General features: G+C 68.3%; 452 protein-coding genes, 10 tRNA genes, 1 other RNA gene, 13 pseudogenes and 2 CRISPR repeat arrays (2 of these 478 cut by a window edge). Of the genes and pseudogenes, 216 read left to right on the forward strand and 260 right to left on the reverse strand.

All coding sequences use genetic code 11. The features are described 5' to 3' along the window. Positions 1–631 carry the end of an amidophosphoribosyltransferase gene (gene purF / locus ATI37_RS05550; RefSeq protein WP_117237488.1) on the forward strand. It extends 761 nt beyond the left edge of the window, so only the last 631 of its 1,392 coding nucleotides appear in the window; the start codon falls outside the window, past its left edge; it ends in the stop codon at positions 629–631. On the opposite strand, the gene ATI37_RS05555 is transcribed toward purF, so the two are convergent. Then, positions 628–2,229: a dynamin family protein gene (locus ATI37_RS05555; protein ID WP_117237489.1), complete on the reverse strand. Its 1,602-nt coding sequence runs from the start codon at positions 2,227–2,229 to the stop codon at positions 628–630. The two genes, purF and ATI37_RS05555, sit on opposite strands and share 4 nt — an antisense overlap. Beyond that, a complete protein-coding gene (locus ATI37_RS05560; protein WP_117237490.1) occupies positions 2,216–2,485 on the reverse strand; it encodes a hypothetical protein in 270 nt (89 codons plus the stop codon). The genes ATI37_RS05555 and ATI37_RS05560 overlap by 14 nt, the downstream gene beginning before the upstream one ends. Positions 2,486–2,532: 47 nt before the next feature. Between ATI37_RS05560 and glyA the strand changes: the two genes are divergently transcribed. After that, the gene (gene glyA / locus ATI37_RS05565; protein ID WP_117237491.1) at positions 2,533–3,756 is read left to right on the forward strand and encodes a serine hydroxymethyltransferase; all 1,224 of its coding nucleotides are present in this window, start codon (positions 2,533–2,535) and stop codon (positions 3,754–3,756) included. Here glyA and ATI37_RS05570 read toward each other — a convergent pair. Continuing rightward, entirely contained in the window at positions 3,753–4,157 is a 405-nt protein-coding gene (locus tag ATI37_RS05570; RefSeq protein ID WP_117237492.1) for a PIN domain-containing protein, read from the reverse strand. The genes glyA and ATI37_RS05570 overlap by 4 nt on opposite strands. Beyond that, complete coding sequence (locus ATI37_RS05575) at positions 4,154–4,402, reverse strand: AbrB/MazE/SpoVT family DNA-binding domain-containing protein (RefSeq protein ID WP_117237493.1); 249 nt, start codon at positions 4,400–4,402, stop codon at positions 4,154–4,156. Before ATI37_RS05575 ends, ATI37_RS05570 begins: the two co-directional genes overlap by 4 nt. Positions 4,403–4,466: 64 nt before the next feature. Between ATI37_RS05575 and ATI37_RS05580 the strand changes: the two genes are divergently transcribed. Continuing rightward, positions 4,467–6,035, forward strand: coding sequence for a DNA repair protein RecN (locus ATI37_RS05580; protein WP_117237494.1), 1,569 nt, complete (start codon positions 4,467–4,469; stop codon positions 6,033–6,035). Here the strand turns inward: ATI37_RS05580 and ATI37_RS05585 are convergent. From ATI37_RS05585 to gmk, 5 genes are read right to left on the reverse strand one after another with little or no spacing between them, the layout of a single operon-like run. Then, positions 6,016–6,627 carry a MarC family protein gene (locus ATI37_RS05585; protein WP_117237495.1) on the reverse strand — a complete coding sequence of 204 codons (612 nt, stop codon included), beginning with the start codon at positions 6,625–6,627 and terminating at the stop codon, positions 6,016–6,018. The genes ATI37_RS05580 and ATI37_RS05585 overlap by 20 nt on opposite strands. 4 nt (positions 6,628–6,631) lie before the next feature. Next, complete coding sequence (gene argR, locus ATI37_RS05590; RefSeq protein WP_117237496.1) at positions 6,632–7,108, reverse strand: arginine repressor; 477 nt, start codon at positions 7,106–7,108, stop codon at positions 6,632–6,634. A gap of 7 nt (positions 7,109–7,115) precedes the next feature. Continuing rightward, on the reverse strand, positions 7,116–8,306 hold the full coding sequence (gene coaBC / locus ATI37_RS05595; protein WP_117237497.1) for a bifunctional phosphopantothenoylcysteine decarboxylase/phosphopantothenate--cysteine ligase CoaBC: 1,191 nt from the start codon (positions 8,304–8,306) through the stop codon (positions 7,116–7,118). Further along, the gene (rpoZ, locus tag ATI37_RS05600; RefSeq protein ID WP_117237498.1) at positions 8,307–8,609 is read right to left on the reverse strand and encodes a DNA-directed RNA polymerase subunit omega; all 303 of its coding nucleotides are present in this window, start codon (positions 8,607–8,609) and stop codon (positions 8,307–8,309) included. It abuts the gene before it with no gap. After that, a complete protein-coding gene (gene gmk, locus ATI37_RS05605) occupies positions 8,590–9,252 on the reverse strand; it encodes a guanylate kinase (RefSeq protein ID WP_117237499.1) in 663 nt (220 codons plus the stop codon). Before gmk ends, rpoZ begins: the two co-directional genes overlap by 20 nt. A 92-nt stretch (positions 9,253–9,344) precedes the next feature. On the opposite strand from gmk, the gene ATI37_RS05610 reads away from it, so the two are divergent. Further along, complete coding sequence (locus ATI37_RS05610; RefSeq protein WP_117237500.1) at positions 9,345–10,772, forward strand: glycoside hydrolase family 13 protein; 1,428 nt, start codon at positions 9,345–9,347, stop codon at positions 10,770–10,772. Between the two features lie 34 nt (positions 10,773–10,806). Here ATI37_RS05610 and ATI37_RS05615 read toward each other — a convergent pair whose 3' ends face one another. From ATI37_RS05615 to ATI37_RS05700, 18 genes and pseudogenes are all read right to left on the reverse strand, one after another. Beyond that, a complete protein-coding gene (locus tag ATI37_RS05615) occupies positions 10,807–11,250 on the reverse strand; it encodes a methylated-DNA--[protein]-cysteine S-methyltransferase (protein ID WP_117237501.1) in 444 nt (147 codons plus the stop codon). A gap of 94 nt (positions 11,251–11,344) precedes the next feature. Continuing rightward, complete coding sequence (locus ATI37_RS05620; protein WP_117237502.1) at positions 11,345–12,400, reverse strand: SpoIID/LytB domain-containing protein; 1,056 nt, start codon at positions 12,398–12,400, stop codon at positions 11,345–11,347. Positions 12,401–12,421: 21 nt separating this feature from the next. After that, complete coding sequence (bshC, locus tag ATI37_RS05625; protein WP_117238527.1) at positions 12,422–13,873, reverse strand: bacillithiol biosynthesis cysteine-adding enzyme BshC; 1,452 nt, start codon at positions 13,871–13,873, stop codon at positions 12,422–12,424. Between the two features lie 10 nt (positions 13,874–13,883). Then, entirely contained in the window at positions 13,884–14,504 is a 621-nt protein-coding gene (locus ATI37_RS05630; protein ID WP_117237503.1) for a Crp/Fnr family transcriptional regulator, read from the reverse strand. Between the two features lie 114 nt (positions 14,505–14,618). Beyond that, positions 14,619–15,331, reverse strand: a pseudogene (locus tag ATI37_RS05635) (1,4-dihydroxy-6-naphthoate synthase); the annotation flags it as partial. Positions 15,332–15,336: 5 nt separating this feature from the next. Next, positions 15,337–18,105 carry a tetratricopeptide repeat protein gene (locus ATI37_RS05640; protein WP_117237504.1) on the reverse strand — a complete coding sequence of 923 codons (2,769 nt, stop codon included), beginning with the start codon at positions 18,103–18,105 and terminating at the stop codon, positions 15,337–15,339. A gap of 101 nt (positions 18,106–18,206) precedes the next feature. Beyond that, the gene (locus ATI37_RS05645; RefSeq protein WP_117237505.1) at positions 18,207–19,229 is read right to left on the reverse strand and encodes a 1,9-bis(guanidino)-5-aza-nonane synthase; all 1,023 of its coding nucleotides are present in this window, start codon (positions 19,227–19,229) and stop codon (positions 18,207–18,209) included. A gap of 65 nt (positions 19,230–19,294) precedes the next feature. After that, positions 19,295–19,513: pseudogene (locus tag ATI37_RS05650) on the reverse strand (hypothetical protein); the annotation flags it as partial. Continuing rightward, positions 19,513–20,403, reverse strand: a complete 891-nt coding sequence (locus ATI37_RS05655) for a 2-hydroxyacid dehydrogenase (RefSeq protein WP_117237507.1) — start codon at positions 20,401–20,403, stop codon at positions 19,513–19,515. The pseudogene ATI37_RS05650 and the gene ATI37_RS05655, both read right to left, overlap by 1 nt. Continuing rightward, positions 20,378–20,911, reverse strand: a complete 534-nt coding sequence (locus tag ATI37_RS05660) for a GNAT family N-acetyltransferase (protein WP_117238528.1) — start codon at positions 20,909–20,911, stop codon at positions 20,378–20,380. The genes ATI37_RS05655 and ATI37_RS05660 overlap by 26 nt, the downstream gene beginning before the upstream one ends. A 10-nt stretch (positions 20,912–20,921) precedes the next feature. Then, positions 20,922–22,196 (reverse strand): Glu/Leu/Phe/Val family dehydrogenase, encoded by a 1,275-nt coding sequence (locus tag ATI37_RS05665; protein WP_117237508.1) that lies wholly within the window; start codon positions 22,194–22,196, stop codon positions 20,922–20,924. An 11-nt stretch (positions 22,197–22,207) separates the two neighbouring features. Beyond that, positions 22,208–23,467 carry a Glu/Leu/Phe/Val family dehydrogenase gene (locus ATI37_RS05670; protein WP_117237509.1) on the reverse strand — a complete coding sequence of 420 codons (1,260 nt, stop codon included), beginning with the start codon at positions 23,465–23,467 and terminating at the stop codon, positions 22,208–22,210. 24 nt (positions 23,468–23,491) lie between these two features. Next, positions 23,492–24,439 carry a polyprenyl synthetase family protein gene (locus ATI37_RS05675; RefSeq protein ID WP_117237510.1) on the reverse strand — a complete coding sequence of 316 codons (948 nt, stop codon included), beginning with the start codon at positions 24,437–24,439 and terminating at the stop codon, positions 23,492–23,494. Between the two features lie 57 nt (positions 24,440–24,496). Then, complete coding sequence (locus ATI37_RS12450) at positions 24,497–26,326, reverse strand: Ig-like domain-containing protein (RefSeq protein ID WP_117237511.1); 1,830 nt, start codon at positions 26,324–26,326, stop codon at positions 24,497–24,499. A 13-nt stretch (positions 26,327–26,339) separates the two neighbouring features. Next, positions 26,340–26,846 (reverse strand): hypothetical protein, encoded by a 507-nt coding sequence (locus tag ATI37_RS05685; protein ID WP_232822450.1) that lies wholly within the window; start codon positions 26,844–26,846, stop codon positions 26,340–26,342. 11 nt (positions 26,847–26,857) lie between these two features. Further along, a complete protein-coding gene (locus ATI37_RS05690; RefSeq protein WP_117237513.1) occupies positions 26,858–27,493 on the reverse strand; it encodes a redox-sensing transcriptional repressor Rex in 636 nt (211 codons plus the stop codon). Beyond that, positions 27,490–28,245, reverse strand: a complete 756-nt coding sequence (locus ATI37_RS05695) for an SPOR domain-containing protein (RefSeq protein ID WP_117237514.1) — start codon at positions 28,243–28,245, stop codon at positions 27,490–27,492. The genes ATI37_RS05690 and ATI37_RS05695 overlap by 4 nt, the downstream gene beginning before the upstream one ends. A gap of 1 nt (position 28,246) precedes the next feature. Next, positions 28,247–29,587: a tetratricopeptide repeat protein gene (locus tag ATI37_RS05700; RefSeq protein WP_232822451.1), complete on the reverse strand. Its 1,341-nt coding sequence runs from the start codon at positions 29,585–29,587 to the stop codon at positions 28,247–28,249. A 74-nt stretch (positions 29,588–29,661) separates the two neighbouring features. Here ATI37_RS05700 and ATI37_RS05705 point away from each other — a divergent pair, with 74 nt between their 5' ends. Next, complete coding sequence (locus ATI37_RS05705; RefSeq protein ID WP_117237516.1) at positions 29,662–30,198, forward strand: HNH endonuclease; 537 nt, start codon at positions 29,662–29,664, stop codon at positions 30,196–30,198. Positions 30,199–30,213: 15 nt separating this feature from the next. On the opposite strand, the gene ATI37_RS05710 is transcribed toward ATI37_RS05705, so the two are convergent. Continuing rightward, positions 30,214–31,047, reverse strand: coding sequence for a DMT family transporter (locus ATI37_RS05710; protein ID WP_117237517.1), 834 nt, complete (start codon positions 31,045–31,047; stop codon positions 30,214–30,216). A gap of 46 nt (positions 31,048–31,093) precedes the next feature. Between ATI37_RS05710 and ATI37_RS05715 the strand changes: the two genes are divergently transcribed. Then, entirely contained in the window at positions 31,094–31,579 is a 486-nt protein-coding gene (locus ATI37_RS05715; protein WP_117237518.1) for a DNA cytosine methyltransferase, read from the forward strand. 30 nt (positions 31,580–31,609) lie between these two features. Here the strand turns inward: ATI37_RS05715 and rplQ are convergent, their stop codons facing one another. The 43 genes from rplQ to truB form a co-directional block, all read right to left on the reverse strand. Next, positions 31,610–31,966, reverse strand: a complete 357-nt coding sequence (rplQ, locus tag ATI37_RS05720; protein WP_117237519.1) for a 50S ribosomal protein L17 — start codon at positions 31,964–31,966, stop codon at positions 31,610–31,612. A gap of 4 nt (positions 31,967–31,970) precedes the next feature. After that, positions 31,971–32,906: a DNA-directed RNA polymerase subunit alpha gene (locus tag ATI37_RS05725; protein ID WP_117237520.1), complete on the reverse strand. Its 936-nt coding sequence runs from the start codon at positions 32,904–32,906 to the stop codon at positions 31,971–31,973. Positions 32,907–32,934: 28 nt separating this feature from the next. Further along, positions 32,935–33,564, reverse strand: a complete 630-nt coding sequence (gene rpsD / locus ATI37_RS05730) for a 30S ribosomal protein S4 (protein WP_117237521.1) — start codon at positions 33,562–33,564, stop codon at positions 32,935–32,937. A gap of 10 nt (positions 33,565–33,574) precedes the next feature. Continuing rightward, positions 33,575–33,964, reverse strand: a complete 390-nt coding sequence (rpsK, locus tag ATI37_RS05735; protein ID WP_117237522.1) for a 30S ribosomal protein S11 — start codon at positions 33,962–33,964, stop codon at positions 33,575–33,577. Positions 33,965–34,010: 46 nt separating this feature from the next. Next, positions 34,011–34,391 (reverse strand): 30S ribosomal protein S13, encoded by a 381-nt coding sequence (gene rpsM, locus ATI37_RS05740; RefSeq protein WP_117237523.1) that lies wholly within the window; start codon positions 34,389–34,391, stop codon positions 34,011–34,013. A 9-nt stretch (positions 34,392–34,400) separates the two neighbouring features. Next, positions 34,401–34,514 carry a 50S ribosomal protein L36 gene (gene rpmJ, locus ATI37_RS05745; RefSeq protein WP_117237524.1) on the reverse strand — a complete coding sequence of 38 codons (114 nt, stop codon included), beginning with the start codon at positions 34,512–34,514 and terminating at the stop codon, positions 34,401–34,403. Positions 34,515–34,522: 8 nt separating this feature from the next. After that, positions 34,523–34,741, reverse strand: coding sequence for a translation initiation factor IF-1 (gene infA / locus ATI37_RS05750; protein WP_003043942.1), 219 nt, complete (start codon positions 34,739–34,741; stop codon positions 34,523–34,525). Between the two features lie 7 nt (positions 34,742–34,748). Next, a complete protein-coding gene (gene map, locus ATI37_RS05755; protein WP_117237525.1) occupies positions 34,749–35,516 on the reverse strand; it encodes a type I methionyl aminopeptidase in 768 nt (255 codons plus the stop codon). Next, entirely contained in the window at positions 35,516–36,070 is a 555-nt protein-coding gene (locus tag ATI37_RS05760; RefSeq protein WP_117237526.1) for an adenylate kinase, read from the reverse strand. Before ATI37_RS05760 ends, map begins: the two co-directional genes overlap by 1 nt. Positions 36,071–36,078: 8 nt before the next feature. Continuing rightward, on the reverse strand, positions 36,079–37,395 hold the full coding sequence (gene secY, locus ATI37_RS05765) for a preprotein translocase subunit SecY (RefSeq protein WP_117237527.1): 1,317 nt from the start codon (positions 37,393–37,395) through the stop codon (positions 36,079–36,081). A 1-nt stretch (position 37,396) separates the two neighbouring features. Next, a complete protein-coding gene (rplO, locus tag ATI37_RS05770) occupies positions 37,397–37,849 on the reverse strand; it encodes a 50S ribosomal protein L15 (RefSeq protein WP_117237528.1) in 453 nt (150 codons plus the stop codon). After that, positions 37,846–38,028, reverse strand: a complete 183-nt coding sequence (gene rpmD, locus ATI37_RS05775; RefSeq protein WP_117238529.1) for a 50S ribosomal protein L30 — start codon at positions 38,026–38,028, stop codon at positions 37,846–37,848. Before rpmD ends, rplO begins: the two co-directional genes overlap by 4 nt. After that, positions 38,028–38,501, reverse strand: coding sequence for a 30S ribosomal protein S5 (gene rpsE / locus ATI37_RS05780; protein WP_117237529.1), 474 nt, complete (start codon positions 38,499–38,501; stop codon positions 38,028–38,030). The genes rpmD and rpsE overlap by 1 nt, the downstream gene beginning before the upstream one ends. Before the next feature lie 8 nt (positions 38,502–38,509). Continuing rightward, entirely contained in the window at positions 38,510–38,848 is a 339-nt protein-coding gene (gene rplR, locus ATI37_RS05785) for a 50S ribosomal protein L18 (RefSeq protein ID WP_117237530.1), read from the reverse strand. A gap of 8 nt (positions 38,849–38,856) precedes the next feature. After that, positions 38,857–39,399, reverse strand: coding sequence for a 50S ribosomal protein L6 (rplF, locus tag ATI37_RS05790; protein ID WP_117237531.1), 543 nt, complete (start codon positions 39,397–39,399; stop codon positions 38,857–38,859). Then, positions 39,399–39,815: a 30S ribosomal protein S8 gene (gene rpsH, locus ATI37_RS05795; protein WP_117237532.1), complete on the reverse strand. Its 417-nt coding sequence runs from the start codon at positions 39,813–39,815 to the stop codon at positions 39,399–39,401. Before rpsH ends, rplF begins: the two co-directional genes overlap by 1 nt. Positions 39,816–39,884: 69 nt before the next feature. After that, positions 39,885–40,070 carry a type Z 30S ribosomal protein S14 gene (locus tag ATI37_RS05800; RefSeq protein WP_117237533.1) on the reverse strand — a complete coding sequence of 62 codons (186 nt, stop codon included), beginning with the start codon at positions 40,068–40,070 and terminating at the stop codon, positions 39,885–39,887. Positions 40,071–40,077: 7 nt separating this feature from the next. Further along, the gene (rplE, locus tag ATI37_RS05805; protein WP_117237534.1) at positions 40,078–40,626 is read right to left on the reverse strand and encodes a 50S ribosomal protein L5; all 549 of its coding nucleotides are present in this window, start codon (positions 40,624–40,626) and stop codon (positions 40,078–40,080) included. A 1-nt stretch (position 40,627) separates the two neighbouring features. Continuing rightward, complete coding sequence (gene rplX, locus ATI37_RS05810) at positions 40,628–40,960, reverse strand: 50S ribosomal protein L24 (protein ID WP_117237535.1); 333 nt, start codon at positions 40,958–40,960, stop codon at positions 40,628–40,630. Then, the gene (rplN, locus tag ATI37_RS05815; RefSeq protein WP_117237536.1) at positions 40,960–41,328 is read right to left on the reverse strand and encodes a 50S ribosomal protein L14; all 369 of its coding nucleotides are present in this window, start codon (positions 41,326–41,328) and stop codon (positions 40,960–40,962) included. Before rplN ends, rplX begins: the two co-directional genes overlap by 1 nt. After that, the gene (gene rpsQ, locus ATI37_RS05820; RefSeq protein ID WP_117237537.1) at positions 41,325–41,642 is read right to left on the reverse strand and encodes a 30S ribosomal protein S17; all 318 of its coding nucleotides are present in this window, start codon (positions 41,640–41,642) and stop codon (positions 41,325–41,327) included. Before rpsQ ends, rplN begins: the two co-directional genes overlap by 4 nt. Further along, a complete protein-coding gene (gene rpmC, locus ATI37_RS05825) occupies positions 41,635–41,853 on the reverse strand; it encodes a 50S ribosomal protein L29 (protein WP_117237538.1) in 219 nt (72 codons plus the stop codon). The genes rpsQ and rpmC overlap by 8 nt, the downstream gene beginning before the upstream one ends. Next, positions 41,840–42,265, reverse strand: coding sequence for a 50S ribosomal protein L16 (gene rplP / locus ATI37_RS05830; protein WP_117237539.1), 426 nt, complete (start codon positions 42,263–42,265; stop codon positions 41,840–41,842). The genes rpmC and rplP overlap by 14 nt, the downstream gene beginning before the upstream one ends. 3 nt (positions 42,266–42,268) lie before the next feature. After that, positions 42,269–42,985 carry a 30S ribosomal protein S3 gene (rpsC, locus tag ATI37_RS05835; RefSeq protein WP_117237540.1) on the reverse strand — a complete coding sequence of 239 codons (717 nt, stop codon included), beginning with the start codon at positions 42,983–42,985 and terminating at the stop codon, positions 42,269–42,271. Continuing rightward, a complete protein-coding gene (gene rplV, locus ATI37_RS05840) occupies positions 42,975–43,316 on the reverse strand; it encodes a 50S ribosomal protein L22 (RefSeq protein WP_117237541.1) in 342 nt (113 codons plus the stop codon). Before rplV ends, rpsC begins: the two co-directional genes overlap by 11 nt. A gap of 2 nt (positions 43,317–43,318) precedes the next feature. Then, positions 43,319–43,600 (reverse strand): 30S ribosomal protein S19, encoded by a 282-nt coding sequence (gene rpsS, locus ATI37_RS05845; protein ID WP_038048058.1) that lies wholly within the window; start codon positions 43,598–43,600, stop codon positions 43,319–43,321. An 8-nt stretch (positions 43,601–43,608) separates the two neighbouring features. Then, positions 43,609–44,439 carry a 50S ribosomal protein L2 gene (rplB, locus tag ATI37_RS05850; RefSeq protein WP_117237542.1) on the reverse strand — a complete coding sequence of 277 codons (831 nt, stop codon included), beginning with the start codon at positions 44,437–44,439 and terminating at the stop codon, positions 43,609–43,611. 51 nt (positions 44,440–44,490) lie between these two features. Beyond that, positions 44,491–44,781, reverse strand: coding sequence for a 50S ribosomal protein L23 (locus tag ATI37_RS05855; RefSeq protein WP_117237543.1), 291 nt, complete (start codon positions 44,779–44,781; stop codon positions 44,491–44,493). Next, positions 44,778–45,395 carry a 50S ribosomal protein L4 gene (gene rplD / locus ATI37_RS05860; protein WP_117238530.1) on the reverse strand — a complete coding sequence of 206 codons (618 nt, stop codon included), beginning with the start codon at positions 45,393–45,395 and terminating at the stop codon, positions 44,778–44,780. The genes ATI37_RS05855 and rplD overlap by 4 nt, the downstream gene beginning before the upstream one ends. Before the next feature lie 20 nt (positions 45,396–45,415). Beyond that, positions 45,416–46,036, reverse strand: a complete 621-nt coding sequence (rplC, locus tag ATI37_RS05865) for a 50S ribosomal protein L3 (RefSeq protein ID WP_117237544.1) — start codon at positions 46,034–46,036, stop codon at positions 45,416–45,418. Then, the gene (gene rpsJ, locus ATI37_RS05870) at positions 46,033–46,350 is read right to left on the reverse strand and encodes a 30S ribosomal protein S10 (protein WP_014514873.1); all 318 of its coding nucleotides are present in this window, start codon (positions 46,348–46,350) and stop codon (positions 46,033–46,035) included. The genes rplC and rpsJ overlap by 4 nt, the downstream gene beginning before the upstream one ends. An 8-nt stretch (positions 46,351–46,358) precedes the next feature. Next, entirely contained in the window at positions 46,359–47,579 is a 1,221-nt protein-coding gene (gene tuf / locus ATI37_RS05875) for an elongation factor Tu (RefSeq protein WP_117237545.1), read from the reverse strand. A 60-nt stretch (positions 47,580–47,639) separates the two neighbouring features. Next, on the reverse strand, positions 47,640–49,715 hold the full coding sequence (fusA, locus tag ATI37_RS05880) for an elongation factor G (RefSeq protein ID WP_117237546.1): 2,076 nt from the start codon (positions 49,713–49,715) through the stop codon (positions 47,640–47,642). Between the two features lie 3 nt (positions 49,716–49,718). Next, a complete protein-coding gene (rpsG, locus tag ATI37_RS05885) occupies positions 49,719–50,186 on the reverse strand; it encodes a 30S ribosomal protein S7 (protein WP_117237547.1) in 468 nt (155 codons plus the stop codon). A 7-nt stretch (positions 50,187–50,193) separates the two neighbouring features. Beyond that, entirely contained in the window at positions 50,194–50,607 is a 414-nt protein-coding gene (rpsL, locus tag ATI37_RS05890) for a 30S ribosomal protein S12 (protein WP_117237548.1), read from the reverse strand. 197 nt (positions 50,608–50,804) lie between these two features. Further along, a tRNA-Thr gene (locus ATI37_RS05895) sits at positions 50,805–50,879 on the reverse strand. Positions 50,880–50,919: 40 nt separating this feature from the next. Then, positions 50,920–52,035: an ABC transporter permease gene (locus ATI37_RS05900; protein ID WP_117237549.1), complete on the reverse strand. Its 1,116-nt coding sequence runs from the start codon at positions 52,033–52,035 to the stop codon at positions 50,920–50,922. Between the two features lie 15 nt (positions 52,036–52,050). Next, complete coding sequence (locus ATI37_RS05905) at positions 52,051–52,473, reverse strand: 3D domain-containing protein (protein ID WP_198665512.1); 423 nt, start codon at positions 52,471–52,473, stop codon at positions 52,051–52,053. Positions 52,474–52,671: 198 nt separating this feature from the next. Beyond that, positions 52,672–53,373, reverse strand: a complete 702-nt coding sequence (locus ATI37_RS05910; protein ID WP_232822452.1) for a hypothetical protein — start codon at positions 53,371–53,373, stop codon at positions 52,672–52,674. Positions 53,374–53,534: 161 nt separating this feature from the next. Beyond that, positions 53,535–55,100: a DAK2 domain-containing protein gene (locus tag ATI37_RS05915; protein WP_117237551.1), complete on the reverse strand. Its 1,566-nt coding sequence runs from the start codon at positions 55,098–55,100 to the stop codon at positions 53,535–53,537. Further along, complete coding sequence (locus ATI37_RS05920) at positions 55,093–55,434, reverse strand: Asp23/Gls24 family envelope stress response protein (protein WP_117237552.1); 342 nt, start codon at positions 55,432–55,434, stop codon at positions 55,093–55,095. The genes ATI37_RS05915 and ATI37_RS05920 overlap by 8 nt, the downstream gene beginning before the upstream one ends. A 1-nt stretch (position 55,435) precedes the next feature. Beyond that, the gene (ald, locus tag ATI37_RS05925; protein WP_117237553.1) at positions 55,436–56,545 is read right to left on the reverse strand and encodes an alanine dehydrogenase; all 1,110 of its coding nucleotides are present in this window, start codon (positions 56,543–56,545) and stop codon (positions 55,436–55,438) included. Between the two features lies 1 nt (position 56,546). Further along, complete coding sequence (gene truB, locus ATI37_RS05930; protein WP_117237554.1) at positions 56,547–57,485, reverse strand: tRNA pseudouridine(55) synthase TruB; 939 nt, start codon at positions 57,483–57,485, stop codon at positions 56,547–56,549. 36 nt (positions 57,486–57,521) lie between these two features. Here truB and ATI37_RS05935 point away from each other — a divergent pair, with 36 nt between their 5' ends. The 7 genes from ATI37_RS05935 to ATI37_RS05965 are packed head-to-tail and all read left to right on the forward strand — an operon-like array spanning position 57,522 to position 62,918. Next, positions 57,522–58,310, forward strand: coding sequence for an enoyl-CoA hydratase/isomerase family protein (locus ATI37_RS05935; protein WP_117237555.1), 789 nt, complete (start codon positions 57,522–57,524; stop codon positions 58,308–58,310). Then, the gene (locus tag ATI37_RS05940; protein WP_117237556.1) at positions 58,307–59,017 is read left to right on the forward strand and encodes a pseudouridine synthase; all 711 of its coding nucleotides are present in this window, start codon (positions 58,307–58,309) and stop codon (positions 59,015–59,017) included. Before ATI37_RS05935 ends, ATI37_RS05940 begins: the two co-directional genes overlap by 4 nt. Next, the gene (hpt, locus tag ATI37_RS05945; protein WP_117237557.1) at positions 59,014–59,559 is read left to right on the forward strand and encodes a hypoxanthine phosphoribosyltransferase; all 546 of its coding nucleotides are present in this window, start codon (positions 59,014–59,016) and stop codon (positions 59,557–59,559) included. The genes ATI37_RS05940 and hpt overlap by 4 nt, the downstream gene beginning before the upstream one ends. Continuing rightward, positions 59,556–60,224, forward strand: a complete 669-nt coding sequence (locus tag ATI37_RS05950; protein ID WP_117237558.1) for a queuosine precursor transporter — start codon at positions 59,556–59,558, stop codon at positions 60,222–60,224. The genes hpt and ATI37_RS05950 overlap by 4 nt, the downstream gene beginning before the upstream one ends. 11 nt (positions 60,225–60,235) lie before the next feature. Then, the gene (locus ATI37_RS05955; protein WP_117237559.1) at positions 60,236–61,120 is read left to right on the forward strand and encodes an aldo/keto reductase; all 885 of its coding nucleotides are present in this window, start codon (positions 60,236–60,238) and stop codon (positions 61,118–61,120) included. A 10-nt stretch (positions 61,121–61,130) separates the two neighbouring features. Further along, positions 61,131–62,357, forward strand: coding sequence for an adenylosuccinate synthase (locus ATI37_RS05960; RefSeq protein WP_117237560.1), 1,227 nt, complete (start codon positions 61,131–61,133; stop codon positions 62,355–62,357). A 9-nt stretch (positions 62,358–62,366) separates the two neighbouring features. Further along, the gene (locus ATI37_RS05965; protein ID WP_117237561.1) at positions 62,367–62,918 is read left to right on the forward strand and encodes a Uma2 family endonuclease; all 552 of its coding nucleotides are present in this window, start codon (positions 62,367–62,369) and stop codon (positions 62,916–62,918) included. Here the strand turns inward: ATI37_RS05965 and trpD are convergent. From trpD to ATI37_RS06000, 7 genes are all read right to left on the reverse strand, one after another. Next, on the reverse strand, positions 62,915–63,904 hold the full coding sequence (gene trpD / locus ATI37_RS05970; RefSeq protein WP_117237562.1) for an anthranilate phosphoribosyltransferase: 990 nt from the start codon (positions 63,902–63,904) through the stop codon (positions 62,915–62,917). The genes ATI37_RS05965 and trpD overlap by 4 nt on opposite strands. Further along, complete coding sequence (locus tag ATI37_RS05975; RefSeq protein ID WP_117237563.1) at positions 63,892–64,473, reverse strand: anthranilate synthase component II; 582 nt, start codon at positions 64,471–64,473, stop codon at positions 63,892–63,894. The genes trpD and ATI37_RS05975 overlap by 13 nt, the downstream gene beginning before the upstream one ends. Then, positions 64,470–65,858: an anthranilate synthase component I gene (gene trpE, locus ATI37_RS05980; RefSeq protein WP_117237564.1), complete on the reverse strand. Its 1,389-nt coding sequence runs from the start codon at positions 65,856–65,858 to the stop codon at positions 64,470–64,472. The genes ATI37_RS05975 and trpE overlap by 4 nt, the downstream gene beginning before the upstream one ends. 139 nt (positions 65,859–65,997) lie before the next feature. Then, positions 65,998–67,548, reverse strand: coding sequence for an L-glutamate gamma-semialdehyde dehydrogenase (gene pruA / locus ATI37_RS05985; RefSeq protein WP_117237565.1), 1,551 nt, complete (start codon positions 67,546–67,548; stop codon positions 65,998–66,000). Between the two features lie 9 nt (positions 67,549–67,557). Beyond that, positions 67,558–68,481 carry a proline dehydrogenase gene (locus tag ATI37_RS05990; protein ID WP_117237566.1) on the reverse strand — a complete coding sequence of 308 codons (924 nt, stop codon included), beginning with the start codon at positions 68,479–68,481 and terminating at the stop codon, positions 67,558–67,560. After that, on the reverse strand, positions 68,478–69,137 hold the full coding sequence (locus ATI37_RS05995; protein ID WP_117237567.1) for a GntR family transcriptional regulator: 660 nt from the start codon (positions 69,135–69,137) through the stop codon (positions 68,478–68,480). The genes ATI37_RS05990 and ATI37_RS05995 overlap by 4 nt, the downstream gene beginning before the upstream one ends. 41 nt (positions 69,138–69,178) lie before the next feature. Beyond that, entirely contained in the window at positions 69,179–70,069 is an 891-nt protein-coding gene (locus tag ATI37_RS06000) for a DUF4032 domain-containing protein (RefSeq protein ID WP_408646650.1), read from the reverse strand. A gap of 112 nt (positions 70,070–70,181) precedes the next feature. Here ATI37_RS06000 and ATI37_RS06005 point away from each other — a divergent pair, with 112 nt between their 5' ends. After that, positions 70,182–71,363: a glycine C-acetyltransferase gene (locus ATI37_RS06005; protein WP_408646651.1), complete on the forward strand. Its 1,182-nt coding sequence runs from the start codon at positions 70,182–70,184 to the stop codon at positions 71,361–71,363. After that, positions 71,363–72,574 (forward strand): Eco57I restriction-modification methylase domain-containing protein, encoded by a 1,212-nt coding sequence (locus ATI37_RS06010; RefSeq protein WP_117237569.1) that lies wholly within the window; start codon positions 71,363–71,365, stop codon positions 72,572–72,574. Before ATI37_RS06005 ends, ATI37_RS06010 begins: the two co-directional genes overlap by 1 nt. Here the strand turns inward: ATI37_RS06010 and ATI37_RS06015 are convergent. Further along, positions 72,556–72,966, reverse strand: coding sequence for a hypothetical protein (locus ATI37_RS06015; RefSeq protein WP_232822453.1), 411 nt, complete (start codon positions 72,964–72,966; stop codon positions 72,556–72,558). The two genes, ATI37_RS06010 and ATI37_RS06015, sit on opposite strands and share 19 nt — an antisense overlap. 129 nt (positions 72,967–73,095) lie before the next feature. Here ATI37_RS06015 and ATI37_RS06020 point away from each other — a divergent pair, with 129 nt between their 5' ends. After that, a complete protein-coding gene (locus ATI37_RS06020) occupies positions 73,096–75,000 on the forward strand; it encodes a DNA topoisomerase subunit B (RefSeq protein WP_117238534.1) in 1,905 nt (634 codons plus the stop codon). Beyond that, on the forward strand, positions 75,000–77,285 hold the full coding sequence (hrpB, locus tag ATI37_RS06025; RefSeq protein ID WP_117237570.1) for an ATP-dependent helicase HrpB: 2,286 nt from the start codon (positions 75,000–75,002) through the stop codon (positions 77,283–77,285). Before ATI37_RS06020 ends, hrpB begins: the two co-directional genes overlap by 1 nt. Here the strand turns inward: hrpB and ATI37_RS06030 are convergent. Next, positions 77,282–77,710, reverse strand: a complete 429-nt coding sequence (locus ATI37_RS06030) for a hypothetical protein (RefSeq protein WP_117237571.1) — start codon at positions 77,708–77,710, stop codon at positions 77,282–77,284. The genes hrpB and ATI37_RS06030 overlap by 4 nt on opposite strands. 49 nt (positions 77,711–77,759) lie before the next feature. Here ATI37_RS06030 and ATI37_RS06035 point away from each other — a divergent pair, with 49 nt between their 5' ends. From ATI37_RS06035 to ATI37_RS06070, 8 genes and pseudogenes are all read left to right on the forward strand, one after another. After that, complete coding sequence (locus ATI37_RS06035) at positions 77,760–78,152, forward strand: SCP2 sterol-binding domain-containing protein (RefSeq protein WP_117237572.1); 393 nt, start codon at positions 77,760–77,762, stop codon at positions 78,150–78,152. Further along, on the forward strand, positions 78,149–79,183 hold the full coding sequence (locus ATI37_RS06040) for an alcohol dehydrogenase family protein (protein WP_117237573.1): 1,035 nt from the start codon (positions 78,149–78,151) through the stop codon (positions 79,181–79,183). The genes ATI37_RS06035 and ATI37_RS06040 overlap by 4 nt, the downstream gene beginning before the upstream one ends. A gap of 233 nt (positions 79,184–79,416) precedes the next feature. Continuing rightward, positions 79,417–79,829 (forward strand): annotated as a pseudogene (locus tag ATI37_RS06045) (hypothetical protein). A 180-nt stretch (positions 79,830–80,009) separates the two neighbouring features. After that, a complete protein-coding gene (locus tag ATI37_RS06050; RefSeq protein ID WP_117237574.1) occupies positions 80,010–81,020 on the forward strand; it encodes an LptF/LptG family permease in 1,011 nt (336 codons plus the stop codon). Beyond that, positions 81,017–82,060: an LptF/LptG family permease gene (locus tag ATI37_RS06055; protein ID WP_117237575.1), complete on the forward strand. Its 1,044-nt coding sequence runs from the start codon at positions 81,017–81,019 to the stop codon at positions 82,058–82,060. The genes ATI37_RS06050 and ATI37_RS06055 overlap by 4 nt, the downstream gene beginning before the upstream one ends. Beyond that, positions 82,057–84,531 carry an LPS-assembly protein LptD gene (locus tag ATI37_RS06060; RefSeq protein ID WP_117237576.1) on the forward strand — a complete coding sequence of 825 codons (2,475 nt, stop codon included), beginning with the start codon at positions 82,057–82,059 and terminating at the stop codon, positions 84,529–84,531. Before ATI37_RS06055 ends, ATI37_RS06060 begins: the two co-directional genes overlap by 4 nt. Then, a complete protein-coding gene (locus ATI37_RS06065; RefSeq protein WP_117237577.1) occupies positions 84,528–85,505 on the forward strand; it encodes a hypothetical protein in 978 nt (325 codons plus the stop codon). The genes ATI37_RS06060 and ATI37_RS06065 overlap by 4 nt, the downstream gene beginning before the upstream one ends. A 4-nt stretch (positions 85,506–85,509) precedes the next feature. Then, positions 85,510–86,193: an SDR family NAD(P)-dependent oxidoreductase gene (locus ATI37_RS06070; RefSeq protein WP_117237578.1), complete on the forward strand. Its 684-nt coding sequence runs from the start codon at positions 85,510–85,512 to the stop codon at positions 86,191–86,193. Here the strand turns inward: ATI37_RS06070 and ATI37_RS06075 are convergent. Genes ATI37_RS06075 through ATI37_RS06120 form a run of 10 tightly spaced genes read right to left on the reverse strand, consistent with a single transcriptional unit; the run spans position 86,147 to position 92,928 of the window. Continuing rightward, positions 86,147–86,449, reverse strand: a complete 303-nt coding sequence (locus ATI37_RS06075; RefSeq protein WP_117238535.1) for a VanZ family protein — start codon at positions 86,447–86,449, stop codon at positions 86,147–86,149. The two genes, ATI37_RS06070 and ATI37_RS06075, sit on opposite strands and share 47 nt — an antisense overlap. A gap of 32 nt (positions 86,450–86,481) precedes the next feature. Then, positions 86,482–86,874: a methylmalonyl-CoA epimerase gene (gene mce / locus ATI37_RS06080; RefSeq protein WP_117237579.1), complete on the reverse strand. Its 393-nt coding sequence runs from the start codon at positions 86,872–86,874 to the stop codon at positions 86,482–86,484. A 9-nt stretch (positions 86,875–86,883) separates the two neighbouring features. Continuing rightward, on the reverse strand, positions 86,884–87,831 hold the full coding sequence (locus ATI37_RS06085) for a 4Fe-4S dicluster domain-containing protein (protein ID WP_117237580.1): 948 nt from the start codon (positions 87,829–87,831) through the stop codon (positions 86,884–86,886). Between the two features lie 22 nt (positions 87,832–87,853). Beyond that, positions 87,854–88,933 (reverse strand): bifunctional 3-deoxy-7-phosphoheptulonate synthase/chorismate mutase, encoded by a 1,080-nt coding sequence (locus ATI37_RS06090; protein ID WP_117237581.1) that lies wholly within the window; start codon positions 88,931–88,933, stop codon positions 87,854–87,856. Positions 88,934–88,966: 33 nt separating this feature from the next. After that, entirely contained in the window at positions 88,967–89,710 is a 744-nt protein-coding gene (gene tatC / locus ATI37_RS06095; RefSeq protein WP_117237582.1) for a twin-arginine translocase subunit TatC, read from the reverse strand. Then, complete coding sequence (locus ATI37_RS06100) at positions 89,707–89,946, reverse strand: Sec-independent protein translocase subunit TatA/TatB (protein WP_117237583.1); 240 nt, start codon at positions 89,944–89,946, stop codon at positions 89,707–89,709. The genes tatC and ATI37_RS06100 overlap by 4 nt, the downstream gene beginning before the upstream one ends. Positions 89,947–89,991: 45 nt before the next feature. Then, positions 89,992–91,353 carry a bifunctional UDP-N-acetylglucosamine diphosphorylase/glucosamine-1-phosphate N-acetyltransferase GlmU gene (glmU, locus tag ATI37_RS06105; protein ID WP_117237584.1) on the reverse strand — a complete coding sequence of 454 codons (1,362 nt, stop codon included), beginning with the start codon at positions 91,351–91,353 and terminating at the stop codon, positions 89,992–89,994. A 9-nt stretch (positions 91,354–91,362) separates the two neighbouring features. Next, positions 91,363–92,193, reverse strand: a complete 831-nt coding sequence (lgt, locus tag ATI37_RS06110; protein WP_117238536.1) for a prolipoprotein diacylglyceryl transferase — start codon at positions 92,191–92,193, stop codon at positions 91,363–91,365. Positions 92,194–92,201: 8 nt separating this feature from the next. Beyond that, positions 92,202–92,438: a glutaredoxin family protein gene (locus ATI37_RS06115; RefSeq protein ID WP_117237585.1), complete on the reverse strand. Its 237-nt coding sequence runs from the start codon at positions 92,436–92,438 to the stop codon at positions 92,202–92,204. Positions 92,439–92,448: 10 nt separating this feature from the next. Further along, positions 92,449–92,928 carry a DUF456 family protein gene (locus ATI37_RS06120; protein WP_117238537.1) on the reverse strand — a complete coding sequence of 160 codons (480 nt, stop codon included), beginning with the start codon at positions 92,926–92,928 and terminating at the stop codon, positions 92,449–92,451. A gap of 113 nt (positions 92,929–93,041) precedes the next feature. Here ATI37_RS06120 and ATI37_RS06125 point away from each other — a divergent pair, with 113 nt between their 5' ends. The 4 genes from ATI37_RS06125 to ATI37_RS12045 are packed head-to-tail and all read left to right on the forward strand — an operon-like array spanning position 93,042 to position 98,183. Beyond that, positions 93,042–94,103 (forward strand): alanine dehydrogenase, encoded by a 1,062-nt coding sequence (locus ATI37_RS06125; RefSeq protein WP_117237586.1) that lies wholly within the window; start codon positions 93,042–93,044, stop codon positions 94,101–94,103. Next, complete coding sequence (locus ATI37_RS06130) at positions 94,100–95,422, forward strand: acetyl-CoA hydrolase/transferase family protein (protein ID WP_117237587.1); 1,323 nt, start codon at positions 94,100–94,102, stop codon at positions 95,420–95,422. Before ATI37_RS06125 ends, ATI37_RS06130 begins: the two co-directional genes overlap by 4 nt. Before the next feature lie 33 nt (positions 95,423–95,455). Further along, on the forward strand, positions 95,456–97,924 hold the full coding sequence (topA, locus tag ATI37_RS06135; RefSeq protein ID WP_117237588.1) for a type I DNA topoisomerase: 2,469 nt from the start codon (positions 95,456–95,458) through the stop codon (positions 97,922–97,924). After that, the gene (locus tag ATI37_RS12045) at positions 97,917–98,183 is read left to right on the forward strand and encodes a hypothetical protein (RefSeq protein WP_117237589.1); all 267 of its coding nucleotides are present in this window, start codon (positions 97,917–97,919) and stop codon (positions 98,181–98,183) included. Before topA ends, ATI37_RS12045 begins: the two co-directional genes overlap by 8 nt. On the opposite strand, the gene ATI37_RS06145 is transcribed toward ATI37_RS12045, so the two are convergent. From ATI37_RS06145 to ATI37_RS06160, 4 genes are read right to left on the reverse strand one after another with little or no spacing between them, the layout of a single operon-like run. Further along, positions 98,065–99,252 (reverse strand): VanW family protein, encoded by a 1,188-nt coding sequence (locus ATI37_RS06145; RefSeq protein WP_117237590.1) that lies wholly within the window; start codon positions 99,250–99,252, stop codon positions 98,065–98,067. The two genes, ATI37_RS12045 and ATI37_RS06145, sit on opposite strands and share 119 nt — an antisense overlap. Positions 99,253–99,295: 43 nt before the next feature. Continuing rightward, entirely contained in the window at positions 99,296–100,006 is a 711-nt protein-coding gene (locus tag ATI37_RS06150; protein WP_117237591.1) for a pseudouridine synthase, read from the reverse strand. Further along, the gene (locus ATI37_RS06155; RefSeq protein ID WP_117237592.1) at positions 100,003–100,332 is read right to left on the reverse strand and encodes a nucleotidyltransferase domain-containing protein; all 330 of its coding nucleotides are present in this window, start codon (positions 100,330–100,332) and stop codon (positions 100,003–100,005) included. Before ATI37_RS06155 ends, ATI37_RS06150 begins: the two co-directional genes overlap by 4 nt. Next, entirely contained in the window at positions 100,322–100,729 is a 408-nt protein-coding gene (locus ATI37_RS06160) for a HEPN domain-containing protein (protein ID WP_198665513.1), read from the reverse strand. Before ATI37_RS06160 ends, ATI37_RS06155 begins: the two co-directional genes overlap by 11 nt. An 18-nt stretch (positions 100,730–100,747) precedes the next feature. On the opposite strand from ATI37_RS06160, the gene ATI37_RS06165 reads away from it, so the two are divergent. Together ATI37_RS06165 and ATI37_RS06170 are read left to right on the forward strand one after the other, a co-directional pair. Next, complete coding sequence (locus ATI37_RS06165) at positions 100,748–101,875, forward strand: alanyl-tRNA editing protein (protein WP_117237593.1); 1,128 nt, start codon at positions 100,748–100,750, stop codon at positions 101,873–101,875. A 4-nt stretch (positions 101,876–101,879) separates the two neighbouring features. Continuing rightward, positions 101,880–102,650 carry an SDR family NAD(P)-dependent oxidoreductase gene (locus ATI37_RS06170; protein ID WP_117237594.1) on the forward strand — a complete coding sequence of 257 codons (771 nt, stop codon included), beginning with the start codon at positions 101,880–101,882 and terminating at the stop codon, positions 102,648–102,650. A gap of 22 nt (positions 102,651–102,672) precedes the next feature. Here the strand turns inward: ATI37_RS06170 and ATI37_RS06175 are convergent, their stop codons facing one another. Further along, on the reverse strand, positions 102,673–103,215 hold the full coding sequence (locus ATI37_RS06175) for an NAD(P)/FAD-dependent oxidoreductase (protein WP_117237595.1): 543 nt from the start codon (positions 103,213–103,215) through the stop codon (positions 102,673–102,675). Positions 103,216–103,353: 138 nt separating this feature from the next. On the opposite strand from ATI37_RS06175, the gene ATI37_RS06180 reads away from it, so the two are divergent. The 3 genes and pseudogenes from ATI37_RS06180 to ATI37_RS06190 all read left to right on the forward strand — a co-directional run bounded on the left by ATI37_RS06180 (position 103,354) and on the right by ATI37_RS06190 (position 106,835). Beyond that, on the forward strand, positions 103,354–104,679 hold the full coding sequence (locus ATI37_RS06180; RefSeq protein WP_117237596.1) for a PASTA domain-containing protein: 1,326 nt from the start codon (positions 103,354–103,356) through the stop codon (positions 104,677–104,679). Next, the gene (locus ATI37_RS06185) at positions 104,667–105,005 is read left to right on the forward strand and encodes a YraN family protein (RefSeq protein ID WP_117237597.1); all 339 of its coding nucleotides are present in this window, start codon (positions 104,667–104,669) and stop codon (positions 105,003–105,005) included. The genes ATI37_RS06180 and ATI37_RS06185 overlap by 13 nt, the downstream gene beginning before the upstream one ends. A 43-nt stretch (positions 105,006–105,048) precedes the next feature. Further along, positions 105,049–106,835, forward strand: a pseudogene (locus tag ATI37_RS06190) (menaquinone biosynthesis decarboxylase). Here the strand turns inward: ATI37_RS06190 and ATI37_RS06195 are convergent. Next, positions 106,832–107,779 carry a response regulator gene (locus ATI37_RS06195; protein WP_117237598.1) on the reverse strand — a complete coding sequence of 316 codons (948 nt, stop codon included), beginning with the start codon at positions 107,777–107,779 and terminating at the stop codon, positions 106,832–106,834. The pseudogene ATI37_RS06190 and the gene ATI37_RS06195 overlap by 4 nt on opposite strands. Before the next feature lie 209 nt (positions 107,780–107,988). Between ATI37_RS06195 and trmB the strand changes: the two genes are divergently transcribed. Both trmB and ATI37_RS06205 read left to right on the forward strand, forming a co-directional pair. After that, on the forward strand, positions 107,989–108,924 hold the full coding sequence (gene trmB / locus ATI37_RS06200; protein WP_117237599.1) for a tRNA (guanosine(46)-N7)-methyltransferase TrmB: 936 nt from the start codon (positions 107,989–107,991) through the stop codon (positions 108,922–108,924). Between the two features lie 22 nt (positions 108,925–108,946). After that, positions 108,947–110,017: a MalY/PatB family protein gene (locus tag ATI37_RS06205; RefSeq protein WP_117237600.1), complete on the forward strand. Its 1,071-nt coding sequence runs from the start codon at positions 108,947–108,949 to the stop codon at positions 110,015–110,017. Between the two features lie 41 nt (positions 110,018–110,058). On the opposite strand, the gene ATI37_RS06210 is transcribed toward ATI37_RS06205, so the two are convergent. After that, the gene (locus ATI37_RS06210; RefSeq protein WP_117237601.1) at positions 110,059–110,523 is read right to left on the reverse strand and encodes an Hsp20/alpha crystallin family protein; all 465 of its coding nucleotides are present in this window, start codon (positions 110,521–110,523) and stop codon (positions 110,059–110,061) included. 97 nt (positions 110,524–110,620) lie between these two features. Between ATI37_RS06210 and ATI37_RS06215 the strand changes: the two genes are divergently transcribed. Genes ATI37_RS06215 through ATI37_RS06225 form a run of 3 tightly spaced genes read left to right on the forward strand, consistent with a single transcriptional unit; the run spans position 110,621 to position 112,652 of the window. Beyond that, positions 110,621–111,313 (forward strand): sulfurtransferase, encoded by a 693-nt coding sequence (locus ATI37_RS06215; RefSeq protein ID WP_117237602.1) that lies wholly within the window; start codon positions 110,621–110,623, stop codon positions 111,311–111,313. Next, complete coding sequence (locus tag ATI37_RS06220) at positions 111,310–111,933, forward strand: MBL fold metallo-hydrolase (protein WP_117237603.1); 624 nt, start codon at positions 111,310–111,312, stop codon at positions 111,931–111,933. The genes ATI37_RS06215 and ATI37_RS06220 overlap by 4 nt, the downstream gene beginning before the upstream one ends. Further along, positions 111,921–112,652, forward strand: a complete 732-nt coding sequence (locus tag ATI37_RS06225) for a zinc ribbon domain-containing protein (RefSeq protein WP_117237604.1) — start codon at positions 111,921–111,923, stop codon at positions 112,650–112,652. The genes ATI37_RS06220 and ATI37_RS06225 overlap by 13 nt, the downstream gene beginning before the upstream one ends. Here ATI37_RS06225 and ATI37_RS06230 read toward each other — a convergent pair. After that, the gene (locus ATI37_RS06230) at positions 112,649–113,077 is read right to left on the reverse strand and encodes an OsmC family protein (protein ID WP_117237605.1); all 429 of its coding nucleotides are present in this window, start codon (positions 113,075–113,077) and stop codon (positions 112,649–112,651) included. The two genes, ATI37_RS06225 and ATI37_RS06230, sit on opposite strands and share 4 nt — an antisense overlap. Positions 113,078–113,156: 79 nt before the next feature. On the opposite strand from ATI37_RS06230, the gene ATI37_RS06235 reads away from it, so the two are divergent. The 5 genes from ATI37_RS06235 (at position 113,157) to truA (ending at position 118,457) form a co-directional block, all read left to right on the forward strand. After that, complete coding sequence (locus ATI37_RS06235; RefSeq protein ID WP_117237606.1) at positions 113,157–113,933, forward strand: alkaline phosphatase family protein; 777 nt, start codon at positions 113,157–113,159, stop codon at positions 113,931–113,933. 84 nt (positions 113,934–114,017) lie between these two features. Then, positions 114,018–115,013, forward strand: a complete 996-nt coding sequence (locus ATI37_RS06240) for an iron ABC transporter substrate-binding protein (protein ID WP_117237607.1) — start codon at positions 114,018–114,020, stop codon at positions 115,011–115,013. A 100-nt stretch (positions 115,014–115,113) separates the two neighbouring features. Beyond that, a complete protein-coding gene (locus ATI37_RS06245; RefSeq protein WP_117237608.1) occupies positions 115,114–116,661 on the forward strand; it encodes an ABC transporter permease in 1,548 nt (515 codons plus the stop codon). Further along, positions 116,640–117,677 (forward strand): ABC transporter ATP-binding protein, encoded by a 1,038-nt coding sequence (locus tag ATI37_RS06250; RefSeq protein WP_117237609.1) that lies wholly within the window; start codon positions 116,640–116,642, stop codon positions 117,675–117,677. Before ATI37_RS06245 ends, ATI37_RS06250 begins: the two co-directional genes overlap by 22 nt. A gap of 9 nt (positions 117,678–117,686) precedes the next feature. Further along, positions 117,687–118,457 carry a tRNA pseudouridine(38-40) synthase TruA gene (truA, locus tag ATI37_RS06255; RefSeq protein WP_117237610.1) on the forward strand — a complete coding sequence of 257 codons (771 nt, stop codon included), beginning with the start codon at positions 117,687–117,689 and terminating at the stop codon, positions 118,455–118,457. Positions 118,458–118,498: 41 nt separating this feature from the next. On the opposite strand, the gene ATI37_RS06260 is transcribed toward truA, so the two are convergent. From ATI37_RS06260 to erpA, 4 genes are all read right to left on the reverse strand, one after another. Next, positions 118,499–119,689 (reverse strand): ABC transporter permease, encoded by a 1,191-nt coding sequence (locus ATI37_RS06260; protein ID WP_117237611.1) that lies wholly within the window; start codon positions 119,687–119,689, stop codon positions 118,499–118,501. 10 nt (positions 119,690–119,699) lie between these two features. Further along, the gene (locus ATI37_RS06265; RefSeq protein ID WP_117237612.1) at positions 119,700–120,710 is read right to left on the reverse strand and encodes an ABC transporter permease; all 1,011 of its coding nucleotides are present in this window, start codon (positions 120,708–120,710) and stop codon (positions 119,700–119,702) included. A 69-nt stretch (positions 120,711–120,779) separates the two neighbouring features. Further along, positions 120,780–122,627, reverse strand: coding sequence for a peptide ABC transporter substrate-binding protein (locus ATI37_RS06270; protein ID WP_117237613.1), 1,848 nt, complete (start codon positions 122,625–122,627; stop codon positions 120,780–120,782). 120 nt (positions 122,628–122,747) lie between these two features. Further along, positions 122,748–123,128 (reverse strand): iron-sulfur cluster insertion protein ErpA, encoded by a 381-nt coding sequence (erpA, locus tag ATI37_RS06275; RefSeq protein WP_117237614.1) that lies wholly within the window; start codon positions 123,126–123,128, stop codon positions 122,748–122,750. Positions 123,129–123,209: 81 nt separating this feature from the next. Between erpA and ATI37_RS06280 the strand changes: the two genes are divergently transcribed. The 7 genes from ATI37_RS06280 (at position 123,210) to ATI37_RS11675 (ending at position 133,083) form a co-directional block, all read left to right on the forward strand. Beyond that, a complete protein-coding gene (locus ATI37_RS06280; protein WP_117237615.1) occupies positions 123,210–124,340 on the forward strand; it encodes a M24 family metallopeptidase in 1,131 nt (376 codons plus the stop codon). Positions 124,341–124,407: 67 nt separating this feature from the next. After that, the gene (locus ATI37_RS06285; protein WP_117237616.1) at positions 124,408–125,340 is read left to right on the forward strand and encodes a ribose-phosphate diphosphokinase; all 933 of its coding nucleotides are present in this window, start codon (positions 124,408–124,410) and stop codon (positions 125,338–125,340) included. 3 nt (positions 125,341–125,343) lie between these two features. Further along, entirely contained in the window at positions 125,344–126,039 is a 696-nt protein-coding gene (locus tag ATI37_RS06290) for an alpha/beta hydrolase (RefSeq protein ID WP_117237617.1), read from the forward strand. A 64-nt stretch (positions 126,040–126,103) separates the two neighbouring features. Next, complete coding sequence (locus ATI37_RS06295) at positions 126,104–126,655, forward strand: DUF72 domain-containing protein (protein WP_232822456.1); 552 nt, start codon at positions 126,104–126,106, stop codon at positions 126,653–126,655. A 16-nt stretch (positions 126,656–126,671) separates the two neighbouring features. Further along, positions 126,672–128,564, forward strand: a complete 1,893-nt coding sequence (speA, locus tag ATI37_RS06300; RefSeq protein WP_117237618.1) for a biosynthetic arginine decarboxylase — start codon at positions 126,672–126,674, stop codon at positions 128,562–128,564. Between the two features lie 232 nt (positions 128,565–128,796). Further along, positions 128,797–129,834 carry a GGDEF domain-containing protein gene (locus tag ATI37_RS06305; protein ID WP_408646653.1) on the forward strand — a complete coding sequence of 346 codons (1,038 nt, stop codon included), beginning with the start codon at positions 128,797–128,799 and terminating at the stop codon, positions 129,832–129,834. A 162-nt stretch (positions 129,835–129,996) separates the two neighbouring features. After that, positions 129,997–133,083, forward strand: coding sequence for a choice-of-anchor U domain-containing protein (locus ATI37_RS11675; RefSeq protein WP_198665514.1), 3,087 nt, complete (start codon positions 129,997–129,999; stop codon positions 133,081–133,083). A 129-nt stretch (positions 133,084–133,212) separates the two neighbouring features. On the opposite strand, the gene metK is transcribed toward ATI37_RS11675, so the two are convergent. After that, positions 133,213–134,391 carry a methionine adenosyltransferase gene (gene metK, locus ATI37_RS06320; RefSeq protein ID WP_232822517.1) on the reverse strand — a complete coding sequence of 393 codons (1,179 nt, stop codon included), beginning with the start codon at positions 134,389–134,391 and terminating at the stop codon, positions 133,213–133,215. An 87-nt stretch (positions 134,392–134,478) separates the two neighbouring features. Here metK and murI point away from each other — a divergent pair, with 87 nt between their 5' ends. Further along, the gene (gene murI / locus ATI37_RS06325; RefSeq protein WP_117237619.1) at positions 134,479–135,252 is read left to right on the forward strand and encodes a glutamate racemase; all 774 of its coding nucleotides are present in this window, start codon (positions 134,479–134,481) and stop codon (positions 135,250–135,252) included. Positions 135,253–135,459: 207 nt separating this feature from the next. Here the strand turns inward: murI and ATI37_RS11680 are convergent, their stop codons facing one another. After that, the gene (locus tag ATI37_RS11680) at positions 135,460–136,722 is read right to left on the reverse strand and encodes a hypothetical protein (RefSeq protein WP_198665515.1); all 1,263 of its coding nucleotides are present in this window, start codon (positions 136,720–136,722) and stop codon (positions 135,460–135,462) included. A gap of 192 nt (positions 136,723–136,914) precedes the next feature. Here ATI37_RS11680 and ATI37_RS06335 point away from each other — a divergent pair, with 192 nt between their 5' ends. The 11 genes and pseudogenes from ATI37_RS06335 to ATI37_RS06380 all read left to right on the forward strand — a co-directional run bounded on the left by ATI37_RS06335 (position 136,915) and on the right by ATI37_RS06380 (position 147,317). After that, complete coding sequence (locus ATI37_RS06335) at positions 136,915–137,559, forward strand: LOG family protein (RefSeq protein WP_117237620.1); 645 nt, start codon at positions 136,915–136,917, stop codon at positions 137,557–137,559. Positions 137,560–137,564: 5 nt separating this feature from the next. After that, on the forward strand, positions 137,565–138,176 hold the full coding sequence (gene rdgB / locus ATI37_RS06340) for an RdgB/HAM1 family non-canonical purine NTP pyrophosphatase (protein WP_198665516.1): 612 nt from the start codon (positions 137,565–137,567) through the stop codon (positions 138,174–138,176). A gap of 201 nt (positions 138,177–138,377) precedes the next feature. Then, positions 138,378–139,574 carry a sugar ABC transporter substrate-binding protein gene (locus tag ATI37_RS06345; RefSeq protein WP_117238542.1) on the forward strand — a complete coding sequence of 399 codons (1,197 nt, stop codon included), beginning with the start codon at positions 138,378–138,380 and terminating at the stop codon, positions 139,572–139,574. A gap of 57 nt (positions 139,575–139,631) precedes the next feature. Beyond that, on the forward strand, positions 139,632–140,960 hold the full coding sequence (locus tag ATI37_RS06350; RefSeq protein ID WP_117237622.1) for an ABC transporter permease subunit: 1,329 nt from the start codon (positions 139,632–139,634) through the stop codon (positions 140,958–140,960). Further along, the gene (locus tag ATI37_RS06355) at positions 140,961–142,280 is read left to right on the forward strand and encodes a sugar ABC transporter permease (RefSeq protein WP_117237623.1); all 1,320 of its coding nucleotides are present in this window, start codon (positions 140,961–140,963) and stop codon (positions 142,278–142,280) included. A gap of 4 nt (positions 142,281–142,284) precedes the next feature. Continuing rightward, positions 142,285–142,398: pseudogene (locus tag ATI37_RS12050) on the forward strand (nucleotidyltransferase); the annotation flags it as partial. Between the two features lie 28 nt (positions 142,399–142,426). Beyond that, complete coding sequence (locus ATI37_RS12055) at positions 142,427–142,579, forward strand: nucleotidyltransferase family protein (RefSeq protein WP_232822533.1); 153 nt, start codon at positions 142,427–142,429, stop codon at positions 142,577–142,579. After that, positions 142,576–142,911: a HepT-like ribonuclease domain-containing protein gene (locus ATI37_RS06365; protein WP_117237624.1), complete on the forward strand. Its 336-nt coding sequence runs from the start codon at positions 142,576–142,578 to the stop codon at positions 142,909–142,911. The genes ATI37_RS12055 and ATI37_RS06365 overlap by 4 nt, the downstream gene beginning before the upstream one ends. Further along, positions 142,908–144,620: a glycoside hydrolase family 13 protein gene (locus ATI37_RS06370; protein WP_198665517.1), complete on the forward strand. Its 1,713-nt coding sequence runs from the start codon at positions 142,908–142,910 to the stop codon at positions 144,618–144,620. Before ATI37_RS06365 ends, ATI37_RS06370 begins: the two co-directional genes overlap by 4 nt. 5 nt (positions 144,621–144,625) lie before the next feature. Then, positions 144,626–144,934, forward strand: a complete 309-nt coding sequence (locus tag ATI37_RS06375; RefSeq protein WP_232822458.1) for a hypothetical protein — start codon at positions 144,626–144,628, stop codon at positions 144,932–144,934. Positions 144,935–145,058: 124 nt separating this feature from the next. Then, positions 145,059–147,317 carry an endonuclease MutS2 gene (locus tag ATI37_RS06380; protein WP_117237626.1) on the forward strand — a complete coding sequence of 753 codons (2,259 nt, stop codon included), beginning with the start codon at positions 145,059–145,061 and terminating at the stop codon, positions 147,315–147,317. Here ATI37_RS06380 and ATI37_RS06385 read toward each other — a convergent pair. Together ATI37_RS06385 and ATI37_RS06390 are read right to left on the reverse strand one after the other, a co-directional pair. Continuing rightward, complete coding sequence (locus tag ATI37_RS06385) at positions 147,301–147,735, reverse strand: intermediate filament family protein (RefSeq protein WP_117237627.1); 435 nt, start codon at positions 147,733–147,735, stop codon at positions 147,301–147,303. The genes ATI37_RS06380 and ATI37_RS06385 overlap by 17 nt on opposite strands. 30 nt (positions 147,736–147,765) lie before the next feature. Beyond that, positions 147,766–148,167: an acyl-CoA thioesterase gene (locus tag ATI37_RS06390; protein ID WP_117238544.1), complete on the reverse strand. Its 402-nt coding sequence runs from the start codon at positions 148,165–148,167 to the stop codon at positions 147,766–147,768. Between the two features lie 57 nt (positions 148,168–148,224). Between ATI37_RS06390 and ATI37_RS06395 the strand changes: the two genes are divergently transcribed. Both ATI37_RS06395 and ATI37_RS06400 read left to right on the forward strand, forming a co-directional pair. Further along, on the forward strand, positions 148,225–149,916 hold the full coding sequence (locus tag ATI37_RS06395; RefSeq protein WP_117237628.1) for a M3 family oligoendopeptidase: 1,692 nt from the start codon (positions 148,225–148,227) through the stop codon (positions 149,914–149,916). A 188-nt stretch (positions 149,917–150,104) separates the two neighbouring features. Beyond that, positions 150,105–150,557, forward strand: coding sequence for an arsenate reductase ArsC (locus ATI37_RS06400; RefSeq protein WP_117238545.1), 453 nt, complete (start codon positions 150,105–150,107; stop codon positions 150,555–150,557). Here ATI37_RS06400 and ubiE read toward each other — a convergent pair. Continuing rightward, complete coding sequence (ubiE, locus tag ATI37_RS06405; protein WP_117237629.1) at positions 150,552–151,253, reverse strand: bifunctional demethylmenaquinone methyltransferase/2-methoxy-6-polyprenyl-1,4-benzoquinol methylase UbiE; 702 nt, start codon at positions 151,251–151,253, stop codon at positions 150,552–150,554. The genes ATI37_RS06400 and ubiE overlap by 6 nt on opposite strands. A gap of 44 nt (positions 151,254–151,297) precedes the next feature. Between ubiE and ATI37_RS06410 the strand changes: the two are divergent. Beyond that, positions 151,298–153,132 (forward strand): annotated as a pseudogene (locus tag ATI37_RS06410) (ABC transporter permease). Next, entirely contained in the window at positions 153,129–154,040 is a 912-nt protein-coding gene (locus ATI37_RS06415) for an ABC transporter permease (protein WP_117237631.1), read from the forward strand. The pseudogene ATI37_RS06410 and the gene ATI37_RS06415 overlap by 4 nt, the downstream one beginning before the upstream one ends. Here ATI37_RS06415 and ATI37_RS06420 read toward each other — a convergent pair. Genes ATI37_RS06420 through ATI37_RS06435 form a run of 4 tightly spaced genes read right to left on the reverse strand, consistent with a single transcriptional unit; the run spans position 154,028 to position 156,561 of the window. Further along, a complete protein-coding gene (locus tag ATI37_RS06420) occupies positions 154,028–154,291 on the reverse strand; it encodes a hypothetical protein (RefSeq protein ID WP_117237632.1) in 264 nt (87 codons plus the stop codon). The genes ATI37_RS06415 and ATI37_RS06420 overlap by 13 nt on opposite strands. A gap of 7 nt (positions 154,292–154,298) precedes the next feature. After that, positions 154,299–155,066 (reverse strand): PSP1 domain-containing protein, encoded by a 768-nt coding sequence (locus tag ATI37_RS06425; protein ID WP_117237633.1) that lies wholly within the window; start codon positions 155,064–155,066, stop codon positions 154,299–154,301. Then, positions 155,063–155,872, reverse strand: coding sequence for a DNA polymerase III subunit delta' (locus ATI37_RS06430; RefSeq protein WP_117237634.1), 810 nt, complete (start codon positions 155,870–155,872; stop codon positions 155,063–155,065). The genes ATI37_RS06425 and ATI37_RS06430 overlap by 4 nt, the downstream gene beginning before the upstream one ends. Continuing rightward, positions 155,839–156,561, reverse strand: coding sequence for a metallophosphoesterase family protein (locus ATI37_RS06435; protein ID WP_117237635.1), 723 nt, complete (start codon positions 156,559–156,561; stop codon positions 155,839–155,841). The genes ATI37_RS06430 and ATI37_RS06435 overlap by 34 nt, the downstream gene beginning before the upstream one ends. Positions 156,562–156,584: 23 nt before the next feature. On the opposite strand from ATI37_RS06435, the gene ATI37_RS06440 reads away from it, so the two are divergent. Both ATI37_RS06440 and ATI37_RS06445 read left to right on the forward strand, forming a co-directional pair. Then, on the forward strand, positions 156,585–157,208 hold the full coding sequence (locus ATI37_RS06440) for a hypothetical protein (protein ID WP_117237636.1): 624 nt from the start codon (positions 156,585–156,587) through the stop codon (positions 157,206–157,208). An 11-nt stretch (positions 157,209–157,219) separates the two neighbouring features. After that, the gene (locus ATI37_RS06445) at positions 157,220–157,429 is read left to right on the forward strand and encodes a hypothetical protein (RefSeq protein WP_117237637.1); all 210 of its coding nucleotides are present in this window, start codon (positions 157,220–157,222) and stop codon (positions 157,427–157,429) included. A gap of 454 nt (positions 157,430–157,883) precedes the next feature. Here ATI37_RS06445 and ATI37_RS06455 read toward each other — a convergent pair whose 3' ends face one another. Next, positions 157,884–158,852 carry a tetratricopeptide repeat protein gene (locus tag ATI37_RS06455; RefSeq protein ID WP_117238546.1) on the reverse strand — a complete coding sequence of 323 codons (969 nt, stop codon included), beginning with the start codon at positions 158,850–158,852 and terminating at the stop codon, positions 157,884–157,886. Here ATI37_RS06455 and ATI37_RS06460 point away from each other — a divergent pair. After that, entirely contained in the window at positions 158,809–160,032 is a 1,224-nt protein-coding gene (locus ATI37_RS06460; RefSeq protein ID WP_117237638.1) for an MFS transporter, read from the forward strand. The genes ATI37_RS06455 and ATI37_RS06460 overlap by 44 nt on opposite strands. Position 160,033: 1 nt before the next feature. On the opposite strand, the gene ATI37_RS06465 is transcribed toward ATI37_RS06460, so the two are convergent. Further along, positions 160,034–160,219: a PIN domain-containing protein gene (locus ATI37_RS06465; protein ID WP_117237639.1), complete on the reverse strand. Its 186-nt coding sequence runs from the start codon at positions 160,217–160,219 to the stop codon at positions 160,034–160,036. Between the two features lie 175 nt (positions 160,220–160,394). Here ATI37_RS06465 and thrS point away from each other — a divergent pair, with 175 nt between their 5' ends. The 9 genes from thrS to ATI37_RS06510 all read left to right on the forward strand — a co-directional run bounded on the left by thrS (position 160,395) and on the right by ATI37_RS06510 (position 169,569). Further along, positions 160,395–162,371 carry a threonine--tRNA ligase gene (thrS, locus tag ATI37_RS06470; protein WP_117237640.1) on the forward strand — a complete coding sequence of 659 codons (1,977 nt, stop codon included), beginning with the start codon at positions 160,395–160,397 and terminating at the stop codon, positions 162,369–162,371. Then, the gene (locus tag ATI37_RS06475) at positions 162,368–163,147 is read left to right on the forward strand and encodes a PaaX family transcriptional regulator (RefSeq protein ID WP_117237641.1); all 780 of its coding nucleotides are present in this window, start codon (positions 162,368–162,370) and stop codon (positions 163,145–163,147) included. Before thrS ends, ATI37_RS06475 begins: the two co-directional genes overlap by 4 nt. A 10-nt stretch (positions 163,148–163,157) precedes the next feature. Further along, positions 163,158–164,345 carry an ABC transporter substrate-binding protein gene (locus ATI37_RS06480; RefSeq protein ID WP_117237642.1) on the forward strand — a complete coding sequence of 396 codons (1,188 nt, stop codon included), beginning with the start codon at positions 163,158–163,160 and terminating at the stop codon, positions 164,343–164,345. Positions 164,346–164,386: 41 nt separating this feature from the next. Further along, complete coding sequence (locus ATI37_RS06485) at positions 164,387–165,583, forward strand: ABC transporter substrate-binding protein (protein WP_117237643.1); 1,197 nt, start codon at positions 164,387–164,389, stop codon at positions 165,581–165,583. Between the two features lie 9 nt (positions 165,584–165,592). Further along, on the forward strand, positions 165,593–166,354 hold the full coding sequence (locus tag ATI37_RS06490) for a sugar phosphate isomerase/epimerase family protein (protein ID WP_117237644.1): 762 nt from the start codon (positions 165,593–165,595) through the stop codon (positions 166,352–166,354). Positions 166,355–166,436: 82 nt separating this feature from the next. Beyond that, positions 166,437–167,162, forward strand: a complete 726-nt coding sequence (locus ATI37_RS06495) for a c-type cytochrome (RefSeq protein ID WP_117237645.1) — start codon at positions 166,437–166,439, stop codon at positions 167,160–167,162. Between the two features lie 10 nt (positions 167,163–167,172). Further along, a complete protein-coding gene (locus ATI37_RS06500; protein WP_117237646.1) occupies positions 167,173–167,655 on the forward strand; it encodes a cytochrome C in 483 nt (160 codons plus the stop codon). A gap of 9 nt (positions 167,656–167,664) precedes the next feature. Beyond that, positions 167,665–168,294 (forward strand): QcrA and Rieske domain-containing protein, encoded by a 630-nt coding sequence (locus ATI37_RS06505; protein ID WP_117237647.1) that lies wholly within the window; start codon positions 167,665–167,667, stop codon positions 168,292–168,294. Positions 168,295–168,303: 9 nt separating this feature from the next. Next, on the forward strand, positions 168,304–169,569 hold the full coding sequence (locus ATI37_RS06510) for a cytochrome b (protein ID WP_117237648.1): 1,266 nt from the start codon (positions 168,304–168,306) through the stop codon (positions 169,567–169,569). A gap of 128 nt (positions 169,570–169,697) precedes the next feature. Here ATI37_RS06510 and ATI37_RS06515 read toward each other — a convergent pair whose 3' ends face one another. Beyond that, on the reverse strand, positions 169,698–171,299 hold the full coding sequence (locus ATI37_RS06515) for a 30S ribosomal protein S1 (RefSeq protein ID WP_117237649.1): 1,602 nt from the start codon (positions 171,297–171,299) through the stop codon (positions 169,698–169,700). 182 nt (positions 171,300–171,481) lie between these two features. Between ATI37_RS06515 and ATI37_RS06520 the strand changes: the two genes are divergently transcribed. The 5 genes from ATI37_RS06520 to ATI37_RS06540 are packed head-to-tail and all read left to right on the forward strand — an operon-like array spanning position 171,482 to position 174,042. Beyond that, positions 171,482–172,597: a M20 family metallopeptidase gene (locus tag ATI37_RS06520; protein ID WP_117237650.1), complete on the forward strand. Its 1,116-nt coding sequence runs from the start codon at positions 171,482–171,484 to the stop codon at positions 172,595–172,597. Next, positions 172,594–173,070, forward strand: a complete 477-nt coding sequence (locus ATI37_RS06525; protein WP_117237651.1) for a YbaK/EbsC family protein — start codon at positions 172,594–172,596, stop codon at positions 173,068–173,070. Before ATI37_RS06520 ends, ATI37_RS06525 begins: the two co-directional genes overlap by 4 nt. Position 173,071: 1 nt before the next feature. Then, positions 173,072–173,350 (forward strand): hypothetical protein, encoded by a 279-nt coding sequence (locus tag ATI37_RS06530; protein WP_117237652.1) that lies wholly within the window; start codon positions 173,072–173,074, stop codon positions 173,348–173,350. A 9-nt stretch (positions 173,351–173,359) separates the two neighbouring features. Beyond that, entirely contained in the window at positions 173,360–173,644 is a 285-nt protein-coding gene (locus ATI37_RS06535; protein ID WP_117237653.1) for a hypothetical protein, read from the forward strand. Beyond that, a complete protein-coding gene (locus ATI37_RS06540) occupies positions 173,644–174,042 on the forward strand; it encodes a hypothetical protein (protein WP_117237654.1) in 399 nt (132 codons plus the stop codon). The genes ATI37_RS06535 and ATI37_RS06540 overlap by 1 nt, the downstream gene beginning before the upstream one ends. Before the next feature lie 165 nt (positions 174,043–174,207). On the opposite strand, the gene ATI37_RS06545 is transcribed toward ATI37_RS06540, so the two are convergent. Together ATI37_RS06545 and ATI37_RS06550 are read right to left on the reverse strand one after the other, a co-directional pair. Then, positions 174,208–175,563 (reverse strand): alanine/glycine:cation symporter family protein, encoded by a 1,356-nt coding sequence (locus ATI37_RS06545; protein WP_117237655.1) that lies wholly within the window; start codon positions 175,561–175,563, stop codon positions 174,208–174,210. 2 nt (positions 175,564–175,565) lie between these two features. Continuing rightward, positions 175,566–176,348 carry a DUF4388 domain-containing protein gene (locus tag ATI37_RS06550; RefSeq protein WP_117237656.1) on the reverse strand — a complete coding sequence of 261 codons (783 nt, stop codon included), beginning with the start codon at positions 176,346–176,348 and terminating at the stop codon, positions 175,566–175,568. 241 nt (positions 176,349–176,589) lie between these two features. On the opposite strand from ATI37_RS06550, the gene ATI37_RS06555 reads away from it, so the two are divergent. Then, on the forward strand, positions 176,590–177,336 hold the full coding sequence (locus ATI37_RS06555) for a ZIP family metal transporter (protein ID WP_117237657.1): 747 nt from the start codon (positions 176,590–176,592) through the stop codon (positions 177,334–177,336). Here ATI37_RS06555 and ATI37_RS06560 read toward each other — a convergent pair. The 6 genes from ATI37_RS06560 to ATI37_RS06585 form a co-directional block, all read right to left on the reverse strand. After that, entirely contained in the window at positions 177,333–177,998 is a 666-nt protein-coding gene (locus ATI37_RS06560; RefSeq protein WP_332871162.1) for a DNA/RNA nuclease SfsA, read from the reverse strand. The genes ATI37_RS06555 and ATI37_RS06560 overlap by 4 nt on opposite strands. Before the next feature lie 38 nt (positions 177,999–178,036). Continuing rightward, positions 178,037–178,129, reverse strand: a tRNA-Ser gene (locus ATI37_RS06565). Between the two features lie 8 nt (positions 178,130–178,137). After that, positions 178,138–178,228: transfer RNA gene (locus tag ATI37_RS06570), tRNA-Ser, on the reverse strand. Between the two features lie 44 nt (positions 178,229–178,272). After that, positions 178,273–179,163: an alpha/beta hydrolase family protein gene (locus ATI37_RS06575; RefSeq protein WP_117237659.1), complete on the reverse strand. Its 891-nt coding sequence runs from the start codon at positions 179,161–179,163 to the stop codon at positions 178,273–178,275. After that, a complete protein-coding gene (locus tag ATI37_RS06580; protein ID WP_117238547.1) occupies positions 179,160–180,176 on the reverse strand; it encodes an acyltransferase family protein in 1,017 nt (338 codons plus the stop codon). Before ATI37_RS06580 ends, ATI37_RS06575 begins: the two co-directional genes overlap by 4 nt. A 35-nt stretch (positions 180,177–180,211) precedes the next feature. Then, positions 180,212–181,630 (reverse strand): SWIM zinc finger family protein, encoded by a 1,419-nt coding sequence (locus tag ATI37_RS06585; RefSeq protein WP_117237660.1) that lies wholly within the window; start codon positions 181,628–181,630, stop codon positions 180,212–180,214. Positions 181,631–181,666: 36 nt separating this feature from the next. Between ATI37_RS06585 and amrS the strand changes: the two genes are divergently transcribed. Both amrS and amrB read left to right on the forward strand, forming a co-directional pair. Next, positions 181,667–182,716: an AmmeMemoRadiSam system radical SAM enzyme gene (gene amrS / locus ATI37_RS06590; protein WP_117237661.1), complete on the forward strand. Its 1,050-nt coding sequence runs from the start codon at positions 181,667–181,669 to the stop codon at positions 182,714–182,716. Positions 182,717–182,760: 44 nt separating this feature from the next. Continuing rightward, on the forward strand, positions 182,761–183,564 hold the full coding sequence (amrB, locus tag ATI37_RS06595; protein WP_117237662.1) for an AmmeMemoRadiSam system protein B: 804 nt from the start codon (positions 182,761–182,763) through the stop codon (positions 183,562–183,564). A gap of 498 nt (positions 183,565–184,062) precedes the next feature. Here amrB and ATI37_RS06605 read toward each other — a convergent pair whose 3' ends face one another. The 5 genes and pseudogenes from ATI37_RS06605 to ATI37_RS06625 form a co-directional block, all read right to left on the reverse strand. Beyond that, positions 184,063–184,452, reverse strand: coding sequence for a hypothetical protein (locus ATI37_RS06605; RefSeq protein ID WP_117237663.1), 390 nt, complete (start codon positions 184,450–184,452; stop codon positions 184,063–184,065). Between the two features lie 10 nt (positions 184,453–184,462). Continuing rightward, a pseudogene (locus tag ATI37_RS06610) lies at positions 184,463–185,211 on the reverse strand (HAD family hydrolase). Beyond that, positions 185,208–185,576 carry a hypothetical protein gene (locus ATI37_RS06615; RefSeq protein ID WP_117237665.1) on the reverse strand — a complete coding sequence of 123 codons (369 nt, stop codon included), beginning with the start codon at positions 185,574–185,576 and terminating at the stop codon, positions 185,208–185,210. The pseudogene ATI37_RS06610 and the gene ATI37_RS06615 overlap by 4 nt, the downstream one beginning before the upstream one ends. Further along, positions 185,573–186,088: an LOG family protein gene (locus tag ATI37_RS06620; RefSeq protein ID WP_117237666.1), complete on the reverse strand. Its 516-nt coding sequence runs from the start codon at positions 186,086–186,088 to the stop codon at positions 185,573–185,575. The genes ATI37_RS06615 and ATI37_RS06620 overlap by 4 nt, the downstream gene beginning before the upstream one ends. Continuing rightward, the gene (locus tag ATI37_RS06625; RefSeq protein WP_117237667.1) at positions 186,089–186,523 is read right to left on the reverse strand and encodes a universal stress protein; all 435 of its coding nucleotides are present in this window, start codon (positions 186,521–186,523) and stop codon (positions 186,089–186,091) included. A gap of 45 nt (positions 186,524–186,568) precedes the next feature. Here ATI37_RS06625 and rlmB point away from each other — a divergent pair, with 45 nt between their 5' ends. From rlmB to ATI37_RS06650, 5 genes are read left to right on the forward strand one after another with little or no spacing between them, the layout of a single operon-like run. Next, positions 186,569–187,285, forward strand: a complete 717-nt coding sequence (rlmB, locus tag ATI37_RS06630; RefSeq protein WP_117237668.1) for a 23S rRNA (guanosine(2251)-2'-O)-methyltransferase RlmB — start codon at positions 186,569–186,571, stop codon at positions 187,283–187,285. Between the two features lie 4 nt (positions 187,286–187,289). Continuing rightward, positions 187,290–188,360 (forward strand): M20 family metallopeptidase, encoded by a 1,071-nt coding sequence (locus ATI37_RS06635; protein WP_117237669.1) that lies wholly within the window; start codon positions 187,290–187,292, stop codon positions 188,358–188,360. Beyond that, positions 188,345–188,581, forward strand: coding sequence for a putative signal transducing protein (locus tag ATI37_RS06640; RefSeq protein ID WP_117237670.1), 237 nt, complete (start codon positions 188,345–188,347; stop codon positions 188,579–188,581). The genes ATI37_RS06635 and ATI37_RS06640 overlap by 16 nt, the downstream gene beginning before the upstream one ends. Further along, positions 188,578–189,486, forward strand: coding sequence for a glucokinase (locus tag ATI37_RS06645; RefSeq protein WP_117237671.1), 909 nt, complete (start codon positions 188,578–188,580; stop codon positions 189,484–189,486). The genes ATI37_RS06640 and ATI37_RS06645 overlap by 4 nt, the downstream gene beginning before the upstream one ends. After that, positions 189,473–189,685 (forward strand): DUF2905 family protein, encoded by a 213-nt coding sequence (locus tag ATI37_RS06650; RefSeq protein WP_117237672.1) that lies wholly within the window; start codon positions 189,473–189,475, stop codon positions 189,683–189,685. Before ATI37_RS06645 ends, ATI37_RS06650 begins: the two co-directional genes overlap by 14 nt. Here ATI37_RS06650 and folE read toward each other — a convergent pair. From folE to ATI37_RS06675, 5 genes are read right to left on the reverse strand one after another with little or no spacing between them, the layout of a single operon-like run. Next, on the reverse strand, positions 189,682–190,293 hold the full coding sequence (gene folE, locus ATI37_RS06655; protein ID WP_117237673.1) for a GTP cyclohydrolase I FolE: 612 nt from the start codon (positions 190,291–190,293) through the stop codon (positions 189,682–189,684). The genes ATI37_RS06650 and folE overlap by 4 nt on opposite strands. 38 nt (positions 190,294–190,331) lie before the next feature. Next, on the reverse strand, positions 190,332–191,021 hold the full coding sequence (locus ATI37_RS06660; RefSeq protein ID WP_117237674.1) for a gamma carbonic anhydrase family protein: 690 nt from the start codon (positions 191,019–191,021) through the stop codon (positions 190,332–190,334). Beyond that, positions 191,002–191,382 carry an NUDIX hydrolase gene (locus ATI37_RS06665; RefSeq protein ID WP_117237675.1) on the reverse strand — a complete coding sequence of 127 codons (381 nt, stop codon included), beginning with the start codon at positions 191,380–191,382 and terminating at the stop codon, positions 191,002–191,004. Before ATI37_RS06665 ends, ATI37_RS06660 begins: the two co-directional genes overlap by 20 nt. After that, the gene (locus tag ATI37_RS06670) at positions 191,373–192,236 is read right to left on the reverse strand and encodes a DUF1028 domain-containing protein (protein WP_117237676.1); all 864 of its coding nucleotides are present in this window, start codon (positions 192,234–192,236) and stop codon (positions 191,373–191,375) included. The genes ATI37_RS06665 and ATI37_RS06670 overlap by 10 nt, the downstream gene beginning before the upstream one ends. 32 nt (positions 192,237–192,268) lie before the next feature. Beyond that, a complete protein-coding gene (locus tag ATI37_RS06675) occupies positions 192,269–192,952 on the reverse strand; it encodes a hypothetical protein (protein WP_198665519.1) in 684 nt (227 codons plus the stop codon). A gap of 41 nt (positions 192,953–192,993) precedes the next feature. Between ATI37_RS06675 and ATI37_RS06680 the strand changes: the two genes are divergently transcribed. Next, a complete protein-coding gene (locus ATI37_RS06680; RefSeq protein ID WP_117237678.1) occupies positions 192,994–194,259 on the forward strand; it encodes a replication-associated recombination protein A in 1,266 nt (421 codons plus the stop codon). A 339-nt stretch (positions 194,260–194,598) separates the two neighbouring features. Here the strand turns inward: ATI37_RS06680 and ATI37_RS06690 are convergent, their stop codons facing one another. Then, on the reverse strand, positions 194,599–195,384 hold the full coding sequence (locus ATI37_RS06690) for a carbohydrate ABC transporter permease (protein ID WP_117238548.1): 786 nt from the start codon (positions 195,382–195,384) through the stop codon (positions 194,599–194,601). 99 nt (positions 195,385–195,483) lie between these two features. On the opposite strand from ATI37_RS06690, the gene ATI37_RS06695 reads away from it, so the two are divergent. Next, positions 195,484–196,683: a CaiB/BaiF CoA transferase family protein gene (locus tag ATI37_RS06695; protein ID WP_117237679.1), complete on the forward strand. Its 1,200-nt coding sequence runs from the start codon at positions 195,484–195,486 to the stop codon at positions 196,681–196,683. Between the two features lie 94 nt (positions 196,684–196,777). Here the strand turns inward: ATI37_RS06695 and ffs are convergent. Next, positions 196,778–196,872: signal recognition particle sRNA small type (gene ffs, locus ATI37_RS06700), an RNA gene on the reverse strand. 19 nt (positions 196,873–196,891) lie between these two features. On the opposite strand from ffs, the gene ATI37_RS06705 reads away from it, so the two are divergent. After that, positions 196,892–197,770, forward strand: coding sequence for an ABC transporter ATP-binding protein (locus tag ATI37_RS06705; protein WP_117237680.1), 879 nt, complete (start codon positions 196,892–196,894; stop codon positions 197,768–197,770). Further along, the gene (locus ATI37_RS06710; protein WP_117237681.1) at positions 197,763–198,533 is read left to right on the forward strand and encodes an ABC transporter permease; all 771 of its coding nucleotides are present in this window, start codon (positions 197,763–197,765) and stop codon (positions 198,531–198,533) included. Before ATI37_RS06705 ends, ATI37_RS06710 begins: the two co-directional genes overlap by 8 nt. On the opposite strand, the gene ATI37_RS06715 is transcribed toward ATI37_RS06710, so the two are convergent. Then, positions 198,530–199,594, reverse strand: coding sequence for an aminopeptidase (locus tag ATI37_RS06715; protein WP_117237682.1), 1,065 nt, complete (start codon positions 199,592–199,594; stop codon positions 198,530–198,532). The two genes, ATI37_RS06710 and ATI37_RS06715, sit on opposite strands and share 4 nt — an antisense overlap. A gap of 21 nt (positions 199,595–199,615) precedes the next feature. Here ATI37_RS06715 and ATI37_RS06720 point away from each other — a divergent pair, with 21 nt between their 5' ends. Beyond that, positions 199,616–200,698 (forward strand): E3 binding domain-containing protein, encoded by a 1,083-nt coding sequence (locus ATI37_RS06720; protein ID WP_117238549.1) that lies wholly within the window; start codon positions 199,616–199,618, stop codon positions 200,696–200,698. On the opposite strand, the gene uvrB is transcribed toward ATI37_RS06720, so the two are convergent. Both uvrB and ATI37_RS06730 read right to left on the reverse strand, forming a co-directional pair. Beyond that, positions 200,695–202,692: an excinuclease ABC subunit UvrB gene (gene uvrB / locus ATI37_RS06725; RefSeq protein ID WP_117237683.1), complete on the reverse strand. Its 1,998-nt coding sequence runs from the start codon at positions 202,690–202,692 to the stop codon at positions 200,695–200,697. The genes ATI37_RS06720 and uvrB overlap by 4 nt on opposite strands. A gap of 109 nt (positions 202,693–202,801) precedes the next feature. Next, on the reverse strand, positions 202,802–205,726 hold the full coding sequence (locus tag ATI37_RS06730) for an S-layer homology domain-containing protein (protein ID WP_117237684.1): 2,925 nt from the start codon (positions 205,724–205,726) through the stop codon (positions 202,802–202,804). Between the two features lie 425 nt (positions 205,727–206,151). On the opposite strand from ATI37_RS06730, the gene glmS reads away from it, so the two are divergent. Next, positions 206,152–207,966 carry a glutamine--fructose-6-phosphate transaminase (isomerizing) gene (gene glmS, locus ATI37_RS06735; protein WP_117237685.1) on the forward strand — a complete coding sequence of 605 codons (1,815 nt, stop codon included), beginning with the start codon at positions 206,152–206,154 and terminating at the stop codon, positions 207,964–207,966. Between the two features lie 92 nt (positions 207,967–208,058). On the opposite strand, the gene ATI37_RS06740 is transcribed toward glmS, so the two are convergent. From ATI37_RS06740 to ATI37_RS06765, 6 genes are all read right to left on the reverse strand, one after another. Further along, positions 208,059–209,624 (reverse strand): HD domain-containing phosphohydrolase, encoded by a 1,566-nt coding sequence (locus tag ATI37_RS06740; RefSeq protein ID WP_117237686.1) that lies wholly within the window; start codon positions 209,622–209,624, stop codon positions 208,059–208,061. Between the two features lie 7 nt (positions 209,625–209,631). Next, entirely contained in the window at positions 209,632–210,843 is a 1,212-nt protein-coding gene (locus ATI37_RS06745; RefSeq protein WP_117237687.1) for a DUF4127 family protein, read from the reverse strand. Beyond that, on the reverse strand, positions 210,840–211,817 hold the full coding sequence (trxB, locus tag ATI37_RS06750; RefSeq protein ID WP_117237688.1) for a thioredoxin-disulfide reductase: 978 nt from the start codon (positions 211,815–211,817) through the stop codon (positions 210,840–210,842). Before trxB ends, ATI37_RS06745 begins: the two co-directional genes overlap by 4 nt. 109 nt (positions 211,818–211,926) lie before the next feature. Beyond that, positions 211,927–212,002: transfer RNA gene (locus ATI37_RS06755), tRNA-Glu, on the reverse strand. A 20-nt stretch (positions 212,003–212,022) separates the two neighbouring features. Next, positions 212,023–212,097, reverse strand: a tRNA-Glu gene (locus ATI37_RS06760). A gap of 6 nt (positions 212,098–212,103) precedes the next feature. After that, positions 212,104–212,177 (reverse strand) — tRNA-Gln (locus ATI37_RS06765). 77 nt (positions 212,178–212,254) lie between these two features. Between ATI37_RS06765 and ATI37_RS06770 the strand changes: the two genes are divergently transcribed. Genes ATI37_RS06770 through ATI37_RS12075 form a run of 3 tightly spaced genes read left to right on the forward strand, consistent with a single transcriptional unit; the run spans position 212,255 to position 214,522 of the window. Continuing rightward, a complete protein-coding gene (locus ATI37_RS06770) occupies positions 212,255–212,848 on the forward strand; it encodes a hypothetical protein (RefSeq protein ID WP_117237689.1) in 594 nt (197 codons plus the stop codon). Then, complete coding sequence (locus ATI37_RS12455) at positions 212,845–213,687, forward strand: hypothetical protein (protein ID WP_269801871.1); 843 nt, start codon at positions 212,845–212,847, stop codon at positions 213,685–213,687. Before ATI37_RS06770 ends, ATI37_RS12455 begins: the two co-directional genes overlap by 4 nt. 22 nt (positions 213,688–213,709) lie before the next feature. After that, positions 213,710–214,522: a hypothetical protein gene (locus tag ATI37_RS12075; RefSeq protein ID WP_232822461.1), complete on the forward strand. Its 813-nt coding sequence runs from the start codon at positions 213,710–213,712 to the stop codon at positions 214,520–214,522. Between the two features lie 84 nt (positions 214,523–214,606). Here the strand turns inward: ATI37_RS12075 and fmt are convergent, their stop codons facing one another. The 7 genes from fmt to zapE are packed head-to-tail and all read right to left on the reverse strand — an operon-like array spanning position 214,607 to position 219,996. After that, entirely contained in the window at positions 214,607–215,521 is a 915-nt protein-coding gene (fmt, locus tag ATI37_RS06780) for a methionyl-tRNA formyltransferase (RefSeq protein ID WP_117237690.1), read from the reverse strand. After that, the gene (def, locus tag ATI37_RS06785; protein ID WP_117237691.1) at positions 215,518–216,090 is read right to left on the reverse strand and encodes a peptide deformylase; all 573 of its coding nucleotides are present in this window, start codon (positions 216,088–216,090) and stop codon (positions 215,518–215,520) included. Before def ends, fmt begins: the two co-directional genes overlap by 4 nt. A 5-nt stretch (positions 216,091–216,095) precedes the next feature. Next, positions 216,096–216,908, reverse strand: coding sequence for a CdaR family protein (locus ATI37_RS11575; RefSeq protein WP_157969081.1), 813 nt, complete (start codon positions 216,906–216,908; stop codon positions 216,096–216,098). Beyond that, entirely contained in the window at positions 216,901–217,614 is a 714-nt protein-coding gene (gene cdaA / locus ATI37_RS06795; protein WP_117237692.1) for a diadenylate cyclase CdaA, read from the reverse strand. Before cdaA ends, ATI37_RS11575 begins: the two co-directional genes overlap by 8 nt. 3 nt (positions 217,615–217,617) lie before the next feature. Next, positions 217,618–218,763 (reverse strand): phosphopentomutase, encoded by a 1,146-nt coding sequence (locus tag ATI37_RS06800; RefSeq protein WP_117237693.1) that lies wholly within the window; start codon positions 218,761–218,763, stop codon positions 217,618–217,620. Continuing rightward, positions 218,764–219,015 (reverse strand): hypothetical protein, encoded by a 252-nt coding sequence (locus ATI37_RS06805; protein ID WP_117237694.1) that lies wholly within the window; start codon positions 219,013–219,015, stop codon positions 218,764–218,766. A gap of 9 nt (positions 219,016–219,024) precedes the next feature. Next, on the reverse strand, positions 219,025–219,996 hold the full coding sequence (gene zapE, locus ATI37_RS06810; protein WP_117237695.1) for an AFG1/ZapE family ATPase: 972 nt from the start codon (positions 219,994–219,996) through the stop codon (positions 219,025–219,027). Positions 219,997–220,056: 60 nt separating this feature from the next. Here zapE and ATI37_RS06815 point away from each other — a divergent pair, with 60 nt between their 5' ends. Then, positions 220,057–220,308 carry a glutaredoxin family protein gene (locus tag ATI37_RS06815; RefSeq protein WP_117237696.1) on the forward strand — a complete coding sequence of 84 codons (252 nt, stop codon included), beginning with the start codon at positions 220,057–220,059 and terminating at the stop codon, positions 220,306–220,308. Here the strand turns inward: ATI37_RS06815 and ATI37_RS06820 are convergent. Next, complete coding sequence (locus ATI37_RS06820; RefSeq protein WP_117237697.1) at positions 220,305–220,799, reverse strand: DinB family protein; 495 nt, start codon at positions 220,797–220,799, stop codon at positions 220,305–220,307. The two genes, ATI37_RS06815 and ATI37_RS06820, sit on opposite strands and share 4 nt — an antisense overlap. 23 nt (positions 220,800–220,822) lie before the next feature. Between ATI37_RS06820 and ATI37_RS06825 the strand changes: the two genes are divergently transcribed. From ATI37_RS06825 to tgt, 3 genes are all read left to right on the forward strand, one after another. Continuing rightward, positions 220,823–221,626: an enoyl-ACP reductase FabI gene (locus ATI37_RS06825; protein WP_117237698.1), complete on the forward strand. Its 804-nt coding sequence runs from the start codon at positions 220,823–220,825 to the stop codon at positions 221,624–221,626. 111 nt (positions 221,627–221,737) lie between these two features. Then, positions 221,738–222,961 (forward strand): flavodoxin-dependent (E)-4-hydroxy-3-methylbut-2-enyl-diphosphate synthase, encoded by a 1,224-nt coding sequence (gene ispG, locus ATI37_RS06830; RefSeq protein WP_117237699.1) that lies wholly within the window; start codon positions 221,738–221,740, stop codon positions 222,959–222,961. Beyond that, the gene (gene tgt / locus ATI37_RS06835) at positions 222,958–224,115 is read left to right on the forward strand and encodes a tRNA guanosine(34) transglycosylase Tgt (RefSeq protein ID WP_117237700.1); all 1,158 of its coding nucleotides are present in this window, start codon (positions 222,958–222,960) and stop codon (positions 224,113–224,115) included. Before ispG ends, tgt begins: the two co-directional genes overlap by 4 nt. Before the next feature lie 32 nt (positions 224,116–224,147). On the opposite strand, the gene ATI37_RS06840 is transcribed toward tgt, so the two are convergent. Genes ATI37_RS06840 through rpmB form a run of 3 tightly spaced genes read right to left on the reverse strand, consistent with a single transcriptional unit; the run spans position 224,148 to position 226,298 of the window. Then, complete coding sequence (locus ATI37_RS06840; protein ID WP_117238550.1) at positions 224,148–225,245, reverse strand: AI-2E family transporter; 1,098 nt, start codon at positions 225,243–225,245, stop codon at positions 224,148–224,150. A gap of 4 nt (positions 225,246–225,249) precedes the next feature. Next, complete coding sequence (locus ATI37_RS06845) at positions 225,250–225,945, reverse strand: M23 family metallopeptidase (protein ID WP_117237701.1); 696 nt, start codon at positions 225,943–225,945, stop codon at positions 225,250–225,252. 56 nt (positions 225,946–226,001) lie between these two features. After that, entirely contained in the window at positions 226,002–226,298 is a 297-nt protein-coding gene (rpmB, locus tag ATI37_RS06850; protein WP_117237702.1) for a 50S ribosomal protein L28, read from the reverse strand. A 61-nt stretch (positions 226,299–226,359) separates the two neighbouring features. On the opposite strand from rpmB, the gene lspA reads away from it, so the two are divergent. Continuing rightward, the gene (lspA, locus tag ATI37_RS06855; protein ID WP_117237703.1) at positions 226,360–226,806 is read left to right on the forward strand and encodes a signal peptidase II; all 447 of its coding nucleotides are present in this window, start codon (positions 226,360–226,362) and stop codon (positions 226,804–226,806) included. Here the strand turns inward: lspA and aspC are convergent. Together aspC and ATI37_RS06865 are read right to left on the reverse strand one after the other, a co-directional pair. After that, positions 226,800–227,951 carry an aspartate/prephenate aminotransferase gene (gene aspC / locus ATI37_RS06860; protein ID WP_117237704.1) on the reverse strand — a complete coding sequence of 384 codons (1,152 nt, stop codon included), beginning with the start codon at positions 227,949–227,951 and terminating at the stop codon, positions 226,800–226,802. The two genes, lspA and aspC, sit on opposite strands and share 7 nt — an antisense overlap. Positions 227,952–228,400: 449 nt before the next feature. Further along, complete coding sequence (locus tag ATI37_RS06865; RefSeq protein WP_117237705.1) at positions 228,401–229,318, reverse strand: diacylglycerol/lipid kinase family protein; 918 nt, start codon at positions 229,316–229,318, stop codon at positions 228,401–228,403. A gap of 17 nt (positions 229,319–229,335) precedes the next feature. Between ATI37_RS06865 and ATI37_RS06870 the strand changes: the two genes are divergently transcribed. After that, positions 229,336–229,986 carry a histidine phosphatase family protein gene (locus tag ATI37_RS06870; RefSeq protein WP_117237706.1) on the forward strand — a complete coding sequence of 217 codons (651 nt, stop codon included), beginning with the start codon at positions 229,336–229,338 and terminating at the stop codon, positions 229,984–229,986. A 9-nt stretch (positions 229,987–229,995) separates the two neighbouring features. Then, complete coding sequence (locus ATI37_RS06875) at positions 229,996–230,847, forward strand: GNAT family N-acetyltransferase (RefSeq protein WP_117237707.1); 852 nt, start codon at positions 229,996–229,998, stop codon at positions 230,845–230,847. Here the strand turns inward: ATI37_RS06875 and ATI37_RS06880 are convergent. From ATI37_RS06880 to ATI37_RS06890, 3 genes are read right to left on the reverse strand one after another with little or no spacing between them, the layout of a single operon-like run. Beyond that, entirely contained in the window at positions 230,817–231,698 is an 882-nt protein-coding gene (locus tag ATI37_RS06880) for a histone deacetylase family protein (protein ID WP_117237708.1), read from the reverse strand. The two genes, ATI37_RS06875 and ATI37_RS06880, sit on opposite strands and share 31 nt — an antisense overlap. 57 nt (positions 231,699–231,755) lie before the next feature. Further along, positions 231,756–232,220, reverse strand: coding sequence for a tRNA (cytidine(34)-2'-O)-methyltransferase (locus tag ATI37_RS06885; RefSeq protein ID WP_117237709.1), 465 nt, complete (start codon positions 232,218–232,220; stop codon positions 231,756–231,758). A gap of 2 nt (positions 232,221–232,222) precedes the next feature. Beyond that, positions 232,223–233,761: an ATP-binding protein gene (locus tag ATI37_RS06890; protein ID WP_117237710.1), complete on the reverse strand. Its 1,539-nt coding sequence runs from the start codon at positions 233,759–233,761 to the stop codon at positions 232,223–232,225. Between the two features lie 215 nt (positions 233,762–233,976). Here ATI37_RS06890 and ATI37_RS06895 point away from each other — a divergent pair, with 215 nt between their 5' ends. Genes ATI37_RS06895 through rlmN form a run of 6 tightly spaced genes read left to right on the forward strand, consistent with a single transcriptional unit; the run spans position 233,977 to position 238,574 of the window. Then, the gene (locus tag ATI37_RS06895; protein ID WP_117237711.1) at positions 233,977–235,314 is read left to right on the forward strand and encodes an ammonium transporter; all 1,338 of its coding nucleotides are present in this window, start codon (positions 233,977–233,979) and stop codon (positions 235,312–235,314) included. After that, the gene (locus ATI37_RS06900) at positions 235,311–235,661 is read left to right on the forward strand and encodes a P-II family nitrogen regulator (RefSeq protein WP_117237712.1); all 351 of its coding nucleotides are present in this window, start codon (positions 235,311–235,313) and stop codon (positions 235,659–235,661) included. Before ATI37_RS06895 ends, ATI37_RS06900 begins: the two co-directional genes overlap by 4 nt. 4 nt (positions 235,662–235,665) lie before the next feature. Then, positions 235,666–236,568, forward strand: a complete 903-nt coding sequence (locus ATI37_RS06905; protein ID WP_117237713.1) for an HrcA family transcriptional regulator — start codon at positions 235,666–235,668, stop codon at positions 236,566–236,568. Next, on the forward strand, positions 236,558–237,229 hold the full coding sequence (locus ATI37_RS06910; protein ID WP_117237714.1) for a molybdenum cofactor biosynthesis protein: 672 nt from the start codon (positions 236,558–236,560) through the stop codon (positions 237,227–237,229). The genes ATI37_RS06905 and ATI37_RS06910 overlap by 11 nt, the downstream gene beginning before the upstream one ends. Before the next feature lie 46 nt (positions 237,230–237,275). Further along, positions 237,276–237,500, forward strand: a complete 225-nt coding sequence (locus tag ATI37_RS06915) for a hypothetical protein (protein WP_117237715.1) — start codon at positions 237,276–237,278, stop codon at positions 237,498–237,500. Positions 237,501–237,509: 9 nt separating this feature from the next. Next, on the forward strand, positions 237,510–238,574 hold the full coding sequence (rlmN, locus tag ATI37_RS06920; protein WP_117237716.1) for a 23S rRNA (adenine(2503)-C(2))-methyltransferase RlmN: 1,065 nt from the start codon (positions 237,510–237,512) through the stop codon (positions 238,572–238,574). On the opposite strand, the gene ATI37_RS06925 is transcribed toward rlmN, so the two are convergent. Continuing rightward, entirely contained in the window at positions 238,543–239,706 is a 1,164-nt protein-coding gene (locus ATI37_RS06925) for an acyl-CoA dehydrogenase family protein (protein ID WP_117237717.1), read from the reverse strand. The two genes, rlmN and ATI37_RS06925, sit on opposite strands and share 32 nt — an antisense overlap. Before the next feature lie 76 nt (positions 239,707–239,782). Between ATI37_RS06925 and ATI37_RS06930 the strand changes: the two genes are divergently transcribed. After that, entirely contained in the window at positions 239,783–240,484 is a 702-nt protein-coding gene (locus ATI37_RS06930) for a Clp1/GlmU family protein (RefSeq protein ID WP_117237718.1), read from the forward strand. Here the strand turns inward: ATI37_RS06930 and leuS are convergent. The 5 genes from leuS to proB form a co-directional block, all read right to left on the reverse strand. After that, positions 240,462–243,098 (reverse strand): leucine--tRNA ligase, encoded by a 2,637-nt coding sequence (gene leuS, locus ATI37_RS06935; RefSeq protein ID WP_117237719.1) that lies wholly within the window; start codon positions 243,096–243,098, stop codon positions 240,462–240,464. The genes ATI37_RS06930 and leuS overlap by 23 nt on opposite strands. Positions 243,099–243,201: 103 nt before the next feature. Further along, positions 243,202–243,984: a YhjD/YihY/BrkB family envelope integrity protein gene (locus ATI37_RS06940; RefSeq protein ID WP_117237720.1), complete on the reverse strand. Its 783-nt coding sequence runs from the start codon at positions 243,982–243,984 to the stop codon at positions 243,202–243,204. Then, positions 243,977–244,537: a tetratricopeptide repeat protein gene (locus ATI37_RS06945; protein WP_117237721.1), complete on the reverse strand. Its 561-nt coding sequence runs from the start codon at positions 244,535–244,537 to the stop codon at positions 243,977–243,979. The genes ATI37_RS06940 and ATI37_RS06945 overlap by 8 nt, the downstream gene beginning before the upstream one ends. After that, positions 244,534–245,772 carry a glutamate-5-semialdehyde dehydrogenase gene (locus ATI37_RS06950; protein ID WP_117237722.1) on the reverse strand — a complete coding sequence of 413 codons (1,239 nt, stop codon included), beginning with the start codon at positions 245,770–245,772 and terminating at the stop codon, positions 244,534–244,536. The genes ATI37_RS06945 and ATI37_RS06950 overlap by 4 nt, the downstream gene beginning before the upstream one ends. Next, positions 245,769–246,878 carry a glutamate 5-kinase gene (gene proB, locus ATI37_RS06955; protein WP_117237723.1) on the reverse strand — a complete coding sequence of 370 codons (1,110 nt, stop codon included), beginning with the start codon at positions 246,876–246,878 and terminating at the stop codon, positions 245,769–245,771. The genes ATI37_RS06950 and proB overlap by 4 nt, the downstream gene beginning before the upstream one ends. Before the next feature lie 240 nt (positions 246,879–247,118). Here proB and ATI37_RS12570 point away from each other — a divergent pair, with 240 nt between their 5' ends. Both ATI37_RS12570 and ATI37_RS12575 read left to right on the forward strand, forming a co-directional pair. Further along, positions 247,119–248,378 carry a COG1470 family protein gene (locus ATI37_RS12570; RefSeq protein WP_117237724.1) on the forward strand — a complete coding sequence of 420 codons (1,260 nt, stop codon included), beginning with the start codon at positions 247,119–247,121 and terminating at the stop codon, positions 248,376–248,378. Between the two features lie 90 nt (positions 248,379–248,468). Then, positions 248,469–249,380: a M66 family metalloprotease gene (locus tag ATI37_RS12575; RefSeq protein ID WP_157969082.1), complete on the forward strand. Its 912-nt coding sequence runs from the start codon at positions 248,469–248,471 to the stop codon at positions 249,378–249,380. Here ATI37_RS12575 and ATI37_RS06970 read toward each other — a convergent pair. Then, on the reverse strand, positions 249,348–249,560 hold the full coding sequence (locus ATI37_RS06970; RefSeq protein ID WP_117237725.1) for a hypothetical protein: 213 nt from the start codon (positions 249,558–249,560) through the stop codon (positions 249,348–249,350). The genes ATI37_RS12575 and ATI37_RS06970 overlap by 33 nt on opposite strands. 53 nt (positions 249,561–249,613) lie before the next feature. Between ATI37_RS06970 and ATI37_RS06975 the strand changes: the two genes are divergently transcribed. Together ATI37_RS06975 and ATI37_RS06980 are read left to right on the forward strand one after the other, a co-directional pair. Continuing rightward, a tRNA-Arg gene (locus ATI37_RS06975) sits at positions 249,614–249,690 on the forward strand. Between the two features lie 44 nt (positions 249,691–249,734). Continuing rightward, the gene (locus tag ATI37_RS06980) at positions 249,735–250,298 is read left to right on the forward strand and encodes a cob(I)yrinic acid a,c-diamide adenosyltransferase (protein ID WP_117237726.1); all 564 of its coding nucleotides are present in this window, start codon (positions 249,735–249,737) and stop codon (positions 250,296–250,298) included. Here the strand turns inward: ATI37_RS06980 and ATI37_RS06985 are convergent. Then, positions 250,295–250,570: a hypothetical protein gene (locus ATI37_RS06985; protein ID WP_198665578.1), complete on the reverse strand. Its 276-nt coding sequence runs from the start codon at positions 250,568–250,570 to the stop codon at positions 250,295–250,297. The two genes, ATI37_RS06980 and ATI37_RS06985, sit on opposite strands and share 4 nt — an antisense overlap. 80 nt (positions 250,571–250,650) lie before the next feature. Here ATI37_RS06985 and ATI37_RS06990 point away from each other — a divergent pair, with 80 nt between their 5' ends. The 9 genes and pseudogenes from ATI37_RS06990 to ATI37_RS07030 all read left to right on the forward strand — a co-directional run bounded on the left by ATI37_RS06990 (position 250,651) and on the right by ATI37_RS07030 (position 257,102). Beyond that, positions 250,651–251,370 (forward strand): ATP-binding cassette domain-containing protein, encoded by a 720-nt coding sequence (locus tag ATI37_RS06990; protein WP_117237728.1) that lies wholly within the window; start codon positions 250,651–250,653, stop codon positions 251,368–251,370. Further along, a complete protein-coding gene (locus ATI37_RS06995) occupies positions 251,367–252,545 on the forward strand; it encodes an ABC transporter permease (protein WP_117237729.1) in 1,179 nt (392 codons plus the stop codon). Before ATI37_RS06990 ends, ATI37_RS06995 begins: the two co-directional genes overlap by 4 nt. A gap of 10 nt (positions 252,546–252,555) precedes the next feature. After that, positions 252,556–253,311: an SPFH domain-containing protein gene (locus tag ATI37_RS07000; protein WP_117237730.1), complete on the forward strand. Its 756-nt coding sequence runs from the start codon at positions 252,556–252,558 to the stop codon at positions 253,309–253,311. 10 nt (positions 253,312–253,321) lie between these two features. Next, the gene (locus ATI37_RS07005) at positions 253,322–253,522 is read left to right on the forward strand and encodes a hypothetical protein (RefSeq protein ID WP_117237731.1); all 201 of its coding nucleotides are present in this window, start codon (positions 253,322–253,324) and stop codon (positions 253,520–253,522) included. After that, positions 253,482–253,988 (forward strand): hypothetical protein, encoded by a 507-nt coding sequence (locus tag ATI37_RS07010; RefSeq protein ID WP_117237732.1) that lies wholly within the window; start codon positions 253,482–253,484, stop codon positions 253,986–253,988. The genes ATI37_RS07005 and ATI37_RS07010 overlap by 41 nt, the downstream gene beginning before the upstream one ends. A 116-nt stretch (positions 253,989–254,104) precedes the next feature. Next, positions 254,105–254,365: pseudogene (locus ATI37_RS07015) on the forward strand (CPBP family intramembrane glutamate endopeptidase); the annotation flags it as partial. 8 nt (positions 254,366–254,373) lie between these two features. Next, positions 254,374–255,192: an RNase adapter RapZ gene (gene rapZ, locus ATI37_RS07020; RefSeq protein WP_117237733.1), complete on the forward strand. Its 819-nt coding sequence runs from the start codon at positions 254,374–254,376 to the stop codon at positions 255,190–255,192. Further along, positions 255,176–256,396: a gluconeogenesis factor YvcK family protein gene (locus tag ATI37_RS07025; protein ID WP_117237734.1), complete on the forward strand. Its 1,221-nt coding sequence runs from the start codon at positions 255,176–255,178 to the stop codon at positions 256,394–256,396. The genes rapZ and ATI37_RS07025 overlap by 17 nt, the downstream gene beginning before the upstream one ends. 7 nt (positions 256,397–256,403) lie before the next feature. Then, positions 256,404–257,102 (forward strand): glucodextranase DOMON-like domain-containing protein, encoded by a 699-nt coding sequence (locus ATI37_RS07030; RefSeq protein WP_117237735.1) that lies wholly within the window; start codon positions 256,404–256,406, stop codon positions 257,100–257,102. 70 nt (positions 257,103–257,172) lie between these two features. On the opposite strand, the gene ATI37_RS07035 is transcribed toward ATI37_RS07030, so the two are convergent. The 3 genes from ATI37_RS07035 to ATI37_RS07045 are packed head-to-tail and all read right to left on the reverse strand — an operon-like array spanning position 257,173 to position 260,694. After that, positions 257,173–257,493, reverse strand: coding sequence for a DUF3208 domain-containing protein (locus ATI37_RS07035; protein WP_117237736.1), 321 nt, complete (start codon positions 257,491–257,493; stop codon positions 257,173–257,175). Next, the gene (gene alr, locus ATI37_RS07040) at positions 257,480–258,571 is read right to left on the reverse strand and encodes an alanine racemase (protein ID WP_117237737.1); all 1,092 of its coding nucleotides are present in this window, start codon (positions 258,569–258,571) and stop codon (positions 257,480–257,482) included. Before alr ends, ATI37_RS07035 begins: the two co-directional genes overlap by 14 nt. A 2-nt stretch (positions 258,572–258,573) precedes the next feature. After that, complete coding sequence (locus tag ATI37_RS07045; RefSeq protein ID WP_198665520.1) at positions 258,574–260,694, reverse strand: primosomal protein N' family DNA-binding protein; 2,121 nt, start codon at positions 260,692–260,694, stop codon at positions 258,574–258,576. A 17-nt stretch (positions 260,695–260,711) separates the two neighbouring features. Here ATI37_RS07045 and ATI37_RS07050 point away from each other — a divergent pair, with 17 nt between their 5' ends. Beyond that, the gene (locus ATI37_RS07050; RefSeq protein WP_117237738.1) at positions 260,712–261,761 is read left to right on the forward strand and encodes an MFS transporter; all 1,050 of its coding nucleotides are present in this window, start codon (positions 260,712–260,714) and stop codon (positions 261,759–261,761) included. Positions 261,762–262,023: 262 nt separating this feature from the next. Here ATI37_RS07050 and ATI37_RS07055 read toward each other — a convergent pair whose 3' ends face one another. Beyond that, positions 262,024–263,856 (reverse strand): PDDEXK family nuclease, encoded by a 1,833-nt coding sequence (locus ATI37_RS07055; RefSeq protein WP_232822463.1) that lies wholly within the window; start codon positions 263,854–263,856, stop codon positions 262,024–262,026. Between the two features lie 221 nt (positions 263,857–264,077). Further along, a CRISPR array of direct repeats spans positions 264,078–264,413; the repeat unit is 36 nt; unit sequence GTCGCAATCCCCTTACGGGGCTAAAGGTTCTGCAAC. 481 nt (positions 264,414–264,894) lie between these two features. Between ATI37_RS07055 and ATI37_RS07060 the strand changes: the two genes are divergently transcribed. The 4 genes from ATI37_RS07060 to ATI37_RS07075 are packed head-to-tail and all read left to right on the forward strand — an operon-like array spanning position 264,895 to position 269,433. Beyond that, positions 264,895–265,554, forward strand: coding sequence for an FAD-binding oxidoreductase (locus tag ATI37_RS07060; RefSeq protein WP_117237740.1), 660 nt, complete (start codon positions 264,895–264,897; stop codon positions 265,552–265,554). A gap of 1 nt (position 265,555) precedes the next feature. After that, entirely contained in the window at positions 265,556–266,614 is a 1,059-nt protein-coding gene (gene pheS / locus ATI37_RS07065) for a phenylalanine--tRNA ligase subunit alpha (protein WP_117237741.1), read from the forward strand. Next, complete coding sequence (gene pheT, locus ATI37_RS07070; RefSeq protein ID WP_117237742.1) at positions 266,611–268,962, forward strand: phenylalanine--tRNA ligase subunit beta; 2,352 nt, start codon at positions 266,611–266,613, stop codon at positions 268,960–268,962. The genes pheS and pheT overlap by 4 nt, the downstream gene beginning before the upstream one ends. A gap of 9 nt (positions 268,963–268,971) precedes the next feature. Further along, positions 268,972–269,433: a hypothetical protein gene (locus ATI37_RS07075; protein WP_117237743.1), complete on the forward strand. Its 462-nt coding sequence runs from the start codon at positions 268,972–268,974 to the stop codon at positions 269,431–269,433. On the opposite strand, the gene pfkA is transcribed toward ATI37_RS07075, so the two are convergent. Genes pfkA through ATI37_RS07100 form a run of 5 tightly spaced genes read right to left on the reverse strand, consistent with a single transcriptional unit; the run spans position 269,410 to position 272,874 of the window. Then, positions 269,410–270,378: a 6-phosphofructokinase gene (gene pfkA / locus ATI37_RS07080; RefSeq protein ID WP_117237744.1), complete on the reverse strand. Its 969-nt coding sequence runs from the start codon at positions 270,376–270,378 to the stop codon at positions 269,410–269,412. The two genes, ATI37_RS07075 and pfkA, sit on opposite strands and share 24 nt — an antisense overlap. Then, complete coding sequence (gene rsmI, locus ATI37_RS07085) at positions 270,375–271,163, reverse strand: 16S rRNA (cytidine(1402)-2'-O)-methyltransferase (RefSeq protein WP_117237745.1); 789 nt, start codon at positions 271,161–271,163, stop codon at positions 270,375–270,377. Before rsmI ends, pfkA begins: the two co-directional genes overlap by 4 nt. Positions 271,164–271,167: 4 nt before the next feature. Then, positions 271,168–271,659, reverse strand: a complete 492-nt coding sequence (locus ATI37_RS07090; RefSeq protein ID WP_117237746.1) for a TFIIB-type zinc ribbon-containing protein — start codon at positions 271,657–271,659, stop codon at positions 271,168–271,170. A 47-nt stretch (positions 271,660–271,706) separates the two neighbouring features. Next, positions 271,707–272,234 carry an inorganic diphosphatase gene (locus tag ATI37_RS07095; protein WP_117237747.1) on the reverse strand — a complete coding sequence of 176 codons (528 nt, stop codon included), beginning with the start codon at positions 272,232–272,234 and terminating at the stop codon, positions 271,707–271,709. Positions 272,235–272,244: 10 nt separating this feature from the next. After that, positions 272,245–272,874, reverse strand: a complete 630-nt coding sequence (locus ATI37_RS07100; protein ID WP_117237748.1) for a glycerophosphodiester phosphodiesterase — start codon at positions 272,872–272,874, stop codon at positions 272,245–272,247. Between the two features lie 23 nt (positions 272,875–272,897). Between ATI37_RS07100 and ATI37_RS07105 the strand changes: the two genes are divergently transcribed. From ATI37_RS07105 to ATI37_RS07115, 3 genes are read left to right on the forward strand one after another with little or no spacing between them, the layout of a single operon-like run. Continuing rightward, positions 272,898–273,557, forward strand: coding sequence for a YcxB family protein (locus tag ATI37_RS07105; protein ID WP_117237749.1), 660 nt, complete (start codon positions 272,898–272,900; stop codon positions 273,555–273,557). Then, on the forward strand, positions 273,530–273,838 hold the full coding sequence (locus ATI37_RS07110) for a ComEA family DNA-binding protein (RefSeq protein ID WP_117237750.1): 309 nt from the start codon (positions 273,530–273,532) through the stop codon (positions 273,836–273,838). Before ATI37_RS07105 ends, ATI37_RS07110 begins: the two co-directional genes overlap by 28 nt. A gap of 2 nt (positions 273,839–273,840) precedes the next feature. Then, complete coding sequence (locus tag ATI37_RS07115; RefSeq protein ID WP_117237751.1) at positions 273,841–275,868, forward strand: DNA internalization-related competence protein ComEC/Rec2; 2,028 nt, start codon at positions 273,841–273,843, stop codon at positions 275,866–275,868. Here the strand turns inward: ATI37_RS07115 and ATI37_RS07120 are convergent. From ATI37_RS07120 to mnmG, 4 genes are read right to left on the reverse strand one after another with little or no spacing between them, the layout of a single operon-like run. Continuing rightward, positions 275,856–276,662 carry a ParB/RepB/Spo0J family partition protein gene (locus tag ATI37_RS07120; protein WP_117237752.1) on the reverse strand — a complete coding sequence of 269 codons (807 nt, stop codon included), beginning with the start codon at positions 276,660–276,662 and terminating at the stop codon, positions 275,856–275,858. The genes ATI37_RS07115 and ATI37_RS07120 overlap by 13 nt on opposite strands. Next, positions 276,646–277,395 carry a ParA family protein gene (locus ATI37_RS07125; RefSeq protein WP_117237753.1) on the reverse strand — a complete coding sequence of 250 codons (750 nt, stop codon included), beginning with the start codon at positions 277,393–277,395 and terminating at the stop codon, positions 276,646–276,648. The genes ATI37_RS07120 and ATI37_RS07125 overlap by 17 nt, the downstream gene beginning before the upstream one ends. Further along, complete coding sequence (gene rsmG / locus ATI37_RS07130; RefSeq protein ID WP_117237754.1) at positions 277,389–278,117, reverse strand: 16S rRNA (guanine(527)-N(7))-methyltransferase RsmG; 729 nt, start codon at positions 278,115–278,117, stop codon at positions 277,389–277,391. The genes ATI37_RS07125 and rsmG overlap by 7 nt, the downstream gene beginning before the upstream one ends. Before the next feature lie 25 nt (positions 278,118–278,142). Beyond that, entirely contained in the window at positions 278,143–279,945 is a 1,803-nt protein-coding gene (gene mnmG / locus ATI37_RS07135) for a tRNA uridine-5-carboxymethylaminomethyl(34) synthesis enzyme MnmG (protein WP_269801872.1), read from the reverse strand. A gap of 49 nt (positions 279,946–279,994) precedes the next feature. Here mnmG and dnaA point away from each other — a divergent pair, with 49 nt between their 5' ends. From dnaA to pyk, 4 genes are all read left to right on the forward strand, one after another. Further along, entirely contained in the window at positions 279,995–281,308 is a 1,314-nt protein-coding gene (gene dnaA / locus ATI37_RS07140; protein ID WP_117238553.1) for a chromosomal replication initiator protein DnaA, read from the forward strand. A 297-nt stretch (positions 281,309–281,605) separates the two neighbouring features. Beyond that, positions 281,606–282,754 (forward strand): DNA polymerase III subunit beta, encoded by a 1,149-nt coding sequence (dnaN, locus tag ATI37_RS07145; protein ID WP_117237756.1) that lies wholly within the window; start codon positions 281,606–281,608, stop codon positions 282,752–282,754. A 58-nt stretch (positions 282,755–282,812) separates the two neighbouring features. Next, positions 282,813–284,081, forward strand: coding sequence for a phosphopyruvate hydratase (gene eno / locus ATI37_RS07150; protein ID WP_117237757.1), 1,269 nt, complete (start codon positions 282,813–282,815; stop codon positions 284,079–284,081). After that, a complete protein-coding gene (pyk, locus tag ATI37_RS07155; protein WP_117237758.1) occupies positions 284,068–285,492 on the forward strand; it encodes a pyruvate kinase in 1,425 nt (474 codons plus the stop codon). Before eno ends, pyk begins: the two co-directional genes overlap by 14 nt. A gap of 281 nt (positions 285,493–285,773) precedes the next feature. Here the strand turns inward: pyk and ATI37_RS07165 are convergent, their stop codons facing one another. Genes ATI37_RS07165 through ATI37_RS07180 form a run of 4 tightly spaced genes read right to left on the reverse strand, consistent with a single transcriptional unit; the run spans position 285,774 to position 289,868 of the window. Then, a complete protein-coding gene (locus ATI37_RS07165) occupies positions 285,774–286,769 on the reverse strand; it encodes a hypothetical protein (protein ID WP_117237759.1) in 996 nt (331 codons plus the stop codon). Beyond that, the gene (locus ATI37_RS07170; RefSeq protein ID WP_117237760.1) at positions 286,766–287,380 is read right to left on the reverse strand and encodes an MBL fold metallo-hydrolase; all 615 of its coding nucleotides are present in this window, start codon (positions 287,378–287,380) and stop codon (positions 286,766–286,768) included. Before ATI37_RS07170 ends, ATI37_RS07165 begins: the two co-directional genes overlap by 4 nt. Further along, a complete protein-coding gene (gene dxs, locus ATI37_RS07175) occupies positions 287,367–289,214 on the reverse strand; it encodes a 1-deoxy-D-xylulose-5-phosphate synthase (RefSeq protein WP_117237761.1) in 1,848 nt (615 codons plus the stop codon). The genes ATI37_RS07170 and dxs overlap by 14 nt, the downstream gene beginning before the upstream one ends. 9 nt (positions 289,215–289,223) lie before the next feature. Further along, positions 289,224–289,868, reverse strand: a complete 645-nt coding sequence (locus tag ATI37_RS07180; protein ID WP_117237762.1) for a hypothetical protein — start codon at positions 289,866–289,868, stop codon at positions 289,224–289,226. A 348-nt stretch (positions 289,869–290,216) separates the two neighbouring features. Between ATI37_RS07180 and ATI37_RS11580 the strand changes: the two genes are divergently transcribed. Both ATI37_RS11580 and ATI37_RS07185 read left to right on the forward strand, forming a co-directional pair. Next, a complete protein-coding gene (locus ATI37_RS11580) occupies positions 290,217–290,954 on the forward strand; it encodes a hypothetical protein (RefSeq protein ID WP_157969083.1) in 738 nt (245 codons plus the stop codon). Beyond that, positions 290,951–291,601: an outer membrane lipoprotein carrier protein LolA gene (locus tag ATI37_RS07185; RefSeq protein ID WP_117237763.1), complete on the forward strand. Its 651-nt coding sequence runs from the start codon at positions 290,951–290,953 to the stop codon at positions 291,599–291,601. The genes ATI37_RS11580 and ATI37_RS07185 overlap by 4 nt, the downstream gene beginning before the upstream one ends. Here ATI37_RS07185 and cysK read toward each other — a convergent pair. After that, positions 291,598–292,512, reverse strand: coding sequence for a cysteine synthase A (gene cysK / locus ATI37_RS07190; RefSeq protein ID WP_117237764.1), 915 nt, complete (start codon positions 292,510–292,512; stop codon positions 291,598–291,600). The genes ATI37_RS07185 and cysK overlap by 4 nt on opposite strands. Positions 292,513–292,644: 132 nt before the next feature. Between cysK and ATI37_RS07195 the strand changes: the two genes are divergently transcribed. Beyond that, positions 292,645–293,112: an FKBP-type peptidyl-prolyl cis-trans isomerase gene (locus ATI37_RS07195; protein WP_117237765.1), complete on the forward strand. Its 468-nt coding sequence runs from the start codon at positions 292,645–292,647 to the stop codon at positions 293,110–293,112. 109 nt (positions 293,113–293,221) lie between these two features. After that, a complete protein-coding gene (surE, locus tag ATI37_RS07200) occupies positions 293,222–293,971 on the forward strand; it encodes a 5'/3'-nucleotidase SurE (RefSeq protein ID WP_117237766.1) in 750 nt (249 codons plus the stop codon). On the opposite strand, the gene ATI37_RS07205 is transcribed toward surE (ATI37_RS07200), so the two are convergent. From ATI37_RS07205 to ispF, 3 genes are all read right to left on the reverse strand, one after another. Then, positions 293,968–294,744, reverse strand: coding sequence for an SAM hydrolase/SAM-dependent halogenase family protein (locus ATI37_RS07205; protein ID WP_117237767.1), 777 nt, complete (start codon positions 294,742–294,744; stop codon positions 293,968–293,970). The two genes, surE (ATI37_RS07200) and ATI37_RS07205, sit on opposite strands and share 4 nt — an antisense overlap. A gap of 3 nt (positions 294,745–294,747) precedes the next feature. Then, entirely contained in the window at positions 294,748–296,196 is a 1,449-nt protein-coding gene (locus ATI37_RS07210) for a tetratricopeptide repeat protein (protein WP_117237768.1), read from the reverse strand. A gap of 101 nt (positions 296,197–296,297) precedes the next feature. Then, complete coding sequence (gene ispF / locus ATI37_RS07215) at positions 296,298–296,756, reverse strand: 2-C-methyl-D-erythritol 2,4-cyclodiphosphate synthase (RefSeq protein ID WP_117237769.1); 459 nt, start codon at positions 296,754–296,756, stop codon at positions 296,298–296,300. A gap of 16 nt (positions 296,757–296,772) precedes the next feature. Between ispF and ATI37_RS07220 the strand changes: the two genes are divergently transcribed. Both ATI37_RS07220 and ATI37_RS07225 read left to right on the forward strand, forming a co-directional pair. Next, positions 296,773–297,324 carry an HD domain-containing protein gene (locus tag ATI37_RS07220; RefSeq protein ID WP_117237770.1) on the forward strand — a complete coding sequence of 184 codons (552 nt, stop codon included), beginning with the start codon at positions 296,773–296,775 and terminating at the stop codon, positions 297,322–297,324. Between the two features lie 36 nt (positions 297,325–297,360). Then, complete coding sequence (locus ATI37_RS07225; RefSeq protein WP_198665521.1) at positions 297,361–297,681, forward strand: FUN14 domain-containing protein; 321 nt, start codon at positions 297,361–297,363, stop codon at positions 297,679–297,681. On the opposite strand, the gene ATI37_RS07230 is transcribed toward ATI37_RS07225, so the two are convergent. Next, complete coding sequence (locus ATI37_RS07230) at positions 297,668–298,228, reverse strand: 5-formyltetrahydrofolate cyclo-ligase (RefSeq protein WP_117237771.1); 561 nt, start codon at positions 298,226–298,228, stop codon at positions 297,668–297,670. The two genes, ATI37_RS07225 and ATI37_RS07230, sit on opposite strands and share 14 nt — an antisense overlap. Further along, positions 298,225–298,368, reverse strand: coding sequence for a hypothetical protein (locus ATI37_RS11585; RefSeq protein ID WP_198665522.1), 144 nt, complete (start codon positions 298,366–298,368; stop codon positions 298,225–298,227). The genes ATI37_RS07230 and ATI37_RS11585 overlap by 4 nt, the downstream gene beginning before the upstream one ends. Positions 298,369–298,403: 35 nt before the next feature. On the opposite strand from ATI37_RS11585, the gene dnaE reads away from it, so the two are divergent. Further along, a complete protein-coding gene (gene dnaE / locus ATI37_RS07235; protein ID WP_117237772.1) occupies positions 298,404–303,353 on the forward strand; it encodes a DNA polymerase III subunit alpha in 4,950 nt (1,649 codons plus the stop codon). Positions 303,354–303,591: 238 nt separating this feature from the next. On the opposite strand, the gene groL is transcribed toward dnaE, so the two are convergent. From groL to ATI37_RS07275, 8 genes and pseudogenes are all read right to left on the reverse strand, one after another. Further along, positions 303,592–305,223: a chaperonin GroEL gene (gene groL / locus ATI37_RS07240; protein WP_117237773.1), complete on the reverse strand. Its 1,632-nt coding sequence runs from the start codon at positions 305,221–305,223 to the stop codon at positions 303,592–303,594. A 12-nt stretch (positions 305,224–305,235) separates the two neighbouring features. Beyond that, positions 305,236–305,541 carry a co-chaperone GroES gene (gene groES, locus ATI37_RS07245; protein WP_117237774.1) on the reverse strand — a complete coding sequence of 102 codons (306 nt, stop codon included), beginning with the start codon at positions 305,539–305,541 and terminating at the stop codon, positions 305,236–305,238. 76 nt (positions 305,542–305,617) lie between these two features. Next, entirely contained in the window at positions 305,618–306,409 is a 792-nt protein-coding gene (locus tag ATI37_RS07250; protein WP_117237775.1) for a TrmH family RNA methyltransferase, read from the reverse strand. Further along, complete coding sequence (locus ATI37_RS07255; RefSeq protein ID WP_117237776.1) at positions 306,396–308,636, reverse strand: GNAT family N-acetyltransferase; 2,241 nt, start codon at positions 308,634–308,636, stop codon at positions 306,396–306,398. The genes ATI37_RS07250 and ATI37_RS07255 overlap by 14 nt, the downstream gene beginning before the upstream one ends. Before the next feature lie 4 nt (positions 308,637–308,640). Beyond that, positions 308,641–309,711: a DUF58 domain-containing protein gene (locus tag ATI37_RS07260; protein WP_117237777.1), complete on the reverse strand. Its 1,071-nt coding sequence runs from the start codon at positions 309,709–309,711 to the stop codon at positions 308,641–308,643. Then, a complete protein-coding gene (locus tag ATI37_RS07265) occupies positions 309,712–310,626 on the reverse strand; it encodes an AAA family ATPase (protein WP_117237778.1) in 915 nt (304 codons plus the stop codon). It lies immediately after the preceding gene. After that, complete coding sequence (locus ATI37_RS07270; RefSeq protein WP_232822464.1) at positions 310,596–311,834, reverse strand: DUF4129 domain-containing protein; 1,239 nt, start codon at positions 311,832–311,834, stop codon at positions 310,596–310,598. The genes ATI37_RS07265 and ATI37_RS07270 overlap by 31 nt, the downstream gene beginning before the upstream one ends. 271 nt (positions 311,835–312,105) lie before the next feature. Continuing rightward, positions 312,106–313,410, reverse strand: a pseudogene (locus ATI37_RS07275) (IS256 family transposase). A gap of 54 nt (positions 313,411–313,464) precedes the next feature. Between ATI37_RS07275 and pgi the strand changes: the two are divergent. From pgi to ATI37_RS07305, 6 genes are all read left to right on the forward strand, one after another. Next, a complete protein-coding gene (pgi, locus tag ATI37_RS07280) occupies positions 313,465–314,727 on the forward strand; it encodes a glucose-6-phosphate isomerase (RefSeq protein WP_117237780.1) in 1,263 nt (420 codons plus the stop codon). A gap of 24 nt (positions 314,728–314,751) precedes the next feature. Continuing rightward, a complete protein-coding gene (gene pckA, locus ATI37_RS07285) occupies positions 314,752–316,341 on the forward strand; it encodes a phosphoenolpyruvate carboxykinase (ATP) (RefSeq protein WP_117237781.1) in 1,590 nt (529 codons plus the stop codon). A 129-nt stretch (positions 316,342–316,470) separates the two neighbouring features. Further along, the gene (locus ATI37_RS07290) at positions 316,471–318,288 is read left to right on the forward strand and encodes a heme o synthase (RefSeq protein WP_117237782.1); all 1,818 of its coding nucleotides are present in this window, start codon (positions 316,471–316,473) and stop codon (positions 318,286–318,288) included. Between the two features lie 10 nt (positions 318,289–318,298). Beyond that, complete coding sequence (coxB, locus tag ATI37_RS07295; protein ID WP_117237783.1) at positions 318,299–319,312, forward strand: cytochrome c oxidase subunit II; 1,014 nt, start codon at positions 318,299–318,301, stop codon at positions 319,310–319,312. A 12-nt stretch (positions 319,313–319,324) separates the two neighbouring features. Further along, positions 319,325–321,700 carry a cytochrome c oxidase subunit I gene (ctaD, locus tag ATI37_RS07300; protein WP_117237784.1) on the forward strand — a complete coding sequence of 792 codons (2,376 nt, stop codon included), beginning with the start codon at positions 319,325–319,327 and terminating at the stop codon, positions 321,698–321,700. Between the two features lie 62 nt (positions 321,701–321,762). Then, positions 321,763–322,449: a hypothetical protein gene (locus ATI37_RS07305; protein ID WP_117237785.1), complete on the forward strand. Its 687-nt coding sequence runs from the start codon at positions 321,763–321,765 to the stop codon at positions 322,447–322,449. Here the strand turns inward: ATI37_RS07305 and ATI37_RS07310 are convergent. The 7 genes from ATI37_RS07310 to ATI37_RS07340 form a co-directional block, all read right to left on the reverse strand. After that, positions 322,439–323,422, reverse strand: a complete 984-nt coding sequence (locus ATI37_RS07310) for a zinc-dependent alcohol dehydrogenase family protein (RefSeq protein ID WP_117237786.1) — start codon at positions 323,420–323,422, stop codon at positions 322,439–322,441. The genes ATI37_RS07305 and ATI37_RS07310 overlap by 11 nt on opposite strands. Before the next feature lie 151 nt (positions 323,423–323,573). After that, entirely contained in the window at positions 323,574–323,972 is a 399-nt protein-coding gene (locus tag ATI37_RS12085; protein WP_332871163.1) for a cytochrome C oxidase subunit IV family protein, read from the reverse strand. Then, complete coding sequence (locus tag ATI37_RS07325; protein ID WP_117237789.1) at positions 323,915–324,589, reverse strand: cytochrome c oxidase subunit 3; 675 nt, start codon at positions 324,587–324,589, stop codon at positions 323,915–323,917. The genes ATI37_RS12085 and ATI37_RS07325 overlap by 58 nt, the downstream gene beginning before the upstream one ends. 74 nt (positions 324,590–324,663) lie before the next feature. Then, positions 324,664–325,182, reverse strand: coding sequence for a cytochrome c oxidase subunit 3 family protein (locus ATI37_RS07330; protein WP_117237790.1), 519 nt, complete (start codon positions 325,180–325,182; stop codon positions 324,664–324,666). A 238-nt stretch (positions 325,183–325,420) separates the two neighbouring features. Next, the gene (locus tag ATI37_RS11685) at positions 325,421–325,558 is read right to left on the reverse strand and encodes a hypothetical protein (protein ID WP_198665586.1); all 138 of its coding nucleotides are present in this window, start codon (positions 325,556–325,558) and stop codon (positions 325,421–325,423) included. 10 nt (positions 325,559–325,568) lie between these two features. Further along, complete coding sequence (locus ATI37_RS12090) at positions 325,569–325,835, reverse strand: cytochrome c oxidase subunit II (RefSeq protein ID WP_232822465.1); 267 nt, start codon at positions 325,833–325,835, stop codon at positions 325,569–325,571. A gap of 2 nt (positions 325,836–325,837) precedes the next feature. Beyond that, positions 325,838–326,371 carry a cytochrome c oxidase subunit II gene (locus ATI37_RS07340; RefSeq protein ID WP_232822466.1) on the reverse strand — a complete coding sequence of 178 codons (534 nt, stop codon included), beginning with the start codon at positions 326,369–326,371 and terminating at the stop codon, positions 325,838–325,840. A 483-nt stretch (positions 326,372–326,854) separates the two neighbouring features. Between ATI37_RS07340 and ATI37_RS07345 the strand changes: the two genes are divergently transcribed. Further along, positions 326,855–326,930: transfer RNA gene (locus ATI37_RS07345), tRNA-Lys, on the forward strand. Positions 326,931–327,033: 103 nt separating this feature from the next. Further along, positions 327,034–328,011: an arsenic resistance protein gene (locus ATI37_RS07350; protein ID WP_117237791.1), complete on the forward strand. Its 978-nt coding sequence runs from the start codon at positions 327,034–327,036 to the stop codon at positions 328,009–328,011. Positions 328,012–328,015: 4 nt separating this feature from the next. Here ATI37_RS07350 and ATI37_RS12460 read toward each other — a convergent pair whose 3' ends face one another. Together ATI37_RS12460 and ATI37_RS07360 are read right to left on the reverse strand one after the other, a co-directional pair. Next, positions 328,016–328,372 carry a transposase gene (locus tag ATI37_RS12460; protein ID WP_157969068.1) on the reverse strand — a complete coding sequence of 119 codons (357 nt, stop codon included), beginning with the start codon at positions 328,370–328,372 and terminating at the stop codon, positions 328,016–328,018. Next, a complete protein-coding gene (locus ATI37_RS07360) occupies positions 328,323–329,153 on the reverse strand; it encodes an IS256 family transposase (protein ID WP_117237792.1) in 831 nt (276 codons plus the stop codon). The genes ATI37_RS12460 and ATI37_RS07360 overlap by 50 nt, the downstream gene beginning before the upstream one ends. Before the next feature lie 80 nt (positions 329,154–329,233). Here ATI37_RS07360 and ATI37_RS07365 point away from each other — a divergent pair, with 80 nt between their 5' ends. From ATI37_RS07365 to cas2e, 10 genes are read left to right on the forward strand one after another with little or no spacing between them, the layout of a single operon-like run. After that, a complete protein-coding gene (locus ATI37_RS07365) occupies positions 329,234–330,214 on the forward strand; it encodes a helix-turn-helix transcriptional regulator (RefSeq protein ID WP_117237793.1) in 981 nt (326 codons plus the stop codon). After that, a complete protein-coding gene (locus ATI37_RS12465) occupies positions 330,211–332,031 on the forward strand; it encodes a CRISPR-associated endonuclease Cas3'' (protein ID WP_269801873.1) in 1,821 nt (606 codons plus the stop codon). The genes ATI37_RS07365 and ATI37_RS12465 overlap by 4 nt, the downstream gene beginning before the upstream one ends. After that, positions 331,925–332,917 carry a DEAD/DEAH box helicase family protein gene (locus tag ATI37_RS12645; RefSeq protein WP_408646679.1) on the forward strand — a complete coding sequence of 331 codons (993 nt, stop codon included), beginning with the start codon at positions 331,925–331,927 and terminating at the stop codon, positions 332,915–332,917. Before ATI37_RS12465 ends, ATI37_RS12645 begins: the two co-directional genes overlap by 107 nt. Before the next feature lie 54 nt (positions 332,918–332,971). Next, positions 332,972–334,459: a type I-E CRISPR-associated protein Cse1/CasA gene (gene casA, locus ATI37_RS07375; RefSeq protein WP_232822467.1), complete on the forward strand. Its 1,488-nt coding sequence runs from the start codon at positions 332,972–332,974 to the stop codon at positions 334,457–334,459. Then, the gene (gene casB / locus ATI37_RS07380; RefSeq protein ID WP_117237795.1) at positions 334,456–334,950 is read left to right on the forward strand and encodes a type I-E CRISPR-associated protein Cse2/CasB; all 495 of its coding nucleotides are present in this window, start codon (positions 334,456–334,458) and stop codon (positions 334,948–334,950) included. The genes casA and casB overlap by 4 nt, the downstream gene beginning before the upstream one ends. Then, positions 334,947–336,098: a type I-E CRISPR-associated protein Cas7/Cse4/CasC gene (gene cas7e, locus ATI37_RS07385; protein ID WP_117237796.1), complete on the forward strand. Its 1,152-nt coding sequence runs from the start codon at positions 334,947–334,949 to the stop codon at positions 336,096–336,098. Before casB ends, cas7e begins: the two co-directional genes overlap by 4 nt. Position 336,099: 1 nt before the next feature. After that, positions 336,100–336,777 (forward strand): type I-E CRISPR-associated protein Cas5/CasD, encoded by a 678-nt coding sequence (cas5e, locus tag ATI37_RS07390; protein WP_117237797.1) that lies wholly within the window; start codon positions 336,100–336,102, stop codon positions 336,775–336,777. Then, positions 336,767–337,393 (forward strand): type I-E CRISPR-associated protein Cas6/Cse3/CasE, encoded by a 627-nt coding sequence (gene cas6e, locus ATI37_RS07395; protein WP_117237798.1) that lies wholly within the window; start codon positions 336,767–336,769, stop codon positions 337,391–337,393. The genes cas5e and cas6e overlap by 11 nt, the downstream gene beginning before the upstream one ends. 8 nt (positions 337,394–337,401) lie before the next feature. Further along, positions 337,402–338,379: a type I-E CRISPR-associated endonuclease Cas1e gene (gene cas1e / locus ATI37_RS07400; RefSeq protein WP_117237799.1), complete on the forward strand. Its 978-nt coding sequence runs from the start codon at positions 337,402–337,404 to the stop codon at positions 338,377–338,379. After that, positions 338,333–338,713, forward strand: a complete 381-nt coding sequence (gene cas2e / locus ATI37_RS07405; protein ID WP_198665523.1) for a type I-E CRISPR-associated endoribonuclease Cas2e — start codon at positions 338,333–338,335, stop codon at positions 338,711–338,713. Before cas1e ends, cas2e begins: the two co-directional genes overlap by 47 nt. 57 nt (positions 338,714–338,770) lie before the next feature. Beyond that, a CRISPR array of direct repeats spans positions 338,771–339,833; the repeat unit is 29 nt; unit sequence GTAGTCCCCACACACGTGGGGATGGACCG. A gap of 127 nt (positions 339,834–339,960) precedes the next feature. On the opposite strand, the gene ATI37_RS07410 is transcribed toward cas2e, so the two are convergent. Next, positions 339,961–341,781, reverse strand: coding sequence for a polyphosphate kinase (locus tag ATI37_RS07410; RefSeq protein WP_117237800.1), 1,821 nt, complete (start codon positions 341,779–341,781; stop codon positions 339,961–339,963). 33 nt (positions 341,782–341,814) lie between these two features. Between ATI37_RS07410 and ATI37_RS07415 the strand changes: the two genes are divergently transcribed. From ATI37_RS07415 to ATI37_RS07425, 3 genes are read left to right on the forward strand one after another with little or no spacing between them, the layout of a single operon-like run. Continuing rightward, a complete protein-coding gene (locus ATI37_RS07415) occupies positions 341,815–343,311 on the forward strand; it encodes a Ppx/GppA family phosphatase (protein ID WP_198665524.1) in 1,497 nt (498 codons plus the stop codon). Positions 343,312–343,321: 10 nt separating this feature from the next. Next, complete coding sequence (locus ATI37_RS07420; protein ID WP_117238557.1) at positions 343,322–343,822, forward strand: SixA phosphatase family protein; 501 nt, start codon at positions 343,322–343,324, stop codon at positions 343,820–343,822. After that, positions 343,819–344,517, forward strand: a complete 699-nt coding sequence (locus ATI37_RS07425) for a CHAD domain-containing protein (protein WP_117237801.1) — start codon at positions 343,819–343,821, stop codon at positions 344,515–344,517. Before ATI37_RS07420 ends, ATI37_RS07425 begins: the two co-directional genes overlap by 4 nt. A 176-nt stretch (positions 344,518–344,693) precedes the next feature. Here ATI37_RS07425 and ATI37_RS07430 read toward each other — a convergent pair whose 3' ends face one another. Beyond that, entirely contained in the window at positions 344,694–346,130 is a 1,437-nt protein-coding gene (locus tag ATI37_RS07430; protein ID WP_198665525.1) for a pyruvate kinase, read from the reverse strand. Between the two features lie 182 nt (positions 346,131–346,312). Here ATI37_RS07430 and ATI37_RS07435 point away from each other — a divergent pair, with 182 nt between their 5' ends. Further along, positions 346,313–347,122, forward strand: a complete 810-nt coding sequence (locus ATI37_RS07435) for a TIGR00282 family metallophosphoesterase (RefSeq protein ID WP_157969085.1) — start codon at positions 346,313–346,315, stop codon at positions 347,120–347,122. A 3-nt stretch (positions 347,123–347,125) separates the two neighbouring features. Beyond that, the gene (locus ATI37_RS07440) at positions 347,126–347,353 is read left to right on the forward strand and encodes a hypothetical protein (protein ID WP_117237804.1); all 228 of its coding nucleotides are present in this window, start codon (positions 347,126–347,128) and stop codon (positions 347,351–347,353) included. 2 nt (positions 347,354–347,355) lie between these two features. On the opposite strand, the gene ATI37_RS07445 is transcribed toward ATI37_RS07440, so the two are convergent. From ATI37_RS07445 to ATI37_RS07460, 4 genes are all read right to left on the reverse strand, one after another. Continuing rightward, positions 347,356–348,603, reverse strand: a complete 1,248-nt coding sequence (locus ATI37_RS07445) for an esterase-like activity of phytase family protein (protein ID WP_117237805.1) — start codon at positions 348,601–348,603, stop codon at positions 347,356–347,358. A gap of 182 nt (positions 348,604–348,785) precedes the next feature. After that, entirely contained in the window at positions 348,786–350,084 is a 1,299-nt protein-coding gene (locus ATI37_RS07450) for an ABC transporter substrate-binding protein (protein ID WP_117237806.1), read from the reverse strand. A 9-nt stretch (positions 350,085–350,093) separates the two neighbouring features. Further along, positions 350,094–350,906 carry a carbohydrate ABC transporter permease gene (locus tag ATI37_RS07455; RefSeq protein ID WP_117237807.1) on the reverse strand — a complete coding sequence of 271 codons (813 nt, stop codon included), beginning with the start codon at positions 350,904–350,906 and terminating at the stop codon, positions 350,094–350,096. Next, positions 350,899–351,813 (reverse strand): carbohydrate ABC transporter permease, encoded by a 915-nt coding sequence (locus ATI37_RS07460; RefSeq protein WP_117238558.1) that lies wholly within the window; start codon positions 351,811–351,813, stop codon positions 350,899–350,901. The genes ATI37_RS07455 and ATI37_RS07460 overlap by 8 nt, the downstream gene beginning before the upstream one ends. A gap of 84 nt (positions 351,814–351,897) precedes the next feature. Between ATI37_RS07460 and ATI37_RS07465 the strand changes: the two genes are divergently transcribed. The 10 genes and pseudogenes from ATI37_RS07465 to ATI37_RS07510 all read left to right on the forward strand — a co-directional run bounded on the left by ATI37_RS07465 (position 351,898) and on the right by ATI37_RS07510 (position 361,056). Then, on the forward strand, positions 351,898–352,635 hold the full coding sequence (locus ATI37_RS07465) for a TIM barrel protein (RefSeq protein ID WP_117237808.1): 738 nt from the start codon (positions 351,898–351,900) through the stop codon (positions 352,633–352,635). A 9-nt stretch (positions 352,636–352,644) separates the two neighbouring features. After that, positions 352,645–353,379 (forward strand): 5'/3'-nucleotidase SurE, encoded by a 735-nt coding sequence (gene surE / locus ATI37_RS07470; protein WP_117237809.1) that lies wholly within the window; start codon positions 352,645–352,647, stop codon positions 353,377–353,379. Beyond that, positions 353,363–354,079, forward strand: coding sequence for a glycosyltransferase family 2 protein (locus ATI37_RS07475; RefSeq protein WP_117237810.1), 717 nt, complete (start codon positions 353,363–353,365; stop codon positions 354,077–354,079). Before surE (ATI37_RS07470) ends, ATI37_RS07475 begins: the two co-directional genes overlap by 17 nt. A gap of 37 nt (positions 354,080–354,116) precedes the next feature. Next, entirely contained in the window at positions 354,117–355,622 is a 1,506-nt protein-coding gene (locus tag ATI37_RS07480) for an alkaline phosphatase (protein ID WP_117237811.1), read from the forward strand. Between the two features lie 230 nt (positions 355,623–355,852). Continuing rightward, a pseudogene (locus tag ATI37_RS07485) lies at positions 355,853–356,988 on the forward strand (acyl-CoA dehydrogenase family protein). A gap of 489 nt (positions 356,989–357,477) precedes the next feature. Further along, a complete protein-coding gene (locus tag ATI37_RS07490) occupies positions 357,478–357,927 on the forward strand; it encodes a MaoC family dehydratase (protein WP_117237812.1) in 450 nt (149 codons plus the stop codon). A 3-nt stretch (positions 357,928–357,930) separates the two neighbouring features. After that, positions 357,931–358,140: an acyl-CoA dehydrogenase family protein gene (locus ATI37_RS12110; protein ID WP_232822468.1), complete on the forward strand. Its 210-nt coding sequence runs from the start codon at positions 357,931–357,933 to the stop codon at positions 358,138–358,140. Between the two features lie 12 nt (positions 358,141–358,152). Continuing rightward, the gene (locus ATI37_RS12670) at positions 358,153–359,916 is read left to right on the forward strand and encodes a phosphotransferase (RefSeq protein WP_456300747.1); all 1,764 of its coding nucleotides are present in this window, start codon (positions 358,153–358,155) and stop codon (positions 359,914–359,916) included. Between the two features lie 148 nt (positions 359,917–360,064). After that, positions 360,065–360,415: a DUF6285 domain-containing protein gene (locus ATI37_RS07505; RefSeq protein ID WP_117237813.1), complete on the forward strand. Its 351-nt coding sequence runs from the start codon at positions 360,065–360,067 to the stop codon at positions 360,413–360,415. Further along, positions 360,412–361,056: a histidine phosphatase family protein gene (locus ATI37_RS07510; protein ID WP_117237814.1), complete on the forward strand. Its 645-nt coding sequence runs from the start codon at positions 360,412–360,414 to the stop codon at positions 361,054–361,056. Before ATI37_RS07505 ends, ATI37_RS07510 begins: the two co-directional genes overlap by 4 nt. Before the next feature lie 29 nt (positions 361,057–361,085). On the opposite strand, the gene ATI37_RS07515 is transcribed toward ATI37_RS07510, so the two are convergent. Both ATI37_RS07515 and glpK read right to left on the reverse strand, forming a co-directional pair. Beyond that, a complete protein-coding gene (locus tag ATI37_RS07515; RefSeq protein ID WP_117237815.1) occupies positions 361,086–362,621 on the reverse strand; it encodes a glycerol-3-phosphate dehydrogenase/oxidase in 1,536 nt (511 codons plus the stop codon). Further along, positions 362,618–364,108, reverse strand: a complete 1,491-nt coding sequence (glpK, locus tag ATI37_RS07520; protein WP_117236656.1) for a glycerol kinase GlpK — start codon at positions 364,106–364,108, stop codon at positions 362,618–362,620. Before glpK ends, ATI37_RS07515 begins: the two co-directional genes overlap by 4 nt. Positions 364,109–364,374: 266 nt before the next feature. Here glpK and ATI37_RS12675 point away from each other — a divergent pair. The 4 genes and pseudogenes from ATI37_RS12675 to ATI37_RS07540 all read left to right on the forward strand — a co-directional run bounded on the left by ATI37_RS12675 (position 364,375) and on the right by ATI37_RS07540 (position 367,741). Then, positions 364,375–365,167: pseudogene (locus ATI37_RS12675) on the forward strand (hypothetical protein). Position 365,168: 1 nt separating this feature from the next. Continuing rightward, complete coding sequence (locus tag ATI37_RS12680) at positions 365,169–365,345, forward strand: PaaI family thioesterase (protein WP_456300748.1); 177 nt, start codon at positions 365,169–365,171, stop codon at positions 365,343–365,345. A 24-nt stretch (positions 365,346–365,369) separates the two neighbouring features. Continuing rightward, positions 365,370–366,980, forward strand: coding sequence for a long-chain fatty acid--CoA ligase (locus tag ATI37_RS07535; RefSeq protein WP_198665527.1), 1,611 nt, complete (start codon positions 365,370–365,372; stop codon positions 366,978–366,980). Continuing rightward, a complete protein-coding gene (locus tag ATI37_RS07540; protein ID WP_117237817.1) occupies positions 366,980–367,741 on the forward strand; it encodes an SDR family oxidoreductase in 762 nt (253 codons plus the stop codon). The genes ATI37_RS07535 and ATI37_RS07540 overlap by 1 nt, the downstream gene beginning before the upstream one ends. A 288-nt stretch (positions 367,742–368,029) precedes the next feature. On the opposite strand, the gene ATI37_RS07545 is transcribed toward ATI37_RS07540, so the two are convergent. Next, positions 368,030–368,221, reverse strand: coding sequence for a hypothetical protein (locus tag ATI37_RS07545; RefSeq protein ID WP_198665528.1), 192 nt, complete (start codon positions 368,219–368,221; stop codon positions 368,030–368,032). A gap of 253 nt (positions 368,222–368,474) precedes the next feature. Here ATI37_RS07545 and ATI37_RS07550 point away from each other — a divergent pair. Both ATI37_RS07550 and ATI37_RS07555 read left to right on the forward strand, forming a co-directional pair. Next, positions 368,475–368,549: transfer RNA gene (locus tag ATI37_RS07550), tRNA-Glu, on the forward strand. A gap of 1 nt (position 368,550) precedes the next feature. Continuing rightward, a tRNA-Val gene (locus ATI37_RS07555) sits at positions 368,551–368,627 on the forward strand. A 37-nt stretch (positions 368,628–368,664) separates the two neighbouring features. Here ATI37_RS07555 and ATI37_RS07560 read toward each other — a convergent pair. The 9 genes from ATI37_RS07560 to ATI37_RS07600 all read right to left on the reverse strand — a co-directional run bounded on the left by ATI37_RS07560 (position 368,665) and on the right by ATI37_RS07600 (position 377,611). Further along, positions 368,665–369,423: a DUF721 domain-containing protein gene (locus ATI37_RS07560; protein WP_198665529.1), complete on the reverse strand. Its 759-nt coding sequence runs from the start codon at positions 369,421–369,423 to the stop codon at positions 368,665–368,667. Continuing rightward, a complete protein-coding gene (gene recF, locus ATI37_RS07565) occupies positions 369,408–370,439 on the reverse strand; it encodes a DNA replication/repair protein RecF (protein ID WP_117237819.1) in 1,032 nt (343 codons plus the stop codon). The genes ATI37_RS07560 and recF overlap by 16 nt, the downstream gene beginning before the upstream one ends. Beyond that, positions 370,439–371,611 carry an MFS transporter gene (locus ATI37_RS07570; RefSeq protein WP_117237820.1) on the reverse strand — a complete coding sequence of 391 codons (1,173 nt, stop codon included), beginning with the start codon at positions 371,609–371,611 and terminating at the stop codon, positions 370,439–370,441. The genes recF and ATI37_RS07570 overlap by 1 nt, the downstream gene beginning before the upstream one ends. Positions 371,612–371,621: 10 nt before the next feature. After that, on the reverse strand, positions 371,622–372,437 hold the full coding sequence (gene pstB / locus ATI37_RS07575; protein WP_117237821.1) for a phosphate ABC transporter ATP-binding protein PstB: 816 nt from the start codon (positions 372,435–372,437) through the stop codon (positions 371,622–371,624). Beyond that, positions 372,431–373,636, reverse strand: a complete 1,206-nt coding sequence (gene pstA, locus ATI37_RS07580; RefSeq protein ID WP_117237822.1) for a phosphate ABC transporter permease PstA — start codon at positions 373,634–373,636, stop codon at positions 372,431–372,433. Before pstA ends, pstB begins: the two co-directional genes overlap by 7 nt. 1 nt (position 373,637) lies before the next feature. After that, positions 373,638–374,540 (reverse strand): phosphate ABC transporter permease subunit PstC, encoded by a 903-nt coding sequence (gene pstC, locus ATI37_RS07585; RefSeq protein ID WP_117238560.1) that lies wholly within the window; start codon positions 374,538–374,540, stop codon positions 373,638–373,640. 67 nt (positions 374,541–374,607) lie between these two features. Next, entirely contained in the window at positions 374,608–375,579 is a 972-nt protein-coding gene (locus tag ATI37_RS07590) for a PstS family phosphate ABC transporter substrate-binding protein (protein ID WP_117237823.1), read from the reverse strand. A gap of 35 nt (positions 375,580–375,614) precedes the next feature. Then, positions 375,615–376,730, reverse strand: a complete 1,116-nt coding sequence (mnmA, locus tag ATI37_RS07595) for a tRNA 2-thiouridine(34) synthase MnmA (RefSeq protein WP_117237824.1) — start codon at positions 376,728–376,730, stop codon at positions 375,615–375,617. Then, positions 376,727–377,611 carry a DUF1385 domain-containing protein gene (locus tag ATI37_RS07600; protein ID WP_198665530.1) on the reverse strand — a complete coding sequence of 295 codons (885 nt, stop codon included), beginning with the start codon at positions 377,609–377,611 and terminating at the stop codon, positions 376,727–376,729. Before ATI37_RS07600 ends, mnmA begins: the two co-directional genes overlap by 4 nt. Positions 377,612–377,653: 42 nt before the next feature. Here ATI37_RS07600 and ATI37_RS07605 point away from each other — a divergent pair, with 42 nt between their 5' ends. Further along, positions 377,654–379,042 carry a leucyl aminopeptidase gene (locus ATI37_RS07605; RefSeq protein ID WP_117237825.1) on the forward strand — a complete coding sequence of 463 codons (1,389 nt, stop codon included), beginning with the start codon at positions 377,654–377,656 and terminating at the stop codon, positions 379,040–379,042. Positions 379,043–379,084: 42 nt separating this feature from the next. On the opposite strand, the gene ATI37_RS07610 is transcribed toward ATI37_RS07605, so the two are convergent. After that, the gene (locus tag ATI37_RS07610; RefSeq protein WP_117237826.1) at positions 379,085–379,528 is read right to left on the reverse strand and encodes a Fur family transcriptional regulator; all 444 of its coding nucleotides are present in this window, start codon (positions 379,526–379,528) and stop codon (positions 379,085–379,087) included. Positions 379,529–379,718: 190 nt separating this feature from the next. Between ATI37_RS07610 and ATI37_RS07615 the strand changes: the two genes are divergently transcribed. Both ATI37_RS07615 and ATI37_RS07620 read left to right on the forward strand, forming a co-directional pair. Beyond that, complete coding sequence (locus tag ATI37_RS07615; RefSeq protein ID WP_117237827.1) at positions 379,719–379,982, forward strand: septum formation initiator family protein; 264 nt, start codon at positions 379,719–379,721, stop codon at positions 379,980–379,982. Next, a complete protein-coding gene (locus ATI37_RS07620) occupies positions 379,979–380,236 on the forward strand; it encodes a hypothetical protein (RefSeq protein ID WP_117237828.1) in 258 nt (85 codons plus the stop codon). The genes ATI37_RS07615 and ATI37_RS07620 overlap by 4 nt, the downstream gene beginning before the upstream one ends. 82 nt (positions 380,237–380,318) lie before the next feature. On the opposite strand, the gene ATI37_RS07625 is transcribed toward ATI37_RS07620, so the two are convergent. Then, positions 380,319–381,176: a LysR family transcriptional regulator gene (locus ATI37_RS07625; RefSeq protein ID WP_117237829.1), complete on the reverse strand. Its 858-nt coding sequence runs from the start codon at positions 381,174–381,176 to the stop codon at positions 380,319–380,321. A 111-nt stretch (positions 381,177–381,287) separates the two neighbouring features. On the opposite strand from ATI37_RS07625, the gene aceE reads away from it, so the two are divergent. The 9 genes and pseudogenes from aceE to ATI37_RS12120 all read left to right on the forward strand — a co-directional run bounded on the left by aceE (position 381,288) and on the right by ATI37_RS12120 (position 393,178). Continuing rightward, positions 381,288–384,005, forward strand: coding sequence for a pyruvate dehydrogenase (acetyl-transferring), homodimeric type (gene aceE / locus ATI37_RS07630; protein WP_117237830.1), 2,718 nt, complete (start codon positions 381,288–381,290; stop codon positions 384,003–384,005). Positions 384,006–384,016: 11 nt separating this feature from the next. Next, entirely contained in the window at positions 384,017–385,276 is a 1,260-nt protein-coding gene (locus ATI37_RS07635; RefSeq protein ID WP_117237831.1) for a 2-oxo acid dehydrogenase subunit E2, read from the forward strand. 33 nt (positions 385,277–385,309) lie between these two features. Beyond that, entirely contained in the window at positions 385,310–386,221 is a 912-nt protein-coding gene (hemC, locus tag ATI37_RS07640; RefSeq protein ID WP_117237832.1) for a hydroxymethylbilane synthase, read from the forward strand. Between the two features lie 36 nt (positions 386,222–386,257). Further along, positions 386,258–386,653, forward strand: coding sequence for a manganese-dependent transcriptional regulator PerR (perR, locus tag ATI37_RS07645; protein ID WP_117237833.1), 396 nt, complete (start codon positions 386,258–386,260; stop codon positions 386,651–386,653). Next, positions 386,654–387,898, forward strand: a complete 1,245-nt coding sequence (locus ATI37_RS07650; RefSeq protein ID WP_117237834.1) for a bifunctional folylpolyglutamate synthase/dihydrofolate synthase — start codon at positions 386,654–386,656, stop codon at positions 387,896–387,898. A 9-nt stretch (positions 387,899–387,907) separates the two neighbouring features. Continuing rightward, positions 387,908–389,587 (forward strand): tetratricopeptide repeat protein, encoded by a 1,680-nt coding sequence (locus ATI37_RS07655; protein ID WP_117237835.1) that lies wholly within the window; start codon positions 387,908–387,910, stop codon positions 389,585–389,587. 97 nt (positions 389,588–389,684) lie between these two features. Further along, a pseudogene (locus ATI37_RS07660) lies at positions 389,685–390,982 on the forward strand (S8 family serine peptidase). A 287-nt stretch (positions 390,983–391,269) separates the two neighbouring features. Next, positions 391,270–391,923, forward strand: a complete 654-nt coding sequence (locus tag ATI37_RS07665) for a LamG domain-containing protein (protein ID WP_232822472.1) — start codon at positions 391,270–391,272, stop codon at positions 391,921–391,923. A gap of 940 nt (positions 391,924–392,863) precedes the next feature. Next, on the forward strand, positions 392,864–393,178 hold the full coding sequence (locus ATI37_RS12120) for a hypothetical protein (protein WP_232822473.1): 315 nt from the start codon (positions 392,864–392,866) through the stop codon (positions 393,176–393,178). On the opposite strand, the gene ATI37_RS07675 is transcribed toward ATI37_RS12120, so the two are convergent. The 3 genes and pseudogenes from ATI37_RS07675 to ATI37_RS07685 form a co-directional block, all read right to left on the reverse strand. Further along, the gene (locus tag ATI37_RS07675; protein WP_117237838.1) at positions 393,168–394,301 is read right to left on the reverse strand and encodes an aminotransferase class I/II-fold pyridoxal phosphate-dependent enzyme; all 1,134 of its coding nucleotides are present in this window, start codon (positions 394,299–394,301) and stop codon (positions 393,168–393,170) included. The genes ATI37_RS12120 and ATI37_RS07675 overlap by 11 nt on opposite strands. After that, a pseudogene (locus tag ATI37_RS07680) lies at positions 394,294–394,787 on the reverse strand (MogA/MoaB family molybdenum cofactor biosynthesis protein). The gene ATI37_RS07675 and the pseudogene ATI37_RS07680 overlap by 8 nt, the downstream one beginning before the upstream one ends. 96 nt (positions 394,788–394,883) lie before the next feature. Further along, a complete protein-coding gene (locus ATI37_RS07685) occupies positions 394,884–395,936 on the reverse strand; it encodes a M28 family metallopeptidase (RefSeq protein WP_117237839.1) in 1,053 nt (350 codons plus the stop codon). Positions 395,937–395,956: 20 nt separating this feature from the next. On the opposite strand from ATI37_RS07685, the gene ATI37_RS07690 reads away from it, so the two are divergent. Then, on the forward strand, positions 395,957–396,568 hold the full coding sequence (locus tag ATI37_RS07690; protein ID WP_117237840.1) for a GNAT family N-acetyltransferase: 612 nt from the start codon (positions 395,957–395,959) through the stop codon (positions 396,566–396,568). Further along, on the forward strand, positions 396,546–397,736 hold the full coding sequence (locus ATI37_RS07695; protein WP_117237841.1) for an SLC13 family permease: 1,191 nt from the start codon (positions 396,546–396,548) through the stop codon (positions 397,734–397,736). The genes ATI37_RS07690 and ATI37_RS07695 overlap by 23 nt, the downstream gene beginning before the upstream one ends. Here the strand turns inward: ATI37_RS07695 and ATI37_RS07700 are convergent. The 3 genes from ATI37_RS07700 to ATI37_RS07710 all read right to left on the reverse strand — a co-directional run bounded on the left by ATI37_RS07700 (position 397,729) and on the right by ATI37_RS07710 (position 402,589). Further along, the gene (locus ATI37_RS07700) at positions 397,729–399,033 is read right to left on the reverse strand and encodes an amidase (RefSeq protein ID WP_117237842.1); all 1,305 of its coding nucleotides are present in this window, start codon (positions 399,031–399,033) and stop codon (positions 397,729–397,731) included. The two genes, ATI37_RS07695 and ATI37_RS07700, sit on opposite strands and share 8 nt — an antisense overlap. Positions 399,034–399,096: 63 nt before the next feature. Next, the gene (locus tag ATI37_RS07705) at positions 399,097–401,100 is read right to left on the reverse strand and encodes a molybdopterin oxidoreductase family protein (protein ID WP_117237843.1); all 2,004 of its coding nucleotides are present in this window, start codon (positions 401,098–401,100) and stop codon (positions 399,097–399,099) included. A 4-nt stretch (positions 401,101–401,104) separates the two neighbouring features. Continuing rightward, positions 401,105–402,589 carry a carboxylesterase/lipase family protein gene (locus tag ATI37_RS07710; protein ID WP_117237844.1) on the reverse strand — a complete coding sequence of 495 codons (1,485 nt, stop codon included), beginning with the start codon at positions 402,587–402,589 and terminating at the stop codon, positions 401,105–401,107. Positions 402,590–402,609: 20 nt separating this feature from the next. Between ATI37_RS07710 and ATI37_RS07715 the strand changes: the two genes are divergently transcribed. The 3 genes from ATI37_RS07715 to ATI37_RS07725 all read left to right on the forward strand — a co-directional run bounded on the left by ATI37_RS07715 (position 402,610) and on the right by ATI37_RS07725 (position 404,885). Next, the gene (locus ATI37_RS07715) at positions 402,610–403,215 is read left to right on the forward strand and encodes a ribonuclease HII (RefSeq protein ID WP_117237845.1); all 606 of its coding nucleotides are present in this window, start codon (positions 402,610–402,612) and stop codon (positions 403,213–403,215) included. Between the two features lie 35 nt (positions 403,216–403,250). Then, on the forward strand, positions 403,251–403,724 hold the full coding sequence (locus tag ATI37_RS07720; RefSeq protein ID WP_117238562.1) for a DUF4384 domain-containing protein: 474 nt from the start codon (positions 403,251–403,253) through the stop codon (positions 403,722–403,724). Positions 403,725–403,805: 81 nt separating this feature from the next. Beyond that, complete coding sequence (locus ATI37_RS07725; protein ID WP_117237846.1) at positions 403,806–404,885, forward strand: TRAP transporter substrate-binding protein; 1,080 nt, start codon at positions 403,806–403,808, stop codon at positions 404,883–404,885. Positions 404,886–404,937: 52 nt separating this feature from the next. Here the strand turns inward: ATI37_RS07725 and ATI37_RS07730 are convergent, their stop codons facing one another. From ATI37_RS07730 to ATI37_RS07740, 3 genes are all read right to left on the reverse strand, one after another. Then, entirely contained in the window at positions 404,938–406,431 is a 1,494-nt protein-coding gene (locus tag ATI37_RS07730; protein WP_117237847.1) for a TRAP transporter large permease, read from the reverse strand. Then, positions 406,431–406,970 (reverse strand): TRAP transporter small permease subunit, encoded by a 540-nt coding sequence (locus ATI37_RS07735; protein ID WP_117237848.1) that lies wholly within the window; start codon positions 406,968–406,970, stop codon positions 406,431–406,433. The genes ATI37_RS07730 and ATI37_RS07735 overlap by 1 nt, the downstream gene beginning before the upstream one ends. A gap of 113 nt (positions 406,971–407,083) precedes the next feature. After that, complete coding sequence (locus ATI37_RS07740; protein ID WP_117237849.1) at positions 407,084–408,292, reverse strand: MFS transporter; 1,209 nt, start codon at positions 408,290–408,292, stop codon at positions 407,084–407,086. Between the two features lie 120 nt (positions 408,293–408,412). Between ATI37_RS07740 and folP the strand changes: the two genes are divergently transcribed. The 3 genes from folP to ATI37_RS07755 all read left to right on the forward strand — a co-directional run bounded on the left by folP (position 408,413) and on the right by ATI37_RS07755 (position 410,310). Further along, on the forward strand, positions 408,413–409,231 hold the full coding sequence (gene folP / locus ATI37_RS07745) for a dihydropteroate synthase (protein ID WP_117237850.1): 819 nt from the start codon (positions 408,413–408,415) through the stop codon (positions 409,229–409,231). Between the two features lie 2 nt (positions 409,232–409,233). Beyond that, on the forward strand, positions 409,234–409,590 hold the full coding sequence (folB, locus tag ATI37_RS07750; protein WP_117237851.1) for a dihydroneopterin aldolase: 357 nt from the start codon (positions 409,234–409,236) through the stop codon (positions 409,588–409,590). 174 nt (positions 409,591–409,764) lie between these two features. Next, on the forward strand, positions 409,765–410,310 hold the full coding sequence (locus tag ATI37_RS07755) for a LabA-like NYN domain-containing protein (protein ID WP_117237852.1): 546 nt from the start codon (positions 409,765–409,767) through the stop codon (positions 410,308–410,310). Here the strand turns inward: ATI37_RS07755 and ndk are convergent. Both ndk and ATI37_RS07765 read right to left on the reverse strand, forming a co-directional pair. After that, the gene (gene ndk / locus ATI37_RS07760; RefSeq protein ID WP_117237853.1) at positions 410,307–410,720 is read right to left on the reverse strand and encodes a nucleoside-diphosphate kinase; all 414 of its coding nucleotides are present in this window, start codon (positions 410,718–410,720) and stop codon (positions 410,307–410,309) included. The genes ATI37_RS07755 and ndk overlap by 4 nt on opposite strands. Before the next feature lie 22 nt (positions 410,721–410,742). Further along, positions 410,743–411,669 (reverse strand): PP2C family protein-serine/threonine phosphatase, encoded by a 927-nt coding sequence (locus ATI37_RS07765; protein WP_117237854.1) that lies wholly within the window; start codon positions 411,667–411,669, stop codon positions 410,743–410,745. A gap of 150 nt (positions 411,670–411,819) precedes the next feature. Between ATI37_RS07765 and rtcB the strand changes: the two genes are divergently transcribed. The 3 genes from rtcB (at position 411,820) to ATI37_RS07780 (ending at position 415,878) form a co-directional block, all read left to right on the forward strand. Then, positions 411,820–413,250 (forward strand): RNA ligase RtcB, encoded by a 1,431-nt coding sequence (gene rtcB / locus ATI37_RS07770; RefSeq protein WP_117237855.1) that lies wholly within the window; start codon positions 411,820–411,822, stop codon positions 413,248–413,250. A 107-nt stretch (positions 413,251–413,357) separates the two neighbouring features. Beyond that, positions 413,358–414,818: a phosphodiester glycosidase family protein gene (locus ATI37_RS07775; RefSeq protein ID WP_117237856.1), complete on the forward strand. Its 1,461-nt coding sequence runs from the start codon at positions 413,358–413,360 to the stop codon at positions 414,816–414,818. A 7-nt stretch (positions 414,819–414,825) separates the two neighbouring features. Further along, a complete protein-coding gene (locus ATI37_RS07780; RefSeq protein ID WP_117237857.1) occupies positions 414,826–415,878 on the forward strand; it encodes a hypothetical protein in 1,053 nt (350 codons plus the stop codon). Here the strand turns inward: ATI37_RS07780 and ATI37_RS07785 are convergent. Continuing rightward, positions 415,853–416,182 carry a NifB/NifX family molybdenum-iron cluster-binding protein gene (locus tag ATI37_RS07785; protein ID WP_117237858.1) on the reverse strand — a complete coding sequence of 110 codons (330 nt, stop codon included), beginning with the start codon at positions 416,180–416,182 and terminating at the stop codon, positions 415,853–415,855. The genes ATI37_RS07780 and ATI37_RS07785 overlap by 26 nt on opposite strands. A 27-nt stretch (positions 416,183–416,209) precedes the next feature. After that, a complete protein-coding gene (gene moaC, locus ATI37_RS07790; protein ID WP_117237859.1) occupies positions 416,210–416,680 on the reverse strand; it encodes a cyclic pyranopterin monophosphate synthase MoaC in 471 nt (156 codons plus the stop codon). Between the two features lie 27 nt (positions 416,681–416,707). Between moaC and ATI37_RS07795 the strand changes: the two genes are divergently transcribed. Next, a complete protein-coding gene (locus tag ATI37_RS07795) occupies positions 416,708–417,991 on the forward strand; it encodes an NAD(P)/FAD-dependent oxidoreductase (RefSeq protein WP_117237860.1) in 1,284 nt (427 codons plus the stop codon). Here ATI37_RS07795 and ATI37_RS07800 read toward each other — a convergent pair. From ATI37_RS07800 to dnaX, 6 genes are all read right to left on the reverse strand, one after another. Then, positions 417,988–418,902, reverse strand: coding sequence for a 2-oxoacid:ferredoxin oxidoreductase subunit beta (locus ATI37_RS07800; protein WP_117237861.1), 915 nt, complete (start codon positions 418,900–418,902; stop codon positions 417,988–417,990). The genes ATI37_RS07795 and ATI37_RS07800 overlap by 4 nt on opposite strands. Before the next feature lies 1 nt (position 418,903). Continuing rightward, positions 418,904–420,754 carry a 2-oxoacid:acceptor oxidoreductase subunit alpha gene (locus tag ATI37_RS07805; protein WP_117237862.1) on the reverse strand — a complete coding sequence of 617 codons (1,851 nt, stop codon included), beginning with the start codon at positions 420,752–420,754 and terminating at the stop codon, positions 418,904–418,906. 133 nt (positions 420,755–420,887) lie between these two features. Further along, positions 420,888–421,355 (reverse strand): phosphohydrolase, encoded by a 468-nt coding sequence (locus ATI37_RS07810; protein ID WP_117237863.1) that lies wholly within the window; start codon positions 421,353–421,355, stop codon positions 420,888–420,890. Next, positions 421,356–421,637, reverse strand: coding sequence for a metal-sensitive transcriptional regulator (locus ATI37_RS07815; RefSeq protein WP_117237864.1), 282 nt, complete (start codon positions 421,635–421,637; stop codon positions 421,356–421,358). It abuts the gene before it with no gap. Between the two features lie 7 nt (positions 421,638–421,644). Continuing rightward, positions 421,645–422,115 carry a hypothetical protein gene (locus ATI37_RS12580; RefSeq protein WP_332871164.1) on the reverse strand — a complete coding sequence of 157 codons (471 nt, stop codon included), beginning with the start codon at positions 422,113–422,115 and terminating at the stop codon, positions 421,645–421,647. Beyond that, entirely contained in the window at positions 422,103–423,263 is a 1,161-nt protein-coding gene (gene dnaX / locus ATI37_RS07820; RefSeq protein ID WP_332871154.1) for a DNA polymerase III subunit gamma/tau, read from the reverse strand. Before dnaX ends, ATI37_RS12580 begins: the two co-directional genes overlap by 13 nt. 17 nt (positions 423,264–423,280) lie before the next feature. Between dnaX and ATI37_RS07825 the strand changes: the two genes are divergently transcribed. Then, positions 423,281–423,772: a hypothetical protein gene (locus tag ATI37_RS07825; RefSeq protein WP_117237865.1), complete on the forward strand. Its 492-nt coding sequence runs from the start codon at positions 423,281–423,283 to the stop codon at positions 423,770–423,772. Continuing rightward, positions 423,765–424,517 (forward strand): acetylglutamate kinase, encoded by a 753-nt coding sequence (gene argB / locus ATI37_RS07830; RefSeq protein WP_117237866.1) that lies wholly within the window; start codon positions 423,765–423,767, stop codon positions 424,515–424,517. Before ATI37_RS07825 ends, argB begins: the two co-directional genes overlap by 8 nt. Here the strand turns inward: argB and ATI37_RS07835 are convergent. From ATI37_RS07835 to ATI37_RS07880, 10 genes are all read right to left on the reverse strand, one after another. Further along, positions 424,501–424,998 carry a type 1 glutamine amidotransferase domain-containing protein gene (locus ATI37_RS07835; protein ID WP_117237867.1) on the reverse strand — a complete coding sequence of 166 codons (498 nt, stop codon included), beginning with the start codon at positions 424,996–424,998 and terminating at the stop codon, positions 424,501–424,503. The genes argB and ATI37_RS07835 overlap by 17 nt on opposite strands. Next, positions 424,961–425,431, reverse strand: coding sequence for an NUDIX hydrolase (locus ATI37_RS07840; protein ID WP_117237868.1), 471 nt, complete (start codon positions 425,429–425,431; stop codon positions 424,961–424,963). Before ATI37_RS07840 ends, ATI37_RS07835 begins: the two co-directional genes overlap by 38 nt. Positions 425,432–425,460: 29 nt before the next feature. Further along, positions 425,461–426,054, reverse strand: coding sequence for a MazG family protein (locus ATI37_RS07845; protein ID WP_117237869.1), 594 nt, complete (start codon positions 426,052–426,054; stop codon positions 425,461–425,463). Further along, positions 426,029–426,475, reverse strand: a complete 447-nt coding sequence (locus ATI37_RS07850; protein WP_408646657.1) for a hypothetical protein — start codon at positions 426,473–426,475, stop codon at positions 426,029–426,031. Before ATI37_RS07850 ends, ATI37_RS07845 begins: the two co-directional genes overlap by 26 nt. Positions 426,476–426,485: 10 nt before the next feature. Beyond that, entirely contained in the window at positions 426,486–427,235 is a 750-nt protein-coding gene (locus tag ATI37_RS07855) for a hypothetical protein (RefSeq protein ID WP_117237871.1), read from the reverse strand. 91 nt (positions 427,236–427,326) lie between these two features. Then, positions 427,327–427,836: a nitrous oxide reductase accessory protein NosL gene (locus tag ATI37_RS07860; protein ID WP_117237872.1), complete on the reverse strand. Its 510-nt coding sequence runs from the start codon at positions 427,834–427,836 to the stop codon at positions 427,327–427,329. Positions 427,837–427,899: 63 nt separating this feature from the next. Further along, positions 427,900–428,340 carry a hypothetical protein gene (locus ATI37_RS07865; protein WP_117237873.1) on the reverse strand — a complete coding sequence of 147 codons (441 nt, stop codon included), beginning with the start codon at positions 428,338–428,340 and terminating at the stop codon, positions 427,900–427,902. Between the two features lie 11 nt (positions 428,341–428,351). Beyond that, positions 428,352–429,056 carry a nitrous oxide reductase accessory protein NosL gene (locus tag ATI37_RS07870; RefSeq protein WP_117237874.1) on the reverse strand — a complete coding sequence of 235 codons (705 nt, stop codon included), beginning with the start codon at positions 429,054–429,056 and terminating at the stop codon, positions 428,352–428,354. Continuing rightward, positions 429,037–429,717 carry an ATP-binding cassette domain-containing protein gene (locus tag ATI37_RS07875; protein ID WP_117237875.1) on the reverse strand — a complete coding sequence of 227 codons (681 nt, stop codon included), beginning with the start codon at positions 429,715–429,717 and terminating at the stop codon, positions 429,037–429,039. The genes ATI37_RS07870 and ATI37_RS07875 overlap by 20 nt, the downstream gene beginning before the upstream one ends. Further along, positions 429,696–430,880, reverse strand: a complete 1,185-nt coding sequence (locus tag ATI37_RS07880; protein ID WP_117237876.1) for a NosD domain-containing protein — start codon at positions 430,878–430,880, stop codon at positions 429,696–429,698. The genes ATI37_RS07875 and ATI37_RS07880 overlap by 22 nt, the downstream gene beginning before the upstream one ends. Before the next feature lie 112 nt (positions 430,881–430,992). Between ATI37_RS07880 and ATI37_RS07885 the strand changes: the two genes are divergently transcribed. Both ATI37_RS07885 and ATI37_RS07890 read left to right on the forward strand, forming a co-directional pair. Continuing rightward, positions 430,993–431,412, forward strand: a complete 420-nt coding sequence (locus ATI37_RS07885; protein WP_117237877.1) for a copper chaperone PCu(A)C — start codon at positions 430,993–430,995, stop codon at positions 431,410–431,412. Continuing rightward, entirely contained in the window at positions 431,409–431,993 is a 585-nt protein-coding gene (locus tag ATI37_RS07890) for an SCO family protein (RefSeq protein WP_117237878.1), read from the forward strand. Before ATI37_RS07885 ends, ATI37_RS07890 begins: the two co-directional genes overlap by 4 nt. Positions 431,994–432,266: 273 nt before the next feature. Here ATI37_RS07890 and ATI37_RS12585 read toward each other — a convergent pair whose 3' ends face one another. Both ATI37_RS12585 and ATI37_RS12590 read right to left on the reverse strand, forming a co-directional pair. Beyond that, positions 432,267–432,410: a hypothetical protein gene (locus ATI37_RS12585; protein ID WP_332871155.1), complete on the reverse strand. Its 144-nt coding sequence runs from the start codon at positions 432,408–432,410 to the stop codon at positions 432,267–432,269. A 44-nt stretch (positions 432,411–432,454) separates the two neighbouring features. After that, complete coding sequence (locus ATI37_RS12590; RefSeq protein WP_332871156.1) at positions 432,455–432,655, reverse strand: hypothetical protein; 201 nt, start codon at positions 432,653–432,655, stop codon at positions 432,455–432,457. A 295-nt stretch (positions 432,656–432,950) separates the two neighbouring features. On the opposite strand from ATI37_RS12590, the gene prfA reads away from it, so the two are divergent. Both prfA and ATI37_RS07905 read left to right on the forward strand, forming a co-directional pair. Continuing rightward, on the forward strand, positions 432,951–434,015 hold the full coding sequence (gene prfA, locus ATI37_RS07900) for a peptide chain release factor 1 (protein WP_117237879.1): 1,065 nt from the start codon (positions 432,951–432,953) through the stop codon (positions 434,013–434,015). After that, positions 434,015–434,482 carry an NUDIX hydrolase gene (locus ATI37_RS07905; RefSeq protein WP_117237880.1) on the forward strand — a complete coding sequence of 156 codons (468 nt, stop codon included), beginning with the start codon at positions 434,015–434,017 and terminating at the stop codon, positions 434,480–434,482. Before prfA ends, ATI37_RS07905 begins: the two co-directional genes overlap by 1 nt. Here the strand turns inward: ATI37_RS07905 and ATI37_RS07910 are convergent. Both ATI37_RS07910 and ATI37_RS07915 read right to left on the reverse strand, forming a co-directional pair. Beyond that, positions 434,479–435,144 (reverse strand): hypothetical protein, encoded by a 666-nt coding sequence (locus ATI37_RS07910; protein ID WP_117237881.1) that lies wholly within the window; start codon positions 435,142–435,144, stop codon positions 434,479–434,481. The two genes, ATI37_RS07905 and ATI37_RS07910, sit on opposite strands and share 4 nt — an antisense overlap. A gap of 48 nt (positions 435,145–435,192) precedes the next feature. Next, positions 435,193–436,990 carry the 3' portion of a glucodextranase DOMON-like domain-containing protein gene (locus tag ATI37_RS07915; protein ID WP_117238563.1) on the reverse strand. 1,136 nt of this gene lie beyond the right edge of the window, so 1,798 of the gene's 2,934 nt are visible here — the last part of the coding sequence; the start codon falls outside the window, past its right edge; it ends in the stop codon at positions 435,193–435,195.

Genomic DNA, 436,990 nt, shown 5'->3' on the forward strand with positions numbered 1-436,990 from the left:
CCGGCCCGATAGCCTCCTGGACGGCATAGAGGCCTACCAGGCCCGGGTCCGCATGGGCGAGGAGCTCTTCCGGGAGGCCCCGGCGCAGGCGGACATCGTGGTCCCCGTGCCCGACTCCGGCATGGGGGCTGCGGTGGGCTACGCCAGGGCCTCTGGCCTCCCCCTGGAGTACGGCCTCTACAAGAACCCCTACGCCGGGCGCACCTTCATCCAGCCCACCCAGGAGCTCAGGGACCTGAAGACCCGCCTCAAGCTCGCCCCCACCTCGGCGGTGAGGGGCAAGCGGGTGGTCCTCATCGACGACTCCATCGTCCGGGGCACCACCAGCAAGCGCATCGTGGGAATGCTGAGGGAGGCGGGGGCCAAGGAGGTCCACTTCCGCGTCAGTAGCCCCCCCATCCGCTTCCCCTGCTACTACGGCATAGACACCGCCGCCAGGAAGGAGCTCATCGCCGCGGAGAAGAGCGTGGAGGAGATCCGGGCCTACATCGGGGCCGACTCCTTGGCCTTCCTCTCCGAGGAAGGGGTCAGGCGGGCCATCAGGGGACCGGTTTGCCTGGCCTGCTTCAACGGCCGCTACCCCGCCGGAGTGCCCGTGGAGGGGGAAAAGCTCGCCCTAGAGCTGGGCTAGAGGGCGGAAGCCTCCGCCTCGAGGCGGTCCAGGGCCCCGAGGCGGTCCTCCAGGGCCCGCAGGCGCTGGGCTAGGGCCTCGCACCGGTCCCGGTAGAGGGCCTGGAAGCGCTCCGCCCCCCGGGCAAGACCCGCCTCCAGGGCCTCCTCGAGGGCCCTCCGCACCGCAAGGAAAGCCTCCTCCAGCCGTTGGGAAAGGAGCCTCTTGCCCCTTTCCTTCCGCCTGGGCAGGATGGAGAGGGCCAGGAAGGCCACGAAAAAGCCCGCCAGAAGCCCCATCAGGTCCGCCAGGAGCCCTTTGAGGACCAGGACCAGGGCCGCTCCCAGGCCAAGCCCCCCCGCTCCCCCAGCCAGGGTGCGCACCACGGCTTCCTGGGCCAGGCCGGAGAGCCTCATGGCCTCCTCCTCGGGGTTGAACCGCCCGAGCGCCTCTTCGAGGGAGGCGAAGAGGGGTTCCTCCCCCCGGGGGAGCGGGCGGGCCTCCTTGAGATAGGCCAGGGCGTCCAGAAGGAGCTCCTCCTCCCTGCGGGCGAGCCACCGAAGGGCCTCCCCCACCGCCCGCTCCAGCCGGGCGCCCGCGTCCTGAACCACCTCCCTCTGGAAGGCCTCCCGAAAGGCCTTGGCGTTTAGCAGGTCCGGCAGGCGGGCCAGGCGCACGGTCTCTTCCAGAAAGCGGTGGCCCCGCCCCTCCACCTCCCGGAACACCTGGGCCACCAGGGCCACCTGTCCGGCGAAGTCGCGCCGCACCCGGGCGGCGTGCCGTTGGAGGAGGTCCTCCAGGGCCTCGCAGGTGGCGAGGGCTTTCAACAGCTCCTCCCGCTCGGCCCCTAAGGCCCCCTTGCCCTCCTGGAGGAGGCGGGACAGCACCCCTAGGGCCCCCCCGAGCTTTAGGCGAAGGGCCTTCCCCGCCAGGGTCTTGGCGATGTGGGCCCTCAGGGCCTCCAGGCCTGGGTCCCCGCCCTCCTTGGCCCGGCGGGCGGAGACGAGGAACAGGGGTACCTCCGCCCCCAGGACCTCCCTAACCCCCTGGGCCACGTAACGGGCCACCGCCTCCTGGTCCCCGGGGGCGAGGAGGTCCACCTTGTTCACCACCAGGAGCACCTTCTTCCCCCAAGCCCGGATGAGGTGCAAGACCTCCGCCTCCGAACGGGTGAGGGGGCGGTCAGCGCTGGTGACGAAGAGCACCAGGTCGGCCCGGGGCAGGAAGCCCTCCGTGAGCACCTGGTGACTTTCCATGAGGGCGTTGGTGCCGGGGGTGTCCACCAGGTTGAGCTCCCGGAGAAGAGGGTGGGGCCGCCAGAGGCGGAGGAAGCCCTCCCCCCTCTCCTCCCCCCCTTCCCCGTGGGCCAGAAGCTGGATGCGCTCTGTGGTAGGGGTAGGCCCCTCGGGGAGGAGGTCCTCTCCCAAAAGGGCGTTCACCAGGGTGGATTTACCCGAGTTGAACTCTCCCACCACCACGAGGAGGAAGGGGCCTTCCAGGTCCAAAAGGGCCTGGCGCAAGGGGCCCGTGTCCACCGGGGTACGGGCCAAAAGCTCGAGCCCCCGGGCCAGCACGGCCCGCACCCCCTCCTTCCTCCGCTTGGCCTCAGCCTCGAGCATGCCGCCTCGGCAAGAGGCTTACGGCCAGGCCGAGAAGGAAACCCACCAGCAAAAAGGCGAGGGCAAAGGCCCCTGTGGAGACCAGGTGCCAGCCGAAGAACCAGTAGCTGCACACCGCGTACCGCTCCACCTGGACCCGGACCAGCTCAGGGAGATCACGGCTGGTGGTGAAGTTGATAAGGATGGTGACGACAAGCAACACCGCTAAGACGAGGATCACGCCCCACTTGAGAAGGTTCCAGACATCGCCCCTCATGTCTCTAGCTTATCAGCCCCTCCCCCTGGAGGGCCTATAATCGGGCTATGATCACGACCACCCTAAGGGACGAGGCCCTCTTTAGGCTTATCGCTCTGGAGGAGAAAAGGCAAAGGGAGGGGCTAGAGCTCATCGCCAGCGAGAACTTCGTCTCCCAAGCGGTGCGGGAGGCGGTGGGCAGCATCCTCACCAACAAGTACGCCGAGGGCTACCCGGGGGCCCGGTACTACGGCGGGTGCGAGTTCGTGGACCAGGTGGAGGCCCTGGCCATAGAGCGGGCCAAGGCCCTTTTTGGGGCAGCCTGGGCCAACGTCCAGCCCCACTCCGGCTCCCAGGCCAACATGGCCGTCTACATGGCCCTCATGGAGCCGGGGGACACCCTGTTGGGCATGGACCTGGCCGCAGGCGGCCACCTCACCCACGGGGCCAAGGTGAACTTTTCCGGGAAGCTTTACAAGGCGGTCTTCTACGGGGTGAACCCGGAGACGGAGCGGATTGACTTCGAGGAGGTGCGAAGGATCGCCCTAGAGCACCGCCCCAAGGTCCTCGTGGCGGGGGCCAGCGCCTACCCGAGGGTCTGGGACTTCCAGGCCTTCCGCCAGATCGCCGACGAGGTTGGGGCTTACCTGGTGGTGGACATGGCCCACTTCGCCGGGCTGGTGGCGGCGGGCCTCCACCCCAACCCCGTGCCCCACGCCCACGTGGTCACCAGCACCACCCACAAGACGCTTCGGGGCCCCCGGGGCGGCCTCATCCTGAGCCAGGACCTGGAGCTCGGCAAGAGGATAGACAAGCTCATCTTCCCCGGCATCCAGGGCGGCCCCCTGGAGCACGTGATCGCCGGCAAGGCCGTGGCCTTCTTTGAGGCGATGCAGCCTGAGTTCCAGGAGTATAGCCGCCTGGTGGTGCAAAACGCCAAGCGCCTGGCGGAGGAGCTGGCCCAGCGGGGCTACCGCATCGTCACCGGGGGCACGGACAACCACCTCCTCCTGGTGGACCTCCGCCCCAAGGGCCTCACGGGCAAGGAGGCGGAGGAGAGGCTGGACCAGGTGGGGATCACCGTCAACAAGAACGCCATCCCCTTTGACCCCAAGCCCCCCAGGGTCACCTCGGGGATCCGCCTCGGCACCCCGGCCATCACCACCCGGGGCTTCACCCCCGAGGAGATGCCCACGATCGCTGACCTCATAGACCGGGCCCTGACCCAAGGCCCCTCGGAGGCCCTAAGGGAGGAGGTGCGGCGCCTGGCCCTTGCCCACCCCATGCCCTAGGGTTTTACCCCGCGGATGAAGTCCCCAGGAGTGAGGACCTTTAGGGGCAGGTCCTCCCGGGCCATGAGGGGGGCGAAGTGGCGCAGGTCTCCCGTGAGGAGGTGGGTGGCCTGGGCAGCCACCGCCGCCGCCAAAACGGGCATGTCCTTCTCCGGTAAAAGGCCCTCCATCCAAGGCTCGGGTTGGGCCTCGGGAACCAGCCTGATCCACTTCAAGATGGCCCTCAGGGCCTCGCGCCTCTCGGGAACTTTCAGCTCAACGTTGCGCCACGCCTCAAAGTAGCAGAAGGCACTGGTAAGTAAGCGAAGGCGGCCTCTTTTGGCCACCTCCAGAATGGCGTTAAAAACCGGCCCTCCAAGGGCCATGGAGAAGAGGGCGTTGGCATCAAGAAACACCCTCACTCCAAGCCCCACGCCTTGAGAAAGGCCGTGACCTCCTCCGGAGTGGCCTCGGCGGCCTTGCGGAACTCCTCCAGCCTTTCCTCACTGTAAACCTCGTAAGTAAGGAGAAGGGCGGGTTCCAGCACGAGCCTACCCTCCTCCACCTTTAGGAGGAGGACATCCCCGGGCTTTAGGCCCAGCTTCTCCCGGACCTCCTTGGGCAGGGTGATCTGGCCCCGGTAGGAGAGGGAAAGGGGGATCGTCATACCTTCAGTATAGCGGAAAATCCGCATGTCCCAAAGGGAGCGGGAAGGTCCTACAATGAAGGGGATGCTTCAGCGCCTCGAGGTCCAGAACCTGGCCGTGATCCGCGAGGCGGTCTTGGAGCTTGCCCCGGGCCTCAACGTCCTCACCGGGGAGACGGGGGCGGGGAAGAGCCTCCTGGTGGACGCCTTAGCCCTCCTCCTGGGGGCCAAGGCGGAGGGGATGGTGGGACCTTTTGGGGACAGCCTCCTGGTCACCGCCTTCTTCCAGGGGCCCGAGCCCAAGGTCCTCTCCAGAAGAGTAGGAGCCCGCTCTACCCCCCGGATCGACGGGGAGGTGGTGAGCCTAAAGGAGCTTCAGGAGGAAGCGCAAAGGTGGCTCTCCCTCCACGCCCAGCACGCCGCCTTGGTCCTCCTCTCCCCGAGGAGGCAGCGAGAGGTGCTGGATGCCCTCCTAGACCCCGCCCTCCTCGTCCGCTACGCCGAGGCCTACGCCCGCCACCAGGCCCTCCTGGAGGAGAGGCGGGCCCTCGAGGCCGCCCTCAGGGAAAAGGAGGCCCGGGAGGACCTCCTCCGCTTCCAGGTCAGGGAGATCGCCGAGGCCAAGGTGCGGCCCGGGGAGGACCGGGAACTGGAGGAGGAGGCCCGGAGGCTTCGCCACCTGGAGGCCCTAAGGGAGCGGGCAGGGAGGGCCTATGCCCTGCTAGAGGGAAAGTCCTCCGGGGCTTTGGAGGCCGCCTTTCGGGAGCTAAAGGCCGGAGCCCGGTACGACCGGGCCCTGGAGGCCCTGGCGGGGGACCTGGAGGCCGCCCTGGAGGGGGTGAGGGCGGTGGTGGCGGAGCTTTCCTCCTACCTGGAGGGCCTCGAGGGGGACCCGCAGCACCTCGCCCACCTGGAGGAGAGGCTTAACCTCCTGGAGCGCTTGAAGCGCAAGTACGGCCCCACCCTGGAGGAGGTCTTGGCCTACGGGGAGAGGGCCCAGGAGGAGCTCGCTCGGCTAGAGGGGGGCGAGGCCCGGCTGGAGGAGGTGGGAAGGGAGCTCAAGACGGCCAAGGAGGCCCTCCTCCGGGCCGGGGAGGCCCTGAGCGAGGCCCGGGAAGAGGCGGCCAGGAGGCTTATGGCGGGCATGGAGGAGGAGCTAAGGGAACTCGGCTTCCCCAAGGCCCGCTTCCTAGTGGACCTGAAGCCCTTGCCGGAGCCCGGGCCCTTTGGCCTCGAGGAGGTGGCCTTCCGCTTCTCCGCCAACCCCCACCTCCCCCCTGCCCCCCTGGGCGCCATGAGCGGCGGGGAGCTTTCCCGCCTGGCCCTGGCCCTGGCCCTCCTCACCGGGGCCGAGGCCCCCACCGTGGTCTTTGACGAGGTGGACACGGGGCTCGGGGGGGAGACCGCCTGGAGGGTGGCCGAGCGCCTGGCCCGCCTGGGGGAAAAGAGGCAGGTCCTGGTGGTCACCCACCTGCCCCAGATCGCCGCCAAGGCCCACCGCCACCTGCGGGTGGTGAAGGAAGGGGAGGGGGTGGGCCTGGAGGTTTTAGAAGGGGAAGAGCGGGTGCGGGAGCTCGCCCGCCTCCTCTCCGGCCAGTACACGGAGGCCGCCCTTTCCCACGCCCGGCTGCTCCTCAGCCAAGGAAGCCCATGACCCCGCCCGCCACGTACTGCACCGCCAGGGCCGCCAGGAGGATGCCGAGGACCCGGGTCACGACGTTGACCCCGGTGCGCCCCAACGCCCGGCGCACCCCAGCGGCCCCCCGCAGGAAGAGGTAGGCCAGGGCCAGGACCAAAAAGGCCGTGAGGAGGACGGTCCCCACCCCCAAGGGTGCCCGCCCCGCCTCCGCCCCCAGGACCAGGACGCTGGCCAGGGCCCCAGGCCCGGCGATCAGGGGGATGGCCAGGGGAAAGACAGAGATGTCCGCCCGCTCCCGGGCCTCTCTGGCCTCCTCCTCCGTCTCCCGCTCGTGGTGGGCGAAGACCATCTCGGTGGCGATGCGGAAGAGGAGGATCCCCCCCGCCACCCTCAGGGCGTCCAGGCTGATGCCCAAGTAGGCGAGGAGCTCCCGCCCGAAGAAGAAAAAGAAGGTGAGGACCGCCCCCGCCACCAAAACCGCCTTCCTGGCGATGCGGGCCTGCTCCCGTGGCGGCCGATCCCCGGCCAGGGCCAAGAAGACGGGGACGAGCCCCACCGGGTCCACGACCACGAGGAGGGTGAGGAAGGACTTGAGGAAAAGCTCCACCGGCTTACTTGAGGCGCTTCCCCGCCACCAGAAGCTCCCCGAACTCCTCCTCGAGGGCCCTCGCCCCCTCCTCGGTGCGGGCCACCACCAGGATGGTGTCCTCCCCGGCCAGGGTGCCCACGATCTCGTCCCGCCTCAGGCGGTCCATGAGGAGGGCGATGCCGGAGGCGTGCCCCTCGGCGGTCTTCACCACCAGGACGTTCCCCCCCCGGTCCACGTCCTTGACGAAGAGGTCAAACTGCCTTTTCAGCTCCTCCTGGATGTCCTCGGGAAGCTCCATGGAGGGCAGGGCGTACTTGTGCCGCCCCTTGCCTAGGGCGATGCGGGCCAGGCGCAGCTCGGCGATGTCCCGGCTCACCGTGGCCTGGGTCACGTCAAAGCCCAGCTGGCGGAGCCTCTCCACCAGCTCCTTCTGCGTGCCGATCTCTTCCCGGCTCACGATCTCCTGGATGGCGCGGTGCCGCTCCTCCTTGCTGCGCATATCCACCTCAGGGTTTCCAGAACTCCCTGACCAGGTCCAGTATACGGTGGGCCACCCTTTGCTTTTCCATCCGGGGAAGCTCCAGCACCCGCCCGTCCCCCGTGAGGAGGACCACCTCGTTCTCCGAGGAGCCAAAGCCCACCCCTTCCCGGTTCACCCAGTTCAGGGCGATGAGGTCCAGGTTCTTGCGGCGGAGCTTCTCCCGGGCCCGCTCCAGGCCGGAAGCGGTCTCCATGGCGAAGCCCACGAGAACCCTCCCCTCCTTCCTCTCCCCAAGCTCCTTGAGGATGTCGGGGTTGGGGACGAGGCGGATCGTCCTTTCCACCTCCGCCTTGGGCTCCTTGTCCCTCAGGACCTCGGCCGGGCGGTAGTCGGCCACCGCCGCCGCCATGACCACGGCCTCCGCCCAGGGGTAGCGGCCCAGGATGGCCTCCCGCATCTCCAGGGCGCTTTCCACCCGCACCACCTCCACCCCCCAGGGGTCTTGGAGAGAGGTGGGGCCCGTGACCAGGACCACCTCCGCCCCCCGGTTCCGGGCAGCCTCGGCCACAGCGTAGCCCATCCTCCCCGAGGAGGGGTTGGAGAGGAAGCGGACCGGGTCCAGGTACTCCCGGGTGGGCCCGGCGGAGACCAAAAGCCTCAGCCCCAGGAGGTCCTTGGGGGTGAGGAGGGCCTCGAGGCGCTCCACGAGCTCCTCGGGCTCCAACATCCGCCCCCACCCCTCCCCCTCCCCCACCGCGGCCAGGGGGCCGTAGCCGGGGCCGAAGAGGGCGTGGCCCAGGGCCTCAAGCCGCTCCGCATGCCCCTGGGTCTGGGGGGAAAGCCACATGGCCTCGTTCATGGCCGGGGCCCAGGCCACCCGCTTGGCCCCCGCCAGGAGGGTAGCGGAAAGGAGGTCGTCGGCAAGGCCCAGGGCGGCCTTGGCCATGGCCTCGGCGGTGGCCGGGGCCACCAGGACCACCTCCGCCCAACGGGCCAGGTCTATGTGCAGGGCCCGGCCGTCGGGGCGGAACCAGGTCTCCTCCGTGGCCACCTCCCCCCCGGCGGCCACGGCCAGGGAGAGGGGGGTGATGAACTCCAGGGCCCGGGGCGTGGCCAGGACCCGCACCTCGTGCCCCTTGGCCCTTAGGAGGCGGAGGAGGTGGGGGGCCTTGACCGCGGCCACCCCACCCGTCACCGCCACCAGGACCCGGGCCACCTAGGCCCCCTCTTCCCCTACGGGGTAGAGCCTTTCCATCTCCTTCTGCAGCCGGTCCTCGGGCACCAGGTTCTCCCCGAAGACCAGGCGGCCCATGGAGAGCTCCTTCATGGCCCAGGTGACGGCGTTGGGGTCGTCGTAGAGGCCCTCGAGGGTGCGCATCTTGGGCCTTTCCTCCGGCTCCAAGACGGTGTTCTTGAAGCGGTGGCGCAGAAGCTGTTGCGCCCTCTTGGCCACCACCACCGTGAGCCGGTACTTGGAGTCCACCATGCCGAAAAGCCCGTCAATGCCCGGTTCCGCCATAGTTCCTCCTCAGAATCTCATCCAGGTCCCTCTCCAAAACCTCGTCCCGCTCCAAAGCCCGCTCCAAGGCCCACCCCATGCGCTCCCGGCGGCAGCGCTCCGCGGTGACGATGGCCAGGAAGTCGGCCACCGCCTCCTCCAGGACGTCGTTCACCACCACGTAGTCAAAGACGTGGGCGTTCCTTATCTCCCACTCCGCCTGCTTTAGGCGCTTCTCTACCTTCTCGGGCCCGTCGGTGCCCCGGAAGACCAGGCGCTTCTTCAGCTCCGAAAGCGAGGGGGGGAGGAGGAAGATGAGGACCGCCTCGGGCACCTTTTCCTTCACCTGTAAGGCCCCCTGGACCTCAATCTCCAAGAGGACGTCCTCCCCCCGCTCCAGGGCCCGCATCACCGGGGTCCTAGGGGTGCCGTAGAGGTGGCCCACGTACTCCGCGTGCTCCAAAAACCCCCCTTCGTCCAAAAGGGCCTGAAAAGTGGGCCGGTCCACGAAGTAGTAGTCCACCCCGTGCCGCTCCCCGGGGCGGGGAGGACGGGTGGTCATGGAGATGGAGTAGAAGAGGCGGGTGCGCTCCAGCACCTTGGCCCGCACCGTGCCCTTCCCCACCCCGCTGGCCCCGGTCATCACGAAAAGCCGCCCCCCCATACCCTCCACCGGGGGAAGGATACCAGAGCAGGGCCAAGGGGACAAGGATTTTTGTGATCCAAGCACCTTTTCCCTGTGGTACACTGCCCTCCATGGCTTGGTATGAGGGCGCCTTCTTCTATCAGATTTTTCCCGACCGCTTCTTCCGGGCGGGCCCCCCGGGCAGGCCGGCTCCCGCGGGGCCCTTTGAGCCATGGGACGCCCCCCCCACCCTACGGGGCTTCAAGGGCGGGACCCTCTTTGGCATCGCAGAAAAGGTCCCCTACCTTGTGGACCTGGGGGTGGAGGCCCTCTACCTGAACCCCATCTTCGCCTCCACCGCCAACCACCGCTACCACACCACGGACTACTTCCAGGTGGACCCCATCCTGGGGGGGAACGCCGCCCTTAGGCACCTCCTGGAGGTGGCCCACGCCCACGGGATCCGGGTGATCCTAGACGGGGTCTTCAACCACACGGGCCGGGGCTTCTTCGCCTTCCAGCACCTCCTGGAAAACGGCCCGGAAAGCCCCTACCGGGACTGGTACTACGTGAAGGACTTCCCCTTGAAGGCCTACAGCCAAAACCCCAACTACGAGGCCTGGTGGGGCAACCCCGAGCTCCCCAAGCTGAAGGTGGCGACCCCGGCGGTGCGGGAGTACCTCCTCGGCGTAGCGGAGCACTGGATCCGCTTCGGCGTGGACGGGTGGCGCCTGGACGTGCCCAACGAGATCCAAGACCCCGAGTTTTGGCGGGCCTTCCGCCGCAGGGTGAAGGGGGCCGACCTCAAGGCCTACATCGTGGGTGAGATCTGGGAGGAAGCGGACTCCTGGCTCCAGGGGGACATGTTTGACGCCACCATGAACTACCCCCTCGCCCGGGCCATCCTGGGCTTCGTGGGGGGGGAGGCCCTGGACCGAGGGCTGGCGGCGAAGACGGGCCTGGGACACATAGAGTCCCTCCAGGCCCTGGCCTTCAGCCACCGGCTGGAGAACCTCTTCACCCGCTACCGCCCGGAGGTGGTGCGGGCCCAGATGAACCTCCTCACCTCCCACGACACCCCCAGGCTCCTCACCCTTCTCAAGGGGGAGGTGGCCCGGGCTAGGCTAGCCCTCTCCCTCCTCTTCCTCCTGCCGGGAAACCCCACGGTCTACTACGGGGAGGAGATCGGCATGGAGGGGGGGCACGACCCGGAGAACCGGGGGGGGATGGTCTGGGAGGAAGGGCGCTGGCGGAAGGAGATTCGGGAGGCCGTAAAGCGCTTGGCCCACCTGCGTAAGGAGCACCCCGAGCTCCGAACCGCTCCCTACGGACGGGTTTATGCGGTAGACGGCCACCTGGCCTTTACCCGTGGGCGGTACCTGGTGGTGGTGAACGCCACTTCCCTTCCCTTCCGCCAGGACTTTCCCCTGCACGGGGCCCTGCCCCGGGGATCCCAGGCGGTGGACCTCCTCTCCGGGGCGGTCTGCACCCCCATGGGGGGGCGGCTTTCCGGCCCCGAGCTCCCCCCCTTCTCCGTGGCTGTCTGGGTGGAGGCCTAACGAGAAGGCTGCTAAGCGGCCGAACCCCAGTGGGTTAAAGGGCCCCTTCAAAGCGGAGGAGCCAGAGCTTGAGCCCCTCCCGCCCGGCGAACCCCCCAAGCCGCCCATCGGCGTAGATCACCCGGTGGGCGGGGACCAAGAGGAAGAAAGGGCAGGTGCGGAGGGCCATCCCCACCGCCCGCGCGGGGAGGCCAGCGGCCTCCCCTACGGCGCTGTAGCTGGTGCTCCTTCCATAGGGGACGCGCCGGGTGGCCTCATACACCCCGACCCGCCAGAGGCCCAGGCCCGAATAGTCCAGAGGTATGTCCAGGAAGCTCGGCCTCTCCCCGCGGAAGTACCGGTCCAAGGCCTCTGCCACCTGCTCCACCAAAGGGCCCGCCGCCTCCTTTCCACGAGGAAAGAGAGCGGGTTCCAGACGCCTCACCCCCCTTGCGGAAACCTCCAGCCAAAGGGGGCCGATGGGGGTGGGAAGAAGCATGGCTAAGTGCCCTGCTGCGGCTGGGGCCTCAGAAGGGGCCGCATTTCCCGCCCGAGGGGGATAGGGGATTCGGCATGTGGTCCCCAGGGGGGTCTCAGCGCAGAGCCAAGGCGGGGGCAGAGGCCTGGCCGATGAGGAGGTCGGAGAGGAAAGTGCCGGGGAAGTAGTGGCCCAGGATCTCCCGATAGCCGAAGCCCGCCTCGGCCATCCCCCTAGCTCCCCACTGGGAGAGGCCCACCCCGTGCCCCGCCCCCTGGCCCACCGCCTCAAAGCCCTGGAAGTCCACCAGGGCTGAGGGCAGACCCATGAGGCGGAGGAGGCGCTGGGCCTCAGGTCCCCGCACCTCTACCCCCAGGAGGCGCACCCTAGAGGCCCGGCCCGAGGGGCTCCGCTCCAACACCTGGGGAGGGTCCTGACCCCTAGGGGCAAGGCCCAAGGAGAGGAGGGCCCTCTGGGCTTGGGTGGGGCTTACCAGGAGGCGCCAAGGTTGCATCCGGGTGTAGGGGTCAGGCCGGGGGCGCAGGTAGGGAAGGGCCCTCTGGAAGACCTCCTCGCTCCCTGCGGTCATGCCCCCCGAGTCCGCGTGGTAGAGGGCGGAGATGGCCTGGCCCCCAAAGCTTAGCACCTGCCCCCGGGTGGCGGCCACCGCCTCCTGGTGCCTGGGCCTCTCGGCGGAAAGCCCCTGGTAAACCTGGCAGTGCACGTCCGGACAAAGGTCGTAGGGGGCCCTGGGGTTCAGGCGGTACACCGCAAAGGTGCGGGCGGCCACGGCCTGGGCTTTGAGAGCCTCCATGGGAAAGCCCTCGGGCATCTCCCCAGGCAGGACCCCAAGGAGGTAGTCCTCCAGGAGGACCAGGTTCACCACGAGGAGCCTGCCCTCTTGGGTGAAGAGGCGGACCCCGCCCCGATAGGCACGGCCCCCAAGGGCGAAGTGGGGAACGTTGAGGTCCAGATAGGGGTAAACCCTACCGTCCACCACCACCCCCTCCCCGCCCGCCCGGGCCCGCACCTCCCCCTCAGGGGTCTTGAGGACCACCTCCTCTCCCGGAGGCACCTCCCTGAGGAGGACCCTAAGGAGGAGGTCCTTCTCCTGGCTCCGAGCGGAAAGGAGGGACAAAAGGACCAAGGGGAGAAAGGCCAGGCGCTTCATAGCTCCAGATCCAGAACCATGTTATAGCACCAGCACCGCCCGCCCCTCCAGAGGGGCCTCCCGCAGCCTCTCAAGGGCGTCCCTATGGCGAAGGACGTACATGGCGAAGGGATAGACCCGCTCCTGGGGGAGGCCGAAGGGCTGGAGGTGGCGCCTCAGGCGCTCCAGGTGGTGGAGGAGGGCGGCGTCCTTGCTTAGCCTCGCCCGGAGGACCTTCCTTAAAAGCCTCTCTCCTTCCCCGGAAAGCCTGGCCCGAAAGCGGCGGAAGGGGCGCTCCAGGGTGGGCTCCAGGGCCGCGGCCCTTTCCGCCAGGGCCTGCACTTCTTCCAGGATCCGGGCCACTTCCCCCTCCACCTCCTGGAAGCCCTCCATCACCCCCCTTGCGGCCCCCAAAAAGGCCTCCTCCCCTCGGTCCACGAAGGCCCAGGGGTCCAGGCGGTACCTTTCGAGGATGCGCCTGGTGGGGGGCTCCAGGACCACCCCCTGCATCCTCAGGAAAAGGGCGGGCACGGGGAGACCATAGAGGGCGTAGACCCCGGGGAGCTCGGCCACGTAGCGGAACTCGTTGGGCCCCACCACGAGGCCCGCCGTGGGCAGGACGAGGTCCTGAAAAACGGGCCTCAGGCCCGCCGCCGGGGTGAGGCGGGCGGGATCGGCCTTTAGGATCTGCAAGAGTTCCCTTTTGCTATAGCGCCTTACCCCGTCGCTAAAGCCCCCCTCCCAGTAGAAGAGGAGCCTGCGGGCGTCGGTTTCCAAAAACAGGTTGGTGGCCCCGGGCTTGCGCCCCAAGGGGGGCTTCCCCCCTAGGGCCCGGATGCGGGCCGCCTCCCGGTTGATGGCCTCGGCGCTGGCCAAGGGGTCGGAAAGCTCCCGCTCCAGGGCCTCCTGGAAGAGGGGGGAAAGCTCCTCCGCCATGGGGTCAAAGGGGATAAGCCCCCGCTCCCCCAAGAAGGCCAAGAGGAGGCGGGCGAAGAACTCGGAGAGGGTGGCCCCCTCGAGGGCGTAGGCTACCCGGGCCTCCCCCGCCCAAGGCCCCAGGAAGCCCGCCAGGGCCTCCCGGTAAGGGGCCAGGGGGATGCGGCCAGAGGGCAAGGGAGGTAGGGGAAGGGAGAGGGTGCGGATCTCCTCCTCCAGCAGGAGATGGAGGTGGCGTACCTCCTCCACGTCGTGGTCTTGGGAGGCCACCCAGAAGACCCCCGCCGCCCCCACCCTCTCGGCCAGGCCCAAGGCGGTGTGGGCCTTGTAAAACGTGAGGGCGGGGCCACCGAGTAGCCCCGCCTGTTGGCCCGCCACCACCGCTCCCTTGCGGAGGCGCTCCAGAGCCACCAGGACCTCCGGGGGAGCGGAAAGGCGCTTGAGGTAGGCGGAAAGGGCCTGAAAAAGCCTTGGGTGCCCCTCCCGGCCCAGGCGGGCCCTTAGGGCCTCCTCCCCCTGGGGGAGGTCCAGGAGCCGGGCCAGGGCGGTGGGCTCCACGCTCCCAAGCCTAAAGGGCCTCGCCCAGCCGGACAAGGGCCTTGGGATCCCGGACCTCCACCCGGCGGTAGCCCAGGTCCACCACCCCTTGGAGGGCCCAATCCCCCAGGAGCTTGGTCACCGTCTCCCGGGTGGCCCCCACCATGCGGGCCAGGTCCTGGTGGGAAAGCCCTACCTCCCCCGCCCCCCGCAGCTCCAAGAGGAGGCGGGCTAGGCGCTGGGCCACGGGGAGGTGGCGCATTTCCCAAAGCCGCCGCTCCGCCGCCTTGAGGCGGGCGTAAAGGGCTTTTAGGAAGAAGCCCTGGGCCTCGGGAAAGCCCTCCAGAAGGGCCAGGAGACCCTCCTTAGGAGCGAAGAGGAGCTCGGCGTAGGTAAGGGCCGTGGCCCCGGAGGTGCGCCCCCTTTCCCCCACCAGGACCTCCTCCCCCAGTAACCCCCCCGGGCCCACCACCCCCAAGGTGGCGGGCTCAGCGCCGGCTGAACGCTCCAGCCATACCAGCCCCTCCCGCACCAGGTAGAGCCCATCCGCCCCGTCCCCCTCCCGGTAGAGGGCGCTCCCCCGGCGCACCCGAAGGGGCTGGAAGGCCCGGGCGGCCGCCTGGCGGGCCTTGGGGCTCAGTTCCTGGAACATACCCTGAGTCTACAGAAAGAGGGGCTGGGAAGAAGGGGGAAGGAGCCCCCGGGCCTCGGCTTCGGCCAAGAGCCTTTCCACCGCCCTTTGCCCTTCCTCCCCCACGTCCAGGGAGTAGGCGTTCACGTAGGTGCGCACGTGGGCCCAGATCACCTCCTCCGAGAGCTCCTGGGCGTGGGCCTTGAGGTAGGGCAGGACCTCCTCGGGGTGGGCGTGAGCGTACTCCAGGCTGGCCCGAACCGCCTGGTCCAAGGCCCGGATCAGCTCCTCTCCCAGGTCCCGCCGGGCCAGGATGGCCCCCAGGGGCAGGGGGAGGCCCGTCTCCCCTTCCCACCACTCCCCCAGGTCCAGGAGCTTCACCAGGCCGTACTGGGGGTAGGTGAAGCGGCTTTCGTGGATGATGAGCCCCGCCTCCACCTCCCCCCGGGCTACCAGGGGCAGGATCCGGTCGTAGCGCACCTCCACGGGTTCAAACCCCTCCCCGTATAGGGAGAGGAGCAAGAAGGCGGTGGTGTTCCGCCCAGGGATGGCCACCCGCGCCCCCCGGAGGTCCTTTAGGGGCTCCCGGGCCACCAGGAGGGGCCCCACCCCCCGGCCCAGGGCCCCCCGCTCCGCAGGGCCACGTATCCCTCCCGCACCCGGCCATAGGCGGCGTAGGAGAGCTTGGTGAGGGGAAGCCTGCCCTCTATGGCCCAGCGGTTCAGGGTCTCCACATCCTCCAAAACCGCCTCCACGGGGCGGGGGGTTTCCACCAGGCCGTGGGCCAAGGCGTAGAAGATGAAGGTGTCGTTGGGACAGGGGGAGTAGCCTAGCTTCAAGGCCTCCATAGGCCCTACTGTACCCCCTTGAGGGCCTTCTTGAAGATCTCCGGGGCGAAGGCCTTGAGGGCCCGCAGGAAACCCGTGCTCCCCCGGGCCCGCCCGGGGATCACGTGGACCGGGACCCCTAGGCGCTCGGCCTCGAGGCGCACCGGCTCGGAGAGGTCGTGCCCCACGTAGCTGGAGAGGATCATGAGGCCGTGGGCCTTCTCCAGTCGCCCCAGGATGCGCCGCAAGGCCTCCTTCCCCACCCCGGCGGTGTCGGCATCGTACCAGTCCACCTTGAGGCCCCGGGCCTCCAAAAAGGGGGTGAGGCGGCTTCGGAGCTGGGTGTGCCCCCCCACCACCAGGAGGTGCTCCCCGTGGAAGCGGGGCAGGGCCTCCTCCAAAAGCTCCTCCTTGCCCTCGGGGAGCGCGGGAGCCTCCTCCCCCAGGGCCCTGAGCCCCCGCCCGATTCCCTTGAGCTCCTCCAGGTAGAGGGCCAGGCTCTCGTCGTGGGGCCTCAGGAAGAGGAGGTTCCTCAGGATTTCCCGGGAAAGCTCCAGGTCCTTCTCCCGGTAGAGGGCCACCTCCAAGGCCTTCTGCCAGAACTCCGCCGCCTTCCTCCACTCCCCCTTGGCCTCGTGGTGCTCCGCCAGGTCAAAGAGGACCTCCAGGGCCTGGGGGTGCTCCTGGTGCTCGGCAAGGAGGGTCCTTTCCGCCTCCTCCACCCGACCCGCCCCGTAGAGGGCTGCCAGGTACTGGCCCCGCACCGCCTCCGCCTCGGGGCTTTCCCGGAAGGAGCGGGAGAGGCGGTAGGCCAGGGAAAGAAGCTCCAGAGGGGGGCTTGGCGTGTGGGCTAGGGCCTGGTAGAGGACGCCGAAGGCAGCCCAGGGACCCTCGAGGCGCTCCAGTAGGGAAAGAAGCCCCGTAAGGTCCTCCTCCGCCACCTCCGTTAGCCCCGCGTCCCGGGCCCGGGAGAGGAGCTCGCGGGCCAGGACCTCCTCGCCCCCCCTCAGGGCCTCCTGGGCCAAGCGGAAGAGGTAGGGAGCGGGGTAGGCCCTGAGGGCGTGGGCCCTTTTGTGGTCGCCCAAGACCTCCTTCAGGGGCCGCCTCAGGGCCCGCTTGGTCTCCGCCAGATGGTGGAAGGCTAGGCCAGCCACCTCCCCGGCCCCGTGCCGGGAGGCCCTTTCCAGGAGGCGCAAGGCCTCATGGAAGCGCCCCTCCCGCTGGCGAAGCACCCCGAGGAGCAAAAGGGCCTCGGGGATCTCCTCCCTGGCCAGAGCCTCGGTGAGGTAGGGCTCCACCCCCTTTAGGTCCTCCTTGGCCGTCCCCCGGTAGTCCAAGGGGGATCGCAGGCGCAGGTGGGTCAGGGCCAACCCCAAAAACCCCTCCGCCTCGTCCAGGTCGGCAAGCCTCCGGGCATACCGCTCCGCCCGGGCGAAAAGCCCCTGGAGGAGGGCCGCCTTTAGCCCAAGCCGGAGCATCTCCCGGGTGAGAAGGCCCGGGGAGAGGTCCTCCACGAACTCCGCCCGGCGGCTCACCTCGGCCCACTCCCCCTCCCGGGCGAAGCGGCGCATACGCTCCTGGATGCGCTCCAAGGCCTCCCGGACGTAGGCCTCCGCCTCGGGAAGTCCCGACTCCACGAACTGCCTCAGGGCGTCCGCATACCTTCCCTCCGCCAGGTACACCCGGCCCAAGGCCAGGCGGTACCGCCCGCCCCGGGCGGCCAGGCCCTCGAGGCGGCGCCTGGCCCTCTCGTACTCCCCAAGCTCCACCAAGACCATGGCCCTTAGGTCTTCGGCCTCCTCGGAGAAGGCCCGCCTAAGGGCCTCCTCGGCCTCGGCGAAGCGGGAGAGGGCGTAAAGGGCCCGCCCCCGGAGGTAGGCCGCCTCCCCTTCCGCCTCCTCGGGAACGCGGGAGAGGACCTCCTTGTAGGCCCCTCTCTCCAGAAGGGCCCGAACCTCCTCCAGGTCCACCCCCTGGGCCACAAGGGGGGCGGGCTCGGCCAAGAGGTCGGCCAAGGCCTCCTCCTCCAGAAAGACCGCCCTCAGGGCCTCGGGCTTCCGGGCCAGGACCAGGAAGTACTCCCCCTCCCCTACCCGCTCCACCCCATGGAAGCCCAAGCGCCTGAGCCCCTCCTCCACCCCTTCCGGGCTCTTCCCCAAAAAGGGGCCGTGGCCGTAGACGAGAAGCCCCCCGGGCTTGAGGAGCCGGGCGAACTGGGGCAGGCGCTCAAAGAAGGCGAAGGCCCGGAAGAAGGCCTCGGGCCCGAGGCGGCTTTCCAGGCCCTGGTCCACCAGGCCCTCGGGGAAGACGGAGAGGAGGAGGAGGGTGTCAAAGGGGGGAAGGTCCACCTCCTCCGCCCAACCCAGGTGCCAGGCCACCTCCGGCACCCGCCCTCTCCCCACCGCCACCGCCTCCTCCACCCCGTCCAAGGCGTGAAAGGCAAGCTCCGGGCGCCTGGATTTTAGGTAGCCCACCAGGGCACCGGTGAAGGCCCCCACCTCCAGGACCTGGCCCTCCAGCCTTGGGGGCACCTCCTTGGCGTAGAACTCCAGGAAGGGGAGGTGCATGCCGTAGGCTAGGGCCTCCCCCTTGGGGATCCTCAGCACCTCCCGGTAGAAACTTCGCACCGCCTCCCTTCCCCCCCCAAGGAGGTAGGCCCGCCAGGCCTTGAGGAGGGGCTCCCTTTTGGCGGGGCTCCCCACCCTCTTGGCCACCTCGGCCTCAAAGCGCCCCGGGGATACGGGCCCCGAAACGCCGAAGCGCTCCTTCAGGTAAGCCTTCAGCTCGTCGGGCATTTGCCGGGAGTCTACCAAAAAACCGGGGGGCGGTAAAGCCACCCCCCTTATTCAAGGGGCTACCGGGGCCCCGTCCTGGCGTAAGCCAGGACGGGGCGGTGTTATGCGGGAACTTCCGACCGGAAGAGGTCGGCGTAGCGGCGCTTGGCCCGCGCGGGAGCCCGGTGCCAGACGTAGGAGGCCAGGAGGGGGAAGGCCAGGGTGGCCTCGGCGAAGACCATCTGGGAGAGGGCCGCATCCACCTTGCCCCAGCTCTGGGCCTCGGAGAGGGTGGAGCCGGAAAGCCCCCCGTCCCTTTCGTCGGCCACGGTGATCTGGATGGCGTACTTGTGCATCTCCACCCGGTGGCCCAGGACCTCGGCGGCCACCACGATGTCCTGGGCGAAGTTCTTGGGCACCCCGCCCCCCAGCATCACCAGGCCCGTGGTGCCCGCCTTGAGCTTGATCTCGGTGAGCTCGCGGAAGTCGGCCACGGAATCTATGGTGACGTGGGCCTTGGGGTTCTTGGCCTGGTGGTAGACGAGGCCGAAGCCCGCCGAGGAGTCGGAGAAGGCGGGGACGAAGATGGGCACCCCCTCTTCGTAGGCCGCCCGGACGATGCTCCTCTCCCCCAGACCCCTTTGGGCCAGGTAGCGGCCCATGTGCCAGAGGAACTCCCGACTGGAGTAGGGGCGGGGCTCCAGGGCATCGGCGATCTCGGCGATGGTGTAGTCCGTGTGCCGGAGCTCCTCCTCGTCGATGTAGGTGTCGTAGATGCGGTCAATCCAAAGCCGCCTCAAGGCCTCGTCGTCGGCCTTGGGGTCCCCCTGGTAGTGGCGGTGGCCCAGGGCCTCGAAGAAGTCCTGGTCCACGATGTTGGCCCCCGTGGCCACGATGGCGTCCACCAGGCCCTTCCTTATGAGGTCGTGGACGATGAGGCCCTGCCCGGCGGAAACCAGGCTCCCCGCCAGGGTGAGGATGACCGCGGCGTCGTCCTCCAGCATCCTGAGGTAGATCTCCGCCGCCCGGTGGAGGTTTCTGGCCTGGAAGGCGGTCTTGCCCATGGCCTCGAGGATGGGCCCGGCGTCAAAGGCCTTGATGTCTATGGGGACCACGGGCGTAGAGAGGAGGTCCTTCTTCTGCATCGTTCTCCTTTCTACGCGGGGTGGGCGTAGGGCGGCTCCCCCCCTTTGGCGCCCCCTGCCCCATGCGGCAGGACCCTGAGTATACCACCCCCGGCGATGGGGGGAAAGACCTCCAGGGGGCCTTCCACCTCCTCGTCCAGGCCCACCATCCGCTCTCCCACCGCCAGAAGCCAGGCCTCCTCCAAGGGGATGCAAAGCTTCTCCAGGGCCTCCTTGGGGGTCTTGGCCTCCACCTCCAGGCGCTCCCCAAAGCGCCTTAAGTCCCCGTGGAGGATGACCACCATCAGTACCCCTCCCGCACCACGTTGAGGAGGGGCTCTCCACGCAAATACCGCTCCGCCTGCTCCCGGAGGAAGCGGGCCGCCCGCCGGGAAAACCCCTCGGAAAGCCCCGCCACGTGGGGGGTGAGGAGGAGGCCCGGGGCCCGCCAGAGGGGGTGGTCCCCGGGCAGGGGCTCGGGGTCGGTGACGTCCAAGGCGGCGCGGATCCTGCCCGCTTTCAGGGCCTCCAAGAGGGCCCCGGTGTCCACCAGCCCTCCCCGCCCGGCGTTCACCAGGAGGGCCCCAGGCTTCATGGCCCCGAGGAAGTCCCGGTCCACGATCCCCCGGGTCTCGGGGGTGAGGGGGAGGAGGAGGACCAAGGCGTCCGCCCGGGGCAGGAGGTGGGGCAGGTCCTCCCGGGTGTAGACCCCGGGCTTAGGGTGCTTGGCCACGGGGAGGACCTCCACCCCAAAGGGCCTAAGCCTCGCCTCCACCGCCCGCCCGATGGCGCCGTAGCCCAGGAGGAGAACCGCCTTGCCCTCGAGGTCCAGAAGGCGCCTCGGGGCCCAGCGCCCTTCCCTTTGGGCCTCCCAAAAGCCCGGGAGGTCCTTGAGGAGGGCGAGGAGGGCCATCACGGTCCACTCGGCCACGGGGGCGTCGTGGATCCCTGAGCCGTCGCAGAGGACCACCCCTTCCGGGATGAGGGGCAGGATCCAGTCCACCCCCGCGGAGAGGGTCTGGACCACCCTGACCTCCACCTCCTCCAGGACCCGCCGCACCACCTCTTCCTGGCCAAAGGGGGGGAGGAAGAGGTCCGCCGCCTGGGGCCAAGGCCCGTCCAGGAAGGCCACCTCTACCCCCTCGGGGAGGAGGGCGAAGACCTCTTCCCTAAGCCTCGGGGCCAAAATCCTCACGGCACACCTCCATGTACACGTCCTCCTTGCCCTTGGGCCCAGGGCCCACGCGGATCTCCCGAAACCCCGCCTTTAGGAAGGCCCTGCGCGCCCTCAGGTTGTGGGCAAAGGTGCGGAGCCTCACCCGCTTTAGCCCTAAGGGGCCAAAGGCGTAGGCCAAGGCGGCCCGCACCGCCTCGGTGCCGTAGCCCTGCCCCCAACGGTCCCTCCTGAGGAGGATGCCAAGGGTGGCCTCCCCCTCTACCCCCGCAGTGAGGTCGTAAAGCTCCAATGTCCCCAGGTACTCGCCCCTCTCATCCAGAATGACGAAGGCCAGGCGATCTTTGCGTTTCGCCTCTGCCAGGACTAGGCGCTTGAAGAGCCAAAAGGGGGAGCGCAGGGGGCTTGAGCCGTTCCACTCGGCGACCTCGGGGTCGCGGAAGGTCTCGTAAAGCCCCTTCCACTCCTCCTCGGAGAGCCCCGCGGAGAAGGGCTTCAGCACCACGCGGCCAAAGCAGGGCCAGTCCACCAAGAAAAGCTTAAGGGTAGAGGCCCCGGAGGGCGCGGGCCTCGAGGACCCGGGTGGCCGCCACCACGTAGGCGGCGGTGCGCAAGGGGATTCGCTTCTCCTCCGCCACCTGCCACACCGCCTCCAGGGCGTTCCTGAGGACCCGCTCCAGGCGGGCGTTGATCTCCTCCTCGGTCCAGAAGTAGGAGTTGAAGTCCTGGACCCACTCAAAGTAGCTCACGGTCACGCCCCCGGCGTTGGCGATCACGTCGGGCACCACCAAGACCCCCTTCTCCTGAAGGATGTCGTCGGCGGCGGGGGTGGTGGGGCCGTTGGCCCCCTCGGCCACGATCCGGGCCTGGATGCGCCAGGCGTTGTGCTCCGTGATCTGCTTCTCCAAGGCAGCGGGGATGAGGAACTCCGTGGGGATGGCCCAGAACTCGGCGCCCGGCAAGGGCTCCGCCTTGGGGTAGCCCCGCACCCCCCCCATCTCCGCCACGTAGCGCGAGAGGTCATAAGGGTCTATGCCCGCCTCATGGTAGATGGTCCCCGTGTGGTCCTGGACGGCGATGACCCGGGCCCCGTGGTCGTGGAAGGCCCGGGCGGCGGCGCTGCCCACGTTGCCGAAGCCCTGGAGGATGACCCGGCTCCCCTCCACGGGAAGGCCCATCTTGGCGGCGGCGGCGGCGGCGGTGACGAAGACCCCCCTTCCTGTGGCCTCCCTCCGGCCCAGGGACCCCCCCAGGGCGATGGGCTTCCCCGTCACCACCCCGGGGACGGTGCGGCCCACGTTCATGGAGAAGGTGTCCATCATCCAGGCCATCTCCCTCTCCCCGGTGTTCACGTCGGGGGCGGGGATGTCCCGGTCCGGCCCCAGAAGGGTGCCGATCTCCGAGGTGTAGCGCCTCGTGAGGCGCTCCAGCTCGTTCCGGGAGAGCTTCTTGGGGTCCACCCGGATGCCTCCCTTGCCCCCGCCATAGGGCAGGCCCACGGCGGCGTTCTTAATGGTCATCCAGGCAGCCAGGGCCATAACCTCGGAGAGGGTCACCTCGGGGTGGTAGCGCACCCCCCCCTTGGCCGGTCCCCGGGCGGTGTTGTGGTGCACCCGGTAGCCCTCAAAGTAGGCCACGGTGCCGTCATCCAGGTGGATGGGCACATCCACGATGAGGATGCGCTTGGGCCTCTTGAGGCCCTCGGCCAAAGGGGCGAGCCGCCCCAGGTAGGGGATAACCCGGTCCACCTGCTCGGTGAAGATCCCCCAAGGCCCGCCGTCCCTGCCCAGGTAGGAAAGGGGTTCGCCCTTCATACGCGCTCCGTTTAGGGGTAAACGCCGCGAAGCCGCGTGGCCTCGTTGAGCCTCTCCAAGGCCAGGACCAGGGCCCCGGTGCGGAGGTCCCCCTTTAGGGCCTCCGCCTTGGCGCACACCTCGGCCACCGCCTTGGCCACGCTCTTGGAAAAGCTCTGCCGCACCTCCTCCTCGCTCCAGAAGAACATGTTAAGGTCCTGCACCCACTCCAGGTAGTTAGCGAGAAGCCCCCCGCCCCCGGTGAGGAGGTCGGGCACCACCAGGACCCCCTTGCCCAGGAGGTGGGCCTCCCCTTCCGGAGTGAGGCCGAAGTTGGCGGCCTCGAGGACCGCCTGGGCCCGCACCGCCTTGGCCCCCTCTTCGTCCAGGGCCCCCTCGAGGGCCGCCAGGACCAGGTAGTCCACGGGTAGGGCGAAAAGCTCCTCTGGGGGGAGGTTGTACCGGGGAAGCTCCCCGGTGGCCTCGTAGTGGCGGAGCACCGCCTCCACGGGAAGCCCCTCCTCCCGGTACATGGCCCCCCGGGAGGTGGAAACCGCCACCACTTTAAGCCCTAAGGCCGCCGCGTGGAGGGCGAAGGTCCCCCCCACCTGGCCAAAGCCCTGCACCGCCACCCTGGCCCCCTCCAAGGGCAACCCCCGCCTCCGGGCGAGCTCCAAGAGGACGCGGGCCACCCCGTACCCCGCGGCGTCATCCCGCCCCGCCGTGCCCCCCAGGGCGTGGGGCTTCCCCGTGACCACCCCGGGCACCGTGGAGCCCACGGTCATGGAGTAGGTGTCCATGATCCAGGCCATGACCTGCTGGTCCGTGCCCACGTCCGGTCCCAGGATGTCTATGTCGGGGCCGATCAGGTTGACCAGCTCGGCGGTGTAGCGGCGCACCAGGCGCTCCAGCTCCCGCTTGGAGAGGAGCTTGGGGTCCACGGCCACCCCCCCCGCCGCGCCGCCAAAGGGCAGGTCATAGACAGCGGCCTTCAGGGTCATCCAGGCGGCCAGGCCCGCCGTCTGCCCCAGGGTCACCGAGGGATGGAGGCGCACCCCCCCCTTGGCCGGCCCCCGGGCGATGTCGTGGACCACCCGAAACCCCTGGAAAACCCGCACCTTGCCGTCGTCCATGACCACGGGCAGGGAAACGGTAACGAGCCTTTTGGGGTGGGCCAGGTACTCCACCGTGGTGGGGTGGATCTCCGCCACCTTTAGGGTCTTCTCCAGCCGCTCCAGGAAAGCGTTCCAGAGGCCCGGGTCCTCCGGGGGGCGGTATGCCGGTATCGCCATGCTCTCACCGAGGGGATTATACCCCTAGGCGAGCCTCTTCCCCTCCGCTAAAGCCAGCTCCTTCAGGGCTTCCTTGTAAGGGGAATCGGGGAGGGGGTCCAAGGCCTCCGCCGCCTGGAGGGCCCTCTCGCGGATTTGGGCCTCCACCGCCTTGGCCACCCCGCTTTTCCACGCTAGGTCCCTCAACCGCTCCAGGTCCCCCGCCTCGCGGCCCCTCCGCTTCAGGATGGCCCTCACCTCGGGAAAGCGCTCCATGAGGAGAAGGGTGAGGAGGGTGGCCTTCCCCTCCCGCACGTCCCCGCCCACGGGCTTGCCCAGGACCTCGGGGCTTCCCATGAGGTCCAGGTAGTCGTCCCGCATCTGGAAGGCCTGGCCGTAGAGGAGGCCAAAGCGCCTCAGGGCCTCCCGCCATGGCCCCCCCACGCCCTTCAGGAGGGCGGGCCCCTCCGTGGCCAGGGCCATGAGGGCCGCGGTCTTGGCGGTGATGATCCTTTCGTAGTTTTCCAGGGAGTGGTCCTCGAGGGCCGCCACCTGGAACTGCAGGACCTCCCCCTCGGCCAGGACCCGGGCCGTCTCGGCGAAGGCCTCCACCAGCTCCAGGCTTCCCGTCTTGGCGATCACGTGGAGGAGGCGGGAGAGGAGGAAGTCCCCGGAGAGGACGCTCACCGCGTTGCCGTAGCGGCGGTAGGCAGCCTCCTTTCCCCGCCTGAGCTCCGCCTCGTCAATGAGGTCGTCGTGGAGGAGGGTGGCGGAGTGGAGGAGCTCCACCCCCAGGGCCAGCTCCAGCTCAAAGGGGGCTCCCCCGATGGCCCCTGAGGCCAGGAAGACCAGCCTGGGCCGGATCCGCTTTCCCCCAGCGGTCACCAGCTCCCGGTGGATGAGCTGGACGAAGAGCACCTCGGAGCGCACCAGCTCCGAGAGGGCCTTTTCAAAGGCGGCGAGCTTGGCCTCGAGGGGTAGGGGCTTGACCACCCTCTGAGTATAAGGCTAGGGGCACCGATTCTCTCGGGGCCCCACTACAAGCCTTTGCTAAGGCAAGTACAGAACCCTTACGCCATTCGTGAAGGTATCTCCACCCGTGTAGTATACCCGTGCCGTGATGACCCTATCTCCAGGAGCATTGGGATCATGGCCAAGTGAAGGAATCTGCGTATCCCAGGAAAACACATAGACCTCAGAGCCGTCGCCCGCCGTTTGCCTTACCGCAGTTCCCACCAGATAGCCATTGATGTAGACCTCTACTTGGGTTATGGAAACCCCAGGAGGCAAGGTCCCCCTCACGCCAACCGTTACCGCTACGATAGTGCGGTTTGCACCGGGGCCCACTTGATCTCCGTCAGAAGGGCTGTCCAGGACAAAAGCCGAACCCACCTGTACTGGGATCACCGCCTCATCCCGCGCCCCGGCCACATCAATCACCACGGCCTTCAGGAAGTAAACCCCAGGGGTAACCCGAAGAACATCCCACGCCAAGCTATAGAGAGAACCACTAACAGTAGGCGTGCCCGGTATCTTACTAAGGCTATCCAGGTTAGACCCGAAGTAAAACTCTACCGTATCCACATTCCGAACAGCCCGCACCTCCGCCTCAAGGCGCACAAAACCCGCCACCAGCTCATTCGCTACCGGGTTCACCCAGTAAATTTCCGGGGCATTCGCCACCACCACCCGCAACGCGGCCTCCGCGCTGTTCCCCGAACCGTCCACCGCCCGGGCCCTCAGGGTCACCTCCCCATCCGGGTAAGCCGTGGTGTCCCAGCTAAAGGTGTAGGGCGCCGAGAGGACCTCCCCAAGCTTCGTGGACCCAGCGAAGAACTCCACCTTCGCCACACCCACGTTGTCCGTGGCCTCCACCTCTAGCGTCACCGTGCCAGACACCTGCGCCCCGTCCGCAGGCCGCCGCCACACCACCACGGGCGCCTGCCGGTCCCGGTTCGCCACCACCACCCGCAACGCGGCCTCCGCGCTGTTCCCCGAACCGTCCACCGCCCGGGCCCTCAGGGTCACCTCCCCATCCGGGTAAGCCGTGGTGTCCCAGCTAAAGGTGTAGGGCGCCGAGAGGACCTCCCCAAGCTTCGTGGACCCAGCGAAGAACTCCACCTTCGCCACACCCACGTTGTCCGTGGCCTCCACCTCCAGCGTCACCGTGCCAGACACCTGCGCCCCGTCCGCAGGCCGCCGCCACACCACCACGGGCGCCTGCCGGTCCACCACAAGGTTTAAGGGCTCACGCTTCTCATTCCCCGCCCGGTCCTTGGCAACCACATAGAAAGGAACCCGCTCTCGCAAGGTGCTGACATCAAAGGTCAGGCTGTATTCATTAGCGGCAGTAAGGGTTCCCGTAGCAACTACATCGTTTCCTTGCAGAAGAAGAACCTCTTGAATCCCAGATAATCTATCGGTCGCCCTTATACGTATAGAAGCCGAACCCTGAGCCAGAAGGGATGGAAGAGGCTCTAGTATGGCGACTTCAGGAGGTTCACGGTCCAAGGTAAAGGTGACCTCCGGGCTACTAATCTCCGTCCCACTCCCCTGCAACCTGGTTTGGGCTTTCAGCGTGTATTGCCCTGAGGGCAGGGTGGTGGGCAACTGCCCAACCCAAACACCGCGCTCGGGAGCAAGTGTCAGGGATCCACTGCTTGCTCCTCTATATGTCAAGCTGACCTGAGTTACAGTAGTTCCCGTAGCCGAAGCTTTGACCTCAACGCGCAGGTCATTGGTAAACACCCCTTGCGCAGGACGGTTGATCCCCAAGGAAACACGAGCGTTGGCATCCGAGGACGAAGCTCCCTGCCAGTTGCAGCCGAAAAGAAGCCCCAAAAGGCCTAACAGGAATCCCTGCTGAAACCATTTCGGCATCTCGCCCTCCCTGTTACTTCAAGGGAAACTTGATCTGGTACTCCTGGGTCCAGGACCGCTCTTCCCCGTTTGTGAGTCGGGCATACCAGGTAACCCGGGCACGCCAGTTAAGGGGTGCTCCCTGGCTCAAATGCTCGGCAGCTACAGAGCCATCCAGGGAGAAGCGGAAGGGCTCAGAGCGGTTCCACCTATACCGCACCTGCCCGTCCACTTCCTCCCGCCCTGGGGGAAAAGGGAACCCCACCGAGCCGCTTCCCAAGGAAGCTCCTGGAAGAATCTCGTTCCCGCTGTCATCCAGGTAAACGTACTCGTAGCGCTCCAATACCCCCTCTGGAGCACCGGGGGCCACCTCCACTACCGCATTGTTGCCTACAACGACAATCCGCCCTTGATCGTCTACTTCGTAGCCCAACTGCGGGGGATCTAGGCGAACCCGATAAGGCTCGGGATTGAAAAAAACCTGTCCACATCCAGCCAGAAAAACCATCAGGGCACCAAATATAAAGGCCATTTTACGCATACGCTCCCCCTTCATCCCATCATCTCCTCTCCCCACTTGGGGTTCAGTATAAAGAAGGCCAGCCGGGTAAGTCCAGCCAGGAAGTCCACGTTCTCCACCGCCACCCCCTTGGGCACCTCGAGGACCACCGGGGCGAAGTTCAGAATGCCTTTGATCCCGGCCTGCACCAGCTGGTCCGCCGCCTCCTGGGCGGCTTCCCTAGGCACGGCGAGGAGGGCGACCTCTATCCGCCCCGGGACCCTCTGGGGCAGGGCCTCCATGGGCTCAATCACCCCGCCCCTCACGGGCTTGCCGATCTTCTCCGGGTCCACGTCAAAGAAACCCCGGAGCTCAAAGGTGGCCCCAAAGCCGGGGTAGTCGGCCAGGGCGCTCCCCAAGCGGCCCATGCCCACGATGCCGAGGCCCCACCTGCGGTTTAAGCCCAGGATGTGGCGCAGTTCCCGCTTGAGCACAGGCACCGTGTACCCCACCCCCCGGGTGCCGTAGGAGCCAAAGTAGGAGAGGTCCTTGCGCACCTGGAAGGCGGTCACCTGGGCCTCCTCGGCCAACTGCTCCGAGCTCGTGCGGTGGACCCCTTTGGTCTCAAGCTCCTCCAGGATGCGCAGGTAGGTGATGAGGCGGCTAATGGCGGCGCTGGGAACCTTCATGGCACCTCCAAGGCCGTAAGGCCCAAAGCGGCTAAGCGGGCCTCCACCGACTCCCTTTCCTCGGGGGAAACGGGACCCACCCGCACCCGGTAGAACCCGTCCCTCGCCAGGACCACCGGAAGCCCCATCTCCCTAAGCCTGCCCGCCAGGGCCAGGGCGTTCTCCTCCCTTTGGAAGGCCCCCACCTGGAGGTACAGGCTTCCCCCAGCAGGAGGGGGGGGGCCCTGCCCCCGGTAGACCTGGGCCCCGTAGGCCTGGAGGGCCTCGGCCACCTGCCGAGCCTCGGGCTCGCTGGCGTAAGGGCCCACCACCACCCGGGTGAGGTTGCCAGCGGCCTCGAGGCGCACCGGATACCCTTTCTGGGAGAGCTCCCGGGAAAGCCGCAGGGCGTTTTCCGGGTTGGCGAAGGCCCCCACGGCCACCCGGTAGCTCCCGCCGGACCTGGGCGTCATGGGAGGGGCCTCGGCCCGTGGCCTAGCGGGGGAGACCTCTTGGGGCCTGGGCTCCGGTGGGGCCTCCTGAGGCCTCTCCAGAGGGGCCTGGGGCAGGGGGATGACGGTGACCACGGGCTCGGGAGGCCTAGCCTCCTGGGGGGGGACAGGGAGGGGTTGGGACGCCGGAGGAGGGGGCGGGGCCGCCTGGGGGCGGGCGAAGGGGTTGATGCCGATCAGGTAAAGGACGATGCCCGCGGCCACCAGGGCGATGAGGAGGAAGATGAGGGCGTCCAGCCAGTTCTCCCTAAACCAGCGCATCCTACCTCCTGAGAAGGGCCTGGGCCTCCTTGGAGCCCAAGGCGGCCGCCTGCCTGAGGGCCCGCTCCGCCTCCCCTTCCCGCCCCAAGGCCTTCAGGGCCAGACCCAGGTTGTACCAGGCCGCGGCCTCCCGGGGGGTACGCCCCAGGACCTCCCGCAGGAGGATCTCGGCCTCGCCGTAACGCCTCAGGACCAGAAGGCCCGCCGCCAGGTTGGCTCCCACCCCCGGGTCCCGTCCCACCTCGTAGACGGGGCGAAGGAGGGCCACCGCTTCCTCCGCCCGACCCAGCTCCAGGAGGATGGCCCCCCGGAGGGCCTGGGCCTCGAGGGCCCCGTTCCCATCCAAAAGCCTGAGGGCATCCTCCCTGGCCCCCAAGGCGTAAGCCGCCTGGGCCTTGAGGAAGACCCCGGGGGGGCCGGCCTCCTCCGCGTAGCGGTGGGCGTTTCTGTAGTCCCCAAGCCGCAGGTAGGCCCCGGCCAGGGCCAGGGCCACCTGGGGCTCAGAGCTCCTTCGGTAGGCGGGAAGTAGGTAGAAGAGGGCCCCCCTGGCGTCTCCCGCGCGCAGGTGGGCCTGCCCCAGGAGGAAGGCGGCCTCCCAGAGGGTGGGGTCCAGGGCGTAGGCCTCCCTTAGGAGGGGCTCGGGGCTATCGGAGAGAAGGGCCTTGCGCAAAAGAAGCCTGGCCTTTCCTTTGCCCTCCACCTGAGCCAAACCCCGGTCCAGCTCCCTCAAAGCCCTCCCCTTGAGGCCCTCCTCCGCCAGGATGCGGGCCAGAAGCTCCCAGGCCTCGGCCCCCTTCGGGTCCTGGTTCAGGAGGCCGTAGAGGAGGGGGACCGCCTCAGCGCGGCTCCCCGCACTGTAGAGGGCCTGGGCCAGGGCCAGGCGGTAGGCGGGGCTCCGCTCCGGGGCGAGGCCCTTCTTCAGGGCCTCCGCCGCCTCCTTGGCCCTCCCCGCCTGGGCCAGGGCCGCAGCCAGGCCCAAGTAGGCCTCCTCGGTGGGCTCGAGGGCCACCGCCTTCTGGAAGGCCTCCGCCGCCTCCCCTGGCTTCCCCATGCGCAGGTGGACCTGCCCCAGGTTGAAATGTCCCTCGTAGCGGTCGGGGAAGACCCGGGTCATCTGGTCAAAGGCAAAGCGGGCCTCCTCGAGGCGCCCCAACCGGAAGAGGGCCACCCCCAGGCCCAAATGGGCCTCAAAGCGCCCGTAGTCCTGGGCGAGGACCCCCTCGTAGGCCAGGGCGGCCCGGGCGTAATCCCCGGACCTGAAGAAAGCCTCGGCCTCCTCCAGAGAGGGGGCGGCCAGGCTCAAGCCCAGGAGGAGGGGCAGGAACTTCGGCAAGCGTCTCATCATAGAGCCTCCGAACCCGTCGTTGGCCACAGCATAGCACAGCTCCAGGGGAACCGTTCTGGTATCCTAGGGGCGTGGGGCTAGCGGAGGAAAAGCCCCTAAACCTAGACGCCCCCCGGGTGCTGGTGCTAAACGCGGGGTACGAGGTCCTGGGCCTTGCCAGCGTAAAGCGGAGCGTCCTCCTGGTCCTCTCAGGGGGTGCGGAGATGCTTGCGGAAAGCGGGCGCTTCCTGCACACCCCTTCCACCCTAATCCCCGTCCCCAGCGTTATCCGGTTGAAGCGCTTTGTGCGGCGGGGGCCAAGCCGCATTCCCCTAAACCGCCGCAACGTCCTCAGGCGCGACCGCTACACCTGCCAGTACTGCGGCCGCCAGGGGGGGGAGCTCACCGTGGACCACGTCCTCCCCAGAAGCCGGGGGGGCCGGAGCGCCTGGGAAAACCTGGTGGCCGCCTGCCGGGCCTGCAACCTGAGGAAGGGGGACAGGACCCCCGAGGAGGCGGGGATGCGCCTCCTAAGGCCTCCCAAACCCCCCCGCATCCCCCTTTTCCTCTCCGACCTCAAGGAGATCCCCGAGGCCTGGCGGTGCTACCTCGAGGCCCTCTTGCGGTAGCGAGTCCCAAAGAGCCTACCGCCGCACGCTGAGCAAGACGGCGATGAGGACCAGCCCCGCCCCCAGGTAGCCCAGCGGGGAGAGGACCTCCCGAAAGAGGAGAAAGGCAAAGAGGTTGGCCACCACGGGTTCAAGGGTGGCCAAGACGCTCGCCCGGGTGGCGGGAAGCCTTCTAAGCCCCGCGTAGTAGGCCAGGTAGGCCCCGTAAGTGGAAAAGGCTCCTAGGAAGAGGAGGGCGAGGAGGGCCTGGGGGCTCAAGGGGGCAAACTCCACGAAGGGAACAAGCCCCACGGCCCCCACGGGGAGGGCATAGAGGAAAAGGGTGGGGGTGGCGTACCGGGGTAGGTAGAGCTTGCCAAAGATGTAGTAGAGGGCGTAGGTGAAGCCGGAGAGGAGGCCGAAGAAGAAGGCGGGCAGCGGGGCCTTCACCCCGCTTCCCCCGCCCAGACCCATGAGGCCCACCCCCAAGAGGGTGAGGGCCACGGCGAGGAGACCGAGGGAGTCTAGGCGCTCCCCCAGCACCAAGCGGGAGAGAAGGGCCACCCAGGCCGGAGCGGTGTAGAGGAGGACCGAGGCCAGGGCCGCCCCCCCTTGTTCCACCGCCAGCTGGTAGGCCCCGTAGAAGAGGGAAACCCCCACCAGGCCGAAGAGGAAGAGGGCAGGGAGGTCCCGGGGAAGGAGGCGCACCTGGCGTAGGAGAAGGGCGTGGAGGGCGAAGAGGGCCCAGGCGATGACCGCCCGGAACAAGGCCACCGAAAGGGGGGAAAGCCCTTCCTGGAAGGCCAATCGGCTCACCGGGCCGATGAGTCCCCAAAGGAAGGCCGCCAGGAGGAGGTACAGGTAGCCCATGGGGCCTAGAGTATAATGCCCCCGGTGTCCTTATGGAGGCTAAGCAATGAGCGGCCGCACCTTTTTCGCCCTGCTCTTCTTGCTCCTCCTCTTTCTCTTCGCCTGGCTCAACTGGGGGGAGATCGCCAAGCCTACCCCCCTCTCCCTGGGCCTTACCCGGGTGGAGGCCCCCTTGGGGCTGGTGCTAGTCGTGGCCCTGGCCGTGGTCTCCCTCCTCTACCTGATCTTCACCATCGGTCTGGAGACCGCCGCCCTCCTGGAGGTCAGGCGGTACGCCCGGGAGCTCCTCCACTACAAGAAGCTGGCGGAGGACGCGGAGCAGAGCCGTTACACGGAGCTAAGGCGCTTTTTGGAAGCGGAGCTAGGGCGGCTGGCGGAGTCGGAGAAGGAGGAGATCCGGGCCTTGGAGGCCCAGCTGGAGGAAATGCTGGAGAAACACAGCAACACCCTGGCCGCCTACATCGGCGAGCTGGAGGACCAGATCCTGAGGCTTTTCAGGTCCGAGGAGCAAAAAGGCGGGGGGGCGGGCTAAAACCTCCTTCCCTCCGGGCAAGCCGGGAGATCACTCCACCAGCTCCACCAAGGCCAAAGGAGCCCCGTCCCCCCGGCGGCGCTCTGCCAGCTTGAGGACCCGGGTGTACCCCCCGGGGCGGTCCTGGTACCTAGGGGCGATCTCGTCAAAGAGCTTGCGCACCAGCCTCACGTCCTGCAGTTCACGCAGGACCAGCCTCCGGGCGTGGAGATCCCCCCGCTTGGCCAGGTGGATGAGATGGTCCACGAAGCCGGTGAGTTCCTTGGCCTTGGGTACGGTGGTGGTGATGCGCCCACGGGCGAGGAGGCTCTTGGCCTGGTTGCGGAAGAGGGCCAGACGGTGGGAAGAGTGGCGGTTCAGTTTCCTTCCAGACTTCAGGTGGCGCATGGTCTCACTCCTTTAGGGCGAGGCCCCGCTTGGCTAGGGCCTCGCGGATCTCCTCCAGGCTCCGCTCCCCGATGCCGGGGATGTTCCTCAGGTCCTTGAGGTTGAGGGCCAGAAGGGCGCGCACGGACTCAATCCCCTCCTCCTTGAGGCTGTGGAGGACCCGGGTGGAGAGGCCGAGCTCCTCCAGGGGCAGATCCAGCTCCTCCTCCTTCTTCTCCCCTTTGGGAGGCTCGGGGATGGACAGGACCGAGGTCTCGGGATGGCCGAAGTAGGAGAGGTGCTCCTTGAGGATCTCCACGGCCTGGTTCAGGGCCTCGAGGGGGGTGACGGAGCCGTCCGTCCAGATCCTCAGGGTGAGCTTGTCCAGGTCCGTGCGCTGGCCCAAGCGGGTGTCCTCCACCTGAAAGGCCACCCGGCGCACGGGGGAGAAGACGGCGTCCACGGGGATGGCGTTGATGCGGTCCTTAATGCCGTGGCGCTCGGCGGGCACATACCCCACCCCCCGGTCCACCCGCACCTCCATGTAGAGCCTCCCGCCCTCCTCCAGGGTGGCGATGTGGAGGTCGGGGTTCAGGATCTCCACGTCGGCGGAAGGGGTAAAGTCCGCCGCCCTCACTTCCTTGGGGCCCTCCGCCTTCAGAACCAGGGTGGTGGTCTGCATCTTGGGGTCCAGGAAGCGCACCACCAGCTCCTTCAGGTTGAGGACGATCTCCACCACGTCCTCCTTCACCCCGGGGATGGTGGAGAACTCGTGGAGGACGTCCTCAATGTAGACGCTGGTGACCGCGGTCCCGGGAATGGAGGAAAGGAGGATGCGGCGGAGGGGGTTCCCCAGGGTAACGCCAAACCCCCTTTCCAGGGGCTCGAGGACGAACTCTCCGTACTCGCGCCCCTGGGTGCGCGCCGTGAAGACTGGGGCTTTCAGCTTGCTCTCTAGCATAGGCCTCCTTCGGGGCCAATCTCCCAGATCACCTGGAGTAGAACTCAATCACCAGCTGCTCGTTGACGGGAAGGGCCAGGTCCTCCCGGTCGGGGAGGCGCAGGAACTTGCCCTTCATGCCCTCTACGTCCAGGGAGAGCCAGGGGCCCACCTTGCGGCCCTTCATGGCCTCGAGGTTCTCGCGGACGAAGGCCAGGTCGCGGCTCCCCTCGGCGATGGCGATCTCGTCCCCCGGCTTCACCCGGTAGGCGGGGAGGTCCACCCGGCGCCCGTTCACGAGGATGTGGCCGTGGCGCACCATCTGCCGGGCCTGGCGGCGGCTAGCGGCGAAGCCCAGGCGGTAGACCACGTTGTCCAAGCGGGACTCCAGGAGGCCCAGGAAGACGGTGCCCGTGACCCCCTTCTTGCGGCTCGCCTCCTCAAAGAGGTTCCGGAACTGGGCTTCGGAGATCCCGTAGATGCGGCGGAGCTTCTGCTTCTCCCTAAGGCGCACCGCGTAGTCGGAGGGGCGGCGCGCCCGCCGCTGGCCGTGCTGGCCAGGGGGGTAGGGCCGGCGCTCCATGGCGCACTTGGGGCTGTAGCACCGCTCCCCCTTCAGGTAAAGCTTCACGCCTTCCCGGCGGCAAAGACGGCAGACTGGTCCGATGTAACGACCCATCTCTTACTCCTTACGAGGCCTTGCGGAACTTCTTCTTGGGCCGGCAGCCGTTGTGGGGCACAGGGGTGTCGTCCACAATGGACTTCACCTGGAGGCCGGAGGCCTGGAGAGCCCTTATGGCCTGCTCCCGCCCCGCTCCCGTGCCCCGCACGATCACGTCCACGCTCTGCATGCCGTAGGCCATGGCCTTCTTGGCCGCGTCCATGGCGGCGAGCTGGGCGGCGTAGGGGGTGCCCTTCCGGCTCCCCTTGTAGCCGATGACCCCGCCCGAGGACCAGATGACGGGGTTGCCGTCCGGGTCCGTGATGGTGACGATGGTGTTGTTGTAGGAGGCGTGGATGTACGCCTTCCCGCTAGCCACCTGCCGCTTAGCCTTTTTCTTTGTTGCTTTTCTGGCCATACTCTCCCTCTCGGAGTATCCACTGGCCCTAGGTCATGTTCAGGGCCTACTTCCTGGGGGCCTTCTTCTTGCCCGCCACGGTCTTCCTAGGCCCTTTGCGGGTACGGGCGTTGGTGCGGGTGCGCTGGCCCCGCACGGGAAGGCCCCTACGGTGCCTTAGGCCCCGGTAGCAACCGATGTCCATGAGGCGCTTGATGTTGGCTGCCACCTCTGCCTTTAGCTCCCCTTCCAGCTTCCAGGTGTTCTCCACGTACTCACGGAGGCGCACCACCTCGGCCTCGGTGAGGTCCTTGACCCGGGTGGCCGGGTTGATGCCCGTCTTCTCCAAGGCCTCCTTGGCCCGGGCCGGCCCGATGCCGTAGATGTAGGTGAGGGCCACGTCCACCCGCTTGTTCCTGGGAATCTCCACACCTGCAATCCTCGCCACGTTTCCTCCTCAGCCCTGGCGCTGCTTGTGCTTGGGGTTCTCGCAGATCACGTACACCCGGCCGTGCCGGCGCACCACCTTGCACTTGTCGCACATCTTCTTCACCGACGCCTGCACCTTCATTGCGCCTCCTACTTTCTGTAGACGATGCGGCCCCGCGTGGGGTCGTAGGGGGTAATCTCCACCACCACCCGGTCCCCGGGAAGGATGCGGATGTAGTGCATGCGCATCTTGCCCGAGATGTAGGCCAGGATCTCCGGACCCGAGTCCAGCTTCACCCGAAAGGTGGTGTTGGGCAAAGCCTCGGTGACCACGCCCTCCGCCCGAATGGTGTCCTTCTCCTTCGCCATACCCCTCCTACCGGGCCCGCACCAGAGGAACCCCGGTGAGAAGCTCCGGGCCCTCCTCCGTCACCAAAACGGTGTTCTCGTAGTGGGCGGCGAGGTTGCCCTTGCCGGCGCTCGCCGTCCAGCCATCTTCCAATATTACCACAGGGGCCGGGCGAAGGGTAACCATGGGCTCGAGGGCCAGGGTCATCCCCGGGCGGATCTTGGGCCCAGTGCCCGGCTTGCCGAAGTTGGGGAGCTGCGGGTCCTCGTGGATCTCCCGCCCCACCCCGTGGCCCACGAACTCCCGCACCACCCCGTAGCCCCGGCTCTCCAGGAAGGTCTGCACCGCATGGGCCACGTCCCCGATGCGGTAGCCGGGCCTCAGGTACTTCAGGCCCTGCCAAAAGGCGGCCTCGGTGTCCCTTATGAGCCTCTCCGCCTCGGGGGAAACCCGGCCCACAGGGAAGGTCCGGGCCATGTCGGCGGCGAAGCCCCCGTAGATGAGGCCCACGTCTATGGAGAGGATGTCCCCCTCCTTCAGGGGCTCCTCCGAGGGGATGCCATGGACCACCACCTCGTTCACCGAGGTGCAGAGGGCAGCGGGGAAGCCGTAGAGGCCCAGGAAAGCGGGCTTGGCCTTGCGCTTTCTTATGGCCTCGTAGGCGATCCGGTCCAGCTCCTTGGTGGTGACGCCGGGCTCCACGTGGCGGCCCACCTCCTCCACCACCTCGGTGAGGAGAGCCCCCGCCTCCCGCATGCGCTCAATCTCCCAGGGGCTTTTGAGCTTGATGGCCATCAGATTCCCAGGGCAGCCCGGATGCGGGCGTAGACCTCGTCCGGGGTGCCGAGACCGTCCACGCGCCTAAGGGCGCCCGCTTTCTCATAGTACTGGACGAGGGGCTCGGTCTTCTCCCGGTAGACCTGGAGGCGCCGCCTTATGGTCTCCTCGTTGTCGTCGGAGCGGCCCTCTAGCTCCGCCCGCCTCAACATGCGCCGGAGGAGCTCCTCCTCGGAAACCTCCACCAGCACCACCCCAAGAAGCCTGGTCCCCGTCTCCTCCAGGAGGCGGTCCAGGGCCTCCGCCTGGGGTAGGGTGCGGGGAAAGCCGTCAAAGATGACCCTATCGGAAAGCTCCTCCCGGATCAAGGCCAGGATCAGCCCGTCCGGCACCAGGTCCCCCCGGTCCATGATGGGCTTGACCTGCTGCCCTAGGGCCGTGCCCCGGCCCACGTGGTCCCGCAGGATGTCCCCGGTGGAGAGCTTTTTGAAGGAAAACTCCTCCGCAAGCCGCGCCGCCTGGGTGCCCTTGCCCGCCCCCGGCGGGCCCAAGAAGATCACCGCTTCCCCCATGCCTCCTCCTAGCGCGTGCGGCCGCGGATGCGGCCCTTGGAGAGAAACCCCTCGTAGTTCCTCAGCATGAGCTGGCTCTCGATCTGCCTCAGGGTGTCCAGGGTCACCCCCACCACGATGAGGAGGCCGATCCCCGAGAAGGCGATGCTCTGCACCCCGGTGAGGTTCTGGATGATCTGGGGCAAGGCAGCCACCAACCCCAGGAAGAGGGCTCCCCAGAGGGTGAGGCGGGAGACGATGTGCTCCAGGAACTTCACCGTGGGCTCCCCCGGGCGGATGCCGGGGATGAAGCCCCCGTACTCCCGGAGGCTTTCCGAGATGCGCCTGGGGTCAAACTGCACCGCGGTGTAGACGTAGGTGAAGAGGATGATCAGGATGACCTCAATGAGAAGGCCGGAAGCCCGCGTGGGGTCGAAGAAGTTGGCGATGGCCTGGAGAATGGCGTTGTCCTGGAAGGGCGCGGTGAGGAAGATGGGGATCTGCAGGATGGCCGCAGCGAAGATGATGGGGATCACCCCGGCGGCGTTCAGCTTGATGGGGATGTAGGTGGCCTGCCCCCCGTAGACCCTCCGCCCCACCACCTTGCGGGCGTACTGCACGGGGATGCGGCGTTCGGACTGCTGCACCGCCGCCATACCGGCAAAGGCCAAGAGGATGAAGGCCAGGAAGAAGAGGAAGGCCACCAGGTTGACCTCCCCCGTGCGGATGAGGCCGGCGGTGCGCACCAGCTGGGGCAGCCACTCCACCACGATCCCGGCGAAGATGATCATGCTGGTGCCGTTGCCGATGCCGTACTCGGTGATGCGCTCCGCCATCCAGAGGAGGAGGGCGATGCCCGCCACCTGGGTGACCACCACCACCAGCCAGAAGAAGGGCCCCGGGGACCAGCCGGGGAGGAGGAACCTGCCCCCCTCCGCCCCCAGGAAGGCCGTGGCCAGGAAGAAGCCCTGGAAGGCCCCCAGAGCGATGCCGCCGATGCGGGTGTACTGGGTGATGATGCGGCGGCCCTCCTCCCCTTCCTTGGAGAGCTTCTCCAAGGCCGGCACGATGTTGACCAAAAGCTGCATGACGATGGCCGCGGTGATGTAGGGCATGATCCCTAGGGCAAAGATGGAGAAGCGCTCGAAGTTACCCCCAGAGAAGAGGTTGATGATGCCGAAAACCCCCCCTTGGGCGGTGCGCAGGAACTCCTGGATCTTGTCCAGGTCTACCCCGGGGGTGGGGATGAAGGCCCCCAGGCGGTAGGCAGCCAGGACCAGGAGGGTGAAGAGGATACGCTGGCGCAGCTCGGGGATCTGGAGGGCGCTCCAGAAGGCCTTCAGCATCTCAGGCCTCCAGAAGGACGGCCTCGCCGCCCGCGGCCTTGAGCTTCTCTAAGGCGCTTTTGGAGAAGGCGTGGGCCACCACCCTGAGGGGCCTAGCCTCCCCCTCCCCCAGGATCTTCAGGCGGTAGCCCTTCTTGAGGAGGCCCGCCTGGACCAGAAGCTCGGGGTTCACCTCCCCCTCAAACCGGGCCAGGGCTTTAAGGTTCACCCCCTGGTACCTGGGCCGCTTGATCTCCCCGGGAACCTGGCCCTGCATCCCCCGCTTGGGCAGGCGCATGAGGGTGGTGGAGCGCCCGCCCTCAAAGCGCCGAGGGTCCTTGACCCCCCCGGAGCGGGACTTCTGGCCCTTGTGGCCCCGGGTAGCCGTCTTGCCGTGGCCGGACCCGGGGCCCCGGCCCACCCGCTTGCGCCGCCTGTTGGCCCCTGGATTGGGCTTCAGGTCAGAGAGTTTCATTCCACCACCTCCACCTGGAGAAGGTGGGTCACCTTGCGGAGGTTGCCGCGGATGGCCGGGGTGTCCTCAAGCACCTTCTCCCTCCCTAGCTTCGTAAGCCCCAAGGCCTTCAGGGCCGCCTTCTGGTCCTTGGGGTAGCCGATGGGGCTCTTTACCAGCTTCACCTTGAGCCGGGCCATCATCCCTCCCCGCCTTTCCTGAGGCGCTTCACGTCCTCCTTCGTCTCTAGCTGGCGCAGGGCCTCCATGGTGGCGTAGGCGATGTTGATGGCGTTACGGCTTCCCAACTCCTTGGTGAGGATGTCGGTGATCCCTGCGAGCTCGAGGATGGCCCGGGGCACCGCCCCGGCGATCACGCCCGTGCCGGGGGCGGCGGGCTTCAGGAGGATCTTGGAAGCCCCGTACTCCACCTCGATCTCGTGGGGGATGGTGCCGTTTTGGATGGGCACCTCCACCATGTTGCGGCGGGCGTAGTACCCCGCCTTCTGCACCGCCAGGGGCACCTCCTTGGCCTTGCCTAGGCCTAGGCCCACCCGCCCCTGGCGGTCCCCCACCACCACCAAGGCCCCGAAGCGAAAGCGGCGGCCCCCCTGGTAGGTCTTGGCGGTACGCCGCACCAGGATCATCTTCTCCTCGAAATCGGTCTCGGGCATGGTTCCCCCTAGAACTCTAAGCCCCCCTCCCGGGCCCCCTCGGCCAGGGCCTTAACCCGGCCGTGGTACTTGTAGGGGCCCCGGTCAAAGGCCACCTGTTTAATCCCCTTAGCCAAAGCCTTTTCCGCCAAGGCCAGGCCCACCTTCCGGGCCACCTCGGTCTTCCTGCCCTTCAGCTTCAGGGCCAGGCTGGACTCGGCCACCAGGGTCTCCCCCTTGTCGTCGTCGATGATCTGGGCGTAGATGTGGTTGAGGCTCCGGAAGACCGAGAGGCGGAGCCTCCCCGTCCTCTTGACCCGGTTGCGCACCCGGAACTTGCGGCGCTCGTAAGCGGTTAGCCGTGCCATGCTTCCCCCTACTTCTTGGCCCCGGCCTTGCCGGGCTTGAGGCGGACGGGCTCGCCAGCGTAGTAGATGCCCTTCTCGTGGTAGGCGCTGGGCTTCTTGATGGCCCGGATGTCCGCCGCCACCTGCCCCACCTTCTGCTTGTCAATGCCCAGGACCCGGATCCTGGTGGGCTCGGGCACCTCAAAGGCGATGCCCTCGGGGGGCTCCACCACCACGGGGTGGCTAAAGCCCACGGTGAGCTCAATGGACCGGCCCGCCAGCCGCGCCCGGTAGCCGATGCCCTTGATGAGGAGCTCCTTCGCGTACCCCTCGGACACCCCCTTGATGGCGTTGGCGATCAGGGTGCGGGTGAGCCCGTGGAGGCTCTTTTGGCGGCGATCGTCGGAAGGGCGCTCCACACGGACCACCCCCTCCGCCACCGCCACCTTGAGCTCCGGGGAGATGGGCACCTCCAGCTCCCCCTTGGGGCCCTTCACCCTCACAAGCCCTGGGGCAACCTCCACCTGAACCCCCTTGGGCACGGAAATGGGAAGCCTACCGATCCTGGACATCACCACACCTCGCAGATGAGCTCCCCGCCCACGCCCAGCTTCCGGGCCTCCCGGTCGGTGAGCACCCCCTTGGGCGTGGAGAGGATGGCGATCCCCAGGCCCCGGCGCACCCGGGGGATCTCCTTGACCCCCACGTAAACCCGGCGCCCGGGCCGGCTGATGCGGCGGATGTGCTTGATGACCTGCTCGGGGCGGGGGTCAGGCCCTTGCCGCCTGGGGCCGTACTTGAGGTGGATGCGCAAGTACGGCTTGCCGTCCACCTCCACCCGCTCATACCCCTTGATGAACCCTTCCCGCACCAAGATCTTTAGGATCTCCTCCTTGAAGCGCGAGGCGGGCACCTCGGTGCTCCCCTTGTAGACCCGGGTAGCGTTCCGGATCCGGGTCAGCATGTCGGCGATGGGGTCCGTCAGCATTGCCTCTCTCCTTTTACCTCAACTCCTGGACCATGCGGTCTCGAGGGAACCCCCCCGACCGGCCACGGCTCACCAGCTGGCCTTCTTAACCCCGGGGAGTTGCCCCTTGTGGGCTAGCTCCCTGAGGCAAAGCCGGCAGAGGCCAAAGTAGCGGTAGACGCTCCTGGCCCTCCCGCAGCGCAGGCAACGGGTGTAGGCCTGCACCTTGAACTTGGGGGTCCGCTTGGCCTTCTCGATCAGCGCTTTTCTCGCCATGCTCACCTCACTTGCGGAAGGGGAAGCCCAAAAGCTCCAGGAGCGCCCTGGCCTCCTCGTCGGTCTTGGCGGTGGTCACCACCGCGATGTCCATGCCCCGGATGGCGTCCACCAGGTCGTAGGTGATCTCCGGGAAGACGAGCTGCTCCCTGAGGCCCAGGTTGTAGTTGCCCCGGCCGTCAAAGCTGTTGGGGTTCACACCGCGGAAGTCGCGGATGCGGGGAAGGGCCACGGAGAGGAGCTTCTCCAGGAAGATCCACATCCTATCCCCCCGGAGGGTGACCCTAAGGCCGATGGCCATGCCCTTGCGGAGCTTGAAGTTGGAGATGGACTTCTTGGCCCGGGTGATGGCGGGCTTTTGCCCGGTGATGAGGGAGAGCTCCTTGGAAGCCTTTTCCAGGATGCGGGCGTCCTCCTTGGCCTCGCCCAGGCCCTGGTTGATGACCACCTTGGAAAGCCTCGGCACCTCCCAGATGTTCCCGTAGCCAAAGCGGCGGATGAGCTCGGGCCGGACCTCTTCGTAGTACTTCCTCTTCAGGGCCACGTCCAGGGGCATCTCACTCCTCCACGTCCAAAGGCCCGCCGCACTTGGCGCAGGCCCGGATCTTGCGTCCGTCTTCCAAGAACTTCTTGCGCACCCGGGTGGGCTTGCCGCAGGTGGGGCAGATGGGCCGCACCTTGGAGGCGTGCAGGGGGGCCTCCTGCTCCACGAAGCCGCCCTGGGGGTGCTTGGGGCTAGGGCGCACCGCCTTCTTGACGAGGTTCACCCCCTCCACGATCACGGCCATCTTCTTGGGCAGCACGGCCTTCACCTTGCCCACCCGGCCCCTATGCTTACCGGAGGCCACCAACACGGTGTCCCCCTTCTTCACGTGCACCTTGGCCTCCATTAGAGCACCTCCGGCGCCAGGGAGACGATCTTCATGAAGCCCCTTTCGCGAAGCTCGCGGGCCACCGGGCCGAAGACGCGGGTGCCGCGGGGCTCCAGCTGGTTGTTGATGATGACGGCGGCGTTGTCGTCAAAGCGGATGGCGGAGCCGTCGGGGCGCTTGACCTCCTTCTTGGTGCGCACCACCACCGCCTTGACCACGTCCCCCTCCTTCACCGCCCCGCGGGGGATGGCCTCCTTCACGCTGGCCACGATCACGTCCCCCACCGTGGCGTACTTGGCGTTGGAGCCCTTGAGAACCCGGATGCACATGATCTTGCGGGCCCCGGTGTTGTCGGCCACCTCCAGGTAGGTCTGGGGCTGGATCATGCCTTACCTCCCCGCTTGGAAAGGCTAGCGTAGTTCTGGCGCCGGACCAGATACTTCTCCACCAGGTCCAGGCGGCCACTCTCCACCAGGCGCACCACCCTAAAGCGCTTGCGCTTGGAGATGGGGCGGGCCTCCTGGATCTCCACCACGTCCCCCACCTTGTACCGCTCCTCGGGGTCGTGGGCCAGGTACTTCTTGGAGCGCTTGATGACCTTGCCGTAGAGGGGGTGGGGGAACTGGCGCTCCACCAGGACCGCCACGGTCTTCTGCATCCTGTCGCTCACCACCACCCCGGTCAGCGCCTTCCTAGGCATGCCGCCTCCTCTTCTCGTTCCAGACCGTGAGGAGACGGGCGATGGCGCGCTTCGTCTCCTGGATCCTATGGTTCTGGGAGAGCTGCCCGATGGAGGCCTGGAAGCGGAGTTCCATGAGCTCCCGCTTCTTCTTCTGGATGAGCTTCTCCAGCTCCACGGGGGAGAGCTTGCGGGCTTGCTCCAGCTCCTTTTGGATCTCACTGCGCTTCATCGTAGGCGTCCCTCCGCACGATCTTGGTCTTGATGGGGAGCTTGTGGCCGGCGATGCGCAGGGCCTCGAGGGCCTGCTCCTCCGTAACCCCCGCCACCTCAAACATCACCCGGCCCGGCCTCACCACGGCCACGTACCCCTCCACGTTGCCCTTGCCCTTACCCATCCGCACCTCGAGGGGCTTCTTGGTGTAGGGCTTGTCGGGGAAGATGCGGATGAAGATCTTCCCCCCGCGGCGGAAGTGGCGCACCATGGCCACACGGGCGGCCTCGATCTGCTTTGAGGTGATCCAGGCGGGCTCCATGGCCACCAGGCCGAAGTCCCCGAAGGCCACGTAATCCCCTCCCTTAGCCGCCCCCCTCATGCGGCCCCGGTGCTGCTTCCGGTACTTCATGCGCCTGGGCATCAGCATGGCCTACTCCTCCTTCTTCACGCGCACGGCCGGGCGACGGCGGCGGGGGCGCTCCTCAGCCTTGGGGGCCTCGGGGCGCTTGACCTTTTGAGCGCCGATCACCTCGCCCAGGAACACGTACGCCTTGACCCCTAGCACCCCGTAGGTGGTGCGGGCCAGGGCGAAGCCATAGTCTATGTTAGCACGTAGGGTCTGAAGGGGCACCCGGCCATCGGCTGCCCACTCGGTGCGGGCCTGCTCCGCCCCGCCGATGCGCCCAGAGACGATGACCTTGGCCCCCTTGGCCCCCGATTCCATGACCCTTTGCACCGCCTGCTTGATGGCCCGGCGCACGGCGAAGCGCCGCTCGATCTGCTCCGCCACCCGCTGGGCCACCAGGGGGGCGGAGAGGTTGGGGTTGTGGATCTCCTGGACGTTCAGGGCCACGTTCTTGCCGGTCATCTTGGCGAGGGCGTCCCTCAAGACCTTGATCTTCTCCCCGCCCCGGCCGATGACCACGCCCGGCTTGGCCACGTGGACGCTCACGGCCACGTTGTCCGCCGCCCGCTCGATGTCCACGCGGGCCAGACCGGCGGGGTAGAGCTCCTTGGTCAGGTAGTCGCGGATCTGCTGGTCCTCCAGAAGGAGCTGCCGGTACTGCTTCTTGCCCGCATACCAGCGGGACTCCCAGTCCCGGGTGATGCCAAGCCGGAACCCGATGGGGTGGATCTTATTTCCCATGCTTCTCCCCCAAGATCACCGTGATGTGGCTGGTCTTCTTCTTGATGATGTCCGCCCGGCCCCGGGCCCGGGGAAGCACCCGCTTCAGGGCAGGCCCCTCGTCCACGAAGGCCGCCTTCACGAAGAGCCGGTCCTCTAGCATGTCGTGGTTGTTGACCGCGTTGGCGGCGGCGGACTCCAGGACCTTGGCCACGTAATAGGCCCCCCGCTTGGGGGTGTAGCGCAGGAGGGCGCGGGCCTCCTCGAGGCTCTTTCCCCGGATCAGGTCCACCACTAGGCGGACCTTCCTGGGGGCGATGCGCACATAACGGGCAATGGCTTTCGCTTCCATGGCTACTTCTTCTTGGTGGCCTTGGCCTCTTTGCCGTGCCCCCGGTAGGTGCGGGTGGGCGCGAACTCCCCTAGCTTGTGCCCCACCATGTTTTCGGTAATGTACACGGGGACGTGCTGCTTGCCGTTGTGGACCGCGATGGTGTGGCCCACCATCTCGGGCACGATGGTGGAGCGGCGGCTCCAGGTCTTGATGAGCCGCTTCTCCCCCTTCGCGTTGAGCTCCAGCACCTTCTCCAGGAGGTGATCGTCTACAAAAACGCCTTTCTTCAAGCTACGCGGCATGGCTCATCTCACCCCTTCCGCCGGGCGATGATGAAGCGGCTGGAAGGTTTCCGCCGCTTCCTGGTCTTCAGGCCCTTGGTCTGCCAGCCCCAGGGGGAGGCCGGGGGACGGCCCCGGGGCGCCCGGCCCTCGCCGCCGCCGTGGGGGTGGTCCACCGGGTTCATGGCGGCGCCGCGCACGTGGGGCTTCCGGCCCAGCCACCGGGTGCGGCCCGCCTTGCCGAGGACGATGTTCTTGTGGTCGGCGTTGCCCACGGCCCCGATGGCGGCGTAGCACTCCCCGTGCACCTTCCTCAGCTCCCCCGAGGGCAGGCGCAGGATCACGTAGTCCCCTTCCCGGCCCTGGATCTGGGTGCTGGTCCCCGCGGAGCGGGCCAGCTTGGCCCCCTTCTTGGGCTCCAGCTCCACTGCATGCACCACGGTACCCACGGGGATGAAGCGCAGGGGCAGGGCGTTGCCCACGCTTATGGGGGCGTCGGGCCCCGCCACCACCTGCTGCCCCACCTGAAGGCCCTCGGGGGCGATGATGTAGCGCTTCTCCCCGTCGGCGTAGTGGAGGAGGGCGATGCGGGCGGAGCGGTTGGGGTCGTACTCGATGGCCGCCACCTTGGCGGGGATGCCCGCCTTGTCCCAGCGCTTGAAGTCAAGGATGCGGTAGAGGCGCTTGTGGCCGCCTCCGCGGAAGCGCGCGGTGATGCGGCCCTGGTTGTTGCGCCCCCCCGTCTTCTTGAGGGGCTTGACCAAGGACTTCTCCGGCTCGGTCTTGGTGATCTCGGAGAAGTCCGCCACCGTCATGAAGCGGCGGCTTGGGGTGTAGGGTTTGAACTTCTTGACCGGCATTCCTCTTTCCTCCCTTACCGGATCAGGGCCGGGCTCCCTCTCCCGGGGGGTCTAGATGAGGCCCTCCAGGGCCTCGATTTTCTGCCCGGGGGCCACCTGCACGATAGCCTTCTTACGGTCGGGGCGCCTGCCCAGGTAGCGGCCCAGGCGTTTCCCCTTGCCCCGGACCCTCATGGTGTTGACCCCCACCACCTTGACCTTGAAGGCCGCCTCCACGGCGTTCTTGATCTCGGTCTTGGTGGCCTTGGGGTGGACCCAGAAGGCGTACTTGCCCTCGGCGAAGCCGGCGTAGGCCTTCTCCGAAAGCACGGGGGCCAGGATGACATCGTACGCGGTCTTCATGCCTCACCTCCCAGGCGCCCCCGGAAGACCTCCCAGGCCTTGAGGTCCATGACCAGGCGCCCGGTGCGCAGGATGTCGTAGACGTTGAGGCCCTCGGGGGCCAGGGTGACCACCCAGGGCAGGTTGCGGGCGGCCCGGCGCACGGCCTCGCTTTCCGTGACCAGGAGAACCGTCTCGGAGCCGTCCAGACCAGCCTCCTTGGCCCAGGCCAGGAACTCCTTGGTCTTGCCCTCTACCCCGGAGAAGGCCTCCACGAGAAGGAGCTTCCCCTCCCTAGCCCGGTCGGCCACGGCCATGGCTAGGCCCGCCCTCCTAACCTTTTTGGGCAGGGTGTAGCTGTAGTCGCGGGGTTTGGGACCGAAGGCCGTTCCACCCCCTACGAAGATGGGGGCTCCGATGTCCCCGTGGCGGGCGCGGCCCGTGTGCTTCTGGGGGTAGATCTTCCGGCCCGAATAGGCCACCTCGCCCCGGGTCTTGGTGCTGGCGGTGCCCCGGCGGCGGCTAGAGAGCTGCCAGCGCACCACCTCCCAAAGGAGATGAGGGTTGATCTCTCCCGGGAGGTCTGCAGCGAGCTCCCGTCTGCCGGAAGGGGAGAGAACGGGAATCTGGTACACGGCTTCCACCTTAGCCTCCTTCACTTGGCCGCCCTCTTGGTTCCCCGCACCACGAGGAGGCCCCCGTTGGGCCCCGGTACGGCGCCCTTGACCAGGAGGAGGTTCTCCTCCGGGATGACCTCCACCACCTCGAGGTTCACCACCGTGACCCGCTCCGCCCCATAGCGGCCCGCCATCTTCTTGCCCTTGTAGACGCGACCTGGGGTCTTACGGTTGCCGATGGAGCCCGGGTGGCGGTGGATCTTGTGGGCCCCGTGGGAGTCGGGGCCGCCCGCGAAGTTCCAGCGCTTCATGACCCCGGCGGTGCCCCGGCCCTTGGAGGTGCCGGTCACGTCCACCCGCTCCCCAGGACGGAAGATCTCCACGGTGACCACGTCGGACTCAGGGTTGAAGTCCCGGATCTCCTTCAGGATACGCACCGGTTGGACCCCGGCCTTGGCGAAGTAGCCCTTCATGGGCCGGTTCACTCGCCCTGGCTTCTGGGCCAGGAAGCCCAGCTGCACCGCAGCGTAGCCGTCCTTCTCCGGGGTGCGGCGCTGGACCACAGGACAAGGCCCGGCCAGGATCACGGTGACGGGGACGGCCCGGTCGTCCCGGTAGATCCGGGTCATGCCCACTTTTGTGCCCAGGATGCCCTTCACTTGCCACCTCCCACGGTCTTGATCTCGATCTCCACCCCGGTGGGGAGGTCCAGGGACATGAGGCTCTCGATGGTCTTGCGGTTGGGGTTTAGGATGTCCACCAGGCGGTTATGGGTGCGAAGCTCAAAGTGCTCCCGGGAGTCCTTGTGCTTGAAGGGACCCCGGATCACGGTGAAGCGGCGCACCCGGGTGGGTAGGGGAACGGGGCCGGAGACCTGGGCCCCGGAGCGCCTGGCAGCCTCCACGATCTTCTGGGCTGAGGCGTCCAGGGTCTTATGGTCAAAGCCCCGGAGCTTGATCCGGATCTTGGGCATAGCCCCCCTCACTCCAGGATCTTGGTGACCACACCGGCCCCCACGGTCCGCCCACCCTCCCGGATGGCAAACCGCAACCCCTCCTCCAACGCCACCGGCTTGATCAACTCCACCCTGAACGTCACATTGTCCCCAGGCATCACCATCTCCACCCCCTGGGGCAGCTCCACCACCCCCGTCACATCCGTCGTCCGAAAGTAAAACTGCGGCCGGTACCCCGTGAAAAACCCCGTGTGCCGGCCCCCCTCCTCCTTCCGCAACACGTACACCGAAGCCTCAAACCTCGTGTGCGGCGTAATGCTCCCAGGCTTCGCCAACACCTGCCCCCGCTCCACCTCCTCCCGACCTACCCCGCGCAGGAGAACCCCCACATTGTCCCCAGCTAAACCCTCCTGCAACGTCTTCCGGTGCATCTCCACACCCGTCACCACCGTCCGCCGCGTCTCCGAAGCCAACCCCACAATCTCCACCTCGTCCCCAACCTTCACCTTCCCCCGCTCAATCCGGCCCGTGGCCACCGTCCCACGACCCGTGATCGTAAACACATCCTCCACCGGCATCAAAAAGGGCTTGTCCACATCCCGCACCGGCGTGGGAATGTACTCGTCCACCGCATCCAACAACTCCCAAATCCGGTCCACCCACTCGTTCTCCCCACGCCGCGTCTTCGGGTTCCGGTGCATCTCCTCAAGCGCCAAAAGGGCACTCCCGCGAATCACCGGCACCTCGTCCCCAGGAAACTCGTACTGGTTCAGGAGGTCCCGCACCTCCATCTCCACCAGGTCCAAAAGCTCCGGGTCGTCCACCATGTCCACCTTGTTCATGAACACCACAATGTACGGCACCCCCACCTGCCGCGCCAAAAGAATGTGCTCCCGCGTCTGCGGCATCGGCCCATCCGCCGCCGACACCACCAAAATCGCCCCGTCCATCTGGGCCGCCCCCGTGATCATGTTCTTGATGTAGTCCGCGTGCCCAGGGCAGTCCACGTGGGAATAGTGCCGCTTCGCCGTCTCGTACTCCACATGCGCCGTGTTGATCGTAATCCCCCGCGCCCGCTCCTCCGGCGCCTTGTCAATGTCCCCGTAGTCCCTCACCTCCACATTCGGGTTCTCCGCCGCGGCCACAAACGTCAAGGCCGCCGTCAACGTCGTCTTCCCGTGGTCCACGTGCCCAATCGTCCCCACGTTCACGTGAGGCTTCGTCCGAATAAACTCGCCCTTGGCCATCTCTGTTCTCCTTTCCGCGAAGCAAGGGCGGGCCCTAAGAGGCCCACCCTCAAAGCCTTCCTACTGGCCCCTGATCAGCCTCTCCTGCACCTGCTTGGGGACCTCCTGGTAGTGGTCGAAGAACATGGCGAAGGAGCCCCGGCCTTGGGTCTTGGAGCGGAGGTCGGTGGCGTAACCGAACATCTCCGCCAGGGGCACGTAGGCCCGGATCACCTGGGCGTTGCCCCGGGGCTCCATGCCCAGGATCTGGCCCCGGCGGGCGTTCAGGTCCCCGATCACGTCCCCCATGTACTCCTCGGGGGTGGTGACCTCCACCCGCATGATGGGCTCGAGGATCACCGGGTCCCCCTTCTGCACCGCCTCCTTGATGGCCATGGAGCCAGCGATCTTGAAGGCCATCTCCGAGGAGTCCACCTCGTGGTAGGAGCCGTCGTAGAGGGTGACCTTGACGTCCACCACGGGGAAGCCGATGAGGGGCCCCGACTGCATGGCCTCCTCAATCCCCTTCTGCACCGCGGGGATGTACTCCTTGGGGATCACCCCGCCCACGATGGTGTTCACGAACTCAAAGCCGGAACCGCGGGGCAGGGGCTCGGCCTTGATCTTCACGTGGCCGTACTGGCCGCGGCCGCCCGTCTGGCGGATGAACTTGCCCTCCACATCCACGGGGCGGGTGAGGGTCTCCCGGTAGGCCACCTGGGGCTTGCCCACGTTGGCGTCCACCTTGAACTCCCGCTTGAGCCGGTCCACGATGATCTCCAGGTGGAGCTCGCCCATCCCGGAGATGATGGTCTGCCCGGTCTCGGGGTGGGTGGAGACCCGGAAGGTGGGGTCCTCCTCCGCCAGGCGGGCGAGGGCCTGGGAAAGCTTGTCCTGGTCCGCCTTTGTCTTGGGCTCAATGGCCACGTCGATGACGGGCTCGGGGACCTCAATGGACTCCAGGATCACCCGGGGGGCGTCCTCGCCCACCAGGGTGTCCCCGGTGATGGTCTCCTTGAGGCCCACCACCGCTCCCAGGTCCCCCGCCTTGAGCTCCTCCACCTCCTCCCGGTGGTTGGCGTGCATGCGCAGAAGCCGGGCCACCCGCTCCTTACGCCCCTTGGTGGTGTTGTAGACGTAGGAACCCGAGGTGAGGGTCCCCGAGTAGACCCGGATGAAGGTGAGGCGGCCCACGTAGGGGTCGGCCATGATCTTGAAGGCCAGGGCGGCCAGGGGGCCCTCGGGATCGGGATGGATCTCCACTTCCTCGCCCTCGGGGGTGGTGCCCCGGATGGGGGGGATGTCCAAGGGGGAGGGCAGGTAGTCCACCACCGCATCCAGGAGGAGCTGGACGCCCTTGTTCTTCAGGGCGGACCCGAGGAACACGGGGGTGATCCGGATGTCAATGGTGCCCTTGCGGAGGGCGGCCACCAGCTCCTCCTCGGTGGGCTCCTCGCCCTCCAGGTACTTGAGCATTACTCCCTCGTCAAAGTCGGCGGCAGCCTCAATGAGCTTCTCGTGGTACTCCCGGGCCTGCGCCTGGTACTCCTCGGGGATGGGCACCTCGCGGATGTCCGTGCCCAGGTCGTTGCCGTAGGTGTAGGCCTTCATCCGGAGGACATCGATGATCCCCGAGAAGGTGTCCTCCCGGCCGATGGGGAGCTGCATGACCACCGGGCGGGCCCCCAGGCGCTCCTGCATGGTGCGTATGACCAGCCAAAGGTCGGCCCCCGTCTTGTCCATCTTGTTGGCGAAGGCGATCCGGGGCACCTTGTACTTCTCCGCCTGGCGCCAGACGGTCTCGGACTGGGGCTCCACCCCCTGGCTGGAGTCAAAGACCACGATGGCCCCGTCCAGAACCCGCATGGAGCGCTCCACCTCAATGGTGAAGTCCACGTGGCCCGGGGTATCGATGATGTTGATGCGGTGGTCCTTCCAAAAGCAGGTGGTCACGGCGGCGGTGATCGTGATGCCCCGCTCCCTCTCCTGCTCCATGAAGTCCATGGTGGCCGCGCCCTCGTGCACCTCGCCGATCTTGTGGATCTTGCCGGTGTAGTAGAGGATCCGCTCGGTGGTCGTGGTCTTACCAGCGTCAATGTGCGCGGCGATGCCGATGTTGCGAAGCCGCTTTAGGTCGTACTCTACCTTGACCGCCATGGCTTACCACCGGTAGTGGGCGTAGGCCCGGTTGGCCTCGGCCATGCGCTCCACGTCCTCTTTCTTCTTGACCGCCCCGCCCTTGCCCTCGGCGGCGTCCATGAGCTCATGGGCGATGCGGACCGCTGCCCCGCGCTCGGAGCGGGCGTTGGCCGCCTGGACCAGCCAGCGGAGGGCCAGGGACTGCTGCCTACGGGGGGAAACCTCCATGGGCACCTGGTAGTTGGCCCCACCCACGCGGCGGGAGCGCACCTCCATCCTGGGCTTCACGTTCTCCACCGCCTGCTTGAAGACCTTGAGGGGCTCCTGGCCCGTCTTCTCCTGGATGATGCGGCAGGCCTCGTAGAAGATACGGGCGGCCAGGTTCTTCTTGCCTTCCCGCATGATTTTGTTGATGAAAGCCGAGACCACCCCATCCCCGTAGACCAGGTCGGGCTGGAGCTGGCGCACCTCTGCTCTTCTCCTGCGCATACTTCACCTACTTCTTCTTGGCGGGAGCCGCACCCTTGGCCTCTTTGGGCCGCTTGGTGCCGTACTTGGAGCGGCTCTTTTTGCGATCCTTCACCCCCTGGGTGTCGTACACACCGCGAACGATGTGGTAGCGCACGCCCGGAAGGTCCTTCACCCGGCCGCCCCGGATCAGGACCACGGAGTGCTCCTGGAGGTTGTGCCCCTCGCCTGGGATATAGGCGGTCACCTCGTACCCGGAGGTGAGGCGCACCTTGGCCACCTTGCGCAGGGCGGAGTTGGGCTTCTTAGGCGTCACGGTGCGCACTACGGTGCACACTCCCCGGCGGAAGGGTGAGCCCTTCAAGGCCGGGACCTTGCTCTTCTTCTGGACCTTCTCGCGGCCCCTTCGTACCAGCTGGCTGATCGTTGGCAGTGCCACCACTCCCTTCCTCTTGGACTTGCCCCCGCGTTCTCAAGATCCGCCCGGGGAAAGGAACCCCCCCCGTTTTGCCCACACAGGGCGACACCTCCAAGACCAGGGGCTGGTCCTGAAGGCCCTCAACTTGCCTAGTGTACAGGACCAAGCCCCTTTTGGCAAGACAGGGAAACCCCGCCCAGGGAAAACCCAGGCGGGGGGTCTGGAGCCGGTGGCCGGATTCGAACCGGCGGCCTACCGCTTACGAGGCGGTTGCTCTACCGCTGAGCTACACCGGCCCGCCTTCCAAAGTCTAGGGCAGGAGGCCCCTTTGCGCAACTAGCGCAGGACTACCCCGGGCCGCACCTTGAGGGCGCGGGCCAGGGGGAGGAGGGAGGCGAGGAAGGTAGCCAAGAGGCTGGCCGTGCTTACCCAGAGGAAGTCGGCAAGGCGCATCTCCACGGGAAGGTGGGTGAGGAAGTAGAGTTCCCCTGGCAAGCCCACAGGCCTCAAGGCCAAGTAGAGGCAGAGGAGGTAGCCCAACAGGTTGCCCAAGGCTACCCCGCCCAGACCCAGAACCGCCCCCTCGAGGGCGAAGACCAGGCCCACGGTGAGCCTCGAGGCCCCCATCGCCTGAAGGAGGGCGATCTCCGGGGTCTTCTCCACCACCTTGAGCACCAGGAGGTTGGCCACCCCCAGGGCGGCTACGGCCACGATCAGAAAGATGAGGATACCCAGAACCTGCTTCTGCAGGGAAAGCTGTTCCAGAAGGGTGCGTTGGGTGTCCTGCCAAGCCTGGGGGAAGAAGCGGGTGCCCGCCAGGACCTGGCCCACCTCCTTGGCCCGCCAGGGGTCCTTGAGGCGCACCTGGTAGCCCTGGGCCCGGATGCCGGAAAGGGCCTCTATGGTCTTGAGGTCTACAAAGGCGTAGCCGGAGTCCAGGAGGAAGTTCCCCGTGCGAAAGGAGCCCAGCACCCGAAGCCCCACCCGCTCCTGGGTGGCGGACATGGCGAATAGGGTCTCACCCCGATAGACCCCCAGGGTCTGCACCAGGGCCGAGCCCAGGTAGATCCCCCCTGCCTCCAACCCCAGGCCCAGCTCGGGGTAGAGGGCTTCCCCCCCTTCCCCCAGGCCCACCAGGGTGGCGAAGTCCACCCCAGCCCCCCGGGCCCCCTCGGCGGGGCGCACCAAGAGGGCCTTGGTGGCGGCGAAGGGGGCGCTGGCCACGACCTCGGGATGGGAAGGCATAGGGGGAAGCTCCTCGCTAAAGCTAAAAAGCACCAGGTGGGGGTAGGCTTTGAGCGTGGCCCGCACCAGCCCGCTGGTGAAACCGTTGACCAGGGAGAGGGCCGCCAGGAGCACAGCCACCCCCACCCCGATGCCCAGGAGGGCCAAGCCCGTTTGCAGAGGGCGCCGCCTCAGGTGGGCCAGGGCCAGAAACAGGGCGAAGCGCACGCCCTAAGGATACGCTTAGCGCCTAGGATACTCCACCACTTCCAGCTCCACCAGCCGGAGGCCAAAGCGCAAGGCGGTGGCCCGGTCGGGGAGCCAGACGTCCACCCGCTGGCGCCACCTGCGGTTCATGAGGTCAGCTACCACGAAGAGGCGGCCCTCAAAGAGGTAGTTGAACTCCCCCTTGCCCCGGCCGTGGACGGTGCCCAGGTCCCTAAGGCGCACCTTGGTGCCAAAAGGGAGTGCCGGGAAGAGATCCCGGCTTACCGCCAAAACCCCAAGCCGGGTGCGCATCCCGGAAGCGGTCACAAAAGGGTCTCCCACGGTCTCATACACGCTAGAAGTGTAGGCGGTGGCCTGAAGGATGAGCCTCTTCTGGCCGGCTTGGGCAAACGCCCCTGCCATGGCGAACAAAAAGAGGACAAGGAGGCAGCCCCGCATAGCGCCCTTGAGTATGGACAGGAAACCACGAGGAACCTGAGAATCGTGAGGCCTCCCCCTCATCCTAAGGGCCCTGGGCTTGTATTGGATTCATTCTAAGAGATTAGGAAGTCCGCTGCATAGGGGGTTCCTTCGGCAGATCGGAATGAAAAAAGTGTTAGTGTCCTTTAGCTTGGTTTAATCTGGCTCAAAGGGAGGTCAGGGGCAGGTGTTGGAGATCTCCAGGGTGTACCGGCCGCTTCCTGGCTCATCAAACCCAGCCCGGGCCAGGCCCCGGTCCCGGACCACCAGGAGGATGGCGGGGGAGATGGGGGCACAGTTCACCACAGGGTCCAGCACCCGAGGGTTGGGGTCGTCTGGGGCATTGTAAAGAAGGGCCACCAGGTCCAGGGGGCCGGTGTAGGCGAAGCGCAGGTACCCGGTAGCGGAGGCCACGTTGTAGCGATCAAACTCCCCCACGAACTCTATGGCCCCCACCCTGGTCCCGGAGGAAAAAACCTCGGGAACCAACCCTTGGCCCCTAGGGTTAGGGGTGAAGGGATCGGCGTAGAGGGCGACCCGGTCCTCGCTCAAGGCGTAGTTCTCCACCCTGAGGTAGAAGACCTGCCCCGCCTGGCCCCGGAAGTTGAGGCGGAGGCCGGGATCGGCGGTGATCTGGGGCCTTAGGCCCAAGGGGGTGAGCTCCGGCCGGGCCGCAAACCAGTTCCGGGCCACGCTCACCGCCTGGACCACGCCCCGGTCATCCAGGAGGACCAGGCGGAGGCGAGCCGTGAGCTGGAGATCTGCGGAAACCGCCGAAATCCGCACAGCCCCGTCCGAGACCAGGGGAATCCGATAGACGACCATCCCCGGCCGAAGCTCGCCCCCAGGAGCCCCCTGGGCCGGGGGCAAGACGGCCACCTGGTTTCCTCCCACGGGTAGATCCCCGCCCACAGGCGGGCCTCCCCCCAGGTTGCAAGCAACGAGGAATAGGGCGATAGGCCAAAGTCTCCAGCGCATAAGAACTCCCCAGGGACCAGCATAACCCCAAGGAGGGTGCTAGGGCTTGGGCTTTCCTTTAGCTACTCCAGCACCCCCAGGTAGGCGTAGAGGTCGGGCCCCCCCGGGAGGATCTCCACCGCTAGCCCAGGGAACCTTTGCGCCAGGGCCTCTACGGCCTCCTTGGGGGTGTTGGGCCCCAGGAAGAGCGTGAGGACCTCCTTGCCCTCCTGGCCCAGGTGGATGAGGCCCTCCAGGACCTCCTCCGGGGTCTCCCCCACCAGGACCAGCCTGCCGTCCAGGAGGCCGATGGGCTTGTCCTTGAGGATCTTGAGGCCTTCCACCTCGGCGTCGCGGCTGGCCCAGGTGACCTCGAGGGTCACCGCCCCCCGCATGGCCTCCTCCATCTCGGGAAGGAGTTCCTCAGGCTCCCGCTCAGGGGCATAGCGCACCGCTGCTGCCAGGCCCTGGCCCAGGGTACAGGTCCTGAGCACATGCACCTCCTTGCCCGCCTCCTTGGCCAACCTGGCCGCCTCCTCCGCCCCTAAGAAGACGTTGGGGTTGTTGGGCAGGAGGATCGCCTTGGGGTTAGGTAAGCTCCTAACAGCCGAGAGGAGGTCCTCCACGCTGGGGTTCTGGGTCTGCCCCCCGGCCACCACCCGGGCCCCCAGGCTGCGGAAGACCCGGGCCACCCCGTGCCCCGGGGCCACAGCCACCAGGCCCGTGGGGGGTGGGGTTTCCTGCAAAAGCCCCGCCATGGCCAGGATCTCCGTGTGCTGCTCGGTCATGTCCTCCACCTTGGTCCGCACCATGCGGCCAAAGCGGGCCACGGCGGAAAGAAGCCCGTCGGGATCGTCCGTGTGGATGTGCCCCTTCACGCAGCCCTCGGCCCCCACCACCAGGAGGGAGTCCCCAAAAGGGGCCACGGCCTCCCGGATCTTCTCTATGGGCACCTCCACCCCCTCCAGGAGGAACTCCGTGCAGTAGCCGAACTCCTCGGTGGCGAAGGCGGTCTGGGCGTAGCGCTCCACCCTTGGGGGCTCAGGGAGGGGTAGCCCTAGGGCGTAGCCCCGGATCCCCTCCAGGAGGCGCACGTACCCCGCGCCCCCCGCATCCACCACCCCGGCCTGCTTGAGGACGGGAAGGAGCTCTGGGGTCTTCGCCAAGGCCTCCTGGGCTGCCTTCAGAGCGTTCTCCAAAACGGCCTCCAGGGTGTCCCCCCTCGCCCCCTCCCCTGCCCTCCGGGCCACGGTGAGGATGGTCCCCTCCACGGGGCGCATGACCGCCCGGTAGCCAGCTTCCGCCCCCAGGCGCAGGGCCTCGGCCAGGGTTTGCGCGTCCAAAGCCCCCTTCTTGCGGATGGCCTGGGAGAAGCCCTTGAGGATCTGGGAGAGGATGACCCCGCTGTTCCCCCGGGCCCCGAGGAGGCTCCCGTAGGCGATGGCCCGGGCCACCTCGGCCATCCTCGAGGTGTCGGCCAGGTCCAGCTCCCGGCGGAGGGACTCTAGGGTAAGGTGCATGTTGGTTCCCGTGTCCCCGTCGGGCACGGGGTAGACGTTTAGGGCGTTCAGCTCCTCCACGTAGACGGCGAACCAGTCCGTGGCGTAGCGGAAGGCTTCGGCCAGCTCCCCGGGCCCCCAGCTAGCCACGCCCCACCCCCACCACGTGCACCCGCACCTGGGAGAGCTCCACCCCCGCCAACCTCTCCGCGGCGAAGGCCGCCCGCTCCGCCAAGGACTCCACCACCGTAGGGATGCGGACCCCCACGGCCACCACCACGTAAAAGTCCGCCTGGTACTTCCCGGGGGCGGTGGGGTCCGGGCGGACCACCACCCCCTCGCTGGCCTCCTGCCGCCCCAGGATGCGCACCACCTGGTCCTTGAGGCCCGCCGGGGCCATGCCCACCACCCCCGGCACCTCGTGGGCCGCCAGGGCCAGGAGGGCTGCCAGGGCGTTCTCCGTTACGGTCACGCGTCCTGTCATCCTACCTCCTCAGGGCTTCCTCAGGGGGAGTATAGGCCAGGCCAAAGGCCTCGGCCACCCCGGGGTGGGTGAGGAGGCCCCTATGGGTGTTCAGGCCCTTGAGGAGGGCCTCATCCTCCAAAAGGGCCCCCAAGCCCTTCTCCGCCAGCTTGAGCACGTAGGGTAGGGTCTGGTTGGTAAGGGCGAAGGTGGACGTCCTGGGCACGGCCCCGGGCATGTTGGCCACCCCGTAGTGGACCACCCCGTCCACCACATAGGTGGGCTCGGCGTGGGTGGTGGGGCGGATGGTCTCCACACACCCTCCCTGGTCCACGGCCACGTCCACGATCACCGCCCCCTCTTTCATGAGGGGGAGCATCTCCCGGGTCACCAGCTTGGGGGCCTTGGCCCCCGGGACCAGGACCGCCCCGATGAGGAGGTCGGCGTGCCCAATGCTCTTCTTGATGTTGGCCTCCGTGGCGGTGAGGGTCACCACCCGCCCCCCGAAGATGTCGTCCAGGTACTGGAGGCGCTTGTGGTTCACGTCCAGGATGGTGACCTGGGCCCCCATGCCCAGGGCGATCTTGGCGGCGTTGGTGCCCACAGTGCCGCCCCCCAGGATGACCACGCTGGCCGGGGCCACCCCCGGTACCCCCCCGAGGAGGATCCCCCGGCCCCCATGGGGCTTCTCCAGGAACTGGGCCCCCACCTGGGGGGCCATGCGCCCGGCCACCTCGCTCATGGGGATGAGGAGGGGAAGGGAGCCGTCAGCGAGCTGCACGGTCTCGTAGGCGATGCCGGTGACCCCGCTTTGCAACATGGCCTTGGTGAGGGTCCGGTCGGCGGCCAGGTGGAGGTAGGTGAAGAGGATCAGGCCCTCCCGCAGGAAGGGGTACTCCTCGGGCAGGGGCTCCTTCACCTTCACCACCATCTCCGCCTTCCAGGCCTCCTCCTGGCGCACCAGGATGGCCCCCGCCCGCTCGTACTCCACGTCGCTTAGGCCCGAACCTAGGCCCGCCCCCCGCTCCACCAAGACGGTGTGGCCCCGGCGGACCAGGCTCTCCACGCCCCCGGGGGTAAGGGCCACCCGGTTCTCCAGGGTCTTGGTCTCCTTGGGCACGCCGATCACCATGCTAGGCCTCCTTCACGAACACCCTCTTGATCTTCAGCTTGAACCCATCGCCCTCGGCGATGGCCAAAAGCCGCCTGCGGGAGTCTACCAGGGTCACGTAGCCCAGGGCGGGGATGGGGAGGGGTACCCCCTCCAAGACGCGCCTGGCCTCGGTGTGGGAGAGCTCCACCACGGGGAAGGGCAGGACGTCCACCTCGGGGATGGCCTTGTCCGGGGAAAGCTCGGAGAGCCTCACCGCCCGCTCCAGCCCCACTTTGCCGATGCGGGTGCGCACCAGGCCGGAGAGGAAGGCCTTGGTCTTCAGCCTTTCCCCCAGGTCCCGGGCAAAAGCGCGCACATAGGTGCCGGGGCCCACCACCAGGCGGATCACCGCGGTGGGGTAAGGCCCTGGGGGCTTGGGCAGCTCTACCCTCCTCCCCCCTTTTTCCGCCAGGCGCCAGCCCTTGGCGGAAGGGGCGATGGGGTGGGGGGTTGGCTCTGGATCTAGGGCCAGGAGTTCCACCTCCAGGTACCTCACCGGCCTAGGGCCAAGCTCCAGGGGCTTCCCCTCCCGAGCGGCCTCATAGGCCCGCTTCCCCCCCACCTTGATGGCCGAGTACAAGGGGGGCACCTGCTCCTTGACGTCCAGGAAGCTCGGGAGGAGGCTTTCCAAGTCCTTCCGGTCCAAGCGCACCGGGGCCTCCTCGCTGACGGGGCCCTCTGCGTCCAGGGTGGGGGTGGTGGCCCCAAAGGAGACCCAGGCGAGGTACTCCTTCTCCTCCCCCGAGAGGAAGGGGACCAGCTTGGTGCTCTCCTCGGAAACCAGAAGGAGAAGCCCCGTGGCCAGGGGGTCCAGCGTCCCCGTGTGCCCTACCCGGCGGGTGTTGAGGCGCTTTCTGGCCTCATCCACCGCATCGTGGGAGGTGAGGTGGAGGGGCTTGTCCACCGCGTAGAGGGCCATGCCTAGGGGATTCTATCACCCCCCTAGAATGAAGGGGTGGAGCTCCAAAGCCATTACCCTAGCCTGGGCTTCGCCTGGCCTCGGCCCGGGGTGCTGGAGGTCACCTTTAGGGGGGAAAGGCTGAACGCCATGAGCCCCGAGACCCACCGGGCCCTTTCCCAGGTGTGGCGGGACCTCGAGGAGGTGGAGGGGGTCCGGGCCGTGCTCCTCCGGGGAGAGGGCGGGGTCTTCTCCGCTGGAGGCTCCTTCGCCCTCATCGAGGAGATGCGCGCCTCCCCCGAGGCCTTGATGCGGGTCTACCGGGAGGCCCGGGACCTGGTCCTTAGGCCCTTAGACTTCCCCCGGCCCATCGTGGCCGCAGTGGAAGGGGTGGCGGTGGGCGCGGGGCTCGCCTTAGCCCTGGCGGCGGATGTGGCCGTGGTGGGCAAGGGGGCCAGGCTCCTGGACGGGCACCTGCGCCTGGGGGTGGCGGCGGGGGACCACGCCGTCCTCCTCTGGCCCCTCCTGGTGGGCATGGCCAAGGCCAAGTACCACCTCCTCCTCAATGAGCCCCTCACGGGGGAGGAGGCGGAGCGGCTGGGCCTGGTGGCCCTGGCGGTGGAGGACGGGGAGGTGTACGGGAGGGCCCTCGAGGTGGCGGAAAGGCTGGCCCAAGGCCCCAAAGAGGCCCTGGAGCACACCAAGCGGGCCCTGAACCACTGGTTCCGCGCCTTCCTTCCCCACTTTGAGCTCTCCTTGGCCCTGGAGTTCCTGGGCTTCTTTGGCAAGGAGCTGGAGGAAGGGCTAAAGGCCCTAAAGGAAAAGCGCCCCCCCGACTTTCCATGAAGGAGACCATGCGCCTACAAGCCTTCCTGGCCCGGGCCGGGGTGGCGAGCCGACGCAAGGCGGAGGAGCTGATCCTCAAGGGCCTGGTGCGGGTGAACGGGGAAGTGGCCCGCCTGGGGCAGAAGGTGGGGCCAGCCCACGTGGTGGAGGTGGCGGGGAAGCGGGTGGAGCTTCCCCAAGAACGGGTGGTCCTGGCCCTCCATAAGCCCAGAGGGTACACCACCACCCGCTCCGATCCCCACGCCAGGAGAACCGTCTATGAGCTCCTCCCGGAAATCCCCAGCCTCCAGGCGGTGGGGAGGCTAGACCGGGACTCCGAGGGCCTCCTCCTCTTTAGCAACGACGGGGAGCTCACCTTCCGCCTCACCCACCCCCGGTACGGGGTCAAGAAGGTCTACCGGGTCTGGACGGAAAGGGGAACCCTGCCCGAGGCGCTGTGCCGGAGGCTTTTGGGGGGGGTGGCCCTCGAGGACGGTCCCGCCCGGGCCCTGGCCTGCCGGCCCGCCCCTGGGGGGGCCCTCCTCACCCTGGGGGAGGGAAGGAAGCGGGAGGTGCGCAGGATGCTCAAGGCCTTGGGCTACCCGGTGAAGCGGCTAGTGCGCCTCCAGATAGGGCCCATCCGCCTGGGAAGCCTGCCCCCGGGAAGGTGGCGCAGGCTTTCCCCAGAGGAGGTTCAGGCCCTCCTCGAGGAAGTGGGGCTAGAATGAGGGGCATGTTCACCGCGGGAAACGGTCCCGTGCAGATCAGCGCCGAGGCCATCCAAAGGAGGGTGGCCGAGCTAGGGGAGGCTATCGCCCGGGACTACCAGGGGAAGACCCCCCACCTGGTCTGCGTCCTGAACGGGGCCTTCATCTTCATGGCCGACCTGGTGCGGGCCATCCCCCTCCCCCTCACCCTGGACTTCATCGCCATCAGCTCCTACGGGAACGCCTTTAGGTCCAGCGGGGAGGTGGAGCTTCTCAAGGACCTGCGCCTCCCCATCCACGGGCGGGACGTGATCGTGGTGGAGGACATCGTGGACACGGGCCTCACCCTCTCCTACCTCCTGGACTACCTGGAGGCCAGGAGGCCCGCCTCCATAAGGGTGGCTGCCCTTCTTTCCAAGCCCGCCCGGCGCCAGGTGGAGGTCCCCATCCACTACCTGGGCTTCGAGATCGCGGACGCCTACGTCTACGGCTACGGCCTGGACCGGGCCCAGTTTGACCGGAACCTTCCCTTCGTCACCTCCATCCGCCCGGAGGAAGAATGAAGCACCTGGACCTCATCACCGCCCTCTTCGCCACCGTCCTCCTGGTCTCCAACGTGGCCTCCACCAAGCTGGTGGTCCTGGGGCCCTTCACCTTTGACGGGGGCACCCTCCTCTTTCCCCTGGCCTACATCTTTGGGGACATCCTCACCGAGGTCTACGGCTACCGGCGGAGCCGGAGGGTCATCTGGATCGGCTTCCTCGCCCTCCTCCTCGCCACCCTCACCTTCCAAGGGGTGGCCGCCCTCCCCCCTCCCCAGGACCCAGAAAGCCGCCGCTTCGCCGAGGCCTTCGGCCTCCTCCTGGGCCTCACCCCCAGGATCGTCCTGGGAAGCCTCCTGGCCTACCTGGTGGGGGAGTTCGCCAACGCCTACGTCCTGGCCCGGCTCAAGGTGCGCACCGAGGGGCGCTTCTTCTGGCTTAGGGCCCTGGCCTCCACCCTGGTGGGCCAGGGACTGGACACCGCCATCTTCCTCCTCGTGGCCTTCTACGGGGTCTTCCCCAATGAGGTCCTCCTCCTGGTCTTCCTCTCCAACTACGCCTTCAAGGTAGGGGTGGAGGTCCTGATGCTCCCCGCCACCTATGGGGTGGTGGGCTTCCTGAAACGGACCGAGGGCGTGGACGCCTACGACCGGGATACCGACTTCAATCCCTTCCGGCTGGCATGAGGCAAAGCGGCATGAACCCCCTTTTCTCCCACACCATGGGCCTCGGCACCTGGGCCTGGGGGGACCGCCTTTTTTGGGGCTACGGCCGGGAGTACGGGGAGGAGGACCTCAGGAGGGCCTTCGCGGCGAGCCTACAAGCGGGGATCCGCCTCCTGGACACCGCGGAGTTCTACGGCTTTGGCCTTGCCGAGGAGCTTCTGGGGCGCTTCATGGCGGAAACGGGGCAGAGGCCCTACCTGGTGAGCAAGTTCTTCCCCTACCCCTGGCGGCTTTCCCGGAGGAGCCTGGTGGGGGCCCTCAAGGGGAGCCTGAAGCGGCTTGGGGTGGAGGCCCTGGACCTCTACCTCCTCCACTGGCCCTGGCCCCCCGTGCCCCTTAGGGTCTGGGCCGAGGCCCTGGCGGAGGCCTACGAGCGGGGCCTCGCCCGGGGGGTGGGGTTCTCCAACCTGAGCCTGGCCCAGCTGGAGGAGGCCAAGGGGGTGCTGGACCGCCACCGAGTTCCCCTCCTTACCCTGCAGGTGGAGTATAGCCTCCTGGTGCGGGACTGGGAGGCCCACCTCCCTGCTTTGCGCCGGGAGGGGATCGCCCTCATGGCCTATAGCCCCTTGGCCATGGGCTGGCTTTCCGGCAAGCTGGACCCGGAGAAGCCCCCCGGGGGCTACCGGGGGAGGAAGTACCGCCCCCTCCTCCCCAGGGTGAAGGCCCTCCTCCCCGTCCTAAAGGAGCTCGCCCAGGCCAAGGGCACCACCCCCGCCGCCCTCGCCCTCCGCTACCTGGTGGAGAAGGGAGCCCTCCCCATCCCCGGGGCCAAGAACGAGGCCCAGGTGCGGCAAAACGCCCTGGCCCTCGCCCTCCGCCTCACCCCGGAGGAGGTGGCCCGCCTCGAGGCGGCGTAAGCTTAGGGGGATGCCGGGAGTCGCCATCATCGGAGCGCAGTGGGGAGACGAGGGCAAGGGCAAGGTGGTGGACGCCCTGGCCCGGGAGGCGGACTACGTGGTCCGCTACCAGGGCGGGGCCAACGCCGGGCACACCGTGGTGGCCGAGGGGCGGGTCTTCAAGCTGAACCTCCTCCCCTCCGGGGTCATCCACCCCCACGCGGTGAACGTCCTGGCGGACGGGATGGTCCTTGACCCCTTCCGCTTCCAGGAGGAGCTGGAATCCCTGAAGAGGGAGGGCTTCCACCCCCAGGTCCTGGTCTCCGAGAGGGCCCACCTGGTCCTCCCCCACCACAAGCACGTGGAAAGCCGCCACAACTTCGTGGGCACCACGGGGAGGGGGATCGGCCCCGCCTACTCCGACCGGGCGAGAAGGGTGGGGATCCGGGCCGGGGACCTCCTGGACGAGGAGGTCCTGAGGGAGAGGGTGCGCCGCCTCCTCTTTGAGAAGCCTAACTCCACGAAGGAGGCGGGCTGGGACACGGAGGAGAAGGCCCTGGAGGACCTGGGGCGGATGCGGGCCATCCTCGAGCCCTACATCGCCGACACGGGAAGCCTCCTCCGGGAGGCGGTGAGGAAGGGGAAGCGCCTCCTCTTTGAGGGGGCCCAGGCCACCCTCCTGGACCTCAACTACGGCACCTACCCCTACGTGACCAGCTCCCATCCCACCGTGGGGGGCATCCTGGTGGGCACGGGGCTTTCCCACAAGGCCCTCACCAAGGTCTACGGGGTGACCAAGGCCTACGCCACCCGGGTGGGGGAAGGCCCCTTCCCCACGGAGCTCCACGGCCCCCTGGCCCACCACCTGCGTGAAAGGGGCGGGGAGTATGGGACCACCACGGGCAGGCCCCGCCGGGTGGGCTGGCTGGACCTGGTGGCCCTCCGGTATGCCTGCGAGGTGAACGGGTTTGACGGCCTCATCCTCACCAAGCTGGACGTGCTTTCCGGCCTGGAGAAGGTGAGGGTGGCCGTGGAGTACCTGGACGGGAGCCGCCCCGGGGAGGCCAGACCGGAGGCGGTGCGCTACCTGGAGCTCCCGGGCTGGGGGGACCTCGCCGGGGTGCGAAGGCGGGAGGACCTGCCGGAAAGCCTCCTCCGCTACCTGGAGCTGGTTGAGGAGCACACGGGCGTCCCCGTGGTGCTCTTCTCCACCAGCCCCAGGCGGGAGGACACCTTTGGGGCGGTAAGCTGGGTTTAGACTAGGGCTATGGCCCGGAAAGCCCCCCTCTATCAGGCCAGCTTTGAGGAGTTTTTGGCCCTCGAGGCCACCTCCCCCGAGCGCCACGAGTTCGTGGAGGGCCTGGTCTTCGCCATGGCCGGGGGAACGGACTACCACAACCGCCTGGTGGCCCGCATCCTCCTCGCCCTCCTGCCGGCGGCGGAAAGGGCAGGGTGTGAAGCCTTCGCCGAGGGCATGCTCCTCAAGGTGGAGGACGCGGCCTATTACCCGGATGTGTTCGTCACCTGCGAGGAGCCCTTAGAGGGGGCCCGGTACAAGAGGACCGCCTGCCTGGTGGTGGAGGTCCTCTCCCAGGGAACGGAGGCCATAGACCGAGGAGAGAAGCTCCACCGCTACCGCAAGCTCCCCGGGCTTCAGGCCTACGTCCTGGTCTCCCAGGAAGCCAAGCGGGTGGAGGTCTACCGCCGCCTGCCCGACGGTAGCTTTCGCTACGAGGTGGTGGAGGAGGGCCAGGTACCCCTTCCCTGTGTGGAAGCCTCCTTGGACCTGGAGGCCCTCTACCAGGGGCTTCCCGTCTAGCCCTTGAGGAAGGCCACGTACCGCTCCAGGAGGAGGTAGGCCTCCCCCGAGGCCAGAACCTCCAGGGCCAGGCGCACCCCCTCCTCCAGGGTGGGGACTTTCCCCGCGGCGTAAAACCCCGCCCCCGCCGCCAGGGCCACGGCCCCCCCTAGGGGCCCCTTCTCCCTCCCCTTGAGGACCCTTCGGGCAAGCTCGGCGTTCTCCTCGGGGGAGCCCCCCCTTAGGGCCTCGAGGGGGGCCCGCCCCAAGCCCACCGCCTCCGGGGTGAGGGCGTAAGCCCCCTTCCCCACCTCCACCACCTGGTTCTCCCCCAAGACCAGCTCGTCCGCCCCCTCCCCGTGGACCACGAGGCCCTTGGCCCCAAGCCTCCCTAGGGCCTCGGCCATGGGGGAAAGCCACCCAGGGCTAAAGACCCCCAGCACATACCGGTCCGCCCCGGCGGGGTTGGTGAGGGGGCCCAGGAGGTTGAAGACGGTGCGGATGCCCAGCTCCGCCCGCACCGGGGCCACGTGGCGCATGGCGGGGTGGAAGACCCGGGCGAAGAGGAAGCCGAAGCCCAGGGCCTCAATGGCCTCCCCCACCCTTTCGGGAGGGGCCTCGAGGTCCACCCCCAAAGCCTCCAAGAGGTCCGCGGAGCCCGCCTTGGAACTCGCCGCCCGGTTCCCGTGCTTGGCCACGGCCACCCCGCCCGCCGCCGCCACCAAGGCCCCCAGGGTGGAGAGGTTCAGGAGGCCCTTCCCATCCCCCCCGGTGCCCACGAGGTCCAGAAGGGGGCGCCGGCCCACCTTGAGGGGCCTCGCCGCCTCCCGCATGGCCCGGGCCATGGCGGCAATCTCGTGGGGCCTCTCCCCCCTTAAGGCCAGGGCGGTGAGGAGGCCCGCCGCCTTCACCGGGGAGACCTCCCCCCGCATCAGGGCCCCCATGAGCCCATAGGCCTCCTCCTCCCCCAGCACCTCGCCTAAAAGGGCCTTCTTCAGCGCCTCCATGGGTCCTCCAGGAAGTTCTTGAGGATGAGTTTACCGGCTTCCGTGAGGTAGCTTTCCGGGTGGAACTGGACCCCGTGGGTGGGGAAGTCCCGGTGGCGGAAGCCCATCACCGTCCGCCCCCCCGCCTCCTCCACCCAGGCGTTGACCCGAAGCTCCTCGGGCACCGCCTCCACCACCAAGGAGTGGTAGCGGGTGGCGGGGAAGGGGTTGGGCAGGCCCCGGAAGACCCCGGTGCCGTCGTGGTGGATGGCGCTCACCTTCCCGTGCATGACGACCGGGGCCAGCACCACCTTCCCCCCGAAGGCGGCCCCGATGGCCTGGTGCCCCAGGCAGACCCCCAGGATGGGGTAGCGGGGGGCGTAGCGCCCGATGAGGGGAAGGGAAAGCCCCGCCTCCAAGGGGGTGCAGGGCCCGGGGCTGATGAGGATGCGGTCCGGGTCCAAGGCCTCCACCTCCTCCAGGGCGAACCGGTCGTTCCGCCAGACCACGGGCCTCGCCCCCATCTCCCCCAGGTACTGGACCAGGTTGTAGGTGAAGCTGTCGTAGTTGTCTATCACCAAAACGGTCATAAACCCGCCTCCGCCATCTCCACCGCCTTGAGGAGGGCCCTCGCCTTGTTCAGGCACTCCTCGTACTCCCTCTCCGGCACCGAGTCCGCCACGATCCCCGCCCCCGCCTGGACGTGCATCCGCCCCCCAGCGATGACGAAGGTGCGCAGGGTGAGGGCCATGTCCATGGCCCCGTCGTAGGCCAGGTAGCCGAAGGCCCCCCCGTAGGGGCCCCTCCGGTGGGGCTCCAGCTCCTCGATGATCTCCATGGCCCGGATCTTGGGGGCCCCGGAGACGGTGCCCATGGGGAGGACGCTGGCCAGGGCGTCCAAGGGGGTCTTCCCCTCGGCCAGGACCCCTTCCACCGTGGAGACCAGGTGCATCACGTGGGAGTAGGGCTCCACGTGCAGGGGCTCGAGGACCCGCACCGTGCCGAAGGCGGCCACCCGGCCGATGTCGTTGCGGGAGAGGTCCAGGAGCATCACGTGCTCCGCCCGCTCCTTTTCGTCCTTTAGAAGCTCCTCGGCAAGCCTCCTGTCCTCCTCCTCGTCCCTCCCCCGGGGCCTGGTGCCCGCGATGGGCCGGGTCACCACCCTCCTCCCGTCCGAGCGCAGGAGGCTTTCCGGGCTGGCCGAGACCAGGACCACCTCCCCCAGGTCCAAGTAGCCCATGTAGGGGCTCGGGTTCACGCTCCTTAGGGCGCGGTAGAGGGCGAAGGGGTGGACGGTGAGGGGGGAGGAGAGCCTTAGGGAGAGGACCACCTGGAAGATGTCCCCAGCGCGGATGTAGCCGAGGGCCTTCCTGACCGCCTCCAGGTAGGCCTCCCGGCTCATGTCCGCCTGGAAGCTGGCCCTCCCCCCCGCCCGCTCCCCCGGCACCCCGGGGAGGGGGCCCTTGAGCCTCCCCTCCGCCCAGGCCAGGCGCGCCTCCGCCTCCTCCGCGCTTTGGGCCGGGGCCACCAGGTGGAGGAGGCTTTTGGTGTGGTCAAAGACCAGGACCACCTCCGGCTCCACGAAGAGGAGGTCGGGGAGAGAGAGGTCGTCGGGCTTGAGGCTAGGAAGTTTTTCGTAGTAACGGATGAGATCGTAGGCCGCGTACCCCACCACGCCCCCGAAGAAGGGGGGGAGGTCGGGGTGGCGCTCCAGGGGGGCGGAGACGGCTTCGTAGAGGGTGCGCAAGGGGTCTTGGGCCTTCACCTTCTCCCCGTTCACGGTGAAGACCCCGTCCTTAAGGCGGAAGGTGCGCCTCGCCCCCACCCCCACGATGGAGAAGCGGCTCTGCCGCCCCCTTTCCACCGATTCCAGGAGGAAGCTCACGGGGGCCTTTTCCGAAAGCTTCAGGTAGGCGGTCACCGGGGTTTCCAGGTCCGCGAGGAAGGTCCTGCGAAAGGGTCTTATGGGTTCCATGCCGCCCCCTAAAAGAACCCCCCGGGGCCTACCCCGGGGGAAAGACCGCCTCCCTCCCGGGGCCTAGCCGGGCCACCAGAAGGAGGTCGGGGTCATGCTCCCAGGATAGCCCAAGGGGGCCTCCTGGGTCTAGGGGGTCCTAAAACCGCTCGGCCACGGTCTTCATCTCCAGGAAGTGGAGGAGGTAGTCGGGGCCGCCCGCCTTGGTGTCGGTGCCGGAGAGGCCGAAGCCGCCAAAGGGCTGGACCCCCACCAGGGCCCCGGTGATCTTGCGGTTGAAGTAGAGGTTCCCCACGTGGAACTCCCGCCTCGCCCTCTCCAGGTGCTCCCGCTTCCTGGAGTAAACCCCGCCCGTGAGGCCGTAGACGGTGTTGTTGGCCACCTCCAGGGCCTCGCCGAAGTCCCCCACCCGGATCACGGAGAGCACGGGGCCGAAGATCTCCTCCTGGGCGATCCTGGCCGTGGGGGGCACCTCGGTGAAGACCGTGGGGGCGAGGAAATAGCCCTCCCCTTCCAGTCGCTTTCCCCCAAGGACAAGCCTTCCCTCCCCCTTGCCGATCTCGATGTAGGAGAGGATCTTCTCCTCCTGGGCCTTGGAAGCCACGGGGCCCAGGTCGGGGTTCTCCTCCGCCGGGCCCACGGTAAGGCGCCGGGCCCGCTCCAGCACTCGCTCCAACACGGGCTCGTAGGCCCCTTCCGTGAGGATGAGGCGGCTTGCGGCGGAGCACTTCTGCCCCTGGAAGCCGTAGCCGGAGACCAGGATGCCCTCCGTGGCCAGGTCAAAGTCCGCGGTCTCGTCCACGATGATGGCGTCCTTGCCGCCGAGCTCCAGGAAGACCCGTTTGAGCCACCTCTGCCCCGGGGCCAGGCGGCTTGCCGCCTGGTGGATGAAGAGGCCCACTTCGAGGCTCCCCGTGAAGTTGATGAACCGGGTCCTGGGGTGGTCCACCAGGTAGGCCCCCACCTCCCGCCCCTCCCCGGGGAGGAGGTTCACCACCCCCGGGGGGAAGCCCGCCTCGTGGAAGACCTCGAAGGCCTTGGCGGCGATGACCGGGGTGACCTCCGCGGGCTTGGCCACCACGGTGTTCCCCACGGCCACGGGCCCGGCGATCATCCCGGTGAAGATGGCCAGGGGAAAGTTCCAGGGGGCGATGACCACCCCCGCCCCCAGGGGCAGGTAGAAGCTCTCGTTGTCCTCCCCGGGGTAGGGGACCACCTCCACCGAGGGGTACTTGTACTTGAGGGCCTGGCGGGCGTAGTACTCCAGGAAGTCGATGGCCTCGGCCACCTCGGCGCTGGCCTCGGTCCAGTTCTTGCCGATCTCGTAGACCAAGGTGGCCTCCAGCTCCCGCCGCCTCCTCTTCATGAGGGCCGCCGCCTTGAGGAGAAGGCGGCTACGGTCCTCCTGGGGCCAGTCCTTCCAGGCCTTAAAGGCCTTCCAGGCGGCCTCGAGGGCGGCCTCGGCCTCCGCCTTCCCCCCCTTGGCCACCGTCCCCACCACCTCGCCCGGGGCGGAAGGGTTTAGGGAGGCGATCCTCTCCCCCGTGTCCACCCACTCCCCCCCGAGGTAGAGGGGCCAGTGGCGGCCAAACTCGGCCCTGACCCGCCTCAGGGCCTCCCGCATCTCCCGCCTGGTCTCTTCGCTGGCGAAGGTCTCTATGGGCTGGTTCCGGAAAGTTTCCACGGTCATAAGCTCCTCCTAGCCTCCTAAGAGGCTTCTCAGCACCAGAAACAGGTTCTCCGGCCTCTCGGCGATGCGCCGGGTCAGGTAGGGGTACCAGTCCTTGCCGTAGGGCACGTAGGCTCTTACCCTGTACCCCTCCTGGGCCAGGCGCCTTTGCGCCTCGGGGCGCACCCCGTAGAGGAACTGGAACTCAAAGCCCTCCCTGGGGACGCCCATGGCCTTTGTGTAGCGCTTCACCTCGGCGATGAGGCGGGGATCGTGGGTGGCGAAGGCCACGTAAAGGCCTTCCTTTAGGGCCAGCTTCCCCAGGTGCAGGAACTCGGCGTCAATGAGCCGCTTGTCCTGGAAGGCCACCTCCTTGGGCTCCCGGTAGGCCCCCTTGACCAGGCGCAGGTTGGGCCGGTAGGGGAGGAGGTCCCAGAGGTCCTTTTCCGTGCGGAAGAGGTAGCTCTGGAGGACGAGGCCCACCTGGGAAAACCCCTCCTCCCTTAGGCCCTTGTAGAGGCGCAGGGTGGCCTCCACCCGGGGGGAGTCCTCCATGTCCAGGCGGACGAAGACCCCCCTGGGCTCGGCCTCCTTGAGGATTTCCCTTAGGAGCTCCCGGGCCAGCCCCTCGGAGAGGTCCAAGCCCAGCTGGGAGGGCTTGAGGGAGACGTACTTGGGCCAGGGCCTTTGGGCCAAGGATCGGACTAGATCCAGGATCTGCCCCTGAAAGGCCCTGGCCTCCCCCTCGCTCCTCACCATCTCCCCTAGGAGGTCCAGGATGGCGTGGACGCCCTTCTCCTCCAGGGCCTCCGCCGCCTTTAGGGCCTCCTCTAAGGTCTCCCCGGCCACGTAGCGCCGCACCAGGCCCCGGGCCCGGGTCTTGATGAGGCGCTCCACCCCCTTCCTCCCCGCCACGCTAAGGACAAAGGACCGATAGGCCAAGTCCAGGCTCATACCTCCTCCAAAAGCCGCCCTACCACCAGGTCGCGGAAGCGGAAGACGTGGGCTTCCACCGCCCGCCTGGCCCCCTCGGGGTCCCGGGCCCTCAGGGCCTCCAGGATAGCCTGGTGCTCCCGCCGGGTGGCCTCCTCCTGGGAGAGCATGGGCACCGCGCTTCGGACCAGGGCCAGGGTGGCGAGGAGGTCCTCGTAGAGCCCGTAGAGGGTCTTGTTCCCGGAGAGGCGCACCAGGGTGCGGTGGAACTCTAGGTCCCGGCGCATCTGCTCCGGGTAATCCCCCTCGGGGGCCTCGTCTATGGCCTTAAGGGCGGCCTCCAGCTGGGATAGCTCCCACGGCGTGGCCCGGAGGGCCGCCTCCCTGGCCGCCTCCCCCTCCAGAAGGGCCCGTGCCCCATAGACCTCCTCCACCTCTTCCGGGGTGAAGACCCTGACCCTGGCCCCCTTGCCGGGGACGAGCTCCACCAGCCCCTCCTCCGCTAGGCGCATGAGGGCCTCCCGCACGGGGGTGCGGGAAACCCCAAGCTCCTTGGCCAGGAGGGGCTCGGAAAGCCTTTCCCCAGGGGCGAAGCGGCCGGAGAGGAGGAGGCCCCTGAGGTGGCCGTAGACCGCCTCGCGCACCTGGTTGGGCCGGCGGAAGCCCGTGACCTGCATCCTGTATACAGGATAACCCGAGCCTCGCCCTGGGGCAACCCCTATCGGCCAAGAAGCCCCTTGAGGCCACCCCCAAGCCGCTTCCACCAGGACCCAAACCGCGCCTCGTAGCTCCGCGCCGCCTCCTCGAGGCCCAGGCCCACCCCCAGCTCCTGGGCCAGGAAGTGGCGGTGGTCCATGACCCAGAGGTAGAGGTCGGCCTCCGCGCGCCCGGGGAAGCCCCTGAGAAGCCCCAGGCGGCGGATGGCCTCGAGGGTGGGCCGGTAGAGGTTCTGGTACCAGTCCACCACGGCCTCCTCCCAGGAGACCTCCCGCCCCTCCTCCAGCCCCTTGAAGTACCGCCGGGTGACGATGTGGTCCAGGAGGAGGTCGTACCGGCCTAGGGTGGTGAAGCGGATCTCCTCGGCCTCGGGCACCAGCTCCTTGAGCCTGGTCTTCTCCAGGAAGTGGGCGTACTCCGCCTTGAGGATCAGGTCCTTGAGGGTATCCCCTGGCTCCACGGGAACGGGGACCTCCAGGGCGATGACGTAGGCGTCTAGGTACCTCTGCCCCGTGGCCTTGGCCAGGGCCACCCGGTGGTTCCCGTCCTTGACGAAGTAGGCCTCCCCCACCTGGTAGACCTCAATGGGGGGAAGCTCCACCCCCTCGAGCTGGAGGGCCCTGAGCCTCTTCCAGCGCTCCAGGGTGTGGGGGGTCTTGGGGAGGAAGGTGTGGTCAAAGTCCTCATAGCGGTCCACGGAGCCCACCACCCTGTCCACCTCTATGGTCTTTAGGCCCAGGTGGTGCTCCCCCTTGGGCCTCAAGGCCAGGGCCTGGTGGAAGGGGAGGAGGGCGTTGGGCTCTCCCTTTAGGCGGTGCAGAAGCTCGTGGAGCCTGGCCCTGAGCTCCAGGCGCTCCTTTTCCGACTGCACCTGCCACGCCTTCATGTCCATGGGATTTGGAAGCGCTCCCAAGCGCTCCTGGGCCCAGGGTAGCATGGCTTTGTCAAGAGAACAAGAGGACCTAGACAAAGCGGGAGCTTGGGCGTTAGATAGGGGCGTGGGCGTGAACCTGAAGGCGCGGATCGCGGAGGAGATCGCCAGGCTCAAGGCCGAGGGGCTCTACATCCAACCCAAGGTCCTCGAGGCCCCCCAGGAGCCCCTCACCCGGGTGGAGGGGCGAGAGGTGGTCAACCTGGCCTCCAACAACTACCTGGGCTTCGCCAACCACCCCTACCTCAAGGAAAAGGCCCACCAGTACCTGGAAAGGTGGGGGGCGGGAAGCGGGGCGGTGCGCACCATCGCCGGCACCTTCCCCTACCACCTGGAGCTGGAGGAGGCCCTCGCCCGCTTCAAGGGCACGGAGACCGCCCTCGTCTTCCCTTCGGGCTTCACCGCCAACCAGGGGGTCCTGGGGGCCCTCCTCAAGGAGGGGGACCTAGTCCTCTCCGACGAGCTGAACCACGCCAGCATCATCGACGGCCTCCGCCTCACCAAGGCCACCCGGCTCGTGTACCGCCACGCCGACGTGGGCCACCTGGAGGAGCTCCTGAAGGCCCACGACACGGAAGGCCTCAAGCTCATCGTCACCGATGGGGTCTTCTCCATGGACGGGGACATCGCCCCCTTGGACCGGATCGTCCCCCTGGCCAAGAGGTACGGAGCGGTGGTCTACGTGGACGACGCCCACGGGAGCGGGGTCCTGGGGGAGAGGGGGGAGGGCACGGTGCACCACTTTGGCTTCCAAAAGGACCCGGACGTGATCCAGGTGGCCACCCTCTCCAAGGCCTGGGCGGGGATCGGGGGGTATGCGGCGGGGGCCATGGAGCTCAAGGAGCTCCTCCTCAACAAGGCCAGGCCCCTCCTCTTCTCCACCACCCACCCCCCGGCGGTGGTGGGGGCCCTCCTTGGAGCCCTGGAGCTCATAGGGAAGGAGCCGGAGAGGATCGGAAGGCTTTGGGAGAACACCCGCTACTTCAAGAAGGAGCTCGCCCGCCTGGGCTACGACACCCTGGGGAGCGAGACCCCCATCACCCCGGTGCTCTTCGGGGAGGCGCCTTTGGCCTTTGAGGCGAGCCGCCTCCTCCTAGAAGAAGGGGTCTTCGCCGTGGGCATCGGCTTCCCCACCGTGCCCCGGGGGAAGGCCCGGATCCGCAACATCGTCACCGCCGCCCACACGAAGGCGATGCTGGACAGGGCCCTCGAGGCCTACCAAAAGGTGGGGCGGAGGCTCGGTATAATCCGCTGATGCCCCTTCCCACCCTCTTGCTTCCCGACGCCACCCCCAAGAGCCTGGGCCGGGTGGAAACCCCCCCTGAGGTGGTGCGCTTCATGGTCTCCTTGGCCGAGGCTCCCAAGGGGGGGAGGGTGCTGGAGCCCGCCTGCGCCCACGGGCCCTTCCTCCGGGCCTTCCGCGAGGCCCACGGGACGGGCTACCGCTTCTACGGGGTGGAGGTGGACGGGAAGGCCCTGGACCTCCCCCCTTGGGCCGAGGGGGTCCTGGCGGACTTCCTCCTCTGGGAGCCAGAGGAAGGGTTTGACCTGATCCTGGGGAACCCCCCTTACGGGGCCCTAGGGGCTGGGGCCAGGATTTCTGCTGCGAGGCGCGCCGCCTACCGCCAGCGCTTCGCCACCTGGCGGGGGCGGTACAACCTCTACGGGGCCTTTTTGGAAAAGGGGGTGCGCCTCCTGAAGCCGGGAGGGCTTCTCCTCTACGTGGTCCCGGCGGGCTGGGTGGTCCTTTCCGAGTTCGCCCTTCTCCGGGCCTTCCTGGCCCAGGAGGGGGAGACCGAAGTCCACTACCTGGGAAAGGTCTTCCCTGGCCACAAGGTGCGGGCCAGCGTGGTCCGCTTCCGCAAGGGGGGGAGGGGGCTTAGACTTCGGGAGGGGTTTTCGGGGGAGGTGCTCTGGGAAGAACCCTTCTGGGGAGGGGAGATGGTGCGCTTCCCCGACCCGGAGGCCCTGAGGCGGGAGCGGGAGGGCGTGGCCCTAGGGGCGCTTTTTCATATCCACTTCGCCGCCCGGAGCCCCGAGGTCAGGGCCCACCCCCTGACCCAAAGGGCCCCGGGCCCAGGCCTTGTGCCCGTTCTCACGGGAAGGAACCTCAAGCCGGGGGAGATCGACTACGAAACCCCCCACTCCGGCCTCTACTTCCCCAAGGCGGCGGTGGGCCATCTCAAGCCCTTCTACGCCCTCCCCCGCCTGGTGGTGGCCCACACCCGCCACTACCGGGTGGTGGCCGCCTGGGACGGGCGGGCCCACCCCTGGCGGGAGGAGTTCCACCTCCTGCCCAAGGAGGGGGTGAGGGTGGACATTCCGGGGCTGCTCGCCTACCTGAACGGCCCGGAGGCCCAGGCCCATTACCGGGGGCTCTACCGGGAGGTGGTCCCCCACCTCACCCGGGCCATGCTGGAGAGGTTCCCGGTGCCCCAGGAGCTCGTTCACCGGCCCGTGAAGTAGACCCTAAGCACGAGCCCCACCGCAAAGAGGAGGCCGATGGCCACGAAGACCTCGGGGCGCTTGGGAGGGTCCTTGAGGCCGCGGTGGAACCAGGCCCCGGGCTGAAGCCCCCCCAGGTAGTGGAGCCCCACCGCCAGGAGCAGGCCGTAGAGGAGGTGCATCCCGTCCTGGGGGCGGAGGCCCTGGAAGAAGAGAAGGAAGCCCAGGACCACCTGAAGGATGGCCACCCAGGCCGCCCCCCTGAGGAAGGCGTAGAAACGGGAAGAGAGGGGACGGAAGAAGCCCAAAAGCCCATAGAGGGCCAGGAGGGGCACTAAAAGGAGGAGAAGAACCCCCAGGAGAGCGTGAGCCTGGAGGATCAGCCCGGTCAGGGTTGCGTTCGGGAACGGCATGGCCTCATCATAAGGCCCAGGGAGCCCGCATTTTGGGAAAAAGACCAGTATAGGCCCATAGGTGGAAGGGGGCTTCGCCCCTTTCCTATGGGGAAAATCCCCGAGGTCGGGATGTGGTACACTGAAAGGGTGAGCTACGACGCGTCCGCCATCAAGGTGCTCAAGGGGTTAGAAGGGGTGCGCCACCGCCCCGCCATGTACATCGGCGGCACGGGGATGGAGGGGTACCACCACCTCTTCAAGGAGATCCTAGACAACGCCGTGGACGAGGCCCTGGCGGGCTACGCCAAGGAGATCGTCGCCACCTTAAACCCGGACGGCTCCCTCACCGTGGAGGACAACGGCCGGGGCATCCCCGTAGACCTGATGCCCGAGGAGGGGAAGCCCGCGGTGGAGGTCATCTACACCACCCTGCACTCCGGGGGCAAGTTTGAGAGCGGGGCCTACAAGGTCTCCGGGGGCCTCCACGGGGTGGGGGCCAGCGTGGTGAACGCCCTCTCGGAGTGGACGGTGGTGGAGGTCTTCCGGGAGGGAAAGCACTACCGGATCGCCTTCAGCCGAGGGGAGGTGACCGAGCCCCTCAAGGAGGTGGGCCCCGCCCCCAAGGGGAAGACGGGCACCCGGGTCACCTTCAAGCCCGACCCCTTGATCTTCGGGAACCTGGCCTTTGACCCCAGCAAGCTCCGCGCCCGCCTCAAGGAGGTGGGCTTCCTGGTGGCGGGGCTTAGGCTCGTCTTCCGGGACCTCATCCACGGCAAGGAGGAGGTCTTCCAGGACAAGGGAGGGGTGGCCTCCTTCGCCAAGGCCCTGGCGGAGGGGGAGGAGCTCCTTTACGAGAAGCCCTTTTTCCTCCGCGGCCAGGAGGGGGAGGTGGAGGTGGAGGTGGGCCTCATCCACACCAAGAGCTACAACGCCGAGATCCTCAGCTACGCCAACATGATCCCCACCCGGGACGGGGGGACCCACCTCACCGCCTTCAAGTCCGCCTACAGCCGGGCCCTGAACCAGTACGCCAAGAAGGCGGGCCTCAACAAGGAAAAGGGGCCCCAGCCCACGGGGGATGACCTCCTGGAGGGCCTTTACGCGGTGATCTCGGTGAAGCTTCCCAAGCCCCAGTTTGAGGGGCAGACCAAGGGGAAGCTCCTAAACCCCGAGGCGGGGACGGCGGTGGGCCAGGTGGTCTACGAGAGGCTCCTGGAGATCCTGGAGGAGAACCCCCGCATCGCCAAGACCATTTACGAGAAGGCCCTAAGGGCGGCCCAGGCCCGGGAGGCAGCGAGGAAGGCCAGGGAGCTGGTGCGCCGCCAGAACCCCCTGGAGTCCGACGACCTCCCCGGGAAGCTCGCCGACTGCCAGACGGAAAACCCCGAGGAGGCGGAGCTTTTCATCGTGGAGGGGGACTCGGCGGGGGGAAGCGCCAAGCAGGGCCGGGACCGCCGCTTCCAGGCCATCCTGCCCCTGAGGGGCAAGATCCTCAACGTGGAGAAGGCGGGCCTCTCCAAGGCCCTGAAGAACGCCGAGGTGCGGGCCATGGTGGCCGCCATCGGGGCGGGGATCGGGGGCGACGGGGAGGCCCACTTTGACCTCGAGGGCCTCCGCTACCACAAGATCATCATCATGACCGACGCCGACGTGGACGGGAGCCACATCCGCACCCTCCTCCTCACCTTCTTCTACCGCTACATGCGCCCCCTCATCGAAAAGGGCTTCGTCTACATCGCCCAGCCCCCCCTCTACCGCCTCCAGGTGGGGAAGCGGGTGGAGTACCTCTACTCCGACGAGGAGCTTTCAGCAAGGCTCAAGGAGCTTGAGGGCAAGGGCTACGAGGTCCAGCGCTTCAAGGGCCTGGGGGAGATGAACCCCGAGCAGCTCTGGGAGACCACCATGAACCCCGAGAGGCGGGTCTTGAAAAGGGTGGAGCTCCAGGACGCCCTCGAGGCCAGCGAGCTCTTCGAAAAGCTCATGGGCCAGGAGGTGGCCCCCAGGCGGGAGTTCATTGAGGAGCACGCCCGCTACGCCCAGATCGACGTCTGATGGACTGGATGGGAGAGGCGGTGGCCCTCCTCAAGAAGGGGGGCCGCCTCCTCCTCAAGGCCTACCCCGGGGCGGGGAAGAGCACCCTCTTTCCCCTAAAGCTCCTCCCCGCTCTGCCTGGGAAGATCCTCCTCTTCCAGCCCAGGCGGGTGGCGGCCCGGGCGGTGGCGGCAAGGCTGGCGGAGAACCTGGGGGAGCCCTTGGGGAGGACCGTGGGCTACCGGGTGCGCCTGGAGGGGCGGGAGGGCCGGGAGACCCGCCTCCTGGTCATGACGGAGGGGCTTCTCCTCCGCCTCCTCCTGGAAGACCCCACCCTAGAGGGGGTCTCCGCCGTCCTCCTGGACGAGGCCCATGAGCGCCACCTGGAGGGGGACCTGGCCCTGGCCCTCCTCCTCAAGGTGCAAGAGGCCCTCCGCCCCGACCTCAAGCTCGCCCTCCTCACCGCCACCCCCGACGGGGACCTGGAGAGGGCCCTGGGAGGGGAGGTCCTGGCCCTCGAGGGGGAGGGCTACCCGGTGGAGGTCTTCCACCTGGACCGCCCTCCCCAGGGCCCCCTGGAGCCCCTGGCCGCCCGCTACGCCCGGAAGGCCTTCCTGGAGGGGGAGGGGGACGTCCTGGTCTTCCTCCCCGGCAAGGCGGAGATTGAGCGCACCCGGAGGCTTCTAGAGGACCTCCCCACCTTCCCCCTCCACGGGGGGCTTCCCCTTAGGGAGCAGGCCGCCCTCCTCAAGCCGGGCCCCAGGAAGATCGTCCTGGCCACGGACGTGGCCGAGACCAGCCTCACCCTGCCCCAGGTGCGGGCGGTGGTGGACACGGGCCTGGCCAAGAAGCCCCGCTTTGACCCCAGGACCGGCCTCACCCGCCTGGCCCTCGTCCAGATCCCCGAGGACTCCGCCCGCCAAAGGGCGGGCCGGGCGGGGCGCACCGGGCCGGGGCGGGTCTATCGCCTCTACCCCAAGGGCCCCTTCCCCCCCAAGCGGCCGGAAATCCTGGAAGCGGACCTCTCCCGGGCCCTCCTCCTGGCCCTGGCCTTCGGGGAGAGGCTGGAGGGGCTTCCCCTTCCCACCAAGCCCCCCAAGGGAGCCCTGGAGGCCGCCTGGAGCCTCCTCCGCCTCCTGGGGGCGGTGGAGGAGGAGGCCCTGACCCCTTTGGGGAGGCGGATGCTCACCCTCCCCACCCACCCCCGCCTGGCCCGGCTGGCCCTGGAGGCGGAGGAGGCGGGCCTCCTCCCCCTAGCCGCCGACCTCATGGCCCTCCTGGAGGAGGGCCTCCCGGAGGGGGAGAAGGACCTCATGGCCCATCTGGAGGCGCTCCTCGAGGCCCGCCGGGGAAGCCCAAGGGGCCTGGCCCAGGTGGAGAGGACGAGCGCCCTCTGGCGGGGGCGGTTCGGCGTGGACCCCCTTAGGACCCTTCCCCACCCCGAGGCCGTGGGGAGGCTCCTCCTCGCCGCCTACCCCGACCGGGCCGCGGAGCGCCTGGCCCCCGGGCGGTACCGCCTGGCCACCGGTCCCGCCCTGCGCCTGGAGGAGGGCCCCCCTTACCTGGTGGCCGTGGGGGCGGACCTCTTGGAAAGGGAGGGCCGGGTCCAGCTCTACGCTCCCCTCTCCCGGGAGGACCTTCTGGAGCGAGCGGAGGTGGCCCTGTGGACCGGATGGGAGGAGGGGAGGCTTAAGGGCTACCTGGAAAGGCGCCTGGGAGCCCTGGTCCTGGAACGCCTTCCCGTGGACCCCGGCCCCCCCACGGAGGCCCACCTCAAGGAGGCCCTGAAGGAGGGCCTCCCCCTCCCCGAGGAGGCCAGGCAGGTGCTCCTCCGCCTCCGCTTCCTGAGGTCCCAGGGGGTGGGGGTGCCCGATCTCTCCGAGGAGGCCCTCCTGGAGAACCTCTCCTGGCTTTTAACCTGGACGAAGGGGGTGCGCCGCCAGGAGGACCTGAAGGCCCTCCCTTGGAAGGAGATCCTCCTGGGCCTCCTGGGGGAGGGGCGGGCCCTTCTGGAGAGGCTGGCCCCGGAGAGCGTCCCCCTCCCCGGTGGGAGGAGGAAGCGCCTCCGCTACCGGGAAGATGCCCCGCCCCTCCTCTCCCTCCGGGTGCAGGAGGCCTTCGGCCTCAAGGAGACCCCGAAGGTCCTGGAGGGCCGCATTCCCGTGGTGGTGGAACTCCTCTCCCCCGCCGGACGGCCGGTCCAGGTCACCCAGGACCTGAGGAGTTTTTGGGAAAAGCGCTACCCCGAGGTGCGCAAGGAGCTCATGCGCCGCTACCCCAAGCACCCCTGGCCAGAGGAGCCCTAGGGCCTGAAGAGCTCCGCCCTCACCCCAAGCCCCTGGGCCCTGGCCACCCAAAGGGGGTTGTCGTCCAGGTAAGTGGCCTCCTCCGGGGAGAGGCCCAGAGCCAGGAGGGCCATCCGGATGGCGGAAAGCTTCTCGGGGTGGTAGAAGGCCCCAATGCCCTCGGGAGGCGGCAGGTCCGCCACCAGGTAGAAGGGCTCGGGGAAGGTCAGGAGCCGCCTCCGGAAGGCCTTTGGGTAGAGGCGGGAGGCCCCGGGGAAGAGGGCCTCGAGGGCCCCTGGCCCCTCCTCCTTCAGGCGGGGAAGGAGCCCGTAGAAGGCCTGGGAGAGGTAGAAGAGGGGCTCCCCGCTCTGCTCCGAGAGGAGGCGGAGGAGGTGGGGCTCCACGGGCTCGCAGTAGACCCCGGAGAGGTCCAAGAGGTAGACCACGGCCCAAGCTTACCCAAAAGGGTTTATACTCGGCGCAAAGGAGGAAGCCATGGAGCTTTTCGGGGAGGCGTGGGCAAAGGCGTACTGCCAGAATCTGAACGCGAGCGAGGCCTACAAGAAGGCGGCCAGCACCTGGGAGGGCTCCTTGGCCCTGGCGGTGCGCAAGGACCCGGGGGCGGGGTTCCCCCAGGGGGCGGCCGTGGTCCTGGACCTCTGGCACGGGGCCTGCCGGGGGGTGAGGGTGGTGGAGGGGGAGGCCGAGGCCGACTTCGTCATTGAGGCCGACCTCGCCACCTGGCAGGAAGTCCTGGAGGGCCGGCTAGAACCCCTCACCGCCCTGATGCGGGGGCTTTTGGAGCTCAAGAGGGGCACCATCGCCGCCCTGGCCCCCTACGCCCAGGCGGCCCAGGAGCTCGTCAAGGTGGCCCGGGATGTGGCGTGAAGGCGGTGTTCTACCACGGCCCCTTCCAGGTGGCCGTGGAGGAGGTGCCTGAGCCCCGCCTGGAGGCGGACACCGACGCCATCATTCAGGTGGAACTCGCCGCCATCTGCGGCTCCGACCTCCACATCTACCACGGCAAGATCGCCGGGGTCCTCCCTGGCACCATCCTGGGCCACGAGTTCGTGGGACGCATTGTGGAGAAGGACCCCCTGGTCCCCTTCGCCCTGGGGGAGCGGGTGGTGGGGAGCTTCCAGGTGGCCTGCGGGGACTGCCCCGCCTGCCGCAAGGAGCAGTACTTCGCCTGCCTCAGGGGCGAGGTCTACGGCTTCGGCCTGGCCCTGGGCAACCTCCAGGGGTCCCAGGCGGAGCGGGTGCGGGTCCCCTTCGCCCGCCAAGGCCTCTTCCCTATAGGGGACCTCCCCGCCGAGGAGGCCATCTTGGCCGGGGACATCCTCACCACCGCCTACGGGGGGGTTAGACCCTTCCTCACGCCGGGGATGAGCGTGGCCGTGGTGGGCTCGGGCCCCGTGGGGCTTCTCGCCCAGATGGTGGCCCACGCCCTGGGGGCGGGCCCCGTCTTCGCCATAGACCCGGAGGAGGCCCGCCTGGAAAAGGCCAAGGGCCTGGGAAGCGTGCCCATCAACCCCAAGGCCGAGGACCCCATCGGGCGGATCCGCCAGGCCACCGAGGGCCTGGGGGCGGAGCTGGTGGTGGAGGCGGTGGGCGGGGAGGGGGAGGCCCTGAAGACCGCCTTCAAGCTAGCGGCCCCGGGTGGGGTGGTCTCCAGCCTAGGGGTGCCCACGGCGGAGAAGCTGGACTACCCCTGGTTTCCCGCCTTCAGCCGGGGCATCACCCTGCGAAGCGCCTTGACCAACATCCCCCGCTACATTGGGGAGGTGCTTTCCCTCCAGCGGGTGGGCCGCCTGAGGGGAAGCTTCGTCTTCAGCCACCGCCTGCCCCTGGAGGAGGCGGCGGAAGGGTACCGCCTCTTCCACGAGCGGCGGGCCACCAAGGTGGCCCTGGCGCCCTAAAACAAAGTCCGCCGCCCGCAGGCGGCCTTTTTTCCTCTGACCCCTTTACTATACCACGGGTTGCCAGTATGTAAAGTGGTATGCAGGAAATCCCGCCCCAAAGGGCGATCTTGGGGGGTGGGGAAAGCAAAATAAAACTTTTACAAATAGGCCGGTAGGGGCAAATGTGCCCTCTCTCCTTCGCAAAGGGGACAGGCCTGCCATGCTGAGGGAAGCGGACAAGGAGGTGCTCCATGGCCCAGTACCTGGTGGTGGCCCACCGCACGGCCAAGAGCCCCGAGCTGGCGGCCAAGCTGAGGGAGGTCTTGGAGAAGGACCGCGAGGCCCGCTTTGTCCTCCTGGTGCCCGCCGTGCCTCCGCCCGGGTGGGTCTACGAGGAGAACGAGGTGCGGAGGAGGGCGGAGGAGGAAGCCGAGGCAGCCAAGAAGGCCCTCGAGGCCCAGGGCCTTCCCATCGCCGAGGCCAAGGCGGGGGACATCTCCCCGCTTCTCGCCATAGAGGAGGAGCTCCTAGCCCAACCCGGGGCCTACCGGGCCATCGTCCTCGCCACCCTGTCCCGGGGCTTTCCCGCTGGCTCAGGCTTGACGTGCACACCCAAGCGGAGCGCTTTGGCCTCCCCGTGATCCACGTGATCGCCCACCCCTAATACCCTTCTTCCAGATTCCTTCGCTCCACCAGCTCAAAAGCCTCCTGGGAACCTTCCGCCGGGGCCCCCATGCTGGCTTGCGCCAGCATGGGGTGGTATCACCGGGGTCCCCACGCTGGCTTAGGCCAGCGTGGGGTGGTATAAAAGCCTTTTCTCATCCCTCGCCCGTATACTGCCCCCGTGCTAGGGCGGTACGTGCTCAGGGAGGTCCTCCTCCCCTACCTGGTGGGGGTCCTCCTCTTCGTCGCCCTCCTCACCTTTGACCTCCTCTCCAGCCTCTCCGGGGTCCTCCTGAGCCGGGGGGCGGGGGTGGAGGAGATCGCCCTTCTCGTCCTCTACCGCCTCCCCTGGACCCTGAGCCTGGCCCTGCCCCTGGGCCTGGTCTTCGCCATCCTGGTGGGGCTATCCCGCCTCATCCGCCACTCGGAGCTCAAGGCGGCCTACGCCGCCGGGGTGCCCCCTTGGGCCTTCCTCAGGCCCCTTCTCCTCCTCTCCCTCGCCGTGGCCCTGGTGAACCTCTACAACCTGGCGGAGGTGAGACCAAGGGCCCTCGAGGCCTACGACCAGGCCCTGGGCCGTCTGCTCTACGGGGAAGGAGGGCCCAGCGGGGTCCTGAGGCGGCAGGTCTACGCCCTGGAGGGGCTTGGGGTCTACTACGCCGAGGAGGTGCGCCCCGAGATCGGGCAGAACCGCCTCTTTGGCCTCCGGGTGGTGGACGAGGAGGGAAGGGTCTTCAGCGCCCAAGAGGGGGTCTGGGACCGGGAGGGGTGGCAGTTTTTGGGCCACGTCCTAGAGGAGGGGGGGCCTAAGCCCTTCCAGGGCACCCTCCCCTTCCCCGCCTTCTTCCGCCCCAAAGAGAGCCTGGGCTCCCGGGACCCCTACGACTCCAGCACCCTGGGGGAGCTCCGGGAGCGGGCCCAAGTAGAGGCGGGGGCCCGCTTTGCCCTCCACCGCCGCCTGGCCGATGCCCTGGGAGGGTTTTTTTTGGGCTTTGTGGCCGCCGCCCTGGGCCTTTCCCTTAGGGAGGCCGCCTGGGCCTTTTTGGGGGTGGTCCTCCTCATCTTCGGCTACTACGTCCTCTGGACCTTCGCCGCCCAGCTCGCCCAGTACGACGTGAGTCCCCTCTGGGCCTACCTGCCCAACGCCCTCTACGGCCTCTTGGCCCTCTGCCTCGCCTGGAGGCTCAGGTGAAGACCCTAGACCGCTACCTGCTCCGCGAAGCCCTCCTCCTCTTCCTCGGGGGGCTTGCCGTCATCGTCCTCCTCTTCCTGGCAGGGGCGGTCTACGAGGTCCTGGCCCCCCTGGTGGCCAAAGGGGCTGACCCCTACACCCTCCTCCGCTACCTCCTCTACCGCACCCCCGAGGCCTTGGCCCGGGGGGCCCCCGTGGCCTACCTCTTCGCCCTCCTGTTCCTCCTCTCCCGCATGGCGGAGGACTCGGAGCTGAAGGCCCTCCTGGCCCTGGGGGTGCGGCGGGAGCGGGTCCTCCTTCCCTTCTTGCTCCTCGGGGGGGGCATCGCCCTAGGGGGCTTCCTCCTGGGGGAGAGCCTGGTACCGAGGTCCCTGGCTGCCGGGCAGGACCTCCTGAGGCGGCAGGTGCTAGAACAGCCCCGGGCCCTCCTCTCCCCGGGGGCCACCTTCCAGGACGCTAGGGGGCGGGTGGTCCACGTGGGGGAGGTGGCAGGGGACAGGATTGGCAGGCTCAGGGTCCTCTCCCGGGAGGAGGTGCTCCTGGCGGAGAGGGGAAGGTTCCAAGGAGGGGTGCTCCAGGTGGAGGAGGGCCTGAGGGTCACCTACGAGGGGGACCGCCCCCGGACCCTCACCCGCTTCCAGAGGGGGGAGATCGTCCTCCAGGAACTCACCTTTGAGCCTTGGCAGAACCCGGCCAACCGCATGACCCTGGGGGAGCTGAGGCGGGAGGTGGAAAGGCTCAGGGCCCTGGGGGTGAGGGCGGGCCTCGAGGCCACCACCTACCACCGCCGCTTCGCCGAGCCCGCCTCCACCCTGGCCTTCGCCCTCTTCGCCGCGGGCCTGGCCTTCTACCTCCTCGGGGGGAGCCGGAGCCTGGGCCTCGTGGGGGTGGCCGTCCTCACCTTCTTCTACTACGCCACCTGGAGCGTGGGGCGGATCATGGGCGAGCAGAACGCCCTGGATCCCTTCCTCGCCGCCTGGGGGCCCAACCTCCTCTACGGGCTTTTGGGCCTCCTCCTCTTTCTGGGAGGGCGGCGGTGAGGTGGGGCCTCCTCCTCTTCCTCTTCCTCCTCCCCTACGCCCTGGGCCAGACCCTAAGGGTCCTGGAGGCGGAAAGGCTGGAGATCCGGGAGGAGGGTGGGGAGGAGGTCTATGTGCTCGTGGGAAGCCCCGTGCGCCTGGAGCGGGAGGGGGAGGCCCTAGAGGCGGAACGGGTGGTCTACTTCCGGGAAAGGAGGCTCCTCCTCCTCTCGGGGAAGGTACGCTACAAGGATAAGGAGGGCCGCCTCATCGAGGCGGAGGAGCTCCAGGTGGACCTAAAGGACGAGAGCTTCGACGCCATGGAGGTGCGCCTCGAGGCCGAGGGGCTCCTCCTCACCGGGCCCCTCTGCCAAAGGGCGGCGGGGGCCATCCTCCTCCAGGAGGGGTACGCCACCCCCTGCGCCCCTTGCGGCCAGGAGGTGCCGGACTACGCCTTCCGCGCCCGGGAGATCGTCCTCTACCCCGGGGACCGGGTGGTGGCCCGGGGCGTGGTCCTCCTGGTCCAGGAAAGGCCCATCCTGGAGCTCCCCATCCTCCTCCTCTTCCTCTCCGAGAGGCGGCCTAGGCTGGAAGTGGGCCAGGACGCTTTGGGCTTCTACCTGAAGGCGGCCCTTCCATACGTAGCCGAGTTCGGCCTGGGCTACACCCTCCTCCACTACTACCAGGGGAGGGGCTACGGCTTTGGCTTCGACCACTTCGGGGTAGGGGAGGCCAAGGAACGCTACTTCTTCCTCCACACCCCCCCGGACACCTTCCAGTACCGGGGGGAGTACAGCTTGAGGAGGCAGGAGTTCTCCCTAAGCGCCCTCCTGGAGCGGGACGATACCCGGGAGAGGCTCTCCCGCTTCCGCCTAGAGGCCCTCCTCCCCGGCATCCCCAGGCCCTCCGACTGGCGCTTCGCCCTGAGGGCCGAGGGCTTCCTGGACCACGACCCCAGCACCCCCCCGCCCCGCACCCTCCAGCGCCTCCCCGAGGTGGAGGCCCAAAGCCCCACCCTCCGGGAGGGCCCCTTCACCCTCCAGGGGGGGCTGGTCCTGGGGCGGTACCTGGCGGAGACCAACCCCCTAAACCGCTCCGCCCGCGCCCTGGGGCCCTACGGGGAGGCCTGGAGGGCCCTCGTCAGCCACGCTGAAACCCTCGCCCTCACCCCCTGGCCCGGGGCCAGCTTGCAGGCGGAAAACCGCTTCCGGGGCTTCTACTACACCACGCAAAACCCGGGCGGGGAGTACGAGCGGCAGGTGGACTGGACCACCACCGCCACCTTCCGGCAGGCCCTCGGGGATCTTAGCCTGGAGCTGGCCTACAGGAGGAGCGTCCAGGAGGGGGAAACCCCCTTCCGCTTTGACGCCTTACCGAGCCGGCGGACCCACCAGGCCCTCCTCGGCCTGGGCTACGGGCAAAGGCCCCTCTTCCTGGGCCTGAGGGGCGGGCGGGACCTGGAGGCGGGGAGGTACCTCCCCTTGGAAGGGGAGGCCCGGCTGCAGGAGGGGGCTTACGCCGTGCGGGTCGCCCACCAGCAGGGCCTCGAGGGGGAGGGCCCCCTGGAGACCCGGGCCGAGGCCGCCCTCACCCCCTTCCCCTTCTCCTTAAGGGCGGGCCTCCGCTACGACCACGTGAGGGCCCTCTTTGACCCCCTCCTCCTCCAGGCGGCCTACGCCCTGCCCGGGGGGAGCCTGAACCTCACCCACCGCCACGGCCTGAACGGGGAAGGCCCCCTGGACACGGGCCTCACCTTCTCCCTCCGGGAAGGGGTCAACGCCTACACCTTCCAGGCCCGAAGGGACTGGACGCGGGACACCCTAGGCCTCCTGGGCCAGGCCATCCTGGGCCCCACCAGCCTGGCCCTCCAGGTGGGCCTTGACCCCCAGGCCCTGGCCTACCAGGCGGGGCTCCGCTTTGGCCTCCCCCCAGGGCCCCTGTGGGACCTCGCCCTCTCGGGCCGCTACCAGGAGGGCTTCCGTGGGACCAACCTCCGCCTCGCCCTCACCCAGGCCCTCCCCGAGGTGGGCTTCCGCCTCGCGGCCAACCTCCACCTGCCCGAGGTGGGGGACCCCGAGGTCTACCTCAGGGACGCCACCTTTAGCGGGGGAGCGGAGCTTTGGCGGCCCACCCCCCCGGACGAGAACGGGGAGAACGCCATCCCGGGGCTTTCCTTCTCGGGGAGCCTCACCTATGCCCGCCGCCCCGACCGGCCCGAGGGGTATAGCCTCTCTTTGCGCAACTTCGGCCCCACCCTCACCTTCCTGGGGCGGGAGAACACCAAGCTCCACCTCTCCGCCCTCCTCACCCAGAACCTGCCCGGGGAGCCCCTGAAGCCCCGCTTCCTCCTGGTCCTGGACCGCTGCTGCTGGGCCATGCGGGTCACGGTGGACGCCAGGGGGGGAGGCTTTGGCCTGGCCTTCCTCTACGGGGGCCAGGCGGCAGGGGTCCTCCTCTCCGAGGAGGGCGTGAGGCTGGGAGGTCTGCCGTGAGGAAGTGGCTTTTCCTCTTTCCCCTAGCCTTGGCCGCCTGCACGGGGAGCCAGGAGCCCCCCCTTCCCGCCCTCCTGGCGGCGGGAGGCGAAGGCGAGGTGCGCTTCTATAGGGCCTCCGACCTCCAGCGGGGGCTGGCCAGCCCCGTGGCCACCTGGGCCACGCCCGGCCTCCAGGACCTGGCCTACCTGGGAAGGGAGGAGCGGCTTTACCTCCTCTTCGGGGACCGCCTCGAGGCCTACGACGCCGCGGGCTTCACGGAAAGCGCCGTTCCCCAAACCCTCCTGGCCAGCGCCTACCTCCCCGACTGCACCGGAGGCTACCTGCGCCTGGGGCAGAACCGGCTCCTCGTCCACTGCCCGGGAGCGGAAAAGGCCTTCCTCCTTCCGCCCGACCTGGGGAGCCTAGAGGAGGCCGACCTCACCGGCCTCGAGGCCCCCCTCCGCCTCGCCCTCCTCCCCCGGGGGACCCTGGACCTCTTGGCCTACATGACCCCGGGCGCCCTGGGCTTCCGCCCGGCCCAGGACCCCAGGGGCACCCCCGGGTTGGAAAGGTTCCTGGACCCGCCCCTGGCCCAGGGCCCCTTTGACCTAAAGGCGGACGGGAGCCGGGGAAGGCTTCTGGGCCTGGGGGCCACGCTCTCGGAAACCCGGATCTACGCCCTCCAGGGGGAGTCCCTCACGGGGCGCAGGGTCCTGGGAGACTTCCCCCGCCCGGCCCGGCTAGCCCTGGACCCCGTAGCGGGGCTTGCGGTCTTGGGCCAAGGCTTCCAGGTCCTGGAGCCCAGGGACTCAGGGCTTCAGGAGGCCTTCCGCACCTTCTCCGCCGGCCTGGTGGGGGTGGACGCCTACCTGTACCTGGTTGCGGGCAACACCCTCCAGGTCTGGGACCTCTTCCCCTCCCCGCCCCAGCGGGTGGCCTCCCCCCTTTTGGGTTTCTCGCCCAAAGCTCTGGCCTTCCTCCCCGTAGAATGAGGCCATGCTGGAAGGAAAGGCTTTTCTCATCACCGGGGCTGGGGGAGCCCTCTCCCGGGCCCTGATCCCCGCCTTCCACCGGGCGGGGGCCAGGCTCTTCCTCTCCGACCCCCGCCCAGAGCCCATGGCGGAGCGGGCCGAGGCCGTAGGGGCCAAGACCTTTGTGGCGGACCTCACCAAGTTGGAGGAGGCCCAGGCCCTGGCGCGCTTCGTGGAGCAGGAGGCCCCGCTTTACGGCGTGGTCCACACCGTGGGGGGCTTCGCCGCCGGGCGCTTCCTGGACTCGGACCCAGGGCTTTACGACTGGATGCTGGACCTGAACCTGCGCACCACCTACAACCTCCTGAGGGCGGTCCTCCCCTACATGGAGGGGCGGGGTGAGGGCTTCTTCGCCGCCTTCGCCGCGGGCCCCGCCTGGACGGGCGTTGGCCCGGGACGGGCCCTCTACACCCTGGCCAAGGCTGCCCTGGCGAGCCTCCTCCGATCCTTACAGGAGGAGGTGGAGGGGGTGCGCTTCCTCCTGGTCTACCCCATGGGCACCCTGGACACCGAGGCCAACCGCAAGGCCATGCCCGAGGCCGACCCCAGCCGCTGGATCGCCCCTGAGTTGGTGGCCGAGCTGGTGGTCCAGGCAGCGGGGGCTAGGGGCGGGCGCCTTTTGGAGCTTCCCATCTACCCCCCCACCTAGCCCCCAGGTAGGCCCCGAAGGCATCGGCGAGGAGGTCCCAAAAGGACACCTCCCGCCCCGGGAAGAAGCCCTGGTGCGCCTCGTCCACCAGGCCATAGAGGAGGGCGAGGAGGAAGGCGGGGCGGAAGCGCCCGAGCCCCCGCCCGAGGAGAAGGCCCAAGAGGGCGTAGGCCAGGAGGTGGGCCCTCTTGTCCCAGGGGTGGGGCAGGCCGGCTCCGGGGGCGGGCTGGGCGGAGAGGAGCCAAAGAATCGCCATCCAGCCCAGGGCCAGGTAAAGGCCCCTCGGCACTAGGCCTCCACCAGCTCCCAGAGGACCCCAAGCCCAAAGGAGGGGTGGAGGAAGGCCACCCGGTGCCCCCCGAAGCCGGGCCGGGGCACCTCGTCTATGAGCCTGGCCCCTTCCGCCCGGAGCCGGGCCAGCTCCTCCTCTAGGCGCTCCGTGGCGAAGGCCAGGTGATGAAGCCCGGGGCCCCGCTTCTCCAAAAAGCGGCCCACGGGGGTGTCCGGGCCCAGGGGGGCGAGGAGCTCCAGAAGGGCCTCCCCCTCCCCCTTCAGCAGGGCCACCCGCACCCCCTGGGCCGCCACCTCCCCCTCCGCCTCCACCTGGAAGCCCAATAGACGGTAGCGGGCCTTGGCCGCCTCCAGGTCCTCCACGGCGATGCCCACGTGGTGAAGCCGCATGGGGCCATTCTACAGGTCGTACCAGGGGGGCTTGCCCCGGAAGAGCTCCAGCTCCTGGCCCACCTCCTCCTTCGGGGCCTCCTCGAGGCGGATCACCTGGGGCGGGCAGCTCTCCACGCAGGCCCCGCACCCGGTGCAGGCCTCCACCTGGAGGTAGAGCACGTACTCCTCCCCCTCCCTAACCCGGTTCACCGCCCCCGTGGGACAGACGTTGGTGCACACCGGGCAGAGGGTGCACCCCTCCTCCACCCGGATCCTGGGCCAGCGCACCTCGGAAGCCCGCCTGGAGGCGAGTAGGCGGAGGCGAAGCTCCGGGGGAAGGCCCCTTTCCTCCCCTTCCTCGGGAAGGGGCAGGGGAAGCTCGGGTGCCAGGTCGGCGGCGGTGCGCTTGGCGCTCCCCAGAAGGGCCTGGAAGAGCTCCCTTCGCCCCACGGGCTCCCCCGGTAAGCTCCCCTCCACCACCTCCACCTCCACGGGGTGGTAGCGCCTGGCCTCCTCGGCCATCCTTTCCAGGTGCTGGGGGACGGAGGGCCCCCCAATGCGGCAGGAGGCGCAGTCCCCCCGGGCCAGGACCACCTTCCCAAAGCGGCTTCCCGCCTCGGCGAGAAGCCCCGGGGTGAGGCGGCCCAAGCAGAGGACCTCCTCCCCCTTCCCCTCCGCCTTGGAGCAGCGGAGTTGCCCCTTTCCCCGGATCAGGGCCTCCTGGATGGCCCCTAAGGGGTACTCCAGGGCGATGCCGGGGCAGACCCCGGTGCAGAGGCCGCACCCCGTGCAAAGCACCTCGTCCAGCTCCACCCGCCACCCCTCGAGGCGCACCGCCCCCTTGGGGCAGGCCTGGTAGCAGCGGTCGCACCCCCCCACGCTGTTCTTGTAGAGGAGGCAGCGGGCCTCGGTGTAGCGGGGCCGGGGGTCGGTGGCCTTGAGGAAGGCGTTTAGGAGGTTGTCCAGGAGGCCCATGGCAGCTTAGAGGGTCAAGGGTCTAGGGTCTGGGGGCGTGGGCCTTGAAGAGGTCCTGGATGGCCTCGAGGAAGCGCTCAAACTGGGCGAAGTCCAGCTGCTGCCCGTTGTCGGAGAGGGCCACCTTGGGGTTGGGGTGGACCTCCACGTGCACCCCGTCCGCCCCCACGGCCAAGGCGGCCCGGGCCAGGGGGGCGAGAAGGTCCGTGCGCCCAGCGGCGTGGGTCACGTCCACGATCACGGGGAGGTGGGTCTCCTGCTTGGCCAGGGCCACGGCGGAGAGGTCTAAGGTGTTCCTCGTCCAGCGCTCAAAGGTGCGGATCCCCCTCTCCGCCAGGATCACCTGTTCGTTCCCCTGGGAGAGGATGTACTCGGCGGCGTAGAACCACTCCTCCATGGTGGCGGCAAGCCCCCTTTTGAGGAGGACGGGCTTTCGCGCCCGCCCCACCTCCTTGAGGAGGGCGAAGTTCTGCATGTTCCGGGCCCCGATCTGGAGGATGTCGGCGTACTCCGCCACCACCTCCACGTCCCGGGTGTCCATGACCTCGGTGACGAAGATCATGCTGAAGGCGTCCGCCGCCCTCCTCCCCAGCCTTAGCCCCTCCACCCCCAGGCCCTGGAAGCCGTAGGGGCTGGTGCGGGGCTTGAAGGCCCCGCCCCTTAGCACCCTCACCCCCCTGGCCGAGAGGAAGCGGGCGGTCTCCATCATCTGCTCCTCGCCCTCTATGGAGCAGGGCCCGGCGATGAGGAGGGGGCCTTCCCCGAAGACCACGTCCTTCACCCGCACCCGGGTGGGCTCGGGCTTGGTCCTTTTGGAGTAGAGGAACCGCTTCTGGTCCTCCTTCTCCTCGAGGTCCAGGCTGGCCTTGAAGATCTCCTTGAAAAGCTTCCGGATGGTCTCCGCGGGGAAAGGCCCCGGGTTTTCCCGGGTGAGGTAGGAGAGCATCTCCTCCTCCCGCTTGGGGTCGTAGTGGGGGAGGCCCAGCTCCGTCTGGATGCGGCCGATCTCCTGGACCAAGCGGCCCCGCTCGGAAAGGAGCCTGAGGATCTCCCGGTTGACCCGGTCCACCTCCCTCCTAAGGGCCTGGATGCGCTCGTCCATGGGCTATTTTATGGGGAAAACCTTCCCGGGTTGTCAAGCGGCTTCTTCCTTGGGCCTCCTCCTTTCCGCCACCCGGGCCACCAGGACGGAGATCCAGTAAAGGACCAGGAGAGGCCCCGTGACGATGGCCAGGCTCACCACGTCCACCGTGGGGGTGATGACCGCCGCCAGGGTGAGGAGGAGGACCACGGCGATCCGCCAGTTGCGGGCCAGGAAGTCCGAGGAAAGGAGGCCCAGCCGGGCCAGAAGGTAGCTCACCACGGGCATCTCAAAAACCAGGCCCATCACGGTCATCATCATGAGGACCTGGCCCATGTAGCGGCCGATGGAGATCTGGGGGGTGATCACGTCCCCCAGGAAGCCCAGCAGGAAGGGAACGGCGAAGGGCAGGAAGCCATAGTAGGCGAAGAGGGCCCCCAGGGCGAAGCTAAAGCCCGCCCCCAGGAGGAAGGGAACCGCAAGGCGCTTCTCGTGCTCGTAAAGCCCGGGGGCGATGAAGGCCCAGACCTGGTAGACGATAAAGGGGAGGGCCAGGACGAGCCCGCCGAAGGCGGCCACCTTCAAGGAGACCAAGAAGGGCTCGGTGATGTCCAGGACGATGAGGTTGACCTGGATGCCGTTCTGCTCCGCCGCCAGATCCAAGGGGCGCTTCAGCCACGCCAGGAGCTGCACCCGGAAGGCCCAGGCCACCCCCAGGCCCACCGCCCAGGCGAGGAGGGCCCAGATCAGGCGGGCGCGGAGCTCCTCTAGGTGCTCTACCAGGGGGGCTTCCTTCAAGCCTTGCGCTCCTCGGCCTCAGGGGCCTGGGAAGAGGGGGCCTCCATGGGTTTGGGCTTGGGCTCTTCCCGCACGTCCACGGACTTCTCCAGCTCCTCGCGGATCTCCTGGGCCCCCCGCCTGAACTCCCGGATGCTCTGGCCCAGGGAGCGGCCCAGCTCGGGGAGCTTCTTGGGCCCGAAGAGGAGGAGGGCCACCACCAGGATCACCAGGATTTCCGACATGCCCAGGTTCATGCTCCCCAGTTTAGCACCCACAGGCTGAGGGGAGGGTGAAAGGGTCTACTCTTCCCCCAGCTTCTTGAGGGCGTAGCCCTCGAGGTTCCGCTGCCGCCCCCGGGCCACGGCCAGGGCCCCTTCGGGCACGTCCTGGGTGATGACGCTCCCCGCCCCCACCATGGCCCTGTCCCCCACCCTCACGGGAGCCACCAGGACGCTATCCGAACCGATGAAGGCCCTTTGGCCGATCACCGTCTTGTGCTTGCGCTTGCCGTCGTAGTTGGCGGTGATGACCCCGGCCCCGATATTCGTCCCCTCCCCCACCTCGGCATCCCCCAGGTAGGCCAGGTGGCCCGCCTTGACCCCTTTGTGGAGGCGGCTATTCTTCACCTCCACGAAGTTGCCCACGTGGACCTCCTCCTCGAGGACCGCCCCTGGCCTCAACCTGGCGAAGGGGCCGGCCTCCGCCCCCGGGAAGAGGTGGGCCCCCTGGGCCACGGTGTGGGCGTGGACCCGGGCCCCGGGCTCCAGGACGGTGTCCTCCAAGACGCTGTAGGCCCCCACCTCGCACCCCTCCCCGATCCGGGTCCTCCCCTTCAGGACCACCCCGGGCCAGAGGGTGACGTCGGGGGAAAGCTCCACCGTGGGCTCCAGGTAGATGGTCTCCGGCAGGATCATCCGCACCCCCTGGCGCATCCAGTGGGCGCGAAGCCCTCCCAGCAAGACCCCCTCCACCCGGGCCAGCTCCTCCCGGGTGTTCACCCCCAAGGCCTCCTCCGCCCTTCCCCGCACGGCCACCACCCGCTTCCCGTGGGCCCGGTAGACGGCGATGAGGTCGGGGAGGTAGTACTCCCGGGCGGCGTTCTCGTTCTTCACCTCCTTGAGGGCCTGGAAGAGGAAGCCGTCCAAGGCGTAGGCCCCGGCGTTCACCTCCTTGAGGGCCTTCACCCCGGGAGGGGCGTCCTTCTCCTCCACGTTGCCCAAGACCTCCTCCCCTTCCCGGAGGATGCGGCCGTAGCCCGTGGGGTCGGGGAGCTCCACGGTGAGGAGGGCCATGCCCAGCCCCTCCTCCACCTTCTCCAGAAGGGCCCTCAGGGTCTCCGGGCGGAGGAGGGGGGTGTCCCCCTGGGTGACCAAGAAGGGGCCAGGAAAGCCCTCGAGGAGGGCCTCCGCCTGCAAGAGGGCGTGGGCGGTCCCAAGCTGCTCCCTTTGCCTTGCGAAGAGCACGGGGTAGCCCTCCAGGGCCTCCTGCACCCTTTCCGCCCCGTGGCCCACCACCACGACAAGCCTCTCGGGGTTCAAGGCCAAGGCGGCCTCCACGGCGTAGATCACCATGGGCTTGCCCAGAAGGGGATGGAGCACCTTGGGCAGTCGGGACCGCATCCTGGTCCCCTGCCCCGCGGCCAGGATCACGTGGACGTGCATGCCTCCATCTTAGCCGGCTTGGGTGCGAAGCCGCCTCAGCATGTAGAGGGAGAGCAGGATGAGGGGCAGGCTCGCCACCTGGGTGGCGGTGAGGAGGCCGATGCCCAGTTCCTCGTTGCGGTAGACGGGGAGCCACAAGGGGTTGAGGCGGAAGGGCTCCTCTAGGACCGAGCGCAGGACGCTATACCAGAGGATCAGTTGCCAGAAGGCGTAGCCGTAAAAGGGCTTTTTCTTGAGCCAGTAGTAGGCAAGGGGGAGGAGGATGAGCCCCACCAGGGCCCCGTAGACCTGGGTGAGGTGGACCGGGCCCCTGAGGAGCTCCGCGCACTGGTAGACCTGGGAGATGTCGTCGATCCCGGGGCAGACCCCGGGGAAGCCCTTGGCCCACTCCGGCCAGGTGAAGCCGATGGGCAGGGTGGTGAGGCGGCCCGCGGTGTCGGAGCCATTCATCAGGTTGCCGATCCGACCGGCGAGGATGCCCAGGGCCACCCCCGGGGTGGCGGCGTCCAGGTAGGGCCAGAGGGGGTAGCCCCTCCTCTTGTGGTGGTAGAGGAAGGCCAAAGCCCCGCCCAGAATGGCCCCGTGGAAGGAGAGGCCCCCGTGCCAGACGTAGAGGATCTCCAGGGGGTTTTCCAGGAAGTAGCCGGGGGAGGTGAGGACGTAGCCCAGTCTGGCCCCCACCACGCCGAAGACCACGGCCCAGAAGGCGGCGGTTTCAAACCTCTCCGCGTCCAGGCCCCAGGCCTTCAGGCGGCGCCTAGCCAGCTCAAAGCCGACAAAGATGGCCAGGGTGAGGAGAAAGCCGTACCACTGGATGCGCAAGGGGCCGATCTCTATCATGGTGGGGTTCACGCCTCACCTCCCAAGATGCCTTCCATGACCTTCAGGAGCTCTTTCTCGCCAAAAGCGCCCTCCAAGAGCACCTCTCCTTCCCAAAGGAGGACGGGCACGCGGAAGGAGTAGGGCTGAAGCTCCGGCTCCCGGTCCACGTCCCGCCGCACGTAGGAGACCCCCAGGGTCCAGAGGGCCCTCTCCGCCTTCTCGCAAAGCCCGCACCCCTCCCGGGTAACCAGGACCAAACCCATGGGCCTAAGCCTACCCGAAGATGGCCCGCACCACCAAAAGCCCCATGGCCAGGTGGACCAGCACCTTGGCCACCACGCCCCCCATGAGGCCCACCAGGGTGCCCCAGGCCGCCCTCAGGGCCTCCTTTGGCCTCCGGCCGGAGAGGTACTCCAAAAGCCAGGCCAGGAGGAAGGGGAGGAGGAGGACCCCTAGGACGCCGAAGAAGAGGCCCAGGAGGCCGCCCAAAAAAGCCCCCCAAAGCCCCGCCCGCCCCGCCCCGTAGCGCCTGGCCCCCAGGAGGGCGGCCAAGTTGTCCAGGGTCATGGCCAAAAGGGCCAGGAGGCCGAGAAGAAGCCAGGTCTCCCAGGAGAGCCCTTGGAAGCCCAGGAGGAGCTCGCGCAAAAAGGCCGCCAGGAGGATGACCAAGGTGGCGGGGACGAAGGGGACGAAGGTGAGGAGCAGCCCAAGGAGCCAGAGGACCACGAAGAGCCAGTTGGCGAAGGCCTCCACGGGAAAAAGCCTAAGGGAAAGGCCCATGGGGAGGAGGGGCACACCCCCCTTCTCGCTTTCCCGTAAGCTTAGGGTGGAGTCCTTTGGGGCCGGGCCCCAAAAGGGAGGGGATTATGGACATCGGCCTACCCAAGGAGCGCATGGTGCTCAAGACCCTCCCCCCCTTCGGGGAGGAGGTGCGGGAAGGGCGGGTGGCCCTCACCCCTCAAGGGGTGCGGGAGCTCGCCGCCAAGGGGCACCGGGTCTACGTGGAGCGGGGGGCCGGGGAGCGGGCGGGCTTCCCCGACGCCCTTTACGAGGCGGCGGGGGCCCGGTTGGTGAGCCGGGAGGAGGCCTTCGGCCGGGGCGAGGTGGTGCTGAAGGTATCCCGGCCCACCCTCGAGGAGGTGGCCCTCCTCCGCCCCGAGGCCACCCTCATGGGCTTTTTGCACCTGGCGGTGGCGGAGTCGGGCCTCATCGAGGCCATGGCGGAGAAGGGGATCACCGCCATCGGCTACGAGCTCATCGGGGACGAAAAGGGGCGGCCCGTCCTCAAGGCCATGAGCGGGATCGCGGGGAGGCTCGCCCCCCAGATCGCCGGGAGGCTCCTCGAGGCCCCCCTGGGCCCCGGGGTCCTCCTCTCCGGCCTTCCCGGCATCCCCCCCGCCGACGTGGTGATCCTAGGGGCGGGGGTTTTGGGCCGGGCCGCCGCCCGGGCCTTCCTGGGGGCCGGGGCCTCGGTCTACCTCCTGGACCAGGCCCTCCCCGCCCTGGAGGAGGCGGCCAAGGAGGCCCCGGGGGCGGTGACCGCCCTCGTCACCCAAAGCCGCCTGGAGCGCTACGTGGCCTTCGCCGACGTCCTGGTGGGGGCGGTGGCCGTGCCGGGGGAGCGCACCCCCCTCCTCCTCACCCGGGACCACCTCTCCCGCATGCGCCCGGGAAGCGTCCTCCTGGACTTCGCCATAGACCAGGGGGGCATCGCCGAAACCAGCCGGGTGGGCCTCTACCAGGAGATGGGCGTTACCCACTTCTGCCTGCCCAACGTCCCCGCCCTGGTGCCCCGCACCGCCAGCCACGCCCTCACCGCCACCCTGCTCCCCTTCCTCCTAGCGATGGAGGAGGACCCCCTGAAGGTCCCCGCCCTGCGCCAGGGCGCCTACCTGGCCCTGGGCCAGAAAGGAGGCCACCTGGAATGAGCTACCGCAAGAAGCTCACCTCCCCCGAGGACGCCGTCACCCTGATCCAGTCGGGGATGCGGGTCTTCGTCTCCGGTAACGCCGCCACGCCCACGCCCCTCCTCGAGGCCCTGGCCGCCCGCAAGGACGAACTGGAAGGGGTGGAGCTCGTCCACCTCCTGCAGATGGGCCACGACCCCTTCGCCAGTCCCGAGATGGAGGGCCACTTCCGCCGGCGCTCCCTCTTCGTGGGCCCCGCCGACCGGGAGGCGGTGAACCAGGGCCGGGCCGACTACGTGCCCATCACCCTCCACCAGGTCCCCTGGCTCTTCAAGCGCCGGGTCCTGCCCCTGGATGCCGCCATCGTCCAGGTCTCCCCCCCCGACGAGCACGGCTTCTCCTCCTTGGGGGTGGAGGTCATCGCCTCCAAGGCCGCCCTGGAGGCCGCTCCCCTCGTCATCGCCATGGTGAACCCCAGGATGCCGAGAACCCTGGGGGACACCTTCGTCCACGTCTCCCGCTTCACCGCCATCGTGGAGATGGACCACCCCCTGCCCGAGCTCCGGCGGGAGGGCTTCGGGGAGGTGGAGAGGCGCATCGGGGAGCACGTGGCGGGCCTCATCGAGGACGGGGCCACCCTGCAGATGGGCATCGGGGCCATCCCGGATGCCGTCTTGGCCAGCCTCGAGGGGCGCAAAGACCTCGGGGTGCACACGGAGATGATCTCCGACGGGGTGCTGGAGGCCTGGGAAAAGGGCCTCATCACCGGGAGGGAGAAGGCCCTCCATCCGGGCAAGATCATCGGCACCTTTGTCCTGGGCTCGGAAAGGCTCTACCGCTTCGTCCACGACAACCCCCTCTTTGAGCTCCACCCCGCGGACTACGTGAACGACCCCTTCGTCATCGCCCAAAACCGCAAGATGGTGGCCATCAACTCCGCCATAGAGGTGGACCTCACTGGCCAGGTGGTGGCCGACTCCATCGGCACCCGGATCTACTCGGGCTTCGGCGGGCAGCTGGACTTCATCCGGGGGGCGGCCCGGAGCGAGGGGGGGAAGCCCATCATCGCCCTCCCCTCCACGGCCAAGGGGCATAGCCGCATCGTCCCCTACCTAAAGCCGGGGGCCGGGGTGGTCACCACCCGGGCGGACGTGCACTACGTGGTCACCGAGTGGGGCGTGGCCGAGCTCTTCGGCCGCTCCCTCAGGGAAAGGGCCCTGGCCCTCATCGGGGTGGCCCACCCCGACTTCCGGGAGGACCTCCACAGGGCCGCCTGGGAGCGGAAACTCCTCCCCAGGGGCCACCCCGGGGTGGAACTTCCGGGTAAGGGCCAGGCTTGACAAGGCCGCCCTCACCCCCCTAAATAGGGGGCGATGCCGAGGAAGCCCAAGACCCAGGGGAAAGAAGGCCGGGCCGCCACCTTGGTGGTGGTGGAGTCCCCCGCCAAGGCCAGGAGCATCCAGAAGATGCTGGGGCCCGGCTACGAGGTGCGGGCCAGCAAGGGCCACGTGGCCGACCTCCCGGAGAGGACCCTGGGGGTGGACGTGGAAAGGGACTTCGCCCCCACCTACGAGGTGAAGAAGGACAAGAAGCCCGTGCTGGAGGAGCTGAAACAGGCCGCCCAGGGCAGGAGGCTCCTCATCGCCACCGACCCCGACCGGGAGGGGGAGGCCATCGGTTGGCACGTGGCCAGGCTCTTGGGGCGGGACCCCCGGGAGCCCATCCGGGTGGAGTTCCACGAGATCACCCCGAAGGTGGTGCGGCAGGCGGTGGAGAGGCCCAGGCCCATAGACCAGAACCTGGTGGATGCCCAGCAGGCCCGGCGGGTCCTGGACCGCCTGGTGGGCTACAACCTCTCCCCCCTCCTCTCCCTGGAGTTCCGCAAGCGGGCCCTCTCCGCGGGGCGGGTGCAGAGCGTGGCCCTGAGGCTCGTGGCCGAGCGGGAGGAGGAGATCGAGGCCTTCCGGGAGGAGGCCTACTTTGTCCTCTCCGGCCGCTTTGGGGCGGAGGGGAAGGAGGTCTGGGCCAGCCTTTACGAGGTGGAGGGGAAGCGCCTCTGGACGGGCCAAGGGGAGAAGGAGGGGAAGCTCCACATCGCCACGGAGGAGGAGGCCCGGCGCCTGGCCCAGGCGGCCAGAGGCCTCCCCTACGGGGTGGCCCAGGTGGAGACCAAGGAGCGCCGCAAGGCCCCCCCACCCCCCTTCACCACCTCCACCCTGCAGCAGGCGGCCAGTAGCCGCCTGGGCTACACCGCAAGCCGCACCATGCGCATCGCCCAGCGGCTCTACGAGGGGGTGGACCTCCCAGAAGGAACGGTGGGCCTCATCACCTACATGCGCACGGACTCGGTGCGCGTCGCCCCCGAGGCCCTCCGGGCGGCCCGGGAGGTCATCGGGGCGCTCTTCGGCCCCGAGTACCTGCCCGAGGCCCCCCGGGTCTATAGGAACCGGAAGGAAGGGGTGCAGGACGCCCACGAGGCCATCCGCCCCACGGACCCCAGGCGCACCCCCGAGGCCGTGCGCCAGCACCTCTCCGAGGAGGAGTACCGCCTTTACGACCTGATCTGGCGCCGCTTCCTGGCCAGCCAGATGCGGGAGGCCCTCTACGAGGGGACGGTGGTGCTCCTTCAGGACGAGGGGCCAAGCCCCCGGTTCCTCTTCCGGGCCTCGGGCTCGGTCCTCCGGTTTGAGGGCTACCTGAAGGCCTGGGGGAGGGAAGGGGAGGAAGAGGAGGAGCCCCCCGTGCCCGCCCTTTCCCCGGGAGGGAGGGCGGAGCTTTTGGAAGTAAAGGCGGAGGAACGCCGGACCGAGCCCCCGCCCCGCTACACCGACGCCACCCTGGTGAGGACCATGGAGGAGCTCGGCATCGGCCGCCCCTCCACCTACGCCCCCACCCTGGAGACCCTGGAGAAGCGGGGGTACGTGGAGCGCCGGGGCCGCACCCTCCTCCCCACCCCCTTGGGCCGGGAGGTGACCCGCTACCTCAAGGAGCGCTTCCCCCAGGTGGTGGCCTACGGGTTCACCGCCCGCGTGGAGGAGCGCCTGGACCAGGTGGAGGAGGGCAGGGCTCCCTGGCCCCAGGTGGTCTTGGAGTTCTATGAGCCCTTCCTGGCCGAGCTCGCCCGGGTGCCCAAGAAGACCTGTCCCCGGTGCGGCCGCCCCCTGGAGCTCAAGGTGAGCCGCTTCGGGCAGTTCCTGGGGTGCACGGGCTACCCAGAGTGCACCTACACGGAGCCTCTGGAAAAAAGGGAGGCCGAACCCCTGGGGGAGGCCTGCCCCGAATGCGGCCGCCCCCTCCTCAGGAAGGAGGGGCGGTATGGGAGCTTCATCGCCTGCTCCGGCTACCCGGAGTGCGGCTACACCCGGGACGACGGCGCCCCCACGGGGCAGGCCTGCCCCCAGTGCGGGGGGCGGATCCTGGAAAAGCGGAGCAAACGGGGCAAGCCCTACTACAAGTGCGAGAGCCGGGCCTGCGACTTCCTCGCCTTCCACCCCCTCCTCCCCACCCCCTGCCCGGCCTGCGGCTGGCCCCTGGTGGAGAAGGGCAAGAGGGCGCTCTGCATGAACCCCGCCTGCCCGGAGCACGACCCGAGCCTGGTGCCAGGCCCCAAGGAGGCCCGGCCCCAAAGGCCCGCTATAGGGAAAAAGGGGGCCACGCCCCCCAAGGACTGGGAAGAGCTCCAGGCCTTCCTCCCCGAGCTCCCCGAGGCGGAGAGGCGGGCCCTCGAGGGCCTGGTCCAGGGAAAAGCCCAGAGCGAGGAGGAGGCCAGGCTGGCCCAGAGGGCCCTCTTCAAGCTCCGGATGCGCAAGGGGCGGGCCAGGAAGGAGGTGGCCTCTGCCTGAGAGCCTGAAGCTCCACCTCCTGCGCCTGGCCCGGGAAGGGGAGGTGGTGGTGCCGGGCCTCCCCCTAAAGGCCTATACCCTAAAGGAGCCGGAAGAACGGGAGGAAAGCGCCTTCTACCTCCTCCTGGAGGGGGAGCTGGTCATGGACCTCCCCGAGGGGCGCTACCTGCACCTCCGCCCTGGGGAGGCGGCTTGGGTGCGGGAGCCCCACCGCCTCCTTCCCGTGAAGCGGGCGGTGCTCCTTTTCCTTCCGGCCTAGGCCCCACCAAATAGACCGCCCCCCAAGGGCGGTAGAGGCTCACCACCCTGTCCTCCCAGGCCCTCCCGCCCTGGTGGCGGACGGAGCGCCGCCACTCCACCCGGGCCCCTTCGGCGGCGAAGTCCACCTGCCTGCGCACCCCCGGGGGCAGGCTGGGATCCGGGATCTCCCGGGGAGGGAGGGGGGGCTTCCGGTCCGAGACCAGGGGCCCCTCCCAACGCACCTCCCGGTCCTTGGTGCCGAAGAGGTGGAAGCGGAGCCTGGTGCCCACCACAGAGCGCTGGACGAGGATGTGCCCTGGGGTGTCGTTCAGGACCTTCAGGTCCTTGTGGGGTTGGAAGACGGCGGCGTCCAGCCCCGGGGGCTGGTAGTAGGCCACCTGGTAGCTGTGGGCGTGGCGCTCCCGGATGGGGAGCCCGGCGAAGAAGAAGGCCCTGAAAAGGGTGGTGGACACCTGGCAGACCCCGCCCCCCACGCCCTGCTCCGTGCGGTCCCCCACGATCACGAAGGCCTCCTTGTACCCCGCCTCCCGGGTGATGGGCCCCAGGGCCCGGTTTAAGGCGAAGGGGCCCGGGGGGATGAGGAGGCCGTCCAGCCTGCCCGAGGCCAGGAGGAGGTTGTGGGTCCGCTCCCGGCTGGAGCCCCGGAAGTCCGTCTCCCCCGTGGCCAGGTGCTCCCGTACCCCTAGGGCGTAGAGGTCCTTGAGGCTCGGGGTGGGAGGGGTGTAGCGGACGGGGAGGCGGAAGCTCCGCCTCCCCTGGGCCCTGGCCTCCCGGTAGGCGGCCAAAGCCTCTTTCTCGTCAAAGGCCAGGCCCTTTTTCTCCACCCCCCGCCAACCCCCTTCCCCGTAGACAAAGCGGGGGGGACGGGGCTCTCGGGCAAGCTTCCTTAGGAGGGCCATAAGCTCCGCCTCCGAGGCCACCGGGTAGCGCTGGACCCCGGTGTAGGTGCGGAGTGCCCCTCCCTCTATCACCTCCTCCTGGAGGACCAAGAGGGCCTCCAAGGCCCTCTCCCCTCCCTGGCCCAAGGCCAGGCCCAGGAGGAGGGCCAAGGCCGGAAACCCTTTCATGAAGGCGAGGCTACCACGCCCCTGCGAAAACCCTGTGAAATCCTCACGGGGCGAGGCCCACCGCTAGGTAAAGGGCCCCTTCCTCCTCTGGGGTCAGGGGACGGACCCCGCCCGGGGGAAGGTCCCCGAGGGTGAGGGGCCCCAAGCCCAAGCGCTTCAGGTAGAGGACCCGGTTGCCCCGGGCCCGAAACATGCGCTTCACCTGGTGGAAGCGCCCCTCCAGGAGGGTGAGCTCCACCCAGATGGGGTCCTCCCCCAGGCGGAGCCTGGCGGGGAGGGTCCTTTCCCCGTCCAGAAAGATGCCCTCCTGGAAGGCGCGCGCATCGGCCTCGGTGGCCGGGTGGAGGAGACGGACCAGGTAGCGCTTTTCCACCTTGTGCCGGGGGTGGGTGAGGCGGTGGAGGAGCTCCCCATGGGTGGTGAAGAGGAGGAGGCCCTCGGCGTCCTTGTCCAGGCGGCCCACCGGGGAGAGGTCCCGGGTGGGGAAGCCCTGGAGGAGGGCGTAGACGGAGGGGCCCTCCTTGCGGCTTGTCACGTACCCCGCGGGCTTGTGGAGGAGGAGGTGGAGGTGGCGGCGCGTGGCCAGGGGCCTCCCCTCCACCTCGAGGCCCGCCCTCTCCGGCACGTGGAAACCGGGGTCCAGGACCACCTGGCCCTCCACGCGCACCCTCCCCGAGCGCACGAGCCGCCCCACCTCCTTGCGGCTTCCTAGGCCCAGCCGGGCCAGGAGCCGGTCCAGCCTCTCCCCCCTCACAGCTCCTTTGCGCCTTCCAGCCACCAGAGAGCCCCCTTGGCCTCTAGCCTAGCGAACTCCTCCGGTAGGAGGCCCCGGGGCTCCACCTGACCCCCCCCAAGGCGGTGGAGGAGGGCGAGGCGTTCCAAGGGATCTTGGGGTAGGTGAGGAGAAACCACCAGCAGGTCTATGTCGCTTTCCAGGTTGAACTCCCCTCGGGCCACGGAGCCAAAGAGATAGACCCTGGCCTCCCCTAAAGCCTCCCGGACCCTATGGGCGTAGGCCCTGGCCTCCTCCAAAAGGGCCTCCCATTCCGCCTGTCTCCGCTTCAGGGCCTCAGAGAGCATAAAGCGCCTCCACCCAAGCCAATAGGGCCTCCGCCGCCTCCAAAGCCTGAGAAGCCCGCCTGGCTGTGTAATAAAGGTGAGGGCTCCCCTCGGGGTAGGCGTCGGGGTAGCGGGCGGGAATGTAGTGGAGGTCCAGCTCCTTGGCCGCCTCCAGGAGATCCCCGGGGACCTCCAGCCCCACCTCCTTTAAGCCCTCCAAGAGCCGGGAAAGGGCGTGTCCGTAGGCGGGGCGGCCCAGCCCCCTAAGAAGGCCCTTCAGGGCATACTCCGCCGCCTGCTGGGCCTTGAAGGCGGCCCAGTCGTAGTCCCCCTCCTCGGCATCCCTCCTGGCGGAGTCCAGGGTGTGCCGGGCTTGGGAAAGCCAGCGGCCAAACTCCTCCCGGTCCAGGGGCACCATCCTCCTTATCCTAAGGGGATGAGGCTTTACCAGCTGAACAGCTACGCCACCCGCTTCCAAGCCCGGGTGGAACGGGCCTGGAGCGACGAGAAGGGGCACTACGCGGTCTTGTCCCAAACCCTCTTCTACCCGGAGTCCGGGGGCCAGCCCGCGGATACCGGTGTCCTGAGGGGGGCTTTTGGCGAGGTCCAGGTCCTCCACGCCTACGAGGAGGCGAAGGCCTTCGGGGACGTGGTCCACGTCCTCTCCGCCCCCATCCCCGAGGGGGTGGAGGTGGAGGGGGAGATTGACTGGAAGAGGCGCTTTCGCCACATGCAGCGCCACACCGCCCAACACCTCCTCTCCCAGGCCCTCCTCCGGGCCGGGGGGTACCACACGGTGGCCGTGAGCCTGGACTCCCCCCTTTGCACCCTAGACCTGGAGGAGGAGGTGGAGGAGGAAAGGGTCCGCCAGGCGGAGGCCCTGGCGGCCTTCGCCGTCTACGCCGACTACCCGGTGGAGGCCTTCTGGGTGAGGGAGGAGGAGCTGGCCCAATACCCCCTCCGCCGCCCCCCCAAGGTCCAGGGGGAGGTGCGCCTGGTCCGGATCGGGGACTTTGACCTGGCGGCCTGCGGGGGCACCCACCTGAAGAGTAGCGCCCAGGCCGGGCCCATCAAGGTGCAGAAGTGGGAAAGGTACAAGGGGGGCACCCGCGTCTACTTCCTGGCGGGGTGGGAGGCCCTCGAGGACTACCACGCCAAGCACGCCCTCCTCTCCCGCTTGGCCCTGGCCTTCTCCACGAGCGCCCTGGATCTGGAAAAGCCCATCAAGAGGCTCCAGGAGGAGGTCTACGCCCTAAAGGGGGAGAACCTGGCCCTCAGGGAGGCCCTGGTGGAGGCCCTCCTGCCCCGGGCCCTGGAGGAGGGGGTCCTTCTGGTCCCCGCCCCCGTCCTCCCCGACCTAGCCAAGAAGCTCCTCGCCTGGAGCGAAAAGACCTTCCTCCTCCTCTCCCCCGAAGGACGCTTCGCCCTCCTGGGGCCGGGGAGGGAACAGGTCCTCGCCGCCCTCAAGGCCCTGGGGGGCAAGGGCGGGGGGAGGGAGATCCTCCAGGGAGCCCTGCCCCGGGAGAAGGTGGCCCTAGCCCTGGACCCGAGGCTCGTAAGCTAGGGCCATGGGGCTCTTTGAGGGAAGAGGGGTGCTGGTTACTGGGGCGGCCCGGGGCATCGGCCGGGCCATCGCGGAGGCCTTCGCCCGGGAAGGAGCCTTGGTGGCCCTTTGCGACCTCAGGCCGGAGGGGCGGGAGGCGGCGGAGGCCATCGGGGGGTTTTTCGTCCAGGCGGACCTGGCCGAGGATCGGGACCGGGAGCGCTTCGTGGTGGAGGCGGCCCACGCCTTGGGGCGGGTGGACGTCCTGGTCAACAACGCCGCCACCTCTGCCCCGGGCTCGGCCCTCACCGTCCCCTTGTCGGCATGGCGGAGGGTGTTGGAGGTGAACCTCACCGCCCCCATGCACCTCTCGGCCCTGGCTGCCCGGGAGATGCGGAAGGCGGGGGGCGGGGCCATCGTAAACGTGGCCAGCGTCCAGGGGCTCTTCGCCGAGCAGGAAAACGCCGCCTACAACGCCTCCAAGGGGGGCCTGGTGAACCTGACCCGCTCCCTGGCCCTGGACCTCGCCCCCTTGGGCATCCGGGTCAACGCCGTGGCCCCGGGGGCCATCGCCACGGAGGCGGTCCTCGAGGCCATCCTCCTCTCTGAGGACCCAGAGAGAACCCGGAGGGACTGGGAGGACCTCCACGCCCTGAGGCGGCTGGGAAGGCCCGAGGAGGTGGCGGAGGCCGTCCTCTTCCTAGCCTCGGAAAGGGCGGGCTTCATCACCGGGGCCATCCTCCCCGTGGACGGGGGGATGACCGCTAGCTTCATGATGGCGGGCAGGCCCGTCTGAGCGCCCCGAAAGAGGGGGCCAGCTATTTGGCGTGGTCCTTGTAGGGTTCGCCCCTGAGGTCGGAGACCAGCTGTACGGCCACATAGGCCCCATCCCCGGCGCTCACGATGGCGTGGCCCGGCACCTTGCCCCGGGCCACCCCGGCGGCGTAGACCCGGGGGTAGCTGGTCCGCCCCCCTTCGTCAGCATCTATAAAGACCCCCCTGCGGGTAAGGCCCAGCAGGGAAGGCAGGGTGGGGTCCTTGTGGGTGCAAAGGAGAAGCCTCTCCGCCTCTACCACCCCCTCCCCCGTCTCCACCGCAAAGACCCCCCCCATGTCCCGCACGCCCTGGACCACGCCCTGGCGGATCTCCGCCCCGTAGCGGCGGGCGTGCTCCCTTAGGCGCTCCAAAAGCTCCTCGCCCGAAGGCTCGTCCAGAAGCCCGGGGTAGTTGGGAACCCGGCTCACCGTGAGGACCTGGGAACGCCCCCCGTCCAGAACCAGCACCCGAAGGCCCGCCCGGGCCAGGAATAGGGCGGCGGAGAGCCCTGAAGGCCCCCCGCCCACCACCAGCACATCCCACATACCACCCTGAGTATAAGGGGCGGGAATACCACCCCACCCCGGTTTGGGCCGGGATGGCGCCGGCAGGCGCCTAAGCGCGGCCTTCCCTGGGCTGGGAAGGGTAAAGGACCGGGAAGAAAAGGGTATAATTGGCGGGGCATGCTCTTGGACGACCGCTACCCGGTGCTGGAAACCCTGAGGGAGGAGGCAGGGGTCACCCTCTTTCGCGTGGAGGGCGGGTGGGTGTATTTCTTTGCGGTCAAGACTCCCGAGGACAAGGAGCGCTTCTACCGCTACCGAGCTGCGGTGCGCCGCTTGCAGGAGCTAGGGCTCCTGGAGGCCCAAATCTCCGCCAAGCCCGGGCGGCACTACGTCTTCTTTACGGAAAAGCCCCTCTCCGGCAAACCTCCTCCTAAAGAGGCCCTGGCCGCCCTGGCTCCCCTGGGGTTTGGCGGGGACCACCTGGCCATGGCCGAAGAGGGGGTGGCCTACCTCTCCCCTTGGCCCCTGAAGGGGAGGAAGGGGGCCACGGGAAGAGGGCGAGGCTTCCTCCTGGGGGTGGCCCCCGGCCTGCTCCTCCTCGCCCTGGGCCTCTGGCTTTTCTCCCAGGGGCTTTACCGCTACTTCAACCCCCCGGAGTACCCCGTTCCAGACCTGGTGGGCAAGACCGCCCGGGAGGCCTTCCTGCTCCTCAAGGACACGGGGCTCAGGCTGGAGGTTAGCGAGGGGAACGACCCCACCAAGCCCAAGGAGGTGGTCCTGGCCCAAGAGCCCCCGCCCGGCACCCGGCTGAGGGAGGGGCGCACCGTGCGCCTCACCCTCAACCAGGCCCGCCTCAACCCCCTGCCCAACCTCCAGGGCCTGAGGGAGGAGGCAGCGGAGGCAAGGCTAGGGGAGCTGGGCTTCCGGGTGGAGGCCAAGGCCCTCTTGGAAAGCCCGGAGCCTCTGGGAACGGTCCTGGCCACCGACCCGCCCCCCGGAACCCCCCTGGCCCCGGGGGCTGGGGTGCGCCTCCTCCTCTCCCGGGGGCAGGGAGTGGGGTCCACGGTCCCCCTGCCCCAGCTCACGGGCCTCACCCGGGAGGAGGCCCTCTTCCTCCTCAACGCCGCTGGGCTCCAGGCCCAGGTGGAGGAGGTGCCCGCCGGAGCCCCTCCGGGCATGGTTCTGGCCCAGGAGCCCGCTCCCGGAACCCCCATGCCCCCGGGGGGCGGGGTGCGCCTGAGGGTGGCGGTGCGGGGCGAGGTCCTCCTTCCCCCGGCGCCCCCCAAACCGAGGGAGCGCACCCTAAACCTGACCCTGAGCCTTCCTCCGGAGGCCACAGGCCGCCAGGTGCGCCTGGTGCTTTGGGACGAGAGGGGGGAGCAGGTGCTCTACGAGGGGCCGGGCCAGGAGGGTCTAGGGCTGGAGGGCGCTTACACCATCCAGGGGGAGGCCCGCTTCCGCCTCTACCTGGACGGATTCCTCTACCAGGAATGGACACCCTGAGGGGGCGCTGGGCGGAGGAGGTGGCCCTGGGGCACCTCCTGGAAAAGGGCTACCGCCTCCTTGGGCGAAACCGCCGTACCCCCTTCGGCGAGGTGGACCTCCTCATGGAAAGGGACGGGGTCCACGTGGTGGTGGAGGTCAAGCAGAGGTCCTCGAGGGCCTTCGGCACCCCCCTGGAGGCCCTCACCCCGGGGAAGGTGGCCCGCCTCCTGGCTAGCGCCCGCTTCCTCCTGGGCCGGGATGACCTCCCGGTGCGCCTCGAGGCCGTCTTGGTCCACGGGAACCCGAGGGGCTTCCGCCTGGAGCACCTGGTCCTGGAAGTGTAGCCCCAAGCCTGCCCCCCTTCCCCCCTTCTGGTAAGCTCGAGGGGTGTTTAGGAACCTTCGCACCTATCTGGAGGCCCTGGACAGGCGAGGGGAGCTCAGGCGGGTGCAGGTGCCGGTCCAAAGCGAGCTGGAGATCACCGAGATCGCCGACCGCATGGTGAAGACGGGGGGGCCCGCCCTCCTCTTTGAAAGGGTGGTGGGCAAGGACTTCCCCGTGGCCATCGGGCTCTTCGGCACCCGGGAGCGCACGGCCTTCGCCCTGGGGGTGGCGGACCTGGACGAGCTCACCCGCAAGGTGGAGCGCCTCCTGGCCCTGAACCCGGGCAAGGGGGGCTTTCCGCCCTCCTGGGCCTCCTCCCCAAGCTCCCCCTCCTCCGGGGCTTCTTCCCCAAGCGGGTGCGCAAAGCCCCGGTCCAGGAGGTGGTCCTCAAGGGGGAGGAGGTGGACCTCTCCCGCCTGCCCATCCTCAAGTGCTGGCCCCTGGACGGGGGGCCCTTCCTCACCCTGCCCCTCGTCATCACCAAGGACCCGGAGACGGGGGAGCTCAACCTGGGCATGTACCGCATGCAGGTCCTGGACCGGCGGAGCACGGCCATGCACTGGCAGCTCCACAAGGTGGGCCGCCGCCACCTGGAGAAGGCCAGGAGGCTTGGGCAGAAGCTCCCCGTGGCCGTGGCCCTGGGGGGGGACCCGGTCCTCACCTACGCGGCCACCGCCCCCCTTCCCCCCCTTCCCGGGGTGAGCGAGTTCCACCTGGCGGGCTTCCTCCGGGGGGTCCCCATAGAGCTCGCCCGGGGGGTCACCGTGGACCTGCCGGTGCCCGCCGAGGCGGAGATCGTCCTCGAGGGCTACGTTGACCCCGAGGAGCCCCTGGTGGAGGAAGGGCCCTTCGGCGACCACACGGGCTTCTACACCCCCGTAGACCTCTACCCCCGCTTCCACGTGACCGCCATCACCCACCGCCGGGGGGCCATCTACCCCGCCACCATTGTGGGCATGCCCCCCATGGAGGACGCCTACCTCATCGAGGCCACGGAGAGGCTCTTCCTGCCCGCCCTCCGCCTGGTCCTCCCCGAGGTCGCCGACTACTACATGCCCCCCGAGGGCGTGGCCCACAACTGGGTGAACGTGGCCCTGAGGAAGGAGTACCCCGGCCAGGCCTACAAGGTGGCCCAGGGGATGCTGGGCCTAGGGCAGATGATGTTCGCCAAGGCCATCGTGGCCGTGGACCAGGGGGTGCCCCTGAAGCCGGGGTTTCCCGCCCTGCAGAAGGCCCTGGAGCACGCCCTCCCGGGGCGGGACACCCTCCTCCTCCGGGGGCCCATGGACGTCCTGGACCATAGCTCCCGGGCCTTCGCCTTCGGGGGCAAGCTCTTCATTGACGGCACCCGGAAGCTGCCCGAGGAAGGGGGGGAGGTCCCCTTCACCCCCAGGGCCCACGCCCACCTCCCCAGGGAACCCGAGGCCCTGGGCCAGCGGCAGTGGCCTGGGGTCTGGGGGGTGGTCCTGAGAAAGGAGAGGCCCCACCAGGCCTTCGCCCTGGCGGAAAGGCTCCTGAGGTGCCCGGAGAGCGCGGGGATCAGGCTCATGCTCCTCGCCGACCACGACACCGCCCTCACCCCCGAGGAGCTCCTCTGGGCGGTCCTCAACAACATAGACCCCGAGCGGGACGCCCGGGTCATGGCGGGGGTGGAGGGGCCGGTTCTGGTCCTGGACGGCACCAGGAAGCTTCCTGAGGAGGGCTTCCGCAGGGTCTGGCCGGAGCGGATCCGCATGGACCCTGAGGTGAAGGCCCTGGTGGAGGCCCGCTGGGGGGAGTACGGGCTTTAGCGGGGCCCCAAGGCCCTTTTGCGGACGAGGCCGCTCCTAAGGGCCCACACCGCCTCCTGGGAGAGCCTCCCCTCCCTGGCCTCCTTTTCCAGGACCTCGAGGGCCTCCTCCCCTTTGAGGGGGGCACGGTACGCCCTCCCGCTGGTGAGGGCGTCGTAGATGTCCGCCGCACTCAGGACCTGGACCAAGAGGGGGACCTCCCTGAGGCCGTCCGGGTAGCCCGAGCCATCGGGCCTCTCGTGGTGCCAGCGCACGTAGGGCCGAAGGCGGGGGTGGGCCTTGAGGGGCCTCAGGATCTCGTCTCCCAGCACCGGGTGCCTGCGGATGTAGGCCCGCTCCGCCTCGGTGAGGGGGTGGTCCCCCCGCAGGATATGGTCGGGGATGCCCACCTTGCCGATGTCGTGCAGGAGAGCCCCCATGCGCAGGTCCTTGAGTTCCTCGGGGGAGGCCGAAAGTTCCTCCGCTCCAAAGAGGGCGTACCGGGCCACCCGCTCCCCGTGCCCCGCGGTGTAGGCGTCCTTGGCCTCCACCGCCCGCACCAGGACCAAGAGGGTCTTCTCCAGCTCCTCCAGCTCCTCCTGAAGCCGCCGCCTCTCCAGATGTCCCTTGACCCGAAGCCTGAGCTCGGAGAGATCCACGGGCCGGTTCAGGAAGTCGTCGGCTCCCACCTGGAGGCCCTTTAGGCGCACCTCCCTCTCCCGGTCTGCGGTGAGGAGGATGACGGGGAGCAAAGGGTCCTGGGCCTTGAGGGCCTGGGTGAGCTCGAGGCCGTCCATCACCGGCATGTGGAGGTCGGTGAGGACCAGGTGGAAGGGCTTTTCCTGGAGGAGGTCCAAGGCCTCCCTCCCGTTCCTGGCCTCGCCCACCTCCACCCCCAAAGGGGCCAAGGCCCGCATGAGGAGGAGGCGCTGCAAGGGCTCGTCGTCCACCAGGAGGACCCGCACGGACTACCTCCCCAGGGTGGGGCGCACAGCCCCCAAGGCTTCCTGGGGGCGCAAGCGGAGGGTCGCGCCGGTCCAGGGACCCCCTGGCTTTTGGGCGGTCTCCTCCAGGGAAGCGCCGAGGTTTGCCAATGGGGCCATGGCCCACCCCCAAGGGCCAAGCTAGAGGGAAGGTATGAAAATCCCTTGAAAATCTGCTAGAATGCCCCCTCGTGCTGGTTCGGCCCGCCCTTCTACCCGAGCTTCCCCCAAGCCCCAAGGCCCTCTTCGGCCGGGAAGGCCCCCTGGCGGTGGAGGTGGGTTTCGGGGACGGCCGCTTCACCGCCCTTTACGCCAAGGCCCACCCCGGGAGGCTCATCCTGGGGGCCGAGGTCTCGGCGGGGAGCGTCCAGCGGGCCCTCAGGCGGCTTAGGCGGGAGGGGATCGGGAACGTCCGCCTCTACCTGGGGGAGGGAGGCTTCGCCCTCAGGAACCTGGTGCCGGAAAGGAGCATCCTGGAGGTCATCGTCAACTTCCCCGACCCCTGGCCCAAGAAAAGGCACCAAGGTAGACGCCTCCTAAGGGAGGCCTTCTTCCGCCGCCTCTCCACCCGGCTGGCCCAGGGGGGAAGGCTCCTCCTCACCACCGACCACGAGGAATACTTCCGCTTCGCCTTGGAGGAGGCGGAAAGGACGGGGCTTTACCGCATAGAGACCGCGCCGCCCCCGGAGGCCCACCTCCTGACGAAGTACGCCCTCAAGTGGCGGGAGATGGGGCGGCCCTTCTTCCACGCCGTCTTCACCAAGGAGGCCGAGGACCCCCATCCCTGGCCTCCCATAAGGAGGTACCCCATGGCCCACGCCCTTCTAAGAGGCCCCCTGCCCGAGGCCCTCGCCCTGCCCCAGGCCCCCATCCGCTTCCCCCAAGGGGTGGCCCTCTTCCTAGAGGTCGCCAAAGGGGAAAGGGGCTTCTACGTCCTCACCCATGTGGAGGAGGAGGACCTCACCCAGGACCTCCTCCTGGAGGTGCGCCAAAGCGCCCACGGCCTTTATGCCGGAGTGAGCCGCCTCGGCCACCCCCTGATCACCCAAGGGGTCAAGGAGGCGGTAAAGGCCCTGGTGGGGGCCTTGGAGGGGATGGGCCTCGAGGTGGTCCAGGACCACACCTAAGGCCCTCGGGTAAGATGGCCCCATGAGGCTTCCTCCCCGCAAGGACTCCCTGAAGTGGGGCTCCTACCCCGAGGACGTGCTCCCCCTCTGGGTGGCGGACATGGACTTCCCCGTGGCCGAGCCCATCCGGAGGGCCATAGGGGAGCGGGCGGAAGGGTTTTTGGGCTACCCGCCCCGGGAAGGGGACCGGGAGCTTAAGGCCCTCCTCCTGGAGAGGGGGGGCCTCGAGGGCGAGGTGGCCCTCCTCCCGGGGGTGGTGGTGGGGCTCTACGCCGCTGTGGCCGCCTTCACCGCTCCCGGGCAGGGGGTCCTGACCCAGGTGCCCATCTACCCCCCTTTCCTTTCCGCCATCCGCGAGCAGAAGCGCACCCTCCTGGCCAACCCCCTCCTGGAGACCGAGGCGGGCTACCGCCTGGACCTGGGGGGTCTCGAGCGCCTGGCCTACGCCAGCCGGCTCCTCCTCTTCTGCCACCCCCAGAACCCCACGGGCCGGGTCTTCGCCGAGGAGGAGCTTTCGGCCCTGGCCCAGATCGCCCGCAGGCACGACCTCATCGTGGTCTCCGACGAGCTCCACGCCCCCCTCACCTACGAGAGGCCCCACGTCCCCCTGGCCCGCTTCCTCCCCGAAAGGACCCTCACCCTTCTGGGCCCCGGCAAGGCCTACAACCTGGCGGGCCTGCCCATGGGGGCGGCCATCGGCCCCAAGCCCCTGGTGGAGGCCTTAAGGCGCCACCTCCCCCCCACCTTCCCCAACGTCCTGGCCATGGCCGCCTGGAAGGCGGCCCTCCTGGAGGGGGAAGGGTGGCTTAGGGAGATCCTTGGCAAACTGCGGCAGAACCGGGATCGGGTGGCGGCCTGGGCCCGGGAGATGGGCCTCTTCCACTTCCCCCCCGAGGGAACCTACCTGGCCTGGCTGAAGACCCCCATTCCCCAGGCGGCCTCCCACCTCCTGAAGGAGGCCCGGGTGGCCCTGAACCCCGGGGAGAACTTCGGAGAGGGGTACGACCGCTACGTGCGCCTCAACTTCGCCACCTACCCCGAGGTCCTGGAGGAGGCCCTGCGGAGGCTCACCCAGGCTTTAAGGAAAGCCTAAAAAATAACCCCCCGGGTTGTTCCCGGGGGCCGCCTCAGGCCTTACTGGACCACCTCAATGGGGATCCGCTTGGCCCGGGCCTCGGCCACCTTGGGCAGGGTGAGCCGGAGGATGCCGTGGCGGAACTCCGCCCTGGCCTCGTCCCCCTTCACCTCCACGGGGAGGGCGAAGGTGCGCACGAAGGAGCCATGGGGGATCTCCTGCAGGTAGTAGCGGCGGGCCTTGGCCTCCTCCACCGGCTTCACCTGGCCCCGTACGGTGAGCTTGTTGCCCTCGAGGCTCACCTCCAGGTCCTCAGGGGCCAGGCCGGGCGCGGCCATCTCCAGGACCAGGGCCTCGTCGGTCTCGTAGAGGTCCGACGGGGCCACGTAGGTGGCCATGGGGCGACCAAAATCGCCCAAGACCTCCTCAAAGAGCCGGTTGGCCTCCTCCAGGAGGGAGAGGGGACCCCAGGTCCTGAAGGGCGTAACCTCGGTGGAACGAGCATCCCTACGCACCAGGGCCATCGCTATCACCTCCATCTCTGCTTATATCACCTGCGCTTATGTTTGTCAAGTACCCTAATGTCCTTTGACTTATCCATAGCCCCCCTATAATCAGGTCATGGAGCTTCCTAAAGACGCGGTCCTGGTGGACACGAGGCCCCGCCCTGCCTACGAGGCGGGCCACCTCCCCGGGGCCCGGCACCTGGACCTCTCCGCTCCTCGGCTTCGCTTGAGGGAAGAAGCGGAGCTAAGGGCCCTCGAGGCGGCTCTCACCGAGCTCTTCCAGAGCCTGGGCCTGAAAGGCCGGGTGGTCCTCTACGATGAGGGCCTCACCAGCCGCCTCTGCCGCACCGCCTTCTTCCTGGGGCTTGGGGGGCTGGAGGTGGAGCTTTGGACCGAGGGCTGGGAGGCCCTAGCCACGGAGAAGGAGGAGCCCAAGCCCGAGCCCACGGACACCGTGGCCCGCCTCAGGCGGGACTGGCTCCTCACCGTTGATGAGGCCGCCCGCCACCCCCTCCTCCTGGACGTGCGGAGCCCCGAGGAGCACAAGGGCCTGGTCTACCCCCCCTGCTGCCCCCGGGGGGGGCGCATCCCCGGAAGCAGGAACGCCCCCCTGGAGCTCTTTCTGGAACCAAGGACCGTGCTGGAGCGGCTGGGGCTGGAACCGGGGCAGGAGGTGGGACTCTACTGCCACTCCGGGGCCCGGAGCTCCCTCGCCTTCTTCATCCTGAGGAGCCTCGGGGTCAAGGCCCGGAACTACCTGGGTTCGCTGCACGAGTGGCTCCAGGAGGGCCTGCCCACGGAGCCATGAGGGCCTTCCGCCTCACCGTGGGCCCCTTGGGGGAGAACGCCTACCTGGTGGAAACCCCCCTGGGCGGGGTCTTCGTAGACCCGGGGGACGAGGCCCCAAGGCTCCTCGCCCTAGCGGAGGAGGCGGGGATCCCCCCCAGGGCCATCCTCCTCACCCACGCCCACTTTGACCACCTGGGGGCGGTGGCCCCCCTGGTGGAGGCTTTGGGCCTTCCCGTCTTCCTCCACCCCCTGGACCTGCCCCTCTACGAGAAGGCAGCGGAGACGGCCGCCCTCTTCGGCCTCACCATCCCGCCCCCGCCCCCCGGGGTAGAGCCCCTGGAGGAGGGGATGGAGGTCTATGGCCTAAAGGTCTGGCACCTGCCTGGGCATAGCCCCGGTCACGTGGCCTTCTTGGACCAGGAAGGGAACCAGGTCTTCTCCGGGGACCTCCTCTTCCAGGGAAGCGTGGGCCGCTACGACCTCCCCGGGGCCGACCCCGAGGCCCTCTTTTCCTCCCTCAAGCGCCTCCTCACCCTGCCCCCGGAAACCCAGGTCCACCCCGGGCACGGGCCAAGCACCACCTTGGGCCTCGAGGCCCGCACCAACCCCTTTCTTCTGGGTTTAGAATGGGAGGCGTGAACGGGGCGGAGGCACTGAGGGCACTGCACGCGCTACAGGAAAAGGACCTGGAAATAGACCGATTGCAAAAGGAAGCGGAAACCCTTCCCGAAGACCTCCTTGCCCTAAAGGCCCGGGTGGAGGCCCTGGAGGCGGAGCTCATGGCCCTCCTGGAACGCCAGGCGGAGCTCAGAAAAGCCTACGCCCGCCACAGCCTGGACATAGAGGACCTTGCGGCCAAGGAAAAGCAGGCGGAGGCGGAGCAGCGCCAGGCGCAGAGCGCCCGCGAGCAGACCCAGTACGAGAACCGCATCCAGCAGATCAAGGACCGCATCCGGGAGCTTTTGGAGCTCTCCACCCCCATCATGGAGGCCATGGAGGAGGTGGAAGCGGCGATCGCCCGGGTGGAGGAGGTCCTTACGGGCCTCAAGCCCCGCCTAGAGGAACTTCTGAGGGAAAACGCTGAGCGGGTGGAGGCCCTAAAGGGGGAGATCCTCAAGCTCCAGGGGGAGCGGGAGGCCATGGCCCAGGGGATCCCTGCCCCTGTGCTCAAGGAGTACGAGGCCATCCGCAGGGCCAAGCGGGGGACCGGGGTGGTGCGCATGCTGCCGAAGGGCCAGGTCTTTCGCTGCGAGGGGTGCAACGTGGTCCTGCCCACCCACGTAGCCCAGAAGGTGATCCAGGCGCACCTTACCCGCTGCCCCTCCTGCGGCCGCCTTCTCTGGAAGGGAGAGGCCTAGAGAAGGCGGGCCTCGAGGGCAATCTCCCCCACTCCCGCCAGAGCCCGGGAAACGGGACAACCCTCCTTGGCGGCCTGGGCGATCTCCTGGAACTTCTCCGGGGCGATCCCCGGCACCTCCGCCTCGGTAAAGAGCTCAATACGGGTAATGGTAGGCTTGCCCTCCACCATCTCCAGGTGCACCCGGGCCTCGGTGGAGACCCGCTTGGGAGGGAACCCCTCCCGCTCCAGGGAAGCGGAAAGGGCCATGGAGAAGCACCCCGCATGGGCTGCGGCGATGAGCTCCTCGGGGTTGGTCCCCTCCCCCTCCTCAAAGCGGGAGGGGAAGGAGTAGGGGCCCTGGAAGGCCTGGCTGCCGAGCTTCATAACCCCTTGCCCCGAACGCAGCCCGCCTTCCCAAACCGCTTCGGCTTTTCTCACCGCCATAGGCTTACCTCCACCCGCAGGATACCCCGATCCACCCCCTCCCTTTGCGCACGGGCGCACCTTTTGCCAAACTGGGAGGGTGCTCTTCCTCTTTGTGGACGGCCTGGGCCTGGGGGAGGCGTTGGAAGGCCTCTTCCCCTTGCTCCTGGAGCTGAACCCCCACCCCCTGGACGCCACCTTGGGGGTGGAGGGCCTGCCCCAGTCGGGCACGGGCCAGACCGCCCTCCTCACCGGGGTGAACGCCGCCAGGCTTCTGGGCCACCACCAGGGTCCCTTTCCCAGCCCCCGCTTAAGGCCCCTCCTGGTAAAGAGCCTCTACGCCTGGGCTAGAGAACGGGGCCTCCGCGTCCTCCACGCCAACGCCTACCGCCCCGAGTACCTGGAAAGGGCCATCCGCGGAGGGCGGCTCCTCCTCTCCGCCTTCGCCCAGGGGGCCCTTCTCGCCGGCCTTCCCCTCCTGCGCCTAGGCCACCCCCTGGCCCTTCCCCCTGGCTTCTGGGAAGACCCCTACGGCGTAGGGGCCAAGGCGGCGGCCCTGGCCCGGGACTTCCCCCTGGTGGTTCTGGAGTACTGGGCCCTGGACCTGGCGGCCCATCGGGACCCGGAGGCCGTTCCCGGGCGCTTCCGGGAGCTTTCCGGATTTCTCCGGGGCTTCTTGGAGGAAGGGGGGGAGCTCCTCCTCTCCTCCGACCACGGGAACGCCGAGGAGCCCTGGCACCCCCGGCACACCCAAAACCCCGTTCCCCTGGTTTACACCAGCCAGGCGCCCCCGCCCCCTTCGGACTTGACGGGGTTTTTCCCCTGGATGCAAGCGATTCTCACTTCTAAACTCAATAAACCCGACCGGAATACTTGACTTTTGCTCCCCCCCAGGGTAGAGTGCTCAGGCGGAGGGCGCCCTCGCCCCGGGAACTCCCGGGAAACCCTAAAGGAGGTACGCGTGGAACGCAGAAAGCTCCTCATCCTTATCGGCGTGGCGGCTCTAAGCCTGGGCCTAGCCCAGGGGCAGACCCTCACCATCTACTCCGGTCGTGGCCAGGCCTTGGTGGAGCCCCTGGTGAGGCAGTTTGAGCGGGAGACAGGCATCCGGGTCCAGGTGCGCTACGGCACCGACGCCCAGATGCTGGCCGCCTTGCAGGAGGAGGGAAGGCGCTCCCCCGCGGACGTGTTCTGGGGGAACACCTCCGGAGCCTTGGGCCAGGCGGCGGCCAGGGGGCTCCTGAGGCCCCTGGGGGAAACCCTCTTGCGCCAGCCCGTGGCCTTTACCCCGGCCTCCAAGGCCTGGGTCCCCGTGACCCTGCGCCTCAGGGTCCTGGCCTACAACCCCGAGAAGTTCCGGGCCCAGGAGTTCCCGCAAAGCATCCTGGACCTACCCCGCTTCGCCCGGGAGAGGGGCCTTGGGGGGCGGGTGGGCTGGACCCCCACCTACTCCAGCTTCCAGGACATGGTGGCGGCGATGATCGCCCTCCACGGGGAGGCCAGGGCCCGGGAGTGGCTGGAGGGGATGCGGGCCCTCTCCCCCAGGGTCTACGCCTCCAACACGGCCATGCTGGACGCCATCCGGGCAGGGGAGATCGACCTCGCCTCCACCAACCACTACTACGTGGTGCGCTTCCAGCGGGCGGGATACAGGCTTGACATGTACCAGTTCCCCGACGGGGACGTGGGCAACCTGGCCCTGATCACGGGGGCGGGGATTCTGAGGACGAGCAACAACCTCACCGCTGCCACCCGCTTCCTCACCTACCTCCTCTCCCCCAAGGCCCAGCAGTACTTCGTGGGCAACATCGGCGAGTACCCCTTGGTGGGAGGCGTCGTGGCCGACCCGAGGCTCCTTCCCCTCGAGGAGGCCCTGGCCAAAAGCCCCAGGCCGGACCTTGAGCAGCTCCCCCTGGACCAGGCCCTGAGGCTGCTTCGGGAACTGGGCATCCTGTGAGACCACCCCATCCTGGCCCAGGCCAGGATGGGGGCCCCGGGAGCCCCATGGAGACATCCCGCATGGGTTTAAGAAGGCGGAGGATCCAGGAGGAAGGGGCATGACCCTAAGGCTTCCCCACCTCCCGGGGCTCATACCCTTCCTCATCCCCGCCCTCCTCACGGGGGGCGGGGTGGCCCTGCCCCTCCTCTACCTGGTCCTGAGGGCCCTGGAGGCCGAGCCCGAGGCCCTCTGGGAGATCGTCCTCAGGCCCAAGAACCTGGAGCTTCTGGGGAACACCCTCCTCCTCCTCCTGGGGGTCCTCCTCCTCACCACCCTCCTCGCCCTTCCCCTGGCCTTCCTCACCACCCGCACGGACCTCAAGGGGAAGCGCCTCTTCGCCCTTCTCCTCACCCTGCCCCTGGCCATCCCCGGCTACGTGGGGGCCTACGTCCTCCTGGCGGCCACCGGGCCCGGGGGCATCCTGCCCCTGCCGCGGCTCGAGGGGTACTGGGGGGCTCTTCTGGTCCTCTCCTTCATCACCTACCCCTACCTCTTCCTCTCCCTCAGGGCGGCCTTCTTGGGGCTAGACCCCTCCTTGGAGGAAGCGGCCCGCACCCTGGGGCTAGGGCCCTTCAGGGCTTTCCTCAGGGCCGCCTTCCCCCAGCTCCTCCCCGCCCTCCTCGGGGGCCACTTGGTGGTGGGCCTCCACGTCCTGGGGGATTTCGGCACCGTGAGCCTCCTGCGCTACGAGACCTTCTCCTACGCCATCTACCTGCAGTACAGCGCCGCCTTTGACCGGGTCTACGCCGCCTGGCTAGCCCTCTTCCTCCTCCTCCTCACCGGAGGGCTTCTCCTCTTGGAAGGCCTCCTCCTCCGCCGCCTGGCCCTGGCGCGAACGGGCAAGGGGGCGAGCCGAAGGGCCCGGCCGGTGCACCTGGGGGCCTTCGCTCCCCTGGCCTACCTCCTGGTCCTCCTCCCCGTCCTCCTGGCCCTGGTCCTGCCCCTCTACGCCCTCCTCCACCTGGCAAGCCGCTTCCCCAGGGAAAACCTCCAGGGGGTCTCCGAGGCCCTCTTCCACTCCGCCCTGGCGGCCGCGCCCACGGCCCTCCTCGCCGTGGGCATGGCCCTGCCCATCGCCTACTTGGCGGTGCGCTACCCCTCTTCCGCCTCCCGCCTTCTGGAGCGCCTGGCCTACCTGGGCTACGCCATCCCACCCCTGGCCTTCGCCCTGGCCTGGATCTTCTTTAGCCTCCGGAGCCTCCCCTTCCTCTACGCCAGCCTCCCCCTCCTCATCCTGGTCCTGGCCCTCCACTTCCTGGCGGAAAGCCTGGGGCCCATCCGGGGAGCCCTGCACCAGGTGCCCCGGAGGCTGGAGGAGGCGGCCAGGACCCTGGGGGAGACCCCCACGGGGGCCTTCTTCCGGGTCACCTTCCCCCTCCTCTGGCGGGGGGCGGCAGCAGGAGGGGCTTTGGCCTTCATCGGGGCGGTGAAGGAACTCCCGATCACCCTCCTCCTGGCCCCCATGGGCTACAGCACCCTGGCCACCCGGGTTTTGGGCTACACTCAGGAAGCCATGTTCGCCGAGGCCGCCCCCTTCGCCCTCCTCATCGTCCTCCTCTCGGCGGCCTTCGTGGGGGTGTTGCTTTGGAGCGAGCGCCGCTTCTAGAGCTAGAGGGGATCCGGAAGCGCTTTGGCGAGCACGAGGTGCTGAAGGGGATAGACCTCAAGGCCTACCCCGGGGAGATCCTGGCCCTCCTCGGCCCCTCGGGGTGCGGCAAGACCACCCTCCTCCGGATCGTCGCCGGGCTGGAAAGCCCCGAGGTGGGGCGGGTCCTCCTCGAGGGGCGGGACATCACCCCCCTGCCCCCAGAGCGGCGTGGGATCGGCTTCGTCTTCCAGGACTACGCCCTCTTCCCCCACCTCACCGCCCTCGGCAACGTGGCCTTCGGCCTCAAGGGCAAAGACCGTCTGGAGCGGGCGAGGAGGGCCCTGGAGCGGTTGGGGATGACCCTCTTCCAGAACCGCAGGCCGGGGGAGCTCTCCGGGGGGCAGCAGCAGCGCATCGCCCTGGCCCGGGCCCTGGCCCCTGGACCCAAACTGGTCCTCCTGGACGAGCCCTTCTCCAGCCTGGACGCCGGGCTCAGGGCCGCCACCCGGGAGGAGGTGCGCAAGGTCTTGAAGGAGACGGGCACCACCGCCATCCTGGTGACCCACGACCAGGAGGAGGCCCTCTCCTTCGCCGACCGCCTGGGGGTCATGCGGGGGGGGAGGCTTCTGCAGGTGGGGACCCCTGAGGAGATCTACCTCCGGCCCCAGACCCCCTTCGTGGCCCAGTTCCTGGGGCGCACCAACCTCCTCCCCGGGGAGGGAAAGGGGAGGTACGCGGAGACCTGCCTGGGCCCCGTGCTCCTGGCCGAGCCCGCCAAGGGCCCCCTCCTCCTCTCCCTGAGGCCGGAGGCCCTGAGGCTCGTCCCCCCAGGAAAGGGGCCTCTGGGGGAGGTGGTGGCCCGGGAGTTCAAGGGGCACGACCTCACCTACCGGGTGCGCCTCCTTTCGGTGGAGCGGGAGGTGCTGGTGCAGGAAAACCCCACCACCCCCTACCGGGTGGGGGACCGGGTGGGCCTGGAGGTCGTGGGGGAAGGGGTGGCCCTCGAGGCCAAGACCCCCGTGGGCACGGACTAAGCTAACCCCGTGCGCCGCCTCCTCCTCCTCGCCGAGTACGACGGGACCCATTTCGCCGGCCTGCAGAGGCAGAGGGAGGGCCTGCGCACCGTCCAGGGGGAGCTGGAAAGGGCCCTCTCCCGGATCGGGGCCCTCCCCAAGGCGGTGGCCGCGGGGCGCACCGACGCTGGGGTCCACGCCCTCGCCATGCCCTTCCACACAGACCTCGAGGGCCGGATCCCCGTGGAAAAGGTGCCCGAGGCCCTGAACCGCCTCCTCCCCGAGGACCTGAAGGCCGTGGCCGCCAGGGAGGTGGCCCCGGATTTCCACGCCCGGAAGGACGCACTCTGGCGGGCCTACCGCTACCGGGTCCTCCTGCGACCCCACCCCTCCCCCCTCCTCCGCCACCGGGCCCTCTGGCTAAGGGGGCCCCTGGACCTCCCGGCCATCCGGGAGGCCCTCCCCCTCCTCCTCGGGCGGCACAACTTCCTGGGCTTCGCCAAGGAGGAAACCCGGGAGGGGGCGCGGGAGCTTTTGGAGGCCCGCCTCGAGGTCCTGGAAGGGGAGTGGGGCCTGGAGGTGCGCTTCTACTTCAAGGGCAGAAGCTTCCTCCGGGGCCAGGTCAGGGGCATGGTGGGGACCCTTCTGGAGGTGGGCCTGGGGAAGCGGCCCCCGGAGAGCCTCAGGGCCATCCTGGAGACCGGGGACCGCCGCCTGGCCGGCCCCAGCGCCCCGGCCATGGGGCTTTACTTCCTCGAGGCCGCCTACCCGGAGGAAAAACTGAAGCCCCCGGGCCCTTAGGCTTAGGCAGCCCAGGGGCTTAGGCCCTCCCCGGCGTCCCCCTAGAGGCGGCTCCTGGGGTCTAAGGCATCCCTAAGGCCATCCCCCACGAAGTTGAAGGCCAGGACGGTGATGAAGATCATGAACCCCGGGGGCAGGGCCAGCCAAGGGGCCATGAAGATGTACTCCTGGGCATTGGCCAGCATGTTCCCCCAGGTGGCCACCGGAGGCTGGATGCCGAAGCCCAGGAAGGAGAGCCCCGACTCCACCAGGATGGCGTAGCCCACCTGCAGCGTGGCCAGGACGATCAGGGGGGCCAGGGCGTTGGGGATGAGGTGGCGGAAGAGGATGCGCCCGTCCGTGGCCCCCAGGGCCTGGGCCGCGGTGGTGTAGTCCTGCTCCCTCAGGGAGAGGATGTTGCCCCGCACGATCCGGGCCGGGGTGAGCCAGCCGAAGAGGAGGAGGATGGCGATGATGATGAAGACGCTAGCCGCGTCCCCCAAGACCCCCTGGGCCCACTGGCCCACGGGCACCCGGGGGTCCCGCAGGAGGGCGGAGAGGACGAGGAGGAGGGGAAGGGTGGGGATGGTGAGCATGAAGTCGATGAGCCGGCTGATGGCGGTGTCCAAGTCCAGCCGGATCTCGCCCCAAAGCCCCCAGAAGGCGGCGTAGAGCACCAGGGCTGAACCCAGCACCAGGAATACGTAGGAGCCCAAGGCGCCCTCAGCCCGGCCCACCTCGGTGACGCCCAAGAACATCTGGAAGAGCAGGAAGAGAACGCCGTAGTAGAGGCCCCAGGAGAGGACGCGCCAAAGGGCGAAGCTCCAGGGATAAAACCCCTCCTTGGCCTGGCGCAGGGGTCCCAGGTAGAAGCGCAGGGGCCGCCCGGCGAAGTACCCCGCCAGGGCGCCCATGAAGAGGCCCACCAGCACGCTGGAGAGGGCCACGGAGAAGCCCACGAGGAGGGAGACCCTGGCCCCGTACATGAGGCGGGAGAGCACGTCCCGCCCCAGGTCGTCGGTGCCCAGGAGGTGCTCCCGGCTCGGGGGGGCGAAGATGCGCTCCGCCAGGTCCTCCCCTCGAGGCTGGGCAAAGGGATCGTAGGGGGCGATCCAAGGGGCCAGGAGGGCCATCAGGAGGAGGGTGGCGATCACCGCTAGGCTGGCCATGGCCAGCCGGTGCCGACGGAACCGGCGCCAGAAGGTCCTCCAGAAAGTCCTGGGTTCGGAAGGGGAAACCATTGCCCGCTGCATGCACCGCCTCCTAGCTGTAGCGGATCCTGGGGTCCACCAGGGCGTAGGCCAGGTCCGCCAAGAGGTTGAAAAGGGCCACCATCAGGGCCAAAAAGGCCAGGGCGGCCATGGCCACGCTGTAGTCCTTCTCCACCAGGGCGTCGAAGATGGCCCGCCCCATCCCGGGGTAGCTGAAGATGGTCTCGGTGAGAACCGCCCCGCTCATCACCCCAGGGATGGCCAGGCCCACCAGGGTGACGATGGGGATCAGGGCGTTCCTGAGGGCGTGCTTGTAGAGGACTAGCCGCTCGGCGAGCCCCTTGGCCCGGGCGGTGCGGACGTAGTCCTGGGAGAGCACCTCCAGGAGGGAAGCCCGCATGAACCGGGTCCACTCCGCCATGGAGGAGGTGGCGAGGACCAGAACCGGGAGGACCAGGTGCCAGGCCCAAAGCCCCAGGAAGGTGCCGAGGCTCACCAACCCCTGGCGCACCTCCTCAAAGAGGAAGGGGGGCACCCCCCCGGTGGGGAACTGGGGAAAGCCGGGTATGAGCTCCGGCAGGCGGACGGCGAAGAGGTAGAGGAGGAGGATGCCCAGGAAGAAGTTGGGGATGGAGAGGCCGACGAAGGCGAGAAAGGTGATGGTGTAGTCCGCTGGGGTGTACTGGCGCACCGCGGAGAAGACCCCCACGGGGATGGCCACCACCAAGGCCAAGAGCAGGGCCAGGCCCGAGAGGAGGAGGGTGCGGGGGAGGCGCTGCTCAAAGATGTACTCCGCTGCGGGGATGCCGTAGGTGCGGCTGTAGCCCAAATCCCCTTGGAGAGCCCGGGTGAGCCACTTGGCGTAGCGGATGTGCAGGGGATCGTCCAGGCCGTAGGCCTTGCGCAGGGCCTCTAGCTGCTCGGCGGTGATGCGGGGGTTTTGCATCCGCACCTCGTCCAAGGGGTCCCCCGGCTGGAGGGCCAGGAGGGCGAAGATGACGAAAGAGGCCGCCAGGAGCAAAGGGATCATCTGCAAAAGCCTCCTTACGGTGTAAGCGAACATGCCACCTCCTTTTATGCGTCGGCAAAAAGCCTGCTGGGGAGACCCCCAGCAGGCCCGACTATACCACGCCTAGCGGACGGTGAGGGCGTAGCGGGCCTGGTCCCAGCGCTTCTCCGCCCCCCGCTGCGTCCAGCCGATGGTCCAGGGCTCCCAGTTGGGGTAGTTGTAGCCGCCGGAGTAGGCGGCGCTCACGTAGTTCACCAGACCCCTGCGGACAATGAGGGGGTCGGCGCGGAAGTAGAGGGGCAGGGAGGCCACCTCCTCGGCCCAGATCTCCTGCATCCGGTCAAAGAGGGCCTTGCGCCGAGCGGGGTCAAACTCCACCACCGCCTGGTCCCGAAGGCGGTCGTACTCCTCGTTGCACCAGCCGCCCACGTTCTGCCCCTGGTAGTTGTTCTCCCGGGTGGGGCGGAAGCGGCAGGAGAAGAGGTCCCCGTTCTCCACCAGGCTGGAGACCCAGGCGAACATGAACATGCCCGTCCAACGGCCCTCGGAGGCCCGCTGGATGAAGTCGTCGGCGAAGACCACGGCGCTGGGGGCGTTGTTGATCCGGACGGCGATGCCGATCCTGCGGAAGTCCTCGGCCACGAACTGCTGGAACCGTTCCCGCACCACGTTGCCCGCCGTGGTCACCCACTCGATCTCAAAGCGCACGGTGCGGCCGTCCACGGTGCGCTGCAGGATCCCGTCCGGCCCCGGCCGCCAGCCCATCTCCGCCAGGAGGGCCCGGGCCCGGTCCAGGTTGTACTCGTACCTCCGCACGTTGGGGTTGTACAGGGGGTTGACCGGGGCGATCCAGGTGTGGGAGACGGGCTGGAGGCCCTGGAAGAAGGTGCGCACGAAGCCCTCGCGGTTGATGGCGTGGAGAAGGGCCTGGCGGGTGCGCTTATCGTTCAGGCCCAGGTCCCGCACCTGGGGTACGTTGGCGAACTGGTTCACGTCGATGTGCTCCCAGATGGCCCCAGGGACGAACCAGGTGTCAAAGCTCCCCCGGGTCCGCTGCACCAGCTGGGGCGCCCGGGCCTGGTCAAAGGTCAGGCCCACCCGGGAGAGAGCGTCGATGCTCCCGCCCATGATGGCCACCTGGAGGGAGTTGGTGTTCTGGATGAAGCGGTAGACCACCCGCTGCACGTACCTGTCGGCCCCACCCGGAGGGGTGATGGGGAACTGCGGGTTGCGGGCCAGCTCCACCGTGCTCCCGGGCACCCAGCGCCGGAAGACGAAGGGCCCGGAGTAGACCATCTCGCCCCGGTTCAGGTAGGCGGGGGTGGAGAACTGGGTGAAGAAGGCGCGGTAGATCTCCGCTAGCCGGGCGGCGTCCCTCTGGGGGTCCAGGGCTGCGGTCTGGCGCTTCACCTGCTCCCAAGCGGGCCCCATGATGTGCCTGGGAGCGTAGCCGATGGGGCTCCCGATGAGGTCCGTGGCAAAGGCGGGCTCAAAGATCACCGTGAAGTTGCGGGCATCCCGCACCCGGAGGTTCACCCGCTCCCAGTAGTCGGGGTTGAGGACGGGCATCCCTTTGGCCTTGCCCACCTCAAAGTAGAACTGCACGTCCTCGGTGGTGATGGGGCGGCCATCGGACCAGCGGGCGTCAGGCCGGATGGTGATGTCGATCTCCAGGCGCCTCCGCCCCTGGCCGATGTCCGTGAAGCGGACCCGGCCGTTTTGGATGGTGGGCACCTCCGTGGCCAAGACGGCGGTGTTCTGCCCGTCCAGGTTCAGGGTGATGAAGGGAACGTAGAGGTAGTTCTCGATCTCCGCCTTGATGGACTGGTTGGAGATGATGGAGAGGAAGTCCCCCGCCAGCACCCTGGGCTCCTGGGAGGCCCCGATGACCAGGCTGTTATCCGCAGGCCCCGCTAGGGCCAGGCCCAAGGCTGTTAAACCGAGTACAACCAGCTTACCTACTCTCCTCATGTGGCCTCCTTTTCTAAAACTAGCGGCACCCTCTTAGTGGCCAGGGGCATTTTAACCCGGCTCGCCCCTAAGGTCAATGAAAAAAGGGTTAGAAGCCTGAGATCAGGCTCCCTCCAGGGCTTAGTGGCCGCAGGTGCGGGCCTCCCCCTCCTGCTCCTTGGTGCGGAAGGAGTGGCCGCAGCCGCAGGTGCTTATGGCGTTGGGGTTGTGGACGGTGAAGCCGCCCCCCATGAGGCTTTCCACCCAGTCTATCTCCGAGCCCGCCAGGTAAGGGAGGGACCTGGGGTCCACCACCAGGCGCACCCCGTGCATCTCCACGAAGGTGTCCCCCGCAAGCTCCCTTTCGTCCACGGCCATGCCGTACTGGAAACCCGAGCAGCCCCCAGACTTGATGTAGACCCGGATGGCCGCGTGCTCCTTCCCGTAGCGGGCCAGGATCTCCTTGGCCTTTTCCGCCGCCAAAGGGGTGATGCGGACGACCGCTTCCTGGGCTTCTACCATTCCTCAAACCTCCCTAGCAGTAAGGCTAGCACGGTGGGGATGGGGAAAGGTGAGGCAGGTTCCAAGGGGTAGGATGGGGGCATGGACGTGTCCTGCGTGCAGGGGGTCCTAAGGGAAGAGGGGTTTGACGGCTGGCTCCTCTACTCCTTCGGGCGGAGCAACCCTTTGGCCCTTCAGGTCCTGGGCCTCAGCCACCTCCACCTCACCCGCCGCCTGGCCTACTTCATCCCGAGGGAGGGGGAACCCACCCTCCTCGGCCACGCCATAGAGGCGAGCCTCCTCCCTTCCCTGCCCGGAAGGCAGCTTCTCTACCACACCTGGCAGGGATTCTTGGAAGGCCTTTCCCAGGCCCTCGAGGGCTTCAGGCGCATCGCCTTGGAGTACGTCCCCGGGGGGCAGATCCCCTACCTCTCCCGGGTGGACGGGGGCACCCTGGACCTCCTCAGGGGGATGGGCTTGGAGCCCGCCTCCTCCTGGCCCCTCCTCCTCCTCTTTCAGACCTGGGACGAGGGGAAGCTAAAAAGCCACAAAAGGGCCGCAGCCGGGCTCGTCCAGGCCCGGGATGCAGGATTGGCCCTCCTCCGGGAAAACCCCAAGGCCACGGAACGGGAGGTCCAGGGGAGGATGGCCCAGGTCCTGGAGGGGCTTGGCCTGGTCTTTGACCACCCCCCCATGGTGGCCTTCGGCAAAAACAGCGCCAACCCCCACCACACCCCGGGGGAGAAGGGCCTCGAGGCGGGGGAGGTGGTCCTCCTGGACCTCTGGGCCAAGGAACTGGGCGGGGTCTACGCCGACCTCACCTGGATGGCGGGGCTCGGGGTGGGCGAGGCCGCCCACCGGGCCTTCCAGGCCGTGAGGGAGGCCCGGGACCGGGCCATCGCCTTCGTGGAGGGGGCCCACCGGGAAGGGCGCCGCCCCAAGGGGTACGAGGTGGACCGCGCGGCCCGGGGGGTCCTCGAGGCCCTGGGGTACGGCCCCTACATCCGCCACCGCACGGGGCACCACCTGGGGGAGGAGGTCCACGGCTCCGGGCCGCACCTGGACGACCTGGAAACCCACGACTTCCGCCCCCTGGTGCCGGGCCTGGCCTTCACCGTGGAGCCCGGGGTCTACCTGCCGGATTTCGGGGTGCGCACGGAGGTGGACGTCTACCTCCATCCCCAGGGCCCGGAGGTCACCACCCCCCTCCAAGAGGCCATCACCCCCCTCTAACCACCCCATCCCGGCCCTCGCCGCAGCGGGGGCCCTGATCCGGGGGCGTGGTATCTTGGGGAACGGCATGGACCGCCCCTTGCTCCTCTTCTCTGGCCAATCCAACCGGCCCCTGGCCCAGGCCATCGCCGAGGCCCTGGACATCCCCTTGGGCAGGAGCACCACCCAGCGCTTCGCCAACGACAACCTCTTCGTCCGCTTTGAGGAGAGCCTCAGGGAAGGGGACGTCTTCCTCGTCCAATCCCTGACCCCCCCGGTGCAGGACCACCTCATGGAGCTCCTCATGATGGTGGACGCCGCCAAGGGGGCCAGCGCCGCCCGGGTCACCGCCGTCATCCCCTACTTCTCCTACGCCCGCAGCGACAAGAAGGACGCCCCCCGGATCTCCATCGCCGCCCGGCTCGTCGCCGACCTCCTGCAGACCGCCGGGGCCGACCGGGTCCTCACCATGACCCTCCACTCCCCCCAGGTCCACGGCTTCTTCAAGATCCCCGTGGACCACCTCTCCGCCGAGCCGGTGATCGCTAACCACTTCGCTACCCGGGTGGACCTGGAGGAGGCTGTGGTGGTGGCCCCGGACGCCGGGAACCTCAAGCGGGCAAGCTCCTTGGCGCGAAGGCTTGGCCTCCCCCTGGCCTTCATCGACAAGGAACGGGTCTCCGACACCGAGGTGCGGGTGAGGATGCTGGTGGGGGAGGTCAAGGCGAGGACGGCCCTCATCGTGGACGACGAGATCTCCACCGGGGGGAGCCTGGTGGAGGCGGTGGAGGCCCTCCTGCAGGCGGGGGCCAAGGAGGTCTACGCCGCCGCCACCCACGGGGTCTACGTGGGCCCGGCCCTGGAGCGGATCGCCGAAAGCCCCGTGAAAGAGGTGGCGGCCACGGATACCTGCCCTCCCAGGAGGGGTCCCAAGCTGAAGACCCTCACTGTGGCCCCCCTCTTCGCCGAGGCCATCTGGCGGATCCACCGGGGAGAGTCGGTGTCCAGCCTTTTCACCTAGGCGATGGAAGCGCGCCTCACCCTGGCGGGCCTTCCCCTCCTGGCCCGGATTCCCCCAAGCCCCAGAGCCCTCCTCCTGGCCCTTCACGGCCTCCAGGGTTCCAAAGAGCTAATCCTCTCCCTCCTTCCCGGCTACCTCGAGGCGGGCTTCCTCCTCCTGGCCCCCGATGCCCCGAGGCACGGGGAGCGGGGAAGCCCCCCCTCGGCCAAGAGCCCAAGCTACGTGGAGGAGGTCTATCAAGTAGCCCTGGCCTTCGCCGAGGAGGCCTGGCGAGTGGCGGAGGAGGCCCAAAGCCGCTACGCCCTCCCCCTCTTCCTGGCAGGGGGGAGCCTGGGGGCCTTTGTGGTCCACCTCCTCCTCTCCAGGGGCTTCCGGCCAAAGGCGGCCCTGGCCTTCATCGGCAGCGGCTTTCCCATGAAGCTCCCCCAGGGGCAAAGGCTCCAAGACCCCAGGGTGGAGGCCCTCTACCAGACCCCCCCGGCCATGCAGGGGGAGGCCTACGGGGGCGTGCCCCTCCTCCACCTCCACGGCACCAGGGACCTGATCGTGCCCCTGGAGAGGGTGGAAAGGACCCTGGAGGCCCTTAGGCCCCACTACCCCGAGGGACGCCTGGCCCGCTTTGTGGAGGAGGGGACGGGGCACACCCTCACCCCCCTCATGGCCCGGGTGGGGCGGGCCTTTTTGGAGGCATGGCTCTGACGCCCTCCCGCCCTGGCCTAGACCGGGACGGGGACCCCGGCCGTGAGCCGGTAGGGGTTGCAAGGTGAAGGCTTCCGGAGGCATCCAGGTTGGGCTTCAGGGCTACTGGGGCTACCCCGGGGGGTTCAAGGCCTACCGCCAGGCCTTCCCCACGGTGGAGCTCTCCTGGTGGCACCGCCTTCCCGACGAGAAGACCCTAAGCCGCCTAAGGGCCCTGGCCCCCGAAGGGTTCCTCTTCAGCGCCTACGGCCACAAGCACCTCACCTACAGGCCCAGCGGGGAGGAAAGGCACACCTTGAGACGCTTCCTTAGGCGCTTCAAGCGCCTTGGGGAAAAGCGAGGGGCGGTGCGCCTCCTCGTCCCCCAAGGGGTGGAAGAGGGGGCCTTCTCCTCTTGGTTGGACCTCCTGGAGGAGGTGGTGGCAGAAATAGGCCCAACCCCCCTCTTCTTCCAGGCCCCCGAGGCCCTGAGGCCCCTCTTGCGGGAGCGGGGCTACGCCCTGGTGAACGGGGCAGGCCCCTTCCTCTACCTCCTGGACCCCCCAAGGCTAGGGGAAGGGAAGGGCTTCGCCTACTTCTCCTCTTCCCAAGCCCTGGCCCAGGCCCTACACTCATAGGGGAGGTTGACCCGGATTGAGGACGGCCAAGCGCTTTTCCCCCAAGGAAGCCGAGGAGATCTACCTGGTGCCCTACTGGAGCGGGGGCTTCTTCCGCGTGGGCGAGGACGGGGAACTGGAGGTGACCCCCTTGGGTCCCAAGGGACCCGCGGCCTCCCTTTTGGAGATCGTGGAAGCCCTCAGAGACGAGGGGCGGCCCCTGCCCCTGGTCCTCCGCTTTCCCCAGATCCTCGAGGCCCGGGTAAAGGAGCTCAACGAGGCCTTTTTCAAGGCCATGGAGAAGTATGGGTACCAGGGCACCTACCGCGGGGTCTACCCGGTGAAGGTGAACCAGCGCCGCCTAGTCCTGGAGACCGTGGCCAGGGTGGGCAGGCCCTACCACTATGGCCTCGAGGCGGGCAGCAAGGCGGAGCTGGCCCTGATCCTGGCCCAGGACCTCTCCCAGGAGGCCCTGGTCACCATCAACGGCTTCAAGGACGATGACTTTATCCGCCTGGCCCTCACGGGGAAAAAGCTGGGCCGCAACGTGGTCATCACCCTGGAGAAGTTCGCCGAGCTCCCCCGGGTCCTCCGCCTCTCCCGGGAGCTGGGGGTGGCGCCCAGCCTGGGCATCCGCTACAAGCTCAAGGCCAAAGGGGCGGGGCAGTGGGAGGCCTCGGGGGGGGAGAACGCCAAGTTTGGCCTCACCACCCCGGAGATCGCGCGGGCAGTGGAGGTCCTGAGGGACCAGGGCCTCCTGGACACCCTGGTCATGGTCCACGCCCACATCGGCAGCCAGGTGACGGACATCCGCCGCATCAAGGCCGCGGTGCGGGAGGCGGCCCAGACCTACGTCCAGCTCCGGAAACTCGGGGCCCCCCTCCGCTACCTGAACCTGGGCGGGGGCCTGGCCGTGGACTACGATGGCTCCAAGACCAACTTCTACGCCTCCGCCAACTACACCCTCTCCGAGTACGCCGAGGACCTGGTCTACGTGACCAAGGAGGTGGTGGAGGCCCACGGGGAGCCCCATCCCATCCTGGTGACGGAGTCGGGGCGGGCGGTCACCGCCTACCACCAGGTACTGGTCCTGGAGGTGACCGATGTGATCACCCCCCCTGGCGAGGAGCGGCCCCAGGCCCCGGGGGAGGAGGCCCACCCCCTGGTCCACGAGCTTTGGGAGGGCCTGCAAGGCCTCTCCGCCAAGAACTTCCGCGAGGTCTACCACGATGCCTTCGCCGACAAGGAGACCCTGCAGACCCTTTACGACCTGGGCCTGGTCTCCTTGAAAGACCGGGCCCTGGCAGAGGAGATCTTCTACCACACCGCCCGGAGGGTCTACGCCATCGTCCAGGGGCTCCCCTACGCCCCGGACGAGTTTGAGGATCTGGAGAAGCTCCTCGCCGACAAGCTGGTGTGCAACTTCTCCATCTTCCAAAGCCTGCCCGACGCCTGGGCCATCCACCAGCTCTTCCCCATCGTCCCCCTGAGCCGACTCCGGGAGCCCCCGAGCCGCAGGGCCACCCTGGTGGACATCTCCTGCGACTCCGACGGCAGGATAGACCGCTTTATAGACCTCCACGACGTGCGCGCCGCCCTGCCCGTCCACGCCATCCGCCCTGGGGAGCCCTACTACCTAGGGGTCTTCCTGGTGGGGGCCTACCAGGACGTCTTGGGCTCCAACCACAACCTCTTCGGCCAGGTGGGGGAGGCCCACGTAGAGGTGGGGGAGGAAGGCTTCGCCATCCAGCGCTTTGTGCCTGGGGAGACGGCGGAGAGGGTCATTGAGAAGATGGGCTTCACCGCCCGGGAACTAACGCTGGGGGTGGAGCGCCTGGTGCGGCAAAGCCGGCTCTCCCCGGCGGAGAAGGGGGCCTTCTTGGAGCGCTACGCCCGGGAGCTTCAGGGCTACACCTACTTGGAGGACTAAGTGCCCGCACTTTGGTTTCGCAACATGGGAAGCCCAAGTCAGGGCTATGGGGGAACTTTTTGGGGCCCCCGCCGCGGTGAAAGCCGCGGTGGGGTGCTTAATGCCACCCCATGCTGGCCTAAGCCAGCATGGGGGCCCCGGAAGGAGGGCATTAAAGACCGTTAAGGCTCCGTTAAGGGGTCTGGGCCATGATGGGGGTATGGCCCGGGCTAGGATGTACCCTGAGGGTATCTTGCACCCCACCCTCGAGCTCCTGGACCCCCTGAACCCGGTGCGGCGGCGGATGGCCCTCTGGCTTCTGCCCCTAGGAGGCCTCCTCGCCCTGGTGGCCCTCCTGGCCTCGAGGTCTGGCCTAGACCCCGTGGACCGGGTCTTCCTCCCCCTCATGGCCGTGGGCCTCCTCGTCCTGGCCTTGTCCCTGAAGCGCTACCCCGCCTCCGCCCGCTGGGCCATTCCCACGGCCCACGCCCTCATCGCCCTCTACCCCTTCTCCACCCTCACCTACCAACTCCTCTCCGCCGCCAACCCCCAGAGCCTCTCCCCCGCCACTTTCTGGGTGCCCTTCCTCTACTTCTCCGGCTACCTCTTCTTCCCCACCCAAAAGGCCCTGCGCTTGGCCCTCCTCTACCTCCTTGGCCTCTTTCTCCTGGCCCTTTTGGGAAGCCTCCGGGGCCACTACACCCCCGTGCACCTCAACGCTCTGGCCCAGTTCCTGGGCTCCAACCTGGCCTACTTGGGCCTCCTCTCCCTGCTGGTCCGCCTCAAGGAAGGGTACTTCGAGGCCCAGCTGGACGCCTATACCGACTTCCTCACCGGGCTGAGAAACCGGCGCTACCTGGAGCTCGTCCTGGAGCGGGAGCTCTTCCGCGTGGCCCGCTACGGCCGCCCCCTCTCCCTCGTCGTCCTGGACCTGGACGGCTTCAAGGGGGTGAACGACACCCACGGCCACGAGGTGGGGGACCGGGTCCTTCGGGCCCTCGCCCAGTGCCTGGAGGCCCACCTTCGCCAAAGCGACCGCGCGGTGCGCCTTGGGGGAGAGGAGTTCGCCTTGGTGCTGCCCGAAACGGCGCTTCCCCAGGCCTTCCGCCTGGCCGAGCGCCTGCGCCAAGGGGTGGCCGCCCTGAAGGTGCCCCCGGTAGAGCAGCTTTCCGCGAGCTTCGGCGTGGCCCAGGCGAACCCCACCGACTCCCCCCTCTCCCTCCTCAAGCGGGCGGACGAGGCCCTCTACCGGGCCAAGCGCCGGGGGAAAAACCGGGTGGAGAGCGCCTGAATCCTCGTAGGAGAATTCCACTCCTCTAGCCCTCCTAAGCCGAAGGAAACGCCCTTTCCTTTGAGGGCCCCCTCTACCCGCCAGGGGGCGTTTAAGGGTTTTGTAAGCCCCCCTGAGGAGGATGGAGGTATGGACCCTGGGGGTCCCGGAAAGGAGGCAAGGATGCGTATAGGTGCTTGGTATGGGTTCTTGACGGGTCTAGCCCTCCTCCTCGCCGCCTGCAGCGGGGGGGCACCCCCTCCGGACCTCACCCTAGCCGGGGTGAGCCCGAACAACCCCACCGTGGCCCAGGGAAGCAGCCTCCCCCTCACCCTCACCTTCACCTCTCAGAACGGCTTCCAGGGGCAGGTTTCCCTGAGCGTGACGGAGAACGGCCAGGCCCCCCCCTGGCTCACCTTCTCCCCCACCAGCGCCAGCCTGAACGTGCCCAGGGGAGGCCAGGCCCAGGTGACCCTCCAGGTCCAGGTGGCGAGGAACGCCCCCACGGGGCCGCACAGCTTGAGCCTCCGGGCCACTTACGGGGAGAGGTCGGCAGAGCGGAGCCTCACCCTCAACGTGACCCCGCCCCCCGACTTCGCCATCGCCCTCAACCCCGATAGCCTCACCGTGCAGCAGGGGAGTAGCGGCACGGTTCAGCTCACCCTCACCCCCCAGAACGGCTTCACGGGGACGGTGAACCTGTCCCTGGTGGCGGGGCAGGACCCGGTACCCCAGGGGCTTTCCCTCTCCCCCACCAGCCTCACCGTTTCCGGATCCAACCCCTTGACCCGGGACCTGACCCTCACCGCGGGGGCCACCACGCCCACGGGCATCTACCGGCTGAAGGTGCGGGCCACGGGAGGGAACGTCACCAAGGACGCGGAGCTCACCGTCACGGTGAGCGCCTCCTCGGGCGGTGGCGGCGGCTCCAACAGCGGCACGGTGAACACTCCCGGGGGCCAGGTGGGGATGGGCCTGCAGGGGGGCACCTTCACCCAGGGCCCCACCTACCAGAGCGTGACCCCACCCGAGGGCTTCCAGGCTCCCTACGGGGCCATCGCCTTCACCGCCCAGGTTCCCCAGGGCGGGACCCTCACCGTGACCCTCACCTTCCCCCAGGCCATTCCCCAAGGGGCGGTCCTGAGGAAGTTCGTCAACGGCACCTGGCGGGAGGTTCCCGGGGCCCAGTTCTCGGGGAACACGGCCACCTATCAGGTGAGGGACGGCGGAGATTTGGACGCCGACGGGCAGGCCAACGGCCAGATTGTGGACCCGGTGGCCTTGCTCACCCCCTCCCCCGACTTCACCCTCAGCCTCAACCCCGATAGCCTCACCATCCAGCAGGGGGGCAGCGGCACCACCCAGCTCACCCTCACCCCGCAGGGGGGCTTCACAGGGCCGGTGAACCTGAGCCTGGTGGACGGGAACGGGAACCCGGTCTCCGGGATTAGCCTCTCCCCCACCACGGTGAGCGTGTCTGACCCCAACAACCCTGTAACCCCGGACCTCACTGTCAACGTGGCCAGCAGCGTGGCCCCGGGGAGCTACAACCTGCAGGTCCGAGCGGTCTCGGGGAGCCTGACCAAGACGGCGGGCCTGAGCCTCACGGTGACCGCTCCGCCCCCGCCACCCACCTTCACCCTCTCCGACCCCAACCCCAACCCCCTCTCCGTCTCCCAGGGGAGCACGGCCACCTTCGGGGTGACCCTGGTCTCCCAGAACGGCTTCCAGGGGGAGGTCAACCTGAGCCTGGCCGACGGGCAAGACCCCCTGCCCCAGGGCCTGGCCATCACCGCCACCAACCCCTCCCCCATCATCCTCCAGGCCGGGGGGAGCGTGACCGTGACCGCCACCGTCAGCGCCGGGCAGGGAGTGGACCCGGGCACCTACCGCCTCAAGGTCCGGGCCCAGGGGGAAGGCGTGGTCCAGGAGAAGCCCCTCAGCGTTCAGGTGGTCCTGCCCCCGACCTTTGACCTCGGCCCTGTGAGGGACATCAATGGCCGGGAGGGCGTTGTCACCACCCGCCGCGACCCCTCGAACCGGCTAAACAATAGCGTGTACTTCACCATCACCCCTCGGAACGGCTTCCAGGGGCAGGTGGACCTCTCCCTGGTGGACGAAGGGGGCAACCCGGTGCCCGGGCTGAGCCTTGACCCGGCGAGCGTGAACGTGACGGGCACCCAGACCTTTAGCGTCTATGTTCTGGCGGATAACAACATCCCCCTCTTTGGCGCGGGCAAGGGATACGCGGTGCGGCTGAGGGCCCGCTCGGGGGACATCGTGCGGGAACAGCCCCTCACCGTGGATGTGTGGACCAGGGTCGGGGGAGCCAACCTCAACTTCCAGCGGGTGGCCTATGGCAATGGGATCTTTGTAATAGCTGGGACCAATGGCTACGACCAGCGCACGCGGGCGTATGTCTACAACCCGCAGGACGGGAGCTTTACCAAAACCTTTGATGCCGGTCCAGAGGTTTGTGGCTGGCTTAGTGATGTGGCCTACGACCCCGCTCACAGAACTTGGGTAGCGGTGGGGGGAGGAACCGGGCTTGTCATCGTCTCCACCGACAATGCCCAGACTTGGCAAATCGTCTTTGGGGCCAAAGATCCAAACCGACACTGTTCACAACAGTACGACGGCAGAGAAATGCCCTTAGAGAGAGTTCGCTTCGTCAACGACCGCCTCTGGGCTTGGTATACCGGCGGCATGAACCCACAGCGCCTCTACTTCTCCCAGGATGGGGGCTACACCTGGAACTTCATTTCCCTTCCCATACCCTCAGGATACCAAGAGCTCGTGATCAGGGGTCTCACTTTCGGCCAGGGGAAGTACGTGGCAGTAGGGGAGATTAAAAGATCTGATGGACCTGACTACCCTATGCTGGCCATCTCTCCAAATGGTACCAATTGGAATGTGATGCCCCTGGACACTCCCCAAACCCCATGGGGTAGAAGCTTCCCTACGGACATCCTCTACGTCCCCGACTGGGACAAGTTCGTGATGGTGGGCGACCCTGACTTGGTGGCCACCTCCTCCGATGGGGTGAACTGGAGCTTTCATAATATCCAGGGCCAGTTCGCTAGCCTGGCCTACGGCAACGGGGCGGTGGTGGCGGGGAGCGGGAGCTTCCCAATTGTAGTTGTCTCCACCGATGGGCAGAACTGGCGGGTCGTGCCAACCGGATGCCCCGACGCCGCCGCTATGTCTGTAGCCTTCGGTAGCGGCATCTTCGCCCATACCAGCGCTTGGGGGTTTTGCACATCCCCTTGAGCGCGCCGGTAAAGCGGGGGCGGGGCGCCCCGCCCCCGTTTTCCGCCGGGAAGAGAAGGGCCCGAGAAGGCGCTGAGGGCGCGCCTGGGGCGGCCTGTTTGGGCCAGGGGCGGGTACCTGGAGGTGAGGCTAAAGCCCCGCTTCCCGCCTTAAGGCCTCCACCCGATCGGTTTCCTCCCAGGGGAAGCCCGCCCGGCCGAAGTGGCCGTAGGCGGAGGTGGGGGTGTAGATGGGCCTGAGGAGGTCCAGCTCCTCAATGATGGCCAGGGGCCTGGGGTCAAAGACCCTCCGGACGATCTCGGTGAGCTTCTCATCGGGCAAAACCCCGGTGCCAAAGGTCTCCACCCGCAAGGACACGGGCCTCGCCTTGCCGATGGCGTAGGCGAGCTCCACCAAAGCCCTCTTCGCAAGCCCCGCCGCCACCAGGTTCTTGGCCATGTAGCGGGCGTAGTAGCTGGCGGAGCGGTCCACCTTGGTGGGGTCCTTACCGCTGAAGGCCCCGCCCCCGTGGGGCACCGCCCCCCCGTAGGTGTCCACGATGATCTTGCGCCCCGTGAGGCCGGTGTCCGCGTGGGGGCCGCCCAGGATGAAGCGGCCCGAGGGGTTGATGAGGTACTCCGTCTCCCCCTCCTTGAGGTACTCCGCGGGGATGGCCTGGCGCACCACCTCCCGGATCAGGTCCTCCCGAAGCTGGTCCTGCTCCACCTCGGGGGAGTGCTGGGCCGAGACCACCACGGTCTTCACGTAAAGGGGCCTATCCCCTTCGTAGACCACGGTGACCTGGGCCTTGCCGTCGGGGCGGAGGTAGGGGAGGAGGCCCGTCTTCCGCACCTCGGCCAGGCGCATGGTGAGGCGGTGGGCCAGGGTGATGGGAAGGGGCATGAGCTCCGGGGTCTCGTCGGTGGCGTAGCCGAACATGAGGCCCTGGTCCCCGGCCCCCACACGGTCCAGGGGATCGGTGGACTTGAGGACCCGCCACTCGTAGGCCAGGTTCACGCCTCCGGCGATGTCCGGGGACTGCTCGTCTATGGCGGTGAGGACGGCGCAGGTGTCGGCGTCAAAGCCGTACTTGGCCCGGGTGTAGCCCACCTCCCGCACCGTTTTGCGCACCAAGCCGGGGATGTCCACGTACCCCTCGGTGGTGATCTCCCCCGCCACGAAGACGAGCCCCGTGGTGACCAGGGTCTCCGCCGCCACCCGGGCCTTCTTGTCCTGGGCGATGAGGGCGTCCAGGATGGCGTCGGAGATCCGGTCCGCCAGCTTGTCGGGGTGCCCTTCCGTGACCGATTCAGACGTGACCAGCCGCAACTTGCGCACCTCCTTAGACACCTGCCCCCTTGGGGCAACCCCGATAGTATACCACCCCCCCTCGGACGTCCAGTATGCTGGGGCCCCGTGAGGAACCCCAAGGCCCCCATCGGCGTCTTTGACTCGGGCGTGGGCGGGCTCACGGTGCTCACCGCCTTAAAGAAGGCCCTTCCCCAGGAGGATTTTCTCTACTTTGGGGACACGGCCCGGGTGCCCTATGGAGGAAAGCCCCTTTCCATGGTGCGGCGCTTCGCCTGGGAGATCGCGGGCTTTCTCCTTAGGGAGGGGGTGAAGGCCATCGTGGTGGCCTGCAACACGGCGAGCTCCGCCGCCCTTCCCGAGCTGGCGGAAGACCTCTCCGTGCCCGTCTTCGGGGTCCTGGAGCCTGCGGCGGAGGTGGCCCGGGGCTACCGGAAGGTGGGCCTCATCGGCACCCAGGCCACGGTGCGTAGCCGGGCCTACGAGCGCTACCTGGATCTCTCCTGGGCCAAGGCCTGCCCCCTCCTCGTGCCCTTGGTGGAGGAGGGGCTTTGGGACGACCCCGTGGCCCTCCTCATCGCCCGGCACTACCTCGAGGAGGCCCCGGAGGACCTCGAGGCCCTCATCCTAGGCTGCACCCACTACCCCTACCTGAAGAGGACCATCCAGGAGGTCCTGCCCCGGGTAGCCCTCATAGACTCCGCCGAGGCCACGGCGGGGCGGGTGGCCGGGGCTTTGAAGGCGGAGGGGCTTTTGAACCCGGAGGGGCAGGGGCGGGTGGTCCACTACGTCACCGGGGACCCGGAAAGCTACAGAGCCCTGGCCGAGCGCCTGGGGGTGCGGGTGGAGGCCCTGAGGCGGGTGAGCCTGGAGGAGCTCTGAGACCACCCCATGCTGGCCCAAGCCAGCATAGGGGCCCCGGTGATACCACCCCATGCCGGCTTGGGGGCCCCGGGAGAAGAACTCAAGTTGAAAAGGGTCTAATAAGAGTCTAGCGGGGAGCGGTCCGTGAGGGCGAGAGCGCTCCCCAGGAGGCCAAGGGCTAAGGGGCCGCGCTGAAGGCGGCCCCAGGCCCCAGAAACCCTCCCCTCAGGGGGAGGTAAGGATGGTGCCCTCATCCCCCACCGCCACAAAGAGACCGGACCCGTAGGTGACGCTAGAGAGGTCCCTGTCCGTCCCCGAGGACTGCTCCGTCCAGTTCACCCCGTCCGGGGAGGTGAGGACCCCGCCCGCATCCCCCACCGCCACAAAGAGGCCATTCCCGTAGGTGACGCTATAAAGCCAGTTGTTTATCCACGAGTTCTGCCACGTCCAGTTCACCCCGTCTGGGGAGGTGAGGATGGTGCCGCCATTCCCCACCGCCACAAAGAGGCCGGACCCGTAGGTGGCGCCGAAAAGCCAGTTGTTTATCCACGAGTTCTGCCACGTCCAGTTCACCCCGTCTGGGGAGGTGAGGATGGTGCCATCCCACCCCACCACTACAAAGAGGCCATTCCCGTAGGTGACGCCAGAGAGGGTCTCCCTCGTCCCCGAGTCCCGCCACGTCCAGTTCACCCCGTCCGGGGAGGTGAGGATGGTGCCCTCACCCCCCACCGCCACAAAGAGGCCATTGCCGTAGGTGACGTCCCAAAGGAGGTCGTCTATCCTCGAGACCTTCCTCGTCCTCGTCCAGTTGACCCCGTCCGGGGAGGTGAGGATGGTGCCCTCACCCCCCACCGCCACAAAGAGGCCTGACCCGTAGGTGACGCCAAAGAGGAACGTATCCGTCCCCGAGTCCCGCCGCGTCCAGTTCACCCCGTCCGGGGAGGTGAGGATGGTGCCCCCAAACCCCACAGCCACAAAGAGACCGGACCCATAGGTGACGCCCCTAAGGATCTTGTCCGTCCTCGAGCGCCGCTCCGTCCAAGTGGCACCACTGCCCGCGGCGGCCACCGTGAGGCTCAGGCTCGCCGTCCTGGTGAGGTTCCCTGAAGTGGCCCGGACCCGGAGGCTGTAGCTCCCCCTTGGCGCGCCCCTGGCCACATTGACGGTGAGGTTCAGGGTCACAGGGTTGGGGCCGGTCACGCTCACCGTGGTGGGGGAAAGTGTGACCAAGGGAACCGGGTTCCCGTTCCCGTCCACTAGGCTCAAGCTCACCGTTCCCGTGAAGCCCCCCTGCGGGGTGAGGGTGAGGGTGGTCCGCCCGCTTTCCCCCTGCCGAATGGTGAGGCTCGCGGGGTTGAGAGAGAGGGTGAAGTCCGACTGGGCCCACCCAAACCCGAAGAGGACGCAAGCGCCAAGCAGGAGGGCCAGGGAAGGGGCCAAGAACCCCCTGGCCGCCAAGGTCCGCCCAAGGAGCGAAATCCGGATCATGGGGTCACCTCCTCCTTGCCGGCAGATTAACCGCACCTTTCCAAGGTTCGCAACCCCCCTTCCCTAGAGGTTCCCAGCGAGCTTTTCTGAGCTGGCAGAGCGAAGGAAACACGAAGAAAGGGTATAACACGGCCTGGCTCGGGCCAGCGTGAAGGGCCGGGCGGGTTCCCCTCCTTAGGCTAAGCTAGGGCCATGCCCAGAAAGCCCCTCATTGACCAGCTCCACCACGAGGACAGCTGGCGGCTTTTCCGCATCCTGGCGGAGTTCGTGGAGGGCTTTGAAACCCTTTCGGAGATAGAGGTCCCCCTGGTCTCCGTCTTCGGCTCGGCCCGCTTTGGGGAGGACCACCCCGCCTACACCCTGGGCTACCGGCTGGGGAAGGCCCTGGCGGAGGCGGGTTTCGGCGTGGTCACGGGGGGTGGGCCCGGGGTCATGGAGGCGGCGAACCGGGGGGCCTTTGAGGCGGGCGGGGTGAGCGTGGGGCTTAACATAGAGCTTCCCCAGGAACAAAGGCCCAACCCCTACCAGACCCACGCCCTTTCCCTCCGCTACTTCTTCGTGCGCAAGGTCCTCTTCGTGCGCTACGCCGCTGGCTTCGTCCTCCTGCCCGGGGGGTTTGGCACCTTGGACGAGCTCGCCGAGGTTCTGGTCCTTATCCAAACCGAGAAGGTCCACCCCTTCCCCGTCTTTGTCCTGGAGCGGGGCTACTGGCAAGGACTTCTCTCCTGGATGGACTTCTTGCGGCAGGAGGGGGCCATAGGGGCCAAGGACCTCGCCCTCCTCACCCCCGTGGACACCCCGGAGGAGGTGGTGGCCGCCCTCAAGGGAGTATCCTGAAGGGGATGCGGGTCGTCCTCGCCACCGCCAACCCCGGCAAGGTGCGGGAGCTAACCTTGGGCCTAGCCCCCCTAGGCTGGACCCTCCTCTCCCTGGCGGACTTCCCCTTGCGCCTGCCCAAGGAGGAAGGGGCCACCTTCCTGGAAAACGCCCTCCTCAAGGCCGCCTACGTGGCCAAGGCCACGGGCCTCCCCGCCCTGGCGGACGACTCCGGCCTGGTGGTCCCCGCCTTAGGGGGGGAGCCCGGGGTCCATAGCGCCCGCTACGGGGGCCGGGAGACGGACCGGGAGCGGAACGTCTACCTCTTGGAGAGGATGCGCCACCTAAAGGGGGAGGAGAGGAGGGCCCTTTTCGTGGCCGTCCTGGTCCTGGCCTACCCCGACGGGCACGCCGAGGCCTACGAGGGGAGCGTGGAGGGGATGGTCCTCGAGGCCCCAAGGGGGGAGGGGGGCTTCGGCTACGACCCCCTCTTCTACGTGCCCGAAGCCGGAAAGACCTTTGCGGAGATGACCCTGGAGGAGAAGGCGCGCCACTCCCACCGGGGAAAGGCCCTTTCGGCCCTCCTCGAGGCCTACGAAAAGGGCCCCCCACCCCGGGAGATCTCCCGGTTGGAATGACCCCAAGGGCCCCCTGGCCAAGCCCTGGGATTCCCCAAAACCGGGTAGCCCCAAGGCCCCCTGGCCCGGCTAGCTCCCACGCGAGGGCGAGCCCCCTAGGGCTTGCGCCCCTGGCCAGGGTGGGTTATCCTGGGGTGCGGTTGGGGGAAAACCCGGTGGCGGAATGGCTACCAAGCCCATGGAGGTAGGAGCGTGAGGAGCATGGGAAGAGTTCTGGCCCTTTTCGCCTTAGGTCTCTCCCTGGCTTTCGCCCAGGGGAGGATCACCGTCTGGACCCACTTCCCTGGCCCCGAGCTGGAGTGGCTCAGGGCCCAGGCCCGGACCTTTGAACGGACCACGGGCACCCGGGTGGAGGTGGTGGAGGTCCCCTTTGGGGACATCAAGCAGAAGTTCCTCCTAGGGGCCCCGCAAAGGCAGGCCGCGGACGTCCTGGTCACCATCCCCCACGACTGGCTGGGGGAGATGGCCCAGGCAGGGGTCGTGGAGCCCATGGCCAGGCACGTGACCCAAGGCTACCTGGCCGACCTCGAGCCCGTGGCCGTGGAGGCCTTCACCTTCCGGGGCAGGCTCATGGGCCTGCCCGCCTTCGCGGAGAGCGTGGCCCTCATCTACAACCGGCGCTACGTGGCGCAACCCCCAAGGACCTGGGAGGAGTTCCTGAGTCTGGCCAGGAGGCACACCACCGGCACCTCCTTCGGCTTCCTCTACGATATCGGCAACCCCTACTTCAACTTCGGCTTCTTCCGGGCCTACGGGGCGGAGAACGTCTTCGCCAAGGACGCCCGGGGCAACCTGGACCCCTCTCGGCTCCTCCTGGGAGGCGAGGTGGGGGAGCGGGCCCTCCAGTTCATCAAGGACCTGCGCTTCCGGCACAACCTGGTACCCGAGGGGGTGGACTACGGGGTGGCCGACGGGGCCTTCAAGGACGGGGCCCTGGCCATGACCCTGAACGGCCCCTGGGCCCTGGGGGACTACAAGAGGGCCAGGATCGACTTCGGGATCGCCCCCTTCCCCACCCCCCCCGGGGCTAGGAACCCCTGGGGACCCTTCCTGGGGGTGCAGGGGGTGGTGGTGAACACCTACTCCCAGAACAAGACGGCCGCGGTGAACTTCGCCAAGACCCTGGTCCTGGGCAACAACCTCGTCGCCTTCAACCAGGCAGGAGGCCGCATCCCCGTGTCCAAGAGCGCGGCCAGGGCCCTGGAGAGGGACCCCGTGGTGGCGGGCTTCTCCAGGGTCTTCCCCCTGGGCACCCCCATGCCCAACATCCCCGAGATGGGCAAGGTCTGGGGCCCTTGGGGGAACGCCATCTCCCTGGCCATCCAGAGGCCGGACTCCAACGTGGGAAGGATCCTGGAAACCATGGCGCAGGAGATCCAGGCCTCCCTGGGCAGATAGGCCCCGTGCCCCTTCCCCACGGGAGCCCTTCCCCCCGTGGGGAGCCGCCTTTAGACCATGAAGCACCCCCCCGGACTCAAGGGTTTTCTTTCGGCCTTAGGCCTGCTCCTGGGGCTCCTCCTGGTCTCCACGGGGATAGGCCTTTTCGCCTACCTCCTCCTCGAGCCCTACCTGGACCTGCCGGGCTGGACCATCCTCCTCATGGCCCTCGGGCTCCTGGTACCAGCCGCGTTGGCCGTGGGCCGCCTCTTCCCTTGGCTTTCCGACTGGTACTACTTCCTCCCCGCCCTGGCCTTCCTCCTAGTCTTCACCCTCTACCCCGTCGGCCTCACCGTCTACCTGGCCTTCACCGACTACTCCGGGGCCCGTAGCGGCTTCCCCGACCGCTCCACGGAAACGGCGGTGGTGGAGCAGGAGGGCCAGAGGCTCCTCCTGGAGGAACCCGTGGAAGAGGCCCTGCGGTGCGACCCCTGCGCGGGGGAGCCCGTGGAGGTCTACGCCGAGGGACACCGCCTGCGGGCCAGGATCCTCGAGGCTGAAGGTCAGGAGCTCCTCCTGGACCGTGCCCCCCCCTTCCAGGCGGAGTTCGTGGCCAAGGTGAACGCCTTCGGCTTCGTGGGGCTCAGGAACTTCGCCTTCATCCTTTCCCAGGCCAGCCAGGCCCTCTTCCCCGTCTTCGTCTGGAACGTGGTCTTCGCTACGGGCACCGTGCTCCTAAACGCCCTCCTCGGCCTCATCCTGGGCCTCCTCCTCAACAACAAGGGCCTCAAGCTCCGGAACTTCTACCGCACGGTGCTCATCGTCTCCTGGGCCCTGCCCGGGGTCATCACCGTCCAGGTTTGGGTGGCCCTCCTCAACTACAACTTCGGGGCCATCAACCGCCTCCTGGGGGTCCTGGGGATCTACCCCATCCCCTGGCTCACCGACCCCGACTGGGCCAAGGTGGCCATCCTCCTGGTGAACCTCTGGCTGGGCTTCCCCTACATGATGACGGCCACCTTGGGGGCCCTTTCCACCATCCCCGACGAGCTCTACGAGGCGGCCAAGGTGGACGGGGCCACCCCCTGGCAGACCCTCCTTGGCATCACCCTTCCCCTTCTGGAAAAGCCCATGGTGCCCATCCTCCTCTCCTCCTTCGCCTTCAACTTCAACAACTTCTACATCATCTACCTACTCACCGGGGGAGGGCCGGCCCAGGAAGGGCGCCTAGCCACGGCCCAGGCCACGGACATCCTCATCTCCTGGGCCTTCAAGACCGCCTTCAGCGCCGAGGGGCAGTCCGCCTACGGCCTGGGGGCGGCCATCAGCCTCCTCATCTTCGCCATCACCGTGGCCATCAGCCTGGTGAACTTCCGGGTCACCGGGGCCCTGAGGGAGGTGAGGTAGATGCGGAAGGTCCTGGCCTTGCTCCTCACCGGCCTCGCCCTCTACGGGGTCTACTGGTTCGCAGCCCACCGCCTCTTTGACGAGGGCTCCTACCGCAGGCAGGCGGCCTTCGGCAGCGTCTTCGTCCCCTACGGCTGGGCCTACGCCTTGGGCTTCCTCCTCCTCCTGGTCCTCCTCATCCTCCTCTACAGCCTGGTCTACACCGCCCTCGCGAACCGCCTGAAGGGGAGGCGGAAAAGCCCCTGGCCCCTCTTCCTCCAGGGGGTCACCCACCTCTTCCTCTGGGTCCTCATCCTCCTCGTCTACTACCCGGTGGTCCAGGTGGTGGCCGCCAGCTTTGACCCCACCAACAACCTCTTCAGCTTCAGGAGGCCCGACACGGGCTTTCTGCTCCTGGACGCCAAGGTCATCCCCTACCTGCCCGAGCCCTCCTTGGAAAACTACGCCAAGCTGGTGGAGGGGGTCGTCTTCTACCCCTACCAGCTGGGCCTCCTCCTCCTCTCGGGCCTGGCCCTCTTGGGTGTGGCGGGGATTGGGCTTCTCCGCCGCTTCCTCCCGGAGGAGGGCTGGATGGACCTTTGGCAGGGGAGGCTCCTCCTCCTGATGGCCCTTGGGGTCTTCGCCCTGGCCCTCACCCTTTCCCCCAAGCAGTTCACCGGACAGGGCACGGAGGCCAAGTTCCTCCTGTGGGTGCGGAACACCTTCCTCATCTCCGGGCTCACGGGGCTTCTCGCCGTTCTCCTGACGGCCACGGCGGGCTACGCCTTCGCCCGCTTCCGCTACCTGCCCGGGCGCTACCCCCTCCTCCTCTTCTTCATCTTCGTGCAGATGTTCCCGGGATTTCTGGCCCTGGTGGCCATCTTCTACCTCCTCTCCCGCCTGGACCTCCTGAACACCTTCACCGGCCTGGTCCTGGCCTACTCCGGGGGGATCGTCAGCTTCGGCACCTGGGTGTACAAGGGCTACCTGGAGAGCATCAGCCCCAGCCTCGAGGAGGCGGCCATGGTGGACGGGGCCAGCAAGTGGCAGGTCTTCACCAAGATCCTCCTCCCCCTCTCCGCTCCCATGTTCGTCTTCATCTTCCTCCTCCAGTTCGTGGGCACCTACTCGGAGTTCATCCTGGCCAACCTGGTCCTCACCGGGGTGGAAAGCTGGAACGTGGGCGTGGGGCTTAGGAGCTTCACCGCCGGGCAGTTCCAGACCAAGTGGGGCCTCTTCGCCGCGGCCAGCGTCCTGGGCTCCCTGCCCATCCTCTTCCTCTTCTACGGCTTCCAACGGTACTTCGTCTCGGGCTACACGGCGGGGGCCGTGAAAGAATAAGGCCATGAACCTGGAGAGCCTCAGGGCCAGAAGGGAAGCCATTCTCGGCCTCTGCGCCCGCCACGGGGCGAAAGAGGTAAGGGTCTTTGGCTCCGTGGCCCGGGGAGAGGCCCGCCAAGACAGCGACCTGGACCTCCTGGTCCTTTTTGAAGAGGGGCGCTCCCTCCTCCCTCCTAGACCATGTCCGGCTCAAGCTGGCCCTCGAGGACCTCCTGGGGATGCCCGTGGACGTAGTCAGCGAAGGGGGCCTTTCGCCTCGGATTAGGGAGTGGGTCCTAAAGGAGGCCATCCCTCTATGAGGGAGCCCAAGGAGCGGCTTGCGGACATCCTCGAGGCCATCGCCCGCATAGAGCGCTACGCGGCTATAGGCCGCGAGCGTTTCCTCGAGGACGAGTTGATCCAGGTCTGGGTGGTCCACCACCGGAAACGCATCGGCGAAGCTGCGGCTCGCCTGGGGAGGGGTTTCCACGAGGCCCATCCTGGGCTTCCCTGGCGGGAGATGGTGGCCATGCGCAACCTGCTGGTGCACGAGTACTTCAGCGTGGATCTGGAAGAAGTGTGGCAAACCGTGGTCCGGGATCTCCCCTTTCTCAAGGCCCAGATAATCCAGCTTCTGGAGGAGATCTCTTGAACTACCACGACCTCGAGCACCTCTCCCCCGCCTTCCCCCGCCTGGGGGAGGAGGTGGAGATCTTCCTGGAAACCGGGGCCGAGGAGGGGCTTCTCCTCTACGAGAAGGGCGGGGAGGTCCTGCAAAGGCCCCTGGCCAAGGCCCCTGGGGGGCTCAAGGCCAGGGTGGCCGTGGCCCAAAGCCCCTTCCGCTACCTCTTCCGCCTCCCCGAGGGGTACCTGGGAAGCCACGGCCTGGAGAAGGCCCTCCCCCGCTACGACCGCTTCTTCCACCTACTCCCCGAGCCCCTTCCCCCCGAGTGGGCCCTGGGGGCGGTCTTCTACCAGATCTTCCCCGACCGCTTCCGCCAGGGGCGAAAAGGGCTCGCCCCCGAGGACGGGGCCTGGCTTTACGGGGGGAAGCCCATCCGCAAGAAGGCCTGGCACGAGCCCCCGGGCCCCGAGGGCTCCCGGGAGTTCTACGGGGGGGACCTGTGGGGGGTCCTCGAGGCCCTCCCCTACCTAGAGGAGCTGGGGGTGGAGGCCCTCTACCTCACCCCCATCTTCCAAAGCCCTTCTAGCCACCGCTACGACACCGAGGACTACCTGCAGGTGGACCCCCACCTGGGGGGGGAGGAGGCCCTAAGGGCCCTCTACCAGGCCCTCGAGGCCCGGGGGATGCGGCTCATCCTGGACGGGGTCTTCAACCACATCGGGGCCACCCACCCCTGGTTCCAGAAGGCCCTAGAGGACCCCACGAGCCCCGAGCGGGGGATGTTCACCTTCTACCCCGACGGCACCTACGCGAGCTTTTGGGGCGTGAAGCAGATGCCCAAGCTGGACTACGCCTCCCCCCTGACCCAGGAGCGCTTCGTGTGGGGCAAGGAGGCCCCCATCCGCCACTGGATGCGCCTCTGCCACGGCTTTCGGCTGGATGTGGCCCATGCCCTCGGGGAAGGGGGGACCAGCCGCAAGAACGCCCGCTGGCTCCGGGCCCTGGCCCGGGCCGCCAAGGAGGAAAGGGAGGAGGCCCTCGTCTTCGGGGAGCTCTCCTACGACGCCGTCCCCACCCTTCGGGCCCACACCCTGGACGGGGCCATGCACTACGCCGGCTTCGCCCACCCGGTCATGGCCTGGCTCTCGGGGCGGGACGTCCACGGCCACCCCGTGGAGCTTGCGGCTGAGGAGGTCTGGCAGGTCCTCCACGACCACTACGCCGCCCTGCCCTTACAGCTCCGCCACAGCATGTACACCCTCCTCTCCTCCCACGACATCCCCCGGGCCCTTTGGCGGCTTAGGGGGGACAAGGGGGTCTACCAGCTGGCCTACGCCCTCCTCTTCGCCTTCCCGGGAAGCCCTGCCCTCTACTACGGGGACGAGATCGGCCTCTCCCAGCCCAACCCCTACGGGGTCTGGGCGGGGGACCCCTACTGCCGCGCCCCCTTCCCCTGGGACCAGGGAGTCTGGGACCAGGACCTCCTCCGCTTCGTGAAGCGCCTCGCCCACCTCAAAAAGACCCACCCGGCCCTCCGGAGGGGAGGCCTTCTGCCCCTAAGGGCCCCCAAGGGGGTCCTGGCCTTCCGCAGGCGGTGGCGGGGGAAGGAGGTCCTGGCCTACTTCGCCAAGGAGGGGGCCAGGCTTCGGGTTCCTCGGGGGGTGGACCTCCTCACGGGGGAGGAGGTGGCGGGGGAGGTGGAGGCCCGCTACCTCCTCCTGGAGCCTGTATACTGAGCCAGATGGGGCCCAGAGACTCCTTTGACCCGATGGGGCAAGAAAACCTCCTTAGGGCGGCAGAGGGCCTCCGGGGAGAGGATCCCAAAGCCCCAGGCTTCCGGAAAAGGCTCCACGCCCTCCTCCTGGAGGCCAAGGCCCGCTGGGAAAGCCTTTCCCCCGAGGAAAGGAAGCGGCTTCTCGCCCTGTTGGGAGGCCTCCTCGCCCTCCTGCCCTGGGGGAGGCTGGGGCGGATCGGGGTCCTGATCCAAGGGGCCACAAGCCCCCAGGCCCAGGTCCTCCTGCGGTTGGCCCTCAAGCTCCTAAAGCGCTAAGTGCCCATACGTTAGTTTCGCAACATGGGATGTCCAGGTGGGAGCTCTGGCAAGGCCCTTTTGGGGCCCCCGCCGCGGCGAAAGCCGCGGTGGGGTACTTAGCCCTGGGCTATACTGGACCTTTGTGCGGGATGTCCTCGAGGTCCTGGAGTTCCCCAGGGTAAGGGCCCTCCTGGCGGAGAGGGCCAAGACCCCCTTGGGGAAGGCCCTGGCCCTGGACCTAGGCCCCCTTTCCCAGGAGGAGGCGGAAAGGCGCCACGGGCTCACCCAGGAGGCCCTTGGCTACCCCTACCCCCTCCCCGAGGCGGGGGCCCTGAAGGAGGCCTGGGAAAGGGCAAAAGCGGGAGGGAGGCTTTCCGGGCCCGAGCTCCTCAGGGCAGCCCGGGCCCTGGAGGGAGCCATGGCGCTTAAGGAGGAACTCCTCCCCCTGCAAAACGCCCTGAGCCAGGTGGCGGCGGACATCGGGGACCACGAGGCCTTCCTGGACCGGATCAGGAAGGCCCTGGACGAGGAAGGGGCGGTGCGGAACGAGGCGAGCCCCCGCCTCCGGCAGGTCCGAAGGGAACTCCACCCCTTGCGCCAGGAGATCCTAAACCGCCTCTACGCCCTCATGGACCGCCACCGGGAGGCCATCCAGGACCGCTTCGTTACCGTGAGGCGGGAGCGCTACTGCATCCCCGTGCGCTCCGGCATGGCCCACAAGGTCCCCGGCCTCCTCCTGGACGAGTCCGAGTCCGGGGCCACTCTCTTTATAGAGCCCCTATCCGTGGTCAAGCTCAACAACCGCCTCTACGCCCTAAGGCTCCAGGAAGAGGAGGAGGTGAACCGCATCCTGAGGGAGCTCTCGGAGCGCCTGGCCGAGGACCCTGGGGTGCCGGGGACCCTGGAGGCCCTGGCCCTTCTGGACCTCGTCCAGGCCCAGGCGGCCCTAGCCAGGGACCTGGGGCTTTCCCGTCCCCGCTTCGGCGAGGGCTACGCCCTGGAGGAGGCCTTCCACCCCCTCATAGAGAATCCGGTGAAGAATAGCCTCGCCCTGGACGAAACCCACCGGCTCCTCCTCCTCTCCGGCCCCAACATGGGGGGGAAGACGGCCCTCCTGAAGACCCTGGGCCTGGCCCTCCTCATGGCCCAGTCCGGCCTCTTCGTGGCCGCAAGGAAGGCCACCTTGGCCTGGCCCGACCGGATCTACGCCGACATCGGGGACGAGCAGTCCCTCCAGGAAAACCTCTCCACCTTTGCCGGGCACCTGAAGCGCCTCAAGGAGATGCTGGAGGGGGCCACGGAGAAAAGCCTCGTCCTCATAGACGAGCTCGGGAGCGGCACCGACCCCGAGGAGGGGGCGGCCCTCGCCCAGGGCATCCTCGAGGCCCTCCTGGAGCGGGGCGTCAAGGGGATGGTCACCACCCACCTCTCCCCCCTGAAGGCCTTCGCCCAGGGGCGGGAGGGGATCCTGAACGCTTCCATGCGCTTTGACCTGGAAAGCCTCAAACCCACCTACGAGCTCGTCCTAGGGGTGCCGGGGCGGAGCTACGCCCTTTCCATCGCCCGGAGGCTCGCCCTGCCCGAGGCGGTCCTGAGGCGGGCTGAGGCCCTCCTTCCCGAGGGGGGCCGGCTGGAAGCCCTCCTGGAGAAGCTGGAGGCCGAGCGCCTGGCCCTCTTGGAGGAAAAGCGCCGCCTCCAGGAGGCCCTGGAGGAGGCCGAGGCCCTGAGGCAGGAGCTTTTGGCCAGGGAAAGGGGCTTCGCCGAGGAAAGGGAAAGGCGCCTTAGGGCCCTGGAGGAGGAGGTGCGGAGGCGGCTTCTCCAGGCGGAAGCGGAGATCAAGGCCCTTAAGGAGAAAGCCCGGACCCAGGGCAAGCGGGACGCCCTGAGGGAGCTCATGGCCTTGAGGGAGCGCTACGCCAAGAAGGCAGAGCCCTCGCCACCCCCCCCGGGCCTCGCCCTGGGACAGGCGGTGGAGGTGCCCTCCTTGGGCAAAAGGGGCAAGGTCTTGGAGCTCAGGGGAGAGGAGGCCCTGGTCCAAGTGGGCCCGGTGAAGATGAGCCTCAAAGCCGGGGAGCTCAAACCCCTTCCCCAGGAAGCCCAGCCCAAGCCCCTCCCCCTCAAGCCCCGCCGGGAGGGGCGGGAGGTGGACCTAAGGGGCCTCACCGTGGAGGAGGCCCTGCTGGAGGTGGAGGGCGCCCTGGAGGAGGCCAAAGCCTTGGGCCTTCCCACCCTCCGCCTCCTCCACGGCAAGGGCACCGGGGCCCTGCGCCAGGCCATCCGGGAGGCCTTGCGGCGGGACAAAAGGGTGGAGGCCTTCGCCGACGCACCCCCCCACGAGGGGGGACACGGGGTCACGGTGGTGGTCCTAAAGGGGGGATTTCTCCCTAGCGCAAGAGGGTAAGCACCCCTAGAACCACGGCTATGGCCGTGAAGTAGAGCATGGCCTTGTTGAAGGCCGTGTTGATCTCCGCCCTCACTTCCTGGCGAAGCCCGGAAACCTCCGCCCTCACCTCCTGGCGCAGGCCGTCCATCTCCTGCCGGAGGCCAGCGATCTCCGCCCGCACTTCCTGGCGCAGGCCGTCCATCTCCTGCCGGAGGCCAGCGATCTCCGCCCGCACTTCCTGGCGCAGGCCGTCCATCTCCTGACGAAGCCCGGAGATCTCCGCCCTCACCTCCTGGCGCAAGCTGGCCATCTCCGCCTTCACCTCTTGGCGGAGAAGATCCATCCTCGCCTCCAGGGCGGATACCCGGTCGGGGAGGACGGCCATCACCCCCTCCACGATGCCCTCCAGCTTGTAGAGGCGTTCTTCTACGGTCATCTGGCTCTTAGGATAGCAAAACCCACCCCCCTAAAGAGGCCTTCCCTCCATTTGGGCGATGCGATCCCGCACCTCCTGGGGAAGGGGAGCAGGCCTTCCCCCTTCCAGCCAAACCTGAACGGTTTTGCCCCGGGCCGCCTCCTCTCCCCCCGCCCGCACCAGGTACTCCATCTCAAAGCTGGAGCGACCCAGGCGCACCACCCTCACCCCTACCTCCACGGGATCTTCCAGAAGGATGGGCCTCAGGAAGTCCACCTCCGCCCGGGCCAGGATGAAGTGCCCTTTCTCCAGCCAGTCCCTTTTTAGCCGAGAAAAGTAGGCCACCCGGGCCATCTCCAAGTAGGTCAGGTAAACGGCGTTGTTCACGTGCCCCAAAGCGTCCAGGTCGCGGAAGCGCACCTCTATGGGGACCACCACGGGAAAGCCTTCCACGGGAAAAGAGCTTACCATCTCCCAGCCTCTGACCCACGGGTCAGGTAGAGTAGGGGCATGACCGAGACCACCTGGGACCTGACCCCCCTCTTCCCTAGCTTGGAGAGCCCGGAGTTCCAAAGGGCTTGGGAGGGCCTAAGGGCCCGCATCGACGGGCTCAAGGACCTCCTGGAACGGGAGGCCCCCCTTTCCGAGGTACTCTCCGCCCTGGACATCCTCCTCGAGGAGGCCCTTCCCCTCCACGCCTACCTCTACGCCCGCTTCAGCGCCGACACGGGAGACGAAGCCGCCTTGGCCAAGCTCTCCGAGCTGGAGGTTCTCTTCTTGGACTATCAACGCCTGAGGCCCCGACTCACCCGCTATCTGGCCCTCAAGGAACCAGAGGAGGCCGGCCCTTACCGCCTTCTGGTGGAGGAGGCCAAGGAGGAGGCCCTCCACATGATGCCCGAGGGGGAGGAGACCCTGGCGGCCGAGCTCTCCCTCTCCGGGCGGCGGGCCTGGGCCAAGCTCCACGAGAACCTCACGAGCCAGATCACCGCGGTGGTGGACGGGGAGGAGATGCCCATCAGCAAGGTGCGCAACCTCTACCTCCGCCCCGAGGAGGAGGTGCGCAAGAAGGCCTACAGGGCAGAGCTTCTGGCCTGGGAAGGGCACGAGGTGCCCCTGGCCTACGCCCTGAACGGCGTGAAGGGGGAAGCGGTGGTCCTGAACCGGAGGCGGGGCTACAAGGACGACCTCGAGCCCTCCCTCCTGCAAAACCGCATCACCAGGAGGGCCCTTTCCGCTATGCAGGAGGCGGTGAAGGAAAGCCTTCCCCTTTTCCGGCGCTACTACCTCCTGAAGGCCAAGGCCCTGGGCAAGGAAAGGCTGGATTTCTACGACCTCTTTGCCCCCATCGGCCAGGGGCGGCGTTGGACCCTGGAAGAGGCCCGAAGCTTCCTTGTGGAGAAGCTTTCCGCCTTCTCCCAAAACGCCGCCCAGGTGGCCGAGGCCGCCTTCCTTGAGCGCTGGATGGACCTCCTGCCCCGCAAGGGCAAGGTGGGCGGGGCCTACTGCATGCCCAGAGGTGGGGGAAAGAGCCTCATCCTGGCCAACTACGAGGAGAGCTTCGAGTCCCTTTCCACCCTGGCCCACGAGCTGGGCCACGCCTACCACAACTTCGCCCTGGCCCGGGTCCCCGCCTCCCTGCGGGACGTACCCATGACCCTGGCGGAAACGGCCAGCATCATGAACGAGACCCTGGTGGTGGAGGCCGCCCTCAAGGAGGCCTCCCCCGAGGAGGGTCTTCTCATCCTGGACGCCTACCTCCAGGGGGCGGCCCAGGTGGTGGTGGACATATATAGCCGCTTCCTCTTTGAGTCCCGGGTGTTCCAAAAGAGGGGGGCCCGGGAGCTCTCCCCTAGGGAGTTCAAGGAGCTCATGGTGGAAGCCCAGAAGGCCGCCTACGGGGAAGCCCTGGCCTCCTTCCATCCCTACATGTGGGCGGTGAAGGGGCACTACTACGGCGCGGACTTCTACAACTACCCCTACACCTTCGGCCTCCTCTTCGGCCTGGCCCTCTACCGCGAGGCCAAGGAGGACCCCGCCTTTATGGAACGCTACGAAACCCTCCTATCCGAGTCCGGCATGCGCAGCGCCAAAGAGCTCGCGGGCCGCTATGGCTTTGACCTGGAAAGCCCAGAGTTCTGGCGGAAGGGCCTGAAGGTTCTGGCCGAGAAGGTGGAGGCGCTGGAGGGTCGCCTTGCCTGAGTGCCCGCACGGGAACTTGGCGACACGATGGCCAGCTCCGCCGCCAGAGCAGGCTTTTCCTGGGACCCCACTGCGGCTTTTGCCAGGTGGGGTACTTGGGTTGCCCCATCCTGGCCCAGGCCAGGATGGGGCAACCCAAAGGAGAGGCCCTGACCTTCCCCTGGCCCGAGGGAAGTATCCTTGAGAGGATGCGTCTCCTTGTCCTTTGCACCCACAACTCCGCCCGAAGCCAGATGGCCGAGGCCTGGCTCAGGCACTATGCCCAGGCGCTGGGGGTGGACCTCGAGGTCCACTCCGCGGGCACGGAGAAAACCTTCGTCAAGGAAGAGGCCAAAAGGGTGATGGCCGAGGTGGGCCTGGACCTCTCGGGCCACTCCTCCAAGACCCTCTTGGAGGTCCCCGACCCCTGGGATTTTGACTTGGTCCTCACCGTCTGCGACCAGGCCAAGGAGGCCTGCCCCGCCTACCCCGCCAAGACCCTGAAGCGCCACGCCTCCTTTCCCGACCCCTCGGGCAAGCCCCTGGACGAGTGGCGAAAGGTGCGGGACGCCCTGGGGCGGATGAGCCTTTACCTGGTGGAGAACCTAAAGGCGGGGCGCATCCCCTCGGATGGGGCTCTGAAGGAGGCTAGCGGCCTATAGGTCCCCTATGTGGAGCGCCGCCACCCCGAAGGTGAGGAGCTCGTAGCGCACGCGAAACCCCGCCTCCTCCATGAGGGCCTTCAGGGCCTCGGGCTCCGGAAAGGCCTCCACGCTCTCCGGCAGGTAGCGGTAGGCGCCATAGCTCCCGGAAATGAGCCCCCCCAAAAAGGGCAGGACCCTTTGGAAGTAGACCCGGTAGACCAGGCCAAAAACCCCCTTGGGGGGCGGGGGAAACTCCAGGATCAAAAGCCTCCCCCCAGGGGAGAGGACCCGGACAAGTTCCTCCAGGGCCTTCCGGTAGTCGGCGAAGTTGCGGAAACCGAAGGCGATGGTGACGGCGTCAAAGCTGCCGTCAGGAAAGGGCAGGGCCAGGGCGTCCGCCTCCTGGAAGGCCACCTCTAGCCCCTGGGAAAGGGCCTTCCTGCGAGCGATCTCCAACATGGGCGGGGCGAAGTCCACCCCCACCACCTCCGCCTCTGGGGCAGCCCTCTTCAGGAGGAGGGCCAGGTCCCCCGTGCCCGTGGCCAGGTCCAGGATGCGCTTGGGCCCCTTCTCCAAGGCCAGGGCCACCGCCCGCCTACGCCAGCGGAGGTCGGCCCCAAAGGAGAGCAGCCGGTTCAGGAGGTCGTAGCGGGGGGCGATCTCCGAGAACATCCGCTGTACCCGCCTGGCCTTTTCCTCGGGTGGAGCCGCCACGAGGGGAAGTCTAGCACCCCTAGGGGTAGGGTACAATCGGGCACGTGCGAAGGGACCATAAACGCATGGGGCTCCTTGTGCTCCTGGGGGGGGCGTTACCCTCCTCCTCTGGTACCTGGCCCCTTGGGCCGTGCCCCACCGGCTCTTCGGCGGCGAGGGGGTCCTCCTCAACCCCTTTGGCCACCACCTGCCCCAAGGAAGCCTTCCCCAAGGCTACCGGGACACCTGGCTCCTTTGGGCCTTTTCCCTCTCCTTGGGCTGGCTCCTCCTCAGCCTGGCCCTGCCCTGGAGGGCAGGGCCCAGGGGGGTCTACCTGGCGGGCGCCTTGGGCCTTGGGCTTTTCCTCTTGGTCTACACCCTCTTCCAGGGAAGCGTGGCTCAGGTGAATTCAGGGGCGGAAAGCCCCCCCCTGAGGCGATACAGCCTGGGCCTGGGGAGCTACGCTACCCTGGCCTTTAGCCTCTACCTCCTCCTCTTGGCCCGGGTCTTCTCCCCCGGGGGGCTGGGCTTCCTGGTGCGGCGGCGGGGGGTGGTGGTCCCCCTCTTCTCTCTGCTCCTGGCCTCCCTTCTAGGGGGGGTCATCGTGTCCATTCTGAGCCAGAGCCCGGGGGAAGCCCAAAATCTCAGGGAGAGCCTCATGCTCAGGCTAGACCTGATCACCTACACCTACCAGCTCCTCTTTAGTCCCTTGGTGAGCCCATCGGGGTTCCTGCAGAGCCTCCTCTTGGCCACCCCTCTGATCTTCACCGGGCTCGCCGTGGCCCTGGGCTTCCGGGGGGGCCTCTTCAACATCGGGGCCCCGGGGCAGCTCATCATGGGGGCCATCGCCGCCATGCTGGTGGGGGTTTACCTGCCTGGGCCCCGGTGGCTGATCCTGCCCCTGGCCGTCCTGGCCGCCGCCTTAGGCGGGGGGCTCTGGGGGGCCCTGGTAGGCTGGCTCAAGGCCCGATTCGGGGCCCACGAGGTCATCAACACCATCATGTTCAACTACATCGCTGTAAGCCTCTTCCTCTTCCTCATCTCCGCCAACGAGTACAGGTTCTTCGGATACACCCTTTACCTCCCCTTCAAGTACCCCGGGTTTGAGGCTCGCAGCTACGAGATCCGCCCCGAGGCCCGCATCCCCCACTGGACGGACCTGGTGGCCCCCGGCGGGGAGCTTTCCTTCGCCCTGCCCCTGGCCTTCCTCCTGGGCCTTTTGGGCTACTTCCTGGTGCGGAAGAGCCTGGGCCACCGGGTCCTCCTGGGCCTCCTCCTCGGGGTGGCGGGGTACGGGGTGGGGGGGCTTCTCCCCGGGGTGCCCCTGAGCCTCGGCCCCGACCTCACCTCGGTGCGCCTCAATGGGGCCTTTCTCCTCGCCCTCCTCGCCCTCCTCTTCTTCCACTTCTACGTGTTCCGTAGCGTGGGGGGGTACGAGCTCAGGGCCATGGGCCTCGCCCCCAAGGCGGCGGAGTATGGGGGGGCGATGGCGGGGAGGCGAATCGTCCTCACCATGTTCCTGGCTGGGGCCCTCGCGGGCTTGGCCGCCACCCATTACGTCCTGGGCGGGGGGATTGACGAGTACCGCCTGAAGCAGGCCCTGCCCTACTCCGTGGGGTTTGACGGCATCGCCGTGGCCCTTATGGGGCAGAACACCCCCCTTGGGGTGGGTCTGGCCGCCTGGCTTTTCGGCATCCTCCTCACCGGGGGGCTGCAGGTAAACCTGCAGCTTGGGATCAGCCGGGAGCTGGTGGCGGTCCTGCAGGCCCTCATCGTCCTCTTCATCGCCGCCGGGGGCTTCTTGCCCCGCTACTTCACCGATCCCCTGAGGGCTGCGGAGGTGGAGCTCAAGGAGGAAGCCCGCAAGGAGGAAGCCCTGAAGGAGGAGGTGCGCCGATGAACCTGGAAACGGCCTTCTGGATCGCCCTCTTCTTCTCTACCTTGCGCCAGACCACGCCCCTGCTCTTCGCCGCCCTGGGAGGGATGTTCTCCGAACGGGGCGGGGTGGTGAACATCGCCCTCGAGGGCATCATCCTCTTCGGGGCCCTCACGGCGGTGGTGGTCGTGGAGCGGTTTGAGGCTGCCCTGGGTCCTGGGCCCCACCCCTGGCTGCCCTGGCTGGGGGTCCTCTCGGCCATGGCCGTGGGGGGCCTGGTGGCCGCCGTGCACGCCGTGGTCTCCATCAAGTACCGGGCGGACCAGATCATCAGCGCCACCGCCATCAACCTCCTGGCCCTGGGGGCCCCGAGCCTGGTCCTCACCTACTTCTACGGGAACGCCACCAACTCCAACGAGGTGGCGAACCGCCTCCCCCTCTTCCTGGGCCTCTCCCCCCTGGTCTATCTGGCCTTCCTCCTGGTGCCCTTGACCTGGTGGGTCCTCTTCAAGACCCCCTTTGGCCTGCGCCTCCGGGCCGTGGGGGAGCACCCCGAGGCCGCGGACACCCTGGGGGTCAAGGTCTACCGCCTGCGCTACACCGGGGTCATCCTCTCGGGGGTCCTGGCGGGCTTGGCGGGGGCCTACCTTTCCATCGGCTTCCTCAACCAGTTCGTGCGGGGCATGTCCGCAGGGCTTGGCTTCATCGCCCTGGCGGCCATGATCTTCGGCAAGTGGCACCCCTTGGGCATCCTCTTCTCCACTCTCCTCTTCGGCTTCGCCAACGCCCTCGCCATCCAGCTCCAGGGCACGGACATCCTGCCCGCCGTCTTGGTCCAGGCCTTTCCCTACGTGGTCACCGTCTTGGTCCTGGCGGGGTTCATCGGCAGAAGCCGTCCCCCAGCGGCAGTGGGCAAGCCCTACGAGAAGTAGACCGCTTTCCTGAGCCGCCCCAGGCGGTAGGAGAGCCTGAGGCGGCTCCCATCTTGGAAGCGGAGCTCCACCCCGCCCCGGAAGAGGGCAAAGTGGAGAAGCCCCTCGGGCAGGACCCCCTGGGCGAAGCGGGCGTGGGCGTCCTGCCTCAGGTACAAAAACCCTTCCTCCAACCACACCTGGGCCTCGGTGCCCTGGCGGTTCAGGCTCAAGCGGCGAAGCCTTCGGGCCAGGGCCTCCGCCTGGGTCATCAGGACCTCATTGGAGCTCCTCCTTGGCCACCTCGAGGCTCCTCCCCTCCTCCAGCAGGAGCTCCACCGTCCCCTTGAGGGGATTCACCTTCTGCACTTTGCCGCAGACCCCCGCCTTGGTGCAGACCCGGGCGTTCCTCCGGGGAAGCTCCGAAAGGAGCTCCTGGTAGACGGGGTGCTCGTAGGCCAGGCAGCAGAGGAGGCGGCCGCAGGGCCCGGAGATCTTCTCGGGGGAGAGGGGAAGCCCCTGGTCCCGGGCCAGCTTGATGGACACCTGGGCGAAGCCCTGGAGCCAGGTGGAGCAGCAAGACTCCATGCCGCAGGCCCCCAACGCCCCCAGGTACTGGGCCTCCTCCCTGGGGCCCTCCGCCAGGAACTCCACCCGGGCCCCGTAGCGCTCCTGGAGCTCCCGGGTGAAGGCCCTGAGGTTCACCCGCTCCGCGGCGGCGTAGCGCACCTTGAGGTGGCGGCCGTCCAGGGTGAAGTCGCACCCCAAGACCTTGGCGGCCACCCCCTCCTCCTTGAGGCGGGCCTTCAGGTAGAAAAGGGCCTCCTCCGCCCTGGCCCTAAGCCTCGCCGCCCGGTCCAGATCCTCCTTGCTGGCCAGGCGCACCACCTCCCCCACCCCCTTCTCCGGCCTAGGGGGCGTGCGCACCCGGCCCACCTCGAGGCCCCGGCCCGTACGCACCACCACGTACGCCTCCAGGGGCGGGGCCTCCCCCTGGAAGCGAAAATACCGGAGGACGGGGGTGCGGAAGCGGACGCCTACGGTCATCCCTCTAAGTCTAAGGCCAGGCGGGCCAGGACCAGGTCCGGACTCACATAGGCCTTCAAAGCCTCCCAGGCCTCCTCCAGGGCCAGAAGGGCCCTGGGCCGCCCCCTTAGGAGGGCGTGGAGGAGGAAGAAGCCCTCTTCCTCGGCAAGGAGTTCCTGCAAGAGCCCCAGGCGCTCCAGGAGGGGGCTCTCCAAGACCCTCCTCGCCACCTCTAGCCTCCCCTGGAAGGCCAGGGGGTCAGAAAGGGCCCGAAGCAGGCGGCCCGGGGCCCCGGCAGCGTAGGCCAGGAGGTCCGGGTCCTGGGTCAGGGTCCGAAGCCTCTCCTCGGGAACCGGGCCGAAGGCCACCTCCAGGGCCCGGCTGGCCAGGGTGGGGAGGAGGGTCTCCCGGCCTGGGGCGATGAGGATCAGGCGCCCATAGGAAGGGGGCTCCTCCAAAAGCTTCAGGAGGGCGTTGGCCGCGGCCTCGGTGAGGAGGTGGGCCGCGTCCAGGATGGCCACCTTGACCCGCTCCCGGGGGTAGCTCTGGAACCAGGCGAAGAGGGGCTCCACCTCTTCGAGGCGCACCTCGGCCTCCCCCCTCAGGCCCCCCTCCCTGGGCCCGATCTCCAGGAGGTCGGGGTGGGCCTCCAGAGGGGGCGGGGGGAAGCCCCGGTTGAGGCCCACGGCGTACCAGCGGGCCACGGGGCGCCTTCCCACCCCTTCGGGGCCGGAGAAGAGGAGGGTGGCGGCCTGGAGCTTGGGAAGGAGCTCCAGGATGGCCTCGTGGCCGATTATTCCCCCAGGGTGAGCCGGGTATGGAGCCACTGGGGAAACCCCTCCTCCAGTAGGCGCTTTCGGACGGCCTCCAGGTCGTAGCCCACCCGGTGGAACTCCAGGCGGCTCCCCTCCCAAAGGGCGAAGGCCGCCCCCGGAACCCCGTCCCGGGGCTGGCCCACAGATCCGGGATTGGCCAGGGCCCGCACCGTGGGAGGGAGGACGAGCTCCCCCCCTTCGGGAAAGGCCTGGTAGCGTACCCAGGGCTTGGGCCCCGAAAGCTCCAAAAAGGCCCCCGCCAGGTGGGTGTGCCCGTGGAGGGTGAGGCGGGCCTCGGTGCAGGCGAAGGCCTCCCGGGCCAGGAAGAGGTCGTCCAGGTACTCCAGGGGATCGCAGGGACTCCCGTGGACGAGAAGCGCCCCTTCCACCTCCTTCTGCCAGGGCCAGGAAGCGAGGAACTCCAGGTGCCTCTGGGCAAGGTGCGCCCGCTGCCAGGCCAGAATCTCCAGGACTGCTCCCTCCACCGAAAGGCGATCCAGGGCCAGAAGCCAAGCGTCGTGGTTGCCCAGGACGCAGGTGGCCCCCGAAGCCAGCAACCAGTCCAAAACCCGGTCCCCATCCGGGTAGTAGCCCACCGCATCCCCCAGGAAGAGGACCCGGTCAAAGGCCGGGGCTTCCCTTAAGACGGCTTCGAGGGCGGGCCAGTTCCCGTGGATATCGGAGAGGACCAGGTAGCGCACGGGGTTTAGGATAGCATGAGCCCATGGCTTCCGAGCTTCTGGAACGCCTCTCCCAGGACCTGGAGGTCCTCTCCGGACACCTCCGGGCCGCCCTGGACGAGTTCGGCACCCTCCTTTGCTACCTGGAAGGGGGGAGGGGCGGGGGAACCACGCTTCTCCATGCCCCCTACACCGAGGCCATCCCCGTGCTCCAAGCCCTAAACGGCCTCGCCTTCCGGGGGCGGGTCCTCCTAGCCCTGGATCCCTCCCCCCTTTCTCCCACCCTGGAGGGAAAGCCCCTGGGCGGCCCTGCCCGTCCACCCCTGGAGCACCTCCTCAAGACCCACCGGCCAAGCCGCCTCCTCCTGGCCTTCCCTGGGGAGGGGCTGGGGATCCGGTTCCCGGGAGGCAAGGAGAGCCCGGAGGGCTGGAAACCCCTGGAGGCAGAGGGGGCGCCCCTGGTCCTCTGGGTACAGGCTCCCACGGGCCTCACCTACAAGGAGGTGCGGGCCTACGAGGCCTGGGAAAGCCCTTCCCTTCCCCTGCGCCTGCCCCAGGGCGAAGGCCCCTACCTGGGAGGGGTGGGCTGGGCCTTGGGGATTCCCACCTACGGGGTGGGGCTGGTAAACTTGAGGCCGGGCCTAGAGGCGGTGCTGGGCCTCTGGTAGGGGAGGAAACCATGTTCTACGCTGGGCTGATCGCGCTGTTTGCCGTACTGGCCGCCGTGGTGACCCTAATTTTCTATCTGATCCTTAACCCCCGCGTCCTCACCACGGAAGGGGAGACCTTTGACCTGCGCTTCGTCCTCCTGATGCTGATCCTGATCATCCTCTCCGCGGCCACCGTGGCCTACATGCTCTACCTGGGCAAGCAGCACGACCTGCTCTAGGACTTCCTCCGGAGCCATCTCCCCCCGGAGGTAGCGGAGGTCCCTCTCCAGGAAGGCCTGGGTGGCCTCGAGGACCGGCAGGAACCCCGGGGGAAACTCCCCCTTGAGGTGGGCTATGCACTGGAGAAGCCCTTGTACCACCTCCCTCTCCTGCTCCCGCCTCCTCTGGCCGCCCCGCAAGGCGCTTCGGGCCAAATGCTCCAGCCGCCACACCAGGCAGACGCGGGGTTCCCCTCCCACGCCTTGGCAGGGGAGGCCCGGGGCCCCAGAGCAGGAGGCGTAAGCCTTCTCATAAAGGGGAGCCAGCTCGGTGCGGCCCAGAAGGGCGGGGCCCAGGGGCCCGGCGTGGGCCGCGGCCAGGCGCAGGTACTGGGCGCGCCGGGCGCGGCGGACCTCAACCTCCATGCCCTGAGGATAGGCCTCCCGGGGCAGGACAAATGACCCGAGAAAACCCCTAACCCAAGCGGAAGGGGGTCCTTAGACCGGCCTGGGCGATGGTCCGGGCCTCCTCCGGGGCCCAGGAGAGGGCCAAGACCCCCCGGTAGGCCCTGAGGGCCCTTTCCCTTTCCCCGGCCAGGTCCAGAAGCTGCCCGAAGCGGGCGAGGACGTAGCCCGGGAGGTACTCGGGGTGCTGGAAGTCCATGCGGAAGACCTCCTCCATGAGACCCAAGGCCTCCCGCCACTCCCCCGCCGCCAGGTAGATCTGGGCCGCCAGGTAGAGGGCCTCTGGACTCCCTATGGCGAAAAGCCCCTCCACCAGGCCCACCCAGTCGTCCTCCTCCCGAAGCTGCCAGGCCCGGTCCATGAGGGCCCTCTGCCTTTCGGCCTCCGTGGGCTCCTGGGGCCCGGGCAGGGCTCCGGGAAAGGCCTCGGCCAGAAAGGGGAAGTCCAGGACCTCGGCGATGACCGCCCCCTCCTTCCCCTTCAGGGCCTCGGCCACCCGGGCCATGCGCCCCTGGCGGAAGCCCGTGGCCGGGCCCTCGCCGAAGGCCTGGGCGAAGCCCTCGTAGATCCCCCTGAGCCTCGCCAAAAACTCCCCAGAGGCCAGGCCCTCGAGGGTCAAGGGGGTCCTAAGGAGGGCCAAGAGGGCCTGGTCAAAGGCAGCCATGCGCTCCAGGTAGGGCTTCCCGCCTGGGTGCTGGGCCAGGGCCTCGCGGAAGACCTCCGCCTCCTTCTTGAGGTGGGCCTCCTCGTCCAGGGCCACCACGGGAAGGCCCCGGCCCTCCGCCCAGGGCAGGAGGTGGAAGAGGAGGGGATCCTCCTCCCGCCACCACCCCTCGCTCAGGGCCTCCTGCGAGAGGGAGGCCAGGTAGAGGACCGGGGGGCGGGCCCTCTCCAGGATGGCCAGGACCGTGGCCGCGTTGTAGCGTGGGTGGAGGATGTGGAAGGGCCCGAGGGAGGGTAAAAGCAGCATCCTCACCATCTTAGACCTGCGGGATCGGAACTACCGCCTGGCGGTGGTGAACGGCTGGCTGGTCTGGCTGGGGGACACCTTCTTGAACCCCAACATCGTCCTCTCCGGCTTCGCCGCCAAGCTAGGGGCCCCGGGGGCCCTGATCGGCCTCCTCCCCGCTCTCCTCCAGGCGGGGGGCATGATCCCCCAGGCCTTCCTGGCCCCCTGGGTGGCCCGCCTGCCCCAAAAGATCGTCCTCTACCGGCGGGTGGCTACCCTGAGGCTTTTGGGGGTGGTCCTCATGGCCCTCTCCGCTCTCCTCTTCGGGGGAAGCCCTTCCCTCCTCCTTCTGGGCTTCCTCCTGGGCCTCCTCCTGAACGCCCTCTTCACCGGGGTCTCCAGCCTCCCCTTTTGGGAGGTGGTGGCCAAGACCACACCCCCCGAGCGGCGAGCCGCCCTCTTCAGCGCCCGCAACCTGGTGGGGGGGCTTCTCGCCTTCTTGGCCGGGTTTTTGGTGCGGGAGGTCCTGGCCCTTCCCCTCCCCTTTCCCCTCCCCTACGCCCTCCTCTTCGCCCTGGGGGCCCTGGCCTTCGGCCTGGGCTGGTACCTCTTCGGCCTCACCGCGGAACCCGAGGAACCCCCCAAGGAGGCCCGGTTGGATCTAAAGGCCCCCCTCAAGCGCCCGGAGTTCCGCCGCTACCTGAGGGTCCGGCTCCTCCTGGGCCTCGCGGGCATGACCGAGCCCTTTTACGCCGCCTATGCGGTGCGGGCCCTGGGGAAGGAGGAGGAGCTGGGCCTCTACCTGGCCCTCTACGCCCTGGCCTTCACCCTCTCCAACCTCCTCTGGGCCCGGATGGCGGAAAGAGGCTCCAAGGGCGTGCTCCAGGCGGGGGCCCTCCTGGGCCTCCTGGCCCCCCTCCTCGCCCTCGTCCTCCCGGAGACCGCCTTCGGTCTGGTCTTCCTCCTCCAGGGGGCCTACCTGGCCGCCCTTGGCCTCGCCACCACCACCTACCTCCTCAACCTGGCCCCACCCGAGGAGAGGAGCGCCTCCATCGGCCTCGCCAACACCCTTTCCGGCCTCTTCGCCTTCTCTACGGTCCTAGGAGGGTACCTGGCCGACCGGTTGGGCTTTTCCGCCCTCTTCCTCTTGGCCGCCTCCTTTTACGCCCTGGCCCTCTACGCGGGCAGGAAGCTTCCTGAGGAGGGGTAGGCTACCGGACCCTCCGGACCCCGTACGCACCCAGGAGCCCGTCCTGGCTCACCAGGGCAAGCGCCTCCCCAAGGGCCTGGGCCACCAGGAGGCGGTCAAAGGGGTCCTCGTGGGGCCAGGGGAGCCCGCGAACCATGGCCGCATGGGCCAGGGTCACGGGGAGGGGCGGGAAGGCCTCGGCCTCCATGGCCGTGGAAGAAAGCCCTCTGGGTCTTGGGGCCACTCCAGGCGGCCCAAGCCGGCCTCGAGGGCCACCTCCCCGAGGAGCGCGGTGGACGGCGACCTGCCTGACCCCAATTGGTCCAAACCGAGGGGTTAGCCAAGCCAAACCAGGGGACGGGGAAGGGCGTATAGTGGAACCCATGACGGTTTACCTGCCGGATGGGAAGGCCCTCGAGGTCCCCGAGGGGGCCACCGCCAAGGACATAGCCGAAGGGATCGGCCCAGGCCTGGCGAAGGCAGCGGTGGGGGCCCTGGTGAACGGGGAGGTCTACGACCTCATGAAACCCCTCCCCCCAGGGGCCACGCTCCGCATCCTCACGGAAAAGGACCCGGAGTACCAGCTCCTCTTCCGCCACACCCTGGCCCACGTCCTGGCCCAAGCGGTGAAGGAGTTCTTCGGGGAGAAGGGCTACGACCCCGAGAGCGTGAGGCTCGGGGTAGGCCCGGTGATAGAGAAGGGCTTCTACTACGATATAGACGCCCCCGAGCCCCTCTCCGACGAGGACCTGCCCCAGATTGAGGAGAGGATGCGGGAGATCCTCAGGCGGGACCTCCCCTTGCGGCGCTACGTCCTCCCAAGGGAGGCGGCCCTCGCCCGCTACCAGGGCAAGGACCCCTACAAGACGGAGCTCATCCTAGACCTCCCCGAGACCGAGGAGATCAGCTTCTACCAGCAAGGGGACGACACGTACGGTTTCACCGACCTCTGCCGGGGCCCCCACGTGCCCTCCACGGGAAGGATCCCCCCCCACTTCAAGCTCACCCATGTGGCCGGGGCCTACTGGCGGGGGGACGAGAGGAGGCCCATGCTCCAGCGGGTCTACGGGGTGGCCTTCCGCACCGCCGAGGAGCTAAGGGAGTACCTCTGGCAGCTGGAGGAGGCCAAAAGGCGGGACCACCGCCGATTGGGTCGGGAGCTGGAACTCTTTCTCATTGACCCCGTGGTGGGCAAGGGCCTGGTCCTCTGGCTTCCCAAGGGGAACGTGATCCGGGAGGAGCTCATCGCTTTCATGCGGGAGGAGCAGGTGAGGCGGGGCTACCAGCTGGTCACCACCCCCCACATCGGGGGCCTGGAGCTCTACGAGACCTCGGGCCACTATCCCTACTACGCGGAAAGCCAGTTCCCCCCGATCCGCTTCACGGAGGGGGAGGAGGCCTACCTCCTAAAGCCCATGAACTGCCCCCACCACATCCGGATCTACGCCTATAAGAAGCGATCCTACCGGGAGCTTCCCCTGCGCCTGGCGGAGTTCGGCACCGTCTACCGCTACGAGAAGGCGGGGGAGCTTCTGGGCCTCACCCGGGTGCGGGGCTTCACCCAGGACGATGCCCACATCTTCTGCACCCCCGAGGAGGTGAAGGGGGAGTTCCTGGGGGTCTTGGACCTGGTTCTCAAGGTCTTCGCCACCTTGGGCCTTAAGGACTTCCGGGCCCGGATCGGGACCCGGGACCCGGGGAGCCAAAAGTACGTGGGGGACGAGGCCAAGTGGGCCTTGGCCGAAAGGCAAATAGAGGAGGCGGCCCTCGAGGCCGGCCTCCACTACACCCTAGAGGAGGGGGATGCTGCCTTCTACGGCCCCAAGCTGGACTTCGTGGTGAAGGACGCCCTAGGGAGGGAGTGGCAGCTTGGCACCATCCAGGTGGACTACAACCTCCCGGAGCGCTTCGGCCTCACCTACGTGGGGAAGGACGGGGAGGAGCACCGCCCGGTCATGCTCCACCGGGCCCCCTTCGGCTCCCTGGAGCGCTTCATCGGCATCCTCATCGAGCACTTCGCCGGGGACTTTCCCCTCTGGCTTTCCCCGGTGCAGGCGGTGGTGGTGCCGGTCTCTGAGAAGCAGGAGGACTACGCCCTCGAGGTGGCAGGGAAGCTCAAAGAGGCGGGCCTCCGGGCCGAGGCGGACACCCGCCCCGAGAGGATGCAGGCCCGCATCCGGGACGCCGAACTCCAGAAGGTCCCCTACGTGCTGGTGGTGGGGGAGAAGGAGAAGGCGGAGGGCACGGTGAGCGTCCGCCGGCGGCATAAGGGAAACCTGGGTGCCATGCCCCTGGCCACCTTTCTGGAAGGGGCCCTGAAGGAGTACCGCGAAAGGCGGCTGGAACCGGTTTTCGGATGAGGGCCCGGTCCACCATCTTCACCCTTTTCGTGGAGTATGTCTACCCGGAAAGGCGGGCGCCCCTCAAGGCCCTCATCGCCATGATGGCCGCCTTGGGCTTCTCGGAGGCGGCGGTGCGGGCCGCCCTCTCCCGGAGCGCCAAGCGGGGCTGGGTGGTGCCGGAAAGGCGGGGCCGGGTGGCCCACTACGCCCTCTCCGACCGGGTCTACTGGCAGGTGCGCCAGGTGCGCCGCCGCCTCTACGAGCCCCTTCCCCCTTGGGACGGCACCTTCCTCTTGGTCCTGCCGGAAGGCCCTAGGGAACGGGGGAAAAGGGAGCGCTTCCGCCGCGAGATGGCCCTGCTAGGCTACGGGAGCCTGCAAAGCGGGGTCTACCTGGGCCTAAGCGCCGATCCCAAGGCCACCCGGGAGCTCCTTGGCTTCTACGGCCTCCCCGCCACCCTCTTCCGGGGGGAGCACCTGGGCCCCAAAGGGGAGGTGCTCCAAGCCTTCCCCCTAGAGGAGGCCAGGGCCCTTTACCGCGTCCTCCCTCTGGAGTTCCCTGAGCCCCAGGACCCCCTCGAGGCCTTCCGGGCCCTCACCCGCCTGGCCCACGAGATGCGCAAGGCCCTCTTCCTAGACCCCCTCCTGCCCGAGGAGCTCCTGCCGGAGGGCTTCCCTGGCCCCTCGGCCAGGAGGCGGTTTCTGGAGATGCGGGAAGCCTTGAGGGGAAAAGCCCTGCCCTTTCTAAAGGACCTGGGCCTCCTTCTTGCCACCCTCTCATCCAGCCCCCGGTAAGCTGGAGAGGATGAGGTGGTTTCCCTTCCTCCTGGCCCTAACCCCGGCTGCCCTGGCCCAGGTGGCCCTCCCCTTCTGGCACACCGCCGGCCCCCCCGGGAACAGGGTGCTGGAAGAGACCATCCGGAGCTTCAACGAGGGCCAGAGGGCGTACCGCATAGAGGCCCGCTACGTGGGGGACTACCGGGAGGCGGGGGTGAGGCTCCTGGCTGCCCTGCGCGCCGGAGGGGCTCCCGCCCTCTTCCACGGGGAGCTCTCCTTCCTGCCCCGCCTGGCCCAGGAGGGGGTGGCCCTGCCCCTGGACCCCTACCTGCAAAACCTCCCCAGGGACCTCTACCCGGAGATGCTCCGGGCGGGCCAGGTGCAGGGGAGGAGCTACGGCCTCCCCCTGGGGCTTTCCGTGCCCGCCCTTTACTACAACAAGGACGCCTTCCGGGCCCGGGGCCTGGCCCCGCCGAGGAGCTGGGCCGAGGTGGAGGAGGCGGCCGCCCGCCTCACAAGCCGCACCGCTAGGGGCCTGGTGGTCTCCACGGATATCTGGAGCTTCAACGCCCTCGTCATGAGCCTGGGAGGAAGCCTGGTGAGGGAGGGCCTTCCCGCCTTCACCTCCAAGGAGGTGGTGGCGGCCCTGGAGATGCTCCACCGCATGGTGCAAAGGGGCCACGCCCAGGCCAGGAACCCGGCGGAGGCCCAGTTCGCCGTGGCCGACTTCCTCCGCACCAAGGCCTTCATGGGCATAGGCCCCACCACCGCCCTTCCCGTGGTCCAGGCCCAGACCTCCCTCCCCTTCGCCGTGGGGGTGGCCCCCCTACCCCGGCAGGCGGAGGGGGCCGTGCCCCTATCCGGGGCGGTGCTGGTGGTCCTGAAGGGAGCAAGCCCCGAGCAGGCCCAAGGGGCAGTGGCCTTCTGGCGTCACTTCCTGGAGCCCAAAAGGCAGGCGGAGTGGGTGCGCACCACCTGGTACCTCCCCCTGCGCAGGGAGGCGGAACGGGAGCTGGCCGATTTCCTGAGGGACCCCGAAAGGGCCCGGGTCTTCGCCCAGGCGGAGGTGGCCCGCCCCTGGAGCCAGGACCCGGAGCTGGTGGTCTGGTACGGCTTTCTAGAGGAGGCCCTGGAGCGAAGCCTAAAGCAGGGGGTTAGGCCCCAGGTGGCCCTGGAGGAGGCCCAACGCAAGGCCCTGGCCGTGGAAAGGCGCTAGCCCTGACCCCGTTCTGACGGATTGGGTGTAAGATCTCTCGTGTGAAAAGGCTAAGCGCCCTCCTCCTCTTCCTGGCCTCGGCCCTGGCCCAGACGGAGGTGACCTTCTGGCACGCCATGGACGGCCCCGCAGGCCGCCTTCTCGCCACCTTCGCCCAGGAGTTCAACGCCAGGCAGGGCCTCTACCGGGTGGTGCCCCTGTACGTGGGGCAGTACCGGGAGGCCGAGACCCGGCTGGTGGCTGCCCTGCGCGCTGGGGCAGCCCCAGTCCTCTTCCAGGCGGAGATCTCCTTCTTCCCCCGGCTGGTGGGGGAAGGGCAGGCCCTGGCTCTAGATCCCTACCTGAACCTGGACAGGGCCTTCCTAGAGGACCTCTTTGAGCCCGCCTGGAACTACGGGGTGGTGGAAGGGAGGCGCTTTGGCCTCCCCCTGAACACCTCCACGCCCGTCCTCTTTTACAACCTGGACGCCCTTCGGGCCCGGGGCCTGCAGGCCCCCAGGGATTGGAGGGAGTTTGAGGAGGCCGCCAAGGCCCTGGCCTCGCGCCAGGCCAGAGGGTTCATCTTCGTCACCGACCCCCAGGCCTGGCTCTTTGAGGCCATGGTGACGAGCCGCGGGGGGAGCCTGGTGAGGGACGGCAGGCCCAACTTCCTCTCCCGGGAGGCCCTCGAGGCCCTGGAGATGCTCCACCGCCTAAACCGGGCGGGAGCCCTCTCGGCCCGGAGCATGGCCGAGTCCACCTTCGCCCAGTTGGACTTCGTGCGCACCAGAGGGATGATGGTCATGGCCTCCATCGCCAACTGGCCCGCCGCGGAGAACTTCTCCTTCGCCTTCAACCTGGGGGTGGCCCCCGTGCCCCGGGAACCAGGGGGGAAGGTGCCCCTAGGGGGGGCGCAGCTGGTGGTCCTGAGGGGGGCCAGCGAGGCCCAGGTGCGGGGGGCCATAGAGTTCTGGAGGTACCTCATGGAGCCCGGAAACGTGGCCCGCTGGGTGGAGGCCAGCTACTACGTGCCGGTGCGCAAGTCTGCCACCCCCCTGCTGGAGGGCTTCTACCGGGAAAATCCCTTTCGCAGGGTGGCCTTTGAGCAGATCGCCCACGCCCAGGAAAGGCCCCGCCTGCCCCAGTTCTCCGCCTGGGCGGGCCTCCTGGCCGAAGCCTTGGAGAGGAGCCTCAAGGGAGGCCTACCGCCCCAGAGGGCCTTGGAGGAGGCCCAGAGGAGGGCGGAGGCCATCCGGTAGGATGGCCCCATGCGTCTGGGCTTTAGCCCCTTCAGTGCGGAACTGGGATATGAGGAGGCCTTCCCCTTGGCGGCCGAGCTGGGGGTGGACCTGGAGGTGAACTACGACCTCCACGAGGTCCTGCCCCTTCCGGAGCCCAAAAGCCTAAAGGCCACCGGAGAGGCCCTGGGGGTGGGCTTCACCCTCCACCTCCCCTTCGTGGAGCTCAACCCGGCGAGCCTCATCCCCAGCGTGCGAAGCCTCTCCCGAGAGCGCCTCCTCAGGGCCCTGGAGTTCGGGGAGGCCCTGGGGGCCAAGGTGGGGGTGTTGCACACGGGCCGGGTGCCCCTCTGCCACCCCTTGGCCCTGGCCCTGGCCCAGGAGGCCCTGGAGGAGACCCTCTCCGCCCTGCTGCCCCTCCCCTTCCCCGTGGCCTTGGAGAACCTGGCCCTCTCGGAAGAGGACCTCCTGAAGGGACCAGAGGCCCTAAAGGATCTCCTCTTGCGCTTTCCCCAGTACGGCTTCTGCCTGGACGTGGGCCACGCCCTCGTGGAGCTCGGCCCCCGGGGGCCTCTCCTCTACCTCGAGGCCCTGGGGGACCGCCTCCTCCACCTCCACCTGCACGACAACCACGGAAGGCGGGACGACCACCTGCCCGTGGGCGCAGGCAGCGTCCCCTGGGCCAGGCTCGCCCCCTTCCTCCGGGGCTTCGGGGGAACGGGGGCTCTGGAGGTGGGGGGCGGAGCCCCTGGGGTGCGGCAGAGCGTATCCCGCCTATACGGCCTACTATAAGGGCAGGACATATGTCCTTGCCCCTGGGGTCTTATAGTGGTGGGGTGGGGCTTTGCACCCCTATTCACAAAAGGGAGGTGGCATGGTCGTAGACCGGATCGAAGTCTACCTGGACGGGGCAGGGGAGCCCCTGGCGGTCCTCAAGGAACCCCCCTACCGCCTCAAGTTGGACACCCGGAAGGTCCCCGATGGGGAGCACATCCTGAGGGTGGTAACCCACTTCCGAGGGGGAGGCCAGGAGGTGCGGGAAATCCCCTTCACCGTGAACAACTACCCCGAAGTCCTGGTCGTGGGCCTGGATGAAGGGGGGGAGGTGGCGGGGGAGGTGGAGCTTCGCCTTGCGGTGGGCGAGCCCGAGCTTCCCGTGGAGCCGGTGCGCTTCAACCCCATCTGGTATGCGGTGGCCTCGGTGGTGGTCCTGGGAAGCATCTGGGCCTACTTCGCCCTATCCCCCACCGCGGAGAGGATCATAGCCGAGGTGGCCCCCCCGGCCCAGGAGGCCCCCCAGGAGAAAGCCAGCGTCCAACTCGCCGCCGAGGTGGACCCGGCCCTCATGGAAAAGGGCCAGAACCTCTACAACGCCCAATGCGCCGCCTGTCACGGGGTAAACGGCCAGGGGATACCTCCTGTCATGCCGGCCCTGGCGGGGAACGCCAACCTCCGGGACGCGCAAATGATCATCAACGTCACCAGGAACGGGCGCGGGGCCATGCCTCCTGTGGGCGCTGGCTTCACAGAGGAGGAGCTGAGGGCGGTGGCCACCTACATCCGCAACGCCTGGGGCAACGCCTTCGGGCCCGTGGACTGAGGGGGGCAGCGTGTACCGCAACGATTTCGTCCTACCCACCTTCAGCCTGATCCTGGCCCTGGGCCTGTTCTATGCGGCCTACCTGAATGGCCTTCACATCGCCCGCCTCCAGGGCCACACCCCCGAGGAGCTTTCCGTGGGCCAGATCGGCCTCATGGCTTTTGGGGCCCTTTTCCTCCTGTACGGCCTCATGGGCCTGATCTCCTACTGGCTAGAGGGCCTCGAGCTCCGCCCAGGCCGCCACTTTCCCACCCCGTCCACCGCCCCGGTGGCCGCGGGGGTGATCCTGGTCCTCCTCCTCACCGCCCTCTCCGGCTTCTTCGTTCGCCTCATCGTGTACTCCGCCCAGACGGGGTACAACCCCACCTGGCTCCAGGGCCTCATCTTCGGCGGGATAAGCCTGGTGGTAGCCGCCCTCTTCGGCCTCTACCGGCGGTTCTTCGTACGGGAGGAAGTGGTCACCGAAGGGGAGAAGGGCGAGTTCCCCTGGTAAAGGAGCGGCATGGACGAGCGCGAGGTTCGCTTGAAGAAATCGCAGAGGCGGCTATTCATCAAGACCGCCATCGGTACCGGCATCGGCCTCTCCTTGGTCTCGGCCTTCTACGTGGGGGCGAGTCTGAGGCCCAGGAGGGAGGTGACCCCAGAGAGGGAACCCCTGAGGGCTGGGGACATCCTGGTCTATGCCCAAGGAGCTAGGGAACCCAAGGCCATCCGCCTGGAGGAGCTGAAGCCGGGCGACCCCTTCGTCCTGGCCTACCCCATGGACCCCAAGACCAAGGTGGTCAAGAGCGGGGAAGCCCGAAACACGGTTCTGGTGGTCCGTTACGCCCCCGAGGAGCTCTCCCCCGAGGTGGCCGAGCACGGGGTGGAGGGGGTGGTGGCCTACTCTGCCGTCTGCACCCACCTGGGCTGCATCGTGAGCCAGTGGGTAGCGGACAGGAGGGCCGCCCTCTGCCCCTGCCACGCCGGCGTCTTTGACCTGGCCCAAGGGGCTAGGATCATCTCCGGCCCCCCGCCCAGGCCCGTGCCCCAGCTTCCCCTCAGGGTAGAGGACGGGGTCCTGGTGGCCGCCGGCGAGTTTTTGGGCGAAGTAGGGGTCAGGGCCCAGGCCTCTTCCCGGTGCCATGTCTAGGAGGTGAGCATGTACAAGTGGCTCGACGAGCGCTTAGACCTCTCGGGGTTCTACCAGAAGGTCCTGCGCAAGGCCTTCCCCGTGCACCACTCCTTCTTCCTGGGAGAGATCACCCTCTTCGCCTTCATCGTCTTGGTGCTCACGGGGATCTTCCTCACCCTGAACTACGAGCCCTCCATCCGCGAGGTACGCCTCCCCGACGGGCGCGTGGTGCCCGCCGCCTACGCCAGCGTCCTCTACATCGACAGCCTCCCCTTCGGGGCGGTGATCCGGAGCCTCCACCACTGGTCGGCCCACGTGATGATCGCCGCCGCCTTCTTGCACATGCTGAGGATCCTCCTCACGGGGGCCTACAAGAAGCCCCGGGAGCTCAACTACCTGGTGGGCCTGGCCCTCTTGGGCGTGACCGTGGTCACCGCCTTCACCGGCTACGCCCTCCCCTACGACAACTACGCCGTGACCGCCACCCGGATCGGCTACGGGATCGCTGCGTCCATCCCCTGGGTGGGGGGAGGCCTAGCCGACATCTTTTTTGGCGGGGAGTTCCCCGGCTCCGAAAGGGCCATCCCCCGCCTCTACAGCCTCCACGTCCTCTGGCTTCCCCTCCTCCTCATGGCCCTAATCGGGCTCCACCTGGCGATCATGATCAAGCAAAAGCACACCCAACCCCCCTACGCGGAGAGGGTGGCCCCGGGGAAGATCCTGGGCGTGCCCATGTACCCCCAGCAGATGGTCATGATGGTCATCCTCTTCGCCCTCTACGTGGGCATCATGACCCTGATCGCGGGGGCCTTCCTGGCCCATCCCATCGAGGCCTTCGGGCCCCCCACCCCCGAAACCCCGGCGGTGAAGCCGGACTGGTACTTCCTCTGGCTCTTCGGCCTCCTGCAGATCATCCCCTCTAGCTGGCAGTTCCAACTCTTCGGGGCCACCATCGGCCCTGAGTTCATCGGCGGGGTGCTGATCCCGGGGATCCTGGGGATCATCGCCCTCCTCCTCCCCTTCGTGGACGTGCGCAAGGACAAGATGCGCTACATGGAGCTCCCCTCGGAGCACCCGGTGCGCACCAGCGCCATCCTGGCCCTCCTGGTCTTCTTCCTCATGAGCACGCTGGCGGGCTACAAGATCGACTTCCAGCTGCAGGGCTCCATCCTGGGGAACAACGCCGTCCTGTGGACCCTGGTCCTGGGCGGGCCCCTCCTCACCTTCACCCTCACCTACATCCTGATGCGCATCTTCTACGGCAAAAAGGAGAGGGGCCAGGAAGCCCTTTGACGCCGCCCCATCCTGGCTTGCGCCAGAATGGGGCCCCAGTAGTCTCCTAGAATGGCCTTTCGTGCTAGGTTAGGGTGAAGGATTGCGGAAAGGGGTATACCCCCCGCCTAAGGGCGGGGGGTTTGCCCTCAACGCTGCTTCTCCTCCTCCAGTCCCAGGCTGGCCAGGAGATCCCCGTAGAGGTCGCCAAGCTTCACGCTGGCGGTGGCAGCGGGTACGGCGGAGGCGTCGTAAAGGTTGTACTCCGCCACGGCCCCGTACTCGTACTCCCGGCGCTCCTCGCGGCGGGGGGCGGGCTTGCGCTTGCCCGAGGGGCGGCCCTCCTTGCCCTTGGCCCTTCGGGGGCGCTCCTCCTTGGGTGGGGGCGGGGGGAGAAGGCGCTTCCGGGAAAGGGAGATCCGCTGCTCCACGGGGTCGATGTGGAGGACCACCACCTCCATTTGCTCCCCCTTCTTGAAGAGGGCGGCGGGGTTCTCCACCCGCCTGTGATCCAGCTCGGAGACGTGGACCAGGCCCTCCATGCCGGGCTCTAGCTCCACGAAGACCCCGAAGTCCGTAACCCCGGTGATCCTGCCCTTGACCACGGTGCCCGGGGGGTACTTCTCCACCAGAAGCTGCCAGGGGTCAGGCTGGGTCTGCTTGAGGCCCAGGGAGAGGCGGCGCTCCGCGGGGTCCAGCCTGAGGACCACGGCCTCCACCTCCTCCCCTTCCTTCACCACCTCGGAGGGGTGCTTGGGGCGCTTGGTCCAGGAGAGTTCGGAGATGTGGATGAGGCCCTCGAGGCCCGGCTCCACCTCCACGAAGACCCCAAAGGGGGTGAGGCCCACCACCTTGCCCCTGACCCGGGTGCCCACGGGGTACCTCTCCGCCACCGTGGTCCAAGGGTCGGGGATCAGGGCCTTGATGGAGAGGTTGACCCGCTCCCTCTCGGGGTCCACGGACACCACCTGGGCCCGCACCCTCTGCCCCTTGTGGAGGACCTCCCGAGGGTGGCCGAAACGGCCCCAGGTGATCTCCGAGCGGTGGACCAGGCCGTCCACCGGCCCCAGGTTGACGAAGGCCCCGAACTCGGTCACATCCACCACGGTGCCCTCCACCACCTGGCCAGGTCCTAGACCCCGGAAGAAGGCCTCCTTGGCCCGCTTCTGCTCCTCCTCTAGCACCGCCCGGCGGGAGAGGAGGACCCGCCCCTTCTTGCGGTGGAACTCGATGATCTTGGCCAGAACCTCCCGGCCTACGTACTGGTCCAGGTTGGGGATGCGCCTGAGGTCCAGCTGGGAAGCGGGGATGAAGGCCTGCACGCCCCTGAGATCGGCGATCACGCCCCCTTTGACCTTCTCCTTCACGGTGACGGCGACCGGCTCCCCCTTCTCGTAAAGTTCCCGGATGCGGTCCCAGTGCTCCGTGGCCTCCACCTTCTTGCGGGAGAGGAGGATCTGCCCGGTCTCGGGGTCCACCTTGAGCACCTGGACCCGCACCTCGTCCCCCGGCTTGAGGAATCCCTTGAGCTCCTCCTCAGAAAGGGGCCTTTCCGTGATCTGGTTGAAGGGGATGATCCCCTCCGTCTTCGCGCCGATGTCCACCGCCACGCCTTCGGAACCCACCAAGACCACTTTGCCCGTCAGGACTTGGCCCGGGCGCACCCGCTTCTCCAGGCGGGCCTCGGCCTCCTGCAGGGCCTGTTCCATGCTGAAGGTCTTTTCCGGGGTCTGGGTCGCCTTTTCTTCCATGCCGCCTCTTTCCTCCTTGCGCGCCTTTCCTTAGGAAGGCGGGCGCTCTAAAAGCGCTCACACGAAAAGGTGGGGGAGAAGCCTATTTCCCCCTCCCGTGTGAACCGGCCCCGAAGGGCATACCCTCTCTTTATACCACGGGGAAGCCCCCTTGCCAAGAGCCCCTGGGGCATAATGGGGGCATGGAAACCCTGGCATGGATGAAGGCCAACCTACCCCCTTTCCTCAAGGACCTCGAGGCCTTCGTGCGCCGGGAGTCCCCCTCGGGGGACCTCCTGGGCCTCAAGGAGGCGGCCCTCTTCCTGGAGGAAGCCTTCGGGGCCTTGGGGGGGCGGCTTTCCCGCAAGGAAACCCCCAAAGGCCCCGTCCTCCTCCTGAGGCGGGAAGGGGAGGGTACCCCGGTCCTCATCCTCTGCCACTACGACACCATCCACCCCAAGGGGAGCTTTCCCGAGGCCTTCCGCCTGGAAAGGGAGAAGGCCATAGGCCCAGGGGTCTACGACATGAAGGGGGGGATCGTCGCCCTCCTCTACGCCCTGCGCCACGCGGAGGCCACGGGGAGGAGGCTTCCCTCCCTGGAGGTCCTCTTCACCCCCGACGAGGAGGTGGGCTCCCCGGGAAGCCGCCCCCTCATCGAAGCCGCGGCCAAGAAGGCCCGGGCCGCCTTGGTCCTGGAGCCTCCTACGGCGGAAGGGGACCTCAAGGTGGCCCGCAAGGGGGTGGGCCTCTACCGCCTCAAGGCCCTGGGGAAGGCGGCCCACCAAGGGGTGGAGCCAGAGAAGGGAGTGAACGCCATCCTGGAGCTGGCCCATCAGGTCTTGAGGGTAGCGGCCCTCGAGGACGGGGAGAAGGGCACCACCCTGGGCCCCAACGTGGTCCGGGGCGGCACGGTGAGCAACGTGGTCGCCGAAGAGGCGGAGGTGGAGATAGACCTCAGGGCCTGGAGCCTAGAGGAGGTAAGGCGGGTGGAGGAGGCCCTCAAGGCCCTCACCCCGGTCCTCCCCGGGGCCAGGCTGGAGCTCTCCGGTGGGCTCAACCGCCCCCCCATGGAGCCCACCCCAGAAAGCCTGGCCCTCTTCCAAAAGGCCCGGGCCATCGGGGAAAGCCTGGGCCTCACCCTCAAGCCGGGCCAGGTGGGGGGCGGCTCCGACGGCAACTTCACCGCCCACCTGGGCGTGCCCACCCTGGACGGCCTGGGCCTCCTAGGCGGGGACGCCCACCAAAGGACGGAGTACGTGGTGGTGCCGGAGATCCCCCGGCGGGCCGCCCTCCTGGCCGAGCTCCTCTACGCCCTATGAGCCTCTCCCCTTCCGCCCAAAGGGTGCAGGAGGCCCTGAGGGCCCTGGGCTTCCCTCACCTCAGGGTGGTGGAGCTTCCCACCTCCACCCGCACGGCGGAGGAGGCGGCAAGGGCGGTGGGGGCCGAGGTGGGGCAGATCGTGAAGAGCCTGGTCTTCCTAGGGGCAAAGGGCGCCTACCTCTTCCTGGTGAGCGGGAAGAACCGCCTGGACCAGAGGAAGGCCGAGGCCCTGGTGGGGGAGGCCCTGCGCCGGGCTACCCCCGAGGAGGTGCGAACCCTCACGGGCTACGCCATCGGGGGGGTGCCGCCCGTGGGCCACGCCACCCCCCTCCCCGCCTTCCTGGACCGGGACCTCCTGGTCCATCCAAGGCTCTTCGCCGCGGGGGGGACCCCCAGGGCCCTCTTCGCCCTAACCCCGGAGGAGCTTCTAGCCCTCACGGGGGCCAGGGTAGCCGAACTGAAGGAGGGGTAAGATGTGGCCCTTTCGCAAGGACCCTCACGTGAAGCCCGAAGGCCCCCTGGCCTTCCGGGTGCGGGTGCGCACGAGGAGCGGGGAGGTGGTGGAAATCCGGCTCTCCAAGAGCATGGAGATCTCCCCCACGGAAACGGGCTACTACGTGCGCAAGGAGATCGTGGCCCCGAGGAGCCTGGACCGGGCGGTGCTGGAGATCTGGTTTGACCGCCGCTACCGCCCCTTGCGCAAGGAGGTTCAGGGCGGGGAGCTTCTGCCCATCCGGGAGTGGACAGGGTAGTATGGGGACATGGAAAAAATCCTGTTCCTAGTAGGCCTAGGAATCATGGTCTACAACGTCCTCTACGGCTTCCGGCTTAAGCGGGCTATCCCTGGTGGAGTCATAGGGGAACGTGGCAGCCAGATGCTCTTTCTCATCCTCTTCTTCGCCCTGGCCTACCTGGGGGTTTTCCTCCTCGTCTGGCAGGAGCCCAGCAGCCTTCTCCTCCTCCTCCTTTCCCTCATCCTCCTCCTGGGGGCGGTCTTCGTCTACCTAGTCCTGAAGCTCGTGGACGCCATTGTGGCCTCCCTCTGATGGTCTTCCGCCGTAACCCCAACCCCCCGGAGAGCGGCTGGAGGCCCACCCCCGAGGAGTGGCGGGTCTACACCCTCTGCGACGGTCGGCGCACGGAGGAGGAGGTGGTGCGGGATAGCAGCCTGGGGGAGAAGGCCTACCTGATCCTGGCGGGCCTCCTGAAGCGGGGCCTGATCCTCCCCGTGGAGGGGCCCAAGGAGCTTTGCGCCAAGCTTTCGGACCTCCTCAAAGCCCGCCTGGGCCCCAAGGCCGAGCCCTTCGTGAAGCGGCTCCAGACCTGCGAGAGCCGGGAGGCCCTCGAGGAGGAGGCCTTGCGCGTGGCCCTCAAGGTCAAGCTCACCCTGGACAAAAAGGCGGGGGAGGAGCTGGAGAAGGCCATCAAGGCCCTTTTCCGCTAAGTACCCCGTCGCGGCGGGGTACTTGTACCCTTTCTGCCTGTTTCCTTCGCTCTGCTCAGAAAAGCCTCCCGGGAACCTTCCACCGGGGCCCCCATGCTGGCGCAAGCCAGCATGGGGTGGCATCACCGGGGTCCCCATGCTGGCGCAAGCCAGCATGGGGTGGTATTAGCGGGGCGGCACCCAGGGCTCCCCGCGGAAGAAGCCGTAGACCAGCCGCCCCACCACCCCCCCGAGGAGCACCAGGCCCAGGAGGTTGGGGATGGCCATGAAGCCGTTTAGGGTATCAGAGACCGCCAAAAAGGCCTCGAGGCCCCCCAAAGGCCCCACGAAGGCCAGGGTGGCGAAGGCCAGGCGGTAGGGCCAGCGCACCCCTTCCCCGAAGAGGAAGGCGGCGGCCTCCTCCCCGTAGAAGCCCCAGGAGACCATGGTCCCCAGGGCGAAGACGGCCACGGTGAGGGCCAGGATGACCCCGCCCAGGGGGTGGGCCCCGAAGAGGGCCTGGGCCGCCTCCGCCGCCCCTCCTCCCTCCTGCCAAAGCCCCGAGGCGATGAAGGTGAGGGCGGTGAGGGAGGTGACCAGGAAGCTCACGAACATCTCCGTGACCCCCCAGAAGCCTTGGCGAATCGGGTGGTCCACCTGGGCCTGGGCGTGGGCGATGGCCGCCGAGCCCAGCCCCGCCTCGTTGGCGAAGATGCCCCGGCCGAGCCCGGCGTTGATGGCGGCGTAGAGGCTATACCCCGCTACCCCTCCCAGGGCAGCCTCGGGGCTGAAGGCGGCCCGGAAGACCAGGGCCAGGGCCTCGGGAAGCCTCCCCCCGTAGAGGACCAAAAGGGGCCCGAGGGCCACCACGAAAAGGAGGAGCTTCAGGGGCACCACCACCTGGGCAAAGCGGGCCACCCGCACGATTCCCCCGCCCAGGACCACGCCCACCAGGAGGGCCAAAAAGAGGCCCACCAGGGCCGGGGGCGCCCCCAAGGGGGAAAGGGCCCCCCCCACCGCCCCCGCCTGGGAGAGGTTGCCGATGCCGAAGGCGGCCACCGCGGCGAAGAGGGCGAAGAGGTGCCCCAAAAACCTGAGCCTGGGCAGGCCCCGGGAGAGGTAGTGCATGGGCCCCCCAGAGACGGAGCCGTCAGCGTAGCGACGGCGGTAGTGCACCGCCAAGGTGGCCTCGGCGAACTTGCTGCCGGTGCCGAAAAAGTAGCCCAGCCACATCCAGAAGACGGCCCCAGGCCCCCCCAGGAGCACCGCCGCCAGCATGCCCAAGAGGTGGCCGGTGCCGATGGTGGCGGAAAGGGCCACCATGGTGGCCTGGAAGGGGGTGATCTGGCCGCCGAAGCCAAAGGCCCGCTCCCGGATGGCCCCCAGGGTCTCGCTGAAGGAGACCCGCATCATGCGGAAGGGGGCACTGAACCAGCGGATCCGGAAGATGACCAGGTATGCCCCTACCAGGAGGAAGACCAGCTTCATAGGGAAGCCGTAGACGATGCGGTTTAGATACTCGTTCAGGGCCAGGATATCCATGCTCACACCTCCGGCACCACCTCCACCTTATCCCCTCGGCGCAGGCGAAAGCGCCTAAGGTCCTCCTCCAAAAGCCCAAGCCGCCCGGGGATGTTGGGCCTGGGGCGCACCTCTATAAGGATCCCCGAGGGGCTAAGCCTCAGGCGGAACCCGTGGCGGATGACCCGGGCCCACTCCGCATAAAGGGGCTCGTCCACGTAGGCCATCCCCGAGCCCGGGCCGTAGATGGGGAGGACCAGGAGGGAAACGGGGGAAAGGGAAACCACGGGGACGGCCTCGAGGACCCCCATCTGAAGAAGGGTGTTCAGAACGCGGGCCAGGCGCAAGGGGCCTGGGGCCAGGAGGACCTCGGCGATACGCCTCCCCTCCACCTGGGCCAGAACCCCCAAGGCCTCGGGGGAAAGCTCCACCTCCCTACCCCCTGGGCCCAGGCGGAGGCGGTAACCCCAGTCGGCGGGCAGGTTCAGCCCTCCCCACGCCGCCTGGGCCTCAGCCAAGCGGGCGGGAACCGCCAATCCCCCGAGGAGGGTGGTGCGGGGGGGGAGGGCCTCGGGCTCAAAGGCGAAGGGACCCTGCTTGAGCCCCGCCAGGAGGTCCAGGGCCTCCTCCCCTTCAAGGCCCCGCTCCCCGGCCTGGACCCGCGCGTGGACCACCTGCCCTCCCCTCAGGTAAACCTCGGCCTCCAGAAAAGGGGGGCGGACCAGGAGCCGCCCCGTGCGCCCGGCTCCCATGAGGGCGCCCACCAGGGAAGAAAAGGGAAACTCCGCGAGGTTACCCGAAAGCATTCCTCCCCGTTTTACCATGCCCCCCTTCGGGCGTCCAGGCGGGGCGGTCCGGGACATGAACCTCTGCCCCCGCGGCTTCACCCCGCACCCCGGGCCTCCCTCCCCGGCCGGAGCAACAGGCCACCTGGCCTTCCCGGATGGCGGCCACGACCCCCTCCTGGGCCAGGATCGGGAAGTGGTAGCCTGAGCGGTGAAGGGATAACTTATTGCTACCGATACTCACTTGCAATAAAATACGGCCGTGGAGGCCTTAGCCATCTCCCCCTGGACGGTCTTCCTCTACGCCCTCCTCACTGCGGTGGCCACCGGGCTCGGAGCCCTGCCCTTCCTCTTCACCAGGAACATCCTGAGGCGGCACCTGGGCCTGGCCCAAGCCGCCGCCGCAGGGCTGATGCTTTCCGCCAGCTTCGGCCTCATCTACGAGGGGGTGGATTACCACCTGGGCCGAACCCTTCTCGGGGTCTTGTTGGGCCTCATCTTCATCCAGCTCTCCCACCGCTACCTGGAGGGGCGGGAGGTAAGCTTCGGTATTCTAAACGGCCTGGACGCCCGCAAGGCCTTGATGATCGTGGGGATCATGACCCTGCACTCCTTCGCCGAGGGGGTGGGGGTAGGGGTGGCCTTCGGGGGCGGGGAGGCCTTGGGGGTCTTCATCACCCTAGCCATCGCCGTGCACAACATCCCCGAGGGGCTGGCCATCAGCCTGGTCCTGATCCCGAGGGGGGTGAGCGTTCTGGGAGCCGCCTTTTGGAGCGTCTTCTCCAGCCTGCCCCAGCCCCTCATGGCCGTGCCCGCCTTCCTCTTCGTGGAGCTATTCCAACCCGCTTTGCCCGTGGGCCTGGGCTTTGCCGCCGGAGCCATGATCTGGATGGCGGTGGCAGAACTCCTCCCCGACGCCCTCAAGGAGGCGGAGGCCAGCGGGGTGGCCACCGCCCTCACCCTGGCCGTGGCCCTCATGGTGGCCTTCCAGATCCTCCTGGGGGGCTAGGGCCAGACCCAGGGGAGAGAGTCTTCCAAGCGGAGTTCGCTGAGGCTGGGGCACACCCGGAAGGCGAGAAGCCCTACCCCTGCCTCTTCCGCCTCCCGGGCCGCCACGAGAAGGGGCCCGTCCTCGGGGTCCAGGGCGAAGGCCTGGGCCAGGGGGTGCTGGACCATCCAGACGGCGTAGGCCCTCCCCCCTTTTCGAGCGAAGTCCGCAAGGAGCTTTAGGTGGTGTGCCCCCCTCTTGGTGGGGGCGTCGGGGAAGAGGGCCAGACCCCCTTCCACCCGGTTGCAGTTCTTGGCCTCCAGGAAGGCCTCCTTCCCAGAAAGCCGGGCCCAGAAGTCCAGCCTTTTCCCCCCAAGGGGCACCTCCCGCCTTAGGGCCTCCAAGGCCCCGAAGCGCCCCGAGAGGAGGAGAAGCGCCAGCAAGTCCCCCGCCAAGGTGGCGTCCACCCCCACCAGGACCCCTCGGCTCTCCACCAGGACCATCCGGCCCAGGCCCTTGGGGGTGGGCTTCCTCTGGTAGTGGCAAGGGGTCCCAGGGGTGAGGAGCTCGGCCATGCGCCCGGAGTTGGGGAGGTGCAGGGGTCCCACGTCCGCCTCCACCAGGAAGCGGTTGATTCTTCTGAGGAAGCGGCAGGGCAGCAGAGGAGGGAGGGGCAGGGCCACCATGGCACCATAAAAGGCCCGGAGCTTTCCGGGCCCTTTGGCGGAGAGGGCGGGATTCGAACCCGCGGCACCGGTTTTGCCGGTGCAACACCTTAGCAGGGTGCCGCCTTAGACCACTCGGCCACCTCTCCATGGGCTTTGGCGGAGGGTGAGGGATTCGAACCCCCGGTGAGCGCAAGGCCCACAGCGGTTTTCAAGACCGCCGCCTTCAACCGCTCGGCCAACCCTCCAGGACTGGCCGCAAATCTAACTATGGCGGAAACCCTCTTGCTTGTCAAGGGCGCATCCAGGCCAGGAGGAACCTCTCCGCTAAGGCCTCCATGGCGGGGATCACCGTGTGGTGCAGGTCGGGGAAGAGGATCAGGTGGTCCTCTTCCTCTGGGCCGAAACCCGTGGGCCGGAGGCAGGCCCGGCCCTTGGTGAGGGGCCCCGTCCAGACCCCCCCCTCCCGGGTCAAGGCCGCCTGGTGGACCCGCCGCCCCATGGCCTCGCGCACGTCCCGGAGGCGGCAGGCCTGGGTGGGGGGGATTAGGGGGTCGTTGCCCGCCTGGAGGATAAGGAGGGGGGCCTGAAGGCGGGAGGCATGGGGCAGGGGGCTTTGGCGGGCCAGGGCCTCCGGGCCCTCCCCAAAGACCTCCCGCCAGCGAAGGAGGGCCTCGGGGCGGCTTTGCCTGAGGATGTCCACTTGTTCCGCAAAGTCCACGGGGCCGATGGCGAAGACCACCCCCCTGGCCTTCCCCTCGAGGGCCGCCGCCTTAAGGGCCACGCAGGCCCCCAGGGAGTAGCCGGCGTAGGCGTGCCGGTCTGCCCCCAGCCGGGGGAGAAGACGGGCTAGGTGGGCCAGGTCCTCCGCCTCCTCCAGGCAGCCCGTGATCCTCCCTCCGCTCTTCCCCCGGCCCCGGAGGTGGGGCACCACCCCTAAAAAGCCCCGCTCCCCCCAGGCCCGGCACCGGGCCAGCATGCTGGCCGTGGGGGGGCCAAACCCCCCGGGGACCAGGAGAACCGCCCCCTGGGGCGGCCCCTTTGGCCGGCAGACCTGGGCGAAGAGGCCCACCCCCGCCCGCCGGTACCGGATCCCCTCCCCCTCCCAGACGAAGGGCGGAGGGTTCAGAAGCGCCCAGAGGACCAGGGCGAGGGGGGGAAGGAGAAGCCAAAGGAGCCTCATCGACCGAAGAGGAGGGGGGAGACCCGGACCCGGGCCAGGAGGTGGGCCAGGAGGAGGGGAAGGCCGAAGGCCAGGAGGAGGTAGACCAAGAAGGCCGGCCCAAGCCCCAGGGGCTCGGGGAAGCCCGGGTTTTTTTCCAGGAGGCGCATGACCATGGGGTGGAGGAGGTAGATCTGCAGGGAGTAGCGGCCCAGGAAGGCCAGGGGGGTCTGCCAGCGGGTTTGGGCCAGGCGGTGGGCCAGGGCCAGGAGGAGGAAGGCCATGGCCGTGGTGTAGAGCCAGTGGGCGAGCTGGTAGTGCATCGTGTTGACGGGGCGCCTCTGCAGGACCTCGAGGGCCAAGGGCAGGTAGAGGCCAAGCCCCAAGAAGGCCAGGCCCAAGGCCCAGAGCCAGAGGCGGAGGAGGCGGGGAAGGAGCTCCAGGCGGCTCGCCAGGTAGAGGCCCAGGGCGATGGCGGGCAGGTACCAGAGGACGAAGCTCCCGGGGTAGGGCAGAAAGCGGTAGTGGCGGTTCAGGAGGTAGATGAGCAGGGTGCCCCCTAGGCCCAGGAGGAGAAACCAGACCCCATGGGCCTGCCCCCGCACCATGGGCAGGAAGAGGGGCAGGAGGAGGGTGAGCTGCAGGGCCACCACCAGGAAGTAGAGGTGGAAGTAGGCCTTGCCCCAGAGGAGCTGGTGGGGGAGGCGCTCGGGCTGGAAGACCCCGTGGTCAAAGTAGCGGAAGGCCAGGTAGACCCCGCTCCAGAGGAGGTAGGGCCAGAGGAGCCTGAGGGCCCGGTTTCCCAGGTAGCGCCCCAGGGAGAAGGAGCGCAAGAAGCTGGCCCCGATCACTAAAGCCGTGAGGAAGAGGAAGGCGGGCACGGCGAAGTGCAGGGTCCGGTTCAGGGCTGCTAGGAGAAGCCAAAGGGGGGTCTCGGGGGGCACCTCCCGCAGGAAGCGGCCCAGGAGGTGGTGGAGGACCACCTCCAAGATGGCCAAACCGCGGAAGACCTCCACCCAGGGAAACCGCTCCATCCTCCCCATTCTTCCGGAAGAGGGTAAGAAAGGGGTTAGGGGGAAAGCCCCTGGGCCCCGAGCTCCTCCCAAAGGGCCCGGCGGCGGGGGTAGAGGCCCTTAAGGGCCTCCAGGAGGGCGGCCACCCGCCTCGGGTCCAGGGCCCGGGCCCGGACCAAGAGGGCCGCGGCCTCCCGGTACCGCCCCCTACCCCCGGCCTCCAGGAGGTCCCTGGCCGCCTCCAGGTAGAGGCGGACCGCCTCCTCGGGAAGCCTCTCCGCTAGGGCCTCCGCCAAGGCGGGGTAGGCCTCCCGGGGAGCCCCCTTGAGGAGGCGGTCCAGGGCCCGCCAGTCCTCCTCCAGGAGGTGGATCCGGGCCAGGAGGGCGGGGTCTTTCGCCAGGCGCAGAAGTTCCCGCCGCTTGGCTGCAAAGCCCTTGCCCAGGAGAGCCTTGAGGGCGGCGTAGCCCTCGAGGCTCGGCCTCATGGCGAAGCGGAGGGCCAGGTCCTCGGGCCTTCCCCTTCGCCTCGCCAGGAGGTCCACCAGGGGGAAGAGCCTCGGGTCCTTGCCGAACCACTCCAGGGCCTCCTCGGCGTAGCGGAGGGCCTCCGCCTCCCGGCCCAAGGCGAGGAGGCGCTCCACCAGGGCCAGGTAGTCCTCCGGGCCCTCCAGACCCTCCCGCATGAGGCCCAAGGCCTCCTCCTCCCGCCCCAGGGCGAAGAGGAGCCTCTCCTTGAGGGCCCGCTTCAGGCCCAAGGGGTCCTTGCCGGAAAGGTGGGGGAGAAGCCTCTCCGGAGCCCTCTTCCCCAACTCCAGGAGGGCCTCCTCCAAGGCAGGGGAAGGGGCCTTGAGGTAAAGGCGAAGGAGGGGCAGGGGGTCTTGGGACACCTCCAGGTACCGCATGGCCCCGGCCCTGAGGTAGGCCTCGGGGTCCAAGGGGGCCTCGAGGAGGGCCTCCAGGAAGGCTAGGACCTCCCCCTCCCCCACCTGGGGAAGCCTTATGAGGAGGGCTTGGGCCTCCTCCTTCCCTCCCCCGAGGAGGAAGGCCTGGCGCAGGGCCCGCACCGCCTCCAAAAAGGCCTCCTTGGGGAGGAGCGCCTCCCCGAGGAGGAGGGCCACCTCCGGCACCTGGGCCAAGCCCCTGAGGAGGGCCTGGGCCTCCTTGGGGGAGAGGCGGTCTATGGCCAGGAGGAGGTCCTCCTTGGGGCGGGCCTCGAGGTAGGCGTAGAGGAGGGCTGCTGCGTGCTTGCAGGGGAAGTCGGGGTAGGGGCAGGTGCACCGCCCCACGAGGCCCGGCCCCACCTCCACCCGGTAGGGCTCAGGAAGCGAGCCCTGGACCTCGCCAAGAAGCCGCTCCCCCACCCTAAAGACCCGGCGCACCCGGCCCTCCTTGGCGTAGGCCAGGCCCCGGCGCAGGGCCTCCTTGGGGAAGAAGGGGGCGAAGTCCTCTTCCTTTTCGGGAGGAAAGGGGGCCACGCCCCCAGTCTGCTATACTGGGGCTAGCCCTATCAAATGGCCCTGACCGCCACCTTAAGGGAAGCGGACCTGAAGCGCCCCCTGCCCAAGGGCTTTGTGCAGTGCCGGGCCTGCGCCCACTACTGCGCGGTTCCCCAGGGCGGGGCGGGGAAGTGCGGCGTGCGCCGCAACCTGGGCGGCAGGCTCTACCTGGTCACCTACGGCAAGGCGGCCGCGGTGCACCTGGACCCGGTGGAGAAGAAGCCCCTCTACCACTTCCACCCCGGGGAAGGGATCCTCTCCGTGGGCACCGTGGGCTGCAACCTCTTCTGCGCCTTCTGCCAGAACTGGCAGATCTCCCAGTTCCGGGCGTTCCATGTGAGCCCGGAGGGCCGCCCGGACCGGCCCATCGGCGAGGACTGGCCACCCCATAGGATCGTGGCGGAGGCCGAGGCCCTAGGGGTGAGGCTTCTCGCCTACACCTACAATGAGCCTGCCGTATGGGTGGAGTACGCCCACGACACCGCCAGGCTGGCCAAGGCCCAGGGCATGAAGAACGTCTTCGTCACCAGCGGCTTTGAGACGGAGGAGGCCTGGGACTACATCCGACCCTACCTGGATGCGGCCAACGTGGACCTAAAGGGCTTCACCGAGAAGTTCTACCGGGAGATCTGCGGGGCCCGGCTCGGGCCCGTCCTGGAAAGCCTGGAGCACCTCTTGGCCTCTGGGGTGTGGGTGGAGGTCACCACCTTGCTCCTCGAGGGCTACAACGACTCGGAGGCCGAGGTCCGGGCCATGGCCCGCTTCCTCAAGGGCCTCTCCCCGGAGATCCCCTGGCACCTCACCGCCGCCCACCCCGACTACCGCATGCTGGACCTTAGGCCCACCCGGCACGCCACCCTGGTCAGGGCCTACGGGATCGCCAAGGAAGAGGGCCTCCGCTTCGTCTACGTGGGCAACGTCCTGGACGAGGAGAGGGGCTCCACCTCCTGCCCGGACTGCGGCCGGCTCCTCATCCGCAGGCGGGGGTTCAGGGCGGAGCCCCTATGGCGGGAGCCCGGGGTCTGCCCGGGGTGCGGGAGGAAGATCCCCGGGGTATGGACCTGAATACCCCACCAGGGGCCCCAGGTGGCCAACCCGAAGGGAAAGCCATGGGCGTCGGGCCAAGGGTGAGGGTGGAACGGGTTGCGGGGTACTTCTACCCCAAGGACGGGGAGGTCCTGCGGAGGGAGGTGGAAGGCCTCCTACGGGCCGCCAAGACCCCGCCTCTGCCCGGGGTCCGGGGGATCCTCTCCCCCCACGCGGGCTACTTCTGCTCGGGAAAGGTGGCGGCGGAGGGCTTCCAGGCCCTCTCCGCCTGGCGGGGCCGGGCGGGGCGGGCCTTGCTCCTTGGCCCCAGCCACTTCGTCCCCTTCCTGGGGGTGGCCTTCTACCCCTACCGGGCCTGGCGCACCCCTTTGGGGGAGGTGGCGGTGGACCTGGAGGGGGCGAGGAGGCTTCTTGGAAGGAGCTTTCCCTTCCTGGAGCTAGAGGAGCCTTTCCTGGAGGAGCACAGCCTCGAGGTCCTCCTCCCCTTCCTCCAGGTGGCCCTCCCCGGCGTCCCCATCCTCCCCCTCCTCTTCGGGGAGGTGGACCCCTTGGGGGTGGCCGAGGCCCTCCTGGAGGAGCTCTTTCCCACGGACCTGGTGGTGGCCAGCAGCGACCTCTCCCACTACCACCCGGACCCCGTGGCCCGGGAGCGGGACCGGAGGACCCTGGAGGCTGCCCTTAGCCTGGAGGCCGAGGCCCTTTCCGGGGCCGAGGCCTGCGGCCGCCTTCCCTGGGCGGGCCTCACCGCCTTAGCCCGGGGGCTGGGCTGGAAGCCCAGGCTCCTCGCCTACGCCACCAGCGCCGAGGCCTCCGGGGACAGGGGGCGGGTGGTGGGGTACACGGCGGTGGCCTACGGGCCAGGCTAAGGCCTTGACCCCGGTCCGCAAGCGCCTCTCCGCGGAGGCGTATCACCGGATGGCGGAAGCGGGCCTCCTTACGGGAGGACGACCGGGTGGAACTCCTGGAGGGGGATGTGGCAGATGAGCCCCATCGGTAGCCCCCACGCCGCCTTGCGCCGGCCCCCCTAGAGGCCGAGGGGCGTTGCCCCATGGCCATACGGGACCCGGTGGGCCTGGAGGCTTGCTCTAGGCCGAAGCCGGACCTGTCCCTCCTCAAGCCCCGGGAAGGCCTGTACCTCGAGGCCCACCCGGGCCCTGGGGGCATCCCCCTTCTGGTGGGGGTGGCCGAGTCCTCTAGAAAAAGCACCCCTTTACGCCCAACACGGGGTCCGGGAGGTATGGGTGCTGGACCTGGAGGGAAGGGTTCTCCGCCTCTTCCGCCACCCCTCGCCCCAAGGCCGCCGGGAGGCATCCGTCCCCGGGCCTAAGGACCCTTGGGGTGAACCTGGAGGTGGCCCGCCCGCTTTAGAGCCGGAAAAGGGGCCGGAACCAGGGGATGGAAAGGAGCACCACGAGGAGGGCTAGCCCAAAGAGGAGCCGGGCCCAAGGCCTCCCTTTTCGCGCCTGGGAAAGCCCCCCGTGGGCCAGCCCCAGGGCCACAAGCCCTCCCACCCAGTGCTCGGCCACGAAGTAGCGGGCCTCGCCGGGGGTGCGCATGACCTCCTCCAGGGCCGCGAGGGCCCCCAGGAAAAGGGGGCTAAGGAAGGCCAGGACCACCCCCAGGACCACCTGCAGGGTCAGGGTGTGGGCGAAGAAGGCCCCGGGGCGGGGCCTGGGGTCCAGAAGGGCCCAAACCCCGAAGAGGAGGACGGGCCAGCGCACCAGGTTGTGGAGGAAGAGGAGGACCTCGTACATGGCCTGGAGTCTACCCCAAAAGGGCCAGGGCCTCCCGGAGGTCCCTCACGGTGAGGTGGGGGGAAACCGGGGGTCGGGGGGGCGGTGGCCCCGGTCCACCCAGACCGCCTGGATGCCCGCAAGCAAAGCTCCCTGGACGTCCCGCTCCGGGTTGTCCCCCAGCATCACCGCCTCCCCAGGGCCCGCCCCAAAGGCGCAGAGGGCCATGCGGAAGAGCCGGGGGTCGGGCTTGCCCAGGCCTACCTCTCCCGAGATCAGGGTCAGGGGAAAGGCCCCCCCAAGCCCCGCCCCGAAGAGCTTTTCCCGCTGCAGGTCCGGCACCCCGTTGGTGAGGAGGACGGGGATGGCCCCCCTCTCCCTTAGGGCGGAAAGAAACTCCCACACCTCGGGGAAGAGGGGATAGCGGCGCCTTTCCTGGAAGAAGGCCTCGGCCAGCTCTCCCGCCCTCTCCACCGGCCCCCCAAGGGCCTCTAGGGCTTCCTGGAAGGCCCGCTTCCGGAAGGGCCAGGCCCAGGCGGCCAAGACCTCCAGGCCCGGGGTGGCGTACCGGGCCCAGAGGGCCTCGAGGGCGGAGTGGCCGATGGCCTCCGCCCAGGGGTAGAAGGGGGCTTCCCGGAAGAGGGCCTCCGCCTTGGCCTTCACCGCGGGGAAAAGCCCCTCCACCCCCACCGCCTCCCCCAGAGCAGCCAGGACCTCCTGGCTCACCCGGTGGTCCTGGAGGAGGGTGTCGTCCAGGTCCAAAAGCCAAAGCCGCTTCACGGGCCCTCCCGCACCAGGATGGGGTTCTCCCCAGGGTCAAAGAGGAGGAGGTGCCCCCCCGCCTCGCGGAAGGGGAGGCCGTACTTGGCGAGGCGGAGCCGCTCGTGGGGCAGGTTTTCCACGATGAAGACCAGCCGCCCCTCCTCCAGCCTCAGCCGGGCGAACCCCTGCCCCTCGGGCCTGGGCCGCTGCGGCCCCCGCTCCAACCCCCCAGGCCCCGGCCGGAGGAGGAGAAGGGGGCCTTCCGCCGGGGCCAGAAGGGCCTCCTTCTCGGGCAAGAGCGCCTCCAGAACCAGGCCCAGGGCCTGGTAGAAGCTCACCCCCTGGCCCAGGTCGGGAACGTAGACGAGAAGGGTTTCGCTCACAGCGACCTCAAAAAGGCCCTTAGGTCCCCCTCGTCCGCCACCACCTGGATGAGGTCCAGGTCCTCCCGGGCGATCTCCCCGAGGGGGCGGAGGAGGGAAAGCCAGTAGGGGTCCACAGCCAGGGGCCGCCCCAGGCCCCGCCTCAAGTAGAGGAGGTTCCAGGCCAAGACGAGCTCCGCCAGGGTGCCCACCCCGCCCGGGAGGGCCAGGTACCCCGCCCCCAGGTCCAGAAGGCGGCCGATGCGCTCGGGGAGCGTGGCGGCGGGGAGCTCCACGTCCACATGGGGGTTGGGACCTGGCCTCTCCGGAAAGAGCCTCGGGGCCGTCACCCCTACCACCAGCCCCCCCTTGGCCTTCACCCCTTGGGCCAAGGCCGCCATCCCCCCCTGGTACCCTCCCGAGGCCAGGCCAAACCCCTCCTCGGCCAGCACCTCCCCGTAGCGCAAAAGCCTGGGGTAAAGGGGGTCCTCCGGGGGGAGGCGGGAGGAGACGAAGACCGAGACGAGGCGCATCTAACGGCAGCGCACCACCAGGACGGGGACGGAAACGCGGTGGAGGACCCCCTCCGTCACCGAACCCAGAAGGAGCTTATCCAGCCCCGTGCGCCCGTGGGTGCCCATGACCAGGAGGTCAAAGCCCTTGGCCGCCTCCACGATGGTGGGGATAGGAACCCCCTCCTTCACCTCCCCCGTGGCCTCCACCCCCTGCTCCTGAGCTAGGGCCAAGGCCTTGGCGACGGTCTCCTCCCCTGCCTTCTTCAGGTCCTCCAGGAGCTCCAGGCCGTAGGGGACGCTCTCGGGAGTGACCCAGATGGCCTGGGCGGGGTTTTCTAGGACGTAGAGGAAGTGGACCTTGGCTGAAAGGGCCCTGGCCAGGTCTAGGCCGTGCTCTAGGGCCTGGAAGCTGCAGGGGCTCCCGTCCGTGGGTATGAGGATGCTCTTGTACATGCCGCCTCCTTCCCCCACATCATACCAACGCCCTAGACTCGGGCCATGTGGATCTACGGGCGGAACCCAGTCCTCGAGGCCCTGAAGGAAGGGCGGGCCCGGCGGGTCCTGGTGGCCAGGGGGGTAGAGGGCTGGCTCCTGAGGGAGCTGGAAAGGCTCGGGGCCCCCTACATCCCGGTCCCCCGGATCGAGCTGGACACCCTCCTCAAGACCACCCACCATCAGGGGATCGCTGCCTTGGTGGAAGCGCCCCGCTACGCCTCCTTGGAGGAGGCCTTCCGCCTAGCCCAGTCCCGCAAAGAGCCCCCCCTCCTCGTGGCCCTGGACGGCATCACCGACCCCAGGAACTACGGGGCCATGATCCGGAGCGCCCTGGCCCTAGGGGCCCACGGGGTCCTCTCCGAGGAACGCCGGGCCGCCCCCCTCTCCCCCCTGGCCCTGAAGGCGAGCGCCGGGGCGGCCCTGAAGCTTCCCCTCGTCAAGGTGAAGAACCTGCCCCGGGCCCTCAAGGAACTCCAGGAACGGGGGGTTTGGGTCTACGGCCTGGACCCCAAGGGGGAGAAGACCCCCAAGGAGCTGGATCTCGGGAGGCCCTTGGCCCTGGTGGTGGGCTCGGAGGGGGAGGGGATGCGCAGGCTGGTGAGGGAAAGCTGCGACGAGCTCTTCCGCATCCCCATCCGGCCCGAGGCCGAGTCCCTAAACGCCTCCGTGGCCCTGGGCATCGCCCTTTACCAGGTGGCCCTGGCCCGGGGTGTAGGATAGGGGCGTGGACTGGGTCAGGCTCCTTTCCCGCCTCCTCCAGGCGGAAAGCCTCCCCGGGCAGGAGGGGGAGGCGGCGGCCCTCCTCCTGGAGGCCCTGAAGGGAATGGGCCTCGAGGCGGGGCTGGACGAGGCGGGCAACGTGGAGGCCCTCCTCGGGGAGGAGGAGCCCGAGGTGGTCCTTGCCGGCCACCTGGACGTGGTCCCCGTGGGGGACGAGGCCCTATGGCCTCACCCCCAGGGAGCGGTGGTGGGGGGATCGGTCTTTGGCCGGGGGGCGGTGGACATGAAAGGCCCCCTGGTGGCCATGCTCTTGGCCCTGGAACACCTGAGGGCGAGGCCCCTAAGGGGGCGGGTCCGCTTCCTGGCCACGGTGCAGGAGGAGGTGGGGGGCCTGGGAAGCCGCTACGCGGCGGAGAGGCTTTCCCCCTTGGCCTTCGTCCTGGGGGAGCCCTCGGGGCGCAGGCTCATGCGGGGGCACCAGGGCCGGGCCGAGGTCTTCGTGGACCTGGAGGGGGAGGCCCGGCACGCCGCCCTCGCGGGCCCGGAAAACGCCCTGTACGACCTGGCGGAGTATCTCCTTTCCCTTAGGGAACTCCCCCCCCATCCCGGCCTCAGGCTCACCCCCACCCGGGTGGACACCTTTCCCGGGGCCAGGAACCAGACCCCAGAGGTGGTCCGCCTTTACCTGGACGTGCGCTACGAGCCCGAGGCCGACCCCGAAAGGCTTTTGGAAGTCCTCAAGACCCTGGGCCCCGCCTCGGTCTACCTCCCCGAGGAAGAAAGGGCCTCGGGGGAGGTGCGGATGCGAATCCCCGCCCTCTGGCCCCCCTACCGCCTCCCCTCGGACCACCCCCTGCTCCGGGTGGCCCTGAAGGCCCTGGGGCAGGAGGAGGCCGGGGTTTGGCCCTTCACCACCGACGCCCCCTACCTGGGGGCCAAGGCCCCGGTGCTGGGTTATGGCCCCGGGGACCCCGGCCTGGCCCACACCCTACGGGAGCACATCCCCCTCGCCGAGGTGGAGGCCGCAGGCCGGGACTACGTTCGCCTAGTGGAGGCCCTATGGAACGCCGCCTGATCGCCGGAACCCCCTACCGCAAGCTCCTTTCTGCCCCCCGCCCCGTGGCCGAAGGGATCAAGGCCCGCCTCGAGGCCAGGGGTCTCCCCGTGGTCCTGGAGACCCCCTTCTCCGGCCTACCCGAGGCCGCCCTGGGCACCTACATGGGGGACGTGGCCCTCTGGGTCCCCGAGGCCCTATGGGGAGAGGCCGAGGCCCTTTTGTCGGAGGAGACCCCATGACGGTGGTGGGCCTGGACCTAGGGGGCACCAAGATCGCCGCCGGGGCCTTTGACGGGAAAAGGCTCCTCTCCCAGGTGGTCCTCCCCACCCCCAAGGAAGGGGGGATGGCGGTGGTGGCAGCCCTGGCGGAGGCGGCGAGGCGGGCGGAAGAGGAGGCCGAGGTGAGGGCCGTGGCCCTGGGCCTCGGCAGCCCGGGGCCCTTGGACTTCCGGGAGGGGAAGATCCGCTTCACCCCCAACATCCCCAACATGGAGGACTTCCCCATCCGCCGCCTCCTGGAGGAGGCCACAGCAAGGCCGGTCTTCTTGGAGAACGACGCCAACGCCGCCGCCCTGGCCGAGCACCACCTGGGGGCGGGGAAGGGGGAGAGGAGCTCCCTCTTCCTCACCGTCTCCACAGGGATCGGCGGGGGGGTGGTCCTGGAGGGGCGGGTCCTGAGGGGGGAGAGGGGGCAGGGGGGGGAGCTGGGCCACCTCACCCTCCTCCCCGGGGGGCCCGCGTGCGGGTGCGGCCTCGAGGGGTGCCTCGAGGCCCTGGCCGCGGGCCGGGCCCTGGAGCGGGAGGCGGGCTACGCCTACAGGCGGCCCGTGGACGTCCGGGAGCTCTTCCGCCTCTTCGGGGAGGGGGATCCCAGGGCGGAGCGCATCCTTCTCCAGGGGGCCCGGTACGTGGGGATGGGCCTCGCCAGCCTGGTCAAGGCCTTTGACCCGGGGGTGGTCGTCCTGGGGGGCGGGGTGGCCCTGAACGCCCCCGAGGGGTACTGGGAGGCCCTCCTAGAGGCCTACCGCCGCTACCTCCGGGGCTGGGAGGTCCCACCCCTCAAGAAGGCCCTCTTGGGGGCTGAAGCCGGGCTTCTGGGGGCAGCCCTCACCGCTTACCTGGAGGTGCGGGATGGAGCTAGGTAAGGTTCTAGTCTACCTGGGCCTCTTCCTCCTGATCCTGGGGCTTCTCCTCCTCTACTTCCCCAAGCTCTTCGCCTGGTTCGGCCACCTGCCGGGGGACATCCGCCTGGAGCGGGAGGGCCTGCGGCTGTACATCCCCCTCGCCTCGGCCCTCCTCCTCTCCCTGATCCTCACCCTGCTCTTCAACCTCCTGCGCCGCTAGAGGCGGAGGTGGCTTAAAAACTCCTCCCGGGTCTTGGCGTCCTCCCGGAAGACCCCCAGCATGGCGCTGGTGACGGTGCGGGAGTGCTGCTTCTCCACCCCCCGCATCATCATGCAGAGGTGGACGCCGTCCACCACCACCCCCACCCCCCGGGGCTCCAGGATCTCCTGGACGGCCTCGGCGATCTGCACCGCAAGCCTCTCTTGCACCTGGAGGCGGCGGGCGAACATGTCCACGATGCGGGCGAACTTGGAAAGGCCCAGGATCTTCTCCTCAGGGATGTAGCCGACGTGCACCTGGCCGAAGAAGGGAAGCAGGTGGTGCTCGCACAGGGAGTAGAACTCAATCCCCCTCACCACCACCATCTCGCTCCCCTCGGCCTGGAAGATGGCCCCGTTGACGATCTCCTCCAGGCTCTGCCGGTACCCGCGGGTGAGGAAGGCCCAGGCCTTGGCCACCCTTTCCGGAGTCTTCAGGAGACCTTCCCGGCTGGGGTCCTCCCCGATCACCTGGAGCCAGTCTGCGGCCAAGGCCTCGAGGCGGCCCAGGTCCACATGGGTTTCAAAGGTCAGCCCCGTTTCCTCTATCTCCACCATCTTGCACTCCATACTGGCCTCTTTGTGCTCTTCCCAATGTGGTCCGGGGCTCACTCGGGAGCGATGAGGCCTTCCATGAGAAGGGGTCTCGCCGCCGCCTCCTCCAGGGGGAAGCCCTGGGCTGCTCGCTTGAGGCTCTCCAAGACCCCTTTTTGCCGCTTCAGCCTGAGGTGGAGTTCGCTGAAGGGGTTGAGGGCGTCCTGCCCCCTCAGGGTCAGGCGGTAGCGCCTGGGGAGTTCCAGGGGGGAAAGCCCCTTAGCGTACCGCTCGGCCAGGGCCCGGTAGCGGGGGGCGTTTTCCGGGGGAGGGACGGGCTTCGCCACCCGGGCCGGGACCCCCAGGGCCAGCATCCCCTCGGGGACCTCCATTCCCGCCGTCACCACTGCCCCCGCCCCCACCACGGCGTTCCTGCCGATGCGGGCCCCGTTGAGCACGACGGCCCCCATGCCGATCAGGGCCCCTTCCTCCACCACCGCCCCGTGGACGATGGCCCGGTGCCCCACGGTGACGGAAGGCCCCAAGAGGCAGGGAAAGCCGGGGTCAGCGTGGAGGATGGCCCCGTCCTGGACGTTGCTCCCCGGGCCGACGACCACCCTTTCCAGATCCCCCCTTACCACGGCGGCGAACCATATGGAGGCCCCCTCCCCCACCTCCACCTCCCCCACCACGTAGGCCCCGGGGGCGAGGAAGGCCGTGGGGTGGATCTTGGGCGTCTTTGCCTCAAAGCGGTAGGCGCTCAAGGGCCACCTCCAAAAGCCTCAGGTCCTCGGGGAAGGCGAGGAGGGCTTTGGCCTCCTCAGGGGAGAACCAGCCCGCCCCGGTCATCCCCCTCTCCAGCCTAGGCTCCCCCTCCCCCCGCATGAGGAACCAGTGCACCTCCCGCTCCACCCCCTTGGGGTTCACGTAACGGGTGGGGAAGAGGGGAAGGAGGACCCTGGCCTTGACCCCCGTTTCCTCCCAGACCTCCCGGACCGCGGCGGCCTCGAGGGCCTCCCCCTCCTCGGGGTGCCCCTTGGGAAAGACCCAGAAGCCCATGCGGTCCCGGAGGAGGAGGACCTCCCTCCTGGCGTTGAAGACCACGCCCCCCGCCCCTAGCTCCATCCGTACCTCCCCTTGAGGTAGGCCAGGGTGGCCTCGTCCACCTCCGGCCCTCCCCCATAGCGCTCCTCCAGGTTCTCCATGCCGATGAGGGCCAGAAAGGCCCACTCCGTCTCCGGGCCGAAGACCCCGTCCACTTCCCCTTGGTAAAGCCCGAGGCCCCGGAGGACCCCCTGGAAAAAGCGCACCTCGTCCTCGGTGAGGGGCCGCCTCTCCTTGGGCCTCTCAAAGAGGAGGCGGTGGAGGGCGAGGAGGCGGAAAAGCTCCCCGATGGGCTCGGGGTGGTCGTCGGCCCGGAGGTCTATGTAGCGGTCCCAAAGCCCCCCGTACCCCTTCCCCTCCCCCACCACCAAGAGGGCCGCCGACTGCTTCCCCCTTTTGTCCCCCCCGGCCTCCTCCCCGGCCTTCAGGGCCAGGAGAAGCCTCTCGGGGAAAGGGGCCTTTTCCGAGAGGAAGACCTCGGCCATGGCCTCCACCACCTGGGGGCCCAGAAGGAGGTTCCCCTGGGCGGCAAAGCCCTCCCCCGCCACCCCGCCCGCCCAGGGATGGCACTCCCTTCCGGTGAAGGTGAGGCTCTCCCCCGTGGCCGCCACCAGGCCGAACTGGCGCTTCTCCAGGCCGGGGTCCGTGCGGCGGAAGGCCTCCAGGACCCCCTCAGGGCTCGCCCCCTGGCGCAAGAGGGCCAGGCCCTGGGGCCCGAAGCGGGGGTTGGCGTAGGACTGGGTGGCGATGGCCCCCACCCCCGCCTCGGCGAAGGGCACCACCGCCCCCACCGCCAGGAACTTGCTGGCCACCGCCACGCCCAGGTCCCCGGTTTCCGGGTCCCTGGCCACCAGGGAGAAGGTGGCTAGCCTCATGCCCTTATCCTAAGGCCCTTCCCTGAAGAACCTTAGGATTGCAGGAGGGCTTCCGCCTCCAAGCGCAGCAGGACCCGCTCCAGGCTCCCCCCCTGCCAGCGCTCCACCGCATAGGCGGAAAGGGGAAAGCGCTCCCTAAGACGCCGAAGGAGCCCCGCTGCGTCCTCGGGGCGGCCCGCCTGCAGCACCAGGAGGTAGCCGCCAGATACCTGAAAGGCCAGGTCCTCCCGCCTGAGCTCCCCCAGCAGGGTCTCCGGGGAAACGGAGGTGCCCAGGTAGACCAAGACCAGGGGCCGCCTCAGGGCCAAGCCCTCGAGGGCCCCCCCTAGGCGCCTAAGGTCCTCCCGGGTGCCCACCCGGGGCATAGGGGGGAGCAAGGGGGCCTCCCGCCCCGTGCCCAGGAGGAAGGCCACCCCTAGAGCCAGGGCCCCAAGCCCCCCGCCCAGGGCGGCGTAGGGGGGGACCTCCCCCCCCACGAGGAGGAGAGCGCCCTCCAGGGCCAGCTGGAAGGCGAGGAGGGACAGGCCCAGGACCAGGAAAAGCTGCACGGAATAGGCCACGGGAAAACGGGAGTAGAGGCTTCCCACCCCCGAGAGGAGGAGGGCGGAGAGGAGGAGGCCCAAGCCCCGGCCCACCTCCCCCAGGGGCTCGCCCCAGGCCAGGGGGAGGAGGCCCAAAAGGAAAAGGCCCCAAGGCAGAAGGAAAAGCCCCCGCATTCCCCCCAAGCCTACCACACCCCCCTTACACCGGCCTTAACATCAAGGATGTGGAGTCCTTGGCGGAGCGCCTGAGGCCCAAGACCCTCGAGGAGGTCCTGGGCCAGCCCCACCTCACGGGGGAGAAGGGGCTCCTGAGGCGGATGCTGGAGGCGGGGAGGCTTGCCTCCATGGTCCTCTTCGGCCCCCCGGGCACGGGGAAGACCACCCTGGCCTGCCTCCTGGCCGAGGGGACGGGGAGGCCCTTCCTGAGGCTTTCCGCCGTGGAAACGGGGCTTAAGGAGGTGCGCCAGGCGGTGGAAAGGGCCAGGGAAGAAGGGGGCCTCGTCCTCTTCCTGGACGAGATCCACCGCTTTAACAAGGCCCAGCAGGACGCCCTCTTGCCCCACCTGGAGTCGGGCCTTCTCACCCTGGTGGGGGCCACGGCGGAAAACCCCGCCTTCCTCCTCACCCCCGCCCTCCGCTCCCGCCTCCGCCTCTTCCCCCTGAGGCCCCTTTCGCAAGGGGACCTCCTCGTCCTCCTCCAGCGGGCCCTGGAGGACCCCAGGGGCCTTCCCGGGGTGGCCTACGAGGAGGAGGCCCTCCGCCTCCTGGCCCAGGCGGCGGAAGGGGACGCCCGCTTCGCCCTGAACACCCTGGAGCTCGCCGCCGCCTTCGGGCGGGTGGACCTTGGGAGCGTGCGCGAGGCCTTGGGGGCGGAAAGGCTAGGCATGGACCGGGAAGGGGATCGGTTTTACGACCTGGTCTCCGCCCTGCACAAAAGCCTCCGGGGAGGCCACGTGGACGCCGCCCTCTACTACCTGGCGAGGCTCCTAAAGGGCGGGGCCGACCCCCGATACCTGGCCCGGAGGCTCATCCGGGTGGCCCTCGAGGACATCGGCCTGGCCGACCCTCTGGCCCTGAGGCTTTGTGTGGCCGCCAAGGAGGCCTACGAGGCCCTGGGGAGCCCGGAGGGAGAGCTCGCCCTGGTGGAGGCCGCGGTCTACCTGGCCCTGGCCCCCAAGTCCCATAGCCTCTACCGGGCCTGGAAGCGGGCGGAGGAGGCCATAGCCGCCCACCCCGAGGCCCCTGTACCCCTGAACCTGAGGAACGCCCCCACCACCCTGGCCCAGGCCCTGGGGCACGGGGAGGGCTACGCCTACTACCACGAGGACAAGGAGGGGAGCTTTGCCCAGAGGTACCTGCCGGAAGGGCTGGAGGGCCTCACCCTCTTTGAGGCCGTGGGGGAAGGCTGGGAAGAGAGGGTGCGGGAGAGGCTAAAGGCCCTTAGGGAGCGGTTCCGAAGCGCAGCGCCGCCGAAAGGCTAAAGAGGAGGCCCCCACCAAACCCCCCATGGCCCCCACCTCCGCCACGAAGTCCGAGCAGTAGGTCCCCGAGGAAGCCGGCCAGGCCAAGGACCAAGAGCCTCCACCAGAGCCTGAAACACCGATGAGGGGGAAGGGCGGTGACCGGGGTCTACCCCGAAGAGGGGTTGTTGAGCAGGCTTCCCCCTAGCCTGGCTTCCAGGCCCCTGGCGGGCTCCGGGGGGCGGAGCATGGCCACGGGAACACAGGCGTTAGGAGCAAGACAAGCCCCCACGCCGAGGCGCGCATGGCTTTCACGCCCTTACAGAACCAGGCTAGGCCAGGGCCCAAGGGCCCATCCAGCTACCCCTTCAACCCCTCTTCAAAGGTGGCCACCACCCGCCTCTCAAAGGCCAGGTAGAGGAGGGCGATGGGGAGAACGCTCAGGAGGGCTGCCGCCGAGAGGAGGCCCCAGTCCGTGGGGTACTTGCGCTGCAGGTCGGTGAGCCAGGTCTGCACCGTCCAGAGGTTGGGGTCCGTGACCACCACCCGGGGGTAGAGGACCAGGTTCCAGTGGGTGGCGAAGGCCAAGACCCCAGCCGCCACCAGGGTGGGCCGCACCAAGGGGAAGAGAATCCAGAAGAGGAGGACCCTATGCCCCGCCCCGTCCAGCCTGGCCGCCTCCAGAAGCTCCTCGGGCACCGCCCGCATGGCCTGGAAGACCAGATAGATGACGAAGGGGCTGGCGGCGAAGGGCAGCAGGAGGGCAAAGACCGTGTCCAAAAGGGAAAGCCCCCTCAGGATGCCGTAAAGGGGCACCAGGAGCAGCTCAGCGGGAACGGCCATGAGGACCAGGTAGAGGGCCAGAAGGCCAAGCCCGGCTCTGAGGGCGTAGGCGGCCAGGAGGGCGGTGAAAAGCTGCAGGAGGACCACCCCCGAGGAGAGGCCTAAAGAGAAGAGGAGGCGTCCCCAAAAGCCCTCTCCTGCCAGGCCCCGCACGTTCTCCAGGCTAAAGCCCACCTGGGAGAAGAGCTCCCCGGAGTACACCGCCTCCTTGGGCATGAAGGCGGCGTAGGCCATCCAGAGGAAGGGAAGGGCCACGAAGAGGAGGACGGCGAAGACGAAGAGGTGGCGCAGCAACCGGCCCACGCTCCCATCATACCCCTCTTCTCCGCAACCCTCGGCCCTGGGGATCCCCGGGGCCCCCATCCTGGCTGGGACCAGGGTGGGGTGGTATAGGATGCCCCCATGAAGCCCCTTTCTGGCATCAAGGTCCTAGACCTCTCCCGGGTCCTGGCAGGGCCCCTTTGCACCCTGATCCTGGCCGACCTGGGGGCCGAGGTGGTCAAGGTGGAACCCCCCTGGGGGGACGAGACCCGGGGCTGGGGCCCCCCCTTTTTGATGGGGGAAAGCGCCTACTTCCTCGCCGTGAACCGGGGCAAGCGGAGCCTGGCCTTGGACCTGAAGCGGGAGGAGGGCCAGGCTGCGGTGCGCCGCCTGGCCCAGGAGGCCGACGTCCTGGTGGAGAACTTCAAGACGGGGGACCTGAAGCGCTACAGGCTTGATTACGAAAGCCTTAGCGGCCTCAACCCCCGGTTGGTCTACCTGTCCATCACCGGCTTCGGCCACACGGGGCCCAGGGCCCAGGAGCCTGGGTACGACGCCGCCCTCCAGGGCTACACGGGCATCATGTCCGTGACCGGGGAGCCGGAGGGCCCCCCCATGAAGGTGGGGGTGGCCTGGATTGACGTGATGACGGGGATGATGGGGGCGGTGGCGGTCCTGGCCGCCCTCCTGGAGCGGGAAAGGAGCGGCCAGGGCCAGCACATCGACCTCTCCCTTTACGACGTGGGCCTCTTCGCCCTGGCCAACCTGGGGGAAAGCTACCTCCTCACCGGGGTTCCCCCAAAAAGGCTCGGGAACGCCCACGCCCAGATCGTGCCCTACGGGGCCTTTCCTGCGGAGGACGGCTGGATCGTCCTGGCGGTGGGCAACGACGAGCAGTTCGGCAGACTCTGCCGGGCCTTGGGCCTCCCCGGGCTAGGGGAGCGCTTTCCCCAAAACCAAAAGAGGGTGGAGAACCGGGAAGAGGTGGAAAAGGCCCTCTCCCAGGTCCTCCGCACCCGACCCCGGGCCTACTGGCTCTCCCGGCTCAAGGAGGCGGGCGTGCCCGTGGCCCCGGTGAACGACCTAAAGGAGGCCTTCGCCGACCCCCAGGCGGAGGCCAGGGGGGCCATCTGGATGCTGGAGCACCCCCTTTTGGGAAACCTCCCCACCCTGGCCAACCCCTTGCGCTTCCTCTCCCGCACCCCCGCAGGGCCCAGCCTGCCCCCGCCCCTTTTAGGGGAGCACACGGAGGCGGTCCTCCTGGAGGCGGGCCTCACCCAGGAGGAGGTCCAAGCCCTTGTGGAAAAGGGGGTGGCCCGGAAGCGGGATGGGGTGGGCTAAGGAGAACAAATCCCGTGATCAAGGGACTTTTTCAACCTGAGCCCGCAGGCGAAGGCCAAGGGAGCCTGTGGATAACCCTGTGGATAAGCCGCCCCCGGCTACCCAGCGGCGCCCGACCCAGAGCGCTTAGGGCTGCTTCCTTCCGGACCTGACCCGGTTCACGCCCGGACCGCCGCGCTGGACCGGGGGCTTGGGTAGTATAGCACCCATGGAGGCCCTGAGGCTAGAGGGCATCGGCAAGCGGTACGGCCGGAAGCCCATCCTGGAAGGGGTGAGCCTTGCCGTGCGCCCGGGGGAGGTCTACGCCCTGGCGGGCCCCAACGGCTCGGGCAAGACCACCCTGATCCGCCTGGTGACCGGTCTCGCCTTCCCCACCTGGGGGCGCGCCCTCCTCCTGGGGGAGGACGTGCACAAAAGCCCCGCCGCCAAGCGCCACCTGGGGGCGGTGGTGGAGGCCCCTGCGGCCTTCTACCCCTACCTCACCGGCCGTGAGAACCTGCGCCTCCACGCCTACCTTTCCGGGGTAAAGGACGAGGCCCGGGTAGGCGAGGTCCTGGCCCGGCTAAAGCTCCTCGCCGTGGCCGACCAAAGGGTGGGAAGCTACTCCTTGGGCCAGAGGCAGCGCCTGGGTCTGGCGGCGGCCATCCTCCACCGTCCCAAGGTCCTGGTCCTGGACGAGCCCACCAGCGGCCTTGACCCCGAGGGGGTGGAGCTGGTCCACAGCCTCCTGAAGGAGGAGGCGCAAAACGGCGCGGCCGTCCTCCTCTCCACCCACCACCTCCAGGAGGTCTCCCGGTACACCCATAGGGTGGGCATCCTTGGCGGAGGGCGGCTTTTGGACGAGGTGACCCTCACGGACCAGAAGGCCTACCGCCTCGAGGCCCACCCCTTGGAGGGAGCCCTGGCCCTCCTCAGGACCCTTCCGCAGGTGACCGCCGCCCGGCTCCAGGGCGGGGCCATCCTCTTTAAGGGAGACCCGGAGGCCGCCCTAGGGGCCCTTCTGAAGGAGGGCTACCGGGTGAAGGCCCTTTCCCCCCAGGGCTTTGACCTCATGGCCTACTACCAGGAAAGGGTAAGGCATGCTTAGGCTCATCCTCTTTGAGGCCTTCAAGCTCTTCCGGCTCCGCTCCGTGCGGATTGGGCTTTTTGCCGCCTTCCTCCTCCCCTTCCTCTGGGCCCTGGCCCCCGGGCTCAAGGAGGTCTACGGCCTGGTCCTGGCCTCGGGCTGGCAGGTGGTCTCCCTGAGCCTCCTTGCGGGCATGGAGTTCCTCTTCCCCTTCCTGGTGGTCATGGCGGCGGGCGAGTCCCTGGGGAGCGAGGTGGCCCAGGGCACGCTGAAAAGCCTCCTCCTTCGCCCCCTTCCCCGGACCCCCCTCCTGCTCGCCAAGCTCCTCGCCCTCCTCCTCTACCCCTTCGTCCTCCTCGGGGCAAGCTTCCTGGGGGGGCTCCTCGCGGGCCTGCCCCACGGCCTCGGCCCCTTCTTCGGGGGCACGGGCCTGGGGGAGGGGGGGTTCGCCGGGGTAGGCCTCCTCACCCCCCAGGTGGCCCTAGAGGAACTCCTCCGGGCCCACCTCCTGGCGGGGGCGGTGCTCCTGCCCCTGGCCTCCTTGGCCCTCCTCTACGCCACCCTCCTCCTCTCCACCACGGCGGCCGCCCTGGCGGCGGTGGCCACCCTCCTCCTCATGCGCCTCCTGGTGGCCTTTCCCGCCCTCACCCCCTTCCTCCTCACCACCTATCTGGACCTGCACCTCAGGCCAGAGGCGGCGGGGCTGGGCCTCTCCCTCCTCCTCATCTACACCCTGGGCTTCGCCCTTTTGGCCGCTTTGGTCTTTGAGCGCCAGGACCTCTAGACGAAGCGGCCATCCACCAGGAGGGGCTCCCCGTCCAGGAGAAGTCTTCCCTCCTTCAGGGAGAGGACCAGGTCCCAGTGCAGGGCGCTCTCGTTCCTCCCCCCGGTCTCCGGATAGCTCCGGCCCAGGGCCAGGTGGACCGTGCCCCCCATCTTCTCGTCCAGGAGGATGAGGCCCGTGGGCCGATCCAGGCCGAAGTTGGTGCCGATCCCCACCTCGCCAAGCCGCCTGGCGCCCTCGTCGGTGGCCAGGGCCTCCCTGAGGTAGCCCTCCCCCGCCTCGGCCCGGGCCTCCACCACCTCGCCTCCCCGGAAGCGGAGGTACACCCCCTCCACCCGCCTCCCCCCCACGAAGGCGGGGAGGTTGAAGCGCACCTCCCCCTCGGCGGAGTCCTCCAGGGGCCCGGTGAAGACCTCCCCCGAGGGCATGTTGCGCCGCCCGTCGGAGTTCACCCAGGTGCGCCCCGCCACGGAGAGGGTGAGGTCCGTGCCCGGGGCCAGGAGGCGGAGGGTCTTGCCCTGGGCAAGCCGCCGGGTGAGGCCTTCCTGGAAGGCGGCAAGCTCCCGCCATGCGGCCACGGGGTCCCTTTGGTCCAGGAAGAGGGCCCTTTCCAGGTAGGCCTGGAACTCCGAGGTGCCCATCCCCGCCCCCACGGCGTAGCCCACCGTGGGGTAGAGGGTGAGGGCCCAGCGCTTCCTGAGGCGGAGCTCGCCTAAGGGCCGCCAGGCCCGCTGATGCTTTAGGGCGATGCCAGGGTCGAGGGAGGCCATCTCCAAGGGGTTCTCCGCGGAAAGGATTCTCAGGAACTTGTCCGCCTTCTCGTAAAGGGCCCACTCGGCCTCGGGGATGGCCTCCAGCCACCTCCCCCCGTGGAGGAGGAAGTCCCTGGCCTCCCCGGGGTAGCTGAGGCGGAGGAGGGGGTAGGCCCCCCGCTCCAGGAGGGCCCGCTTCAGGTGGGGAAGGAGGGGCAGGGCCGGGGCCTCCGCCTCCACCAAGACGGTCTCCCCGGGGGCGGCCTCGAGGCAGTACCCGGCGAGGAGCTCGGCGAAGCGCGCTTCCACCCTGTTATCATAGGGCGGAGTATGGAAGAACCCAAAATCACGCCCCTGGCCCGGCGGCTCGCCGAGGAGAACGGCATAGACTGGCGCAGGCTGAAGGGCACCGGCCCTGAGGGCACTATCGTGGAGCGGGATATCCTGGCCTTTTTGGCCAAGGTGATGGCGGGAGAGGTGGACCTCCCCCCCGCGCCGGAGGCCCCCCCGCCCCTGCCCCCGGAGCAGGAGCTCAAGCGGGCCCAGGAGGTCCTGGGAAGGGAGGGGGTGGACCTCGCCGACCTCATCCCCGAGGCTCCCGGCCCGCAGGTGGAGGGGGTGCTGGAGGAGGAGCTGGAGCTGGACTTCCCCGAGGTGGACCTGCTGGACGAGGAAGCCCTCCTGCTCCCCGAAGAGGAAGCCCCGGAGCCCCTGGAGGCCTGGGAGGAGGAGCTCCTGAGCGCCCGAGAAGCCCTGCCCGGGGAAGGCCCGGGGGAGGCCGTCCCTGGGGAGGACGAGGTGGCCTTCACCGAGGAGGCCCTTTGGGCCGCCCCGGAGGAGGTGGAAGAGGGCCTGGCCCACGAGGCGCCGGAGGGCCTTCGGGAAGGGTCCCCCGCCGAAGACCTCCCCCTGGTGGCCGCGGTCCCCCTGGCCCAGAACCCCACCCCGGGCCCCCTCCTGGGGGCAGCCCCGGTCCCCACCCAGGCCCTGGGAGCCCTCAGGGTCTTCCGGCGGCGGGTGGACCTCGAGGCCCTGAAAAAGGCCCTAGAGCCCTTTCGCCGCCACCACGGGGTGCCGGAAACGCCCCTGCCCTTCCTCCTCAAGGCAGCAGAGAGGGCCCTTGGTGAACTGGAGCTCCCCTATGGGGCCCTCCTGGGCCGGGCCGAGGGGGAGGGGGTGAGGGGGATAAGGCCTAGCCCCTCCTTCCTGGCCCTTTTCCGGCAGGAGGAGGGGGAGGAAGGGGAGGGCCTCCTCTGCTTCTTCGGCGAGGAGGAGGTCCATACGGGCCGCCCAAGCCTTTTCCTCTTCCCCGATGGGGTCCTGGCGGCCTCCGGCCTCGAGGCCCCCCTGGCCCGGAAGCTCCTGGAGCGGGTGGCCCTCTACCTGGAAAACCCCGTCCTCCTCCTGGCCTAGCGCCTCCTCCGCCTCCTCCTCCCCGGAATGGGTTCCGGGGGCTTCAGGCCCTGGAGGCGGGCCTCGAGGGCCCGGATCTCGTCCCGAAGCCTCGCCGCCCGCTCAAAGTCCAGCGCCTCCGCCGCCTGCCACATGGCGAGCTCCAGCTCCGCCAGGCGCGCCTTCAGGTCCTCGCCCTCCAGGGCCTCCTCGGCCAGGGGGGCCTCGTACCCCTCGGGGCGGATCACCGCCCTGACCCCCTTCTCCACCGTCTTGGGCACGATGCCGTGCTCAAGGTTGTAGGCCTCCTGGAGGGCCCTTCTCCGGTTCGTCTCCCGGATGGCCCGCTCCATGGCCTCGGAGACCTGGTCCGCGTAGAGCCAGACCTCGCCCCTCTCGTTCCGGGCCGCCCGGCCTATGGTCTGGATGAGGCTCCTTTCGCTCCTTAGGAAGCCCGTCTTGTCCGCGTCCAGGATGGCCACCAGGGAGACCTCGGGGAGGTCCAGGCCCTCGCGGAGGAGGTTGATGCCCACCAGGCAGTCAAAGTGGCCAAGCCTCAGGTCCCGGACCAGGGCCTGGCGCTCAAAGGCGTCCAATTCGTGGTGGAGGTAGCGGGCCCGGATGCCGTGCTCCACCAGGAAGCTCGTGAGCTCCTCCGCCATGCGCACGGTGAGGACGGTGACCAGGGTCCGCTCCCCCCGCTTGGCCCTCTCCCTTATCCCCTCCATGAGGTCCAGGATCTGGTTCTCCGTGGGCTTCACCTTGACCAGGGGGTCCAGGAGGCCCGTGGGCCGGATGATCTGCTCCACGATCCGGCCCGAGTGTTCTAGCTCAAAGGGCCCCGGGGTGGCGGAGACGAAGACCACCTGGGAAACCCGCTCCAGAAACTCCTCAAAGCGAAGGGGGCGGTTGTCCAAGGCCGAGGGGAGGCGGAAGCCATAGTCCACCAGGGTCTTCTTCCGGGCATAGTCCCCCCGGTACATCCCCTGGAGCTGGGGCACGGTCACGTGGGACTCGTCCAGGAAGACCAGAAAGTCTTCCGGGAAGTAGTCAAGAAGGGTGTAGGGGGGCTCCCCCGGGGCCTTGCCCGTGAAGTAGCGGGCGTAGTTCTCCACCCCGGGGCAGGTGCCCATGACCCGGAGCATCTCCAGGTCGTAGAGGGTGCGCTCCTTGAGGCGGGCTGCGTAGAGGACCTCTCCCCTCTCCTCAAAGTAGCGGACCCTCTCCCAGAGCTCCTTCTCGATCTCCTTGAGGATCTCCTCCAGCCCTTCCGGGGAGAGGTAGTGGGTGGCGGGGAAGAGGACGAAGCCGGGAAGCTCCCTGAGGCGCTCCCCGGTGATGGGGTGGACCTGGAGGACCCGCTCCACCTCGTCCCCCCATAGCTCCACCCGGATGGGCTCGGTCTCGTAGGCGGGGAAGATCTCCAGGACCTCCCCCCTGGCCCGGAAGCGGCCTGGGGAGAGGTCTATCTCGTTCCGCTCGTAGCCCAGTTCCAGAAGCCTCTCCAGGAGGGCCTCCCTTGGGTAGCGCATGCCCCGTTCCACCACCAGGTTCCGAGCCCTATACTCCCTAGGGTCCCCGAGGCCATAGATGGCGGAGACCGAGGCCACCACGACCACGTCCCTGCGGGTGAGGAGGCTACGGGTGGTGGAGTGGCGGAGGCGCTCAATCTCCGGGTTGATGCTGGCGTCCTTCTCTATGTAGAGGTCCTTCCCCGGTACGTAGGCCTCGGGCTGGTAGTAGTCGTAGTAGCTGATGAAGTACTCCACGGCGTTTTCCGGGAAAAGCTCCCTAAACTCCGCCGCCAGCTGGGCCGCCAGGATCTTGTTGGGGGCGAGAACCAAGGCGGGCCTCCCCAGGGCCTCTATGACCTTGGCCATGGTCACCGTCTTCCCTGTGCCCGTGGCCCCGAGGAGGGTGACGTAGCGCTCCCCGTCCCTCAAGGCCTCCACTAGCTCCCCTATAGCCCTGGGCTGGTCCCCCTTGGGGCTTGGGCCCCGGTAGCGGAAGCTCATCCCTTAGAGTATAGGGCCCCTAATGGGGGCCCCATGCTGGCTTGGGCCAGCACGGGCTTGTATGAAAAAGCCCCCGCCCCTTAGGGGCGGGGGCCCTTGGCCCTAAGGTTTAGAAGTTGGTGGTGTAGCTAATCTTGAAGGCCCGGCCGTAGGACTGTACGTTACCGGTACCGTCCAGAAGCACAGCGTCCAGGTAGGCCACGGTGAGACCGTAGTAGCCGACCTCCAGGTAGATGCCGTCCACACCGCCAGATCCAGTGCCAGCCCCAGTGGTCAGGTTCCAGGGGAATTGGACCTCACCCGGGTAAGTGAAGAGACGGTCGGTGCCGGCGCTCAGGGAGAAGTCCCCGTAGCCGCGGGTCAGGAAGCTACCGGCGGGGTCCACCACGTTCTGGCCGCGGTAGGAGGCGTAGCCGACCTTGGCCACCACATTGGGGGCCAGGAACTCGTTGAAGGTGAGGCCAAGGCGGTAGTAGCGCTCGGTGGCATCGGGCAGTGCCGTGTTAACACCTGTACTGTTGTTGTGCTGGGTGATGTCCGTGGTGACCCGCTGGGCGTAGACCCCCTCCAGGGCGGGCTTCAGGGGGATGTCCAAGGGATCGGTAGCCGCCTTGATGCCGAACTTAAAGGTGGTGTAGCTGTAGGTGTTGGCACCGTTATAGCCGATATAGGCGGCAGGACGGGTATTGCCCGTACCCACGAGCGCGTCGCTGAAGCTGTGGTAGCGCACGTAGGGCTGGAGGTTGAGGAAGGCCAGCTTGCCCTGGTAGGAGGCGCTGGCCAGGACATCGCTGAAGGGGTAGCTGCCCGAGCCGTCGTCAAAGAGCTGGTAGCCCAGGGTGATGGCGAGGCCGGGGATGAGTGCGTCCTTGGCCTTGGCGTCGTGGGTGAGCTTGACGCCGAAGCCGGTGGAGTAGCGGCTGTCGGGGATGTTGTAGAAGTAGGCATTGTAGTTGCCGTAGGCCCCCAGACCAGTGCTTCCGGGCTGTACATTCCCGCCCACGGTCAGGCTGTTGTAGAAGGGGTTCAGGGCGAAGCCGGCGAAGAGCTTGAGGGTGGCCCCCACGCCGTAGGCCACCTGCTGAGTGGCAGGGGTACCGGCATAGTCAGTGGAATCGTCGTAGTAGGCCCGAACCTCCAATCCACCGAGTAGATCCAGGTTGACCTTGGCGTCCACGCCAAAACCCTTGTTGTTGGCAGCAAAGGGGGCTTTGCCGTTGCCGCCGACGCCGAAGTAGAACCAGTGGTAGTTAGAGGACATCCCGGCCACGCCGTTCTCGTACTCAGGATCAATGGCCCGGTAGTTGGCGGAGAGGGAGAGGGGGCCGAGGGCCAGATCGCCCTTCACATAGTAGGCCCAGTCAGAGAGGGTAGAGTCAAACCAGTCGCTGAGGGGGCTCCCCCAGGTCCGGGAGGAGTCCCAAAGGGCGCTGAGCTTGACCGGGCCCAAGGCCAGGCTGGCGTCAAAGCCAAGGGCAGCACGGTTGCCGTCGTTGGCCCCGTAATTGACCGCCAAGGAGAAGCCTTCCAGAGGGTTGAAGGCGGTGCGAATGCCGAAGTAGGGGGCGCTGACGAAGGCCCGCTGATTGGGAGGAACCGTGGCGTTACTGTTGTCCGTGGCCTGGCCCACCACCACAGTGACCTCGGGTCTCAGGGGAAGCTTGGTACCAGAGAAGGTGGCCACGAAGCCCTGGCGGTCGGTGGCGGGGTAGTTGTCCTGGTCGTTGGCGAAGAGGTAGTCGTTGAAGCTGAAGGAGCTGGTGCTGGAGCTGTAGACGACGCTGAAGGGCTGGCCGTCCACATTACCCTTCACGGAGGCCCCATCCACGCTGACCGTGGTGGGCCCGGGGAAAGCGGTGGCGCTCAGGTCTACACTGGCTTCGGAAACGTTCACACCTTGCTGGCCGGGCTGGACCACCTTGACCCCGAAGCTCAGGCTAGCCGAGCCCTCGGTGAAGTTCTGGTTGAAGTCGCCGCGCCGCTGGGCCACCCGGTTGCGGTAGGGCGGACCCGCACCGTAGTCCTGCTGCCCGGAGCCCGAGGAGACCTTGTTCCCGGGGAAGAGGCGGTCGATGTCAAAGTCGATGCCGGTATTGGTGGCCGTGCCGTAGGTGGCGGTGAGGGAGCCCTTGATGGAGTACTGCACCTTGGAGAGCTCGGCCACCTGGCCCTCCAGCCGGGAGACCCTCTCGGAGAGGTTCACCAGGTCGGAGCGCAGGGCGGCGGCGAACTCCTGGACGGCGGCCACGTCCTCCTTGGTGGCCAGCTCCTCCAGGTCCAACGCGGGGGCCTCCTCCCGCTCAGCCAGGGCCTTCTCTAAGGCGGTCACCCGGTCCTGAAGGGCGAGGAGGTCCTGGTTGAGGAGGACGGCGAGCTCGTTCAGGGCCTGGACAGCCTGCTCGCTGGCCTCCAGCCTGGTGGTGAGGGCGGCCACGTCCCCCTTCACCCCCTCCACGTCCTGGACCAGGGCCTCCAGCTGCTCAGCCAGCTGTTGGGCCTGGGCCAAGGCGGTGTCCGCGGCGATGGAGGCGGCCTCCACCCGGTCCACGAGGTCCTGCAGGGCGGCCTGGTCCATGCCGGGCTCCACCTCGGGCATGGGCTGGGCCCGGAGCTCCTCGATCAGGGCCTCGAGGCGGGCGATGTCCTCCTTGGTGGCGGCGCTGTCCTCCAGGGCGGAGACCCGGACGCCCAGGGCGGCGAGCTCGGCAGCCAGCTCCTGCACGGCGTTCCTCAGGACCTCGAGGTCCTCGGGGGACAGGGCCTCCAGGGTGGGGGCTTCGCCCGCGGCCCTCAGCTCCTCCTCGATCTGCTGGAGGAGGCGGTAGATGATGAGAGCGGCCTGGTAGCGGGTGAGCCCCTCGTTGCCCCGGAAGGTGCCGTCTGGGAAGCCGATGATGATCCCCCGGGCCGCCAGGACCTCCACAGCCTCCTGGGCCCAGTGCCCCGCGGGAACATCGCTGAATTGGGCTAGACCAAACCCCATGGAGAGGATGGTCAAGAGCCCGGCCAGTAGCTTGACGAGCCTCTTCTTCATATCTCCCTACACCTCCTTCGGAGGTTTGGGGCCTGTGCGGGCGAGTTTCCGCGTTTCCTCTCCGCTTTGGGCCCCGGGGGCAAGGCCAGTAGGCGCACTCCGCCCCAACTTTGACCTTACACCCCAAGGCATCATAAAAGCCTCATCCCTGTCTTGTCAAGCCCCAAGGAGGCCCCCTATACTCCCCCTGGGGCTTTCGCCCCCAAGGCGGGAAGCGCAGGGGGCCTCTTGGCCTCACGAGGTGGCGGACCCCAAGAAGGGGATTACCGGCCAGGGCCGGGAAAGATCGAGGGATCCGCGGATGCCGCCCGGGGTGCGCCCGCCCCGCCCGCCTATAGACCCCCAAGGGAAAGCCCGCCCCGCAAGGGGGGGACAACCGCGGGGGAGGGCCACAGGAGGGGAATTTCCCTCCGGAAGGGGATTTTATGTGCGGTATTGTGGGCTACATCGGTTTTCGGAACGCGGCGGACGTCCTCCTGGATGGCCTTAGGCGGCTGGAGTACCGGGGGTACGACTCCGCCGGGGTGGCGGTTAAGACGGCGGAGGGCCTGAAGGTGGTGAAGCGCTCCGGGAGGCTCTCCGCCCTCGAGGCCGCCCTCGAAGAGGCAGGGCTTCAAGGCTCCTTGGGCATCGGCCACACCCGCTGGGCCACCCACGGGGCCCCCACGGACCCCAACGCCCACCCCCACGCCACGGAGGACGGGCGGATCGCGGTGATCCACAACGGCATCGTTGAGAACTACCTGGAGCTCAAGGAGGCCCTAAAGGCCCGGGGGCACCGCTTCCTTTCGGAGACGGACAGCGAGGTCCTGGCCCACCTCCTGGAGGAGAAGTACCAGGGGGACCTCTTTGAGGCCCTGAAGGAGGCCCTGAAGGGGGTGCGGGGGGCCTACGCCGTGGTGGCCGTACACGGGGACCGGGAGGAGATGGTGGCCGCCAGGACGGTGACCCCCCTGGTGATCGGCTTAGGCGAGGGGGAGAACTTCCTCGCTTCGGACGTGCCCGCCCTCCTCCCCTACACCCGCAAGGTCATCTTCCTCCACGACGGGGACCTAGCCCGGATCACCCGGGAGGGCGTGGAGATCACGGACCTGGAGGGGAATCCCCTGGCCCGGGAAGCGGTGGAGGTGGACTGGAGCCTGGAGGCGGCGGAGAAGGGGGGCTTCCCCCACTACATGCTGAAGGAGATCTACGAACAGCCCTGGGTCCTGGAAAACACCCTGGGGGGGAGGCTTTTGGAGGAGGAAGGGGACGTGGACCTGGGCCTCTCCCTGGACCCCACGGAGGTGGAACGGGTCCACATGGTGGCCTGTGGGACCGCGGCCTACGCCGGGCTCTACGGAAAGTACCTCCTCGAGGGCCTGGCCCGCATCCCCGTGGAGTGGGACGTGGCCAGCGAGTACCGCTACCGGGACCCGGTGGTGGACGGGAAGACCCTGGCCGTCGCCATCAGCCAGTCCGGGGAGACCATTGACACCCTGGAGGGCCTCCGGGAGGCCAGGCGCAGGGGGGCCAGGACCCTTGGGGTGGTGAACGCCAAGGGGAGTAGCCTCACCCGGGAAGTGGAGGCGGTCCTCTACATCCATGCGGGGCCGGAGATCGGCGTGGCCTCCACCAAGGCCTACATGGCCATGCTGGCGGCCATGGCCCTCCTGGCCCTCCGCTTCGGCCGGGCCCGGGGCACCTTGGGGAAAGAGGAGGCCCAGACCCTGATCCGGGAACTCAAAAAGCTTCCCCGCCTGGTGGAGGAGGTCCTGGAGAAGAGGCCCCTCATCGCCCACATCGCCGAGAAGTACCACCAGGCCCAGGACTTCCTCTTCTTGGGAAGGCACGTGCAGGTGCCCACCGCCTACGAGGGGGCCTTGAAGCTCAAGGAGATCAGCTACATTCACGCGGAAGCCTACCCCGCCGGGGAGATGAAGCATGGCCCCATCGCCCTCATTGACGAGCACCTCCCCGTGGTGGTCCTGGCCACCCAGGGCCCCCTTTACGAGAAGACCCTCTCCAACATCCAGGAGGTGCGGGCCCGGGGCGGGAAGGTGATCGCCATCGCCACCGAGGGGGACGAGGAGATAGGGAAGCTGGCCCAGGACGTGATCTACGTGCCCCAGGTCCACCCCCTCCTCTCCCCCTTGGTGAGCGTGGTGCCCCTGCAGCTTTTGGCCTACGAGGTGGCGGTCCTCCTGGGGCGGGACGTGGACCAGCCCCGGAACCTGGCCAAGAGCGTCACCGTGGAGTAGCCAAGTTGGTTTCGCAACATAGGATGTCCAGCTGGGAGCCCTAGCAAGGCCCCTTTGGGGCCCCCGCCGCGGCTTTCGCCGCGGCGGGGTACTTAAACCATCTCCAGGAAGACCTGGACCACCCTCGGGTCCAGGGTCTTCCCCGCTTGGGCCAAAAGCTCTTCCCTAGCCTTCTCCTTGGGCCAGGCCTCCTTGTAGGGCCTTGGGGAAAGAAGGGCGTCCCACACGTCCACCACGGCGAAGATGCGGGCCTCGAGGGGGATCTCCTCCCCCTTGAGCCCCTTGGGGTAGCCGGAGCCGTCCCAGCGCTCGTGGTGGTAGAGCACCACGTTGAGGGTGGTCTTGGGGAGGAAGGGGAGGCTTTTTAGAATCTCCAGGCCCACCTCGGGATGGGTCTTCACCAGGCGCCACTCCCCCGTGGAGAGGGCGGCGGGCTTCCTCAAGACCTCGTCGGGGAGGGCCAGCTTGCCCAGGTCGTGGAAGTAGGCCCCCAGGCGGAGGCCCTCGAGGTCGGGGAACCCCAGGGCCTGCCCCAGGCGCAAGGAGAGCTCGGCCACCCGCTCCGTGTGCCCCTGGGTCTCCAGGTCCCGGTACTCCAGGACCCGGGAGAGGGCCTTTAGGGCGGCCTCCCGGGTGCGGTGGAGGGCTTCCAGGTGGTAAAGGCGCTCCAGGACCTCCTCCAGCCGCTTGGCCACCATGCGCAAGGCCTCCTCGTCCTCCTTGCGGTAGGGGATGGTCTCCACGAAGCTTCCCAGGGCCAGGATCCCGTAGCGCCGCCCCTCGGGCTTGAGCGGGACCAGGAGGACGGAGCGGAGGCCCTTCTGGGCGTAAGGCCTTAGGGCCCCAGGGAAGCGGGCGTAGTCCTCCACGTAGACCGGCCCCTCCCAGAGCCTGGGGTGGCCCAGGAGCCCCTCCCCGAAGCGGACGGGGTGGGCCTCGTAGAGGCGGGGAAAGTCCGGGGGGTAGCGGCCCGCCAGGACCGCAGGGCGGACCACCCCCTCCTGGAAAAGGTAGAGGGCTCCCCCGTGGTAGGGAGTGAGGCGGAGGAGGGTCTCCAGGGCCTCCTGGGGCATGGCTAGGGGCTCCCGAGAGGCCTCCAGGGAAAGGGAAAGCTCCAGGAGGGCCTTATGGCGCTCCGCCTCGAGGCGGGCCTTTTCCAGGGCCTCCATGCGGGAGAGGACCATCCCCGCCGCCTCCGCCAAGGCCTGGGCTAGGAAGCGCTCCTCGGGGAGGATCTCCCCCACACCCCCGGCGGTGTCTAGGGAGAGCACCCCCAGGACCTCCCCTTCCGGGCTCCTCAGGGGCACCCCCAGGTAGGCCCCGGCCTGCCGCTTCCCCGAGAGGAAGACCGCCCTGGGGTCCCGGGAAACCTCGGGGAGGAAGAGGGCCTCCCCCTTTTCCAGGACCTCCCAGGAAACCCCCTGACCCCGGGGGAGGCGAAACCCCACCCGGGAGGCGGAAAGCCCCGCCGCCGCCACCAGCTCCAGCTGGTCCCCTTCCCGCCGGTAAAGCCAAAGGAGGACGGAAACCGCCCGAGTGTTCTCCTTGAGAAACTGGACAGTTTTCCTGTAGACCTCTTCCCTGTGCGTCAGAGGCGAGAGGAGGCGGAAGGCCTGGGTCAGGGCCTCGAGGCGCTTCAGCTCCAGGGCCTCCGTCATAACGGGGCTATTCTAGCTGCTCGGTCCCCGGAAGGGGGACGAGGTCCCATTCCGGCCAGGCCTCAAAAGACCGCCTCCAAGGATACTCCACCCCCAAGAGGACCATCCGCCTCCCGTCCAGGGCCACGCGGGGCCAAAGGGCAGCCACCTCCTGGGCCGCCTCGGGGAGGGGCTCGGAGAAACGGGCCCGCACCCAGGGCCTCCCCACCTCTCCCCACCAGTAGTGGAAGTAGGCCTCCCCCAGACGGGAAAGCCTTCCCTCCCCGTCCCCAAGGAAAAGCCCCCCCTGGGCCAGGGCGCTCCCCAGGTTGTTGCCGGGGGTGCCCCAGGCGGCGTAGGCCAAAAGGCGCCCGTAGAGGCCCAGGCCCTGGAGGTAGGCCACGAGCCTCGGGTCCCCCCGGTTCACCCGGGAAACGTCGGCCAGGGCCACGGGGTGGCGGGGCATCAGACGGAGAAGGTCCAGGACGGCCTGACGGGGGTTCCTTCCGGCGTAAACGTAGAGGACCAGGTCCGGCCCCTCTTCCAGGGCCACGGGCCTGGCGGCGGCGCTGCTTAAAAGGCGGGCCACCGTCTCCTCCAGGGGAAGGCCCTCGTAAGGGGTCACCTGCTGGGCCAGAGCGGGGGTCTCGTAGACCACGGCCACCCTTAGCCCAGGCCTTTGGGCCCTCAGGAGCAAAACTTGCCCCGCCTCATCGGCCCCGGGGCGGGAGGGGTAGGGGAGGGCGGCAGCCTCCCGAGGCGCGGGTGAGTCCCGAATGGCATCGTCCCAGACGGCCTCCAGATAGATCCCAGGAAGCTCCGACCAGGAGGCGAGGGCCTCCAAGACCCTTAGGTTCCGTTCCCGCCTGGTGGCGTCCCAACGGGGGACCACGCCGAAGAGGTGGACCTCTCCCCCGTAGCGGACCTTCCAGGAAAGGATGGGGCCCAGCCTCGCCAGGGCGTCCTCCGGGGCAAGGGGGAGGTGGCGGCTTTGGAGAAGCCCTCCGTAGGCCAGGGCGTCCAGGCTAGCCACGAGCCTCCTCCCGGGGGTGGCGAGGAGCCAGGCCCGAAGCGCCCCCAGATCCGCCCCCTCGGGCCCCCGGTAGGCCGCCCTGGGGGGGCAGAGGGCAAGCCCCCAGGTGCAGGGCCCGAGGTTCGGGGGGCGGTCGTCCAGGGGCAGGTAAAGGGTCTGGCCCAGGGCTAGGGCCAGGAAGGGGAAGAGAAAGAGGGGCAGCCTCAACCCTTGACCGCTTCCCCTTTCTCCGCTAGGTACTTCTCCGCCACCATGGCCGCCCGGGTCCCCGCCCCCACGCTGGTGGTGAGCTGGCGGTAGATGGGGTCGGCCACGTCCCCCGCGGCGAAGATGCCGGGAACGGAGGTGAAGACCTCGTCCTGCACGGCGATGTAGCCGTCGGGCCTAAGCTCCACCACCCCTTTGAGGAAGGCGGTGTTGGGCTCGTGGCCGATGAAGACGAAGACCCCGTCCGTGGGGTAGACGTACTCCTCCCCGGTCTTCAGGTTCTTGAGGCGCACCCCCGTCACCGCCTCCTCCCCCAGGATCTCCGTGACCACGTGGGAGAAGAGGAAGTGCATCCTGGGGTTCTGGAAGGCCCGGGCCTGGGCCAGCTTGTTGGCCCTGAGCTCGTCCCGGCGGTGGACCAGGGTCACCTTGCGGACAAACTTGGTGAGGAAAAGCCCCTCCTCCACCGCGGCGTCCCCCCCGCCCACCACCACCACCTCCTTGTCCCGGTAAAAGTAGCCGTCGCAGGTGGCGCAGGTGGAGACCCCGCGGCCATAGAACCTTTCCTCCCCCGGGACCCCGAGCTTCTTGGGGTTAGCCCCGGTGGCGATGATGACCGCTTTGGCGGGGTAGCTCCGCTCAAAGCCCCGCACCAGGAAGCCCCCCTCTACCTTTTCCACCCCCAACACCTCGTCCATGACGATGCGGGCGCCGAACCGCTCCGCCTGCTGGACCATGCGGCTTGCCAGCTCCGGGCCGGAGATGCCCTCGGGGAAGCCCGGATAGTTCTCCACCTCCTCCGTCTGGGCGATCTGTCCCCCGGGGAGGCCCTTTTCCACGATCACCGTCTTCAGGCCGCCCCGGCCGGCGTAAATCCCCGCGGTGAGGCCCGCAGGACCCCCTCCGATGACGACCACATCGTACTCCTCCTCCCGAAGGCTGCCCGTTGCCAGTCCCGCCAAGTTGAACTCCATGCCCACCTCCTCGGGTCCACTGTATACCCCACCCATACCGGGAGAGGGTATATGGCGAACCCAGTTTGCAGGGAAAGGGAACGGAAGTCAAGGGCAGCCCGGGCCGCCTTGGTGACCCCAGGGGGATTCGAACCCCCGTCTCGGCCTTGAGAGGGCCGTGTCCTAGGCCTCTAGACGATGGGGCCAGGTGCGGCTCGGGCTGCCTTGGTGACCCCAGGGGGATTCGAACCCCCGCCGCCGCCTTGAAAGGGCGGTGACCTAACCGCTAGTCGATGGGGCCAAAAACTGGCTGGGGTGCGTGGACTCGAACCACGACCGGCGGATCCAGAGTCCGCTGTCCTGCCGTTAGACGACACCCCAGCGAAGCCTGCCCGATCCCTCGGGCAGAGGTTATGGTACACTCTGAGGGGCAGATTGGCAAGCCCCTAGGGTCCCTTATGGAGGAAAGCCTTTTAGAGATCCTGAGCCGGTACGTTTCCCCAAGGGCAGCAGAGGGCCTCCTGAGGCGGGCTGTGGAGCAGGGGAGGCCCTCCCGGCCCGGGGACTGGGCCAGGCTGGTGGAAAGCGTCCTCTGGCCGGAGCTAAAGCGCCTCCTCCCCTTCCAGGAAATGCCCCCGGAGCTCAAGGCCTGGGTGCGGGAGCTGAAGGGCCTGGCCGCCCTGGAAGCGGGGGAGGAGGAGGACGAGGAGGAGGAGCTTCCCCTCGAGGCCGTGGGGCTGGAAGAGGCCGACCTCCGGGCCCGCCTGGCCCAGCGCCTGGCCCGCCTCGAGGGGGTGGTGGGGGTGGTGGTGGCCGGGGAAGGCGGCAGGGAGGAGCTCTTCCCCGGGGAACCGATCCCCTTGGACCCCTTCCACCTCCTCCTGCGGCGCCACGGGTACCGCACCTTTTACGCGGTGCTGGAGGAAAACCTGGTGGCCTTTAGGGCTCTAGGCAAGGGCTACGTAGGCCTCTTGGCCCGAAAGGAGACCAATGTGGGCCGCCTTCTGAACAGCCTCAGGCGGCTGGTGAGCGCAGCGGAGGTAGAGGGATGAAGAGGTGGTTTTTCCCCTTTGTGCTTTTCGGCTTAGCTTTGGCCGCACCCCTTCCCCGGGCATACGACCGCCTGGAAGGGATTCTGGCCCAGGTGGGGCTGGAAAACCCCACCCAGGCCTTGGCGGCCCTAGACCAGGCCCAGGGCTTCCTGCGCCAGGAGGCGGAGGGGCTACCCCCCATACTCCGGGATGCGGCCATGAGGAACCTCCAGGAGGCGCGCCAAGCGGTGCTCAGCAAAAGCCAGTGGGACCTCGAGGCCCGCCTCCTCCTGGTGCGCCACCTCCTGGGCAAAGCCCTCTACGATGGCTTTTTCACGGCTTTGCCCGAGGAGAGGGCGCTTTACCTCACCCGCCTAGCGCGGGCCACGGGCCTGGGCCAAGGGGTCGTGAACGAGATGGCGGGCCTGCCGCCCGAGGAGGCCAGAAGGCGCCTAGAGGGGCGCTACCTAGGGCTAATGGCCCAGGACCTGGCCCAGGCCCTTTCCGCCACCTCCCGCCCCCAGGCCTACCTGGCCCTGGCCCAGGCCTACGCTCGCTTCCTGGTGGTCCAGGACAGCCCCCAGAGCACCCTAAGGGCCCAGGACCTCATCCAGACCCTGGCCAAGGTATCCGGCGGAGAAGCCTTTCGCCCGGAGGTCCAGGACCTGCAGAGAAAGGTGTCCGTCTGGAGGGAGCGCCTTAGGGCCAGCGCCCCGGCCCCAGCCTCAGGCCCCGCCACCCAGGCTCCGCCCCCCCAGCCTCCCCCTCCCCCGCCCAGGTCCCTCCCCCCCGGCCCAGACAACCCCCCAGCTCCTCCCAAAGGCTCCCCAACTTCCGGAGAACCTGCTGGAAGAGGCTAGCCTCCTCCCCCTAGATCCGGAGGTGTCCCGCCAACTGGCTGAAGCCCTGCACCGCCTAGCCCTCCCCAGCCTTCTGGACTGGCTCGTCCTCCTGGATGAGGTTCGGGGTAGCTTGGCCCGGGCCCAGCTTTACGCGGCGAGCGGCCAGCTCAACTTCGCGCGGGAACAACTGGTCTACGCCCACTCCCGCTTCCGCCTAACCATCTACCCAGTTGTGGGGGCCTATGCCCCTGACTTGGCCCAACGCGCTGACAGGTTTTTCCTCAGGATGAAGGATGCCGCTGGGTTACGTACAGTGGACTTCACCCTACTCCTAGGAGAGATCCAGGAGATGGAGGAGCGCCTATTTGGGGCCACCTTGGGTCCTTGGCACGCCTTACAGGTTCAGGTGGGATTGCTTCTCTTGGGGATTCCTAGAGCGACCTTCTTCGTCTTGGCCGTTGCCCTTGCCTTCTTCCCCCTCTACCTCATCCGCCTCACCTTCGGCGGGCGCAACGTCTACTGGAACCTCCTGGGCTTGGCCTTCCTCTTCCTCTTTCTGCCCATCCTGGCAGAGGGGCTTTCCTACTTTGGCTCGGTCATGGCGGAGTACGGAGGCTTGCCCTGGATGGCTGCTCTCGCCAACCTCTCCATCGGCCAGGGCCTCCTCCCCTACCTGGCCTGGGGGCTCTCCACCTTCCTGGTGGTGGCCTTGGCGGGAGCGGGCCTTAGGGGCATCGCCGCCCAGTTCGGCCTCCTAAGGGATCGGGGGGCGGAGGTGGCCGCCGCCGAGGCCGAAAGGCCCGAACCCAGGCTCACGAGCGAGGCCATCGTGGAGTGGGACGAGGAGTTCTAATGCCACCCCATCCTGGCGCAGCCAGGATGGAACCCCGGCCAGAACCCTCCCTTGGCTTCCCTTTGCCTTGGCGGCGGTGGGGGGCTAGTCCAAGCGGGTTCCCGGCCCCACCCCGTAGCCCCGGGCCCAGTCGGCGGCGGGCATGGGGCGCCTGCCCTCGGGCTGGACCTCGAGGAGGCGGATGATCCCCTCCCCCGTCCCCACCAAGACCCCCTCCCGGTCCACGGCCTGGACTACGCCGGGCTCCCCTTCCCCAGGCTCGGGGCGCATCTTCAGGACCTTGACCCGCTTGCCCCCGTGGAAGAAGTGGCTGCCAGGCCAGGGCTGGACCCCCCGGTGGCGGTTATAGATGGCCTCGGCGCTCTCGGCGAAGCGGACCCTCCCCTCCTCCTTGGTGAGGAGGGGGGCGTAGCTGGCCTCCCCCTCCTGGGGGGTGGGGGTGAGGTGGGGAAGGTCCTCCAAAACCTGCAGGAGAAGCTCAACGCCCTTATCCCGGAGGCGCTCGGAGAGGGCGTGGGCGTCCTCCTCCGGCAGGATCTCCGTGCGCCAGGCGGCATAGAGCGGGCCGGTGTCCAGCCCCTCCTCCGTCTTCATGATGACCACTCCGGTCTCCTTCTCCCCCCGGATCAGGGCCCAGGGCACGGGGGCCGGGCCCCGGTACTTGGGGAGGAGGGAGGGGTGGAGGTTGAGGAAGCCCCAGGGGGGGACCTCCAGCACCTCCTTGGGCAGGACTTTGCCATAGGCGGCGGTGACGGCCACCTCTGGGCCACTGGCCCGGAAGGCCTCCAGGAACTCCCGGTTCCTCCTGAGGCGCTCAGGCTTGAGGAGGGGGAGGCCGTGCTCCAGGGCGTACTGGGCTACGGGGCTTGGCGCGGGCCTCAGGCCCCGGCCCTTCGGCTTGTCGGGCTGGGTTACCACCAAGACCACCCGGTGGTGGCGGTGGAGAGCCTCTAGAACAGGGACCGCCCAGAGGGGGGTGCCGAAGAAGGCCACCCTCACGGGGCAAGCTCCTTGAGAAGGGCCCGGGCCTCCTTTTGCAGGCGGGCCAGCTCCTCGCGGTACTCCTCCAGGAAGGCCTCCCGCTTGGGCCCAGGCAGGCGCTCAAAAAAGAAGCGGCCCTCCAGGTGGTCGATCTCGTGCTGGAAGACCCGGGCCATGTACCCCTCCAGCTCCAAGGTTCTCGGGCACCCCTCCTCGTCTTGAAAGCTCACCCGGATGCGCTCCGCCCGGGGCACCTCCTCGGAGTAAAGGCCAGGCAGGGAGAGGCACCCCTCCAGCCCCTCTACCCAGCCCTCCCGGTGGGTGATCACCGGGTTGGCTACCACGTAGACCCGGCGCACCAGCTCCCTCAGGGGCCTCTCCTCCTCTTCAGACCCGTCGGCGTACTCCACGGCCACAAAAAGCCTCTGGGAGAGGCCGATCTGCGGGGCGGCCAGGCCCACGCCCCGGGCGGCGAACATGGTCTCCAGCATCTCCTCGGCCAGCTTTTTTAGGCCGGAAAAATCCTGGACGGGGCGGGCCTTCTTGCGCAGGACGGGGTCCCCGTAGAGGCGGATGGGGTAGATCATCCCGCCTATTCTAGCGCAAACCGAGCCCTTCCCGAAACCTGGCCCAGGGGCCGCACCCCAGGGGGAAGGGAGAGGACGAAGGGCCCCACCACCTCTCCCGGGCGGAACCCCTCCTGGGGCCTGGCCTCCACCTCGGTAAGGCCCTCCAGGATCCCCCTCGGCCCCACCACCTCCACCTCCCTAGGGGCATAGTCCACCACCCTAAGGCCCTCGGGCGGCCTCAGGACCAGGGGCACCTCCTTGCGGAAGAGGGCCTCCTCCCGGACCACCACCCGCACCTGGGGCGGGGAAAGGACCACTCCGGGCAGGGGGCCCCGGAGGCCAAGGGCCACCAGGGGCACCTCCTCCCCCAGGTCCAGGCCCAAGGCCACCACCGCCGCCTCCACCTGGCTCCTGGGCCCTTTAGCCTCCACAAAGGCCGGCTCGGTGCGCACCCAGAAGCCCTGGGGGAGGACCTCCACCGGCAGGATGCGGGTGAGGATGGCCTCCACCTGGCCCTCCACCCGGGCCGGGCGCACCTCCAAGACCTCCACCCCCTGGGGGGCGGCCACCCGCACCTCCCGGCTGAAGACCCCCTCGGCCCCGGACAGGTCCAGGAAGGCGGAGACCGGGGGGGTGCCCTCCACCAGGGGGGCGGGGCCCCGGAGGCGCAACAGGACCTCCCGGGGCACCCCTTCCGCCACCTGGTCCCCCCCTAGGCCCACCACCTGGAGGGGGAGGTTGAGGGCCCGCTCCACCACGGGGGCCCGCTCCCTCAAGGAGTTCCAGACAGCCAAGGCCGCCAGGAGGGAGAAGAGCAGGGCAGGCCAGTCACGCATGGACCACCTCCTTGAGCTTAGCCCGCAGGGCCTCGAGGGTGAGGGGAGGGGAAAGCCTCCCCCCCTCCGCTACCCGAATGGCCCCCGTCTCCTCGCTCACCACCAGGACCAGGGCGTCGGAGACCTCGGAAAGCCCGAGGGCGGCCCGGTGCCGGGTGCCCAGGCCCACCTGGGCCTCGGAGAGGGGAAAGACGCACCCTGCGGCGAAGAGTCGCCCATCCCGCAGGATGGCTCCCCCGTCGTGCAGGGGGGTGCCCGGGTAAAAGAGGGCCGCCAAAAGGCGGGCGGAAAGCCTAGCCTCCAGCACCTCCCCTGTAGCCGCGTACTCCCCCAAAGGGGTGCGCCTTTCCAAGGCGATCAGGGCCCCGTAGCGCCTTTCCGAGAGGCGGGAGAGGCCGAGGAGGAGCTCCTCTAGGGCCAAGGAGGAAGCCCTTTGGCCCTGGGGGCGGCCCAGGCGCTCCAAAAGCCCCCTGAGCTCCGGCTGGAAGACCACGATGAGGGCGAAGGCCCCCAGGGTGGCCGCGTTCCCCAGGAGCCAGGAGAGGGTGGAGAGCCCCAGGAGGCTGGCCAGGAACCAGACCAGAAGGTAAACCAAAACCCCCCGGACCAGGTTGAGGGCCCGGGTGCCCACGACCAGGCGCCAGAGGTAGTAAAAGAGGACGGCTACCAGGAGGATGTCCAGGAGGTCGCGCCAGGTGAAGGGCATGGCCTAGAGCAAGCTCTTCCCCGGCCCCTCCCAGGCAAGCCCGAAGAGCCTGGCCCAGGTGGCCCCCAGGTCGGCGAAGCTCTCCCGGGTGCCCAGGTCCCCCTTTACCCCGGGCCCCACCCAAAGGAGCATCCCGTACTCCCGGGTGTGGTCCGTGCCGAAGAAGGTGGGGTCGTTGCCGTGGTCGGAGACCAGGAAGAGGTGGTCCTCGGGGCCCAGGGCCTGGAGGAGTCGGGGGAGGAAGCGGTCCACCTCCTCTAGGGCCCTCCCGTACCCCTCGGGGTCCCGGCGGTGGCCGTACTTGGCGTCAAAGTCCACCAGGTTGGCGAAGACGAGGCCGGAAAAGGGCTCCCCCATCAGGGCGAGGGTCTTCTCCAGGCCGTCCCGGTTGTCCTTGGTCCTCACCTCCCGGGTAAAGCCCCGCCCGGCGTAGATGTCCGGGATCTTCCCCACCCCCACCACCTCAAAGCCCCCCTCCTTGAGCAGGTCCAGGACGTTCCTGGGTGGTTCCAGGGCGAAGTCCTTCCTCAGGTGCTCCAGGCGGCGGAAGGCCCCGAGCACTCCGGCAAAGGGCCGGGCGATGACCCGGGCCACCTGTTGCTCCCCCATTAGCATCTCCCGGGCCACCCGGCACCACCCGTAAAGCGTCTCCAGGGGAACCACCTCCACGTGGGCGGCCACCTGGAAGACGGAGTCCGCCGAGGTGTAGACGATGGGGTGGCCCGTCCTCAGGTGGGCTTCCCCGTAGTCCCGGATGGCCTCGGTGCCGGAGTAGGGGCGGTTCAGGAGCCACCCCCCCACGCCGATGCGCTCGGCCCAGGCGCGAAGGAGCTCCTCGGAGAAGCCCTCCGGGTAGGTGCGGAAGGGTTTTTCCAAAAAGACGCCCACGAACTCCCAGTGGCCGGTGGTGGTGTCCTTGCCCGGATTGGTCTCCCGCATGCGGCCAAAGGCCCCCCGGGGGGCCTCGGGGCGGGGCAGGGTGTGGACCCCAGGGATCCAGCCCAGGCCCAGCCCGGCCAGATGGGGGAGGGCGATGCCCGTCTTGAGGACGGTGTGGTCCAGGGTGTCCGCCCCCTCGTCCCCGAAGAGAGGGGCGTCCGGCAGGTAGCCGAGGCCCACCGAGTCCAGGACCAAGGCCACCACCTTCATCTAGGAGCGAAGCCCCCCTTCCTCCTCTTCCCCCGCCAGGGCCGCGATCTCCTCGGGGGACATCTCGGAAAGGGCCCGGACCGCCCGGAACTCCTCCACGAGCCCCTGGATCTCCTCCATGGCCTCCTCGGGGGAGAGGTCCCCTTCCCCGTACTCCTCCAAAACCTCCTCTATGGCCTCGAGGACCCCCACCGCGGCGCTGGCCTGGGAGAGGGCCTGGGCCAGCTCGGAAAGCCTTTCTGCCAGGTCCATGCCCCCATGCTACCCCAAAAGCTCCGCCAGGCGGGAAAGGGCCCGCCCGTACTTTTTGGCGAAGGCCCCATGGCGGTAGCTCTCGGGAAAGAGGGCCCTCAAGGGCACCCCCGAAACCCGCAACTCCAGGCCAAGTTTATAGAGTTGGTCCACGAAATGCACAAAGCGTAGGGCGTCGTTCTGGTCGGGGATGGGCTCCAGACCCTGGAGATAGACCACCTCCACCCCGAGGAAGAGGTAGCGGTAGCGGATGGGGTGGAGGGCGCGGAGGTGGGCGAGGAGGTCGGGGAAGGGGTCTAACGTCTTGGGCCTCGGGTCCTGGCGGAAGGCCTCCAAGAGCTCCCCGTCCATCCAAGGCCTGGGGAGGCGGGTGGGGTCCCGGTGGCGGAAGTCCTCCCCCTCTATCCGCTCCACGGCGAAGCGGCGGGCGAGGCTTTGGATCTGGTGGCGGAACCCCTCGGCGTTGAACCGCCCCTCCCCCAGGGCCCCGGGCGGGGTGTTGGAGGTGGTGGCCACCCTGAGGCCCTGCTCCATGGTGAGGGCCAGGAAGTGGGCGGCCATCTGGGCGTTGCCGGGGTCGTCCAGCTCAAACTCGTCCAGGAAGAGGTAGCGAAGCGCGGAAAAGCGCCGCGCCCCCTCCCTAAGGCCCATGAGGCCCAGGGTGTAGGTGAGCTCCTCAAAGGTGAGGAAGGCCTTGGGCCCGGGAGCCTCCCAGTAAGCGGCCACCAGGAGGTGGGTCTTGCCCACCCCAAAGCCCCCGTCCAGGTACACCCCTTGGGGCCCCGGCATCCTGGGGCGGAGGAAGCCCTTGGGCCGGTCGTGGATCCAGCTTCGCAAGCGCTCCTTGGCCAGGGTCTGGGAGGGGTAGCGGGGGTCGGGACGGTAGGTGGCGAAGGTGGCCCCCTGGAAGCGGGGGGGTGGGACGAAGCTCTCCAGAAGCCTTTCCAGGTTGACCTCGGGGTGGCGCTCCGTAAGGCGCATCGTCCCCTTAGGTTAGCCCAGCGCCCTGGGAGGGAAGCCCTTGTGCTACCCTGAGGGGGTATGGTGCGGCTTTACGGCATCCCCGGGTGCGGCCCCTGCGAGATCGTGAGGATGTTCTTGGAAAGGGAGGGCATCCCCTACGAGTTCGTCAACGCCAAGGCCGACCCTGAGGCCGCCAGGAAGATCGCCGAACTCGTGGGAAGCCCCACGGCCGGGGTGGTGCTGGAGTGGCAGGGGGGCCTCGAGGCCCTCCGCGGGGTCTCCCCGCAGGGCCTGAACGCCTGGCTCGCCCGCTACCGGGAAAGCGCCTAGCCCAAGGCCTTTAGGTGGTGGGCCTCGTGGTAGGCCGCGGCCCGGAGCCAGCCCAGGGCGGTGAGGGGGCCAAAGAAGGGGTGGGGGAAGGTGGCCGGGTTATGGGGGTCCAGAAGCCTCGCCTCCTCCAGGAGAAAGCTCCGGGCCTTTTCCAGAAGGACTAGGACCTCCTCTAGGCTCAGGCTCCCCTTGGGCCGGACGGGCTCCGGGGCCTGGGGCTTTCCGTCCCTGAACTCCCCGGGGACGAAGGGGACGGGGGGCAGGCTCTCCCCTGCGGCTAGGCGGCGGAGCCGCCTCAGGACCCGGGCGGTGGAGTCCTCCACCAGGGCCACGTGCTCGGCCACCAGGAGGGGGGTCCAGGCCCCGGGGCGGAGGGGGGTGGAAAGCCAGGAGGCCTCCGCCCCCCTTAGGCGGGCGAGGAGGGCCTGGCGGCTTTGGGCCAGGTGGGCCAGGGCCTCTTCCTTATCCCCGTAGGCTTCCAGGTTCACCATGATGCCCCAAGTATAATCCCCCCATGCTCACCGTGGACCTTACCGGCAAGAAGGCCCTGGTCATGGGGGTCACCAACCAGCGTAGCCTGGGCTATGCCATCGCCGAGAAGCTCAAAGGGGCAGGGGCGGAGGTCGCCTTGAGCTACCAAGGGGAAAGGATCCGCCCCGAGGCGGAAAAACTCGCCGAGGCCTTAGGGGGAGCCCTCCTCTTCCAGGCGGACGCCACCCGGGACGAGGAGCTGGATGCCCTCTTCCTAGGGGTCAAGGAGGCCTGGGGGCACCTGGACTACCTGGTGCACGCCATCGCCTTCGCCCCCCGGGAGGCCATGGAGGGGCGGTACCTGGACACCAAGCGGGCGGACTGGCTCCTGGCCCTGGAGGTCTCCGCCTACTCCCTGGTGGCCGCGGCCCAAAGGGCCGAGCCCCTCCTCCGGGAGGGAGGGGGGATGGTCACCCTCACCTACTACGCCAGCGAGAAGGTGGTCCCCAGGTACAACGTCATGGCCATCGCCAAGGCGGCCCTCGAGGCCAGCGTCCGCTACCTGGCCTATGAACTCGGCCCCAAGGGGGTGCGGGTGAACGCCATCTCCGCGGGGCCGGTGCGCACCGTGGCCGCCCGGAGCATCCCCGGCTTCACCAAGATGTACGACCAGGTGGCCCAGGTGGCCCCCTTGGGGCGCAACGTCACCCAGGAGGAGGTGGGGAACCTGGGGCTTTTCCTCCTCTCTCCCCTCGCAAGCGGCATCACCGGGGAGGTGGTCTACGTGGACGCCGGCTACCACATCATGGGGATGGAGCTAGAGAAAGCGGGCGAAAACCCCGGCTAGGGCCTCGAGGTCCTGGGGCTCCACAAGGGCCAGTATAGCGGCCAGGCCCTCCCTCGGCCTCGGCCAAGAAGGTGGCCCGGCCTAAGGGCCTCCCCCCTTCCCTGGGCTACCATGGAAGGGATGAGGCGCCCTACCCCCACGGTCTGGGTGGGCCGCGTCCCCCTGGGAAGCGCCCACCCCATCGCCGTCCAGTCCATGACCAACACCCCCACCCGGGAGGTGGAGGCCACCTTCCGCCAGATCCTGGAGCTCCACCGGGCGGGGAGCGAGATCGTACGGATCACGGTGAACGACGAGGAGGCGGCCCAGGCCGTGCCCGAGATCAAGGCCCGCCTCCTGGCCGAAGGGGCCGAGGTCCCCTTGGTGGGGGACTTCCACTTCAACGGCCACCTCCTCCTCCGGAAGCACCCAAAGATGGCCGAGGCCCTGGACAAGTTCCGCATCAACCCGGGGACCATGGGCCGGGGCACCCACAAGGACGAGAACTTCCGGGAGATGGTGCGGATCGCCATGGACCTGGGGAAGCCCATAAGGATCGGGGCCAACTGGGGAAGCCTGGACCCCGCCCTCCTCACCGAGCTCATGGACCAAAACGCCAGGCGCCCCGAGCCCAAGGCGGCCCAGGAGGTGGTCCTCGAGGCCCTGGTGGAAAGCGCCGTGCGCTCCTACGAGGCCGCCCTGGAGATGGGCCTGGGGGAGGACAGGATCGTCCTCTCCGCCAAGGTGTCCAAGGCCCGGGACCTCCTCTGGGTCTACCGGGAGCTGGCCCGGCGCACCCGGGCCCCCCTCCACCTGGGCCTCACCGAGGCGGGCATGGGGGTCAAGGGGATCGTGGCCTCGGCCGCCGCCCTGGCCCCCCTGCTCCTCGAGGGCATCGGCGACACCATCCGGGTCTCCCTCACCCCCGCCCCCCACGAGCCCCGCACCAAGGAGGTGGAGGTGGCCCAGGAGATCCTCCAGGCCCTGGGTCTTCGCACCTTCGCCCCCGAGGTGACGAGCTGCCCGGGTTGTGGCCGCACCACCAGCACCTTCTTCCAGGAGCTCGCCGAGGAGGTGAACCACCACCTCCGGGCCCGGCTCCCCGAGTGGCGGAGGCGCTACCCCGGGGTGGAAGGCCTCAAGGTGGCGGTGATGGGGTGCGTGGTCAACGGCCCCGGGGAGAGCAAGCACGCCCACATCGGCATCTCCCTTCCAGGGGCGGGGGAAGAACCCAAGGCCCCCGTCTACGCCGACGGCAAGCTCCTCACCATCCTCAAGGGGGACGCCATTGCGGAGGACTTCCTGAGGTTGGTGGAGGAGTACGTAAAGGCCCGCTTCGCTCCCCAAGAGGCATGAGCCCCTTTGGGTTTCGGGTCACGGCCCGGGCCGGCCGGGCGAGGGTGGGCCTCCTCACCACCCCCCACGGCGCCGTGGAAACCCCCCTCTTCATGCCCGTGGGCACCCAGGGCTCGGTCAAGGGCCTCATGCCCAAGGACCTGAAGGAGATCGGGAGCCAGGTCCTCCTGGCCAACACCTACCACCTCCTCCTCCGCCCGGGGCCCGAAAGGGTGCGGGCCCTTGGGGGGCTCCACGGCTTTGCCGGCTGGAAAGGCCCCTGGCTCACGGACTCCGGGGGCTTCCAGGTCATGAGCCTGGGCCACCTGCGCCGGATAGACGAGAAGGGCGTGGTCTTCCAGAGCCACCTGAACGGGGAAGTGGTGGAGCTCACCCCCGAAAGGAGCATTGCCGTCCAGGAGGCCTTGGGGGCGGACCTCATCATGGCCTTGGACGAGTGCCCCCCCTACCCCTCCCCCCGGGGGTACCTGAAGGCCTCCCTGGAGCGCACCCTCCGCTGGCTGGAACGGAGCCTCAAGGCCAAGACCCGCCCCGACCAGGCCCTCTTCGGCATCGCCCAGGGGGGGACGGACCCCGAGCTCAGGCGGCGCTCCACCCTGGAAACTCTCCGCTTTGACCTCCCTGGGTACGCCATCGGGGGGCTGGCCGTGGGGGAGCCTAAGGAGGAGATGTTCCCCATGGTGGAGCTCTCCACCGCCCTCCTCCCCGAGGACAAGCCCCGTTACCTCATGGGGGTGGGCCACCCCGAGGACCTGGTGGCGGCCATGGGCCTGGGGGTGGACCTCTTTGACTGCGCCTACCCCACCCGCACGGGCCGCTTTGGGAGCGCCCTCACCCCCGAGGGCCGCCTGAACCTGAAGAATGCCCGCCACCTGGAGGAGAAGGACCCCTTGGAGAAGGGGTGCGACTGCTACGCCTGCCAGCACTTCAGCCGGGCCTACCTCGCCCACCTGGTGCGCTCGGGTGAGATGCTTGGGGGGATTCTCCTCTCCCTCCACAACCTCCGCTTCCTCCACCGCCTTACGGAAGGGGCCAGGGAGGCCGTCCGGGAAGGCCGCTACAGGGAGTTCGCCCGGGATTTTGCGGAAAGGCGCTTCGGCAAGGAGGTGCCCCCTTGGTTCCGGGAGGCCCTGGCCGCCGGGGGGCACTGGTGAAGGCCCAAGGCCGCCCCGGGGGCGCGGGTCCCCTAGCCCTCCCGGTAAAAGCGGCTCCTCTGGTAGTAGTCCTCCACGAGCACCTTTAGAAAGGCAGCGACGGGCACCCCAAGAAGAGCCCCCCAGAGCCCGAAGAGGCTCACCCCCACCAGGATGCCGGCGATGGCCGTAACGGGGTGGAGCCGGGTGGCCCGGGCCACGATGAGGGGCCCCAGGACGCTGGCCTCCACCTGGTTGGCCAGCCAGAGGACCAGGAGGGCGAGGAGGGCCTTGAGCCAGCCCTCGGTGGCCGCTAGGAGCACAGCGGGAATCCCGGCCACGACCGGCCCCACATAGGGGATGAGGTTGAAGACCCCGGCCAAGAAGCCCAGGCTGGCCGCCAGGGGCACCCCTACCAAGGAGAGCCCCACCCCCACCATGAGCCCCACTAGGAAGGCCACCAGGAGCTGGCTGCGGATGAAGCCGCCCACGCTGCGGTCCAGCTTGCCAAAGAGCTCGGCGGCCAGGGGCTGGTAGGGCTCGGGGAAGGCGCGGAGGACGGCCCGGCCTAGGCGGGGAAGGTCGTAAAGGAAGTAGGCGGAGACGATCAGGGCGGTGAAGAGCTGGAAAACCCCCCCCAAGAGCCCGGTGAAAAGGCTGAGAAGGCTACCCCCCTGGTCCAGAAGCCCCCGCAGCCAGCCCAGGAGGGTTTGCAGAAAACCCTGGAGGAGGTCCTCGAGGTTCTCCCCGATCTCCGCCAGGATGGGGGCCAGGTAGGGGGGTAGGGGGACCGCCTCCACCCTTTGGGGCAGCCCCGAGAGCCAGGCGATAGCCGGAGCCACGTACTGGGGCAGGTCCTGGACCAGGCGGGAGAGCTCCCGCACCGTCTGCGCGGCGAGAAAGGAGATAAGGCCCAGGAAAAGGCCAAGCCCCAGGTAGACCAGGGCCACCCCCAGGGCCCGGGGAATCCTCCAGGTTTCAAAAAGCCGCACCAGGGGATGGGCTAGGTAGGCAAAGGCGAAGGCGAAGAGGAGGATGCGCAGACCGGGCCAGGCCCTTTGCAAGAAGAGGAGGAAGGCGAAGAACAGGAGGACAAAGAGGAGGACGCGGACATAGGGGCTGGACCAGACCTGGCGGAAGGCCTCGCGCATGGGGCTATTGTAGGCCAAAGAACCCTTGGGCCTGCCGGAGCACCTCCTCCGGGCCAAGCCCCTGGAAGAGGAAGCGGCTCCGGTCGGGCTGGCCTTCCCAGACCTCAAAGAGGAGCCTGGGAGCCCCACCCTGGAGGCCGGTGTTCCCCAGGTAGCCCAAAACATCCCCCCGGGAGACCCTAGCCCCCACCCTCAGGCCCGGGTAGGGGGCCTGGAGGTGGGCGTAGACCGAGGTGCGCCCGTCTGGGTGGCGCACCCAGACCTCGAGGCCCCTCAGGAGGTCCATCTCCTCCGGGGAAGCCCCCTCCCGCACCCGATCCAGGAGTTCCCGCCAGGCCTCGGGGCTGGGCTCTTGGTAATCGGCCTCCACCTTGACCACCTCCCCGGCCATGGCGGCCACCACCCCCATCCCCCGCACCACGGGCACGCAGGCGTCCCCGTCGCGGAAGACGAAGCCTGCGCTCACCCCCCTGCGGTAGGGGCGGGGGGCGTTGGGAAGGTTCTCGGGGCGGATGGGGAGGCAGGCTCCGGGGAGGGGCAGGCGGTAGCCCTGGGGGGCGAGGGCCGCTCTCTCCCCCAGGAGGCGGACCTCCTGCCGCAAGGCGGCGAGCTGCCCGCCCCTCGAGGCGAAGCCCAAGGTCACCGCTAGGGCGTAGAGGAGGAGGGCCAGAAGGAGGTAGTGCCCCGGCTTCAGGCTCATGCCCCTAGTGTAGGGAAAGGGCCTAGGGGCTTCCCCTGGGCCCGGCCCTCCCCGCTCTAAAGGAGCTTCAGGAGCTCCCTTTTGATCTCCTTGGCGGAGAGGCCCTCTAGCTTGAGCCCCTTGGCCCTTTCCAGAAGCTCGTAGACCTTGGGGATGTGGCTTGCCGCCACCCGGAAGGTGATCTCCTGGCCCGCCACCCTCACCCGTACCTTCTGCAGGTTGGGGTGCTGCCGGCGCTTGGAGATGCCCGTGGTCTTCCGGCCCACGCCCCCTTCCCGCTTGGCCTTGCCCCGCCTCTCGATGCTGTTGGCCACGATGGGCCGCTTTCCGCTCAACTCGCACACCTTGGACATGCCACCCTCCCGTGCCCGAAGGCAAACCCTAAGGAGTATAGCACAGGGTAGACTCTTGGAGATGCCCACGGTGCTCATCCCCCTCCTAATCACCTTGGATCAAATCCTAAAACTTTGGGCTCTGGAGAACCTCTCTCCCGTCCCCAGGCCCTTTTTGGGGGACCTCCTCTACCTCACCTTGGTCAAGAACACGGGGGCGGGGTTCGGCCTCCTTCAGGGCCAGGCCACCCTTCTCGGCTGGCTCAGCCTCCTGGTGGGGGGCTTCCTCCTCTACCTCCTCGCTCGCCGCCGCTACCCCCGGGCTTGGACCCTGGGCCTCTCCCTGGTGGCGGCGGGGGCCTTGGGCAACGGGATTGACCGCCTGGGCCGGGGCTGGGTGGTGGACTACCTGGACCTGGGGACCCCGATCCCCCTCATCGCCAACTTCCCCGTCTTCAACCTGGCGGACGTGTGCGTGACCCTGGGGGCGGCCCTCCTCCTTCTCTCCCCCAGGCGAAGGCGCTACTGAAGGGCCAGGGCGAAGCGCTCCAGGGCCTTTTGGAGGTTCTCCTCGCCCGTGGCGTAGGAGAGGCGCACCTGGCCGTAGGCGGCGAAGTCCGTGCCCGGGACCACCGCTACCCCGGCCGTAAGGAGCCTCTCCGCCGCCTGCACCTCGTCGGGGGCGAAGGGGGAGGTGTCCATGAGGACGTAGAAGGCCCCGCTGGGGCGCACCGCCTTTAGGCCCAGCCGGGAAAGCCCCTCTAGGAGGAGGTCCCGCCTCCTGCGGTAGGCCTCCTTGGCCCTGGCGATGAAGGCCCTCGAGGCCTCCAGGTTGGTCAGGGCCTCGAGGGTGGCCCACTGGGCGATGGTGTCGGGGCTGGTGGTGGACTGGCTGGAGACGTCGGCCATGGCCTTAACCACCGCCTTGGGGCCACAGGCGTAGCCGATGCGCCAGCCCGTCATGGCGAAGGCCTTGGCCGCCCCGTTCACGGTGATGGTGTGCTCCGGGGCCAGGGTTCCAGGGGAGAAGTGGGCCCCTTCGTAGATCAGGTGCTCGTAGATCTCGTCGCTGACCAGGTAGAAGTCGTGCTCCACGGCCAGTTCCGCCAGGGCCCTAAGCACCTCCTCGGGGTAGACGGCCCCCGTGGGGTTGTTGGGGGAGTTTACTACCAGGGCCCTGGTCCTCCGCGTGATGGCCCGGCGTACCCGGTTGGGGTCGGGGACGAAACCCTCCTCGGGCAGGGTGGGGACCTCCACGGGCACCCCCCCGGCAAAGCGCACCATCTCCGGGTAGCTCACCCAGTAGGGGGAAAGGACGATGACCTCGTCCCCCGGGTCCAGGATGGCCTGGAAGAGGTTGAAGAGGGCCTGTTTCCCCCCCACGGTGACGAGGGTCTCCTCGGGGGTCACTCCTAGGCCATTCTCCCGGCGGAACTTCTCCGCCAGGGCCTCCCTTAGCTCGGGGATGCCGGCGGGGGGGGCGTACTTGGTCTTGCCCTGGGCCAGGGCCCGCCTCGCCGCCTCCTTGACGTGCTCGGGGGTGTCCAAGTCGGGCTCCCCGGCGGTGAGGGCCACCAGGTCCACCCCCTTTCGCCTAAGCTCCAGGGCCCGGGCGTTCACCGCCACCGTGGCCGAGGGCTTCATGGACTTCACCCTTTGGGCGAGGCCGCGCATGGCATGAGTATACGCCAGGAGGCAAAATGATCCCGTAGACCCGGCGCTAGAGGAAGTGGCGCGGAGGGCAGCGCCACCTCCTCTTCGGCTCCCGGACCCGGGGGGAGCCCACCCCCTTTCTGACCGCGACCTGGCCATCTGGGCAGAGCCCCCCCTGGACCCGGCTAAGCCGGATCCGGGAAGCTCTGGTGGAACTCCCTTGGGCACCCGGATAGAGGGGGAGGGGATTCTCCTTGGGCAGGGAGGGAAGCTTAAGGAGCGGGTGGCCCCCTTGCGCCGGGCTCCTGCCCGTCCAGCGATTGCCTTGGCCCGCCCAAGGAAGAGGTCGTCCGGGACTCGGCCATCCAAGCGCCCATGCCTGTTCCCTTCGGGACCCCAGCGGGTTAGCCTTCATTCCCTGGAGCTCCAGGGCCTTTCAGAGGCCCTAGGCCCGGCCCCCCGGGGGGCTTTTAGGCTGGAACTGGTCTCACCGCAGGCCTTTCCCCCTTGGCCCCGGCCCGGCGGGCCACCACCTTAAGCCCCAGAGGCCTCAGCTCCGCCCGGTAGGTGGTGGATTCGGGCAGAAGCTCCCCGTCGGCGTGGGCGGGGACGGGGTGGGCGAACTCCACCACCGCTTCCCGCCCAGAGAGGGCCAGGACCTGGGGGTGGCCCAGATGCCTGCCCAGGAGGAGCTTGGGCAGGATGAGGACCACCCCGGGGCGGGAGAACTCCCGGGCCAGGACCAGGGAGAGGAGGCCGTCCCTGGGGTTGGCCCCAGGGGCGATGGGGATGCCGCCGCCGTAGGTGGACCCGTTCATGGCGGCGAGGAGGAGAAGCCGTCCTCGGTGAACCTCCTCCCCGTCCAGGAGGACCCGCCCCTCGGGGAGGCGGAGGTCTTTTAGGACGCCGAAGAGGGCGTAGAGGTAGCGGGGCATGCTGCGAAGGAAGGGCGGGGCGGTAAGGGCCCTTTTGGCCACCAGGGCGTCAAACCCAATCCCCAAGGAGGCCCCGAAGGGCTCTCCGTTGACTAGGCCCAGGTCTACGGCCTCCTCAGGGGCAAAGAGGGCATGTTCCAGCGCCTCTTTCCAAGGAAGCCCCCTCAGCCCCAGCATGCGGGCGAAGTCATTCCCGCTGCCGATGGGGACCACCCCCAGGACCTTCCCCGTGCAGGCCAGGCCCCTCAAGACCTCGTGCACTGTGCCGTCCCCCCCAACGGCCACCACCCGGGCCCCCTCGGGAGCCTGGGAGGCGATCTCGGTGGCATGGCCCGGCCCCTCGGTGAGGAAGGCCCTGGCCCCCCTCTCCCGGGCCGCCTTCAGGATGGCCCCGGAGAGCCGGCCCACCTTGCCCCGACCCGCTGCGGGGTTCACGATGACCCATCTTTCCACCCCCGTATTCTATGGGCATGGGGCTTCTTGCCCACTTTCTCAAGGGGCCCCACCCCAAGACCACCTTGCTCCTCACCCGGGCTGGGCCCGTGGAAAACCCCCACCACCTCCTCTATAGCCACCCGGGCCTGCCCCTGGCCCTAGAGGGGAAAGAGGCGCTCCTGCGCCTCGTCCCCCTCCTGCGGCGCCACCCCGTGGCCTGGGTCTACGGGGCGGACAGCCTGGCGGAGAGGGAGGCAGCTGCGCTCCTCTCGGAGGCCCTGGGCGTGCCCCACACCCTTCTGCCCGAGCTCAGGGAAAGGCGCTGGGGGGCCTGGGAGGGGAAAAGCTTCGCCAAGGTGGAGGCCCTCTTCCCGGAAGGGTTGGCCTCGTGGCTTCGGGACGAGGCGGGCTTCGCCCCGCCCGGAGGGGAGAGCGTGCAGGAAGCCTGGGAGCGGGGGAAGAGGGCGGTCATGGCCCTCCTGGAAAGGCATCGGGGCCAGGCCCTCCTGGTGATCGGTAACTGCACGGTGAACCGGGCCGCCCTAAGCCTCGCCCTCCCCCTGCCCCCCGGGGAGGGCCTGAGGCTGGAGCAGGACTACGCCCGGCTTTCCGTGGTGGACTTCTACGGGGAGGAAGGGGTGGTGAAGGCCCTCAACCTGGACGCATGCCCTGGGGTTGGGGAGTAAACTTAAGGCATGATCCGGCCCGTGGCCAGGAAGGACCTCCCGGGGCTTCTCAAGCTCCTTCGCCATATGGACGAGAGCCCCGAGCGCGGGGTTTTAGCCCCAGAGGCTCGGGACCTGGAGGGCCTGGCCGAGGAGCTGGAGGACGGCCTGGTCCTGGTGCAAGGGGAGGTGGAGGGGTACGTGGGCCTCTACCCCTTCTGGGACGGGGCGGCCCTGGAAGGGCCCCTGGCCTACCGGGAGGAGGACCTTCCCTCCCTCCTCGAGGCCGCCCAAGCCCGGGCAGAGGAGCTTGCCGTGGAGCGGCTTTACGCCTTCCCCCGGGCGGAGAACCGCGTCCTGCGGGAGGTTTTGGAAGAGGGGGGCTTCGGCCTCCTCCACACCACCTATTTCTTCGTGAAAAACCCCCAGGGGTTGGACTACCCGCCTCCCCCGGGAGTCGGGATCCGAAGGGGCTTCCCCGGGGCCGAGGTTTACCGGGAACTCTACCGGGAGAGCGATGAGGCTTGGGCCCTCAGGCTCAGGTGGACGGACGAGGAGCTTTGGGAGCACTTCGCCCATCCCCAGGTCCACCTCCTGGTGGCCTACCGGGGTGAGGAGCCCCTGGGCATGGCCGAGGTGGAGTTGGAGGGAGGGGAGGCCAGCGTGGCCTACATCGGGGTGGTTCCCAAGGCCCGGGGCCAGGGGATCGGCCGGGCCCTCCTCTCCGAGGCGGCCAAGCTGGCAGGGGAAAGGGGGGCCCGCCTCCTCCGGGTCCGGGCCCACGACCACGAGACCGAGGCCCTGGAGCTCTACCGCAACCTGGGGTTCAGCCTCGAGGAGGCCGTGGCCACCTACACGAAGGAGCTTAGGGCCAGGCGGTAGGTCCCGGCGTGGGCCTCCACGGTGAGTCGGGGCTCGCGGTTGTACCCCCCGCCCATGACCACCACCAGGGGCACCCCCAAGGCCTTGACGAAGCGGAAAACCCGCTCATCCCGCCGCCGAAGGCCCTCGAGGGAAAGGGCCAACCGCCCAAAGCGGTCCCCCTGGAGCACGTCCACCCCGGCGTTGTAGAAGACCAAGGCGGGGCGGAAGTCCCAGGCCTTCTCCAGGGCCATATCCAAGGCCCTCAGGTAGGCCTCGTCCCCCACCCCATCGGGCAGGCCCACGTCCAGGTCGCTCCTTTCCTTCTTCAGGGGGTAGTTGCGCTCCCCGTGGAGGGAGAGGGTGTAGACCGTGGGGTCATTCTGGAAGAAGACCGCCGTGCCGTTCCCCTGGTGGGCGTCCAGGTCCACTACCAGTACCCTTCCCGTGAACCCCCCCCTACGAAGCCAGGCGACGGCCACGGCCACGTCGTTGAAGAGGCTGTACCCCTCGGCCCGGTCGGGGAAGGCATGGTGGGTGCCCCCGGCCAGGTTGAGGCCGAGGCCCGTTCTCAAGGCGTCCTCCGCCGCGGCCAAGGTCCCTCCGGCCGCGTGGAGGGCCCGCCTCAGGAGGCCTGGGCTATAGGGAAGGCCGAGCCTCAGGGACTCCTCCCGGGAAAGCCCCTCCTGGAAGAGCCTTTCCAGGTAGCGGGCCTCATGGGCCAGGAAGAGGGCCTCCCTGGGCACCTCGGGGGCTGGGAGGACGGGGAGGAGCCCTTTTAGGGCCTCCGCCACCCCCCGGTACTTGTAGAGGGGAAAGGGGTGGCCTGGGGGAAGCTCAAAGGCCAGGTGGGCGGTGGAGTAGGCCCGCATGCCCCCATGATGACCCTTGTTGGCAGAAACAGGGGTGTCTCCGCCCCCTAGTAGGGGTCACCTACGCCCTTGTGGGGCCTCCCTAAGCTGGCGGTAGGCCTCGTAGGCGGCCACCCCTACGGCCACCGCCAGGTTCAGGGAGCGCACCGGCCCCGGCATGGGGATGTGGAGGCTGGGGAAGCGGGCGAGGACCTCCTGGGGAAGCCCCCGGGTCTCGGGGCCGAAGAGGAGGTAGTCCCCCTCCTGGAAGCGGGCCTCGTAGAGGCCCTTTTCTCCCCTGGCGCTGAAGGCCAGGACCCTGGCCCCCGGGGGGAGGGCCTCTAAAAAGGCCTCCCAGGTGTCGTGGACCCTGAGGTCCACATAGGGCCAGTAGTCCAGGCCTGCCCGCTTCAGCCCGGGATGGGCGAGGCGGAAACCCAAGGGGCGGACCAGGTGCAGGGGGAAGCCCAAGGCGGCGGCGGTGCGGGCGATGTTGCCCGCGTTCTGGGGGATCTCCGGCTGGTAGAGGACCAGGTGGACCACCTTTACCCCCGCCTGCGGTACCGGGTGGCGGGGCCCCGGCCCGCCCGCTCCAGGCGGCCCTCGAGGAGAAGCCGCCTGAGGAGGGCCAAGGCCCCCTTTGGGGAAAGCCCGAGAAGCCCCTCCACCTCCCGCCGGGTCAGGGGGCGGTCCATCTCGGCGAGGAGCCTCTCCCCAAGGGGGTCCCGGCCCATAAGGCGGTACACCCCCCCTTCCCGGCGCAGAAGCTCCATGCGCTCCATGCGGGAAAGGACCCGCCGGGCCGCCTCCTCGGGGAGCTGGAGGGCCTGGGCCAGCTCGGGGAGGGCCGCCTCCCCCACCCGCCTCAGGTGGGCCACGGCGATGAGGTGGTCCAGGCTGAAGGCCCCAAAGCGCTCCTGGGCCTTGGCCAGCTCGCGCACGAAGGCCTCGTCCAGCTCGGGGTTGTAGAGGACCAGGGTGAGGGCCTCGGGGAAGAGGCGGTACTCTGGGGGCTCCTTGCCGTACTTGAGGAGGAGGCGGTACATCTTGTCCACCCCGCTCCCCGCCCGCTCCACATAGCCCAGGCGGTAGAGGGCCTCGGCCAGGCGGGGGTTTCGCCTCTTGGGGGGGTGGCGGAGGACGTTTTCCGGCGTGATGCCCGGGGGGAAGCCCCCGGGGTTGGAGACCTCGAGGCGGTCCCGGTAGTGGTGCACCTGGATGGCGTCCTGGCTCTGCCAGTCCCGGTGGACCAGGGCGTTCAGGAGGGCCTCCCGGTAGACCTCCTGGTCGTAGTCCCAGACCTCGAGGCGGAAGAGCCCCACGGTGAGGTAGCGCACCCGGTTCCTAGCCTGGATCAGGTCGCGTAACCTCTCCAAGAGGGCCGGGATGGGCCTCAGGATGTCCTCGCGGAAGCGGTACCCCCCCTCCTCCTCGTGGTAGTAGTAGCTCACCTCCGCCTGGGGCAGGAGGCGGCGCAGGGCTAGAGGGGTTCCCGCCAGGAGAAGCCCGGCCACCGTGGGGCGATCCTCCCCCTCCACCCGCTCCAAAAGGCCCAGGGTGAAGAGGAGCTCCAGGTCGGGGAGGGCCGCCAGGTTGCTCCCCCTTTCCTCCAGGATGCGCCTGAGGCGGAGCACCTCCAACGGGTCCAGGTCGGAGAGGCTAGCCGCGGGCAGGATTTGGGCGGTGAAGTCGGGCTCGGGCAGGGCCTGGCCCATCCTGAGCTCCCGGAGGCGCCTACCGTCCCAGAAGGGCACCCGACCCGCTCCCACGGCGATGGCCGCCGGGCTTTGGGGCACGTGGAGGGCGATGACCCGCCCCTCCGGCCCCTCCACCACCTCCACGTAGGGCAGGAGGAGGCCCTGGGTGAGCCCGAAGAGGGCGTGGGTGATCTGCAGGGGATGGATCTCCGAGGCCCCCAACACCCTCCCCTCCCGGCTCACCCCCAGGAGGAGGGTTCCCCCTTTGTGGTTGGCCAGGCCCGCCGCATGGCGGGCCAGCTCCTCTGGGGAAAGGTCCGGGGGAAGGAAGAGGGTCCGCTCGTCCTGGCCCATAGCGAGGCGTTCCTTTAGCTCCTCCCATGTCACGGCCTCCAGTTTACGGAAGCTGGCGGGAGAAAGGGCGCCTGAGGTCTTGCGCTTACTGTCACTCTATGTGGTGACGTTCGCCCGCCTTGCGTTGGACGATAAGCGTATCTATGCCCTTTATAGCCCTTTACATTCTAGTAGTTTTGGCCACTTGCCGGGAAAACAGTTGACATTATGCACCACACGCCCTACCCTGTCTTCCAAGGGGGTGGGGTATGCGGCATTGGAAACCCCTAAACGGCATAGCGGCAGTAGGGCTCTCCGGCATGGCTTTGGCGGAAGGGATCAACGGGGCAGACACCGCTTGGGTCCTGGTCTCCACCGCCCTCGTCTTCCTGATGACCCCAGCTGTGGCCTTCTTCTACGGGGGGCTGGTGCGGGGCAAGAACGCCTTGAACGCCATGATGATGTGCTTCGCCGCCTTGGCCTTCGTGGGGCTGGGCTGGGCCCTTTTGGGGTATAGCCTGGCCTTTGCCGAGGGGAACGCTTGGCTGGGAGGGTTGGGCTACGCCCTGCTCCGAGGGGTGGGCCTCGAGGCCCAGGGCACCATCCCTCACCTCCTCTTCATGGCCTTCCAGGGCACCTTCGCCATCCTCACCGCCGCCCTGATCTCGGGGGCCCTGGTGGAGCGGATGCGCTTTCCCGCCTACCTGGCCTTCCTCACCCTCTGGGGGCTTTTCGTCTACGCTCCCATCGCCCACTGGGTCTGGGGCGGAGGGTTTCTGGGGGAGCTGGGGGCCCTGGATTTCGCCGGCGGCACGGTGGTCCACATCAACGCCGGCATCGCTGCTCTGGTGGCCGCCATGGTCTTGGGCTCCAGAAAGGACTACGGCCGGCAGGCCATCCTGCCCCACAACGTCCCCTTCACCCTCTTGGGGGCCGCCCTCCTCTGGTTCGGCTGGTTTGGCTTCAACGGGGGCAGCGCCCTAGCCGCCGACGAGATCGCCGCCTTGGCCTTCGTGAACACCCTGCTGGCCCCGGGGGCCACCATGGCGGTCTGGATCCTTCTGGACCTCCTCCGCACCGGCAAGGCCACGGCGGTGGGCGCGGCCACGGCCATCATCGTAGGCCTGGTGGCCATCACCCCCGCCGCAGGCTTCGTCTCCCCGCTTTCCGCCCTGGTCCTGGGCGCCCTCAGCGCCCTCCCCAGCTACTACTTCCTCCTCTACCGCCCCAAAACCCGGTTGGACGACTCCCTGGACGTCTTCGGGGCCCACGGCCTGGCAGGGATCACCGGGGCCCTCCTCACCGGGGTCTTGGCCCAGAAATCGTGGAACGGGGTGGCGGACGGCCTCCTCTTCGGCAACCCGGGGCAGCTCCTCGTGCAGGCGGTGGCGGTGGGCGCGGCCGTCCTCTACTCCGCCCTAGGCACCTTCCTCCTCCTCAGGCTGGTGGGGCTTTTCGCCCCCTTGCGGGCAACCCCCAAGGAGGAAGGCGCGGGGCTGGACGTGGCCCAGCACGGCGAAGAGGCTTACGCCAGCGGGGAAGGGGCCATCCTGGTGCTCTCGGAAGGCCTGCCCCCCACCCCCAAGCCTGCGGGAGGTAAGGCATGAAGCTAGTGGTGGCCATCATCCGTCCGGAAAAGCTCAACGAGGTGCTGGAGGCCCTCTTCAAGGCGGAGGTGCGGGGGCTCACCCTGAGCCGGGTCCAGGGGCACGGCGGGGAGACGGAAAAGGTGGAAACCTACCGGGGCACCACGGTGAAGATGGAGCTCCACGAGAAGGTGCGCCTGGAGATCGGGGTTTCCGAGCCCTTCGTCAAGCCCACGGTGGAGGCCATCCTGAAGTCGGCCCGCACCGGGGAGGTGGGGGACGGGAAGGTCTTCGTGGTCCCGGTGGAAAAGGTCTACCGCATCCGCACTGGGGAGGAGGACGAGGCGGCCGTGACCCCGGTACAATGAGGGCGTGACGGCCAGGCAGCGGCGGATCCTCCACCACCTGGTGGAGGCCTACATCAGGACCAAGGCCCCGGTGCCCTCGGCGAGGCTCGCCGAGGTCCTGGGCCTTAGTCCTGCCCTGGCCCGGTACGAGCTCATCGCCCTCGAGGAGATGGGCTACCTCACCAAGCCCCACGCCTCGGCAGGCAGGATACCCACCCGCCAGGCCTACCGCCAGTACGCCCTCTCCCTCCTCCCCCCCACCCCCCTTCCCGAGGCCACCCGGAAGAGCCTCCTCAGGGCCCTGGAGGGGGCCCGGGAGCCCGAGGCCTTCGTGGTGAAGATGGCCTCGGGGCTTTCCGGCTACCCCGCCCTCCTCCGCCTGCAGCTCCGCAGGGCCCCGAGGGTCCTCCAGGTCCACCTCTCCCCCCTGCCCGAGGGCATTCTGGCGGTCATGGTCCTGGAAGGGGGCAGGGTGCGGGAGGTGCGCCTTTCCCAGAACCTCCCCCAGGAAAAGCTCAAGGAGGCGGAGGAGGTGCTCTCCCGCCCGTTCGCCCAACTCCCCTCCGCCCCTAAGGGCCTCGAGGCCCTCTTCGCCGCCCTCTCCCGGGCCCTAGCGGGAGGGCTTGCCCTCACCTACCGGGAGGGGCTCTCCCAGGTCCTCAAGGAGCCCGAGGCCCAGGACCCGGGCTTCCTGGAGCGCCTGGTGCGCCTTTACGAAAGGGGGGACGGGGACCTCCTCACCCCCCCGGGCCGGGTGGACGTGCGGGTGGGGGAGGTGGAGGGCCTGGCCCAGGTGCAGGCGGGTCTGGAGCGGGGGGAGTGGCAGGGGGAGATCGTCCTCATAGGCCCCATGCGGATGCGCTACCTCGAGGCCCTCTCCGTAGCCTCGAGCCTCTCCCGGGTCTATACTGGGACCCATGCGGGTTGAGGTGCGCCTCTTCGCCCTTTACCGGGAGCAGGTGGGGAAGGACCACCTCTTTCTGGACCTTCCCGAAGGGGCCCGGGTCCGGGACGCCAAGGAGGCTCTGGAGAAGCTCTTCCCCGGCCTCTCTCTCCAAGGGGGCATGGCCGCGGTGAACCAGGCCCTGGCCCAGGGGGACACCGCCCTTGAGGAGGGGGACGAGGTGGCCTTCCTGCCCCCGGTCTCGGGGGGGCAGGACAGCTTCGGCCTCACCCATGAGCCCCTGGACCTGGAGGCCCTGGTGGCCTGGGCCACGGCCCCCGAGTACGGGGCGGTGGTGAGCTTCCTGGGCACCACCCGAAGCCCCAACCGGGGGGAGCAGGTGGCCTTCCTGGAGTACGAGGCCTACCCAGGGATGGCGGAGAAGGTCATGGCGGAGATCATCGGGGAGATGCGGGCCCGGTGGCCCTTAGGCCGGGTGGCCCTCTGGCACCGCCTGGGCCGGGTGGACCCGGGGGAGGCCTCCATCGCCATCGTGGTCTCGGCCCGCCACCGCAAGGAGGCCTTCGCCGCCTGCGAGTACGCCATCGACCGGGTCAAGCAGGTCCTCCCCGTCTGGAAGAAGGAGCACCGCAAGGACGGGAGCTTCTGGGTGGAGGGCTTCGCCCCGGAGGAGGGCCGCCTCTGAGACCACCCCATTCCGGCTTGCGCCAAAGCGGGGGCCCCGGGGGCCCATGAACTCCTTCACCGCCATCGCCTTCCTCCTCCTCCTCGCCCTCTGGGCCCTCCCCCTCCTCCTGGGCTTCCTCTCGGGCCGGGCCTACCGGGAGGGCCGGGGCCGGGTGGCCCTAGGGCTCCTCCTCTTCGGGGCCTTCTGGGGCTTCCTGGCCCGCCCCAGGCCCCTGGGGCTTTTCTTCCTCCTCCTGGGCCTCCTTTTGGGCTACGGCCGCCTGCGATAGAATGGGAGGATGACCGAACGGGCCCTGCGCCCCCTTTTGGATTTATTCCCCGAAGACTTTCCCGGCGAGGGGTACCGCAAGGCCCAGATCGCCCACTGGGTCTTCGCCCGGGGGGTCCTGGACTTCGCGGAGATGACGGACCTCCCTAAGGCCCTCAGGGAGGCCTTGGCCCGGGAGTGGCGGATCTCCGAGTTCCAGCTCGTGGAGGCCTACCCCAGCAAGGACGGGAGCGTGAAGTACCTCTTCACCCTCCTGGACGGGCAAAAGACCGAGGCCGTCTACATGCCCTACCCAAACCGCAAGACGGTCTGCCTCTCCAGCATGGTGGGCTGCCCCGCCGGGTGCACCTTCTGCGCCACCGGGGCCCTGGGCTTTGGGCGGAACCTCACCGCGGCGGAGATCCTCTCCCAGCTCCTCGCCATCGCCCACCACCAGGGCCTCTCCCCCCGGGAGATCCGCAACGTCGTCCTCATGGGCATGGGGGAGCCCCTCCTGAACCTCCATCACGTCCTCAAGGCCATCCGGATCCTGCTCCACCCCAAGGCCCTGGCCATGAGCCCAAGGCGCATCACCCTCTCCACCGTGGGCATCCCCCGGGGCATCCTACGCCTAGCCGAAGAGGACTTAGGGGTGCGCCTCGCCCTCTCCCTCCACGCCCCCGACGACGAGACCAGGCGGAGGATCATCCCCACCGCCCACCGCTACCCCATCGCCGAGATCCTGGGGGCGGTGCGCCGCCACTACGCGAGGACCAGGAGGCGGGTCACCTTTGAGTACACCCTCCTCAAAGGCCTCAACGACCACCCCTGGCAGGCCCGGCTCCTGGCCAAGCTCCTCAAAGGGATCGGCGCCCACGTGAACCTGATCCCCTTTAACCCGTGGGAAGGGGCCCCGGTGGAGGGGACGCCCAAGGCGGGCATCCTGGCCTTCGCCGAGGAGCTTAGGCGCCTGGGGGTGCCCACCTCCATCAGGTGGAGCCGGGGCCGGGACGTGGGGGCCGCCTGCGGCCAGCTGGCCCTGAAGGCCCCCAAAGCCCTCTCCCTCACACCCCTTCTAGAAGACGCCGGGCGATGACCACCTTGAGGATCTCGCTGGTCCCCTCCCCGATGCGGGTGAGCCGGGCGTCCCGCCAGTAGCGCTCCACGGGGTAGTCCCTTATGTAGCCGTAGCCCCCCAGGATCTGGATGGCCTGGTCGCAGGCCTTCACCGCCACCTCGCTGGCGAAGAGCTTGGCCTGGGCGGCCTCGAGGGCATAGGGCCTTCCCCCGTCCTTGAGCTCCGCCGCCTTCAGGTAAAGGAGCTTGGCCGCTTCTAGGTCGGTGGCCATCTCCGCCAGCTTGAAGGAGACCCCTTGGAACTCGGCGATGGGCCTGCCGAAGGCTTCCCTTTCCTTGGCGTGGCGGAAGGCGAAGTCCAGGGCAGCCCGGCCGAGGCCCACGGCCATGGCGGCGATGCCAATCCTTCCCCCGTCCAGGACCTTGAGGACATCGTAAAAACCCTTCCCCCGCTCCCCCAGAAGCCCCTCCTCGGGGACGAAGAGGTCCTCCAGGAGGAGCTGGGCGGTGTCCGAGGCGCTAAGCCCCAGCTTCTCCTCCTTCCGCCCCACCCTAAGCCCCTTCTCGGGGCGGGAGAAGGCGAAGGCGGAGATGCCCAGGTGCTTCCTCTCCGGGCTTGGGGCCGGGTCGGTGCGGGCCAGGATCACGTAGACCCCGGCCACGCTCCCCTGGGTGATGAACTGCTTGGTGCCGTTGAGCCGCCATCCCCCCTCCACCTTCTCGGCCCGGGTCTTGAGGGCGGCGGCGTCCGACCCCGAGCCCGGCTCCGTGAGCCCCCAGGCCCCTAAGGCCTCCCCCGAGGCGAGCCTTGGCAGGAACTCCGCCTTCTGCGCCTCGTTCCCCGCTAGGAGGATGTGGCCCGCGGCCAGGGAGTTGTGGCTGGCCACGGTGAGGGCCAGGGCGCCGTCATGGTAGGCGATCTCCTCCACCATGCGGGCGAAAAGCCGCGTGGAAAGCCCCGCCCCCCCGTAGGCCTCGGGCACCGTGGCCCCAAAGACCCCAAACTGGGCCATCTTCCGCACCAGATCCCAGGGGAAGGCCCCCGTCCGGTCCCGTTCCGCCGCTCCCGGGGCCACCTCGGCCTTCAGGAACTCCCGAAGGGGCCCCAAGACCGCCCGCTCCTCCTTGCTCTCCTCAAACCAGAGGGCCATGGTGGGGTCAGTATAACACTTTACCGCCGGATGGTAAAAATGCGTCAGACCACAGGGCGTGCTAAAGTCTTCCCCGATGCTCCTCCTCCTGGGCCCCACGGACGTGGGCAAGACCACCCTGGCCCTAAGGCTTCTGGAGCGGGCCAAGGAAGGGTACCTCCTGGACCTGGACCCGGGGCAGGGGGCCCTGCCCGGCACCTTCGCCCTCTTCCGCTACCGGGAGGGGAACCTCACCCTGGTGCGCCGCGCCTTGGTGGGGGCCCTCTCCCCCGTGGGGGTGGAGGCCAGGGCCCTGGTGGCCGCTCTCCGCCTCGCCCGCCTCATCCCCAGGGGAAGCCCGGCCATAGGGGACACGGATGGCCTCCTGGACCCCACCTACCGCCTCCTCCAGGTGGACGCCCTAAGCCCCGCCGAGGTCCTGGTCCTGGGCTCCGAGGCCCTCTACCGGGCCCTGAGCTGGCGCAAGGACCTCAGGGTGCGCCTGGCCAGGCCCCTTCCCGAGGCCCGGAGGAAGACCGCCGCCGAAAGGAGGCGAAACCGCCTGGAGAAGCTTCTTGCCCACTTCCAGGAGGCGAGGCCCAGAATCCTTCCCCTGGGAAGCACGGGTGAGCCCGGGAGGCTCTACGGCCTCCTGGACGCCGAGGGCTTCTTCCTGGCCTACGGGAGGCTCCTGGCCTGGGAAGGGGGGGAGGGGCTCTTCCTCACCCCCCATGCGGGGGAGGTGGCCCGCCTCGAGGCCACCCGCCTTAGCCTCCCTACCCCCGCACTACCAGGTTGAGGATCTTGCCGGGGACGTAGATCTCCTTGACGATCTCCTTCCCCTCCAGGTGGGCCTGGACGTTTCGCACCTTGAGGGCCTCGGCCTTGGCCACCTCTAGGGGGGCGTCCTTGGGGATCTGGATGGTCCCCCGCACCCGGCCGTTCACCTGCACCGCCACCTCCACCACGCCCCTTTCTAGGGCCTCCTCGTCCAGCTCAGGCCAGCCCGCCTGGAAGAGGCTATCGGGCCAGAACCGGTGCCAAAGCTCCTCGGCCAGGTGGGGGGCGAAGGGGAAGAGCATCTGCAGGTAGTAGCGGATGGCGGTGCGGTAGACCGGGGTCACGGGGCGGGCCTTGCGGTACTCGTAGAGGGCGTTCAGGAACTCCATGAGGGCAGCGATGGCGGTGTTGAAGCGGAGGGCCTCGAGGTCCTCCGTCACCTTCTTGAGGGTGGCGTGGAGCTTCCGGTAAAGCTCCAGGTCCGCCCCTTCCAGCTCCTCCTTCTGGAAGCGGCCCGAGGTCTGGGCCAGGGCCTCGCGGTCCTCGGCCACCCGCCTGTAAATCCGGTTCAGGAAGCGCCAGGCCCCCTGGACCCCCTCCTCCGTCCAGACCATCTCGTTCTCGGGAGGGGCGGCGAAGAGGATGGTGATGCGGGCGATGTCCGCACCCTCCTCCCTCACGAAGGGCCCCACCATGACCCCGTTGCCCTTGGACTTGCTCATCACCGCGGGCTTCCAGAGGTGGAGGGTGCCGTCCTGGTGGGGCCTAAGCTCCGCCCCCATCTTCCCCACCTCTTCCAGGGAAAGCTCCCTCTCCTGGATCTCCAGCCGGAGGCGGGTGGGCTCGGGAAGGCGCACCCTATCCCCTTCCACCTCCACCTCTCCGAAGTCCGTCCAGGCCAGGACCATGCCCTGGGTGAAGAGGCCCTGGAAAGGCTCCTCCACCCCCACCATCCCCAGGTCGTGGAGGAACTTGGTGAAAAAGCGGCTATAGAGGAGGTGAAGCACCGCGTGCTCCACCCCGCCGATGTACTGGTCCACGGGCATCCAGAAGTCCGCCTTCTTAGGGTCAAAGGGGAGGCGGTCGTTATGGGGGTCGGCGTAGCGGAGGTAGTACCAGCTAGAGTCAAAGAAGGTGTCCATGGTGTCCGTGTCCCGCCGGGCGGGGCCTTTGCACCTGGGGCAGGGGGTCTCGTAGAACTCGGGGTGGGCCTCCAGGGGGCTTTTCCCCTTGGGGCGGATGTCCTCCACGTCCTTGAGGTCGGGGAGGAGGACGGGAAGCTCCTCCTCGGGGACGGGCACCACGCCGCAGGAGGGGCAGTGGACCATGGGGATGGGGGTGCCCCAGTAGCGCTGGCGGCTGATGAGCCAGTCCCTTAGGCGGTAGGTGACCTTGGCCTTCCCCAGGCCCCTTTCCTCTAGCCAGAGGGTGATCCGCCTCTTGGCCTCCTCGCTGGGGAGGCCATCGAAGGGCCCCGAGTTCACCAGAATGCCGGGCTCCTCGTAGGCCCCTTCCAGGGGCTCGGGGAGGGACTTGCCGGGGCGCTCAATCACCTTCCGGATGGGAAGGCCAAACCTTTGGGCGAACTCGAAGTCCCTCCCGTCATGGGCAGGCACGGCCATGATGGCCCCGGTGCCGTAGCCATAGAGGACGTAGTCCGCGGTCCAGATGGGGATCCTCTCCCCGGTGGCGGGGTTTTGGGCGTAGACCCCCAGGAAGACCCCGGTCTTCTCCCGGCCTTCCGCCTGGCGCTCGATCTCCGTCTTGTGCTTGGCGGCCTCCAAGTAGGCCAAGACCTCCTCCCGCTTATCGGGAGAGGCGAGCTCCAGGGCGAGGGGGTGCTCCGGGGCCAGGACCAGGAAGGTGGCCCCATAGAGGGTGTCGGGGCGGGTGGTGAAAACGGGGATCCTCACCTCCTTCCCCTCCACGGGGAAGAGGATCTCCGCCCCCTCGGAGCGGCCGATCCAGGCCCTCTGCATGGCCTTCACCTTCTCGGGCCAGCGGAGGCCCTCGAGGTCCTCCAGGAGCCTATCCGCGTAGGCGGTGATGCGGAGGTACCACTGGGTGAGCTCCCGCTTCTCCACCGGGGTGTCCTCGTGCCGCCAGCAGCGGCCCTCCACCACCTGCTCGTTGGCGAGGACGGTCTGGCACTTGGGGCACCAGTTCACCAGGCCCTTCGCCCGGTAGGCCAGGCCCTTCTCCCACATCTTGAGGAAGATCCACTGGTTGAAGCGGTAGTAGTCGGGCTCGCAGGTGGTCACCTCCCGGTCCCAGTCGTAGAGGATGCCCATGAGCTCCAGGCTCTCCTTGGCCTGGCGGATGTTCTCGTAGGTCCAGTCCCGGGGGTGGAGGCCGAACTTGAGGGCGGCGTTCTCCGCGGGAAGGCCGAAGGCGTCCCAGCCCATGGGGTGGAGGACCTCGTAGCCCTGGACCCGGCGGAAGCGGGCCAGGACGTCCCCCATGGTGTAGTTCTTCAGGTGGCCCATGTGCAGGTCCCCGGAGGGGTAGGGGAACATGACCAGGACGTACTGCTTCCCCTTTTTCCCGGGGACCTCCTGGGCCCTCATGAAGCCCCTCTCCTTCCAAAAGCGCTGCCACCTGGGCTCTATGGCGTGCGGGTTGTACTTCTCCATCCTCTTCCTCCTCAAAAAAAGCCCTTCCCCCGGGGGAAGGGACGGCCAGACCCCTCCCCCCCTAAGGGGCTAGCCTGGCCGGGCGCATGAGACCATGATACCCCTAGGCCTCTAGGCTTTGGGCCACCACTGCCCCCAGAAGGAGGGCGTAGAGGACCAGGTAAAGGCCCAAAAGGGCCAGGACGAAGCCCGCCAGGGGGCCGTAGAGGAGCTCGTAGGAGGAGCGGGGGAGGAGCTTGGGAAGTCCCAAGCGCACGGCCTCAAAGAGGAGGGCGGCCACCCCCGCCCCAACGCTCAAGGGGAGGAGGTCCCCAAAGCCCTTTAGCCCCCGGAAGAGGACGTAGGTGAGGAGGAAGAGGAGGAAGGCGGCGAGGAGGGGGAGGAGGGCCTCGAGGGAGCCCAGGACGGCCCGCCCCTCGGGGGGCAGAAAGCGGAGGAGAAAGCCCAAGGCAAGCCCCAGGAGGGCGAGGAGGATGAGGGAGAGGGCCAAGAGGGGGGGCATGAGGAGGCCCAAAAGGCGGTGGCGGAGGCCAAAGGGGCGCCCGAAGACGAGGCCCAGGGCGTAGCTCAGGGCGGCGAAGAAGTTGCTCCCCGACCAGAGGAGGAGGAGGCCGCTCCCCAGGGTGAGGGGGAAGGCGCCCCGGGTGAGGAAGGAGAGCAGATCCGCCGCCAGTTCGGGGCGGGCGGGAAAAAGGGCCAGGGTGAGCTCCGTGAGGCCCTCAAAGGCCTCGGCCCGGAGGGCAGGGTTCCCCGCGAGGAGGAGGCCGAAGAGGCCCGCTAGGAGGAGGAGAAGGGGCATCAGGGAAAGGAGGGCGTAGTAGGCGAGGGCGGCGGCGAAGAAGGGGACATGGGCCTCCCGGTAAACCCGAAGGAAATTCCTAAGCAAGGGCCTCCACCTCCTGGGCTCCCCGCCGGTCCCCCGCCGCCAGAAAGCCCCGTATGGCCGCCTCCTTGTGGCGCTGGGCTTCCCTGGGGGAGCCGAAGCGCAGGTGCCACTCCAGGAGGGCCCGGTGGGCGCAGGCCAGGTTCCGGGGGTCCAAAGCCCTCTCGGCCTCCCTTAGGCAGGCCTCCAGGCGTTCCCGGCTGGCCTCCTTTTCCCCCAGGAGAAGGCGCACGTGGCCCTGCTCGTACAGGTTGACGGAGCGGGCTAGGGGGTCGTTGGGGAGGAGGCGGGCTTCCTCTTCAAAGACCTCGAGGGCCTCCCTAAGCCTTCCCATCCCCTTGAGAACCATGCCCACCTGGTGGAGCGCCCGATGGCTCCCCGTCTTTTGGTAGAGGTCCCGGTAGAGGGCCAGGGCCTCCCCGTGCCGCCCGGCGAAGAAGAGGGCGTAGCCCAGGGCGAAGCGGGCCTCGGGGGAAGGGTCTTGGGCGAGGAGGGCCTCCGCCTCCCCGTAGCGCCCCTCCTCTATGAGCTCCCAGGCCTCCGCCAGGTCCTTCACGCCCGCTCCTGCCCTTCCCCCAGGGCCACCCACTTGAGCGCGGTGAGCTCCAGGGGCCCCATGGGGCCGTAGGCGTGGAGCTTGGAGGTGCTGATGCCGATCTCCGCCCCCAGGCCCAGCTCAAAGCCATCGTTGAAGCGGGTGGAAGCGTTCCAGAGGACCAGGGAGGCGTCCACCCCCTCCAGGAAGCGCCAGGCGGCCTTGGGGTCCTCGGTGCAGATGGCCTCGGTGTGGCGGGAGCCAAAGCGGGCGATGTGGGCCAGGGCCTCCTCCAGCCCCGAGACCACCTTGACCCGGAGGACGAGGTCCAGGTACTCCCGGTCCCACTCCTCCTCGGAGGCGGGGACCGCCTCCTTGAGGAGGGGCAGGGCCCGGGGGCAGGCCCTGAGCTCCACCCCCCTTTCTCGCATGGCCCCCTCCAGCATGGGGAGGAAGGCCTCCGCCACCTTCTCGTGGACCAGGAGGGCCTCGAGGGCGTTGCACACCGCAGGCCGCTGGGTCTTGCCGTTTAGGGCCAAGCGCAGGGCCATGGTGAGGTCCGCCCGCTCGTCCACGTAGAGGTGGTTCACCCCCTTGGCGTGGGCCAGCACCGGCACCCGGGCCTCCCTTTGCACCAGGCGGATGAGCTCCTCCCCGCCCCGGGGAATGAGGAGGTCCAAAAGCTCCAGGCGGCACATCTCCAGAATGGCCTCCCGGTCCGGGGTGGGAACCAGGGTCACCGCCTCCTCGGGAAGGCCCGCCGCCCTCAGGGCCTGGTGCCACAGGGCCACCAGGGCCCGGTTGGAGCGGAAGGCCTCCTTGCCCCCCCTTAGGAGCATGGCGTTTCCCGCCTTCAGGGCCACGGCCACCGCCTCCACCGTGGCCCCGGGCCTCGCCTCATAGACGAAGCCGATGAGGCCCAAGGGCACCCGCATCCTGCCCACCCTTAGGCCGTTGGGCCGCTTGGCGAGGCCCTCGATCCGGCCCAGGGGGTCGGGGAGGAGGGCGATCTGGCGGAGGCCCTCGGTGAGGCTTTTGAGGTCCTTCTCCTTCAGGGCCAGGCGGTCCAGCTTGGCCCTGGGAAGCCCCGCCTTCTCCGCCTCCCCAAGGTCCTCCCGATTGGCCTCTAGGACCTCTTCCCAACGGCTCTCCAAGAGCTCCGCCATCCCCAAAAGGGCCTGGTCCCGCCTTCCCTTGGCGATCTCGGGAAGCCTGCGCTTGGCCCTCTCCGCCAGCTCCCACAAGGTTTCCCTCATGCCTCCTCCTTCAGGACCAGGTGGTCCCGGTGGACCACCTCCTCCGTGTAGCGGTAGCCTAGGATGGCCTCAATCTCCGCGCTCCTCCTTCCCCGGATGCGGTCGATCTCTTCCGAGGCGTAGTTGGCGAGCCCCACCCCCACCTCCTCCCCGCCCTCTGAAAGGAGGCGGACCGCCTCCCCCCGGGAAAACCGCCCCCGCACCTCCTTGATCCCAGCGGGGAGGAGGCTCGCCCCCCGCTCCTTTAGGGCCCGCACCGCCCCCGCGTCCAATAAGAGCTCCCCCCTGGGGCGGAGGAGGCCGTAGAGCCAGGCCTTCTCCCCCCGGTAGCGCTTCTTGGCGTGGAAGTAGGTGCCCAGGGGGGCCCCCTCCAGGGCCTCCAGGATGGCCCCGGGCCGCCTCCCGGGGAGGAGGAGGGTGGGGATGCCCACCCGGCCCGCAAGCCTTGCGGCCAAGAGCTTGCTCCGCATCCCCCCGCTTCCCAAGGGGTTCCCGCCCCCGGCCAGGGCCAGGACCCTTTCTACGTCCTCCACCTCGAGGATGGCCCTGGCCCCAGGGTTCCGCTTGGGGTCCTCTTCATAAAGGGCATCTACGTCGGAAAGGAGGAGGAGAAGCCCCGCCTCCACCAGGGCGGCAACCCGGGCCGAGAGCTGGTCGTTGTCCCCGAAGCGGATCTCGTGGAAGGCCACGGTGTCGTTCTCGTTGATGATGGGGACCACCCCCAGGTCCAAAAGGGCCCTCAGGGTGGCCTTGGCGTTCAGGTAGCCCTCCCGAAGGGAGAGGTCCTCGGCGGTGAGGAGGACCTGGGCCACCCGCAGGCCCGAGGGGGCGAAGGCCTCCCGCCAAAGGGCCATGAGGAGGGGCTGGCCGATGGCGGCCAGGGCCTGCTTCTTGGGCATGTCCTTGGGCCTGGGGAGGCCCATGAGGGCCATGCCCGCCGCCACCGCCCCCGAGGAGACCAGGACCACCTCCCGCCCCTCCTCCCTTAGCCAGGCCACCTGGCGGGCGATCTCCCCCATGGCCTCCCGGTCCAGACCCTCTTCCCCGGCCAGGACGGCGCTCCCCACCTTCACCACCAGGCGCCTTGCGGAAAGCCCAGGCCGCATTAAGGCCCAGGATAGCACCTTATCATCTCATCCAATTTCTCCCGGGCCCTGTTAGGGTCGAAGGGATGAGCCTGCGAGCCAGCCTTTATCTAGCCTTGGCCTTCCTCTTGGCAGCGTGCGACGCGTCCTCCGTCAACACCCCCCCACAGGTCTCAGCTTTCCAAGCCACCCCCCCCTGAAGGGGAAGCCCCCCTCAGTGTCCGCTTCACCTGGACCGCGCAAGACCCCGATGGGGACGCGTTGCGCTGCGTCCTAAAACCGGGAGATGGGGCCACGCTCATCCTGGACCCTTGCGGCACCTCCTACACCTACACGAACCCCAACGATTACACCGCACTTCTTCAGGTTTCCGACAGAAAGGGGGCCACAGCTCAAAAGTCGGTCCTAGTCCGGGTCCACCCCAAGAAAGACTTCACCCTCAGCCTGAACCCCACGAGCCTCACCGTCCCGCAAGGGGCTAGCGGCGCCACCACCCTGACCCTCGCCCCGAAGGGCGGGTTCACCGGCACCGTGAGCCTAAGCCTGGTGGGGGCTCCCAGCGGCATCACCCTCTCCCCCACGAGCGTGAATGTTACCGGCTCCAGTCCTGTGATCCAGACCCTCACCCTTACCGTGGGAAGCGGGGTGGCCCCGGGGACCTACAACCTCCAGGTAAGGGCCTCCTTGGGAAGCCTCTCCAAGACGGCCAACCTGGTCCTCAACGTCACCACCCCGACCAATCCAGACTTCACCATGGTCCTGGAAAGCAACCACCTCACCGTCACACCTGGGGGCACTGCCCAAGTGCGCTTGGCCGTGACGGGAAACGGTGGGACCCTAAGCCTTCGCCTGGTGGACAGCAACAACGCCCCCTTTGCCTCGGTCAGCCTCTCCCCTTCCACTGCCCCTATACCCTCTGCTCCCATGCTAGAGTTTTCCGCTAGCCCTTCCTTGGCCCCAGGCACCTACCCATTGAAGGTCCAGGGGACCAGCAACGGCGTCACCAAGGAGGCCCCCCTTACCCTCGAGGTCCGTACCTCTTCCACCGTCAACCTGAGGATCCTCAAGGCGGAATGGGGGCAGACTGTTCTCAAAGAGAACCTCCGCCTGGTGGCGGGGAAGGAAGCCCTCCTTCGGGTGCACCTTTTGGCAAGCCCCTCGGCCATCTCCCTAAGCCAGCCCCTTAGCGGGGCGGTCTACCTGGGTAGCGCCTTCCAGGGGAACCTCAGCTTCACCTGCCCCAACCCCATCCCCACAAGCACCGTCCAGGGGGACCTTTCCACCACCTGCAACGCCACCTTACCCGGCAACTGGGTAGCCCCAGGCCTCAGGGTGGAACTCAGGGCTGATCCCAACAACGAGGTAGCCGAAAGCAACGAAGCCGACAATGCCCTTACCCTGAGCCCCTCCATGGGGGCGGGCACCGTCCTCCACCTCACCGTGGTGCCCGTGCTCCACCAGGGGCAAACCGCCTCCATCCCCGGCTTCGCTCAGACCCTCTGGCGCATCTGGCCTCTATAGGCCATTTCATCCTCTACCCGAGCCCCCTACACCTTCTCGGGGACCCTAAGCCCCAACGACGGCAACTCCTGGAGCCAGCTTTTGGGAGAGTTGCGAATCCTTCGACAAGCGGACGGAAGCGGGCGCTACTACTACGGGTTCGTGAGGGTCACCTACACCTCCGGCATCGCCGGGATAGCCTACCTCCGCCACCCCGTGGCCGCGGGGTGGGACCATGCGGGGAGCGCCCCCCTTGTCATGGCCCACGAACTCGGGCACAACTTCGGCAGAGAACACAGCCCCTGCGGCTTTCCCCCGGGAGACCCCTCCGTGGATCCCAACTACCCCTACCCCAACGGAAGAATCGGGACCTGGGGGTACGACCTAGAGAGCAAAACCTTGCGCAACCCCAACGGGCACTACGACCTCATGAGCTACTGCTCCCCTCAGTGGGTCTCTGACTACACCTACGAGGGCGCCCAAAGCTTCCTGGAGCAAAACCCTCCCAGGCCCCTATCCCTGCCCCAGGAAGGCCTCCTCTTCTCCGGACGCATCCAGGGGGATGAGGTGGTCTTCAACCCGCCCCTCAGGCTAGCGGTGGCCCTAGAGGGGATGCCTTCTCCCTACCGCCTCAGGGCCGATGGCGTGGAGGCGGAAGTCTACGTCTTGGAGGACTCTCATGGGACCCTTCACTTCCAGGCCTGGCTTCCCTTGAGGGAGTGGGGTCGTGTTGGCCTCTGGCGGGATGGGGGCCTCCTCAAGGAGATGGTGGCCGAACCTAGGCCCCTCGCGGAGCCGGAGGTGGAGCTCCGGGAGGAAGGGGGCCTCCTCCAGGTGCGCTGGAGGGGCTATCCCTACCTCTCCCTGGTCCATGTGGCGGAGGACGGTACCCGCACCACCCTGGGCCTCTGGCACCAAGGCGGAGAGGCCCGCTTCCCCACGGAGGGCCTCCCCCCGGGTGGGCGGTTTGAGGTCCAGCTCTCCGATGGCCTAAGCGTCCGCCTTTTCCTCTTCCCCCGGTAGGAAGAAGCGCCCCTCTTGGTAGAGGAGGCGCCCCTCCCGGCGAAGGCGTACCAAGAGAGCGAAAAGGCTAGCCTTGGAGAGGCCAGGGTAAGAGGGCTTCAAAAGGGCGTGGAGCTCCTCCAGGGAGCGGGGCTCCCTCAGAAGGCGGAGCAAGTGGGCTTCTAGACGCTTTCCCCGCACAGGCCTCATCATTGACAAAAGGAGGCTTCCCGTGCTAAGTTGGGGTTTAGCTTGGGCCCGTAGCTCAGTTGGATAGAGCGGCTGACTACGGATCAGCAGGTCAGGGGTTCGAATCCTCTCGGGCCCGCCAAAAGCCTCCGGGACCTCCCGGGGGTTTTCCCCTACAATGGGGCCATGAAGATCTACACCAAGACGGGGGACGCAGGGGAGACCGGCCTTTACGGGGCCGAGCGGGTGGTGAAGGCCCACCCCCGGGTAGAGGCCTACGGCACCGTGGACGAGGCGAATAGCGCCCTCGGCCTGGCCCGAAGCCTCCTCCCCAAGGAGCACCTGGACCTTCAGGATCTCCTGGAGCGTCTCCAGAATGCCCTCTTTGACCTGGGGGCGGACCTGGCTACCCGCATAGGCAGCCCCTACGAGAAAAACATCGCCCGTATGGACGCTGAGGACGTAGAAGCCCTGGAGAGGGCCATAGACCGCTACCAGGAGGAGAGCCCCCCCTTCCGGGGCTTCATCCTCCCCGGGGGGCATCCTGCGGCGGCGGCCTTGCACCTGGCCCGCACCATGGTGCGACGGGCGGAGCGGAAGGTGGTGGCCCTAAGCCGCGAGGAGCCTGTGAACCCGGAGACCATCCGCTACCTGAACCGGCTTTCCGACCTCCTCTTCGTCCTGGCCCGGGTGGTGAACGCTCGGGAAGGGGTGCGGGAGGAAGGGTGGCTGGTAAAGAAGCGCCGCTAGGGCCAGGGCTTTCCGTAGACCCGAACCTCGGCCCCGGGGAAGGCGTTTTCCAACAGATCTTTTAGGAAAAGGGCGGCAGAGGGTAGCAGCCCCCCGCAGGGGCCTTCCATATAGAGGAAAAGGTACCGGGGCCGCCTGGGAGATTGGGAAAAGCCCAGGCATCCCTCGTACTCGGGAAAGTATTCGTAGAATAGATCCAAGAGATCCGCCATCAGGTCCCGGGCCTCGGGTAGGGCCTCCAGGGAACCCTTGGGCTTGACCCAGAAGGTCATGGCCTTCACACCTCCATTATCCCCTCCTCGGGAAAGGAATGGGCTCTTGCAAAATGATATCATTTTGCTATGATAGCCCCGTGATCCTAGTTGAGGGATTGAGCAAACGCTACGGCCAAAGGCCCGCGGTGGAGGCGCTCTCCCTGCGCGTGGAGGCAGGAGAGGTCTACGCCCTTTTAGGCCCCAACGGGGCGGGCAAGACCACCACGTTAAGGATGCTCTCCACCCTGGTGCGCCCCACCGCGGGCAGGGCAGAGGTGGCAGGGTTTGACGTCCTGAAGGAGCCCCTCGAGGTTCGCCGCCGCCTAGGCCTGGTGAACGGGGGGATGCGGGTCTACGAGCGGCTCACGGGGCGGGAGGTGCTGGAGTTCTTCGCCTCCTTCTACAGCCTGAGAGGCCCCGCCTTCCAGGAAGCCTTGCGCTGGGTGGTGGCCCTTTTGGAGATGGAGGAGACCCTGGAGAAAAAAGTCTTGGAGATGTCCACGGGGATGCGGCAGAAGGTGGTCATCGCCCGGGCCATCCTCCACCGCCCCCCCGTCCTCTTCCTGGATGAGGCCACCGCGGGCCTGGACGTCTTCGCAAGGCGGGCCCTCCTGGACTTCGTCAAGGGCTACAGGGACCTGGGTAACGCCATCCTCTACTCCACCCACGTCATGTCTGAGGCCGAGGAGTTGGCCGACCGGGTGGGCTTTTTGCACCAGGGGCGCCTCATCTACGAGGGAAGTAAGGAGGAAGCTTTGGCCATGGGGGAAGGAAGCCTGGAGAGAGCCTTTATCGGAAAGGTGAGGGGAGCGGCATGAAACTCGTCTGGCGTATTGCGTGGAAGGAGTTGGTTCAGGTTTTCCGGGATCGGAAGCTGGTCCTCTCCACCCTGGTCCTTCCCGTCCTCCTCATGCCGGTCTTCATGTTCGGCCCCACGCTCTTCCTCTCCCGCCTCCTGGAAGGGACCTCCGCCAAAGTCCAAGAGGTGGCGGTGGCTGGGCTTCCCCAAGAGGCCCTGGAAGCCCTCCTCGAGGCCAGCCTGACCCCCAAGCCTCTGGCAGACCCAGAAAAGGCGGTCCGGGAAGGGGCGTACCCCGCAGGCGTGGTCTACGAGGAGGGCCGCTACCGAGTTTTTGGCCGCCTGGCGGGAGGGCTTTCGGAAAGCCAGGTGGCGGTGGGCAAGGTACAAGCCGCCCTGCAGGGCCTTAAGGAAAGGAGGGTGGCCGAGGCCCTGGCGCAACAGGGGGTGCCCCCGGATCTCCTCTCCCCCTTCCAGGTGGAAACGGTGGACGCCTCGCCCCCCCGGGAGAAGGCGGGAGGCCTCTTGGGCTTCCTCCTCCCCTTCTTCCTGGTGATCTTCGTCCTCTCCGGGGGGCAGGTGGTGGCGGTGGACGCCACCGCCGGGGAGAAGGAGAAGGGGACCCTCGAGGCCCTCCTCTCCGCCCCCATCCCCCTCTTTCACCTGGCCTTGGGCAAGACCCTGGCCACGGTGGCCATGGCCCTCCTCTCCGGGGTGGCGGGGCTATTGGGCTTGGCTCTGGGAGGGGTCCTGAGCGCCCGCATGGGCGGAGCCATCCCTTCCAGAGGGGGTGAGGTCCTCTCCTTGGGAGGGCAGATCCAGATGGACGGGGGAAGCTTCCTGGCCCTCTTCCTCACCGCCTTTCTCCTAGCCCTCTTCATGGGGGCGGTCATGGTGGCCCTGGGGCTTTACGCCCGGAGCTTCAAGGAGGCGCAAAGCTACATGGCCCCCCTCCAGCTCGTGGCCCTCCTCCCCCTTCTCTTCCTCCAGTTCCGCGGCTTCTTTGAACTGGCGGTCTGGCACCACCTGATCCCCCTCTTCAACACCGCCCTCCTCATGGATGCCCTCCTCAAGGGGCAGGCGGAAGGCCTCCAGGTGGCCCTCACCTGGGGTTCCACCCTCCTCTACGGGGCTTTGGCCCTCCTCCTGGCGGTGCGGGTCTTCGCCCGGGAGGATGTGGTCTTCAGGAACTAAGGAGGTACCCATGCGGAAGACGGAAGAGTTTTCGGCTTGGCGGATGAGCGGCTTTTTGGGTTTCCTCCTCCTTCTCGCGTTGGCCTGGCTCCTCCTTGCGGTCTTGGGGCTTTGGCGGGAAAGGGAGCTATTCCACCTCTGGCACCTCCTGCCCTCCCTTCTGGCCTCCCTCCTTCTAGGAAGTGGCCTCTTCACGGTCCAGCCCAACGAGGCCGTGGTTCTGGTGTTCTTGGGAAGGTACGCGGGGAGTATTCGGGAAGAGGGCTTCCACTTCGCCAACCCCCTGGCCGGGAGGAAGCGGGTTTCCCTCAGGGTTCACAACCTTACCTCGGATAAGCTCAAGGTGAACGAGGCCCACGGCAACCCCATAGAGATCGCCGCCGTGGTGGTCTGGCGGGTGGTGGACACGGCCAAGGCCCTCTTTCAGGTGGAGAACTACCAGACCTTCGTAGCCATCCAGTCGGAGGCGGCCCTGAGGGCTCTGGCCAGCCGCTACCCCTACGACGCCGAGGGGAAGTTCCTAAGGGGGAACCCCGAGGAGATCGCCGAGGAGCTGAAGGCCGAGGCGCAGGAGAGGCTTAAGGTGGCGGGGGTGGAGGTCCTCGAGGCCCGCCTCACCCACCTGGCCTACGCCCCCGAGGTGGCCCAGGCCATACTCCGCCTGGACGAGGGGCGGCAGGCGGCCATGGTCAACGACCTCATGGTGGCCCTGGTCCCCGAGGCCCAGGCCCAGCCCGTGGTGAACGTGGGCACCCTTTACGCCTGAAAGGAGGGAGGTGAAGGGCAAGCAAGAGGGGAAAAAGGCCTTTCTCCTTAGACTGGACCCGAGGCTCTACCGGGTCCTGGAGAAGTGGGCCCAGGACGAGCTCAGGAGCGTGAACGCCCAGATAGAATACTTGCTCAAAGAAGCGGCCAGGAGGGCGGGGAGGTGGAGGGATGAGGGCGAGGCTGGAACCCAAGAGGGACGGGAACCCTAAGGCGCTCCTTTTCGCCCTCTACCTGGCTTCCCTCCTCGCCCTGGGGTTCTTCGCGACCACGGTGGAGGCTTCGGAAAGACCCTTCCTCCTCGCCTTGGCGGCCGCAAACGCCCTGTTCATGGGAGCCTTCTTCCTGTGGCTTGGGGGCTTTCCCGAAAAACTCTTCTACGCGCTGGAGGGATCTTTCCTCAGGGTCCACCACCCCTTCGGCGAAAGAGGGGTGCACCGCTCGGAGGTGGCCTCCATACGGCTTGTGTCCTACGCCCTTCCCTTCCTCGCCCCAAGTCCCAACACCCAGATGCCAGGCTACTACCGCCTGAACTTCCGGTTAGAGGGCCTTCCTGTAGAGGCCCTGGTGGGGGCAAGACGAGGGGAAGGGGTCCTCCTCGTCCTCAAGGACGGCACCGGCCTACTCCTGAACCCGGAGGACCCTAAGCCCCTCCTCTCCTGGGAGGAAACGGTGTGAAGGCGCTCTGCTAGACCCACGGACTCTCCTAGCCTTCCGGCCCAACCGCCACTGGCCATTCCCCTTGGCCCTCACCCCCCTCCCCTTCCTGAACCCCTTCTCCTAGGCCTAGCCCCCTTAGGGGGCCCATGGACGAAGCCAAGGTCAACCTCCTAGCGGCCTCAGGCGGGGAGCTCACGTGGCGGGGCCACCTCTGGGAACGCCTCCGGCGAAAGGACTTCTGGCCCGCCGCCCTCCTCCACGGCACCCTCAACGGGGTGGCCGGGCTTTCCCTGGTTCTGGTGGAGCGCACGCACGACTTCCTCGTGGGGGTGGTGGGGCTTCCCGGGCTCTTCCTCCTGGCCCTCTTCAACCTCTGGCTTAGGAGGCAGGTATAGTCAGGGAGATGCGCTTCCTCGTCCTAAGCGGCCTCTCCGGAGCGGGCAAGACCACGGCCAAAGGGTTCTTGGAGGACCTGGGCTACTTCATGGTGGACAACCTTCCCCCTAGCCTTTGGAAGCCCCTTCTGCAGGAACTGGCCCAAAGGGGGATGGAGCGGGCGGGGGTGGTGCTGGACGCCCGGGCCTTGGCCTTCTTCGCTGACCTGGAGGAGGCCCTAAAGGCCCTCCGGCCCACCGTGGTCTACCTCGAGGCCCGCCCCGAGGTCCTCCTCCGCCGCTACAACCTCACCCGAAGGCTTCACCCCCTAGGGGCGGGGAACCTCCTCAGGGAGATTGGCCGGGAGCGGCAGGTGCTTTCCGCCCTCCGGGCCCAGGCCCACCTGGTCCTGGACACCTCGGAGCTCGCCCCAAGGGCCCTCAAAGAGGCCCTGGCCCGCCTCTTGGGCGAGGAGACGGGCTTCACCCTCCGCCTCCTCTCCTTCGGCTTCAAGTGGGGGCCGCCCCAGGAGGCGGACCTGGTCCTGGACGTGCGCCCCCTGCCCAACCCCCACTACGACCCCGTCCTCAAGCCCAAGACGGGCCTGGACCCGGAGGTGAGGGCCTACGTCTTCCGGGAGGGGGAGGAGCCCTTCTACCGGACCCTCCTCACGGTGGCGGGGCTTTCCGCGGAGGGGGCCAGGAAGGAGGGGCGGGCCTTCTACACCGTGGCCTTGGGGTGCACGGGGGGGCGGCACCGGAGCGTGGCCGTAGCCGAGCGGCTCGCCGAGGACCTTTCGGGCCGCTTCCGGGTGGAGGTGAGCCACCGGGATGTGGAAAGGGAGTGACCTCTTCCGCCGCCTCCCCGCCCTCCGCTGGCTCTACCCCGGGATGCGGGTCAAGCGCTACGCGGCCCTGGCCGGCCTAGGGGTCCTGCTCCTAGCCTGGGGCCTCGCCCCTCTCCTTCCCCCGTTGCCCCAAGGGGCCCTTGGCCCAGCCTTGGCCCTTCTGGGCCTCCTCCTCCTCGTGGGGGGGATAAGGGCCATGAACCGGAGCTTTCTCTCGGCCCTCATGGAGCCCGAGGAGGTGCCCGAGAGGGTCTACGTGAGGCGGAGGTTGGAGAAGGGCCCAAGGGTGGTGGCCTTCGGCGGGGGAACGGGGCTTTCCCGGGTCCTAACAGGCCTCAAGGAGCGCACCGCGGGTGCCACGGGGATCGTGGCCGTCACCGACGACGGGGGCTCTACGGGCCGCCTCCGGCTCACCTTCGGCCTCCCCGCGGTGGGGGATCTGGTGGACTGCCTGGCTGCCCTTTCCGACCACCCCGCCCTGCCCCGGCTCCTGGCCCACCGCTTTGACCGGGGGGAGCTTGGGGGGCATACCTTCGGCAACCTCTTCCTGGTGACCCTGAACGGGGTGGCAGGGGACTTCGCCGAAGCCATCCTCGAGGCCAACGCCATCCTGAACCTAAGGGGCCAGGTCCTCCCCGCGACTCCCGAGGCCGTGCGCTTGGGGGCGCGCTTTCGCGGCGGGGAGGAGGTGGAAGGGGAGGTGGCCATCCGTGGGAAGGGAGGGCGCATCCAGGAGGTCTTCCTGGTCCCCGAACCCCAGGAGGTGATGCCGCAAGCCCTAAAGGCCATCCGGGAGGCGGACCTCCTAGTCCTGGGACCGGGAAGCCTTTACACCAGCGTTATCCCCAGCTTCCTTCCCAAGCCCCTTAGGGAGGCCATCCTGAGGGCCAAGGCTCCCCTGGTCTACGTGGTGAACCTCATGACCGAGCCCGGGGAGACCGACGGTTACACCGCCTACGACCACTACAAGGCCATCGCCTACCACCTGGGCCGCAGGCCTAATGTGGTCCTGGTGCACACCGCCCCCATCCCCGAAGAGGTCCTCTGCCGCTACCGGGCCGAGGGGCGCCACCCGGTGGCCTTTGACCCCAGGCCCTTCGCCGTGGACGGGGTTCGGGTGGTCCAGGGGGATTTCCGGGAGGAGGGCCCCTTGGCCCAGCACGACCCCAGGAGGGTGGTGGAGGCCCTGCTCAAGCTGGTATAACCGTAGGGTGCTGTTTCTCTTCCAAGACCCCCTAGGGGACGACCGGGGCCTGGCCTATGGCTACCCCCGGGCCGCCCTCTACCGGGAAGCGGGGGAGGGCTTCGCCGACCTTTTGGCCGTGGCGGGAGAGGCCCGGGAAGGGCGGCTTATCCTCAGGGTGCGCCTCGCCCGCTACCCCAACCCCCTAGAGGGCCCCTTGGGCTTTAGCTTGGCCACGGTGGTCCTCTTCCTGGATACCGAGGAGGGGGGGGAGGAGGCCCTGGTGCCGGGCCTCTCCACCCCCAAGGGAAAGGGGTGGGAGGTGGCCTACCTCCTCACGGGCTTCGGGGCGGAGAAAAGGGAGCCCGACGGCAAGAGGAACCCCGTCAGGGCCTGGCGGGAGGGGGAGTGGGTCCTCCTGGACACGGGCCTCCCCCCGGGGCAGTACGGGCTCTACGGGGGGGTGGGCCTCTTTGATCCCTTCTCCCCCTGGTACCTGCGCCCCACCAGCCCCGATGGGGGCCCTTGGACCCTCATGGCCCCCCCGGGAAGCCCTCCTCTGGTGGACCTCCTGGCGGAGGACCCCCTGGACCAGGTGCGGGCCTACGAGACCGGGGTGCTTAAACCCCTGAGGCCCAAGGGGTTTTACCTTGGGCGGGAAAGCCTCTGGGCCTTTGTCCTGGGAGGCGTTTCCCTCATCCTGGCCTTTTTCCTAAGGAAACGCTAGGTGCCCATGCCGGAGCTTGGCAACACAAAGGCCCGATCCGGGGCAAAGCCGAGGTTCGTTCACCAATACCCTAGAGGGGCCTCAGGTCCTCTAGGAGAAGCCAGCCCACCTCCGGAGGAAGGGCCTCCAGATGGGCCTTCAGGGCCTCAGCCACCCTCTCCGCCAGGGGCTTTAGGGCCTCTGGGGGCTCTTCGGTGAGGAGGAGGAGGGTTACCTGGTAGAAGGCCTGGGTGGCTGTGGGGGTGCCGTCCTCAAAGAAGGGGGTGGGCGGGGGAACGGGGTCTATGAGGAGCCTCGCCCCCAGGACCTCCCCCGGGAGGAGGGCCTTGGGGTCCAGGGTGGCCCCCTTCGGGTGCCAGAGGTAGCCCTGGAAGAGCCTAACCGCCTGCATGGGCCCACTCTACCCCCTCCAGGAGGTAGACCCGGGGCAGGCGGCGGGAGAGGTGGACGGCCACCTCGTAGGGGATGGTGCCCCGGGCCTCGGCCCAGGCGAGGAGGCCCGTAGGGCCGAAGTCCGGGGAGAGGACCTCAAAGACCGCCTCCAGGCCCAGGGGTCCTGGGAGGAGGACCGTGGTCTGGTCCATGGAGATCCGCCCCGCTACCCGGCAAAGCCCCCCTCCAGGCCCCCTGATGGAGGCCACCGCCCCCCGGGGAAGCCCGTCGGCGTAGCCCACGGGCAGGGTGGCGAGCCACTCCCCGCCCCTGGCCACGTACTCCCCCCCGTACCCCACCCGGTCCCCGGGCTTTAGGCGCTTCACCAGGGTGGGGCGAGCGAGGAGGCGGAGGATAGGCCGGAGGCCAAACCTCGGCACCAGGCCGTAGAGGGCGAGGCCCACCCGGACGTTTTCCCCCCCGTGGAGGAGGAGGCCATAGGAGTTCTCCAGGTGGTAGAAGTACCCTGGGCCCAGGGCCTCCCGCACCCCCTGGAAGCGGGCCCTCTGGGTCTCCACGAAGGCCTCGTCCTCCCCTGCCGTGGCCAGGTGGCTATAGACCCCTTCCACCCGCACCCCCAGGGCCTCCACCGCCCTCAAGGCGGAAAGGGCCTCCTCCCAGGGGAAGCCCACCCGGTTCATCCCCGTGTCCACCTTGAGGTGGGCCTTAGGGGTGAGGCCCAGGGCCCGGGCCCTCCCCGAGAGGGCCTCCGCCGCCTCCAGGGTGGAGAGGGTGGGCGTGAGGCCCCACCTCAGGGCCTCTTCCGCCTCGAGGGGGTGGAGGCTTCCCAAGAGGAGGACCTCCCCCCTTACCCCCCCCTCTCGCAGGGCCCGCCCCTCGGCGGGGGTGGCCACGGCGAAGCGCCCCACCCCCCTTGCCTCCAGGAAGCGGGCGAGGGGCAGGGCCCCGTGGCCGTAGGCCTCGGCCTTGAGGACTGGGATCACCTCCCCCCGAGCCCTGGCCTTTAGGAGGCGGTAGTTGGCCCAAAGGGCCCCCAGGTCCACCTCCATCCAGGCCCGCCAGGGATAGCCCCGCATGCCTAGTCCTCCAGAAGCCCCACGAAGTGGTGGGGGTCGGGGTCCAGCTTAACCCTCCGCCGGTCCAGGTGGGAGAGGAGCTCCTGAAGACGCTCCGTGCTCCCCCTGAGGAGGAGGTGGTAAACGTAGACCCCCTTGACCCGGGGCACGGGGGCAGGGGCGGGCCCCAAGACCTCCTCCTCCCGGGCCACCCCCTTGAGGGCCTCCTTTAGGGCGAAGGCGGCCTCGAGGGCCCGCTCCTCCTCCCGGTGGCTCACCTCCAGCTTCACCATGCGCACCTTGGGGGGGTAGTGGAGGGCCTCCCGCTGGGCCCTTTCCACCCAGGGGAAGGCCTCCACGCTCCCCTCTAAAAGCCCCCCGTGGGCAGGGTGGTCCGGGGTATAGGTCTGCAGGAGGATGAGGGGCCTCCGCCCCGGCCTGAGCTCCGTAAGGGCCCAGAGGAGGCGGTGGTACCGCTCCGAGGCCCGGAAATCGCTCTCGTAGAGGAAGCCGTCCGCGTAGGGCAGGAGGACCAGGGCGAGCTCGGGAAGCGTTGGCCCCCGCAATATGGCGGTGGTGCCCACCACCACCCCAGGCCTCCCCTCCAGAAGGGGATTCAGGTCGTCCTTCCCCTCCTTGGCGTAGCGGAGGACGGGGAGGGCGAGGCACCGCTTGAGCTCTTCGGAAAGCCACTCCAGCCCCGGCCCCCTGGGCTCCAAAAGGGGGGAGCCGCACTCCGGGCAGAGGGGGGGCGGGGGTTCCTCGTGGCCGCACTGGTGGCAGAGGAGCCGCCCCCTCCCCTCCCGGTGGTAGCGCAAGGGGAGGGCGCAGTCCGGGCAGGTGGGCCGGTAGCCGCAGTCGCCGCAGAGGAGGAGGGCGCTATACCCCTTGCGGGGGGCCAGGACCACCGCCTGCCGGCCCTTTGCCTCCACCTGCCTTAGGAGGGCCAGGGCCCGGCCCGTGAAGGGGTAGCCCCTCTCCCGCTTCAAATCCAGGACCATCACCCTGGGCCTGGGCACGGGGAAGGTGAGGCCAGGCCTGTCCAGGACCTCCACCGAAGGCACCAGGGAGAGGTAGGTGAGGGGGATGCCCAGGAGCCTGGCCCTGAGCTCGGCCAAGGGGGGGATGAAGGCCCGGGTGCCCGAGGGGAGCTTGTAGCTCTCGCTCCCCTCCTCCACCACCACCAGGGAATCCGGGGTAAAGGGGAGAAGAAGCCCCCCATAGGTGGCGAAGAGGAGGCCCTGGGGCCTTCGGAAAAGGGCCTCCCGCACCCTTGGAGAAAGCCCCCCGTGGTAGGCCTTGGCCTCGGGGAAGAAGGCTAAGAAGCGCAGGAGGAGGCTCACCTCCGGGAAGAGGACCAGGTGGTTCCCCTGGGCCAAAAGCCCCTTCAGGAGCCGCACCCTTTCGGAAAATCGCCCCCCATTTAGGCGCCCGGGCCTTTCGGGAAGGAAGAGGGGTTCCACCCCATCCCCCTCCCCCCGGGGCTCCGGGGGGTGGCCGTAGCCCATGTAGCCCTCCTCCAGAAGGCGCTTCACCCGTCTCACCCCAAGCCCCGAGGCCCGGGCCAGGGCGGAAAGGCTCTCCGCGTGGCCCATCGCCCAAAGGAGCCGCAAGGCCCGGTCCAGCTCGGGGTCGGGATGGGCCTCCTTTAGGGGGATGAGGGCCGCCTTCCCCTCCTTGAAGGCCACCTCCTCCTCCAGGACCCCCGCTTCCCGCAAGAGGTCCAAAAGCTTGGGGTCGTAGCCCTTGGCCTCCTGCCATTCGGAAAGGCCCTCGAGGCCCTGGGGCAGGACCCTGGGGTCGGCGCCGGGGTAGAGGCGGACCCGGTGGGTGAGCTCGGGGAAGGGGGGAAGGAAGTCCATGAGGACCTGGCCCAGGGGGGCGAAGAGGTAGCGGGCGGCCTCCTCAGCGAAGCGGATCTCCTCCGGGCGCAGGTAGGGGCTTTGGTCCAGGTAGGCAAGGGCGTGGCGGAGGCCGGGGCTTGGCCTCACCCGTTCCTCCCCCACCACCACCCCCACCCGCACCTCCCCCCGCCAGGGCACGGCCACCCGAAGGCCCAAGGGGGCCTCCCCCTCCCGCCCTAGGGGGGGCAGGTAGCTCATGGGGGAAAGGGGCAGGGGGAGGGCCACCTGGAGGGCCCGCATACGCCTAGGATAAGGGGGTGGGCCTGGCCGTGCTCCTCTCGGGGGTGGCCCTCTACAGTGCCCTCTACGCCGTGGTCCCCCTGCTTCCCCTTTTGGAAGGGCTCTTTGGATCGCCCCCCGGGGCCGCGGGGCCAGGCATGGGCTTCCCCCTCCTCCTCCTCGTCCTCCTCTCCCCTCTGGTGCCGAGGCTTCCCCTGCCTGCGGGGATGATCCTAGGCGGGGGGCTCCTCCTGGTGGGGCTTGGGGGGCTTTTGGGGGCCCTTAGCCCAAACCTCTTCCTCTGGACCCTCTCCCGCCTCCTCCAGGGGGTGGGGGCAGCCCTGGTGCCCGCCCTGGCCATCGCCCTGGTGCCCCTCCTCTTCCCCCAAAGGGCCTGGGAGATGGCCGGGGTCTACATGGCGGGGAACGTCCTAGGCGGGGGGCTAGGCCGGGTCCTGGCGGGGCTTTTGGCGGAAGGGCTGGGGGTGCGGGGGGCCCTCTTCCTCCTCTCCCTCCCCGCCCTCCTCCTGGGCCTCCTCCTCCTCCGCGCCCCCTCCCGCCTGCCCCCTTTAGGCCCGCCCCGGTACGATCTCAGGGCCTGGCCCCTCTACCTGGTGGGGGGCATCCTCCTCTTCCTGAACCTTTTCCTAGCCAACCTCCTCCCCTACCGCCTCCTGGAGATGGGCTTGGGGCCGGGAGAGGTGGGCCTCCTCTACCTGGCCTACCTCTTCGGCATCCCGGGAAGCGCCCTCTCCGGGCTTCTTTCCCGAAGGATGGGCCCCGTGGCCACCTTCCGCCTGGCCTTTTTAGGGACCATCCTGGGGATGGCCCTCCTCCTCCTGCCCCTGCCCGGGCTGGCCCTGGGCTTCGTCCTCATGATGGCCGCCCTCTTCACCGCCCAGAGCCTGGCCTCGGGGGCGGCGGGCAGGCGGGGGGCCGGGGTGAGCGGGGCCTACGTGGCGGGCTTCTACCTGGGGGGCACCCTGGCGGGCCTCCTCTACCCCCTCTTCCTCCAGAGCTTCCCCCTGGCCGTGGGCTTGGGCGTGGCCCTGGCCCTCCTGGCCCTGGCCTTGGCGCCCGTCAGATAGACCTCCACCCGGCCCCTCCACGGGGAGAACCAAAAAACAGGCCCCGGGGCCTTGGCGCGAAGCCCCGGGGCGCCAGCAACCCCCCACCGCCGCGGCTGACAGGCGGGGGAGCCTCCATCCCCCTAGGCGCCCCTTGCTCCCCCCTCCGCCGAGGAGGCTCATACTACCCCATGCTGGCCCAAGCCAGGATGGGGGCCCCGGCAGAAGATTCCCGAGAGGCCTTTCTGAGCCGGCAGAGCGAAGGAGTCTGGAAGAAAGGGTATCAGTGGGGTCCCCCCCGCCTTTCTAGAGCCTTGTCCAGGTCCTGGGGGAAGCGGAGCACACCCTCCCCAGCCTCCCAGGCCATGTAGACCAGGTTGGAACTTTTGGGCGGAGGAGACCCTTTCCAGGAGCGGGCCACCATGAGCCCCTTAGAGCGGCTCCCTCCCACGGAGGAGACCAGGTTTTCCATAAGACGGAGACGGCCCCGCCCCTTGAGGCTTTTCGCATCGGGCTTGCACTCCACGAACCAGAGGGCGCCCCGGTAGAGGGCAAGGCCGTCCACCTCTGTGGATTGACTTTCCAGAGCCTCCCTGCCCTCCGGGGGCACGAGGTTCCCGCCCATGAGGGCCACCCCGCCCCTCGAGGCCAAGTACGCCTGGAGGTGGGCGTAGACGAAGTACTCCAAGGGAAGCCCCTTGAGGCTCGGGCGCTCCTCGGGAGGAAAGGACTGGCCAAAGTGCCGGGCCCAGAGGCGGAAGAAGCGGCCCACCAGGGGCGAGGCCTCCCAGGAGGCCTGGACCTCGGCCCAGCGCCTCAGGATCTCCTCCGCCGTGGCCAGGACCTCCGGGTCGGGGCGGACGGAGGGGTACGCCTCCTTCAGGCGGTAGCCCCGGAGGGCGAGGAGGTCTTCAGGCCTTCCCTCCTCCCAGGGCACCGGGGCCTCCCCCCCTTCCAGCAAGAGGAGACGGTCCTCCTCCAGGTAGTGGGCCTGGGTACCCTCCCTTAGGGCCAGGTAGAGCCCGAGGGCCATGGCGTGGGTCCCACCGTTCAGGTTGGCGTGCACGGGGTGGCGCCGCCTGAGGGCCTCCTCCACCACGGGGGAGAGGAGGTCCCGCACCTCCCAAAGGGCCCAGGGCCCGGGGAGGGGGCCAGCGTGCACCCGTACCCTTTTGCCCTGGAAGAAGGCCCTTGCCCACCGCAGCCGGTCCTTCATCTCGGGCGTGCTGAGGAGGTACACCTCCTTGGGGCGGGCGTAGAGGTAGGCCCCGTAGAGGGGCGCGGCCTGCTCCGATACCAGGGCGAGAAGGACGGGGCCCCGGGGCGAGGGCAGGGCCCTGGGGGAAGGCTCCGCCTGCAGGAGGGCGTCCACTTGCCGCCTTAGAGGAACCCTAGGGTCCACCAGGAAGACTCTGTTCTCCGAAGCCCAGGCCCGCCAGCGGGCAAGGACGTTTCGCCGTTCTGGAGGGGGGCGGCTTTGGAGGTTGTCCTCGTGGTAGGGTACCACCGGAAGGCAGAGCTGCCCCCCAAGCCCCTGGGCCTCCTGAGCGAAGCCGGCGAAGGCCTCCCGGCGCATCTCCTTTCTCCGGTTCTCCAGGAAGGGCCTCACCCAGTAGGGCCGGCCCCGGTAGACCACGAAGAGCCCGCCCTCCCGCCGGGGAAGCCTGGCCGCGCGGGCTCCCCGGGGGAAGGCCGGGGGTGGGCCCACCTCCTCCCACGTTTCCCCCAAGGGCTCCAGGTAGAGCCGGGCGTACTCCTCCAGGGTGAGGGCCTCTGCCTCTAGGGAAAGGTCCTCCTCCTCCGGCCAGAGGAAGAGGGCCTTGGGAGCCTCGAGGGGGCGGTGGGCCTCGAGGAGGAAGACCCGCGCCCTGGGCCGCCGCCAAAGCCCAAGGAGGCGCGCCGCCCAGAGCTTGGGACCGCCCGTGAGGTTGACCCAGACCTCGCCCATATCCCCCTCTGGCGCGGCCGCCTCGGAAAGGGGCCGCTCCTCAAAGGGGATGCCCTTTTCCTCCAACAGGGCAAAGAGGGCGCGGCGCTTGGCCTCGTAGCCCTCGGTCCAAGGTTGGTGGGTGTAGAAGAGGGCCCTCGCCGCACCTCCTGCCCTTCGCGCCGTCAACTTCAGCCCTAGATACGCGGGGGCTGGGTCGTTGCCTAAAAGGGAGAGGTAGAGCGCTATGGGCCTTTCGGGACCAGTATACCGCCGCTCTTTAGGGGGTTAAGCCGCCGCTTCCTTGTTAGAGCCGGCCCTAGTGGCCGCTAACGGGCTCCACAGGCCGAGGAAGGGAAGGTCCAGGGCCCACCACGGCCAAGCCAGGGGTTGGCTTGATGGGGAAGACAGTATCAATCCCCTTACGGGGCTAAAGGTTCTGCAACATGGGCATCCCCGCGGCGGCCCTGGATTGGGCCACGAGTCGCAATCCCCTTACGGGGCTAAAGGTTCTGCAACCCGTTTAGTCTACTCCTTTGAAAAGCGGTTGCGCCCAGAGTCGCAATCCCCTTACGGGGCTAAAGGTTCTGCAACTCTACCTCAGGGTTACCTGGGGCAGCGAGGTTTACTATGAGTCGCAATCCCCTTACGGGGCTAAAGGTTCTGCAACACCTATCAGTTCTACTGGTCGGGGGAAAACCTTGACCAGTGTCGCAATCCCCTTACGGGGCTAAAGGTTCTGCAACTCTACCCCTCTAAGAATCCCGTCCTGGACGGGGCCGCCGGAGGGGGGTTTTGTGAGAAAGATGAAGTTTGGAATATGCATGGGTGGGAAAACGGGGGTTTTGGGGGGTTTGGCCCCATGGGAAGCTGGAGGAGAAAGGGCGGAGGGGCATGCATAAGCGAATATCGCCGTCCCCGACGGGAAAAACCTGCTTTCAAGGTCCCCTCCCGGTTGCCCGGGACAAGGGCATTATAGCACTTCACCGCAACGGTATACCAGGTTCAAAAGTGTTCCAGAAGTGGGCCTGGGAAGGACACTATACGCTATAGAAGCGTAAAGAAGTGCCGTTGCATCGTACAAGCCCCAAGTTTGATAGTAACTATTCTTGGTGGAATTAATGGGCGAAAAAGGGCTTTGGCCCGGGATGGCCTGTCCTAATCTGGAAAAAAGCCTTAAGGCCTGCGCCGTTCCCAAGGGGCCCCGCCAGGGCGTAGCATGGCCCCATGGAGCTCCACGCCGCCGACCAGTACCTGGTGGCCCCGGGAGGGGCGGGGCTTCTGGAGGTCTACGAGGCCCTGAAGGGTAGTGGGCTCTTCCCGCCCTTTCCCCCCGTGGAGCTCCCCGGGGGCGTGGGAGGGCTCCTGGCCCGGGGGGGCTTCGCCCAGACCTTCTTCTTCCCCGCCGAGGTCCTGGGCCTCACCTTCCGCACCCCCAAGGGGGAGGTGGTGCGGGCCGGGGGGCGGGTGGTGAAGAACGTCCAGGGGTACGACCTGGTGCGCCCCTTCGTGGGGAGCTTTGGGCTTTTGGGAGAGGCCTTGGAGGCGGTCTTCCGCCTCAGGCCAGGGCAGGCCTCGGCCTTCTTGCGCCGCCCCTGGGAAGGGAGGTTTCCCGAGCTTTCCCCCAGGCCCCGCTTCCTCTTCGCCCTGGAGGGGGCCCTTTACGCCTTCCACTTCGGCCCCGAGAAGGAGGTGGCCCGCTTGCGGGAGGCCTTCCTCGGGGAAGAGGTGGAGCCCTTGGACCTCCGCCCCCTCTTCCCCCGGGGGATGGGGGTGGGGGACGGCCCCCTAAGGGACCTCCGCTTCGCCTGGAAGGACGGGGGGGAGGCCCCCAAACCCCCCGAGGCCTTCCTCCGCTGGGTCCAGCGAATGGGGTATCCTCTTTAGGATGCGGGAGCTAGAGGAAGCCTTAGCCGCCATCCAAAGCGCCCAGGACCTCGAGGCCCTAAAAGCCCTCAAGGCCCGATACCTGGGCAAGAAGGGCCTCCTCACCCAGGAGATGAAGGCCCTCGCCAGCCTTCCCCTGGAGGAGAGAAGGGCGCGGGGCCAGGCCCTGAACGCCCTCAAGGAGGCCCTGGAGAAGGCCCTAGAGGAGCGGGAAAGGGCCCTGGAGGAGGAGGCCCTAAGGCGGGCCCTGGAAGGGGAGCGCCTGGACGTCTCCCTGCCCGGGGTGGGCCTCTTCGCGGGGGGCCTCCACCCCATCACCCTCATGGAGAGGGAGCTCCTTTCCACCTTCCGGGCCCTGGGCTACCAGGCGGTGACGGGGCCCGAGGTGGAGGGGGAGTTCTTCAACTTTGACGCCCTCAACATCCCCGAGCACCACCCCGCCCGGGACATGTGGGACACCATCTGGCTGGAGGATGGGGGCCTCCGCCTGAAGGGGCCCCTGGGGGAGGGGGTGGAGGGGAGGCTCCTCCTTCGCACCCACACCTCCCCCATGCAGGTGCGCTACATGGTGGCCCACACCCCCCCCTTCCGCATCGTGGTGCCGGGCAGGGTCTTCCGCTTTGAGCAGACGGACGCCACCCACGAGGCCGTCTTCCACCAGCTGGAGGGTCTGGTGGTGGGGGAGGGGATCACCATGGCCCACCTCAAAGGGGCCATTTTTGAGCTCGCCCAGGCCCTCTACGGCCCCGGGTCCCGGGTGCGCTTCCAGCCCGTCTACTTCCCCTTCGTGGAGCCCGGGGCCCAGTTCGCCATCTGGTGGCCCGAGGGGGGGAAGTGGCTGGAGCTGGGCGGGGCGGGGATGGTCCACCCCCGGGTCTTCCAGGCGGTGGACGCCTACCGGAAGGGTCTAGGCCTTCCCCCCGCCTACCAGGGGGTCACGGGCTTCGCCTTCGGGCTTGGGGTGGAGCGGCTCGCCATGCTCCGCTACGGCATCCCCGACATCCGCTACTTCTTTGGGGGCAGGCTGAAGTTCCTGGAGCAATTCCGGGGGATTTTATGAAGGTGCCCTTCTCCTGGCTCAAAGAATACGTTCCCGAGCTGGAAAGCCCCGAGGTCCTGGAGGAGCGCTTGGCGGGCTTGGGCTTTGAGACGGACCGGATGGAGCGGGTTTTCCGCATCCCCCAAGGGGTGGTCTTCGCCCGGGTCCTCGAGGCCCACCCCATCCCCGGCACTGCCCTAAAGCGCCTGGTCCTGGAGGCCGAGGAGGTGGTGGAGGTGGTCTCCGGGGCGGAGAACGCCCGGGAGGGGATCGGGGTGGCCCTGGCCCTTCCCGGGACGGAGCTAGGGGGCCTAAGGGTGGGGGAACGGGTCATCCAGGGGGTGCGCTCCTTCGGCATGGCCCTCTCCCCCAGGGAGCTCGGGGTGGGGGAGTACGGCGGGGGGCTTCTGGAGTTCCCCGCGGAGGCCCTTCCCCCCGGCATCCCCCTGGCCGAGGCCTGGCCCGAGGAGGTGGTCTTGGACCTGGAGGTCACCCCCAACCGCCCGGACGCCCTGGGCCTTCTGGGCCTGGCCCGGGACCTCCACGCCCTGGGCTACGCCCTCCGGGAGCCCGAGGCCCGCTACCAGGCGGAGCCCGTGCCCCTTCCCTTCCGTCTCCAGGTGGAAGACCCCCTGGGGGCCCCCCACTTCACCCTGGGCTACGCCTTTGGCCTAAAGGTGGCCCCAAGCCCCCTCTGGCTCCAGCGGGCCCTCTTCGCCGCGGGGATGCGCCCCATCAGCAACGTCGTGGACATCACCAACTACGTGATGCTGGAAAGGGCCCAGCCCATGCACGCCTTTGACCTGCGCTTCGTGGGGGAGGGGATCCGGGTGCGCCGGGCCCGGGAGGGGGAAAGGCTTCGCACCCTGGACGGGGTGGAGCGGACCCTCCACCCGGAGGACCTGGTCATCGCCGGCATCCAGGGGGAGGAAAGCTTCCCCTTAGGCCTCGCCGGGGTCATGGGGGGGGCGGAGAGCGAGGTGCGGGGGGACACGGAGGCCATCGCCCTCGAGGTGGCCGCCTTTGACCCCGTTTCCATCCGCAAGACCGCCCGCCGCCACGGCCTCCGCACCGAGGCCAGCCACCGCTTTGAGCGGGGGGTGGACCCCCTGGGCCAGGTCCCCGCCCAGAGGCGGGCCCTGGCCCTCCTCCAGGCCCTGGCGAAGGCCCGGGTGGCGGAGGGGATCCTCGAGGCGGGAAGCCCCAAACCCCCAGGGCCCATCCCCTTCCGCCCAGGGTACGCCAACGCCCTCCTGGGCACCCAGTACCCCGAGGAGGCCCAGGTGGCCATCCTGAGGCGGCTGGGGTGCCGGGTGGAAGGGGATGGCCCCTACCGGGTAACCCCCCCCAGCTACCGCCTGGACCTCCAGCTGGAGGAGGACCTGGTGGAGGAGGTGGCCCGCATCCAGGGCTACGAGACCATCCCCCTGGCCCTCCCCGCCTTCTTCCCCGCCCCCGACAACCGGGGGGTGGAGGCCCCCTACCGGAAGGAGGAAGGTCTAAGGGAACTTCTGGCGGGCCTGGGCTTCCAGGAGGTCTACACCTACAGCTTCGCCGACCCCGAGGAGGCCCCCCTCTTCCGCCTTCCCCCTTACCCTCTGCGCCTCCAAAACCCCCTGGCCCCGGAGAAGGCCGCCCTCAGGACCCACCTCTTTCCCGGCCTCCTCAAGACCCTCAAGGAGAACCTGGCCCTGGACCGCCCCGAGCGGGCCCTCCTCTTCGAGCTGGGCCGGGTCTACCGGGTGGCGGAAGGGGTGGTGGAGGAGAGGAGCCACCTCGCGGGCCTCCTCTTCGGCGAGGGCCTGGGCCTATCCTGGAGCAAGGAGCGGCTTTCCGGCTTCTTCCTCCTCAAGGGCTACCTGGAGGCCTTCTTCAGACAGCTTGGCCTGGACTTCCGGGTGGAGGCCCACCCCTACCCCTTCCTCCACCCCGGGGCCTCGGGGCGGGTCTTGGTGGAGGGAGAGGAGAAGGGCTTTTTGGGCCAGCTCCACCCCGAGATCGCCCGGGCCCTGGAGCTTCCCCCGGTGTGGCTCTTTGAGCTCACCCTGCCCCTCCCGGAAAAGCCCCTGGCCTTCCAAGACCCCCCCCGCTACCCCCTGGCCCTGCGGGACCTGGCCGTGGTGGTGCCCGAGGCCACCCCCTACGGGGAGGTGGAAAGGGCCATCCGGGAGGCGGCGGGGCCCCACTTGGAGAGCCTGGCCCCCTTTGACCTCTACCAGGGGCCGCCCCTTAGGGAGGGGGAGAAGAGCCTCGCCTTCCACCTCCGCTTCCGCCACCCGGAAAGGACCCTCAAGGACGAGGAGGTGGACGCCGCCATGGAGGGGATCTTCGCCGCCCTCAGGGCCAGGGGTTGGGGCCTCAGGGGGTAGACTCTAGGCATGCTCACCTGGGTGGACCTCCTGGCCCTCTTCAGCCTGGCCCTGGGGATCGCCTTGGGCTACCGAGGGGGGCTTCCCCTGGCCTTCGCGGGGCTTGGGGTCCTCCTCTACCTCCTTCTGGCCCAGCTCTCGCTTTCCGGGCCCTGGTGGGGTTTGGGCCTTGGCCTCCTCCTGGGGCTCCTGGGGAAAAGCCTACCCCTCCCCCCCCTCTCCCAGGGCCTCGAGGCCTTTTTGGGCACCCTGGGAGGCTTCCTCGTGGGGTTTTTCCTGGCCCTAGCCCTCTGGGCGGGATTTCCTTGGGAAGCGGTGGGGGCCACCCTGCGCTACCCCTCGGTGAACCTCCCCACCCCCGTCTACCAAGGGGTGAGCGAAAGCCCTTTCGCCCGGGAGGTCTTCCGCTTGGCCTGGCAGACCCCCTGGCTCCGGAAGGCCCTCGCCCTAGAGGGCCAGCACCCGCGATAGGGAGAGGAGGGCCCGCTTGATATCCTTCCTGCGCTCCACAGCCTCCTCGAGGGGGGTGAACTCCACCTCCCCCTCCACCTCTCCCACCATCACCCCGCTGGTCCCCCCGGCCAGGGCCTCCACCGCCGCCGCCCCCAGGCGGCTCGCCAGGATGCGGTCCTTGGCCGTGGGGCTTCCTCCCCGCTGGATGTGGCCCAGGACCGTGACCCTGGCCTCCACCCTTACGTGCTCCTGAATGGCGGAAAGGAGGCCTGCTGCCCCGCCGGGATAGGCCCCTTCCGCCACCACCACGATGGAGCTGGTCTTCCCCCGCTTCTGGGACTCCAAAAGCCCCTGGGCGATGGCCCTGGGGTCCACGGGCTCCTCGGGCACGGCGATCACCTCCGCACCCCCCGCCAGGCCCACGTCCAGGGCGATGAAGCCCGCGTGCCGCCCCATGACCTCGATGAAGAAGACCCGCTCGTGGCTCGCCGCGGTGTCCCGGATGCGGTCAATGGCCTCCAAGGCGGTGTTCACCGCGGTGTCAAAGCCAATGGTGTGGTCGGTGCCAAAGAGGTCGTTGTCAATGGTGCCCGGCACCCCCACCACCGGCACCCTGTGCTCCTCCACAAGGCGCATGGCCCCGCGGAAAGTGCCGTCCCCACCGATGGCCACCAGGCCCCCTATGCCTGCGGCCTTCAGCTTAGCCACCGCCTTGGCCCGCCCCTCCTCCGTGAAGAACTCCTGGCTCCGGGCGGTGAGGAGGAGGGTACCCCCCCGCTGCAGGATGTTGGCCACGTCCCGCACCCCCAGGGGGACCATCTCCCCCTGAATCATGCCCGCGTAGCCCCGGCGAATGCCCACGACCTCAATCCCCAGGGCGTAGGCCTGGCGCACCACGGCCCGGATGGCCGCGTTCATGCCAGGGGCATCGCCCCCGCTGGTGAAAACCCCAATACGCTTCATCTATCCTCCACGCTTAGGCGGTAGGCCTCGTTCCGGGGCACCCCCGCCGCCACCAGGGCGCGGAAGAGGGCCTTCCCGGAAAGGCCTTGGGCCTTGAGCGCCTCATGGAGCCTTCTGGCGTCCGGGGCCGGGGCCTCCTTGGGCCCCAGGACCAGGACGAACTCCCCCTTGGGCTCGGCGAAACGCCCCAGCGCCTCCCCCAGGCTTCCCCGGAAGACCTCCTCGTGGACCTTGCTGATCTCCCGGGCCACGGCCGCGGGGTGGGCTTCCCCGTAGACTTCTATGAGGTCCTGAAGGGTTTTCCTAAGGCGGTGGGGGCTTTCGTAGAGCACCGCGGTCCTCCCTTCCTGGGCCAGGGCCTGAAGCCTTTCCTTGCGCTCCTTTCCCCCCTTGGGGAGGAAGCCCTCAAAGGTGAAGCGGTGGGTGGGCAGGCCCGAGGCCACCAGGGCGGGGATGAGGGCAGTGGGACCAGGAAGGGCTTCCACCCGCCAGCCCCATTCTAAGGCCAGGCGCACCAGCTCCGCCCCAGGGTCCGAGATCCCCGGGGTACCCGCGTCCGTGGCGTAGGCCACGTAGGCGTAGGGGGCGAGGAGGTCCTTGGCCCGGCCCACGGTGTGCCCGTCCAGGCGCAAGGTGGGGGTGGGGATGCCGTAGTGGCGGAGGAGAAGCCCCGTGCGCCGGGTGTCCTCGCAGGCCACCACCTCCGCCTCCTGCAGCACCCGGAGGGCCCTTAGGGTGATGTCCTCCAGGTTGCCGATGGGGGTGGGGACCAGAACCAAGCGCATGGGGCTAGAGGAGCACGGGCCTAAGCGCCGCCAGAACCTGGCGGAAGGGGAGCTCGTAGAGGGAGCCCGAGGGCAGGGTGAACTCCAAAAGGTCCCTGGCCCCGGGGAAGAGGATCCGCCGCAGGACGAGGGGGCCCTGGTCGGTCCCCACGTGAACGGTCAGGTAGTCGGGCTCCAGGTTGGGCTCGTCCTCCGCCTCCCTGGGAGGCTCCCCGCCCACCCCCTCCTCCAGCCGCCCCAGGGCCTCTAGAAGCTCGGCCTTGAGGAGGCGCACCTCCTCTAAGGTCCCCCCGGAGAAGCGGAGAACCACCTCCTCCCCCTTCCCAAAGGCCTCGAGGCCCCAAAGGGGCTCCTTTTCCTCCCCAGGCACCTCCACCACCTCCAAGGTGCCGTCGGAAAGGAGGTGGAGGACCGCACCGCAGGCCTCGCAGTCCAAGAGATCCCCTGCCTCGTACCCCTCCAGGTCCAGGGGCTCGCCGCAAACCGGGCACACCATGAACCACCTCCCAGGAGGATCCTGCCCCCCAAAGGGGGAGAGGCTCCTCAGCCCGCGTGGCGAGCGATGCAGGCCCGGACCTCTTCCAAGGCCGCCTCCCGGCCCCGCCAGCCCGTCACCTTCACCCACTTGCCCTTCTTGGCCTCGAGGGCCTTGTAGGTTTCAAAGAAGTGCTGGATCTCCTGCTTTATGCCCTCAGGTATGTCCCCGATGTCCTGGATGTGGTCCAGGCGTTGGTCCTCAGCTGCCACCCCGATGATCTTGGCATCGTTTCCCTTTTCGTCCTCCATGAGGAGGAGGCCCACGGGGCGTACCTCCACCACCACCCCGGGCAGAAGGGGGTAGGTGGAGAGGACGAGCCCGTCCAGGGGGTCCCCGTCCTCCGCTAGGGTGGAGGGGATGAAGCCGTAGTCCCCGGGGTAGAACTGGGCTCCGGGGAGCACCCTATCCAGCTTGATCACCCCCAGCTCGGGGTCGTACTCGTACTTGTTGCCTGAGCCCCGGGGGACCTCGATGACCATGTGGACCACCTCGGGAGCACCCTTGCCCACGGGAAGGCTCTTCAGGTTCGCCATAGCCCCTCCATTATACGAGGGCCTCTGGAATGTCCGTGACCAGGGCGTCCACTCCCCACGCCGCGAGGGCTCCGGCCCGGGAGCGATCGTTCACCGTCCAGGCCAGGACCCGGTAGCGGCCCTTGAGCCGGCGCACCTCCTCCTCGGTGAGCAGGGCCTCCCAGGGGTGGACCCAATCCACACCCAGGCAGGGGGCGAGCTCCAAGGCCTCGGGCTTCTGGTAGAGGAAGCCCAGAGGCCGTACCCCCAGGCGCCCAAGGCGCACCAGGGCCAGGGGGTCAAAGGAGCTCACCCAAAGGCGCTCCGAGGGGTAGCGGGCGAGGAGGTGGGCCAGGGCCTCCTCCCTGCCGTCGGTCTCGGGGGGGAGGCTCTTCAGCTCCACGTTGATCCAGATCTGGGGAAAGGCCTGCAAGACGGCCTCGAGGGTGGGCACGTAGGGGGGGAGTTCCTTCAGGACGAGGCTGGCGATGGGAACCCCCTTCAGGGTGAAGTCGTGGTGGACCACCAAGACCCCGTCTCGGGTCTGGTGCACGTCCAACTCAAAGCCGTCCAGGCCTAACTCCAGGGCTTTCCTGAAAGCCTCCAGGGTGTTCTCCCTCACCCCCAGGGCAAGGCCGCGGTGACCTAGGCGGAGAGGCATGAGAGGGAGTATACAATGGGGCCATGGGCAAGTACGAGGAAGCCTTTTCCCGCCTGGCAGAGCGGGCCCTGGCACGCTTGGAGGGGCCCGGGGGGTTCCTGGCCGTGACGGAAACCCACCTGGTGTTGGTGGACGAGACCGGGGTAAAGAGGATGGCGCTTTCCCGCATCCGCCGGGTGGGCCGCGGCGAGGGAGGGAACCTGGTGGTCCAGGGGGAGGAGGAGACCCTTACCATCCCCCTGAGGGTCTTTCCCCTGGAGGAGCTCAAGGCCTTCCTGGAGGGCCTTAGGCCCCACGTGGCCCGGGCCCGGAAGGCCACCGCCGCCCCGCCGCCAAGCCCCCAGGCCTCCCCTCTCCCCAGCCCCGAACCCGCTTCCCACGCCCCAAGCGGGGAGGGCCAGAGGGTCCCCATTTGGGAAGAGGAGGCCCCGCCCAAGCCCGCCTCGGTGGAGCTAGCCCCGGAGCCCAAGGCGGCGGAAGCCCCAGCCGACACCCCCAGACCCAAGGGGGGTGGAAGCCCTTTGGCCCTTCCCCTAAAGGCCCTCGCCCTCCTCACCCTGGCCTACACCGTGGCCTTCGTGGCCCTGAACCCCGGGGCCGATCCCTGGGCCCTGGCCGGGGTGGTTTTGGGCGGGCTTGGGCTGGCCTTGACGGAGTGGTCCTTGGCTACCTCCTCGCGGTAGCCCTTCTCGGCCTCCTTAGCCTCTGGCCCAAGATCTCCCCCAGGCCTCACCCCGTGCGGGTGGAGACGCTTGTGGAGGCCGCCTTCACCCCGCCAGCCCCGGAGCCCGTGAGCCTGAACCGGGCCAGCCTCGAGGACCTAGAGGCCCTCCCCGGGATAGGCCCCGTCCTAGCGAGGCGCATCCTAGAGGGGAGGCCCTACGAAACGGTGGAGGATCTCCTCAAAGTGAAGGGCATCGGCCCGGCCACCCTGGAGAAGCTCCGGCCTTACGTGGTGCCGTGAGGATGCACCTCGTTTCCCCTGGGGTAGGCTTGGGCCTAGGGGGTCTCCTGGGAGCCTGGGTTCTCCTCTACCCTCTGGCCCTGGTCCTGGTCCCCTTCCTCCTTTTCTGGCAACGGCTGCCCCTCCTCCTGGGTTTCCTCCTGGTCCTCGGGCGGGGGCTCCTCTTCCCCGTCCCGGAACCCCCTTACGGCCTGCGGATAGAGGGCACCTTCACCGTCCGGGAGGGGTTTACCGAATGGCAGGGGCACCGCCTGCGCCTGCGGCGCTTTCCGCCCCTGGAGGACGGGGTTTACCACCTACGGGGGTACCTGGCTCCTCCCGAGCCCCGGCGCAACCCCGGGGGGTTTGACGAGCGGGCCTGGCTCCTGGCCCAAGGCGTAAAGGGGGTGTTTCACGTGGAACGGGCCCAGCTCCTCTCCCCCCTCCCCAATCCGCGAGCCCCTTTACGGGAAAGGCTGGCCGCGGGCCTCTCCCCGCCCACCAAGGAGGTTTTGGAGGGCCTGGTCCTGGGCGAGAAGCTGGGCCTCGAGGAGGCCTACAGCCTCTTTCAAAGGGCGGGCCTGGCCCACCTCCTGGCGGTCTCCGGCCTCCACGTGGGCTTCCTCGTGGGAAGCGCCCTCCTTCTCCCCTTGGGCCGCTGGCGCTACCTCTTGGCCCTGGGCCTCCTCCCCCTCTACCTCTTCCTGGCGGGCCCCAGCCCCTCCCTGGTACGGGCCAGCCTCATGGCGGGCCTCTCCCTCCTCGGCCTCTTCCTGGGCCTAGGGGCCGCGGGGGTGGTCCAGGCCCTGGGGGTGGCCCTTTTCCTCCAGCTCCTCCTGAGGCCCGAGGCCCTCCTCAGCCTGGGCTTTCAGCTCTCCTACCTGGCCGTCTTGGGCCTGGCCCTGGTCCTCCCCTCCCTAAAGCTCCCCCCTGGGTTCCGGGGTTACCTCCTCGGGGGGCTCGCCGCTAGCCTAGCGGTCCAGGCCTTCCTGGCCCCCCTTCTCCTCCACCGCTTCCACTTCCTCCCCCTCCTCGCTCCCCTCAGCAACCTCCTGGCCCTCCCCCTGGCGGCCCTTCTGGTGCCCCTGGGCTTCCTCAAGCTCCTCCTGGGAGGGGCCTTGGCCTTCCCCGTGGAGCCTCTGGCCCAGGCCCTCCTGGCCCTGGCGGAACAGGCCTCCCAGGCTCCCCTCTTGTGGTGGGGAGAGATCTCCCCATGGGGCTTCGCCCTTTACTACCTAGGCCTGCTTCCCCCCCTTTTGGCCCTCCACCGGGTCCTCCCCTGGCGGAAAGCCCTCCTCCTCGCCACCCTGCCCGTGCTGGCGAGCCTAGCGGCGGGTCTCCCCAAACCCCTGGACCTGTGGCTTTTGGACGTGGGCCAGGGGGATGCCCTCCTGGCCCGGATGGGCAGGGCCGAGGTGCTGGTGGACGGGGGGAGGCCTTGGCAAGGGGAGAGGGTGGTGCGGGCCCTGAGGGCCTTGGGGGTGGAGGCCCTCGAGGTCGTGGTGGCCACCCACCCCGACGCCGACCACTACGGGGGGCTTCTCAAGGTGGTGGAGGAGGTCCCGGTGGGCCTCGCCCTCCTCTCCCCCGCCTTCCCCAAGGACCACCCCCTGGTCCGGGCGCTGGAGGCTAAAGGGGTCGCCACCCTCTACCCCGGGGCGGGCACGGAGATCCGGGTGGGGAAGGGGTGGCTTCGGGTCCTCTGGCCCGCCTTCTTGAGCGGGGACGACAACTGGGATGGCCTCGCCCTCCTCTTGGAGTTTGGCCCCGCCAGAGCCCTCCTCCTAGCGGACCTGCCGAAGGAGGTGGAGGCTAGGCTTTCCGTGGAGGCCCTGGAGGTCCTCAAGGTCAGCCACCACGGCTCCCGCACGGGAACCTCCGAGGCCCTCCTGGCCAGGACCAGGCCGGGAATCGCCCTCATCGGGGTGGGGAGGAACCCCTACGGCCACCCCCACCCCGAGGTCCTGGGGCGCCTCGAGGCCCACGGGGCAAAGGTCTACCGCACGGACCGGATGGGGGCGGTCCGGGTGAGCTTCGGCTACGCGTGGTAGCCCAGGCGCTCCAGAAGGGCCGAGAGTTCCTCAGGGGAGCGGTAGTGGATGACCAGGCGGCCCCGCCTCCCCCCCACCACCTTCACAGGAAGGCCCAGGTGCCGGGAGAGCTCCAAGGAAAGGGGGGAGGGCTCCTTGGGCCTCCGCTCCTTGCCTAGGCGCTCCCTTAAGGCCTCAGCCTGGCGCACGGAAAGCCCCTTCTCCAGAATTTCCCCCAGGCCCCAGAGCCGGTCCTCGGGCTCCAGCATGAGGAGGGCCCGGGCGTGCCCCGCCGTGATCTCCCCCACCTCCAAAGCCTCCAGGACCTCCTCGGGCAACTGGAGGAGCCTCAGGGCATTGGCCACCGTGGAGCGGGCCTTGCCCACCCGCCGGGCCACCTCCTCCTGCGTCAAGCCCATGGAAAGAAGGGCCTGGTACCCCCGGGCCTCCTCCACGGGGGAAAGGTCCTCCCGCTGGAGGTTTTCCACCAGGGCCAGTTCCAGGGCCTCCCGGTCCGTGAGGTCCCGCACCAGGGCGGGCACCTCGGAAAGCCCCGCCATTTGGGCGGCCCTAAAGCGCCTTTCCCCGGCTACCAGCTCGTACCCTTCCCCCTTGGGGCGCACCAGGAGGGGCTGGAGGAGGCCCTTCTCCCGGATGGAGGCGGCGAGCTCCTCCAGGCTCTCCGGGGAAAACCGCCGCCGGGGCTGGGCGGGGCTAGGGCGGATGGCCGAAAGGGGAAGGCGCACCACCCCGCCGGTCCCCTTGGGCAGGAGGGCCTCAAGGCCCCTTCCTAGACCGCTAACCCTCTTGGACACGGGCCATCACCTCCTCGGCCAGGCGCCGGTAGGCGTGGGCTCCCGGGGAGGTGGGGGCGTGCTGGGCGATGGTGCGGCCAAAGCCAGGGGCCTCCGCCAGACGCACGTTTCTGGGGACCACCGTCCAGAAGACCCTCTCCCCAAAGTGGGCCCTGAGCTCCCCCTCCACCTGCTGGGAAAGCAAGGTGCGGCCATCGTACATGGTGATGAGGATGCCAAGAAGCCTCAAGGCGGTGTTGAGGCGGCCCCGCACCTCGTCTAGGGTAGCGAGGAGCCCCACCACCCCCTCGAGGGCGTAGTACTCGGCCTGCACCGGCACCACCACCCCTTGGGCCGCCCCCAGGGCGTTTAGCGTCAGGGGGGAGAGGCTGGGGGGAACATCCAGAAGGGTGAAGTCGTAGCCTTCGTCCCGCAGGGCTTGGGCCAGGGCCAGGGGGTTGTCCGCCAGCTCCACCATGGCCCCCACGAGATCTGGGGTAGCGGGAAGGAGATGGAACCCGTCCACGGGGTGGACCAACTCCTCCAGGGGCTCCCCCTGCAAGAGCTGGTACACCCCCTTCCTCGGGCGCAATCCTAGGCCGCTGGTGGCGTTCATCTGGGGGTCCAGGTCCACCAGCAGGACCCGCTTACCCATGCGGCCCAGATAGGCGGCCAGGTTGATGGCGGTCGTGGTCTTGCCCACCCCTCCTTTCTGGTTGACCAGGGCGATGCGGCGCACCTCGCCCACTAGCATAAAGGTTTTTTCTCGGGAACCCCCGGGCGGCGGGGGTAGGCGGAGGGCGTGGGGGCCTCCTTGGCTAGGACCACCAGGGCCCGCTCCTCCTCCAAAAAGGGGGGGCGGAAAGAGCGCACCTCCCCCAAGGAACCCCCCAAGGGGCCCAGGGCCTTGGGCAGAAGGGAGAGCTCCTCCCTTACCTTGGGCCCCTTCTGAGCCACCATATGCCCGCCCCGCCGGAGGAAGGGAAGCCCTAGCTCCGCCAGGACGCAGAGGTGGGCCACGGCCCGGGCCGTCACCCGATGGTAGGCCTCCCGGTGCTCCGGCAAGTGGGCCACCTCTTCCGCCCGGCCCCAGAGGGGGTAGGCCCCCTCGAGCCCCAGGGCCGCCACCGCCTCCTCCAGGAAGGCCACCTTCTTCCGGGTAGCGTCCAGGAGGACCACCTCCAGCTCCGGGCGCACGATCTTCAGGGGAAGACCGGGAAACCCAGCCCCTGTGCCCAGGTCCAAGACCCTGAGGGGTCCTTTCCAGAGGGGAAAGAGAAGGAGGGTGAGGGAGTCCAGGAAGTGCTTGGCCACCACCTCCCGCTCCGTGCGCAGAGCGGTGAGGTTGGCCTTGCGGTTGCCCTCCATGAGGAGGTCGTAGAGGCGGGAAAATGCCTCTAGGTGGGGCCTTAGGTCCAGCCCCAAAGCCTTTCCCCCCTCCAGAAGAAGCCCCCTGCCCTCCGGGCTCAGGCCCACGTCCCCTCCTGTTTCCCGTGAAACACTACCCTTCCCGCCTGAGGTGGACCAAAAGGGCGGTGAGGTCCGAGTCGCGAATCCCGGGGACGCGGGCGGCCTCAGCTAGGGTGCGGGGCTGGAAGCGGGAAAGCTTCTCCACCGCCTCCCGGGAGAGGCCCGGCACCCTGGGGTAGTCCAGGCCCTCAGGGAGGCGGAGGGCCTCCAGGTCCCGCATCCTCTCCCGAAGCCTTTCCTGCCGCTCTATGTAACCCGCATACTTGGCCCGGATCTCCACTTGCTCCCGCTCCTCCTGGGAAAGGGGGGTTGGGGTAGGGAAGCGTTCCAGGAGGGCCTCGTAGGTGTTCCCGGGGCGCCTCAGCCACTGGAGGCCGCTCACCCCTTCCACCCTGAGGGCCTGCAGGCGCCTGAGCTCCGCCTCCACCCTCTCGTACTTGGCCCGCACCCGCTCCAGGTCCTCCCTAGGCCTCAAGCCCCAGGCCACCGCCAGGGGCACCAGGCGCTCGTCGGCGTTGTCAGCCCGGCAGAGGAGGCGGAGCTCCACCCGGCCCGTCATCATGCGGTAGGGCTCGTCCGTGCCCCGCCCCACCAGGTCGTCCACCAGGACCCCGATGTAGCCCGTCTCCCGGCCCAGGTGCACCTTGGGAAGCCCCAAGGCGTAGCGGGCGGCGTTCAGCCCCGCCAAGAGCCCCTGGGCGGCAGCCTCCTCGTACCCCGAGGTCCCGTTTACCTGCCCGGCGCTGAAAAGCCCGGGCAGGAGGCGGGACTCGAGGCCCCGGGTGAGCTCCGTGGGGTCCAGGCTGTCGTACTCCACCGCGTAGGCGTAGCGCTGGACCACCGCCCGGGAGAAGCCCGGGAGGCTTCGCACCATCTTCTCCTGGAGCTCCGGAGGAAGGCTTGAGGAGAAGCCCTGGAGGTAGACCTCGCTGGTGGAAAGGCCATCGGGCTCCACGAAGAGGAGGTGGCTCTCCTTGTCGGCGAAGCGCACCACCTTGTCCTCTATGGAGGGGCAGTACCGGGGTCCGATCCCCCGGATGTCCCCGGCGTAGAGCGGGGAGAGGTGGAGGTTGTCCAGGATGAGCCGGTGGGTCCTCTCCGTGGTGCGGGTCTGCCAGGTGGGGAGCCGCTGGGCGTAGGGCCCGGGGTTTCCCGTGAAACTCCCCGGGGGCACCTCGGGGGGGACCGCCTCCAGTTCCCCAAAGTCCACGGAGTCCGCCCGGATCCTAGGCGGGGTCCCGGTCTTGAAGCGGCGCAGGGTGTGGCCCACCTCCCTTAGGCTTTGGGAGAGGAAGCGGGCCGGGGGCTCCCCCTGCCTTCCCGCGGGTCGGGACCTCCTTCCGTACCAGACCACCCCGGAGAGGAAAGTGCCCCCCGCCACCACCACTGCCTTGGCGGGGATGCCCCGGCCGTCCACGGTCCTCACCCCCACGAGCCTCCCCCCCTCCACCCAGAGGGCGGCCACCTCACCCCGGAGCACGGAGATGGGCCTTTCCAAGAGGATCTCCTGGGCCTTCAGGGCGTAGAGGTCCCGGTCCACCTGGACCCTAAGGCTCTGCACCGCAGGGCCCTTGGAGCGGTTCAGGACCCGGGTGTGGATAGCGGCGGCGTCCGCCGCCCGGCCCATGAGCCCCCCCAAGGCCACCAGCTCCGCCACCAGCTGGCTCTTGCCCGGCCCTCCCACCGCCGGGTTGCAGGGCATCATGCCCATCCGCTCCGGGTTCACCGTGATCAGGGCCACCCGCACCCCCAAGGCGGCCGCAGCCCAGGCGGCCTCGAGGCCCGCGTGGCCCCCGCCCACCACCACCACCTCGTACCCCATCCTGCTTTTCACTTTACCAAGCCCCTAGCGTAGAATGTTCCCTCGGACGGTGGGGGTGACCTTGACGCACGAGGCGGTCTGGCAACACGTTCTGGAGCACATCCGCCGCAACATCACCGAGGTGGAGTACCACACCTGGTTTGAGAGGATTCGCCCCTTGGGCATCCAGGAGGGGGTCTTGGAGCTAGCGGTGCCCACCTCCTTTGCCCTGGACTGGATAAGGCGGCACTACGCCGAGCTGATCCAGGAGGCCTTGGGCCTCCTAGGGGCCCAGGTTCCCCGCTTTGAGCTACGGGTGATCCCCAACGCCCCGGTCCAGGAGGACATCTTCCAGGCCGCTCCCAAGGCCGAACCCGCCCCGCCCAAACTCAACCCCAAGTACACCTTTGAGAACTTCGTGGTGGGGCCCAACAACTCCATGGCCCACGCAGCGGCGGTGGCCGTGGCCGAGTCCCCGGGGCGGGCGTACAACCCCCTTTTCATCTACGGGGGCGTGGGTCTGGGCAAGACCCACCTCATGCACGCAGTAGGCCACTCCGTGGCCAAGCGCTTCCCCCACCTGAGGATCGAGTACGTTTCCACGGAAACCTTCACCAACGAACTCATCAACGCCATCCGCGAGGACCGCATGGCGGAGTTCCGCGAGCGCTACCGCTCCATGGACCTCCTCCTGGTGGACGACATCCAGTTCATCGCCGGAAAAGAGCGGACCCAGGAGGAGTTCTTCCACACCTTCAACGCCCTTTACGAAGCCCACAAGCAGATCATCCTCTCCTCTGACCGACCCCCCAAGGACATCCTGACCCTCGAGGCCCGCCTGAGGAGCCGCTTTGAGTGGGGCCTCATCACCGATATCCAGCCCCCTGACCTGGAAACCCGCATCGCCATCCTGAAGATGAACGCGGAGCAACGAGGCCTCCGCATCGGCGAGGACGTTCTGGAGTACATCGCCCGCCAGGTCACCTCCAACATCCGCGAGCTGGAAGGAGCCCTGATGCGAACCGTGGCCTACGCCTCCTTAAACGGGGTGGAGCTCACCCGCCAGGTGGCCGCCAAGGCGCTTTCCGACATCTTCGCCCCCCGGGAGGTGGAGGTGGAACCCCAGGAAATCGTGCGGGTGGTGGCGGAGCACTTCGCCCTCCGCCTGGAGGACCTGGTGGGAGGTGGGCGGCGGAAGGAAGTGGTCTTGCCCCGGCAGATCGCCATGTTCCTGGTGCGGGACCTCACCCGCTCCTCCTTGCCCGAGATCGGCCAGCTCTTCGGCGGCCGGGATCACACCACAGTGCTCTACGCCATCCAAAAGGTCCAGGAGCTTTCTGAGAGCGACCGGGAGGTGCAAAGCTTGCTCCGCTCCCTCCGGGAGAAGCTGGGATGAGGGCTGTGGATAACCTGTGGATAACCCTGTGGATAACCCGGCCTCACCTGTGGATAACCCTGTGGATAACCTGTGGAAAACCTGGGGGGGCTTGGGGCCTGTGGATAACCCGCGGGTTATCCACACCTTATCCACAGGCAAAGCCCACTTTTCCACAAGAGTTATCCACAACCCCTTTTGCGTCTAGGAGGGCTCTTTCTACCCTTTATCCACATATCCACAGGCCCTACTACTACGGCTACTAATCTTTTTAAGATTTATAAAAGAGTCTTAGTAGTAGTTAAGAGGAGGACAGCAATGAATGTAATCCTTCCCAAGACCCTATTAGCCGAGCGGATCGCCTTTTTGGAAAGGGTGATCCCCTCGCGCAGCTCCAACCCTCTCCTAACCTACCTGGGCCTGGCGGCCGAACGGGAAGCCTTGGTCCTTTTTGGCAGCAACGGGGAGGTAGACCTGGAGGTCCGCTTCTCCGCGCAGGTGGCGGGCGAAGGGCAGTACCTGGTGCCTTCCCAGCCCTTCTTTCAGCTGGTGCGGAGCCTTCCCGGGGAGACGGTGGAGCTCAACCTAGGAACGGAGCTTCTTCTCTCCTCGGGGAGGTTCAGCACCCGGCTCGGCTTGGCCTCTCCGGAGGGGTACCCCGAGCTCCTCTTCCCGGATCCGGAAACCTCAGGGAGCGGGATCTTTACCCAACAGGCGGACCTTTCCGCAGAGGAGCTGCAGCGGGCTCTGGTCCACGTGCGCTACGCCGCCAGCAGCGAGGAGTACCGGGCGATCTTTCGCGGGGTGCAACTGGAGTTCTCGGAAAGGGGCCTAAGGGCCGTGGCTTCAGACGGCTACCGGTTGGCCCTCTTTGACCTCCCAAGGCCCCAGCCCTTCACCAAGAAGGTGGTGGTCCCCGCCCGCAGCGTGGACGAGGTGGTGCGGGTCCTAAAGGGTGCGGGGGTAGGGGAGGCGGTGCTGGCCCTGGGGCCTGGGACCCTAGGCCTGGCGGTCCGTCAGGGCGGGCAGGGGGTTTTGCGCCTGGCGGTACGCCTTATGGAGGGGGAGTTCCCCGACTACGAGCGGGTCATTCCCAAGGAGTTCCCCCTGAAGGCGGTCTTGGAGGTGGAGCCCTTTCGGGAGGCCCTGAAGCGGGTGAGCGTCTTGGCGGACAAGCAAAACCATCGGGTGGACCTCCTATTTCAGGAAGGGCGGGCCCTCCTCTCCGCAGAGGGGGACTATGGCAAGGGGCAGGAGGAGGTTCCTGTGAACCTCGAGGGCACCCCCATGGGCTTGGCCTACAACGCCCGCTACCTCCTCGAGGCCCTAGCTCCCCTCTCGGGACAGGTGGGTCAGCCCCAGGAGGGCCACGTTCAACTCCTCTTCTCTGGGCCCAGCAGCCCCACCCTGATCCGCCCCCTGGGGGAAGGGGGCTACCGGGCGGTGGTGGTGCCCCTCAGGGTGTAAGCTTAGAGATGGATGGGGTAGGAAGCGCTTCCACGCGCTTCCCGCCCAGGAGGATCCCATGACGGCGATCGTCAGTGTGAAGGCGCGGGAGGTGTTGGACTCCCGGGGCTTCCCCACGGTGGAGGCCGAGGTGGAGCTGGAAGGGGGCGCAAGGGGCCGGGCCATGGTCCCCTCTGGGGCCTCCACGGGGACCCACGAGGCCCTGGAGCTAAGGGACGGGGGTAAGCGCTACCTGGGCAAGGGGGTGCGGCGGGCAGTAGAGAACGTGTTGGAGCGTATCGCCCCCGAGCTCATCGGCCGGGACGCCCTGGACCAGGAGGGGGTGGACCGGGCCATGCGGGAGCTGGACGGCACCCCCAACAAGGCGAACCTGGGGGCCAACGCCATCCTGGCGGTCTCCCTGGCCACGGCCCGGGCGGCGGCGGAGGCCCTAGGGCTTCCCCTCTACCGCTACCTAGGGGGGGTGCAGGGGGTAACCCTGCCGGTTCCCCTCATGAACGTCATCAATGGGGGCAAGCACGCGGACAACCGCCTGGACTTCCAGGAGTTCATGCTGGTGCCCGCGGGGGCGGAGAGCTTCGCCGAGGCCCTGAGGGTCGGGGCCGAGGTCTTCCACCAACTGAAGGGGGTGCTGAAGGAAAAGGGCCACAGCACCAACGTGGGGGACGAGGGGGGCTTCGCCTCGGATCTGAAGAGCAACGAGGAGGCGGTGGAGCTCCTCCTCCTCGCCATCGAGCGGGCGGGGTACACCCCGGGGCAGGAGGTTTCCCTGGCCCTGGACCCCGCCATGAGCGAGCTCTATCGGGACGGGAGGTATCACTTGGAGGGGGAGGGGAAGGTACTCACCTCCGAGGAGATGGTGGCCTTTTGGGAGGCTTGGGTGGGGAAGTACCCCATCCGCTCCATAGAGGACGGCCTGGCCGAGGACGACTGGGAGGGGTGGCGGCTCCTCACCGAGCGCCTTGGGGGCAAGGCGCAGCTCGTGGGGGACGACCTCTTCGTCACCAACCCGGAGAGGCTGAAGCGGGGAATTGAGGCCGGGGTGGCCAACGCCATCCTGGTGAAGGTGAACCAGATCGGCACCCTCTCCGAGGCCCTCGAGGCCGTCCGCCTGGCCCAGCGGGCCGGATACCGGGTGGTGATCAGCCACCGCTCTGGGGAGACCGAGGACAGCTTCATCGCCGACCTTTCGGTGGCGGTGAACGCAGGCCAGATCAAGACGGGCTCCCTCTCCCGCTCCGACCGCCTGGCCAAGTACAACCAGCTCCTGCGCATAGAGGAAGAGCTGGGGCAGGCGGCCCGTTTCCTAGGCTATGGGGCCTTTTAAGCGCACCAAGATCGTGGCCACCCTGGGCCCGGCCACGGACTCCCTGGAGGCCATCCGCGCCCTGGCGCAAGCTGGGGTGGACGTCTTCCGCCTGAACTTCAGCCACGGCACCCCCGAGGACCACGGGAGGCGGGCAGCGTGGGTGCGCCAGGCCTCTGAAGAGCTAGGCCGGACCCTGGCCCTCCTTCAGGACCTCCAGGGGCCAAAGATCCGCATCGGCCGCTTCAAGGAGGGCCGGGTGGAGCTCAGGCCTGGCCAGCCCTTCGTTCTGACCCCGGTTCCCGTGGAGGGGGATGAGGGGCGGGTTTCCGTAACCTACCGGGGCCTGCCCGAGGATGTGGGGCCCGGCCAGCTCCTCCTCTTGGACGACGGGCGGATCCGCCTCCGGGTGGAGAGGGTGGTAGGGGACGAGATCCACACCGTGGTGGAGGTGGGAGGGATTCTTTCCGACCGCAAGGGCATCAACGTTCCCGGGGCCGACCTCTCCATCCCCGCCCTATCCGAGAAGGACATCCAGGACCTGGCCCTGGGGGCGGAGATCGGGGTGGACTGGGTGGCGATCTCCTTCGTGCGTACCCGGGACGACCTTCTCCTCGCCCGCCACTACCTGGCCCGCTCCGGCTCCCAAGCCCGGCTCATGGCCAAAATAGAGAGGCCCTCAGCGGTGGCCCGGTTTGAGGAGATCCTCGAGGAGGCGGACGGCGTCATGGTGGCCCGGGGGGACCTGGGGGTGGAGATGCCCCCGGAGGAGGTGCCCATCGTGCAAAAGCGCATCATCCTCCGGTGCATCGCCGCGGGGAAGCCCGTGGTCACCGCCACCCAGATGCTAGAGTCCATGGTGCAAAACCCAAGCCCCACCCGGGCCGAGGCCTCGGACGTGGCCAACGCCATCTTCGACGGCACCGACGCGGTGATGCTTTCCGCCGAAACCGCAGTCGGGCGGCATCCCGTAGAGGCCGTAGCCATGATGGCTAGGATCGCCAGGGCGGTGGAGGCCTCTCCGGAGTTTTTGCAGGAGTTGAGCGTCTTGAGGCCTGCCCCTACCCCTACCACCCAAGACGCCATCGCCCATGCGGCGGACGACATCGTGGAGGCGGTGGGGGCCCGGGCCATCGTGGTCTTCACCGCCACCGGGGGTTCCGCCCGCCGCATCGCCCGCACAAGGCCCCAGGTGCCCGTTCTGGCCCTGACCCCGAACCCCGAGGTGCGGAACCAGCTGGCCCTGGTCTGGGGGGTCCTGCCCCACCTGGCCCCCGATCCCCAGGACACCGACGACATGGTACGGATCGCTCTTCAGGCGGTGAAGGCCCAGGGCTTAGCCCAGGTGGGGGATCGGGTGGTCATCGCGGCGGGGGTGCCCTTCGGCGTGCGGGGCACCACCAACCTCCTCCGGGTGGAGCGGGTGGCCTAGGGGGTTCCGGAGGAGGGGAGAGGCTGGCCTGCCTGACCGGGGAGGGGGCCAGGGAGCCGCCTCCCGTGGGCAGGAGGATGGGCTTGGGGGTGTGGGTGGAAAGCTCCTGGAGGAGCCCGAGCCCCTCTTCCGTGGAGAGCTTCCCGGGAAAGGGGTCAGGCTCGGCGGAGGCCGGGCAGTGGAGGCGGGCCAGGGCCGTCTCCCAGGCCGCCAGGAGGGGAAAGGGGTGGGGGTCTGGCTTCATACCTCCACCTTGTCCAAAGGGGGTGGGGCGGATGTCCCTAGCGGGGCCGGGTGAGGTGGTAGACGAAGCTCCGGGCCTCCTTGGGTTCTATCCTGGCCTCGAGCCGGTACCCCTCGGGGAGGAGGGTGGCCCCAGGGAAGTCCAGGCGGAAGGGGTGGGGGAAGGACTCCGAGAGGAGGAGGACCACGGGGTAGGGGTAGGGGTTCTCCAGGCGGGTCTCCACCCTATAGGTGGCCTCCTCCTTGGTTTCGCCCACCTTCTCCACCCTCCGGGAAAGCCTGGCCTCCAGGTCCCGCCCCAGCCAGACCTCGGCCCCCTCCCCCTTGGGCGTGGGGGGCATCCTCCCCTGGCCCAGGAGGAAGCCTCCTTCGCTCACCTCCAGGACCCCGGGGGCCAGGGGGAAGGGGGCCTGGAAGCGGTAGCCCCTTTCTAGAGGGAGGAGCCTGTCTGTGCGGAAAGGGGCTTGGTAGCGGAGGAGGCGTTCTGGGGCCACCTCCGCCTTCAGGAAGGGTATCTCGGTGATGCCGGGCGAAAGCCTTGTTGCCCCCAGCTCGTAGCGGAAGAGGCCCAAGGGGGTGTCTCCCGGGGCTTCCTCCAGGGTGCGGAAGGCCATCTGGGGCGCGGCCCTCCCGGGCGGGCTCAGGAGGGGGGCTTCCCCCGCGAGGAGGGTGAGCCTTCGGGCCTCCAGGGCCTCCCCCTCGAGGCGGAGCCGGGCCCAGGCGGTGAGGCGGCCCTCCAAAAGGGTGTAGAAGACCTCCCCGGAAAGCCCCGTGTAGAGGTAGCGCAGGGTGGCCCCTCCCTCCCCCCGGTAGCGGAAGAGGACGGCGCCCCCCTGGTAGACCCTTTCCACCTCCTCCACCCCGAGGAGGCGCAAGGAGCCCTGGGGGATGCGGGAGAGCTTATCCCCCGCCAGGTAGACCCAGGTGGAGGGGGGGAGGACCACGGGCTCCTTGATCTCGGCGAACCCTGGGTAGACCACTACCTCTTGGGCCAGGGCCAGGCTCAGGAAAAGGAGGGCAAGGCTTTTTCTCACACCCCCAGTCTACGGGCTAGGGCCTCCACCGCTTCCCGGTCCAGGGGCCCCCCGTGGCCCAGGTAGACCCGGCGCACCCCCAGGTCCAAGATCCTGCGCACCGTGCGCCTTGCCAGCCCGTGGTCCTCGTTGATCCACCTAGGGGGAAGGCCCTTCCCCCGAAGGGCGTCCCCCGCCAGAAGGACCCCCTCCTTTAGGAGGCCCACCTGGCCCAGGGTGTGGCCGGGGAGGGCCACCACCCGCCAGCCGAAGACCTCCTCTCCCTCCTCTATGGGCCATAGGGCCTCCTTGGGCAGGAGCGGGGCCAGGTTGGCGAGCTTTCTTCCCAAAAGGGGGATGGGAAGGGGCGGGCGGGCCCTTTCCCCGGTGAGGTAGGGCCACTCCTCTGGGTGGGCCAGGACGGGGAGGCCAAAGCGCTCCCAAAGGGCCCTGGCTCCCCCCGAGTGGTCCAGGTGGTGGTGGGTGAGGAAGAGGAGTTTGGGTGGGGCCGTGAGGAGCGCGAGAAGCCGCTTGGCCTCCCAGGGGAGGCCCGCGTCCACCAAAAAGTAGCCCTCCTCCGCCGGGACGCGGTAGAGGTTGGCGGCGAAGCCCAGGGCCTCAGGCCCGCTCACAGACGACGCTTATGCCCATCTCCCTCAGGGCCTTCCGGATGCCCTCGGGGTCTATCCCCGCCTGGCGGTGGAGGCTGGGGATGGTGCCATGCTCAAAGAAACGGTCTGGCAAGCCCAGGACCCGCACCTCGGGCCTCAGGCCCATCTCGTTCAGGGCCTCCAGGACTGCGCTCCCGAAGCCGCCCATCCTCTGGTGGTCCTCCACGGTGAGGAGCTTATACCGGGAAAGCCCCCTCAGGGTCTCCAGGTCTAGAGGCTTGAGGAAGCGGGCGTTCACCACCCCTACCCTGGGGTCCTCCCCGGCGGCCTCGAGGGCGTAGCGGAGCGTCTTGCCGAAGGCCAGGATGTAGGCCTCCGTCCCCTCCTTGAGGACCTCCCACCTGCCCCAGGCGATCTCCGGCCAGAGGCCCTCCTCCACCCTTTCCACGTTGTCCCGAGGGTAGCGGATGGCCACCGGCCCCCCCACTTCCAGGGCCTTCCTCAGCATGGCCCTAAGCTCCCGAGCATCCTTGGGGGCGGCGATCTGAAAGTTGGGGATGGTCCTCAGGTAGGCGATGTCAAAGACCCCGTGGTGGGTGGCCCCGTCCGCCCCCACGATCCCCGCCCGGTCAATGGCGAAGACCACGGGGAGGTTCTCTATGGCCACATCGTGGATGGCCTGGTCGTAGGCCCGCTGGAGGAAGGTGGAGTAGATGGCCACGATGGGCTTCATCCCCTTCAGGGCCAGGCCCGCCGCCGTGGTCACGGCCACGTCCTCGCAGATGCCCACGTCCAGGTAGCGCTCGGGGTGCTCCAGGGAGTAGCGCACCAGGCCCGAGCCCTCCCGCATGGCGGGGGTGAGGACGAAGAGCCTGGGCTCCTGGTAGGCGAGCTCCGTGACCGCATCCCCGAAGGCCTGGCTCCAGCCGTAGCCCTTGGAGACCTTCTCCGGCTTCTCCGGGTTGAAGCCGGGGGGGCCGTGCCAGTAGATGGGGTCGGCCTCGGCCACCTTGTAGCCCTTGCCCTTCTGGGTGACCACGTGGAGGAGGGTAGGGCCCTCCAGCTCCTTGAGGTGTTCCAGGATGTGGATGAGGCCCTTGAGGTCGTGCCCGTCCACGGGGCCCACGTAGCGGATCCCCCAGGCGTAAAAGGGGTTTTCCTGGTTTAGGAGGAGCTTGGCCGCCTCCTTGGCCCGGTCCACCAGGTCAAAAAGCTGGGGGGAGATGCGCTCCAGGATCTGCTTGCCCAGCTTCTCCGCATCCTGGAACCACTTCCTTATCTGAAGCTCTTTGAAGTACTTGTTGAGGGCCCCCACGTTCTCGGAGATGCTCATCTCGTTGTCGTTCAGGATGATGAGCATCCTCTTCTGGAGCTCTCCGATCTTGTTGAGGGCTGCCAGGGCCATCCCCCCCGTGAGGGCCCCGTCCCCGATCACCGCCACCACGTGGTGGTCCTCCCCCATAAGGTCCCGGGCAAGGGCCATGCCCAGGGCGTTGGCCAAGGAGGTGGAGGCGTGCCCCACGGTGATGGCGTCGTGGGGGGACTCGGAGACCTTGGTGAAGCCGGAGAGGCCGCCCTCCTGGCGCAGGGTGTGGAAACGGTCCTTGCGCCCGGTGACCAGCTTGTGGGCATAGGCCTGGTGCCCCACGTCAAAGAGGATCCTGTCCTTGGGGGAGTGGAAGACCCGGTGAAGGGCCAGGATCAGCTCCACCGCCCCCAGGGAGCTGGCGAGATGCCCGCCGTTTTGCGCCGTGACCCGGATGATCTCGCTCCGGATCTCCTCCGCCAGCTTCAAGAGCTCTTCCAGACTTAGCCTCTTCAGATCCTCGGGCCTATTTACCTTGTCCAGAACCATGCTCCACCTCTAGCGGAAGTTGCGCTCCACCAGGATGCGCCCCTCCCGAGTGCGCACCTCGCCCACCCGGGGGGCAAGCCAGACCTCCCGCACGTCCTGGCTGCGGCTATCTTGGAAGGTCTGGCGGATCCGGTAGATGCGGAAGGGCCCCGCCGGCACCCGCACCTCCCGCTCCTCCAGGACCTCCATCCCGTAGTTCAAGGGGCCCTGGGCGAGGGGTTCCCGCCCCGAGGGGGTGAGGAGCTCCACCCGCACGGTGGTGGTGCCGCCCCAGCGGTAGCCGGGGGCGAGAAGGGCCTCGGGGGGGTATTCCAGGAGCGGGGGGATGAAGACCACCCGGGCCGAGGGTTCCTGGAAGCCCAAGAGCCTCACCCCAAAGGGGCCCACCTGCCGGAAGTAGACCCGGTCCTCCCCCCGGCCGAAGACGCGGAAGCGGAGGGCCTCCTGGCCTTCAAAGGCCGTTGGGCCTTCCACCCGCATCCGGTAAGGGGGGGAGGCCAGGGACTCCCCCTCGGGGACGTAGACCCACTCCAGCCCTGTGCTAGCGGGGTAGAAGCCCCTCTCCTCCAGGAGGGGGCGGGCCTCCGGGGTTTGGGTCACCTGGGGGGCGCAGGCGGCGACGGTTAGGGTAAGGGCCATGAGGTACGGCCTCATGCTACGGAGTTTACCCCTTGGTTCCCCGTAAGCTGGCCGACATTTTCCGGAGGTCCGAGGGGGGTCTTCCTACGCAAAGACGAACCCCCGGAGGGGCTAGCGGCCCCATGGGCCTTGCCATCCCTCTCCCCGCATCCTTCCCTCCAGGCTGGTCTTAAGCTCCCCTAGCCGGGTATCCTGCTCCACAGTGGGGTGGATGCGCAAGGGGACAGCCGGGGGGATGGTGTGTGTGGAGCCACTTGGAGAGGGTGGACCTGCCGGTGGTCTGGCCTTACCCTCTGACCTTGGCCCTCTTCCGGGTCTAGCCCTCTTCTCAGCCTCGGCCTGCTTCCAAGGGTAGGTAAGGGTATGAACAGGCTGGTTTGGCTTCTCTTCTTTTTGGTTCCAATTCTGGCCCAGGGCCGCCTCGAGGCCGGGGCCTACCTCCAGGGCGGGGTCCACCCCACCCTCGAGGCCGCCTTGGCCCTAGAGGAGGGGGAGGTCCTCCTCCGCCTCCAGCCCGGGCGGGGGGCTTTGGGCTACCTGGGAAGCCTGGCCCTGGGGCCCCTGGGCTTCCTGGCCTACGGGGTTCAGGGGGAGGTGGGGGAGGGGGGGGTCGGCCTCGCCCTCTTCCTAGAAGGGGGGGCGGGGCCCTTGGCCCTGGAAGGGAGGCTTTCCTACCGCCCCCAAGGGGCGCTTCCCCTTTTCCCCGAGGAGGGGCTTTACGGTAGGCTTTTCTTCCGCTACCGCTTGGGCCCTAGGGAGGTGGTGGGCCTGCTCCTGGAGAGGGGGCGGGCCGAGGCCACCTACGCCCTCAGGGAAGGGGCCACCTACACCTTGGGGGTGGGGGCGGAGGGGCCTCCCTACCTGGTCCTGGGCCTCCGGGGGGAGGTGGGGGAGGGAGGGGAGGTCTTGGACCTCGCCCTGCGCCTGGGGGGACTCAACCGCCTTGAGGGCGGCCTTTACTTAGGGCAGGCTAGCCTTCTTTTCATCCTCTCCCATCCTCCAGCGGGTAGCCTCACCCTGTGGCTTGGGGACCTGGGCCTCGAGGCGGGCTTCCGCCAAGCCCCCTACGCCTGGGTCCGCTACGCCTGGAGGTGGCCGTGAAGCGAGTCTGGAAGGGCGGTTTTCTCGGGCTTTTGCTGATCTCCAACCTAGCTCTGGCCCAGTCTGCAGCGGAGATCCTGGACCGCGTGGAGAGAAACCTCGCCACCCCCTGGCAGGCGCTGGTTCAGGGCACCTTCCAGGGCCCTTTGGGCCAGGAGGAGCTGCAGGCCAGGGTCTACGCCATCCCCCAGGAGCGTCTTTTCCGCATAGAGTTCCTAAAGTCCGCCTCCTTGGAGGGCAACTTCACCGTGATCACCGAAAGGGAGGTCTGGAACTACCTCTACCTCACCAACCAGCTGGTCATCTCCCCTCGGGAGAGGGCTCAGGTGCAGGGGCTCGGCCTCACTGCCCAGGCCTTTGGGGACCTTAGGGCCTTGGCCCAGGAGGCCGAACTCCGCCTCGTGGGGGAGGAGCGCCTGCCCGAGGGGCCGGCCTGGAGGCTTCTGGGCCAGGCCAGGGGGGGCCAGGGCTTCGCCCAGGTGGAGGTCTACGTCCTCAAGGCCGACCCCCGCCCCGTGCGCTTCCTCTTCCGGGACCAAGGGGGGAGGAGCCTGGCGGACCTGAGGGTAGCGGAGTTCCGGCGGGCTAACCTGGCCCCCGCGGGGCTCAAGCGCTACCCCAGGGACGCCCAGGTGCTCCGCCGCTAGGGCTCGGCGTAAAGGGGGGTGGAGAGGTACTTCCACCCCCCGTCGGGGCTGATGCAGGCCACCCGCCTCCCGGGGCCCAGCTCCCGGGCCACCTGGAGCGCCGCCCAGACGATGCCCCCTGAGCTCATCCCTAAGAAGAGCCCCTCCTCCCGGGCGAGCCTCCGGGCCAGGGGGAAGGCGTCCTCCTCCCACACCTGGATGACCCTGTCCAGGAGGGTCAGGTCCAGGTTCTCGGGGATGAAGCCGGGCCCCATGCCCTGGAAGCCGTGCTGCCCCATCTTGCCCCCGGAGAGGACGTTGGAGCGGGCGGGCTCCACGGCGATGACCCTCACCCCCGGGAGGCGCTCCTTGAGGTACCGCCCCACCCCGGTGATGGTCCCCCCGGTGCCTGAGCCGTAGACGAAGGCGTCCACACGGCCCTCGAGGGCCTCGTAGAGCTCCGGCCCCGTGGTCTCGTAGTGGGCCCGGACGTTGGCGGGGTTAGCGAACTGGTCGGGCATGAAGGCCCCAAGCTCCTCCTTGAGGCGGAGGGCCTCCTCCCTTGCGGCCAGCATGCGCCTCTCTGGGTCGGTGAGGACCAGCTCAACCCCGAAGGCCCTCAGGACCCGCTTCCTTTCCTCGGACATCTGGGCGGGCATGGCGAGGATGAGGCGGTAGCCGCGGCTCGCCGCGACCATGGCCAGGCCGATGCCCGTGTTGCCGCTCGTGGGCTCCACGATGACCTGGCCGGAGCCCGGGCGCAGGAGGCCCCTTTCTTCCGCATCCCGGATCATGTACCAGGCGGGGCGGTCCTTGATGGAGCCCCCGGGGTTCAGCCCCTCCAGCTTCACCCAGACCTCGGCCATGCCTGGCTCCACCACCCTTTCCAGCCGGACCACCGGGGTCTTCCCGATCACCCCTTCCACCCGCATACCCCTAACTATAGGGCTGGGTGGGTTAGGGTAAAAGGCTTGGGGTAAAGGGGAGTCCCCCTTCCCCCTTTTCCCAGGTGGGGGGTCTGGTAGACTGGGAGGGGCAAGCCCTTAGCTTGCGGAAAGGCGAACATGAAGGTTGAACAGGACAAGGTAGTGACCATCCGCTACACCCTCCAGGTGGAGGGGGAGGTCTTGGACCGGGGGGAGCTTTCCTACCTGCACGGGCACGGCCACCTGATCCGGGGCCTCGAGGAGGAGCTAGAAGGCCGCCAGGAGGGCGAGCGCTTCCAGGCCCACGTACCCGCGGAGAAGGCCTATGGCCCCCGCGATCCCGAGGGGGTGCAGGTGGTGCCCCTTTCCGCCTTCCCTGAGGACGCGGAGGTGGCCCCCGGGGCCCAGTTCTACGCCCAGGACATGGAGGGGAACCCCATACCCCTCACCGTGGTGGAGGTCCAGGGGGAGGAGGTCACCGTTGACTTCAACCATCCCTTGGCGGGGAGGGACCTGGAGTTTGAGGTGCAGGTGTTGAAGGTGCGCGAGGCCACCCCGGAGGAGATCCTCCACGGCCACGTGCACGAGGGTGGCTCCGCCCACTAGGCGGGCCAGAGCGGCGAGGGCGCCCAGGCCCAAGGGGTCCGCCGCTCCCGGGGTTTGCCTGGCCGAGGAGAGGGTCCCTCGAGGAGCCCTTTTCCCTTAGGCTTGAGGCATGCGCATCCTGGTCGCCAACGACGACGGCATCTTCTCTCCCGGCATCAAGGCCCTAGGCCTGGCCATGCGGGCCCTGGGGGAGGTCTACGTGGTGGCCCCAGACGTGGAGCAGTCGGCGGTAGGCCACGGGATCACCGTGCGCCGCCCCTTGCGCTTCAAGCACACCGCTAGCGCCGGCTTCGGGGAGATCCCCGCCTACCGGGTGGACGGCACCCCCGCGGACTGCGTGGTCCTGGGGGTCCACCTCCTGGGGCGGCCGGACCTTTTGGTCTCCGGCATCAACATCGGGGTGAACCTGGGCCTGGACCTCACCCACTCGGGCACCGTGGCCGCGGCCCTCGAGGGCACCTCCTTGGGCATCCCCTCCCTGGCCTTCAGCCTGGACACCTCCCGCGAGGACCTGGACTTCGCCCAGGCCGCCCTTTGGGCCACACGCCTGGCCCGGTTGGTGGCGGAGAGAGGGCTTCCCAAAGGGGTCCTCCTCAATGTGAACTTCCCCGCGGGCACCCCCAAGGGCGCCTTGGTTACCCGCCTCTCCACCCACCGCATTGAGGACACCGTGGTGGAGCGCCTGGACCCTGAGGGCAGGCCCTACTACTGGATCGCGGGCGTCCCGGTGGGGGAGGAGGAGGAGGGCACGGACCTTTGGGCCGTGCGCCGGGGCTACATCTCCGTGACCCCGGTGAGCCTGGACTTCACCGCCACCGCTTTTTTACCGGAGGTGGCCCGCTGGCTTCAGGAGCTTTAGAGGAGGCGGACGGGCATCCCCTCCCGAAGGCCCAGGGCCTCCCGGGCGCTTCCCCGGTTGATGGCGATTTCCAGAAGGCCGGCGCTCCCCAAGTAGGCCAGGGCTTCCCCCTCTTGGGCCTCCCCAAAGGTGCGGAGGACCCTAAGCCGCCTCCCCGCCACCTCCACCCACCCCCCCAGGGGGGCGGCGAGGAGGGTGGTGACGGCGTTGCCGAAGCGGTCAAAGGTGAGGACCTCCCCCAAAGGCCCGGGGCTCAGGACGAGGGGAAGGCGGTTTAGGGTTTCCCCCGGGACCTCGGGGCCCAGGGCCTCCGGGGGTAGGCCCAGGGCCAGGTGGGCCGCGGCGGGGGCGAAAAGGTCGCGGCCGTGGAAGGTGTGCGCCCCAGGGCGCCAGCCGGGAAGGGGCTTTACCCCCTGGGGCTTGGGAGGGGCGGGATTTTCCAGAAGAAAGGCCCTTTCTGGCGGGTCCAGGAGCCAGGCCAGGGTGAAGAGGCCGTTGTCGGGGCCCACGTAGAGGCGCCTTCCCCAGGCGGCGATGGCCCGCCTCGCCGTGCCCGCCCCGGGATCCACCACCGCCAGGAGGACCGCCCCCTCGGGCAGATAGGGGATCGCTTGGAAGAGGGCGTAGGCGGCCCGGCGCAGGTCCCCCGGGGGCAGGCCGTGGGCCAGGTGAACCACCCGCAACCCAGGGGCCCGGGCCTCCAGGACGGCCTGGACTATGGTGGCGTAGGGGTCCTCCAGGCCGAAGTCCGAAAGGAAATAGACGGGGCGCATGGCCTAAAGGAGGCGGAGCCAGGGGGCAGGCAGAAGGGAGAGCACCACCCCTGCCACCACCCAGCCCAGAGAAAGCCCCAGGACGCCTCCCATCCGCTCCTTGACCAGGAGGAGCCCTGCTCCCAGGAGGAAGAGGAGGAGCGTGGGCCCGGGGACGGCCAGGGCGAAGAGGAGGGGGACGAGGTAGGGGGCCAGGTCCCGGTAGCGCTCGCGGAGGACGAGAGGGGCCAAGCCCCGGAAGAAGGGCTCCATGAGGGCCAGGCCCAGGAAGGCTAAGAGGTTCAGGGGAAGGGTGGGGAGGCTCACGGAATCCCGCGCTGCCCCGTAGGCGAAGAGGAGGAGGACCAGGGCGGGCCCTACCCAGAACCCTTCCACAAAGCCCTCGAGGGGGCCCAGGACCTGGGGAAGCCGCCTCCTTTGCCAAAGGAGAAGCCCCAGGAAGAGGAGGAGACCATAGGCGAGGTAGAAGCTGGGCAGGATCTGGTCCCGCTGGTAAGGGGTGACGAGGGCCAGGGCGTTGGCGAAGAGGGTCTGGCCCAGGAAGGCAGCGAAGCCCAGGGCCAGGAGGAGGGCGAGGAGGAGGAAGAGGTAGAGGCTCCCCGGCCCCGGCATCGGGTTATCCACCAACTCCACGGTGCGCAGGGGTTCGATGCGGCTTTCTCCCAAAAGGCTCAGGACCAGAAAGGCCAACAAGGCCAGGAGCCAGGGCCAAGCGTAGGAGAGGAGGAGGCCCGGGAGGTTTTCCAGTCCCGAAAGCTGGGCCAAGGCTGCCCGCCCCCGGGCCAGGTCCCCCTGGCCCAGGTAGGCCAGGACCAGGGTGGAGAGGGCTTGGCGCTGGAGCTCGGGCCTAGTGGCCAACTGAGGGAGGAGGTCTTCCAAAAGGGCCGCCGTCTCCTGGGGCCTCCCCGTGAGGAAGAGGAGGCGGCCCCGCTCCAGCTGTTCCTCTAGGGTGAAGCCCAAGGCAACGAGGCCCAACTCGGGGTTTCCCAAGGCCAGATGGAGCCGGGAGAGGAGGAGCCGGACCTCGGGGGTGGGGGGCAGGCCTTGGGCCTCCCCCAGGGCCTCCTCGTAGCGCCTTAGGGCCTCGAGGGCCCTAGCCCTAAGCAGCCTTCCCTCCGGGGACTGGGTCAAGGGAAGCTTGAGCACCTCCCCGGGCCTTCCTCTTACGAGGAGGAGCCTGGCTTGCAAAAGCGGGGCCTCCGGGTCCTCCCCCAGCCGCTCCAGGTAGCCCTCCGCCCGGGCGGCCTCCCCTTTTTCTAGATGGATCCGGGCAAGGAGGCGGAGGCTAGGCCTGTGGGTGGGGTCGCTCACCAGGGCCAGCTCGCAGGTGGCCTGGGCGCTCTCCAGAGCTCCTTGCGCATACAGGCGCGCGCAGCGGGCATAGTAATCCTCGGCCCCCTGGGCCAGGCTCAGGAGGCCCAAGAGAAACCCCAACCCCCAGATAAGCCTCATGCGTTCTAGTCTACTCCGGCCCCCTGCCCTGGACCCGGTGCAATCCCAACGGTCAGGGTCCACGGCAGGCCCAGATCCGAGCCCCCAGCCGGATCGGGACCTCAACCCTCCAGGAGCACCACCGCCCGGGCCTGGACGTGCCTGGGGGCTAGGCCCTCCGAGGTCTTGAAGGTGAGGCCCACCCGGTCCTCGGGGAGGTTCAGGAGGTGGGATAGGTTTTCTCTTAGGCCCTGGCGGTGGGGGGAGAGCTTGGGCTGGTCCAGGGTGATGACGAGGCTCACCTGGATGAGGCGTCCTCCCCGGGCGGCCACCAGGCTTAGGGCCTCCTCTAGGAAGACCGCGCTCCGCACCCCCCGCCACCTGGGGTCGGTGTCGGGGAAGAGGAGGCCGATGTCCCCGAGGCCAAAGGCGGAGAGCAAGGCGTCCGTGAGGGCGTGGAGGGCGGCGTCCCCGTCGGAGTGGGCCTTGGCCCCTAGGGGGCTTGGCAGGAGGAGGCCGCAGAGGTAAAGGGGCCGCCCCTCCTCAAGAAGATGGCTATCCTCGCCGTAGCCCAGGCGCATGGCTATACTCTAGGGCATGCCGAGCTTCCAGGAAGCCCTGGCCCTCATGGAGGCCTGGACGGAAAGCGACTCCCTTAGGCGGCACATGCGGGCGGTGGAGGTGGCCATGCGGGCCTACGCCCGCCGCTACGGTGAGGACGAGGAGCTTTGGGCCATGGCCGGGGTCCTCCACGACATGGACTACGAGAAGCACCCCGAGGCCCACCCTTACCGGGGGGTGGAGGAGCTTAGGCGGCTGGGGTATCCGGAGGAGGTCCTCGAGGCCATCCTGGGTCACGCCAGCTACACGGGGGTGCCCCGCAGAAGCCTCATGGCCAAGGCCCTCTTCGCCGTGGACGAGCTCACCGGCCTCATCACCGCCGCCGTTTACGTGCGCCCCGACCGTTCCATCCTGGGCCTGGAGCTCCCGAGCCTCAAGAAGAAGTTCAAGGACAAGGCCTTCGCCAAGGGGGTGAACCGAAAGGAGATAGAGGAGGGGGCGAGGGAGCTGGGGGTGCCCCTGGAGGAGCACATCGCCTTTGTCCTCGCCGCCATGAAGGAGAACGCTAGGCCCCTTGGCCTAGCCTAGTTGCCTTGGGGCCCTTTTCCCGCTAGGGTGAGGGGGATGGCGCTTCCCGACCTCACCCCCTACCTGGGCCAGGTGACCTTTGGCGGCCTGGCGGGGTACGCGGTGGGCTACGCCCTCAAGAAGGTGGGCCGCGTCCTGGCCATCCTCCTGGGCCTCCTCTTCGTCGCCCTGCAGCTTCTGGCCCAGGCGGGCTACGTGCAGGTGGACTGGACGCGGATCCAGCAGGACGTGGAGCCCTTCCTGCAACAGCCGGGCCTCCAGAGTCTCTGGGAGCGGCTCCTTTCCACCCTCACCCACAACCTTCCCTTCGGGGCCAGCTTCGTGGGGGGGCTTATCCTGGGCCTCAGGGCCGGATGAGCCTCTGGGGGGTGGCGATCAGGTCCACCCGGCGCTCGGGGGCCACGGGGAGCCGGGGGTAGACCATGACCGGGTGGGCCAGGGTGGCGAAGGGGGCTGCCACCTCCAGCCAGGCCTGGGGGAAGCCATAGCCCTTCCCCACCCACCCCCCCTCCTCGTCCACGGCCACCGCCCCGACGAGGACCAGGTCAACGGGCTGGTCCCTTAGGTCCACCCGCACCCCGTAGCGGTAGGCCTCCCGCACCCGCCTAAGCCGCCTCGGGTCCAGGCCCTTTAGGAGCAAAAACTCGCCGGGGCGGTCGGGGTGGGGGAGGAGGAGGGCCTTCCCCTGCTTCAGCGCCTCCTCCCTGAGGGGTTTGAGGACGGCGTCCATCCCCGCCAGGACGAGCCTCGCCCCCTGGAACTCCGGGGTCTTCATGAGCCTCTCCGCCGCCCGCCTGGCCCCCAGGAAGTTGGGGTGGTGGCCGTGGGGGGGTGTGGGGTGGAGGGCCAGGTCGTGGCGGGCCAGGAAGTTCCAGACCTCTTCCCGGAGCTGGCCGAGGGTCATGGGGTCCAAAGGTCCTGTTCCTGGTCCCTCTCCTCCCGGATCTGGCCTAGGGCCTCTTCGGGAGGGATAGGGGTTCGGATCCTCTGGTTTGGGGCGAAGATAGCCTTAAGGGCCTCTTCCTGGGGGAAGGGCGCTTCCATCACCTTCCCCAAGTCTAGCCCTAAACTGGTGGGGTATGGGGTCCAAGCTCAAGTTCGCCCACCTGCACCAGCACACCCAGTTCTCCCTCCTGGACGGGGCGGCCAAGCTCCAGGACCTCCTCAAATGGGTGAAGGAGACCACCCCCGAGGACCCCGCCCTGGCCATGACGGACCACGGCAACCTCTTCGGGGCCGTGGAGTTCTACAAAAAGGCCACCGCCATGGGGGTGAAGCCCATCATCGGCTACGAGGCCTACGTGGCGGCGGAAAGCCGCTTTGACCGCAAAAGGGGGAAGGGCCTGGACGGGGGGTACTTCCACCTCACCCTCCTCGCTAAGGACTTCCGGGGCTACCAGAACCTGGTCCGCCTGGCGAGCCGGGCCTACCTGGAAGGCTTTTACGAGAAGCCCCGCATCGACCGGGAGATCCTTAGGGAGCATTCCGAGGGCCTCATCGCCCTCTCCGGCTGCCTGGGGGCGGAGATCCCCCAGTTCATCCTCGAGGACCGCCTGGACCTGGCCGAGGCCCGGCTTGAGGAGTACCTCGCCATCTTCGGCGACCGCTTCTTCCTGGAGATCCAAAACCACGGCCTCCCCGAGCAGCGGAAGGTGAACGAGGTCCTCAAGGAGTTCGCCCGCAAGTACGGCCTGGGGATGGTGGCTACCAACGACGGCCACTACGTGCGCAAGGAGGACGCCCGCGCCCACGAGGTCCTCCTGGCCATCCAGTCCAAAAGCACCCTGGACGACAAGGACCGCTGGCGCTTCCCCTGCGACGAGTTCTACGTGAAGACCCCGGAGGAGATGCGGGCCATGCTCCCCGAGGCGGAATGGGGGGACGAGCCCTTTGACAACACCGTGGAGATCGCCCGGATGTGCCAGGTGGACCTGCCCATCGGGGACCGGATGGTCTACCGCATCCCCCGCTTCCCCCTCCCCGAGGGGCGCACCGAGGCCCAGTACCTCAGGGAGCTCACCTTCCTGGGCCTCCTCAGGCGCTACCCCGACCGCATCACCGAGGCCTTCTACCGGGAGGTCTTCCGTCTTTTGGGAAGGATCCCCCCCCACGGGGACGGGGGGGCCTTGGCGGAGGCCCTGGCCCAGGTGGAGGGGAAGGCCTGGGAGGAGCTTATGGGGCGGCTCCCCCCCTTGGAGGGGGTCCGGGAGTGGACGGCGGAGGCCATCCTCCACCGGGCCCTTTACGAGCTTTCCGTCATGGAGCGCATGGGGTTTCCTGGGTACTTCCTCATCGTCCAGGACTACATCAACTGGGCCAAGGCTCACGGGATCTCCGTGGGGCCTGGGAGGGGGAGCGCCGCCGGGAGCCTGGTGGCCTACGCCGTGGGCATCACCAACATTGACCCCCTGCGCTTCGGCCTCCTCTTTGAGCGCTTCTTGAACCCCGAGCGGGTCTCCATGCCCGACATCGACACCGACTTCTCCGACCGGGAGCGGGACCGGGTCATCGGGTACGTGCGGGAGCGGTACGGGGAGGATAGGGTGGCCCAGATCGGCACCTTCGGGAGCCTGGCCTCCAAGGCCGCCCTCAAGGACGTGGCCCGGGTCTTCGGCATCCCCCACAAGCGGGCGGAGGAGCTGGCCAAGCTGATCCCCGTCCAGTTCGGCAAGCCCAAGCCCCTGGAGGAGGCCATCCGGGTGGTGCCGGAGCTAAGGGCGGAGATGGAAAAGGACGAGAGGGTCCGCCAGGTCATAGAGGTGGCCATGCGCCTCGAGGGCCTGAACCGCCACGCCTCCGTCCACGCCGCCGGGGTGGTCATCGCCGCCGAGCCCCTCACCGACCTCGTCCCCCTCATGCGGGACCAGGAGGGCCGCCCCGTGACCCAGTACGAGATGGGGGCGGTGGAGGCCCTGGGCCTCCTCAAGATGGACTTCCTGGGCCTCCGTACCCTCACCTTCCTGGACGAGGCCAAGCGGATCATCAAGGAGTCCCGCGGGATGGAGCTGGACTACGACCGCCTGCCCCTGGACGACCCCAAGACCTTTGAGCTCCTCTCCCGGGGGGAGACCAAAGGGGTCTTCCAGCTGGAGTCCGGGGGGATGACGGCCACGGTGCGGGGGCTAAAGCCCCGGCGCCTGGAGGACATCATCGCCCTGGTCTCCCTCTACCGCCCCGGGCCCATGGAGCACATCCCCACCTACATCCGCCGCCACCACGGCCAGGAGCCCGTGAGCTACAGCGAGTTCCCCCATGCGGAGAAGTACCTGAGGCCCATCCTGGAGGAGACCTACGGTATCCCCGTCTACCAGGAGCAGATCATGCAGATCGCCTCCCAGGTAGCGGGGTACTCCCTGGGGGAGGCGGACCTGCTCAGGAGGGCCATGGGAAAGAAGAAGGTAGAGGAGATGCAAAAACATCGGGAGCGCTTCGTCCGGGGGGCCAAGGAGCGGGGCGTGCCCGAGGAGGAGGCCAACCGCCTCTTTGACATGCTGGAGGCCTTCGCCAACTACGGCTTCAACAAGTGCCTGCCCGCAAGGGCCAAGGTGGTGGACTGGCGCACCGGGAAGGTGGTAAGCCTAGGGGAGATCGTCCGGGGCGAGGCGCAGGGAATCTGGGTGGTCTCCTTGGACGAGGCCCGCCTCCGCCTGGTGCCGAGGCCCGTGGTGGCGGCCTTCCCAAGCGGGAGGGCCCAGGTCTACGCCCTGCGCACCGCCACGGGCAGGGTCTTGGAGGCCACCGCCAACCACCCCCTTTTCACCCCTCAGGGCTGGCGGCCCCTGGGCGCCCTGGTCCCGGGGGACTACGTGGCCCTTCCCCGCCACCTGCCCTACCGGCCCTCGGCCCGCCTGGCTCCTTTTGAGCTGGACCTCCTGGGCTTTGCCCTTTCCGAGGGTAACCTCCGCCACCCCTCGGGCTTTTACCTTTACACCGCTTCGGAAGAGGAGCTTAGGGCCATGCTGGAGGCCCTCGCCTCCTTCGCCAACACCCGCACCCGGGTGGTCTGGCGAAGAGGGGTGGCCCACCTCTACGTGGGGCGGCGGGACCGGAAGCGGGAGGCGGGAGCGGTGGCCTTCTTGCGGAAGCAGGGGCTTTTGGGGCTTTCCGCTCGGGAAAAGCGCCTGCCTGAGGTGGTCTACCGACTTCCCCCCGAGGAGGTGGCCCGCTTCCTGGGGCGGCTCTGGACGGGGGACGGAGGGGTGGACCCCAGGGGCCGCCTCATCCACTACGCCACCGCCTCCCGGGCTTTGGCGGAGGGGGTGCAGCACCTCCTCCTTAGACTGGGCCTGCAGAGCCGGCTGGTGGAAAAGCGCTTCGCTCACAAGGAAGGGCGCACCGGGTACGCCGTCTATCTCCTGGGGGGCCTCGAGGCCGCCCGCCGCTTTGCCCAGGTCATCGGACCCCACCTCATCGGCAAGAGGCGGCAGGACCTGGAAGCCCTCCTGGCCTCCTGGGAGGCGGCGGGCCGGAGCACCAAGGACGTCCTGCCCCTGGCCTTGCTGGAAGAGGTGAAGGAGGAGGTGGCCCGGGTGGCCCAGGGCCAGGTGGCGGCCTTCCTGAGGGAGGCGGGGCTGGCCGAGGGGCTCCTACGCCCAGGCAAGGGGAGGCGTGGGCTTTCCAGGGCTACTCTAGAGCGGCTTGCCGCCCTTACGGGAAGCCTAGCCCTCCTGCGCCTCGCCGAGGCCGAGGTCTACTGGGACCGGGTGGAGGCCATAGAGCCCTTGGGCGAGGAGGAGGTCTTTGACCTCACCGTGGAAGGGACCCACACCTTCGTGGCCGAGGACGTCATCGTCCACAACTCCCACGCCGCCGCCTACAGCCTCCTCTCCTACCAGACCGCCTACGTGAAGGCCCACTACCCCGTGGAGTTCATGGCCGCCCTCCTCAGCGTAGAGCGCCACGACTCCGACAAGGTGGCGGAGTACATCCGGGATGCCCGGGCCTTGGGCATCCCCGTCGTGCCCCCGGACGTCAACCGCTCCGGCTTTGACTTCAAGGTGGTGGGGGAGGAGATCCTCTTCGGCCTCTCGGCGGTGAGGAACGTGGGGGAGGGGGCGGCCCGGGCCATCCTGGAGGAAAGGGAGCGGGGCGGGCCCTACAGGAGCCTTGGGGACTTCTTGAGCCGCCTTTCCGAGCAGGTGGTGAACAAACGGGCCCTGGAGTCCTTGGTGAAGGCGGGGGCCCTGGACGCCTTTGGGGACCGGGCCAGGCTCCTGGCCTCCTTGGAGCCCCTCCTCCGTTGGGCGGCGGAGGTTCGGGAGAGGGAAAGGAGCGGCCTGGTGGGCCTCTTCGCCGAGGTGGAGGAGCCTCCCCTCCTAGAGGCCCCGCCCCTGGACGAGATCACCCGGCTCCGCTACGAGAAGGAGGCCTTGGGCATCTACGTTTCCGGCCACCCTGTGCTCCGTTACCCCGGGCTAAGGGAGGTGGCGAGCTGCACCCTGGAGGAGCTCCCCGAGTTCGTGCGGGGGCTTTCCGGGAGGCCCAGGGTCCTCCTCGCCGGGATGGTGGAGGGGGTGGCGCGCAAGCCCACCCGCTCCGGGGGCATGATGGCCCGCTTCACCCTCTCCGACGAGACGGGGGCCCTGGAGGTGGTGGCCTTCGGCCGGGCCTACGAGGCGGTTTCCTCCAAGCTTAAGGAGGACATCCCCCTCCTGGTCCTGGCGGAGGTGGAGCGGGGGGCGAGCGAGGGAGGGGGTCTTCGGGTGGTGGCCCAGGCGGTCTGGACCCGGGAGGAGGTGGCCGAGGCTCCCCAGGCCCTGGAGCTAGAGGTGGACCACGCCCTCCTGGACGAGCAGGGGGTAGCCCACCTAAAAAGCCTCCTGGACGAGCACCCCGGGAGCCTGCCCCTTTACCTCAGGGTCCAGGGGCCCTTCGGCGAAGCCCTCTTCGCCCTCAGGGAGGCCCGGGTGGGGGAGGGGGTCCTTGACCTTTTGGAGGCCGAGGGCTTTCGCGCCTACCTGGTGCCCGACCGGGAGGTCTTCCTACAGGGGAACGGGGGTGGACCTAAGGAGGAGGTGGTCCCTTTCTAGGGGCCTTCCAGAGGACCCCTTGGTCCCGATGGCGGCCATTCCAGCCCCCGTATGGGCCCCAGTACCGCACCCCCTTCTGGGTGTTCCTTCCTGCGCTCCCATCCCTTGCGGGGGAGGCTTCCCTCTGCTCCACATGAGCCCTCAGAGGGTACCCCTGGGCTTGGGAAGGGGTTTTTGACCACCAGGAAAAAGCCTAGGGGCTGGGCCAAAGCCCAGCCCCCTTGGCGCCTAACCTAGGCTAGAAGTCCATGTCCCCGCTCGAGGCCGGGGTCGGCGTAGACTCCTTCTTCTCGGGCTTCTCCGCCACCACCGCCTCGGTGGTGAGGATGAGGGAGCCGATGGAGGCGGCATTCTGTAGGGCGGAACGGGTCACCTTGGCGGGGTCCACGATGCCCGCCTCCACCATGTCCGTGAAGTCGCCCGCGGCGGCGTCAAAGCCGTAGCGGGGGTTCTTGGTCTCGGAGAGGATCTTCTGCACGACGATGGAGCCCTCGTAGCCGGCGTTCTCGGCGATCAGGCGCGTGGGCTCCTCCAAGGCCCGGCGCACGATCCTGGCCCCGGTGGCCTCGTCGCCCTCCAGCTTCTTCAGGAGCTCCTCCACCGCCCCGATGGCCCGCAGGAGGGCCACGCCGCCCCCAGGTACGATCCCCTCCTCCACCGCGGCCCGGGTGGCGGAAAGGGCGTCCTCAAAGCGGTGCTTCTTCTCCTTGAGCTCAGTCTCGGTGGCGGCCCCCACCCGGATCACGGCCACGCCGCCCGCCAGCTTGGCCAGGCGCTCCTGGAGCTTCTCCTTGGCGTACTCCGAATCGGTGGTCTCCAGCTCCTTCTTGATGCCGTTGATCCGGGCCTCGATGTCCTCCTTCTTGCCCTTGCCGCCCACGATGGTGGTCTCGTCCTTGGTGATGCGCACCCGCTCGGCCCGGCCCAGCATGGAGAGGGTGGCGTTCTCCAGCTTAAAGCCCAGCTCCTCGGAGATCACGGTGCCGCCGGTGACCGCAGCGATGTCCTTGAGCATCTCCTTCCTGCGGTCCCCGAAGCCGGGGGCCTTGACCGCGGCCACGCTCAGGGTGCCCCGGAGCTTGTTGACCACCAGGGTGGCCAGGGCCTCGCCCTCCACGTCCTCGGCGATGAGGAGGAGGGGCTTGCCGGTCTGGGCCACCTGCTCCAGGACGGGGAGGAGTTCGCGGACGTTGGAGACCTTCTTCTCCACGATGAGGATGAAGGCGTCCTCCAGGACCCCCTCCATGGCCTCGGGGTTGGTGACGAAGTAGGGAGAGATGTACCCCTTGTCAAACTGGTACCCCTCCACGAACTTCAGCTCGGTGTCCAGGCTCTTGGACTCCTCAACGGTGATGATCCCCTCCTTCCCCACCTTCTCCATGGCGTCGGCGATGAGCTTGCCCACGTCAGGGTCGTTGGCGGAGATCGTGGCCACCTCCTCGATGGCCTTGCGGTCCTCCACGGGGATGGCCAGGGACTTGATCTTCTCCACCGCGGCCTCCACCGCCTTCTCAATGCCCCGCTTGAGGGCCAGGGGGTTGGCCCCGGCGGCCACGTTCTTCAGGCCCTCCCGCACGATGGCCTGGGCCAAGACGGTGGCGGTGGTGGTGCCGTCCCCGGCCACGTCGTTGGTCTTGGAGGCCACCTCCTTGAGGAGCTGGGCCCCGATGTTCTCCAGGTGGTTCTCCAGCTCGATCTCCTTGGCCACCGTCACCCCGTCTTTGGTGATGGAGGGGGAGCCGAACTTCTTCTCCAGGACCACGTTCCGGCCCCTGGGGCCCAGGGTCACCTTCACCGCATCAGCCACCGCGTTGACGCCTCGCTCCAAAGCCCGGCGCGCCGCCTCGTCAAAGACCAGAATCTTCGCCATGCCGCACCTCCTTTAGGAAAGGACCGCCAAGAGGTCCCGCTCGGAGAGGATCACGTACTCCTCGCCGTCGATCTCGATCTCCGTGCCGCCGTACTTGGCGAAGACCACGGTGTCCCCCTCCTTGACCTCGAGGGGCACCCGCTGCCCGTTCTCCAGGATGCGGCCCGTGCCCACGGCGATGACCTGGCCCTTCTGGGGCTTCTCCTTGGCCGTGTCGGGAAGCACGATGCCGCCCTTGGTCTTGGGCTCCTCCTCGATCCGTTTCACCACCACGCGGTCGCCTAGGGGCTTGATCACCGTCTTCACCTCCGCAGCCATACGCACTCCCTCCTTTGACACTCAAACGGCTAGAGTGTCAAACCAAGGGTCATTATTCCGGCTTGGCCCCCTTTTGTCAAGGGGGTTGAGGGGGATCTTGTGAGGATCGCTGGCGTAGGGCCTCGTAGAGGAGGAGGGCGGCGCTCACGGAAACGTTGAGGCTGTCGGCCTGCCCCCGCATGGGGATCCGCACCCGGGCGTGGGCCCGCACGAGCCAGGCCTCAGGGAGACCCTGGTCCTCGGCCCCCAGGAGGAAGGCCACGCCCTTTTTGTAGTCCTCCTCCCAGTAGACCCTCTCCCCCCGGGGGGTGGCGGCCACCAGGGGGAGGCCCTGCGCCTCTAGGAAGCGGGCCGCTTCCTCCTCGGAGGTGGGGAAGACGGGGAGGCCGAAGACCACCCCCGTGGCGTTGCGGATGGCCTGGGGGCTATAGAGGTCCACCCCCTCGGCCACCAGGACCAGGTCCACCCCCGCCCCGTCGGCGGAGCGGAGGATGGCCCCCAGGTTTCCCGGTTTCTCCAGGCCCAGGAGGACCAGGACCAGGGGGTCTTTGGGGAGGCGGACCTGGGCGAGGTCCTTTTGGGGAATGGGGAAGACCCCGATGAGCTGGGCGGGGTTTTCCCGGCTGGAGACCCGCTCCAAAGCGGCCTGGGAAAGGAGGAGCACCTCCTTGCCCTCCGTGAGGAGGCGCTCCTCGAGGCCCGCCCTGGGCCCCAGGAGGAGGACAAGGGGCTCTAGGCCCGCCCTCAAGGCCCTTTCCACCTCCCGCCTCCCCTCCACCAGGAAGAGGCCCGTGCGCTCCCGCTCCTTCCGCTCCTTTAGGGCGGCCAAGGCCTTGACCTTAGGGTTCCTAGGGCTAGCGATCCCCACGGCCCTCCGCCAGCTTGACCTGGAAGTCCGTCACCTTTGCGCCGGTGAGCTCTAGCTCCAGGCGCTCCACCTGGGGGAACTCCTCCAGGAGCCGGGAGGCCCTGAGGACGATCTCCCGGTAAGGGGCGGATTCCAGGTGGCCCTCCAAGGGCTTCAGGAACTCCCGGGCATCCCTCTCCGTAAGGGGGGTGAGGCGGAGGCCCAGGGCCTGCTCCCCCAACGGGGTGGGCAGGAGGAGGGTGAGGACGGGGCCGAAGAGGGGGTGAGGGGCAGCGGTGAGGCGGAGGCGCAGGCCTTCCCCCTCCCCCAGGGGCAGGCCGAAGGCCAGGAGGAGGGCCCGGCCTTCCTCGGGGCTCAGGGCCTTCTTCCCCTCCAGGAGTTTCCTCGCCTTTTCCACCTGCAGGTTGGGGAAGTCGGGGAAGAGGAGGGGCTCCTCCCGCCACCTGTGGTAGCCCCAGGCCCGGCTCAGGGCAAGGGCCGCGGACTCGGGGAAGCGGTAGAGGACCGCCCGGGCCATGAGCCTGACCCTTGGCTCCTCCTGCCCCATGAGGCAGGCCAGGAGGAGCTTCTGGCCTTGGGCCTCCTGGATCAGGGCCAAGACCTCTTCCTCCCCAGCGAAGCCCATGGGGACGAAGAGGAGGAAGACGCTGCCCGCTTCGCTCCCCAAGGCCTCCTCCAGGGCCTTTTGGAAGGCCTCGGCCCGGGCCTCGGAGCCCAGGTCCACGTGCTCCACCTCCATGCCCCCCTCCTTGAGGGCCTCGAGGGCCAGGTTGGAGGGGCCGGAAGCGTTGGAGATGAGGCGCACTCGCCCGTTTTCCGGGAGGCGGCCCAAGGAGAGAAGGGCGGCCACGTCCAGCGCCTCCTCCAGGCTTCCCACCCGCACCACCCCCGCCTGGGCGAAGAGGGCCCGCACCAGGGGGTCACGGGAGGGGTGGACGGCCAGGATGGGTTTCTTCTTGCCCACCCTCCGGGCCAGGCGGGAGAAGCGCCTGGGATTGCCGAAGCTCTCCAGGTAGAGGAGGATGACCCCGGTGGCCTCGTCCTCCTCCCAAAGCTGCAGGAGGTCGTTGGAGGAGATGTCCGCCTTGGCCCCCAAGGAGACGAAGGCGGAGACCCCGAGCCCCATGGCCTCGGCGTAGGCCAGAACCGCCCGGCCCAGGGTGCCCGACTGGCTGGAGATGGCCAGGGGTCCTGGCTTGGGCAGGGGAACCAGGCCCGCCGCCAGGCGGGAGGCGGCGTGGGCTAGGCCCAGGGAGCCCGAGCCCAAGAGGCGCATGCCAAGCCGCCTGGCCTTGTCCGCCAGGGCCCTGGCCTCTTGGGGGGTGAAGCCCGCGGTGAGGACGATAGCCCCCCGCACCCCCCGGCGGCCACAGGCCTCGAGGGCCTCCAGCACCCGCTCCTTGGGCACGGCGATCACCGCCAGGTCCACGGGGCCAGGGATGCGCTCCAGATTGGGGTAGGCCAGGAGGGGGCCCACCGTCCCCCCCTCCTGGCCGATGGCCTCGTTCACTGGGAAGACCGGGCCCTGGAAGCGGCCGAAGATGAGGTTCTCTAGGACGCGGTAGCCGATGCTCTCCGGGTCGCGGCTCGCCCCTACCACGGCCACCCCCTTGGGGAAGAAGAAGGGGTGGAGGCTAGCAATGGTGGAGACCTTCTCCCGCCACTCGAAGCGCCGGGCCGCCTCCTCCTCCATGAGGATCTCAAACTCCACCTCCACCTCCCCCCCCTCCCGGTGGGCCTTGACGCGGAAGCCGCTTTCCATAAAGACGTTCAGCATAGGCCGATTTTCCGCCAAGGTGAAGGCCTGGAAGCGGCGGATCCCCCTCTTGGCGGCGACGAGGGCAAGCCTTTCCAAAAGGAGGGTGCCAAGGCCCTTCCCCTGGTAGGCGTCCTCCACGAGGAAGGCCACCTCGGCGGTGTCCTGGCCCCTAACCCGCACGTACTCCCCCGTGGCCACCAGCCGGGACGGGTCCCCGGCCAGGACGATGAGGGTCACCTTCTCCTCGTCGGGCTTGGCGGAGAGGAGGAGCTCCGCTGCCCTCTCCGGGGAGATGGGGGAGAAGAAGCGCATGCGCAAGGAGGCCGGGGAAAGCCGCCTAAGGAACTCCACGAAGAGGGGGAGGTCCTTCCTCAAGGCCCGGCGGAGGAGGGCGGTGCGCCCGTCCTTGAGGAGGACGGGGCCCTCCTCGAGGCCGTGCTGGGGGGTGGGGGGCGGGACGTAGCCCATGCCCTCATTTTCCCCCAAAGGGCTCGTGCCCCCGCACCACCTTAAGCCGCACCCCGGCCGCCGCGAGGAGCCCCCGGTAGCGGAGGGCCCGCTCCAGGGCGGGGGGCTTGCCGTGGACGGGCCTTCCCCTCTCCCCGGGGAAGAGGAAGTAGCCCTCGGGGAGGAGGATCAAAAGCCCCTCCCGGGCGCGGCGCGCCCCCCTAAGCGCCGCCTTGAGGAAGGCCTCCTCCGCCGCCTGGGTCAGGAGGACGTAGGTGCTCCCCCAGGGGGCGGGGGGTGGGAGGAGGGGCGTGGGGCTTGGGGCGAGGCGGGCGAGAAGCTCCAGGGCCCGCCTCAGGTGGGCCTTCCCCCGGCCCAGGGGCAGGACCGCCCCGGCGGAAAGCCCGTACCGTTCCCCCCTCCTTTCCGCCTCCAGGAGGAGGGCGAGGGCGAGGCTCGCCGCGTGGTCTAGGTAGCTCGGGTGGAGGCTCTCTGCGTCCAGGTGGAGGAAGAGGCCGCCCTCCAGCCTCCTTTCCACCTCCCGCACCACGGGGCGCCCCAAGCGGAGGCTCGCCTTGCGGGCGAGGAGCCTTAAAGGGTCCCCGGGGCGGTAGGGGCGGAGGCCCACCGCTTCCAGGGGGTCGGGAAGCCCCCGTGGGGCCCGCCTCCCCTCCAGGAAGAAGGCGGGGGCGGGAAGGAGGGGGGGAAGGGGCCTTAGGGCGGGGTAGACCAGGGCCTCCCCCAGGGGAAGGGCGAGCCGCCTCTCCCCGAGGCCGAGGACCCCCCGCGCCCGGAGGTGGAGGGTGGGCAAGGCGTGCGCCCCCCGGCGGCGGTAGCGGTAGGGGAGGGAAAGGCCTAGCCTCGCCCTCCCCCAGGTGAGGGCCAGGACCTCCCTGGGAGCCAGGCCCAGGGCCGCCGAGCCTCCCACCTCCGCCCGGAGGAGGACGGGGAGGGGGGCGTGGACCTCCACCTCCACCCGCCCCTCCCCCGTCCTCCCGGGAAAGCCCGGGGGGAACCCGTGGGCCTGGGCCTTCGCCCGAAGCCAGCGGGGGGCCAAGGCCAGGGCGAGGAGAAGGAGGAGGGCGAGGGCTCCCATCTACCCCGCCTCCACCGGGGCCGGCACCGCCTCCAGGGCCTCCTCCACCAGGCCTTCCGAGGTGAGGCCGGAAAGCTCGGCCTCGAGGGCGAGCAAGAGCCGGTGGGGGATGGCGGCCCGGAAGGCGGCCTTCAGGTCCTCGGGCAGGGCGAAGCCCCGCCCCTCCAGGAGGGCCAGGGCCTGGGCCAGGCGCTCCACCTGGAGAAGCGCCCGGGGCGAGGGGCCAAGCCGCACCCCCTCCCGCTTTCGGAGGAAGCGGGCGAGGGCGAGGAGGTAGTCGGTGAGCTCCTCCTCCACCCGCACCCGCCGCGCCTCCCGCCTCAGGGCCAGGACCTCCTCGGCGTCCGTGACCGGGGCCAGGCCCTCCAGGGGGTCTTGGGCCCTCAGGGCCTCTAGAAGGGCCTTCTCGTCGGGGTAGCCCAGGGCAAGCCGCGCGGCGAAGCGGTCCCGTTGGGCCACGGGGAGGGGAAAGGTGCCCTCCTCCTCCACGGGGTTCTGGGTGGCCAGGACGAAGAAGGGCTCGGGGAGGGGGTGGGTTTTCCCCTCCAGGGTCACCTGGCCCTCCCCCATGGCCTCCAGGAGGGCCGACTGGGTGCGGGGGGTGGCCCGGTTCAGCTCGTCCACCAGGAGGACCTGGGCGAAGAGGGGGCCCCGCTCCCAGACCAGGTTCCCCTCCCGGTAGAGGTAGACCCCGGTGAGGTCCTGGGGGAGGAGGTCCGGGGTCATTTGGATCCGGCCGAAGGAGAGGCCCAGGACCCGGGCCAGGGCCTTGGCGAAGGTGGTCTTCCCCGTGCCTGGCACGTCCTCCAGAAGGAGGTGCCCCCTGGAGAGGAGGGCGGCGAGGGAAAGCCTCAGGGTCTCCTCCCGGAGGAGGACCCGGCCCCTTAGGGCGCTTTGGACCTTTTCGTAGAACATAGCTCCAGGATACGCAGGGCGAGAGCCTCCGCCTCTTCAGCTTCCTCCGCCTCGGCCCTCCCCCCGTAGCGCACGGGGAGGTAGAGGGCGGTGAGGCGGGCGAGGGGAGGATGGGCCTCGGGTAAGGCCGCCCCCACCCGCTTCTCGTACTCCACAGGGCCTTCGGCTAGGCGCCGGGGGAGCCCGGCCGCCTTTAGGGCCTCGAGGGCCTCCAGGTAGGCCCGGCGCACCCGGCTTGCGGGGAGGGACCTTTGCGGAGCCCTAGGGGAGGGGGAAGCCGCTTCCCCGCCCTTCCCTTCCTCCCCTCCCCGTCCCCGCCAGGCCCAGGCCAAGAGGGCGAGGAGGAGGGCCAGGGTAAAGAGGGCGGAAAGCCCCGCCAAGGCCATCCCCACCTCCCCCAGGGCCCTGGGCCCGGGCACCCTCTCCACGGGGCCCTGGGAAGGGGGCAGGGGCGGGGGTGGGCCCACCCCCTGGCTCCCGGCCCCCTCCCCGCCCCCCAGGCTTCCCAGGAGGAAGAAGAGGCCCAGGAGAAGGGGCAGGGCCAGGAGGAGAGGGAGGAGGTGGAGGCCCCGGAAGAGGGGAGGTCCCCTTCTTGGGCCCAGGAGGAGAAGCCCCAGGGCTAGGAGAAGGACCAGGGCGAGGGGGAGGGCGTAGGCCAGGAGGCGGTCCACCACCCCCACCCAGAGGGGAAAGCCCCCCTCCGGGGGCAGGTAGGCCACGCCTCCCCCGGCCCCTCCGTCCTCCCCGGGGCCCGCCCGGAAGGGAGGCGGGACGGGGGCGGGAAGCGGGGGTTCAGGGAGGCCCGGCGGGGAAAGGTGGCCAAGCCCAAACCCCAAAGCGGCGAGGAGAAGGGGAAGAAAGGGCCCCAAGGAGCCCACCCCTTCCGACCGGGCCAGGAGGTGGAACCCGTGGAGGAGGCCCAAGAGGCCGAGGCCCCAAGGCCCCAGGTAGAGGGCGAGGGGGAGGAGCCAAAGGGCCGCCCAGAGGCCCTTCTCCCGGCTTAGGTAGAGGCCGAAGAGGAGAAGGGCTAAGGAGGTCTTGGCCCAAAGGAGGGGCCAGCCCGCTTCGGGGGCGTGGAGGAAGCCCGGCAGGAAGGCGAGCCACAAGAACCCCTCCGGATAAAACCTCCGGCCGAGGAGGAGGAGGGGAGGGCCGAGAAGGGCGGGGGGCTTGACCCCTAGGACCCAAAGGAGGAGGGTCCAGGCCACAAGGAAACAGGCTAGGCGGTAGAACAAGCCGAGCCTATTGGGGGCAAACCTTCTGTCCAAGCCCAGGTGAAGAAACACGATTGTTACATTGTTACATAGGCATATAGGGACAATCCTTCACGTCCATCCCGCAACCTTGCGGCAAGACGGCACCCTTTTGCGCTACAGCTCCGAGGACAGCAGCTCCGAGAACAAAAATCGAAACCCAAACGGCTTTGCGCATTGCGCGTTTAGGAAATCGCAATCAAAGGGAATAGCAAAGAGAGTCGTGTCAAGAGTTTTGTGTAAGGGTCTGTGTACGGGGGGCATACCGCTCCTGAAGCATCTTCTCCAGCGTCTCCCTCGCCTCAAGGTAGCTCCGCTGACCCGAGAACCCCTTGAGCCGCAAGATGTTCGCTTCGCGAAGCAGCCGCTCCGCCCACCTCCCCTCTTGCCTTTCCGACTCCAAGTAAAGAAGCTTGTACACCGCCGCCTCGTTGGGAAACTTGTGGGCAAGATAGGCCTTCGGCCTGACCCCGCACCTTCGTTCCCCGCCGCACCTCCCGGATAAACCGCTCCATCAGATTGGTGCTCCGCAAGTACGGCCAAAGGACCTTGGGGTACCCATAGAAGCGCAAGAACGCCCCCGAGTCCTGCACCCACAGCCCCACCACCCCCGGGTACCGCGAACCCCAGGCTTCCCTCAGCCCCTCAAGAGCCCAGAGCGCCTCCTCCCGGCCCTCCGCCCCGTACGCCCGCCTCAGGTCCTCGGCCAACAGGGCCCGGTCCCGCGCCCGCACCTGGGACAGGCTCCATCGCAACCCGTGCACCACGCACCGCTGCCACTCCGCCTGTGGGTAGACCCTCTGGATGGCCTCGGGAAGCCCGGGTAGCCCGTCGGTGACGAAGAGCAGGACTCGCCGCGAGCCCCGCTGCCAGAGCTCCCCCAAGACCCCCTCCCACCCTAAGGCGCTCTCCGCCGGCAACAGCCAGAATCCCAGGACCCGCCTCTCCCCACCAGGGGCGATCCCCAAAGCCACGTAGACGGTTTCCCGTACGATCCCCTCTCCGTCCCTAAGGACCTTGAGGGAAAGCCCGTCCAGGTAGACGAAGGCCATCTCCTCGGGCAAAAGCCGCCTGCGGAAAGCTTCCACCGCTCCCAAGACCTCGTCCGTCAAGGCGCTCAAGGTCTCGTGGGAGTAGCGGTGGCCCAAGAGCAGGCGCATCCCCTCGGCCGCTTTACGCTGGCTGACCCCGGCGGCATAAAGGGCCACGGCCACTGGAACGTAGCCTTCGGCTGACCTCCCACGTCCACGGGGCGGCGGGCGTAGGGTTTGAGGAAGGCGGGGTGGTACCGGCCTTCCCGATCCCTAGGGACCCGCAGGTCCACCTGGCCGAAGGCGGTCTCCAGCCTCCTGGGGTAGTAGCCGTTCTTGCGGCCTCCGTGGGCCTGGAGGAACGCCGTCCGGTCCAACTCCAGGACTGTTTGTAGGACTTCGGCTACCGTTTCCCGCACCGCTTCCCTCAGCAGGCTCCGCAAGGTATCCCGGTCCATGGGGCACCTCCTCCTTCCAAGGTGTGCCCCCCTATTAAACACGGACCCTTACACAGAATTCCTTACACGACCGCAAAGAGGGGTAAACTACGATTCATGCTTCGCCTGGACACCCGTTTCCTCAAGGACTTTCCCGAGGCCCTAAGCCGGCACGCCCCTCTCCTAGAGGAAGCCCGGGAGCGCCTCCTCGCCAAGCGCAAGGCCCCCGGGAGCATGCTGGGTTGGATGGACCTTCCCGAGGACACCGAAACCCTGAGGGAGATCCGCCGCTACCGGGAGGCGAACCCTTGGGTGGAGGACTTCGTCCTCTTGGGCATTGGGGGAAGCGCCCTTGGGCCCAAGGCCCTCGAGGCCGCCTTCGGGGAGGGGGTGCGCTTCCACTACGTGGACCACGCCGAGCCCGAGCCCGTCCTAAAGCTCCTCCGTGCCCTGGACCCCAGGAAGACCCTGGTCAACGTGGTCTCCAAGTCGGGCTCCACCCCCGAGACCCTGGCGGCCCTCCTGGTCTTCCTGGACTGGTTAAAGGGGGCCTTCGGGGAGGGCTGGCGCCGCCACCTGGTGGCCACCACCGATCCCCAGGAGGGCCCCCTCAGGGCCTTCGCCCAGCGGGAGGGCCTCAGGAGCTTCTCCATCCCCAAGGAGGTGGGAGGGCGGTTCTCCGTCCTCTCCCCGGTGGGCCTCCTGCCCCTGGCCTTCGCCGGGGTGGACCTCGAGGCCCTCCTCATGGGGGCCCGCAAGGCCAACGAGACCGCTCTGGCCCCGGTGGAGGAGAGCCTTCCCCTAAAGACCGCCCTCCTCCTGCACCTCCACCGCCACCTGCCCATCCACGTCTTCATGGTCTACTCGGAAAGGCTCAGGCACCTTCCCGCCTGGTTCGTCCAGCTCCACGACGAGTCCTTGGGCAAGCGGGACCGGGAGGGGAGGCGGGTGGGCACCACCGCCCTGCCCGCCTTGGGCCCCCAGGACCAGCACGCCCAGGTGCAGCTCTTCCGGGAAGGGCCCTTGGACAAGCTCATCGCCCTGGTGGTGCCCGAAGGGGCCACGGAGGACCTCCCCCTGCCCCGGGCGGAGGGCCTCGAGGCCCTCTCCTACCTCTTTGGCAAGACCCTCTTTGGGCTCCTCAGGGCCGAGGCCGAGGCCACCTACCAGGCCTTGGCCGAGGGGGGGCAGCGGGTCTACGCCCTCTACCTCCCCGAGGTCTCCCCCTACGCCGTGGGCTGGCTCCTCCAGCACCTCATGTGGCAGACCGCCTTTTTGGGGGAGCTTTGGGGTGTGAACGCCTTTGACCAGCCCGGGGTGGAGCTAGGCAAGAGGCTCACCCGGGTTTTCTTGGATGGAAGCGTGGAAATGGGCCCGTGATATCCTGAACCGGAGGAGGCGGCCATGCAGAGCCTAGAAAGCGTCGGTATCAAGCCGCAAAGGCAGGTCTTCTGGAACACGGTCTCCCCTGTGTTGGTGGAGCACACCCTGGCCCGGGGAGAGGGGTTTTTGGCCCACAGGGGGCCCTTGGTGGTGGACACCACCCCCTACACGGGGAGAAGCCCCAAGGACAAGTTCATAGTCCGGGAGCCGGAGGTGGAGGGGGAGATCTGGTGGGGCGAGGTGAACCAGCCCTTCCCCCCGGAGGCCTTCCAGGCCCTTTACGAGCGGGTGGCCGCCTACCTCTCCGGCCGGGACCTCTACGTCCAGGACCTCTACGCCGGGGCCGACCCCCGCCACCGCCTAGCGGTGCGGGTGGTCACGGAAAGCCCCTGGCACGCCCTCTTCGCTCGCAACATGTTCCTCCCGCCCCGCCGCTTCGCCGAGGACGACGAGATAGAGCGCTTCGCCCCCGGCTTCACCGTCGTCCACGCTCCCTACTTTCAGGCAGAGCCCGAGCGGGACGGGACCCGGAGCGAGGTCTTCGTGGGCGTCAGCTTTGCCAGGCGCCTGGTCCTCATCGTGGGCACCAGGTACGCGGGGGAGATCAAGAAGAGCATCTTCACCGTGATGAACTACCTCATGCCCAAGCGGGGGGTCTTCCCCATGCACGCCTCGGCCAACGTGGGGAGGGAGGGGGACGTAGCCCTCTTCTTCGGCCTCTCCGGCACGGGCAAGACCACTCTTTCCACCGACCCCGACCGCCCCCTGATCGGGGACGACGAACACGGCTGGAGCGAGGAGGGGGTCTTCAACTTTGAGGGGGGATGCTACGCCAAGGTCATCCGCCTCTCCTCGGAGTACGAGCCCCTCGTCTTCCGGGCCTCCAACCAGTTTGAGGCCATCCTGGAGAACGTGGTGGTGAACCCGGAAAGCCGCCGGGTGGAGTGGGAGGACGACACCAAGACGGAGAACACCCGCGCCTCCTACCCCATCGCCCACTTGGAGAACGTGGTGGACTCGGGAATGGCGGGCCACCCCAAGGCCATCTTCTTCCTGTCCGCCGACGCCTACGGGGTCCTGCCCCCCATCGCCCGGCTTTCCCCAGAGGAGGCCATGTACTACTTTCTCTCGGGCTACACCGCCCGGGTGGCGGGAACGGAGCGGGGGGTCACCGAGCCCAAGGCCACCTTCTCCGCTTGCTTCGGGGCCCCCTTCCTCCCCATGCACCCCGGGGTCTACGCGGGGATGCTGGGGGAGAAGATCCAGAAGCACGGGCCCAGGGTCTACCTGGTGAACACCGGCTGGACCGGAGGGCCCTACGGGGTGGGGCACCGCTTCCCCCTGCCCGTGACCCGGGCCCTCCTGAAGGCCGCCCTCACCGGGGTCCTGGACGAGGTGGCCTACCAAAAGGACCCGGTCTTCGGCTTCGAGGTGCCCCTCGAGGTCCCGGGAGTGCCCGCGGAGCTCCTGGACCCCCGGGGCACCTGGAGGGACCCGGAGGCCTATGACCGCCAAGCCCAGAGGCTGGCCCACCTCTTCCAGGAAAACTTCCAGAAGTACGCCGCAGGTGTGCCCGAGGCCGTGCGCCGGGCGGGTCCCCGGGTGGGGTAGTTTTGGGTTCCAGGGCACATTGCCCTTGCCAAATAGGCCAAGGGGGTATTAACCTGCTCCTGCAGTGGTCCCGATGGTAGGGACAAACGTACTTGATGCCCGGCCCAGCCCCTTTGGCAGAATGATGATATGAGAAAGACCCGCCTAGCCACCTTCGCCTGGGGTGTTCTCGTCTGGAACATCGTGGTAGCCCTCTTCGGGGCCTTCGTGCGGGCCACGGGCTCAGGGGCCGGGTGCGGCTCCCACTGGCCCACCTGCAACGGGGAGGTCATCCCCCGCTCCCCCGAGGTGGAGACCCTCATCGAGTTCACCCACCGGGCCACCTCGGGGCTGGCCTTTCTGGCCGCTCTCGCCTTGCTCATCTGGGCCTTCCGCGCCTTGCCCAAGGGGCACCCTGCCCGCTTCGGCGCCGCCCTTTCCATGTTCTTCATGGTCACGGAGAGCCTGGTGGGGGCCGCCTTGGTCCTCTTCGGCTGGGTGGCCCACGACATGAGCCCGGAGCGGGCCGTGGTGCACATGGTCCACCTGATCAACACCTACTTCCTCCTGGGCGCTCTGGCCCTCACCGCCTGGTGGGCCTCGGGTGGGGCGCCCCTGCGCCTTCGGGGCCAGGGGGCGGTGGGGCTGGCCCTCCTTTTGGGCTTCCTGGCCCTCCTCTTCCTGGGCATGAGCGGGGCGATCACCGCCTTGGGCGACCTTCTCTTCCCCGTGCGGAGCACCCTCGAGGCCCTGGAGCGTTCCTTGACCCCTGGGGAGCACTTCCTGGTGCGCCTCAGGGTCCTCCACCCCCTGATTGCAGTCAGCGTGGGGCTTTACGTGGTCTTCGCCGGGTACCTGGCGGCCCACCTTCGCCCCTCGTCCCACACCCGCCTCTTCGCCAACCTCCTGGCCTACGCCTACGGGGTCCAGCTCCTGGTAGGCCTGGTCAACGTGATCCTCCGGGCCCCGGTCTGGATGCAGATCCTACACCTCTTCCTGGCCTACGTCATCTGGTTCCTCTTCATCTTCCTGGCTGCCTCGGCCCTGAGCCGAGGTGTCAGGTGGGAGGAGCTGGGAGGAGGGACGAGCGAGGTCCACCGGGGCACCGGGGGGGCCACCTGGAGGGACTACCTGGCCCTCACCAAGCCCCGGGTCATTAGCCTCCTCCTCCTCACTACCCTTTTGGCCATGCTGATCGCCGCCCAGGGCTGGCCGGGCACGGGCCTCTTCCTGGTCGTAGCCCTGGGGGGGTACATGATGGCGGGGGCGGCTAACGCCATCAACATGGTGGTGGACCGGGACATCGACGCTCGCATGAAGCGCACCGCCAAGAGGCCCACGGCCACCCAGAGGATCGCAAGCCGGGACGCCCTCCTCTTCGCCTTTGCCCTGGCCCTCCTGGCCTTCCTCCTCATTTGGTGGGGGGGGAACCTCCTCGCCGCCACCCTGGCCCTCGCGGGCCTCATCTGGTACGTGCTGGTCTACACCCTCTACCTGAAGCGGCGCACCTGGCAGAACATCGTCATCGGGGGGGCGGCGGGGGCCTTTCCGCCTCTCGTGGGCTGGGTAGCGGTGACCGAGGAGCTCAGCCTCTTCGCCTGGTACCTTTTCGCCCTCATCTTCTTCTGGACCCCGGTGCACTTCTGGGCCCTGGCGCTCATGATCCAGGACGAGTACCGAGCCGCAGGGGTGCCCATGCTCCCCGTGGTCCTGGGAGAGCGGGTCACGTTGATCCAGATAGCCCTCTATGCGGTTCTCACCTCTCTTATCTCCCTCATTCCCCTCCTCCTAGGCGAGCTCGGCCTCTTGTACCTGTTCCTCAGCCTGCTCCTTAACGGCTTGCTTATCCTTAGGACCTTGGCCCTCTACCGCCACCCCGAGCGGAGGACGGCCGCTTCCCTGTATAAATACTCCATGCTCTACTTGGCCCTTCTCTTTATGGCGATGGCGGTGGATCGGGTGCTTTAGGAGGGAGTGGATGAAAAGAGGTGTGGCGGCGCTAAGTCTTTTGGGTCTAGGCCTGGCTCAGGAGGCGCACCGGGTGTTCATCAAAAACCCCGGGGGCTCCTTCAACCAGGAGGTGGCCTTCATCTGGCCCTGGGTCTACTTCTTCTCCGCCCTGGTCTTCGTGGTGGTGGCTGGGGCCTTGGCCTACGTGACCTGGAAGTTCCGGGCTAGGCCTGGACAGGAGGGGGAACCGCCCCAGATTCACGGCAACGACCGCCTCGAGGCGGTCTGGACCCTGATCCCCCTGGGCATCATCCTAGTCCTCTTCGGCCTCACGGCCAGGGCCCTCATCCAGGTGAACCAGCCCATCCCCGGGGCCATGAGGGTGGAGGTTACCGCCTACCAGTTCTGGTGGGACTTCAACTATCCGGAGCTCGGCCTCAGGAACTCCAACGAGCTCATCCTGCCTGCAGGGGTCCCAGTGGAGCTGGAGATCACCTCTAGGGACGTGATCCACTCCTTCTGGGTGCCGGGGCTTGCCGGCAAGCGGGACGCCATTCCGGGACAAAAGACCCTTCTGCGCTTCACCCCTAATGAGCCCGGGAACTACTATGGCTTCTGCGCCGAGCTCTGCGGGGCCAGCCACGCCCGTATGCTCTTCCGGGTCCTGGTGGTGCCCGAGGAGGAGTTTGAACGCTTCGTGGCAGCGGTCAGGGACTACACCCCCCCGGTGGCCGACGCCCGGGGCCAGCAGGTCTTCCAGCAGAACTGCATGGCCTGCCACGGGATCCAAGGAACCCCTCCCCCGGTCGTCTTGGGGCCGGATGTGGGCTTTATGGGCAACCGCACCTCCTTGGCTGCGGGGGTGTTGGAGAATAACCCCGAGAACATGAAGGCCTGGATCAGGGACCCAGCCAGCATAAAACCAGGGGTGGCGATGCCAGGCTTCCCTCAGCTTTCTGAGGAAGACCTGGAGGCCCTGGTCCGCTATCTGGATGGACTCCGGCTGGAAGGGATAGATTTCCGGACTCTGCCTAGGTTCTAGGAGGTTGGGAAGATGGCCATCGCCACCAAGCCAAAAACCAGTTTCTGGGCGGTCCTTTGGGACCTGCTCACCACGGTAGACCATAAGAAGATCGGCCTGATGTACACGGTCACCGCCTTCTTCGCCTTCGCCCTGGCGGGGCTCTTCTCCGTCCTCATCCGGGTGCAGCTGGCGGTGCCCAACAACACCCTCCTCACCGGTGAGCAGTACAACCAGATCCTCACCCTGCACGGGGCCACCATGCTCTTCTTCTTCATCATCCAGGCGGGGCTCACCGGCTTCGGCAACTACATGGTGCCCCTGATGCTAGGGGCCAGGGATGTGGCCCTGCCCCGGGTCAACGCCTTCAGCTATTGGGCCTTCTTGGGGGCGATCATCCTGGCCCTTATGAGCTTCTTCTTCCCCGGCGGGGCCCCTTCCGTGGGCTGGACCTTCTACTATCCCTTCTCCGCTAAGTCGGGAAGCGGGGTGGACTTCTACATGGCGGCCATCCTCCTCCTGGGCTTCTCCAGCCTCCTGGGCAACGCCAACTTCGTGGCCACCATCTACAACCTCCGGACCCAGGGGATGACCCTTTGGAAGATGCCCATCTACGTCTGGAGCGTCTTCGCCGCCAGCATCCTCAACCTCTTCAGCCTGGCCGGGCTCACCGCAGCCACGCTTCTCGTCCTCCTGGACCGGAAGATCGGCCTCACCTGGTTCAACCCCGAGATCGGTGGGGATCCCATTCTCTTCCAGCAGTTCTTCTGGTTTTACTCCCACCCCACGGTCTACGTGATGCTCCTTCCCTACTTGGGCATCCTGGCCGAGGTGGCCTCCACCTTTGCCCGGAAACCCCTCTTCGGCTACAAGCAGATGGTTTGGGCCCAGATGGGCATCGTGGTCTTGGGGACCATGGTCTGGGCCCACCACATGTTTACCGTAGGGGAGAGCACCATCTTCCAGCTGGCCTTCGCTTTCTTCACCGCCCTCATCGCCGTGCCCACGGGGGTGAAGCTCTTCAACATCATCGGCACCCTCTGGGGCGGGCACCTGCAGATGAAGACCCCCCTCTACTGGGTTTTGGGCTTCATCTTCAACTTCCTCCTGGGGGGGATCACCGGGGTCATGCTCTCCATGGTCCCCCTGGACTACCAGTTCCACGACTCCTACTTCGTGGTGGCCCACTTCCACAACGTCCTCATGGCGGGCTCGGGCTTCGGGGCCTTCGCCGGTCTTTACTACTGGTGGCCCAAGATGACGGGGCGCATGTACGACGACCGGCTGGGCCGCCTCCACTTCTGGCTCTTCCTCATCGGCTACCTGGTCACCTTCCTGCCCCAGTACGCCCTGGGCTACCTGGGCATGCCCCGGCGCTACTACACCTACAACGCCGACATCGCCGGCTGGCCCGAGCTCAACCTCATCTCCACCATCGGGGTCTTCATCCTGGCGCTGGGCGGTGTGGTCTGGATCTACGCCATGTGGAAGAGCCTGCGCTCTGGGGAGAAGGCTCCCGCCAACCCCTGGGGCGGCTACACCTTGGAGTGGCTCACCGACTCCCCACCCAAGGCCCACAACTTTGACGTGAAGCTTCCCACCGAGTTCCCCTCCGAGCGGCCCCTTTACGACTGGAAGAAGAAGGGGGTGGAACTGAAGGCTGAGGACCCCAGCCACATCCACCTCCCCAACAGCTCCTTCTGGCCCTTCTACTCCGCCGCCACCCTTTTTGCCTTCTTTGCGAGCCTGGCCGTCCTCCCCTGGCCCAACGTCTGGATGTGGCTCTTCCTGGCCCTCTTCGCCTACGGCCTGGTCCGCTGGGCCCTGGAGGACGAGTACAGCCACCCCGTGGAGCACCACACGGTCACGGGCAAGTCCAACGCCTGGATGGGGATGGCCTGGTTCATCGTCTCGGAGGTGGGCCTCTTCGCCATCCTCATCGCCGGCTACCTCTACCTGCGCCTCACTGGCGCGGCCACGCCCCCTGAGGAGCGGCCCGCCCTCTGGCTCGCCCTCCTTAACACCTTCTTCCTGGTGAGCTCCTCCTTCACCGCCCACTTCGCCCACCACGACCTCAGGCGGGGCCGTTTCAATCCCTTCCGCTTTGGCCTTCTCATCACCATCATCCTGGCGGTCCTCTTCTTCCTCTTCCAGGCGTGGGAGTTTTACGAGTTCTACAAGCACTCCTCCTGGCAGGAGAACCTCTGGACCGCAGCCTTCTTCACCATCGTGGGCCTCCACGGCCTGCACGTGGTGATCGGGGGCTTTGGGCTCATTCTCGCCTACCTCCAGGCCCTCCGGGGCAAGATCACCTTGCACAACCACGGCACCCTCGAGGCCGCCAACATGTACTGGCACCTGGTGGACGCGGTCTGGCTCTTTATCGTGGTCCTCTTCTACATCTGGTAGCGGACCTACCCAGGCCCCCTGCCTAAAGGGCGGGGGGCCTTGCTCTTGCTATTTCTTGAGGCGTGCGGCTTCTCGTGGTGGACTTTGACTACTTCTTCCCCGGGCCTCAGGACCCCCAGGACCCCCTTTTCGCCTGGGCCCACTTTGAGACCCCCTACTACCTCCTGGAGGCCTGGGAGGAGAGGGCCTTGGCCTTCCTCCTCCGGGGCCTACCCCTGCCGGAGGTGAGGGGGTGGGAGGGGTTTTGGGACCGCTTCGCCTTCGCCCCGGGGGCGGTGCTTTACTACGGGGACTCCAACGCCCTGGCCTTCCACGAGAGGGTGCGCCAGGGGGTGGAGGAGGTGGTCCTCTTTGACGCCCACCACGACGCGGGGTACCGCCCCTTGGGGGAGGTGCCCGCCTGCGACGACTGGATGGTCTTCTACCACCGGCAGGGGGCCCGCCTCCGGGCCTTTTACCCCCCCTGGCGGGACCCCGCCCAGGACCCTGAGCCCGCGGTGCCCGTGTGGCGGGGGGTGGACCCGGGGGGGAGGGTGGGGGGCACCTTCCACCGGGCCTTCCTCTGCCGCTCCGGGGCCTTCGTCCCCCCCTGGAACGATGGGGCCTTCCTGGCCTTTCTGGAGGCCTGCCCTCTCCCCAAGGTGGCCCTAGAGCCCACCCCGAGGAGGGCTTTGGACCTCGAGGCCCTGGGGCGCCGGGCCCAGGAGGAGGCCTTGGGGCTTTGGATCCTCGAGGGCCTCAGGGGATGAGGACCAAGGCGCCCCTAGTTCCGCCCCGCCTCAAGGCTTCCAGGGCCCGCTCCGCCTCCTCCAGGCGAAGGACCTCTACCTCTGCCCTAAGAGGGACCTGGGGGGCCACCGCCAAAAAGGCCCGGGCGTCCTCCCGGGTGAGGTTGGCCACGGAGCGCAGAACCCGCTCCTCCCAAAGGAGGCGGTAGGGCATCTCCGGGATGGGGCTCATGTGGATTCCCGCCAGGACCGCCACCCCTCCGGGCTCGAGGTCGGCCAGGGCCTTGGGCACCAGGGCCCCCACGGGGGCGAAGAGGATGGCCCCCTCCAGGGGCTCCGGGGGGGTTTCCGTGGAGTCCCCTGCCCAGGCCGCTCCGAGCTCCAGGGCGAAGGCCTTGGCCGCCTCGTCCCCTGGGCGCACGAAGGCGTAGACCCGCTTGCCCTCGTGCCGAGCCACCTGGAGGAGGAGGTGGGCCGCGGCCCCGAAGCCGTAGAAGCCCAGGACCTTCCGGTCCCGCACCAGGCGGTAGGCCCGGTAGCCGATGAGCCCGGCGCAGAGCCAAGGGGCCAGGCCCTCGGGGGGAAGGCCCTCGGGGAGGGGATAGGCGTAGTCCGCCCGGACCGAGGTGTACTCCGCAAACCCCCCGTCCCGGTGGTAGCCGGTGAAGACCGCCTCTCGGCAGAGGTTCTCCTGGCCCCTCTGGCAGTACTTGCAGCGCCCGCAGGCCCCTCCCAGCCATCCCACCCCGAGCCTGGCCTCCAGGGGGATGCCCTCCACCCCCTCCCCCAGGGCCGCCACCCGGCCCACGATCTGGTGGCCCGGCGCGAGGGGAAGCCTGGGCGGGGGGAGCTCCCCGTCGGCGATGTGCTGGTCGGTGCGGCACACCCCGCAGGCCTCCACCCGCAGGAGGACCTCCCCGGGGCCGGGGGTGGGGACGGGGCAGTCCTCCAGGACGAGGGGCCTGCCCACCTCCTGCAAGACCATGGCCCGCATGCCCCTATTTTATTTTCCCCGGGACCGCCACCGGAGGTACCAGATCCCTACCCCCACCAGGAGGTAGGGTACGGGAGCCAGGAGCCAAACCCCCCACCAGCCTGGGCCCAGGTCGGTGAGGTGGGTTTCCGTGTGGTGGGCCAGGGCCAGGCTAAGGCCCGCCCAGGAAGAGGCGCCGCACCGTAGCCACATACTGCCCCTCCGGAAGCAGGATAGCCACCAAGGCCAAGAGCAAGAGGGGTGGCAGAAGGATGGCGTAGACCAGCCCTACCCGTTCAAAGCGCAGATGCATGAAGTAGGCCACGATAAGCCTCGCCTTCAGCAAGGCAAAAGCGGTGATGAGGAAGCGCCTTAGGCCAATGGGTTCTACCTTGAAGTAGTCCAGGAGGTAGGAGAGGGCGCTGAGGACGAAGAGAAGGCCCCAGACCGCAAGGTAGACGCCGATGGGCTGGTGCTGCTCGCCCCCAGGGACCTCACTCCACGGTTCACCTCCTAAAAAAGGTAGAAGAAGGCGAAGATGAGGACCCAGACTAGGTCCACGAAGTGCCAGTAGAGCCCCGCCACCTCCACGCCCACGTAGCTACCCGCCCGGTCGTACACCCCCTTGAGGACCCTCGAGGCCACCGCCAGCAGGTAAATCACCCCCGCGGTCACGTGCAGACCGTGGAAGCCGGTGAGCATGAAGAAGGACGAGCCGAACTGGGGGGCCCCCATGGGGTTACCCCAGGGCCGGAAGCCCAGGTCGCGGATCAGGTGGGTCCACTCGTAGGCCTGCATGCCCACAAAGGTGAGGCCTAGGAGGGCGGTGAGGAGGAGGAAGAGGGCGGTATACCCCTTGCGGCGGTGGTAGGCGTGGTACACGCCGATGGCCATGGTGCCGCTGGAGCTGATGAGGATCACGGTCATGATGGCGATGAGGAGGAGGGGGAACTCTCTTTCCCCGATGTGCAGGGCGAAGACCTTGCTAGGGTCGGGCCAGGGCTCGGTGGCGGCCAGCCGGGCCGCAGCGTACCCGGCGAGGAAGCAGCCGAAGATAAAGCTGTCGGAGACAAGGAAGATCCACATCATGGCCTTGGCCCAGACCACCCGGAAGGTGGCTAGATCCCCGCTCCACTCCCCCACTAAGCGGGCCAAGAAGCCGGGTTGGCTTAGGCCTTTTTCTTTCATACATGCCCACCCCCTTAACTCCAAAGCAGAAGGGCGAGGAGGAGAAGCCAGATACCCAGGAGGTAATGCCAGTACTAGGCGCAAGGCCTGAGGGTCTGTCCTCCCCGAGCCAGAGCCCAGGCCAGGGCCACTCCGCCGCCCAGGAGGTGGAGGCCGTGGAGGCCGGTCACCAGGTAGAAGAAGGCGCTCGCCGGGTTGCTCGCTGGGGCGTAGCCCGCCCTAAGGAGGAGGTGCCAGGCGAAAAGCTGGCCCACAAGGAAGCTGGCGCCCAAAGCCCCTCCCACCCAAACCCAAGGCTGGCCCTGTTTCGGGACGCCGCCCTCCCAAAGCCTAGCCCCCCGCTCCAGGGCCAGGCTGGCGAGGAGGAGAAGAAGGGTGTTAAGCCACAAGAGGGGCGGCTTGGGAAGGGGGCGCCAGTCGGGAAGGCCCATGCGCACTAGGTAGGCGCTCGCTAAGGCGGCGAAGGGGCTGGTGGTAGCTAAGAGGAGGACGAATAGGCCCACGTGGAGTAGGGGGAAGCCCTCCTTTCCTCCGTTTCCTCCCCCGCCAAGCCCCGGGGGTGGGGCCGGGGTCCTCTCCTCCACCTTAGGCATGATCCTCCCCTCCTCCCGCCAATACCGGGGGGGCGTTCTGGGGGATGAAGTCCTCCGGGAATCCCGGAGGGCTGTACTCGTAGGGCCAGCGGTAGACTACGGGCGGCGGCTCGTGCCCCCAGTTCCCGTGGGGTGGGGGGGAGGAGGTCTACCACTCCAGGGTGGCTGCCCGCCAGGGGTTATCCGGGGCCTTGGCCCCGCGGAAGTAGGAGTAGACCAGGTTGAAGCCAAAGAGGAGCTAGGTGACCCCCACCAGGAGGGCGGTTAAGGTGTACTGGATGGCGATGATCTTGTGGTCCTGACTGAAAATGTACTGGGTCCAGAAGCTTCTGGGCTCTGGGCCTGTGTGATGATCGTGGTAGCCGGGCAACTCCATGGGCCCCTCCTCACTCCCCTAAGGTTTGGGCCACGCTGGGCTGGGTCCTGAGCCAGGCCTGTAATTCCTCAGGGTTCACCACCAGGACCTCGCCTAGCATGCGGGCGTGGCCTAGGCCGCAGTACTCGGCGCAGATGACCTGGAAAGTGCCTGGGCGGGTGGGGGTGAACCAAATTCGGGTAATCATGCCTGGAACCGCATCCATCTTCACTCGGAACTCGGGGACGTGGAAGTTGTGGATCACGTCGTTGGCCCGAAGGAGAAGCTGGATGGGCATCCCTAGGAGTAGGTAGATAGGTAGAGGGGCCCCCCTACGATTACCGCATCGTCCCGGGCGGCGGGGTCCTTGGGGTCTAGGCCAAAGGGATTGGCGGGGGAGACCCTTTTTAGGTCCGCTGAGCCCAGCCTCCCGTCCGGGCCGGGGTAGCGGTAGCTCCAAAGCCACTGCTGGCTCAGGACCTCCACGGTGAGCCCGGGCTTAGGCGGCTGGACCGGGTGGGCGTAGAAGTAAAGCCCCGGGGCCAGAAGCACGATGATGCCGAAGGTGGTGAGCCAGAAGAGCCGCCTTTCCACCAGGGGGTCGTCGGGGGTGTACTGGGTCGGCCCCTTGGCGTAACGGGTCACGCTGTAGGCTACGAAGAGGTTGACGCAGGCATAGGCCAGGCCGGTTAGGACCAGGGAAAGCACGATGAGCCTATCTATAGAACCCCAGTTGGAGGCCAAAGGGGTGAACCACCAGGGGCGAAGGAGGGCCAGGGCAAAAGCTCCCGCCACCAGGAGGATCAGGCTTACGGCGAGCAGGGCCCGCTGCATGGACCTTCATCTTTCTCTTACCTAGAGATCAACGCCACATCTTACCAAAAGTTGAAGGGACAAAAGTCCCTCGCTCCCACACCTTGAACCCGGACAGACATATGTGAGACGCCAAATGGAAAGAGGGGGACCGACCCTAAGTACCCCACCGTGGCGGAAGCCGCGGTGGGGATCCCGGGAAAAGCCTGCTCATCAGGCAAAGTTGCCCCCTCGCGTTGCGAGGCTTCCGTACTGTCCAAGAACGCCCGCTCGAGCTTAGACGCCTGGAGGCCCTGGGCCGAGGCGGGGCGGGTTGGAGCGGGATCTGGGACCTCATGGGGATCAGCTGGGCCACCTGCTGCCACTGGCGGAAGCGGCTTAAGGAAGAGGGCTTGGCTGGACTAAGATACAAGGGGAGTCGGTCCCCCCTGAGCCTCAAGTATGTTGGCGGATTGCACACCTTTGGCGCCAAGGGCGCTTCGTGCTAAAATACCATCCTGGTGCGGGCCGTTAGCTCAGCTGGCAGAGCAACCGACTTTTAATCGGTAGGTCGCAGGTTCGAATCCTGCACGGCCCACCAGCTCAGGAACACATTTCTTCCCCTCTCGGTAGCATGGCCTAGAGGGGCATAGTACACAAAAATGGCTACTTGGCCCGCCCCGATTCAGGGAATAATGGGAGGAATGTCGGGCCGACGAACTCTTGAACGCCAGCAGGTCTGGGTCTACCTGGCCGCCATCGCCGGCGGGCTGGTACTGGGCAGCCTACAACCGGACCTGGGGGCGCTCCTCGAGGCCCTGTTATGGCCGGTGTTGGCGGCGCTGCTTTACACCACCTTCGTGCAGGTGCCAGTGCTGCGTGTGCGCGACGCCTTCCGCGACCGGCGCTTCGTGCTGGCCGTCCTACTGGGCAACTTCCTGCTCATACCGCTGGTGGTGGGGCTAGTCCTGCCTTGGCTACCGGACGATCCGGCGCTGCGCCTGGGGGTGGCTCTGGTCTTGCTGGTGCCCTGCACCGACTGGTTCATCACCTTCACCCAACTCGGGCGGGGCAACACGTCCCTGGCCATCGCTGTCACCCCGCTCAACCTGCTGCTGCAACTGCTGTTGTTGCCGGTCTACCTGTGGTTGCTGCTACCAGCGGCCGATCTCGGCACCGCGCTCAGGACCGAAGAGATCCTGCCCGCTGCGCTCGGGCTGCTCGGCTTGCCCCTGGTGGCCGCCGCCCTGACCGAGGCCTGGGTCGAAGCCAAAGCGGAACGCGGCATCTGGCGCGAACGTCTCGGCCGGTGGACGGTGCCCCTGCTGGCCCTGGTGGTGTTCCAGGTCGCCGGTACCCAGGTCGGCACGGTGCTCCATGCGGGACTGGTCCTACTGACGGTGTTGCCGGTGTTCGCCGGCTTCCTGCTGGTGGTGCCGTTGCTGGCGCTGGGCCTCACCCGATGGCTGCGTTTGCCGATGGACGCTGGACGCACACTGGCTTTCAGCATGGGTACCCGCAACTCCTTCGTGGTACTGCCCTTTGCGCTGGCGCTACCGGCCGGCTGGGAAACGACCGTGGTGGTGGTCGTGTTCCAGTCTCTGGTTGAGTTGTTCGGGATGGTCTTCTACCTGTGGTGGTTGCCGGGTCGTCTGTTCAGATCGCCACCCACCTGGGGCTGAGGAGTCAAGTAGCGATTTTTGTGGGTTTCTCTTCCGCGGCCCAAAGCGGGGCCATGTCCAGGTAACGCCTGAGCGCCCAGTCCTCCGTGGCTCTCAGCATCACCACCGTGGCCAGATTCCCTAGGCTCCCCTCGCTGGGGAAAACCCCAACCGCCCTGGTCCGCCGCTTCACCTCCCGGAAAAGCCGCTCCAGCGCATTCGTGCCCTTGATGTGCTTCTGGTGGCCGCTGGGAAAGTCCAGGTGGATCAGAGCTTCCCCCAAACCCTGGGCAAACACCTCCACCCCTCGCCTGTACCGGTCCCGGTAGCGTTCAACAAACTCTCGGGCCAGGGATTCCGCCGTGCCCCGCCGCCGCGCCACAAACACCTCCTGGAGCTCCGCACCGCTGCCAGCTGGCCCCAGGAAGCTCGGCCCTCGCCGCCTGGCGGATGGAAGGGGGGTCGTCGGAAATGACCAGCCTCACCCCACGAAGCCCCCGCTCCACCAGACCCTTCCGGAGGTTCCTCCAGGCCTCCTTCCGCTCCCCGCCCGCCGGTTCCACCGCCAGCAGCAAAATGTACGGGCTGCGCCCGTGACCTCGGTAGCCTTTCTCGTTCACCCCCACCGCCACCAGCAGGGCCAGGTCCACCACCCGCCCGCCCCGGTTCGCCTTGAAGTAGGCCGCGTCCAGGTAGAGGTAGGGGTAAGCCAGCCCCAAGGGCCGGCCCCGCCAGGCAGAGGGCGCCTCCTCCAGGCGCTGGGCTACCCTGGAGACCGCGTCCTTACCAATCCGCACTCGGGACAGACCTTCGGTGATGGCCGCCACCTTGCGGGTGGAGACCCCTTGCAGGTCCATCTCCAGGACGGCCGCTTCCACCTCCCCGGTCATCCGCTTGTAGCGCTCCAACACCTCGGTCAGGAAAGTCCCCTCCCGGTCCCGGGGTACCCGGAGCTGCGCGATCTTGCCCGCCGGCGTGATGAGGTCCCGGGTGTAGTGGCCGTTCCGCTCCCCGCGGCGGCTCGGGGTGCGCTCACGGTGACCCGCAGCCAGGTGCTCGGTCATCTCTTCTTCCAACACCTGCTCGATGATGGCCTTGACCCCTTCCCGGATGCGCCGGCTGATCTCCTCCTTGGTCAACCTCTTGAACCCCTCTTGGTTCATTCAGCCCTCCATGCTTAACCCACAAAATAAGCGACACTACCTGGGCATGCTCTACGATGGGAACATGGAGGAAAGAGGAAATGGGTAAGAGCGCCCGGCTTTTGGTGTTGGCAGATGCGCTAAGGCTCCGGCCCATGCGGGTGGGAGAGCTGGCCAAGAGGTTTGGGATAAGTGAGCGCACCGTGGAGCGGGATCTGAAGGCCCTCGAGGCCCTCGGCCACCCTTTAGAACGTGTGGGCCGGGGAATTTACCGGATCCCCGACCGTCCTCCGCCCCTGCACCCCATAGAGGCCCTGGCCCTTTTCGCCGCCGGGAGGCTCCTCTACCATCAGGCCCCCACCCGGCAGTACCGCCTGGCCCTGGACAAGCTGGCCCGGGCCCTGCCCGAGCCCCTGCGGAGCCTCCTTCTCAGGAGCACCGAGGGCCTAAAGGAGCGCCAGGGGGAAAGCCGCACCCTGGAGATGGTGGCCCGGGCCCTTTTGGAGAGGCGGGTCCTGGCTTTTGAGTACCGCTCCGGGGGGTCTAGGAACTGGCGGCCCAAGGAGCTTCTGGTCTACTTCCTAGAAGCTAACCGCACCAACCTGGGTCTGTACGCCATCGGCTACGAGCGGGGCTTCCACAGGGCGGTGGTCACCTTCAAGCTCTCCCGTATGCGCCACGCCCGCCTTCTAGACGAAACCTATAAAATCCCCGAGGACTTTGACCCGAGCGCCTACCTAAACCGGGCCTGGGGGGTGGTGGGGGTGCGGGAAAAGGGGGTAGAGGTGCGCCTCCGCTTCGCCCCAGAGGCCAGCTGGCGGGTTTTGGAGGGGGACTACCCGGGTCTTGAGGTGGAGGGGGAACTCCCCGACGGGAGCCTCCTCGCCCGCCTCGAGGCCGCTCCCTTTAAGGACGGGGTGCCCTACGAAGTCCTGGCCTGGATTCAAAGCTTCGGCCCCCGGGTGGAGGTACTGAGCCCTCCGGAGCTCCGGGGTCTCTGGCTAGAGGAGGCGAGGCGGCTTTTGGAACTCTACGGAACCCGACAGGAGGTGTCGGGAACCCCGCTTAAGGTGGGCGCATGAGCGCAGAAAAGGCGGCCCTAGCTCTGTGGGCTAAAAGCGGCGAACCCTTCCACCCCCTCTTGGCCCACATGCTGGACACGGCGGCGGTGGCCCAGGCGGTGCTCTTCCGCGAGCCTTCCCGGACCCTTGCCCTCTACACCCAGGACTGGGGCCTTTCCCTGGAGGAGGCTGTGGCCTGGGTGGCCCTCCTCGTGGGCCTCCACGACCTGGGCAAGGCGAGCCCCGTCTTTCAGGCGGCCTGGGAGGAGGGGGCGAGGCGGGTGCAGGAGGCGGGCCTCCTCCTGGAGGAGGGCCTGGAATGGGTGGCCCACGGGGTCTTCACGGAGCTCTATTTGAGGCGCCTCCTCAAGGCGAAGGGCTTGCCCGAGCGGGCGGCCAACGACCTGGCCACCGCCCTCGGGGCCCACCACGGCTTTCTAGCGAGCGCCGAGGAGAAGAAAGCTGCCCGCCGCCAGCTCAAACAGGAAGACCCCCTTTGGTGGGAGGTCCGAAGGTGGCTTCTAGAGGAGCTGTTCCAAAGGCTCGGGGCCCGGCTACCCGAGCTGGAAGGTAGGGAGGCCAGGCCCGAGGCCGTGCTCCGGGTCATGGCCCTCGCCTCCTTCGCCGACTGGGTGGCCTCGGACCCCAACTTCTTCCCTTACGGCCGGGACCCCATGGACCCGGGCTACCTGGCGGAGGCCCAAAAGAGGGCCAAGAGGGCCTTGGACCAGGTGGGCTGGAAGGCCTTCCGCTCGCCCGAAAAGCGGGAGTTCCGCCATCTTTTCTCCTTTAGCCCCAACCCTCTCCAGACCAGGCTTCCCCAGGTCTTGGGAAGCCCCAAGGAGCCCGTTCTCGCCTTGGTGGAGGCCCCCATGGGCATGGGCAAGACGGAGGCCGCCCTCTACGCCTACCACCTCCTCCAATGGGCCCTGGGGCACCGGGGGCTCTATGTGGCCCTCCCTACCCAGGCCACCGGAAACGGCCTCTTCCCCCGGGTAAAGGCTTTCCTGGAAAGACTACATTCCGAGGGGCCCCTGGACCTCCAGCTCCAACACGGGGCTGCCCTCCTCAACCGGGAGTACGTGGCCCTTTTGGAAAAGGTCCGCCCGGAGCAGGTGGAGAAGGAGGGCGCCGTGGCCTCGGCCTGGTTTTCCGCCCGCAAGCGGGCCATGCTCTCCCCCCACGGGGTGGGCACCCTGGACCAGGCCCTCCTGGGGGTTCTTCGGGTGAAGCATCACTTCATCCGCCTCTGGGGCCTCATGAACCGGGTGGTAGTGCTGGACGAGGTGCACGCCTACGATGTCTACACCTCGGGGCTCCTCCTTTCCCTCCTCAAGTGGCTCAAGGCCCTGGGCTCCAGCGTCATCCTCATGACCGCTACCCTGCCCCCTTCCCGCCGGAGGGAACTCCTTAAGGCCTGGGGGGGGGAAGGCCTCCGCCCAGGACCTGGGGGCCTACCCCCGGGTGGCGGTGGTGGAGGGGGAGGCCGTGCGCCCCGCCTCCCTCCCGCCCCATCGGGAGCTGGAGGTGGCCCTGAAGCGGGTCCCCGTGGGGGTGGAGGACCTGGCAAAGACCCTGCGGGAAGCCCTGCCCGGGGCCATTGGGGCCATTGTGAACACCGTGGACCGGGCCCAAGCCCTCTACCGGGCCCTGGGAGAGGGGAAACGCTTCACCGTGGGGGAGCTGGAGGAGGAGGTGCGCCGGGACTTTCCGGGGCGGGAAGGGGAGGTGGTGGGGAAGGTCCTGGAGGACGGCACCCGGGTCTTCCTCCTCCACGCCCGCTTTCCCGCCGAGGAACGGGCCCTGAGGGAAGCCCTGGTCCTCAAGCTCTTTGGTAGGGGAGGGCCGCGGCCTGAGAGGGCCATCCTAGTGGCCACCCAGGTGGCGGAGCAGAGCCTGGACCTGGACTTTGACCTCCTCTACACGGACCTGGCCCCCATAGACCTCCTCTTCCAGCGGGCGGGGAGGCTCCACCGTCACGAGCGGTCCAGGCCCGAAAAACACGCCTTCCCCCGTCTCCTCCTGGGCGTGCCGGAGGGCCTGGGCTTCGGCAAACCCCTTTACTGGGACGCCGTCTACGAGGACTTCGTGTTGCTGTCCACCTGGCGGGCCCTCGAGGGCAAGGCCTCCCTCCGCATCCCCCAGGACCTCGAGGGCCTTCTCCAGGAGGTCTACGAGGAAGAAGAACCCATCAAGTTTCTGGAGGACCTCCGGGAGCGAGCCCGGAAGAGCTTGGAAAAACTCAAAGAGCGCAGGGAAAGGGAGGCCCAGACTGCCAAGGCGCTTTCCCTAAGCGACCCCGCCCGCCTCCTGGCCTACTGGGACGAGGGGGAGATGGTGGCCCGGGAACGGTTGGAAGATGACGAGGAGAAGCCGGAAACCCAACGCCTCCTCACCCGCCTGGGCGACCCCAGCGTGGCCGTGGTCCCCCTCTTCCGGGTAGGGGAGGCGCTCTATCTGGACCGGGAGGGACGGCGGAGGGTGCCCCTCTCGGGGGAGCTTTCCCGAGAGGAGGCGGAAACCCTCTTCCAGCGGGCGGTGCGGCTTTCCCGCCGCCCTATACCCACGACCCTGCTCCGGGAAGACCCACCCAAGGCCTGGAGGAGAAGCGGCCTCCTGAAGGGCCTTAGGCCATTGGAGGTGGGAAGGGTCTTCATGCTGGAAAAGGGCGCCTTCCGGGTGGACCTGGACCCGGAGCTAGGGGTGGTTTACCGGGAGGTTTAAACCCGTCAGGGGATGTCGGGTAGGCTCTGTAACCTCAAGGGAGGAGGGAGAAACGTGGAGGCCAAGTTCAACCTGGTTGATGAACCCTGGATCCCCGTCCTGCGGGAGGAGCGGGTGGTGGAGGTGGGGATAAGGGAGGCCCTCCTCGAGGCGCCCACCATCCTCCGCATTGAAACCCCTTCCCCCCTGGAGGAGGCCGCCCTTCACCGGCTCCTTCTCGCCGTTCTCCACCGGGCCCTCGAGGGGCCCCGCCGGCCGGAGGACGTTCTGGACTGGTGGCGAGCGGGGCGCTTTCCCAAGAAGCCCATAGAGGACTACCTGAACCACTTCCGGGACCGCTTCTTCCTCTTCCACCCCGAGGCCCCCTTCCTCCAGGTGGCGGACCTCCCGGAGGACAAACCTCTTCCCTGGAGCAAGCTCCTTCCTGAACTTGCAAGCGGCGATAACCCCACCCTCTTTGACCACACCACCGAGGAAAACGTCCCCAAGGCCACCTATGCCCAGGCCACCCGGGCCCTTTTGGTACACCAGACCTTTGCCTTGGGCGGCCTCCTGCGCCGGTACGGGGTACCCTCGGCCCAGGATGCCCCCGTGGTCCGCTCCGCCCTTTTCCTGCCCACCGGGGAAAACCTTCTGCAAACCCTGCTCCTCAACCTGGTCCCCTACCCTCAAGAGGAGGATGCCCCCATCTGGGAGGTGCCTCCCCTGCGGCTCCAAGACTTGGAGGGCGCCAAGACCGAGTGGCCCCTTTCCGGCAGGACCCGGGTCTACACCTGGCCTTCCCGGGGGGTGCGCCTCCTGGACGAAGGGGATGGGGTGCGGTTCATGGGGTACGGACCCGGGGTGAAGCCCTCGGAGGCCGTCTACCGGGACCCCATGGTGGCCCAGCGCCTGGATGCCAAGGTCAAAGTGGAGTTCCTTCGCTTTTCCAAGGAGAAGAGCTTTTGGCGGGACTTCTCCGCCATGCTCCCTAGGCAAGGGGGCAAGGTGGCCGCCACCGTGGACCATGCCCAGGATCTTCAAAACAAGCTGCAGGACGAGGAGGAAGGGTGGGAAGGGCAGGTGGCCCTCCGGGTGCTGGGCCAGGTTTCGGAGCTTGGCAAGGACAAGGTTCTAGACGTTCGCCGGGAGGTCTACCCCTTGCCCACCGGGCTCCTTTCGCCGAAGGGAGAGGAGAATCTGGAGAAGGCCTTGAAGGCCGCCGAGGAGCTAGGGCAAGGCCTTTTCCACCTGGTGCTTGAGGTGGCCTGGGCGGTGATGGGCGAGCGGGACCGCCAGGAGCTTAAGAACTTCGCCCGCTCCCTTCCCCTGGAGCGCCTCTACTGGCACGCCCTGGACGGGGCCTTCCCTAGGTTCCTCGCCCAAGTGGAGAAGAAAGATTCCCTGGAGCTATGGCGGGAAGAGCTCAAAGGGGCGGCCCGGGGAGCCTGGGAGGCCACCCGGCTCTTTCTGGGCACAGAGGCCCGGCACCTCAAGGCCTTGGCCGAAGGGGAACGGCTTTTGGGCTACCTGCTGGGTAGGTTAGAGGAGGTGGTTGGGTGAGCCAGGGTAAAGGGTTTTTGGAGTGGTTGGAGCGCCTGAAAGCCCAGAAGGCATGGACCCCAGCGCGGGCGGCCCTGAGGCGGAGCCTCGCCTTTCCCCCGGGGGCCTACCCCAAGGTCATGCCCTACGTGGAGCCCTTCGTCAAGGAGGAGGGTTGGGTGCGGGAGGCCCACTACCTGGTGGCGGCCCTCTACGCCTTGAAGGACGGGGCCCACCAGGAGGGCCGCACCTTGGCCCGGGCTCTCTGGGAGAAGGCCCAGGGGTCCGATAGCGTGGAGAGGCGCTTCCTGGCCCTTTTGGACGCCGACCGGGACCAGATCGCCTTCCGCTTGCGCCAGGCGGTGGCCCTGGTGGAAGGGGGGTTGGACTTCGTCCAGCTTCTGAACGACCTGTTGCGCTGGTTTTCCCCGGAACGTTATGTCCAGGCCCGCTGGGCCAGGGAGTTCTACGGAGCCGAGGTTTCGGAGGAGAAGAAGGGGGTGGAGGCATGAAGCTTATGGAAGTGCACATCCTGCAGACGGTGGTCCCTAGCAACCTGAACCGGGACGACACGGGAAGCCCCAAGGATGCTCTCTTTGGGGGGTTTAGGCGGGCTAGGATCTCTAGCCAGGCCCAGAAGCGGGCGGTGCGGGTGGCTTTCAGGGATTTCAGGGAGAAGCTGTTTGGACAGTTCTTAGATGCTGAGTTTGCCGTACGTACACAAAAGCTCGTGAACGAGCGTCTGGTACCTGAGCTCATGAAACGGGGCTTTAACCAAAACGATGCCGAACAACTGAGTGTGAAAACACTTCAACTTCTGAAGAAGGGGGAAGGAGCCTTCTTCAAAAAAGATAAACCCCACGAGACAACTTATCTTATCTTTGCTGCTCCCAAGGAAATAGAGAAGCTTATTGATTTCATTGTCAACAACTCCGCTCGTCTGTCAGGCGAGCTTGATAAAAGGACTAAGCAAAAGCTGGGTAACGAGCTGAATGAGGTGTTGGATGGCGGAAAAGCCGTAGATCTGGCCCTCTTTGGCCGGATGCTGGCGGACCGGCCCGAGCTGGGGGTGGATGCCGCCTGCCAGGTGGCCCACGCTCTTTCCACCCACAAGGTGGACCGGGAGTTTGACTTTTACACCGCCGTGGACGACCTAAACCCCAAGGAGGAAACCGGTGCCGGGATGATGGGGGACGTGGAGTTCTACTCCGCCACCCTCTACCGCTACGCCGTGGTGGACCTGGGGAAACTCCTGGAAAACCTTCAAGGGGACAAGGAGCTGGCGCTAAGGGGGGCCTTGGCCTTCCTCGAGGCCTTCGCCCTTACCCTGCCCTCGGGCAAGCAGAACAGCTTCGCCGCCCACAACCCGCCCCTCTTCGTGGCCTTCCGGGCTGGGGTCGGCCTGCCCAGGAACCTGGCCACCGCCTTTGAGAGGCCCATCCGTCCCCGGGAGGACAGGCCCCTTTCCGCCCTCTCGGCGGAGGCCCTAGCCCAGACGTGGACCAGGTTTGACCGGGCCTACGGGCCCCTGAACCCCGAGTGGAAAGGGGCGGTGAACCTAACGGAGGCGAAGGACCTTGACCCGTGGCCCCTGTTTGAGGGACTTAGGGACCTCAAGACCGAGGTGGAGAGGGCCCTGAAGGCGCTTTTGGAGGTGTAGCGTGCCCACCCTCCTCCTTAGGCTCCAAGGCCCCCTGCAGTCCTGGGGCACCCGGAGCCGCTTTGACCACCGGGATACCTGGCCCTATCCCACGAAAAGCGGGGTAGTAGGCCTCCTGGCCGCCGCCCTGGGCCGGGACCGGAGGGAGGACGTCTCCGACCTGGCCGCCCTCCGCATGGGGGTGCGAGTGGACCGGAAAGGGGTGCTTAAGGTGGACTACCAGACGGCCAAAGAAGTCCGGACCGCCAACCTGGAGAGCAAGAAAAAGAAAGACGTGCAGAGCTGGCGGTATTTCCTCTCCGACGCGGCCTTCCTGGCGGGCCTCGAGGGGGATGGGGGGCTTCTTCGCGAGCTCCACGGGGCCCTGAAAAACCCCCGCTTTCCCCTCTTTCTGGGGCGCAAGGGCTACGTGCCAAGTCCACCCCCCTACCTGCCAGACGGCCTAGTGGAAGCCCCCCTGGAAGAGGCCCTGAGGGCCTACCCTTACCTAGCAAGGGGCGAGCCTCGGGAAGACCTCCTCCTGGCCCTCGAGGCCAGGGAGGGCCGCCTGGTCTACGACCAGCCCGCGGGGCCCTTCAGCGAGCGCCGCTTCGCCGCCCGGTACGTGGAGGAGCGGTGGCTTCCCAAAGAAGAGGTCCCCGAGGGTCCTCCGAGCTGGGAGGTGGCCCGTGTGGGTTAGCAAGCTGGTGCTCAACCCGGCCTCCCGGGCGGCCCGGCGGGACCTGGCCAACCCCTACGAGATGCACCGCACCCTTTCCAAGGCGGTTTCCCAGGCCTTGAAGGAGGGGCGGGAACGCCTCCTTTGGCGCCTGGAGCCCACCCGGGGCATAGAGCCTCCCGTGGTCCTGGTGCAGACCCTCACCGAGCCCCTCTGGAGCGTGCTGGAGGAGGGGTACGCTGAGGTCTTCCCCCCAAAGCCCTTTGAGCCCGTCCTTCGGCCCGGCCAGCGCCTCCGCTTCCGCCTGCGGGCCAACCCCGCCGTGCGCCTGGCGGCCACGGGCAAGCGGGTGGCCCTGAAGACCCCGCCTGAGAAGCTGGCCTGGCTGGAAAGGCGGCTTGCGGAAGGGGGCTTTCGCCTTCTAGAAGGCGAGACCGGGCCCCTGGTGCGCATCCTGCAGGACACCTTTCTGGAGGCGCGGCACAAGGGGGAGGAGGGCCGTTTGGTCCAGATCCAGGCCGTTCTCTTTGAGGGGGTCCTCGAGGTGGTGGACCCCGAGAAGGCTCGGGCTACCCTGGAACGGGGGGTGGGTCCGGGCAAGGTCCTGGGCCTTGGCCTCCTCTCCCTAGCCCCTTGAGGTGGGCCATGCCCCCCGTGCCCAGCGCCAGGAACCTGAAGGAGCTCCCCAAGCTCAGGGACGGGCTTTCCTACCTTTACGTGGAGCACGCCGTGGTGGAGCGGGAGGCAGGGGGCATCGGCATCTACGACCAGGAGGGCCTCACCCTGGCCCCCGCGGCGAACCTGGGGGTCCTGTTCCTGGGCCCGGGGACCCGCATCACCCACGCGGCCATCCGTCTCCTCGCAGAAAACGGGTGCACCGTGGCCTGGGTAGGGGAAGGGATGGCCCGCTTCTACGCCCAGGGGCTAGGGGACACCCGAAGCGGGGCTCGCCTTTACCGCCAGGCCCGGGCCTGGGCAGACCCTGCGCTCCATCTGGAGGTGGTCCTGAGGCTTTACCGGATGCGCTTTTCCCAACCCCTTCCCGAGGGGCTGACCCTGGAGCAGGTGCGGGGCCTCGAGGGGGTGCGGGTGCGGGAGACCTACGCCCGTTGGAGCCGGGAGACCGGGGTGCCCTGGTACGGCCGGAGCTACGACCGAAGGGACTGGCGGGCGGCCGACCCCGTAAACCGGGCCCTCTCCGCCGGGGCCGCCTACCTCTATGGCCTGGCCCACGCCGCCGTTGTGTCCATGGGCTTCAGCCCTGCCCTGGGCTTCATCCACACGGGGAAGCTCCTCTCCTTCGTGTACGACATCGCCGACCTCTACAAGGCCGACTACCTAGTCCCCGCCGCCTTCCGCACCGTGGCCAAGTCTGAGGAAGGGGTGGAGCGCCGGGTGCGGAGGGCCTTGCGGCAAGCCATCCAGGAGGGGCGGCTGCTGGAGCGCATCTCCGAGGATCTCCTGAACCTCTTCCACGGCCTGGGTTTGCCCGAGGGGGATGACCCCGTGGAGGAGGACCCTAGCCGTCCTGGGAGGCTTTGGGACCTCGAGGGCGAGGTGGAAGGCGGGGTGGCCTATGGTGGTGATGGTCCTGGAGAAGGTGCCGAAGAGCCTGAGGGGTGACCTTACCCGGTTCCTGGTAGAGGTGGACACCGGGGTCTTCGTGGGCCGGGTAAGCGCTATGGTAAGGGACCTCCTCTGGGAGAAGGCGGTAGAGAAAGCGGAGGGGGGCCGGGTGGCCATGGCTTATCGGGCCAACAATGAGCAAGGCTTTGCCCTTCGGCTTCACGGCTACTCGGACCGCACTTTGCGGGACTTTGATGGTATAGTTTTGGTGAGCATTCGGAACGCCGAGGCGGCGCGGAAGGCGGCGAGGTTAACTAAACAGGTGCAACGTTACAAGTGCTGCGCCGCTGAGGAATCCGAAGGGGATCTTGAAAAAAAGAATCTGCAATAGCCCCTGGTAAGACACATAAAAGGGGGTGAAGGGCAGTTTTCGCCGTTCTGGTCAAGTGTAGTCCCCACACACGTGGGGATGGACCGGCGGGATCTTCATCTCCCGGGACGGTAATCTTGTAGTCCCCACACACGTGGGGATGGACCGGAAACTTTCGCACGTGAAGGGGAGCGGTGGAGTAGTCCCCACACACGTGGGGATGGACCGGCTTCCTGGGCCCGCAACCAACCATGCCCGATGTAGTCCCCACACACGTGGGGATGGACCGGGACCGCAAAACCGTCGTCATGCGGGTGCAGAGTAGTCCCCACACACGTGGGGATGGACCGCCCGAGCCGGGGGGCTCGCCCCCGGCCGGTTCGTAGTCCCCACACACGTGGGGATGGACCGTCCCCCCAAACCACGGGGTGGTTGGCCACCGTGTAGTCCCCACACACGTGGGGATGGACCGTAAGGGCGGGCTAGGTAGCACAGGGGGGGGGCGTAGTCCCCACACACGTGGGGATGGACCGTTTGCCCTATCGGCCGCTGTTGAAGTAGCCACCGTAGTCCCCACACACGTGGGGATGGACCGTGGTTCCGGCCCGCAACGCCATGCGTCCGAAGTAGTCCCCACACACGTGGGGATGGACCGGGGCCGCCGGGCCGTTCTACACGGTCCAAGACGTAGTCCCCACACACGTGGGGATGGACCGGGGGGCCCTTTGCATGGTTATGCGCCAGTTTGTAGTCCCCACACACGTGGGGATGGACCGAGATGGCCACGCCAGAGATTGAAATCCCCGAGGTAGTCCCCACACACGTGGGGATGGACCGCGCTCCCGGGACGCCGCTATGCGCTCGTCTTGTAGTCCCCACACACGTGGGGATGGACCGGTCCTGGAAAAACTGGCGGCCATGGAGGAGGAGTAGTCCCCACACACGTGGGGATGGACCGAGGGTGGAGGGGAGGGCCAGGCTCGTCCAAATCGTAGTCCCCACACACGTGGGGATGGACCGACGCGGATGTGGATTTGAAGGAGTGGGTTCAGTAGTCCCCACACACGTGGGGATGGACCGTCCACGACCTCTTCAAACTCCTCAAGTGCCCCGTAGTCCCCACACACGTGGGGATGGACCAGGGAGCGGCTGACCCGGCCCCCCCAACGCCTCTTGTCGGCCTCAGTCGGGGGTTCGTCTGGCATCCCGAATCCGCCTTCCTGCCTGGCTTGCCCAACGGTGGCCCCCCTTTCGCGCCCTTTGACGGATCAGGGGCGTTGGGCGTCGTGTTTGCCGCCCCATAGGGACCTCTCCCCTTCGGGAGTGAGGAGGAAGGTGTTGCGGTCGTCCCTGAGCTGGCGCTTGAGGATCCTGAGGACCTTGGCCCTGGCCTCCTTGTCTAAAACGGGAAAGAGGAGCTCAAAGCGGTTTTGGAAGTTCCGGGGCATGAGGTCGGCGCTGGTCAGGTACACCGCCCACTTCCCCCTATGGCGGAAAGCGGCCACCCGGGCGTGCTCTAGGAAGCGGCCCACCAGGCTTCGCACGTGGAAGCGAGGGTGGAGAAGGGTGAGGGTGCTCCGCACCAGGAGGTCCACCCGGGCCCCTTTCTCCGCGGCTTGGACCAGGGCCTCGAGGATCTCCGGATCTGTTAGATGGTTGCACTTCAGGATCACCCGGCCCTTGGGGTGGGCCTCGGCCATGATGGCCTCCACCAAGCCCCTCCGGATGGCCTTCCCCGTCTTCAGGAGGGAGAGCCTGGGCGTGCGCCCTTCCTGAAGGGCCCGGAAGAACTCGGCCAGGTCCCTCACCACCCCCTCCCTCCCAGTGAAGAGGGAGAAGTCCGTGTACGTGCGCCCACTGAGAGGGTTGTAGTTGCCGGTCCCCAGGTGGGCATACCCCCCTTCCTGGGTGAGGAGGAGGATGGCCTTGGCGTGGACCTTGCGCTCAGAAAGGGGCAGGACTGCCACCCCAGCCCGGACGAAGCGGAGGTACCAGGAGAGGTTCAAGAGTTCGTCAAAGCGGGCTCTCCCCTCCAGGAGCACGTGAACCCGCTTGCCCATCTGGGCCGCCTGGATCAAGGCCTCGGCCAGGGCGTTCTCCTCCCCGATGCGGTAGAGGGTGGCGTAGACCTCCTTGACCTCGGGGCGCAGGGCTTCCTTCGCCAAGCGCTCAATGGCCGCGTAGTCCTCAAAGGGGTGGTAAAGGAGGAGGTCCTTTGTCTCAAGGCGCTTGAGGGGGTTTTTCAGAAAGGCGCGGGGCCTTTCTGGGCGTAAAGGGGAAAAGCGCCACCCCGGGGGGCCTTCTGCTGCTAGATGGTCCACCAGACCCAGGTTTAGAGGGGGTTTCAGGAGGAAGGCTTCCTGGGGAAGGAGGCCCAAGGCCTCCCTCAGGGTCTTAAGCCAATCTGGGGGAAAGGACTCCTCGGCCACCAGCAGGGTGGGCGTGCCCTCCTGGCGCGCTTCTAGGGCCTGGGCCAGCTCGTCCCAGTCCGCCCGGGTCCGCTCACTCTCCAGAAGCCTCAGGACCCGGAACTCGTACAGGGGGCTTGCCTCGGGGAGAAAGAGGTCGCTTCGTGTCCGCATGAGGGCTCCCAGACGCACGTACGTCCCCTTCTGCCCAGGCACCCTGAGGAGGCGGGGGAGGTCTTGGGGCAGGCGCACCAGGTGGCCTCGGGAGGCGAAGTAAAGGGCCCCGTGGCTCACGTCCGGGGCCGCCTCCCAGGGGATGATGTCCGTCTTGGGGGCCACCACCTCGGCCAAGAAGGCGCGGAAGTAAAGCCAGTCCAGTTCGTCCAGCTCCTCCGGCTCGAGGACCCGTAGGTGCTCCTTGGCCTCTTCCAAAAGGGCCCGGTAGCGCTCCTGGGCCAGGAGGGCTTGGGCGTAGGCCTCCTCCAGGAGCCTGAGGTGCTGGGGGCTGCCCCTGGCCTTCAGGAAGGGCTTGGCGATGCGGGCGGCGAAGAACTCGTCCAGGTTCCGGTTCCAGATGCTGAGGAAGCGCATCCTCTCCAGAAGGGGAAAGTCGGGCCGCTGGCTCTGCTGGAGGACGCGGCGGTTAAACTGAAGCCAGCTCTCTTCGGGGAGGGGGTGCATCTGCTTCAGATTACGCCGGAGAAGGGTCAGAGGATGGTCAAGGCCCGCCGCTTGGCGGTCTTGGACCTGGGATCGGGCACCTTCCGGCTGGTCCTCTACGCCTACGAGCCCCAGCGCCTATACCGGCTTTTGGACGAGCTCCGTGAGCCCGTGGCCCTGGGGGAGGGTCTGTCCAGAGGGGTCATCGCTCCCGGGGCCCTGGAGCGGGGAGGGAAGGCCTTGAGGGCCTTCGCCAGCTTCCTCCAGGCCGTGGGGCCGGACGAGGTGGTGACCTTGGCGACCAGCGCCGTGCGGGATGCCGAAAACGGCCACCTGGTCTTCGAGGAGGCCCAGCGGACGGGCCTGGCCCCCCGCTTGCTCTCCGGAGAGGAGGAGGCCCGGCTCGGGGTCTTGGCGGTGGCCAACGCCCTTCCTCTCCACGAGGCCCTGGTGGTGGACCAGGGGGGTGGGAGCGCCCAGGTCTCCCTCATGCGGGAGCGGCGCTTCGTCTTCGGCAAGGCCCTGCCCCTAGGGGCCTTGCGCCTGACGGAGGGCTTCCTCCCCTCGGACCCCCCGGGCAAGGGGGAGGTCAAAGCCCTGGAGAAGGAGGTGGCCCGCCAGCTGAAGGCCCTCCCCCTGGAGCGGGGGCTTCCCCTGGTGGCCCTGGGGGGGAACCTCAGGGCCATCGCCCGCCTGCACCAGAGGCGCCGGAGCTACCCCCTGGACCTTCTCCACGGGTACTACCTGCCCAAGGAGGGGGTAGAGGCCCTGTACCAGGACCTCCTGGCCCTTCCCTGGAGGGCGCGGGCCGGCCTACCCGGGATCCAGCCCGACCGGGCCCGCACCCTGCCCGCCACCCTGGTCTTCCTCAGGGTGCTCCTGCGGGAGACCGGGGCCATGGGGCTTTGGGTGAGCGGGGTGGGCATCCGGGAGGGGGTCCTCTTCACCCGGCTCCTGCCCGAGCCCCACCTCCTCCAGGACCCAAGGGCCTTTGCCCTGGAGAACCTCTTCCTCCACTACCCCTTCGCCGAGGCGCACCGGGAGCAGGTGAAGGCCCTGGCCCAGGCCCTGTTCCAAGGCCTCGTCCCCCTTCACGGGTACGGGGAGGAGGAAGGGAGGCTCCTCCTCGAGGCGGCCCACCTGCACGACATCGGCATGCACATCGGCTACCACGAGCACCACAAGCACGGGGCCTACCTGGTCCTCTCCGGGCCCCTCTTTGGCCTCACCCACCGGGAACAGGCCCTTCTGGCCCTCCTGGTGCGCTACCACCGCCGGGGGAACCCCGACCCTGGACCTTTCCGCAGCCTTCTGGGCCGGGGGGACGGGAAGCGCCTCAAGCGCCTCGCCGCCCTCCTGCGCCTTGCGGAGATGCTAGAGCGCACCCGCTCCGGCCGGGTGGAAGGGGTACGGGTGGAGCTAGGGGAGAGGGTGCGCCTCCTCCTCCAAGCCCCCGAGGACCCCTGGGTGGAGCGGCTGGAGGCGGAGAAGCAGGAGGGGCTGTTTCGGGAGGCCTTCGGGGTGGGCCTGGAGGTGGTCTGGGAGGGGTAGGATGGAGGGCATGGAGCTCTTCTTGGTGCGCCACGCCATCGCCCTGCCCCTTCCCGAGGGGGCGGGGGAGGAGGAGGATGACGCCCGCCCCCTCACCCCCAAGGGGGTGCGGCGCTTTCGCAAGGTGGTGCGGGGCCTCGCGGCCCTGGGGGTGGGCCTGGACCTGATCCTGACGAGCCCCAAGCGCCGGGCCCTGGAGACGGCGGAGCTCCTTTCCGACCTCCTTCAGGGGGAGACCCGGGTGAGCCCCCACCTGGCCGAGCCCCCCGGAGAGGAGCTCCTGGCGGAGATCCCCGCCGAGGGGCGGGTGGCCCTGGTGGGGCACGAGCCCTACCTCTCGGTCTTTCTGACCCAGCTCCTCTTTGGGGACCTCTTGGGGGGCTCGGTGCAGGATGCCCTGGAGGGGCGCTTCCTCCTCAAGAAGGGCGGGGTGGCCTGGCTGGAGGGGACACCACGCCCTGGGGGCATGACCCTAAGGGCCCTCTTCCCGCCCAAGGTCTTCCGCCTATGAGAGACGCCCGGGCTTGGGTGGAACACCTCGAGGCCCACCTGCCCCTGGCCCTGTCCGGGGAGGACCCCGAGGGGGTGCACCAGGTGCGGGTGGCGGGGAGGAGGCTTCGGGCGTACCTGGACCTCCTGGGCTGGCGGGTCCTCCAGGACGACCTCCGCCTCCTGGTGCGCAGAGCGGGTCGGGTGCGGGATTTGGAGGTGGCCTTGGGAGGGGAGCTCCCGACGGGTTTCCGGGTCCACCTCGAGGCCGAGCTAGGGGAGGCCAGGCGGACCCTCAGGCAGCTCCTCCTCTCCCCCTGGATGGGGGCGCTGCTTCGCGCCCTCCGCCACCTTCCCCCGCTAGGCAAGGGGGCGCGGAGGGGGCTTGCTCGCCTGGAGAGCCGTCTGGAGGCCCGCTGGGGGCGCCTGAGGGCGGAGCCTACCCTGGACAACCTGCACGCCTACCGCCGTGCCCTCAGGCGGGTCCGCTACGCCAAGGAGTTTTTGGGGCTTTCGACCAAGCGGGAGAGGGCGCTTCAGGAGGTTCTGGGCAGCCTCAACGACCTCGGGGTCATGGAAGGGCTTCTCCTCGCCTACCTCCACGCCCACCCGGACCCCGAAGCCGCCCCATTTTTGGAGGAGACCAAACGGGCCCTTCGGGAAGCCTTTGTCGCCGCCTTGGAGGAGCTTGGCCTCCCCGTGCCCCTGGGGGTCTAGGGGGACACTCTGGGGGATTTGTCGCTGGGAGAGGTGGATCTCGGTAGGCCGCGCCCAAGGAGCTCAAGGCCTCCCTGAACCGGGCCCCGTGCCGCTTGGGCTCCCCGTCTTCGGCGGGGGCGGTCTGGTCCCCTTCAGGGCGCCGGTGGAGGAGGCCGAAAGTGCCCTACTAGGCCTCACTGCCAAGAGTAGAGGGGCCTGAGCCGCGAGGTCTTTTTGTGCTGGTGGGCCTGCATCCTGGTCAGGAACTGGTCCAAAAGGGCCACCGCCTCGGCCACGTAGGGTCCCTTGTTGACCATGACGCATTCCGCCCGAGCCGCCAATGCGGCATCGGAAAGCTCGGCCCGCGAGGGCGTCCCTTCCTTGACCAGGTTCTCCAGCACCTGGGTGGCCCAGATCAACGGGGCATGGGCGGCCTCGCAGATCCAGAGGAGTTCCTCTTGGATCTCGCCGAGGCGGAGCCAGCCCAGCTCCGCCGCCAGGTCCCCTCGGGCGATCATCACGCCCACCGGACGCCGGTCCACGGCCGCGGCGATGAGGGCGGGCAGGTTTCTCACCGCGAGGCGGGTTTCCACCTTGAGGACCACGCCCAGGCCCGGGGGAGCCCCTATCCGGTCCAGCTCGTCCAGAAGCAGGCGCACCTCTTCCGGCCTTTGCACGAAGGAGTAACCCACCAGCTGGGCGTTCTGGGCGACAAACTTCAGGTCCTCGATGTCCCTTTCGGTGAGGGGGGGTATGTGGAGGTCCGTATCGGGGAAGTTCAGGCCCTTTTCCTCGCGAAGCCTCTTCCCGCTGGGCTTGACGGTTTCCACCTCCACCAGGACCCCTGAGGCCTCCACCTGGACCACCCGAGCCGCGATCTTGGCGTCGTCGATCCAGACCCTCGACCCCTCGCGAAGATGGGCTAGGACCTCGGGAGGGACAACCTCCACTTGGAAAGGAACCCTGGGGTCAGGCCTAGGGGGACCGGGGGTGAGGCGGATCCGGTCCCCCGCGAAGACCTTCTTCCGGCTAGGAGGGGTAAGGACCGCGCCCGTCCGTATTTTCGGCCCCGCCAGGTCCATCTGAACGGGGCAGGCCCGGCCCATGCCTGCTTCCGCTTGGCGAAGGTGGAGGAGCATGCGCTCCCAGACCGGGCGTTGGTCATGGGCGAGGTTGATCCTGGCCAGATCCATCCCCTGCGCAAGCAGGCGGCTCAGGAAGCCCGGGTCCGTGGCGGCCTCCGTGGGCAGGGTCACCATAATCCGAACCTGGCGGTGGGACGGCGCCTTGCCGAAAAGGGTTTGGCCGTTCTGGCTCAAGGCGATGTCCCCAGCGAAGAACTCCTCTTTGGTGGGAGCGGGAAACCCGAGGCCCAGGGTGGCCCCCAAGGTGGCGATCACGGCATCCAGATTGGGCAGCACCCGGGACTCGCACCGCCCCAGGGAGGAGAGCCCCCGCCAGGCCAGTTCTACCTGTAGCTCCCGGAGGTCGTGCCGGCGCAGGGCCAGGTAGTGGGCCAGGTTGTTGAGCTTGGGCCCAGGATATCCCCAGGCCCTCAGGTACTCCTCGGATTCCCGCAGGACCTCTTCCCGAAGGCTAAGGAGCCGCTGGAGGAGGACTTGGTCCTCCACGCGTTCATCATAGCCCGGTTCTGTCAGGCCAGGGTCAAGAGGTGCCAGGGGGCGATGCCCTTGGGGTACGTTGACGGGGGCTTGACGAAGGCAGGCTAGGTTTGGGGGGATGGGACCTTTCCCTTCGGGCCCCCTTCTGCCCCAACCTCTCCCCTCACCGGGGGGATCTACCAGGAGGTAGGGTGAGGATCCTCTTCTTTGGCGACCTGGTGGGGGAGGCGGCCATCCGTTACCTGGAGGGAAACCTGCCCCGGCTCCGACGGAAGCTGGGAGTGGACTTTGTGGTGGCCAACGGGGAGAACGCCGACCTCACCGACCCCGCCTTGGGCAAGGCGGGGATGCACCCGGAGACCGTGGACCGCCTCCTCGCCTGCGGGGTGGACGCCATCACCGGTGGGAACCACTCCTTTGACCCCCCTTGGGCGGAGGAGCTCCTGGACCACCCCCGGGTCCTCCGCCCCCTGAACGCAGGGCCTTTCGCTCCCGGGCGGGGGTACTTGGTTCTGGAGGGCCAGGAGAGGGCCCTCATCGTGGTCAACCTGGTGGGCCGGAGCGCCTGGCCCCCCGCCGACGACCCCCTGTGGGCCCTGGAGGGGCTCCTCCCGGGCCTGGAGGCGGGGATGCCCGTGTTGGTGGACTTCCACTCGGAGAGCGTTTTTGAGAAGCTGGGCCTGGCCTTCGCCCTGGATGGCCGGGTGGCCGCGGTCCTAGGCACCCACACCCACGTGCCCACCCAGGACCTCCGCATCCTTCCCCGGGGCACGGCCTACGTGTCCGACGTGGGCATGGTGGGGCCCTCTGGGGGGATGCAGGGGTACGAGCCAGGGTTCCTGGTAGCGGTCCTAAGGCGAAAGCGGCCCCCTCGAGGGGGGAGGCTCGCCTGGGCCCAGGGGCCTTTGGAGGTGGGCGCGGTGGTGGTGGATCTGGACGGGGGGAGGGCCAAGGCCATCCATCGCCTCCAAGCCCTCCAGGGGGTGCCCCAAGGGGGTTAGGGAATGGGGGATAAGGTTGAGTTCCTCGTGGAAGACTTGGAAGCCCGCCTGTCTCCCGAGGCCTTGAAGGGCTTGGCGGCGGACCTAAAGGCGGTCTTCGCCCACCACTTGCAGGCGGAACGGATCCTCCTCCTGACGGGGCGGGATGCCCGGGGCCGCCTTTGGCTTCGGGTGGTGGCGGTCTTGAAGGGAACCCGCCCCCCGGGAGAGGGCGGGCCAGGTCCCGGATAACCTTAGCGGAGCCTTTCCGGTAGCTCCACCAGCCAAAGCTTGGTGGGTTTTTCCTCGCCCACGGCGAAGTCGTTGTCCGAGATGAGGGCCAGGGTCTTGCCGTCCTCCAGGAGGGCCAGCCCCTCCAGCTTGTCGGTGTCAAACTCCTTGAACTTCCAGGTCTCCAGGAGAAGCCGCCGCGTGGGCAGGCGGATGCCTAGCCCCGCGTAGTCCGTTCCCGCCTTGTCCAGCTCGGGGCTTTCCCCGTCGGGGCGCTCCAGGAGGTTGGTGGCCTCCTTGAAGTCCACCAGGTAGATGCGGGCCCCGCCCTCGGCCCGTTCCAGGAGGAGAAGGGTTTCCTCCTTGACCCAGAAGGCTGCCGAATACTTCATGTCCCTGGGCCGGTTGGCCTTGGGATAGTCCTTGGGGTCGGAGAAGGGGACCAGGTACATCCCCGTGGTCCGCACGTTCAAGGGGTCGGAGACATCCAGCCGCACCGCCCGCGCCACCAGGCTCCCGTCAAAGGCGGGGTCTCTGGTACTTCCGATGGGGCTTTGCAGGATGGCCCAGGCCGTTTTCCCGTCGGAGGAAAGGGCCAGGTTTTCCAGGCCCCGGTTGTTGCGCCTCTGGGCCAGGATGCCGGGGAGGGTGTCCTTGACCGGGTAGTCCGCCTCCAAACGCACCCCCTTGGGCACGAAGCGGGCTCGTACCACCCCCTCGAGGTCCACGTACACCAGGGAAGGGGCGTACTCCTCCACCAGGAGGTACCCCTTGTTCCCCGGCAGGACCACCACGTCCTCAGGGTCTAGGCCATTGGGGTCGTAGGCCAGGCGGGCGGTGCAGGAGGTGTCCAGGAAGGGGAGGTCGTCCTGGGGTCGATTGGGCAGGCCCGTCACCGGCCTGCCCTTGGGGGTGTAGAGGGGGAGGCTCCGCTCCACCCAGGCTTCCCGGCCCTCGAGGCGGAGGAAGACCAGGCTCGGGGTGAAGCGGGGAACAGGGAAGACCTTGCCGCTTCCCCGGGCGCAGTCCAGGTTGGGGCCCCGGTCGGTGAGGCCCAGGAAGCGGTTCTCCCCTAGGGGATAGAGGCCGGACCCTGGGGCGGGCAGGTCCAGCCGGGCGAGGCCCGCCGCCTGGGCCAAGGCCACCTCCTGGGGCAGGAGGTAGGGGTTCAGGGCCTGGAGAGGGGTGGGCGCCAGGCCGTAGACTCCCACCACCTTCTGGGCCAAGGCTGCGCCCAAGAGAAGGCTTGCTAGGGTCAGGGTCTTTTTCATGGGCACCTCTAGAAGAGGGGCTCTTGCCCCCGGGGGAAGCCTAGAGGGTAAACGTCAGAGGCCGGTCATACCACCCCGGCAGAAAGTGCTCGGTGGGCCTCTAGCTGACCGAAGGAAACAAGAAGAAAGGGTATCAAAGGGAAGGGCCCTGGGGAGGCCCCAGGGCCCTGCGGCCATGGGGCCTACCGCCCCACGCTGGCGTTGTACCGAGCTAGGGCCTGGTCCGCCCTAGCCTTGGCCGCGGCCAGGGCCTCCCTAGCGGGCCTGCCCCGCAGGACCTCTTCCCAGGCGGCTTCCACGTACTGGCGGATCTCCGGGAAGCTCCCCATGAGGCACCCAGCGGAGGCGTTGTTGACCTTGGAGGTGGCCAGCTGCTGAATGGCGGTGGTGAGGTTGGGGTTCCTCACCCGGGCTTGCCGGACCTCAGGGAGCTCGTCCACCCCCTTGACCACGGGGAAGTAGCCCGTGGCAACGTGCCACTTGCCCTGGGTCTTGGGCTCCAGGAGGAAGCGCACGAAAGCCCAGGCGGCCTCGGTCTCCTCTGCGGGGAAGCCCCTGAGCACGTAAAGGGCGGCCCCGCCGATGGCCACGCCATTCCGCTCCCTGAGGTAGGGGAAGAAGGCGGTGCGCACGGGGAAGCGGCCCCCCACCTGGCGCAGGACCCCGGCGAGGCTCGCTGTGGAATAGGTGGCGATGGCTGCCTGGCCCTGGGAGAAGAGGTTCTGGGAGTCACTCCAGTTCCGGCCGGTATTGACAGCCACCCCTTCCCGGACCAACCGGGCGTAGGTGTCCAGGAGGGCGACCGCGGCCTCGTTGTCAAAGCTCACCGCCGTGGCCCGGGCCCTGCGGCCGTTTTCGTTGTTGCAGAAGTGGAAGCCGGAGTTGTAGGAGAACTGCTCCACAAACCAGGAGCTAATTGGGATGGAAAGGCCGTAGCGCACCGTCCTGCCGGAGGCATCCCTTTTGGTGAGCTTGCGGGCGGCCTCCTCCAGGTCGTTGAGGCTCCAGGTGGGCTTGAAGTCCAGGCCCGCCTCCTGGAAGGCGGCCATGTTGAAGTAGAGGAGGGGGTTGGAGGAGTTGAAGGCCAGGCCGTAGAGCTTGCCGTCCACGGTGTAGTAGCTCCGGGTCTGGGGGACGAAGTTATCCAGGTTGAAGCCCCTCTGCCGGGCCAGGTCCTCTAGGGGAATCACGGCGCCCGAGTCCGCCATGATCCGGGCCCCGATGTCGTAGACCTGGATCACGTGGGGGTAGCCCCGGCCCGCCCTTAAGGCGGCCAGGAGCCTATTGATGCCGTCGTCGTAGCTCCCCACGTACTGGCTTCTGACCTCGTACCGGTTCTGGCTGGCGTTAAAGTCCCTGACCAGGGCCTCCGTGGCCTCCCCCAGCACCCCGCCCATGGAGTGCCAGAAGGTGATCTGGACCCTTTGGGCCAGTGCCGCCCCTAGGGCCAACACCGCTAGACCTACTGCGAGCTTCCGCATACCGACCTCCTATCCCTTCAGCCCGCCCAGGGCGATCCCCTTGACGAAGGCCCTTTGGGCGAGCAGGAAGGCCAAAAGGGTGGGCAGGAGCACCAGGAAGCTGGCCGCGGCCACCACGTTCCAGCGGGCCACGGCATCGGCCTCGTTCAGGATGAAGTTGATGGCGATCTGGGCCGTTTGCATCTCCCTGGACTGGGTGACCACCAGGGGCCAGAGGTACATGTTCCAGGCCCCGATGAAGGTGAGGGCTGCCAGGGCCCCCAGGGCGGGGGCGGAAAGGGGCAGGGCCACGTGGCGGATGAGGCCCAGGTGGCCTGCCCCATCTATCCGGGCGGCGTCAAAGTAGTCCTCGGGGATGGTCTTGATGTACTGGCGGAGGAGGAAGACCCCTAGGGGGCTTGCGGCGAAGGGGAGGATGAGGGCCTGGTAGGTGTCCAGCCAGTCCAGGCGGTTGATGAGGAGGTATAGGGGAAGGAAGGTCACCTCCCCGGGCACCAGGAGGAGGGCCACTACCAGGCCGAAAAAGACCTTCTGGCTCCGAAAGGGGATGCGGGCCAGGCCGTAGCCCGCGAGGAGGCTGGTGAGGAGGACCCCGAGGGTGGCCAGGGAGGCCACCAGGAGGCTATTGAGGAGGTACCGCCAGAGGGGGTAGTCCGTGAGGGCGGCCCGGTAGCCCTCGAGGCTCACCTTGGGGGGCAGGAGGCCCGGGGTGAAGAGGTCCTCGGGAGCGCGGAGGCTGGCGGAGAGGAGGACCAGAAGGGGCAGGACGAGGAGGAAGGCGTAAAAGGAGGCCAGGAGGTAGGTGGGCCAAAGCCTACGCATAGTGCACCCTCCTCCCAAGGAGCCGGAACTGCAAGGCGGCCAGGACCACCAGGAGGAGGAAGAGGAGAAGCCCTTGTGCGGCGGCGTAGGCGAAGCGGAAGTTGAAGAAGGCCTCCTGGTAGACCCGGTAGATCCAAACCATGGTGCTCTCTATGGGCCCGCCGCGGGTGAGCAGGTGGATCTGGCCGAAGGCGGTGAGGCTTTTCAGGAGGACCAGGAGGCCCACCAGGAAGAGGGTGGGGGAAAGGAGGGGGAGGACCACCCTCCAGAAGCGGGTCCAGGGGCTGGCCCCGTCCACGCTAGCTGCCTCCAGGACCTCCTCGGGGATGTTCTGGAGCCCCGCGGTGAGGAGGATGGCCGTGAACCCCACCCCCGCCCAGGCGGTGACCACGGCCAAGGTGGGGAGGGCCAGGTCCGGGTTGGTGAGCCAAGGCTGGGGGGAAAGGCCTAGGGTCCTCAGGACGTGGTTTAGGTAGCCTCCCACGGGGTGGAGGAACCAGCCCCAGGCCACTGCGGCCACGGCGGTGGGCACGGCGGTGGTGAGGAAGAAGAGGGTGCGGAAGAGGGCCACCCCAGGGTAGGGGCGCCACACCAGGAGGGCGGCGAGGAGGCCCAGGAGGAGCTCCAAGGGTACCACCAGGGCGGCGAAGAGGAGGGTGGTCTTTGCGCTTCTCCAAAAGGCCGGGTCTTGGAGCACCTGGCGGTAGTTGTCAAGCCCGCTATAGCGCAGGTCCCGACCGAAGAGGTCCTCTTGGTGGAGGGAGAGCCAGATCGCCTGGCCCAGGGGAACCACGTAGAAGAGGAAGAAGAGGCCAAAGGCGGGGAGGAGGAGGCCCAAGGCCCAGGCTTCCTCCTTGCGCCTTCGGGCCCGGGCCTGCGCCTGCGTGGATGCGGATGCCCTAATCACAAGGGCCATACTCCCAGAGGTTTGTCAGAAGGGCGTCATCCCCGCCCTGACCCTCTTCTGACGGCGGGGGGCTAGTCTTGGGCCATGGATGTCCGCCTAAGCCTCCACGTGCGGAACCTCAAGGCCAAGGCCCCCCTCCTGGAGGCCCTGGGCCTTGGGGCCGAGGCCTACCTGGACCCGGAGCTCCTGGAGGACGACGAGCTTTTCGGGAAAATGCCCGCCCTTTCCTTCCCCCTTTCCGTCCACCTTCCCTTCTGGAACTTGGACCTCCTCTCCCCGGACCCCGAGGTGGCGGGCCTCACCTTAAGGCGCCTCCTCTTGGGCCTGGAGCGGGCGGTGGAGCTGGGGGCGGACCGGGCGGTCCTCCACTCCGGCATCCCCGCGGGCCGCACCCCGGAGGAGGCCTTGGAAAGGGCCCCCATCCTGGCTGAGGCCCTGCGGCCGGTGGTGCGCCGGGCCCGGGCCCTGGGGGTGGCCCTCTTCCTAGAGAACACCCATGAGCCCGATCCCGCCTCCCTCAGGGTGGTCCTCGAGGCCCTGCCGGAACTGGGCTTCTGCTTTGACCCCAGCCACGCCCAGGTCTTCAGCCGCACCCCGGCTCCCGAACCCTGGCTGGCCCTGGCCCCGGACCACCTCCACCTCAATGACCACGACGGGACCTACGACCGCCACTGGAACCTGGGCCGGGGCGTGGGCCGCCCCGAGGCCTGGTTAGGAGGCTGCCTGGAGGCCACCCTGGTCCTCGAGGTCCGGGGGGACCCCACCCCCTCCCTGCGCTGGCTGGAGGGGTTTTTTGACCGAGCCTTGACGGAAGCCCCATAGGGTGGGGCCATGGGACGAAGAATCCTGGTCAGCAACGACGACGGCATCTATAGCCCCGGGCTTTGGGCCTTGGCGGAGGCGGCGAGCCTGTTTGGCGAGGTGGCGGTGAGCGCCCCCGATGCGGAGCAGAGCGGGGCCGGGCACGCCATCTCCATCGCCCACCCCCTAAGGGCCTACCCCCACCCTGCTCCCTTCCCCGCCTACCGGGTCCGGGGGACCCCAGCGGACTGCGTGGCCCTGGGCCTCCACCTCCTGGGGCCGGTGGACCTGGTCCTCTCCGGGGTGAACCTGGGGAGCAACCTGGGCCACGAGATCTGGCACTCCGGCACCGTGGCCGCGGCCAAGCAGGGCTTCCTCCTGGGGGCCTCCGCCGCTGCCTTTAGCGTGCGCATGAACGGGGAGGAGCCGGACTTCCACGCCCTAAAACCTTGGATTGAGGACGTTCTAGAGGTCCTCCTCAGCCTCGAGGGGCCCTTCCTGGTGAACGTCAACCTGCCCCTCAGGCCCAAGGGGATGCTCTGGACCCGGCAGTCCGTGCGCCGCTACGAGGGCCTGGTGGTCCCCGAGGCCGACCCCATGGGCCGGCCCGTCTACTGGTTCGCCGCCAAGCCCCTCACCGAGGCCGAGGAGGGCACGGACCGCTGGGCGGTGGAGCAGGGCTTCGTGAGCCTCACCCCCTTGCGCCTGGACCTCACGGACGAGGGGAAGCTTTCTCCCAGGTACCGCGATGTGGCCCACCCTTAGCGTGGTTCTGCCCACCCGGAACCGGCCCCACCTCCTCCGGCAGGCCCTCCTGAGCCTTCTCCGCCAGACCTATCGCAGATTTGAAGCCGTGGTGGCCGAAGACGGGGAAGGGGAGGGCCTTGGGGTGGTGGAGGCCCTCAAAGAGCCCCACATCAAGGGGGTATGGTCCGGGAAAAGGGGGCAGGTGGGGGCTAGGCTCCGGGCCCTGGAGGTGGCCCAAGGAGATGCTGTCCTCTTCCTGGACGACGACGACCTCCTCCTGGACCCCGCCTACCTCTACCGGGTGGCCCGGGCCCTGAAGGGGGGCGAGGGGGTGGCCTACTCCGGGGGCCTCCTCCTGACCCCAAGCGAGGCGATCCCCTACGAGCCCGGCCCCCCGGGGCCCTGGCTCCTCAAGGACAACCGCATCCTGGCCTCGGGGACCGCCCTGCCCCGCAAGGCCCTCCAGGACCTGGGGGGGCTTGACCCCCAGATGGGCCACTACTGGGACTGGGACCTCTGGCTCCGCGCCTTTAGGGCCGGGCTTCCCTTCCACTACCTCCCCGGGCCCAACGTGGGGGTGAGGGTCCACGGGGAGAACCAGAGCTACGGGGCCAACCTGGAGTCCAGGCGGCGGGACCTCTCCTCCCTCATGGCCAAACACCGCCTGGAGGGCATCACCCTCAAGGACCACCTCCAACTGGCCCTGACAGCCTCCTGACAAGGGCGTGTTTGCATGGTCTCCGGAGGTGAATCGTATGAAACGAAGGGACCTCCTCAAGACGGCGGCGCTCCTAGGAAGCCTGAGCCTGGCCCCCAAGGGCCTGGCCCAAGGGGCCCCGCAGAACGCCCCGGCCCTGGGCCGCAGGTACAGGAACCTCATCGTCTTCGTCTACGACGGCTTCTCCTGGGAGGACTACGCCATCGCTCAGGCCTACGCCAGGCGGCGCCTGGGGCGCACCCTCCACCTGGAGCGCCTCCTAGCCCGCTACCCGAACGGCCTCCTCAACACCTACAGCCTCACCAGCTACGTCACCGAGTCCAGCGCCGCCGGCAACGCCTTCTCCTGCGGGGTCAAGACGGTGAACGGGGGCCTGGCGGTCCATGCGGACGGCACCCCCCTGAAGCCCTTCTTCGCCGCCGCCAAGGAGGCGGGCAAGGCGGTGGGCCTGGTGACCACCACCACCGTCACCCACGCCACCCCCGCCAGCTTCGTGATCTCCAATGTGGACCGCAACGCGGAAAACCAGATCGCGGAGCAGTACCTGGCCTTCGGGGCCGAGGTCTACCTGGGGGGCGGGGACCGCTTCTTCAACCCCGAGAGGCGCCCTGACAAGAAGGACCTCTATGGGGAGTTCCGGAAGGCGGGGTATGGGGTGGTGCGCGCCCCGGAGGAGCTGCGGGCCAGCAACGCCTCCAAGCTCCTGGGGGTCTTCTCGGATAGCCACGTCCCCTACGAGGTGGACCGGCGCTTCCAGGGGGTGAAGGTCCCGAGCCTCAAGGAGATGGTCCAGGCGGCCCTTCCCCGCCTAGCCTCCTACCGCAACGGCTTCGTCCTGCAGGTGGAGGCGGGGCGCATTGACCACGCCAACCACCTGAACGACCCCGCCGCCACCCTTTGGGATGTCCTGGCCGCGGACGAGGCCCTGGAGCTCCTCACCAGCTTCGTGGATCAGCGCCCAGATACCCTCCTCATCCTGGTCTCCGACCACGCCACCGGGGTAGGGGCCCTCTACGGGGCGGGGCGGAGCTACCTGGAGAGCTCGGTGGGGGTAGACCTCCTCGAGGGCCAGAAGGCCAGCTTCGAGCAGATGGGCCGGGTCTTGGGACAGAACCCCGACCCTGCCCAGGTGAAGGAGGTCTTCCAGGCCATGAAGGGGGTGGCCCTCACCGAAGAAGAGGCCCAGATGGTGGTGGAGGCCGTCACCAGGAGGGTTCACCGCCCCGACGGCATCCGCTACGGCATCCAGCCCGCCAATACCATGTCCTGGGCCATGAACCAGCGGAACGCTAGCCGGCCTGACCGGCCCAACATCGGCTGGAGCTCGGGCCACCATACGGCGAGCCCGGTGATCGCCCTCCTCTACGGGCAGGGCCTCCGCTTCCTCCAGCTTGGCCTCATGGACAACACCCACGTCTTCCGCCTCATGGGCGAGGCCTTGGGTATCCGCTACCAGAATCCGGTGATGTCGGAGGAGGAGGCCTTGGAGATCCTGAGGGCAAGGCCTCAGGGGATCCGCCACCCTGAGGACGCTTGGGCTTAGCGGCCCGCTCCTCCTTCCCTAGCCCCCGGGCGCTCCCGGGGGCTTATGCTTGGCCCTTCTGCGGCCATGCCCCGCCTCGCCTCCCCATCCGACTGCTAGGGATAGCCCCGAGGGGGATGCAGTGAAGATGGGGGTAAAGTCCTGCTGGTAGCGCTTGACGAGGGCCTACTGCAAATGCTAAGGTGGACTTAACGACCGGACGGTAAAATCTCCCGGAAGGAGGTCTAAGGATAGAGGTTCCCCAACACAAGGAGATCCGCGAGCTGGCCCGCCGCTTCCTGGCGGAGCGGGGGTCGGCCCTACGGGAGTACGAGGAAAAGGAGGTTTTCCCCTGGCCCTTGGTAGAGGAGATGGCCCGGCTGGGGTTTCTCGGGGTCTTCGTGCCTGAAGAGCTGGGCGGCGCGGGCCTGGACTTCTGGGCCTACATCGCTCTCTTGGAGGAGATGGGGGGTACGCCTCTTTGCGCTCCATCCTCTCCGTACAGCAGAGCCTGGTCCTAACCCCTATCCTAGCCTACGGCACGGCGGAGCAAAAAGGGCGCTATGTCCCTCACCTAGCCTGGGGGGAGGTTCTAGGGGCCTACTGCCTTACCGAGCCGGGGGCGGGTTCCGATGCCGGGAGTCTGCAGGCCCGGGCCTACCGCGATGGGGACCACTACCTCCTGGAGGGGCAGAAGACCTTCATCTCCCACGCCAACGTGGCTGAGGTCTTCCTGGTTTTCGCCAAGACTGATCCCGAGAGGGGAAGCCAGGGGATCACCGCCTTCCTCGTGGAGCGCCGGGACGGAGTCAAGACCATGCCCCTGAAGGGAAAGCTGGGGCTGCGGGCAGCGGACACGGGGATGGTCTTCCTGGACGGGGTGCGGGTGCCCAGGGAAAGGGTCTTGGGGCAGGAGGGGGAGGGATTCAGGATCGCCCTTTCCACCCTGGACATAGGCCGGATCGCCCTGGCGGCGGGGGCGGTGGGCCTGATGCAGCGGGCTTTGGGCCTTTCCTTGGCCTACGTAAAGGAGCGGCAGCAGTTCGGCCGGCCCATCGGGGCCTTCCAGCTGGTCCAGGAGAAGTTGGCGGAGATGAAGCTGGACCTCGAGGCCAGCCGCCTCCTTGTCTACCAAGCGGTGACCAAGAAGCTGTCCGGGGAGCGGTACACCCTGGAGGCCAGCATGGCCAAGCTCTTCGCCTCCGAGGCCGCCAACCGCGTGGCCTACAAGGCCATCCAGGTCCACGGGGGGTACGGCTTCTTTGAGGAGTACGAGGTGGCCCGGCTCTACCGTGACGCCCGCATCCTCACCCTCTACGAGGGCACCAGCGAGATCCAGAAACTGGTCATCGGGGCCCACTTGACGGGGTTGAGGGCGTTTTCCTAATGAGAAGGCTTTCCGGTAAAACCGACCCATTCACCGGAGCGGCCAGGAGCGTCGGCTGGGCGGCCCTAGGGCTTTTTGCCCGGGGGGAGGGGCTGGTGGTCGTGGAGGCAAAAGCCCTTTGGGAGGCGGTAGTGGGCCTCGAGGCTAGGCCTCGGCCAGCCCAAAGGGGTGGAAAGGGCTTTCCAGAGGGGCCCCGGAGAGCTCGGGGCCACCCGTGGGGTGCCCGCTTCGCCGGGGTCGTCTCACCTGGGCTTCCTCTTGGAACTTGCCTCTGGAGGGGTGGGTGCGTACCCTGGAAGCGGACCTCATGGGGGTTTCTGGTAGCGGGAGGGGCTGGTGAGGTTGTGGAGGGTGGGGATAGCCTGGTGCCAACGGGCTCTGTGCTGGCCCTTAAAGGCTAGCCCCCAAGGGTATCTGGGTGGGCATCCCTTTCCCCGGTCCCACGGGCGGGTTATCCCTGGGGTCGGGAATCAAAGGAGGTAGATAGGGATGGGCATGTACTTTGAGGACTTTGAGGTGGGCCAGCGGTTTGTCACGGCCGGGCGCACGGTGACCGAGGCGGACATCGTCAACTTCGCCGGGGTCTCGGGAGACTACAATCCCATCCACACCGACGCCGAGCACGCCAAGGAGACCTCCTTTGGCCAGCGCATCGCCCATGGCCTTTTGGTGCTGGCCATGCTGACGGGCTTGAGGCAGCGCTCGGGCCACTTTGAGGGAACCCTCATCGCCTGGCTGGAGGTCCGGAACTACCGCTTCCTGAAGCCTGTCTTCATCGGGGACACGGTCCACGGGGAGACGGAGATCCTGGAGAAGCGGGAGACCTCCAAACCCGACCGAGGGATCTTGGTCCAGAGGGTGCGGGTGGTGAACCAAAGGGGTGAGGCGGTGCACGAAGGGGAGTTCGTGACCATGGTCCGGAGGAGGCCAAGGGGGTAAGGCATGGACTTCAGCCTGGACCAGGAAACGGCAGCGCTTAGGGACCGCGTGCGGGCCTTCATAGAGGAGGCTGTCATCCCCCGGGAGGGGGAGGTGGCCAGGGACCTGGGGCGCCTGGAGGGGGTCCTGGGGGAGCTCCAAAGGGAGGCCAGGGCCTGGGGCCTCTTCCTACCCCAAATGCCCCGGGAGTTGGGCGGGCTTGGGCTTTCCTAGCGGCAGCTCGCCGTGATCCTGGAGGAGGCGGGGCGGAGCCTCTTGGGCCCCCGGGCCCTCAACGCCGCGGCCCCCGACGAGGGGAACATGCACCTCCTCCACCAGGTGGCCAGCGAGGCCCAAAAGCGCCGCTACCTCCACCCCCTCCTCGCAGGAGAGGTGCGGAGCGGCTTCGCCATGACCGAGCCCATGGGGGCGGGATCGGACCCTAGCCTCCTCCAGACCACGGCCCGGCGCAAGGGAAGGGGGTTTGTGCTGGAGGGGCGGAAGTGGTACACCACCGGGGCCGAGGGGGCGGCCTTCTTCATCGTCCTGGCCCGGGCGGAGGAGGGCCCCACCATGTTCCTGGTGGACCGGGACCACCCGGGCCTGAGGCTCCTCCGCACCATCCCCACCATGGACCACTGGAGCCCGGGGGGGCACGGAGAGATCCTCCTGGAGGGGTGCGAGGTGGGGGAGGAGGCGGTCTTGGGGGAGGTGGGCAAGGGCTTCCACTACGCCGAGCTCCGCCTGGACCCGGCCCGCCTCACCCACTGCATGCGCTGGCTGGGCGTGGGGGTGCGGGCCACGGAGCTGGCCCAGGAATACGCCCTGAGGCGGGAGTCCTTCGGGAAGCGGCTGGCGGAGCACCAGGGGGTGCAGTTCATGATCGCCGACAGCCACATGGAGCTCCACGCCGCCCGCCTCATGGTCTGGCACGCCGCCTGGAAGCTGGACCGGGGGGAGAGGATCCGCCACGAGGCCTCCATGGCTAAGGTCTTCGTGGCCGAGGCCGTGGGCCGGGCCGTGGGCCGTGGACCGGGCGGTCCAGATCACGGGCGGCCTGGGCATCAGCGAGGACATCCCCCTCTCCATCTTCTACCGGGAGGTACGGCCCTTCCGCATCTACGACGGGCCCAGCGAGGTCCACCGGGCCAGCATCGGCAAGCGGGCCCTCTTCAAGGGGCTCAGGCCATGAGGGAGGCCCTGGAGGCCACCCTTAGGGAACTCTTCGGGCCGGGGGAGATCCTCGCCCTGAGGCGCCTCCCCGGGGGGGCCTCCAAGGAGGCCTGGGCCCTGGACTACCGCACGGGGGATGGGGTCCTCCCCCTCTTCCTCCGGCGGGCGGGAGGGGGGGTGATCTACTCGGGAACCCTGCCCCTGGCTCAGGAGTTCCGCCTCCTCCAGATAGCCCACGCCCACGGGGTTAGGGTTCCCAAGCCCCTCCACTACTTCCCCGAGCTGGAGGGACGGGAAGCCTTCCTCATGGAACGGCTGGAGGGAGAGTCCATTGGGACCCGCATCGTCCGCCGGCCCGAGTACGCCCAGGTGCGGGCGCGCCTCCCCGAGGCCATGGCCCGGGAGCTGGCGGCCATCCACGCCATCCCCCTCTCCGAGGTGGGCTTTCTCCCCCCTCCCAGCCAACCCCCCTGGCAGGAGGCCTTGGCCCTGGCCTACCAGGACCTGGACGCCCTGGGCGAGCCCCATCCCGCGCTAGAGTGGGGGCTCCGTTGGCTCTCGCAAAACCCCCCGTCCCCCCGGTCCCCCGTGCTGGTGCACGGGGACTTCCGCATCGGCAACCTCCTCGTCAGCAGGGAGGAGCTCCTCGCCGTCCTGGACTGGGAGTTCGCCCACCTGGGCGACCCCCGGGAGGACCTGGCCTGGCCCCTGGTCCGGGCATGGCGCTTCGGCGAGGACGCCAGGCGCCTGGGAGGAGTGGGGGAGGTGGGCCCCTTCCTGGAACGCTACAACGCCCTCACGGGGAGGGAGGTGGCCCCGGAGGAGCTCTTCTGGTAGGAGGTCTCGGGCAACCTCCGCTGGGGCCTGGGGGCCCTGAAGCAGGCCAGGCGGCACCTCAGGGGCGAGGAGCGCAGCGTGGAGCTCGCCGTCCTGGGGAGGCTTGCCGCCGAGATGGAGTACGAGATCCTTCATCTCCTGGAAGGCTATGGATAGGCCCACCCTGGACGAACTCCTGGAGGCGGTGGGGGAGTTCCTGGAACGGGAGGTCCTGCCCACCGTGGGCGACCCCAGGCTCCGCTTCCAGCTCCTGGTGGCCCTGAACGCCCTAAGCATCGCCCGCCGGGAAGCCTCTCAAGGGGAGGCCCTCAAGGGGGAAGAAACGGCGGAACTCCAGGCCCTTCTCGGGAAGGCCGGGGAGCGGGAGGCCCTCCTCCAGGAACTGGCCCGGAGGATCCGCCAGGGCCAGGCCCCCGAGGCCACCCCCGCCTTCCTCAAGGCCCACGTGCGGCGGAAGCTCCTCCTGGCCAACCCCAAGCTCCTGGAGCGCTACCCATGAGGCGCCGCCTCCTCCTCCTGCGCCACGGGGAGGTGGACTACTTCCCCGGAGGGCGGCCCGTCCCCCCGGAGGAGGTGGGCCTCACCCCCAGGGGCCGGGCCCAGGCCGAGGCCGTGGGGGAGCTCCTCCAAGGGGTCCCCCTGGACCGGACCGTCCACTCCGGGCTCAGGAGGACCCAGGAGACCGCCGAGATCATCCTGAAGGGCCGCCCCGTCCCCCTGGAGGCCTGGCCCGAGTTCCAGGAGATCCGCCCGGGAAGGCTTAGGGACCTGGAAGACCCCAAAGGGGCCTTCCTCCAGGCCTTCTCCCCCAATGACCCCTCGGACCGCTTCCTGGGCGGGGAGCGCTACCGGGACTTCCTGGACCGGGTCCTCGCCGCCTACGCCCGCCTCCTGGCCCAACCCTGGGACACCCTCCTCCTCGTGGCCCACGGCGGGGTGATCCGGGCCCTCCTCTCCTACGCCCTCACCGGGCAAAGGGGCTTCCTCCCCCTGGAGGTCCACCCCTGCGGCCTCTCCGTCCTGGACCTGGACGGGGAAAAGGCCCTCCTCCGCCTCCACAACCTCACCCCCCATGACCCCCTCCCCAAGGACCGCAGGACCACCATGGAGGCCCTCTGGGAGGCCTACGAGCGGGAATAAGCGGGCTCGGGGAAAGGAGCCGGAACCCATTAGCAGAGCCCCGGCAGGGCTTCCTTGGCCTCCTCCTGCTCCGCCCGCCTCCGCCCCTCGTCCCAGCCCAGGAGGGGGGCCATGCGCTCCACCACCCGGGGCAAGGCCAGGAGGGCCTGCTCCCGGTCCAGGAGGGCCAGGCCCATCCTCCGGGCCAGGACGTCCAGGGGCTTCCTGGCAAGCTCCCGCCCCACGGCCCACACCACCTCCCCCTCCAGGTAGGGCAGCCCGGGAAGGAGGGGCCTATCCCCAAGGGCCGCCACCTTAGGGGCCAGGACGCCGTAGGTGGCGTAGAGGTGCTCCGCCACCCCTTCCGGAAGGTCCAAAGGAGGCCTGGGGCCCGCCCCCAGGAGGGGGGTGGCGTGGGAGGAGGAGGGGGGGAGGGTGAGGCCCAGGTCCCCGGCCACCCGCTCCACCAGGTCCCGGGCCATGAGGCGGAAGGTGGTCCACTTCCCCCCCACCAGGGTGTAGAGGCCCCCCCGGGCCTCTATGTGGTGGTCCCGCACGAGGAACCGGGTCTCCCCCCTCCCCACCAGGGGCCTCAGGCCCGACCAGGCCGCCCGCACCCGGCCCGAGAGGTCCCCCAGGTAGGGGCGGACCTCCTCCAGGAGGTAGGCCACCTCCTCCTCCCGGGGGAGGGGGCAGGGGGTGGGCCCGGCGGGGAGGTCCGTGGTCCCCAGGAGGGCCCTCCCCCGGTAGGGCAAGAGGAAGAGGACCCGGCCGTCTCGGGTCCGGGGGAGGAGGAGGCCCGCCTCCAAGGGGTAGTCCAGGACCAGGTGGGCCCCGCTAGAGGGGGTGAGGAGGGGAGGGAGGTCGGGGTCCAGGAGGCGGCGCACCCCGTCCGCCAAAGGGCCGGTGGCGTTCACCACCGCCTTGGCCCAGACCTCCACCTCCCTCCCCGTGAGGCGGTCCTCCACCACCGCCCCCCGCACCCTCCCCCCCTCCAGGAGGAGGGCCTTGGCCTGGGCGTGGTTCAGGGCCACGCCCCCCCGCTCCAGGGCGGAGAGGATAAGGGCCAGGTTCAGGCGGAAGTCCTCAAACTGCCCATCCGCGTAGGCCACGCCCCCCAGGGTGGGCGGGAGGTCGGGGAAGAGGGCCCGCACCGCCCCCGGGGGGAGGTAGCGGCTTGGGGCCAGCCACCTCCTCCCCGAAAGGAGGTCGTAGAGCTTGAGGCCCGCCCAGTAGTAGGGGATCTCCAGGGGCCGGAAGAGGGGGGTGACCAGGGTGAGGGGCCGGGCCAGGTGGGGGGCGAGCCCCAGGACCACCCGCCTCTCCCCCAGGGCCTCCCGCACCAACCGGAGCTGGCGAGGGTCCAGGCGCCGCACCGCGAGCTCCAGGTACCGCACCCCCCCGTGGAGGAGCTTGGTGGAGCGGGAGCTCGTCCCCGAGGCGAAGTCCTTCGCCTCCACCAAGGCGGCCTTCAGGCCCCTCAGGGTAGCCTCCCACAACACCCCCGCCCCCGTGGCCCCGCCCCCCAGGACGAGGAGGTCCCAGGGTTCCCTTAGCCTTTCAAAGAGGGCTTCCCGGTCCGTCACGCTCCCTCCCTGGCGAAGCCCAGGGCCCGCTCCACCGCCCGCCGCCACCCCCGCCAGAGGGCCTGGCGGCGCTCCTCGGGCATCCGGGGGAGGAAGCGGGCCCCCAGGCCCCAGGCCCCCCGCACCCCCTCCAGGTCCAGCACCCCAGCCCCTACCCCCGCCATGAGGGCCGCCCCCAGGGCCGTGGTCTCCGTCACCCGGGGCCGGGCCACCCCCCTCCCCAGGAGGTCGGCCTGGATCTGGAGGAAGAGGTCGTTCCCCGCCATGCCCCCGTCCACCCGGAGCTCCCGGAGGGGGAGACCCGCCTCCCCCGCCATGGCCTCCGCCACCTCGGCCACCAGGAAGGCCACCCCCTCCAGGGCCGCCCGGGCCAGGTGGGCCTTGGTGGTCCCCCGGGTCAGGCCCAGGATGGCCCCCCGGGCGTAGGGGTCCCAGTAGGGGGCCCCCAGGCCGGTGAAGGCGGGGACCAGGTAGACGCCGCCCGTGTCCGCCACACCCCCCGCCAGGGCCTCCACCTCCCCCTCCTCCCCCAGGAGGCCCACCTCCTTCAGCCACTGGACAGCCGCCCCCGCCACGAAGATGCTCCCCTCCAGGGCGTAGGTGGCCCTTCCCCCTAGCTGCCAGGCCACGGTGGTGAGGAGGCCCCTCTGGGAAGGGACGGGCTTTTCCCCCGTGTTCAGGAGGAGAAAGGCCCCCGTGCCGTAGGTGCACTTCCCCTCCCCCGCCAAGAGGGCCGCCTGGCCAAAGAGGGCCGCCTGCTGGTCCCCAAGAACCCCGCGGATGGGAATGGGGGCCCCAAAGAGCTCCCCAAGGGCTTCCCCAAACTCCCCGTCCGAAGGGCGCACCTCGGGAAGCATGGCCCGGGGAATCCCCAGGAGGTCCAGAAGCTCCCCGTCCCAAGAGAGGGTGTGCAGGTTGAAAAGCAGGGTGCGGCTGGCGTTCGTGGGGTCGGTGGCGTGCACCCTGCCCCCGGTGAGCCGCCAGAGGAGCCAGGTGTCCACGGTGCCGAAGAGGGCCTCCCCCCTCTCCCCCTTCGCCCGCAGCCCGGGGACGTTTTCCAGAAGCCAAAGGAGCTTGGTGCCGGAGAAGTAGGGGTCCAGGAGGAGGCCCGTGCGCTCCCGGAAAAGGGGCTCCAAGCCCCTCCCCCTCAGGGCCTCGCACAAGGGGGCCGTGCGCCGGTCCTGCCAGACGATGGCCCGGTGGAAGGGCCTCCCCGTGGCCCGGTCCCACACCAGGGTGGTCTCCCGCTGGTTGGTGATCCCCAGGGCCACCACCGCCCCGGGGTCCACCCCCGCCTGGCGCAAAACCTCCCGGGCCGCCCATGCCTGGGTCTCCCAGATCTCCTCGGGGTCGTGCTCCACCAGGCCCGGGGCCGGGTAGTGCTGCCGAAACTCTCGCCGGGCCATCCCCACCACCTCCCCCTCCGGGGTGAAGAGGATGGCCCGGCTGGAGGTGGTCCCCTGGTCTAGGGCTAGTAAGTAACTCATAACGCCTCCCGTAAAAGCCTCGGCTCACAGGAGGAGGGCCAGGCTGAAATCCCCCGGCAAAGCCCCCAAAACCTTTGCTCCAGGCTCCCTTCCCCTACCGGCCGTCTCGCCCACGAGGAGAACCCCCTCCACATCCACCTCCTCCGCCCTTTGGGCAAAGTTTCCTATGGGAATAACCGCCCCTTCCCTAGCAAAAACTGGGATCTTCTCTAATCTAGAAACTTGCACTTATGTATTCCGGGGATAGTTATGCTCGGGGGGACCCCTTGAAAGGGGCCGCGGGTTTCCCCTCAGATGACGGGTGCCATGCACCACAGGGTCCTTCCCCCCTCCTAGCCCTTTGGCCAAGCCCCCACCTCCGGGAATCCCTCAAAGCCCCCCTCTCCTGTTTCTCCAGGACCAAGGCAAGTGGCCCTAGACCAGGCCAGGAGGGGAAAAGGCCCCAAGCCCCGCCTCCTGGTGGTCCTGGACCTGTCCTCTTCTTTCACATCTTTCACGGCAAGGGGGAGCTCCATCTGGTGGTCCCTCGTCTACAGAGACCTCCGCCTCCCCTGGGCCTACCGTCTCTTTCGGGGTAAAGGGGAAAAGGCCCTCTCCTTCCTGGCCTCCCTCCCGCCCTGGACGCGCCGGGCCTTCCGGATACGGGTGGCGGTGGTGGGGATGCGGCGGGACGGGCGGCTGGCGGGAGGGGGGAGGCTTTCGGACCTGAGGCGCCAAGGGGTGAGGGTCCATCTGCGGGGGCTTTCCTTCCCGGTCTGAGTGGTCTGGTACCACCTTTCCTACCACCGCCCGGACCGCGCTCACCTGGGGGAGGAGGAGGTTCAAGGTTGAGCACTTCTTCCGTGCCGCGAAGGGAGAGTTCTCCCTGGGGCAGTTTGGGCGGCGGACACCTCTTGGGGCGCACCGCTTTTTGGTGCTTTCCCTGCCGGCCCACTGGGTGCGGGTGGGCGAGGGGTGGGGTGGGCTTGCCTGGCGAGAGGCGGCTCCCATGGCGGCGCGGGTCTGCGAGGGGCAAGGGGGGAAGGTTTATGCGGGCTATGCGGGAGGTGCAAGTTTTGAGGTGAGCTACCTGAGGCCGGTACGGGGCGGCAGCCTGTTGGCTAGGGGCCGCGTCCTCCACCTGGGGAGGCGGCTAGCCCATGCGGTGGGGGAGATCTACCTGGAGGGGAGCCCCGTGGCCTTCGCCAAGGGCACCTTTTATCGTCTGGAGCCGGACCGGGCCCAAGGAGGAAGGTAGACTTGGGCCAAAGGAGGTGGAGGCGTGCTTTTAAGCACCATGATGGACGAGGAGCTAAACCTTTGGGACATCCTGGAGCGGGCGGCGGAGCTTTTCGGGAAGAAGGAGGTGGTCTCCCGCCTCCACACCGGGGAGGTCCACCGCACCACCTACGCCGAGGTCCACCGCCGGGCCCGGCGGCTCATGGGGGGACTAGGGGCCCTGGGGGTGGGCGTGGGGGACCGGGTGGCCACCCTGGGCTTCAACCACTTCCGCCACCTCGAGGCCTACTTCGCCGTGCCGGGGATGGGGGCCGTCCTCCGCACCGCTAACCCCCGCCTCTCCCCCAAGGAGATCGCCTACATCCTCAACCACGCCGAGGACCGGGTCCTCCTCTTTGACCCCCAGCTCCTCCCCCTGGTGGAGGCCCTCCGCCCCGAGCTCAAGACCGTGGCCCACTTCGTGGCCATAGACGATAGGGCCCTTGAGGGCTACCTGGCCTACGAGGAGGTCCTGGGGGAGGAAAGGGACCCGGTGCGGGTCCCTGAGCGGGCGGCCTGTGGCATGGCCTACACCACCGGGACCACGGGGCTTCCCAAGGGCGTGGTCTACAGCCACCGGGCCTTGGTCCTCCACACCCTGGCCGCCAACCTGGAGGACGGCACCGCCCTCTCCGAAAGGGATGTGGTCCTGCCGGTAGTCCCCATGTTCCACGTGAACGCCTGGTGCCTTCCCCACGCCGCCACCCTGCTAGGGGCCACACAGGTCCTCCCCGGGCCCAGGCTGGATCCCGCCTCCCTGGTGGAGCTCTTGGACGGGGAGGGGGTGACCTTCACCGCTGGGGTGCCCACGGTCTGGCTGGCCCTGGCGGACCACCTGGAAAGGACCGGCCACCGCCTTAGAACCCTGAAGCGCCTGGTGGTGGGGGGTTCTGCGGCTCCAAGGAGCCTGGTGGAGCGCCTTGAACGCATGGGGATAGAGGTGCGCCAGGGCTATGGCCTCACCGAGACCTCCCCGGTGGTGGTGCAAAACTTCGTCAAGAGCCACCTGGAGGCCCGCCTCTCCCCAGAGGAAAGGATCGCCCTCAAGGCCAAGACCGGCCTCCCCATCCCCCTGGTGCGCCTCCGGGTGGCGGATGAGGAGGGAAGGCCCGTGCCCAAGGATGGGAAGGCCATGGGGGAGATCCAGCTCAAGGGGCCCTGGGTCACCCAGGGCTACTACAGGAACGAGGAAGCGAGCCAAAGGGCCCTCACCCAAGACGGCTGGTTCCGCACCGGGGACATCGCCGTCTGGGACGAGGAGGGCTACCTGGAGATCAAGGACCGCCTCAAGGACCTCATCAAGTCGGGCGGGGAGTGGATCTCCAGCGTGGACCTGGAGAACGCCCTCATGGGCCACCCCCAGGTGAGGGGGGCGGCGGTGGTGGCCATCCCCCACTCCAGGTGGCAGGAGAGGCCCCTGGCGGTGGTGGTGCCCAGGGGGGAGGAGCCCACCCCCGAGGAGCTCAGCGCGCACCTCCTAAAGGCGGGCTTCGCCCGGTGGCAGCTCCCCGACGCCTGCGTCTTCGTGGAGGAGATCCCCAGGACGAGCGCGGGCAAGTTCTTGAAGCGGGCTCTTAGGGAGAGGTACAGGGACTTTTTTGGGGGAGGAGCCTGATGTTTCTGGAGCGCTTTCGCCTGGATGGCAAAGCGGCCCTGGTCACCGGGGGCTCCCGGGGGCTTGGCCTCGAGGCGGCCCTGGCCCTGAAGGAGGCGGGGGCTAGGGTGGCCGTCTTGGCCCGTCGGGCCGGTTTCTTGGAAGAGGCTAGGAAGGCTCTGGGAGAGGACGCCCTCTACCTGGAAGGGGACGTGCGGGACGAGGCTCGGTTGGAGGAGGCTGCGGAGCTGGTGGAGGAGAGACTCGGCCCTCTCACCATCCTGGTGAACGCGGCGGGGATCAGCTGGGGTGCTCCCAGCCTGGAGATGCCAGTAGAGAAGGTGCGGGAGGTCCTGGAGGTGAACCTGGTGGGGGCCCTTCTGGCCAGCCGAGTGGCCGCCAGGCGCATGAAGGAAAGGGGCTACGGCAAGATCGTCCACATCGCCTCCGTGGCCGGGCTCAAGGGGGAATACCCCGAGGTCCTGGACGCCGTGGGCTACTCCGCCTCCAAGGGTGGGGTGATCGCCCTCACCCGGGACTTGGCGGTGAAGTGGGGGAGATGGGGCATCCGGGTCAACGCCCTGGCCCCCGGCTTCTTCCCCACGCGGATGACGGAGAAGGTCCTTCCCCGTGCGGAGCCCCTCCTAAAGGCCACCCTGCCCTTGGGCCGACCGGGGCAGCCGGGGGAGCTGGGGGGCGCGGTCCTCTTCCTGGCCAGCCCGGCCTCGGACTACATCACGGGGGCCGTCCTCCCCGTGGACGGTGGGGCCGCAGCCCTTTAGGCCTTAGGGCGCCCTCGAGGTCAGGGAAGCCCCAAGGCGCCCATGCCCCTCGCCCGCAGTAAGGCAAGAAGCCCCTTTTCCAGATCCCCATTCACCCCTTTTATCCATCCCCTTCTCTTGGTCTTCGGTCTATGGTCAAGAGGAGGGCCTCCATCTTCGCAAAGGCCTCCAAGACCGGATGCCCTTTCAGGCAGGACGCCCCCCAGGGCCTCCAACGCCCCTCCCCCGTGGCCTTGCGCACCGCCTCCCGCTCCAAGCGCACCACCTGGCAGGTCCCGGGAAAGGCGCCTATGCGGCCGACGGCTCCAAGAACCCCAGCAGCGCCCGGTCTTCCCTTCCCTCCACCTTGGCCTGGGCCAGGGTGGCGCCGCTTTGCCCGTGGGCAAACGGGTCCAGGAGGTGCGGGGCCAGCACCCCCACCAGCCCCACCTGGGGGCTGTCCCCTTTGCCGCTTCCCCGGAGGGTCTTCCCGTCCACCACCGCGATCTCCCCCAGGTCCCCTTCGGGGAAGATGAGGAGGGCTTTCTGGGCACCGTGGGGTGGTCAGAGGATACCGCTTGTTGTGGGCCCAAGGGCCAGGAATCTGGCCCAGGGCTTCGCCCAGGGTCACGGCCCCTTGTCTACCCAAAAGAGGCATACCAGTAAGTCTGGCAGGCCCTCCTGGGGACTTGAAGCTGGGGGGGGAAGCCCCTAAACTGAATGGGGTAGGGGAGCTGAGGCTTCCCCTTCGGCTGGCCCCATCGTCTAGCGGTTAGGACGCGGCCCTCTCAAGGCCGAAACGGGGGTTCGATTCCCCCTGGGGTCACCATGGGCGGCTAGCTCAGCTGGCGAGAGCGCTCGCCTTACAAGCGAGAGGCCAGAGGTTCAAGTCCTCTGCCGCCCACCAGTCCCTGCCCCGTCTCTTTGGGAGACGGGGTTTTTCTTTAAGGCCCTTTTAGGAGGCTACGCACCCCCTCGGGGAGGGGTTCCTCGGGGAAGAGGGCTTGGAAGCGCCGGGCCAGGTCCTCGAGGAGGGGCCTAAGCTCTTCCTTGCGCAGGGCCTCGGGGTAGAGGTCCCGCATCTCCTGCAAAAGGGCTGTTCGGGCCAGGTGCCGGGCCACCAGGAGGGCCTCCCCGGCAAGCCCGGTGGGCTTTCCCCGCTTGAGGCGCTCCGCCTCCTTGCGCACCCCGAGATCTCCCAAAAGGCGGCGGCAGGTGGGACAGGGGTGGGTTTGGCTGGGGGCCTCGCAGAGGGGGCAGGGGCTTCCCCTCCGCCTGGCGAGGAGGGCCAGGGCGGCCCGGGCCACGGCCTCCCGCAGCCCCGGGGGAGCCTTTTCCGCCAAGGCCAAGGCCTTGCGGCTAGCCTCGGGGGACGGCCCTGGAGGCGAAACCCCGCCTTCCCCTTCGGCCTTGGCCTCCAGCTTTCCCACCTGGAAGCGGATCTCCTTGACCATGCCGGGAAAGCGGGCCTCGTAGCGCTTGAGGAGGGCCAGGCGGCTATAGGTGAGCTGGTGGGCCACCACAGGGTCGGGTACTTGGACTAGGAGGGTTTCCCCTTCCAGGGCGACGGCCTCCGTGATCCGGGCCAGCTCCCGCCCCGCCACCTCCCGCCAGGCGGCCAGCACCAACCCCCGCCTGAGCCGCTCCTCACCCCCGGCCCGCCTCAGGGCCTCGGGGATGACCTCCTCTAGCTTCCGGGGCACAGGACCACCCCCCCCTCTATAGAGCATACCGGCATCCCCTCCGGGGCCAGAAGCCCTGCCAGGATCACCTGGGGGAGCCCCTTGGCGTAGGCCAGGACGGTCCTTCGCCTGCCTTCGTCCAGCTCTTCGCTCCACTCGTCCACCAGGAGAAGGGGGGGGTCCCCGTGGTGTTCGGCGAGGAGGCGGTGCTCCGCCAGGCGCAGGGCCAGGGCCAGACTCCTGGCCTCCCCCCGACTGGCGAAGCGGTGGGCGGGGCGGCCCTCGAGGAGGAAGACCAGGTCGTCCCGGTGGGGGCCGAGGAGGGTCTGTCCCCGCAAGCCCTCCTCCGCCCGCTTGGACTTCAGGGCCTGGAGGAAATCCCCTGCCACGCTCTCCTCCAGCCTCAGGTCGGCCTCGAGGGGGGCTAAGGCCCGGTGGACCTCCTGGAAGATGGGGAGGAAGCGGCGCAAAAAGCGCCGCCTCAAGGCCATGATCTCCTCCCCGTAGCGAACGAGCTCCCGGTCCCAGACCTCCAAGCCATTCCCTCCCGCCTTCAGGAGGGCGTTCCGCTGCCGGAGGACCCTCTCGTAGGCGGCAAGGAGCGCGCCATAGCGCCGGGAGAAGCGGGAAAGGAGGCGATCCAGGAACGCCCGCCTCTCCTCCTTGGAGCCCAGGACCACCTCCACATCCTCGGGAAGCACCAGGACCGAGCCGGGGAGCTCGTAGAGGGCCCTGAGGCCCACAGGTTTTTCGTTTAGGCGGATCTCCCGCCCCTCGGGGGTGATCCTGTGTTCCACCCTGTAGACCCCGAGTTCCGCCTCCACCTCGGCCTGGAGCCAGGCCTCCTGCTCCCCAAAGCGCACCAGGTCCGCCAAGGCTCCCCGCACCTCCCCGCCTAGGGCCAAGTGGATGGCGAAAAGCAGGCTGGTCTTCCCCTGGGCGTTTCTCCCCACCAGGGCGAAGGGGCCTGGGGGGGGGCGGAACTCGGAAAAGCCCAGGTTGCGGAAGTTCCTTTGGCGGAAGAGTAGGAGCCGCATCAGAGCCGAACCCTAAGGGAAAGGGCGGGCAGGAAGAGGAGGGCCAGGAAGAGGAGCCCGGCCCCCAGGAGGTAGGGGGCCTCAGGGGCCAGGCGGTAAAGCCCCGTCCCCAGGACGGGCCCCAGCATCCGCCCCAGGGCCTGGGCGGCGCTGTTGAGCCCCGCCACCGGGCCCTGCTCCTCTTCCTTTACAGCCAGGGAGAGGGCGGCCGTCACCCCAGGCCCGGCCAGGGCTGCCCCTGCCCCCTGGAGGGCCAGGCCCAGGGTCAGGGCCGGGAAGCTCTGGGCGAAAACCAGGAGCAAAAAGCCCAGGATGCTCACGGGGAGGCCAAGGAGGAGGAGGGTCCTGGGTGGCCAGGCAAGCCACCGCACCAAGAACCCCTGGACGAATACGGCCACCAGACCGTAGAGGACCAAGGCCATCCCCACGGCCCGGGCTGTGTCCACCCCGGATAGCCCCAGGCGGTCTTGGAAATAAAAGGCCACCGTTTGTTCCAGAGCCACAGCCGAAAGGTTGAGGGCAAAGCCCAAGAGGAGAAGGGGAAAGACCCTGGGGTCCAGGGGGGAAAGCCGGGCCCCTTTCCCAACGCCCCTAGGCCGGGACTCGGGAAGGACCATGTGGACAAAGAGGGCGTTCAGAAGGGCGATCCCCACGGAGAAGAAGACCGGGGCCAGAAGGCCGAAAAGGGCGGCGAGCCCTGCCCCCAAGGCAGGCCCCAGGATCACCGCCAGGCCAAAAGCTGCTCCCAGGAGGGCCATTCCCCCCACGCGGCTTTCCCGGCCGGTCACGTCGGCCACGTAGGCCTGGGCCGTGGGCAGGGTGGCGGAGCTGAAGGCCCCCCCCAGGAGGCGGGAAAAAAGGAGAAGGGCGAAGAGGAGGTCCTGGGGGAGGAGGCCCTTTTGCCCCAAAAGGGCAACGAGGCCAAAGAGGAAAAAGCTCAGGGCAAATCCCAGGATGCCCAGGAGGAGGATGGGCTTCCTTCCCCCCTCGCTCCGCCTGCCCCAGTAGGGGGAGAGGAGAAACTGCATGAGGGCGTAGCCCGTGGAGAAGAGGCCCACCTGGACTTCGCTTAGGCCCAGTTCCCGGCCCAAAGGCCCCAGGATGGGGAAGAGGATGGAAAGCCCCAGGACGCTGTTGAAGAGGGTGAGGAAGAGGAGGCCCAGGGGGGACATCCCCCAGAGTCTAACCGAAGCGCCCGGTGATGTAGGCTTCGGTGTAGGGGTGTTTGGGTTTGGTGAACAGCTCCTCGGTGGGGCCCTCCTCCACCAGGACCCCCAGGTGCATGAAAAGGGTGCGGTCAGAGACCCGTGCGGCCTGTTGCATGTTGTGGGTGACGATGATCACCGTGTAGCGGCTTTTGAGTTCCAGGATAAGGTCCTCTATGGCCTGGGTGGAGATGGGATCCAGGGCGCTGGTGGGCTCGTCCATGAGGAGGAGGGGCGGCTCCACGGCGATGGCCCGGGCGATGCAGAGCCGCTGCTGCTGCCCACCAGAAAGCCTCAGGCCGCTCTGCTTCTTGTAGATGTCCTGGACCTCCTCCCAGAGGGCTGCCCGCTTCAGGGCCTCCACCACCCGGTCTTCCAGCTCGCTTCCCTTTACCCCCATGAGGCGGAGGCCGAAGGCGACGTTCTCAAAGATGGTCTTGGGGAAGGGGTTTGGCTTTTGGAAGAGCATGCCGATGTGCCGCCGCACCGCCACCGGGTCCACCCGGGGGTCGTAGATGTTTATCCCTTCGTAGAGGACCTCCCCCGTGATCCGCACTCCAGGGATGAGGTCGTTCATCCGGTTGAGGGCGCGGAGGAGGGTGCTCTTACCGCACCCCGAGGGGCCGATGATGGCGGTCACCTGCCTTTTGGGGAAGCGGACGTTGATGTCAAAGAGGGCCTGCTTGTTCCCGTAGAAAAGGCTGAGGTTGCGGACGTCCACCAGGGCTTCGGCCTCGGGTACGGGCGCGGTGCGAACCGTCTGGTGATCTTGCAATATCTCCAGTTTCACCATTCCCTCCTGAAGCGGTTCCTCAGGTAAAGGGCGGCCAGGTAGAGGCCGGAGAGGACCAAGAGCATGGCCAGGATGCCCGCTGCGGCCACCCGGGCGAACTCGACCTGGGGTTGGCTGACCCAGAGGTAGATCTGGACGGGGATGACCGTGTATTCGGAAAGGGGGCCCGAAGGGTAGAAGGGGACGAAGGCGGCTGCCCCCACCAGGAGCAGGGGAGCGGCCTCCCCAATGAGGCGGGCGGCGGAGAGGATGACCCCGGTGACCACCCCGGGGAGGGCGGCGGGAAAGACCACCCGGAAGACCACCTGGCTACGGGTAGCCCCCAGGGCGAAGGCCGCCTGGCGGATTGAGTCGGGCACGGCCCTCAGGGCCTCCCTGGCCGTCACGGTGATCACGGGGATGCCCAGAAGGGCCAGGGTCATGGCAGCCGCCAGGATGGTGGGCCCCAGCCCGAACTCCCGCACAAAAAGGGCCAGGCCCAGGAGCCCGTAGACGATGGAGGGTACCCCGGCCAGGTTGCGGAGGTTGACCTCGAGGACCCGGTTGAGCCGCCCCTCCCGCAGGTACTCCTCCAGGAGGATGGCCGTCCCTACCCCCACGGGGATGGCGATGAGGAGGGCCAAGGTGAGGACCCAGACCGTGCCGGCCACGGCCACCCCGATCCCGGCAACGAGGGGGTTGCGGGAGGGGAAACGGGAGAAGAAGGTCTGGTCCAGCCAGGGATTGAGGACCAGCCTTTCCCCTTCTCCAAGCTCGGCCTTGAGCTCCTCCCAGCGCCTCAGGCCCTCGAGGAGAGGCAAGTCCAGGATACGGTCGTCCCACGAGTTCGTGACCACATAGCGCAAAGGCCCCTCGTGGGTGTTCCACATGAGCTCCACCCGGTTCTGGTTGAGGAGGACGCTGAGCTCCCTAGGGTCTTGGAGCAGGGCCTCGGCCTCCTCCTCCGTATAGCCCTCCTGAAGGAGGGCCACCCTCAGGGCTTCCTGCCAGGGGGTGCCCAGGGGGAAGGTTTGGGAAAGACCCACGTCGGAGCGCACCACCTGTACGGAAAAGCTCCGGTAGGTGGTGTCCAGGAGGAGCCAGGAGAGGAGGGCCAGCGCCAGGATGAGGGGAAGGACCAGGGCGCGGGCGAAGACCCGGTCTATCCGCGCCTTCCAAGGGTCTTGGCCCGCGGCCTTGCCTAATACGCGCTCACTCATCTCACTCATACCGCTCCCTGTAGCGCTCCACCACGTACTGGGCCAGGATGTTGAGGCCTAGGGTCATGAGGAAGAGGGTAGCCCCCACGGCGAAGAGGGACAAGGAGGCGGTGGAGCCCGCGGGCTGGTCCCCGGTGGCTGCCTGGACGATGAAGCTGGTCATGGTGGCGATGGTCTCCCTGGGGTCCAGGGTTAGGGTGGGGCGCTGCCCCGCGGCGATGGCCACGATCATGGTCTCCCCGATGGCCCGGCTGGTGGCCAGGATGATGGCGGCGATGATCCCGGAGATGGCGGCGGGGAAGACCACCCTCAGGGCCACCTCGTAGGGCCTGCCCCCTAGGGCATAGGCGGCCTCCCGGATAGCCCGGGGCACGGATTGCATGGCGTCTGCGGCTACGTTGGACACGTAGGGGATGATGGCGAAGCCCATGACGATGCCCGCCGAAAGGGGGTTGAAGAGCTGCAACCCGGGGATGAACTGCTGGAGGAAGGGGGTCACGGTGAGGAGGGCGAAGTAGCCGAAGACCACGGTGGGGATGCCTTCAAAAAGCTCCAGGACCCCCATGATGCGGGCCCGCACCCCATGGGGGGCCAGCTCGGAGAGGTAGACGGCCAGGGCCAGCCCCAAGGGAACGGCCACGGTCAGGGCGATGAACGTGACCAACAGGGTGCCGGTGATGAGGGGGGCGACGCCGTAGCGGGGTTCAGCAAAGAGGGGGGTCCACTCCCGGGCGAAGAGGAACTCCGTCAAGGGTACCCGGCGGAAGAACTCCAACACCTCCTCCAGGAGGCTTAGGACCACCCCCAAGGTGGTGAGAAGGGTCACAGAGGCAAGGAGGAGGAGGAGGACGAAGGCGGAGATATCCCTGGGGTTGCGGGAAGGGCGCTGGCGTAGGAGGTCCATATCCTTGTTCATTTCTATTCTGTGGATAAGGGGTGGGGGCGACCCCCACCCCCTTTCCCCAGTCAGTTTACCGCAGCTCCCTCCTCAGCTCCTCCACGAACCTGGACAGGGGAGTGGCCGGAGGAAGGTCCATGAAGAAGGTGCCGGTCCTCCTGCGGTTCACCAGTTCCTGACCGAGGCTGTAGACGTCGGCGGGGAGATCCACGTAACCCGTGGCCCGGATGGCCCGGCGGGCCTGGGGGGAGAGGTAGAAGTTTAGGAAGTCCTGGACCTCCCTGCGCTCCAGGCTCCGCACGTTCACATAGATGAAGAGGGGCCGGGCCAGGGGCTGGTAGGTTCCGTCCAGCACGCTCTCGCGAGAGGGCGCCACGCAGCCCCTGCCGTTGTCGATGCTCACCGACTTGACCTTGCCCTTGTTCTCCTCGTAGTAGGCGAAGCCAAAGTAGCCCAGGGTGTAGGGGCCCGCCGCTACCCCACGGAGGATGATGTTGTCGTCTTCAGAAGGGAAGAAGTCCGTGCGCGAGGCTCCCGACCGGCCCATGATGGCCTCGGTGAAGTAGTCAAAGGTGCCGGAGTCGGTGCCGGGGCCGTAGAGGACGATGCGGGCCCTGGGCCACTCCCTCCGCACATCGGACCAGAGGGTCACCCTGGAGTTGGGCTCCCAGATGGCCTTGAGCTCGCTGGTCCTCAGGCAGGTGGCCCAGGTGTTCCGGTTGCTCACGACCACGGTAAGGGCATCGTAAGCGATGGGAATCTCAATGAACCGGATCCCGTTCCTCTCGCACTCCTCCAGCTCGGACTTCCTGATGGGGCGGCTGGCGTTTTGGATATCGGTCTCCCCGCGGCAGAACTTCCTGAACCCGCCCCCGGTGCCGGAGAAGGCCACGGCGATCCTAACCCCCGGGTTCCTCTGGATGTACTCCTCCGCCACCGCCTGGGTGATGGGGTAGACCGTGGAGGAGCCATCTGCGCGGATCTGGGCCAAGCCCGTTCCCGCTACCGCCAAGACCGCCAGTCCTAACGTCCATTTCTTGCTCATCGCAACCCTCCCACCGTAAGGATGGCAGCCTCGTGTCAGGAGAATGTCAAGGTATCCTTTGTCAAGGTAGGGTCAAGGCCGGCCAGATTGTAAAGCCCCCGGCGGATCACCGCCCCCCCGAGAAGCCTCTCCCCCCGGTAGAAGGCGGCGCTCTGCCCCGGGGTCACGGCGAAGACAGGGCTCCTGAAGCGGAGGCGAAGGGGGTTTAGGGACTCCACCTTGGCCCAAACGGGAGGTGTGCGGTAGCGCACCTGGACCTCCACCTCCTCGCCCAGCCCGGCCAGGAGGTTTACCTCCTCCCCCTCCATCCCCCCGAAGAGGGCGGCCTCCTTGGGCCCCACGTAGACCACGTTCCCCTCCACGTCCAGGCCCACCACGTAGCGCTCCAGGTGGCTCTTCCGGAGGCCTAGGCCCTTCCGCTGGCCCAGGGTGTAGAGGCCCGCCCCCTCGTGCTCCCCCACCACCTCCCCAGTGAGGGCGTCCACCAGGGGGCCGGGCCTTACCTTCAGGCGCTCCTTCAGGAAGCCCTTCAGGTCCCCGGCCACGAAGCAGAGGTTCTGGCTCTCCGGCTTCTTGGCTGTGGGCAGGCCCGCCCGCTCGGCGATCTGGCGCACCTCCTTCTTGGTGAGGTGCCCCACGGGGAAGAGGAGGTGGGGGAGGGCCTCCTTGGGGGTGCCCCAGAGGAAGTAGCTCTGGTCCTTTTGGGGGTCCAGGCCCCTTAGGAGGGCCTCCCCCTCCCTCCTGACGTAGTGCCCGGTGGCCACGTAGTCCAGGCCAAGCCTCCTTGCCTGCCTGAGGAGGGCCCCGAACTTCACGAAGGTGTTGCAGCGGGCGCAGGGGTTGGGGGTGCGCCCCCGGGCATAGCCCTCTAGGAAGGGGGCGATGATGGCCTCCTCAAAGACCTCCCGGTAGTCCAAGAGGTAGAAGGGGATGCCGAGGAGGTCCGCCACCCGCCTCGCCTCGTAGGCGGCGTCCGGGGTGCAGCAGCTCTCCCAGGCCCGGCCCCCTTCCCCCTCGAGGCTCATGGGGGGCAGGTCGGGCCAGAAGCGCATCATGGCCCCCGCCACCTCGTAGCCTGCCTCCTTAAGGAGGTAGGCGGAGACGGAGGAGTCCACCCCTCCGGACATGGCCACGAGGACGCTTCCCCTCATGCCACCACCTTCTCCCCCACCGCTGCCTCCGTACTCCGGATGGCCACCTCCACCATGTCCGGGGTGGGCTCGGCCACGGTGAGGGCCTGGAAGCGGAAGCCGAGCTCCCTCAAGAGGCGGGAGATGGGGTCCTCGTGACGGGCGGAGAAGTAGAGGAGCTCAAAGGCCAGGGCCGCCACCAGGGGCAGGAAGAGGACCCTGGCCAAGAGCCGCCACCAGAGGACCTCGGGGGCGGGGATGAGGCTGTAGACCAGGACCGAGACCGCGATGACGAAGGCGATAAAGGTGGTGCCGCACCGGGGGTGGAAGCGGGGCTGGGCCATGACGTTCTCCACGGTGAGGGGAAGCCCCTTCTCGTAGGCGTGGATGGCCTTGTGCTCCGCCCCGTGGTACATGAAGAAGCGGCGGATCTCCGGCATGCGCCCGATGAAGAGGAGGTAGCCCACCAGGATGCCCACCTTGATGAGGCCCGCCAGGAGGTTGTAGAGGACGGGGTAGCGGGCGGGATCCAGGAGAAGCCCAGAAAGGAAGCCGGGAAGCACGATGAAGAGGGCGATGCCCAGGAGGAGACTGAAGAGGATGGTACCCCAGAGGGCTCCCTTGGGCATCTCCTCCTCTCCCCCCACCAGCTCTGCGCTCCGGGCCAAGGCCCGGTAGCTCACGGAAAGGGCGTCCACAAGGGCCACCACCCCGCGGAGGAGGGGAAGCCTGGCCCAGGGGTAGCGCGTGCTCAGGGCCTTTTCCTCGTGGCGCTCCACGTGGACCTGGCCATCGGGGAGGCGCACCGCCAGGGCCCAGGCCCAGGGGGCCTTCATCACGACCCCCTCGAGGGCCGCCGCCCCCCCGAGGGTCGCCTGCTTGGAGAGGAGGAAAAGCCGCATCCTTCCTATTCTGCCACGGGGAGGCGTGGTATAACCCAAGGTGTGATCACGCTCTCCCGCACCGAGGCTTCCCTGGCCGAAGGCGAGGCCCCCCTCAAGGTGGTCTGGGTGAAGGAGGGGAGGCTCCTTCCCCAGGGGGAGGCCCTGGACGCCCGCCTAGGGGGGGCCCTTAGGCGGGCCTTGGAGGGGGTCTCCCTCAAGGAGGGGGAGAGCCTTCTCCTGGCCACCCCGGAGGGCCAGGTCCTCCTCTTTGGCCTAGGGGAGGACGCCAGGGGTAGCGGGGGGAGGCTCGCCCAGGCCCTCCAGAGGCTTCGCTTCCCCGGGGCCCTGGTGGAGCCCCTGGAGGAGGCCTACCCCCTGGTGGAGGGGCTTCTCCTAGGGGCCTACCGCTTCCACCGCCACAAGTCGGAAAGGGAGGAAAGGCCCCTCACCCTCCACCTCCCCGGGGTGGAGGAGGCGGTTTTGGAGAGGGCCAGGAAGGTGGCCCAAGGGGTCTACCTGGCCCGGGACCTGGTGAACGAGCCCCCAAACCTCCTCACCCCGGAGGCCCTGGCGGAAAGGGCCCTGGAGCTTAGGGCCTTGGGGGTTGAGGTGGAGGTCCTGGACGAGGAGGCCATCGCCCGCCTGGGCATGGGGGCCTTCTTGGCCGTGGCCCAGGGCTCGGCCAACCCGCCCCGCTTCATCCAGCTCCGCTACGCTCCCCCTGGGGCCAAGGCCCGGCTGGACCTGGTGGGCAAGGGCCTCACCTTTGACTCCGGGGGCTACTCCCTCAAGCCCACGGAGGGCATGGCCACCATGAAGGGCGACATGGCGGGGGCCGCCGCCGTCATGGGAGCCGTGAAGGCCGCTGCCCTCCTGGGCATCCCTGTGGAGCTCAAGGGCTACATCGCCGCCTGCGAGAACATGATCTCAGGCCGGGCCTACCGGGTGGGGGACGTGCTCAAGACCCTTTCCGGCAAGACGGTGGAGGTGATGAACACCGACGCCGAGGGCCGCCTCACCCTGGCGGACGCCCTTTTCTACGCGGAGAGGGAGGGGGCGGAGCGCATCCTGGAGCTTTCCACCCTCACGGGGGCTGCGGTGGTGGCCCTGGGGGAGGAGGTGGCGGCCCTCTTCGCCACGGAGCCCTCCTGGGGAGGCCTGGTCCAGGAGGCGGCGGGGAGGGCGGGGGAGAAGGTCTGGCCCCTGCCCCTGGAAAGCGCCTACCGGGAGAAGCTGAAAAGCCCCGTGGCCGACCTGAAGAACGTAGGGGACCGAAACGGCGGGGCCATCACCGCCGCCTTATTCCTTTCGGAGTTCGTGAAGGTGCCCCTGGTCCACCTGGACATCGCCGGGCCCGCCTTCGCCAAAAAGGGCCACGCCCTGGGCCCCGAGGGGGGGACGGGATTCGGGGTGCGGACGATCCTGGAAGTAGCCCAGTCCCTGCGATAGAGGGGCCCGGGGAAGCCCCCCCGGGCCCTCCTCACCGTTGGGTTACTTCTGGCAGCTGGGGCACCGGCCCCGAAACTCCAGCCGGAACCCCTCTAGCGCCCAGCCCGCCCGCTCCGCAGCGGCCTGGAGGGCGGGGTTCACGTCCAACTCGGGGAGGTTCTTCAGGAGGAGGTCCTCCACCTTGCCGCAGGCGATGCAGACCAGGTGGGCGTGGGGCTCGTTGTAGCCGTCGTAACGGGTGTAGCCCTTGGGGTCCTTGAACTCGTAGATGAGCCCGTGCTCCCGGAGGACGTGCAGGTTGAGATAGACGGTGGAGAGGCCGATGTCGTAGCCCCGCCTCTTCAGCCCCTGGTAGAGCTCCTCAGGGGTGGGGTGGACGTTCTTGCGGTCCAGGAAGCTCAGGATCCGCTCCCGCGGCAGGGTATGCCGCAGGCCCACCGCCTTCAGCCGCGTCCGGTAGTTCTCCTTTTCCTTGGTCCTTGGCATGGCTTCTCCTTCCTTACGGTTCCAGTATACACCCAGGGCGGGCTGATGCAACACCCCTCGGACGGTCTGTCAGACAGGCCACGATCCCCCGCCCTCTGCGCCTCTCTGCACCCATTTCCCCTCGGCTTTCCCCTTTGATTTCGGAGCGCATCCCTGGTTTTCTGGTGGGCCATGGTACAATAAGACCGCTTTGGAAAGGCCCATCTACCGCATCCTCCATCTGGTCTTCGCCCTGGGGTTGGCCCACGCCCTTTTCCTCCTGGCCCAGGAGGGGGTGCGGGCCCGAAAGCTCTCCCAGGAACGGGCCCGCCTCGAGGCCGAGCTGGAAAAAAAGGAGGCGGCGGTGGCCCGCCTCGAGGCTCTGGTGGCTGCGGCCAAGGACCCCGCCCATCTGGAGGCTCTGGCCCGCAGGCTAGGCCTGGTGCACTCGGAGGAGGTACTGAAGAGGCGATGAGGGAAGATCCCGCCCGCCTCCTCTTGGAAGACGAGGCCCTTACCGATGGCCTCACCGATGAGGAAGCCCAAGTCCTCCTTGACTGGCTTCTAGGCATGATCGAGGATATGGACCCCGCCCAGCTTTCCCATCTGCGCCGCCTGGGGCATGGGATCACCCGCCTCTCCCGGGACTACGGGGTCCCTGTGGGGGATCTGATCGGCCTGGTGGAACTGGCCTGGGGCGGGGACGAGATGCCAGGCCTCAAGGGCTAAGGGGCCCCTCCTTGGCCCTTCCGCGCGGTGGAACGCTCGGGGCCTTGGGCGTGGTATCCCTGGGCCCCCACCCTGGGGATGCTCAGGGGGCCCAGGACCCGAGAAGCCCCCGCACCTCGGCGAGCCTAGGGGGTGGGGGTTCCTTGCGGTAGATGAGGGAAACCTGTAGGGCAGGCTCCTCCGCCAGGGGCTTTAGAACCGTTCCTGGATGGGGGTAGACCCGATAGGGGGCCAGCGTGAGGTGAATCCCCACCCCAGCGGCCACTAGGCTGACCGCCTGGGGAAAGCGGGCCACCTCCCGCACCACCTTGGGGGTGAAGCCCGCCTGGCGGAAGACCTCGAGAAAGGCTTCGTGCAAAGGGGGTAGGGTCTCCCTGGGCAGGAGGAGGAAGGGTTCCTCCCTCAGGGCCCGTAGGGGCACCCGTTCCTCCTGGGCCAAGGGGTGGTTCTCGGGCAGGAGGGCCACGATGGGCACCTTGAAAAGGGGCTCTGCCCCGATGTCCGGGTCCTCCACCTTGAGCCCGGCCAGGCCGTAGTCCAGGCGGTCCTCCTTCAGGGCCTTGACCTGCTCGGGGGTGTGCATCTCCAAGACCTCCACCGCCTCCCCCAGGCCCCGGCGTAAGTGGTCCAGGAGGGGCATGAGGTCGGGCAGGAGATTCTCCGGCACCCCAAACCGCAGGCTCTCCCGCCCCGCCCGGCGCACCCTTTCCTTCAGGGCCTCCACCTCCAGGAGGAGCCGCTCTCCCTCCCGCCTCAGCGCCTCCCCTGCCGGGGTCAGGCGGAAGGGGCGGCGCTCCAGGAGCCTCACCCCTAGCTCCCGCTCCAGGGCCTTTATCTGCTGGGAGAGGGCCGGCTGGGAGAGGTAGGCCCTTTCCGCCGCCCGGTGGAAGTTCCTCTCTTCCGAGAGGAGGAGGAAAAGGCGCAGGCGCCGCAGGTTCATGATAGGGAAATCTTATCGCTTTGGGCACCCCTTCGCTATTGGACAAACCCCCCCTTCTGCCCGAAACTAAAGGGTGAGTCGGTGTAGTGTATTTTCGCCCAAGGGGGAAGCATGACGGAAAGGGAGCTCAAGGAAGCCTGGGAAAGCCTCTCCCCGGAGGAGCTGGCCAGGCTTCGGGAGACGGAGAACCAGGAGTGGCGGGAGTCCCTGGAGTACGTGCTCCAGGTGGAAGGCCCCGAGCGGGTGGAGGAGCTTCTGCGTCACCTGGACGAATACCTCTACCTCCGGGGCTTCTTTCCCCAGAACCGCCTCAACAGCCCCTACCTGAACACCATCCCCAAGGAGCTGGAGCCCCCCTACCCCGGGGACCTGGAGCTGGAGCGCCGCATCGCCAACATCCTGCGCTGGAACGCGGCCATGATGGTCGCCCGGGCCAACAAGAAGGCGGACGGGATCGGGGGGCACATCTCCACCTACGCCTCCATCGCCGAGCTTTACGAGGTGGGCTTCCACCACTTCTTCCGCGGGCCAGAGGCGGGTCTGGACCGGGACCTGGTCTTCTTTCAGGGGCACTCTTCCCCAGGCAACTACGCCCGCGCCTTCCTGGAGGGGAGGCTTTCCGAAAAGGATCTGGAGAACTTCCGCCGGGAGGTCCACCCCCCCGTGGCGGGGGGGCGGGGGCTTTCCAGCTACCCTCACCCTTGGCTCATGCCGGACTTCTGGGAGTTCCCCACGGTCTCCATGGGCCTGGGGCCCATCCAGGCCATCTACCAGGCCCGCTTCATACGCTACCTGGAGGACCGGGGCCTAAAGCCCAAGGGCTCCGCCAAGGTCTGGGCCTTCCTGGGGGATGGGGAGCACGACGAGCCCGAGACCGTGGGGGCCTTGCACCTCGCCGCTCGGGAGGGGCTGGACAACCTCATCTTCGTGGTGAACTGCAACCTCCAGCGCCTGGACGGGCCCGTGCGCGGCAACTCCAAGATCATCCAGGAGCTGGAGAGGCTCTACCGGGGGGCGGGTTGGCGGGTCATCAAGCTGGTCTGGGGCTCGGCCTGGGACAGGCTCTTGGCCAAGGAGCAGGAGGGGCACCTCCTCCGCCGCTTTGAGGCCCTGGTGGACGGGGAAAGCCAGCGCTACGCCGCCTTCGGGGGTAAGGAGCTCAGGGAGCGCTTCTTCAACACCCCGGAGCTCAAGGGGCTTATCGAGGGCATGGCGGATGAGGAGCTCACCGAGCTCACCCGGGCCCGGGGTGGGCATGACCTCGGGAAGATCTACGCCGCCTACAAGGCCGCGGTGGAGCACCGGGGGAGCCCGGTGGTCATCCTGGCCCGAACCATCAAGGGCTACGGTATGGGGCCCACGGCCATGGCCAAGAACGTGGCCCACCAGGTGAAGAAGCTCACCGAGGAGGACCTCAAGGAGGCCCGGGCCTTCCTGGGGATCCCCATCCCCGAGGAGAAGCTTGGGGAGCTCCCTTACTACCACCCGGGGCCGGACTCCCCTGAGGTGCGCTACCTCCTGGAGCGCAGGAGGGCCTTGGGCGGCTTCGTGCCCGAGAGGCGGGTGCGCTTCAAGGGGGGCCTCGAGGTCCCGGGGGAGGAGTTCTTCCGGGAGTTCTACGAGGGCTCGGGAGGGCGGGAGATCTCCACCACCATGGCCTTCGTGCGCATCCTGGCCAAGATGCTCCGCCACCCGGTGATCGGGAAGCTCATCGTGCCCATCGTCCCCGACGAGGCCAGGACCTTCGGCATGGAGGCCCTGATCGCCCAGGTGGGCATCTACTCCCCCCAGGGCCAGCTCTACATCCCCGTGGACGCGGGCACCCTCACCGCCTACAAAGAGAGCAAGGAGGGGCAGATCCTGGAGGAGGGCATCACCGAGGCCGGGGCCATGGCCGAGTTCATCGCTGCGGGCACCGCCTACGCCCACTGGGGCACCCCCACCATCCCCTTCTTCATCACCTACTCCATGTTCGGCCTGCAACGGATCGGCGACCTGGTCTGGGCCGCTGCCGACCAGCGCACCCGGGGCTTCCTCTTGGGGGCCACGGCGGGGCGCACCACCTTGGAGGGGGAGGGCCTGCAGCACCAGGACGGCCAGAGCCACCTCTACGCCTTGGCCCCCCCCAACCTCCTGGCCTACGACCCCGCCTTTGCCTACGAGTTCGCCGTGGTCCTAGAGGATGGCCTAAGGCGCATGTACCGGGAGGGGGAGGACGTCTTCTACTACATCACCATAGAGAACGAGAACTACCCCCACCCCCCCATGCCCGAGCCCAGGGAGGCGGTTAGGGAGGGCATCCTCAGGGGGATTTACCTCTTCCGCCAGGGGGAGGGGAAGGGCAAGAGGGTCCAGCTCTTCGGCACCGGCCCCGTTCTCAGAGAGGCCCTGAAGGCCCAGGAGCTCCTTAGGGACCATGGGGTGGTGGCCGACGTCTGGAGTGTTACCAGTTACAAAGCCCTCTATCTGGATGCCGTGGAGGCGGAAAGGGAGCGGCGGCTTCTGGGCAAGGCCAGGAAGCCCTACGTGGCCCAGGTCCTCGAGGGCCACGAGGGCCCGGTGGTGGCGGCCACCGACTACCTCAAGGCCCTGCCCAGCCTAGTGCGGGACCACGTGGGCCGCCCCTTCTGCGCCCTGGGCACCGACGGCTTCGGCCGCTCCGACACCCGGGAGGCCCTGCGGGACTTCTTTGAGGTGGACGCCCGGCACATCGCCTACGCAGCCTTGGCCCTCCTTGTGGAGGGGGGGGAGCTTTCCCAAAAGGTGCTCAAGGAGGCCAAGGAAGGCCTTAGGCTTAGCCTGGGGGAGACGCCCCCCCACAGGCGGTAGGAGGAGGCGGGATGGAGCTCAGGATTCCCGAACTGGGCGACAACGTGGCCCTGGCCACGGTGGTGGGGGTTCTGGTCAAGGAGGGGGACCAGGTGGCCCCCGGCCAGCCCCTTTTGGAGCTAGAGACGGACAAGGCGGTCATGGAGGTGCCCGCCGAGGCGGGCGGGGTGGTGCGGCGGGTCCTGGTCAAGGTGGGGGACGAGGTCCGGCCGGGCCAAACCTTCTTGGAGCTGGAGGCCGAAGCCGTTCCCGCAAGCCCTGAAGAAGCGGCGCCCCAAAGGGAGGCGCTACCCGAAGAGGTCCCCGAGGGGAAGGCCCCTCGCCAGCCTCCGGCGGCCGTTCCCGCCCCTGCCAAACCCCAGGAGGCCCCCCGCCTCGTCCCCGCTGCCCCCTCGGTTAGGCGGCTGGCCCGGGAGCTGGGGGTGGAGATAAGGGAGGTCCGGGGTACGGGGCTTGCCGGCCGCATCACCGCGGAGGACGTGCGCCGGGCGGCGGCCCAGGTCCTGGCCCCGGCGGCCCCCGAGGCCCCACCCCCTACGCCCAGGCTCCCCGACTTCAGCCGGTGGGGCCCGGTGCGCGCCGAGCCCATGGGCGGCGTGCGGAAGGCCACCATGAGGGCCATGGCCCAGGCCTGGGCCCAGGTGCCCATGGTCACCCACTTTGACGAGGCGGACATCACCGACCTCGAGGCCTTGCGCAAGGCTTACGCCAAGAGGGCAGAGGAGGGGGGTTTCCGCCTCACCCTGACCGCTTTCCTGCTCAAGGCCCTGGCCCTTACCCTCAAGGCCTTCCCCAAGTTCAACGCCTCCCTTGACGCGGAGAGGCAGGAGGTCATCTACAAGGACTACGTCCACATCGGCGTGGCCGTGGACACCCCCCATGGCCTCCTGGTCCCCGTGATCCGGGACGTGGACAAAAAGGGAGTCCTGGCCCTGGCCAAGGCGCTCCAGGAGATCTCCGAAAGGGCCCGGGAGCGGAAGCTCACCCCGGAGGAGATGCAGGGGGGCACCTTCAGCCTCTCCAACCTGGGAGGGATTGGGGGGACGGGCTTCACCCCCATCGTCAACTGGCCCGAGGTGGCCATCCTGGGGGTCTCCCGCTCCCAGATGAAGCCCGTTTGGGATGCGGAGAAGGAGGCCTTTTTGCCCAGGCTCTACATGCCCTTCAGCCTCACCTACGACCACCGCGTCATCGACGGGGCCGAGGCCGCCCGCTTCTGCCGCCACCTGGCCGGGCTTCTGGAAGACCCCTTGGGCCTGGCCTTGGCGTAGGTTTCCCAAGTTTCTCGTGTAGTATGGGAAAGTATGCGCGTCATCGTGGTGGGAACCCGGGGTAGCGCCTTGGCCCTGGCCCAGACCCGGTGGGTGGTGGAGCGCCTCAAGGAGAGCTGGCCCGAGGCCGAGTTCAAGGTGAAGACCGTGAGGACCCGGGGGGACCAGGGAGCAGACCCCAAGGAGCAGGCCATCTTCGTCAAGGAGCTTCAGGAGGCCCTCCTTTCCCGGGAAATCGACATCGCCGTCCACTCCCTGAAGGACCTTCCCACCGAGGAGCCCAAAGGCCTCAAGATCGCCGCCATCCCCAGGCGCCAAGACCCCAGGGATACCTTCCTGGGCAAGGCCTTTAAGCGCCTGGAGGACCTCCCCAAGGGGGCGGTGGTGGGCACCAGCTCCATCAGGCGCAAGGCCCAGCTCCTCGCCCACCGCCCGGACCTTTTGGTCAAGGACCTCCGGGGCAATGTGGACACCCGCTTGGCGGCCCTGGGGGGCGGGGAGTACGACGCCATCGTCCTGGCGGCGGCGGGGCTCATCAGGCTGGACTTAAGGAACCGCATAGACCAGTTCCTGGAGCCCGAGGTCATGCTCCCCGCCCCGGGGCAGGGGGCCTTGGCCCTGGAGGTGCGCCAGGGGGACGATTTGGCGGAGGAGCTCAGCTACGCCCTGCACCACCACGCCTCCCACGACCGGGTGCGGGCGGAGCGGGCCTTCCTCAGGGGCCTTGGGGCAGGGTGCCTGGCCCCCGTGGGAGCCTTGGCCCAGGTGGGCGAGGACGGCACCCTGCTCCTGGAGGGGGGGCTCTTTTCCCCCGACGGCAAGAGCTTCATCCGGGCGGAGATAGAGGGAGAGGCCTCTGAAGCGGAGGAGCTAGGTCTGGAGCTGGCCCAGGACATCCTGGACCAGGGGGGGCGGGAGATTATGGCCCTAACCCGACCGCTTTAGTGGAGTTTCCGCCCCTTTTGAGCTATAGTGGGGGCGATGGCGCTGAAGCGCTTGACCCGCCAGCGTAGGGCTGTCCTCCAGGTGGTGCAAAGGGCCCACCACCACCCGGATGCCGCCTGGATCTACCAGGAGGTGCGCAAGAGCGTGCCCCGGGTCAGCCTGGCCACCGTCTACCGCACCCTCGAGGCCCTGGTGGCGGAAGGTTACCTCGTCCCCATCACCAAGGCGGGGGAGGCCACCCGGTACGACGCCAACCTCCATCCCCACCTCCACCTCGTCTGCGAGGGGTGCGGGGGCATCGTGGACCTGGAGGTGCCCCTCCCCGACCTCTTAGGCCCCGCCCAGAAGGCCCACCCCGGGGTGGAGGTGCGGGGTGTGGAGGTGACCTATAGGGGCCTCTGCCCCCGGTGCAAGGCGGCTCCCAAAGGATAGATGGACCCCCTCGCCTGGCTCTACGCCCGCCAGGAGGTGGTGACCCCTGGCCTGGAGCGCATCTGGGCCCTCCTCACCCGCCTGGGCCACCCGGAGGAGGCCTACCCCGCCGTTCTCGTGGGGGGGACCAACGGCAAGGGGAGCGTAGCCCGGACCCTGGCCGCCCTCCTGGAGGAGGCGGGGCTAAGGGTGGGGCTTTACACCAGCCCCCACCTGGTGGAGTTTTCCGAGCGCATCCAGGTTTCCGGCAGGCCCATTCCCGAAGGGAGGCTAAAGGCCCTCCTCGAGGAGGTCCGGCCCCACGCCGAGGTCCTGGGGGCGAGCTTCTTTGAGATCGCCACCGCCACCGCCCTCCTCCACTTCGCCCGGGAGGGGGTGGAGTTCGCCGTCCTGGAGGTGGGCCTGGGCGGCCGGCTGGACGCCACCAACGCCGCCGAGCCCCTGCTCTCCGTGGTCACCAACATCGGCCACGACCACCTGGAGGTCCTGGGCCCCACCCTAAAGGACGTGGCCCGGGAGAAGGCGGGGATCTTCCGAATGGGCGTCCCCGCCCTCACCGCCGCTAGGGGGGAGGGGCTTCTGGCCCTTCGCGAGGAGGCCCAAGCCCGGGGAGCCCCCCTTTGGGTCCTGGGGGAGGATTTCCAGGTGGAGGGGGTAAAGCCCTTTTCCAAAGGGCTTGGCTTCACCCTGCGCCTTCCCAAGACGGGGGAGTTCCGCCCTCTGAGGACGGGCCTCCTCGGCCCCCACCAGGCGGAGAACCTGGCCCTTTCGGCCCTTTCGGGCCGCCTCCTTGGGGCCTCCTGGGAGGCGGTGGAACGGGGCCTCCTCAAGGCGGAAAACCCCGGGCGGCTCCAGCGCCTCTCCCATGGGCGAGGGGAGCTCATCCTGGACGGGGCCCACAACCCCGAAGGGGCCTTTGCCCTGAGGGAGGCCCTCCGCTTCCACGGGCTTCTCCCCGCCGCTTTTGTCCTCGCCTTCTCCCGGGAGAAGGACCACGCCGCCATGGCCGAGGCCCTGAGGGGCCTGGGCCCCGTGGTCCTCACCCGCTACGCCTCCCCCCGAAGCCAGGACCCGAGGGCCCTCCTTCCCCTCTTTCCCGGGGCCTGGTTGGAGGAAGACTCCCTCCGGGCCATAGAGCGGGCCTTTGGGCTTGCGGGGCGGGTGGTGGTGGCGGGAAGCCTCTACCTGGTGGGGGAGGTCCTCCGGGGCCTGAGGGGCCTCCCCCCGGAGGAGCGGTGGCAGTAGACTGTTCTCGTGCTCCGCACCCTTGGGGGGCTCAGGCTGGAGGGGACTTCCTTTAGCAAGAGGAAGCCCCTCATCCTAGCGGCCTTTCTGGCCCTCGAGGGCCCCAAGTCCCGCCGCTACCTCCAAGAGCTCTTCTGGCCCCGGGCCGAGGACCCCCAGAACAGCCTCTCCGTGGCCCTTTCCCAGCTCAAGCGGGCCGGGGTGGGGGTCGCTGGGGGCGAGGTCCTGGAGGCCCGGGTGGCCTGCGACGCCCTCCTCCTCAAGGAGGCCCTGGGCCGAGGCCAGTTGGAGGAGGCCCGGGCCCTTTACCGGGGCCGGTTTCTGGAGGGGGCGGACGAGGACCTTTCCGAGGAACTGGAGGAATGGGTTTGGTCCACGCGGGAGGCCTTGGCCCAGGCCCTGTACGAAGCCCACCGCAAGGAGACCGAGAAACGCTTCGCCCTGGGGCTTAAGGAGGAGGGGGAGGCCCTTTTGCGGAAGGTACTCGCCCTGCCCGGGGTGGCCGAGGTGGCCGAGGAGGAGCCTGAACGCAGGCCCCTCCCTGAGGAGGTCCGCTTGGCCTTTTACGGGTTGGCCTTCCTAGGGCCGGTCCGGGCCGGTGAGGTCCTAAGGGTTAGCGCGGACTCCTTGGAAATACTCTGGCGAAGAGGACTCCTTACCCCCACGGGGGAGCCCACCTTCCTTCCCCCGCCCACCCTCGAGGCCCGCCGGGTGGCCTTGGAACTGGCCCGGAGGCTTCCCCTCTCCGAGGCCGCCCCTTACTACCGCTTAAGCCTTCCCCTCTGGCAGGAGGGGGATGCTTCCCGGGGGAAAAGGGCCCTTCTGGACCTGGCCCGCAGGGAGGTGGAGGAAAACCCCAGGGAGGCCTTGGCCCTTCTCCAGGACCTGGCCCCAGATCCCGAGGTCCTCCTCCTCAGGGCGCGGGCTCTAGAGCGCCTGGGGCGGTATGCCGAGGCCTTGGCCCTGTTGGAGGAGGTGCCCGAGGACCCAAGAAAAAGCGCCCTCAAAGGAGTTCTCTGCTTCCGTATGGGGGAGAAAACCAGGGCCAGGGAGGAGGCGGAGAAGGCCCTCCAGGGGGACCCTTACAGCCAGGGGGAGGGGTGGAACCTTCTGGGCCTCCTCCTCTTGGGGGAAGGGCGTTTCCAAGAGGCGGCCGAGGCCTTCAGCCGGGCAGCGGTGCGCTTCCTCCTCTCTGGGGAGCGGGTCCGCCACCTGGGGGCCTTGGGCAACCGGGCCGTGGCCCTGGCCGAGCTGGGCCAGGGAGAAGAGGCCTTCCAGGAGGTCCTCGAGGCTACGGAGGGCCATCCCCTCCTTCAGGCCCGCTTCCTCCTGAACCTAGGGGTGGTGAAGGAGCGCCAAGGCCTTTCCCAGGAGGCGGAAGGGCTATACCAGAGGGCCCTGGCCCTGGCGGAGGGGGTGGGGAACCTCGAGGCCGTGGGCCGGGCCTGGAACAACCTGGGGGCCCTCTACCACCGCCAAAGGAGGAAAGAGGAAGCCCAAGCGGCTTACGAGAAGGCCCTAGAACTGGCGCGACAGGCTGGGGAACGGCTTCTCCTGGCTGCAGCCCTGGCCAACTGGGCGGAGCTCCGGGGGGACCGGGCCGCCTTGGAGGAGGCCATAAGGGTCTTGGAGGAGGCAGGGCACCAGGCCCTGGCCCAGCGTTATCGGGCACGGCTAGGGGAAGCCTAGGCGTTCAGGCTCCGTTCAGACCCTTGCCGTATTCTCCCTTCATGCCCATGAGCCTTTGGGACCTGGACGGCCATAGCTTTCCCGCGGAGGTGAAGCCGTGAGAAAGGCTTTGTGGATCATTCTCCTGCTTGTGGCCTGCGCTCCCGGGCCCCTGCAGGTGGAGCTTTCGCCCAAGAGGGCCCTGGTGGGGGAGGAAGTGGCGGCTACCCTCACTGGGGCGGGAGCGGTGGGGGCCAGGGTCCGGGTGGGGGGCGTGGAGGCCGAGGTGGTGCGGGCCTCGGGGAACACCCTGGTCTTCCGGGTGCCGGAGGTGCCGGGAGGGCCAAGGGCGGTGGAGGTCCAGACCCCCAGGGGCGCTGCCACCGCCACCCTGGGGGTCTTGGGCCAGGTGGCCCGGGACCGGGTCCTCCTACGCCTGCCACCGGGCCAGTCCCCGGGGGCCCTGCCCCGGGGCTTCTCCCTCCTCCGGAGGGATGACCTTGCGGCCTGCGGCTTCGCCCTAGCGGAGCTGGGCTACACCGGGGAGGCCCTGGGGCGCGCCCTGGAGGAGCTCGAGGGCCTGGACCCCAGCTATAAGGCCGACCCGGAAAGCCTCTGGAGCCTGGATCGCTGGGGAGCGGAGGCCATAGGGGCCTTCCGGGCCCACCGGCGGGGCCTTTCTGGGAGGGGGGTGGCCGTGGCCGTCCTGGACACCGGGGTGGACCCCGTCATCCCCCAGCTTCCCGGCTACGACTTCGTGGAGGAGGACGACATCCCCCAGGACGCCTTCCCCGGGGGCCACGGCACCGGGGCCGCGGGCCTGGTGAAGGAGGTGGCCCCTGGGGCCGATATCCTCCTGGTGCGGGTCTGCGACGAAGGGGGGGTCTGCCGCGCGAGCCGGGTGGTGCGGGGGGTGTGCTGGGTGGTGGAAAACCGCCAGGGCCCCACGGTCCTCAACCTGAGCCTGGGGGCGATACCCCAGTGGAGGCCCTGAGGCTGGCCCTAGAGGCGGCCCTTTCCCAGGGCATCCCGGTGGCCGCTGCCGCGGGCAACCAGGGGAACCAGGGAAGCCCCGCCCACTACCCTGCTGCCCTGGACCTGCCGGGCCTGGTAGCGGTGGCGGCCCTGGAGAGGGATCTCAGCCCGGCCCCCTACAGCACCCGCGGGGCCTACGTGGACCTCTCGGCCCCGGGCACCGGCCTGGAGTGCCTGACCCCAGGGGGCGGGCAAGGCCTCTGCACTGGCACCTCCTTAGCCACCCCCCTGGTGGCCGGGGCCATGGCCCTTTGGTTAGAGAAGGACCCTGCTCTCACCCCGGCCCAGCTCCAGCAGCGCCTGGAGGAGAACGCCCGTTCCTTGCCCTTCTCCCCCCAGGAGGTGGGGAAGGGGATGCTGGACCTCTCCCAGAAGCCTTGAAGCCCTCCCTCCCTAGCCCCCGGGGAAGCCTTTCCCCGGGGGTTTTGCCCTCTTGGGGCGTTCATCCCCCGTTCAGGGTCCGTTAAGAAGGCTCATGCTACCTTTAGTTTTGAGGCCAGCTTAAGGCAAAACTTCCTTCCCCCAAAACCTGCCCTAAGCCCCTCAGAAGGGAGCAGGTCATGAGTAAATGGACGGCTTTTGGTGTTCTTCTGGTCATCGTCCTTCCAGCTTGCACGGGACCGCAACAGGTCTGCAACACGCCCACCTGCCCCATCGCCCACTGGCCTATGAACGAAGGGAACGGGGCGACCCAGGTGCAGGACACGGTGACCAGCCCCATCTTCAACCACGGCATGCCCAAGCCTGGGCCTGTGGTGGCCTGGCCCGGCTTTACCGGGCCCACCTCGGTTACTGGTCAGATGAACGGGGCCCTCTACTTCCCAGGTAGCGGGGCCACTTACGTGGAGGTGCCCTCCACTCCCGACCTTAACCTGGGGTATGGGAGCTTCTACCTGGAGGCCTACGTAGCTCCCGTTCAGTGTGGGCCGGGATTTTACTACCCCATCCTGGACAAGTGGGACGCTGCTAGTCAGAATGGTTACACCTTCTTCCTGGAAGGGGTAGGGCCAGGGCAAGTGCGGGCAGCCCTCAGGCTTGGTGGAGCAACCTTTACCTCCAGCGCAAACTTCACCGCCAACTTCCAGCCCCCCGCCACGGGTACCTGGACCAGGGTGGCGGTAAAGGTAGACGGGGGGAACGGGGTTTTCTACGTGAATGGAAACCCGGCTGGTACCTTCACCGCCCCTTCTGGGAGCACCACCAACACCCTTCCCCTTTGGCTTGGCGCCCTGCACACTCCGCCCAGCAGGCTTTTCCACTGCGAGATCGGCCTGGACGAGGTAAAAATTGAAAAAATCAACCCGGCCTTCAGCACGCCTTAAGGAGGAAACCATGAAAGGCCTGAAGCTCTTTGCCCCTCTTTTCTTGGTTCTGGCCGCTTGCAGCGGCGGTCCCCAGACCCTGAACGTGAGCCTAGTGGATGGCCTCGGGGAGCCCCTACAGCCCCTGGCCGCGGCCTGGCGTATCGGGCCCAGCTCGGGTAATCCCTGGGTTGCCCTGCCCGCGGGGCAGTCCAACTGGTCCCTCCCCATCCCCTCGGGGGCCCGCTTCCAGGTAGCTTTCCGTTGCCCAGACGTTGGCACCACCCAGTTCTACGTGAGCCTGGACTTGAGGCGGAGTGAGCTGGGGTCTAACCTTGTGGTGCGGTGCCCCTCGGCCTATGCCAGCCCTACGGCGCTTGTGGATGGAGGTGTAAATCCTTCCCTAAGCTCTGGCAGTGCCTTCTCGGCCAGGGGAACAGTGGCTGTTGCCAACTCCATTTTCGGAACATCATACTCCTCCTTGGTTGCGCCAACGGGAACCGGGCGGGAAGTGGCTGTTTTTGGGGTTTCATCAGGAAACCACTACTTCGGTCGGACTGGCCTTGTGAATATCCCACCCGGTGGAGGTACCTTCCATGTTTTTCCCATAGTTGCAGGTACCCTAAACGTCGTGACTCCCCACATCACTTCTTATGCGGGCTTGGTTCTCCGCTCCTCGGTTCCAGTGGACCTGGCCAACCTGTTGGGGCCCGGGTCCCATTCTGTAGCCCGCCCCACCAACCTGGGCCCGGGTGACCTCTTCCAGTTCTGGACCTGCCATAGCTCCTGCTGTGGCATCCACCGCAGGGATGCTATGGACCCTGCGGTAGCCTCCGGGAGTAACTTCCCCCTTCCTGTGGTGCCCAACCTATTCCTTACAGTTAACGAAACCCACAACCCCACCAGCCTACCCACGTTTACCTTCTCTACTACGGGATCCTCTAGTGCATCGCTAAGCGCCTTGGGCTATGCCCTCTTCCTGGCAGAACCAGGGGTGCGCTACTGGCGGCACTTCGTGAGCCCTGGCGCACTGGGAAGTGCCGCCAACTACTATGTGGACGTGGAAAGCGCTTCGGGGTTTAGCGGTATCCTTCCCAACTCGGGAGCATCCGTTCAGCTAAATGCAACGATCTTCTTCGGTGACAAGCCCCTGAGCACCCTTTTTGCCGCCAGGCCCATTCCTGAGGAAACCCACGCGGCCTATACCCTTTTCCTGGACCGGATGCTGCCGGTGCGCTTGGAGGCCTTCTTCTACCAAACTTCCTTCACCTGGTGAGAGCCTCCTGGAGGACCTGGGCGGCCTTTAGGAGCTCCTCCAGGGGCCGCACCAGGGCGAGGCGCACGAAGCCCCTGCCCCCGGGCCCGAAGCCCCGCCCGGGGGCCAGGGCTACGCCCCGTTCCACCAGGCCCAGGGCGAACGCCAGGTCGTCCACCCCCTCGGGGAGCCTCCCCCAGAGGTACATGGTGGCCCTGGGGGGAAGGAGGTCCAGGGCCCCCCTTAGGGCCTCGGCCAGGGCCAGGGCCCGATCCCGGTAGACCCTAGCGTGGCCCCGGAGGACCTCCCTGGGGGTCCTCAGGGCCTCCACCCCCATGCGCAGGATGCCCGCGTACTGGTTGAAGTCTATGACCCCCTTCACCCGCTCCAGCCTGGCCATGGCCTCCTCGTTCCCCAGGGCGAAGCCCAGGCGGAAGCCCGCCAGGTTGTAGCTTTTGGAGAGGGAGAAGAGCTCCACCACCCGCTCCTTCCCCCTGGGGAGGGCCAGGGGGGAGGGGACCTCCCCCTGGTAGACCTGGTCCACGTAGGGGTTATCGTGGACCAGCCAGAGCCCGTGCCTTCCCGCCAGGGCCAGGGCCTCCTCAAAGTAGCCCCAGTCGGCCACGGCCCCCGTGGGGTTGTTGGGGTAGTTGAGGAGGAGGACCCGGGCCCTTCGCCAGACCTCCTCCGGGACCTGGGAGAGGTCCGCCAGGCCGTCCTCCCGCAGGGGGATGTAGAAGGTTTCCAGGGAGGCCACCCGGGCGGCCCCGAAGTAGCTGGGGTAGGCCACGGCGGGGAGGAGGAGGAGATCCCCTGGCTCGGTGAGGGCCAGGAGGAGGTGGGCCAGGCCCTCCTGGCTTCCCACCAGGGCCAGGGCCTCCCGCCTGGGGTCCAGCCTTATCCCGTACCTTCCCTCATACCAGCGGCAGGCCTCTTCCAGGAAGGGGAGGGTGCAGCTTTTGAGGCAGTAGCCGTAGGTGCTGGGGTCCTCGAGGGCCCCCTTTAGGGCCTCCAGGGGGGCCTTGGGGGGGAGGAGGTCGGTGGAGCCGATGGAGAGGTCGATGAGGGGAAGGCCCCGCTCCCGGGCCCTCCGCTTGGCCTCGTCCACCACTAGGAAGACGGAGGCCTCCGGGACCCTACTCATGGTGCCCCTCCCGCCAGGCCTTGCCCGTCACCAGGCTGAGGGCGTGGGGCAGGGCGGGGAGGACGGCCTCCAGGGACTCCCGGGCCCCCTTGGGGCTTCCCGGGAGGTTCAGGATCAGGGTCCTTCCCCTGACCCCCGCTACCCCCCGGGAGAGGGCGGCCATGGGGGTCCTCTCCAGGCCCTTGAGGCGCATGAGCTCGGCGAGGCCGGGCGCCTCCCGCTCCAGGACCTCCCGGGTGGCCTCGGGGGTGCGGTCCCGGGGGCGAGGCCCGTGCCCCCGTTGGTGAGGATGAGGTCCAACCCCTCCCGGTCCGCCCAGAGCCTGAGGACCCGCTTGATCATGGGGGGTTCGTCGGGGACCACCTCGTAGAGGGCCACCTCGTAGGGCCCCCCCTTCAGGGCCTCCCGGATGGCCAGGTGGGTGGTGTCCTCCCGCTCCCCTCGGTAGCCCTTGTCGGAGATGGTGAGGATGCCCACGCGGAACATTGCCCTTAGCCTATCACGCCCCCCGTAATACCACCCCATGCTGGCTTGCGCCAGCATGGGGGCCCCGGAAGAAGGTTCTCGGAAGGCTTTTCTGAGCTAGCAGGGCGAAGGAAACAGTAAGACCCTTTCCAGAAGGCTTCGGGCGTAGGCCAGGGTCTGGGCCAAGGCCTCTTCGTCCAGGCGGGCGAAGGTGTCCGTGGGCCAGTGCCAGTCCGGGGGGACGCCCCCCTCGAGGCGGATTAGGGTCAGGCAGGGGAAGCCCCTTTGCGTGAGGGGCAGGGTGTCGAAGTAGGCCAGGCGGTAGCGGAGGGGCCTGGCCCCCGGGGTCTTCCGCGCCGCCCCCAGGAGGGGCCCCCGATAGGGGAAGTAAAGGAGCATCCCCTCCCCTTCCGCAAAGAAGAGCTCCCCTCGGCCCACGTTGTCCAGGTTGAGGACCAGGGCGCCAGGGGGGAGGTGGGGGAGGAGGGCCTTGGCCCCCAAGGCCCCCACCTCCTCGCACCCCGTCAGGGCCAAGCTAAGGCGCCACCCGGGAGGGGGCTTGGTCTCCAGAAAGAGGGCGGTGGCCAGGGCCACCCCGCTCCCGTTATCGTTGCTGCCCTCCACGTAAGGGGCCAAGAGCTCCCGGTGGAGGAGGAGGGCGGCCTGAAGGAGGAAGTAGAGGCCTAGGGGCCACTTCAGGGGAGTGAAGGCGAGAAGGGGGGCCAGGAAGGCCAGGCCCGCGTTCAGCAAAAAGGCCCGCCGGAAGCCCTTGACCCTTTGGGGGTGGTAGAAGAAGTAGGTCTTGGCCGTGTCCACGTGGGCCATGAGCACCAGGGCCCTTTCCCCTTCCCCCTTCCAGGCCAGGAGGTTCTGGGAGGGGTAGCGGTCCAGGAGGAAGCCCCAGGGGCGCACCCCCTGGAAGTAGAGGAAAAACCCCAAGGCTCCCAGGAGGGGGAAGAGGGGGGAAAGGGGGCTTAAGGCTAGGAGGAGGCTTATGGCCAGAAGCTCCCACCCGTAGCTGGGCACTCCCCGGAAGGGAATCTCCTCGGAAACCACGCCCCTTGCCTCCAGAAAGGCCTTCAGGCGGCGGAAGGCTTGCCGCTCCATAGGGGTGGTGCTCCCCCGGTGGGGGAGGTGGAGGAGGGCCAGCACCGTTTTCACCGCGTCCACCTCCCGAGCATAATGGCCCCATGTGGTCCTTCCCCCCAGCCTTCCAGGGGCGGTACGTGGCCCTGGAGCCCCTTGCCCTGGCCCACCTGCCCGAGTTTCTGGCCCGGTTTGACCCCGAGGTCTACCGCTACCTGAGCCGGGGCCCCAAGGAGGCCACGGCGGAGGCCCTGGCGGCCCACCTGGAGGCCCTACTCGCCGAGCCCGGACGGGTCAACTGGGCCATCCGCCCCACGCCCGCCCTCCTGGCCCTGAGGCCCTTTCCCGGCCTGGTGGGCAGGATCTCGGTGATCGCCCCGGACCCGGAAAACGCCAGGCTGGAGCTGGGCACCATGATCTTCAGGCCCTTCTGGGGTAGCCCCGCCAACAAGGAGGCCAAGTACCTTCTTCTCCGCCAAGCCTTTGAGGCCCTCCTGGCGGAGCGGGTCCAGTTCAAGGTGGACCTGAGGAACGAAAGGAGCCAGAGGGCCTTGGAGGCCCTGGGGGCGGTGCGGGAGGGGGTCTTGAGGCGAAACCGCAAGCTTCCCGATGGCACCTTTCGCGACGACGTGGTCTATAGCCTCCTCAAGGAGGAATGGCCTGGGGTAAAGGCCCGGCTAGAGAGCAGGCTCTATGGACCCCTGGGCCGCCCTTAGCCTCCTCATCGTCCTCCTCACCTACCTGGGCCTGGCCCTGGGGGGGTTTCCCGGCTACCGCATGAACCGGGCCGGGGTGGCCCTGGTGGGGGCAAGCTTTCTCGTCCTCCTGGGAATCCTGGACCTCGAGGCCGCCTGGGAGGCCCTGGACGCCCATACTCTGGTCTTCCTCTTCGGGGTCATGGTCCTGAACGCTCAGCTCTCCTACGCGGGCTTCTTCGCCCTGGCGGTCCAGGGGCTCTTGCGCCTGGCCAGGACCCCCTTGGCCCTCCTTGTCCTCCTCACCTTCGGGGCCGGGGGGCTTTCCGCCCTCTTCCTCAACGACACCATGGCCCTCCTCCTCACCCCCCTCCTCCTGCAGATTGCGCGCTTCCTCGGCCTGAACCCCACCCCCTACCTCCTCGCCCTCATGGGGGCGGTGAACACGGGAAGCCTCATGACCCCCACGGGCAACCCCCAGAACATCCTGGTGGCGAGCCTCTCGGGGATCTCCTACCTGGGCTTCCTGGGAGCGCTTTGGCCGGTGGCCCTCTTTGGCCTCGCCTCCCAGGTCCTCCTCCTCGCCCTCCTCTACCCCGAGGTCAGGAGCCTGAGGCCCCTCCCGCCCCTTCGCCCCGTGCGGGCCAGGGTCCACCCCGCCCTCCTCCGCAAGGGGCTCCTGGTGACCCTGGCCCTCCTTTTGGCCTTCCTCCTGGGCTACCCCATGGCCCAGGCGGCCCTGGTGGCGGCGGGGGTTCTCCTCTTCACCCGGAGGTTGCGCTCGGAGCGCTTTTTCCTCAGGGTGGACTGGGAGCTCCTCGTGATGTTCGCCGGCCTTTTCATGGTGACGGAGGGGGTGAGGCGGCTGGGGCTCGCCGAGGGGCTCCTTTCCCTGGCCCAGAGCCCCTTGGGGCTCCTCCTCTCCGCCACCCTCCTCTCCCTCCTCCTCTCCAACGTGCCCGCCGTCCTCCTCCTGGCCCAAGGCGTGGAGGGCGAGGCCCTTTGGCTCCTCCTCGCCGGGGGGAGCACCCTGGCGGGGAACCTCACGCTGCTTGCCAGCGTGGCCAACCTCATCGTGGCCGAGGGGGCGGGGAAGGAGGGGGTGAGGGTGGGCTTCGGGGAGCACCTCCGCTTCGGCCTCCCCCTAACTCTTCTCACCCTAGCCTTCCTCTACCTCTGGCTCACCTAAGGCGGGCCTCGAGCCAGCCCCCGATGGCGAGCACCCTCCCGTCCTCGGCGTAGGGGCCCACCACCTGGAGGCCCACGGGCATCCCCTCCACCCTGGCGAAGGGGAGGGTGAGGGTGGGCACCCCCAGGAGGCTGAAGGGGAGGGTCAGGATGATGAAGGCCTCCCGGTGGCCCTTCTTCCCGGACTCCAGCTCCACCTCCTCCGTGCCCAAAGGGGGGGCGGGGAGGGGCTGGGTGGGGAGGAGGAGGGCGTCCACCCCTCTCAGGGCCTTCACCAGCTCCAGCCTCAGGACCTCCCGCTCGGCCACGGCGTCCCGGTAGTCCTTCTCCGTGAGGGCAAGCCCCGCCAGGAGGGCCTCCCGCACCTGGGAGGAGAAGCCCTCGGGGTGCTCCTTCAGGGCCTTCTCGTGGATGCGGGCCGCCTCGTAGCGCACCAGGCGGGTGTAGACCTCGTAGGCCCCTTTGAGGGGCAGGGAGACCTCCTTGACCTCGGCCCTGAGGCCCGGGAGGTCCTCAAGAAGCCTCTGGAAGCCCCTCCTCACCCCCAGGCCGAGCCGCCCCTCCAAAAAGTCCAGGGGGACGCCGAAAGTGGGGTTCTGGGGGCCCTCCAAGGGGATGCTCTCCCCGGCCAGGATCTCCGTGAGGAGGTGGGCGTCCCGCACCGTCTTGGCCAGGGGCCCCCCGTGGTCCGTGGAGCGGGAGAGGGGAAGGGCCCCCTCGAGGCCCACCCGGCTGTAGGAGGGCTTGAAGCCCACCACCCCGTTGAAGGCGGCGGGGATGCGGATGGACCCCCCGGTGTCCGAGCCCAAGGAGGCGAGGCCGATCCCCAGGGCCACGGCCACGGCGCTGCCGCTGCTGGAACCCCCGGCCTGGCGGGTGGGGTCAATGGCGTTTCGCACTGGGCCGGTCCAGGGGTTCTCCCCGGTGATGCCCAGGGCGATCTCGTGCATGTTGGTCTTGGCGAAGAGGAGGGCCCCGGCTTCCTTTAGGCGGCGCACCGCCAGGGCCTCCTCGGAAAGGGGAGGGAGGGGGGCCTGGGTCCCGGCCCGGGTGGGCATCCCCCTCACCGGGAAGAGGTCCTTCACCGTGAGGGGAAGGCCGTGGAGGGGGCCCCGCGTCCTCCCCCCTTTCAGCTCCTCCGTGAGGCGAAGGGCCTCCTCCCTAGCCCCTTCCTCGTCCAAGTAGGCCAGGGCGTTCCGGTCCTCGTGGGCCTTGGCCCGCTCCAGGGCCTCTTCCAGGAGGGCCAGGGGGGTGGTCTTGCCCGTTTCCAGGAGGTGCTTGGCCTCAAGCAGGTCCATGCTCCATTATAAAAGCGTGCCGCACGGCCCGCTCCAGGGCCTGCCGTCCTGGCGGGTGGCCTTCTAGGCCAGGCGGAGGGGCTCCACCTCCACCGGGGTGCTGTGGAAGGTGCTCCCGCCCCCTAGGTCCGTGAGCCTTTCCGAGGTGAGGTGGTTCACCCCCTTGCCATCCGGGGCCCACCTTTCCCACCAGGTGCCCTCGAGGACCACCGTCCCCGGGATGGGGGCCTCGGCCACCACCGCCCTCCGGGTGATCCGGCCCCAAGGGGAGCGGATGTGGACCAGCATCCCGCTTTGGACCCCCCGGGCCAGGGCGTCCTCGGGGTGGATGAGGAGCCTGGGCTCCCCCCCTTCGGCCTCCAGTAGGGCCTCCACGTTCCCGTAGGTGGTGTTCAAGAAGCGGTGGGCTGGGGGGGTGAGGAGGATCAGGGGGTAGTCCGGGAGGGGCTCGGTGGGGAGGACCTCCGGCGGGGGGCTAAAGCGCACCTTCCCTTGGGCGAAGGGGAGGAAGGGCTTGGGGAGGTTGAGCTTCACGAACCCTTCCCGCTTGAGCCTCTCCAGGGTGATGCCCTGGAGGAAGGGGTGGTCGGTTTGGAGGAGGCTCCTCGCCACCTCCTCCGCCGTCCAGTAGAGGGTGGGCTCCTCCAGGCCAAGCCGCTTCGCCAGCTCCCGGAAGACCCAGGTGTTGGGCCTAGCCTCCCCTTCCGGCTCGGCCAGAGGCTCGTTCCAGGAGAGGTAGTAGTGGCCGTAGCTCAGGTAGAGGTCCGGGTGCTCGTAGAAGAGGGTGGCGGGGAGGAGGTAGTCGGCGTAGAGGGCGGTTTCCGTCCTCACCTGTTCCAGGACCACGGTGAAGAGGTCCTCCCGTTCTAACCCCGCCTTCACCCTCCCCGTATGGGGGGCCACCACCAAGGGGTTGCTGTTGAAGACGAAAAGGGCCCTGATGGGGGGCTTGAGCTGCGTGAGGGCCGTGCCCAGCTGGTTCATGTTCACCGCCCTGGCCTGGGGGTTGGGGCGGAAGTAGCCCTCGTGGGGATGGCCCCCCTCCAGAAGGTGCCGCCCCCCCAGGAAGCGCCGGTTCAGGAAGAAGGCCCCGCTGGTGGAGAGCATGGCCCCGCACCCGGGGTAGCGCCAGGCCCCGAGGAGGGCGGGGAGGAGGATGGCGGCCCTTAGGGCGTTCCCGCCCCCCGGGTGGCGGGTCATGCCGTAGCCCACCCGGAGGAAGACCCTTTTTCGCTCCCCCATCTCCCGGGCCAGGCGGAGGATGGCCTCCTCCGGGACCCCGGTGAGGGCGCTGGCCCTTTCGGGGGGCCACCCTTCCGCCTCCTTCCGGTAGGCCTCGAGGCCCACCGCCGCCCTTTCCAAGTAATCCCAGTCCACTAGGCCCTCCCGGAAGAGGACGTGGGACAAGGCGTAAGCCAGGGCGGCGTCCGTGCCGGGCCGGATTTTGATGTGCCAGTCGGCGAAGCGGCTCGTCAGGTTCTCGTAGGGGTCGATGTGGACGATTTTGGCTCCCCGCTTTCTCGCCTCCTTGAGGAAGGGGGTGAGGTGGCTATTCGTGGCGAGGCTGTTGATGCCCCAAAGGACGATGTAGCGGGCCTCCGGGACCTCCTCGGGGTCCGGGGCTAGGCGGGGGCCGTAGGTCATCTCCCAGGCGGCGCTTCCCGCGCTGGCGCAGATGGTCTCCAAAAGCTCCGAAGCCCCGATGGCCCGGAAGAAGGCCAGGGGGTGCTGGTTCTCGATGAGGCCCATGGTCCCGGCGTAGTGGTAGGGGAGGACAGCCTCGCCCCCTTCCCGGTCCAGGACCTCCATGAGCCTCTGGGCGATCTCCTCCAGGGCCTCCTCCCAGGAGACCCGGCTAAAGCGCCCCTCCCCCTTCCGCCCCACCCGGCGCAGGGGGTAGAGGAGCCTCTCCCGGACCCTTTCCGGATAGCGGTAGGTCTTGGCGCAGGCGAAGCCCCGGGTGATGGGGTGGCGGGGGTCCCCCTTCACCTCCTGAAGCCTTCCCCCCTGGAAGGTGAGGCGGAGGCTGCAGGCGTCGGGGCAGTCCAAGGGGCAGGTGGCCCGCATATGGCTATAGTAGCCCAAGCCGCTCCAGGAGGCTGCACCTTTCCTCGTAGGGGTCTTGGAGGAGGCCTATGGGGTCGTCCAGGCGGAGGACCAGGCCCTCCCGGTAGAGGGGCCATGTGGGCCAGCCCCCACGCTCCCCCTGGGCGAAGCCCACCCAGTAGCGGCGCATCCTCTTCCCCAGGGCCTCCGCCCTCTCCCGGGCCTCCTGGGTCAGGAAGAGGGGGAGGAAGGGCATCTCCCAGAGGTTCCCGAAGAGGGGGGCCAGGTCCAGGCCGTGGAAGGCCCCCAAGGCCTCCAATCCGGGGACGCGGAAGGTGAAGAGGTAGGCGTAGGTGGGGGCGAAGGGGCTTTGGGCCCGGGCCGCCTTCAGGGTGGGGCAGAGGAGGGTGCGCTCCGTTTGGTAGGCGGCGTAGGCCCGCCTGGGGTCAGGGAAGCGGCTTCGGTAGTGCCCTAGGAGGGCCTCCCGCACCCCAGGCCTCTCCCCCCTAAGGGCTTCCCTGAACCCCTCCCAGCTCCTGGGGCCTTCCCCCGGGGGCACCTCCTCCGCCGTGGCCCCGGCCAGGAGGGGAATCCCCCGGGCCTCCCCGGCCAGGAGGGCCTCCAGGGGCCTCCCAGGCAGGAGGCGGGGGTTCAGGTGGGGCTTGAAGGGGGAGGAGAGGAAGGAGGCGGCCTCGAGGCTTCCCCCGCCCCCGGGGATGAGGTCCCTCAGGGGAGCCCGCCGCAGGCAGGCCAGGTCCTGGGGGTCGCAGCCGGCCTTCCGGGCCACCCCCTCCCCTACCCGGAAGTCCCCCTCCAGGGGGCGCACCTCGGCGCACCCGCCGGACTGGAGGATGGCCTTCTGGACAAGCCCCCGGGCCTCGGGCAGGGCCAAGAGGGTGCAGGCCAGCATGCTCCCCGCCGACTGGCCGAAGAGGGTGAGGTTTTCGGGGTTTCCCCCAAAGTAGGGGGCCATCTTCCTGGCGAAGCGGAGGGCCAAAAGGGCATCCAGAAGGCCGTAGTTGCCCACGGCCACGGGGTCTTCCCTCTGGAGGGCGGGGAGGGCCAGAAACCCCAAGGCCCCCAGGCGGTAGTTGGGGAGGAAGACCACCGCCCCCTCCCGGGCCAGCCGCCAGGCGGCGTAGATGGGCTCGGCCCCGCTTCCCGAGAGGAAGCTCCCCCCGTGGAGGAAGACCATCACCGGAAAGCCCCCCTTGGGCGGCGCCTCCAAGGGGAAGTAGACCTGGACCTGGAGGCAGTCCTCCTCCTGGGGCGGCACATACCCCCCGAACCGGGCTGTGAGCCCTGGGGGCTGGGGGCAGGCCCGCACCGGCTTCTGCTTGAGGCCCTCCACGGGCCTGGGAGCGGTGAAGCGCTCCGCATGGGCGTAGACCAGACCAAAGACCGCCCCCACCCCGTCCCGGCCCACTCCCCTCAAGGGGCCTTCCGGGGTGAAGAGGAAGAGCTCCGCCGCCAGGGCGGGGGAGAGGAGGAAAAGGAGGAGCCAGACCATGGGCTTATAATCCCACAAAGATGGAGGGCCTCGAGGCGGGCTTCTGGGCCCAGGGCCTGAGGGTGGCCGGGGTGGACGAGGCGGGCCGGGGGGCCTGGGCTGGGCCCATCGTGGTGGGGGCAGTGGTCCTCCCCCCGGGGCGTCATCCCTTTAAGGACTCCAAGCTCCTTTCTCCTAGGGCCCGGGAGGCCCTGGCGGAGGAGGTGCGGCGGGTGGCCCTGGCCTACGCCCTAGGCCTGGCCGAGGCGGAGGAGGTGGACCAGCTCGGGGTCTTAGGGGCTACCCTCCTGGCGGCGGAGAGGGCCTTGGCCCTCCTGTCCCTTCCCCCGCAGGCCCTAGTGACGGACTACCTCCCCCTAAAGACCCCCCTTCCCCTCCTCTCCCCGCCCAAAGCGGACCAGCAAAGCCCCAGCGTGGCCGCGGCCAGCATCCTGGCCAAGGTCCACCGGGACCGCCTCATGGCCCATTGGGACCGCCTCTACCCCGGCTACGGCTTCGCCCGGCACAAGGGCTACGGCACCCCCGAGCACCAGGAGGCCCTCCTTGCCCTAGGGCCTTCCCCTGTCCACAGGCGGCGCTTCGTCCCCGTGGCCCAGGCTCCCTTAAGGTTTTCTCAAGACCCCTAAGCCTCTTCGGGGTTAGGCTAGGGGGCGAGATGCCCATGCGGCTATTGTGGGTTCTTCTCGCTGGCCTTCTTTCCGCCTGCACCCTCACCCTGCAGGGTCTGACCCTCTCCTACCGCCTGGACCTCACCCCCGCCCTCCTGCGCTTTGAGCCCGACCGGGGGCCTGGGGCTACCTACTTCGTGGGGGAGGAGATCCGCTTCCTCCTCACCTTGGACCGCCCCGGCTGGGTGAGCCTGGTGGTGGTAGACCCCGACGGGCGCACCTACGAGCTGGACCGCTTCTACCTGGAGCGGGGCACCCACCTCCTGCCCCGAGGGGCCTACCGCTACCGCCTGGTGCCCCCTAGGGGCCTCCACCGGGTGCGGGCGGTCTACACCGAGGCCCCCCCGCCCGCCCGGGTGCGGCTGGAGGGTGTGTACACAGACTGGGACGCCGGGCTTCGGGTCTACCTGGAGGCCTCCGGGTCCCGGGGGTACGGGGTGGCGGAGACCCACTTCTACCTCTACTGACCCGTAACTTTATTCCCGAGGGGCTTGTCAAGGCCCCTGGGTGCTAGGGTATAATCCCCTCGGACCGCAAAGGAGGTCACAATGAAGCGGCGTGACTTTTTGAAGAAGGCAGGCATCGGCGTGGCGGCTAGCGCGGCTTTTGGACCCGTGTTCGCCCAGGCGAGCCCCACGGTGCGCTGGCGCTTGGCCTCTAGCTTCCCCAGGAGCCTGGACACCATCTACGGGGCGGCGGAGGACCTGGCCAAGAGGGTTTCCGAGCTGACGGGGGGGCGCTTCCAGATCCGCCCCTTCCAAGCCGGAGAGATCGTACCCGCTCTCCAGGTGATGGACGCTGTGCAACAGGGCACGGTGCAGGTGGGGCACACCGCCAGCTACTACTTCGTGGGCAAGGCCCAGGTCCTAGCCTACGATACCTCGGTACCCTTTGGCCTCACCGCCCGGCAACAGAACGCCTGGATGTACTACGGGGGGGGCATTGAGCTCTTCCGCTCCATCTTCGCCGACTTCGGCATCATCCAGTTCCCCGGGGGGAACACTGGGACCCAGATGGGGGGCTGGTTCCGCCGGGAGATCAACAGCCTGGCGGACCTGAGGGGCCTCAAGATGCGCATCCCCGGCCCCGGCGGCCAGGTGATGAGCCGGCTCGGCGTGGTGCCCCAGGTCATAGCGGGCGGGGACATCTACCCTGCCCTGGAGCGGGGTGTGGTGGACGCCGCCGAGTGGGTGGGCCCTTACGACGACGAGAAGCTGGGCTTCCAAAGGGTGACCCGGTTTTACTACTACCCCGGCTGGCACGAGCCCTCCGCCATGCTCTCTTTCTACGTGAACCTAAGGGAGTGGCAACGGCTTCCCAAGGAGTACCAGCAGGCCTTTGAGGTGGCCGCCGCCGAGGCCAACCTGGCCATGATGGCCAAGTACGACCAGGTGAACCCGCCCGCCCTCCAGCGCCTCCTCAGGGCCGGGGTCCGGCTCCGGAAGTGGCCCGCGGAGGTGATGCGGGCGGCCCAGAAGGCAGCCTTTGACTGGTACGAGGAGGAGGCGGCCAAGGATGCCACCTATCGCAGGGTCTACACCGCCTGGAAGACCTTCCGGGAGGAGCAGTACCGCTGGTTTGGGGTGGCGGAGTTGGGCTACGGGCAGTTCGCTTTCCCCACCGTCTAGGCGGGGCTAGTGGAAAGCCCCCGGGTTTGCCCGGGGGCTTTTCCCGGGTTCCTTAGCCGCCCGTGGCAAACCGCAAAATGGGCTCCCGCAGGAAGTAAACCAGGAGCAAGACCAGAAGCTGGAGGAGGATGAAGGGGATGCCTGCCAGGTAAATGTCCCCCGTCTTTACCTCCTTGGGGGCCACGTTCCGGAGGTAGAAGAGGGCGAAGCCGAAGGGGGGGGTGAGGAAGGAGGTCTGGAGGTTCACCCCCACCAGGAGGCCGAACCAGAGCTTGTCAATGCCCAAGGCCTCGGCCCCGATGGCCAGGAGGGGCAGGGCGATGAAGGCGATCTCAAAGAAATCAATGAAGAAGCCCAGGAGGAAGACCAGGACCATGACGAAGAGGATGAAGCCCGCCTCACCCCCGGGAAGCCCCGTGAAGAAGCCCTCCACCCAAAGGTCCCCGTCCACCCCCCGGAAGACCAGGCTGAAGAGGGTGGAACCGATGAGGATGAAGATCACGAAGGCGGTGAGGGTGGCCGTCTGCTCCATGGCCTGGTAGAGAACCCGGAGGGAGAGGCGGCGGTTCAGGGCGGCCAGCGCCAAAGCCCCCACCACCCCCATGGCCCCCGCCTCCGTGGGGGTGGCCACCCCCAGGAGGACCGTGCCCAGGACCAGGAAAATGAGAACCAGGGGGGGAACCATGGAGAGGAGGGCCCGCCGGAGGAGGGGGTTTCTCCGGATGCGGGGGAGGAGGACGAGGGTCCACAGGGCAAGGGCCAGGAGGACCTCGAGGCCCTCCAGCCAGCCAGGCAGGCGCAGGAACTCCCCTAGCCTCCAGGCCCCCACGCCCACCAGGAGGTAGGAGAGGAGGGCGAAGGCGGTCTCCGCCTCCTTGCCCGCCTCGGGGCGGGCCTCAAGGGGAAGGGTTGGGGCCCACTTTGGCCGGAAGAGGGCCACGTAGACCACGTAGAGGAAGTAAAGGCCCACGGTGAGGCCTGCGGGGATCAGGGCCGCCCGGTACATGTCCCCCACGCTTACCCCAAGCTGGTCCGCCAGGACGATGAGGACCACGCTGGGGGGGATGATCTGGGCCAGGGTGGCGGAACCCAGGATCACCCCGCTGGCGAAGCGGGGATTGTAGCCATACTTGAGCATGACGGGCAGGGAGATGATGCCCATGGCCATGACGCTGGCGGCCACCACCCCCGTGGTGGCCGCCAGGATGGCCCCCACGAAGACCACGCTCAGGGCGAGGCCCCCCCTAAGGGGCCCGAAGAGCTGGCCCATGGTGTCCAAGAGGTCCTCCGCCAGGCCGCTCCGCTCCAAGATGATGCCCATGAGGGTGAAGAAGGGGATGGCCAGGAGGAGCTGGTTGGACATGATGCCGAAGATGCGGTCGGGCATGGCCCGGAGGAGGGCTGGAGGGAAGAGGTCCAGGGCGATGCCCAGGAAGCCGAAGACGATGCCCACCGCTCCCAGGGCGAAGGCCACCGGGTAGCCGGAGAGGAGGAAGAGGATGAGGGCCAAAAACATCAAGGGGGGCATGAGGGCGTAGAGGTCCACTACTCCACCACCCCCTTTTCCCCTTCCTCCAGGAGGTGCAGCCCCAGGAGGAAGGCCAACCGCTTGATGAGCTCGGAAAGGGCCTGGAGGGCGAGGAGGGCGAAGCCCACCAGGAGGGCCAGCTTGATGGGCCAACGGGGGAGGCCCCCCACGTCGGGGGAGGCTTCCCGGACCGCCAGGCTGCTCATGGCCCAGGGCCAGGCCAGGTAGAGGACCCCGAGGGCCATGGGGATGAGGAAGAGGACGGTGCCCAGGAGGTCTATCCAGGCCCGGGCCCTTGGGGTGAGGCGGCCGTAGATGAGGTCAATGCGCACGTGGGCGTTCCGCTTCAGGGCGTAGGCCCCCCCGAGGAGGAAGATGAGGCTGAACATGTACCACTGGGCCTCGAGGTAGGCGTTGGAGCTGTAGCTGAAGCCGTAGCGCATGAGGGCATTCCCCGCGGAAAGGAGGGCCATCAAGAGGGCCAGCCAGGCGATCACCCGACCCACCCCTTCGCTTAGGGCGTCTATACCTTTGGCTAGGGCGAGGAGCGTTCGCATTTTTCCCCTCCGGAAAACCTGCCCTATCCTAAACGAGGGGGAATGAAGCGTCAATAACGAGGGAGAACGAAGTGCCAATCCAGCGTTTCGGAGGGATGCGGGAACGCGTGTCCCTACCGGGCCCGCTGGATGCCCGCCACCAAGAAGGCCCCCAGGAGGAAGAAGAGCCCGGCCAAGAGGAAGAGGACGGTGTAGCCCAGGCCGGGGCTTTCCGCATTCAGAAGGTCCAAGGGGCGGCCAAAGGCCCCGGCCAGCACCTGGGGCACCACGATGGAGGTCTGCCACAGGCCCATGTCCGTGGCGTGGGCCTTGGGGTCCTTGAGGACATCGGCCACCAGGGCCCAGTCCGCCGCCAGGTAGATCCCGTAGAAAAGGCCGAAGAAGAGGGCGAGGAAAAGGAGAAGGTCGTAGCGGGGATAGAGGAGGATGAAGGGCATCAGGAAGCCCAGCCCTGCCCCCGAAAGGTAGATGAGGGGCTTCCGCCCTAGCCTATCCGAGGCCCGGCCTGCGGGCACGCTGGCCAAGGCTGCCCCCAAGGAGATGAGGAGGCCCAGGAGGGCCACCGCCTGGAAGGCCTCCTCCGTGAGGGTGCGGCCCAGGGCCCCGAAGACCTGCACCACGTCGGCTAGGAAGTACTGCAGGTAAGTTTGGGCCAGGTAGAAGCCCAGCATCACCAGGAAGCGGGTGAGGTAGACCAGGAAGAAGTCCCAGTCCTTCCAGGGGGCGGCCATGGCCGTGAGGAAGGGGCGGAGGTTAGCCTTGGGCAGGCGGTCTGGCATCAGGGAAAGGCTAAGGGCGGCCCCCAGGAGGTTCAAAAGGGCAGCCAGGTAGGCCTGGGGCTCAAGGGGGAGGAGGAAGCCCACGACTCCCCCCAGGACCTGCCCCGAAACCTGGAGTAGGCCCATGTACCCCGAGGCCCTGCCCCGCTCCTCCCTGGGTACCAGGTCGGGGATAAGGGCTGAGTAGGGGCCGGTGGCCAGGTCGTCCGCCACCTGCAGGAGGAGGTAGGCGAGGAGGAGGAGGGCGTAGCTTGGGGCGTGGACCAGGAGGAGGAGGGCTAGGGCGGTGAGGAGGCTTCCCCAGAGCAAGAAGGGCCGCCTCCGCCCCAGGCGATCGGAGAGGTAGCCCATAATGGGGGGGCCCAGGATGGCCATCACCGCACCCAGGCCGAAGAGGAGGCCCAGCCGGGTGGCCCTCTCCTCGAGGGGGGAGAGCTCGGCCACCTTGGCGGGGAGGAGGACCAGGAGGACTAGGAACCACTTGAAGCTGGTGCCAAACCAGTAGGCGGAAAGGCGGAGGAACCACCCGGGCCCGCGGTCCATGGGGCCCACCTTATCAGAACCGGCCCCGGGGATCCCTGGAGGCAGGGGAGCTGGGTTCCCCTAGGCTCTTTCCCCGTTTGGGACGGCAGCCGCCCCTCCGGGCCCGCTATAATCCGAGGCGTGCTCTGGCTTCGCGGTCATGCCTTGGACCTCTCCCGCCCCCGGATCGTGGGGATCCTCAACCTCACCCCGGACTCCTTCTCGGATGGCGGTCTCTACCTGGACCCAGAGAAGGCCCTCCTAAGGGCCAAGGAGATGGTGGCCGAGGGGGCGGACCTCCTGGACCTGGGGGCGGAGTCCACCCGCCCCGGGGCCGAGCCCGTGCCCGTGGAAGAGGAGAGGAGAAGGCTTCTTCCCGCCCTCGAGGCCGTCCTCTCCCTGGGGGTCCCCGTCTCCGTGGACACCCGCAAGCCCGAGGCGGCCGAGGAGGCCCTTAGGCTTGGGGCCCATCTCCTGAACGACGTGACGGGGCTGAGGGACGAGCGCATGGTGGCCCTGGCAGCCCGGTACGGGGTCCCGGCGGTGATCATGCACATGCCCGTCCCCGACCCCAAGGCCATGATGGCCCACGCCCGCTACGGGGACGTGGTGGCCGAGGTCAGGTCCTTCCTCGAGGCCCAGGCGGAAAGGGCCCTGAGGGCTGGGGTGCCCCAGGTGGTCTTGGACCCGGGGTTTGGCTTCGGGAAGCTTCTCCCCCACAACCTGGCCCTCCTCCGCCACCTGGAGGCCATCGTGGAGCTAGGCCACCCCGTCCTCGTGGGGCTTTCCCGCAAGCGCATGATCGGGGAGCTCACGGGGGTGGAGGTGCCCAAGGACCGGGTCCACGGCTCCGTGGCTGCCCACCTCTACGCCGCCATGAAGGGGGCGAGGCTCCTTCGGGTCCACGACGTGAGGGCCCACCGGGAGGCCCTTTCGGTCTGGAACGCCCTCTGGGGGTAGGGATGGGGGAGATCGCCCTCTTGGGCCTAGAGTTCTACGGGCGGCACGGGGTCATGCCCGAGGAGGGGCGGCTTGGGGCCCGGTTCGTGGTGGACCTTTGGCTGGAGGTGGCCTTTGAGGGCAAGGGAGACCGCCTCCAGGAGACCGTGGACTACGCCCAGGTCTACGCCCTGGTGGAGGAGTTGGTGCGCCACCGCCGCTTCTACCTCATCGAGGCCCTGGCGGACCACCTGGCGGACGCCCTCCTCCAGGCCTTTCCCCGGCTTCAGGCGGTGCGGGTGCGGGTGCACAAGCCCCACGCCCCCATCCCCGGGGTCTTCCGCGACGTGTACGCGGAAACGCGAAAAACCCGCTCCTAGGCGGGGTTCCCCGTGCTCATCTTGCACTCACGGGAAGGCCGTGGTAGCATAAGCGCGCCCGAAAGGGCCAAAAGGGTATATCCCTTCCCCCACCGCTCCTGTGAGCGGTGGGCTATAAACCTTCTCATCCCTCTGGGCTAGACTAAGGGAGCCCGGGGAAGGGGCGGGTCGGTTATGGAAAGGGTAGCCATATTTATCGACGGCTCCAACCTCTACAAGGGGTTGGTGCAGCATCTGGGCTCGGATTACCGGCTGAACTTTGTGGAGTTCGTCACCCTCCTCACCGCGGGCAGGAGGCTCCTTCGCGCCTACTACTACAACGCCCCCCTCCCTCCGGAGGATGCTGCAGCCAAGGCCCACCAGAGCTTCCTCAACTACCTGAAGCGGGTCCCCTACGTGACCGTGCGCCTGGGGAGGCTGGAGAGGCGGGCCGAGGGGTTCGTGGAGAAGGGGGTGGACATCCAGATCGCCGTAGACATCCTGCGCCTGGCCTTCGTGAACGCCTACGATATCGCCGTCTTGGTCTCGGGGGACGGGGACTTTGCCGAGGTGGTGCGGGTGGTGCAGGACATGGGCAAGCAGGTGGAGAACACCACATTCCACGCCCTCTCCTCCCACCGCCTGGCCCAACAGGCGGACCGCTTCTACCCCCTGGACGACTTTCCCTGGGAGCGCCTCCGGGCCGCCACCCCGCCCCAACCTCCCGAGGCCGAAGGCTAGAGGAGTTCCTCTGGGCGGAAGAAGAGGGCGATCTCCCGCTTGGCGTCCTCCGGGTTTGCTGAGCTGTGGATCACGTTTTCGTCGATGGTGGTGGCGTAGTCCCCGCGGATGGTGCCGGGCTGGGCGTCCTTGGGGTGGGTGGCCCCCACCATCTTGCGCACCTCGGCCACCGCGTTCGGGCCCTCCAAGACCAAGGCCACCACCGGGCCCGAGGTGATGAAGCCCACCAGGGAGGGGAAGAAGGGCTTCTCCCGGTGCTCCGCGTAGTGCCTCTCCGCAAGCTCCTGGGAGATCCTCAGGGCTTTCAGGCCTGCGATGCGGAGGCCCTTGCGCTCAAAGCGGGCGAGGATCTCGCCCACCAGGCCGCGCCGGAAGCCGTCGGGTTTCACCATCACAAAGGTGCGCTCCATACTTCTGGGAGTCTAGCAGATCTCAGGGGCGGAGGTAACCCAGAAGGATGTAGGCCACCACCACGACCCAGAGGAGGATGAGGAGTACGTCCCGCCAGCCCACCCGGGGACGCTCTTTGAGTTCCAGCACCTGGGTAGGGAGCTCCTCAGGCTCCTCCCCTAGATGGAGGCGCACGGGGGCGCCTCCTGCCGCTTCCAGGGGCAGGGCGTAGGGCCTGGTGCCCTGGGGGAGTTCCTGGGGTGGGCGGACCACGGCCACGCTCACGTTGTCGGGCCCGCCCCACTCGTTGGCGAGCTCCACCAGCCTCCTCGTCGCCTCCTCGGGGGGGAAGTTCCTCAGCGCCTCCTTCAGCGTGCGGTCCTCTAGCACCCCGGAAAGCCCATCGGTGCAGAGGAGGAGGGTGTCCCCCGGCTGAAGCTTTAGACCCAAGAGGTCCACCCGGGCCTGGGGAAAGGAGCCCAGGGCGTTGGTGATCACGTTGCGCCAGCGGTGGACCCTGGCCTCCTCGGCGGTAAGGAGGCCCTGGCGTACCCTTTCCGCCACCCAGGAGTGGTCCTGGGTGAGGAGGGCGAGCTCCTCCCCCCTCAGGAGGTAGGCCCGGGAGTCCCCCACGTGGGCGATGAGGGCGTAGGGGAGGTCCAGGAGGAGGCAGGTGGCCGTGGTGCCCATGCCTCGGTTCTCGGGGCGCAGGGCCTCTTGATAGATGCGGGCGTTGGCCCGCTCAAAGGCTTCCAGGAGCGCCTTGGGCGAGGGCTCGGCCTCCTTCAGGTGCTCCAGGATGGTCTCCACTGCCAGGCGGGAGGCCACCTCTCCCGTGCGGTGCCCTCCCATGCCGTCCGCCACGATGAAGACCCCGCCCCAGGGCGTGAGGAGGTGGCCCACCGCATCCTCGTTCTTGGGGCGTTTCAAGCCGGGGTGGGTCCGAAGGGCAAAGCTGAGGCTGGACACGCGGGGATTTTAATCCACCTGGGGCGGTTCCGTCCCGGGGGAGCCTGCATGACTTGACGCATACCGCATCCTGGGGTAGCGTGAACCTACGCCCGGGCCGGGAGCCCGATTGTTTTGGTGAGAGCCTGATCGTTTTGGGGGGAGGGTAGCATGCGCTTTGAGAAAGTCGCCCCCTACGTCTACCGTATCCCCCGGCAGGGGAAGATGCGGGTGGACGGGGTCTTCTTCGCCTTGGAGGAGATCTTAAAGGACCTCGAGGCCGAGGGTTACGCCTCCTTGCAGCAGCTCGTGAACGTGGCCACCCTGCCCGGCATCGTGGAGCCCGCCCTGGCCATGCCCGACATCCACTGGGGCTACGGCTTTCCCATTGGGGGGGTGGCGGCCTTTGACCCGGAGGCAGGGGGCGTGGTGAGCCCGGGCGGGGTGGGTTTTGACGTCAACTGTGGGGTCCGGCTCCTGGCCTCGAGCCTCACCCTTCAGGACCTCCTCCCCAAACAGCGGGAGCTGGCGGACACCCTCTACCGCCTGGTCCCCTCGGGGGTGGGGAGCGAGCGGCGGGACGTGCGCTTCAGCAAGGGGGACCTCAAGGAGATCCTTAAGGAGGGGGCCGGGTGGCTCGTCCGCCGAGGCTTTGGCTACCCCGAGGACCTCCGCTTCATCGAGTCCGAGGGCCGCCTCCCTTGGGCCAACCCCGAAAAGGTCTCGGAGAGGGCCTTTGAGCGGGGCGCCCCCCAGATCGGCACCCTGGGGAGCGGGAACCACTTCCTGGAGGTGCAGTACGTGGACGAGGTCTACGATCAGGGGGCTGCTGAGGCCTTTGGCCTTTTCCCCGGTCAGGTCGCCGTCCTCATCCATACGGGAAGCCGGGGCCTGGGGCACCAGGTCTGCCAGGACTACGTGGAGCGCTTCCTCAAGGCGGCCCCCCGCTACGGGATTGAGCTTGTGGACAAGCAGCTGGCCGCAGCTCCCATAAGGAGCCCCGAGGGGGAGGACTACCTCCAGGCCATGGCCGCCGCCGCCAACTTCGCCTTCGCCAACCGCCAGCTCATCGCCCACTTCGTGCGGGAGGCCTTTGAGGCCGTGGGCTTCCCCCCGAGGGACCACGGCCTCAGGGTCCTCTACGACCTGGCCCACAACAACGCCAAGTTTGAGGAGCACGGGGGGAGGCGGGTCCTGGTCCACCGCAAGGGGGCCACCCGGGCCTTTGGCCCTGGAAGCGCGGAGATCCCCCCCGAGTACCGCAAGGTGGGGCAGCCCGTCCTGGTGCCCGGGGACATGGGCCGCTACTCCTACGTGTTGGCGGGCACAGAGAGGGCCATGGAGGTCTCCTTCGGCAGTAGCTGCCACGGGGCGGGGCGCAAGATGAGCCGCCACCAGGCCAAAAAGGTGGCCCGGGAGCGGAACCTGGTCAAGGAGCTTGCGGAAAGGGGCATCCTGGTGCGGGCCGCCACCCGGGCCACGGTGGACGAGGAGATGCCCGAGGCCTACAAGGACGTCTCGGTGGTGGTGGAGGCGGTCCACGGGGCGGGGATCGGGAGGAAGGTGGCCCGGCTCAGGCCCCTGATCGTGGTCAAGGGCTGAGGGGCCGCCCCTCCTCCAGAAAACCCCCACCGAGCCCCTGCCCAGGCGCCCTCCCCGCCCCCAGGGCGCCTAAGCCCCTTCTCACCCCTTTCTGCTTTCATGAGGGGATGAGGTTTCTTGCCCTCCTCCTCTTCCTCTCCACCGCCTTGGGCCAGACCCTCCTTCCTGCAGCCACCTTCGGCCTTCGCTTCCGGGAGGAGGCTGGGGCCTTGGTGTACGAGGGGGAAGGGGTGCGCCTGGTCTACGTGCCCGGGGTGGGCTGGGTGGAGCCTTTGGCGGACCTCCCGCCCCCGGAAGGGGAAAGGCTTCCCCTCGAGGCCCTGAAGGCCCTGGGCTACTTCCAGGTCCCCGAGGCGGGGGTGCGCTTCGGCGGCCAGGGGGGAGCCTTCCGGGTGGTCCTGGACCTCCCCACCTCCCACCTGGGGGCTCCGGAGGAGGGGGTGGGGAAAGGGGTTTTGCAGGTGCGCCTCCCCTACCTGGCCCCGGGCCTCCTCAAGGCCCCCTGGCCCAGGGGCCTTTCCGCCGAGGTGCGCCTCCTCCCCGGGGGGACCCACCTTAGCCTAAAGGCTCCCGGGAGCCTCCTGAGGCACCGCCTCTTCGCCCTGGCGAACCCCCCTAGGCTGGTCCTGGACCTCCACCTCCTCCTGCCCGAGGTGGAGGAGGCCCTAGCCCCCGGGGTGCGCTACCGGGAGGTCTACGCCTTCGCCCCCGAACCCTTGCGGCTTTACCTGGTGGAGGCGGAAAGGGGCCGCCTCCTCCCCGTGGGGACCCCCTTAAGGCGGGCCTTGCCCCGGGACCTGGCCCCGGACGCCCTGGCCGTCCTCAACGGCGGGTACTTTGACCCCAGGACGGGGGCGCCCATCGGGCTTTGGGTACAGGACGGGGTCACGGTCTCTTACCCCTTCGCCCGGGTGGCCGTGATGTGGGACGCCTTCCAGTTCTTCCTGGGGTTTCCCCGGTTTGAGGCGGTGGTGGCGGGGCCCAGGGGGGAGCGGGTGCGGGTGGGGACAAACGCCTCCCGGGCCCGCCACACGGCCCACACCGTGCCCGGGCCCGTGGGCTGGGAGGGGGAGGAGGTGGCCCTGGTGGTGGGGAACCGGGTCCAGGCCCTCGGGCCCGCCCCCTTGGAGCTTCCCCCCGGGGCCTGGGCCCTCACCTTCCCCCGGGGGCTTCCCCCCTTTCCCCTGGGGGTAGGGGACCGCCTCTCCCTCTATGGAAGGCTGGACCCTCCCTTCCGCTACGCCCTCGAGGGGGGGCCCCTCCTGGTGAGGGAGGGGCAGTACGCCTTTGACCCTGAACGGGAGAACTTTCGGGACCCGAGGCCCCTCCAGGCGGTGGCCCCCCAGGCGGCCGTGGCCTGGACGAGGGAAGGAAGGCTATGGCTCCTCGTCTCTGAGCCCACCACCCCAGGGGTCCTGGCCCGGGGCCTCCTCGCCCTGGGGGCCTGGAACGCCCTCCGCATGGACGGGGGCGGCTCGGCCCAGCTCTGGGTGAAGGGGAGGTTAAGAAACCCCTACCAGGGCAACCCTAGGCCGGTGGTGAGCGCCCTGGCCCTCTATGCTCCATAATGGCCTTGTGGGGCCCGGCTTCCACCTCCGCTACGCCGGGAGGCTGGCCTGGCGCTACCGGCTCCTTCTGGCCCTGGGCTTCGCCCTTTTGGGTCTCCTCCACCCGGGGTTCGCCCTGGCCTCGCCTTTGGCCCTCCTCCTCCCCAGCCGGCTCTTCGCGGGCCGGGCCCTGAAGGAGATCTCCCGGGTAAGCCTGGCCTACCCCACCGCCTTGGCCTTCGGGGAGGAGCGGCTTTGGGCCGAGGCCAGGCGGGTCCGCTTGGAGCCCCCCCCTTTTCCCTGGGGGCTCCTCCTGGCCTACGCCCTGGTCCTCCTCCTCCTTTTGGTCCTGGCCGCCTGGCGGACGGGAGGAGGCGGGGATCCGTGGAGCCTCCCTGGGTTGGAGCGGCCCCTCGAGCCCCGGGGCGGGGAGGAGGCCCGCCCCCTGGAAGGGGCCCCAGAGGGGGGTGAGGGGCAGGCGGGCCCCCAGGACGGGACCCCGGTGGGTCGGGGGGGGGATGCGGTGCCGCAAGACCCACGGGAGGGGCAGCCGGTTCAAGGGGAGGGGGGCGCCTCGGCGGGCGACCGGCCGGGCGCCGGGGAGCCGACCCGCCAAGGGGCCTTGGGGGGCCAGGGGGAAGGCCCCGAAGGCCCTGCCCCTGGGGCCCGAGGGGATGAGGGGGGTCCTCCTGCCCCGGGCGCCGGAGCCCCGCCCCGAGGGGAGCCTGGGGAAGGGGCAAGAGGGGGGGAAGGCGCCGGCGGCCCCGATCCCCTAGCGGCGGAGGCCGGCGAGGCCTCCTCCCCTGGGGGCCAGGACCAGGGGGGCGGCCTCCGGCCGGGCGGGGAAGGGCCCGCCCCGGCGCTGGGCGAGGCCGGGGAAGTACCCCCGATCCCCCTGGAGGGCTCGGGCCAGGGCCTCCTCACCCCAGGAGGGGAGGGCGGGGAGGAGGCCCTTCCTTCCCCTTGGGCCGGGGGGAGGCCCCCCGAGAGGGTGCAACGGGGGGCCGAGGTCTACCTGGAGCGCACCCCCCTTTCCCCGGAGGCCCGGGAGCTCCTCAGGCGGTATTTCGGCGTGCCCTGAGCCTCTCCAGGGCCTCGGCCACGCTCACGGGGCCCGCCTCGAGGCGGTCCGCCATGGGCAAGGCCCCCATGGACCCCCCGTGGCCAAACCGGGCCCCTACCCTCAGGTCCACGTCCTTTAGGAGCTCCCGCATGAGCTCGTGCTTGTTCCCCCCCTTCATGGCGGCGTAGGGGTTCTCCCGCACCTCCAGGAAGCGAGTCCCCTCCTCCCCCACCTCGTAGATGGCGAAGCGGGGGGCGTGGCCAAAGGGGCCGGGGTAGACCTTCTCCGGATCGTCCTTGGCGAGGGCGATGGCCAGGCGCATGTTCTTAAGTATACGCCCGGGGTACCTTCAGGCCCGCCGCCACTCCCCGCTCTTGCCCCCCGCCTTGTGGAGGAGGCGCACCTCCCGGATGGAAAGGCCCTTGGAGGCGGCCTTGAGCATGTCGTAGACGGTGAGGGCGGCTATGGCGCAGGCGGTGAGGGCCTCCATCTCCACCCCGGTTTCCGCCTTGGTGCGGACCGTGGCCTCGATGCGCACCTGCCCTTCCTCCCGCAGGAGCTCCACCTTGACCTCCACCCCCGTGAGGGGCAGGGGGTGGCAGAGGGGGATGAGCTCGGCGGTCTTCTTGGCGGCCATGATGCCCGCCAGCTGGGCCACGCTAAGGGGGTCCCCCTTGCCCACCCCTCCCTCCTCCAGGGCCTTCAGGGCCTCCTCGGTGAGCTCCACGAAGGCCTCGGCGGTGGCGGTGCGGAAGGTGGTGGGCTTTTCCGTCACGTCCACCATGTGGGGCTTGCCGTCCTTGAAGTGGGTGAGGTCCATGGCCCTAGTGTAGTAGCCTGGGGGCAAATGCCGGCCAACCCCGAGGTCTTGGTGGTGGGGGCGGGGATCCTGGGGCTTTCCGCCGCCTATTTTCTAGCGGAGAAGGGGCTTCGGGTGGCGATCCTGGAGCGGGAGGCCCCTTTGGCCTGCACCAGCGACAAGTCCACGGAGTGCTGCCGGGTCTTCTGGCCGGGGGACGAGGCCCTGGCCGCCTTGGTGGCCCGGAGCTTGGAGCTTATCGGGATGTTTGCCCCTTTGGTCCATCCCAACTGCCGGGGCTACCTCTACGTGGGGGAGGAGGAGTCCCTTTTCCTCATGGCCCAGGAGGCAGCCCACGCCGGGCCCCTGCGGGTGCACCGGGGGGCGAGCACCTACCCCAAGGAGGCGGCCTGGGGTCTGGACCTGGTGCGGCCCGAGGCCTTAGGGGAGGTCTTTCCCTACCTGGGGCACCTCCGGGGGAGGGCCGCTCTGCACGTGCGCCCCGCGGGGTGGTTCTCCGCCCAAGGGCTAGGCATGGGCCTCCTCGAGGGCCTCCGCCAAAAGGGGGGAAGGCTGGTCCGGGGGGAGTTTCTGGGGCTGGAGCGGGAGGGGGGGCGGCCCCGCTCCGCCCGGGTCCGCCTGGGAGAAGGGGAGGCGCTTTGGCCCTTCGCCCTTCTGGTCCTGGCCCCTGGTCCCGGGCTTCCTGGGCTCCTTGGGGCCCTGGGCCTGGAGCTTCCCGTGGTGGCCCAGCCCCACTTCAAGGCCTGGTTCCCCGACCCCCTGGGCCTCTTTCCCCGGGAGGCCCCCCTGCTCATCTGGAACGAACCCCAGGAGCTCTTCACCCCTGAGGAAAGGGCCCTTTTGCAGGAGGAGGCCGGGCTTATCCCCCTTCTCGGGCCCCTGCCTCCGGGGGCCCATGGGCGGCCGGAAGGGGAGGGTTTTTTGGCCCTCTACAACCCCTTCCCGGCAGAGGAGGTTCCCCAGGGATGCCTTCCCACGCCCCCACCCTGGGCGGGGGAGGTGGCCTTGAGGGGGCTTTTCCCCCTCCTGCCCCGCCTTTTGGGCTACCTGGGGGTGCGGCCCCGGGTGGACGGGGGGTACTACGCCCGTACCCCGGAGAACCGCCCCCTCCTGGGGCCCCTGGAGGAGGGGGTCTTTCTGGCGGGGGCCTTCTCCGGCTACGGGGTCATGGCCGCCCTAGGGGCGGGGGAGGTCCTGGCCCGGTGGGCCCTAGGGGAAGACCTGCCCTCCTGGGCCCAGACCCTGGCTCCCAGCCGCTTCCAAAACCCCGGCTACCGGCCCAGCTGGGCCGCCGCCAAGGCCCAGCTCTAGAGGGCGAACTCCTTGAGGAGGCCTTCGAGGTCCAAGGCCTCTCTTTGCCCCTGGGCGGGGTAGGCCTCGGGGTAGCGGGGGAGGTAAGCCCCCAGGCGCTCCTCAAAGGTGGACGCCTCCGCCTTCCAGAAGACCCCCACGGGGATGCGCTCCCCCCACTCCAGGGCCTTCTCCTGGAAGAGGGCCATCTTCCGGTCCAGCGCCTCCGGGGGAAGGCCCTGGGGCACCTGGGGGTCGTACCCCTCCTCCTGGAGCCGGTAGAGCCTGGGGGCGAACCACTCCTTGGTGTGGAGGTCGTTGTAGGTGGGGCAGGGCTGGAGGACGTGGAGGAAGGCCAGGCCCTGGTGGGCGATCCCCTCCTTGATGAGCTCCTTCAGCCCCTTCACGTCGTAGGCGTAGCCCCGGCCGATCCAGGTGTACCCGGCGGCGAAGGCCAGGAGGAGGGGGTTGAGGCGGCCTTGGGGGTTGGGCTTGGGCAGGCTCTTGGTCTTCTCCCCCAGGCCCAGGGTGGGCCCCGCCTGCCCCTTGGTGAGGCCGTAGACCTCGTTGTCGTAGAGGATGTAGAGCATGTCCACGTTCCTCCGGCCCGCGGCCACGAAGTGCCCGGCCCCGATGCCAAGCCCATCCCCGTCCCCGCCCACGGCCACCACGGTGAGGTGGGGGTTGGCCAGCTTGGCCCCCTGGGCGATGGGCAGGACCCGGCCGTGCAGGGTGTGGACCCCGTAGACGTTCAGGTAGTGGGGGGTCTTGGCCGAGCAGCCAATGCCCGAGAAGACCACCGTCTGCGAGGGGTCCTTCCTCAGCTCAAAGAGGGCCATCTGCAGGGCGGAGAGGATGCCGAAGTCCCCGCATCCTGGGCACCAGTCGGGCTGCTTTTCCGCCTTGTAGTCTGCAAGCCTGAGCTCCACCATGCTAAACCCCCTTCCTGAGCACCAGCTTTGCCGGGGCCTCTCCCCCAGCGATGGCCTTCAGGGCCTCCACCGCCTCGTCCAGGGTGATGGGGCGGCCGTTGTACTTCACCACCCGGTGGTGGACCTTCTTTAGGGTTTCCTGCTGCACCAAGTCCGCCAGCTGGCCGGAGAAGTTGTGTTCCACCGTGACCAGCCGCTTGCCTTCCAAGAGGTGGGCGATTTTGGGGAAAGGCCAAAGGAGCCTGAGGTGCAAGTACCCCACCCCCTCCAGGTGGTCCAGGGCCTCCAGCATGGTCCCCTTCACCGTGCCGAAGCCCAGGACCAGGACCTCCCCGTCCCGAAGGAGGGTGTACTGGTCCTCCAGGGGGATCTCCTCCCGGGCGGTCTCCAGCTTCCGCATCCGCTTTTCCATCTGGTACTCCCGGAGGGCGGCGTCCTCGGTGATGTGGCCCTCGAGCTCGTGCTCGTCCGAGGTCATCCAGTAGAAGCCCCCCGGGGTGCCGAGGGGGACGAAGGGGGAGATCCCGTCCTCGCTTGGGGCGTAGCGCTCGTAGGGGCCGAACTCCTCCTGGGGGACGACGCGCCTTTCCCCGTCCAGGTTGAGGACCCGCAGGACCTCCTTGGGGAGGCTTTGGGCGCTGGAGGCGAGGAACTTGTCCAGGAGGTGGACCACCACCGTCTGGTAGCGCCAGGCCCAGGCCAGGGCCTTCTGGGCGTCCAGAAAGGCGTCCTGGATGTCCCCGGAGGCCAGGACGAGCCTGGGGTACTCCCCGTGCCCCCCCCGGATGGCGAAGAGGAGGTCCCCCTGCTCCGTGCGGGTGGGAAGCCCCGTGGAGGGGCCCCCCCGCTGGTAGAGGGTCACCACCAGGGGAGCCTCGATCATGCCGGCGAAGCCCATCCCCTCCGCCATGAGGCTGAAGCCGGGGCCGCTGGTGGCGGTGGCCGCCTTGGCCCCGGTGAGGGCTGCCCCGATGGCCATGGTCACCGCGGCGATCTCGTCCTCGGTCTGGACCACGGCCACGTCGGCCCCCGGGAAGGCGGTGTGGGCCTCCAGGTAGACGGACTCGTCCGTGGCGGGGCTGATGGGGTAGTAGGTCTGGAAGCGGAGGCCTCCGGCGAGCTTCCCCAGGGCGGCGGCCTGGGCCCCGGTGAGGTAGACCCGGCCCGGCTCGTAGCCGTTCAGGTGCAGGCGGAAGGGGAGCGTGGGGACCTCTTCCCGGTAGACGGCCTCGGCCACCTTCTGGTTCAACTCCAGGACCTTGCCCCTAAACTGCAGGGCCAAGGCCTCGAGGAGGGGCTCCAGGGGATAGCCCAGGAAGTGGAGGCTTGCGGCCACGGCGATGGTGTTCAGGGTGCGCCGGGCCTGCAGGGAGGGCACCCCGAGCTCGGCCCCGATCCGGTCCGCCACCTCTTCGTAGGGGTATGGCAGGGGCTGGACCCCGGCCTCCACGTAAGCCCCCAGGATGTCCTTGAGGCTCGGGTCCCGTTTGCCAAAGCGCTCCGAGAGGCCCTCCACCACCCGGTGGTCCAGCATGGGGAGCTTGCGGAGGGTGAGCTCCAAGACCTTGGGGTCGTAGAGGAGGACCCCCCCCTCCCGCACCTCCCCCAAGTGGCGGGCCAGGGTCTCCCCGTCCAGGGCCACCAGGAAGTCCACCTTTTCCCGGAAAGCCTGGACTGGTTTTCGCCCTAGCCGCACATCCAGGTAGGAGTGCCGCCCCATGATGTTGGAGTGGTACTCCCGCTTGGTGGCCACCCACCATCCCCCTTTGCCTATGGCCCGGGCGAAGAGGGTGGCCGCGGTCTCTATTCCACCCCCCTGGGGGCCGCCCACGCGCCAGGTGAAGTCATCCATAAGCCCTCCTTCGTTCCCTGATAGGCTACTCCTTTTGGGTTCCCCTTGGCTAGGGGCACCCGTCATACCCTTTCTTCCTGTTTCCTCCGCCTACCGGGGCCCCCATGCTGGCGCAAGCCAGCATGGGGTGGTCTCACTCTTCCCGGTCCGCTTGGTGCAGCCTCCTTCCCCAGAGGCTTTGCGGGGCGTGGTGCTCCAGGACTAGGGCCCGAACCAGGGGATCCCTTATGCGCTCTGCCCCGTATAGGGGGTGGTGGCGGCGCACCTGCAGGGCCCCCAAAACCCCCCGCCGCAGGGGGTAGGGGGGGACGGAAAAGGAGACCAGGCCCACCAGAACCCTCTCCCAGGGGCGGTAGGGCCTCAAGGCCTTGCCCACGTCGTGGAGGAGGGCGGCCCGCACGGCAAAACCAGGGGCCTCGGGGTAGAGGGCGAGGAGCCTCTTGGCCACCCGCACCCCATGGGCCCGGTCCCGGGGGTCCATGGCCAGGTAGAGCGCCCTCTCCTCCCCCTGCAAGAACCCTAGGGCGAAGGCGTCGTCCGGGGCTTCTTTGGCGAAGAGGGCGCGGGCCAGGCGGAGGGTGCGCCCCCGAAGCCTACGCATCTAGATGAACTTCTTCAGCATGTTGGCGATCTCCTCAGGCTTCTTGGGGTCCACCTTGCCTTCGGAGACCTCGGCGGCGCATATGTTCAGGAACTCGTGCAGGATCAGGGTGGCCGCCGCCTCCATGGCCTTTTTGGTGGCGGTCATCTGGGTGAGGACCTCGTCGCAGGGGCGGCCCTCGGCCACCATCTTCTGCAGGCCCCGCACCTGGCCTTCAATGCGCCGAAGCCGCTTTAGGATGTTCTCCACGGTGTCTTTTCCCAGCTCGGTCGTCCTGGTCATAGGAGCATTATATACGAGTACCCCCTATGTCCTTTTCGCTCACGGGTTCCTCAGCCTCGAGGGCCTTGGGCCCCTTCACCCAAAGGAGCCGGGCCCCCAGGATCCGGGCCAGGCGGGCGAGCTCTTGGGAAGGGTCTTCTCCCCTTCCCACCTCTCCTACCCCCGGGGCCTCCTCCGGCTCTGCCCCGGGTATCCCCACCGGCTCCCAAGGGGGGTTTAGGGGGGGGCTTCCTGGGGTGGGCTTTGCCGGAGCCTGGGAGGGGTTAGCCCCGTTCGGGGTTTTTTTTTCCAGGAGGAAGGCCAGCTCCTCCACCCCGAACTGGGCCCGGGCCAGGGGGAGGAGGGCTTCCTTCTGCCCCTCCGCCTTCCTTTGGTGAAAGGCCATGGTCTCGGGGAAGCGGAGGATCAGGGTGGTCCCTTCCAGCTGGGGCCTGGCCTCTCGCAAGAAGGCCCTCAGGGTGGGCTTCAGGGCCTCCAGGAAGGCCCGCCACCTTTCCGAAAGGTCCCCGGGGCCCGCTTCATCTGGGGCTTGGGCAGGGGGCCCTTGGGGGCCGGGAGGGAAGGCGGGGCCAGGAGGCGGGGGTCGGGGAGGGGCATCTCCTGGGCCCTGGGGGCGAGGGCGGAGAGGAGGGCGGCCTCGAGGGCCAGGAGATCCGAGCGCCTGGCCAGGCGTTCCAGGGCCTCGTCCAGCCGGGTGAGGGCCAGAAGCAGGGTTTCCGCAGGGGCGGGCAGGGCCCACCCCCCGAGTCCGTAGGCGGCGTAAAGCCCCTCCCTTAGGATCTCCATGAGCCCCCCCACCAGGCTCCTCGGGGCGAAGCCCAGGCCATAGAGCCGCCTGGCCTCTTCCAGGGCTTCGGGGACCTGCCCCTGAAGGAGGGCCTGGGCCAACCGGTAGAGGGCCTCCCTGGGGGGGAGGCCCAGGGCCTCCTCCACCTTGGCTCGCGTGAGGGGATCTTCCAGGAGGAGCATGCGGTCCAGGAGGCTTTCCGCGTCCCGCATGGCCCCGTCCGCCAGGCGGGCCAGGAGGAGGAGGGCCTCCTCTTCGGCCTCACGTCCGGCCTCCTCCAGGATGCGCTTGAGCTTGAAGGCGATCTCCTCCTCCTTGAGGCGCCGGAAGCGGTAGTGCTGGACCCGGGAGAGGATGGTGGGGGGCATCCTCTCCGGCTCGGTGGTGGCGAAGACGAAGAGGACGTGGGGCGGGGGCTCCTCCAGGGTCTTGAGGAGGGCGTTGAAGGCGCTTTTGGAGAGCATGTGGGCCTCGTCCAGGATGAAGACCTTCTTGGGGGCGGAGAGAGGGGCCAGAAGGATCCTTTCCCTCAGCTCCCGCACGTCCTCCACGGAGTTGTTGCTGGCTGCGTCGATCTCCACCACGTCGGGGTGGGTTCCCTTCTGCACCGCCTGGCAGTGGGGGCAGACCCCGCAGGGGCGCTCCTCCCCCTCGCACCCCACGGCCATGGCCAGGAGGCGGGCGGTGGTGGTCTTGCCCACCCCCCGGGGGCCGGAGAAGAGGTAGGCGTGGAAAAGCCTCCCCTCCCGTATGGCCCGCATGAGGGGCTCCTTCACGTGCTCCTGGCCCACCACCTCCCCGAAGGTGGGGGGGCGGGCCCGGCGGTAAAGGGCGCTCACAAGGGCTAGTATAGGGGTTGGTGCGGGGCTTTCTCTCCTTTCACGTGAAGGCCCCCTTGGAGGAGGTGGCGGCCTTCGCAAAGGGGCGGACGGAGGGGGCCGGGGTTTACCTGGTTCCCGATCCCCCTTGGACGGGCCTCTACCACGAGGCCCTCGAGGCCCAAGAGGACCTGGAGGGGATCAGGGCCTTCCTCGAGGGGCTTTCCCACCTGGGGGAGGCCCTGGCCTTCTTCGTCCAGGAGGAGGAAAACCTCCTCTTCCTCCTGGGGGAAGGGGGGAGGGTGCGGGCGGAGCTCAGGGTAGGCCCGGAGCTGGGGGAGGCCCTTTGGGGCCCGGAGGAGGTCTTGCCCCTCCTCGCTGTGGCCAGGGCCATGCCCCCGGTGAGCGCCGCAAAGGCCCTTGCGGCCCACTTCGGCCTCCACCCGGACCACGCCGCCCTGGGCTTCTTGGACCTCCTGGAGGCCGAGGAGGAGGGGGACCTGCCCGAGGAGGTGGTCTACCTTGAGTGAGCCCCTTTTGGTCAAGGTGGGGGGAAGCCTGAGGGCCCCGGGGGCCCTCCTGGAGGAGCTGGCCCGTTACCCGGGCCCCCTGGTCCTGGTGCACGGCGGGGGGCCGGAGATCGGGGCGTGGCTCGCCCGCCTGGGCCTGGAAAGCCGCTTCCAGGATGGGCTCAGGGTCACGCCCCCGGAGGGGATGGAGGTGGTGGAGATGGTCCTCACCGCCATCGGCAAGCGCCTTTCTGGGGGGCTTTCCCGAAGAGGGCGAAAGGCCCTCGCCCTCTCGGGCCAGGACGCCCTCCTCCTCAAGGGGAGGGCCCTTCCCGGGCTGGGCCGGGTGGGGGAGGTGGTGGGGGTGGAGAAGGGGCTCCTTCTGGACCTCCTGGAGAAGGGGTACACCCCGGTCCTAAGCCCCGTCGCCCTGGACGAGGAGGGGGCCTTGAACGTGAACGCCGACACCGCCGCCGGGGCGGTGGCCGGGGCCCTGGGTTGGCCTGCCCTCTTCCTCACCGACGTGGAGGGGGTCTACCGGGACCCCAAGGACCCCGAGACCCGCTTCCCCCGCCTCACCCCGGAGGAGGCCGCCCGCCTCAGGGCGGAGGGGGTGGTCCAGGGGGGGATGGTCCCCAAGGTGGAGGCCGCCCTCTTCGCCCTCCGCCAGGGGGCCCCTTGGGCGGCCATCGCCAAGGGGCGGCGGGGAATCCTTAAGGAGGTCCTCGCTGGGAAGGCCGGGACGCTCTTCAGGAAAGAAGCCTGAGGAAGGCCCCCATGAAGGCGGGGAGGTCCTTGGGGCCTTGGGCGGTGACCAGGGGCCCGTCCACCACCACCCCCGCCTCCTGGTAAAGCCCTCCGGCGTTCAGGAGGTCGTCCCGGATGGAGGGGAAGCCCGTCACCTTCCGGCCCCGCACGAGCCCGGCGCTAATGAGGACCCAGGGGCCGTGGCAGATGGCCCCGAGGGGCCTTCCCCTCTCCCCCACCCCCTTCACCAGGGCCAGGACCTCGGGGCTCCGCCTCAGGTAGTCGGGGGCGAACCCCCCGGGGATGAGGAGGCCAAAGAGCTCCCCCGCCTCCTCAGGGGTGGCCTCCGCCCTCCAGGCGAAGCCCGACTTGGCCCGGTACTCCTTGGCCTCGGGGCCGATGACCACGGGGGTAAGGCCCGCCTCCAGGACCCGGTAGTAGGGGTAGATGAACTCCCGCTCGTCAAAGAGGTCCGCTAGCAGAATCCCGATGCGCCGCACGCCACACCTCCAGGAACTCCCTTAGGATATTCCCCGTGACCCCCCAGATGTCCACCCCCCGCCAGGGGAAGTGCCAAACCTGCCTCCCCAGGCGGACCTCGCGCCAAGGCACCACCCGCAGGAGCTCCTCTAGGGGGGCGAGGAGGACCTCGGCCACCTCCTCGGGGTTGGGCCTTAGGGGGGAAAGGTCAGGGCGGTAGACCACCACGGGCTGGATCAGGAAGCCCTGGGGGGAGAGGGTGGGGGAGAGGAAGCCCAAAGGTTCCACCCCCCCTAGCCCCACCTCCTCCCAGGCCTCCCTCAGGGCGGCCTCCACCACGCCCTCCCCCGGCTCCACCACCCCGCCCGGGAAGCTCACCTGCCCCGCATGGGTGGGGAGGCGGGGGCTCCTTAGGGTGAAGAGGAGGTGTTCCCCCAGGAGGGGCAGGGCCACCGCCGCCAGCCGGAAGCCCGGGGGGGGCTCTAGATCTTCCGGCAGGCCCTGAGGGAGCGCCGCCTTAAGGCGCTCTCGGGATCCTCTCCCTTCTCCACGAAAAGCCCCACCAGATGCCAAAGCGCCTCCTCGAGGTCCCCCTTTTCCAAAGCCTGCCTAAGCCCCTCCTCGCTCCCCCGGTCCAGGCCCCTCTTCTGGAGGTTATAGGCCCGGAGGAGGGTGGGCAGGGCCTTGGGGCCGCAGGGGTCTTCCTCCTTCCCCTCTCCCGCTTTGAGCTCGTCCCAGCGGGCCTTGACCTCCTCCGGGGTCTCGGCCCTGGCCTCCCCAAAGACGTGGGGGTGGCGGCGGATGAGCTTTTCCACGATGCGCCTCTCCACCTCGGCGTAGGTGAAGGTGCCCTCCTCCTCGGCGATGGCGCTGTGGAAGGCCACCTGGAGGAGGACGTCCCCAAGCTCCTCCGCCACCGCCTCCGGGTCCCCCTTCAGGATGGCGTCCGCCGCCTCCCCCGCCTCCTCCAGGAGGTAGGGGACCAGGCTCTCGTGGGTCTGGGCCCGGTCCCAGGGGCATCCCCCGGGGCCCCGCAGGCGGCGCATGACCTCAAGAAGCCGCTCCATCCCTCCCATTCTCCCTCAAGAGGAGCCCCCCCGCCAGGGAGAGGCCCACCAGGAGGAGGGAGAGGGGATCCAGGGGGGCCCTTTCCAGGACCAGCCCCCCCTCCCCAGGGGCGGGGAGGCCCGTGGTCCGGGTGAGGAGGAAGAGGAGCAAGAGCACCCCGACCAGGTACCGCCCCGCCCTGGGCCATCCCGGCCCCAGGCGCACCTCCAGAAGGGGCAGGAGGAGGAGGGCGAGGCCATAGCCCAGCTGGAGGGCCAGGAGGACCATGAAGAGGAGGCCGTACCAAAAGCCCGGGCTAATGAGGGCCAGGGCCGGGTCCCTTTGGCGGAAGAGCTCCCCGCAAAGCCCCCCGCCCAAGGGGGTCTCCCCCAGGCCCAGAAGCTGGAGGAAAAAGGGGAGGATGAGGAGCAGGGCAGCCAGGCGGTGCACCCTCGCCATACTACCGGTCCCGCCGGGCGAAGACCAGGGCGGCCAGAAGGGTCAAGAGAACCCCGGAGAGGGCGAGGTGGAGGAGGCCCACGAGGGCCCCCACCGTCCCCAGCCTCTCCGCCACCAGATGGCCCACAGGCCCGGTGAGGACCGGGGCGTTCAGGCCTGCGAGGAGGCCCACCCGGTGGACCTCCTGGGGGTTCAGGAGGAGGGCCAGGGTGAGGAGGCCCTCGAGGGGGTAGTCCCTAAGCCGCACGGCCAAGGCCACCACCAAGGGGCCGTAGAGGACGTTCAAGAGGCCAAAGAGGCCGAAGCCCAAGGCCAGGGCCCGCCTTTCCTCCAGGAGGAGGGCGGCGAGGAGGGCGCTCACCCCCAGCCAGAAGAGGAGGAGGCCCGCCCCGGAAAGGAGGAGCCAAAGGCCCGCCCCGGGGGAGAGGCCCAGGAGCCCCGCCCCTAGGAGGAGGCCGAGGAGAAGGGGCGGAAAGAGGCCCAGGAAGACCCCCAGGGTCCCTTCCAGGAGGGCCCTGAAGGGCCGGGCGGGGAGGCCGAGGAGGAAGGCCCACTCCTCCCGGGAGGCCAAGAGGGGCACCGAGAGGGCCAAGACCAGGGGGGGAAGGAGGAGGGAAAGCCCCGAGTAGAGGCCCACCAGCCCCACCCCCTCTCCCCGGCCCTGGAACCCCAGGGCCAGGAGGGGCGGCAGGAGGAGGAGGCCCGCGGTCCAGGGGTTGCGGGCCACCTCCTTGAGGAAGAGGGGGGTCATACTCTTTCTTCGCTCTGCCAGCTTAGAAAAGCCTCCCAGGAACACCCTCTGCCGGTGCCCCCATGCTGGCCCAAGCCAGCATGGGGTGGTATCACGGCTTAGGGGGAGGGGGGAAGAAGTCCGTGGGGACCCAGGTGCGCTTCTCCCCCTCCTTCAGGGCCTCCCTCCAGGTGAGGACCCGGCCGCCCCGCCTCTCCGGGCGCTCCTTGAGGTGCCGTTCCAGATTTTCCCGGCTCTTGAAGGCCAAAAGCCCCGAGCCCATGGGGGTGCGGATCTGGGGGTTGTGGTAGAGGAGGGCCTTGTCCGCCTCCACCCAACGGGGCTGGGTCCGGGTGCTTTCCAGGAAGTCCACCAGGTAGACCTCCTTGGCCTTGAGCTCGGGCCCGCCCCAGCCGTTGAGCTGGTCCAGGAGGCAGGCGGGGTCGTCGTAGAAGAAGGCCTTGCCCTGGGGGTTCACTGCCTGGGCGGCGTAGCGGGCGTCCAGGATGGTCATGAAGCAGTAGGGGCAGGCCTCCACCCCCACCCTGAGGGCCCTAGGGGCAGAAAGGGCCTTCGGGAGGAGGGGGAGGGCCAGGAGGGCCAAAAAGCGGCGGCGTTCCATGGGTTCACCTCCACTCTACCAAGAAGGCCACCCCGGAAGGTCCCGGGGTGGCCCAAGATCGGGTCAGCGTCCCTTGGGAACGGTGTATTCCCTGGGGTCAAGGACGGCTTCCTTGGAGTGGAAGAACTTGGAGAAGGTTTCGTTGATCTCCAAATCGCCTATCTTGCCCCGCACCCTCCAGACGTAGTTCCCGCTCACCCCGGGGATGAACCAGCCCCGGTAGTACCCGGGCTGGCGGTGAGCCGGCCGCAGGTCCACCTGGAAAGCCTCCCCGTTGGGGGCGATGATCTCCACGATGAGGGTCTTTTCTAACCCTTCCGCAGGCTTGTCCCCTTCCGTGACCCTAAGGTCCAAGGAGTTGGGAAAGCCGGCGAAGGCGGGGTTGTAGAGGAAGCCGATCACGATCCTGTAAGGTCCCACTTGACGGCTCTCGTGGGCCAGAACCGAGGTGGCCAGGGCCACGAGGAGAACGATCAAGAACCCCTTAAGGTAGGAGATGTGCATGAGGACCCTTCTTAGTGGCTATGGTCGTGCCCGTGGTCTCCCTTCCCTCCCAAAAGCCCCGCATGCCGGGCCAGGAGGGCGACCAGGTTGGCCTCGGGCAGGGGGGCGAGGTCTAAGAGGGTCTGGAAGGTGAAGAAGTTCTGCCTGCCGTGCTGGGCCCTGTGGGCCTCGGCGAAGGCCCGGGCCCGGTCGGGGTCCCTGAAGGCTAGGAGGCGGGCGTTCATCACCACCATCAACCTCTCCCCCCAGTAGAAGGTGGCCTGCCGGGCGGGGACCAGGCGCACGCTCCCCTGGGGGTTCTGGGGATCGTAGCCCCCCCGGTCCGTGACGTAGAAGGTGGTCCCTTCCCCGTCCTTCAGGCCGTGGACCCAGGCGTAGTTCACCATGCAGGCGATGCTCTCAAAGTGCAGGGCCTCCACGGTCTCCTTGGGGTTGTGGGGGGCGGGCCTTTTCTCCTTGAAGGCGATCTGGCTGTAGGTCTGCTCAAAGAAGCCCTTAGGGAAGGTGCGGCCCCGCCACTGCCCCTCGGGGGTCTTGATGGGCATCTCGCAAAAGCCGCAGGCGCCCGCGTCCCAGGGAATGGGCTTGGGGGGGACCAGGTCGGCCCCGGAGGCCATCCCCCCGGGGCTCCCGTGCCCTCCGTGGTGGGCCAGGGCTTGCGGGGCCAGGACCAGACCGCCCAAAACCGCCAAAACCTCACGCCGCGTCTTCGCCATAGACTACCTCCATTAGCCAGGGGAGGCGCTCTCCCCTTGGGCCCAAGACCTCTTCCGGGGGGCCTTCCTCCAAAAGCTTCCCCCCCTTGAGCAGGAAAAGCCGCTGGGTTAGGGAGGCCTCCTTCAGGTCGTGGAGGGCGAGGAGGGCCACCCCTTCCCCTTTGTCCCGTACCCAGTTCCAGAAGCGCTCCTGGCCCTTAGGGTCCAGGGCGGCGGTGGGCTCGTCCAGAAGCCAGATGGGAGGGTTCCCCATGAGGGCGGCGGCGATGGCCAGGCGCTTTTGCTGCCCTCCGGAAAGCTCCCCCACCCGTTTACCCAAAAGGGGCTCAATCCCCATCCGGAAGGCGGCCTCCTCCAGGGCACCCTGTCGCAGGCCCTTCACCCTCCTGGCCCCTTGGAGGACCTCGAGGGCCTTCAGGTGGGGGAGGAGCCTGGGGTTTTGCGGCAGGTAGGCCCTTAGGGCCAGGACCCCGGGGTCCCTGGGGGCTTTGCCCAGGAGGAGGGCCTTGCCCCCATCCGGCCGCAGCCTGCCGGCCAGAATGGCCAAGAGGGTGCTCTTCCCCGCCCCGTTGGGCCCGAAGAGGCCCACCACCCCCCTCTCCGCTTGGAGGCTTACCCCGAAGAGCCTTCCCCGCTTTTCTAAACCCTCCACCGCCACCACAGGACACCTCCCAGGAGCCCCAGGAGAAGGGGGCCCACCCGGACTCCTTCTTCCCTCGGCAAGGGCTTGGGCTTGGGGTCGGCCAACGAGAGGAGCCTCAGGCCCGGGACCTGGCCCTCCACCCCCTCCCATAGCACCACCCCCGGGGAGAGGGCGAAGAGGGAGAGCTCCGGCTGCCGGGCCAGAAGGAGGGCGAAGCTGGAGGCGGGAAGGTGAGGAACGGGAAGGCCTGGGGCCCGGTCGTAGGCGTTGCCCTGGACCTCCGCCTTGGCCTCGGGGTCGTCCACCAGGAGGTCGTAGAGGTTCCCCAGGAAGGCGTTTTCCACCACCCGGGCCGAGTTCCCCCCCCGCTCCCGGGTGATGCGGAGGGCGGTGCCGTTTTGCCGGAAGCGGTTTCCCACCACCCTCACCCCTTGGGCGTCCATGAGGACCAGGCCCAGGGTGTTCCCGCCGAAGACGTTCGCCGCCACCTCCGTCTCCCGCTCGTCCTGGAGCAAAAGGCCGTAGCCGAGGGGGGTTTTGTGGTCCAGGAGCAGGTTCTTGACCACCCGGTTCCCTGCCCCGTGCATGACGGCGTTGCCCACGGCGTTCCCCTGGCTCAGGTTGCCCTCCACCCGCACCCCCCAGGAGAACATCACGTGGAAGCCGTAGCGGCCGTTGGCCTCCAGGAGGTTCTCCTGGATGCGCGCGCCGGGGCTGTACTCCACGTAGATGGCGTCCATGTAGCCCGAGAGGTGGCTTCCCTCCACCGCCGCCTCCTTGCTCCGGTAGAGGAGGACCCCGGGAGATTGGCCGAGGCCCTGGGCCCTCAGGCCCCGCACCAGGGCTCCGGGGGAGTCCTCCACCCGCACCGCCGCGGGGGCCTTTTCCACCTCCACGTCTTCCAGAAGGCACCCCGCACACCCCTCCAGGTAGATGGCGGCGTGGGGCTCAAAGAAGTCGTCCTCTGGGCCTGCCCCCACCACCTTGAGGCCCCGCACCCGGATGCCCGGGGCCAGGAGGCTCAGGGTGTGCCCCCTTTCCCCGTAGAGCACCGCCCCCTTCCCTTCCACCAGGAGGCCTGGGGTGGTGAGGACCAGAGGGCCCCTCACCTCCCCGGAAAGCCTCAGGACCGGGCCGGCCGAGGCTAGGGCCAGGAGGGGCAGAAGGCCCAGGGTGCGCATACACCCTCAAGGTAGGGGCGGGGGGTGGGACTTTTGTACTTTTGCCCCTGGCCTCGGTGTCCCAGGATACAAAGAGTACATTCGTCCCTCGAGGCCCCGTAGACTGGTAGCTATGAGGCGCCTCCTTCCCATCTTCCTCCTTTTCCTCCCCGCCTGGGGCCAGGTGGTGGCGGAGCCAGGCTGGGTGCGCCTGTTGCCTCCGGTGGTGCGGGACACCGCAGCCTACCTCACCCTGGAGAACCGGGGGAGGACCGCGGTAAGGCTCCTTGGGGCCGAAACGGAGGTGGCGGAGCGGGTCTCCTTGCACCGGGATCACAGGGAGCACAGGGGGGGGCATACCGTGCTGGGCATGCGCCCCCTGCCCTACGTGGAGATCCCTCCGGGGGGCCGGGTGGCCTTCAGGCCCGGGGGGTACCACCTGATGCTAGAAGGGCTAAAGCGGCCCCTGAAGGCGGGGGAGAGGGTGGAGATCGCCCTCCTTTTCCAGGGGGGCCTGAAGCTTAAGGTAACCCTGCCTGTGGAGATGCGATGAGACGCTTTTTCCCGGTCCTTTTGGTCTTGGGGCTCCTCGCCTTGGGCTACTTTCTCCTGCCCAAGGGCCCCCACAGCTTCTTCGGCACCCGGCTCCTCAACCCCAGGCCCGTGGACTTTGTCCTGGAGGGGCCCAAGGGCCCCGTGCGCCTGGCGGACCTCCAGGAGGAGTTGGTCCTCATCTTCTTCGGATTCGTGCGTTGCCCGGACGTCTGCCCCACCACCATGCTGGCCCTCAGGCGGGCCTACGAGGCCCTTTCCCCCAGGGAGCGGGCCCGGGTCCAGGTGATCTTCATCAGCGTGGACCCCGACCGGGATCCCCCCCACATCGCCGACGAGTACGCCAAAGCCTTCCATCCCGACTTCCTGGGCCTTACGGGGAGCCCGGAGGCGGTCCGGGAGGTGGCCCGGAGTTTCGGGGTCTACTACCAGAAGACCCAGTTCCGGAGCCCCGAAGACTACCTGGTGGACCACACGGCCACCACCTTTGTGGTTCATGGGGGGAGGCTGGTGCTCCTCTTCAGCCCCGACAAGGTGGAGGCCACGGAGAGGGTGGTAGCGGACCTCCGCGCCCTCCTGTAGCCTGGAGGCTAGATGGACTCCAAGGGGCTTGGGGAGAGGGGCGAGGAGGTGGCCCGATCGCTGGCCCAAGAGGCGGTTCAAGAAAGGGCGGCTAGCCCGATGCGGTGGAGAAGCGCCTGGAGGAGGCCAGGGGCCGCCCGGTGGAGCTGGACAAGGATGGCATTCCCGACGGGCTGAACAGGGTTTCCCAAGCCGCAGCTGCCAAGGCCAAGGGGGCGCCCCCCAAGGGACGCCCGAGCAGGGGCCAAGGGGCCTAGGCGGCTGTCCATGGCCTTACTCCACCGTCCCGAAGGTGGATACGTCCCCGTTGCCCTCCCCCTGGCTTTCAGGAATGACCCCCTTTAGGGCCACGAAGACCATGGCCCCTGCGGCGAAGGCCATGGGGTAGGGGAGGAGGGCGGCACCCGGGTTACCCAAAGCCCTCCCTGGACTGCGCCGATGGGCCCCACGATGGGGGGGAGCTACCCGTAAAACCGGGCCGGGCCTGCCCTTACCCCTGCCCGCTTCAAGGGCCAGGCCACCGCCAAGCCCTTGGGGGTGTTGTGCAGGGTGATGGCCAGGACCTGCAGGGTAGCGCGCCGCCAGGGAACGCGCGTCCCCTCCCTGGCCTCCATGGGAAACCCCAGGTGCAGGTGGGGAAGGAGGTGGTCCAAAAGCCTCATGGTTACGCCCCCTGCCAGAGGCCCGACCGCAGCGGGAACCCAGGGGAGTCTGCATTCCGGGGACCAGGGGGGAGAAGGCGCAGAAAGCATCACCCCGGCGGTGGAGCCCAGCATCCCGTCCATGGGCTTGCGGCTAGGCTCCTGGGTGAGGGAAGCGATGGCCGCCCCTAAGGCGGTGAACCCCCGGGCCAGGAGGCCGCCCAGAAGGGTGTAGGGCGGGGGATCTTCCACGGCGGGTATTTAGGCAAGCCTAAATCCTCCGTCAAGCCCCCCATGGAGTATCCTGGGATCAGGTATGCTGGACAAGCTTTTGCGCTTGGAGGAGGAGTACCGTGAGCTGGAGGCGCTGCTCGCTGACCCGGAGGTCCTAAAGGACCCGAAGCGCTACCAGGCCCTTTCCCGGCGCTATGCCGAGATGGGGGAGGTCATCGCCCTCATCCGGGAGTACCGCAAGGTGCTCCAGGACCTGGAAGGGGTGGAAAGCCTCCTCGAGGACCCCGAGCTCCGCGAGGTGGCCAAGGCGGAGAAGGCCGAGCTGGAGGTCCGCAAGAAGGAGCTGGAGAAGGAACTGGAGCGCCACCTTCTGCCCAAGGACCCCATGGACGAGCGGGACGCCATCCTGGAGATCCGGGCCGGCACCGGCGGGGAGGAGGCCGCCCTCTTCGCCCGGGACCTCCTGGAGATGTACCTGCGCTTTGCCGAAGAGATGGGCTTTGAGACGGAGCTTCTGGACTCCAACCCCACGGACCTGGGGGGATTTTCCAAGGTGGTCTTTGAGGTGCGGGGCCCCGGGGCCTACGGCACCTTCAAGTACGAGAGCGGGGTCCACCGGGTACAGCGGGTCCCAGCCACGGAGACCCAGGGGCGCATCCACACCTCCACGGCCACGGTGGCCGTTCTGCCCAGGGCGGAGGAGGCCGACTTCCAGCTCAACATGGACGAGGTCCGCATCGACGTGATGCGGGCCTCGGGGCCTGGGGGCCAGGGGGTGAACACCACGGACTCCGCCGTGCGGGTGGTCCACCTGCCCACGGGCATCATGGTTACCTGCCAGGACTCAAGGAGCCAGATCAAAAATCGGGAGAAGGCCCTCATGATCCTCCGTAGCCGTCTCCTAGAGATGAAGCGGGCCGAGGAGGCGGAGAGGCTCCGCAAGACCCGACTCGCCCAGATCGGCACCGGGGAGCGCTCGGAGAAGATCCGCACGTACAACTTTCCCCAGTCCCGGGTCACGGACCACCGCATCGGCTTCACCACCCACGACCTGGAAGGCGTCCTCTTGGGCAAGCTCCAGCCCCTTCTGGAGGCCCTGAAGCGGGCTGACCAGGAGCGCCAGCTGGAGGCCATGGCGGAAGCGTGATGCGCCGGGAGATCCTGGTGGTGGCGGCCATCCTCCTGGACCGCCAGGGGCGGGTCCTCCTGGTGGGGAACGATTGGGGGCGGAAGGGCCTGGTGCGCTACACCCTCCCCGGGGGCACGGTGGAACCCGGGGAGACGGTCCCGGAGGCCTTGGTGCGGGAGGTGCGGGAGGAGACGGGCCTAAGGGTGAAGGCCATTGAACACCTGGCCTATGTGATCCAGGTGGAGGACCGCCGCAGGAACGAGCGCACCCTCGCCTTGGCCTTTAGGGCCAGCTACGAGGGGCTCCTGAACCCGAGAGACCCCGACGGCCACATCGTGGAGGCCCGCTTCTTCACCCCACAGGAGGTGGCGGCCAGGCTTTCTAGCCACCGCCCCCTGCAAGAGCCCTTGCTGGACTACCTTCGGGGGGAAAGGGGCCGCTTCTACGCCTATCCCGGGTGGGGTGCCGAGGGGACGCGGGTCTAGGGGCCAAGTTTGCGCTTCAGATAGGCCATGAGCTCCTCCAGGGCTTTGCGGAGGGCCCTTTGCTCCTCGGCCAGGGCCTCGAGGGGGTCCTTGGGGAGGTCCAGGCCGGAGAAGGTCTTGAAGAGCAGGGTGGCGTTGCCGCACCGGGGGCAGGCGATGCCCTCGGGACGGACCGAGGGGGCGTAGAAGATCCGGGTGCTGCACCGGGGGCAGAGGAGGTACTTGGCCCCCAGGGCTTCTCCCCTGCGCACCTCTTGGGCCAGCTCCAGGGCTTCCTCGCGGGGAAAGCCCAGGAAGTGGTCTTCCCCTACCTTGATGGGGCCTGGGCTCTCCTCGGTAACCTTGAGGTCGCCCAGCCTGCCCTCGGGGACCTCCCAGGCGGAGCCATTCCAGCGAAAGTGGCGCAGGTGCTTCCTCCCTTCCTGGTCCTCGATCTCCACGATGAGCTGGAGCTTGGGGTCCTTGGGGTAGTAGTAAAAACGTACTGCCTGGACTCCAGAAAGGGCCTGGTTGCGGGGAAGGGTGTAGGCCAGGGGTCCCTCCCCCCGGGCGGGGTAGCCCACCAGGCGCTCCAGGTCATAGATGGTGAGGCCGGGGCGCTTTGCATCTCCATAGAGGAGGCGCTCCAAATACTTGAAGGCGGCCTCCAAACCTTGGTCCATAGCAAAAGTTTACCCTGGGAGAGGCTCCCAGGGTAGTTGAGCTAAGGCTTAGGGCCAGGCCACGCAGTAGGGCTTTAGGACCGCATACCTTCCGCCCCCATACTGGGAGAGCATGGCCTCCTGGACCCCCTTTTCCGGCCACAGGTAGTCCACCACCAGGGGGGCGTCCTCGTTCAAAGCCCCACCCAGATTCCAGGGCCCCGCCTCCTTACCCACGGGGCGGAAGTGGTCAGGGCCGTAGCCGTCCTGGCTTCCTACCAGGACGTAGAAGCAGACCCTCTGGCCCGGGATGGGGTTGAAGTACTTCTTGTCCACCTGGAGGATGACCTGCTTGTCCGCAGGGTTGCTGGCCACCACGATCCCGTCCGCAGTGTCGGTGCCGTCGGGAAAGCCCACCCGCTGGCCGTACTGGGGCCAGCCCGCCGCTTTGAGGAAGAGGTCCCAGGGGTGCTCAGGGTCAAAGGCCACCCTGGCCCCCTTGGCGAAGGTCTCCGTCCTGCCGCCCTCCTTGTAGTCTATGTAGACGTTGATGAGCTGGTGGCTGAAGCCCGCAGGGGCGCCCCAAGGGTTGGTCATCTCCTTGAAGGTGAAGACGAAGGTCCAGGTGGCCCCGCCGTCCAGGATGCGCATCTCCAGGAGGTCAAAGAGGCCTTGGAAGGGGGCGAAGGCGCCCTCCTTGGGGTAGGTGTAGGTGCCAGGGCCATACTCGTCCCCCTCGGGGTCCTTGAGGACCAGGGCCTCCTTCCCCGCCAGGCGCTGGGGCAGGGCCAGGGCCAGGGGGTTGCCGTTCGGGGCGGTGTCCAGGATGCGCCCTTCCTTTTCCAGGACCACCGCCAGGCGGAGGGTGTCCCCCGCCTCCGCCTTGAGGGTGGTGTAGGGGATGCGCATCTCCACCACCTCGTCCAGGAAGGCGCGGCGGCCTGCCAGATCCGCAGGGGAGCTGGCCAAAACCCAGGCCCCTTCCCGGTAGGCGTAGCGCACCAAGACCGCCTGGCCCTCCTGGACCTGGTTGAAGTCCAGGGTGATCCGCTGTTGCAGGGGGAAGCCCAAGGAGACCTCCCCCTCCTCGGGGAAGGCAGCCCCGCCCTCCCCCCTCGGGATGGTGGCGTAGACGTGCAAGCGGTACCCCTGGCCCACCAGGTCCCTGGCCCTGACCCCGTCCCGGAGGTCCACCCTGAGGTAGACGTTCTGCTCGTCAAACCCCAGGTAGAGGGCCTGGATGAGGTCGTCCGGGGTCTGCATGGTGGTGCCATCGGGGTCGGGGAGGTAGGCGGCACCCCTCCACTCCTCTGGTTCGGCCCGGCCGTCCAGGGTAGGCTTCACCCTTCCCGGGGTGCCTTGCACTTGGGCGGGGGGGCGCACGGCGATGTAGAGCTCCTCCGGGGGCTTCTGGCCCAGGGTTTTGTAGACCGCCTGGAGGATGGCGCGGAAGGCCTCGTCAAAGAGGGGATGGTTGGGGAAGCCGGTGTCCTGGCCGTACCACCAGAACCAGTCGGAGGCCTGGGCGGCGTAGATGAGCCCCATAGCCCTTTCCGCCACCTGGGGGTCCCCGCCCTGGGCCTGGTAGGCCAAGACCGCCTGCCGGGCCCGGCTTAGGCGATCCCAGGCCTCGTTTTCCTCGGGTTCCCCGGCCCACATGGCGAAGTCCCCAGCCCAGCCCCCGGTGCCCAGCCGGGCGATGGGGAGGGTGGGAAGGTCTAGGACCTCGGAGAAGAGCACGGTCTTGAGGGTGCCCTTCTTCTGCTCCTCGGTGAGGCGCCTATAGAGGAGGCGGAGGAAGTCGTTGCCGTTATTCGGGTAGTGCTCCCAGGCGTTTTCCCCGTCCAGGGCGATGGTGAGCACGGCC

Origin of the sequence: Thermus sediminis, from assembly GCF_003426945.1 — a bacterium.
GTDB classification, from domain to species: Bacteria; Deinococcota; Deinococci; order Deinococcales; family Thermaceae; genus Thermus; species Thermus sediminis.

Coding starts and splice junctions, on each gene's coding strand:
- ATI37_RS05555 (WP_117237489.1), bottom strand. CDS start 2,229: ATGCTCGAGGCTGAGGCCAAGCGGAGGAAGGAGGGGGTGCGGGCCGTG.
- ATI37_RS05560 (WP_117237490.1), bottom strand. CDS start 2,485: ATGAGGGGCGATGTCTGGAACCTTCTCAAGTGGGGCGTGATCCTCGTC.
- glyA (WP_117237491.1), top strand. CDS start 2,533: ATGATCACGACCACCCTAAGGGACGAGGCCCTCTTTAGGCTTATCGCT.
- ATI37_RS05575 (WP_117237493.1), bottom strand. CDS start 4,402: ATGACGATCCCCCTTTCCCTCTCCTACCGGGGCCAGATCACCCTGCCC.
- ATI37_RS05580 (WP_117237494.1), top strand. CDS start 4,467: ATGCTTCAGCGCCTCGAGGTCCAGAACCTGGCCGTGATCCGCGAGGCG.
- argR (WP_117237496.1), bottom strand. CDS start 7,108: ATGCGCAGCAAGGAGGAGCGGCACCGCGCCATCCAGGAGATCGTGAGC.
- rpoZ (WP_117237498.1), bottom strand. CDS start 8,609: ATGGCGGAACCGGGCATTGACGGGCTTTTCGGCATGGTGGACTCCAAG.
- gmk (WP_117237499.1), bottom strand. CDS start 9,252: ATGGGGGGGCGGCTTTTCGTGATGACCGGGGCCAGCGGGGTGGGGAAG.
- ATI37_RS05610 (WP_117237500.1), top strand. CDS start 9,345: ATGGCTTGGTATGAGGGCGCCTTCTTCTATCAGATTTTTCCCGACCGC.
- ATI37_RS05615 (WP_117237501.1), bottom strand. CDS start 11,250: ATGCTTCTTCCCACCCCCATCGGCCCCCTTTGGCTGGAGGTTTCCGCA.
- ATI37_RS05620 (WP_117237502.1), bottom strand. CDS start 12,400: ATGAAGCGCCTGGCCTTTCTCCCCTTGGTCCTTTTGTCCCTCCTTTCC.
- ATI37_RS05630 (WP_117237503.1), bottom strand. CDS start 14,504: ATGTTCCAGGAACTGAGCCCCAAGGCCCGCCAGGCGGCCGCCCGGGCC.
- ATI37_RS05640 (WP_117237504.1), bottom strand. CDS start 18,105: ATGCCCGACGAGCTGAAGGCTTACCTGAAGGAGCGCTTCGGCGTTTCG.
- ATI37_RS05645 (WP_117237505.1), bottom strand. CDS start 19,229: ATGCAGAAGAAGGACCTCCTCTCTACGCCCGTGGTCCCCATAGACATC.
- ATI37_RS05665 (WP_117237508.1), bottom strand. CDS start 22,196: ATGAAGGGCGAACCCCTTTCCTACCTGGGCAGGGACGGCGGGCCTTGG.
- ATI37_RS05670 (WP_117237509.1), bottom strand. CDS start 23,467: ATGGCGATACCGGCATACCGCCCCCCGGAGGACCCGGGCCTCTGGAAC.
- ATI37_RS12450 (WP_117237511.1), bottom strand. CDS start 26,326: ATGCCGAAATGGTTTCAGCAGGGATTCCTGTTAGGCCTTTTGGGGCTT.
- ATI37_RS05685 (WP_232822450.1), bottom strand. CDS start 26,846: ATGCGTAAAATGGCCTTTATATTTGGTGCCCTGATGGTTTTTCTGGCT.
- ATI37_RS05690 (WP_117237513.1), bottom strand. CDS start 27,493: ATGAAGGTTCCCAGCGCCGCCATTAGCCGCCTCATCACCTACCTGCGC.
- ATI37_RS05695 (WP_117237514.1), bottom strand. CDS start 28,245: ATGCGCTGGTTTAGGGAGAACTGGCTGGACGCCCTCATCTTCCTCCTC.
- ATI37_RS05700 (WP_232822451.1), bottom strand. CDS start 29,587: ATGAGACGCTTGCCGAAGTTCCTGCCCCTCCTCCTGGGCTTGAGCCTG.
- ATI37_RS05710 (WP_117237517.1), bottom strand. CDS start 31,047: ATGGGCTACCTGTACCTCCTCCTGGCGGCCTTCCTTTGGGGACTCATC.
- ATI37_RS05715 (WP_117237518.1), top strand. CDS start 31,094: ATGAGCGGCCGCACCTTTTTCGCCCTGCTCTTCTTGCTCCTCCTCTTT.
- rplQ (WP_117237519.1), bottom strand. CDS start 31,966: ATGCGCCACCTGAAGTCTGGAAGGAAACTGAACCGCCACTCTTCCCAC.
- ATI37_RS05725 (WP_117237520.1), bottom strand. CDS start 32,906: ATGCTAGAGAGCAAGCTGAAAGCCCCAGTCTTCACGGCGCGCACCCAG.
- rpsD (WP_117237521.1), bottom strand. CDS start 33,564: ATGGGTCGTTACATCGGACCAGTCTGCCGTCTTTGCCGCCGGGAAGGC.
- rpsK (WP_117237522.1), bottom strand. CDS start 33,964: ATGGCCAGAAAAGCAACAAAGAAAAAGGCTAAGCGGCAGGTGGCTAGC.
- rpmJ (WP_117237524.1), bottom strand. CDS start 34,514: ATGAAGGTGCAGGCGTCGGTGAAGAAGATGTGCGACAAGTGCAAGGTG.
- infA (WP_003043942.1), bottom strand. CDS start 34,741: ATGGCGAAGGAGAAGGACACCATTCGGGCGGAGGGCGTGGTCACCGAG.
- map (WP_117237525.1), bottom strand. CDS start 35,516: ATGGCCATCAAGCTCAAAAGCCCCTGGGAGATTGAGCGCATGCGGGAG.
- ATI37_RS05760 (WP_117237526.1), bottom strand. CDS start 36,070: ATGGGGGAAGCGGTGATCTTCTTGGGCCCGCCGGGGGCGGGCAAGGGC.
- secY (WP_117237527.1), bottom strand. CDS start 37,395: ATGCTGAAGGCCTTCTGGAGCGCCCTCCAGATCCCCGAGCTGCGCCAG.
- rplO (WP_117237528.1), bottom strand. CDS start 37,849: ATGAAACTCTCTGACCTGAAGCCCAATCCAGGGGCCAACAGGCGGCGC.
- rpmD (WP_117238529.1), bottom strand. CDS start 38,028: ATGGCCCGGCTCAAGGTGAAGCTGGTAAAGAGCCCCATCGGCTACCCC.
- rpsE (WP_117237529.1), bottom strand. CDS start 38,501: ATGCCCGAGACCGATTTCGAGGAGAAGATGATCCTGGTGCGGCGTACC.
- rplR (WP_117237530.1), bottom strand. CDS start 38,848: ATGGCACGGCTAACCGCTTACGAGCGCCGCAAGTTCCGGGTGCGCAAC.
- rplF (WP_117237531.1), bottom strand. CDS start 39,399: ATGTCCAGGATCGGTAGGCTTCCCATTTCCGTGCCCAAGGGGGTTCAG.
- rpsH (WP_117237532.1), bottom strand. CDS start 39,815: ATGCTGACGGACCCCATCGCCGACATGCTGACCCGGATCCGGAACGCT.
- ATI37_RS05800 (WP_117237533.1), bottom strand. CDS start 40,070: ATGGCGAGAAAAGCGCTGATCGAGAAGGCCAAGCGGACCCCCAAGTTC.
- rplE (WP_117237534.1), bottom strand. CDS start 40,626: ATGCCCCTGGACGTGGCCCTGAAGAGGAAGTACTACGAAGAGGTCCGG.
- rplX (WP_117237535.1), bottom strand. CDS start 40,960: ATGGAGGCCAAGGTGCACGTGAAGAAGGGGGACACCGTGTTGGTGGCC.
- rplN (WP_117237536.1), bottom strand. CDS start 41,328: ATGATCCAGCCCCAGACCTACCTGGAGGTGGCCGACAACACCGGGGCC.
- rpsQ (WP_117237537.1), bottom strand. CDS start 41,642: ATGCCTAGGAAGGCGCTGACCGGGGTGGTGGTGAGCGACAGGATGCAG.
- rpmC (WP_117237538.1), bottom strand. CDS start 41,853: ATGAAGCGCAGTGAGATCCAAAAGGAGCTGGAGCAAGCCCGCAAGCTC.
- rplP (WP_117237539.1), bottom strand. CDS start 42,265: ATGCTGATGCCCAGGCGCATGAAGTACCGGAAGCAGCACCGGGGCCGC.
- rpsC (WP_117237540.1), bottom strand. CDS start 42,985: ATGGGAAATAAGATCCACCCCATCGGGTTCCGGCTTGGCATCACCCGG.
- rplV (WP_117237541.1), bottom strand. CDS start 43,316: ATGGAAGCGAAAGCCATTGCCCGTTATGTGCGCATCGCCCCCAGGAAG.
- rpsS (WP_038048058.1), bottom strand. CDS start 43,600: ATGCCGCGTAGCTTGAAGAAAGGCGTTTTTGTAGACGATCACCTCCTG.
- rplB (WP_117237542.1), bottom strand. CDS start 44,439: ATGCCGGTCAAGAAGTTCAAACCCTACACCCCAAGCCGCCGCTTCATG.
- ATI37_RS05855 (WP_117237543.1), bottom strand. CDS start 44,781: ATGAAGACCGCGTACGATGTCATCCTGGCCCCCGTGCTTTCGGAGAAG.
- rpsJ (WP_014514873.1), bottom strand. CDS start 46,350: ATGCCCAAGATCCGGATCAAGCTCCGGGGCTTTGACCATAAGACCCTG.
- tuf (WP_117237545.1), bottom strand. CDS start 47,579: ATGGCCAAGGGCGAGTTTATTCGGACGAAGCCTCACGTGAACGTGGGG.
- fusA (WP_117237546.1), bottom strand. CDS start 49,715: ATGGCGGTCAAGGTAGAGTACGACCTAAAGCGGCTTCGCAACATCGGC.
- rpsG (WP_117237547.1), bottom strand. CDS start 50,186: ATGCGCAGGAGAAGAGCAGAGGTGCGCCAGCTCCAGCCCGACCTGGTC.
- ATI37_RS05905 (WP_198665512.1), bottom strand. CDS start 52,473: ATGCGGGGCTGCCTCCTTGTCCTCTTTTTGTTCGCCATGGCAGGGGCG.
- ATI37_RS05920 (WP_117237552.1), bottom strand. CDS start 55,434: ATGACAGGACGCGTGACCGTAACGGAGAACGCCCTGGCAGCCCTCCTG.
- ald (WP_117237553.1), bottom strand. CDS start 56,545: ATGGTGATCGGCGTGCCCAAGGAGACCAAGACCCTGGAGAACCGGGTG.
- truB (WP_117237554.1), bottom strand. CDS start 57,485: ATGGCCCTCTACGCGGTGGACAAGCCCCTCCACCTCACCTCCCACGAT.
- ATI37_RS05940 (WP_117237556.1), top strand. CDS start 58,307: ATGAAGGAGACCATGCGCCTACAAGCCTTCCTGGCCCGGGCCGGGGTG.
- hpt (WP_117237557.1), top strand. CDS start 59,014: ATGAGGGGCATGTTCACCGCGGGAAACGGTCCCGTGCAGATCAGCGCC.
- ATI37_RS05950 (WP_117237558.1), top strand. CDS start 59,556: ATGAAGCACCTGGACCTCATCACCGCCCTCTTCGCCACCGTCCTCCTG.
- ATI37_RS05955 (WP_117237559.1), top strand. CDS start 60,236: ATGAACCCCCTTTTCTCCCACACCATGGGCCTCGGCACCTGGGCCTGG.
- ATI37_RS05960 (WP_117237560.1), top strand. CDS start 61,131: ATGCCGGGAGTCGCCATCATCGGAGCGCAGTGGGGAGACGAGGGCAAG.
- ATI37_RS05965 (WP_117237561.1), top strand. CDS start 62,367: ATGGCCCGGAAAGCCCCCCTCTATCAGGCCAGCTTTGAGGAGTTTTTG.
- trpD (WP_117237562.1), bottom strand. CDS start 63,904: ATGGAGGCGCTGAAGAAGGCCCTTTTAGGCGAGGTGCTGGGGGAGGAG.
- ATI37_RS05975 (WP_117237563.1), bottom strand. CDS start 64,473: ATGACCGTTTTGGTGATAGACAACTACGACAGCTTCACCTACAACCTG.
- trpE (WP_117237564.1), bottom strand. CDS start 65,858: ATGGAACCCATAAGACCCTTTCGCAGGACCTTCCTCGCGGACCTGGAA.
- pruA (WP_117237565.1), bottom strand. CDS start 67,548: ATGACCGTGGAAACTTTCCGGAACCAGCCCATAGAGACCTTCGCCAGC.
- ATI37_RS05990 (WP_117237566.1), bottom strand. CDS start 68,481: ATGAGCCTGGACTTGGCCTATCGGTCCTTTGTCCTTAGCGTGGCGGGG.
- ATI37_RS05995 (WP_117237567.1), bottom strand. CDS start 69,137: ATGCAGGTCACGGGCTTCCGCCGGCCCAACCAGGTGCGCGAGGCGGTC.
- ATI37_RS06000 (WP_408646650.1), bottom strand. CDS start 70,069: ATGGACATGAAGGCGTGGCAGGTGCAGTCGGAAAAGGAGCGCCTGGAG.
- ATI37_RS06010 (WP_117237569.1), top strand. CDS start 71,363: ATGCCCCTTCCCACCCTCTTGCTTCCCGACGCCACCCCCAAGAGCCTG.
- ATI37_RS06015 (WP_232822453.1), bottom strand. CDS start 72,966: ATGCCGTTCCCGAACGCAACCCTGACCGGGCTGATCCTCCAGGCTCAC.
- hrpB (WP_117237570.1), top strand. CDS start 75,000: ATGGACTGGATGGGAGAGGCGGTGGCCCTCCTCAAGAAGGGGGGCCGC.
- ATI37_RS06035 (WP_117237572.1), top strand. CDS start 77,760: ATGGAGCTTTTCGGGGAGGCGTGGGCAAAGGCGTACTGCCAGAATCTG.
- ATI37_RS06070 (WP_117237578.1), top strand. CDS start 85,510: ATGCTGGAAGGAAAGGCTTTTCTCATCACCGGGGCTGGGGGAGCCCTC.
- ATI37_RS06075 (WP_117238535.1), bottom strand. CDS start 86,449: ATGGCGATTCTTTGGCTCCTCTCCGCCCAGCCCGCCCCCGGAGCCGGC.
- mce (WP_117237579.1), bottom strand. CDS start 86,874: ATGCGGCTTCACCACGTGGGCATCGCCGTGGAGGACCTGGAGGCGGCC.
- ATI37_RS06085 (WP_117237580.1), bottom strand. CDS start 87,831: ATGGGCCTCCTGGACAACCTCCTAAACGCCTTCCTCAAGGCCACCGAC.
- ATI37_RS06090 (WP_117237581.1), bottom strand. CDS start 88,933: ATGGACGAGCGCATCCAGGCCCTTAGGAGGGAGGTGGACCGGGTCAAC.
- ATI37_RS06100 (WP_117237583.1), bottom strand. CDS start 89,946: ATGAACCTGGGCATGTCGGAAATCCTGGTGATCCTGGTGGTGGCCCTC.
- glmU (WP_117237584.1), bottom strand. CDS start 91,353: ATGCACGTCCACGTGATCCTGGCCGCGGGGCAGGGGACCAGGATGCGG.
- lgt (WP_117238536.1), bottom strand. CDS start 92,193: ATGATAGAGATCGGCCCCTTGCGCATCCAGTGGTACGGCTTTCTCCTC.
- ATI37_RS06115 (WP_117237585.1), bottom strand. CDS start 92,438: ATGGGTTTGGTCCTGGTTACCCGGGAGGGGTGCGGGCTTTGCGAGAAG.
- ATI37_RS06125 (WP_117237586.1), top strand. CDS start 93,042: ATGGACATCGGCCTACCCAAGGAGCGCATGGTGCTCAAGACCCTCCCC.
- ATI37_RS06130 (WP_117237587.1), top strand. CDS start 94,100: ATGAGCTACCGCAAGAAGCTCACCTCCCCCGAGGACGCCGTCACCCTG.
- topA (WP_117237588.1), top strand. CDS start 95,456: ATGCCGAGGAAGCCCAAGACCCAGGGGAAAGAAGGCCGGGCCGCCACC.
- ATI37_RS06145 (WP_117237590.1), bottom strand. CDS start 99,252: ATGAAAGGGTTTCCGGCCTTGGCCCTCCTCCTGGGCCTGGCCTTGGGC.
- ATI37_RS06155 (WP_117237592.1), bottom strand. CDS start 100,332: ATGCTCTCTGAGGCCCTGAAGCGGAGACAGGCGGAATGGGAGGCCCTT.
- ATI37_RS06160 (WP_198665513.1), bottom strand. CDS start 100,729: ATGGTGCCCCTGGACCGGGAGGAGTTTGGCCGCTGGCTTTCCCAAGCC.
- ATI37_RS06165 (WP_117237593.1), top strand. CDS start 100,748: ATGAGGCTTTACCAGCTGAACAGCTACGCCACCCGCTTCCAAGCCCGG.
- ATI37_RS06170 (WP_117237594.1), top strand. CDS start 101,880: ATGGGGCTCTTTGAGGGAAGAGGGGTGCTGGTTACTGGGGCGGCCCGG.
- ATI37_RS06175 (WP_117237595.1), bottom strand. CDS start 103,215: ATGTGGGATGTGCTGGTGGTGGGCGGGGGGCCTTCAGGGCTCTCCGCC.
- ATI37_RS06180 (WP_117237596.1), top strand. CDS start 103,354: ATGCTCTTGGACGACCGCTACCCGGTGCTGGAAACCCTGAGGGAGGAG.
- ATI37_RS06185 (WP_117237597.1), top strand. CDS start 104,667: ATGGACACCCTGAGGGGGCGCTGGGCGGAGGAGGTGGCCCTGGGGCAC.
- ATI37_RS06205 (WP_117237600.1), top strand. CDS start 108,947: ATGAGGCTTCCTCCCCGCAAGGACTCCCTGAAGTGGGGCTCCTACCCC.
- ATI37_RS06210 (WP_117237601.1), bottom strand. CDS start 110,523: ATGGCCCTGGTGCGTAGGGATGCTCGTTCCACCGAGGTTACGCCCTTC.
- ATI37_RS06215 (WP_117237602.1), top strand. CDS start 110,621: ATGGAGCTTCCTAAAGACGCGGTCCTGGTGGACACGAGGCCCCGCCCT.
- ATI37_RS06220 (WP_117237603.1), top strand. CDS start 111,310: ATGAGGGCCTTCCGCCTCACCGTGGGCCCCTTGGGGGAGAACGCCTAC.
- ATI37_RS06225 (WP_117237604.1), top strand. CDS start 111,921: ATGGGAGGCGTGAACGGGGCGGAGGCACTGAGGGCACTGCACGCGCTA.
- ATI37_RS06230 (WP_117237605.1), bottom strand. CDS start 113,077: ATGGCGGTGAGAAAAGCCGAAGCGGTTTGGGAAGGCGGGCTGCGTTCG.
- ATI37_RS06245 (WP_117237608.1), top strand. CDS start 115,114: ATGACCCTAAGGCTTCCCCACCTCCCGGGGCTCATACCCTTCCTCATC.
- ATI37_RS06260 (WP_117237611.1), bottom strand. CDS start 119,689: ATGCAGCGGGCAATGGTTTCCCCTTCCGAACCCAGGACTTTCTGGAGG.
- ATI37_RS06265 (WP_117237612.1), bottom strand. CDS start 120,710: ATGTTCGCTTACACCGTAAGGAGGCTTTTGCAGATGATCCCTTTGCTC.
- ATI37_RS06270 (WP_117237613.1), bottom strand. CDS start 122,627: ATGAGGAGAGTAGGTAAGCTGGTTGTACTCGGTTTAACAGCCTTGGGC.
- erpA (WP_117237614.1), bottom strand. CDS start 123,128: ATGGTAGAAGCCCAGGAAGCGGTCGTCCGCATCACCCCTTTGGCGGCG.
- ATI37_RS06280 (WP_117237615.1), top strand. CDS start 123,210: ATGGACGTGTCCTGCGTGCAGGGGGTCCTAAGGGAAGAGGGGTTTGAC.
- ATI37_RS06285 (WP_117237616.1), top strand. CDS start 124,408: ATGGACCGCCCCTTGCTCCTCTTCTCTGGCCAATCCAACCGGCCCCTG.
- ATI37_RS06290 (WP_117237617.1), top strand. CDS start 125,344: ATGGAAGCGCGCCTCACCCTGGCGGGCCTTCCCCTCCTGGCCCGGATT.
- ATI37_RS11675 (WP_198665514.1), top strand. CDS start 129,997: ATGCGTATAGGTGCTTGGTATGGGTTCTTGACGGGTCTAGCCCTCCTC.
- ATI37_RS11680 (WP_198665515.1), bottom strand. CDS start 136,722: ATGATCCGGATTTCGCTCCTTGGGCGGACCTTGGCGGCCAGGGGGTTC.
- ATI37_RS06335 (WP_117237620.1), top strand. CDS start 136,915: ATGCCCAGAAAGCCCCTCATTGACCAGCTCCACCACGAGGACAGCTGG.
- rdgB (WP_198665516.1), top strand. CDS start 137,565: ATGCGGGTCGTCCTCGCCACCGCCAACCCCGGCAAGGTGCGGGAGCTA.
- ATI37_RS06345 (WP_117238542.1), top strand. CDS start 138,378: ATGGGAAGAGTTCTGGCCCTTTTCGCCTTAGGTCTCTCCCTGGCTTTC.
- ATI37_RS06350 (WP_117237622.1), top strand. CDS start 139,632: ATGAAGCACCCCCCCGGACTCAAGGGTTTTCTTTCGGCCTTAGGCCTG.
- ATI37_RS06355 (WP_117237623.1), top strand. CDS start 140,961: ATGCGGAAGGTCCTGGCCTTGCTCCTCACCGGCCTCGCCCTCTACGGG.
- ATI37_RS06365 (WP_117237624.1), top strand. CDS start 142,576: ATGAGGGAGCCCAAGGAGCGGCTTGCGGACATCCTCGAGGCCATCGCC.
- ATI37_RS06375 (WP_232822458.1), top strand. CDS start 144,626: ATGGGGCCCAGAGACTCCTTTGACCCGATGGGGCAAGAAAACCTCCTT.
- ATI37_RS06385 (WP_117237627.1), bottom strand. CDS start 147,735: ATGACCGTAGAAGAACGCCTCTACAAGCTGGAGGGCATCGTGGAGGGG.
- ATI37_RS06395 (WP_117237628.1), top strand. CDS start 148,225: ATGACCGAGACCACCTGGGACCTGACCCCCCTCTTCCCTAGCTTGGAG.
- ATI37_RS06400 (WP_117238545.1), top strand. CDS start 150,105: ATGCGTCTCCTTGTCCTTTGCACCCACAACTCCGCCCGAAGCCAGATG.
- ATI37_RS06415 (WP_117237631.1), top strand. CDS start 153,129: ATGAACCTGGAAACGGCCTTCTGGATCGCCCTCTTCTTCTCTACCTTG.
- ATI37_RS06420 (WP_117237632.1), bottom strand. CDS start 154,291: ATGACCCAGGCGGAGGCCCTGGCCCGAAGGCTTCGCCGCTTGAGCCTG.
- ATI37_RS06425 (WP_117237633.1), bottom strand. CDS start 155,066: ATGACCGTAGGCGTCCGCTTCCGCACCCCCGTCCTCCGGTATTTTCGC.
- ATI37_RS06440 (WP_117237636.1), top strand. CDS start 156,585: ATGGCTTCCGAGCTTCTGGAACGCCTCTCCCAGGACCTGGAGGTCCTC.
- ATI37_RS06445 (WP_117237637.1), top strand. CDS start 157,220: ATGTTCTACGCTGGGCTGATCGCGCTGTTTGCCGTACTGGCCGCCGTG.
- ATI37_RS06460 (WP_117237638.1), top strand. CDS start 158,809: ATGTGGAAGGGCCCGAGGGAGGGTAAAAGCAGCATCCTCACCATCTTA.
- ATI37_RS06455 (WP_117238546.1), bottom strand. CDS start 158,852: ATGGTGAGGATGCTGCTTTTACCCTCCCTCGGGCCCTTCCACATCCTC.
- ATI37_RS06465 (WP_117237639.1), bottom strand. CDS start 160,219: ATGGAGGCCGAGGCCTTCCCGCCCCTCCCCGTGACCCTGGCCCATGCG.
- thrS (WP_117237640.1), top strand. CDS start 160,395: ATGACGGTTTACCTGCCGGATGGGAAGGCCCTCGAGGTCCCCGAGGGG.
- ATI37_RS06475 (WP_117237641.1), top strand. CDS start 162,368: ATGAGGGCCCGGTCCACCATCTTCACCCTTTTCGTGGAGTATGTCTAC.
- ATI37_RS06480 (WP_117237642.1), top strand. CDS start 163,158: ATGAGGTGGTTTCCCTTCCTCCTGGCCCTAACCCCGGCTGCCCTGGCC.
- ATI37_RS06490 (WP_117237644.1), top strand. CDS start 165,593: ATGCGTCTGGGCTTTAGCCCCTTCAGTGCGGAACTGGGATATGAGGAG.
- ATI37_RS06495 (WP_117237645.1), top strand. CDS start 166,437: ATGGTCGTAGACCGGATCGAAGTCTACCTGGACGGGGCAGGGGAGCCC.
- ATI37_RS06505 (WP_117237647.1), top strand. CDS start 167,665: ATGGACGAGCGCGAGGTTCGCTTGAAGAAATCGCAGAGGCGGCTATTC.
- ATI37_RS06510 (WP_117237648.1), top strand. CDS start 168,304: ATGTACAAGTGGCTCGACGAGCGCTTAGACCTCTCGGGGTTCTACCAG.
- ATI37_RS06515 (WP_117237649.1), bottom strand. CDS start 171,299: ATGGAAGAAAAGGCGACCCAGACCCCGGAAAAGACCTTCAGCATGGAA.
- ATI37_RS06520 (WP_117237650.1), top strand. CDS start 171,482: ATGGAAACCCTGGCATGGATGAAGGCCAACCTACCCCCTTTCCTCAAG.
- ATI37_RS06525 (WP_117237651.1), top strand. CDS start 172,594: ATGAGCCTCTCCCCTTCCGCCCAAAGGGTGCAGGAGGCCCTGAGGGCC.
- ATI37_RS06530 (WP_117237652.1), top strand. CDS start 173,072: ATGTGGCCCTTTCGCAAGGACCCTCACGTGAAGCCCGAAGGCCCCCTG.
- ATI37_RS06535 (WP_117237653.1), top strand. CDS start 173,360: ATGGAAAAAATCCTGTTCCTAGTAGGCCTAGGAATCATGGTCTACAAC.
- ATI37_RS06540 (WP_117237654.1), top strand. CDS start 173,644: ATGGTCTTCCGCCGTAACCCCAACCCCCCGGAGAGCGGCTGGAGGCCC.
- ATI37_RS06545 (WP_117237655.1), bottom strand. CDS start 175,563: ATGGATATCCTGGCCCTGAACGAGTATCTAAACCGCATCGTCTACGGC.
- ATI37_RS06550 (WP_117237656.1), bottom strand. CDS start 176,348: ATGCTTTCGGGTAACCTCGCGGAGTTTCCCTTTTCTTCCCTGGTGGGC.
- ATI37_RS06575 (WP_117237659.1), bottom strand. CDS start 179,163: ATGAGGCTCCTTTGGCTTCTCCTTCCCCCCCTCGCCCTGGTCCTCTGG.
- ATI37_RS06580 (WP_117238547.1), bottom strand. CDS start 180,176: ATGGAGCGGTTTCCCTGGGTGGAGGTCTTCCGCGGTTTGGCCATCTTG.
- amrS (WP_117237661.1), top strand. CDS start 181,667: ATGGCCCTGACCGCCACCTTAAGGGAAGCGGACCTGAAGCGCCCCCTG.
- amrB (WP_117237662.1), top strand. CDS start 182,761: ATGGGCGTCGGGCCAAGGGTGAGGGTGGAACGGGTTGCGGGGTACTTC.
- ATI37_RS06605 (WP_117237663.1), bottom strand. CDS start 184,452: ATGTACGAGGTCCTCCTCTTCCTCCACAACCTGGTGCGCTGGCCCGTC.
- ATI37_RS06620 (WP_117237666.1), bottom strand. CDS start 186,088: ATGCGCCTCGTCTCGGTCTTCGTCTCCTCCCGCCTCCCCCCGGAGGAC.
- ATI37_RS06625 (WP_117237667.1), bottom strand. CDS start 186,523: ATGTACAAGAGCATCCTCATACCCACGGACGGGAGCCCCTGCAGCTTC.
- rlmB (WP_117237668.1), top strand. CDS start 186,569: ATGTGGATCTACGGGCGGAACCCAGTCCTCGAGGCCCTGAAGGAAGGG.
- ATI37_RS06640 (WP_117237670.1), top strand. CDS start 188,345: ATGGAACGCCGCCTGATCGCCGGAACCCCCTACCGCAAGCTCCTTTCT.
- ATI37_RS06645 (WP_117237671.1), top strand. CDS start 188,578: ATGACGGTGGTGGGCCTGGACCTAGGGGGCACCAAGATCGCCGCCGGG.
- ATI37_RS06650 (WP_117237672.1), top strand. CDS start 189,473: ATGGAGCTAGGTAAGGTTCTAGTCTACCTGGGCCTCTTCCTCCTGATC.
- folE (WP_117237673.1), bottom strand. CDS start 190,293: ATGGAGTGCAAGATGGTGGAGATAGAGGAAACGGGGCTGACCTTTGAA.
- ATI37_RS06665 (WP_117237675.1), bottom strand. CDS start 191,382: ATGGAGCTAGGGGCGGGGGGCGTGGTCTTCAACGCCAGGAGGGAGGTC.
- ATI37_RS06670 (WP_117237676.1), bottom strand. CDS start 192,236: ATGAGGCTAGCCACCTTCTCCCTGGTGGCCAGGGACCCGGAAACCGGG.
- ATI37_RS06675 (WP_198665519.1), bottom strand. CDS start 192,952: ATGCGGGGGCTTTTCCTTCTGCCTTGGGGCCTTTTCCTTTTGGGCCTC.
- ATI37_RS06695 (WP_117237679.1), top strand. CDS start 195,484: ATGAAGCCCCTTTCTGGCATCAAGGTCCTAGACCTCTCCCGGGTCCTG.
- ATI37_RS06705 (WP_117237680.1), top strand. CDS start 196,892: ATGGAGGCCCTGAGGCTAGAGGGCATCGGCAAGCGGTACGGCCGGAAG.
- ATI37_RS06710 (WP_117237681.1), top strand. CDS start 197,763: ATGCTTAGGCTCATCCTCTTTGAGGCCTTCAAGCTCTTCCGGCTCCGC.
- ATI37_RS06720 (WP_117238549.1), top strand. CDS start 199,616: ATGGAAGAACCCAAAATCACGCCCCTGGCCCGGCGGCTCGCCGAGGAG.
- uvrB (WP_117237683.1), bottom strand. CDS start 202,692: ATGAGCTTCCGCTACCGGGGCCCAAGCCCCAAGGGGGACCAGCCCAGG.
- ATI37_RS06730 (WP_117237684.1), bottom strand. CDS start 205,726: ATGAAGAAGAGGCTCGTCAAGCTACTGGCCGGGCTCTTGACCATCCTC.
- glmS (WP_117237685.1), top strand. CDS start 206,152: ATGTGCGGTATTGTGGGCTACATCGGTTTTCGGAACGCGGCGGACGTC.
- ATI37_RS06740 (WP_117237686.1), bottom strand. CDS start 209,624: ATGACGGAGGCCCTGGAGCTGAAGCGCCTCGAGGCCCTGACCCAGGCC.
- trxB (WP_117237688.1), bottom strand. CDS start 211,817: ATGGAGTTCAACTTGGCGGGACTGGCAACGGGCAGCCTTCGGGAGGAG.
- ATI37_RS06770 (WP_117237689.1), top strand. CDS start 212,255: ATGGAGGAAAGCCTTTTAGAGATCCTGAGCCGGTACGTTTCCCCAAGG.
- ATI37_RS12455 (WP_269801871.1), top strand. CDS start 212,845: ATGAAGAGGTGGTTTTTCCCCTTTGTGCTTTTCGGCTTAGCTTTGGCC.
- def (WP_117237691.1), bottom strand. CDS start 216,090: ATGATCTACCCCATCCGCCTCTACGGGGACCCCGTCCTGCGCAAGAAG.
- ATI37_RS11575 (WP_157969081.1), bottom strand. CDS start 216,908: ATGCGTGACTGGCCTGCCCTGCTCTTCTCCCTCCTGGCGGCCTTGGCT.
- cdaA (WP_117237692.1), bottom strand. CDS start 217,614: ATGCCCTTCACCTGGCGCGACCTCCTGGACATCCTCCTGGTAGCCGTC.
- ATI37_RS06800 (WP_117237693.1), bottom strand. CDS start 218,763: ATGAAGGTGGTGGCCTTGGTCCTGGACTCGGTGGGCCTCGGCTACCTG.
- ATI37_RS06805 (WP_117237694.1), bottom strand. CDS start 219,015: ATGGACCTGGCAGAAAGGCTTTCCGAGCTGGCCCAGGCCCTCTCCCAG.
- zapE (WP_117237695.1), bottom strand. CDS start 219,996: ATGCGCCTTACGGAGCGCCACCCCGAGGTCAACCTGGAAAGGCTTCTG.
- ATI37_RS06815 (WP_117237696.1), top strand. CDS start 220,057: ATGGTGCGGCTTTACGGCATCCCCGGGTGCGGCCCCTGCGAGATCGTG.
- ATI37_RS06820 (WP_117237697.1), bottom strand. CDS start 220,799: ATGGTGAACCTGGAAGCCTACGGGGATAAGGAAGAGGCCCTGGCCCAC.
- ATI37_RS06825 (WP_117237698.1), top strand. CDS start 220,823: ATGCTCACCGTGGACCTTACCGGCAAGAAGGCCCTGGTCATGGGGGTC.
- ispG (WP_117237699.1), top strand. CDS start 221,738: ATGGAAGGGATGAGGCGCCCTACCCCCACGGTCTGGGTGGGCCGCGTC.
- tgt (WP_117237700.1), top strand. CDS start 222,958: ATGAGCCCCTTTGGGTTTCGGGTCACGGCCCGGGCCGGCCGGGCGAGG.
- ATI37_RS06840 (WP_117238550.1), bottom strand. CDS start 225,245: ATGCGCGAGGCCTTCCGCCAGGTCTGGTCCAGCCCCTATGTCCGCGTC.
- ATI37_RS06845 (WP_117237701.1), bottom strand. CDS start 225,945: ATGAGCCTGAAGCCGGGGCACTACCTCCTTCTGGCCCTCCTCCTCTAC.
- rpmB (WP_117237702.1), bottom strand. CDS start 226,298: ATGTCCAAGGTGTGCGAGTTGAGCGGAAAGCGGCCCATCGTGGCCAAC.
- lspA (WP_117237703.1), top strand. CDS start 226,360: ATGCCCACGGTGCTCATCCCCCTCCTAATCACCTTGGATCAAATCCTA.
- aspC (WP_117237704.1), bottom strand. CDS start 227,951: ATGCGCGGCCTCGCCCAAAGGGTGAAGTCCATGAAGCCCTCGGCCACG.
- ATI37_RS06870 (WP_117237706.1), top strand. CDS start 229,336: ATGGGGCTTCTTGCCCACTTTCTCAAGGGGCCCCACCCCAAGACCACC.
- ATI37_RS06875 (WP_117237707.1), top strand. CDS start 229,996: ATGATCCGGCCCGTGGCCAGGAAGGACCTCCCGGGGCTTCTCAAGCTC.
- ATI37_RS06880 (WP_117237708.1), bottom strand. CDS start 231,698: ATGCGGGCCTACTCCACCGCCCACCTGGCCTTTGAGCTTCCCCCAGGC.
- ATI37_RS06895 (WP_117237711.1), top strand. CDS start 233,977: ATGCGGCATTGGAAACCCCTAAACGGCATAGCGGCAGTAGGGCTCTCC.
- ATI37_RS06900 (WP_117237712.1), top strand. CDS start 235,311: ATGAAGCTAGTGGTGGCCATCATCCGTCCGGAAAAGCTCAACGAGGTG.
- ATI37_RS06910 (WP_117237714.1), top strand. CDS start 236,558: ATGCGGGTTGAGGTGCGCCTCTTCGCCCTTTACCGGGAGCAGGTGGGG.
- ATI37_RS06915 (WP_117237715.1), top strand. CDS start 237,276: ATGAACTCCTTCACCGCCATCGCCTTCCTCCTCCTCCTCGCCCTCTGG.
- rlmN (WP_117237716.1), top strand. CDS start 237,510: ATGACCGAACGGGCCCTGCGCCCCCTTTTGGATTTATTCCCCGAAGAC.
- ATI37_RS06925 (WP_117237717.1), bottom strand. CDS start 239,706: ATGGCCCTCTGGTTTGAGGAGAGCAAGGAGGAGCGGGCGGTCTTGGGG.
- ATI37_RS06930 (WP_117237718.1), top strand. CDS start 239,783: ATGCTCCTCCTCCTGGGCCCCACGGACGTGGGCAAGACCACCCTGGCC.
- leuS (WP_117237719.1), bottom strand. CDS start 243,098: ATGGAGAAGTACAACCCGCACGCCATAGAGCCCAGGTGGCAGCGCTTT.
- ATI37_RS06950 (WP_117237722.1), bottom strand. CDS start 245,772: ATGAGGGAAACCTTGTGGGAGCTGGCGGAGAGGGCCAAGCGCAGGCTT.
- proB (WP_117237723.1), bottom strand. CDS start 246,878: ATGCGGCCTGGGCTTTCCGCAAGGCGCCTGGTGGTGAAGGTGGGGAGC.
- ATI37_RS06980 (WP_117237726.1), top strand. CDS start 249,735: ATGAAGATCTACACCAAGACGGGGGACGCAGGGGAGACCGGCCTTTAC.
- ATI37_RS06985 (WP_198665578.1), bottom strand. CDS start 250,570: ATGACCTTCTGGGTCAAGCCCAAGGGTTCCCTGGAGGCCCTACCCGAG.
- ATI37_RS06995 (WP_117237729.1), top strand. CDS start 251,367: ATGAAACTCGTCTGGCGTATTGCGTGGAAGGAGTTGGTTCAGGTTTTC.
- ATI37_RS07000 (WP_117237730.1), top strand. CDS start 252,556: ATGCGGAAGACGGAAGAGTTTTCGGCTTGGCGGATGAGCGGCTTTTTG.
- ATI37_RS07010 (WP_117237732.1), top strand. CDS start 253,482: ATGAGGGCGAGGCTGGAACCCAAGAGGGACGGGAACCCTAAGGCGCTC.
- rapZ (WP_117237733.1), top strand. CDS start 254,374: ATGCGCTTCCTCGTCCTAAGCGGCCTCTCCGGAGCGGGCAAGACCACG.
- ATI37_RS07025 (WP_117237734.1), top strand. CDS start 255,176: ATGTGGAAAGGGAGTGACCTCTTCCGCCGCCTCCCCGCCCTCCGCTGG.
- ATI37_RS07035 (WP_117237736.1), bottom strand. CDS start 257,493: ATGCAGGCGGTTAGGCTCTTCCAGGGCTACCTCTGGCACCCGAAGGGG.
- alr (WP_117237737.1), bottom strand. CDS start 258,571: ATGCGGGGCTATCCCTGGCGGGCCTGGATGGAGGTGGACCTGGGGGCC.
- ATI37_RS07045 (WP_198665520.1), bottom strand. CDS start 260,694: ATGCGGGCCCTCCAGGTGGCCCTCCCCCTGCCCCTTTCCCCCATGAGC.
- ATI37_RS07060 (WP_117237740.1), top strand. CDS start 264,895: ATGGAGCTCCACGCCGCCGACCAGTACCTGGTGGCCCCGGGAGGGGCG.
- pheS (WP_117237741.1), top strand. CDS start 265,556: ATGCGGGAGCTAGAGGAAGCCTTAGCCGCCATCCAAAGCGCCCAGGAC.
- pheT (WP_117237742.1), top strand. CDS start 266,611: ATGAAGGTGCCCTTCTCCTGGCTCAAAGAATACGTTCCCGAGCTGGAA.
- ATI37_RS07075 (WP_117237743.1), top strand. CDS start 268,972: ATGCTCACCTGGGTGGACCTCCTGGCCCTCTTCAGCCTGGCCCTGGGG.
- pfkA (WP_117237744.1), bottom strand. CDS start 270,378: ATGAAGCGTATTGGGGTTTTCACCAGCGGGGGCGATGCCCCTGGCATG.
- rsmI (WP_117237745.1), bottom strand. CDS start 271,163: ATGCGCTTGGTTCTGGTCCCCACCCCCATCGGCAACCTGGAGGACATC.
- ATI37_RS07090 (WP_117237746.1), bottom strand. CDS start 271,659: ATGGTGTGCCCGGTTTGCGGCGAGCCCCTGGACCTGGAGGGGTACGAG.
- ATI37_RS07095 (WP_117237747.1), bottom strand. CDS start 272,234: ATGGCGAACCTGAAGAGCCTTCCCGTGGGCAAGGGTGCTCCCGAGGTG.
- ATI37_RS07100 (WP_117237748.1), bottom strand. CDS start 272,874: ATGCCTCTCCGCCTAGGTCACCGCGGCCTTGCCCTGGGGGTGAGGGAG.
- ATI37_RS07105 (WP_117237749.1), top strand. CDS start 272,898: ATGGGCAAGTACGAGGAAGCCTTTTCCCGCCTGGCAGAGCGGGCCCTG.
- ATI37_RS07115 (WP_117237751.1), top strand. CDS start 273,841: ATGCACCTCGTTTCCCCTGGGGTAGGCTTGGGCCTAGGGGGTCTCCTG.
- ATI37_RS07125 (WP_117237753.1), bottom strand. CDS start 277,395: ATGCTAGTGGGCGAGGTGCGCCGCATCGCCCTGGTCAACCAGAAAGGA.
- dnaN (WP_117237756.1), top strand. CDS start 281,606: ATGAATGTAATCCTTCCCAAGACCCTATTAGCCGAGCGGATCGCCTTT.
- eno (WP_117237757.1), top strand. CDS start 282,813: ATGACGGCGATCGTCAGTGTGAAGGCGCGGGAGGTGTTGGACTCCCGG.
- pyk (WP_117237758.1), top strand. CDS start 284,068: ATGGGGCCTTTTAAGCGCACCAAGATCGTGGCCACCCTGGGCCCGGCC.
- dxs (WP_117237761.1), bottom strand. CDS start 289,214: ATGGTTCTGGACAAGGTAAATAGGCCCGAGGATCTGAAGAGGCTAAGT.
- ATI37_RS07180 (WP_117237762.1), bottom strand. CDS start 289,868: ATGAGGCCGTACCTCATGGCCCTTACCCTAACCGTCGCCGCCTGCGCC.
- ATI37_RS11580 (WP_157969083.1), top strand. CDS start 290,217: ATGAACAGGCTGGTTTGGCTTCTCTTCTTTTTGGTTCCAATTCTGGCC.
- cysK (WP_117237764.1), bottom strand. CDS start 292,512: ATGCGGGTGGAAGGGGTGATCGGGAAGACCCCGGTGGTCCGGCTGGAA.
- ATI37_RS07195 (WP_117237765.1), top strand. CDS start 292,645: ATGAAGGTTGAACAGGACAAGGTAGTGACCATCCGCTACACCCTCCAG.
- surE (WP_117237766.1), top strand. CDS start 293,222: ATGCGCATCCTGGTCGCCAACGACGACGGCATCTTCTCTCCCGGCATC.
- ATI37_RS07205 (WP_117237767.1), bottom strand. CDS start 294,744: ATGCGCCCCGTCTATTTCCTTTCGGACTTCGGCCTGGAGGACCCCTAC.
- ATI37_RS07210 (WP_117237768.1), bottom strand. CDS start 296,196: ATGAGGCTTATCTGGGGGTTGGGGTTTCTCTTGGGCCTCCTGAGCCTG.
- ispF (WP_117237769.1), bottom strand. CDS start 296,756: ATGCGCCTGGGCTACGGCGAGGATAGCCATCTTCTTGAGGAGGGGCGG.
- ATI37_RS07220 (WP_117237770.1), top strand. CDS start 296,773: ATGCCGAGCTTCCAGGAAGCCCTGGCCCTCATGGAGGCCTGGACGGAA.
- ATI37_RS07225 (WP_198665521.1), top strand. CDS start 297,361: ATGGCGCTTCCCGACCTCACCCCCTACCTGGGCCAGGTGACCTTTGGC.
- ATI37_RS07230 (WP_117237771.1), bottom strand. CDS start 298,228: ATGACCCTCGGCCAGCTCCGGGAAGAGGTCTGGAACTTCCTGGCCCGC.
- ATI37_RS11585 (WP_198665522.1), bottom strand. CDS start 298,368: ATGGAAGCGCCCTTCCCCCAGGAAGAGGCCCTTAAGGCTATCTTCGCC.
- dnaE (WP_117237772.1), top strand. CDS start 298,404: ATGGGGTCCAAGCTCAAGTTCGCCCACCTGCACCAGCACACCCAGTTC.
- groL (WP_117237773.1), bottom strand. CDS start 305,223: ATGGCGAAGATTCTGGTCTTTGACGAGGCGGCGCGCCGGGCTTTGGAG.
- groES (WP_117237774.1), bottom strand. CDS start 305,541: ATGGCTGCGGAGGTGAAGACGGTGATCAAGCCCCTAGGCGACCGCGTG.
- ATI37_RS07255 (WP_117237776.1), bottom strand. CDS start 308,636: ATGGGCTACGTCCCGCCCCCCACCCCCCAGCACGGCCTCGAGGAGGGC.
- ATI37_RS07260 (WP_117237777.1), bottom strand. CDS start 309,711: ATGGGAGCCCTCGCCCTCCTCCTTCTCCTCGCCCTGGCCTTGGCCCCC.
- ATI37_RS07265 (WP_117237778.1), bottom strand. CDS start 310,626: ATGTTCTACGAAAAGGTCCAAAGCGCCCTAAGGGGCCGGGTCCTCCTC.
- pgi (WP_117237780.1), top strand. CDS start 313,465: ATGCTTCGCCTGGACACCCGTTTCCTCAAGGACTTTCCCGAGGCCCTA.
- pckA (WP_117237781.1), top strand. CDS start 314,752: ATGCAGAGCCTAGAAAGCGTCGGTATCAAGCCGCAAAGGCAGGTCTTC.
- ATI37_RS07290 (WP_117237782.1), top strand. CDS start 316,471: ATGAGAAAGACCCGCCTAGCCACCTTCGCCTGGGGTGTTCTCGTCTGG.
- coxB (WP_117237783.1), top strand. CDS start 318,299: ATGAAAAGAGGTGTGGCGGCGCTAAGTCTTTTGGGTCTAGGCCTGGCT.
- ctaD (WP_117237784.1), top strand. CDS start 319,325: ATGGCCATCGCCACCAAGCCAAAAACCAGTTTCTGGGCGGTCCTTTGG.
- ATI37_RS07310 (WP_117237786.1), bottom strand. CDS start 323,422: ATGCGGGCCATGGTCTTGCAGGAGGTGGGCAGGCCCCTCGTCCTGGAG.
- ATI37_RS07325 (WP_117237789.1), bottom strand. CDS start 324,589: ATGAAAGAAAAAGGCCTAAGCCAACCCGGCTTCTTGGCCCGCTTAGTG.
- ATI37_RS07330 (WP_117237790.1), bottom strand. CDS start 325,182: ATGCCTAAGGTGGAGGAGAGGACCCCGGCCCCACCCCCGGGGCTTGGC.
- ATI37_RS11685 (WP_198665586.1), bottom strand. CDS start 325,558: ATGGAGTTGCCCGGCTACCACGATCATCACACAGGCCCAGAGCCCAGA.
- ATI37_RS12090 (WP_232822465.1), bottom strand. CDS start 325,835: ATGCCCATCCAGCTTCTCCTTCGGGCCAACGACGTGATCCACAACTTC.
- ATI37_RS07340 (WP_232822466.1), bottom strand. CDS start 326,371: ATGCAGCGGGCCCTGCTCGCCGTAAGCCTGATCCTCCTGGTGGCGGGA.
- ATI37_RS07350 (WP_117237791.1), top strand. CDS start 327,034: ATGTCGGGCCGACGAACTCTTGAACGCCAGCAGGTCTGGGTCTACCTG.
- ATI37_RS07360 (WP_117237792.1), bottom strand. CDS start 329,153: ATGAACCAAGAGGGGTTCAAGAGGTTGACCAAGGAGGAGATCAGCCGG.
- ATI37_RS07365 (WP_117237793.1), top strand. CDS start 329,234: ATGGGTAAGAGCGCCCGGCTTTTGGTGTTGGCAGATGCGCTAAGGCTC.
- ATI37_RS12465 (WP_269801873.1), top strand. CDS start 330,211: ATGAGCGCAGAAAAGGCGGCCCTAGCTCTGTGGGCTAAAAGCGGCGAA.
- cas7e (WP_117237796.1), top strand. CDS start 334,947: ATGAAGCTTATGGAAGTGCACATCCTGCAGACGGTGGTCCCTAGCAAC.
- cas1e (WP_117237799.1), top strand. CDS start 337,402: ATGCCCCCCGTGCCCAGCGCCAGGAACCTGAAGGAGCTCCCCAAGCTC.
- cas2e (WP_198665523.1), top strand. CDS start 338,333: ATGGTGGTGATGGTCCTGGAGAAGGTGCCGAAGAGCCTGAGGGGTGAC.
- ATI37_RS07410 (WP_117237800.1), bottom strand. CDS start 341,781: ATGCACCCCCTCCCCGAAGAGAGCTGGCTTCAGTTTAACCGCCGCGTC.
- ATI37_RS07415 (WP_198665524.1), top strand. CDS start 341,815: ATGGTCAAGGCCCGCCGCTTGGCGGTCTTGGACCTGGGATCGGGCACC.
- ATI37_RS07420 (WP_117238557.1), top strand. CDS start 343,322: ATGGAGCTCTTCTTGGTGCGCCACGCCATCGCCCTGCCCCTTCCCGAG.
- ATI37_RS07425 (WP_117237801.1), top strand. CDS start 343,819: ATGAGAGACGCCCGGGCTTGGGTGGAACACCTCGAGGCCCACCTGCCC.
- ATI37_RS07440 (WP_117237804.1), top strand. CDS start 347,126: ATGGGGGATAAGGTTGAGTTCCTCGTGGAAGACTTGGAAGCCCGCCTG.
- ATI37_RS07445 (WP_117237805.1), bottom strand. CDS start 348,603: ATGAAAAAGACCCTGACCCTAGCAAGCCTTCTCTTGGGCGCAGCCTTG.
- ATI37_RS07450 (WP_117237806.1), bottom strand. CDS start 350,084: ATGCGGAAGCTCGCAGTAGGTCTAGCGGTGTTGGCCCTAGGGGCGGCA.
- ATI37_RS07455 (WP_117237807.1), bottom strand. CDS start 350,906: ATGCGTAGGCTTTGGCCCACCTACCTCCTGGCCTCCTTTTACGCCTTC.
- ATI37_RS07465 (WP_117237808.1), top strand. CDS start 351,898: ATGGATGTCCGCCTAAGCCTCCACGTGCGGAACCTCAAGGCCAAGGCC.
- surE (WP_117237809.1), top strand. CDS start 352,645: ATGGGACGAAGAATCCTGGTCAGCAACGACGACGGCATCTATAGCCCC.
- ATI37_RS07475 (WP_117237810.1), top strand. CDS start 353,363: ATGTGGCCCACCCTTAGCGTGGTTCTGCCCACCCGGAACCGGCCCCAC.
- ATI37_RS07480 (WP_117237811.1), top strand. CDS start 354,117: ATGAAACGAAGGGACCTCCTCAAGACGGCGGCGCTCCTAGGAAGCCTG.
- ATI37_RS07490 (WP_117237812.1), top strand. CDS start 357,478: ATGGGCATGTACTTTGAGGACTTTGAGGTGGGCCAGCGGTTTGTCACG.
- ATI37_RS12110 (WP_232822468.1), top strand. CDS start 357,931: ATGGACTTCAGCCTGGACCAGGAAACGGCAGCGCTTAGGGACCGCGTG.
- ATI37_RS07505 (WP_117237813.1), top strand. CDS start 360,065: ATGGATAGGCCCACCCTGGACGAACTCCTGGAGGCGGTGGGGGAGTTC.
- ATI37_RS07510 (WP_117237814.1), top strand. CDS start 360,412: ATGAGGCGCCGCCTCCTCCTCCTGCGCCACGGGGAGGTGGACTACTTC.
- glpK (WP_117236656.1), bottom strand. CDS start 364,108: ATGAGTTACTTACTAGCCCTAGACCAGGGGACCACCTCCAGCCGGGCC.
- ATI37_RS07540 (WP_117237817.1), top strand. CDS start 366,980: ATGTTTCTGGAGCGCTTTCGCCTGGATGGCAAAGCGGCCCTGGTCACC.
- recF (WP_117237819.1), bottom strand. CDS start 370,439: ATGCGGCTCCTACTCTTCCGCCAAAGGAACTTCCGCAACCTGGGCTTT.
- ATI37_RS07570 (WP_117237820.1), bottom strand. CDS start 371,611: ATGTCCCCCCTGGGCCTCCTCTTCCTCACCCTCTTCAACAGCGTCCTG.
- pstB (WP_117237821.1), bottom strand. CDS start 372,437: ATGGTGAAACTGGAGATATTGCAAGATCACCAGACGGTTCGCACCGCG.
- pstA (WP_117237822.1), bottom strand. CDS start 373,636: ATGAGTGAGCGCGTATTAGGCAAGGCCGCGGGCCAAGACCCTTGGAAG.
- pstC (WP_117238560.1), bottom strand. CDS start 374,540: ATGGACCTCCTACGCCAGCGCCCTTCCCGCAACCCCAGGGATATCTCC.
- ATI37_RS07590 (WP_117237823.1), bottom strand. CDS start 375,579: ATGAGCAAGAAATGGACGTTAGGACTGGCGGTCTTGGCGGTAGCGGGA.
- mnmA (WP_117237824.1), bottom strand. CDS start 376,730: ATGAGGGGAAGCGTCCTCGTGGCCATGTCCGGAGGGGTGGACTCCTCC.
- ATI37_RS07600 (WP_198665530.1), bottom strand. CDS start 377,611: ATGCGGCTTTTCCTCCTCTCCAAGCAGGCGACCCTCGGGGGGGCGGCG.
- ATI37_RS07610 (WP_117237826.1), bottom strand. CDS start 379,528: ATGCCAAGGACCAAGGAAAAGGAGAACTACCGGACGCGGCTGAAGGCG.
- ATI37_RS07620 (WP_117237828.1), top strand. CDS start 379,979: ATGAGGGAAGATCCCGCCCGCCTCCTCTTGGAAGACGAGGCCCTTACC.
- ATI37_RS07625 (WP_117237829.1), bottom strand. CDS start 381,176: ATGAACCTGCGGCGCCTGCGCCTTTTCCTCCTCCTCTCGGAAGAGAGG.
- aceE (WP_117237830.1), top strand. CDS start 381,288: ATGACGGAAAGGGAGCTCAAGGAAGCCTGGGAAAGCCTCTCCCCGGAG.
- ATI37_RS07635 (WP_117237831.1), top strand. CDS start 384,017: ATGGAGCTCAGGATTCCCGAACTGGGCGACAACGTGGCCCTGGCCACG.
- hemC (WP_117237832.1), top strand. CDS start 385,310: ATGCGCGTCATCGTGGTGGGAACCCGGGGTAGCGCCTTGGCCCTGGCC.
- perR (WP_117237833.1), top strand. CDS start 386,258: ATGGCGCTGAAGCGCTTGACCCGCCAGCGTAGGGCTGTCCTCCAGGTG.
- ATI37_RS07650 (WP_117237834.1), top strand. CDS start 386,654: ATGGACCCCCTCGCCTGGCTCTACGCCCGCCAGGAGGTGGTGACCCCT.
- ATI37_RS07665 (WP_232822472.1), top strand. CDS start 391,270: ATGAACGAAGGGAACGGGGCGACCCAGGTGCAGGACACGGTGACCAGC.
- ATI37_RS07675 (WP_117237838.1), bottom strand. CDS start 394,301: ATGAGTAGGGTCCCGGAGGCCTCCGTCTTCCTAGTGGTGGACGAGGCC.
- ATI37_RS07690 (WP_117237840.1), top strand. CDS start 395,957: ATGTGGTCCTTCCCCCCAGCCTTCCAGGGGCGGTACGTGGCCCTGGAG.
- ATI37_RS07695 (WP_117237841.1), top strand. CDS start 396,546: ATGGACCCCTGGGCCGCCCTTAGCCTCCTCATCGTCCTCCTCACCTAC.
- ATI37_RS07700 (WP_117237842.1), bottom strand. CDS start 399,033: ATGGACCTGCTTGAGGCCAAGCACCTCCTGGAAACGGGCAAGACCACC.
- ATI37_RS07705 (WP_117237843.1), bottom strand. CDS start 401,100: ATGCGGGCCACCTGCCCCTTGGACTGCCCCGACGCCTGCAGCCTCCGC.
- ATI37_RS07710 (WP_117237844.1), bottom strand. CDS start 402,589: ATGGTCTGGCTCCTCCTTTTCCTCCTCTCCCCCGCCCTGGCGGCGGAG.
- ATI37_RS07715 (WP_117237845.1), top strand. CDS start 402,610: ATGGAGGGCCTCGAGGCGGGCTTCTGGGCCCAGGGCCTGAGGGTGGCC.
- ATI37_RS07720 (WP_117238562.1), top strand. CDS start 403,251: ATGCGGCTATTGTGGGTTCTTCTCGCTGGCCTTCTTTCCGCCTGCACC.
- ATI37_RS07725 (WP_117237846.1), top strand. CDS start 403,806: ATGAAGCGGCGTGACTTTTTGAAGAAGGCAGGCATCGGCGTGGCGGCT.
- ATI37_RS07735 (WP_117237848.1), bottom strand. CDS start 406,970: ATGCGAACGCTCCTCGCCCTAGCCAAAGGTATAGACGCCCTAAGCGAA.
- ATI37_RS07740 (WP_117237849.1), bottom strand. CDS start 408,292: ATGGACCGCGGGCCCGGGTGGTTCCTCCGCCTTTCCGCCTACTGGTTT.
- folB (WP_117237851.1), top strand. CDS start 409,234: ATGGGGGAGATCGCCCTCTTGGGCCTAGAGTTCTACGGGCGGCACGGG.
- ATI37_RS07755 (WP_117237852.1), top strand. CDS start 409,765: ATGGAAAGGGTAGCCATATTTATCGACGGCTCCAACCTCTACAAGGGG.
- ndk (WP_117237853.1), bottom strand. CDS start 410,720: ATGGAGCGCACCTTTGTGATGGTGAAACCCGACGGCTTCCGGCGCGGC.
- rtcB (WP_117237855.1), top strand. CDS start 411,820: ATGCGCTTTGAGAAAGTCGCCCCCTACGTCTACCGTATCCCCCGGCAG.
- ATI37_RS07775 (WP_117237856.1), top strand. CDS start 413,358: ATGAGGTTTCTTGCCCTCCTCCTCTTCCTCTCCACCGCCTTGGGCCAG.
- ATI37_RS07785 (WP_117237858.1), bottom strand. CDS start 416,182: ATGCGCCTGGCCATCGCCCTCGCCAAGGACGATCCGGAGAAGGTCTAC.
- moaC (WP_117237859.1), bottom strand. CDS start 416,680: ATGGACCTCACCCACTTCAAGGACGGCAAGCCCCACATGGTGGACGTG.
- ATI37_RS07795 (WP_117237860.1), top strand. CDS start 416,708: ATGCCGGCCAACCCCGAGGTCTTGGTGGTGGGGGCGGGGATCCTGGGG.
- ATI37_RS07800 (WP_117237861.1), bottom strand. CDS start 418,902: ATGGTGGAGCTCAGGCTTGCAGACTACAAGGCGGAAAAGCAGCCCGAC.
- ATI37_RS07805 (WP_117237862.1), bottom strand. CDS start 420,754: ATGGATGACTTCACCTGGCGCGTGGGCGGCCCCCAGGGGGGTGGAATA.
- ATI37_RS07810 (WP_117237863.1), bottom strand. CDS start 421,355: ATGCGTAGGCTTCGGGGGCGCACCCTCCGCCTGGCCCGCGCCCTCTTC.
- ATI37_RS07815 (WP_117237864.1), bottom strand. CDS start 421,637: ATGACCAGGACGACCGAGCTGGGAAAAGACACCGTGGAGAACATCCTA.
- ATI37_RS07845 (WP_117237869.1), bottom strand. CDS start 426,054: ATGGGAGGGATGGAGCGGCTTCTTGAGGTCATGCGCCGCCTGCGGGGC.
- ATI37_RS07855 (WP_117237871.1), bottom strand. CDS start 427,235: ATGACCCCCCTCTTCCTCAAGGAGGTGGCCCGCAACCCCTGGACCGCG.
- ATI37_RS07860 (WP_117237872.1), bottom strand. CDS start 427,836: ATGGAACGCCGCCGCTTTTTGGCCCTCCTGGCCCTCCCCCTCCTCCCG.
- ATI37_RS07865 (WP_117237873.1), bottom strand. CDS start 428,340: ATGCACATCTCCTACCTTAAGGGGTTCTTGATCGTTCTCCTCGTGGCC.
- ATI37_RS07870 (WP_117237874.1), bottom strand. CDS start 429,056: ATGGCGAAGACGCGGCGTGAGGTTTTGGCGGTTTTGGGCGGTCTGGTC.
- ATI37_RS07880 (WP_117237876.1), bottom strand. CDS start 430,880: ATGCGCACCCTGGGCCTTCTGCCCCTCCTGGCCCTAGCCTCGGCCGGC.
- ATI37_RS07885 (WP_117237877.1), top strand. CDS start 430,993: ATGAGGCGCCTCCTTCCCATCTTCCTCCTTTTCCTCCCCGCCTGGGGC.
- ATI37_RS07890 (WP_117237878.1), top strand. CDS start 431,409: ATGAGACGCTTTTTCCCGGTCCTTTTGGTCTTGGGGCTCCTCGCCTTG.
- ATI37_RS12590 (WP_332871156.1), bottom strand. CDS start 432,655: ATGAGGCTTTTGGACCACCTCCTTCCCCACCTGCACCTGGGGTTTCCC.
- prfA (WP_117237879.1), top strand. CDS start 432,951: ATGCTGGACAAGCTTTTGCGCTTGGAGGAGGAGTACCGTGAGCTGGAG.
- ATI37_RS07905 (WP_117237880.1), top strand. CDS start 434,015: ATGCGCCGGGAGATCCTGGTGGTGGCGGCCATCCTCCTGGACCGCCAG.
- ATI37_RS07910 (WP_117237881.1), bottom strand. CDS start 435,144: ATGGACCAAGGTTTGGAGGCCGCCTTCAAGTATTTGGAGCGCCTCCTC.